Source organism: Pseudomonas arsenicoxydans (genome assembly GCF_900103875.1).
GTDB classification, from domain to species: domain Bacteria; phylum Pseudomonadota; class Gammaproteobacteria; order Pseudomonadales; family Pseudomonadaceae; genus Aquipseudomonas; species Aquipseudomonas arsenicoxydans.
Genome location: NZ_LT629705.1, coordinates 4,094,233 through 4,555,605, shown reverse-complemented (window position 1 = coordinate 4,555,605; position 461,373 = coordinate 4,094,233). Strand labels below are relative to the sequence as shown.

The window sequence follows — 461,373 nt, the reverse complement described above, 5'->3', positions numbered from 1 at the left end:
GATGTCGGGCTTTCCCTGCTCAAACAGCGTTCCGGATGGCTGTCACGGCTGATCGACGGCGAGCCTACGATTATCGTGGAGAACGGCAAACTTTTGCATGGGCGGCTGCGTCTTGCCCGCTTGGTGGAGGCCGATGTCATGGAGGCCGCGCGCTCTAGTCAGGGCATCGAGAAACTGGAAGAAATCAAATTCGCGATCATTGAGCGTAACGGTAAGATCTCGATTATTGCGCGAGAGAACTGATGCACCCTAACGCGTCACTCCTATCCCATTTGGCCCTCGTCATGATGGAAAATGACGAAACATTTCGGAATCCCTTATTTCAGCGCCGAACCTTTCGTCGATCGTAGTACAGAAACGTTGAACACCTTCATGCGAGCTATGTCTTCGCATCAGCTCCTTTCAAGACTATGCCTCCCTAATAGGTGTCATAATCTCCCAAGGATTTACAAGTTTCGCCTAGAATTCTAACTTCGCGTATTAATGACCCCGAGCTCAACGAGCACAATGCCAAGATGTTCGGATCGCCGAAGGTGCGTCTGGGCTTTTATCGTCGAGAGATTCAATACGAGACCACCATCCTCGCCGACCGCACGAGTGCCTACCTAAGGCCCCGTTGGTCTGACTGCTCTCCCATCAATGAAACGTTTTGCCATGGACAAATCTCAAACATGTACGAGCAGGATGCTCGCGTGAGTGACCTCATTAGCCCGCTGAAAAATGCGGGCTTTTTTTGGACACAAAAAGGCCCGGCGTTAAGCCAGGCCGATTCGATCAATTCAATTATGCCGCCAGACTTGAGCTCGAAAGCGATTTTTTGTATGCCGCTTTCATTTCTTCCATCTGCTGCCCGAGTTCATTCAGCTTAGCCTTACCGAGGAGTTTGTTCGCTTGAGGAAACATCTCTGTTTCTTCTTCCTCGATGTGATGTTCCAAGAATTCCTTGACCACTTTCACACGGCCAGAAAATTCTGGAGTGCCAGGATCGGTCGCTTTCAAGTCTGGGAGCACCAGTGAGTCTACTGTTCGGTGTTCTTCCTTCGCTTCGAAGTACATCACTTCTTGTTCTTTACCCCCGGCTTCTTTGAACGCAGGGTAGAGGATTTCTTCCTCCAACTTGGTATGAATGGTGATCTCCATCTCCAGCTTGGCCAGTAGTTCGGTGCGCTTCTTGATGCCGCGCTCCGTTGACTCGCTGAGCTGACCGAGGATGGCCTTAACACGCTCATGGTCTGCTTTCAAAAGGTCAATGGCGTTCATGTCGGATTCCTTCAGTAATCACGGTTAGACGCGCGTCGATCAATGTGCCAACGCTACGCGGGAACCAAGAATTTGCATAGGATGTGCCAATAGCCCTCACCTGCGAAAATTTAGCCAATTCAATGGGTTGAGATATTTCACGACCTGTTTTGCTCGGGTATTTTGCATGGTTGATATTTTTTCAGGTTGCAGATTACGGGATGTGCCGTTGTAGCTGATTCAAGATAAAGAACCTCCTTAGAAACCCTCGAGGCTGTTGCGCGATATGCGGCATTGGCTTTCTCTTGGCGTTATGAATCATTGCGAATGGCGAGAGTCAACCGACCAATACTGCATTGGATGTCTGTGATGCTTACCTACGGGAACCTGTCTAGCTATCTATCCAGCCGTTGTTCTTCTGAAAAAGCGGTCGACTCGCTTACGTCTTTGCAAATGGTGGGTGAGTGGTATGGACTCGATTGACTCAGCTCTGGCAGCAGCGCGTGCCCAGTTCGCGATTGCCATAAGCTTTCATATCGTACTGGCGGCCTTCACCATTGGCTTGGCGAATTTTCTCATGGCGCTGGAGGCACTGTGGCTGTGGCGCAAGCAAAGGGTCTACCTGGATGTTTACCTTTACTGGCTAAAAATGTTTGCGCTCAACGTTGCGGTAGGCACAGCGTCGGGCCTGATCTTGGAGTACCAATTCGGATTGAATTGGTCACGCCTCTCGACTCAGGCAGGCGATATCCTCGGCCCGTTGATGTTCTACGAGATACTGGCGGCATTTTTCCTGGAAGCAGGTTTCCTCGGCATTATGTTGTTCGGGTTGAAGAAGGTGGGCCCTAGGCTGCATTTTTTCGCCACCTGCTCCGTTGCCCTCGGATCGTTAATCAGCGCCTTCTGGATCCTGTCGGCCAATTCCTGGATGCAAACACCTGCCGGCTATTCAATTGGAGCCGGTGGACGTTTTATTGCCGAAAACTGGTGGGCGATCATCTTCAATCCTTCTTTCCCTTACCGGCTTGTGCATATGTCATTGGCCGCGATTATAGGCAGCGCCTCGCTGGTGGCCGGTATTAGCGCTTGGCAGTTGTTGCATGTGCCACAGAACCCGCGAGCCCGGCTTGCCTACTCCATTGCGTTGTGGGTGGTTGCGTTGCTGACGCCTGTGCAACTACTGGTGGGCGATCTGCATGGTGAGCACAGCCTTAAAGTTCAGCCGCAAAAGGTTGCCGCCATCGAAGGCTCCTGGACACGACCGGCGAAAGGAGAGGGGGAGCCATTACGTTTATTCGCCATTCCAGATATGGCTGAGCGACGCAACCATTGGGAAGTGGCGATTCCACGAGTCGCGTCGTTGTACCTGCGACATGACCTGAGCGGCACTATTGCAGCGCTTGATGAATTCCCACCTGGGGACATACCACCTGTGCCACCCGTGTTCTTCGCTTTCCGTGTCATGGTCGGATTGGGGCTGTTGATGCTGGGGCAGGGGCTAATCAGTCTGGTATTACGCTGGCGACATCGCTTGTACTCGGCACGCTGGATGTTCCGAGGGTGTGTGCTGATGGCGCCTGCTGGATTTCTGGCGATGCTGAGTGGGTGGGTTGTTACAGAGGTTGGCCGTCAGCCCTTTACTATTTATGGGTTGATGCGCACTGCTGACAGCCTGTCTTCGGTGTCTCGTCAGCAGGTCGTAGGAGCAACGTGGACAATCCTGTCATTTTATCTGGTGATCTTCGGCGTGGGTCTCTGGGTGCTGTTGCGACTTTTGCGGGAGCCACCTCACGAAGATGAGTCCGGGCCACAACCCACTTTGGCTGATGAAACGGGTAAATCCCGAGGGTAAACATCCATGATGGACTATGACTGGGTCACGCTATTGTCCGCAGCCGCACTGGGGTTTTCGGTCTTGAGCTACGTGCTGTTGGACGGCACTGATCTTGGTGTGGGGGTGCTGCTTGGTCTTACTCGATGCAGTCAGCACCGACGTGCCATGGCTGTGACTATCCTTCCGATTTGGGACGCTAACGAAACGTGGCTCGTGCTCGGTGGCGGCGGTCTGCTGGCGTTGTTTCCGCTGGCTTATGCCGTCCTGCTGCCGGCGCTTTATTTGCCGTTTATCGCGATGTTCCTGGCATTGATTCTTCGCGCAGTAGCACTGGAGTTTCGCGACTACTCGAAAAGCTCTCGTATGAAGCGCATGGTTGATGGCTTGCTGTTGATCGGTTCACTGCTAGCCGGGGCAACTCAGGGGATTGTGTTGGGAACGCTTATACAAGGCGTGCCGAATCAAGACGGGCAGTACAGCGGGGACGGCTGGGAGTGGTCGGACTTGTTTCCACTGTATTGTGGCGCGGTGCTCGTAGTGGGTTACACGTGGTTGGGCGCGTGCTGGCTGTATTGGCGCGCTGAAGACGATCTACACCGTCGGTCAGGTCGACAGGCACGGGCGTTGGCCATCGTGACCATGATGTTGTTGGCCGTTTTGGTGATCTGGACAGCGACGCTGGATGCTCGATATGCGCAACGGCTTTCCAATCGACTTATCTGGTTGCCGGCGGCAATACTGCTCACTGCATTGCTAATCAGTTTCGCCTTGGGCTTTCGAAGCCGCCGGCACTATCTGCCGCTATTTGCCGCGCTGGGGATTTTCATCTTGGCGTTCGCCTTGATGGTCGCAGTGCTCTTTCCATTGATTGTCCCGCCTAACCTAACCCTGCAAAAGGCTGCTTCAAGTCCCACCAGTCAGATATTCATGCTGGTTGGGTTTGCCGTGCTGATCCCAGTGACGCTCCTCTACAACACCTACGGCTTCAAAGTGTTCAGCGGAAAGGTTCGCGCCATCCGTGATTGACTGCAGTATCTTAATCCTGTCCAGTCCAATACCGATGTACGGCGCCTTGCACCGGATCCTGGTCGGGAAACGACAGTGTGTCGATGCTAGCCAGTTGAGCCTTGGTGGGGGCCTCGCGGCAGATATCTGCACGCTGCCCCGGCGGATAAGCACCGACGACCAGAAAATCTTCACTTGAATCCAAATTGCAATGGCCGGTGCCTGCAGGCAGTAGCAACACATCGCCTGCTGTGACCTCAAGTACGTGACCATCCGGGCCGCCCAGCACCAGCTGAGCCCGACCGCTGGCGATGCCAAGCACTTCATGACCTTCGGTATGGTAGTGGTGGTAGTTATAAACTCCGTATCGCCATTGTGGTGGCCAGCCATTGGCGATGAAGGTCTGCTCGAACAGCGCAGCCGGGTCATCGCCCTGAACTGCAATCGCGGTGGGGTAAATGAGTACCGGCAGGTGCGGGTTATTGGGAACCCACTGGTTGCGTTCAAACCTCAGGGTTTGGACAGTAACTGTCTCAGCTCGCGGTTTGTTCATTCTAGGATCTCCGAACCCTGATGTGGCGGTGGAATTTCATATATCGATCTGAAACTCCAAATCAGCATTTTCCAGTCTACGGACGTGGGCCACCGTGCCGTTCAAGCGTTCTCCTGAAGAAAGAATTATGGTCAGGGAGTGAGCCTTGTGTAGATCATCAGGTACTGGCGATAGTACCTGCACCTGAAAGGCATCCGGCGTGATGGACGTGATGAGTACGTCGCAATCAATAGTTTTAGCGATTGGGCCGAAAAGGGTGTCGTTTAAGTAATTCAAACGTGCGCGGTCGGTCATGGGTATGTCCTTTAACGCCAGGGATTTAAGCCTCAATTTTCTATCCACATCTATGTGCTAGACGGTAGCCATAACAGAAGAGTTCAACGTCAAAGGCTGACGGCACCTGGCGAGCGCAGGCCGTGTCTCAAGGAACATAAAGCCCCCTCAATAATCAACTTTGGATCTGCAGTCGAGCTAAAACTGACCTTCTGGTCAGGTTTTTTGATGGCACCCAATAGGAGAAACAAACCATGCGCATCTTCAAGATTGAATATCTGTGCGACGGCGAGCCCCGCCCTCATCAATTTGAACTCAAGCAGGTTCAGTTGCCCGCTCATGAGTCCGCGATGCACCTGTTACAGCTGCATTTCGGGGACGGTGAGAGTAGCTTAATCATGCCCACTGCTGACGCGACGCCGAGGGAGATTTTAAAGCAGACTGAGCTGGTAAGGCTGACACACATAACCGTCGTCGACCAACCAAGCTGAGGCCAGATGAGGCGACCACAATGGCGCCGGGCATGTGGGGCCGTTCGGCCTGCCATGAAGATTTACGCTAACCATCGATTAAAAACTTTGAACCATAGTCGCACGATCTAATTCCAATAAAGTGGATGCGCGAAGCATAGGCTTTCTGAGTTGCTTTCCTCCAGACGCGTGGCCCGGAGCGGACGCGGGCTTTGAGATTGGACGGCGACGAAGCGTGCCCACTGGGTCTTTTGACTCGCCCGAAAATCTACAGCGACTCCATCCAAGAGGAATGACATCATGATCGAAGATTGGAAAGTCCGGGAAAAAGCTTACGAATTGTGGGAAAAAGACGGTCGCCCGCAATGCGCTGACGAGTTTTATTGGCGTCTCGCTCAAGATCAGCTCAAGGTTAAGCAACCGGAGATCGACACCGCTGAGCCAGAACCTAACGAATGGGAAAGCAGCTCAAGTCAATCACCTCTCGCGAAGAAGGAAGCTGAAAATAAAGCACGATCAGATGATAGTGAATGGCCAGCCAAGGGCGAAGCCAGTCGCTACTAACTAGAGGTAGTGAATTTAAAGTCCGATGGGCGGTCAGGTAGTAACGATATAGCGCTCATGATCCGTATGCTTATCTCAAAGATCATGACGCTTCTGGCCACAGAGCGGTGAAGCGACACCGATCAACTGCTTCAGCATTTGTGGATGCTTGGCCACCATCGACGGGGTTGCTGCGTCAGCTGATTGCAAGGATTGTGATCACTATCGCGCGGGTAACGCAGAGTTTTAGCAATATTTGCGCCATAGTTCAGCGCGCGAGAGTTCTTAGGGTTTTTTGCGTTGAGCTGACGCTAAAGAGCTGATCTTCAGGCAGGCGCTCGGACGGAATCCGGTTGAGCGATTAAAATTGCTTACTTACAAAGTGACGCTACGAACGCTAGGCGGATTATTAGCCCTTCCGAATTCCATTCACGAGTAAGTTCGCCGTGAAGCTGCCCGCGTACTGTCGATTTAGTAAGAAAAGTACCGAAGCCAGCACTGTCAGGTTCGCGCTCAATTTTTGGGCCGTTTCTCTCGCACCAAACGAGGGTGAACACCCCCGCATCCTCGCTGCAGGAAATATCTACAAACCCCTCAGGTAAGGAGAGGGCTCCATATTTCGCTGCGTTGGTTGCTAACTCATGCAGGAGAAGAGCGAAGCTCGTCACTGTACTACCAGTAATCGTTAAGTCAGAACCTGTTACGAGCGCGCGAGACTGGCTGTTGTAGCCGGCGGTGGAATAAGGCGCGAAGATGGTCTGGATAAGTGTATGCAAGGTCGTAGCCTGCTCGCTACTGAAACCATTCGGAATAGTGAGTGAGTGGGCTTGTGCTAACGCGGTAAGCCTGTCAGTAACGGCGATTGCGAGTTCACCAGATGTTTTGACCGAACGGGCACTCAATGCGATAACGCTGTTAGCAAGCGTGAACAGATTTTTCACCCTGTGATCCAGTTCTTTGATCAGCAAACTTTTCTGTGCCTCAGCCTGTCGACGGTCGGTAATATCTCGAGCAATTTTAGCTGCTCCGATAATCCTTCCTTCCCGATTTCTGACAGGCGAGACAGATAGAGATATCTCAACCAGGCTGCCGTCTTTGCGCCGCCGGATAGTTTCATAATGCTCGATGCGCTCACCTAAACGAATGCGCTTTAAAATTCCGGGCTCTTCATCTTTTCTATCCAAGGGGATAAGCATCTCGATGGGTTTGCCGATGGCTTCCTCTCGGGTATAGCCGAAGAGCCGTTGTGCTCCGCTATTCCAGTTGGTAATAATTCCGTTTAGATCTTTGGCGACGATTGCATCATCAGATGACTCGACAATAGCATCGTGTCTCCGCGCGGCTTCGTCTGCGAGTGTCCGGTCGGTTAGATCGATCAGCATATTGACCGCGCCACAAAGAGCTCCGGTCGCATCAAAGATCGGTGAGGGGCACGCTAGGAACCGAACACGCGATCCATCTGGACGCTCCGCGATGGCCTCCAATCCTCTGACCGGTCGCTTTTGCGCTAACGCCATGGACATAGGACATTCATCGTGGGGCAGATGGGTTCCGTCGGGCCAGTAAAGCTTCCAAGACCCGCAAAATTGACTTTTACCAAGCGTCGGATGCACACCCCAAAGCAACACGGCCGCTTCGTTGTAAAAAGTTATCAATCCATTGGCATCAGTCATATATATGGCCTCGGGTAGCGCCTCAAGAACGTTACGCAGCCCCAGGTCGAGGGGGGACGGCGAGGACTGATGTCGCTCTTGGGAAGGGATATCGACCTTACTGATGGCAGAGTCATCTTCCTGGCCAGATCTGATGCTCATATGAAACTCCGCTGTTATCGGCACGCCGAGATTCACGTAGACCGACGGTGACAAATGCCAAATCTTACAAATGGCGAGATTTAGCAAGAAATCCATTACACACAGCCAGCGTCCTAGCGTCGCTTAGGTATTAGGCCGTAGTACGAGGACATGAGATTGATGGCCACCGTCTTCGTTCCTTTGCAAGGCATGAAATCCCTCATTCGAAATGCATGAACAGCGTTTGATGATGGAAAATTGGAAGGTTATCTTCCCTTTCCTCCAGCCGGGCAGAGGTGTTATTCGCGTTGGGTCGCTGCTTGCCTTACCTTTGCGTCCATGGGCATTCTTCCCAACTGGCTCGCGCTCACAGGGGTTTCCAAAAAATTTTCTAACTCCATGAAAAAATATTTCGTCTGTTAGCGCTTCAGAAACGCTGCATCACAAGCGGCTCGCTTCTCCTAGGCGACCGTCGGTCGAATTGAATCGCGATTGTTCGTTGTATTACTGGCGCTAGCTTCAGGTATCTCGCGGAAGAACCTGTAAAAATTCAGTGCGCTTCAAATCGAATACTCCATACATTCAATACTTCTGGTAATCATTGCTCAAGGCCTCGTATGCCGCCAGCAGGCGAGAGGATCAAGCACGGTTTCCTGGGTCGGCACCCTAAGATTGGAACGGCGGGTCGCTACAGAAAAATCAATAGCTTCCCAAAGTCGAAAGCGCACATTCGACAATGCGCGCTATCGCAGGTCTGCCAGCCGTAACTCTTCATCTTCATCTTCATCTTCAGCTCGAGCTTTGACTACCATCGATTTATTTTTTCAGTCGCGGCAGTAGAGTCAGCTCGCGACGGCGCATTTTCGCTGCCTAGCGTTGAATCAGCGGTGGAACTATCAACATCCTGTTCGCGGGCTAATTTTTCTTCATTGAACCAGTGCTTTCGGTCTAGTCCTTCAGGTTCCGTTCTTTTTCCCAAAGCCGATGCGCAGCTGCTCAGATTTTTTGTTCATCCATCGTCGAATTCGGCCCATTTTTCACTGAGTAATTTCGGGGCGAGACGAGAGAACCAGCGTCGGCCCCCGCTTTGACTATCAGCATTAATTGTAGTCGTCATAACAAGTTTAACCATCGCTGTTGATCGCATACTCTGCACGCGCCCACATAGACGGCCTTGCCGCTGATTTGGCCCGCTCCTTGTGACGCGGGCGTGACGACCCCGAAAATCTGAGCGCTCATGACGTTGCTACTTCAGTCCATTTCAACGTCGCCGACTCTCGCCAGGTGACATCGCTCAGTCCGTACTTTTCGGCTTGAGGTTTGGATACTACCTTCAATGGCGGTCTTCCAGGTTTGGGGATGGGTGCCACGCCGGCGTCACAGCTCGCCCAGTGCCAAGCATCCACACTGCGCATGGTCTTTGCGCGGATGATGAAAGACTTTGGCTCTCCATGGAGCTTGTACTCAATAATGTAAAGTCCGGTATTCATAAGGCTTCCTCCTTTTTTCTCATAGACAAAGGAGTGGCTTATTCAGAAAAAAAATCAAAGCATTTTACGCAACTGCTACCTGTAGATTTTTGCACAAGTGAACGCTTGGAATGGCGGGCAACTACCCGTTTGGTTGAGTCGAATAAGGGTATGCAAATTTTGGAATGAAGCCGTCCGCACCATGCCAACGATCTAAGACCTCGATGGGTAAATTCTCAGGTTCATTGCATACCTCACTATCGCTTACCTGCGATAAAACGGTCTAAGGATTCTCGGAACAAGTCCGCAGGTGTGCTGAAATACCCCTGACTACCTTATCCGCGCCGCCCACGAGCCAGAAGTACCAAATGGTGTGACGCGGGCTTGGCAGCGGACGTGTTTGTCTGAGTCACGCGCGGGAGCACCGTCAGGCAGCTGAACGGGATAAATTTGACGTTCGCCGGGCTCCGCTTCGGGAGATACAGAATGACTATTGACGTTGGCACACGTTACTTTGTGATGTCCCGCTAAAATGCACATCCAATTTTTGAAACGCTGCGACGCGTTAGGCATCAGCGCCAACCATCGGCCCGATAAAACGTGATCAACGATCGTCGCAACTGTCCGTCATAATTTGGATACAGGCACGCGCCAGAGGGCGCCGTAGGCTGTCATTTGTCGAGCCAGAGAACGACTCCGCTGAATGCACTGGGTATGCTGACCGTTTTAAATCGCTACCGTTCTACCGGTCGTGTAGTCTCTCCAGCACTTCGTCGCGTCCAACGCAGCATTTCCTCGTTGAGATCCTTCCACTTACTTAACGGGGAGCTAACCATGCGCCTAGCTGATTTTATCCTTCAAAATATCGAGCCTATCCTTCAGCAATGGGAAGACTTTGCCAAGACACTAACTCCTGCTGCTGATGGAATGGATTCCGTTGCATTGCGAGACCATGCAGAGCAAATGCTTCGCACCATTGCTGCCGACCTTCGAACGAAACAGAGTCATGAAGCGCGGATCCTTAAATCCCATGGAGCTGCCCCAGCATCAGACGACGTTACTTCTGCGGAAACGCACGCCGACCTTCGACAATCATCTGGATTCACGATTGGACAAATGATTGCGGAGTACAGAGCCTTACGTACCAGCGTGTTGATGCTCTGGATGCCACCTGAGCACGTGTCTAAGACCGACGAGATTGCAGACGTTGTCCGATTCAATGAAGCTATCGATCAAGCGCTCGCTGAGTCTGTAGTGACTTATACCAATGCGGTGGATGCTTCACGCAACGTGTTTCTAGGTGTGCTCGGTCATGATTTGAGGAGCCCTCTCGGTGCAATTTCGTTAAGTGCTGAAGTTTTATTGCGTTCTGGGGATCTTCCGCCCAAGCCCACCAAGAACGTCTCGCGTATTTACACAAGTGTGAAACGCGCCATCAAGATTGTGGGCGACCTTCTAGATTTCACACGCTCTCAACTGGGTTCGGGTATTCCAGTAAGAGTTGATCTAGAAGATTTAGCCTTAGCGTGTGAAGGAATGGTCGAAGAGGCTCGGGCCTATCATCCGGATCGACAGATCGATTTTAAATCTCCAGCGAGCCTTGCCTGGCGATTCGATAAATCGAGAATGGAGCAGGTGATCGGAAATTTGATAGGGAATGCGATTGAGCATGGACAACTTGGCACTCCGGTCACCGTTGCTCTGAAGGTCGTCCAAGGACATGCATTGCTGTCTGTCCATAACGTTGGTAACCCAATCGAAGATGGTGCCAAAGCCAGCCTATTTAACCCGATGGTTCGACATCTGCAAAACGGAATTTCAGAGTACGGCGCCGGGGCGGGTCTTGGCTTGGGTCTTTACATCGCTTCAGCAATTGTCAGCGCCCACCACGGAGATATTGATGTCGACTCCAATGCTGAGCGCGGTACCACGTTCACCGTGCGCATCCCTTCGAATATCAGCTGATCTTCTCGGATGACGAGCAGGCGGATCGGTTACGCTTGGCTAGCCATCGCTGTCTCGAGTGTACCTGCAAAAAAATGCATGCCTTCCTGATTGCTCTGTTGAGCTCAACGAGTATGAACTCCGAGACAGTAGGAATAGCTGTTGACCAATCAGGATAGCTCCGGTGTCATGAGTACCAAGCGGCATGTTGATAATTCCTCATTTTTACTGATCGCATCCAAAGCACCGCGAACATTACCGGCGACGTCCAGCAGGTGAGAAATACGGAATCCCGATCCTGATGGCTGGCGGCCGCCAGTGAATCCCGAAGCTCGCAAGACATTGGTAAAAGCGCTGTTCGGTAAAAAGACGTTCGACTACCTCTACGACTTTGGTGACAGCTGGGATCACCGAATCAAAGTCGAGAAAAGGCTACCCGCGATCACAGCCCCTCAACTGCCGTATTGCATTGAAGGCGCCAATGCTTGCCCACCGGAAGACATTGGTGGGGCCCCGGGCTATGAGGATTTTCTAGAGGCCCTGGCAGACCCCAAGCATCCAGACACGACGACATGGTGGGCTGGTACGGCGAGATATTTGAGCCGGCAGCATTTAATTGCGAGCGTGAGAATCAGTGGTTGAACAGGGTCAAGGTCTGAATTCCAATGACGGCTGTAGTTCATCGGAAATGCTCGCGATGGCTTGCGAAGGTGGCCTTTAGCCGCTAAAGATGTCGTGGACTGGAGAGGGCATAGAAATGATTTCGAGATTCGTGGTTGTGCCTGCAATTCCAACAGAAACTGGTTCCATCCCTAGCGGCGCACGCTTTTATTGCGAGACCGCGTCGATTGGTTTCGATATTTATGACAATGAGGGGAAGCTCCGGCTGAGGAAGAATTACCAAGTCAGAGTAGAAGCCGGCGATGAGTGCCGGCGGCTTAACCTTGAACTGCTTCAAGAGGTTCTAATGGCGAGAGAATCCTAGCCAGCCCGATGGCTGCGTTGAATAGAATCACATTCGAATGCCGCTGACACAGATTGAAATTCAGTATTTGATATCCCGAGCTCGCTCTCGACCTTGTTGCTTTGTCTGCCGCTTATCCTGCCGGCATTGGGATTTTTCTTCTGATCGGCTGCACGACAATCTTGCTTGGTCTGGCGCGCATCCTGGCGCGTTTCCTGTCGAACATCCCGTGCCACACGACGCTGCTGACCTTGTTCAGTAGCCCAGGCTGTTCCAGCCGAGGCCATCAGGCACATCATTGCTATCAATGCTGAACGCCGAAGAATTGGCATGACTGATCTCCTTTGCCCAGGTACTGGGATGATTAAGCACAGCATACTCTTCTTCCACTTGGGCGCTCGCGAGCGCTATGTCAGCAAGAAGGTTTCGCCCACCTCGTGAACCTCTACAAAATATCGATCCGCGTACAGCAATTCAGGCCGGTTATCCGATTTAGGGGCCGCTGATTGAGCAACCCGTTGCGTCACTCCGCCTGTGCGCTATGGTGAGGTTCGAACATATAGGACTAAAGTCGTAGGAGGACGAGGCATGAGAATTCGCGGTGATGTGTTCTGGCAATGGGCTGATCCGTCGCTTCACCATCGCACTCATGACGAAACGTTGGACGACGGCACGTTTATCGATGTCCAAGTAAGGCTGTCGTCCACAGGCATCACGCAGATGTTCATCGGAGTGTACGCAGCGAGCGGCATGGCTATACATGAGGAAGTGCCTGATTCTAGACCAGGTGAATCCATGACTCGTGCTTTGGCGTGGGGAGTAGGGTGCGCAAGGCGGCTTGCGATCGATCTTCAACCTGCTGTAAGGCATGCGGCATAGACCAGCCGGGGAAGTCGTCGCCACGTAATAGTGTCGGGCGCCACAGGTGTGAGATTCGGCAGGCGACTTCTCGCACTGCGCAGGAGGCAACATGGCCTATCGCTCCTTCGGGCTTTAGCCCGGCTTGAACTCGAATTTCTCATGCTTTGGGCTGAGTTATCAGCCCGCATTTCCTCAATGGGTCTGACGACAATTATCAGATGGTTACGTGCAGGCCCTCGCGGACGACGGGAGGCGCGTGGCCCATTGGGGCTAAACACACCACCTCGACTGGCTTATCGTTTACCTCCAGCAAGGCGCCGGAAGGCGGCACGCTCGGCATAACTGATGATCGCGTTCATCTGCTGGGCCTCGTCATCTGTCACCGTATTACCAACCTGCAACGCCCATACGAAGCCTTGAGCGGTCGATACATGGTGCAGGATCAGCAGCGTATTCGTAGCCCGACCTATGCCTGACAATGCTTCTTGCCACGCACATTGCAGGGGAAGGGTGGCCAACTGCACAGGCGGCGGATGAATTCGTTCAAGCGGGTCGCCAGAACATGGCATAGGGGTAATCTCCTTTCGAACCACTCACCGGCATTGCGTCCAAACAAGGTTCGCATTGGTGCAATCAGACGGAAGAGCATCATTGCACCATCTTAAAACAAGAGCCCTCGGTGTTTGAGTACTGAGGGCTCGTTATCGCTAATAGCATCAGGTGGTTTTGACAATTTGCGGTGGAGTCCAGCTGCCATCAAGAATGGATGGGGTCTTTTCCTGTGGCCAGTACATGCGCAGCATCGGCAGGAAATCACCTTTAGGGGTCGGCAGCCAGTTGGCTTCCTTGTCCTTGCCTGGGGAGTCGTGCTGGAAATACAGGGTCACGGAGCCGTCGTCGTTGTACTTCAGGTTGTCCCGAGGGCTGACGGTAAACTTGTTCAATGCATTCGGTACGAACCACCAGCCTTGATCGATCATGTACATGGTGATTGACCAGAAGCCATTCACCGGCGGAGTTTGCCCTTTGGCAAAGGTCAGGGTGTAGTTGTTGGCACCGTTAAGTGTTTGACCTTGGCTGTCGACTTCGGTGTAGGGATACACCGCATCCTTTTCCTGGTTAGCCGGCCAGCCAAAGCCCGCGACCATTGCACGCTTCAGGTAGTGGGTACCGTATTGACCAAGGCCGGTAGTAAAGTTCCAGCCGTTTACTTCCTTGCCCAGTGACGCCTTGCTCGCACCTATTTCAGTCAGCACCGATTGCGGCAAATCTTTAAGCTGCGATTGCAATGCAGGTTCCAGTTTGCTCAGCTCAAACGGCTTGCAAGGCACAATGCCGATGCTAGCCATGCGCGCTAATATCGGCGCATCTTCGGCCGCAGGTGGCGCGTCCTCACACATCAGACTGGCGAGCTTGTTGAAGTACGTCGAGGTGTCCATGCCGAGAATCACATCCTGCGGCTTGGCGGTCATGCTGAAGCCCGGATCTGCATCTACTGCAGGAGCCTTCGGTGTGTAAGGTTTGCCCCACGCCGATAGTGGCGTGACCTTCAGTTGGTCTTGCAGAGCGTTAACGGCTTTGTAGTCCTGCTCGGTGCCGTCGGCATAGGTGCGGCCAAGGATCAGCATTTTGTTGGTGGCGGCTTTGACCTGGGTCAGGCCCTCGGGCACCGTACCCTTCCAACCTGGGCCCGTCAGCAGATAGTTGGCCGCTTGGTCGCCCGTGGTGCGCGCACCTGGCGAATGGAAGTCGGTCATCCATAGGTTGTACATCGGCATGAGGTAATAGCGCTTGCCCATATCAGGATGGCTGAAAACCTGCGGCTCCTTGCTTAGATCAATCCACGCAATGGAGTACAGCGTGTCGGCGTTGGGGGCCGAGACACCACGATAATCGCCCGGCGGGTAGCGCTTGACGTTGAGAAACTGCCCCATCGGTGCATGCAAACCTTCGATCTTGTCGACATTGGTCATCTGCACTCGGGTGACTTCAGTCGTCAGGAGCGAGTAGCCGTAGATGTAGGCGTCTTTGGCAATTTGCAGATTTTCTGCCGTGGTGCTGGCGGTCGACACATTGGCCAAGCCTAAGCCGAGGGCTGCGGTCATGGCGGCGTAGCTTAGTTTCATGCTGAATATCTCCTTGAGAAAAACACCAATACTTTATAAGCGGCGACCGCACATCTGCCGAATATCGCGGGGTAATAGTAGATGATGCGCAGATACCTGCAGTTGATATCGTTAGTACCTACAGGCTATACGGCCAGAGAGGGTAGAGCCGGCGACCTGGCATGCCGGACAGGAACGACCATGAGGTTGATGAGGTGCGCTACGTCAGCTGCCGTTGGCGAAAATGTGACCAACATTTTGGTAAGGTTGTGGATCAAGATATCTTGGTCGACACGATTCAAAGCGTTGCGCTGCTCTTGATTGATGGAAGTAGATAATCAACTTGGTGGCCGAGGCTGACCGTCCGCTTGCGGGGCGCTTTCCCAGCCAAGTTCGCGGTAGGTGGCTTTGTCTTGCTCGGGAAAGTCCGACTGGTATTTCCCCCAAGCCATGTACGAATAATATTGAGTCATCGCTTCGAAATAACTATCAGCTTCGACCTGCCAGATAAGCTGGGCGTCTGCATGAAGCAGAGATCGCGCCTCCTCTCCATGAATGCCCGCAACACAGAACATTCGACGCCCGTCCGGCTCCAGCCAAAGTTCATGTTTCATGGTTATCTCTCTTATGTGACGCTGCCAATGGAACGACTCCGCACCAAAAGCAGCGAGCCGTCGAGTCCTGTTGACTCCGTTCTTGATTTGTCCTGCTGCCGGTATCTGTGAGTACAGCAGATTATTTTTGGCTTCTTGGTCACCGGCAATCGGATATTGCCTGGGTTTACCGTACGTGCAGCACCCGGCAGCGGCGTAATTCCGGCAGTGCCGCCGTCGATCCCCCCTCAGTCTTTCGTCAGCCGCATGCAAGGTCTGCGGAGCCATCTCGAATAAACGAATCCCCATTGGTCGTCAGCGTTGAACACCACGACATCTCATTGCCTCTACCTACAAATAACGGAAGGGGCAAGGCATGTTCGATCAACTCAAACGTGAAGCGCTTTCTGAGTGGAGAGAATTCATGGCTCATCCGCCAATCCGTATGACGGCCGAGTAGCACTATGACAACTTATTGTGGATGGCCGATGCCATGGAGCTTGACGGGATCATTACTGAAGTCGAATGGCGACAACTGATCCGAGATGCGGGAGGAGTGTTAGGTCGAGCATGAGAAGGGCTGGAAGGGGAGACGTAGGAGCAGCAGTTGTTTGCGGGCAAAGAAAAGCCCGCTTGGGGGCGCGGGCTAAAGAGATTAATAGGAGCTGGGTTGAACAGTAAGCTGTGAGTTGTGAAAAAGTTGTGAGGGACTACCACGTCGGGTTACGGCAACCGTGTTGAGGTTCCAGCGTTGCCTGCCGGCAAGCCCAACATGTGCTCAATCAATGAGTTCAAGCCAGAGGTATTCTCCCAAGGGGAAACCGACATCAGTCGCCCCCCAGCCATACTCCCGTTGGAATCTGAGACGCTGCCAAAACTCATCGCCTATCCACCGCTGGCCGAACCGCTTGCGCGTGGAGTGGTCATCATCCAATACCGGACAGAGCACGTCAGGATCATGCCTGTTTTTGGAAAAACTGCTGGTGACGTATCACCACGTCTTGGCCACCTGCAAGTAACCGTCGATGACTGGAAAAGTACGTGGGCGCACAGCAGTGAAGATCCGATCATTCTGGTCGGACTGACCCCCAGCACGCATAAGATTCTGCTTGAAGTAGCCGATCCGACTCACAAAATCCTCACCAGTACGACAATGAATTTCGAGGTTCCCGAGAAGAAACCTGCGGACGGCCCAGCTATGGACGACGGTCACGCGGTGAAGCACTGACTGTGGAGTGCCCTAGCCAACCGCGCATGATGCCGGACATAAATCGGCTGATTCTGTTAGTTCTGCTGAAGTCATCGCAATCGGAAAGCTAGGGGCGTCTTATTCTTCATAGGCTGATAGCGGTGCATTGATGTCAATTTCAATCCCACCGGCCAGCGAGTTGACGCGCCCTACAAGCCTCACACCACTGCTCGCAAACGCTCTGGGTTGGCTGCGATATCACGTTCCAAGAAATCCAGAAAAAGCGGTAGCTCCGGGTCATTATCCGGTGCTTCTGTGCATGCCGGCTCAACATCGCCGTCTGGACGGAAGGTGGAACTGGATGAGGTGAGATGATGGTCATTCATAGCTGGACATTACCCTTGACCTGACCCGAAGGCAATCGAGGGGCTGCGCTTTTATTTGGCGTTATTGGTGAGCTGGTCAGAGCGAGCTCAGCAGGCGTTCAAGCTGCTCATGCTCCCAGCTACTCAGGAGGCTAACTGGGTCGGTGCCATGACGCTGCCAGTCTTCGAAGGTGCCAACTCTCCCGTCTGGAGCCACGCAATCGTCACAGTAATCGAGGCTGTCGCAGTCATTGAAAAGCGTGAGTAGCCATCCATCGACGTCAATGCGTCCAGAACCTGGTAGACCTCGCGAGCGGTGAGAGGAGAGGTTTTGTTCAAATCATTCTGGGTTCCAGACATCACTTATCGATTGCCTAGCTGTGCTGAGTCAGTATAGATCGCTTGGCGGAAGAGGGGTGCGATGAAGCGTTGGTCGGAGTAGGGCGAGTGACCTACGCAACGGCTGAGCAAAGGGAATGGATGGGGTGGGTGATGTCGGTCGCGCCCATTGTCACGGGGCCTGAGCGGCTAATATATGCACTCTGTTGAGCCGGGTCGAGCCACTGATACCCCCCCGCTTCGGGTTAGGGAGATGCGCCGGGAGATGAGGAACCAGAGCTTTACGACGTTGGTTGATCAGCTGTAGACGGTGTACTACTGTAAACAGGGGGCGAACACGGCCCCAATGACGGGCACGCTAGCAGCAAATGAGGAGTAGCTCGTTGAGGATATTCCTAGATTGCGAATTTACTCATCTCACTCTGCACTCAAAGCTGATATCTCTAGCGCTGGTGCCGGAGTCAGGCGAAGAGTTTTACGTTGAGTTAACGGATACCTATCCGGTCGAGGACTGCAGTGATTTCGTTATCCAAAATGTTTTACCGCAGCTTGATCCTCTGCGATATGGTCAGTCGCTCGTCGAAGCTCGGGCCTCGCTTCGAAGCTTTCTAGGCTCCTTCGACGAAAAACTTGAGGTGTGTACAGATGCGCCGCATTTGGATTGGTTTTTTTCTGTGATCTCGTTTCTGCAGATCATCAACCCTGGCCAGTCCAGGTTGTGAGTCAGCCTACCAACTTTAAAAGCCTCTTTAATCAGGTGAGTGGGGACGCTCTTGATCAGGTAGAGCTGTCTGATCTGCCGCACCATGCATTGCTAGATGCGCGAATGCTTGCAGAGCTTTTCAAGGCCTTGGGCTCTCTGTTTGTTTTGTCACCATAGAGGCGCCGCGCGACGCAGGCCGACCAGCTTTGGACGGTATGCTGCGGGTGATTCGAGGATCAATAACAGCGAGGAAATGGCAAAATTGGATTATTCCGAATTATGGCTCAGCCATAATTATTATTGAGCCATAATTTTTCGCTTCAAAAAGCCGCTGTAATCGGAGCAACACGACGTCATCTAAATAGGTGAGATTCCTGCTGGTGCTGCGACGTCGAAAGCAGGTAAGGTTTGATCATGAATGATCCTCGCATCCCCAACATCACTGCTGATAACCGCGTTCAGAGCAATACCGCTGAACCGATGGAAGCTCATCACTCCGTATCCCGAACTCTTGAACTATTGGCTGCCGACATGAATGCGTATCCGGAGCGCATGCTGCCTGTGGATACGCATCTGTTCGATCGCATCACTTCGTTAGTCGGTCATGTGGATGTTGACCTCAATTCGCCGCTCTCGGCGGAAGACGAATGAATTAAGCGGCGAACCTAGGCTCGCATGCTTTTAAAGAGTGAACTGCAGCGACGTTCCATTTCGTTGGAATCGCTGACCATTAATCCAATTGAAGGTTTTGGTGTATCGTTAGACGACTAACTACGAAGAGACTCAAAATGTCTAAACTTGCTGAATTCCGCCAGCTCGAAAAACACCTAGCCGAGCAGCTCCAAGCGCTCGAAACCCTCAAAGGCGATGCTGGCCTGAAGCAGGAGATCGAGTTTGAAACAAAGCTCCGTGCCTTGCTGGCTAAGTACGGCTACAGCTTGAAAGACATCATCAATTTGCTCGACCCACAAGCCGGTCGCCGTGCTCCTGCTGCCGAGTCGAAATCTGGCAGCCGTAAGCCACGCCAGGTGAAGATTTACAAAAATCCAAACACTGGTGAAGTCGTGGAAACCAAAGGCGGCAACCATCGGACGCTGAAGGAGTGGAAAGCGAAATACGGCTCGGACAAAGTCGAGTCTTGGCTGACCAAGTGAGTTCGGTTTGAGTACAAAAGGGCCCTGTGAGGGCCCTTTTTATAGTTGGCATGGGGTACAGACCTTATCTCTCAGTCGAGTTGTCACACGGGGCCAAAGTGAGAAGCAAAGGGATTGGGTCGCATGACGTATTCCCGGATTACGCTTTGCTACTTCGTTGTCTTGATCCAGCACCGAGCCATCCGATCTGAGGGTACGGGTGGATTGCCGCACGATACCGGTCGATAAACGCCGCGTTAGACGTGAAACTGCTCGGCTAGTGCGTGCTGTTTGTCCGCTAAGGTATTCAAGTGCTCGCTCAGCGTCTCAGAGGTGCTCGCCTTCTCATTGAGCTCTTGAGTCACTAGGCGGATATTGCTGATATTGCAATTGATGTCTTCCGCTACTGCACTTTGCTCTTCAGCCGCCGTAGCGATCTGGTGAGTCATGTCCTGAATTTTTGAAACAGCTTGCGTGATGTCATTTAAGGAAACGACGGTCTCATCCATCTGTTTCGAGCTGGTTGTAGCTTTTTGCTGGCTGTCCTGAATTGCCGTTGTCACCGTCATTGCGCCAGCTTGCACTTGCTCTATGACTACACGGATCTGCTCCACGGAGTCCTGGGTTCTCATGCGCGTGCAGCCTCAATCGCTGCGTTAAGTGCGAGCAGATTGGTTTGCTGCGCGATACCACGAATCACATCCAGTACGTCACCGATCTGCTCGCTGCTGACTGTAAGTTGTCTGGCATCGTTTACCGATGACGTTAGGCAGTCGGTCAGATCTACAAGCCCCTTGTTCGTGCGTTCTAACATCGTGTGGCCTGTCTGAGCGGATCGCTCTGCGTCTTGGGCCGCTTGCGCGACCATCGCCATTGTTTGCGACTTCATGCGCCGTAGTTGTCCTTAATCATCTCAGACGTGAGGGAAGGGTGTGCTCATTCAATCTCGGTGTAGGTTATCGCGCCCCTAACTCAAACAGGGTAATCAGGCCTCTAATCGCTAATAGGACAGGTCGATCCTTCGAGCAAGGCCCGGCTCACGACTTGGTGATGGTCAAATGGGCGGTCGGATATGACGAGGCTTGCTGATTCAGCGTCAATGCTCAATTCGATTCGTGAGTATTGAACATCAAATGGCAGGCGTTGAAGGTTGCCCTTCATTCGATGCTGTTGGTGACAACCTCAATCCCGGGTAGTCATCGAGTTCAAGGCTGCGCTCAGCCCCGCAAAGCCAAGGTCAGGAGCCGGTGAACTCAACTTTCCGGGCATGGTTATTTAGAGCCTGTCTGTACAATCCGGCCGGTCGGTTTTAACACATCGAGTCTGAGAGTATTGCCTGCTGCTTAACAAGGTGCTGCTGGAGTCGCTCGGCGTAATCGTCCACCCTGCGTTTCGTTAAAATATTCGCAAATGGCCATGCTCTCGAGCAGTATCGTGTCCGCTCTATCCGGCAGCTCCACCCTTAAGTAACGGCACCTTTCCCATCGGCGAAAGCGCCAGAAACCAATCTGGCTTGGCGGCGAGGTCGACGTCGACCCTCTCAAAGGGCACATTCTTTTCCAGCAGCACGATGGCCGCTCGCTGAACGAACGGGCACAACGGATGGCTGATGAGCGTAAGTTGAGCGTGCGGCATGATGGTCTCTCGATAGGGCTGTGACGGGATGGAATAAATGCGGCTTTGGCTACAGCAACTGCCCGCCCGAGATGTCAAAAGTCGTCCCGTTAGCCCAGGCCATGTCATCGGACAGGATCGCGGCAACCGCACCGCCTATATCGTCCGGTAGACCGACACGGCCCAGCGCGATGCCCTGCGCTACGTAGGCGTTCACATCCTTGTTGTCGCGCACTGCACCACCGCCAAAATCGGTTGCGATGGCACCTGGGGCAATCGCATTCACGCGAATTTGGCGCGACCCCAGTTCCACGGCCATGTAACGGGTGAGCACTTCAACTGCGGCCTTCACCGCTGCATAAACGCTATACCCCGGCAAAGTAAAGCGTACGAAGCCGGAGGAAACGTTCAGGATGCGACCGCCGTCTTCCACGAGCGGTAACAGCTTCTGAGTCAGGAAAATCGGCCCGCGAAGGTGCGTGGCGACCAGCAAGGCAAACTGGTCTTCGGTCGCGTCAATAAAGTTAGCGAAGAGGCCATTGCCGGCATTGTTGACGAGGAAGTCGAAGCGCTCGCGGCCGAACTCGGTCTTCAGCGTATCAGTCAGTGCGCTTGAAAAAGCCTGATAGCTAGTAGTGTCGGTGATGTCGAGCGGCAACATCGCGGCCTTGCCACCCTGCGCCTCGATCTCCTGCTTCAGCGTCTCGGCTTCTGCAGCGCCGCTGCGATAAGTGCCGATGATGTGGACACCGCGCTTGGCGAGGTGAAGCGCCATGTTGCGGCCAAGGCCACGGCTGGCGCCAGTAATGAGTGCGATCTGGTTGGTCATGGGCTGTCTCTGCTAGGTTAGGCGCGCCTTTCGGCGCTTTCTTGACCTGCTCAAGATAGGCAATGACTGGTTTGTAACCCACGCCCAATAAGCTCAATTTATTGCCTGATTGTATCAATCACATTGCGTGGTGGCGGGGTGTAGGCATAATCGGCTCATGAACAACGATCTTGCACCGCATCTTGATATAGCCCTGCGCCATGCGCCACCGGGTTTGACTACCACACGGATCCCGCGTGTAGACCTCTGCGTTGGACAAGGCTCTACAGACAAGGCGCCGTGCCTGTATCGCTCGATGATCTGCTTCATCCTACAAGGCTCGAAGCGCGTTGCGATTAACGACAATCTTCTGAGTTACGACAGTGAACAATATCTCATCAGCGCCCTGGATCTGCCTCTGATCGGACAGATTCTTGATGCTGAAGGGGGACAGCCCCACGTTGCGGTATCGCTCGTGCTGGATCCGGCCATACTGGCGGAATTGGCGGCGTCCATGCCGCCGGTTCGCGAGAGCGAACAAAAGGGCATTGGCATCATGATAAACCCGATGACCGCTTCGCTCCGCGACACGTTACTCCGCTTATTGTCGTTGCTCGACACGCCTGCCGATATTCCGGTACTCGGCCCCATGGTCGAACGGGAATTGCTCTATCGTCTTCTGCAGGGCCCTCAGGGGCGGCTGCTGCGTCAGATTGCTCAACCCGATGGCGCGCTGGGCAGTATCCGGCGAGCTGTTGCCTGGATCAGGGACAATTACAACACCCGACTTCGCATCGAGGCGTTGTGCGGTGTAAGCGGCATGAGCCGGGCAAGCCTGCATCGCCATTTTCTGTCGATGACAGGACTCAGTCCTATCCAGTACCAGAAACAGCTCAGATTGCAGGAAGCTCGCCAGCTTTTGCTTGCTGGCGAGCATCGCGCGTCTGACGTGGCGTTCGTTGTCGGTTATGAAAGCGCATCACAGTTTAGCCGGGAATACTTACGGCAATTCGGCGCAGCGCCTGCCCGCGACGTGCGCGAGATACGGCAGGCGATCGGCACTCCAATAAGGGGGTAGACGGCGGACTTACTTATCGATTGCCGGTGTTAGCGATATCGTCGAGCTCATCCCCACGGCGCATTATCAGCACCGACACCTCGTAGCCGAGAACTCTGTTAAGGTCAGCAGTGAATACTTCAACCGTAAAAACGACCCAACCTCGGTCATCTTGTCGATAATGGGCGGTTGAGCTGAGCACCTTTGCGCAGATGCTAAGGGCATCACCAGGCACTACGGGTGACAGCATTCGGAATTTATCAATCTGCCCACCTGCTACAATGCAAGTGTTGAGGTATAGGGCTTCACACATGAGGCGCTGCGCCACAGCGAATGTTTGGACTCCACTTGCGCAGTGAACGCCGAGTGGGCTTTCTCGAGCTCGCTTTGGATCAATGTGAATATCTAGGGGATCATATGCCAAGGCAAACGCAATAATTTCCTCTTCAGTTATTCCTTTAGGCCGTGAAGCCGTCCAGGTGTCCCCTAGCTTGAAGTCTTCCCAAAACAAAACTTTCTCTGTCATACGTGTTTCCAGAATCGTAATCAGGACAATTGCGATGCCGACCTCGTAGCCCGGACGCTCATAAATTTCGAGCTGAGCTATCCATCTTGTGAGAATTGTCCGGTCAACAGAGTTTCTTTACAACGGAGACATTGTCTTGGCATGAGTGGCAGGAGCGTGTCGTGCACAGATGCTCACGGATGCTCTCGGCGAGTGACCACGTTCATCAGCTTAAGAGCGTGGTAACTGCGCCTTTCAAATGTCTCAAGCTAGAAGCTCGACAGCTACTGCAGTTGCTTCACCACCACCGATGCATGCAGAAGCGATACCGCGCTTCATTCCTCGCCTCTTAAGAGCATTAATCAGGGTGACCACAACCCTTGCCCCAGAGGCGCCAATAGGGTGGCCCAGCGCGCACGCACCGCCATGGACGTTCAACTGCTCATGGCTTATGCCAAGGTCATGCATTGCAGCCATTGGTACGACAGCAAATGCTTCATTGATCTCGAAAAGATCCACGTCATTCAGCGACCAGTTACTCCGTTCCAGCAAGCGCTTGATTGCGCCAATAGGTGCTGTGGAGAAAAGATGGGGTGCTTGCGCAAAAGAAGCGTGCCCTACAACACGAGCTATCGGCTTTAGCCCCCGACGTTCTGCTTCGGACAAACGCATCATGACTAACGCAGCTGACCCATCGGAGATCGAGCTAGCATTCGCAGCTGTAACAGTTCCCCCCTCGCGGAACGCTGGTTTCAATGTTGGTATTTTTTCCACCATTGCTTTACCTGGCTGCTCATCGTGGTCGACAGTGAGTATCTCCCTCCCGGCACGCGCCTTAACGTGGACGATTTCATCATGAAATGCACCAGAGGCAATTGCGTTCTGCGCGCGCATTAACGAGCTAATGGCAAACTCATCCTGAGCCTCACGGGTGAACCCATAAGCCTGCGCGCACTCTTCAGCGAAAGTGCCCATGAGCCGACCTCGGTCATAGGCGTCCTCAAGCCCATCAACGAACATGTGGTCGATCATTTTAGAATGCCCCATCCGTAGTCCAGTACGGGCCCTGTCTATAAGATACGGCGCATTTGACATGCTTTCCATGCCACCAGCCACGACGATATTCACGCTTCCAGTCGTTAGTGAATCGTGTGCGTTCATCACCGCCTTCATGCCCGACCCGCACATTTTGTTTACGGTGGAACATACGACGCCGGTGGGAAGGTCAGCCTTCAATGCGGCCTGGCGAGCTGGAGCTTGACCCTGTCCGGCCTGCAGCACACAACCCATCACCACCTCTTCAACGTCTTCTGAAGTGAGGTTCGCACGTTCTACCGCTGCGCGAATGGCAACCCCACCAAGCTCCGCAGCGGTGACTTCTTTGAATTGCCCGAGGAAACCTCCTAAAGGTGTGCGTGCCATACCGACGATTACGACCGGATTGTTAGAGCTCATGTTGACTCCTTATGCTTTGACTTTGATGGGCGTTGCGCTATCCGCATCAGCGATGCGGGGCTCATTTGGCAGCCATTCGCAAAGCTCCATCTAGGCGAATCACCTCACCATTGAGCATCGGGTTCTCAATGATATGTCTAGCAAGTGCCGCATATTCAGCGGGCCGGCCGAGGCGGGGAGGAAATGGAACATGCGCGGCAAGAGCCTCCTGCACCTCTTGAGGCATTCCTGCCATCATCGGAGTTTCAAAAATACCAGGGGCAATACACATCACGCGGATACCGGAGCGTGCAAGATCTCGGGCTGCTGGTAACGTCATGGCTGCTACGCCGCCCTTGGAGGCTGCATACGCAACTTGTCCGGTCTGACCGTCATATGCGGCTACCGATGCAGTGTTAATGATTACTCCGCGTTCGCCTTCCCGGTTAGCCTCGCCTCCCGCCATGGCCTCGGCGGCAAGGCGCAGCATGTTGAAGCTGCCGATTAAGTTGATTTCAACAGTACGCCTAAAACTCTCCAAGCCATGGACGCCCGACCTGCCCAACACACGTTCTGCCGGTGCAATTCCAGCACAACTGATGAGTCCCTGCAGTCCACCAAAGACACCGACCGCAGTGGCTATTGCATTGCGAGCCTCTGTTTCGTTGGTGATATCCGCATGGGCAAATGCGGCGTTCTTGCCCAGCTCATCGGCGCGTGCAGCACCAGCCGTTTCGTTGACTGTTGGCGCTGATGCGATTTTGACCCAGACGGCTGATTTTGACTGCCCCATATGCAACCTCTGGAATCACCCGCAAGACCATCGCTTGCTGAGTATTCTGGCGGGGCATTGAATTCCGGCAGCCCGGGTCAGAATCGCACCAGCGCCAACAGTCTTACCTCGCTCGTGTGGTGGCCAAGACATTTATTGAAGCTAATAGAGCTTCAGATGCCTTGGCGGCGATTGATAAGGTACCCCAAGACCGTGTTGATCACTGGGTACTCTATCAAAAGACCCGGGCTGAACTGGCCTTGGGCACCCCAAAGCTTGCAATTGAATCTGCGAAGCTGGCATTGGCTCTGGTTGAGCAGGATAAAAAGGCACAAGGCAGAAGGAATATTTATCATGTTCAGCAAAGCCAATGCTGGGAGGCCTTGGGTGAAATAGAAAAGGCCGTAGCCAGTATGGCAGCGGCATGCGAACTCACCGCTGACCCCAAATACCGCGAACAGTTGGAATCTCAACTCCAAAAGCTGACCGCGAAATTGCCATAGCATCATCGCCCTGCTTGCGGCTCACACTGCGCATGTTATGGAGCAAACCCACCGTGCTCACCATCGACCTAGACCACCAACACCTACAACAAACCCTGCAAAACATCGAATGGGCCATCGGCGACCTAACACCCTTAATGCAAGGCATCGCCGCCGAACTCGCCAGCCAGACCGAACAAAACTTCGAACACGAAGGCCGCCCCGAATGGCCCGAACTGTCCGACACCACCACCTACAACCGCGCCAAACACGGGCATTGGCCCGGGCAGATTCTGCAAGTCAGTGCTGCCGGCCTGGCAGGCATCCATCACCACCCAAAGCACACATAGCTCTGCACTGGTCGGCAGCAATAAACCGTATGCGGCCATGATGCAGTTCGGTGGGGACCAAGCGGACTTTCCGCATTTGTGGAGTGACATACCCGCACGACCGTACCTACCAATGGATGCCAAAGGAGAACTACAGCCCGACGTACAAGCAGCGATCTTGGAATTAGCCTTGGTTCACTTTCAAAAAGTGATGAATCGCAAAAAGCGTTGACCTTGGCCAGAACTGACCCCGGGATCCGCGCCGTGGCGGAAGTTAGTATTGTTGCTAATCTACAGGCTATAAATGAACCCAGCACTCAGGGTGATGGCTATGGAGCTCGAGAAAAAAATACCCAAGCAGCACTGGCCATTAATATCAGTAATAATCGCCTCGATGATTGGGGTAATAGTATTATTCTCAGTAAATGAAGTGGCGCAGCTGGGTTCCCCAGCACCCGAGCGGCCAACTGCAAATCCGCAGACGAACCCTCCATCCGCATCGGATAAAGGGGAGCACTCGGGCTCTCTAGAACCCCCGCAGCCAAATACAGAACCGCACCCAGGGCCTTCATCTGCATCAGTGGCTACGGATATTCCCTATATCGTTTTCAATAGCAAGGCGGCAATTTCTGACACACTTACCGATAAGTGGGGTAATGACGACCGAAAAAATACAAATGCCTTTACCTTAAATGATACGTCAACTTTCAATACTTATGTTTTTCGGCCAAAACTAGACTTTTCCACCATGGATGTTGTTGCCAATACTACATCAAGCACCAATGACAACACACTGACAACCTGGCAAGACACACGTATGACAGATACTTCGGGCTATCGTGGAATCCGAGTAAACTTTGCGACAGATCGCCAATACATGGTCAACGACAACAAAATTATTTTCACGTCAGATCCTGGAAATGTCAGCTACGGCTACTGCTACGTAAGTATTCCACCTCGTCACCAGGCAGGAGTTATCGAGTCGCCGTCAATACTGAGGCTCGAGTTTGATGAAGACCCACAAAAGCACGTTATGATTCTGAAAACAGAGTTGTTATCCCATGAAGCCTTCACTAAAGACATTAATTGGCTCGCAGAAGTATCCAAATCCGGGAGTGCCTTTGTTTTTATACATGGTTTTAATGTTGGGTTCGATGATGCCGCAAAGCGAACAGCGCAAATGGCTTACGACCTTAACTTTGATGGTGTGCCTATTTTTTATAGCTGGCCTTCCCAAGATTCAGCCACACCTTTCGCCTACGCGGCAGATGAAAGGAATATTGAGCTTTCAGAAGATAAAATCAAAGATTTCCTGGTAGACATCCTTTCAGATACTAAATTTTCAAATGTTTTTGTCGTAGGTCATAGTATGGGCACGCGAGGGCTGTCAAAAGCGATTGGCGCAATAGCAGAAGAAAAGCCAGCGCTAATTGGAAAATTGAAGGCAATCATTCTCGCCGCGCCGGATATTGACGCCGACCTATTCAAACAAAAAATCGCCCCAAGGCTTTTGAATACGGGTAAGAGCGTAACGCTGTACGCTTCGTCTAATGATAAAGCGCTATCCCTATCGCAAACTGCCCATAGATATCCACGCGCAGGGGATAGCGGTGCAGGGCTTGTGATACTAAAAGGCATGGACACTATCGATGCATCCAACGTGGACACCAGCTTTCTGGGCCATACGTACTATGGGGATGTGCGTTCAATCATCGATGATATGCACTATATCATCCAAGAATCGCTCCCGGCTGACAAAAGGGCTGGATTGAGCCCTACAGGATTCGAGCCTAACAAGTATTGGCGATTTAAACCATAAATCATCACTAGGCAATTGCGTGTAAAATTGGTGTGCATAACCAGAAAATCTACATTTTCTGGTTATGTCTGGTGCAAGACATCGCTTTAAAATTTGCTCTATTTATCGCTTGACTGACTTTCTGAAGGTGCTGACCTTGCTTTGGAATCGAATAGACCTTTTACCTTGTCCAAGGAAGCGTGTACCGTATTCATCGATTCGACAATATAATTAAAGTCGTTGTTCATGTTATCCTTATGCCCAGGCCATGACACATCCTGCTTTAGCGCCTCAAGAACACGATTTAGTTTTTCGGATATCTCATATCCCTCAGGTGCCATTTCTTTCACTGCATAATAAGAAAGCATATATCGATCATAAACGGACTTCACTCGCAAGCAGGCCAGCGAGGCATCAACATAATGTCTATATTGCTTCAGGAACCATGCCGCCAGAAATTCGCATACTAAAAACACGACTGAGCTAGCAAACATACCAATGTACATTACGCTAACTTCAGGTTCACCATACTTTGCCCACATTTGCCAGCCGATGATGGCCATGATATAAAAAAGTATGCCGCCAAACAAAAATAACAATCCTCTATCAAGAAGATTTGATCCTTTCTCTTCAGTGAGTGAAATATGCTTATCCAGACTTTCAATTACACTAAAAACATACACCTCATAGGCAGTGCCTAACACTCGCTCACGCTCAAAAGTTTTGTATGTCTCAGGCGATTCCTGCTGCGTCCCCTTGGCAATTTCAATTATTCTCTCTCTCGGCGCTCTTATATCTATGCCGCCTGGATACTCCACGCTATCTGCAATTACTTGCGCCATCGAACGCATTGCCTTCCCCACAAAGGAGTTTGACTCTGCCCTGGCCTTTCTATCAATTGAAACAAATGAAGAGCTTGATATTTTTTCGATAAGTGTTGCAATCAAGCAGAAAAGCACGAAGCCAATCGTCAAAATCCCTAGCGTGCCTGATATATTGTTTTTAAAAATAAAAATGAAGTCTGGCGAAGAGAACGAAAGAATACCGTAAAGGCCAAATAGAAATACAGCATATCCGCCAAGCAGCATAGAGAACTTATGAAACCCATTTGGATTTACTAAATAGCTCGATTTATTTTGCTTGCTTAGGGGTTTATCCTCGTCAACATATTCTTTATTGCTTGTGGCGCCTTCAATGCTTTCCTTAACACCCATATCTTCCTCGAAAAACTCTTGAGTTCGTCAATTAAAAAATTAATTTTTCTTTGCTATTGATGCTGATCTTTTTGGGGGCAGATGAATGTGCGAAAGATCAAGGGTTCACCCGCTCACAATCACCGTGCTGATGGCTCAATGCTATCCGTCTTTCGCGAGCGTGTCTCCGGGAAAAATGCCCCTTGGCGAAATAGTCGTTTGATGCAGCGATACATGGGTTGAATGCCAGGCACTATGAGCCGTGAAAGGCTGGTCAAGTGCAATGCAATTGACTGTTTTTAAAGGTTTTTTAATTTAATATGGAACTACTTTACCATGGTGTTTCTGGTCTCATCGTCCGTTGTTACGGCGTTATCAGAACGGATCAGGGCCACCTTCAACGCCGGTAAAAGTGATTTCAGGTGGTTCGCCTTCTCGCTGCCATCCGAACTGGTAAAGCAGCCATTGGTAAGTACCTTCCTGACGATCAGCTATGAGCAAAAGCGTCCATCCAACCCGTAGGAGTAGGTTCGCGTTTTCTTCACTGCGGGTACTGGTCAATTTAGTCGTCTTGTCGATACTCATCTGGCGCCCTCATGCTGAGACCATCGATGAAAGATAGCCTTGAACCCGCCTGACCACATCCCGAGCGGTTCGGGTTACGCTGATCGATGTGGCGGAAGCGAGGCCCTTCCACTCGCCATATCCCACCGGAACCAGAGTGTAGTAAGCCAACGCTCCGGTATTAAGCTACTGCCAATCTGTCGTCCAGACCTACAATGCTCAGGCTGTTCGGAGGGTCAAGGGCCGTTGAGAACCCGGTATACCCCAGATCACTGCAAGCGCGGCGTCTCACGACAGTCCAAGTCTGGCTGGCCTCCGCCGATGTTGACTGGCTGTGCCCCACACTGCTCAACTTCTTACACCTCTCAGAGCACGACAATTTCGTCTGCCTTCAGCCAGCCGGCTTCAATGACGCTCGCTTTGGCAATCTCTGGCTGGGCGCTGTAAATCACGATCGCCAAGCTTTCCTCAGCACGACTGCAGGTCACATATAGAAGCCTGCGCGTGCGTGACAAGGAATCATCCTTGCCCGCGCGCTGATTCTTCACGTCGGTTGGCGAAGCAGGCGTAACGCCGAGCAGCTTCTCATAGCTAAACAGAAAACCGCCTGCCTCTTCATCGTTCAGGATGACCATCACACGCGGAAACTCTAGGCCTTTCACCCCCTGGTGGGTGCCGAACGGTGAAAGCCCATTTGCGTAGCCAGCGAACGCCTCCATCTCCGAGTAAGAGCATCCTAGGACGATCCGATAAGCATGAATCTCAAGCGCTTCTCGATCCGATATTTCCGGGGCATCGTCAGCCGTAGCGCCCAAAGCCATCGCTTCGACGAAGCGGGCAGGCAGCTCAAGCAGGCCAGTCCTTTGAAGAACTTGAGCCACTTCCCCAATCAATGGATCATTGTCCGTAAGCATCTCACAGAGCAACTGGGTCGCTTTTCCAACAGACTCCAGCACCTCCAGTTGGTTGGTGCCAGCCGACTCCAAGTATTTGGGATCAAGTAAGGGAGAGCGCAGCCGCACCGCTTCCATGACCGTGAAATCATCCGCTCGAGCCGCTTCTACTATTGGGGCTACCCCCTCGAAGAAAAGCTTGAGTATGGGTAGCGTTCCGTCCAGTAGGCCCGTGTTTAGGTGTTCAACGGCATACAACGGCGTGAATACACCTTCAAACCCCATACGCCGCCCAGCCATCTTGTGTTCCAGGATGAGCGTCTTGCGGCCTTGCATACCGGTTGCCCACTGAACATCGCCGGTGACGTCAGCCATTTGCTTGGCTATCTGCTCCTCCAGGCTGAAATCCTGACCCGGTACCTGCCGTGTGCAGAACATTCGTACTGTGCCTCTGGCAGCCCCCGGCTTAGGTATTTGGTGATGACCGTCAACGCTCGCACGGATCACATTGATTAAATCGACAACTCGAGTTGGGCAGCGACGGTTCATGCGTTTTTCTGGCTTGGCCCAATCCGCAGGAATGGCATCATCCAACCCAACTTTCCCGTCGTTGTAGATGCGTTGCATCGTGTCGCCGAGAAGCCCTAGGCAGAACCTTTCAGGGATTGCAGCTTGAGCCTGCAGAAAGGTATCCATGAGCGGGCCGTACGTATCCTGACTTTCATCGATCAAGAGCACCGGGTGCCGGTCAGCCATCACATCAAGCAAGGGCGGCTTCGGGATGAACGCCGCGGCCATCTGGATGACCTCGCTATGGTTCAAAGATTGCCTGCTTCGGTTGTCTCCCGTCGGGCTATAGGTGAAGTCGGTGATTTCATCCAGGCTCGTGAGGCGACGGGCCTTGCTGTCCCGGCTCGCCCGATTAGCACGAGACGTCTTATTCTCTCCTTGCGCCCTACGGAGTTTGTCATCCAGTTCGTCAATGTCGGCGGCGAGCTTAACGCGCAACCACTCACGAATGTCATCGTTGAAGCCCTTGATCATCCTCCAGGAGAAAGCGTGGATCGTTGAGACTTCAACCAGAGGATCGTGCTCGAGTCGGCGTTCGATTTCCTCGCAGGCCGCATTGGTATAGGTAATGATCGCGATCTGCCGGCCTTCAAATGTGAGACGCTGTCGCTCGCGCCCTTTGAGCGATTTCACTGCTTCTACGAGCGAGTGGGTCTTGCCAGAGCCGGCCCCGGCGTAAAGGAAGAAGCTACGTGGCTGCTCTAAGTTCAGGCATGCTTTGATAACCTCATCAGCAGTCGGCTTCACTTCATCAACAACCTCGGTAATAGCGCTCATTGTCCAGTCACCTCGATGCTAGCCGTTGGAATTATCAGAAGCTCCTTACTCTTTTTCTTGAGCTTGGTCTCTAACCAGGTGAGCCCTTCGCGGATGTACTCCGGAACCGCCAACTTCGCAAAGTCGGGATCTCCCAGTGTCTGTAAAACGAACTCCGCCTTGTCGCCATCCCTAAGAGCGTCGAAAAACGCCTGACCTAGATCGTCCGCCGTTTCCGACTCACGCAGCGCTTTGGAAACTGCCTTGGTCAAACCCCGGCCTTGCTTAGTCGCAAAATGCTTCACGTTGCTCAGTACCAGGCTGTCCTCGAAGGTATTGGGCAGGGCCTCTACTTCACCTTCAATCCTAGGAAGGCGGATGGTGATGGGCGTCTGGTACGCCACTTTGATAGCAAACAAATCATCGATCTGATCAGCTTTTTGTTCACTATCCAGATCCAGCAAAGTGTCCACGTCATGACCAAGTTTTCGGGCAGCCATCCAGTGCCGGAGGGTAGGGTTATTGGTTGACTGCTCTGCCTGGCGCCTAACCGGTACCGCTGATTTCTTGTGGCCAGCGTCCAAATCAGTGATCACCAGGGTCACGATGCCCAACGCGTCTACCAGAGGCCGGAGTCGGTGTGCGTGGCTGCCCCCGATATCCAAGATTGTGATGTAGCACCGATCCAGGAAGGGGAAGTGGTTTCGCAGGAAGTGCGGCAGCATCATTCGCTCTGCAGCACCTTCTACCAAAATGACCGCGTCGGCAAAGAAGAGATCGGCATGTTGCGCCCGGAGGTAACGGGTCACAAACTCCTTCGTGTGCTTGTGAGGGTTTTTCTGCCCGAAAACAGTGCTTAGGTTGGAGACGGTGGACACTGGAATAGGTACGTCGGCCATTCCCGCGGGCAGCCTACGGAAATACCGAAGATTCGCATACTCCGTCTCATGCGCGACGTGGCTCGAATGAGAGCTAACGATCAGTTGAGTTTTGAGCTTCGGATATTTCTTAAGCAGCGGGTCATTACATAGGACGTGATAAGCATGCTTGATGAAGGCCTGCTGCACCTGGACGTGCAGGTGAGCTTCAGGCTCCTCGATCAGCACCAAGTGGATTGGCTCGACACCAGCGTCAGACTGCTCCTCCGCGTTCTTGTACTTCCTAAGCCATTCATCTCGAAACGCCATCAGCTGGAAAATCATCGAAATCAGGTTTTGGTAACCCAAACCGTTGGACGTCTCGGGCAAGCGCATGGGAGGAGCGCCGGGCGCGCCTGCGGCTGAGTCCAGCTCGAATAGAACTGCTGCTTCGTGGTTCATCCCGTCCGTAGGAGACAGCCGGGTTTCTACCCTGATAGCAGGGTCAGAATTGTTGGGGTATCCAAGGCCTGCGACTTCTTCGAGAGCAGGGGCGAAGCTGGAAGTCAGTCGGGAGTCGAATGCAGATTGGGCTGCCTGGATGGCTGTCAGTGCCTCCAAGTCCGAGATGTCTGGACTGTCACCCGGATCCAGATGCCGGTTGTAGTAAGCGCGCAATTGCTCCGTCAACTTTTTCCCCGAAACACCTCTGCCTTCGGTTACGGATTCTTCCGCGCTGTCTCCAAAGCCCCGTTGGGCGTTGATTTCGTGAACACGTATGAGATCTGTCAGGGGGTTGCTTTCCAGCGGAATAGCGGTCGCGGACAGCCCTTGAAGTTTGGCGTGACGAGTTTTGGGATCTGGTGCGCTGAGTTGCGCAGGGTCGAGACGGTACCAGCGAATCGCGAACATCGTTCCCAGACGCCGGTTGAGGTAATCGTGCAAACTTTGCGGCCACAATGGCAGGGGGGGCGGAGTCTTTCCCGTCTCGGTCCGTTTTTCAATTTCCTCTTGCAGCAGCTTCACGCGCTTCCGCTCTTTCCGGTAATCAGTAAAGAGCTTGGCCATGTCCTTCGGCTCGAGTCGGAAGCGCATGCCAACGTGGCCGCCTTTCCAGGCAAAATTGGGAATCAGATCTCTGATGTGGTGCAGTTCGCCTTGCGAGGCTTCCATCCAGAGATCCAGGGTGGGTAACCAGTGCGCCCACTCGTTCGCCGCGGGGGCTTGGAGACTTTCATCAGCAGCTTCCCAATCGACACCAATGGCATCAATAGTCCTGAGATGTGAGAGCGTCAGATCTTGGAGCCGGAACGCGGTCGCTTTAGAAAGCAGGAACTTGCGTAGCGCCAACATCGCGGAGGACTTACCGCTATTGTTCGCTCCGACCAGAAGGGTAGTGGTGTTTGCCAGGTCGATTCGAACTGACAGGAGCTTACGGAAGTTCGCGATCTCTAGGTGCTGGATTTGCATAGCCTCTTCCTTGTGACCGCACTATGGCGGTTCGCCAACCCGATAGATGTGTGGAGACGACTCTAGCCCAATTACAACAGGACTCCTTTAGAAATGTCATTTTGCCACTGCAGAGGGGGCCGATTCACGGCTCGCTCAGCGTTGTCTGGGATAAGGTCGCCTAGCTCACATGTTGAATAACTCTGAGCATGGTTTTGAATGCGGCTCAACGCACATCACCCGCCATTTAAAGTTTCAAAACGTCATGATCACCAATTCCAAATTAGCTCGAGAACATGAAGATGAAGCTCGCTTGTGAGGCTCTGCATCCCAGCGATGCCAAGTCGTACAGAGCATGCAAATCGCCGTGGATTAAAGCTGTTGAATCTCACGCGTTGAGACCGCAAGACTAACGGCAAGGTGATTTAGGCCAGAGTTCCAAACGCTAGCGCGCCGGCACGAAGCGATGTGATAGAAGGGGCTCGGAGGCGTTTGAGCGACGGTTCCAGCGCTTGGGAGGTGAGGTCTGATAGGAGCCTGAACACCGACGCTAGGGTGTGGAAGGCTAGAAAAACTAACCCCCTGGTGCGCAGTACAGATCCTGGGATCTGCCCGAGGCGTGGGGGCTATTCTTGCCATGGATGATAACACGACGTTGTCGATAGCTGCAGTCAGTTCTGAGAGCGGGTCCCCTCCGCCGAAAAAAGAAAGCACTAAGAAAGATGTTTTGGTTAAAATAGCGACTTACGCTAATAAATCAGCCGCAAATACTAGATTTGTAGCTTTATGCGCAATTATGCGAAAAACCATAATTTGATTCGTAACAAGCTTGGACGGAAAAACCGTGTGCCCGGGGCTATTCATACTGTGCGGGTGCACCAGATTCTCAACACTCAAGGCCTCGGGTTGACTCTGCCGGTCTGGTCTAAGAAACGTACTGGTCATTTCCTGTGGCCAAAGGTTGACCACTATCCGTAATTATGACCTCGTTGGATGCTCCGAAAATCTTCTGGGTTTTCAAGGAGAGGGTGTGACGTGAATGAACAAGTAGTAAGCCGGAGCTCCGAATTCTCGCACCATAATTTACATCTCGCCCACACCCTTGACTGAGTGAGTCGACGAGGCTGAGCGAGATTTCAAAAAGGAAGCTGCTTACTCATTGGAGTTCGTGAAGCTCTCGCGTAACGCGTTTCAAGAGATCAGTCAGGTCACCACCGTCAACAAGATAACTACGGGCGAATAACGTGACTGGATGAATCCCCAAGACGCTAGCTAACTCATCAATTTTTTCAATAGAGGGGCTTTTTCGGCCATTTTCAACCTCGCTGACATAGGCCTGACTAGGGGCGAGAGCTTCCTGAGCCAAACCTTTTTCCAAGCGCGCCTGGCGCAGCGCTATCCCAAATGCTTCCTTCAGTTCCATTTGCCTGACTCGCAAAAGGAATGATGAAGCCCGTCACGTCGAAAATTAACTATACTCGATAGCGATATTTTCGGAGGGCAGCTGATGTTTCGAACCTATGAGTGGGCGGAAGTGCCGTTAGTCCCTTTGCTGGGTGAGACCTTTCGCACATGGATGTGTGTCGAGTACGACATGAGTCTCGGCTGGTTTAACGTGCTGGTTGAGGAGCGAAAAGGGAAACGACGTGTCCCTTTCATTCTCATGGTCGTCGGTGAACGTGCCCTATGCTCGTTACTCACGCAGCAATCGAAAACGTTTGTGGTCCGGAGTGTTCAATTCGTCAGTTCAGAAAAAATAAATCAGTCTGGTCGCCAGCGGATGGAGCCGCTACTTAAAATTGAATTGCTATCCCAGCACGGTCTCGAAGGACTGCTGTACGAGGTCGAAAAAGGCACGACTTATTTCGTTGGTGATACCACTTTGCAACCGTTCACCGGGACTTCTCGGCAAGTTATTTTTGACACTTCTATGTGCATGGGTAGTCACTAAGTCACCTCACTTTTCGTGTCGCGCGTGCATTTTGAGTAATATGCGTTGCTAACCTCACTGACGCTTGTTTTCGCGGGAAGTGGGAGAATAAAGCTGATTTCCGGCGACGAACAGTCGCACCAGATTCCAAGGGACAGCTACGAGTAGACGGATATCCGGCCAGAAAAGTAAAAAGCATGGTCGCACTCTTAAGGGGTTTGGCGCCTAACGCCTGCGTAAGGAAGCCAGCATTTCTTCCACATCAATCCCTTTCACCAAGCAGTTGTCCGCGATTACTGATAGCGCCTCGAAGAGTCGATCTCGTTGCCGGACTAAGTCAGCATTCTCTGCCTGCAGGTGAGCTATGCGCTCTTCAAGACTTCTACGGCGCCGGGCTCCATCTGGATCTCTGCCACTCTCATTGAGTTGTGCGATACGAGCAGACTCGATTCGTCTCCCTCGGTCCCCCACTAAGGTAGCTCGGCTAGTCAGGCCCAACCGACGCTGCACTTCGGGGCGTGAAATAGGCGCGAGCTCCAGCCCTAAGCTAATCATTTGAGCGAGGAGGGCGTCGATCGCCTCGTCCAAGGTGCCGCCCCTCAAGGTCTGTCGTTGCGCCATGGTCGCCTCTAATCATCCGAAACCGAACTGTGCCGCTTACCTGTGTCCGCAATCGTCATTGGATGCCCATCGGGAAACACGCGCTGCCCACCTACATACGTATCGCGCGCGAGCACGGACTTTAGATTGTTTAGCTTGTCCTCCTGGTCCGCCAGCCAAACATCGCTACCTGCTTCTTCGGCGCCGGCATTGCGCATAATGCTAATTGCCTTCGTCATATTCTCGGCTTGTTTCTCTAGGTTGGCCCGCTCCGCTGGAGTGCCCATCAGATGGAGATGCGAGCAGCCATTCCAGCACTGAAGATGTTTAGGGCAGGGCGCTTGGGAGAAATCGTGAATGCAGCCGCCAAAGGGTGTTACGTGTAGTGCGGTGGCGTGTACGGTGAGGAATGCTTCTGCAGTGGTTGTGCCTTTATCTGATAGTAAAGCATGGTAACTGTCGGTCAAAGCGCCCTGAATGCGCTTATCTCTTATGCCTGTATGTAGAAAATCGATGCGCTGGTGATAGCTATTGAACGCCAGGAACTCCTGATGGGCGGCGGTGCTTTCTTCAATGCTTGTGTGTTGGTAACGGGTATTTTGGTCGAGGCGTTTTCGCCCCAACGCCAGCGCTTGCTGAACATCGCTCATGCCGGTCAAATGATAAATTGTATTGCGCCAATGCCGTGGTTGGTGGCTAGTCAGCTTAATCGGAGCTCCATCGGACTCAGTTAATGAACGACGCGAAAAAATGGACGCATATTTGTCATTACTGCCCAGCGCATTATTGATATCTCGCAGGGTCACCCGACGCGGGATCGCTCGAAATACATTCGCCTCCCGCCCGCCGAGTCGGAATTGGCCATCAAAAGCGATGGCTAGTGTTTCGCTGGTTTTCAGGACAACCCGAATCGAGCCACCGACATTTTCAACCAGCGCTGCATGGTCCCGAAGTTTAGGAACAAGAAAGCGCTCGATATCACCGGCCAAGTATCTGTTCAGGTCCGCCCTACGGCCGGTCTCCCTGCAGGGGGCAACTCCGTGCCGGGAAAGGTACTGACGTAGATTTCTGTAGGTGTCTCGATTTTCGCTAAATCCGATCCAACACAACACTTCATCTTGCGTCATTGAGGTCTGCGGGGAGTAGGCCCAAAGACGACCCGGGTGTTCCTCTTGCCACCTGGCAAGTTCTCGCTGTTCTCGGGTCAGCGTCTTCAATCGTTCAACCGAGCGCCTGGCTAAAGGAACGTCGCTTTCTGCTAACCAATGAACACGAGACTGAAATTGCTTTTCTGCAAAGTACTTGATCCCACATTCGACTAGAGGTTTGCCATTGGCATCTGTAACCACCTCTCCTGTCGGATTCTTGATCGGCCTTTCGACCCAACAGTCATAGGGAATTACTGCTACCTCATTTCCCCTTTGCCCGGTCGCGATCAGTAAATCGATCACACGAAGCAAGATTTCTTCCCCGTCACTAAGCGGGTTGTTTGAACAAACAGCGTAGGCTTCCATCGCCTCGCGGGAAGGCAACCTGTCATCAGACTTTCGCTGTTTTACAACACGATCAGGATCATGCAATGAAATGTAATCGTGACGGCGTTTTTCTGGTTTTGCAGCATGCTTAAAGTGGATGGCGATCTCGGTTAATTGCAGTTTATCAATCGTCTCTGCGATCACCTGAAGATGAGAGATCGCGTCGTAAAGGTTCTTGTAGCCACTGTCGCGAAGAAATTCCACGACGCGTTCAAAATCGCCTCGCGTCAACTGTGTGGGGTCGGACACGCGTCGTTCAAATAAGGGATTGTAAAGCCGCCGGATGGCAATATTGTAGGCCGCAGCCATGGAAAACTTCAGGTTCCGGGTGCGTTGCAGATACACAATCAAGGCCTTGCTAAAATCTTGGAAAGTGCAGGGGAGTGGCCCCTTGGGCGGGGCGGGATAGCCTGTCTTCTCTAGGGCTTGCCGGTGTGTCTCGAAAGTAAGTGCATTCTGTTTATCCCGTTGTGGCAACCAACGTCCGACTCCCCACAACGGTGCCGCCCACGGTGTTGAATTCGGTAACGAGTGAAAAATCGCTTTTTCCTGTGTAATAAAGCCCTCAAGGCTCTGTCTTGCCCTAGACAGCGTCATCTGCGGCGCCCTCCGTGTGCTGCCGGCAGCGTTCGATCGTAGCGCTTACCGCCAAGATGGTCGTTTGATGCTGGGCGAGAGGCCGGTTGTGAATGAGGTCACCGGCTTGTTCTGCCATATCAATGAACCGCTGGGCTTCTCGTTGCAACGCCTCCTTCACCTGCTCATGGCGCCCGTCAGCAAATGGATGAAACTTCTTGCAGGTGTAGCAGGCATATACGGGATTGTAGGGACAGTGCGTATGAACTGGCAGGGCACAGGCACCGATGTCTCCGATGAACTGCGTATCGATGACGCCGCGGATGGCTCTTTCTGCAACTGTATTTCGACGCTGGACGATTTCCCCGGTTAATAAACTGCGCATAATGCGTTGATAGGCCGGGCTCTTACCCAGCGCTTTCTCTTTGATCCGGGCAATGTTGGGGGTTGCCGTTACGTAAGCACGCGCCGCAACCGTGCTGTTGTGTCCGAGCAGTTCGGCAATCAAGTCTGCCGGAGTTCCCTGGTCTGCCAAACCTTGCCCGAGGTGATGACGCAGCAACATGGTTACCTGGTTCGGCTTGTCTATCCCGGCTTCACACAGCTCGTGTTTTAGGCCCGCACCGATTTCGATGACAGATAGGCGATCTCCTGTAAGACTGACAAACAATGGAGTGCAGCCACTGCCAAAGCGGCGTTGAATCTCAGAAATATGTAGCGCGATTTTATTACCCAGTCGCGTGGTAATTTTTCGAGGTCGTCGTTCAGGTCGACGTTGGCCGACCTTTTTGGCCATGGGTAGCCATAGGGTGTAGTAGTTCTCACGATCATGGGTTTCAACTACTTCGAAGTCTGCGACGTCCAACGAGTGGAATTGAATCGAGCGCGGCCCCAACTCGAAACCTAGGTGGAGCATTATATTGAACTGGAGTTCACTCCAGTCATCCATCGGAATATGGCGATCAATACGCCGAAGCAATTGAATTTCCTCGTCAAGTTCTAGCCCTGACTGAGAGAGAAAAATTCGCGCGTACGGATCAACCGGGCTCGATCTTATATCTTTAATTTTTAGATAGTTATTTCGATCGAAGCCTTTAATTCCTCTATCAACCGCCCAGCGGTATAACGTCCGGAACCCTACAAGAATACTCCTTGATTTCTTCAACTCTTCAAGAGTTGTGTTTAATTGATCAGAGCTCCAGGGGAGACCAGCGGCGAGATCGCTACTAGATAAAAAGCGAAGGGTATCTGCAAACATTACTGCGGTTCGAGGCGCATACTTTTCGAGTGCATAGGCCATAAAGCCTTTGCCAATTTCTCGGAGTGCAGGGCTTAGGTTTAGCGTGCCCCAATCAATCTTCAGGGGGAGTCCACCGTCATACCATGTCCAAACGCTCAATCGAGTATCGACGTACCTTGGCTGATCATCGGTGCGGGTTCGTATAGCGACCCGGTTCGGACCCTCAAACTTAAAGGTCGGCAACGACGGGGAGGGGGACGCGTGTTCTTGCTCATCTGATTCGTCCACAGCAAATCTCCTTACGTGTCGAGCCGCCCCCAGGCTGCCGAAGTTCGTCGGGCGTTGTGGCGGTTGGCCGACGCGGCTAGAAAACGACTGGCATAACGGCGGGGCATAGCTGAGGTTTCAGACCAGCCACAGACTCGTCGGAGTTCGTCCATGGCCCGCTCTAGGTCAAACCCTCGTTCCTCGACCAGGTGGGCCAAGAAGCGGTCGGCAAAGGTGTGGCGAAAGTCATGCGCGGAAAGTGTAGGCAACAACCCCGGATGAGCCAGTTCAATGGTCAGAAACAGCCGATCAAGGACGTTTGACAATGCTCGGATCGACAGCGGACGACCTCGATCCGAGATAAATAAATAGCGGTACGGCAATTTCATAGGTTTGCCGTTACGCTGGGGGCGGCGTTCGCTCTGTATATAACGCTCATAGACCTCATACAGCTGAGTGGAGAGACCTACGGTCCGTGCGTGTGTTTTCAATGCAGGCTCTTCGGCGCGCGGGTCGGCTGGGTCATGTTCGCGGTCATTGACGCTGAGATAAGCATGCTCAGAGCCTTGATTGATATCCGTGGTGTAGAGCTTGAGAAGCTCTCCGCGACGGATACCGGTCTCCAGTAGCAATTCGATCATTAGCCAATTGCGCAGCTGCAGCCTTTCTGGGAACGGATTCTCCTGAGCGCCGGGGCGAATCAGTGTGTGAATGATCTGTTGTTGCGTATCCGTGAGGCTGCGGTAACGAGTGCGGTCGGGACGAGCATTGATGATATGGCTCTCAAAGCGTCGTTCAATGACGTCGGCGACATCTGCAAATACGATCTCGATGTTAGCCAAGATGGTTGAGTTCTGACGAGCGCGCGGGATGTATCGGGTGGCACACCAGGACAGGTACTGCTTCAGCAGCTGCAAGTATTGGTCACGGGTGCGCGGATCGATCTGAGGAAAAGGTGTTGTTGCAGCCGTGCCAATTCGGGCGATCAGATTATCGGCTTGACGGCCACTTTGGAGCCAGATGGCGTAACCATCCAGCAAAGCCAGAATCGCCTCAAAGCGACAAGCCAAGATGGCCTCATCGATATCCAGATCTCGGCTTTCGGCATAGCTGTAGAAAGCCTGAATCGCACGCAGATGTGCCGCCGCCGTGTTGTAAGCAAGGTGCCTGAGTTTCCGTTGGACGTAGATGAACGGAATGAGTACGGGCAACGGCGCTGCATCACCAACTTGTACCAGCAACGGTATCCGCTGACCTGAAGAGAACCGGCACTGAATCAGCTTCATCGGCAGCCACCTCAGTTAAGAATTAGCCATGAACACGGAGTACATGGCCCGTTAACAGAGTGGACGTCAGAAGCAGGTTTGTCGAATCAGTGGCTTAGACAGCTCATGAACATCTATGACATAGCCTGTCGTTTAACATAATATACATTACACGTAACATGATGTTTCCAATTGAATCCAGTTGCGCGCAGATCTTCCTGTCAAAGCGTTCGGGAATAAATCCGCTAAACGATGGTTTCACCCCCAACCTTAAAAAGTGCCTCCGTGCTCGCTAACCTGTGCGGTTCGCCAGCGCTGACGGCCCATCACCCGTTCATTGTGGTCCGGTATGAAAACCTCACTGTCCAAATGTGGCACGGTTCCTTGCAGGCTCCAAATATCGTGCTTAGTTGACGTGGCCGTGCACCAACCCCGAGTTCGTCATTTCATTGGATTGATAGAGATGCTTTGGCGAGCGACTGTTCTTTGTGGTTTCACTAACTTCGCAGGTCTGCCTCCGCGCATGGTGCTGTGCGAAATCTGCAGATTTCAACGTGGTGTGGGTACAGAGATTTCACGGACAGTCATTTCGCGGCGGCGACAAATATGCCCGTAGCTACGAATTCATTATGAGTTTCCGCAATGAATGGGTTAATGCGAAAAGACAAGCCGCTGCTCAGGAACTGATTTTCAGAATGCTCAGACCTTGACGCCTTTGAAATCAAGTAGCTGTTAGCTGCGAGCTCCATGCCCGTGATGACGTCTTTTTTAGCGACACCGTTGATTGCAAATCTGTACTTCAAGTCTGTCCAGGATTCAAATTAGGTGCTCGAAAAGTACAGCTCAACTAAACACCCATTTAGTAGAGTTATTGCTCTAACATTTTTTGAAGTAGACCAACGTCAGACCTGTCATCGCTTTGTAAGCCCGCCTCTATCTCCCAGCAAGATATTCCTCCTCCCTCCCCCTTGGCCGGCCTCACGGCCGTTCCGAACTCAAATCAAAGCTGACGTGATAGCGCAGGTTTTTCATATCTTTCGCTTGCTAAAAAAGCGTCAAAATAACGTTTATCTATGAAAACACTTCCCAACCGCTGATCAGTAATATCGGTTTATTGACGCTTCTCCGATGCGCGGTCAAAACTTTTGCGCGTCTCTGGGTCATAACACAGTGGTCGTCGATGGAATATTGGCATCTGCTGCGATTTAAGCCTGATACGGAGATAAGCTCATGATTTTTAACGTACAAAATTTTGGCGCCAAAGGAGATGGCCTCACAGACGACACGGCGGCGATACAAAGCGCGATTGATGCGGCCGCCGCCGCAGGCGGTGGACAGGTGTATATGCCGACCGGCACGTACATCGTTTCGGGAGGCGTGGAACCCTCTGACGGTTGCCTGATGCTCAAGAGCAACGTCTACCTGTACGGCGACGGCATGGGTGCCACCAACGTCAAGGTGGCTGATGGCTCCGACACCAAGATCACCGGGGTTATCCGCTCCGCCTATGGCGAGGAAACCCACGACTTCGGCATCAGCAACCTCACCATCGATGGCAACCGCGATAGCACCACGGGCAAGATCGACGGTTGGTTCAATGGCTTTATTCCCGGCAAAGAAGGCTACGATTCCAACGTCACTCTCGACAGTGTCGAGACCAAGGATTGCTCCGGGTACGGTTTCGATCCCCACGAGCAGACCGTCAACATGGTCATCAAGAACAGCGTGTCCCACGGCAATGGCCTGGACGGCTTCGTCGCTGACTTCCTGAGCGACAGCACCTTTGAAAACAACGTCGCCTACGACAACGACCGGCATGGTTTCAACGTCGTCACCAGCACCCACGACTTCACCCTGACCAATAACGTTGCCTACAACAACGGCGGCAATGGCATCGTGGTGCAGCGCGGCAGCGAGAACATCCCCTCCCCCAGCAACATCACCATTACCGGTGGCGAGGTGTACGGCAACGGCGCCGAAGGGGTGCTGGTCAAACTCTCCAGCGATGTGACCGTCAGCGGCCTCGACATCCATGACAATGCAAGCGCCGGGGTCCGCATCTACGGCAGCAATCACGTCGAGATCATCGACAACACGCTCAACAACAATTCCCTGGGCAACCCCGTACCGGAGATCATCCTCCAGTCCTACGATGACACCCTGGGCGTGTCCGGCAAGTACTTCAACGGCAGCGACAACACCATCCAGGGCAACATCATCAGCGGCAGCAACCTGTCGACCTACGGTGTTGCAGAGCGCAATGAAGACGGCACGGATCGCAACGCCATCATCGGCAACACCATCAGTCACACCAGCAAGAGTGCCACGCTGGTCTATGGTGACGGCAGCTACGTCAGCGACACGGTGCCGATGACCACCGTGCAAGGTACGGCAGGCAATGACACCCTGTTGGGCAGCGCCGACAGCGAGATTTTCTTCGGTGGTGCCGGCAACGACTCGATCAATGGCGGGGCCGGTAGCGATATTCTGGTGGGCGGTGCAGGCATCGACAAACTCACCGGTGGTACCGGCGCCGATACGTTCCGTTTTGCCGCTCAGTCCGACAGCTACCGCAACGCAACCGCAAGCTTCGATGACACCGTGACCGACTTCGACGTCACCCAGGACAAGATCGACCTCGCCGGTCTCGGTTTCACCGGCCTGGGCAACGGTCGTGGCGGCACCCTGCAGGTCAGCTACAGCGCCAGCAACGACCGCACCTACATCAAGGACTACGATGCCGACGCCAGCGGCAATCGCTTCGAGTTGATTCTCTCGGGTAACCTCGCCAGCACCCTGACGGCCAGCAATTTCATCTTCAATCGGGTGATCACCGGCACCAGCGCCAGCGACTCATTGCAGGGCAGCGATTCGGCTGACACGTTGCTTGGCCTAGCGGGTAACGACAGCCTCAGTGGCGGCGCCGGCGATGACAAGCTCGACGGCGGTGCCGGCATGGACAGCCTTTCCGGTGGCGCCGGAGCGGACACCTTTGTGTTCTCCAGTCGCCTGGACAGTTACCGCAACTACAATACGGGCGGTGCCAACCTTAGCGACGTGATCACCGATTTCGATATCAGCGCCGACAAAATCGACCTCTCGGCCATCGGTTTTACCGGCCTGGGGGATGGCAAGAACAACACCGTGTACCTGGCGCTCAACAGTGCTGGCACCAAAACTTACATCAAATCGCTGAACGCCGACGCCGAGGGCAATCGCTTCGAAGTGACGCTGGACGGCAACTACCTCGACAAACTGACCAGCGCTAACTTCGTCTTCGCCACCGCGTCTGCGACCAACCAGGCGCCCGTGCTGGCCACGCCGCTGCTGGATCAGAAGGCGACCGAAAGCACGCCGTTCAGCTATGTCGTACCGGCCACCAGCTTCACCGATCCGGATAACGACAGCCTCAGCTATACCGCCAAACTGGCCGATGGCAGCGTCCTGCCCGGCTGGCTGACATTCGATGCCGCCACTCGTACGTTCAGCGGCACACCCAGCGACACCGCGTCGGGCACTTACTCCATTCAGGTCTCCGCGAGCGACGGTAGCAACGCCACCGTCAGCGACAGCTTTACCCTTGCCGTGCAGGACGTGCCCGCCGCACCCACGGTGATCAATGGCACGCCGAACAACGACACGCTAACCGGCACCGCTGCCAACGAACAGCTGTTCGGTGGCGCCGGTAACGACACGCTGAATGGCGGCGCGGGCAACGACATTCTGGTCGGTGGCGCCGGGGCGGATAAACTCACCGGCGGCGCAGGTGCCGATGTGTTCCGCTACACCTCTACACTCGACAGCTACCGCACCAGCTCCGCCAGCGTCAGTGACCAGATCCTCGATTTCGACGTGACAGCGGACAAGATCGATGTCTCGACGCTCGGCTACACGGGCCTGGGCAACGGCCTGAACGGTACGTTGCAAGTCACCTACAGCGCTTCGACCAACCGCACCTACCTCAAGGACCTCACCGTCGACGCCAACGGCAACCGTTTCGAATTGTCGCTGGCGGGTAACCTGGTGAGCAGCCTGACGGCGAGTCATTTTGTCTTCGACACCCACCAAAACATGCCGAGCAATGTCGCGCCGGTGGTGGCCATTCCGCTCCTCGATCAGAACGCCACCGAAAACACCGCGTTCAATTACACGGTGACCCATGACAGCTTCACCGATGCCGATCAGGATGTGTTGGTCTACACCGCGACGCTCGCCGACGGCAGCGCCCTGCCGACCTGGCTGAGTTTCAACGCCACCAGCCTGACGTTCGCCGGCACGCCGATCAGCACTGCTTCGGGCAATTACAACGTCCTGGTCAAGGCCACCGATCCTTCAGGTGCCTCGGTCAGCGACAGCTTCGCCCTGGTGGTCGCCTATGCGCCGGCCAACACCATCGCCGGCACCAATAACGCCGATACCCTTAACGGCACGGCCGGTGCTGACCTGATCCTCGGCCTCGATGGCAACGACACGATCAAGGCCGGCGCCGGCGCAGACATCATCGACGGCGGTGCCGGACGCGACTCGCTGTACGGCGGCGACGGGGCCGATACCTTCCGCTACAGCAACTCGCTCGACAGCTACCGCGACTACGACGCCGGCGGCATCACGGCCACCGACACGATTTATGACTTCACCGCTGGCGTGGACAAGATCGATGTGTCGGGCCTGGGCTTTCTCGGCCTCGGCGATGGCAGCAATCACACGCTGTACATGACCCTCAACGCAGCCGGCGACAAGACCTACGTCAAGTCAGCCGATGCGGATGCCGATGGCAACCGTTTTGAAATCGCCCTCAATGGCAACTACCTCAACACCCTGACCGCCAGCGACTTCGTGTTCGGCGAGCGTGCCCAACAAGACATCCTCTACCTGCCCACCCTCGGCCAATCCAATGCGCGTCTGCTGCGCATGACGGAGGACGATAATCAGTCAGGCACATCGATGCTGGTCAATGACCTCGATCGCTACACCACCTATGACGTACGCAGCCAGTTCACCGATGCCGATGGCAATGGCATCGACATCGCGGTGGGTGGCAGCACGGTCAACGGCCTGTCGACCATGGGCGCCGATGAGCTCAATTTGTGCTGGTGGTTGACCGACACCAACCAACCCGGGCCTGCGCTGTTGCGTGCCGTCGCGTTGCTGGGGGACCAGCTCACCGAACTGAAATCGATCGATAACGTCACCATGGGCATCATCTGGGGCCAGGGCGAGGAAGCCGCCCAGGAGATCGGCCGCGCCACGGACAAAACAGCAGCAGCGGCAGCCTACAAGGCCGCGACCCTGAACGTGTTTGATTACCTGCATGCCCAGTTCGGCAATTTCAGCGTGTACATGATGGAAACCGGTCACTACCAGGAAGATGCGGCGAGTGCTCGGGGTTATTCGGCAGAAAAGATTGCCTCGATCGTCGAAGGGGTTGGCTATGTCCGCGCCGTCCAGGAGGAGATCGCCGCCGAGCGCGCCGACGTCAAGCTGGCGGTGGACTACACCGACCTGCCCTTGCGCTATGAAGTCGATCCGCTGGTGTATCCCGATGACGTCTGGCACTTGCACGAGGAATCGGCGGAAATCGTTGGCCAGCGCCTGGCCGACTACATCGCCGGTGACCTTGGTTTTCAAGGCAACGCCAACGACAACAATAGCGTGCAGGACATTTTTGACAACGCTCAAAACCAGGGCGGGATGATCTCCGGCACCGACCAGGCCGATACCCTGGTGGGCAGCTCGGGCAATGACACATTGGATGGCGACCTGGGCGCCGACTCCATGACTGGTGGCGATGGCAACGACATCTATGTCGTCGACAACGCGGCCGACAGCGTGGTGGAAACCAACGCCTCGCCTTCGCAGATCGATACGGTGCAAGCCTCGGTCAGCTGGACCCTGGGTGCCAATCTGGAAAATCTGGTACTCAGTGGCGTGTCGGACATCAACGGCACCGGCAACGAGCTGCGCAACTTCATCACCGGCAATGCCGCCGCCAACGTGCTTGATGGTGCCGCAGGAGCCGACAGCATGAGCGGCGGCGATGGCAACGACACTTACTATGTCGACAACGCCAGCGACACCGTGATCGAGACCAACAGCAATGCAGTGCCGGGAGGGATCGACAGCGTACACAGCAGTTTGGCGGCCTATACCCTCGGTACCAACGTCGAGAATCTGTACATCGATAGCCCAGGCGCCGCCAATGGCACGGGCAACGCGTTGGACAACACGCTGTTTGCGGGGGCAGGCAACAATGTGCTGGACGGGCGCGAGGGTAATGACATTGTGTCTTTTGAACGCGCCCTGTCCGGCGTCACCGTCAGCCTGTCGACGTCAGCGCAACAAGACACCGGGGGCTCCGGGCTCGACACTTTGAAATTCTTCGAAAACCTGACGGGAAGTGCCTACGCCGACAGTCTGTTGGGCAACAGCGCCGCAAACGTTCTGAACGGTGGTGCGGGCAACGATACGTTGGTGGGTGGTTCGGGCGATGACCGATTGATCGGCGGTGCAGGCACCGACACCCTCACCGGAGGCAGTGGCGCGGACACCTACGCGTTTGCGGCGCTGTCGGACATGGGCGTTGGTGCGTCGCGGGATGTGATCAACGGCTTCAAGAGCATCGAGGGCGATCATCTGGATTTCACCGGTCTGGATGCGAACCCGCTGACTGCTGCTGTTGATGCCTTCACCTTCATCGGCAGCAACGCCTTCGACCCTGCCAACGCCACCGGCCAACTGCGCTTTGCCGACGGCATTCTGTACGGCAGCGTCAACGCCGACGCCACCCCCGAGTTCGAACTGCAACTGGTGGGCGTCAAGGAGCTGCACGCCAGCGATTTCTCCGCCTGAGTCAATCCACAACCTGAGGGAGCGGGCTTGCCCGCCCCCTCAGGATTAGGTTCAAAGACCGGCGCCTATCTCTCCCCCGCTTCATCCCTCAGAACAGATTTTGCACTTGTTCCAGGACCGCACGGTTCATCTGGCCGGTGTGGGTGTGCAGGCTGACATAGCTTTGCAGCATGTCGAGCTTGGTGTTGAGCAGGTCTCGGCGTGCCTGGAACACCCGCTGCTGAGCATCAAGAATATCCACCGTGGACCGCACTCCCCCCTGGAAACCTTTTTCCGTGGAGGTCAGCGCTCGCTGATTGGACTCCACCGCCCGCAGCATCGCCTTGCTCTTGGCGAACCCGGCCACGACGCCCAGATAGTCGGTCTCGATGTCCTCGGCCAACTGTTGGCGCTGTACGTCGTAGTCGGACTGGGCACCGGCCACCTGCGCTTCGGCCTTCGCCACCGAGGCGCGTACCGCACCGCCGCGATACAACGGAATATCCAGCTGAACCCCGACGTAATACGAATCCTGCCGCGGGTCTTGCTCCTGATACTGACGGGTTTCCTGGCGGCTGAGCTGGGTGGTCAGCGACAACGTCGGATAATGCCCGGCGCGCTGGCTGTCGGCCTGCGCTTCGGCGACTTTCACCGCCGCCAGCCGGGCTGCCAGCTCGGGGTTGGCATCATGGGCAATCGCTGTCCAGTACGGCAAATCCCGTTCCGGCGGAATCGGGTTGCCAGTGGGCAGTTCTTCGCGCATCGACTGGATGTCTTCGATGGCCACACTGGCGCGACCGGACAACGCCCGCAACGCAGCCACGCGGCGAGCTTGGGCTTCAGCCTCCTGGGCGTCGACGAGATCGAGCCGCGCCTGGGCTTCATCAATATCGGTGATCGCGCCCTGCCCGCCCTGGTATAGCTTTTTGCTCTGCGTCACCAACCCATTAATGGCGGTCTTTTGCTGGGCGATCAACTTGATCTCGTTCTCGGCCCGGGCGACATCGAAGTAGCCTTTGGCAACCCTGTCGTACAGGGTCTGGCCGGCAACGTCGAATAGTTGGGAGCCCAACTGTCCCCGCGCCTTGCCCTCCTGATACGCGGCCCATCGCCCCTTGTCGTAGAGCGGTTGTTGCGCCGCCAGGGTGACATTGTTCGCCTGGTAATCGTTACTGTTGACGTAGCTGGTGTCGCTGCCGCCATCGGTACGACCGCCGTATCCATAGCGCGACGTCAGCGACACTTGCGGATAGAGGCCGCCGCGGCCAATCGCCTCTTCATGCGTCGACGCATCATAGGCATGGGCGGCCGATTGCACGGTCGGGTCGTTGACGCGTGAGGCATCGTACGCGGCGGTCAGGCTTAGCGCCTCCTGGCTCGCCCAGACAGAATTGGAACTCATCGCCCCCCAACCGGTAAACAGACTCAGCAACAGGCGGGCGCTATAGCGGAACCGTACGGTCATGCTCATTCCTCTTTGAAGGCTGCGAGCAAGCGTTCGCGTAAGGGTTTCATCAGGTAGTTCATCAAGGTGCGTTCCCCCGTGACCACCGTCACATCAGCCAGCATGCCGGGGCGCACCAACAGGCCAGCGGCCTGTAGCGAGGCCACGGTGTCGGCGGGAATTTCGACCTTGGCGGAAAAGTACGGCTGGTGTGTCTGCTCATTGATCAACTGATCTGCCGACACCGTGGTAACCGTGCCGATGACGGTCGGGGTATCCACCCGTTGCAGCGCCGTGAAATGCACATGCACCGGCAGCCCCGGGCGCAACTTGTTGGCCATCAACGGCTCGAAACGCGCGGTAATCGCCATCGGCGCATCCAGCGGCACCACCTGCATCAGGGTCTGGCCGGCCTGTGCAACGCCGCCGACCGTGTGAATGCTGACGTCCATGACCTGCCCGGATGCCGGCGCGCGGATCGCTCCGTTGTCGACTTCAAACTGAAAAGCATGGATCTGGTCGGCAAAACCTGACGCTTCGGCAGAGACTTCACTGAGCTGAACTTCGGCATCGCGACGAAATTCCTGTTGCGCCTGCAAGGCCTTGAGTCGGCTTTCATTGATCGACTGGCGAGTCCTGCCAACATCGCCGACCCCGGAGGCAATCTGTCCGGCCAATTGAGCGGCGTTGCGCTCGGCCTCGAAGAGTTTGTTGCGCGGAACGTAGCCCTCACGCGCCAAATCACGCAGGCCTTCCAGTTCCTGCTGCTGGAAACGCATCTGCGTGTCGTAGTTGCGTTTGACGCCTTCATAGCCGAGCAATTGCTGCTGCAATGCCGCGGCTTCGTGTTCGATGATCTGCAAGCGGCTGCCCAGTTCTGCGCGACGAGTCACAAACAACTGGCTCTGCAACGCCATGGCGGCCTTGACCCGCGGCTCCTCGGCGTGTTCCAGCAGTTCGGCGGGCCATTGGATCTCGGCTGAGCCCAGGCGCTCGGCAATCAACCGGGCCTCGACGCTGCGATCGTTGAGCAGCTTGCCCCGGGTCACGTCCAGTTGTGACTGCGCCTGCACCGTGTTGAGCTGCACCAGCAACTGCCCTTGGGTGACGCGGTCGCCATCACTGACCAGCAGTTTTTCCACCACGCCACCGACCAATGACTGCACCGCTTTGCGTTCGCCCGCCACCACCACGGTGCCGCTGCCCACGACGCCTTGGTCCAGCGGTGCCAGACACGCCCAAAGCAGGAAGCCGCCGAGCGCCAGGACCAGGAATCCCACGCCATAACGTGCCGCACTCACCGCGTCGGTATTGGCGCCGGGCGATGTTGCGTTGCCGCGTACGCTCGGCCTCTGCTCGCTGTACGTTGGTTTCCCGGGGGTCAGATCATGCATCTTCGCCAGTCTCCTTGACCGCTGCCGGTTTTGGCCCCGGGATCAATGCCTTGAGCACCCGATCCCGTGGACCGAATGCGTGTTGAGTGCCGTCCTTGAGCACCAGAATGTGATCGACCACCGCCAGCACATTAGGCCGGTGGGTAATCAGCACCACGGTGCTACCAGCAGACTTGAGCGCGCGGATGGCCTGAACCAGTGCCACTTCTCCGGCTTCATCGAGATTGGAGTTGGGCTCATCGAGCACGATCAGCGACGGCAGCCCATAGAGTGCGCGAGCCAGGCCAAGGCGCTGTTTCTGTCCGCCGGACAATCCAAGCCCACCGGGGCCCAGCGGCGTGTCGTAACCCTTGGGGAACCTCAGGATCATTTCGTGAATGCCCGCGTGACGTCCGGCGGCGATAATCTTGTCGGCGTCCTGTTCACCGAAGCGGGCGATATTGTCGGCCACACTGCCGTCGAACAGTTCGATGTCCTGCGGCAGGTAGCCGAGGTACGGGCCCAAGGCGTCGTGAGACCATTGACTGATCTCGGCGTCGTCGAGGCGCACCGATCCGCCCATGGCCGGCCAGACCCCGACCAGCGCCCGGGCCAGTGTGGATTTGCCGCTGGCGCTGGGGCCGACGACGGCGAGCACGTCACCTTTGACCAGACTGAAATTGATTCCGCGCAGGATCGGTTGCGAGGCGCCGGGCGGGCCAACATGCACCTGCTCCAGACGCACCGCGCCGGTGGGCGGCGGCAACGGCATGCGCAGACGGTCGCGTGGGTGCTGGGCAAGGAGTTGGCTCAGGCGCTGGTAACTCTGGCGGCCAGAGTTGAATTGCTTCCACGAGCCAATGGCGATTTCCACGGGCGCCAGGGCGCGCCCCAGAAGCAGCGACATCGCGATCATCATGCCTGCCGACAACTGGCCTTCGAGCACCAGCAACGCTCCCAGGCCCAGGGCCAGCGATTGCCCGGAGATGCGCACGAAACGGGTCGCCGATGTGATACGCGCGCTACGGTCGCTGGCATGGGCCTGAGCGGCAACGATGCGTTGTTGCAGCAGGCTCCACCGTTGGCGCAATGGTCCGAGCATGCCCAGAGCCTGGATGACTTCGGCATTCTGGAACGTGCTGTTGACGTAAATCGACGACTGCACGCTCAGTCGATTGGCTTCACCCAGACGCGTTCGGGTCGCTAGCTCGCCCCATAGGGCCAGCCCGATCAGCACCAGGGCCAGAACCAGCGTCAGTACGCCGAACCAGGGATGAAAGATGAACGCCACCAGCAGAAAGATCGGCAACCACGGTGCATCGAGCAACGCAATCAGGCCCTGGCCGGTGATCAGCTGCCGTAGCGTCGCCAGATCGATCAGCACCTGCGCCGGGTTGGCGTTGTGCTCGCGCAGGCTGCGGGCGAAAGCGGCGTCGAAAATCCGCTCGCCCAAGGCATCGTCCAGCCCTGCGCTCATGCGAATCATCACCTCGCCGCGTACCCACTCGATCAACGCGCTGAACATGAACAGTCCCAGGGCGATCAAAGTGAGCATGAACAAAGTGGTTTCGTTGCGGCTGGTGAGGACTCGGTCGTACACCTGCATCATGTAGAGCGACGGCACCAGCACCAGCAGGTTGATCACGCCGCTGAACAGCGCCAACGACCAGAACACCCGGCGATAGCTGAGTAAAGCGGCATCAATGTCATGACGCGGATCAAGAAGCAAACCCATGGAAAATCGCTCATAAAAGGATTAGTCGGTCCAGGACGCAATCCATCGCGAGCGCTTTGCCAAAAGAGAAAACACTAAATGCAGTCAGACGTGCGTCTATCAGAGACGATCCTCGTCGCTACAGGCGCCAATAACTGACAACGCATCTACGGGTTAGTGCCGATTCTACGGGCTGTGTATCCAGGCGGGGTGACGGGCGGGAATGTTGCACAGTGCCAAGGTCGCTTGGCGCTCGACCCTGGCAATGCACTTTTTGCACAAACTCAATCGCAAGGCATCAACTCATCCAGTTGCCACCGTCGACATTGTAAGTCTGAGCCACAACGTACTCGCTCTCCGATGACGCGAGAAAAATAGCCATCCCCGTCAGGTCATCGGCGGTGCCCATCCGTCCAAAAGGCACTTCTTGGCCCACGAGTCGTTTCTTTTCACCCAGGGGGCGATTCTCATAGTTGGCAAACATTGCGTCGACGCCATCCCAGTGCTCGCCGTCGACAACCCCTGGCGCAATGGCATTCACGTTGATCCCATGCTTTATCAGGCCCAGGCCTGCCGATTGTGTGAGGCTGATAACGGCTGCCTTGGTCGCGCAATACACACCGACCAGCGCCTCCCCTCTTCGCCCCGCCTGGCTGGCCATATTGATGATCTTGCCGCCATGTCCCTGACTGATCATCTGACGCGCCGCTGCCTGAAGGGTGAAAAGCGTTCCGGCCACGTTGATCGAAAACAAGCGCTCAAAGCTGTCGCGGGTAATATCGACAATGGGCGCGAGGTCGAACAGTGCAGCGTTGTTGATCAAGATATCGAGCTTGCCCGTGTGCGCAACGACGGTGGCGATAGCCGCCTCGATGGACGCCTGGTTCGTGACGTCCATCTCGACAGCATAGGCATTAGGCCCCAAGGCGCTTGCCGTGGATTGCGCGCGTTCCAGGTTGATGTCCGCGATAGCGACTGTCGCCCCTTCTCGAATGTAAGCCTGAGCAAACGTACACCCGATGCCTCGGGCTGATCCGGTGATGAGCGCGCTTTTGCCTTCTAGTCTTTTCATTGATTGATCATCCAGTTTCTAAATATCAGGAACGCCAAAACAAGGCCGGTAGTTGGAATAAAAGTCAGGCTGCGAGCCGCATCAGGGGCGCTATGGCCTTCCCCTCTTCGTCGAACAAATGACAGTGCAGAACGTCCAGCGCCACCCATCGCTGTTCTCCGTAGGCGACGTCACAGTCACCATTGACCCTTACCGTCAGCGCTTCACCCGATTTGGCAACAACGTGGCAGAAGGTATCGCTACCCAAGCGTTCAGTGACATCGGTGGTGATGGGCAATTGTCCTTGGTCATCCAGACGCAGGTGTTCCGGGCGTATGCCAACAGTCACTTCGCTGCCGACTGCCAAAGCGCTGCCGTCGCGCGGTATGAGCAAACGTCGCCCGGAGGCCAACTCGACCTCGACACCTTGATGACTGCTGGACGTCACTGTGGCCTTGAGAAAACCCATTTTCGGCGTGCCCAAGAATCCAGCCACGAACAGATTGGCGGGTTGGTGATAGAGCTCCAGTGGTGAGCCAATCTGCTCGATGCGACCGCCGTTCAGCACCACCACTTTGGTGGCGAGCGTCATCGCCTCGACCTGATCGTGGGTCACGTAGATCATCGTTGCTTGCAGTTCCTTGTGCAGGCGCGACAGTTCCAGGCGCATCTGCACGCACAGGGCGGCGTCGAGGTTGGACAGGGGCTCGTCGAACAAAAAGATCTTCGGGTTACGCACGATGGCGCGACCGATGGCTACGCGCTGACGCTGGCCGCCGGACAGTTGCTTGGGCTTGCGCTCCAGCAGACGTTCCAGCTCCAGAATCCGTGCGGCTTCGGTCACCTTGCGCTCGACGTCCTGTTTATTGTCGCCAGCCAGGTCGAGGGCGAAGGACATGTTCTTGCGCACGGTCATGTGCGGGTACAAGGCGTAGGTCTGGAACACCATGGCCAGGTCACGCTTGGCCGGGCTGACTTCGGTGATGTCGCGACCATCGAGTTCGATGGTGCCGCTGCTCACCTCCTCCAGCCCCGCGATCAGCCGTAGCAAGGTGGATTTACCGCAACCCGAGGGGCCGACAAAAACGACGAACTCTTTATCGCGGACTTCCAGGTCGATGCCCTTGATGATGGACAGACCTTCGAAGCCTTTTTTCAGATTCTTGATTTTCAGGTTGGCCATGATGATGGGCCTCCGCTTGTTGTTATTCGGTTTAACCTGTGGGAGCGAGCCTGCTCGCGATGAGGCCGTGTCAGTCGACATCATTGTTGAAGGACATTCCGCCATCGTCGGAACTCCGCCCGGAGCAAGCTCGCTCCCACAGGGATTTGCGTTAGGTCAGGTTCTAGGGACGGTTCATTTCACGGCGCCGAACGACAGGCCGCGGACCAATTGTTTCTGGCTGATCCAGCCGAAAATCAGGATCGGCGCGCAGGCCAGCGTCGACACCGCCGACAACTTGGCCCAGAACAGGCCTTCAGGGCTTGAGTACGAGGCGATCAATGCGGTGAGCGGCGCGGCTTTCGAGGAGGTCAGGTTCAGCGACCAGAACGCCTCGTTCCAGCACAGGATCAGCGACAGCAAAACCGTAGACGCCAGACCACCCTTGGCTATCGGCAGCAGCACCCGGACCATTTCCTGCCACAGCGTGGCGCCGTCCAGGCGCGCGGCTTCGAGGATGTCTTTGGGGATGTCCTTGAAGTAGGTGTAAATCATCCAGACCACGATCGGCAGGTTGATCAGCGTGTAGATCACGATCAGCGCGATGCGCGTGTCCAGCAGGCCGAAGCTCTTGGCCAGCAAGTAGATCGGCATCAGCACGCCCACCGGCGGCAGCATCTTGGTGGATAGCATCCACAGCAGCGTGCCTTTGGTGCGCTGGGTTTCGTAGAACGCCATCGAGTACGCCGCCGGCACCGCGATCAGCAGGCACAGGGCCGTAGCGCTGAACGAAATCACCACCGAGTTCCAGGCAAAGCTGAAGTAGTCGCTGCGCTCGTTGATGTGCAGGTAGTTCTCCAGCGTCGGCGTGAAGATGAATTGTGGCGGCGTGGCGAAGGCGTCGATTTCGGTTTTGAAACTGGTCAGCACCATCCAGAAAATCGGGAAGAAAATCAGGATCGCGATGGCCCAGGCCAGCGTGCCGAGCAGCAGGCTTTGCAGGCGACGGGATTGTTGAAGAGTCATGGCGCAGGCCTCAGGCTTTGTCTGTCAGGTTTTTGCCGATCATGCGCACCAGCACGATGGCCGCGATGTTGGCAATCACCACCGCGATCAAGCCGCCGGCGGACGCCATGCCGACGTCGAACTGCACCAGCGCCTGGTTGTAGATCAGGTACGCCAGGTTGGTCGAGGCGTAGCCGGGGCCGCCGTTGGTGGTGGTGAAGATTTCGGCGAACACCGAGAGCAGGAAGATGGTTTCGATCATCACCACCACCGCAATCGGCCGCGCCAGGTGCGGCAGGGTCAGGTGCCAGAAGATCGCGATGGGACCGGCGCCATCGAGGCGCGCGGCTTCCTTCTGTTCCTGATCGAGGGACTGCATGGCGGTCATCAGGATCAGGATCGCGAACGGCAGCCACTGCCAGGACACGATGATGATGATCGACAGCAACGGGTAATGCGCCAGCCAGTCCACCGGCTGGGCGCCGAACAGCTTCCAGACGTAGGCCAGAATCCCCGAGACCGGGTGGAAAATCAGGTTCTTCCAGATCAGCGCGCCGACCGTGGGCATGATGAAAAACGGCGAGATCAGCATGACCCGCACGATGCCGCGACCGAGAAACTCGCTGGCCTCCAGCAAGGCACTGATCAACACGCCGAACACCACGCTGATCAGCAGCACGCTGCCGACCAGCAACAGGGTGTTGGTGGCGCCGGGCAGGAAACCCGAGTCGGTCAGAAAATAGGTGAAGTTCTCAAGCCCCACGAATTCGTTTTCACCGGGATTGAGCAGGTTGTAGCGGATCATCGAAAAGTACACGGTCATGCCCAGCGGCACGATCATCCACAGCAGCAACAACGCCACCGAGGGGCTGACCAGAAACCAGCCGGGATTGGCCAGCCGGCTTTTACGCACCGGTTGGGGAACTTCCATATGAGCTTTGGCAGTTGAAGTATTCATGGCGTTAAAACCGATTAAGAGCAGGCAAATGAAGATCCACTGTGGGAGCGCTGATTACTTGGGATAACCGGCGCGCTTCATCTCGCGTTCGGTGGAGGTCTGCGCGGCAGCGAGTGCTTGCTCAACCGACATCTGCCCTGTGAGCGCCGCCGAAAACAACTTCCCAACGGAAGTGCCAATCGCCTGGAACTCGGGAATGGTGACGTACTGGATTCCAACGTAAGGAACCGGTTTCACGGACGGGTGCGCCGGATCGGCGTGCTGCATCATCTGCAAGGTCACTTGCGCGAAAGGCGCGGCCTTCAAATAGGCCTCGTTGTAGGTGGACCGCCGAGTGCCGGGCGGCACATTGGTGATGCCATCTTTTTCAGCAACCAACTGAATGTAGGCTTTCGACGTCGCCCAGGTGATAAAGGCTTTTGCGCTGTCTTTGTGTTTAGAGGTTGCCGGTATAGCCAGCGACCATGCATACAACCATGACGAACCTTTGTCGGTGACCTCCATCGGGGCAGGAGCAAAGCCCACGCTGTCGACGACCTTGCTCTGTTCCTTGTCGGTGGTGAACGAACCCGCGACGCTGGCATCCACCCAGATCGCACACTTGCCACTGTTAAACAGGGCCAGGGTTTCGTTGAAACCATTGCTCGATACGCCTGGCGGCCCATACTTCTTGAGGGTATCAACGTAGAAATGTGCGGCGGCCGTCCACTCTGGGCTGGTCAGCTCGGGCTGCCATTTTTCATCGAACCAACGGGCGCCGAAAGCGTTTGCCATGGTGCTGAGTAGAGCGATGTTCTCACCCCAGCCGGCCTTGCCGCGCAGGCACATGCCGTACTGGCCTTTATCGGGCTGGTGCAGCTTGGAGGCAAACTCACCGAGCTGCGTCCAGGTCGGATGCTCCGGTATGCTCAAGCCTGCGTCCTTGAATAGATCAGTGCGGTAATACGTGATGGTGCTTTCGCCATAGAACGGCAATGCGTAGAGCGAATTGTTGACCGACAGCCCCTGACGGACTGACGGAAAGATGTCCTCCAGGTCGTACTCCGGTGGCAATGCGGTGATCGGTTCAAGCCAGTTTTTGGCGCCCCACAAAGGCGTTTCATAAGTGCCAATGGTCAGCACATCGAACTGGCCGCCTTGTGTGGCGATGTCGGTGGTCAGGCGCTGACGCAGGACGTTTTCTTCCAGCACCACCCAATTGAGCTTCACATCGGGATGCTGCTGTTCAAAAAACTTGGAGAGGCGCTGCATGCGGATCATGTCGCCATTGTTCACCGTGGCGATGGTGATTGTTTCGGCGGCTTGAGTGACGAAGGCGAAGGACAGGCCAGCGGAAAGGAAAAGCGCTTGCGGGATTTTCATCGTAGTGCTCTCCGCTCCGCGCCTTTAACGACGGGAGCTATTATTTTTGTTGTTAACCACCGCTGGGCAAATACAGCTTTGCAGCAATGGGGGACGAGCTGATTACAGCATCTTGAAATAGCCCGGACAAACGCGCAGAGGACGGCCAACTGATACTTTTTTAACCCGACCAGAGAAACCGGCCGAGGATCAAAAAAGTATCAGTGGTGCGCAACCCTGAGCTAGCAAGCGCCTGCACGCAGGGCGTATGTTGTGTGCATACAAACAAGAAATGACCCTTTGGGTTTTGCCATGACTGATAGCCGAACAGCACTTTTCGAACAGCGACACGCCGAACTGGAAGTCATCCTTCCTGAGCCCGAGCATTGCTTTCGCTGGTATGAGCACGACTACCCCTACCCCCTCGCTCGCTGGAACCACCATCCGGAATTCGAAATTCACCTGATCCGCCAAGGCAGCGGCAAGCTCGTTGCGGGCGACTACTTCGGCGCATTCGGCGCGGGTCATGTAGCGCTTATCGGCCCCGACCTGCCCCATGACTGGATAGGCGATCTGAGGCCCGGCGAGTTCTTGAAGGGACGCGACGTTGTGCTGCAATTTGACGGTGCAGCCATTCTGGCGCTGCGCAGCACCCTGCCCGAGTTAGGCGAGCTTCAGCACCTGTTTGAACGTGCGCGCCGTGGCTTGGAGTTCACTGGAGCAACCGCATTGCAGGCGGCGCGATTGATGGAAGACATCGGTCCTGCGCGAGGGCTTGAGCGCCTGATTCTTTTTCTGCAGTTGATCAACACACTCATTAAAGCGCCGGTCCAGGAGGCCCATACACTGGCCAGCGCTTGCTACGCGCCGACCCTGGACGACCGAAGTTCCGAACGCGTCCACAAGGCCTTTGATTACCTGTTGAACGAGCTCACCGGCGACGTTCGCCTGTCGGTGATTGCACAGCGCCTGGAAATGAGCGAGCCGGGGTTTTCGCGTTTCTTCAAACGGGTAACCGGCCATGGCTTCATCGACCTGATGCGCAAACTCAGGGTTCAACGCGCATGCCGACTGTTGTTGCAAACAGAGATGTCCGTGTCGGACATCTGTTTTGAAGTCGGCTATGAAAACCTGTCCAACTTCAACAGGCACTTTCGCATCGAGATGGAACAGACACCGAGTGAGTATCGTCGCGGAACGGCGATGAACCTGTTCAACCGCAACGGTCTCCACGCCTCCCTGCCGCACTCTAAAGCCCATTCAATAGTCGATGCCTGACCGATTGGGTCAGGCAGCCGCATCCCACAACAAGAAGGAAATGACAATGGTGTTGCCTCGCGCAGTCGTATTTGGCGAAGCCCTGACCGACCTGGTACAGGGTCATCCTGGACAATGGAACGGTTATCCGGGCGGTGCGCCATGGAATGTCGCCCGCGCACTGAGTCGTTTGGGCGTCAGCACGGCATTCGCAGGGTCGGTGAGCACTGACTCACTGGGCGATGAGATTGTCCGCAGCTCGGCAGAGGCAGGTCTGGACATGAGGTTCATTCAACGGGTAGAGCGCGACCCACTGGTTGCCATCGTCCCCTCAAGTCGTCCGCCCAGGTATTTCTTTGCTGGAGACGCCGACCTGTTTTTCGATCCGCAACAGCTGCCGGACGATTGGACCTTGAACGCTGAAATCTGTCATTTCAGTTGCATTAGCCTGGCCCGCCAGCCATTGGCAGACACCTTGGTAAATGTGGCCCAACGAGCGAAACGGGCGGGCAAACGGATCAGTTTCGACCCGAACTGGCGTAACTTGATGGGCCGCCAGTACCGGGAACACACGTACCCGACGGTGACCGCGCTTGCCGACATGATCAAGCTCTCCGACGAAGACCTTCGGCATATCTATCCAGGGCTGACCGAAACCCAGGCAATCAACGAGATTCGTGCAATCAACCCGCACGCACACATCCTGTTGACGCGCGGTGAACACGGCATGGCGTTGCACGCCAGCGACAGCTATTACGAACAGGCCGCGTACGTTGTAGAAGTCGCCGATACAGTCGGTGCCGGCGATGCTTCCATGGCCGGTTGGCTCGCCGCCGACTTGCTCGGGATCAGCGATCTGCAAGAGCGCCTGCGTTTTTCTGCCGCCTGTGCGTCTGTATCGTGTCGTTATTCCGGCGCTCATGCGCCCGCAATGGCCGAAGTGGAAACGTTGCTCGGTTCCGTTCGCAGAACCTGACAAATGGAGCTAAGTTGCCCAACCCGATGGGCTGGGCATGCCAGTTAAAAAGGGACCGTCAACTTCATCCAGTAGGCATTACCTTCCGCGCGGTTACGAACCTGGGCCTCCTGCTCCCACTTGGCGGTTAAAAACCAGCCTTTATCGCTCGTGTATTTCACCGACGGACCAATTGCGATCGCCCTGCCCTTATTGTCTTTGACCGTTTCACCGTTTTGCCGGTCGTCCGTGGTCTGGTAATCCAGGTAGCCCCCCACGCCGACCACCCAGCCGTTACCCAACCCCCAACCGACTGCGTAATCGGCGTGCAGCTCGGAACCGGAAAGGTAGTCGGTGGCGTTATTGCGCTGGTTGAAGTCATACATGATTTTGGCATCGACATTGAGCCCGTTCGGGTCGACGTAGGACACGGCCGCCACCGGCTCAACGACCCAGTAATTGCGCCCGATGTTCGCCAGGTCGCCGCGATTGTATTCGCCCGATGGCGCGATGAAATCCAGGGCGAAAATACTGTGTAACTTATCGCTGTAATGGTAGCCGAGCGCCGGCCCGAAGATGATGTCGCCCAATCCCTGTTTACTCTGCGATTGACCGTTGAGTTCAACCTTGAGGTCCACCAGCGGCACGATGGCGTGGAAGGCCAGGCTTCCTCCCAGCACCTGCTGCTCGGTGACCCAGATCAATCGGGGGGCCACCGAGTTGGCCCTTACCCTGAAGTCCACCGGCACTTTCTCGCCATGATTGCCGCGCAGTGAGTCGGCTTCGTAATGCCCGACGTAGAACTGCGAATACAGGCCCGGTGGCGGCATGGCGCCGGACATGTAGTTTTCTGCCCCCATCGGGTACGAAGATCCACCGCCTTCGGTGGCTTGGACGCCAGCACTGGCAGCTGCCAGCAGGCTCAATCCAGCTCGGCACAGATGACTCGCACGCTTTGTTCGCAATACAGCTTTCATAGGTTGATGACCTTTTGTTGTTTTTTTTAGGCAGCCGACGCCGTGCCGACCGTCGGGAGGTCAGCCAGGGTCGGCAGGGTGTTGCGGGTGAACTCAGATGCGCTTGAATAGCGCTGAACGGGTGGTTTCGCTGTCACCATCGGCGGCGCTGTAGAAACGCTCCATGAAGATGTCGCGCTCAAACAGTCGGCCTTGCATCAGGCACGTGATCGCCGAATCGATCATTATCGGCGGACCACACAAGTAGGCTTTGCGATTGCTGAAGCGCCCCTCGAAATGCTGCTTTGCGGCGTCATGCACGTAGCCTTTGAAGCCGGTCCACTCGGCATCCTCCACCGCTTGGCTGAGCGCGGGCACATAAATGAAGTTGGCGTGGTCGCGTGCCAACGCCTCGAACAGCTCATGGTTATAGAGTTCGGCCCGGTTGCGTGCGCCCTGGAACAGCACGATCTGGCGGGTATCGCCCGTCTCCAGCAGGTCGAGAATCATCGATTGCGGGCTCGACAAGCCCGAGCCGCCAGCGATGAACATCAAATCTCCGCTTTGCGAGGTGCGCACGAAGAATTGCCCATACGGACCGGACAGCTCCACGGCGTCACCGACCTTCAAGTCATCGTGAATCTTGCCGGTGGCCAGTCCGCCCTCGACCCGGCGCACGTGCAATTCGACTTCATCGGCGCGGCTCGGCGGGTTGGCCAGCGAAAATGCCCGCGTGCCTTCAACCCCGGGCAATTGCAGATTGATGTACTGCCCGGACTGGAACGCCATCGGCCGATCAAGCTTGAGGTGCACGCCCTTGATGGTGGGCGACAAGTCCACCAACGCACTGACCACGGCGCGGTAATCCTCGACCGGATGCCCGAGAAAATCCGGGTCGGCGTCGATATCCGCCTCGATCACCATGTCGCTTTGCGGAATCGCACAGCACGCCAGAACCTTGCCTTCGTCACGTTCGATGTCCATCAGCGCAAAAGACGAGGCCGCGCCCAGATCCGCCTCACCTTCAAGGACCTGGACTTTGCAGGTGGCGCAGGTGCCATGGCCACAGGCGAAGGGCAGCCAGACACCCTGGCGCAATGCCGCCTGGAGGATGGTCTGGCCCTCCTCCACTTCAATTTGTTCGCCCGTAGGTTCGATGGTTACTTGGTAGCTCATCGCCGTGTCCTCAGTTGAAGCTGCCGGCAATGCCGTTCAAGCCAGGAGTATTGAGATGCAGCAAGCTTTTGTGGTCGATGCCGTTGGCGATCAGGCTCGCGCTATTGTCTGGAGCAAACGGCTGATCGTTCAGGCGCCACAACGCCTGGCTGAAATCAACCTTCGATGCGTCCGGGTGCTGGGAAATCGAGGGCTTGACCACCTGCTCGATGAAGTCGGCGAACGGCATTGAAGGTGGCAGCGGAAAGGTAAACGGCGCACAAAACATCAGGTGTTTTTCCCAGCACAGGTACACCAGTTGCAGGCCATGGAAGTTTTCCTGGCGATCCAGGGGTTGGGCCTCATAGGCACCGATGGAAGTCACGGGCATGATGTTGTCCTTCTTGTAATGTGGGGGTTGAAGCGGACCGACAGGGGCCCGCTTGCGCACAAGGCGTCAGCCGGTCTTGAGCAGGTCCGGGTCAACGGGCGTTGAAGGCGCGCTGTTGCGATCGTTCGGGTGCCAGTCCTGCCAGCGTCGATGCTCGGTGGAGCCCAGGTATTCGAAGTTGTCCTGACCGGGGTTGATGTTGTAGTAGTCGCGTACCACCGACTCCACGTCCCCGCCACCGCAGTTGCCTTGCAGAATCTGGTGCACCGGCAACCAGGCCTGGATGTACTTGGTTGGCTCGTACTCGAAAATGTCGCAGCAACCCTGCGAGCAGAAGTGATAGCGCTCGCCTTCGTGCTCGGTACTGCGATGGCTGAGCGTGGTCTGGTCATCCGGCTCGCCGAACGACAGCGGGATCTGGCAGATCTGGCACAGCATCGGCAGGGTCGGGTTGTAGAACCGCTCGCCCTTCTCTTGCAGCGCACGCCAATGCTCGAAGCGCGGGCGGTAGATCTTGTCGAAGGTGTCCGGGTACTTTTCCGAAAGCCAGTCCAGCTCCTCGTCGGTTGGCATCCAGGTGTGGAAGTTGGTCGCCTGGCTGTACTGGTAGAAGATCGACCAGGCCTGATGACTGACATGATCCTTGGCGATATTGGCTTCTTCGACATGCTTGGGTGGACGAATGCCGTAGCGCTCCAGGTCTTTGAACAGCGCCCCGCCCGCCTCTTCGAAATACACGCCCCAGGCTTCGGACCAGGACATCACTTTGTTGGGCAGCATGTAGTCCATCATCATCCCGACCAGCGTCAGCAAGCGGTAACCGCGCCAGAACCACTTGTCGATCCAGCGCTGAATGATCGGCACGTTGTCTTCGTGCTGCTCCAGAAGGAACTTGATCACCTCCAGCCCCAGGGTCATGTGTCGGGCCTCGTCGGACTGCGCGGAGAAGCCGAAGGTCACCGTGGCCATGTCACCGTTGAACGCAGCGCCGGACATGAACGGCACGAACAGCAAGTTGGTCAGCACGTACTCGAACGAAAACGAGATCGCCGTGAGGAACTCGAATGGGCCGGCCGTACGCGCATCTTCGAAGAACGACTTGGGCACCGAGAGAAACCACACCCGGTCGTGCATGTGGGCAAAATCATGCAGGCCGTTGAAGTGCTTGTTGTAGTGACTCATCGCATGAATCTGAGTCTGCACATGGCGCAGTTCGTCGATCGCCTGCATCTGGCAGGCGATGCGCGCACCGGCGCCGCTGAATTGCCGACCGACCCGGGCGAAGCCTTGATAGGCCTGGTATTCCAGCGGCGTGACGCCCGAAAGAAACAGCTTCAATGCGTTGACGTAGCGGGCGTCCGACAGCGTGGTATGCCCGTTGTTTTGCGAGAACGCATCGAAGATCGCGTAGAGCTTTTTCTCTTTCTCGGCCTGGTATTTCCAGTAGGTGTCCATGGTCAGGCGGAACGGATCTTCCCACTTGTCCCAATCGGTGATCTTGATCCCTTCAAAACGTTCGTGCGGGTAGATGTCCTCGTGGGTCTGGTAGCTCGGCTCCCAGTCCAGGTCACGGGTCATGCAGCGGTATTTTTCTTTGGCATTAAGGCGTTTTTTCACGGCCATGATGGCGCTCCCGAATTCTTGTAGTGGATCAAACCCTGGCTTGAAACCGGCGATCAGCTGTTCCAGTAGAGGGAGAAGCTGTCGTCCTCTTCCACGACGTTGCCACCGAGGGTGATGACGTACATCAGCATTTCCTGGATGTCCCAAGTGCTGCCGGTCAGTTGCTCGACGGTTTCGCGATGAATGTCGAGTCGACCCTTGGCCTCGATGCGGATCATCGACGGCTGGTGCTGGATTTCGGCATGCGGGTTGTCCTGGACGATCGCGTCGACGATGGAGCGCGCGTAATCGGTGTCTTGCAGGTTCATGTAAACGAGGGAAGTCATGCGTTGGCTCCTGTCAGGCCGATTTTCTTCAGGCGTGCGCTGAATTCGGTGCAGACGGCATCCAGCGCGGAGGCATCGAGACTCATTGCCGCCAAGGGCTGCAGCGCCTCCACGGAACGGGCACTCCACTGATCGACCCAACCTTGCACTAGGGCCTTGTTGGCGGGGCTTTCGTTAATCACGGTCTTGAGCAAGGCATCGACCCAGCGCTGGCTTTCGGCGAACCACAGACGCATGAACTCGGTCAGCATGCCGACCTGACCGGCACCGTTGGCCGACAGTTGCTCATCGAGTTTGTGGAATAGCAGCGGGTACACCAGGCCGTCGCTGACCAGGTTCTGCGCGACGGTCAATTCAAACCAGTCGCGGACCACCAGGGTGTCTTCGACGTAGCGGCGCAGGCCTTGCCAAGCTGGGTCGTTCAACCACTGTTGCTTGGCCTGGGCCAGCAGCAAGACATCGCCGTCATCGAGCATCAGACCGATCCGCGACAGGTACTGGGCGATGCCCAGGCGGTCCATGGCATGGAACATGTGCATTTGCGTGACGCTGGTGCCAAAGCCGTCGGCGGCAATGTTGCTGTTGTTCATGTTGGCGCCCATTTCGGCGTGGCGCAGCGGCAACAACAGCTTGCTGATCAACTCTAGGTTCCGGGCGTTAAGGCCGGCGAGCATGTCGCGCTTTTCGCAAAATGCGTAATCATGCTCGGCGTTTTCTTGCATCTTGGCCCGAGCCTGGACATAAGCGCCGTAGTAGTACTGGCGCGGGTCGCTGACGGCGTACCAATCAGCCATGACCACCGCCGTGCGCGTTGCGTCGTTGAGCAGTTTGTCCGGCTGCCAGAGCGGCCGGTAATGGAAATTGGTCGCGGACTCCAGGTCGAAACTGGCTTCCTGATAACGGCTGGCAACCTTGTCGCCAAACCGGCGACGGGTGTGGCTGAAGGTATTGCGGATCGTCTCGACGGTCGTCGTCTTGATCTCGACACTCATGGCATGGACTCCTGTAATTATTGTTGGGGGTCTTGGACGGGGTCGGCGCCACGGGTTTCGCCGTAACGCCACTTCTGCGCGTCGGCGTCGAGGGCCTGGGACATCTGCGCGTCCATGTGCTGGACGTGGTGGGCTTCACAGAACTGCTTGAAGGCTTGATGCGGCATTACCAGCTCGACATACAACTCGGGATAACCGATGGCGAAATCGAATTCGACAAAGGCATTGTCTGGCTCACTGCGGACACGCACGTACCGCGGCATTTGATCGAAGGTGCTGCCAGATGGATTCATGCTCGGGTACTCCCCTGTTGTTATGCAGGAGGACAGAGCAACAGGAGTGCCAGCGTCGGACAGACAAGCGAATAAATATTTAAAAACCAATAAAAACAATTGGTTAAAAAAGGCGTCAGCGCCAGGAAGTAGTTGGTATTGCGTTTTTTGCAGAGGGATCGCTTTCGACGATTTGATCATTTGATCAATCCCGGGCGAGCGATTCGAGCAAATGACCAATCAGCTACGCACCGTCCGATCGTCCCCCCAATTTGTCATCCGGGTTTTGCCCGGAATCCAAGGCAGACTCGCTGAATATCCAATTGACTTTCAGGTGAAATTCGGGACGTTCTATATAGGAGCTTTCAACGCAAGCAAGCCCTGCGAGCGTTCTGACACAGTGCCTCGATTACGCCCCAGCCTAGGCGCAAGGCCCTCGTCATCCCCACCAACAAAAAAACATAGGGGTGTGTTTGCATGACCATGAAATACCGGGCCTCTGAGCATTCCGCGCAGCTCAAGGACCTGACCGACCGAGTTCATTTCCTCGGCAGCGAAGGAAAGATCTGGCTTGATGAGCAACGCATGTTGCTGATGCAGGTGTCGTCGATGGCATCGCTTCGTCGGGAACTGATCGAGATGATCGGCGAAGAACGTGCCAAGGGCTTTTTCCTTCGACTGGGCTACCAGTCCGGCTTGAAAGACGCAGAGCTGGCGCGAAAGCTACGACCCAACGCCAGTGACATCGATATGTTTCTGATCGGCCCTCAACTGCACTCACTCAAGGGCATGGTCAATGTCCGTCCATTGAAGATGGACATCGATATCGAGGCTGGAAAATTTTACGCCGACATCGAGTGGATCGACTCTTTTGAAGTTGAAAACCACCAGAGTGAACAGCTGCATTCAGATCAACCGATTTGCTGGATGCTCCTGGGTTACGCGATCAGCTATTCATCGTTTTTCATTGGCCGGCAGATTATTTACAAGGAAGTGAGCTGCCGGGGATGTGGTGACAAAATCTGTCGGATCATCGGCAAACCTGCTGAGGAATGGGAAGATGCCGATGCGTTCATGCGCTACTTCCAGAGTGATTCGATCCTCGACGAATTGCACACCTTGCAGCTACAAGTCGAGAACATGAACCAGCGTCTGCAGCTGGATGCGGGCCAGTTTTACGGCATCGGTCGCTCGGCGGTTTACCGCAAGACCTGCGAGCTGATCGACAAGGTTGCCCCCGGCAAAGCCTCGGTGTTGCTGCTGGGTGAAACCGGTGTCGGCAAGGAAGTCATCGCTCGCAGTCTGCACCTGCGAAGCGAGCGCGCTGGCGGCCCGTTCATTGCCCTGAACTGCGCAGCCATCTCTCCAGACCTGATTGAAGCAGAGCTGTTTGGCGTCGAAAAAGGTGCCTATACCGGGGCTCAGCAATCGCGCATGGGGCGCTTTGAACGGGCACACGGCGGCACATTGTTTCTCGATGAGATCATCGAACTGACCCCTCGGGCCCAGGCCAGTCTGCTGCGTGTATTACAGGAGGGTGAGCTTGAACGCGTCGGTGATAACCAGACACGCACGGTCGATGTGCGCGTCATCGGTGCGACTCACGAGGACCTCGGTCAGGCGGTGAAAGAAGGCCGTTTTCGTGCCGACCTTTACTACCGATTAAACGTCTACCCTGTGCGGGTTCCCGCGCTGCGCGATCGTCGCGAAGACATCCCGCTGTTGATCGAGCACTTCCTTGAAAAGCTCCATCTGAGTTATCAGAAAAAAACCCTCGGCCTTTCCGATCGTGCCCTCGAGGCCTGCTTGCGCTACGACTGGCCAGGCAATATCCGCGAGCTGGAGAATCTGATCGAGCGTGGCGTGATCATTACCGATAACAACCAGAGTATTTCTGTCGAGGCCCTGTTCCCGCACCAGTCCGACGAGGCTTATAGCATTGGCCTGTCGAGCGAAGGTGAATTGATCAGCCAGAAGCTGGAGCCCTCGGATGAGTGGGTGAACCGGTTGCTTGATCTGGGGGTGAGCCTGGAAAACATGGAAGAGCAACTGCTGCAAGGTGCCATGGAACGTGCCGGGCAAAATGTCTCGGAAGCCGCGCGACTGCTGGGCATGACTCGGCCGGCGCTTGCCTACAGGCTCAAGAAGAAGCCGGATCAACCGCTTTCTACTTGAATTGAACAGCCCCTGAGAGGTGGTGATTTGTAAATGAGAAATCTGGACTTGAATTTGCTGCGCGTGTTTGACGCGATCATTCGGGAGAGGAATGTGCTCCGTGCGAGCGAGGTGATCAGTCTCAGCCCGTCAGCGGTCAGTCATGCGCTTGGACGACTGCGGGTGTTGCTCAATGACGAACTGTTCGTGCGCACAGCTGCCGGGATGGAGCCCACCGTCCGGGCGCTGGAGATGGCGCCACTGGTGCGGGATGCGCTCGTAACGATCGAGCGTGCAGTCGGGCCCAGGGAGTTCGATCCAGGCCGTACGGACCGCCAATTCTGTATCGCTGCGACCGACCATATGACGGCAGTGATACTGCCAAATTTTCTCCGGGCAATATCAGCGCTAGCTCCCCATGCAAGCGTCACTGTATTGCCCGCCAGCAGGATTGACCTGACTGCGCAAATCGACGTTGGCCGCGTGGACATTGCGCTGGGTTCTTTCTCCAGCCTCCCCCATCGGCTGCGCGAACAAGTGCTGTTCGTGGAACGGGACATGGTAGTGGTCGCCACGGATCATCCGCTTGCCGGCAGCGAGATTGGTCTGGAGGATCTATCGGGTCTACCGCTGCTGGTCGTCTCTACTGGCGGCTCGGAGGATGGCCTGCTCTCAGAGCGAGGGTTGACGCGACGCGCTGAAATGTTCGACCGCAAGGTGTTGACGGCTGCGTTCAATTCCATCGGAAAACACCCTGATTTCAAAATGGTCCAGCCTCATTTCCTGGCGGTGCCGAGCCTGCTGGCGGGCACAAAAAACGCCGCAATCGTGCCCGCCACGCTAGCGAAATTCTTCAGCCAATCTGGCTCAGCCTACCCTTGCGAGTTGCCCTGGAAATCACCCGCGCGCGCTGTGCAAATGGCCTGGCATGAGCGTCATACGCACGATCCAGGGCACGAATGGTTGCGCAGCATGCTGATGAACGCGGCACAGTTTGTGACGGATACCCAAGGGTAATTCATCGCTCAAAAGAGCAGTGCAGTGCATGACGTGCATTTTTATTTTATGAAAATTGCACTTCATCCCCGGTCAATCCGCGGCGTAGGGTATCGAGGTCTGATACACCCGCTGATTGGACGGTGAAACATGCCTGCTACCCCACACAAATCGACCCAGGAATTGACTGAAGTCGAGCACATCATGATGAGTCGATTTGCCAATCGATTCTATTTGGATCGCGCTGTCGATCTCGAAGTCATTACTGGCATCCTGCAGGCCGCGCGTCATGCCGGCATTGGGGCGAACATTCAACCCTGGCGTGTCTATGTGACGACCGGCGCGGCCAAAACCGCGCTGACAGACGCCATCACTGCCGCACACAAAACCGCACCCGGTGAATACTCATCCGAGTACAGCTACCTGCCCGACCCGTTGCCGGAGCCGTTCGCTTCACGCCGGCGCGAGTTTGGTGCGGTGTTCTATGGCTCACTGGGCATTGCTCACGATGATCTTGCTGCCCGATCGGAACAGACCGAGAGAAACTGCCGTTTCTTCGACGCACCGGTCGGTCTGGTTTTCACCATCGACCGACGCCTTGAGAAAGGCAGCTGGCTGGACCTGGGCATGTTTATCCAGAACATCATGCTCGCGGCAAAAGCGCGAGGGCTCGACACCTGTACCCAGGAATTCCTGTCCCGTTATCACAGGGTGTTTCGTGAACACCTGCCTCTAAAGTGCGAAGAACTGGTGGTCTGCAGCATGGCCATGGGGTTTGGTGATCCAGACTGGGCCAGACGGCGTCCGCACATGCCAAAGGCGTCCATCGAAGAGTTCGCCTCGCTTCATGGCTTCTGAACATTTGCAGAGGTAGAAAACCATGGCACTGAACGATAATTTCGACGTAAAAATCCCCGACAGCTCATTGGCACGCCAGGTGACTCAGCTCATTCGCGACACCGAAAGCGAATTGCTGTTTTCCCACTCCACTCGCGTCTACTTTTGGGGAGCGCTGATCGGTAAACACAAAGGCTTGATATTTGACCCTGAACTGCTCTACGTCGCCTCGATGTTCCACGATATCGGTCTGACTTCGCAGTACCACAACAGCCAACTTCGCTTCGAGGTAGACGGCGCAAATGCCGCGCGTGACTTTCTACGTAGCCAAGGCCTTGGCGGTACGGATATTGAAAAGGTCTGGAACGCAATCGCGTTGCATACAACGCCGGGCATTCCAGAACACATGCATTCAGAAATTGCCCTGCTGCAGGCCGGCGCGGGAATGGACGTGGCGGGACGTGGCTTTGAACAGTTCACCGAAGAACAACGTGACGCCGTGACTGCCGCTTATCCGCGCGAACCGCAATTCGCCCACAAGATGATCGACGCTTTTTATCACGGCATGAAACATCGGCCAGCCAGCACATTCGGCACCTTCAACGACGATTTCCTTGCCTTCAAGGATCCGGGTTTTAAGCGAACAGATCTGTGCAGCCTGATTTTATGTTCGCATTGGGAGCATTGTTAAAACGCTAAATACCTGCACGCCCACTTGGAAAACGAGCTAGCCAAATGACCCCCGTTAAAAAACGCATGCACTCGGGCAAAAGTGCCGCCACGCTTTCTGCCGATTTTTTCTGAGCGCAGCTCTCGCCGCAGCTTCACTGGCTGGCGCTGACATGACGCTCGCCGCAAACGACAAACCCGTCCCAAATGACTATTTCCACACCGGTGCCGGAAATCATTATTTGCAGCGTGCCGACAACGCGATCATCACGCAAAACCTTCGGGACAACATCAGTGTGCTTGAAGGGTCCGGCGGAAATATCGTGGTGTTGTCCGGCAAGGAAGGCAAGTTTCTGGTCGACGCGGGAATCAGTAAATCCAGGGACAAAATCAAAGCGGCGCTCATGGACATCAGTCCGGCTCCGGTGAAGTATGTGGTCAACACCCACTGGCATTGGGACCACACAGACGGTAATGCCTGGATGCACGCGGCAGGTGCGACCATCGTGGCGCAAGCCAATACGCTAAAGCATCTGTCCCACACCACCCATGTCGATGATTGGAACTGGACGTTCCAACCTGTCCCGGCAGGGGCACGACCGACTGTTCTGGTTAAGAATGAAAAGACCTTTACCTTCGCGGGCAGCAAAATCATCGTTGAGCACTTCGGTCCCGGGCACACTGACGGAGACCTGGCGATTTACTTTGAAAAGGCCGATGTACTGGCGATGGGCGATACATTCTGGGATGCAGGTTATCCGTTTATCGACAACCAGGACGGCGGCAGTATCGATACGGCGATCGACTGGGCCAACCAGGCCATCGAGCGCACCACCGATCACACGATCGTGATTCCCGGACATGGTCCGGTGGGCACACGAGCCCAACTGATAGCGTTTCGCGATATGTTGGTGGGTGTGCGCGACAACGTGAGGTTGCTTAAACAGCAAGGCAAATCCCTGGACGAGATTGTTGCTGCGAAACCTTCCGCTGCGTTTGACCAGCAATGGGGCAACTTCGTGATCAAGCCGGATCACTTTGTCAAACTGGTGTATGCCGGTCTGTAGTCGTCTTTAAACAGCGTTGTTGGCTGAAAAGCTGTCGGTGCATGCACTGGCAGCTTTTTTTTTGAGTGTCCGAATGTCAAAAAAACGAGCACAAACAAGCAGGCATAAAAAAGGCGAGTCCCCAAAATATACTCGGCAGGGACTCGCCAAAACTACCAAAGGGAGCGAACGGTAGTAGGTAGTTGCTCAGATAACGTCAGTCAGAAATCAATGCGCAACGGGCGATCAACATGAATGGGAACGGGATATTCACTTCAACTATGCATTCCAGGCGCCTGCACTTAAAGGCTTGAGCTTGTCATTGCGTAACGCAACGCTACGCAGCACTGTGCCCAATCAACGCGATATCGATGAGAATCGGGTCTACATTACTTACACTCGCGACTTGTTCTAAACACACGATAAGCGCCAAGCAATACACCCGTTACATCTAGCCTTGCTCCTGGAAGTCATAGGAAATCCTGCCGGCAGGCAGAAAGAAAAAGGCAATCAAGGCACCGTTCTTTACTTCAGGATAATGGTGGCTTCCGGGCGCAGGGGCGGTCCATCCGGCGCCCTGCCAGCCCTGTGGGCCGGCCAGTACAGCGCCTTTGTCCAGTGGAATCACCATGTTCAATTCACCATACGGGTGGCAATGATAATCACCGCGAAAGGTACGCTGCGCGTTATTCAACTCGTGCCCTTTGCTGTCCATGTAGACGGCGGTGATGCTGAAGTAGAACGTTTCAGCACAGGGTTCGCACAGACGGCCGCGACGATAATGCGGCCCATTGATTTCAGTATTAGCCAGCCATCCCTGCGCAACGCCTTCGATGACTAGGCCGGCAACTCTTTGGTAGGTCTCACTGTCCGGTCCGTAGTTGTCGTTCAGCCAGCGCTCTGCGTGGACGCCGGCAGTTTTATCTTTGACCGTGGAAAGAAACTCAACACACAGATTGATCAACTCATCACGCTTTTCCATTGGCAGGCACTCACGGGTTTAAAATATTTCTGACACATTCCCATACCTGCACGCTGCCAAAAAGCGAACTTCTTGCAATGCCTTAATGCATGGCATTCATTACGATGCCTGACCGGCCGAACAACTTCAGCGCCAAGGCAAATGGCGACATCTGTGGCGGGTGGCTGGGAAGTGGGCAAACATTAGTATTTTCGATGTCGACAGTATCGACGAGCTTCACGACATCCTCAGCGCCCTACCCTTGTTTCCGTTCATGGCATTGGAGGTTACGCCGCTGTCCAGGCACCCCGCCTCCATCGTCTGACGGATGCCACTCGGCGCAGGTTTTCCCGGTGTATCAACAATGCAGCGGGCTGAGCCCATGGCTTTTACCTTGCTGCACGGCAACCCACCCGCCTGTCAGCGCCAGCGGATGGGTTGTCAGCAACGCTTACCCTGCCGCCAGACGTCGTTGCGGCAAGCTGCCTTCGACCGCACTTTCGATGATGTGCTGCACCAGATACTCGGCGTCTCGCGCTACGCCTGAGAAACGTCCCGAACCCCAGGTGTATAACCATGGCAGCCCAAGGAAGTACAAACCAGGTTGCGCCGTTATTCCGCGCTGGTGACCTGGGTGACCGCGGCCATTGAAAACCGGGGCCTCGACCCAGGTAAAGTCCGGGCTGAAGCCGATGCACCAGATGATGCTGGTGATCCCTTCCTCCTCAAGATCCAGTTCACTGCGCTCCTGCTCCGGCACCCAAACCGGGTGGTAAGGCGTTCCAGCCGGGGCATCAATCGAGTGCTGTTCGATGTACTTGTCGATCGACGTATTGATCCGGTTGTACACCGCATCGGCGTTATCGAGGTTTTCGCCCAGGTTGTTGGCAAACTGCAAGCGAGTGCCCTGTAACCCGTCCAGGCGACCGAACAATTCCATGCCTTCGCGAGCGAAATGGCGCAGGTCAATGTCGCGTCCGCCGTCGCGCCCGGTGACGTAATGGTTGGTGTTATCGCGTACGCCTTCACGCAGCGGATGGGTGTCGACGCCAATCTCGTAGTAGCCCATCTCCGCCAGCCAATCGACCACGTCTTTGCCCCGGTAAAAACGCGCACAACGCGGCGCATCACCCACCGCCAGATAGACCTTGCGACCGGCCAGGTGCAAGTCTTCGGCAATTTGCGCGCCCGACTGCCCGGAACCGACCACTAATACATTACCCGCGGGCAAGGCCTGGGGATTGCGGTATTGCTCCGAGTGAATCTGATGAATGTCTGCAGGCAAGCGTTCGGCAAGGCGCGGGATGATTGGCGTGTGATAACCGCCCGAGGCGACAATCACTTGATCAGCAGTGAACTCGCCTTGTGAGGTGTGCACCTCGAAACCACCGAAGCTGCGGGGAACCACGCGTTGCACCGTGACCCCTTCACGGGCCGGCGCGTTGACCGATATGACGAAGCCGGCCAGGTATTGATTGATCTCGTCCTTCTTCATGAACCCGTGGGGATCTTTGCCCTTGAAGTCATCGACGTAGGTGTAGCCTGGCAATGCGCATTGCCAGTTGGGCGTCACCAGGCTGAAGGCGTCCCAGCGCTGGTTGCGCCAGGTGTGGGTCAGGCTGTGTTTTTCCAGGACCAGATGATCGATGCCCTGTTGTTGCAAGTAGTAGCTGGCAGATAACCCGGCCTGACCGCCGCCGACGACGATCACGCTGTGGTGTGGGGGTTTGATTGAGGTGAGGTGGCTGGTCATGGTGAACTCCGGTACTCGGTGTCGAAAAAGGTTAAGGGGAAAACCGATGAATCAGAATGAACCCCAGCCGGTGCCGAACACCTGACCGGCGCCTTCGGTGCGCATGCTGAGGATGTCCACTTGCCCGGTGGCATCGCCTGGCTCGACCAGATAGCTGGCCTGGCCCTTGAGGGAACTCAAGGTGTCCATCGCCGAGCTGCAATAGAACCCTTTGACCTGCTTGACCCGCTCTGAAGCATTGTTCAATGCGTGTTCGATGCGTTGCAGAAAGTCCGCCAGCGGGTAACTGGCGCCCTCCTCCAGGTATTGATAAATCACCGTCGAAGGTGAATAACCGGAAGCTTCGCGGCCATTAGGCCAGCGGATTTTGAAGTTGACGGCGGGCATGTCAGTGCTCCTGATGCTTGAGGTTTAAAGGGGTCAGATCGAGAGAGTGATAGTTGAAGCCGGTAAATGGCTGCTCGCGCAGGTTCCAGAATTCGCCGAGCTGTTGGCCGGACTGGACATTCAGCAGTCCACTGTCGTTGATCCGGCCGATGCGTTCACAGCGCACACCTTCGAAGGCAAACGCCGTCTGAACTTGCGTCCAGTTACGCTCATCCAGCGTCATCAAAAAGCCGTAGCTGGGGAACACCTGCAACCAACGCGCGAGATCGGCATTCGGCGGGCACGGCAGCGACGCCAGGTCGATGGTCGCGCCGCATCCGGTGGTTTCCAGCAGCATCAATAGACTGCCGAGCACCCCGGCGTTGCTGATGTCTTTGGCAGCATGCAGCAGTGCCGCGTCAGCCAGGCGCGGCAGCACTTCAAGCTTGCTGCGCAGGCGCTCGGCCGGCACGCCTTCGAAGGCTTTCCAATAGGTGCTGTCGGCGTGCCAATCGCCTTCCAGGTCCACCGCCATGGCAATGATCTGGCCGGGGGCGACATGCAGGGTCGACAACAATGTTCGCGCTATGCCCGTAATCGCTACGGCCAGCGCAGTCGGATTAGCCGCCGCAAGGCTGGTGTGCCCACCGGCCAGCAACAAGCCATAGGCCTCGCAGGCAGCACGAATGCCCGCCAGCAATTGCTGCGCGCCAGCGGTGTCGTGATGCCAATACGCGTTGACCACGGCGGTGGCGCGACCGCCCATGGCGGTGATGTCGCTGACATTGGCCATGACCGCCGACCATCCGGCAAACCACGGCGCCGCCTCGACGAAATTCGGCAACATGCCTTCGATGGCCAACAACTGAAAATGGTCGCCACAGGCAATCGCTGCCGTGTCATCGCCGGGCAAGGCGTAAAGCTGCTCACGGGTCAGGGCCTGTTCAGCACTGCCGATCACGGCCGCCGGTTGCTGGATCGCCTGTTTCGAACGCATTGCCGGCGTGTTGCGCAAGGTGTCGAGCAGCACCGCCAGATCAGGAGCTTTATTCATGACGAGCCACCTTCAGCGCACGCAATGAAACCTGGCGCGGCATCAACGGGTAGCTCGGCAAATCAGCCTGCATCAGGCAATGCGGCTGACCGAGCAACTCCAGTTGGTCGAGGGTTTGCCAATGCAGGCCATGAAAATAGGTTTCGTTCTGCGCCTGCACCGTGGCGCGAAACACCTCGCAGCCCAGCTCTTTGGCCCGCGACACCGCCTCGTTGACCAGTGCTTTGCCAATCATGCTGTGCCGCCGATAGGCCGGGGCCACACACAACCGCCCACCAAACCACAGGCCCGGCTCCGGCTGATAAATGCGCACCGCGCCCACCACCTGGTCGCTGATCCCGCAATTGCTGGCCAGGGCGACGATGGCGATTGCCTGGAAATCATGGCTGTCCTTGTCCTGCGCGAGCAGTTGTTGCTCATCGGAGAACACCGAACGCCGCAGGGCGAAATAAGCGTGTTTCTCCCAGGGTTCGCTGGCGGGCTTGACCAGCAACTCCCCCGCGCGAAACGGTTCGAAGGTGCTGTCGACCAAGGCAAAGGCGAGATTGGGCATGGGCGTTCTCCGGTTTATTCGTAGCTTTTCAGGGCCGAGCACGCGCCGCATTTGGCGCAGCCGGCGTTGATCTGATCGGAGTGCAAACCGTGACGACGCAGGCTTGCGCCAATCTGCGGATACAGTCGGGCCATCATCGCGCTGTCCGGTTTAGGGTGATGAGCCAAGGGTGTGCCATCGATAGGCACGAACGGCACCACAAACGGGTACACGCCCATCGCGCACAAACGTTCGCTCATCTCGCTGATGGCGGCTTCGCTGTCACCCAGGCCGGCGAGGATGTAGGTGCTGACCTGGCCGCGACCGAACACTTTGACCGCCGCGTTGAAGGCGTCGAAATATCGGCTCAGCGGCACTTCGGCCTTGCCGGGCATGATCCGTTGGCGAACTTCATCCGTGACCGCTTCCAGGTGCATACCCAGCGACACCACACCGCTGTCGGCCAGGCGCTGGAACCAGTGATCATCGTCAGGCGGTTCGCACTGGGCCTGAATCGGCAGATCGACCGCGGCAGTCACCGCAGCGGCTGACTCACACAAAATCGCCGCGCCACGGTCCGGGGTTTGCGGGGTGCCGGTGGTCATCACCATGTGCTTGACGCCATCAAGTTCCACCGCCGCTTTAGCCACTTCCGCCAGTTGTTGCGGACGTTTGCGGGCGATGGTTTTACCCGCCGCCAGCGACTGGCCGATCGCGCAGAACTGGCAGGAACTGCCGCGATCATTGAAGCGAATGCAGTGCTGCAACACGGTGGTCGCGAGCACATCACTGCTGTGCAGGGTGGCGATTTTCCAATAGGGAATGCCGTCGGCGGTGCTCAATCCGTAGAACTTCGGCACACCGGGCATTTGCACCTGACCGACCTGCAGGCCTTCACGAAAGATCAGCGCCTGGCTGCCGTCGGCGCTGGGTTGGGCTTGATAGGGGGAATCCTGCGAGGCCTGATTGAGGATCGGCACCATCATTGTCCGGCTACCGAAACTTAGAGCCTTGTGGTCCGACGGTCCCGCGCCACCTTGCCGGGACAAGCCGTTCTGCGCCGCAGGCCAGCGCACGCCATGGCATTGCAGTTCAGCGAGCAATTCATTGGTTTGCATGATCGAACTCCTCGGTGGCAATCGCCGCCAGGTGCAGGCTGCGCTCATGCACATGCGCCGTGGGTGTGCGGTCGATCAACAGGCTGAGCAGTTCCGGGCGGCTGTAATGACCGACCGAATCCATCATCCGCTTGCGCTTGTCGATCAAGGCCAGATCGAGGTCGGCAATCACTACCCCTTCCCCCGAGCGCAGCGGTTCGCCGAGCAACTTGCCCTCGGGCGACACGATCGCGGTGAAGCAGCCGCCCGAAATCGGGCCGAGGCCACAACCGGTGTCCTGCATGATCTGGCCCTGCTGGTCAGCATCCAGCCACGCAGTGGCGTTGACCACGAAACAGCCGGACTCCAGGGCGTGATGACGGATGGTGACTTCAATCTGCTCGGCAAAGATGTCTCCCACCAGAGAACCGGGAAACATCGCGGCATGAATCTGCTCGCCGTCCGCCATCAAGGCGTAACGGGCCAGCGGGTTGTAGTGTTCCCAGCACGCCAGCGAGCCGATGCGTCCGATTGCGCTGTCGATAGCTCGCAGGCCGGAACCATCGCCCTGCCCCCAGACCATGCGCTCGTGGTAGGTCGGCGTGATTTTGCGCCGATGCTGAATCAGGCTGCCGTCGGCATCGAACAACAACTGGGCGTTGTAGATCGTGCCGCCATCGCGCTCATTGACGCCAATGGAGACGACCATTTCCGCTTGCTTGCAGGCTTCGCCAATCGCCAGGGTCGCGGCCGACGGAACCGTCACGGATTGATCCAGCAGCTTGAGGTGTTGTGCGCCCATGGCAAAGGCAGGCTGCACAAATGAAAAATAGGGGTAGTAAGGCACCACCGTTTCCGGGAACACGGCGAACTGCACGCCTTGTCGACCGAGGGCGATGATCTGTTGGCAGACCTTGTCCACGGTGCCTTCGCGGCTGTAAAGCACCGGGCTGATCTGTACGGCGGCTGCGCGAATGATGGCCATGAGGGGTCCTGAGGTCAGTAGAGTTTTGTGAGATTTCACAGCGGTCCTGCGGGAGCTGGCTTGCAAGCTCGCTCCCACAGGACGGCGTTGTGCGGTCAGGCAGTCCAGGTATCGATAATCATCGCGCCCTCTCGGCGCATCAGCAGGCGCAGGTCCATCACGTCCAGCGGGTTGATCGGGCGAATGCCTTCGATCAGCGCTTTCTCGGTCTGGCCATACAGGGCTTGCAAGGCGAAGCGGCAGGCGTAGACCTCACCGCCCTCCTCCATGAACTGGATGAGCTGCTTGTTGACTGCCAGATGGCCGGGGAAGGCTTCGGCGCCCAGGGTCGGGAAACCCCGTTGCACGCCCAATTGCACGCCAGGTCCATAGAGCAGGATCTTGGTTTCGAAGCCCTTGCGCAGCAGACGCTTGGCCTGAAGCATATTGACCAGGCCGATAGAGCCCTCGAAAGCGATGGTGTGGAAGGTGATCAGGACTTTCTCGCCGGGCTCGGCTTTGATGTCCTCGAAGACTTTCTCTTCGTAATTGACCAGGAAGTCGCCGTCTTTGTAATGGGGGATATCCACGGTTGGCATATCGTCGCTCTCCAGTTTTTTCGTGCGTTAACGGCGGCCTGAGTTGGCTGCCGGGTTGCAGGAGATAGAGCGAACGCCGTGCCAGGCATTGAAATTAATTTTCTCAAAAAGCTATGTCGTTGATTCGACTACAAATACTTTTCTGATCCGGTTTTTTCTGATGCATCTGAGGCTATCGGTGAATCACGCATTCCCGTAGAAGTACGAATATTCGTAGCGGCTAATCACGAGATTTCGTAATCATGAACGAAGCAGACTCCCTCAGCGGCTGGGCCGACCTGGCGTACTCGTCACGGCACATGGTGTTCGAGCATTGCGCCGAGGCCATCGTGCTGCTCAATCCGTTTTCCGATCGACTGGGCGACTTGAACATCGCGGCCTGCAAGTTGCTCGGCTACCCGCGCCAGGAGTTGCTGGAGCTGCCGGTAAGCAAGTTGTTCGGCCATCAACTCGCGGACCTGATCGTGTTTACCCAAGCGGTGATGGACAAAGGTCGCGGCTGGACCGAAGAGCTGAGCTGCAACTGCAAGACCGGCGAGCGTATCGAGCTGGCCATTTCCGCCACGACCTTGCCGATCAAGGGTGAACAGCACCTTATTCTGGTGCTGCGCGAGCTGAGCCATGAGAAATACCAGCGCGACCAGGCTCATACCGAACGCACCATGCGCGGCGGGCTGATCGAATGGCGCAACATTCTCAACCTGTTCCAGGAGACCGAGCGCGACAATCAACTGCTGCTCAGTTCGGTAGGCGATGGCATCTACAGCATCAACAGCGAAGGTCTGGCCACCTTCGTCAACCCGGCCGGGGCGCGCATGCTGGGTTGGGAACCGCAGGACATGATCGGCAAGAACATCCACCGCATCCACCACCACACCCACGCCAACGGCAACCATTACCCGGTGGAAGACTGCCCGATCTACAAGGCGGTGCGTGACGGCGTGGTCCATGAGGGGCGCCAGGAAGTATTCTGGCGGCGCGATGGCAGTTCGTTTCCGGTGGAGTTCACCAGCACGCCGGTGATATCGGACGGCCGGATCGTGGGTGCCGTCGTAGTGTTCCGCGACATCACCGAGCGACGCAGCACCGAAACCCAGCTGCAAAATGCGCTCGATGAACTAAAGGTGCTCAAAGAACGGCTGGAGGAGCAGAACGCCTACTTGCAGGAAGAGATTCATATCGAACACAACTATCGCGAGATCGTCGGTCAGAGCGAACCGATCCTGAAAATTATCAAGCAGATCGACGTGGTCGCCCCCACCGATGCCAGTGTGCTGATCAATGGTGAATCTGGCACCGGCAAGGAGCTGATCGCCCGCGCGATCCATCAGGCCAGCCGCCGCAACGCCAGTCCGCTGATCCGGGTCAACTGCGCGGCGATTCCGACCGAACTGTTTGAAAGCGAGTTCTTCGGGCATATCCGCGGCGCCTTTACCGGCGCAGTCCGCGACCGGGTCGGCCGCTTCGAACTGGCCGATGGCGGCACGCTGTTTCTCGACGAAATCGGCGAAATCCCGCTAGAGCTGCAAAGCAAACTGCTGCGGGTGTTGCAGGAGGGCCAGTTCGAGCGGGTCGGAGAAGAACGCACCCGCAAAGTTGATGTGCGGATCATCGCCGCGACCAACCGCGACCTGCGCCAGGAAGTCGCGGCGAAACATTTTCGTGAAGACCTGTATTTCCGCCTCAACGTTTTCCCGATCCAGTCGCCGGCACTGCGTGAACGTCCGATGGATATTGCACCGCTGGCGGCGCACTTTCTCAAACAGACCGGCAAACGCCTGAACATGCCCGGGCGGCGCCTGCGCAACACCGATATCGAACGGCTGCAACGTTACTCCTGGCCGGGGAATATCCGTGAACTGCAAAACGTCATCGAACGCGCCTTGATCACCTCCAACGGCGCCGACTTGAACCTCGACCTGCCCGATGAACCTGGTCTCAACGTCATCCAACAGCCCTCTCCCTCGTCCGTGATCATGACGGACGCGCAGATTCGCGAGCTCGAGCGCAACAACATGCAGGCTGCGCTCAAAGCCACCGACGGCAAACTGTTTGGCAAAGGGGGGGCCGCCGAACTGCTGGGCCTCAAACCCACGACATTGGCTTCGAGGTTCAAACGGCTGGAAATCAGGCCGGAGGACTGATCGAAACGGTCCTCGCAGCCCGTTACTCAAGTCGCCTGGCCTTGAAGATCGTATCCGGGATCAGGCCAGAAATTGAAAGCGCTACCAACGCTATTTATCGTCATCGTGACCAAAGAACTTGGGATCGAGCACCAGTGCGCGCAGTGGCTTCAGGCGTTTTTCGGCGAGATCCGCTTGTCGAGTGCATTCAGTGGCGTCATTAGCCGCGCCAACAACCGCCGCCTGTTCCGCCATTTGCCGCAGCAGCAGGATCCTTTCCTCCACCGCCCTCAATGTGCCCCACAGTCCTGTGTCGATGGCTTCGTTGACCTCGCAAATCAAGGACTTCATCGAAAAGGCATGACCCGTGTGGCAGCGAAATCTGACGATGGTGCCTTCTTCGATTTGCACCAGTACGCCGTGGCAATCAGGACAGGTGAATTGGGAGACCTTACCTAATTCCATGACACCTGCTTCAAGACCGTTGCCTTTCAAGGAGATAACGCTCTCGATCACATGACGGGTTTTTACCTCGTGTGTCGGCTGATCAGCTATAGGCGTGCCGACCGCTTTGGCGAGCGCTGTGGCGAGCACTGACGTCGGGCCGACAAGATCGATGTCGACATGCGCAATTGCACTGTCGGGCATTGAGCTCAGCATGGCTTCGCCAGGGTCCTGAACATAGGTCAAGCCACCGCGATCCTTGATCGCCCACATCCCTGCGGTGCCGTCATCCAATGCGCCGGACAGGATGACGCCAATGACCCGAGCGCCGTAATTGACCGCGGCTGAGCGGAACAGCACATCAACAGCGGGCCGAGCACGACACTCCTTCGGCCCACGCGTCAGGCGTATCCCGTCCTCCGTGATCATCAGATGTCGATCCGCAATGGCGACATAGACCATACCCGCTTCAATCCGCTGTCCCTCCTGGGCCGCCACGACCCGCATGCTCGTCACCCTCGCGAGAATGCTATGCAGGACGCTCGGCTCGTGAGCGGGGATATGCAGTACGACAAGAAAGGCCGCAGGCAGGTCGGCGGGTAGATTTTCAAACAAGGCGATCAGCGCCTGAACGCCACCTGCCGACGTACCGATCACGACAATGTTTCGCACACCTGCATCAAGTTCATCAGTCACAAGGCGCCTCCTGTTGAAATTGAGTCCGTCGAGGCAGTCACCTCAAGGACGAGACTGGCGTACCTGCCAGTCAGTCATGATTCACCCGAACCTTCCCGCTAAAGACGCTGAAGCCGTAAGTGTTGTAGATGAGCGTTACCGGGATCAGAACCGCGAAGCCGACCAGCATGAACATTTGGCTGTTGGGACCGGAGGCCGCAGCCTGCAGCGTCAGCTGCGGCGGTACGATCATTGGAAAGAGCACCCCGATCATCAAGGCAAACGCCAGTACGAATACGCCCAATGCGCCGATCAGTGGCAGAGACTGACGACGGCTTCGAAAGCCAAGAGCAAAGCCGATCAGCAACGTCATCAACAGGATGACCGCCGGCATCCACACACGCCATTGTGCAAGCCGTTGTGCATAGCGAGTGTCCAGTGTCGCGGTCCAGGCAACCAACACGATCAACAGCGCCACGGTCACCAGGCCCAGTATCTTGGCCTGCAGAGCGGATCGCCGCTGCAGTTCGCCGACCGTGCGCCAATAAAGCCAGCAAGCCCCTAACCAGGTGTAACCCACCACGAGCACTGCGCCACAAAACAGTGGAAACACGTTGAGCCATTCAACGCCATTTCCGTTGTACTGCCCGGCGTTATTCGGCACACCTTGGACCAGCGTCCCCAACACGATTCCCTGTGTTGCGCCGGCAAGCAGCGAACCGCACAACAATAAGCCATCCACTGCGCGCTTGATGGCGTCGGTAGGCGCGTAATCACGAAATTCCAATGCAACCGCTCGAAGAATCAACGCCAGGAACATCAAGATAAAAGGCAGATAAAGGGCCGGCAACAGGATGGCGTAGGCCAATGGAAACAGCGCCAGGAGGCCGCCACCGCCGAGCACGAGCCACGTTTCATTGGCATCCCAGATCGGCAGGATCGTCACGGCCATGGCCCGGCGATCCTCGCCGCAACGGGTCAGCCCCATCAGCACCCCGACGCCCAGATCAGTGCCATCGAGCAGCACATAATTCATCACCGAGAACGCCAGCGCCGCAGCAGAAAGCAGGACAATCCAATCAGTGTCCAACATGGATTCAACTCCTCAGGACTGTCCCGTCTCGTCCGCCAGCGTCGGTTGCGGCCCGGCCTCATCCTTGTGCGGTGGCTCGTGCAATATTCGCAATAGCACCCAAAGGCCAATGCCGAAGATCAGCAGGTAAAACACCAGGATCGTCCAGGTTGAGCCGATCACCTGCTCGCGCGACACCGATGACAGACTGTCGGCTGTGCGCAGCAAGCCATAGACAGTAAAAGGCTGGCGGCCGACTTCGGTCACCACCCAGCCACACAACATCGCGAGGAATCCCGCGGGGGCCATGAACACACAGCCTCGCAGCATCCAGCGCGCGGTGTACAACCGCTGTCGCCATCGCAGCACCAGGCTGGTCAGCCCTTGCACCACCATCAACAGCCCTAAACCGACCATGAAGCGAAACGCGAAAAACACGCTCGGCACGGGTGGAATGTTTTCGGGAGGGAATTCATCGAGCGCGGCGATGGTGCCGCTCAGGTCATGCCGCAAGTACAAAGAGGCCACGCGTGGAATCGCCACTTCCCAATGGTTGCGTCGTTCGGCCATGTCGGGAATGGCAAACAGACGCAACGGTTCCCCTGCGCCTTGCGGCGGACGTGTCCATGAGCCTTCGATGGCCGCGATCTTCTGTGGCTGGAACTTGAGGCTGTGCTGACCGTGTAAATCACCCACGACGATTTGCACCGGCGCCAGCACCACGATCAGCCACAGCGCCATTGAGAATTGAAGGCGTGTTCGCGGGTTCTGCGGCGAGCGCAGGAGTTGCCACGCGCTGACCCCGGCCACCAGGGTTGCCGTGCCTAGAAATGCCGCCAGCGTCATGTGGGCCAGACGATACGGAAACGACGGATTGAATATGATCGCCCACCAATTCTCGGCGATAAAACGACCATCAGCGCCAATGGCGTAACCGGCGGGTGTCTGCATCCAGGAATTGGCGGAAAGAATCCAGAACGCGCTGATCAACGAGCCGAGGGCAACCGCGCAGGTGGCGAAAAAATGCAGACGAGGACCGACCTTCTTCAGGCCGAATAGCATGATGCCCAGGAAGCCTGCCTCCAGAAAAAAGGCAGCCTGTACTTCGTAGAACATCAAAGGGCCAAGGATATCGCCAGCCTGGGTCGACAGTCGCGACCAGTTGAGCCCGAACTGGTACTCCAGAATCAGGCCCGACGCCGTCCCGACCGCCACGTTGAGGGCGAACACCTTGAGCCAGTAAAGGTAGACATCCAGATAGATTTGTCGGCCGCGCCACAGCCACAACCCTTCCAGCACCATCAGAAAATTGGCCAGCCCTATCGTGAGCGCGGCCAGGACGATATGAAAACTGATGGTGATCGCAAACTGGCTACGCGCTGCCATCAATGCCGAATCGATAGCACTCATGTGCTAAGGCTCTTGGCATTGCGCGCTGGATGGGTTTTTGACCGTCTGAGCGGGAATAGACATAGGACTGTTCCGCGAACGTGATGGACGGTTGACTCTCTTGGCAATAAAACATTCCAACTGAATCGATCCGTCTCAGGGTGCCCATCACGTAGACATCGCGGGCGTCTTTCAAGGTGTCGTCGCCGTTGCCAGAGCATGACCGGCCACGCAGACCGGTCGGTGTGACATCGACACTACCCCTCGGCGACCGTTAATCGTAAAACGGCTCGACCGACGCTCGACTGCCGACAAAAAAGCTGTCGGCCACCAGGCGCAGCGGTTGCAGGTCCAGGTCGCTGGCTTTATCGCCTATCAGCTGTTGAAAATGTCGATACACCGCGGCGTACTCGCCCTCCTCCGATACGGCTTGAGGCACGCCGTCGATGCTCAACAATGCGCCACCGTTGTCCAGGCGCAAGGTGCCTTCGGTGCAGCGAATCTCGATACTCCAGAGTTCCTCATGGCCGTGGTCGAAATCGAACTCCGCACGGACATCGAGGTGGCGTGCGTCAGACATCTTGATGGACGCGGCAATCGGCGACTGGCAATTACTCGGGACGCGCAGTTCGGCAGACTCGACAAACAGCGGCAGTGCCAGCAGATGGGTTGCTATCGACAAGGCATTGATGCCGGGATCGAAGACACCGAGGCCGCCGGGTTGCCAGATCCATGCCTGGCCTGGGTGCCACTTGCGCACGTCTTCCTTCCAGTCGATCTGTACGCTTTGCAGGGTGCGGGTCGCCAGCCAGTCACGGGCGGCTTCGATGCCGGGCGCATAACGTGAATGCCAGGCGAACAATCCGCTGACGCCCTGCTCCTGCGCCTGACTCACCAGCGCCATCGCTTCGCCCAGCGTGGCGCACGGCGGTTTTTCTACCAGCACGTGCTTGCCGGCAGCCAATGCTTGTTGCACCAGAGCAAATCGACCTTGCGGTGGAGTGCAAAAGGCAATCGCATCGACTGGCGGGCCATTTTCAAGCAGCTCGGACAAGGAGCGGAAATTCTCGACCCCGGCGCAGGGTTGTCCTTGGGTTGCGACAGACACCAACTGGAACGCGGGGTTGGCGTTGATGGCGGGAACGTGTTGGTCCTGGGCAATCTTGCCGTAGCCCACCAGACCGAGACGGATCGGTTGCATCAATGACTCCTGATTTTTCTTATAGGGGACGCGGATTGGGAAGATTACGTTTGTACAGCGGCGAAGTCATTGCTGACGTGCCGGGTTGCCTGCCGATACTGGCGCGGCGTGAAGCCAGTGGATGCCTTGAACTGACGGGTGAACGCGCTGTGATCGGTGTAGCCGCACTGCAAGGCCACGTCGGTAATGGGTAGATCGGTGTGCAACAGACGATGCGCGTGTTCCAGACGAACCTTTTGGATCATCTGCCGTGGTGTCAGGTGGAACACTCGCTTGCAGTATCTTTCCAGTTGCGCCACTGAAATGCCGGCGATGCGCGTGAGTTCGCCCAAGGTGACACGGCGATTGAAGTGCGCGCGGATGTATTGATCGACCGCGGCCAGTCGCTGGTACGCCGGGTGGGTATCGCTGGCGGATTGCAGGTCGACCGAAATTCCTGCCAAGCCAATGATTTCGCCGATGCGGTTATATAACGGTTGTTTATGCGTCAGGCACCAACCGGGCTCCCGACTGCCGTACAAGTGCAACTCCAACTGGTCTTCAAGGACCAAGCCTTGCTCGAGTACCCGACGATCCTGTTCGGTATAACCAGGCCCCAATTGTGCCGGAAACACCTCGGCGCTGGTTTTCCCCAGCAACGGTTGCAACTGCTTCAATCCACAGCGCTGGACCAGCGTGCGGTTGGCCATGACATAGCGCGCCTGACGGTCCTTGATAAAGATCGCGGCATTGGGGATCACATCCAGCATCGGTAACAGAAACGCCACGCCCGCCAGCAATTCATCGAGGGTGTCGGGACGATTCAGATCGCTTCCCTGGCACAGGATCGCTAAGGCGTTGTGCGTCATGAATCCTGTTCTCCCTCTCTCTGGATAGACAAAAGCCTTCGCTGCCCAGATTGACCCAAGGCGGGAGCCGTGTCGAGGTGCCAGCGAAGTGACCGCATCGAGCACGCGCATTGTGCCGATTTCGTCATCCGTGCCCACGCAAAACATCAATCGCAAACGCCCTGACACGCTCACGCTGTGGCCATTGCATGCACACCTGCCGATTTAACAACTCACAAAAAGGCGACGCTATGTCAGGCGAAGGCACGTCCATGAAACGCATCCACGTCATTGATTCCCACACCGGCGGCGAACCGACTCGCCTGGTGATGAAAGGCTTTGCGCAACTGCCCGGCCAGACCATGGCCGAGAAGCGTGATGCCCTGCGCGACCAGCATGATCAATGGCGTCGAGCCTGCCTGCTGGAACCCCGTGGCAACGATGTGCTGGTCGGCGCCTTGTATTGTGAACCGGTCTCGCCGGATGCCACGTGTGGCGTGATCTTCTTCAACAACGCCGGCTACCTCGGCATGTGCGGTCACGGCACCATTGGCCTGGTGAACTCATTGCACTACCTGGGCCACATTGCGCCCGGTGTGCACAAGATCGATACGCCGGTCGGTCCGGTCGACGCCACGCTGCATGAAGACGGCACGGTGACCTTGCGCAACGTGCCCGCCTACCGCCACCGCCAGCAGGTCCCGGTCGATGTTCCCGGATACGGCCGCGTGTTCGGCGACATCGCCTGGGGTGGCAACTGGTTCTACCTGGTGTCCGACCACGGCCAGGTGCTGCATATGGACAATGTCGAAGCCCTCACCGAATACACCTGGGCGATGCTCAAGGCGCTGGAGGCCCAAGGTATCCATGGTGAAGGCGGCGCGCTGATCGACCATGTCGAACTGTTCGCCGACGACGAGCACGCGGACAGCCGCAACTTCGTCATGTGCCCCGGCAAAGCCTACGACCGCTCGGCCTGCGGCACCGGCACCAGCGCCAAACTGGCGTGCCTGGCCGCCGATGGAAAACTCGCCGCCGGCGAGCGCTGGGTCCAGGCCAGCATCACCGGCAGCCAATTCGTCGGCAGTTACGAATGGGAAGGCGAGCGCATCCGCCCGTTCATTACCGGCCAAGCGTTCATGACTGCCGACAGCACACTGCTGATCGACGAACAGGATCCCTTCGCGTGGGGCATTTGAGCGACCACGCGGCACTTCACCTTCCCGTCATTTGAATAAACGCGTCAAGGAGCTGAACAAATGAGCGATAGCATTTTCACTGGCTGCATTCCTGCGCTGATGACCCCCTGCACCGCCGCACGTAAACCGGATTTTGATGCGTTGGTGGCCAAGGGGCGCGAGCTGGTTGATATCGGCATGAGTGCGGTGGTGTATTGCGGGTCCATGGGGGATTGGCCGCTGCTGACCGAAGCAGAGCGCCAGGAAGGCGTGGCACGTCTGGTCGCCGCAGGCGTTCCGACAATTGTCGGCACCGGCGCCGTCAACAGTCGCGAAGCGATTTCCCACGCGGCCCATGCCGCCAGCGTCGGCGCCCATGGCCTGATGGTGATCCCCCGCGTTCTCTCCCGTGGCGCCTCGCCCGCCGCGCAAAAAGCACATTTTTCGGCCATTTTGCAGGCGGCACCGCAGTTGCCGTCAGTGATCTACAACAGCCCTTACTATGGGTTTTCCACCCGCGCAGACCTGTTCTTCGAGTTGCGCCGCGAACACTCGAACCTGATCGGCTTCAAGGAGTTTGGTGGTGCTGCCGACCTGCGTTACGCCGCCGAGAACATCACCTCCGCGGACGATAACGTCACCCTGATGGTCGGTGTCGACACCCAAGTGGTCCATGGTTTCGTTAATTGCAACGCCACCGGAGCGATCACTGGCATCGGCAATGCGCTACCGCGTGAAGTGCTGCAACTGGTGGCACTGAGCAAGCAAGCGGCCAAGGGCGATGCCAAGGCCCGCCGCCTGGCTACCGAACTGGAATCGGCGCTGGCCGTGCTGTCGTCCTTCGACGAGGGCTGCGACCTGGTGCTCTATTACAAGCACCTGATGGTGCTCAATGGCGACAAGGAATACACCCTGCATTTCAACGAAACCGATGTGTTGAGCGATGCCCAACGGCATTACGCCGAGAACCAGTACGCGTTGTTCCGCCAGTGGTACAAGCACTGGTCGGCAGAACACAACGTCGCCTGAATTCACCCTGACCGTGCCCACCCTCATCGCCAGGAAGACGCCATGACTGTGACAGGCCAAATATTGAGCGGTGAGCACGCCAACACTGCTCGCCACGAAGCCTTTCGGGCGAGCGGCCCCGCCATCGACACCCCGGACATTGCCGTGGTCGGCGCCGGCATCATCGGCGTCGCCTGCGCCCTTCGGCTGGCGCGCCAAGGTCTGCGAGTGGTGGTCATCGACCAGCAAGACCCTGGCCGGGGCGCCTCGTTTGGCAATGCCGGGCACCTGGCGACCGAACAGGTGTTCCCCATCGCCGACCTGTCCATCCTCAAACGCCTGCCCGGCATGCTCATGGACCCGATGGGCCCGCTGCGCCTGGACTGGAGATACCTGCCGCGTGCCCTGCCCTGGTTCACCCGCCTGCTGCTAAACCTGCGTGCGGCGCCTTTCCAACGGACCGTGTCCGGCCTGCGCGCCCTCAACGAAAGCAGCCTTGGCGCCTGGCACCGATTGCTCAAGGACATTGCCCGCCCCGATCTGCTGCGCCAGGATGGTTCCTTGCTGGTGTTCGAACGCCCTGAATCGCGTCAGGCCATCGAAGCGCTGCAGGCGCGGATGCAGCATCAAGAGGTGCCGGTCGACTACTGGACCGCCACGACGGTGCGCGACACGGCGCCGCAACTCAGCGAACGCATGCAGGGCGGCCTGTTTTTTCCGCAAACGGGTCATTTTCTCGACCCCTACCGGGTTGTCTGCGAACTGGTAGAGGCCGCGAAAACCAGCGGCGTGCATTTCCTCAAGCAACAGGTCCTGAGCGCCCATCTCCAGGCGGACGGCGTGTCGCTGATCACCGATCAAGGCCCTCTGACGGCACGCAGGGTACTGATCGCCTGCGGCGCCCACTCGGCAAAACTGACGGCAGTGTTGACCGGCAAGCAGGTGCCGCTGGACACCGAGCGCGGGTATCACCTGATGTTGCCCTATGAGCAGGAGCGGTTGCCTTTCGCCGTCACCTCGCTGGAGCGCAAATTCATCATGACCCCGATGGCTGATGGACTGAGACTGGCAGGCACCGTCGAGTTCGCCGGCCTCGAACGGCCGGCGGCCATGGAGCGCGCCTGGCAATTGCACCGGTTGAGTGCAGGCCTGTTCACGCGGGACTTGAATGCGCAGGCGGCCTCGCCCTGGATGGGATTTCGCCCCTCCTTGCCTGACTCCCTGCCGATCATCGACCGGGTGTGCGACGGCAAGGTGCTGCTGGCTTTCGGTCACCAGCACCTTGGGCTGACGCAGGCGGCGGTGACCGCCGAACTGATCGCGCAAATCGCCTTGCCTGCGACGGTTCCCCCTTCCCATGGGTTGCCGGCCATTGAACCCTACAGGCTGGATCGATTCTGAAAAAACACCCGCTGGCGCGCGGGGGTGGCAAGTTTCGAGCACTGACTTACACTGCGATACACCTTATGCAAACGAATGACTAATCAACGGAAGAGGTCCTACGGCAATCCGCGCATCACGCAATGTTTCGGGTGAAGCCAACATGAAAACGGTCGCGACCCTTTTCACCTGCCTGCTCGCTGCCAGCTTGTGCGCGGCGACGAGCACCTGTGCCAACGCGGCGTCCTTCAAAACCAGTTTCGATTGCGCCACGGCAAAGGCAACCGTCGAAAAGCTGATCTGTCGCGACCCGCTACTGGCGCAGATGGACGTTGAACTGATGCGTCTTTATCACCTGGCGCTCACGGATGAGCGTTCGGTACCACCGCCAGACAACGTCATCATCGACCAGCAGTTCTGGGTCGATATACGCAATCGGTGTGCCTCCGACCCTGTGCCCAAAACGTGCGTCATCCGCAGTTATGCCGAGCGCGCGTACCAGTTGCGCCAGGGTTCGGCCATTGTGCGGACCAAGGACCCGGACAGACTGACCGAAGGCCCCGTGGCATTTCGATGTACCGGGATGAACGTGTTGATCGCCGCCACCTACTTCATCACCCAGCCCGGTGCCGTGTACCTGAAATGGGCAAACGCCTCGATCACCCTGAACCAGGTGCAGAGTGATGTGGGCACCCGTTACATCGGCAAGGATGCGCTGGGGAGCTACAGCTTCTGGCAAACCGACAATACCGCTGTTTTCCAGAAGCCTGGCTCAGTGGCGATGAGTTGTACGGCCGAACCGGCCGGCTGATTGCACACCCTTAGAACTTCTCGGGCACGTGCCTCAATGGATGATCCGGCTCGCGATACTTACCGGGTTTTTGCCGTTGGGGCAGCGTCACTTTTTCTCGCGGCACCTGCTTGTAAGGGATGCGGCTGAGCAAGTCGGTAATGATGTTCAGACGAGCTCGGCGCTTGTCGTTGGAGTTGGCCACCAGCCAGGGGGCGTGTTCGGTGTCGCTGGCTTTGAACATGTCGTCCCGGGCACGCGAATAGTCGTACCAACGGCTGTATGACTTCAGGTCCATGGGCGTCAGCTTCCAGATTTTGCGTCCGTCCTTGATGCGCTCTTCGAGCCGACGGGTCTGCTCCTCGGGACTGACTTCCAGCCAATACTTGAGCAGGATCACCCCCGAATCGACGATCGCGCGCTCCACCAGGGGGATTGCCTTGAGGAAACCTTCAACCTGCTCCTTGGTGCAAAATCCCATCACTCGCTCGACGCCGGCGCGGTTGTACCAACTGCGGTCGAAAATCACTACTTCGCCGGCCGCGGGCAGATGCGGCAGGTAACGTTGCACATACATCTGGCTTTTTTCGCGGTCGGTCGGTGCAGGCAACGCCACCACCCGAAAGATGCGCGGGCTGACCCGTTCGGTCAGCGCCTTGATCGTCCCGCCCTTGCCGGCGCCATCGCGGCCCTCGAAGACAATACAAACCTTGATGCCTTTGTGCTGCACCCATTCCTGCAGCTTCACGACTTCGACGTGCAGTCGGCGCAGTTCACTCAGGTACTCCTTGTTAGTCATCTTCGGGCGTTCGTCGGCATTACTTTTTTTGCTGCTCTTCTTTTCCTTTGCCATGTCCAAGACCTCACGCGAGTAAGTCACTGACCTGAACGCATGAGTCTAGTCCAGATCAGCCAATATCCAGCGCCTGCTGGCTCAGCTCGAGTTCACGGATCAAGCGCTTGTTGATTTTCCCGACACTGGTTTTGGGAATATCGGCCACGACCCTGATCTGCTTGGGAATCGCCCACTTGTTGATATGCCCACGCTCAACGTACTGATGCAGATGCGCCACCAGCATGTCCGCAGTAATGCACTCTCCCGCCGCACACACCACCAGCGCCATTGGCCGTTCACCCCATTGCGAGTCTGGAATGCCGACGACCGCCACCGAGGTCACGGCGGGATGCTCGCTGAGAAGGTTTTCCAGTTCCAGTGAGCTGACCCACTCCCCGCCGGTTTTGATGACGTCCTTGATCCGGTCCTTGATCTCGATCACGCCCAAGGCATCGATAGAGGCAATGTCGCCGGTATGCATCCAGCCCTGTTCCCATAGTTGCGCACCCTGGTCCGGATCCTTTAGGTAGCCTTGTGTCAGCCAGGGGGCCCGCACCACGATTTCTCCCAATGCCTCGCCATCCTGAGGCGCCTCATTGCCGTTGGCATCGATGATTTTCAGGTCGACCATCGGCACCGCCACGCCGGTCTTGATGCGAGCCGCTACTTGCGCTTGCGCTGGCTGTTCAAGCTCCACGTCACGCAGGTGGGTCACGCACAGTAACGGACAGGTTTCCGACATCCCGTAACCGCTATGGACACGTATGCCCCGCGCTGTGGCCTGGGACGCCAGCCCTTGGGTCAAGGCGCTGCCGCCCAAGAGCATTTTCCAGCCGTTGAAGTCGGTCCGGGTCGCTTCGTCGCACCCGAGGATCATTTGCAGGATCGTGGGCACGCAATGGGAAAAACTGACCTTTTCTTCGCGGAACAGCCTGACCAGTAGATTGGGCTCGTAGCGCCCCGGATAAACCTGCTTGATGCCCATCAGCGTTGCGACATAAGGCACGCCCCAGGCATGCACATGAAACATCAGCGTGATGGGCATGTAGACATCGTCGGAACGCAACAGCGGCGCGCCTTGGTACACCCCTAACGTGCCGACTGCATTGAGCGTATGCAGCACCAATTGGCGGTGACTGAAGTAAACGCCCTTGGGATTTCCGGTGGTGCCAGTGGTGTAGAAGAGCGTCGCCACCGAGTGTTCATCGAAGTCCGGGAATTCGAAGTGCGGCTCAGCCTGCGCCAACAGATCCTCGTATTCCCCCAGCACCGGTAGCGTGGTCGCTGGCGCATCGGCGTCGCTGAGCTGAAGGTAGCCTTTGACCGTCGTCAGCTGATCATGAATCCGCTCCATCAATGGCAGGAAATCATCATGAACCAGCACCAGGTCATCCTCGGCATGGTTCATGGTGTAGAGAATCTGCTCGTCCGAAAGGCGGATATTGACCGTATGCAATACCGCGCCCAGCATCGGCACGGCAAAAAAACACTCCAGGTACCGATGGCTGTCCCAATCGAGCAGCGCCACCGTATCCCCGGCCTTGACGCCCGCCTGGGTCAGCGCATTGGCCAATTGCTGGATGCGCTGATTCAGCGTTCGGTAGCTGTAGCGCAGCTTGTCCGCGTAGACGATCTCCTGATCGGGCGAATAGCGCGCCCCCGAGAGCAGCAGGCTCTTGATCAGCAACGGATAGGCGTAGGCGCCTGGCGCGGGAGCGATTATTTTTGTCGTTACCACTGTGAGGTCTTCCTGAGCTGTTGAGTGGCGGTCACGTCAGAATTGCGTTGCATCGAGCAGGTAAAGCGAATCGCTGCCCGCCTTGACCGACGCCGCCAATGACTGGACGCGTGGCAACAGGCGTGCGAAATAGAAACGCGCGGTGCCCATTTTGCTGGCGTAAAAATCGTCCTGCGCCTCCTTGCCAATCGCGGCCTTGGCCATTCGCGCCCACATGTAGGCATAAGCGGTGTAGCCAAAGGCATGCAGGTACTCGACTGACGCCGCGCCGATTTCGTTGGGGTCGGATTTGCAGCGGTCCAGCACCCAGGCGGTCAATTCGTCGAGATTATCCAGGGCCGCATTGAGCGGCTGGGTGAAAGGCGCGAGGTCCGCACAGGCGTTTGCGGTGAAGTGGCGAATCTCGTCGGCAAACAGCTTGTAGAGCGCCCCGCCACTGCCGACGATCTTGCGTCCGACGAGGTCCAGCGCTTGAATGCCGTTGGTGCCTTCGTAGATCTGGGTGATCCGCACATCGCGCACCAGTTGTTCCTGGCCCCACTCGCGGATGTAACCGTGGCCGCCGAAGATCTGTTGGCCGTGAATCGTGGTTTCCAGCCCCAGGTCGGTCAGGAACGCCTTGGCCACCGGCGTCAGCAACGCCACCAGCGCCTCGGCGCGTTTGCGCTTGTCCGGGTTGTCACTGAACTTGGCGGTGTCGAGTTGCATCGCCACGTACGTGGAGAACGCACGGCCGCCTTCATTGCAGGCTTTCATGGTCAGCAGCATGCGCCGCACGTCCGGGTGGACGATGATCGGATCGGCCACCTTGTCACTGGCTTGCGGGCCGCTCGGCGAACGACTTTGCAAACGGTCACGGGCGTAGGCCAGCGCATTTTGATAAGAACGCTCAGCGGTGGCCAACCCCTGAATACCAACGCCCAGACGCTCGTAGTTCATCATGGTGAACATCGCCGCCAGGCCCTTGTTCGGCGCATCGACGATCCAGCCCGTGGCGCCGTCGAAATTCATCACGCAGGTGGCCGAGGCCTTGATCCCCATCTTGTGTTCAATGGAGCCACAGGACAGTGCGTTTTTCTGGCCGAGGCTGCCATCGGCGTTGACCATGACTTTGGGCACCAGGAACAACGAAATGCCCTTGGGACCTGCGGGCGCGTCGGGCAGCCTGGCCAGGACCAGGTGGATGATGTTCTCAGTCAGGTCATGCTCACCGCCGGTGATGAAAATCTTGGTACCGCTGACCTTGTAGCAACCGTCGGCCTGAGGTTCGGCCTTGGTGCGGATCAGTCCAAGATCGGTGCCCGCATGCGGCTCGGTCAGGCACATCGACCCGGTCCAGAGGCCGGCGTACAGGTTGGGCAAGTACGTGGCTTTCAGTTCGTCGCTGGCGTGGGTGTTGATCGCCAGGCAGGCGCCGGCGGTCAACATCGGGTACAGGCCGAACGACAGGTTGGCGCCATTGACCATCTCCTCGACTTGAGCGCCGATCACCTTGGGCATGCCCATGCCGCCATAGACTGGATCACCGCCCACGCCAACCCAGCCGCCTTCGGCAAAGGCCCGATAAGCAGCGCCGAAACCCGTTGGGGTCCTCACCTCCCCATCGCTCCAGGAACAGCCCTGTTCGTCGCCGCTGCGATTGAGCGGTGCGATCAGCTCGGCGCTGATCTTGCCCGCTTCCTCAAGGACCGCATTGGCGGTGTCTTCATCCACCACGTCGGCCAGGCCCGGCATGGCGGGCCACAATCGGGAAACGTTGAACACTTCGTTGAGTACGAAACGCATGTCACGCAAGGGTGCTTTGTAATCAGACATGATTGAAATCCTCAGGCAAATGCCAGGGCATTGAACCTGCCCTGGTCAATGGAAGTGGCCCCTGGTTCAGGGAGTGCTAATCAGTTCCGCCGTACGTTCGGTGGACAGCGTTGGCGTGGGAAGAATGTTGCGCAGCAGGAAATGCGACAGCGCCGGGATCAGGATCAGCGCACCGAGCATGTTCCAGATGAACATGAAGGTCAGCAGGATGCCCATGTCCGCCTGGAACTTGATCGGCGACCAGGCCCAGCACACCACGCCCGCCGCCAGGGTGATGCCGACCAGCCCCACCACCCGGCCGGTGAAGGACACCGCGTTGCGGTAAGCCTGGGCTAATGGCAGGCCCTGGCGCTGGTAGTGCAGCTGCACACTGAGCAAATACAAGGCGTAATCGACGCCGATCCCGACGCCCAGTGCGATCACCGGCAACGTCGCCACCTTCACGCCAATGCCCATGATCACCATCAACGCCTCGCACAGGATCGAGGTCAGCACCAGCGGCAGTAACGCCACCAACGTGGCACGCCAACTGCGGAAGGTGATCAGGCAGAACAGCGTCACCGCTGCATAAACGTAAAGCAGCATTGTGTGGTTGGCTTCACGCACCACGATGTTGGTCGCCGCTTCAATCCCGGCCGTCCCGGCAGCCAGCAGGAACTGGCGATCGGCAGTGCTGTTCTCCCGGGCGAACTTGTCCGCGATGGCTACCACGGCGTCCAGCGTCTGGGCTTTGTGGTCCTTGAGAAAGGCAATGACCGGCATCACCGAACAGTCGGTATTGAACAGTTCCGGCGCGTTGACCGAGGCTTGTTGTGCCGCGTAGTTCAGCACGTTCTGATTGCGCTGGATGCTGTTGAGCTTAGGGTTGCCTTCGAACGAACCGGCGGTGATCTGGCGCACGGCATTGACCAGCGATGAAGTCGCTTGCACGCCCGGATACTGCTGCAGTTCCCAGGCCAGGCGGTCGGCGAGGATCAGTGTCTGGTAGTTGAGGCAGCCTTCGGGCGGCGTCTTGATCATCACCGCGAACAGGTCGCTCGACAGCGCATAGTGGCTGGTGATGTAGGCGTTATCACGGTTGTAACGCGAGTCCGCGCGCAGCTCCGGGGCGCCACTGTCGAGGTCGCCGATTTGCAGGTGCTGGCTGACCATGAAGCCTGCGATGCCTAACGCCACGGCGCCGAGCACGATGCCCGTGGCCCACTTGCGCGTGGTGAAACGGTCGAGGAAATCCCAGAGCTTGCCGAACCCTCGGCTTTGCGCCGCGCGGGTATCGATCTTCAGCGCCCGTTCGGCCGCCTTCGCCCCGACGCCGATGTACGACAGCGCCACCGGCATCAGCAACAGCGAGGTGAAGATCAACACGGCGACGCCGATGCTGGCGGTGATCGCCAGGTCCTGGATTACCGGAATGTCGATCAGCATCAACACCGCGAAGCCCACCGCATCCGCCAGCAATGCAGTGACACCTGCAATAAACAGACGCCGGAAGGTGTACCGCGCCGCCACCAGTTTATGGGTGCCACGGGCGATGTCCTGCATGATGCCGTTCATTTTCTGTGCCGCGTGGGACACACCGATCGCGAAAATCAGGAACGGCACCAGCACCGAATACGGATCGATGGCATACCCCAGCCAGGCAACAATGCCCAGCTGCCAGACCACTGCGGTCAGCGAACAGACAATCACCAGCAGCGTGCTGCGCAGGCAACGGGTGTAGAGGTAAATGATGACGAACGAGGTGACCACCGCCAGGCCGAAAAACATCATCACCTGGATCAGGCCATCGATCAGGTCGCCGATCAGCTTGGCGAAACCGATCACACGGACCTTGTACTTGCCCTTGCCCTCCTCCCCGGCCTTGCGTGCCTGGCTGTCACCGGCAAATTCGATCTTGTCACGCAGTTGCGTTTCGAGTTTCTGCGCGAAGGCGTAGTAATCGATGCCTTGGCCGGTGGCCGAAGCCTTGTCCAGCAACGGCACAATCAACATGCTCGATTTGAAATCGCTGGCCACCAGGCTGCCGACGATGCCGGCGCGATTGATATTCTGGCGCAACTGATCAATGTCTTCGGCCGAGCCGCGGTAGGCATCGGGCATCACCGGGCCACCCTGGAAGCCCTCCTCGGTCACTTCGTTCCAGCGCACCGCCGGGCTCCACAACGACTTCATCCAGGCCCGGTCAACGCCTTCGGAGAGAAACAAGTCGTCGTTGACCTGTTTGAGAACGGTCAGGTAGTCGGGGTCGAAAATATCGCCCTGGGTGTTTTCCACCACCACCCGCACCGAACTGCCCAGGCCACGCAACGATTTACGGTTCTCCAGAAAATTCTGGATGTAGGGCTGGCTCTGCGGAATCATCTTCTCGAAGCTGGGGCGCAGCTCCAGGCGGGTGGCCGCCATATAGCCCAACAGCAGCGTGACCAGCGTCATGCACAGCATGAACAGCGGACGGTAATTGAAGACCCAGCGCTCCAGCCGGTTGCCCGAGCGCCGATCGAAGTCACGCATGTGGCGGATCACCGGCATGGTGTCTTGCTTGAGGTTGCCCATGTCAGGGTACTCGCTCTAATGAATCCAGTTCTTATTTGACGTCCAGTGCGCGGGCACCACGGCTGCCGACCAACACCAGCGTGCCGTCGGGGGTGCTGATGGCGCCGGCTGACGGAGCCGGATTTTGCTGAGGTATTGACGTCAGTCGCGAATCGCCTGCATCGACCAGCATTTGTCCTGCCTGGCTAAACAGCAGGTAGCGACCCTTGGCGTCCACCGTGGCGGCGGTGATGCTGACTTGCAGGCCGGTGTTGAGCGCGGCCCAACTCGCGCCACCGTCAACGCTGCGAAACACATGGCCGCGCAGGCCGTAGACCAACACTTCGCCAGGCTTGCCAATCACGCCGAAAAAACTGCCCTGATAAGGCGAATCGAGCGCCACGAAACGCTGCGCGGATTCATTCCACTTGAGCAGCAGGCCTTGTTCGCCAACGATGTAGAGCGCATCGCCGGTGGACGCGATGGCATTGAGGTGCAGGCTTTGCGGGTTATCGCTGCGGTCCTGGAACGGTGTCCAGTGCTGGCCGCCATCGTCGGTGCGCAGAATCAGGTTGAATGCACCGACCACGTAACCGGTCTTTTCATTGGCGAACCACACGTCGAGCAGTGGCTTATCAGCGCCCTCCTCGGTCAGCCGCTGGCCCTCCTCGACGCGGGTGGCCCATTGTTCATTGGCCGGTTCGGCACTGGCCAACGCACCGTAGTGGTTGACCAGCAAGGCGCCGATCTGGCGGCCGTCCAGTTGTTTGCTCCATGTCTGGCCGCCGTCGCTGGTGTGCAGCACCACGCCGTCATTGCCGACCGCCCAACCTTGCGCCGCCGTGGGAAAACTCACGGCATTCAGGTCGGCACTGACCGGCACGGCAGCCTGCTGCCAGGCTTTGCCGCCATCATCGGAATAGAGAATGTGGCCACGCTGTCCAACGGCAACCAGTCGTGTCCCGGCGCGGGCCACGCCCAGCAACGGACTGCGCACTGCCAGCGCGCTGGTCTTGGCCGGCAAGTCCAGCACGTCGATGTAGCTAGCTGCCTGGGTGAAGCCGTGCAACAGGGCAAGGGCCATGCCCAGCGCCAACTGCCGGTACTTTTTGTACGAACACATACGGCGTCCTCATGAAAAAGCTGCGCCGGGAGCACATCGTGTGCAACCCGGCGTTGAAACACAGCGCTTTAGCGAATGCCGGCCCCCGCCAGTGACTCCGGCGACCATTGCGCCTTGGACAGGGAGTCGATGTAACGGATGCCGCCGTAAGGGCCCACCACACCGTTGATGTTGTAGGAGCCGCCGACCAGGTCGTAGATCATGAACGGCGTGGAGTCCGGCACCTGCTTGTCATAGCTCTGGCTGAGGAACGCGAAGGAACCACGGTAGAGCTGACCACGGGCGTCGTATTGGTCAGAGGCCAGTGCCGCCCAACTGTCTTCGTCGAGGTAGAAGCGACGCTTCTGGTAGACGTGACGCGCACCCGGTTTGAGGTTGCCTTCCACCACCCACACGCGATGTTTCTCCCAGCGCACGAAGTCCGGCGACAGGTGATTGGGGGTGGTCAGGCTTTTCGGATCCTGGGCATAGGTCAGCTTGTAGGTGTTGTACGGCACGATCATTTCTTGCTTGCCGACCAACTTCCAGTCGTAGCGATCCAGTGCGCCGTTGAACACGAACACATCATCGTAAGTGCCCGCACCGGCGGTTCCCGGATTCGGCGTGTCGTAGGCCAGGTTCGGCGCCAGTTTGACGCGACGCTGGCCCGGCAGGTATTGCCAGGCACGGCGTGGCTGCGCCAGCGGGTTGGCGGCGTCCTTGAGCATGATCGACTCGCCAGCGCGACGTGCGGGGCCGGTGTAATACAGCTTCATCTGGTAGTACACGTCGGCGCTGCTAATGGGCTGCGCCATGTTTTCGTAGATCGGGTAGGTGATGAACGCCTGCCCCGTGGTGGCCAGGCTTGGCACACCGGCCGAGTCGACGTTCCAGGAATCGTACTTGGAGTTGATGTTGACGCCCTGGTAACGCAGCAGGAAGTTCCACATCGCCTCGCTGCCCGATTGCGGAATCGGAAACGGCACGCCGGGCAAGACGTTGTCGATGGCCAATCCGCCTTCAAGGGATTTGGCGCCATTGGCGTTCTTCAGGCTGTTGTCCAGCACCGCTTGCGGCAACGCCACGGTGCGATGGGTCGGATAGACATCGACGCGGTAGCTGGGGAAACGCTTGGCCAGCTCTACCGTGGTGGCGCTGAGCAGGCTCTTGTACTGGTCGACGTTTTTGCCATTGATGACCAGCAGCGGTTTTTCACTGGCAAAAGGGTCCGGGCGCATGCTGTCGCCCGCTTTGAAACTGGCCGGGGCCGTGGTCAGTCCGCCGGCGTAGGCGGGAATGGAACCGTCGGCGTTGGCAGCCTTTTCAGCGCCGATCAGGGTCAGGCTGCTACCGAGCTTGGCCGCATCCTGCGCCGACACGGCGGCTTGAACATGAGCGGCAGCGGCCAGGGCCAATGAAGCGGCCAGCAGAGTTTGCACGAATTTCATGGGGTCAATCTCCTGCTTAGTGTCTAAGCATTGGGTGAATCAGAAGGTGGTTTTCAGCGTCAGGTAGAGGGCGCCACGGTCTTCGGTGGTCGCACCGCCACCCGAGAAGGCTGAATAGCCACCGGCGTAGCACGCATAGTTTTCGTTACCGCTGAAGGCGTTCGGCGTGGAGCCGTCGCCACTGCTGGCGTTGGCTGCACCCGTGCTGTTGCCACTGACATTGCACTTGTCAGCCTTGCCGAAGGCGTCGACGTACTTGAGGTCGACGAAGTACTTGTTGTAGATCGCCGCACCGACGCCAAACGCATAGTTGCCGGTGTCTTTCGCGCCACCGCCCGAGACCGGTGAAACGCCGTCGAGGCCGACGTTGACGGACATCGGCATGCTCATGTCAACGCCGGGGAACACCTGGTACCAGGTCGGCGTGAAGTTGACCGCGATGCCCCAGTTGTCACGGGTCGGCGCATCGATGCCGTGGTAAGTGCTCTTGCCCTTGTAGAGCGCGGCGTTCTTGTCATCGAGCTTGAGCAGGTTGCTGTAATACAGCTCACCGAGCAGGACAGCCGAGTCGAACACCGGCGTCTTGGGCAAGGTCATCAGGCCGTTGAGCGTCCAGTGCAAGGTGTCGCCGGTGGCGCTCATGCTGTCGCCATCGTGCGGGGTGTCGTAGATGACACCGGTGGCCGCCGTGCGAGGCGGCAGCAAGCCGAGGCCCTGACCGAGTCCCAGTGGGCTGTTGGTGCTGACGATCGCCGGGATACTGGCCAATGGCATGTTGTGGCGGATGTTCAGGTCGCTGCCGACGCTGATGCCGCCGATGTCCTTGGACAGGCTCAAGCCGAAGATGTCGATGTTGTCTGAATACGCCAATTGATAAGTGGCGGTGCTCAACGAGTTCAGGGTGTTGACCACCGCCGGCACCTGGCCCGCTGGCCGCGTGCCATTGGGATTGGCCGAGCTCAACCCACGGGCGTCGAGCCAGGCTTGCGGCAAGATGTCCGAGGTCTTGCGGTAGTAGACGCCGAGCGTGCCGTCCAGCCAGGCGGGCGACCACTTGGCCATGACGCCCCAATCGCCCGAATTGCGCGGGGTCAGGTCATCGCCACGGCGCACGTTGGTCAGTGCGTTGCACGGCGCCAGGCCACACCCCAACGGGCTGCCTGGGGTGATCGAGTTGGTGTTGCCGAGCAGGAACGACTGCGCGCCGAAGCCCACCAGGTCGGAACCGCCATAATAAGTACCCGCCTCAGGCAGGCGTGCGGCGTCCCAATCAAGGAAATACTGGGCACCGACGGTCAACTCGGGGTTGATGGTGAAGGTCATCGACACCTGGTTGCGCGGGACGAACAACTCCTTGGCTTCGGTGCCGGGGGACGCTGCCAGCTTGGCCAGGTCCAGGCCGGACTGGCCGTAGCTGATCGAGTGCACCGGGTTGAGGATGGTCTCACCCCAGAACACGTTGTGTTGCCCGGCCTTGACGCTGAACAGCGACTCCTCCCCTACTTCGGTGCTGTAGAACACGAAGGCATCGAGGATTTCCCCCGAAGGACCGCTGTAGTACCGCTGGGCGTAGTGACTTAGATGCGGGCTGCCATTGCCGACATTGTCACCAGTCACCGCGGCGAGGCGCGGGTCATTGGCGACCAGCCCGGAGGTGTCGCCATTACCGTTGACGAACGGGTTGGAATTGGAGCCGGTGTTCTCATAGGCCTTGTCGTACCAGCTGGCGGCACTGACGCGAGCGCCCATGTGGTCCTTGTAGACCACGTCCATTTCGGTCAGCAGGTCGACACGGTTGGTGATGTTGGTGCCGGCCTTGCGAAAGTTGTAGTCACCGTCATTGTTGTTCGGCGTCCCGAGCATGCGTTTGTCGGCGTTTTCGGTGCGCACCCCGTAGTTGTACTTGACGGTGTTATCAAACCGCACGGCCCAGTCGGGGTTGCCGGTATCCAGCTCGACGGCGTGGGCGACCGGCATCGATGCCGCCAGGATCGCCAGCGTCAGCAGACTGCGACGTGAAGGAAGTGTGTGGCCGTGACTCTTATTGTTATGCATTACGGTGTCTCCGCCATGTTGTACTTGTTTTTAAGCGCAGCTTTCCTTGCACAGGCCCAGGTCAGAGGGCTTGCGTTGTGTTCACGCGTTAGAGCAATTGCCGGACGTGTGCCGACCGGCCAGGTGCCTGACTAGCGATCCAGTTCCAGAATGAGTGCCTCGGCTTGCGGCCAATGGCCAAAACCCGAGGCAGGATTGAGGTGGCCGACCTCACCGAGATTGACCACTTCGCTGCCCCAGTTGCGGGCCATGCAGGTAACGGCTTCGAGGCTGGCCAGGTGATCATTGCTGCTGGCCACGACGATGCTGCGAAAAGGCAGCGCGCCGGCAGGCAGTGGATCCCAGCCATGGGTTCGAAGGGTTTCAGGGGATGGATAACCCGACGGCCAGGTGGCATCGAGATCAGGTGGCGCGGCCAGTAGCGCGCCTTTGATTGGAGCGCTGTGCTGAGCCGTGCCATGTAGAGCAGCCCAGTGCGCGACCATCAACACACCGGCGCTGTGGGCGACGAGAATCACCGGCCCGTCGATCTGTGCAAGTTCATGCTGGATCGCCCGGACCCGGGCCGCGCAATCGAGCTTGTCGGTTTCCAGTGGCGGGACGCTGCGCACATTGCTCAGCCGGGCCTCCAGCAGCGTTTGCCAATGCTCGGCAACATGGTCGCGCAGACCGGGTACGATCAGAACGGTTGCGGCAGTTTGCAGTTTGTCCACTTCAACACCTTCGCCTTCACGATGACTCGACTGGCTGTTTTGCCAGAATCTTTTTGTAGGTCCGACATTAAAGAGCCCGTCACCCCCGCGCTTTTCATTTGACGACAGCGACTTTTCTTTTGATGACAGCGAAACGAGCCCGGATTGACGGTCGTGTGGAAGGCAAAAAGGCGGCTTCAAAAACTTTTCATTTCATGGTGTGCTGGCTATAGTCGCCCCGCTGATTTCCATCGGGACCACGCCAGGAAAGACCTTTGCATGCCAAAGCTTGTACGCGCCGCCGTCTTGACCAACTACCTGGAAGTGGCCCACTACCAGGGGCTCAATCCGCACGATTTGCTGGCGAACGTCGGCCTGAGCAAGGCCCGGCTGCAAGCCCCCGAGCAACGTATCCCGATCGATTCAGCCGTGCGTCTGCTGGAGGATTCGGCCGCTGCCAGTGGCTGTCAGACCTTCGGCCTGAGCATGGCCGAGTCGCGTCAGCTTTCGGATTTTGGGGTCGTCAGCCTGCTGCTCAGCCATCAGCGCACGCTGCGTGATGCGTTGCAGGTGCTGGTGCATTACCGGCACCTGATGAACGACTCGCTGGCAATCTTCGTTGAGGAAGCCGGCAAGATGGTGATCATTCGCGAGGAAGTGGTGACCGAGTCGCCAATGCCCTGTCGCCAGGCAAACGAACTGGCGATTGGCGTGATGTTCCGGCTTTGCGCCGCCCTGCTCGGCGCGCACTGGCATCCCTACAGCGTCAACTTCACGCACCAGCCTCCGGACAACCTGCAACTGCATCGTCGTCTGTTCGGCTGCAACCTGGAGTTTGGCAGCGAGTTCAATGGCATTGTCTGTCCCGATGCCAGCCTCGACATGACCAATCCGCATGCCGACCCGGCCATGGCGCGTTACGCCCAGCGCTATCTCGATTCGCTGCAGAACCACGAAGGGCCGTCGATCCTGTTCGAGGTGCGCAAGGCCATTTACCTGCTGCTGCCCATGGGCCGCGCCACCATCGAACAGATCGCCCAGACCCAGGGCATGAACGTGCGCACCCTGCAACGCCGCCTGAAAGACGATGGCTGCGCCTTCAACGACCTGATCAACGAAGTGCGCCGTGACTTGGTGCTGCGTTACCTGGAGAACCCGAATTACTCGCTGGGCCGCATCGCCGACATGCTGGGCTATTCCATGGCGAGTTCGTTCACCCGCTGGTTCATCTCCCAGTTCGGCATGCCACCGGCCACCTGGCGCAGCACACACAAAACCGACCCCACAAAACGCTGAACACCTGCTCCGACAGTTGATCGTTCCCACGTCGAGGCGTCGAACCGTCCGCGTGGGAATGCCTCAAGGGACGCTCCGCGTTCCAATGGGACGCAAAGCGTCCCGGGCTGCATTCCCACGCAGAGCGTGGGAACGATCTACACGTAAAAAAAAAACGGCGACTGCTGGTACAGTCGCCGCAAAAAAACCGGTGCTTTTGACCCCGGTCGAGTGCCGCAGTACGTCGGAGTGAACGCAATGCGGCGGCTGTGTTACATCCCCCAGCGCAGCAACAGCAGCACCAGGACAACCAGGAACACGGTCTCCCCCACCATCAACAGAATGGGTTTGATGCCCACTGACGCAAGCTCCTTGAGCCGGGTTTTCATGCCCAGGGCACTGATGGAAACCACCAGGCACCAGCGCGACAGTTCATTGACCGAACCTTGCACCACCGGAGCGATCCAACCCGTGCTGTTGATGCAGGCCAGCATCAGAAAACCGACAGCGAACCACGGCAACAGCGGCGGCCGTTTGCCTGTGGGGTCGGCGCCTTGCAGGCGGGTGATCATGGCGGCGCTGACAATCACCGGTAGCAACATGGCCACGCGCATCAACTTGACCACCGTCGCCGTATCGCCCGTTTCGGTGGACATGCTGTAACCGGCGCCCACGACCTGAGCGACATCGTGGATGGTGGCCCCGAGGAACACACCTGCCATTTGAGGCGACAACGACAGCCAGTTGGCAATCATCGGATAGACGATCATTGCCAGGGTCGATAGCGCCGACACCCCAATCACCGTGAACAGCGTGGCCCGCTCTTTCTGCGGATGATTGGGCAACGCAGCGGCCAGCGCCAACGCTGCTGAAGCACCGCAAATCGCGGTGGCGCCGCCAGTGAGCATGCCGAACAGACGCTGAAACCCCAGCGCCTTGGCCGCGATCACCGAGACGCCAATGGTCACGACCACCAGAATCACCACCAGCGCCACTGGTTTCCACCCCAGCGCCACCATCTGCTCCAGGGTAATGCGCATGCCCAACAGCGCCACGCCGATGCGCAATACGCTGCGGGCAGTGAATTCAATGCCGGCCTTGCACGCGCCGTCCGCCGCCAGAAAGTTGAGCGCCATGCCCAGCAGCAAGGCGAACAGCATCACCGGCGCACCGTAATGCTCGGACAAAAAGGAAGCGGCCGCCGCGACGATCAGGCTGACAATGAAACCTGGTGCCAACTCGCGTGTTCGGCTGTGGATACGGGTGAGAGCAATGGCGCTCATGGCGCGGACTCCTGGGGAACGATGACGATAAAGGCCTGGCCGTCGACCACCTCGACCGGGTAGTTGGCGACCTTGAGTTTGTTGGAATTGAGCAAGTAGCCGCTGGCCAGATCGAAGCGCAATCCATGGGCGCAGCACTGAATCTGTCGTCCGTCGAGGCGCCCGCCACAGAGCGAAGCGCCCTGGTGCGGGCAGCTGTCGTCGATGGCGAACAACTGCCCGTCGACGTTGAACAACGCCAGGCTTTTGTCTTCAAACTCGAACAGCGCACGGGCGCCGACCTGCGGGTGTTTGCCGGCAGGGACGGGAATACGCCTGATCATGCCGGTTGCCACTCGCGATGACTTTCCTTGAGCGCTTCGTTCATGGCCCCGAGCAGCGTCTGAGCGGGTTGTGCACCGACCACGGTCAGGCGACCGTCGAACTGAAAGCCCGGCACGCCACTGGTTGCGCCGGGGGATCCGTCAAAGGGTGTGGCGTCGCCCTTCAGGCAATCGAGCACCCTGTCCGTATCGACGCCGCAGGAACGAGCAATCGCGAGCAACGTCTCACGGCAACCAAGGTTTTCGCCTTTGCGAAAATAAGCGGCGAACAGCCGTTCGAGCAACATTTCACGCTGGATAGCATTGCCCAGCGCGCTGGCACGCTCGAACAAACGATGGGCGTCAGCGGTGTTGGGCATCGTCGCGATGCGGCCGAGGTCGATGGCCAGTCCAACCTCACGGGCGGCCTGCTGTACCTGCGCCTGGCGCATGGTCACAGCGGCGGCATTACCCAGACGCTTGCGATAGAAATCAGCGAAGGGTTCACCCTCTACCGGCAACTGCGGCAGTAACTGCACCCCATGCCACACGGTGGTGATCTGCACATCCGGATGGCGACTGCGAAACTGTACCTGCGCATGCTCCAGTTGGCGTTTGCCGATCAGGCACCAGGGGCAAATGAAATCGAAAAACACGTCAATACGTAAACAACCCTTCACACCTTCACCTCTAACGCTGCTTCGCTGACGGAGCCGTGCGCTTCCTGGCCCTTAATTCGGGCAATATCGTTGTGGTAATGACTCTTGGCATAGAAGAACACCGCAGCGGCCGCGATGCTGACCAGAGGCACTAACTGAAACGCGGCATGCAGGCCGATCGCGTCGGATACCCGGCCGGTGATGAACGGCCCCGGCGCCAGGCCCAACATGTTGTTGGCCAGGGTCAGTGTGGCGAAAGCCGTGCCGTGCACCGAGTAATGGGTCAGGTTGGCAACCATGGCCCCGGCGGGACCGGTAGTGCCTGCCGCAATCAACATGCCCAGACAGATCAGCGACAATTGCACGGGGCCCGGCGGCAGCGCGAAAGCCGCCGACAACAGCAGGCAGCTGCCCAGGCAATAAGCGATGGCCAGGGCCACCTTGCGCTCCGGCGAATGGCGACACAGCCGGTCACTGAGGATGCCGCACAGGATCATCCCCACGCCGCTGCACAACACAATGATTGCCGCCATGCCACCGGCTTTGTCGGTGCCCATGTCGTAGTAGCGATTCAGGTAACTGGGCATCCACACAATCACCGTGCCGCCGACGAACAACTGCAAGCCGCTGCCGACATAGGTGGCGATCACCGAGCGGCTGGAAAACAGCGTGCGCAACGGATGCTTGATCTTGGCGCAAGCTTTGCTCGTCGCGTTAGCTGCACGTTGTGGAGCGATGCGCGCTTCTTTGACGATGATCGGGTAAAGCACCGCCAGCAGCAGACCGAACAGCGACATGCCGGCAAACGACCAACGCCAGCCCAACTTGGCGGCGATGGCGCCGCCCAGCGCCATGCCCAGGACTGATCCGAACATGCCACCCGCCATAAACGCACTGCTCAACGTTGCGCGCATGTGTTTGGGAAAGACCGAAATCACCACCGCGATGCCAACGCTGCCATACGCAGCCTCGCCGACGCCCACCATGAAACGGGCAATGAACATCTGCGGATAGTCCTGCGCCAACGCGCAGCCCAGTGTGGCCAGACTCCACAGCAACGCCATCAACGCCAGGCTTTTGACCCGACCGAAGCGATCAGCCATCAACGACAGGGGAAATGTCAGCAGGCCAACCATCAACGCAACAATGCCGCTGAGCAAGCCGAGCTGGCCGTCGCTCAGGGCCCACTCGCCCTTGAGCATCGGGAACACCGCGTTCAGCACCTGGCGCGACATGTAATCGGAAATCAACAGGCCGAACGTCAGGGCGAAGACGATCCAGGCGTATGGCCGCGCAACGCTGACAGCAACGTCGTCATCGTCTGCGGCGATTGGGTGAAAGGCCATGAAGCCTCCTCGAAACGTTATTTTTGTTGTTATCGAGCGTTGTGCAATGCAATGAGCGGGAGGCCATCGCCCCCCGCCTTCGCTGCCGGTCAACCGCGTTGCGGAACACCTTTTTGCCCAGCCTTGCGGTTGGGGGCCATGCCATTGGCCAACAGGGTTGCTTCGATGCTCGGGTACTGCACGCCGATGCGATAAATCTCACGGGCTTCTTTGCCGGTGGCGATCTCGCGTCCCAGTTCATGGGCGACGCGCACGGTTTGCTCGATCTGCTGCACCGAGCTGAACCGCTTGCCCTTGTGATCAATAATAGTGTCTTCAATGCCCACACGCGGGTGCAGCCCCATGGCCAGGGCCATGGTGTTGAACGGCAGCACGTTCTTGAGCAGCGATTCAGCAGTCAGCGTGCAGCCATCCGGTGCGCGATGAATGAAGTTGAAGAAGTTGAACGGGTTGGGACCATCGAAACCACCGCCGATGCCGATCCAGGTCAGGTTCAGCGGCCCCATGTAGACGCCTTTGCGCACCAGGCGCTCAAGGGTCTCCATGGCGTGCATGCCGGTCAGCTGGAAGTGCGGCTGAATGCCGTTATCCATCAGGCGCTTGAGGTGCTCGGCAACCCAGGCCGGGCCGGCCGGCACGGTCATCTCGCTGTAGGCAGCCTGATAGGCCGGGTTCGCCAGGGATGTGCCTTCCAGGTATTCCGGGTAGAGCAATTCCATGATGTTCATCTGGGTGGTGTTGATCGCCACCGTGACCTGATCCGGCTTGGGCGTCAGTTCCGCGAGCATGTGGCGGGTATCGTCGGACAGCCATTTGGCCGCTTCGCCATCGCTTTCCGGGGCGAAGGAAATCGAGCCACCGACCTGAATGATCATGTCCGGCACGGCTTCACGCACACCGGCGATCAGCTCGTTGAACTTGGACAGGCGCTTGGAGCCTTTGCCATCCAATTCACGCACGTGCAGGTGCAATACGGTGGCACCGGCCTCGTAGCAATCGACCGCCTTCTGCACCTGCTCATCCATGGTCAGCGGGATGTCTTCGGGGAAGTCTTCGGGCATCCATTCCGGGCCGTACGGGGCCACGGTGATGACCACCTTTTCCATGTTTTCCGGGTGCAGGGAATCGTCGAAGAATTGCATGGGTTACTCCTGTTTTTATGATTGTCCGCCCAGCCGGGATCGTGCCCGGTGGGCGCAGTGATGAGTGCGAATGCAGAGACGGTCTATCAGTAAGTCTTGTCGCCGATGATCCCGGCGCGTTCCATCTTGCGGTGGCACGGCGGGTAATCCATGACGGCGTAATGTTGCGTGCTGCGGTTGTCCCAGATGGCGATGCTGTTGGGCTTCCAGCGCCAGCGCACTTGATACTCGGGGATGTACGCCTGGCTGATCAGGTAGCGCAGCAACTCGCTGGCGCCTGGGTTGGCGTCCTGGCCGAAACGCACCCTTTCAGGCGTGTGGTAGTTGCTGAAATGGGTGGTGAAGGCGTTGACGAACAGCACCTTCTCGCCGGTTTCCGGGTGAGTGCGCACCACCGGGTGTTCGGCATCCGGGTACAGGGCCTTGAGCGCCAGGCGTTTTTCCATCGGCATGGCTGCGCCGAAGCTGGCCTCGATGCTGTGCCGGGCACGCAGGTCGGCAATTTTTGTCTTTACCTCGTCAGGTAACTGCGCGTAGGCCTCGACCATGTTCGCCCACATGGTGTCGCCCCCCACCGGCGGGCATTCCACGCAGCGCAGCACACAGCCCATGGGCGGCGCGTCGCGCCAGGTGGCATCGGTGTGCCAGGCGTTTTCGTAGCGGTCCATCGGTTGGTCGGGCTTTTTGTAGATCTGCACCAACCCCGGGTGATCCGGGTCACTGCCGGCCACCGGATGATCCTCCAGCTCGCCGAAACGACGGGCGAACGCTACGTGCTCGGCACGGTTGATGTCCTGATCACGCAAGAACACCACACGATGCGTCAGCAACTGGGCGCGGATCTCGGCAAAAAGACCATCGTCATGGATGGCGTCCGCGAGGTTTACGCCGATCAGTTCCGCGCCAATGTTGCAGGTCAGTTGTTCGACTTTCATGGCAGCAGGCTCCCTTAAATGACGAAAATCGACGAGCCGGTGGTCTTGCGTGATTCCAGATCACGGTGCGCCTGTACGGCATCCTGCAGGGCGTAATGCTGGTTGATCTCGATCTTGATCCGTCCGTTGCCAACGTGGTCGAACAGCTCGCCTGCCAGGGCGGCTTTTTCCACAGGGTCGGAGATGTAGTCGGCCAACGCCGGACGCGTCAGAAACAGCGAGCCTTTCATCGCCAACAAGACCGGGTCAAAAGCCGGGATCGGGCCGGAAGCGGTGCCGACGCAGACCATCAAGCCCCGGCGTTTGAGCGAGTCGAGCGATCCCATGAAGGTGTTTTTGCCAACGCTGTCGAACACCACGTTGACGCCGACACCGTCAGTCAGCTCGCGAACGCGCCCGGCAACGTCCTCGTGGGTATAGTTGATGACGTGGTCACAGCCATGCGCCTTAGCTATTTCAGCTTTGGCTTCGGTGGATACCGTGCCAATGACTGTCAGCCCCAGCAGCTTGGCCCACTGCGAAACGATCAGGCCGACGCCCCCGGCAGCGGCGTGCAGCAGAATTGTGTCGCCGGCCTTGAAAGCGTGAATGCGCCGCATCAGGTAGGCCGAGGTCAGCCCGCGCATGGTCATGGCGGCGGCGGTCTCAAAACTGATGGTTTCGGGCAATTTGATCAATGCCGAGGCCGGGATCAGGCGCTCGGTGCTGTAGGCGCCCAGGGTGTTGAGGAATCCGGTATAGGTGACGCGATCGCCGACCTCGACCTGGGTCACGCCCTCGCCCACCGCTTGGACCACGCCCGAGGCTTCGACGCCCATGCCGTTTGCCAGCGGGATCGGGTAGGTGCCATTGCGGAAGTAGGTGTCGGCGTAGTTGAGTCCGACAGCCACTTGCCGGAGTCGAACCTGACCCGGGCCTGGGTCGCCGACCTCGACGTCTTCATAACGGAGGACTTCGGGACCACCTGTTTCGTAGAAGCGTACGGCTTTGGCCATGCCTTTTATTCTCCAATCTGCATTTTTTTGGCGTAATGCGCCGATTTGCGTTGATTGGACTGTAGGCTGCGGGGTTATGAATCGCTTCTCATCAGACGACAATGACTTTTCATTTCATGACAGAGGGTGGTTGCTTTCAGGCTAGTGCTATTGGGGGTTGGGGTTGGTTTTGGGTACATATCCGTTGCTGCGGTAACGGCGGCTTAGGGTTCCGCCCTGACGGCGGGTCACTTTGGAAAAGCCCCAAAGTAACCAAAGGGCTCTTGCCCCTGACGTTCGGTGCCTCGCCTAGGCTCGGCATGCCCTCGTTCCGGTCCTGCTCCGTGGGCCCGCCGCCATCGGCCATCCATGGCCGGGGGCGGCTACCGCGGCATCCTTGCCGCGGTGCCCACTGCGCAGAACCTCCACTCGGCCTCTCGAGGGGGCGTGCACCGCCAAAGCCAAAGCGAGGCGGCCTGCCAGCCGACCTGGCTCTTCAACGCTTACGCGTAGTGATCGTTCTCCAGAGTGTGGGCGCGGTTACGCGAGGCGGCCTTCCGGCCAACCTGGCTTTGGCAGATGTACTCAATACCTGTGGGAGCGAGCTTGCTCGCGATGGCGGCATTACAGGCAACATCACCGCCGACTGACAGGGCCTCATCGCGGGCAAGCTCGCTCCCACCTAAAGCAGACCAGCGTACCGCTTGTGCTTCTCACCACTCATCAGGCCGAGCGTTAGCTCGCCTTCCGCTTTTGATCTTGATCTTGATCTTGATCTGCCCCGTCGGGAGGCCGAACGCAGGTTCTGCGTAGTGGGCAACCCGGCATGGATGCCGGGTTAGCCGCCCCCGGCCATGGATGGCCGATGGCGGCGGGCCCACGGAGCAGGACCGGAGTGAGGGAATGCCGAGCCTAGGCGAGGCACCGTACGTCAGGGGCGCAAGCGCTTGGTTACTTGGCGCTCTTCCAAGTGACCCGCCGTCAGGGCGGAACCAATAGCCGCCGTTACCGCAGAAACGGATATGCCCCCAACCCAAAACATTCTTAAGTGAACAGCATTACCTCAGGCAACCCCAACTTCCACCACGCCGCCATTCAACCGCACCGGCCAGACACGCAGGCGCTGCTGCGGATATTCCAGGCAGCTGCCGTCCTCCAGACGGAAATGCTGCTTGTAGATCGGCGACGCGACGACCATCTCGCCCTTGATATTGCCCACCAGCCCGCGACCGATAACGTTCGCCCCGGACTGCGGATCATGGTTGTCGATAGCGTAAAGAGTCCGCCCCTCAGCGCCCGGCAGGTAGAACAGCGCCACCTGAGCCCCGTCGAGCCAGACCACCACACCGGAGTTACTGACCAGATCCCGGTGCTCGCACACCGTTTGCCAGACCTCGGGACTTTCCAGGGACGCGACGCGTTGTGCAGTGGACTGGCTCATCAGACGGTTTCCTCAATGACAGGGATAAGGTTGAGTTCGGCCGCCATGATCGGGCGGCGTTGACCGCGTTCCTGGACAAAGTGGATGTCCGGGTCCGGGCGTTTATCGTTGACGAAGGTGCGGAAGCGCTTGAGTTTTTCCGGGTCCTTGAGGGCGTTGGCCCATTCGCATTCATAGCGATTGACCACCAGCTGCATCTGCGACTCGAGCTCTTCGCCCAGCCCGAGGCTGTCGTTGATGATCACGTCCTTAAGGTAATCGAGGCCACCTTCCAGGCTTTCGCGCCACACCGAAGTGCGCTGCAATTTGTCGGCGGTACGGATGTAGAACATCAGGAAACGGTCGATGTAACGGATCAGGGTTTCATCGTCCAGGTCGGTGGCGAACAGTTCGGCGTGGCGCGGGCGCATGCCGCCGTTGCCGGCGATGTACAGGTTCCAGCCTTTCTCGGTGGCGATGACGCCAACGTCTTTGCTCTGGGCTTCGGCGCACTCGCGGGTGCAACCGGAGACAGCGAACTTGAGCTTGTGCGGCGAGCGCAAACCCTTGTAGCGATCCTCGATGGCCAACGCCATCTTGACGCTGTCCTGTACGCCATAACGGCACCAGGTGCTGCCCACGCAGGACTTCACGGTGCGGGTCGATTTGCCGTAGGCATGCCCGGTTTCGAAACCGGCTTCAATCAGCTCGGCCCAGATGTCCGGCAACTCGTGCAACTGCGCGCCGAACAAGTCGATGCGCTGGCCGCCGGTGATCTTGGTGTAGAGGTCGTATTTCTTCGCAACCACGCCAATGGCGATCAACTTGTCGGCGGTAATTTCGCCGCCGGGGATGCGCGGCACCACCGAATAGGTGCCGTTTTTCTGCATGTTGGCCATGAAGGTGTCGTTGGTGTCCTGCAGCGGCACCAGGGAGGCGTCCATGATCGGCTGGTTCCAGCACGAGGCCAGAATCGAGCCCACCGCCGGTTTGCACACGTCGCAACCGGTGTGGCCACGGCCATGTTTGGCCAACAGTTCTTCGAAGGTGATCACCCCTTCCACCCGCACCAGCGCATAGAGCTCCTGACGGGTGTAGGCGAAGTGTTCGCACAGGTTCTTGTCGACGCTGACGCCACGGGCAATCAACTCATGCTCGAACACTTGCTTGAGCAGCCCGGCGCAACCGCCACAACCGGTGCAAGCCTTGGTTTGCGCCTTGAGCAGGCCGAGGTCGGTGCAACCGCCGTCGATGGCCGAACAGATGGAACCCTTGGTGACGTTGTGGCAGGAACACACCGTGGCCGACTCGGGCAACGCGCCCGGGCCCAGGGTCGGCGCGCCGGTGGATGACGGCAGAATCAGGCTGGCCGGTTCGGCCGGCAGCGCGATGGCGTTCTGCATGTATTGCAGCAGCGTGTCGTAATAGCTGTTGTCACCGACCAGCACCGCGCCGAGCACGTGTTTGCCGCTGGCGTCCACCACCAGCCGACGGTAGCTGGCGCTGGTTTCGTCGATGAACTGATAACTGCGCGAGCCCGGTGTGTTGCCGTGAGCGTCGCCGATGGAGCCGACATCGACGCCCAGCAGCTTGAGCTTGGTCGACATGTCCGCGCCCACGAACGGCTCGGTGGATTCATTGCACAACTGTGCGGCCACCGCGCGGGCCATCTGGTAACCGGGCGCGACCAGGCCAAAGACTGTGCCATTCCACGCCGCGCACTCGCCGATGGCGTAGATGTGCGGGTCGCTGCTCAGGCAATGGTCGTCTATCACAATGCCTCCGCGCGGGCCGACTTCCAGCGCACATTGGCGGGCCAGCGCGTCCTGGGCGCGGATGCCGGCGGAGAACACGATCAGGTCGGTTTCGAGGAATTCGTCATTGGCGAAATTCATCCGGTAGCGGTAGTCCTCACCCGCGCTGATCGATTGGGTGCCACGGGACAAATGCACACCGACGCCAAGCCGCTCGATCTGCGCCTTGAGCGCACGACCACCCTGCTCGTCCAGTTGCACCGGCATCAGGCGCGGGGCGAATTCCACCACATGGGCTTCCAGGCCCAGGCTTTTCAGGGCGTTGGCGGCTTCCAGACCGAGCAAGCCACCGCCGACCACCACGCCGCGTCTGGCGTTGGTCGCAGCGGCACGGATGGCATCGAGGTCTTCGAGGGTGCGATACACCAGGCGCGAATCACCCTCGGCGCCTTCAATCGGCGGCACGAACGGATAAGAGCCGGTAGCCAGGATCAATGTGTCGTAGGCAACGCAACCTTGCGCGGTGATCACCTGACGACGGACTCGGTCGATTTCCAGCACTGGCACGCCCAAGTGCAGGGTCACGCCTGGGGTCTGGTACAGCGCGGCATCACTGAGGGCCAGCGACTCTGCATCACGTCCGGTGAAATACTCGGAAAGGTGCACACGGTCATAGGCGCGCATCGGCTCCTCGCTGAAGACGTGCAGTCGATAGTGATCAAGGGCACCGCGCTCGATCAGCTGTTCGACACAATGATGTCCGACCATGCCATTGCCGATCACGATCAGCGTTTGCTGTTTGTTCAACGCGGCCACATTGGTATTCATAAGAAGCACCCGGCTAAAGCCCATCACGATTCAAAAAGCAAAAAAAAACGCCTGAAACCTTACGGTTCCAGGCGTCTTTGCCTGTTCTTTTGCGGTGTTGAAACCAGACGTCTATGCCTGATTCACCGATGTTGCTCACGAATCGATCGTCGTTGACCGAGGGAGCTGCCCACGACTGCATTCACGGTGGGCCTTGATCGATGTAATGCAGCGTTTGTGCCAAACCCGGATTGTCCGGGTTTGGCACCGTCCAGCGGCTTGAACCGGCGCTCACACCCTGCGGTGCGACGCGCTTTGTGCCTTGGCGTAGTGCACGCCGCCAGGGCCGGGCTTTATAAAAGTGCATTTCCCCCGCCTGGTTTACAGATACCAGCGATACTCCCGGGCAGTAATTTCCTGCATGAACGCCAGATGATCCTGGCGCTTGTTCTCGCAATAGACATCGACGAACTCCACGCCCAATCCTTCACGCAGTTGCGGTTGATGCTGCATGGCGCGCACCGCTTCGAGCATTTCCAGCGGGAAGTCGACCCCACTGCTGCGGTTTTCGTTGAGCGGCGCGATGGGCTCGCTGCCCGACTCCAGGCCATGTTCGAGTCCCACCAGAATCGCCGCCAGCACCAGGTACGGGTTGGCATCGGCACCGGCCAGGCGGTGTTCGATGCGCAGGTTTTTCGCATCCGATTCAGGAATGCGCAGACACGCATCGCGGTCCTCAAAGCCCCAACTCGCCCGCGTGGCGATGTTCGTCGTGCCGCCCAGGCGGCGATAGGCGTTCTGGTTCGGCGCGAAAATCGGCATGCAATGCGGCAGCAGTTCCAGGCAACCGGCCACGGCATGGCGCAGTGATCGCTGCTGGTTTGCCGCCAGGATGTTGTTGCCGGCCGCGTCGTACAGACTGACGTGTACGTGCATGCCGCTGCCCGGGTGCTGCAAGTAAGGCTTGGCCATGAAGCTGGCGCGGTAGCCGTGTTTCAGCGCCACGCCTCGAGTGCTACGACAGAACAATGCTGCCCAGTCTGCCGCACGCAAACCGTCGTCGAGGTGACCGAAATTGATCTCGTACTGGCCCGCGCCGAGTTCGGCGGTGATCACTGTGGTGTCGATGCCTTGAGCCTGCGACGCCGCGACCATGTCATCGAGGACCGGCGAAAAGCGTGACAGGCGCTCGATGTGCATGTTGGGTTGATCATCGGCATCGTCCGAGAGGTCATCCCGGGGAAATTGCGGCAACCCATCGCGCAGCTTTTTATCGAACAGATAGAACTCCAGTTCGAACGCCACCACCGGGTGAATGCCTTTTGCCGCGAGCCTGTCCAGCACCTGCGCCAGTACCTGGCGTGGTTCGAACACGATAGGCTTTTCGGTGCCATCGGTGGTGATCAGCATCTGCCCTAGCGGCTGCGCTTCCCAGGTCACCGGCTTGAGCGTGCCCGGCACCAGCCGGCGCAGCGCATCCGGGTCGCCGTCATTGAAGCAATAATCGCCGATCTTGAACAATCCGCCTTGCACGCCCAGCAGTACGCTGTTTTGCGGCAGTTTCAGGGCGCTGCCCGCCGCGACCTTTTCGAGCATTTCCACGGGGTAGCGCTTGCCGTAAAAGTGCCCCGGAATGTCCAGGGCAATCAGGTCGACGTAACGTACGTCAGGGTAGCGTTGGCGAAAGGCACGCACCTCGGCCAGCAGATCAGCGTCCATCATGGTTGGTCCTATTGTGGTTATCAGGTATAGACCCAGAGCACTCGCGTGAGATGCCCGGTCAGGTTGCCGTAACGGCAACGGGTGTGACTGTCGAACTGAAAGCTGTCGCCGGCGAGCAAGGTGACCGGGTCGTCGTCATCGCCCAGCCACAGGGTCAACTCGCCCTCGAGCACGTAACCGCCCTGCTCCGAGCTGTCACTCAAGTGCCGGTCGCCACTGCTGGCGCCGGCTTCGAGATGACTTTCGAGCATGGAAAACGAGGCCCGTATCTTCGGCGACACCAGAATGTCGGTAATGCCATTGGCGTAGTACAACGTGCGGCGCTCATCCGGGCGGGTGACCCACGGCAGTTCCTTGGGTTTGGGCAGGCTGTAGAAATAAGTCGTCGGCACGCCCAGGGTTTCGCTGATCGCGGTCAGGTCGGCAACGGTGGGCCGAGACAAGCCGCGCTCGACCTGCGAGAGAAAGCCGACGGAGCGGCCGATTTTGTCGGCCAGGTCCTTCAGGGTGTATTTCTTGTGCTTGCGCAGATCGTGGATAAGGATCGCCAGCGCAGCGATTTCTTCTTGCTTGTTCATGCCTGCCATTCCGCCAAGTGATTCATCAGATGCTGTCGCGCAGTCGATACCACGCCTTGCCGATGGCTTCCAGCGGTGCCGCCAGGTATTTGCCGCCGGGGAAGCTGCCGTTGCTCAAGCCTTGATACAACGCCAGTTCATCCGGCTGACCGAGAATGGCGTCTGACACCGCGCGGGCAGCGGCCAACGTCGGCAGCACGCCATGCCCGGAGTAGCCCTGAAGCCAGTAGCGATCACCGTGGCGGCCGATGTCCGGTGTGCGTTTGAGCGTCAGGTCGATGTGCCCGCCCCAGGCAAACTCAAGCTTTACGCCTTTGAGCTGCGGGAACACTCGCTCCAGAAACGGCCGCGTGGCGCCGGCAATGTCTTTGGGCAGTCCGCCCAGATACGTACAGCCGCCGCCGAACAGCAGGCGGTTGTCCGGGGTGCGGCGGAAATAGTCGAGGACGAATTGGTTATCGGTGACACAGACGTTGCTCGGCAGCAGCGCGGTCGCCTGCTCGGCGGTCAGCGGCGCCGTGGCGACTTGATAAGTCCCCACCGGCAACACGCAACTGGCCAGTTTCGGATCGAGCCGATCAAGGTAGGCATTGCAGGCCAGCACCAGCACGTCCGCGCGGATCGATCCGCGCTCGGTGTTGACCCGGAACCGACCGCCCTCCTCCTGGTAACTCAATGCCTTGCTTTGTTCATGGATGCGCCCGCCGGCCTGTTCGATGGCGGCGGCCAGGCCGAGTGCCAGTTTCAGCGGGTTCAGATGCCCGCCCTCAGGGTCATAAAGCCCGGCCTGATAACGCTCGCTGGCGACCCATTGCGGTAACTGCTCACGGCTGATGAACCGCAAGTCATGGTGGCCCCATTTGTGGCTGGCTTCGCGCTGCCACTCGGTCAGCAGACCGACGCGACGGGGCATGACCGAAGTCCACAAATGCCCGGCGCGGTAGTCGCAGTCGAAACCATGGCGAGCCGGTAATTCACGCAGCTCGCGCGCTGCCCAGCGCATGCCGTCCCACAACCGTCGCGCTCGTTCGTAGCCCAGCGCGGCTTCCAGCGGCGGCATGTCGCACGACCAGCCGAGAATCGCCTGACCACCATTGCGTCCCGAGGCTGCCCACGCCACGCGGCTGGCTTCCAGCAACGTCACGCGCTTACCGGCCAAGGCCAGGCGCAGCGCGGTATGCAGGCCGCTGAATCCGGCGCCGATGATCACGATCTCGGTGTCTTGTTCGCCGCTCAGTGCAGGTCGGGTGGTCAGGCGTTCAGCGCAACTGTGGGCGTAATAGCTGGCGACATGCTGCGTGGACTGCTGAAACATACAAGCCTCATGAAATTATCTTTTTATAATTTCATGAAAAACTACAGCATAAATTTCATTCAGACAACTCACCTGTTCGGCGATTTATGCCACGGATAACCTTTTGCACTGAGTTCGAAGGCGTAATCGAACAGGCGCTTCATGTACGCGCCATCAAATTTCTGATTGCGCGGATGAAGAAAATCGGCGCCGATGTACGCCAGATTGAAGTCCGCCCCGTCCTGCTGGGCGATGCGGTAAATGCGATCGAGGTCGCTGATGCCCTGGGTCTGGATCAAGGTGCTGATGGCGCGACCGCCGATGCTCAAGGTACGGCGCTTGGTGCCGGCCCATTGCGGTTCCAGCTTGCCGTTGCGAATGACATAGAAATGCCGGTCGCGGCGGATACGCGCGCCGCTCACGCTGTTCAGCGCCATCACCGTGCCCGGCGGGTAAAGGAACACCTGCGTGAGCACGCCGCCGTCCACATGCATCTCCTGAAACTGTTTACCGTCCACTTCAACATCGATCATGACCGGTGAGACGGCACCGGGAATGCTCATCGAGGCGACCATGATGTTGCGAAACAGGTCGAGCGCTCCCGGTGCTCCACTGGACGCAATAGCGCCCATGTTCCAGGTGACTGGCCGCCCGGCATCGAGGTCGGTGGTCCCGATCATCAGTAGCCGACCTTTGGCGTACTGCTCAGCGACGGCCGCCAGCACCTCGGCGGTGATGTATTTGGCAATGAGTCGCGCCAGGGGTTTGCTGTCCGCGATGCCATCGCTGGCCAGGCGGGTCAGCACACTTCGCGCATGGAAAACGTCTTTGGGGCCGATCGCGCTGCAGATCCCCAGAATGATCTCGTCGTACTCAGGCCCCAGGTAAGCGAACGGGGCAACCAGAGCACCCGCGCTGATACCAGTGACGACCTTGAACATGGGTCGGGAACCATGCAGGGTCCATCCGGCAATGATGCCTGCCGCGAAGGTGCCGGCGTCACCGCCCCCTGAAATGGCCAGGTAATAGCCCCGTGGCAAGGTGTCGTTCGGCAGCTCTTCGCCGGCGTGTGCCGCGGACTCGCGATCGTTGGCCAGGGTCGCATCCACGATGAACGCCGACAGGTCCCGGTCCAGCCAGTAACGCGCATTCGGGATGCCCGGTATGACGGCGTGTTCCGTCAGCGCTTGTGGCACAGCCTCACGGCGTTGCAGGCAGCCTTCACGCAACATGTTCATCGTCGAGGCGCTGGGCCTGGGCAGAAATGGTTTCAAAACGCCTCCTCCGGTCCCCGCCATCGACAGAGCACGCGCTCGACTGACTCAGCAAGATGGCCTCAGCGATCAAGCGCACGGTCTATGCCATGGCCACCCGCTCAAACAGACGGCGGCCGTCCACCTTCCTGCGCTGGATCACGTACCCACTGCCAGAATAATTGATAGCCGACCGCAAGGACCACCGGCCCGATGAACAGCCCGATGACGCCGCTGGTGACCATGCCGCCCAGCGCACCGATCAGCACCACCGGCATCGGAACGTCGACTCCGCGCCCCAGCAACAAGGGTTTGAGTACGTTATCCACCAAGCCGGCAACGAACACATAGATGGAGAACACGATGACGGCGGTGGTGGCCCCTTCGTTGGCAAACACATAGACAATCACCGGAATGGTGACCAGCGTTGCCGGTAGCTGCATGATGCCCAGGAGCAGGACCGCGATAGCCAGCAATCCGGCGCCGGGAACCCCTTTGACGACAAAACCCAAGCCGACCAACAGCATCTGGATGAAGGCGATGCCGACCACCCCCAACGCCACCGCACGGATCGTGGCGGTGCACAGGTCGGCGATAGACGGCCCCCTGTCCGGGCCGCTGATGCGCGAGGCAATCTGCACCGCGCTGCGCCTGCCGGTTTCGCCGTAAGCCATGAAAATACCGGCGATGATCAAGGCGACAATGAAGGTGAGAAAACCCATCCCGACGCCGGCCAGCTTACCCAGCAGGCCCAGGCTTACCTGTTTTATCTGCGGGAGGTAGGTTGCCGTCAGCTCGGGGAGATTGGTCGAGGCCTGTAGCCAGAGCGCCGAAACCCGCTTGCCCACCAGAGGCCAACTGGCGACTGATTCGCTGGGCGGTGGAATTTGGAAGCCGCCGCTTTTGACCAGTGCCACGGCTTGTGTGACCGAGTCGGCAATCGAGATGCCCAGCAGATAGACCGGCACCATCAGGATGACGATGGACATCAGGATGATCAGCGTCGCGATTCGTCCCTCTTTCTGCCCCAACGGCCCCTTGAGTCGTTCTTGCAGGGGGTAAAGGGTGATCGCCAGGATCACCGACCACAGCAACAGGTCGCGGAATGGGCTGAATATGTTGAAGCAAAAGAGCACCAGGACGGTAATCAGCCCGGCACGAATCAGGACATCGAGCAACGTATGTGAAAGGGCTTTTTCGGAAATCGGCGCGGGCAACATAGTGCCTCCTTGCAGATTCACTGCACAGGAATGGGGGTCGATTAGCCCAGCATAGACGCACAATTACCGACGTGAGAGATCACCGCAACTTCAGTGGATCGACCATCCCCGCCGCAATGGCCATGCCCACCAGGTCCGGCAAGGTGTTGGCCTGCATGCGTTTCATCACGCGCGAGCGATACAGATCGACGGTTTTGGCGCTGACGCCCAATTGCTCGGCGATTTCACGGGTGGTGTAACCCTGCACCAGCGGCAGCAATACATCGCGCTCGCGTGGGGTGAGTGTCAGTAGACGTGCCTGCAAGGCTTCGTGGCCATGGTTATCCGTGCGGCTGGCCGCACACTTGCTGAGCGCCTGTTGCACGCTGTCGAGCAACAATTGCTCGTTGTAGGGTTTCTCGATGAAGTCATGGGCGCCGGCCTTGAACGCGCGAACCACGATGGGTACATCGGCGTGCCCACTGACGAAAATGATCGGCAGGTTCATCTCACGGACGCGCATTTCTTCCTGCACGTTCAAACCGCCCATGCCGGGCATCCGCACATCGAGCAGCACACAGGCATAGAGCGTTGCATCACAGGCATTGAGAAACTCGACGCCGCTGGTAAACGGCAGGGCCTTGAGTCCGACCGACTCGAGTAACCAGACCGTTGAATCGAGCATGCCCTGGTCATCATCGACCACATACACCACGTGCTCCGTCACACCTGCCATTACGTCATTCCTGTTGTTGTTTTGTTGGGCCGGCCAGCGGCAATCGGCAGCACATCAGCAGCCCGACCGGTTGACGCCGGGCCTGCAACTCGCCACCAAAGCCTTCAATGATGCTGCGGCTCATGGACAGGCCAAGGCCCAGGCCATCGGCTTTGCTGGTATAGAACGGGGTGAATATCTGCTCCAGTTCGGGTTCGCTGACGCCCGGCCCCTGGTCTTGCACATCGATTTGCACGGTGGCGCCACTGCCCTGCTCGGCCGTCATGACGATCAACGAGGGCTGCCCCGGATGTTGTTCGCGATTGGCGTCGATGGCGTTGCGCAACAGATTGAGCAGCACCTGCTCCAGCAGCACCCGGTCGGCATAAACGGGCGGCAGATTATCCGGCAGGCGGTCCTCGATTGTCACTTGGCAATTGCTCGCTTCCCAAGCGCACAAACGCACGGCCTCGCGGGCGACATCGGTAAAATTCAGCGCCTGCATGCGACGCTGGCCCTTGCGCAGAAACGCCCGTAAACGCCTGATCACTTCTGACGCATGCGTGGCGTGATGGGTTATGCGTTCCAGCCCTTGTGCCACTCGGGTGGCGGCCTGGGGATTGGAGTCCAGCGTCTGTAAATAGCGCTGGCTCGCGTTGGCATAATTGACCACGGCTGCCAATGGCTGATTGATTTCGTGGGCAATGCCTGAGGCCAGTTCACCCAGGGTGACCAGCCGTGCGGTGTGCGCCAGTTCGTCCTGATGGCGACGCTGTTGCGCTTCACGCAATTCGCGTTCGGTCATGTCCCGCGCCACCAATGAGTAGTAGCGCTCACCACCGGCTGAACGGTGCGCCAGCAGCACCAGCGACACCGGCACGCACGTGCCGCCGCCGAGAGGTTGCAACCGCGCGTCGGTGCTCCACACGCCATCGCGTTCGGCGCTGCTCCAACCGTCACGTTGCAGGCGTGCCAGGTCGGCGCTCGCGAATAGTTGCGCCAGCGTCGGCATCGCTTGTGGCTCATGGATCCCCAGAATGCGCTGCGCCGCCGGGTTGAGGTACGTCACTTGCCCGTCCGGGTCGATGAACAACACCGGATCGGTATTGGCTTCGACGACTTCGGCCAGGCGCCGCTTATTCTCTTCGGCCTGCACCCGGGCCGTGATGTCCCGCGACACGCTGACCACTTCGACTACCGCGCCGGTGTAGGTTTCACGAATCGCCCGGCTGGCGGTTTCGAACCACAGGTAATGCCCGGCACGATGGCGGATGCGGTAGGTCATCGTGTGATAACCGTCCTGTTCCAGAGCGTCCCGCGCACGTTGCACCAGGTTTGCCAGGTCCTGACCATGGAACAATCCCTGGGCCATTTGCCCACGCAGCTCTTCAGGCCAGTAGCCAAGCAATGTCCAGGACGCCGGCGAGGCGTCCAGAAAACGCCCGTCAGGCGTATGCCGGGAAATCAGGTCAGTGGTGTTCTCGATAATCAGCCGATACAGCCGGCGGGCCGTGGCTGCTTCACGTTCGGCCAACACTTGCACGGTGGCATCGCGGCAACGGGCGAGCACACGGTTGTCCTGAGGATCGGGGATAAACGTCCAGATCAGAATCTGCTCCTGGAACTGCGCTTCAACCCCTTCGATGGCCCGTTGCTGATCAAGACAGGCGCGTACCAACACCCGGTGATTGCCCGGCAAAAAGCCCAGCACATCGGTCAGCGGTTTTTCCGCGAGCAAGGCCAGTAGCGCGGCGTTGAATTCTAGCGGTCGACCCTGTGCATCGAGCAACAGACTCGGTTGCGGATCGTGACCCAACAGCGGTGAGCCGCGCAGCATGCCATTGACGGTGCTTAGCAAGGTTGTCAGCAAATCCTGCACCCAACCCAGCCAATCAAGACTGACGCCTTCACACACTTCCACCAACAACAACCCGGCCTGCCCCGGCGTCAATGCCAGGTCAAACACCTGACCGTGGTTGATGGCAGCGCGGCGCAATCGACCGGACAACCAGCAATCGAGTTGCCGCACCTGCGCCAGGTCCAGGCGCCCCGCTTCCACCAGTCGATCAAACAACAACTGATCGCTGGCCAGCGATGGATCACCCAACCCCGGCGGGAAGTGCTGCGCGGCGCCCTCATGGCTGTAAATCCCGGCCTGTGGTTGCCAGCTCAGATAAACCGCCCGGCGCACCTCGGGGCACTCCTGCAATGCACGACACAACGCATCTGCCCGGGCGGCCAGAGACACACCCTCACGTTGCAGGCGCAACCAGCTGTGCAATCGAACGGGCGTCAGGGTCATCACAGGTCCGCTTTGTCGGGGGAGCCAAGAATATACCGGCTCTGTCGGTAAGGTCGCATTCATTTGGATGCGCAGGAATCAAATATAGTACATCTACTATACTGCGTAGGTTGTACTTCCATATACACGGGAGATTGTTATATAAAGCAAACCGGACATAAAGGATGACCGCAGCGGCTACGCTGAACAGGTCATTCATAGAGCTAACAATCAGCCACCGAGTACCCGTCATGTCGATTTATGAACAAGGGCTAGCCCCTTCGGCTGTCAATCACATCGCTTTGTCGCCTTTGAGCTTCATCGAACGTACCGCCAGCGTTTACCCTCACTACCCTGCTGTCATCCACGGTTCGATTCGTCGCACCTGGGCGCAGACCTATACCCGGTGTCGGCGCCTGGCCTCGGCACTGGCCGGTCGCGGGATCGGCAAGAACGACACGGTGGCCGTGATGCTGCCCAACATTCCCGAGATGCTTGAAGTGCATTTCGGCGTACCGATGATCGGCGCCGTGCTCAACCCGCTCAACGTGCGCCTGGATGCCGAAGCCATTGCATTCATGCTCCAGCACGGCGAAGCCAAGGTGCTGATTACCGACCGCGAATTCCATGATGTGATTCGCGCCGCCGTCGGCATGCTCGACCATCCGCCGCTGGTGATCGACGTCAATGACCCGGAATACGGCGAAGGTCAGGCCGTGAGCGACCTGGACTATGAAGCGCTGCTGGCCGAAGGCGACCCGGCATTCGCCTGGCAGTGGCCGGAAAACGAATGGCAAGCCATCTCGTTGAACTACACCTCAGGCACCACCGGTAATCCCAAAGGCGTGGTTTACCACCATCGCGGCGCGTACCTGAACTCGTTGGGCAACCAGATGACCTGGGCGATGGGCAACCATCCGGTGTACCTCTGGACGTTGCCGATGTTCCACTGCAACGGCTGGTGCTACCCGTGGGTTATCACGGCCATGGCCGGTGTGCATGTGTTCTTGCGCCGGGTTGACCCGCAGAAAATCCTCACCCTGATCCGCGAGCATCAGGTGACGCACTTGTGTGCGGCGCCGATTGTGCTCAATGCCCTGGTCAACATGCCGGAATCGGCAAAAGCGGCCATCGACCATCCGGTCAACGCGATGGTCGCGGGTGCAGCCCCGCCGGCCAAAGTGATCGGCGCCGTGGAAGAAATGGGCATCAAGGTCACCCACGTCTATGGCCTGACCGAAACCTATGGCCCCGTGACCCTGTGCGCCTGGCATGCCGAGTGGGATGAGCTGCCACTCGATGATCGGGCACAGATCAAGTCCCGCCAAGGGGTGCGCTACCCGACGCTTGAAGGCGTGATGGTCGGCGACTCGAAGACACTGGAACCAACCCCACGCGACGGTCAGACCATCGGCGAAATCTTCATGCGCGGCAACACCGTGATGAAGGGCTACCTGAAGAATCCAACCGCCACCGCCGAAGCCTTTGAGGGTGGCTGGTTCCATACCGGCGACCTGGCGGTGTGTCATCCCGACGGTTATGTCGAGATCAGGGACCGGCTCAAGGACATCATCATTTCCGGTGGCGAGAACATTTCCACCATCGAACTCGAAGGCGTGCTCTATCGCCATCCGGGGGTGATGGAAGCCGCCGTGGTTGCCCGTCCCGATGAAAAATGGGGCGAAACGCCTTGTGCATTCGTCACCTTGAAGGCCGACCACCAGGACGTGCGCGAAGCCGACATCATCAGTTTCTGCCGCGAGCACCTGGCCGGGTTCAAAGTGCCGCGCACGGTGATCTTCACCCTGTTGCCGAAAACATCCACCGGCAAGATCCAGAAGTACGTGCTGCGCGACAGGGCCAAAGCGCTCTAACCCCAACCGACGTTTTACCCGCCCGGCGGCAGGTGTTGCACCTGCCGCCGAGGGTTCGTGCAGCCCGGATTCGGCCCTGCGCTGCCCTTTAATGCCCAACGCATCGATAACAAAAACAATAAGGAGCCACCCATGATCGACATCCATTCAACCGATACCCAACGCTGTGAACGTATTCGGGCCAACCCCAAGTTCCTGCAACTGGTGAACACCCGTTCGCGCCTGGCCTGGTCGTTGAGCGCCGCCGTGCTGGGCACTTACTACCTGTTCATGGGCGTGGTGGCGTTTGCCCCGCAATGGCTGCATGCACCGCTTGCCGAGCATCGGATGTTGACCCTGGGCATGCCGATTGGCGCGGCGATCATCATTTTTTCCTGGCTACTGACCGGTTGGTACGTCTACCGCGCCAACACGCGCTTCGACGCGCTGGGTGCTGCCATTCTCGAGGAGAGCAAGTGATGACGCTGCTGCGAAAACTGATCCTGGCCGCTGCCGGTCTGTTGCCGGCCTCCATAGTCCTCGCCGCGCCAACACTGGGCTCCGTGGAAAAACAACCGCTCAACCTGCACGCAATCGGCATGTTCTTTGTGTTCGTACTGGGCACGCTGGCCATCACCTGGTGGGCTGCGCGACAAACCAAATCCACCTCGGACTTCTATACCGCCGGCGGTGGCATTACCGGGTTTCAGAATGGCCTGGCAATTGCTGGCGACTACATGTCCGCCGCCACGTTGCTGGGGTTGTCCAGCTTGGTGTTCGCCAAGGGCTACGATGGGTTCATCTACACCATCGGCTTCTTTGTCGGCTGGCCGATCATCACCTTCCTGATGGCTGAGCGTCTGCGTAACCTGGGGCGCTACACCTTCGCCGACATCGTGTCCTACCGGCTGGACCAGAACAAAGTGCGGATCTTCGCCGCGTTCGGTTCGTTGACGGTGGTGTGCTGCTACCTGATCGTGCAGATGGTCGGCGCCGGTCAGTTGATCAAGTTGCTGTTCGGTCTCGACTACCCGGTGGCGGTGGTGATCGTCGGCGCGTTGATGCTGGTTTACGTGATCTTTGGCGGCATGATCGCTACCACTTGGGTGCAGATCATCAAGGCAGTGCTACTGCTGGCCGGCGGCACGACGCTGGCGTTCATGGCCATGTCTCAGTTTGGTTTCAGCTACGAAACCCTGGCCAGCAAAGCGGTCGAGGCTCACGCCAGCGGCTGGAACATCATGGGCCCAGGCTCAATGCTCGCCGACCCGATCAACACAGCATCTATGTCACTGGGCCTGGTATTCGGGATTGCCGGTCTGCCGCACATCCTGATGCGTTTCTTCACCGTGCCTAACGCTAAAGAAGCACGTAAATCGGTGTTCTACGCCACAGGCTTCATCGGCTTCTTCTTCCTGGTGGTGTGCACACTGGGCTTTGCCGCGATGGTGATCATCGGCACCGACCCGCAGTACTACGTCAATGGCGAAGTCGGCGGCACGTTGATTGGCGGTGGCAACATGGTCGCCATGCACCTGGCCAAAGCGGTTGGTGGCAACCTGTTCTTCGGCTTCCTGTCGGCCGTGGCGTTCGCCACAATTCTTGCGGTGGTGTCCGGATTGGCCCTGGCCGGCGCCTCGGCGATTTCCCACGACCTTTACGCCACCGTGTTCAAGCAAGGTAAAGCCACCCAGAAACAGGAAATGCGCGTAACGCGCATGGCCACGGTGGGCCTTGGCATTATCGCGATTCTGCTGGGCATTCTGTTCGAGAAGATGAACGTCGCGTTCCTGGTGGGCCTGACCTTCGGCATCGCCGCCTCGACCAACTTCCCGGTACTGATCATGGCCATGTACTGGAAAGGCCTGACCACCAAAGGCGCGATCATCGGCGGTTTCGCCGGTCTGATCTGTGCGCTGGTGCTGGTGATCCTGTCACCAGCCGTCTGGGTCACCGTGCTGGGTCATGCTCACGCGATCTTCCCGTACGACCACCCTGCCCTGTTCTCCATGCCGCTGGCGTTCCTGGTGATCGTCGTGGTGTCAAAACTCGACCGCAGCGTGCGGGCCGACAAGGAGCGTGATGCCTACGCCGACCAGTTCGTTCGCGCCCAGACCGGCCTTGGCGCCGCCAGTGCGTCCGCTCATTGATTGAACTGGCACGGTCCGCTGTTGCGGCGCCGTGCCTACCGCACAAACCGTCCTTTTGAGGTTCACGATATGCCCCAATTCAACGCCCCGCTGCGCGACATGCGCTTTGTGCTGCATGAAGTGTTCGATGCTCCGGCCTTGTGGGCGCGCCTGCCGGCCCTGGCCGACAGCGTCGACGCCGCCACCGCTGATGCCATTCTTGAGGAGGCGGCGAAAGTCACCTCACAGTTGATTGCACCGTTGAACCGCAGCGGCGACGAAGAAGGCGCACAGTGGCTGGATGGCCAGGTCAGTACGCCGTTCGGTTTCAAACAGGCTTATGCCACCTACATCGAAGGCGGTTGGGTCGGCCTGTCCGGCAACGCCGATTTCGGCGGCATGGGCATGCCGAAGATGCTCGCCGTGCAGTTTGAAGAAATGCTCTACGGCGCCAATTCCAGCTTCGCCCTGTATTCGGCATTGAGTTCCGGCGCCTGTCTGGCACTGGATGCCCACGCCAGCGACACCCTGAAAAACCTCTACCTGCCGCCAATGTATGAAGGCCGCTGGGCCGGCTCGATGTGCCTGACCGAAGCCCACGCCGGCACTGACCTGGGAATCATCCGCACCCGCGCCGAACCTCAGGCCGATGGCAGTTACACCCTCACCGGCAGCAAGATTTTCATCACTGGCGGCGATCAGGACCTGACCGAGAACATCGTGCATCTGGTGCTGGCCAAACTGCCGGATGCACCGGCCGGGCCCAAAGGCATCTCGCTGTTTGTCGTGCCTAAAGTGCTGGTCAATGCCGACGGTTCCCTGGGCAATGCCAACGCAGTGAGTTGCGGCTCGATTGAACACAAGATGGGCATCAAGGCTTCGGCCACCTGCGTGATGAACTTCGACGGTGCCATCGGTTGGCTGGTCGGTGAGGCCAACAAAGGCCTGGCGGCGATGTTCACCATGATGAACTACGAACGCCTGTCCATCGGCATCCAGGGCATCGGGTGCGCCGAAGCGTCCTATCAAAGCGCTGTCGCTTACGCCCGCGAACGTATTCAGAGCCGTGCACCGACTGGCGTCGTCGCCCCGGACAAAGTCGCCGACCCGATCATCGTTCACCCCGACGTGCGACGCATGCTGCTCGGCATGAAAGCCATGACCGAAGGTGGCCGCGCCTTTGCCAGTTACGTCGGGCAACAGCTCGATCTGGCGAAGTTTTCCGATGACGCCGTGGAGCGCGACAGTGCGCAAAGCCTGGTCGCACTGCTGACCCCGGTGGCCAAAGCGTTCTTCACCGACACCGGCCTGGAAAGCTGCATCAACGGCCAGCAAGTGTTTGGCGGCCATGGCTACATCCGTGAATGGGGCCAGGAACAATTGGTCCGTGACGTGCGCATCGCGCAGATCTACGAAGGCACCAATGGCATTCAGGCGCTGGACCTGCTCGGTCGCAAGGTGCTGGCCGACAACGGTGTCGCCTTGCGCCAGTTCACCGGAGAGATCCGCCACTTTGCCCATCAGCCCAATGCTCCGTACGCCGCGCAATTGTTCGATGCCGTGCAGCGCCTGGAAAATCTCAGTGACTGGCTGCAGGACCAGGCCGCGACCAACCGCAACGAAATCGGTGCGGCCTCGGTCGAGTATCTGCACCTGTTCGGGTACGTCGCTTACGCCTGGCTCTGGGCGCGCATGGCCCGGGTTGCCCAGGCAAAACTTGGCGAAGACGAAGCGTTCTATGGCGCGAAGATCGCCACCGCCGACTTCTACATCCACCGCCTGCTGCCGCGCATCTTGAGCCTGGAGCAATCCATTCGCGCGGGCAGCGCCTCGCTGTACGGCCTGAGCGCCGACCAGTTCTAACGATTGAACCGCACGCGGGCGCCACGCTCCTCTCTTTTTTTGGCGTTCGCGTTTTTTATTGATCAGCCCTTGCCCACCCGGCGAGGGTCGCGGGACCCGCTTTTCCAAAATAAAAACAAAGGGGCTTCACCATGGACCGTCACACCCGCAATCTCGCTACCCGACTACTGCTGGCCGGTGGCGTCATAAGCCTCTCGGCCCCTGCCACGGCTGACTTTGTCAAAGACAGCAAGGCCAGCGTGGAGCTGCGCAACTTTTACTTCAACCGGGATTATCGCCAGGCCAACGCCCCTCAATCGAAACAAGAGGAATGGGCCCAGGGTTTCCTGTTGCGCTATGAATCGGGCTTCACCGAGGGTTTGATCGGTGTCGGTTTCGATGCCATCGGACTGGTTGGCGTCAAGCTCGACTCCAGCCCCGATCGCGCCGGCTCCGGCCTGCTCAAACGCCATCGCGACACGAGCAAAGGTGCGCAGGACGAGTACGGCGAATTGGGCCTGACCGCCAAACTGCGTGCCTCAAAAAGTACGCTGAAACTCGGTACGCTCCTGCCCAAGCTGCCGACCGTACTGGCCAACGATTCACGGCTGTTGCCACAAACTTTCAAGGGCGGTCAGTTGACGTCGCTGGAACTTGAAGGCCTGACGGTGGATGCCGGACGACTGACGCAGGTCAATCAGCGCGACTCCTCGGACTACGAGAACATGGGCATCACTCGAACCGGCGCCAAGGGCATCACGACGCGTCATGTCGATAGCGACGGCTTCGATTTCGCCAGCCTGAACTACAAATGGACCAGCAACCTCGCCACCGGCTACAGCTACGGTCACCTCGACAACTTCTACAGCCAGCACCTGGTGAACCTGACTTACGTATTGCCGGTGACCACGGGCCAGTCGTTGAAAACCGACCTGCGTTATGCCCGGTCCACGGACGATGGCGGCAGCAATGTCGATAACAATGCCATCGGTGCGATGTTCACCTACAGCCTCGGCGGGCATGCGTTCGGGCTGGGTTATCAAAGCATGAGCGGCGACACCGGCTACGCCTACATCAACGGCACCGATGCGTTCCTGGTGAACTTCGTGCAGATCGGCGACTTCGCCAGCAAGGACGAAAAGTCCTGGCAGGCGCGGTATGACTACAACTTCGCGGCCATCGGCGTGCCTGGCCTGAGCTTCATGACGCGCTACCTCAGCGGTGACAATATCGATCTGGGTGGCAACCGCCCGGAAGGCAAGGAATGGGAGCGCGATACCGACATTGGTTATGTGGTGCAGAGCGGCCCGCTGAAAAATGTCGGGGTGAAGTGGCGCAACGCGACAGTGCGCTCGACCAACTTCGGCAGTGATCTGGATGAGAATCGCTTGATCGTTAGCTATACGTTGCCGATCTGGTAAGTAGATTAGGTGTCTGTGAGGGGGGCTCGCTAACGGCGGGCTCCCCTTTTTTTGCTCGCGAATCTTCTGTGTGCTGGAGGGCCTCATCGCGGGCAGGCCCGCGCCCACAGTTGACCGAGTTGTTCAGATAGACACGCTTTAGTTTGAGAGCGAGCCTGCTCGCGAAGGCGGCCTCAAGGGCGGCAGTGACGATAGTAGGTTAAGATGCCTGCAAACCAGGCTCGCCACGAGACACCCCGCATGCCAGATACGCCCCGTCTGATCAAGAAATACCCCAATCGCCGACTCTATGACACCCACACCAGCAGTCATTTGACACTGGCGGACATTCGTCAGTTGGTCGTCGATAAAGTGGCGTTTCAGGTGGTCGATGCCAAGAGCGGCGAGGACCTGACGCGCAGCATCCTGCTACAAGTGATCCTGGAAGCCGAAAGCGGTGGCGAGCCGATCTTCACCAGCGAGATGCTGATGGGGATTATCCAGTTCTACGGCCCCTATCAAGGCGTGCTCGGCAGCTACCTGGATAAAAGCATCCAGACCGTCATCGACATTCAGTCCCAGACCGGCGCGCAATCGTCCGAAGCCTGGAGCGCCTTCATGCATAAACAGGCCCCGGTCATGCAGGACTTGATGCGTCAGTATGTCGACCAGTCCAAGGCGTTGTACCTCAATACCCAGAACCTGTTCGGCATGTTTGGCGCTAAACCCGGCACCGATAACGGGCCGAAAAAAAATGGCGATGGGGAATAATCCCATCGCCATCGGTGCCGCTGGCCTGATTTGACTTACTTGCTAGCCTTGGCGCCCGCTTCTGGAGCGGCCTTGGACGCTGCGGCAGTCGCCGCGTCAAAATTGCTCTGAGCCACATCGGACGCCTGTTTCACGGCTTTCTGTGCGCTTTCAAATGCTGTACCGGCATTCGCCAGACCCGACTTGAACGCTGCCACAACAGGCTCGGAGCCGGCCGGTGCATTCTTGCTGATCGCTTCAACGAACTCATTCACTTGCTGGGTGCCCGCCTCGACCTGACTCGACGTCAGTTTGGCGATGTCCGACTGCGTGCCCACGATCAGCGCTTGAACCTGACGATTGAACTCGGCCAGACGTTCGGCCTGGGCGTTCGGCTGGGTGAAAGACGCCTGCAACTCGGCAAAACCTTGTGGGTCACGTACGGCCAACAGCTTGCGAACGCCTTCAAAGTGCTCTTCGGTGGAGTCGCGCAATGCCTTGAACTGCAACTGGCTCAGCTGTTCAACGCTGGCGAAGACTTTGCCGCTGATTTGCTGCAAGAGGTCGAGGTTGGCTTTCTGAGCGGTTTGCAGTTTTTCCGAATTGAAAAAAGACATGCTGTATCTCCTGGTACTGAAAGGCCCTGATGGACCTGAGGACGCGACAGCGATCCAGCCAGTTATCGCGCTAGCCTTGATATTGCAGTGCACAAAACTATTTGGCAACGGCTATTTTGTGCAGCGCACAAAAAAGTTCACTGCTCCTTTCGATATTCCCTATACACTCGTGCCAATTGGATGGCTGGCTTGGCTTCTACTAGTCAGGACAACATTCCCACACATCGCGCCAGGAGTTCACGATGGGTCAGGAAGAAAATATTGCGCTGCAAGATGAAGGGTTGTCGCCTGCGTCCGGTTTGTTCGAGCACCTGAACCATCTTCAGCGCCTCAACACCCGCAACGTTCTCGACGCCCTGCAAGCGCGTCAGGCAAACACCTACGCCCCTTCAAGCCTTGGGCAACTCAGGCAACCGACGCCGACTGACTGGCAGGAATACTTCACCGACCTAGGTCAACGCAGCGTGTTGTTCTGGGACACCTTGCGCCAGCGCGGCGACAACACCCTGGCGCACGAACGCGCCGGGTATCCGCTGCTGCTCAAGTTCAATCATGAAACCCTGGTGGCCGGTGAAGACCTGCCGCGCCCGGTCAACTACTCGCTGCTGCAGATCCTCGCGGCCCCCGGGCAACAACTCGACAGCAAAAAACAACCGGTGATCATCATTGACCCGCGCGGTGGCCACGGCTCGGGTATTGGCGGTTTCAAGCAGGACTCGGTCATTGGCGAAAGCCTCAGGGCGGGTCACCCGACCTATTTCATCTCGTTCAGCCATTCACCGTGCCCGGGCCAGACCCTCGACGACATCGTTGAAGCCCAGGCGCGATTTATCGAAGTGGTCAGCGCCCGACATCTCGACAGCGCCAAACCCGTGGTGATCGGCAATTGTCAGGCAGGTTGGGCATTGATGGGGCTGGCAGCCACTCGGCCGGAACTGCCGGGGCTGATCATCGTCAATGGCGCGCCACTGTCGTATTGGGCCGGCGTCAACGGACGCAATCCGATGCGTTACACCGGCGGTTTGCTGGGCGGCGGCTGGATGGCCCGCCTGGGCAGCGACCTGGGCAATGACCGTTTCGACGGCACCTGGCTGGTGAGCAATTTCGAAAGCCTCGACCCGGCCAATACTTATTGGGGCAAGTACTATCACTTGTTCAGCGAAGTCGACAGCGAGGCGGCACGGTTTCTGGATTTCGAGCGCTGGTGGGGCAGCCCGACCTTGCTCAACGGCGAAGAGATCGAAATGATTGTCGACGACCTGTTCATCGGCAATCAGCTGTCCGGCGGCCTGGGACGCAAGAGCAGCGGGCTTGATCTCAAACGCATCGAAGTGCCGGTGGTGGTGTTCTGCTCTTATGGCGACAACATCACCTCCCCGCAACAGGCACTGGACTGGATCGCCGACGTGTATCCCAGCGATCTCGCCCTGCAAGAGGCCGGACGCACCATCGTTTACTTGCGCCACGCGAGCATCGGTCACCTGGGCATCTTTGTGTCCGGCGATGTCGCCCGGCGTGAGCACCGTCAGTTGCTGGGTGCGGTCGACGCGATCAACGAACTGCCGGGCGGGCTGTATGAAATGCTCATCGATGACCTGCCAGAGGGCGCAGACACGGCCTACGCGGTACGTTTCGAACGTCGGCGTATCGCCGACATCCACGGCGAGGTCCCGACACCCCGTGATGATGATCGCGAATTCGCCCTGGTCGAGCGCGCATCGGTCATCAACAACAGCCTTTACGATGGCTTTGTAAGGCCATGGCTGCGTCAGTTGATCAACGAACCGGCTGCCGAGCTGATGCGCAAGACCCATCCGTTCCATCAGCAGCAAGTCATGTGGAACAGCCTGAACCCGGCACTGTGGTGGCTGGCAGGCAGCGCTGCGCAAGTGAGCAAGGATCGCCAACCCGCGAGTCCGGACAATCCGTTATTGGCCTGGCAGGCGTTGTTTTCCAACCAGGTTCAGGACGCCTTGAACGGCTACCGCGACTTGCGTGATGCCGCTCAGGAAATGTGTTTTTACGGTGTATATGGCGTACTCGACAGCCTCGCTGGCACTCCTCCTGGGCGCAATCTCCAGGCGCATGCCGAGCAGCACGATAAGGTCCTGATCGAACGTCTGCAGGACGCCCTGCCCCTGGGTGGTTTGATGGAAGCCCTGATCCGCATTCTGTTTCTGCTGGAGCGCGACAGCGACGAACCCGGCAAGCAAGGCGTCGACAAGCTGATCCAGCAATTGCAGGTGCTGCTCCAGGACCATAGCGCCAAGCCGCTGGACCTGCGCGACACCCTGAATCTGCAAAAACTGCTGGTTGCTACCCTCCCGCAAGCCAGTCTGCTCAGCCTGCCTTTGTTGCTGACCGAGGTCGAAGAGCGCCAGCAAGTGCTGGCGGCCGTCGCCAATTTGCTGCCAGACCTGCTGACCAGCGGCGCGAGCCATCCCGTGTGGTGCGAGCTGCACTCGCTGCTCGACGTGTCGATGCCAGGTTTCAACCTGACCCAACCTCCCGGCGCAACCGACATCCAGGAGCAAGTGCCCGTTGCGGCACCCGAGCCAATCAAGCAAACAGCGCCGGTCGTCACGCCTGAGTCGGCACCGTCCAAGCCCATCAAACAAAAAGCCGCTGTGGTCGCCCCCGCGCCAATCGTCAGAAATACGGGTCCCGTTCGCAAACCTGCCATGGGCAAAAAAACCGCGAAAAAACCGCCGGTGAAGTAACGCTGAACGACTGACGGGCACCGCGTCACACTGGCGCGGTTTCCTCCAGTTCAAACGATTCATCGGACCGATACTGGCCAGGCGTCATGCCAAACCAGCGGCTACAGGCCTTGTTGAAACTGCTGTGGTCATGGAAACCAAGGAGGTACGCCACATGCTTCATGTTGAAGTGAGAATGGCGCAGATAGAAATCGGCCAACTGCCGGCGCACGGCGTTTTGCACGTCCTTGAACTGGGTTCCTTCCTTTTCCAGCGCGCGTTGCAGCGTGCGCTTGCTGATGTTCAATGCCGCCGCAATCGACTCCATGTCGCACTGCCCGTTGCCCTGGCTCAAACGCTCGGTGATCAGCGCGCGAATCCTGCCGACAATGCAAAACCCGAACAGCAGGTCCAGTTGTGCCTCGGCAAAACTGTCATGCAACACGGCCAAGGCTTCGTTGGCCATGCTCAACGGCCGCATCAGCTCCTGCCCGTCAAACAAAATGCTGTCGTAAGCGGCGCCAAAATGCAGATCGTCGCCAAACAGCCGTCGATGCTCGCGGGTATCTGCGGGCTCGGGATAAGTGAACTCGACGCTCAAGGGGTGGGGTAAGGTGCCGCCCGCCAGCTTGCGGCAAAAACCCAGCAATGAAGCCAGTCCGGCATCGGTGTACTGACGGGGTTTGACTGAGCCGACTTGTTGATGATCAAGCCCGGACAGGCGGTAATTCTGCTGCTCCGATGTAAAGAAAAGGCTGAATCCGGTGCCAATCAAAGGGCTGAAACGAACCAGCCGTTCAAGGGCGTTTTTCAGGTTCAGGCTGGACATCATGGTGTAGCCGACGATTTGAAAGCTGCCGGGATGGAAACTGCCATAGGCCTTCAGGCCGATGTCCGGATCGCCCGAGGCTTGTGCAGCCAGATCCCATAATCGATAGATCGCCCTTCGCTCGCAAAACGCTCCTGGTTTGTTCGCCAACTCAATATCCAGTCCAGCCTCCTGACACAGACTGGCGACATCCAGTCCTTGAGCCGAGAGCGTATTTACCAGCACGCTGGCATAGCCTGAACTCATTCTATACATGGCGTCCTCAATGACCTGTGGAACCGAACATCCTGTTCGGAGCCATGACTGATCTGCGGTGAATCAAAGTCTGACGGGTTTTTCAGTTGCCAATGTTGATCCCAGTATAGGTGCTCCTCACTTTTAGCCACCATTCGTCACCCTGATGCAGGCAACTGGCGCTTGGCGCCGTTGGACACAAGAGCGTCACCTCCCAACACTTCCGCATCCCCCGCCGATAACGAACAATCCTCCCATCTTGCAGCGCAATAATTAAAAGGGAAGAAGTCTATGAAGTCGCTTGGTCGTATTGCGTTAGTCACCGGCGGTATGGGTGGGATTGGCACGGCGATAAGCCAGCGCCTCTACAAGGAAGGGTTCAAGGTCATCGTCGGTTGCAGCTCGGATTCGGCGCGCAAGAATGACTGGATTGCCGGCCAGCTGGCGGCGGGTTATCAATTCGAATGCATTTACGGCGACATCACCGATTGGGAGTCAACGCGCAAGGCGTTCGAAATGGCCCGGGAACAATTCGGCCCCGTCGACGTGCTGGTCAACAACGCCGGCATCACCCGTGACGCCTCGTTTCGCAAGCTCCAGCCCGAAGACTGGAATGCGGTCATCGGCACCAATCTGACGGGCTTGTTCAACACCACCAAACAGGTGATTGAAAGCATGTTGGCCAAGGGCTGGGGACGGGTGATCAATATCTCCTCGATCAACGGTCAGCGCGGCCAGTTCGGGCAAACCAACTACAGCGCGGCGAAGGCCGGCATCCACGGCTTCACCATGGCCCTGGCGCGGGAAGTGTCCGGCAAGGGCGTGACCGTCAATACCGTCTCTCCCGGCTACATCCAGACCAGTATGACCGCGGCCATCCGCCAGGACATTCTCGACACCATGATCGCCGCGACTCCGGTCGGGCGTCTGGGCCAACCCGAAGAAATCGCCTCGATCGTGGCCTGGCTGGCCTCCGATGAGTCGGGCTACAGCACCGGCGCCGACTTCTCGGTCAACGGCGGCATGAACATGCAGTAGGCCTGTCAGGGCAAGGACGCCCTGCGCCCGCTCGACTACATCCTAACGAGGTTTCGCATGAACGAAGTCGTAATCGTTGCCGCAACACGTACCGCCATCGGCAGTTTCCAAGGTGCCCTGTCGGCGATTCCCGCCACCGACCTGGGCGCAGCGGTGATCCGCAGCCTGCTCGAACAGGCCGGAGTCGACGCCGCCCAGATCGATGAAGTGATCCTCGGCCAGGTCCTCAGTGCAGGCTCGGGGCAAAATCCGGCACGCCAGAGCGCAATCAAGGCCGGCCTGCCCTTTACCACCCCTGCCCTGACACTGAACAAGGTCTGCGGCTCGGGCCTCAAGGCGGTGCAACTGGCCGTCCAGGCGATCCGTTGCGGCGACGCCGAACTGGTGATTGCAGGCGGTCAGGAAAACATGAGCCTGGCGCCGTATGTGCTTCCAAAGGCGCGCACCGGCTTGCGTCTGGGTCATGCGCAACTGCAAGACAGCGTGATTCAAGACGGGTTGTGGGACGCCTTCAACGACTACCACATGGGCATTACCGCAGAGAACCTGGCCACGCAATACAGCCTCAGCCGCGAAGATCAGGACGCCTTCGCCGCCGCCTCGCAACAGAAAGCCGCAGCAGCCATCGAAGCAGGTTATTTCAAGCGGGAAATCACCCCGATTCTGATTCCCCAGCGCAAGGGCGATCCGCTGGCGTTCGACACCGATGAACAGCCGCGCCCGGGCAGCACGCTGCAAGCGTTGAGCAATCTCAAACCCGCTTTCCAGAAAGACGGCAGCGTCACCGCCGGCAATTCATCGACCCTCAACGACGGTGCCGCGGTGTTGCTGTTGGCCAGTGCCGCCAAGGCGCTGGTGCTGGGTTTACCGGTGCTGGCGCGCATCAAGGCTTACGCCGGTGCGGGCGTGGACCCGTCGATCATGGGCATCGGTCCGGTACCGGCCACTCGTCTGGCATTGACCAAAGCCGGCTGGAGCCTGGACGACCTTGATCTGATTGAAGCCAATGAAGCGTTCGCCGCGCAGTCACTGGCGGTCGGCAAGGAGCTGGGCTGGGATACCCAAAAGGTCAACGTCAACGGTGGAGCAATTGCACTGGGCCATCCGATCGGCGCATCGGGCGCGCGGATTCTGGTGTCGCTGGTGCACGAGCTGATTCGTCGTGACGGTAAAAAGGGCCTGGCCACGTTGTGCATTGGCGGCGGCCAAGGCGTCAGCCTGCTCATCGAACGATAAAAATAAAAAAGGCTTGGTTGACTACTGACGCGGTGCCGAATGGCGGCACCGCGGTTTTTTTCTGCCCGGATTTCCGATGTGGGCAAGGAGTTCCATGGACAATAACGCGCACACCTTCAACACCTTCTGGTCAGGACAGGTCCCGTTCATCGCCTCCTTTGCAGTGCAACAATTACGTCTGTGGGTCAGTACCAATCCGTGGTTTACCGGCCAGGACTATAACGAGTGGTTCGAGTTGCCCCGTGCAACCCTGGACAGCCTTCAAGCCGATTATCAAATGGAGTGGGGCGATCTGGGCCAGCGCCTGTTGACCGGCCAGCCATTCAGCTTTGAAGATCGACGTTTCGCCAGCGGTAACTGGAACACTCCGCTGTTCGGTTCCTTGGCGGCGTTCTACCTGCTCAACGCCGGTTTCCTGCTCAAGCTGCTCGACAAGCTGCCCATCAAGGACAAAAAACCACGCCAGCGCCTGCTCTATCTGGTGGAACAAGCCATTGCCGCCGGTGCGCCCAGCAACTTCCTCGCCAGTAACCCCGACGCCTTGCAACGCGTCGTCGATACTCAGGGGGCCAGCCTGCTCACCGGCCTGCTGCACTTGGCCAGCGACCTGCAAGAAGGCAAGATGCGCCAGTGCGACAGCGGTGCCTTCAAGGTTGGCGTCGACCTGGCCAACACGCCCGGCGAAGTGGTATTCGAGAACGAACTGTTCCAGTTGATCCAGTACTACCCGCAAAGCGAAACCCAGTACCGGCGCCCGGTATTCATCGTCCCGCCGTCGATCAACAAGTTTTACATCCTCGACCTGCGCCCGGACAACTCGATGGTTCGCCACTTGTTGCAGCAAGGGCACCCAGTGTTCCTGATGTCGTGGCGCAACTTTGACGCGGCGCACGCCGGCACCACCTGGGATGACTTGATCGAGACCGGCATTATCAAAGGCCTGCAAGTCACCCGCGAGATCAGTGGCGAACAACGCCCCAATTGCGTGGGGTTCTGTATCGGCGGTACGTTGCTGAGCACGGCGCTGGCGGTATTGGCGGCGCGCGGCGACAAAGACATCGCCAGTGTGAGCCTGTTGACCACCTTCCTCGATTACCTGGACACAGGCCCCATCGACATCTTCGTCGACGAACAACTGGTGGCCTACCGCGAGCGCACTATCGGCGGACTGGATGGCCCCGTCGGTCTGTTCAAGGGCGAGGACATGGGCAACACCTTCTCGCTGCTGCGCCCTAACGACTTGTGGTGGAACTACAACGTCGACAAATACCTCAAGGGCCAGAAACCCAATGCCCTCGACCTGCTGTTCTGGAACAACGACAGCACTAATTTGCCAGGCCCGATGTATTGCTGGTATCTGCGCCACACCTACCTGCAGAACGACCTGAAATCCGGCGACCTGGACTGCTGCGGGGTCAAACTGGACCTGCGCGCCATCGAAGCGCCAGCCTACATCCTCGCTACCCATGACGATCACATCGTGCCGTGGCGAAGCGCTTACGCCAGCACCCGACTGCTGAGCGGGCCCACGCGTTTTGTACTCGGCGCCTCGGGGCATATCGCCGGGGTAATCAACCCGCCAGCCAGGGAAAAACGTCATTACTGGACCAACAAGCGGGTCACCAAAAACCCGGAAACCTGGTTCATGAATGCCCAGCAACACCCTGGCAGTTGGTGGAATGACTGGTTCGCCTGGCTGGCTGAACAGGCCGGCGAGCGCCAGACTTCAGCATTGCACACCGGCAATGCGCAATACCCGGCGCTGGAATCGGCCCCCGGGCGTTACGTAATGCAGTGACTGAAAGCCCCGCGCGGTCATCTGTATCGCACGGGGCCAACACGTGTCTGTTTCATCCAGCCTGCTGTCATTCAATCAATACAAACGTCGATATCGGCTACAAAAGCGTCTCTCAAATAATCAGTGAACGCCCGCACCCGCGCTGACTGCCTGCGGTCCGCTGGAGAAACCGCGTGAATAGGCATCGATGACGGTGCATACCCTTCAAGCAACGCCACCACTCGCCCTGCCTGCAAATCCTCACGAAACAACCATGAGGGTGACAGCGATAGACCCAGGCCACTCAAGACCATTTGCCGGATCGACTCACTGTTGTTGCTGCGCACATTGCCCTTGACCTGTACCTCGCTCCATTTGCCGTGGTGCTCGAAACTCCAATGGTCGGAATGCTTGAGCTGATTGAACACAAGGCAATTGTGATTGCACAGTTCATCCGGTGTCGCCGGCACGCCGAATTGCTCGAGATAACCGGGGGCTGCAAATACTCGACGTTTGGTCAGGCCTATCTGTCTGGCGATAAGGCCACTGTCTTTCAACTCGCCAATGCGCACCGCGACATCGATCCCCTCACTGACGAGGTCGACGTTCTCGTCGCTCAGCTGCAAGTCGATGGACACCTCGGGGTATCGCTGCAGAAAACCGTGCAGCCGAGGCGCAATCTGTATGCGTCCGAAGCTGCCTGAAGAGGCGATACGCAGCGGGCCCGCCACGCGCTCTTGTCCGGTCTGAAAACTGTGCTCGGCGTTGTCCACCGCCGCCAGAATCTGCCGACAATGTTCGTAGTAGCGTTGCCCCTCATCCGTCAGGCTCAGGTTGCGCGTACTGCGGGCGAACAGACGGCCGCCGAGCCTGTTCTCCAGGGCGCCAATCTGCTTGCTGATGGTCGGCTGACTGAGGCCGGTTTCACGGGCCACAGCTGAAAAACTTCCTCGCTCCACCACCCGCATAAAAATGGCCATCGCTTCCAACGTGTCCATAGCTATCCACTTAGCGATTAATTGGAATGAATACTATAGGCATTTGCCCTCTTATCGGAATTCAGCGGCTGCAGGAGACTGTTGCCATCGCCTGGCGCGAACCGAATCATTTCAAGAGGAATCACCCATGAACCAGAACACCATGAGCGCAGCCGTCGCTTTGCAGGCTGGAGCCGCTTTAGAGATTCAGCAACTGCCCTTGCCTGAGGTTGCCGCCGGACCCGTGCTGGTCAAGGTCATCGCCAGTGGCGTGAACCCTTTGGATACCAAGATCAGTAACGGTCAGGGACTGCATGCCCGCCAACCGTTGCCGGCTGTTTTGGGGATGGACCTGGCCGGTGTCGTCGAAGCAGTCGGGACCGGCGTCACTCAGTTCGCCGTCGGTGACGAAGTCTTCGGCATGGCCGGGGGTATCGGCGGCCACCAGGGTTCGCTGGCGCAGTACATCGCTGTCGATGCCGACCTGTTGGCACGCAAGCCGCAAAACCTGAGCATGCGCGAAGCCGCCGCGCTGCCGCTGATCTTCATCACGGCGTGGGAGGGATTGGTCGACCGGGCCAATGTCCGGGCCGGGCAGCGTGTTCTGGTACACGGCGGTGCGGGAGGTGTCGGGCATATGGCGGTTCAGATCGCCAAGGCGCGTGGGGCACACGTCTTTGCCACCGGGAGTGCCGATAGCCGTGAGGTCATCGAAAGCCTGGGGGCCACCGCCATTGATTACCGAGCCCGCAAGCCTGCGGAATATCTTGAGCAATACACCGACGGCGAAGGTTTTGACATCGTGTATGACACCGTCGGCGGCGCGACACTGGATGCCTCATTCGCAGTGGCAAAAGTGTACACGGGCCACGTCGTCAGTTGCCTCGGCTGGGGTGAACACTCACTTGCGCCGTTATCGTTCCGCGGTGCCACCTATTCCGGAGTGTTCACCCTGCTGCCTTTGATTACCGGCAAAGGTCGCAAGCACCATGCCGAAATTCTCGCTCAAGCCAGCGCCATGGCTGAAGCAGGACAACTGCGGGTGCTGCTGGACGAACGACGCTTTACCCTCGGCACCGTCAATGAGGCTCATGCACTGGTTGCTGCAGGCAAGGCGGCAGGCAAAGTAATCGTGGATATCGAATGATTGCCGTCAACGGTCGAAGTGCGTCATGACGTTCATGGCGGGCCCGGAATCAAGCCAGCAGTTCGGTGATCCAGCGGGCCTGCCGCGCAACATCCTGCACCTTCTCTTCGGGCACGGCCTGCCCCGCACGGGCGAATTCGCCCAGGGTCTTTTGCTTCTGATGCAGCCGGCGCTGCCACTTGACCAGGAACGCCGGGCTGCGGGCCTGCATCTGCAACGGCCCGAAGTACAGTTCCTGTTCGCTGTACACCACCGGCCCGTCAAGCTCGGCGACGATGATTTCATAGTCGAAACGGTTTTCCCGCAGCACTTCCTCACAAAGGATGCGGTAACCATTGTCCATCAGCCAATGGCGCAGGGGTTGCTCGCCGCCGTTGGGCTGCAGGATCAGACGCTCGTGGCCACTCAGGTGCGCCTTGCCGCGCTCGAGAATGTCGCGGATCGTCTCGCCACCCATGCCGCAGAGGCTGATCGCAGTGATTGCGTCTTCGGGCTTGATCGCCGCGAGGCCATCGGCCAGGCGCACGGTAATCCGCAGGTCCTGACCGCTCTCGCTGACGGTACGTTCGGCCGAGAGGTACGGCGTCAATGCCACCTCGCCCGCCACCGCTGCGGCGATGGCCCCACGGCGCATCAATGCAACCGGCAAATAGGCGTGATCCGAGCCGATATCGGCCAGGCGCGCACCGGTTGGCACATGCGCAGCCACCCGCTCCAGGCGCATGGATAATGTGTGTTCGTTCAACTGCAGGTCCTTTTCACCACGAAAGTCCGCCACCTTTGGCAGGAGTGCGGGCGGCCATGATGCTTGGTGCGGGCGCAAGGGTAAAGCGCCCGCGCCCTCTCATACGGGTTGTTTGCGCCAAGTGCCAGGGGATGTGCCGAACTGGCGTTTGAAGGCACGACTGAACGCGGCTTCGGATTCGTAGCCCACTGAAAAGCCAATCTGCGCCACGTTACCTCGACCTTCGCGCAACTGTTGAGCCGCCACATGCATTCGCCACAGCGTCAGGTATTGCATCGGTGGCTGACCGACCAATGCGGTGAATCGCTCTGCGAACACAGAGCGCGACATGCCCACTTCCTGCGCCAGGGCTTCTGCGGTCCAGCCGTCGGTTGGACGAGCATGGAGCAGCGCCAGTGCGCGCCCGATATGCGGATCTCGCAAACCCGACAGCCACCCGCGTCGCTCAGCCGGGAGGCTGGCGACATACTGGCTGACGGCTTCGACGAAGAGCAACTCTGATAGCTTGGTGATGACCGTTGTCGAGCCCACCCGCCCCGCTGCGATCTCACTCACCGCGAAACGAAATGAGCTTTCGATCCAGGCGCCCAACGCCGTCGAGCGAACGTCCAGTTTCAATAAGGATGGCAACGATGAAAGTAACGGGCTGAAGGGGGTTTCAGAACCGAGGAATCCGCACAACAAATGCGTTGCGTCGCCGCCCCCGCCGCACTTGATTCGTGAAATGCCACCCACTTCCGGCGGTTGGATAATGTCGCTCGCCGACAGGGGCGCAATGCCCAGGTCACTGCCAAAGCAATGAATGTCATTGCGAGGAAGCAGAATGAGTTCGCCTGCCCGCACATCGATGGGCGCCTCCCCATCGATGCGTAATTGCATGTGCCCCGAGGCGACAAAATGCGACGCAATGATGTGCCTGGGTGCCGCCACGAACGGCTTGCAATCGTCGGCGGAGATTCTTCCGTTGAGGCACCAGGGCGCAGTGAACTCCGCCTCGAGAAAAACCCCTCCCGACAGCCGAATCACACGCAAGACATCAGAAAGCGCATCCAACACTTGCCCGCCCTCTCTTCCGGAGCCTGGAGCATGCAATCAGGCGCCCCGGGCATTCTTCGCCAGAACGGCGAGGCCTAGATTAGCACCAACGCGGACCCGATGATCAGGCTAGCCCTGAGAGTCTTCACAGACGGTCATCGGCTCCGATGTTGGCTGAAACGGCCCTTTGCTACTTGATCCGGGAAGCAGGAGATCGATATGAACAGCGTCGCAACCGTACCCCGCTCAAATTCGGGCAACGCCGCCCGTTATGCTCAACTCGTCAGATCATCGAAGAAGGCGGAATGGCAGATCGATCGCGATTTGCTGCAAGACCGTCGCTTCGACTTCTCGCGAAAATTCTTGCCCGATGGACTTTCGCAAGTCGACCGCCTGACCTTTCTCGCCCCAGACGAGGCCCGCCTGCTCAGTCAGATTCAGGGCCGAACCTATGCATATCTCTTTGGCCTGGTGGAGCGTTTTATCAGTGCCAAAATGCTCGATCAAGGTCGGGCCCATGTCTTTGAGGATCAACTGGCACTTGAAGCACTGGTGCGCTTTTCCAACGACGAGATCAAGCACCAGGAGCTGTTCCGGCGCATCGAGACAATGCTGGGTGCGCATTTGCCCGCCGGATACCGCCAAGTGGCCGATCCAAACGAGGTGGCGCGCTCGGTCCTTGCGGCCAGCACTTGGTCAGTGCTGGCGCTGACCTGTCATATCGAACTGTTTGTTCAGGCGCATTACGCACAAAGCATCGCCCCGCGCGAAGAGTTGTGCCCACTGTTCAAGGACGTCTTCAAATTTCACTGGAAGGATGAAAGTCGCCACGTCGTGCTCGATGAGCTGGAGTGGAAGGCCGAACACGCGAAACTCTCGCCCGCCGAGCGTGACCAGGCAGTGGACGATCTGATTGCGCTGGTGGCCGCCGTCGACACCATCCTGCAAGCGCAAGCGGCCGTCGATGCCGACTACTTCGTGCGAAATGTCTCGCCCTCATTCAGCGTTGCCGAGACAGCGCAAATCAAGGCCTGCATCCTCAGCGCCTATCGCTGGCAATACATTGTCTCGGGGGTCCGGCATCCACACTTTGGCCGGCTGCTGACGGCGATGACAACACCGGCCCAGATGTCCAGGATTCAGGTCGCACTGGCGCCCATCATGGGCGAATGATCGACAGGGCGCGACCGACCCGTCGGGCGCGCCCTGTAGAAAGACGTGCTGAAAATGATTGATCGAGGATGGCCGCCATGACGACGCCGATGTGGATGCTGCTTGGATTTGCGACCTGGACGTTACTGCTGTTGATGGCAACCGTCGGGGTGTATCGCTGGGTCAGGATCCTGTTCTCGAACGTTCCGATTGCCTCTTTCCGAAGCGATCAGCTCGAAGGCGAGGACTGGTATCGGCGTGGCACAAGAGCCCACGCGAACTGCGTGGAAAACCTGCCTGTCTTTGGCGCCATCGTGTGGGTGATTTCAGCCCTTGGTGTCGACGGTCCTGTGGTGGACGCCCTGTGCATACTCGTCCTGACCGCTCGCGTGTGCCAGTCTCTGGTTCACGTATCCCACGTGCAAACCGATACGTTCGTGGCCGTTCGATTTTCTTTTTTTTGTGTGCAGCTGGCGTGTTTTCTGGTGCTCATTGCGATAGCCGCCTGGCACGGCGTCATCGCTAAATAGAGGAATGAATTCAGGCTTGGTCGCTGGCTATAGCGGCCTCAACTGCAGTGCCTGAATCAAGCCCCCAGGCCAGTAACGCTTCAAGGCACATCGGCTTGGCAAAATAATAACCCTGGGCCTGCCCGGCGCCCATTTCGCGCAGCAACGCCAGCGTCTCGGCGTCCTCGACGCCTTCGGCCACGACGCTCAGGTCCAGCGATTCGGCCATCCGTACAATCGCCCGCACGATCGCGCGGCTGCGAGCACTGGTGGTCAGTTCAAGAATGAACGACTTGTCGATCTTCAAGCCGCTGAAACGGTATTGATGCACATAGCTCAGGGAGGAAAACCCTGCGCCGAAGTCATCGAGCACCACCGACATGCCGTTGTCGGCCAATTGCTGCATGGTCAGTCGGGCAATTGCCGGCTCGGCCACCAGCGCGCCTTCGGTCAACTCGAGGCAAATACGCGACGGCGCGACCCCGTACCGGGCCAACAGCGCAAGCACATCGTTGGCGAAATCCGGGCGCGTCATGCTGTAGCTGGAGCAATTGACGTGCACCGCAGGCCAATTGGCGTGCTCGGGCTGGGCGAGAATCACCGCAATGCTGGTGAGCATGTACAGGTCCAGCCGGCCGATCAGGCGCAACCCCTCGACATCCGGTAAAAACTCGCCTGGGCCCATCACCCGCCCGCCTGGCTGATGCCAGCGAATCAACGCTTCAAGAGCCAACAGCTCGCCGGTTTCTACACTGACAATCGGCTGGAAATACGGCAGCAGTTCGTCGGTGCGTTTGAGCGCATTGCGCAAGGCCCCTTCACGCTCGACCTGATCAGAGACTTCGCGGCGCACTTCCTGGTTGAACACCGCGTAACTGTCGCGACCGGCACTCTTGACCCGATACATCGCGGCATCGGCGTCGCGCAGCAAATCCGCCGGTTCCTGATGGAACTGATGGTCGGCGCTGACAATGCCGATACTGCACGACGAAAACACTTCATGGCCATTGATGAAAAACGGCAGGTCGAACGCTAACAGAATCCGTTCGGCGATTTCGATCAAGACATCCAGTGGCGCCTCGGGCGCGAGTACCGAAAACTCATCGCCGCCCAGGCGCGCCAGCATGTCGGTGTCGCGCAGGCAACCGCGCAGTCGGTGGGCTGCCTGCATCAACAGCAGGTCGCCAAAATGGTGGCCGAGGCTGTCGTTGACCAGCTTGAATCGGTCCAGGTCGATGAACATCACCGCCAGGTGCCCGCCTTCACTGCCGAACTGCGACCAAGCCAAATTGAGGCGCTGTTGCAGGTAGGTTCGATTCGGCAGCCCCGTCAGTGCATCGTGGGAGTTTTCGTGTTGCAACTTGGCATTGGCGTGATCGAGTTCGCGGGTGCGGTTCTGCACCCGAGCTTCAAGCTTGAGGTTGGCGGCATGGATCGCTTCGGCAGCCGTGCGGCGCGACAACGCGGTGTCGATGTGCCGCGACACGAACGTCAGCAGCTCCTGATCCCGCAGGGTATAGCGCACTTGCGAGGTATAGCTTTGCACCGCCAGTACGCCACGCACCACATCGCCATCGAACAAGGGAATGCCCAGCCAGGAATAGGAGCGGACGTATTCATCGGCCTGCTCGATTTCGCCGGTCGCCGACAAGCGTTCAGCTTCATCGACGTCAATCAGGCACGCTCGACGCTGGCGGATAACGTACTCGGTCAAGCCCCGGCGACCACGCCGAGCCTGCGGGCAGGTCGTCTGCCGCTCATCGACATAATAGGGAAAAGTCACTTCGGTGGTCGCGTCGTCGAACAGCGCAATGTAGAAGTTTTGCGCGAACAGCAGATCACCGACGATGCCATGCAAGGTTTGAAACAGCTCAGCCATGTCGCCCGGCTGGCTCGACAGTTCAGCAATCTGGAACAGCGCGCTCTGCAGATGCTCGGCGCGCTCGCGTTCTGCCACTTCCTGCCTCAACGCATCGTTGAGCGCCGAAAGCTCCAGGGTGCGGCGCAGCACCGTCTCTTCCAGGTCCTCGCGGTGCAGAATCCTGTCCAGCGCCATGGCTACGTGGCGGGCCACCACCAGAAACAGCGCGCGGTCTTCGGCGCTGTAGGCACGGGAAACGTCGTAGACCTGCATCGCCAACATGCCAAACACATCATCCGAGGCATTTTTCAACGGAGCGCCCATCCAGAATTCCGGACGATCACCCACACAGTAGAAGCGGCCTTCGGCCTCAGCCGCACGAATGCCGGCGGCATCGATCAGTAACGGCTGGCCAGACGTCAACACCTGGCCGGTCAACGACAAGTGCGAAGCGTCAAGGTATTCGTATTGCTCGGACTCCAGGGCATCAACGTCGATGATGTCGACGTAATAGGGATAATCAATTTTGCCGGTGTGCGGATTGTACAGCGCGAGATAGAAGTTCTCGGCGTCGATCAGGCTGGCCAGCAGCCGATGAACCCCCACCAGAAACACGGAGCGATCACGGGTCGAACTGGCCAGGTAAGTAATTTCATACAGCACCCGCTGAGTAATCTGTGCCCGGGCAAGGGTATTGGTCTGGACCTCGATGCCCAGGCGTTGGGCAAACTCGGCGAGTGCCGGTTCGCCGGCCTCGGTGACGGGTGCCAGTAGCCAGCCCAGCACGCTTTCACCTTTGCCGGTCGGCCAGCGATGCAAGCGTCGGGTCAGGCAAAATTCTTCGAAGTCTTCATTGGCCACGCTTGACGGCCACGGCAACGCAGGGTCGCCCTGCCCGACCAAATGCATTTGGTCGCCGGCACGGTAAACCACCCACGCAGTGGTGTGGGCCCAGTGGCGCGCCGAGTCGAGCAATTGTTCGATCGTGTCCTCAATACCCGCGTAGGCCATTGCGACTGTATCCAAGTTCCCTGTCAGTTGAGGTGCGACAACATCGCAGTCGTTTGATTGTCGTGGGGAGTCGGTCAATGGACGAACACTCATCAGCACTCCCTGAGCCAGAAACTGGCGAAATTCACCTGCTGATTACTAGCCATGTGCCCGTGTGCTTCCCGTTTAAAGCTTATGGACGTTTTTATCAATAGCTTTATTCGCTTTAATTCCAACCACGGCACGAACAGCCTGTCATTCAGCCTGTTTAGCCCAGTGAAGTGTTCAGACGCCATGGCGGTTTTAGCTGGATCCTCGTCAATGTACATCGCCTCAGGCACCCACGTCGCCCGACTCAATGCGCAGCGTATTTAATCCGATTACGAATAGAGCTTAGTGCCTAACGTGATTAGCCTCGCTGGAAAGTTTTGAGGCAACGGCAATACTCCCATTCGCACCGCACATTATTCGATTGAAACGTGGGCCAATAAGTCATGAACTTAAAAGTCTCCGATGTAAAACCGGCGAGATTCTCGTTGATCACGCGTTGCCTTCGTGAGCCATTACTGCACTTTCTGATCGCCGGTTTTGCACTCTTTGTGTTGTACGGTGGTTTGCACCGTTCGACCGTTAATCAAGATCCGCAACGAATAGAAATCACCCCGGACGCTATTCAGCGCATCAAGATTTCCTGGCTCGCGCGATGGCAGCGGCCGCCCTCCGACCAGCAACTTCAAGGGCTGCTTGATGAATATGTGAAGGAAGAAATTCTCTATCGCGAGGCACTGAAACTTGGCCTGGATAAAGACGACACGATTATTCGCCGTCGGCTGGCGCAAAAAATGGACTTTCTGGCAGAGGATGTCGCCGCACTTCGCGAACCGGCCCCCGGTGTACTGCAAGTCTGGTACAGCGCCCATCAGCAAAACTATGCTCCGCCGCCACTGGTGACTTTTCATCACCTGTTCTTCGCGTCGGACAAACGCGGTACTGAGGCCCAGGCACAAGCTCAAGCTGCGCTGGCCACCCTGACCGACAAAAACAGCGGCGAAGGTGATGTCTTCGTGTTTAAACACGCTTATGCCGAGCAATCGCAAGATCAAGTAGCGAAGGACTTCGGCTCAAAGTTCGCCACTTCAGTGTTTCAACAAACCCCGGGACGGTGGGTCGGTCCGATTGAGTCGGGGTTTGGCTGGCACCTTGTGTGGGTTGATGCGCTGGTCAAACCAACGGCTCCGCCCTTTGAAACCATCGCCCAGCAGGTCAAGTCCGATTGGCTTTCCGAACAGCGTACTGAGTCGAAACGTGCGAATTTCGCAGCGCTGAAGGCCCGCTATCAAGTGATGGTGATGATGCCAGCTATTGCGGCCACTGAAACGGAGCAGCCGTGATGCGCCGTTCGATCTGGCTTGTGTTGTGCGTTTTGCTCATGGGGCAAGCGGCCCTGGCCCATGAATCCCGCCCGGCCTACATGGAAATCAACGAAGTCGCCGCCGGGCGCTACGACGTACTGTGGCGCACGCCAGTGCTTTCAGGGATGCGATTGCCTATCGCGCTGAAATTCGCCGAAGGCGTACAAACGGTCGTTGAACCGGTGGAAAGCGAGCTCAATGACTCGCTGATCGAGCGCCGGGTGATCGATGCCGGCCCCGCAGGATTGGTGGGCAAGCGCATTGAGTTTGTCGGCCTGCAAGCCAGCATCACCGATGTGTTGGTCCGCGTCTCGCGCCTGGACGGCACGCTCTCCACCACCCTCGTGCAACCCGCGCAACCCTGGATTGAAATCGCCGCCACACCGGGCGCGTTCTCGGTGGCCGGTGCATTTCTGGTCCATGGCATCGAGCACATAGTCGGTGGCTTCGATCACCTGATGTTTGTCTTCGGCCTCCTGTTGTTGGTGGGTAACGGCTGGATGCTGGTGAAGACCATCACCGCGTTCACCCTCGCCCACTCCATCACCCTGGCGCTCGCCACGCTGGGCGCCGTGCATCTGCCCGGCCCTCCGGTAGAGGCGACGATTGCGCTGAGCATCCTGTTGCTGGCGGTGGAAATCACCCGCAAGAATCGTGGCGAGGCAAGCTTTACCGCCCAATGGCCGTGGGTCGTGGCCTTTAGTTTTGGCTTGTTGCATGGCTTTGGTTTTGCCGGTGCGCTGGCAGAGATTGGCCTGCCACAACGGGACCTGCCCCTGGCGCTGTTTACTTTCAATGTCGGCGTCGAAATCGGCCAGTTGATGTTCGTCGCCTTGGTTTTTAGCCTGCGGGCGCTGCTGCTGCGTTGTCGACTGCCACGGCCTGCGCACTTGTATGCCCGACCGGTGGCGTCCTATGGGCTGGGAACGCTGGCCGCCTTCTGGTTTTTCGAACGAATCTCAAGTTTTTGGTCCTGAACTGCACCGTCCTGTCACTGCCGTGTTTCGGAGACGTGGAATATGAAAACCAACACTCGCCTCAGCACATCGTTCTTGTTCAGCTACGCCGCCTTGACCCTGGCTGTCAGCACGCTGGTCATCGCGGATGGCAATCCGGACCGCGAGGTCTACTTTGGCCAGACGCACTCGCACACGTCGTGGTCAATCGACGCCTACCTGGTTGGCAACCACGTGGTCGATCCCGAGCAGGCTTACAAGTTCTCGCTGGGCATGCCGGTCATGCACCCGATGGGCTTTGAAGTGCAGCTCAAGGGCCGTCCGCTGGATTTTCACGGCGTCACCGATCACTCGGAGTACGTGGGCGTTATCGCGCTGGCCAACGATCCGAAATCGGATTTCAGCAAAACACCCATCGCGCAAAAGCTGATCGTCAAAACGCCGGAGGACTTCAATCGGGTCTTCAAATGGATCGCGGGCAGCCTGAACCACCCGATCAAGGAACTGATTGATCCGAAGGTCGCCGGCAACATCTGGCAGCAAAACATCGCCATCGCTGACAAGTATTACAAGCCCGGCAAGTTCACCACGTTCGTGGCGTATGAATGGACCTCGGCGCCCAACAGTCAGAACATGCACCGCAATGTGTTCTTCCGCGATTCGAAAAAGGCGCCCGAACTGCCCTTTACCGCTCTCGACTCCGGCAAACCCGAGGACTTGTGGGCCTGGATGGACGATCAGCGCAAAAAGGGCAATGACGTACTGGCGATCTCGCACAACGCCAACCTCAGTAACGGCATGATGTTTCCGGTCGACGTCGATGACCGGGGTCGCCCTATCGATGCCGCGTGGGCCGAGACGCGGATGCGTAACGAGTCCCTCACGGAAATCCACCAGGTCAAGGGCACCTCGGAAACCCACCCCGAGTTGTCACCCACCGATGAATTCGCCAACTACGAAATCATGAGTTTCCTGCTTGGCATGGACAACAGCACCTCCAAACCTAACGGCAGCTACATCCGCCAAGCCTGGCAAAACGGCATGGCCTTGCAAGAAGCGCGTGGCTTTAACCCTTATAAAATGGGCGTTGTCGGTGCCAGCGACTCGCACAACGGGGTAATTCCTTACACGCAGAGCGACAACTTCGGCTCCCACGGCTTTACTGACAGCACACCTCAAGCGCGGATTTCCGGCAAACAGAACTCGGGCATGGTAGCCGTGCAAACCAGCACCTCCGGTCTGGCCGGCGTCTGGGCGGAACAAAACACCCGTGAATCCATCTTCGATGCGATGAAGCGCAAAGAAGTCTATGGCACCAGCGGCGTGCGGATTCCCGTGCGGTTGTTTGGTGGATGGGGTTTCGACAGCAACTTGTGGAGTGAAAAAGACTGGGTGCACGCCGCCTACGCCAAGGGCGTGCCCATGGGGGGCGACTTGCCGGCAAAACCGGGCAAAGAGGCGCCGAGCTTCGTGGTGTGGGCAGTCAAGGATGCCGATGATGGCAACCTCGACCGGATCCAGATCATCAAGGGCTGGACCAAAAACGGTCAGACCTTCGAGAAGATCTACGACGTCGCCTGGTCCGGTGATCGCACGCCCGATCCCGCCACTGGAAAAATCCCACCGGTGGGTTCTACCGTCGATATTTCCAAGGCCACGTACACCAATACCATTGGCGCCACCGAGCTGAAAAAAGTCTGGGTCGACCCGGACTTCGACCCGGCCCAGCACGCGTTCTACTACGCCCGCGTGTTACAGATCCCGACACCCCGCTGGAGCACCTACGACGCCGCCAAGCTGCAGGTGCCGCCACCGGCCAACGTCTCGGCCGTCGTCCAGGAACGCGCCTGGACTTCACCGATCTGGTACTCACCGAACGCCGAAGACAGCCAGTTGACGGTGCGGGGAAAAACCGTTGACCAGCTGAAAACCGAAGGCGCCAAGGCGTTGACCAACGAGCAGCTGCAAACCCTGGTGGTGGGTAAAACCGTCAAGGTTCGCAACACGGTCACCGGCCAGACCTTTGAAATCATCTACGGCACCGATGGCCAGCGCTCGGTCTCCAGCGTCGACGGCAAACCGCCTGCACAAGGCGAGTACCTGAACATGTTGCACGGCGGACAATTCGGCGTGCCGGCCAAATATGAAATCAAGGACGGGCAACTGGTGACCACCCTTGACGGTTCGCCCTTCGAGGCCACGGTGTTTGAGCAAAACGGCAAATACGTCGCGGCCCGAAGCAGTGAGTTCGGCTATGTGAATTATGAGGTCGAAGACGTGAAGTAGCGCAGGGCGCCTTTCATTTGGGAAAGAGTAGCGTGTAGGCCACGCGAAAGCCCCATCCTTGGGCGCCGTCTTTCGGACTGTCCGCCCAATAGCGTGGCCCGACCTGCAGGCTCATGGGTTGGTGGCCGACCTTGAACAGCTGCGTCACGAACAGATTGATCGGCACATTCCACTCCTTGGTCTCCCAGTCGTAAGTGGATTCGGTATTGATGCCAAAACTGGTGTAAGTCGCCGTGGTGTACACCAGGAAGGGTTGCAGAAAGGTTTGATTCACTTTTTCCTTGTCGTCGGCCGGGCTGTTGTCCAGCGACCAGATGTGGTTGGCGAGAATACCGATGGTCCAGCCGTGCGCCTGCTTTAGCGCCACGGCCGTCGGCCCCAGCCCCCACTGTTCGCTGCTGAGCAAGGTGTTGCTGCCGGTCGGCAACAGCAGTGCCGGCCCTACGCCCCAGATCCAGCCGCCCTCGGTCGGCTTTTTCGGTGAGAAGAAAAAGCTCTGCGACGTGTCGCCTACCCCGCTTTTGTCAGCCACACCACCCGGCACCAGACCGTGCTGATCGATGATCGGCAGGATCGTGCGCGAGATCAGGTTCCAGTCCTCATTCAGGCTGAACGGTAAAACCGGCTGGATATTGGTCACACTCTGGATGCCGTCACCGGAGGGGCCCATTTTCTGGTTCCAGTTGTACTGGATGGGCAAGCTATAGAGCGCCGCGACCGGGTTCAGTGCCTGCTTGGCCAGCTCGGCCTGACTGTCCGTGTCCGCAACACTGCAGACGGGGACTGCAAGCGTCATCATTGAGAGCGCAGGCAGCATGATGCATCTGTTCATATCGAACGCCCTCCAGCGTGCGGGCCTTGGGCCCGGTAGAGCCAAGTGCATCGCAGTGATCCGGGTGGACGCACTCGTCAGTACCGCCAGGTCATGTTGGCCGACAGCGCTTGAATCCAGGCGTTGTCGAACTCGCCAGACACACGATTGCCCGACAGGGATTTGGTCTGGTCGACGGGCATGTCACCCATCCAGACCGTGACCCAGCTGAAGTTCAGGTCGGTCTCCTTGTTCAGCGAATACGTGAGGCCGGCGGCGAACCGCCAGGCGGCGCCCATGGGTACGGTCACCGTGCGATTGCCGTCGGAAACCGCCGAGGTGTCGTAGGCAATACCGAAGTCCCAGAGCAAATCAGGGTTCATCTGATACTGCGCGCCCAAGGCCAATTGGTAGGTGTCTTTGTAATGCGCATTGATGGTGGTCGCCTGCGACCCGCCAGCATTGGTGTCGACGTCGATGCCGATGTCGCCGAACTTGGACCAGTCCTGCCAATTCACCGAGGCCAGGAACGCCCATTGCGGATCCAGTTGCTGGTACAGGCTGAGGGTGGCGGTTTGCGGGACTTTCAGATCGAGCTTGAGATTGGTGCCGTCCAGTCGACTCACCAGCGGACCGCTGTTCTTGATATCCAGGCCATCCTCGAAGTTCAGGTCCACCTGGCTGGTGTAAGCCAAGCCGATACGCGTGCCTGCTTGCGGGGCATAGATCACGCCGACATTGGCGCCAAAGCCCCAATCGGTGTCCCTGTATTTGTACTGGCCGTCCGCGCGGTTCGTCAGGCCAAGGGGCGACTGATCGATGGCCGCCTCGGATTTGAGCATGCCGTACATGGCTTTAACGCCAAGCCCCACCGACCACTGATCGTTGAAGCGATACGCCACGCTGGGCACCAGTGACAAACCGGCGATGCTCGCGTTCTGCACGAAGTAGCGCCCGGACCAGTCGTTGTCGTAGTTTTCCGCCAGGCCAAAATCGCCATAGGAGCCGAAGCCGACTGACCACTGGTCATCGAGCTTATGGCTGATAAAAAAACTGCCTCCCGGTATGGGGTCGAGCATATTGCCGCTGCCGGTGCCTGGGGTATTGGTTTGTTCATCCCGATCGAACGACAGATGGCCAAAGAGGATCTGTGCACCGGCAGTGATCTGCGTTCCATTCAAATAGCTCAAGCCAGCGGGATTACTGGCGATGGTCGAAGGGCCTTGTGCCCTGGCGGCGGCCCCGGCATTGGCCAGCCCGATGTTGTCTGTGCCGAATTCATACAACATCAGGCCACCGGCTGTGCTGCGCTCGCTGGCTAAAAGAGAGAGCGCTCCAAGAACGGAAATACACAATGCACTTTTATTCGACGGCATGATGTCCCTCTCAATTAATGTTTATCACTATTGAACGGATAACAGCACAGGGCGAAATGAAGTATTGCTGATGATTGGGTATTGTCCATTTGCGGACGCTTAATTGTTCGGCGTGAAAAAGGTCTAACGAATAAAAACCGGTTTCGTCAGCCTAATGCTGTTCGCTTGAGAAAGTTTGGGGTTGGGTACATATCCGTTTCTGCGGTAATGGCTTGTATTGGTTCCGCCTTTACGGCGGGTCACTTGGAAGAGCGCCAAGTAACCAAGCGCCAGCGCCCCTGACGTACGGTGCCTCGCCTAGGCTCGGCATGCCCTCACTCCGGTCCTGCTCCGTGGGCCCGCCGCCATCGGCCATCCATGGCCGGGGGCGGCTAACCCGGCATCCATGCCGGGTTGCCCACTACGCAGAACCTGCGTTCGGCCTCCCGACGGGGCAGATCAAGATCAAAATCAAGATCAAAAGCTAAAGGCGAGCTAACGCTCGACCTGATGAGTGGTGAGGAGCAAAAGCTGCGCGCCGGCCTGCTCTGCTTTATGTGGGAGTGAGCCTGCTCGCGATGCTGGTGCTGGTGCTGGTGCTGTTGATCGTTCCCACGCTCCGCGTGGGAATGCCGCCGGGGACGCTCTGCGTTCCGCTGTCGACACCAGACTTGAGTCTTGCGCAAGGGTGACGCGGAGCGTCACGGGATGCATTCCCACGCGGAGCATGGGAACGATCAGGACGCGTCAGCGTTGAAGAATCAGGCCGGCCCGTAGGCCGCCTCGCTTTGCTTTTGCAGTGCACGCCGCCTCGAGAGGCCGAGTGGAGGTTCTGCGCAGTGGGCAACCCGGCATGGATGCCGGGTTAGCCGCCCCCGGCCATGGATGGCCGATGGCGGCGGGCCCACGGAGCAGGACCGGAGCGAGGGCATGCCGAGCCTTAGCGAGGCACCGAACGTCAGGGGCAAAAGCGCTTGGTTACTTGGCGCTTCTCCAAGTGACCCGCTGTAAAAGCGGAACCAATAGCCGCCGTTACCGCAGCAACGGATATGTCCCCAATCCCAACCCCAACCCCAACCCCATAACCATCTTAAGTAAACAGCATCAGCCAAATCATCCGGCCTTTCTGTGCACTCAGTCGCAGTATCAGAGCAACTTCAACAATGGCCTTCGAATGGACTCAACAACAGCGAGTCTGCCCATTGCCACCACCGTATCGAGCTTCCTGACGCTCCCGAAAGAACACCTCATAGCTCATCACCGGCTTGTCCGGATGTTTGGTTTGCATATGCTCGACGTAGGTATCGTAGTCCGGCATGCCAACCATCAACCGCGCAGCCTGACCAAGGTATTTACCAAGACGGCTCAGGTCATTGAACATTATCGCCCTCCTCCATCACACCTGCGAAATTGCCTGATACGGCGCTTCTTTATCCGTACGCTCTTTGCTGCCCCAAGCCGCGATACCGACCTTGAGTGCAAAGAACAGGATGCTGAAGACCACGAACAGGAACAGCGCCGTCAACGTGGCGTTGGTATAGGCGTTGTAAATCACATGCTGCATCTGATCGATGCTTTTGGCCGGGGCAAGGATCTGACCATTGGCCAGCGCATCACTGTATTTTTTCGCCAGTGACAGAAAGCCGATCGCCGGGTTGGCATCAAACAGCTTGATGAAGCCCGCAGTGACGGTACAGATCAGCAGCCACACAGCAGGCAGCATGGTCACCCACACATAGCGTTGGCGTTTCATTTTGATCAGCACAACGGTAGCCAACATCAGCGCGATACCGGCCAGCATCTGGTTCGAGATACCGAACAGTGGCCACAAGGTATTGATACCGCCCAATGGATCAATCACGCCCTGATAGAGCAAATAGCCCCACATCGCCACGCAACCAGCGGTGGCGATCAGGTTCGCGGGCCAGGAGTCGGTGCGTTTCAGCGACGGCACGAAGGAGCCGAGCAAGTCCTGCAGCATGAAGCGTCCGGCTCGGGTGCCGGCGTCCACGGCGGTCAGGATGAACAGCGCCTCGAACAGGATCGCGAAGTGGTACCAGAACGCCATAGTGTTTTCACCTGGCAGGACGTGGTGCAGGATCTGCGCGATACCGACCGCCAGGGTCGGCGCACCACCAGCACGGGCCAGGATGGTGGTTTCACCGATGTCTTTGGCCACCGCCTGCAACGCATCAGGGGTAATGGCAAAGCCCCAGCTGCTGACGGTTTGCGCCACCGAAACCACATCCGCGCCGACCAGTGCCGCCGGGCTGTTCATGGCGAAATACACACCTGGCTCGATCACCGAAGCGGCGACCATGGCCATGATGGCGACGAAGGATTCCATCAGCATGCCGCCGTAACCGATGTAACGGGCATGGCCTTCACTGGCGAGCAACTTCGGCGTGGTGCCGGAAGCGATCAGCGCGTGGAAACCCGAGACCGCGCCACAGGCAATGGTGATGAACAGGAACGGAAACAGACCGCCCTTCCACACCGGACCGGTGCCGTCGATGAACTGGGTCAGTGCCGGCATCTTAAGGTCGGGCATGGTGATCAGGATGCCGATCGCCAGCGCCACGATGGTGCCGATTTTAAGGAAGGTCGACAGGTAGTCGCGCGGGGCCAGAATCAGCCACACCGGCAAAACGGCAGCCACGAAACCGTAGCCAATCAGCATCCAGGTGATCTGGATGCCGGTGAAGGTGAAGGCTTTGGCCCAGACCGGATCAGCAGCGATTTGCCCGCCCAGCCAGATCGAACCCAGCAGCAACAGCACGCCGACCACGGAGATTTCGCCGATGCGACCCGGGCGGATATAGCGCATGTAAATGCCCATGAACATCGCAATCGGGATGGTCGCCATCACCGTGAACATGCCCCATGGACTGTCGGCCAAAGCCTTGACCACGATCAGTGCCAGCACCGCGAGGATGATGATCATGATCAGGAAGCAGCCAAACAGCGCGATGGTCCCGGGGATGCGGCCCATTTCTTCACGGACCATATCGCCCAGGGAGCGGCCGTTGCGGCGGGTGGACATGAACAGGACCATGAAGTCCTGAACGGCACCGGCCAGGACGACACCGGCAATCAGCCACAGCGTACCGGGCAAGTAACCCATCTGGGCGGCCAATACCGGGCCCACCAGCGGCCCCGCGCCAGCAATGGCGGCGAAGTGGTGACCGAAAAGCACGTGTTTATTGGTCGGCACGTAGTCCAGGCCATCGTTATTGATGACGGCGGGCGTGGCACGATTGGGGTCCAGTTGCATCACCTTGGTGGCGATGAACAGGCTGTAGTAGCGGTATGCGACGAGGTAAATAGCGACTGCTGCGACTACGATCCAGAGGGCGTTGATCGCTTCGCCGCGGCGCAGGGCCACGACACTCAGCGCAAACGCTCCCAGGACAGCCACGGCAAACCAGGCAAGGTGTTTAGCCAGACGGGGCATAGCGTGTCTCCTGCCGACAGCCAGTGACTGCGGCGGTAATTTTTATAATTGTGTCCGCGGTGCGGAGCTGGCCCAATATCTGCGCATGTCGTCTACAAATAAATCCGCGTTACTACGTACGCGCTGTCTACGTAGTTCTACGTAGACAGCCCGCTCCCACAGGGTTTTGTATTCCAATTGGCCTAACACTAAAGCCGCAGGTCATTCCGTCCTGCCGCGCTACAGGACGCGCGTATCTTTGGCATATGATGCCGGCCTTCGCCTACCCTCCGCCCGGTCAGGAGCCAAGATGCAGCTCAAACACAAAATCGTCGCGCTCGGGATTCTGCCGCTGGTCCTGGCGATCGCGGTGATCTGCGCGCTGGTGATTTCCCTGAACCGTCAACTTGGCGATCAACAGGCGCAACTGATCGAAGACAGCATTTTGGCGAGCAAGCGTGCCGAACTTAAAAACTACGTGGAAATGGCGCAAAGCCTGATCGCGCCGCTGTACGACGACGGCCACGGTGACGAACACGCCCAGCAACAAGTGCTGGAAGAACTGCGCAAACTGAGCTTCGGCATCAATGGTTACTTCTTCGTCTACGACCGCGAAGGGCGCAGCCTGATGCACGCGCGCCAGTCAGACCTGGTGGGCAAATACCTGTGGGACATGAAGGATCCGCACGGTTTGCCGGTGATCCAGGCGTTGCTCAACACTGCGCAGTCAGGCGAAGGCTTTCAGCGCTATGCCTGGAACAAACCCTCCTCCGGCCAGGTGACCGACAAGCTGGCCTACGTAGTGATGCTGGATCGCTGGGGCTGGATGCTCGGCACCGGCATCTACCTTGAGGACGTTGACCGCGCCACCCAGCAGGCGCGTGACGAAGTGGCCAAGGGCATCCGCAAAACCATGCTGGCGATTGCGGTTGTTGCCCTCGTCGCGGTGCTGTTTGTCTTCGCCAGCGGCATGACGCTGAACGTCAGTGAACATCGGTTGGCGGACAAAAAGCTTCAGCGCCTGACCCAGCGGATCGTCAGCCTGCAGGAGGAAGAGCGATCACGGGTGTCCCGCGAACTGCACGACGGCATCAGTCAGTTACTCGTCTCCATCAAGTTTCAGTTCGAACTGGCCAGCCTTCTGCTGGAGAATGGCCCGGCACAAGACAAAGGGTTGAGCACACTCAAAGAGGCCACGCAGCGCCTCGGGGATGCCATTGGCGAGGTTCGCAGCCTCTCTCACGATTTGCGTTCCTCGTTGCTCGATACCCTGGGCCTGCCGGCCGCCATCGGCCAACTTGCCACCGAGTTCGAGCAACGCAGCGGTCTGAAAGTGACCTACGACGATAACGAATTCGATTGTGATCTGGTCGATGGCGCGGCGGTCTCGCTGTTTCGGATCGTGCAAGAGGGCCTGACCAATATCGAACGCCACGCCCAGGCTAAACACGTTTCCATTACCCTGCACGGGTCACCGGAATCCGTACGGCTGACGGTGGTCGATGACGGCGTCGGCTTCAACGTGGCTCAGGTCGAGCGTCGCCACGCGGGCATTGGTTTGCGTAATATCCGTGAGCGCGTCGAACATTTTGGCGGGCGTTTCGACCTGGTATCGATACCTGGAAGAAGTGAGCTGGACGTGATTCTGCCAATGAACGTGCCCGGCTCAAAACGCTGACTCACCCCACTACAACAAGAGTGAATGACCGCAATGAACCTGCCCTGCCCGATCCGCGTCGCCCTGGTCGACGATCACGCCCTGGTCCGCGACGGGATCAAAGCCCTGCTCGCGGTCATGGCGCCGCTGGAGGTGGTGGGCGAAGCTGAAAGTGGCGCTGATGCCATCGAGATGGTCGGGCGTTGTCAACCGGACCTGTTGCTGGTCGACATCAGCCTGCGCGACATGAACGGGCTTGAGCTGACGCGCCTGTTACGCAGTCAGTACCCGTCGCTCAAAGTGCTGGTGCTGAGCATGTACGACAATTATGAATACGTGAGTGAATCCGTTCGTGCCGGCGCCAGTGGCTATGTGCTGAAGAACTCACCGTCGCGGGAAATCATTGCCGCGATCGAAGCCATTGCCAGCGGCGGCACGTTCTACAGCGCCGAAATCGCCCAGCGGCTGATTGCCGATAAAAGCACCGACAACGAGCTGACGCCGCGCGAAAGCCAGGTGCTGTACAAAATGGCCCAGGGCCTGAACAACAAGGAAATGGCCCGTGAACTGGACATCAGCGTGCGCACGGTGGAAACCCACCGCCTGAGCATCCGGCGCAAACTCAACATCGACAAACCCGCGGCGCTGGTCAAATACGCCATCGATCACGGGATCATTTCGCCGTAGAGCGCCCTGCAGATAAACAAACTTCAACATGATCTTGGAGGCTGCTTTTTTTCGTCATGCCGTTCAGTGATCGCCGAAGGTTCCCGGACGCTTGAAAGCTTGGCCGCCGATTGCCCGATTGGGCGGCTATGCTCCAGTGATCGTCCTTGGCTGGAACCTACGGAATGCCTCCACGTCAATCCCTGCTGATGAGGCCGGGCCACCTCATATTGCTGGGCTTACTGGGGCTAAGCGGCTGCGTTCGGCTGGGACCGGACTTCCAGCCCCCCGCAGAGGCGTGGATCAAACACTGGGACACCCCTGCCCTTGCCCACGCCAGCCAGCGCGCGCTGACGCCGGACTTGCGGCAATGGTGGAGCATCTTCAACGACCCGGTCCTGGACCGTCTGATCGCTGAGTCCGATGCCCATAACTCAGACCTGAAAATCGCCGGCCTGCGGGTGATTGAAGCGCGCGCCCAACTGGGCATTGCTCAAAGCACCTTGTACCCGCAGTTGCAACAAGTCAGCGCCGACAGTTTGTACGTCAACCGCCGACAATCGGGCGGCAACAATCCGCAGGACAGCCATTTCTGGCAAAACAGTGCCGGGTTCGACATTGGCTGGGAGCTGGATTTCTGGGGGCGCTTCAGCCGAGCGATCGAGTCATCGGATGCCAGCTACTTTGCCGCCCAAGCCAACTACGAAGACGTGCTCGTGTTGCTGCGCGCCCAGGTTGCGGACAGCTATTTTTCGTTGCGCACCTCCGAGGCGCGGCTGCGCGTCGCTCGGGAAAACGCGAAACAGCAACTGCGCAACGTCGACATCACCGAAAAACTGTTCAAAAGTGGCCAGAGTGCCGAGCTTGACCTGCAACAGGCCAAGACCCAATACCTGGGCACCCTCAGCACTTTGCCTACGCTCGAAGACCAGATCCAGCGAACCCGCAACGCCTTGTCCGTACTGATCGGGCAACCGCCAGGTGCCTTGCCGCAACTGTCGGAGAATCCAGGCTTGATCCCGCTGGTCGACCGCGCTGTCCTGCAGGATGTACCGGCCAATCTGCTGCTGCGTCGGCCCGACGTGAGAGCCGCCGAGCTGAACGTCGCCGCACAGTCGGCGCTGATCGGGGTGGCCGAAAGCGATTTCTATCCATCACTAACCTTGCTGGGCAGCATTGTCTGGTCGGCCGATACGCTCAAGGGCACGTCCAGGAGCCTGGACCTGATCGGCGGACCCAGTCTGACCTGGAACGTGTTCGATTACGGAAAGATCAGCAACAACGTGCGTGTTCAGGATGCGCGGTTGCAGCAGCTGATCGAGGCCTATCGCGACAAAGTACGTCAGGCCGCGCGCGAGGCCGACGATGCCGCCTATGGGGTGATCAAGTCGCTGGAGCGCGAGCAAATCCTCGCGCAAGCCGCAGTGACAGCCCAGCGTTCACTGGTGCTCGCCAGCATCCAATACCGCGAAGGTTATTCAGATTTCCAGCGGGTCCTGGACGCCCAACGCGCGCTGCTCGATCAGCAGGACAACTACCTGGTCGCTCGCAGTAATGCCGTGAGCAATCTGATTGCTCTCTACAGATCCCTGGGCGGCGGTTGGTACAGCGCCCAGCCAATCATTGACCCGGCCACCCGCCAGCAGATGGAACAACGCACCGACTGGGGCGACCTGTTGAACGAAGCCGCCTCCCCTCTGCCCGACAAGGTAAAACAACCATGAGCGAAGCCGCGCAGACCGTTCCCGAAACGCCCGCGCCCGACCCGGCGAAAAAAGGCATTAAATGGGTGTTGCTGCTGATTGTCTTGAGCCTGACTTGGTATTTGTTGGCCGACCGCTTCACGCCCTACACGCAACAGGCGCGGGTGGGAGCCTTCGTCATTCCGGTCGCCTCTGAAGTCGCCGGGCGGGTGATCCGCGTCAATGTGCGCAACAATCAGGACGTCAAGGCCGGTGACGTGCTCTTCGAGGTCGATCCGCAGACGTACCAGATTGCCGTCGACCGGGCTCGCGCAGACCTGGAGTCGACACGTCGACAGGTCGGCGCCAGCACCGCCGGCATAGCCTCGGCCCAAGCCAACTTGAGGGCTGCCCAGGCCAACGAACTCAAGGCCAGGCAAGACAATCAGCGTCTTGAAGGTTTGTATCGCGAAGACCCTGGCACCATCTCCGTACGCGTGCTTGAAGTGTCTCGCGCCAACCGTGAACAGGCCGTCAGCCAGGTCGCCGCCGCCCGTGCCGAAGTCCAGCGTGCGCGCGAGCAGGAAGGTGGCAGCGAGGAAACCAACGCTCTGTTGCGCAGCGCTGCCACGGCGCTGTCGAAAGCCGAACTGGATTTGTCCAACACGCAGATCCGTGCGCGCTCGGCGGGGCTGATCACCGACCTGCGTACCGACGCCGGGCAATTCGCCGCGGCCGGTAGCCCGGTCATGACCTTGATTGCCATCCACGATGTCTGGATCAGCGCGGACATGACCGAAAACAACCTGGGCCTGATCAAGCCCGAGACGCCGGTCGCCATTGTGCTGGACGCGCTACCGGGTGAAATTTTTGAAGGCCAGGTGCGCAGTATCGGCTATGGCATCAGCGTCGGGCAGCCAACCGCGCCAGGGACGTTGCCCAGCGTGCAAAACAGCCGCGACTGGTTGCGGCCGGCACAGCGCTTTCCGGTGATCATCCAGTTCTCCCCAGAGGCACTCGCCACGCTGCGCGACAACCGAGCCATCCGTGCCGGCGGGCAGGCGGAAGTCATGGCCTTCCCCTCCGAGGGCAATCCGTTGAATCCGCTTGGTCGATTGTTTGTGGGGTTCATGAGCTGGCTGAGCTATGCCTACTAAGCGCACACCGCGCGAACAACGCGCGCTGCGCCTGGCCACGGGCACGGCGCTGTGCCTGGCCGCTAGTTTCGGCCTGGCCTTGCCGATTCCCTTTTTAGCGCCGGTGTTGTGCCTGATCCTGCTGGCCTCGGTCAATCGCCCGCTGCCGTTCAAGGCGGCCGTGGTGCTCGCCTTGGTCGCGATGTTGACCACCAGTGTCGGCCTGCTATTGATTCCGGTACTGCGTTACTACCCCGTCACAGGGGTGCTGGTGATCGGTGTGTGTTTGTTCCTGGTCTTCCGTTTTGGCCTGCGCGGCGGCAATCAACTGATCGTGACCTTTCTGGTGATCGGCCTGACCATGATCTCCTCGGCAGGCGTTGCCGAATTCGACCTGGCGGCATTGGTTATCGGGGCCCTGGTCAAGGGCCTGCTGCTCGCGGTGTTGGTCGTGGCGATCAGTCATGGATTATTCCCGGACCCGCCCAATGCCCCTTCGCCGCCGCCCGCCGCAGCCCTGCCCGATGAAGAGGTCAGTCGGGTTGCGCTACGTGCCACGCTGATCGTGCTACCGGCGTTCCTCATGGCGCTGATCGACCCGGCAGGTTACTTGCCCATCATCCTCAAGGCCGTCAGCCTGGGCCAGCAAAGCTCCACGATAAACGCCCGCAACGCCGGCCGTGAACTCGTCGGTTCGACCCTGTCCGCGGGCCTGCTGGCGATCCTGTTCTGGAGTGCCCTGAGTCTGTTTGTGCACCTGTGGATGTTCTTTCTGTGGATGCTGCTGTTCGGCCTGGTGCTGGCGCGCAAACTGTATGCCCTGAGCCCGACGCGGTTTACCCCCGGGTTCTGGCTCAACACCCTGATCACGCTGATTATCCTGTTGGGCCAGTCGGTGCAGGACAGCATCGCCGGCAAGGACGTGTACACGGCGTTCGCCGTGCGCATGGGGTTGTTCCTGCTCGTGACACTGTATGCCTGCCTGATGGTTCATCTGCTCGAGGCGCGGCGGCAAAAAACTCAAGGATTGACCTGATAACCCCGTGCTTGCAGGCAATTGACATAGGCCGTCTTCGTTTCGTCCTGGTCGCCTTCATAAAATTCGTTGTGCTGACGCCCGTGTGTTTCAGACGCATCAGTGCCCGAGGGCGGCGGCGTTGGGCTCTCACTGAGTGCCACGTCATGGCAATCGTCGATATCGAGCTTGGTTTGTTGCGAGTCCTGTTCCTTCATCGGCACGACGGTTTCCGCCCAGGCCTGGGAACATGTAACGGCCAATACAGCGCACAGACTGACGAACCACACCTTATTCATATAGACCTCCAACGCAGTCCGTTACCCTGCAAGTACACCGGGTGGTTTGGCAGCTCAAGACAGATGACCGGCTTGATTGAGCAAAAAGGAGTGTAGATCACACACCGTTCGTTCCCCTTGCGCAATAGCCCCGAAGGCGCCTGCCCATGATTCTTTTCGATCGTTTTGGCGTGATGGCCTAACCTCATAGGTCAAGCGACCAATAACAGAGCCGGGCACTCCTATGCGCAAGGCATTGAAGTCAATGATTTTCGTCGTGCTCACGCTGCTTGGACCGAACGCCACTGTGCTGTCGGCTGCCGAACTGCTGCCGCCATCGGCTGTTTCAGGCCCTTCGTCCGTTGCAGTCTCCCAAAGTGATCTGCAAGCGCTGCAAGCCCGTCTCGACCGGATCAAGCAGCAGATTTCGCAGGCCAATAACCTCACGCAGATGGTCGGCCTGCAGGACTCCGTGCAGTTGTTCATAAAGGATGTGGACACCTTGCAGTCTTCCCTGCTGCCCGAACAGAAGCAACTGCAAGCCCAGCTTGATGTGCTGGGTCCAGTGTCACAGGGCGAAATCACGCCGGAAAAATCGGACATTGCGACACAAAGGGCCTATCTGTCCGAGCAAAAGATCAAAGTCGATTTCAATTTGAAAACCCTGGCGGCGCTGAGAGCCAACGCTGCCGACCTGATCATTCAAATTGCCGGCATTCGACGCAGCATTCTGGAAACCGAAGTCACGCTTCGCAGCGGCAGCATCCTGTCGCCGGGGTTCTGGGCACCGTTGTTCAATCCACTGCCGGAGGACCGCCAGCGCCTTGCTGAATTCATCCAGCAGGCCGGCAGTGCGCTCCAGGCCGCCTGGCAGCCCGGCAATCGACTGTCTGGCGTGACCCTTGTGTTGCTGGCGGCAGCCATTTGGTCCTGGGGTCGACGAATTGCCGAACGCGGGCTGACCTGGATATGCATTCATCGAATGCCCGAAGGTCGTTTGCGCCGAAGCTCGCTTGCCCTGGCCTCCGTCGTGGCGACGGTATTGACCACCGCCTGCGCGATGCAACTGCTGTTTTATGCGCTTACGCGAGACATGCCGTTGTCGCCCATGATTCAGAACTTCGCCGATGAATTCGAAAAAGTCATCTATGTCTGCATCCTGATCACCGGTTTGAGCCGGGCGCTGCTGTCGACCCGGCATCCGTCCTGGCGCCTGCCCGCCATCGCCGACCCGGTTGCGCTGGCGATCCAGCCTTACCCCAGATTGTTGTCCGTCACACTGCTGATTCTGGTGGGCCTGGCGCAAATCACCAATGTCACCGGCATGAGCGCACCGGCCATCCTCTTTGGTCGGGGAGTGGTTTCGCTCCTGGTCACAGTGATTATCGGTGCCTTGTTCCGCCGTGCCAGCCAAGTCCGAAGAGCCGTAGTGGACAGCGGTGAGGCGCCCGAATCGAGCACCACCCTGGCCGGACTGATTTACTCGTTCGCCGCCGTCGTGATCGTGGTGGCGCTGCTTGCGCTGTTGATCGGCTATGTCTCCCTGGCACGGTTCATCACTTATCAACTGGTCTGGGGTTTCATCATCCTGTGCGGGTTCTACTTGCTGACGCAGGTGTTCAGAGACACCTGCGAGTACCTGTTTTCACCCAAGAGCCCCAGCGGCAAAGCGTTCAAGCAATTGCTCGGAATCGGCGATGTACGCCTTGAGCAAGTCTCGGTCATTTTGTCCGGCGCGGGGCGTGCCACGTTAATTCTATTGGCGGTCATTTCACTGTTTGTGGGCGGGGTCGGGACCACACTGGGGCAACTGTTCACCCAAACGTTCGCCATCCTCGGCGGCGACGGTTTGCGCAAACTGAATATCATCCCCGACCACCTGTTGAAAGCCGTGCTGGCCCTGTTGATCGGTATCTACCTGATTCGCTCACTGTGCCGATGGCTGGATAACGAGTTCCTGCCCAAGACCGACATGGACCCCGGCATGTGTGCCTCACTGAGCACACTGTTTGCCAACATCGGCTACGCCTTGGTGATTCTGTTGACCCTGTCATCGCTGGGCATCAAATGGACCAACCTGGCGTGGATCGTTAGCGCACTGTCCGTGGGCATCGGTTTCGGCTTGCAGGAAATCGTCAAGAATTTCGTTTCCGGCCTGATTCTCCTGACCGAGCGGCCGGTCAAGGTGGGCGACCTGATCAGCATCAGCGGCGTCGAAGGCGACATCCGGCGCATCAACGTCAGGGCTACCGAAATACAACTCAGTGACCGCTCGATCGTCATCGTCCCCAACTCGCAACTGATCTCGCAGAACCTGCGCAACGTCACCCTCGGCGGCAGTGCCCAAGGGGTCGCGACACTCGAACTGGTGTTCCCGCTGGACATTGATCCTGAACAAGTGAAAGACCTGCTGTACGACACCTATCAGGAACACGAAACCATCCTTGAGAAACCGGCGCCGTTTGTGCGTTTCAGCAAACTGTCTCCCGACGGCATCACGTTGACGGTCACCGGTTACGTCAGCAGCCCGAGAATCGTCGGCACGACCAAAAGCGATCTGTTGTTTGAAATCCTCAAGCGCTTGGGGGCGGCGGGTATTGAGCTGGCGAAACCGGCGCCCGTGACCTGACTGGACGCCAACCAGAGCCGACCTTAAACCAGGGTTCTTTTTGGCACTGCGCGTTTCAGCGTTTCGCTCGGCAGTTCCTTGAACAGCGCCCGGTAACTGCTGGAAAACCGTCCCAAATGCCAGAACGACCAGTTCATCGCCACTTCGGCGACGGTGGTCTCATTCGGTGTTCGGGCCAGCAGTTCGCGGTGTGCGCTGTTGAGCCGACGCAGGCGCAGCCAATGGGTCGGGGTCATGGCGGTGAAGGCTTTGAACGCATGCTGCAATTGACGCAGGGAAACCCCGGCAACCTGGGACAGCTCCAGCAGATTGAGGGTTTCTTCCGGTGAATCAGCCGCCCACTCACCGATGCGTTTCATGATCGTGCGCTCTTCGGTGCGCCGCTGCAGTCCACCGCGGTCCAGGCACACACAGGCGTTATCGAGGATGTAGAGGCAATCCTCCAGCAACTGCTGGGTCAGCGCTTCCTTGCTCGGTGGATCGAGCGTCTCTGCCAGCCGGGTCAAGGTGCCGCTCAACCAGCGGCTGAACAAGGCGTTCTGCCCGCAGTTGAGCGGCGACATGAACAAGCCTTCCAGCCGCGCGACGTTCAAGCCGTGGCGCTGGACGAACTCGGGGCCGAACACCACGGCGACTTCCTGGTAGTTCTCCGGGGTGATCCAGATGTTGCGGCTTTCGCCATTCAACACGTACAGCGCGTTGTCGCTGCGATCAAAACAAAACGCCAGAGAACCCTGCGGCGCACTGAAATTCTGCTCGACCCGGGTGTTCATCTGTTCTTCGTAAATCTCCACGCCTTGCAGGTCCAGGTAGCGCACACGCCCGGCGAAATGCCCCGGTGACATCTGCTGATAATGCTGCACCCAACCCGGTGTGGCGCGGATTTGCGCGGCGACATCATCGGTGTTGAACGCTTGAACCTGTAACGGACTGGACGCTGACATGGGATGACCTTACGCACTCGTTTGGTGCGTTTTGGTGCTGCTTAAAGTGGATAGATGGAACGACAAGGCTCGCCCAAGATAGTCGTCAACGCGTCACAGGGGAAGTGTGTGGTGGATGAAACCACCCTCCCCGACGTTAATAAAACCAATAACGAGGTCTTTATGAATGTCCCCTTCGATCAGCTGTTCACGTGGCTGAAAGATCACAAGATTACCGAAGTCGAGTGTGTGGTCAGTGACTTGACCGGCATTGCACGCGGCAAAATCGCACCCACCAACAAGTTCCTGCATGAGCGAGGCATGCGCCTGCCGGAAAGTGTGTTGTTGCAAACGGTAACCGGGGACTTTGTCGACGACGACATTTACTACGACCTGCTGGACCCGGCCGACATCGACATGGTCTGCAAGCCGGACGCCGACGCGGTGTACGTGATTCCGTGGGCCATCGAACCAACGGCGATCGTGATCCACGACACCTTCGACAAGTTCGGCAACCCGATCGAACTGTCGCCACGCAACGTGTTGAAGAAAGTGTTGCAGCTGTACACCGACAAAGGCTGGCGGCCGATTGTCGCGCCGGAAATGGAGTTCTACCTGACCCAGCGCTGCGAAGACCCGGACTTGCCGCTCAAGGCGCCGATGGGCCGTTCGGGGCGAGCTGAAAGTGGTCGCCAGTCGTTTTCCATTGATGCCGCCAACGAATTCGACCCGCTGTTCGAAGACGTCTACGACTGGTGCGAACTGCAAGGCCTGGATCTTGACACGCTGATCCACGAAGACGGCCCGGCGCAGATGGAAATCAACTTCCGTCATGGCAACGCGCTGGACCTGGCCGACCAGATCACCGTGTTCAAGCGGACCATGCGTGAGGCGGCGCTCAAACACAACGTCGCGGCGACGTTCATGGCCAAACCGATTGGCGATGAGCCCGGCAGCGCCATGCATATTCACCAGAGCGTGGTCGACATCGCCACGGGCCAGCCGATCTTCGTCGATGCCGACGGCAACATGAGCGAACTGTTCCTGCACCACATCGGCGGCCTGCAAAAATACATCCCCAAAGTGCTGCCGATGTTTGCGCCGAACGTGAACTCGTTCCGCCGCTTCCTGCCGGACACTTCGGCGCCGGTGAACGTCGAATGGGGCGAAGAGAACCGCACCGTCGGCCTGCGTGTGCCGACTTCAAGCCCCGAAGCCATGCGTGTCGAGAACCGATTGCCGGGCGCGGACGCCAACCCTTATCTGGCGATTGCCGCCAGCCTGTTGTGCGGCTACATCGGCATGGTCGAAGGCGTCGAACCGAGCGCGGCGGTGCAGGGTCGAGCCTACGAACGGCGCAACCTGCGCTTGCCGATCACCATCGAAGACGCGCTGACGCAGATGGAAGAAAGCGAAACCATCGAGCGTTACCTGGGCAGCAAATTCGTCAGGGGTTACGTCGCGGTCAAGCGTGCCGAGCATGAGAACTTCAAGCGCGTGATCAGCTCCTGGGAGCGTGAGTTCCTGCTGTTCAGCGTCTAACCCCACCATGATCGTTCCAACGCTCTGCGTGGGAATGCAGCCCGGGACGCTCTGCGTCCCAGTGGAACGCGGAGCGTCCCTTGAGGCATTCCCACGCGGAGCGTGGGAACGATCAAACGCCTGAAAAATTCAAAAACTCAAAGAGGTGTCGAATGCGTCTATTGAAATCCATGGTTCCGGTCGCGCTGACCTTGTTGTTCAGCGCGGTTGCGCAGGCCCAGCCTACCGTCAGTGTCTACAACTGGACCGATTACATCGGCGACACCACCCTCGTCGACTTCCAGGCCGACACCGGCATCAAGGTGATCTACGACGTATTCGACTCCAACGAAACCCTGGAGGGCAAACTGCTCGCCGGCCGTACCGGGTATGACGTGGTGGTGCCGTCCAACCACTTCCTCGCTCGCCAGGTGAAGGCCGGCGCGTTCCTTAAACTGGATCGCGCACAGCTGCCCAACTTCAAGAACCTGGACCCGAAACTGCTGGCACTGCTGGAGAAAAACGATCCGGGCAACGAGCATTCCGTGCCGTACCTGTGGGGCACCAACGGCATCGGCTACAACGTCGACAAGATCAAGCAAGTGCTGGGCGTCGATCACATCGACTCCTGGGCCGTGCTGTTCGAACCTGAGAACATCAAGAAGCTCAGCCAGTGCGGTGTGTCGATGATGGACTCGGCCGATGAAGTGTTCCCGGCGATCCTCAATTACATGGGCATGGATCCGCGTAGCGAGAACCCCGAAGACTACAAGAAAGCCGAAGCCAAGCTGTTGAGCATCCGGCCTTACATCACCTATTTCCATTCGTCCAAGTACGTGTCGGACCTGGCCAACGGCGACATCTGCGTAGCCTTCGGCTATTCGGGTGATGTGTTCCAGGCGGCCAACCGCGCCAAGGAAGCCAAGAACGGCGTCAACATCGCCTATGCCATTCCAAAGGAAGGCAGTAATTTGTGGTTTGACCTGCTGGCGATTCCGGCCGATGCCAGCAATCCGAAACAAGCCCATGCCTTTATCAACTACCTGCTGGACCCGCCGGTGATTGCCAAGGTCAGTGCCTCGGTCGGCTACGCCAACCCCAACCCGGCCGCCAAGGCCTTCATGGACGCTGACTTGGTGAACAATCCAGAGGTGTATCCGTCGCAGGCCGTCCTCGACAAACTCTACATTTCGACCACCCCGCCCCAGGCGATCATGCGTTTGATGACCCGTTCCTGGAGCAAAGTGAAGTCCAACAAATGAACAACGAACACGCACATTCCTATTACGCCGCGACAGCCCGTCACCTGACGCCTTTCCCCGCGTTGACCGAGGATCTGTTCGCCGATGTCTGCGTGATCGGCGGCGGTTTTACCGGGGTCAACACGGCCATCGAACTGGCCCAACGCGGGCTCTCGGTGATTGTGCTGGAAGGCCGGCGCATCGGCTGGGGCGCCAGTGGGCGCAACGGCGGACAATTGATCCGCGGCATCGGGCATGACGTCAGTGGTTTCAGCCGTTATGTCGGCGAAGAAGGCGTGCGTTATATGGAGCGCGCGGGCATCGAGTCGGTGGAATTGGTGGGCAAGCGCATCCGTGAACACGGCATCGATTGCGACTTGCGCTGGGGCTTTTGCGAACTGGCCAACACCCCAACGCAGTTCGCCGCCTTCAAAGCGGAACAGGCCGGTTTGGTCGAGTCGGGTTACGCCCACGAAACGCGGTTGGTCGGGCCGGAACAGATCCGTCAGCAGGTGGTGAATTCCGGTGTATATGCCGGCGGGCTGGTCGACATGGGTTCCGGCCATTTGCATCCACTCAACCTGGTGCTTGGCGAAGCACGGCTGGCGCAATCGCTGGGCGTACAGATCTTCGAGCAGAGCCCGGTGCTGGAGGTGATTCATGGCAGCACCGTGCAGATTCGTTGCGCCGCTGGCACGGTGCGCGCCGGCAGCCTGGTGCTGGCCTGCAACGCGCACCTTGAAGACCTCGAACCGACACTTAGCGGCAAGGTGCTCCCAGCGGGCAGCTACATCATTGCCACTGAGCCGTTGACACCTGAGGTGGCAGCGCAGTTGATCCCGCAGAACCTGGCGTTGTGCGACCAGAAAGTCGGGCTCGATTACTACCGGCTCTCGGCGGATCGACGCTTGCTGTTCGGCGGTGCCTGCCATTATTCCGGGCGCGACCCAGCGGACATCACCGCCTACATGCGCCCGCAGATGCTCAAGGTTTTTCCGCAACTGGCCGATGTGCGCATTGATTACCAATGGGGCGGCAAGATCGGCATCTCGGCCAATCGCTTCCCGCAGGTCGGGCGCTTGAACCTGCACCCGAATGTGTTCTACGCCCAGGGATATTCCGGGCATGGGCTGAACGTGACCCATTGGTGCGCGAAGCTGTTGGGCGAAGCCATCCATGCCGGACACAGCCAGGGCTTCGACGTATTCAGCGCCATACCGCACATGACCTTTCCCGGTGGGCCGATGCTGCGTTCGCCACTGCTGGCGCTTGGCATGTTCTGGTATCGCCTGCGCGAATTGCTCGGCTGAAGATCATGATCGTTCCCACGCTCTGCGTGGGAATGCAGCCAGGGACGCTCCGCGTTCCAAAAAGCGGACGCAGAGCGTCCGGTGAGGCATTCCCACGCAGAGCGTGGGAACGATCAACAACAACGCGTTTGTGCCTTTCGATTTGCTCTATCGCTAGGCACTTCTATATTGAGGGGGTGCTCTGACTTTCCTGTGTCCTGGCGAATGCGGCCTATGGCTACGACAAACCATCTGATCATCTGCGAGCACTGCGACTGCGTGTATGAAAAAGTCACGCTCGCCAAACATCAAAAAACCCTGTGCATACGCTGTGGCGGTGTGCTCCAGCGTTATAACGGCTTGACGGTGGAGCAACGCCTGGCGTTGACCTTCACCGCGCTGATGCTGTGGATTTTCGCCAATTTCTACCCGGTCATGAGCATCAGCCTCAAGGGCCTGAAAAACAGCGCAACCCTCTGGGATTCGGTACTGGCCCTGAGCCTCGGCCCCATCACCTTCATCGCCATGGTGGCGGCGATTGCGATGATCATCGCCCCGATTTTTCAGCTGGTGCTGCTGATCTGGGTGCTCAGCTACGCCCTCGCCTCCCGGCGCTCGCCGGGTTTCAGGTTTTGCATGCGCTGGCTGGAAGCCCTCAGGCCCTGGAGCATGCTGGAGGTTTGCCTCTTGGGCGCGATGGTTGCGGTCATCAAGCTGGCCGGGTTGCTCGATGTGCTTCCCGGTATCGGCCTGTTTGCCCTTGCCATACTCAGTCTGATGATGATCCGCATTGCCGGTCGCGATGTCCGTGAATTGTGGGACGTCTTATGAAAACGCCCCCGGTCGCCAGCGAACTCAACCTGTGCCTGTGCCACAGCTGCGGCATGGCCTGTGACATGACCCATGAGCCCCACGAATGCGAACGTTGCGGCGCGCCACTGCACCGACGCAAAACCAACTCGCTGGCCCGGACCTGGGCCTACATGTTCACGGCCCTGGCGTTCTACGTGCCGGCCAATCTGTTACCGGTAATGAACACCAAGATGGTCGGCAATGGCGCCGACAGCACGATCATGAGTGGTGTGTTGGAGTTCTGGGAAGCCGGTGCCTGGGACATCGCCCTGATCATCTTCATTGCGAGCATTGCGGTGCCCGGCATCAAGTTCGTCGCCCTGACGCTGCTACTCGTCACGGTGCAACGCGACAGCGACTGGGCGCGCAAAGAGCGCTCAAAAATGTATCGCTTTGTCGAGGTCATCGGTTATTGGTCAATGCTCGACGTGATTGTGGTGGCCCTGGTGGCTTCACTGGTGAAGTTTGAAGCCCTGGCCGATATCGAACCGCGCCCGGGCATTCTGTTTTTTGGCCTGGTGGTGGTGTTCACCATGCTGTCGGCGATGAGTTTCGACCCTCGACTGATTTGGGATAACGAGCGGTCGGCCACCCCCCAGAACGAGGAGGACATGGATGAAGTCGCAAGCCACTGACGGGCCGCAAGCCCCCGGGCAAGCCCCTGTAAAAACTCGTCGTTTCAGCGTTTCACTGGTCTGGATCGTGCCCATCGTTGCGGTACTGGTGGGGATTTCCCTGGTGGTCCACAGCATTATGCAGGAAGGCCCGACCATCACCGTCACCTTCAAGACCGGTGACGGGCTGACCGCCAACAAGACCGAAGTCAAATACCGCAATGTCGTGATCGGCCATGTCTCGGACGTAGAACTGAGCAACGATCAGAAGTCTGTCAACGCCACAATCAAGCTGGCCAAACAGGCGGAGAGTTTCACCCGCGCAGACTCGAAGTTCTGGGTGGTGCGTCCACGCATCGGAGCCGGCGGGGTGTCGGGTATCGATACCCTGCTTTCCGGTGACTACATCGGCGCCGACATTGGCCAGGCCAACGCTCGCTCCAAGCAATTCAAGGGCATTGAAAACCCACCCGCCATTACGTATGGCGAGCCGGGCAAACGCTTTACCTTGCATACTCAGGACCTCGGGTCGCTGGATATCGGCTCGCCGGTGTACTACCGCAAAATCCCGGTGGGCCAGGTGGTGGCCTACGCCCTGGACCCCGATGGCAAAGGCGTGAACATCGACCTGTTCATCCACTCGCCCAACGACGCCTATGTCACTGAAAACACCCGATTCTGGAACGCCAGCGGCGTAGATGTCAGCGTCGGTGCCAATGGTTTTGCGGTAAGGACCGAGTCGTTGTCCTCGATTTTGGTGGGGGGCATCGCGTTTCGCGCACCCGATTACAACCCCGACGACAAACCCGCGCCTGAAGAATACGCCTACGAATTGTTTGAGGACCAGCAGAGTGCCCTCGCACCTCCCAGTGGCAAGGGGCAGTTCCTGTCCCTGCGTTTCGACCAGGCTCTGCGTGGATTGAAGGTCGATGCACCCGTGGAATTCCTCGGGATGGAAATCGGCAAAGTGGTTTCAGTCAATCTGGATTTCGACGAGAAGAAAAAGAGCTTCCCGGTCAACGTCGGCATCGTGATCTACCCGCAACGCCTGGGTAAGGCGCACACAAAATTGCTCAAAGCCTACAATCATGACCCCAGCGATGAAGCAGGTGGAGTGCGCCTGATCGGCACCTTTATCGAGAATGGCCTGCGTGCTCAGGCGCGCAGCGGCAACCTGTTGACCGGCCAGTTGTACATCGCGCTGGATTTCTATCCGAAAGCTGAAAAAGTCGTATTCGATCCAAGCGCCCGGCCTGTCAGCATTCCGACCGTTCCCGGCAGCCTTGAAGAACTGCAGGGCAAACTGGAGGCTATGATCGACAAGCTTAACAAACTGCCGATAGAACGCATCGCCGGCAATCTGGACAGCAACCTCGTCGAATTGCGTAGAGGCCTGGCGCAATTCAATGCCAAGACTTTGCCCGGGGTACAAACAACCCTGGCCGATGTCAGCAAGACCCTGCAATCAGCCAGTTCGACCTTGGCCGAGGATTCGCCGCAACGAGAACAGTTGACCCAAACCCTGGACGAACTGGGACGCATGTCGCGCTCTTTGCGCGAGCTCTCGGATTACCTGGGGCGGCACCCGGAATCGCTGATTCGCGGGCGCCCCAACAACGCCGCGCCGATGGACCTGCAAGCGCCGCCGCGCAACTGACCCCAGGAGCAATACCCATGGCTTTGAAGCTGAAAATCACCTTGGTCTGCGCGCTGTTGCTGCTGGCCGCGTGCCGCAGTGAGCCGATTCATTTTCACACCCTGATTCCGGCGCAGCCGGGAGGAACAGCCAGGGGCAACGCTGCGGATGTCGTGATCGAGAGCATTACTGTGCCGCCGCAAGTCGATCGCCCGCAGATCGTCATCCGTCAGGGCAGCAGTGGGCTGGCCATTCTTGAAACCGAGTGGTGGGGTGCGAGCCTGGCGGATGAATTGAGCAGCGCGCTGGTGGACCAACTGATCAACAGCAATCTGCAGCACAAAGTGTCATTGCGCGTGGATGTTCAACGCTTTGATTCGATACCTGGCCAATATGCCCTGATCGACGTCAAATGGCGTCTGCGCAATCCCGGTGATGCCGACAACACACTGGTGACGTGCCGCAGTACCTTTCAGACCCCTTCAGGCCCGAGCATCGATGATTTGGTGGTCGCCCATCAGAACAACGTGAAACACCTGACCGCGCTCATCAGCCAATCGGCCAAAGCCCCCTCGCGGGGTTGCCCTGCTTCCCCCTGAACCGAGCGCTGCAAGTGAGGCACCCTCAAACTCGACGGTGCGCAAGTTTGTGCGCGTCCGATTTACGTAAAAACGTAGGAGATAACAATTTGCAACAACTTATTAATGCCGCTCCGGCAAGGTCTCTGCAATTTTTTCACATTCGTTTCACTCCTCCGCTACCTGGGCGGATTTAGTTTTAGGCGCATCGTTCCCACCCTTAGATAACGAACAACTCATGACTTCTCGGTTAATAAAACTGGCGTCACTCAGCGCAGCCCTCGTAGTGGTTGCATTGGTTTCAGGCTTCGCCTTGTGGTCAAGATCGCCAGCTAATCTGGGCCCTGCCAACTCCGAAGACGCAACTCAATTGTTGCGGCACTGGCAAGCCGGCGAAGTGGTTGTACTGGTTCGTCATACCGAGCGTTGCGACCGCTCCAGCAACCCGTGCTTTGGCCCGGCGGACGGCATTACCCAAGTGGGTAACGACGCCGCCATCGCCGTGGGCCAAGGTTTCAATCGGCTGGGCATGGCGCAGGCTGATGTGTTGAGCAGCCCGGTCACTCGCACGGCGCAAACTTCACACGCGATGTTCGGCAAAGATGCGATGGCTCAGGACTGGCTGGCCACTTGTGGCAAAACCCTGCGTAACGATGTCGTGGCCCACAAACGTGCTCACCAGAATCTGGTGCTGGTCACCCATAGTGGCTGCATCAGCGATTTTGAAGCACAAACCGGCTACCCTCATGCGGCAACAAGCGAATATGGCAGTTCTTTGTTCGTCCACATTGACGTGAACGGACAACTTAAAATACTTGGGATCGTGAAGGCCAATGACTGGAATGCTCTGCTGCAAGACAGCAGCGTCCAGTAGAGAACTGTAACGACTACAGCAGCCTCGCGATTTTAGTTATTTTCGATATTCAGATTACGCTCTCGCGTAAAACGCCAAGGACGAAAAATGACGTCTCGTAATGCCCTGCCCAACACCATTTCCCGTGCGTCCACTCCGGTCGACCGCTGGCTACTGCCCGGCTTGGTGTTGGCATTCGTAGTGTTCTACCTGTTACCGATGGTGACCCACGGCCTGTGGATCCCCGACGAAACCCGCTACGCCCAGATCAGCCAGGAAATGCTCCTCAGCGGCAACTGGATTTCTCCGCATTTCATGGGCATTCGTTACTTCGAAAAACCCATTGCCGGTTACTGGATGATCGCCATCGGACAGGCCGTGTTTGGCGACAACCTGTTCGGCGTGCGCATTGCCTCAGCACTGAGTACCGGGCTGAGTATCTGGCTGACGTATCGGATTGCCCAGCGATTCTGGAACGATCCGCGCAAAAGTTTCGCCTGCGCAATGCTCTACATGAGTTTCGGCCTGATTGCGGGACAAGCCGGGTACGCCAACCTCGATCCGCAATTCACGCTCTGGGTCAACTTGAGCCTTGTCGCCTTGTGGTTTGCCCTCGATAGCCAGTCTTCTCGCGGCAAAATGGGGGCCTGGGCCTTGTTGGGCGTTGCCTGTGGCATGGGCTTCATGACCAAGGGCTTTCTTGCCTGGCTGTTGCCGGTATTGATCGCCCTGCCCTACATGATCTGGCAGCGCCGACTGGGTGAACTGTTGCGTTACGGTCCACTGGCGATCGTCGTGGCGGCGCTGGTAAGTCTGCCGTGGGTGCTCGCCATTCACCATCAGGAACCCGATTTCTGGCGGTTTTTCTTCTGGAACGAACACATCCGCCGCTTCTCCGCCGACGATGCACAGCACGCTCGACCATGGTGGTTTTACCTTCCGCTGCTGCTTGCATCGAGCCTGCCGTGGGCGGTGCTGTTGCCCAATACACTCATCAGTGCCTGGAAACACAAGCGCCAACCGGTCATGGGCTTCCTGCTGCTCTGGATGCTCCTGCCCCTGGCCTTCTTCAGTTTGAGCAGCGGCAAGCTACCGACTTACATCATGCCGTGCCTCTTGCCTCTGGCCTTGATGATGGGACACGCAATCATCGACATGCTGAGCCAGGAGCGCGGCAAGCCGATTCGCATCAACGGCGTGGTCAATGTCGTTATCGCCACCGCTGCCCTGATCGCGCTGCTGTATCTGCAGACCACCAAAGAGATCTACGCAAACACCGAGATGTTCAGTCTGTCCCTGATGTTCTTCGCCTTGATCGGCTGGATCATTGCCAACGCCTTGCAAGTTCTGCGTCCCCTGTTGTTCTGGGCCATGCCGGCCCTTGGAATCTGGTTGCTGGTGGCATTGTTACCGGCGGCGATGCCGTCCCAGATCGTCAATAGCAAGATGCCTGACCAGTTTATTGCCGAGCACCTGGAAGCGTTAAGCCAGACATCCTCCTTGCTCAGTAATGACCTGGGCGCGGCATCGGCCTTGTCCTGGCGGCTGAAGCGGCCGCAGGTCGACCTGTTCAACACCATCGGCGAGCTGAAATACGGTCTCGAGGACCCCGCCATGGCATCGCGCAAGGTGACGATGGACAATGTGGGGCAATGGATGACCGAAGCGCGCAAGAAAGGTGCTGTCGGTGTGGTGATGCGGGTCAACAGCGTCCAGGAAGTGCAGGAGGTTGAACTGTTGCCAATCGATGGCAAACGCTATCAACGCGGCAACCTGGAGATTCTGATCTTCCCGCAAAGCCAACCTTGACGAGCTAACGCCCCATCAGCGCTGCACCTACAGGAAACCCGGCATGAAGTTTTGGAGAAGTGACAGGGGCGCATTAGCGCTCCTGTTGGGCGCGTGCGCGCTGATGTTGCTACTGGGGCTGGGCAGTCGGGAGTTGTGGGGGGCGGAAACCCGGTGGGCGAACATCGCGTTGCAGATGCTGCAGAGCGGTGACTATTACGATCCGTATCTCAAGGGCGGTCCGTATTACGACAAACCACTGCCCTCCTACTGGCTGATCACGGCGACCGCGTGGCTGATCGGTGGCTTGAACCACTGGTCATTGCGCCTGTCCTCGGTCATTGCCGCGTGGCTCAGCGTCTGGTTCGTGTACTTGATCGGCGAGCAACTCTTTCGCAAAGGTACCGGCCTGATTGCCGGCTGGATGCTGGCGACCACCTTCTATTTCATCTTCTGGGCACGCGTCGCCACGGCTGACATCCTCACCGTGTGCGGTGTACTGGCGGCAGTCTGGTGGTATTGGCGCGGGCCGGATGACACACGGTTTGGTCGCTACCTGGGCTTTTTCCTGCTGCTGTCCCTGACCTCACTGTTCAAAGGCTTGATCGGGTTCATTCTGCCGGGCCTGGTGTTGCTGCCGCATGTCGTGCAGGACGGTCGCTGGAAGCGCCACCTCAATCTGCGGATGTGCGCTGCCCTGGTCATCGCCGGGGCGTTCTACATGACACCGTTCGTGTTGTCGCATATCTATGGCGCACCGACTTATGGCGAAAGCGGCCTGGGCCTGGTGTTGCGCGAAAACGTCGTGCGGTTTTTCCAGCCGTTCGACAACATCGGACCGATTTACACCTACCTCATTTACCTCCCTGTCTACACCTTGCCATGGGCGCCTTGCTGGCTGCTGGGGTTGTGGTTGGCGCTGCGCAACTGGCGCAGCGTGGAACCCAACACCCGCCGGCTGGTGTGGGGCCTGGGTCTGTTGATGCTGTTTTTCACCGCCAGTGGCAGTCGACGCAGTTATTACGTACTGCCCTTGGTGCCCTTCGCCCAGTTGCTGGGTGCCTGGTGGATCACTCGGCGAATGGCTGAGCGCAATGAGACCGGCAGGGTCAGTCGCGGGTTGAAAATAGGCTTCGGCGTGGCCACTGCGTTATTGGTGTTGGTGCTCGGCGTCCTCTATCCGTGGACCAACGGTGGCGGTGGCGTGATTGCATTCGCAGAAACGGTCAAGCTTGAGGCCAGCAAACGTGCGCCTTTGGATAAATGGAAGATGGTGATGGTCGAGGTGGACAACAAAGTGCCGATGTACCTGCAAACCGGCGGAGCGCCCTTCTATTACGTGCAGGAAAACCAGGACTTTCCCCGCAACGGTAATACCGAGGCGCTGATGGCCTGGCTGGACCGCACCAGCGGCCAACACTTTGATCCGCAGCGCACCATTGTCATCGCGCAGTTCCGCAATGGCGATGCGTTACCGTTGAACTACCTGAGTGCAGATCATCAGATCATCACCACTACACCCACCAATGGCGAACGTATGTTTCATGGACGTGAGGACCAGAGCGTTGCCTATATCCCTGGCATTCAGTAGCTAATCCACCGGACAATGGTCAGCAGCGCTGCTAATCTGAATGGAAATGACATGTATTAACGGTTTTTTTAACGTTTTTTTCTCATTTCGCCCTCTACATTCGCAGCCATCCAAAAAATTGCAAATGATTCGCATTGATACACACGCGAGTCGTTTGCAGGACGACCAATACCAGGAGCTGCTACCGAATGACCGCCCGTGTCCCCGCGTTTCTGAAAAAAGCATTATTGGCCACCGCGCTGATCAGCGCCGCCCACGTGTATGCCGCCGATACCGACGGCATCGTGGTCTATAACGCTCAGCACGAGAGCCTGACCAAAGCCTGGATTGACGGCTTTACCAAGGAAACCGGGATCAAGGTCACCGTGCGTAATGGTGACGACACTGAAATGGGTAATCAGATCGTGCAGGAAGGCGCCGCGTCCCCCGCCGATGTGTTCCTGACCGAAAACTCCCCGGCGATGGTGCTGGTCGACAACGCGGGGCTTTTTGCACCGGTTGCACCGGCCACCCTCGAGCAGGTCGGAGAAGCTTATCGTCCGGCCCACGGCAAATGGGTCGGTATCGCCGCGCGCTCCACGGTGTTTGTCTATAACCCGAGCAAACTGCCCGAAGCGGAGTTGCCAAAATCGCTGATGGACCTTGCCGGCCCGAACTGGAAAGGCCGTTGGGGGGCATCGCCTGCCGGTGCCGACTTCCAGGCCATCGTCGCGGCAGTGCTGGAACTCAAGGGTGAAGCGGCTACGCTTGAGTGGCTCAAAGCCATGAAAACCAATTTCACCGCCTACCGCGGCAACAGTGCCGTGCTCAAGGCGGTCAATGCCGGGCAAGTCGACAGCGGCGTGATCTATCACTACTACAGCTTCGGCGATCAGGCCAAAACGGGCGAAAACAGCAAGAACACCGCCCTGCACTACTTCAAACACAAGGATCCTGGCGCCTTCGTCAGTGTTTCGGGTGGCGGCGTCCTGGCATCCAGCAAGCACAAGGAACAGGCTCAGGCGTTCCTGAAATGGGTGACGGGCAAAGACGGCCAGAACATCCTGAAAACCGGCAACTCGTTTGAATACGCCGTGGGTAAAAACGCTCAATCCAATCCAAAACTGGTGCCATTGCAACAGCTCGATGCGCCAGCGGTCGATGCTTCAAAACTCGACAGCAAAAAAGCCGTGGAGCTGATGACTCAAGCGGGGCTGCTCTAATTGATACCTGAAACACTGCCCGCGAATGTACCTGCGGCGATTCCCGAAAACCTGCGGCGACGCTCCCGCGGTCTCTTCGCGGGTCGCGGTGGCGTGTGGGTCATCGGTTTATCGGTGCTGGTTTCGCTGCTGGCACTGATGCCGATTGCCTTTGTCATCGGAGTATCGATCGAGACCGGTTGGGCAGCGCTCGTGCCGCTGGTGTTTCGACCGCGAGTCGGCGAATTGCTGATCAACACCGTGTTGCTGGTGGTGATCACGATTCCCCTGTGCATTGCGCTTGGCCTGGCCCTGGCCTGGCTGACGGAACGCACCAACCTGCCGGGGCGACGTGCATGGTCGTTGCTGGCAACCGCGCCATTGGCGGTGCCGGCCTTCGTGCACAGTTATGCATGGGTCAGCCTGGTGCCGCCAATACACGGGCTGTTTGCCGGGGTGCTGGTCTCGGTGATCGCTTATTTCCCGTTTCTTTACTTGCCTGTTGCCGCCACGTTGCGGCGGCTCGACCCGGCCATCGAAGACGTGGCCGAGTCGATGGGGCTCAAGCCTTGGGCGATCTTTATCCGCGTGGTACTGCCGCAACTGCGTCTGGCCATCTGCGGCGGCGCCTTGCTGGTGGGCCTGCACCTGCTTGCCGAATACGGCCTGTACGCGATGATCCGCTTTGACACCTTCACCACGGCGATCTTCGATCAGTTCAAATCGACCTTCAACGGTCCCGCCGCGCACATGCTGGCCAGCGTGCTCGCCCTGTGCTGCCTGGCAATGCTGACCGCCGAATCGGCTGCTCGCGGCTCGGCGCGTTACGCCCGGGTCGGTTCCGGCAGCGCACGTGAGCAACGGGTTGTGCGCCTGGGCGCCGGATCGACTGCACTCGCGCTGACCCTGCAAATCAGCACCTGCGTGCTGGCGCTCGGTGTTCCATTGATTACGTTGGGCAAATGGTTGATAGCCGGTGGCACACAAGTCTGGAACCTGGCCGAGCTGATGCCCGCGCTTGAACAAACGCTGCTTCTGGGGGCGGCAGGCGCTGTGCTCACCACTTGCACAGCCATCCCGATTGCGTGGCTGTCGATTCGTTCTCCGGGCCGTCTGCAACGCCTGCTGGAAAGCTGCAACTACATCACCAGCTCATTGCCCGGCATCGTCGTAGCGCTGGCCCTGGTGACCGTGACCATTCATTTCGCCCGACCGATCTACCAGACCACCATCACCGTCCTGCTGGCGTACCTGCTGATGTTTTTGCCGCGCGCCCTGGTCAGTTTGCGCGCAGGTATCGCGCAGGCACCGGTAGAGCTGGAAAACATAGCGCGCAGCCTCGGCCGCTCCCCCGCGCAGGCCTTGTGGCTGGTCACCCTGCGCCTGGCTGCTCCCGGTGCAGCCGCTGGCGCCGCGCTGGTGTTTCTGGCGATCACCAACGAGCTGACCGCGACCCTGTTGCTCGCACCTAATGGCACGCGCACCCTGGCCACCGGCTTCTGGGCGCTGACCAGTGAAATCGACTATGCCGCCGCAGCGCCCTACGCCCTGCTGATGATCCTGCTGTCGCTCCCGTTGACCGGACTCCTCTATCACCAATCCAAACGAACGGCTGGCCGATGAACGCTCTTGAACTCCACTCGATCTCCAAGTTCTACGGCTCCCAGCGAGCCTTGGAAAACGTCAGTCTGACGGTGCCGACCGGCAGCCGAACGGTGATTGTCGGCCCCTCCGGCTCGGGCAAAACCACGCTGCTGCGGATGATTGCCGGCTTCGAGTTCCCGGACACCGGCAGCCTCTCGCTCAACGGTCAGACATTGGTCGATGAGACCCACGAAGTCCCGGCGCATCAGCGTTTGATTGGTTACGTCCCCCAGGATGGCGCCTTGTTTCCGCACATGACCGTGGCCGCCAACATCGGTTTCGGGCTGTCCACCAAAGGCGAGGCAAAGCAGCAACGCATCGCCGAATTGATGGACAGCGTGGCCCTGGACGCGAACATGGCCAATCGTTGGCCTCATGAACTGTCCGGCGGCCAACAACAGCGAGTGGCGCTGGCTCGGGCCCTGGCGCAGCAGCCGCGCCTGATGTTGCTCGACGAGCCGTTTTCGGCGCTCGATACCGGCCTTCGCGGCGCCATGCGCAAAATGGTTGCGAGGCTGCTGAGCGATGCTGGCGTGACTACCATTCTGGTCACCCATGACCAGAGCGAAGCGTTGTCGTTCGCCGATCAGTTAGCAGTCATGCGCGATGGTCGATTGGTTCAGTCAGGCCATCCGCTGGACCTCTACCGTTATCCGGACGATGAACAGACGGCGCTGTTCCTCGGCGATGCCGTGGTCATGCCCGCCAGAATCGAGGCTGGGTGGGCTCATTGCGATCTGGGGCGCATACCGGTCAACAACCACAGGAACAACAACTCAGCGCAAATCATGTTACGCCCTGAGCAACTGCAACTGATCAGCATCCAGCCCAGCCCTGCCGAAGCTGCCGGGTGCCGCGCCGTGGTGACCGACAGGGATTTCAGCGGCAATACCTGCACCTTGACTGTGGAGCTGGAGTCAGCAACCGCTGGCGAACAGCCTGGCCGGACCCTGATGGTGCGAAGCTCCGGCATGTATGCACCGCCCGCCGGGAGCTCGGTTCAGGTCTCGACGATTGGCCACGCCCACGTCTTGGGTGAGTCCTGATTTCACCCCGTCAAAGATCGAATCGATCCACCGCCCGCCGCCGCTCGTTGTCATCACGCACATCGTAGTTGGCGGTGGTCTGGATGTTGCTGTGGTGCGCGAGTTTCTGCGCGATCGACAGGTCGAACTCCTCGATCACCCGGGTAATGAACGAACGCCGGAAATCATGCGGCATGATTTTCACGCCGACCTGCGCTCCGCGTTGCCGGGCGATGTAATAGATCGCATGTTTGGTGATGCGCTCGCGGGTGATGTGACTGCCACGGCGGATTCGGTTGAACAGGAAGGGATCGTCCACTTCGCCTTCCTTGAGCAGCGAACGGCGCAGCTCCAGCCAGTCCTGCAGCTTGGCAAAGGCCCACGCCGGCGCGTATTTGATCAGTTGCTTGTTACCCTTGCCCGTTACCCGCAAGCTGCGCTCGGCGAAATCCACCTGTGACAGGTCGAGGTTTACCGACTCGGACTTGCGCATCCCCGAGCCATACAGAATCCCGATGATCGCCGCGTCTCTCAACCCTTGTGGACGCGGATCCGCCGCGCAAACCGCCATCAGCTCTTGAATCAGCGAGCGCCTGAGGTTGCGGCCCTGGGACAACCGCGTGCCGGCAATTCCCTTGACCGAACGCATTTTCAGCAAGTGATCCTGGCTGATCAGACTCATGCGCCACGCTTCGTTCATCACCCCGCGTACTGCGTTGACGTAGAGCGAGGAAGTGTTCGGCGCATAACCGTCCGCGCGCAATGCCGCCACCAGCGCAATGACATTGTCGGGTTGAAGCTGATGCCAGGGAATCTCCTCGACATTCATGTCTTCGAACCCCAGACGATCGGCCGCATCCTGCAAAACGTAGCGCATGGTCAACTGACTGGACGGCGCCAGTCGGGCCAGGTAGACGGTCATCGGGTTGGTTTTTGAAGCGACGGGATCGGTAATAGGTAAGTCAGTCAAACGTAACGGCCTTGATTGGAATCACTTGAACAAAACAACTAAGGGTTGCAACAATATTTCATCTAACGCGAGACACTTGCGCAGGAATGTTCTTCGAAGAAGCGTGACGAGCAGCACAAGCCTGAACAGTGCCTGTATGACTTCCAGATAAACGATTGATCGACCGGCTTTTCATGTTCCTTTCACAAAATCTGGCATAACCTTGATTGATCTGAAAAAAGTCTGCTCCTTGCCCAAACTGACGGCACAAATGACAAAAGTCAATTGATGCTGAGCATCGCAATGCTGATTCAAGTAATTGATGCAGCGTTGATTTTTGGTCTAAGCTTTCCTTGGATCCAACAACTCAACGTTGGACGTCCGTAATTTTTTTCAACCCTGAGGTGTCCATGAGTCAGGCTTTTCTCCCCTTCTCCCGCCCCAGTATCGGCGATGAAGAAATTGCCGCCGTCGAGCAAGTATTGCGCTCTGGCTGGATCACGACCGGGCCGAAAAACCAGGAACTGGAAGAGCAATTTGCCCAATACGTGGGCTGCCGTCATGCCGTGGCACTTTCCTCGGCCACTGGCGCAATGCATATCACGTTGCTGGCGCTGGGAATCGGTCCAGGGGATGAAGTCATTACGCCGTCCCAGACCTGGGTGTCCACCGCCAACATGATTTGTCTGCTGGGCGCCACACCCGTATTCGTCGACGTTGACCGCGACACGCTGATGAGCGACGTGTCCAGCATCGAAGCGGCCATCACCCCGCGCACCAAGGCAATCATTCCGGTGCACTACGCCGGCGCCGCATTCGACCTTGATCCGCTCTATGCGCTCGCCGACAAGCACGGCATCCCCGTCATCGAAGACGCCGCCCATGCGGCCGGCACCTTTTACAAAGGTCGCCACGTCGGCGCCCAAGGAACGGCGATCTTCTCGTTCCACGCAATCAAGAACATGACCTGCGCCGAGGGCGCGATGTTCGTCAGTGACGACGAAGCCCTCGCCAATCGAGTGCGCATGCTCAAGTTTCACGGCCTCGGTGTTGATGCCTACGACCGCCTCACCCACGGCAGAAAACCTCAAGCCCAAGTGATTGAGCCGGGTTTCAAATACAACCTGGCCGACATGAACGCCGCCATCGCCCTGGTGCAACTCAAGCGACTGGACGAGATCAACGCCAAGCGCACCGAACTGGCCCAAACCTACCTGCAGCGTCTGGAAGGCTCGAAGGCACAACCGTTGCTCATGCCGACCTATCCGCAACAACACGCCTGGCACCTGTTCATCCTGCGCATCGATGCCGAGCGCTGTGGTCTGGATCGCGAAGCCTTCATGAAGGCCTTGCAGGAACAGAACATCGGCACCGGGATTCATTTCATCGCAACGCACTTGCACACATACTACCGTCAGCGTTTTCCTGACATTTATCTTCCCAACACCGAATGGAACTCCGCACGCCTGTGCTCGATTCCGTTATTCCCCGACATGACCACCGATGATGTCAATCGCGTTGTCGATGCCATTGAAAACACACTGGACACACGCCTGTGAAACCGTATCCGATCCGTTGCGTGTCGATCGTCATCCCGGTCTACAACGAACAAGACAGCCTGCCGGAGTTGCTCCGACGCACCGAAGCGGCATGCGAGCAACTGAACCATGACTATGAAATCGTCCTGGTAGATGACGGCAGCCGCGACGACTCCGCGCAAATCCTTGAAGAAGCTGCCCAGCGCGAGTCCAGCAAGGTGGTCGCGGTGATTCTCAACCGCAACTACGGCCAGCACGCCGCAATCATGGCCGGTTTCGAACAATGCAAAGGCGACGTGGTCATCACGCTCGACGCTGACCTGCAAAACCCTCCGGAAGAAATTCCCCGTCTGGTCGCCCAGGCCGAACTCGGTTACGACGTCGTCGCCACGGTCCGCAACAATCGCCAGGATTCGGCACTGCGCCGCTGGCCCTCGAAGCTGATCAACCTCGCCGTGCAGCGCTCCACGGGCGTTGCCATGAGTGACTATGGCTGCATGCTGCGGGCCTATCGGCGGACCATCGTCGACGCCATGCTCGCCTGTCGTGAGCGCAGCACGTTCATCCCGATCCTGGCCAACAGCTTCGCCCGGCACACCACGGAAATCCTGGTGATGCACGCCGAGCGCGAGCACGGCGAGTCCAAGTACAGCCCGATGCGCCTGGTCAACCTGATGTTTGACCTGATCACATGCATGACCACTACGCCGTTGCGCCTGCTGAGCATTGTCGGCTTCGCCATGGCGGCACTCGGCGTGCTGTTTGCCACCGCGCTGATTGTCCTGCGCCTGGCGTTCGGCGCCAGCTGGGCCGGCCACGGCACGTTCGTGCTGTTCGCCGTATTGTTCGTGTTCACTGGCGGGCAATTTATCGGCATGGGGCTGTTGGGTGAATACTTGGGCCGCATGTACAGCGACGTCCGCGCCCGCCCACGTTTCTTCATCGAAAAAGTCCTGCGCAGCCAACCCGCCGCGCCAGTTTCCGTTGTCACTGTTGACGGCCTCACTTCCACTTCTTCAGATCAGGTTCTCTTATGAGCGCAAAAGCTGTTGTCTTCGCCTATCACGATATTGGCTGTGCCGGCATCGAATCCTTGCTCGACTCGGGTTTCGACATCGCCGCGGTGTTTACCCATGCCGATGATCCTAAGGAAAACGCCTTTTACGGCTCTGTTGCGCAACTGTGCGCGCGCAAAGGCATCCCGGTGCATGCTCCGGAAGACGCCAACCATCCACTGTGGATCGAGCGCATCAGCAAACTCAATCCTGAATACCTGTTTTCCTTTTACTACCGCAACCTGTTGAGTGAACCGCTGTTGGCCACGGCCAGCAAAGGCGCGTTCAACCTGCACGGTTCGTTGCTGCCGCGCTATCGCGGTCGCGCGCCAGCCAACTGGGTGCTGGTCAACGGTGAAACCGAAACCGGTGTGACCCTGCACCGCATGGTCAAACGCGCCGACGCTGGCGCAATCCTGGCCCAGAAAAAAGTTGCCATCGAGCGCAGCGACACCGCGCTGAGCCTGCACGGCAAACTGCGCCAGGCCGCCACCGACCTGCTGCACGACACCCTGCCGCAGTTGCTTGCCGGCAAAGCCGTCGAAACGCCGCAGGACGAATCCAAAGCCACCGTGTTCGGTCGCCGCACCCCGGCCGACGGCAAGCTTGAGTGGAAGCGCCCGGCTGAAGAACTGTTCAACCTGGTCCGCGCCGTCACCCAGCCTTACCCGGGCGCATTCTGCGACGTGGGCGAGCACAAACTGATTGTCTGGAGCGCAGAAGTCGCCAAGGGCAATGAAGGCCAGAAACCGGGCCGCGTCATCAGCGTCGATCCGCTGCGCATCGCGTGTGGCGAAGATTCGCTGGTGATCACCTCCGGCCAGCGCAACGAAGCCGGCTTGTACCTGAGTGGCCCGCAACTGGCCAACGAACTGGGTCTGGTCGACGGCTCCATGCTGCGCGGCGCCGAGTCCGGCCGTGGCCCGCGTCGCACCCGGGTGCTGATCCTCGGTGTGAACGGCTTCATCGGCAACCACTTGTCCGAGCGTCTGCTGCGTGACGACCGCTACGAAGTGTACGGCCTGGACATCGGTTCGGACGCCATCGAGCGTCTGCGTAAACATCCGCGCTTCCACTTCGTCGAAGGCGACATCAGCATCCACTCCGAGTGGATCGAGTACCACATCAAGAAGTGCGACGTGGTCCTGCCGCTGGTGGCCATTGCCACCCCGATCGAATACACCCGCAACCCGTTGCGCGTATTCGAACTCGACTTCGAAGAAAACCTGAAGCTGGTTCGTTACTGCGTCAAGTACAACAAGCGCGTGATCTTCCCGTCGACTTCGGAAGTCTATGGCATGTGCCAGGATCAGAACTTCGACGAAGACACCTCCAACCTCATCGTTGGTCCGATCAACAAGCAGCGCTGGATCTACTCGATCTCCAAGCAACTGCTCGACCGGGTGATCTGGGCCTATGGCCAGAAAGGCCTGAACTTCACCCTGTTCCGTCCGTTCAACTGGATGGGCCCACGCCTGGACCGTCTGGACTCGGCGCGTATCGGCAGCTCGCGAGCCATCACTCAACTGATCCTGAACCTGGTGGAAGGCACGCCGATTCGCCTGTTCGACGGTGGTGAACAAAAACGCTGCTTTACTGACATCGCCGACGGAGTTGAAGCACTGGCGCGGATCATCGACAACGATAACGATGCCTGCAACGGCCAGATCATCAACATCGGTAACCCGGACAACGAAGCCAGCATCCGTCAGTTGGGCGAAGAGCTGCTGCGCCAGTTCGAAGCTCACCCGTTGCGCGACAACTTCCCACCGTTCGCCGGTTTCCGCGACGTGGAAAGCAAAGCGTTCTACGGCACCGGTTATCAGGACGTGTCTCACCGCAAACCGAGCATTGCCAACGCCAAGCGCCTGCTGAACTGGGCACCGACCGTGGAAATGAGCGAGACCATCGGCAATACGCTGGACTTCTTCCTGCGTGAGGCCATGCTTGAAATCGCGGAGTCGTCCAAAGAAGAATCACGCTGATGCAGGCAGGCCTTCGAATCGATGTCGACACTTACCGAGGCACCCGTGAGGGGGTGCCTCGTCTGCTTGAAATCCTCGATGAAGCGCAGGTCAAGGCGACGTTTTTCTTCAGTGTCGGACCGGACAACATGGGGCGCCATTTATGGCGCCTCATCCGCCCGCAATTTCTCTGGAAAATGTTGCGTTCCAACGCCGCCGGCCTGTATGGCTGGGACATCTTGCTGGCCGGTACGGCCTGGCCTGGCAAATCGATTGGCCGTGATCTCGGCCACTTGATGCGCCAGACCCTGGCGGCCGGGCATGAGGTTGGCCTGCACGCCTGGGATCACCATGGCTGGCAAGCCAATGCCGGACGCTGGAGCGATGCGCAGTTGATCGAACAGATCCGCCAGGGCGTAGACACCCTCAGCGACATTATCGGGCAAAAAGTCGAGTGTTCGGCTTCTGCCGGCTGGCGCGCGGATGAACGGGTGATCGAGGCCAAAGAGGCGTTCGGCTTTCGCTATAACAGCGACTGTCGTGGCCAAAGCCTGTTTCGGCCGATTCTGGCCAAGGGTGGTTTGGCTGCCCCGCAGATCCCGGTGGACCTGCCGACGTTCGATGAGGTGGTGGGCCCAGTGGTGGCTGCCAAGGATTTCAACGCGTTCATTCTCGATCGATTCAAACCAGAGAACCTCAACGTCTACACTATTCATGCCGAAGTAGAAGGGATTCTGATGGCTAACGATTTCCGTCAATTGCTGGTCGATGCACACCAGCGTGACATTCGTTTTACACCCTTGGGCAATCTGTTGCCCGAGGCCCTTGCCACCTTGCCAACGGGCCGTGTCGTGCGCGGCAATCTCGAAGGCCGAGAAGGCTGGCTCGGAGTGCAACACGCATGAGCAATCGCTTGGCATTACCGCTGTTGTTGGGGATTTTCCTGCTGGCCTACTTGTTGCCATTGGGCAGCCACGGTTTGTGGATCCCCGATGAAACCCGCTACGCCCAGATCAGCCAGGACATGCTCCTGAGTGGCAACTGGGTGTCGCCGCATTTCATGAGCCTGCGCTATTTCGAAAAACCGGTCGCGGGTTACTGGATGATTGCCGCCAGCCAGGCATTGTTTGGCCAGAACCTGTTCGGTGTGCGCTTCGCCTCGGCCCTGAGCATGGGCCTTAGCGTATTGCTGTGCTTCCTGGTCGCCCGTCGCCTGTGGAACGAGCCGCGCAAGAGCTTTGCCTGTGCGCTGCTGTACATGAGTCTGACGGTGATTGCCGGTCAGGCCGGTTACGCCAACCTCGATCCGCAATTCACCTTTTGGGTCAACCTCAGTCTGGTTGCGTTGTGGTTTGCGCTGGACAGCACTGACCGCAACCGGCGTTTGCTCGGCTGGGCGGTGCTGGGGCTTGCCTGCGGCATGGGTTTCATGACCAAGGGGTTTCTCGCCTGGTTGCTGCCGGTGCTCGTCGCCCTGCCCTGGATGATCTGGCAAAAACGTTGGCGCGAGCTGCTGATCTACGGTCCTTTGGGGATTGTCGTGGCCATCGCGGTCAGCTTGCCGTGGGTCCTGGCGGTGCATGCGCAGGAACCTGATTACTGGCGTTTCTTCTTCTGGCATGAACACATTCGCCGCTTTGCCGGTGACGATGCCCAGCATGACGCGCCCTGGTGGTTTTATTTGCCGTTGCTGGTCGGTTTCAGTTTGCCGTGGGTGGCGTTGCTGCCTCCTGCGCTGAAACAGGCGTGGCAAACCCGCAAGCAGGCCCACATCGGTTTCCTGTTGCTCTGGTTGTTGATGCCGCTGCTGTTTTTCAGCCTGAGCAAAGGCAAGTTGCCGAGTTATATCCTGCCGTGCCTGCTGCCATTGGCGTTGCTGCTGGGTCATGCGTTGGCCGACCGGCTCAAGCTGGAACAGGGTCGGGTGATTGGACTCAACGGTTTGCTCAACCTGATCCTGGGCGTGACCCTCCTGCTCGCGTTGGTCTACCTGCAACTGAAAAAGCCGCTGTACGACCATGAATTGCACAATCTGGTGTTGGTCTTCATCGGCCTGATCGGCTGGATCATGGCAAACCTGCTGCAGGCCTTCCGCCCTCTGCAATGCTGGGCTGCACCGGCGTTTGGCAGCCTGCTGCTGATCGGACTGTTGCCCGCCGGGCTGCCCAAGTCAGTAGTGGCCAACAAGACGCCTGACCAGTTCATCCTGCATCACGTCGACGAACTGGCGCAGACCGGTAAATTGTTGAGCAACGACCTGGGCGCCGCTTCGGCCCTGGCGTGGCGCCTGAAACGCCCTGACGTGGCGTTGTACAACACGATAGGCGAGCTGAAATACGGACTTGCCTATCCTGACAGCTTGAAGCAGCGAGTGGACCCCGACAGCGTACAAGAGTGGATGCGCGAAGCGCGTCGCAACGGATCTGTCGGCGTGGTGATGCGGGTCAAAGGTGACGATGAACTGCAGGAAATCGAACGCTTGCCCAAAGATGGCAAACGTTATGAACAAGGCAACCTGGTGATTCTGATCTTCCCTCAAGGTGCGTCATGAGCCTGCTACTGCTCCTGATCGCGTGCCTGTTGACCTGTCTGGGACAGATCGCCCAGAAGTACGCCGTCGAGAGCTGGCGCGCCAAGCCATCTGGCTGGGGTGAGAAACTGTGCTCGCCCTGGCTTTGGCTGGCACTCGCCTCGTTGGGGTCGGGCCTGCTCGTCTGGTTGCTGGTATTGCAGCGCCTTGAAGTCGGCATTGCCTATCCAATGTTGAGCCTCAATTTCGTGCTGATTACCCTGGTTGCACGTTTTTTCTTTCATGAAACCATCGACCGTCGCCACTGGCTGGGTGTAGCTCTGGTGATCGGTGGTGTCGTTCTGCTGGGGCAACACGCATGAGCCTGCGCCGTGGAATCACCTTCGCCATGGGCAGCGTGCTGCTCGGCAGCGCGGCTCAGTTGGGCATGCGCTGGAGCATGACGCACCTGCCGTCACCGGATGCCTGGCTCAGCGCCCCCCTAGATAAGCTGGCCCTCGCCGTGGTGTTTGCCGCGATTCTGGCCTACGCGCTGTCGATGCTCTGCTGGCTCGCCGCCCTGCGTGATCTGCCGCTGGGCCGGGCCTATTCACTGCTGAGCATCAGCTATGCGCTGGTCTACCTGCTGGCCGCCAGCCTGCCGTTTTTCAACGAAACATTCAGTCTTTCCAAGACCTTGGGAGTGGCCCTGGTAATGCTCGGGGTCATCACCATCAACACACGTCCAGTTAGCGCGCCCGAACTCAGGAGTGCATCATGAAAATCAGTGTATTTGGTAGCGGTTATGTGGGTCTGGTGCAGGCAGCCGTGCTGGCTGAGGTTGGCCACGACGTGGTCTGCATGGACATCGACGCAAAGAAAGTCGAACTGCTGAAACAAGGCCATGTGAGCATTTTCGAACCAGGGCTTGCTACCCTCGTGCGCGAAGGCCTGGAAGCCAAGCGCTTGCATTTCACCAGCGACGAAAAACTCGCCGTGCAGCATGGTCAGGTACTGTTTATCGCGGTCGGCACTCCGTCCCAAGAGGACGGATCGGCGGACTTGAGCTATGTGTTTTCGGTAGGCGAAGCAGTGGCGCGCCATCGTGAGCAACCGGCGATTCTGGTGGAAAAATCCACCGTACCGGTGGGCACTGGCGATGCGTTGCGAGCACATATCGACGAGTGTCTGGTCAAAATCGACCGGAAGCTTCAGTTCGATATCGTCTCCAACCCCGAGTTTTTGAAAGAAGGCTCGGCAGTTGCCGATTGCCGTCGGCCAGACCGGATCATCGTTGGCTGTGAGCGTGATGAAGTGCGCGACGTGATGCGCGACCTCTACTCGCCGTTCAACCGCAACCACGAACGCATCATGTTCATGGACCTGCGCAGCGCCGAGCTGACCAAGTACGCCGCCAACTGCATGCTGGCGACCAAGATCAGCTTCATCAACCAGATCGCCGAACTGGCCGAGCACCTCGGTGCCGACATCGAATCGGTGCGCCTGGGCATCGGCGCCGACTCGCGCATCGGTTACCACTTCATCTACCCCGGCTGCGGTTATGGCGGCTCGTGCTTCCCCAAAGACATGCGCGCGTTGATCCATAGCGCCAAAGAGGCGCACTGCTCCAGCGATCTGCTGCAAGCGGTAGAGGCCATCAACCAACGGCAAAAGAACAAGCTGTTCGATCGCATCAACGCGTTTTACAAGGGCGACCTGGCCGGCAAAACCTTCGCCGTGTGGGGCCTGGCGTTCAAGCCGAACACCGACGACATGCGTGATGCGCCGAGCCGGGTTCTCCTGGAATCGTTGTGGGCCGCCGGCGCCAACGTGCGGGCATACGACCCGGAAGCCATGCAGGAAACCCAGCATCTGTACCCGAACGAGTCGAAACTGATGCTGATGGGCACTCCGGAATCGGTACTGTCCGGTGCTGACGCGCTGGTCATTTGTACCGAGTGGCAGCAGTTCAAGGCTCCGGATTTCGATCTGATCCAGGAGCGGTTGAATGCACCGGTGATCTTTGACGGGCGCAATCTCTACGATGCCGAACGCCTGGCACGCAGTGGTTTCCTGTACTTCCCGATGGGCCGTGGCGAGTCGCGCAAACTGCCGATTCCTCTTCAGCAATGGCCGTCCAATCAGGGTAACGCTTGATCGCTATATCGCCTCCTGTTCGTCGGCAGTCGCTGGTTCTAGGGCTGCTGGCGCTGCTGCTGTTCATTGCAGGGGTGTATCAGCAGACAGTCATAGGCTTCGATTCGCGGTTCGTTTTGTTTGCCCAAGAGATGCTGCGTCATGGGCCATCGGTTTTTCCGACGTCCTATGGCCAGCCCTACGCTGACTATTCGGCGGTCTCGACGCTCTTCATCTGGCTGCTGTCGTTGCCCTTTGGGCAGATCAACAGCCTCACAGCCTGGTTGCCGAGCGCGATAGCGGCGGCGGTGATCGTCGCGCTGATGTATCGCTTGCTGGCGCCCTACTCCCCACGTTGGGCGCTGCTGAGCATCGCATTGATGCTGTTGACGAGCACCTTCGTCTCCGAAACCCGCGCGGTGTCTCAGGACCTGATCCTCGCAGCCGTGGCGTTTGCTGTGTTTTATCTGGGATACGCCGCCGATCACTTCGGCGCGCGACGTCGCTGGTTGCTGATCTTCGTCCTGTTGCTGTTGGGCTTCGGCGTTCGCGGACCGATCGGCCTGGTGGTGCCGACCGGCATGTTGTGTAGCTATTTCCTGCTCAATCGGCAATGGCAACGCCTGTTCGGATTTGGTCTGTCAGCGGCGCTTCTGCTGACGGTGTGCGTCGGTGCCGTGTTGTGGCTGGCGGAAACCGTCGGTGGCCCGGACTTCATGCATGACGTGGTACGCATGCAGTTCCTGGGACGCATGGACGGTAGCGAAGGCGTCAGTGGTTCGCTGTATTATTTCACCAGCTCGCTCGGCAACTATGCTCTCGCCTATCCATTGGCTCTCCTGGCATTGGCTGCGGTCTGGCTGACGAATCCGCGTCAGGCCGGCCCCGAGCTGCGCTTGTTGCAATACTGCACGGCAGCGGCGTTGATCGTGATGGTCGGGCTGTCGATCCCCCAGGCGAAAAAAGCCCGCTACCTGCTGCCGATGTTGCCTATGGCGGCGATCATTGCGGCGTATCCCTTTCAGGTGGTACAGGGTCGAATGTTTGCCGGGTTGCGCGGGTTTATGGAAGGCGTGTGGTTGCTGACTCCGGTGCTTTTGGGCGTGCTGTTGCTGGTTGCCCATCGACGTTTTCCCGAGGAACTGCCTTCGATTACCGGCATATTGATCTTTCTCGCCGCGCTGCAAGCGATTGCCGTGGCGACATTTTTCAGGCCCCGGTGGCGGGCACAATTATTGGCATTGTGTTCGGTGCTGGCGCTCTGGTCGGTTTACATCGTGGTATTCGAACCGGTTGAACGCAGGCTTTATGACACCCAATCCTTTAGCCGTGACGCGTTCGCGCTCGTACAGAAAGATCCAGCGCCACTGGTGATGCACGGCATGGGCAAGGATGCGAAGGCGATCAAGTTCATGGTCAATATCGAACAGGACCTGCAACCGGTGTTTACCGAATCGGCACAGGAACTTGAGAGTATTCAGGGGCCCGCGTGGTTGATGATGGACCGCCTCTATTACAACGCCTTGAAAGGCACTCCCTTGGGCAACTTGGAACCGGCATTAAGTGGGCGTTTCGATAAAAACGACTTCGTATTGCTGCACTTGCTCAAACCATAAACCCGTCAAAACAAGCGCCGGCAGTCGTTGCCTGCTCATCAGTGCTTATCATCAAACCGGCACCTTCAGATCAACCCCCAATGCCTGCGCAAACGCTTTAACCAGCGGACTGCGCACGGTGTTGTGGCGCAGGATCAGATTGAACGGCGTGACGAGGCTTATCAAGTCCGGACGCACCGCCCGAAGCTGCCCTTGAGCCACCATTGAGGCGGCGTAATGCTGCGGCAGAAAACCAACGAATCGCCCGGTCTTGATCAACAGCGCCACGGCTTCCACCTGAGTGGCTGACGCCGAAAAACTGTCGTAGTGAGCAAAATTCAGCTTGTCCCGATGAATCGCGTAGCGGTGGTTGACGCACTCGTGATCCTTGAGCACGTGGCTGCCTATTTCTGCGTCCGGCACCGAAAACAATGGGTGACCAACCGCGCAGTAAACCTCCGAACGTTCTTCATACAGCGCGTAGTAATCAAACTCTTCGCGTTTCTGATAAACCGGCACGATACCGGCCACTAACCGACCCTCTACAACGCATCGCTCCACTTCATCCAGTTGTGAAGCCTGAAGTTGAAACCTTACTTTCGGTGACTTTTCATTGATACTTCTAAGCGCTGCAACTAACGGGGAATTAGGGTCGGAAATCGTATTGTCGATAACCCCCACTCCCAGGTCACCAATAAGTTCATTCTGCGCGGAACTAAGCCGATCACGAAAGTTGTCGACCGAAGCAAATAAATCGATGGACGCCTGGTACACAAGGCGCCCTTCTTCGGTCAGGTGAAAGCCTTCCCGCCCTCGGGTACACAAGCGCATGCCAATGCGAATTTCAAGGTCGGATATCTGTTTGCTGATGGCTGCCAGCCCCACATTCAGCTCGTTCTGAGCCGCACTAAAGCCCCCGGCTTCGACCACAGCCTTGAAGACTTTGAGCAATTTAAAATCCAGCCCGCTGAGGGCCAACGGCGCCCGGTGTACCGTTTTCGGTGGCGGGTTTCCGGAATTGGAAAGTGGGGTTTCCATAATGCTTATTTACCTCTGGCGCGCTATTCAACAACCTGTGTCCAACAACAAAAACATAGCTGGCCAATAATAATGAACACAGAAAACCAGGCTTGGCAACCGCTAATAATTTCCGAACTTCAGTGCCAACTCACTGATTTCGAACCATTAAAAGCTGACACTTCGATCAGCTCTCGCCTTTTCGCAACTGCCCCTTTTTAAACCTGCTTTGGCCCCATCACGCCCGATTGATTTGTGGCGAGATTTGAGGCCTGGCACACCGATTTCAGTTCGCTTACCGACGAGGAAAACAACAATGTCTCAAACCACCGACCGTCTCTGGGGTGCTCGCTTCAAAAGCGGCCCGTCCGAAGCCCTGGCGGCCCTGTCCCGTTGCCCCGAGCGCTACTTTCGCCTCACCCCTTACGACCTGGCCGGCTCCAAGGCGCATGCCCGTGAACTGCAACGCGCCGGGCTGTTGAGCGAACAGGAAACCCTGACCATGCTCGAAGCCCTGCAACGCATCGGCGATGACTTCCGCGCCGGCAGCATCGCGCCGACCCTGGACGACGAAGACGTCCACACGTTCATCGAACGCCTGCTGACTGAACGCCTCGGCCCACTGGGCGGCAAACTGCGCGCCGGCCGCTCGCGCAACGATCAGACCGCCAACGACCTGCGCCTGTTCCTGCGCGATCACGTACGCACCCTGGCCGTTGAAGTGCTGGCCTTGCAGCAAGCCCTGGTGGAGCAGGCCGAGCAACACATCGAAAGCATTTGCCCCGGGTTCACTCACTTGCAGCAAGCGCAGCCCATCGTCTTCGCTCACCACTTGCTGGCTCACGCCCAATCGATGCTGCGTGACGTGCAACGCCTGGTTGACTGGGACGTACGCACATCCTTGTCGCCACTGGGTGCCGCAGCCATGGCCGGGTCTGCCATCGCACGCTTGCCGCAGCAGTCGGCCAAGGAAATGGGTTACAGCGGCGTCTGCGAAAACTCCATCGACGCCGTGGCCAGCCGCGATCACGTCGCCGAGTTCCTGTTTATCGCCAGCATGCTGGGGATCAACATTTCCCGCCTTGCCGAAGAGTTTTGCCTGTGGTCGTCGCGCCAGTTCCGCTGGGTCGCGCTGGACGATGCGTATGCCACTGGCAGTTCGATCATGCCGCAGAAGAAAAACCCGGACATCGCCGAACTGGCCCGGGGCAAGGCCGGTCGCCTGATCGGCAACCTGACCGGTTTGCTGTCGACACTCAAATCCCTGCCGCTGTCGTACAACCGCGACTTGAGCGAAGACAAGAACGGCGTGCTCGACAGCGTCGACACCCTGCTGCTGGTACTGCCGGCAATGGCCGGGATGGTCGCGACCATGAAGGTCAACGTCGAAGAACTGCGGCGCCAGGCGCCAATGGGTTTCACCCTCGCCACCGAAGTCGCCGACTGGCTGGCCATGCGCGGCGTGCCGTTCAAGGAAGCTCACGAAATCACCGGTGCGCTGGTTCAGGCCTGTGAGAAACACGACCTCGAATTGTGGGAAGCGTCCCCGGCGCTGCTGGCCGAGATCGATCCACGCCTCACCGCCGAAGTGCGCGACAGCCTGACCCTGGAAGCCGCCATTGCCGCCCGCAGTGGTTGGGGCGGCACGGCACCGCAACAGGTTCGCGAGCAGATCGGCCGCTTGAAAACCGCGCTCGCCGCCCAGCAAGCGTGGACCGAGAACTATCAGGGGTTCCGCCTCTGAGAGACAACACAAAACCTGTGGGAGCGGGCTTGCCCGCGATTGCGGTGGGTCAGCCAACATGAATGTTGAATGTAATAACGCCATCGCGGGCAAGCCCGCTCCCACAGGGATCAAGTTGGACCTGTGATACCAGTGTACGGAGAAACAACATGAGCCAGACTCAGGCAGAACGACTCCAGTCGGAGCGCAAACTGGCGGAAAACCAGTTCGACATTACCCAGTACGATCACGTGCCACGGCGTTACTACGGGCGGATCTTTTTCGCCACGGTGATCGTCATCGCGATCATCGGCCTGGTGCGGGCCTTCGCCGAAGGCAAGATCGAATGGTCGTACATCGGCCAGTTCCTCACCTCCCAGGCCATCATGTGGGGTTTGCTCAACACCATCGTCATGGCGGTGCTGGCGATGGCCCTGGGCATTGTCTTCGGGGTCATCACCGCGATCATGCGCATGTCGGCCAACCCGATCCTGCGCTATGTGGCCGTGACCTACACCTGGCTGTTCCGCGGTACGCCGCTGATCCTGCAACTGCTGTTGTGGTTCAACCTGGCGCTGATCTTTCCCACCATCGGCATTCCCGGCCTGTTCGAGTTGGACACCGTGAGCCTGATGACGCCGTTCGTGGCCGCCCTCCTCGGCTTGAGCATCAACCAGGGTGCCTACACCGCCGAAGTGGTGCGCGCCGGCCTGCTCTCGGTCGACACCGGCCAGTACGAAGCGGCCAAGTCGATCGGCATGCCGCGCCTGCAAGCGCTGCGTCGGATCATCCTGCCGCAAGCCATGCGGATCATCATTCCACCGGTCGGTAACGAGTTCATCGGCATGGTGAAAATGACCTCCCTGGCGAGCGTCATCCAGTACTCGGAATTGCTCTACAACGCACAAAACATCTACTACGCCAACGCCCGCGTCATGGAGTTGCTGATCGTCGCCGGTATCTGGTACCTGGCCACCGTCACCGTACTGTCCTTTGGTCAAAGTCGTCTGGAGCGTCGTTTCGCTCGCGGCGCCGGCAAGCGTTCTTGAGGAGCCCAACATGAGAAGCATCGTCAAGGCCGTGAGCCTGAACAAGTATTACGACCAGTACCACGCGCTCAAGGACATCAATATCGAAGTCGAGCAAGGCGAAGTGCTGTGCATCATCGGCCCGTCCGGTTCCGGCAAAAGCACCTTGCTGCGTTGCGTAAACCAACTGGAAAAGATCGACAAGGGCGGCCTTTGGGTCGACGGCGAACTGGTCGGTTACCGCATCGCCGGCAACAAGCTGCATGAACTCAATGAATCGCAAATTGCCCGTCAGCGCCTGGCCACCGGGATGGTGTTCCAGCGCTTCAACCTGTTCCCGCACATGACGGTGCTGCAAAACATCATCGAAGGGCCGTGCCAGGTGCTCAAGCGTTCGCCCAAAGAGGCGACCGAAGAAGCTGTGGAACTGCTCGCTCGCGTCGGCCTGGCCGACAAGCGCAACAGCTACCCGATCGAGCTCTCGGGTGGTCAGCAACAACGTGTCGCCATTGCTCGCGCATTGGCCATGAGACCCAAGCTGATGCTGTTCGATGAACCCACTTCGGCACTCGACCCGGAACTGGTCGGTGAGGTGCTGTCGGTCATGCGCGATCTGGCGCAAACCGGCATGACCATGATCGTCGTCACCCATGAACTGGGCTTCGCCCGTGAGGTTTCCAACCGCATGGTGTTCATGGACGGCGGGCAGATCGTGGAGGCTGGAAGCCCCGAAGAAATACTAATAAGTCCGCAAAACCCACGCACCCAAAGCTTCATTTCTGCCGTTCGAACCTAAGTGCCCTTTGGCGCTCACAACACTCATAAGAGAACGACCATGAAGAACTTCGTTATCCCCGCAGTACTCGCAGGCCTGATGGCTTCCAGCTTCACCTTTGCCGCCGAATTGCCGGCCAGCATCAAGGCCAAGGGCGAGATCGTCGTCGCGATCATGCCGAACTACCCGCCAATGGATTTCAAGGACCCGGCCACCAACACCCTCACCGGCCTCGACTATGACCTGGGCAATGCCCTGGCCGAGCGTCTGGGCGTGAAGATCAAATGGCAGGAAACCGGCTTCGAGCAAATGATCAATGCGCTGACCACCGACCGCGTGGACATGGTGCTGTCGGGCATGACCGACACCGCCGAACGTCAGGCCAGCGTGACCTTCGTCGACTACTTCACCAGCGGTCCGCAGTTCTACACCCTGCAAAAGAACAAGGACTTCAACGAGATTACCGACCTGTGCGGCAAGAAAGTCGGCACCAGCCGCCGCACCACCTTCCCGGCGGAAATCGCCGAGTGGAGCAAGGCCAACTGCGAAGCCGCCGGCAAGCCTGCGATCAACGTGATCGGTACCGAGGGTTCGGCCGATGCCCGCGCGCAACTGCGTCAGAGCCGTATCGATGCCGCGATGCAGGGCAGCGAAACCCTGCCGTACCTCAAGACCCAGGAAAAGGACATGTACAAAACCGTTGGCCTGCCGATTTCTCAGCAGTTCACCGGGTTGGGCGTGAGCAAGAAAAAGCCTGAGTTGAGTGAAGCCGTGAAGGTTGCGCTGCAAAGCATGATCGACGACGGCACGTACCAGACCATCCTGAAGAAATGGGACCTGGAACTGGGCGCGATCAAAACCGTGACCGTCAACGCTGGGAAATAAGTTGTCGAGTTAAATGCAATACCTGTGGGAGCGGGCTTGCCCGCGAAGGGTCCATCACATTCAACATTGATGTCGCCTGAGAGTCCGCCATCGCGGGCAAGCCCGCTCCCACAAGGTTTGTGATTGTTTATAGATCGTCGGAGCACTAACGATGTCCTCCTCGCTACCCCCCACCTGGCCCGACCAGCACAAAGCCTGTCTCGCCCTGGCCTTCGACCTCGACGGCCCGACGGGCGATGCCATGCTCAACGGCTCGATCTGGCGCAAGCCCGAGTATTTCGGTTTCGGCGGTTACGGCCCCTATCGGGCGTTGCCGCGGCTTCTTGATCTGCTCGACGAGTTCCGGATTCCGACGACGTTTTTCGTCCCGGCCTGGGTCGTGGAGAACTGGCCAAAACAATGCCAGGCGATTGTCGAGCGCGGGCATGAAGTGGCATATCACGGCTACAAACACGAATCCTTTTACGCCCTGACGCTTGAACAGCAAAAGGACGTGATGAAGCTGTCCCGCGAGGTGTTCTGGAAGCACCTGAACATCCGCGCCGAAGGCTTTCGCACACCATCCGGCGATTGGCGGGCAGAAACCCCGGCCATGCTGGTGGAAGCCGGCGTGACCTATTCGAGCAGCATGCGCGGCGACGACCGACCGTATCTGGTCAACGTCCCGGGCTTCGATACACCGCTGGTGGAAATCCCCGGCCGCTGGGAAATGGACGACTACGCCTCCCTCGCCTACACCCGCGCACCGGACTTCCCTTCCGGCCTGGACCGCACCGCCAGCTACGCGCTGACCCTGGACAACTGGTGCCGCGAGTACGACGGAGCGATGAATGAAGGGCTGTGCCTGACCACCCTGTTCCACCCCAAGATCACCGGCAAGCCGGGGCGCATCCTGCTGCTGGAAAAACTCTTCGAACACATGCGCCAGCGCGATGACGTGTGGTTCGCCACCTGCCGCGATGTCGCCCAGTGGTGGCTGAAGGAGCATCACCATGACTGATTCCGCTGTCTGGCCCAAAGGCTACCGCTGCGCCGTGGTCCTGACCGTCGATTACAACGACATCCACGGCATTCTGACCCAGGCGCCGGAAGTCGCCGGGCGCGACAAGACGCTGTCGGTCTGGCGCTACGGCACCCAACGCGGGGTCGAGCGTTTGCTCGATCTGTTTGCAGAACTCGGGGTGCGCAGCAGCTGGTGCATTCCCGGCATTGTCGCCGAGGAAAATCCACAGCACCTTCAATCCATTCAGGCCGGCGGGCATGAGATCGCCTGCGCAGGCTATCGCCACCAGAACTACGACACGCTCACTCTCGCCGAGCAAGGCGACGAGATCGCCAAGGGTTGCGACGCCTTGCAAGCGCTGACCGGCGTGCGTCCCACCGGGTTTCGCATCCCGGCCGGCAACGGCGCCCCGGGCTTCATCGAAGCCTTGAGGGATCAAGGCATTCGCTGGTCGTCCTCATGGCGTGGCGATGATTTGCCCTTCGCGCATCCCACGGCTGCGGAAGTGATCGAGTTGCCGCTGCACTATGAACTGGAAGACGAACCCTATTTCGCCTTCAACCTCAGCCCGGCCGTGCCGCCGGCGCAATCGCGAATCGCCTCTTACAGCCACGCCTTGGGCAACCTGCAAATGGACTTTGCCGGGTTTCACCGGTTCGGCCTGTGCTACGTGCTGCGCCTGCACCCGGAAATCATTGCCACGCCAGGGCGGATTGGCGTGTTGCGCGAATTGCTGCAAGGCATCCAGCAACACGACGACGCCTGGATCGCCACGGCCGGCGAGGTCGCGCAATGGTGGGCCGATTCGGCGGCGCCTGTCGCCGAGGATCACCCGGCATCCGTGTATGAACGCCATTATCGGGATTACCTGCTATGACCGAGCGCATGCAGCGACTGGCGCAGTTTTGCGTCGATACGCAGTTCGAAGACCTGCCACCGGCGCTGGTGGCGCAAGCCAAACGGCACATCCTCGACACCTTCGGCGCGACCCTGGCCGGGGCCGAGAGCGCGGTGGCGCTGCAAGCTCGCCAGGTATTTGCCGGTGAAACCGGTAACACCCTGGTCTGGGGCACGGACCTGAGAATGGGTGCCGCCCAGGCGGCGATACTCAACGGCGTCGCTGCCCATGCGCTGGAACTGGACGACACCGGTGGCTGCGACCATTCCGGCGCGGTGGTGCTGCCGGCCGTGATGGCTGCGGTGTCGATGGCTGAGCGGCCGGTGAGTGGCCGCGAGCTGATCACGGCCGTCGTCATCGGCTACGACATCGGCCGTCGCGTGCTCGAAGCGTGCGGCAGCTATTCGGCCCACAACGGCGCCGGCTGGCATTCGACCGCAACCTGTGGCGTGTTTGGCGCAGCCGCCGCGTGTGCGCGAATTCTTGGTCTGGATGCCGCACAAACCCTGTCGGCCCTGGGCATTGCCGGCAGCTTCAGCGGCGGTCTGTGGGCCTTCATTCATGACGGTTCGCAAAGCAAGAAACTTCACACCGGCCGTGCCGCGGAAGGTGGATTACTGGCGGCGCGATTTGCCCGCGAAGGCATCACCGGGCCGTCAAAGTTGTTTGATGATGTCTGGGGCGGTTTTCTCAAGACTTTGGCCGGTGACGCGGCCGTGCCCGAAGCGCTGGACGCCGACCTGGGCGTGGTGTGGAAACTTGCCCGCTGCTCGATCAAGCCTTATGCGGCGTGTCGCGGAACACACTCGGCCATCGACGCATTGGGCCTGTTGCTGGATCAATTGCAGGTGCAGGCCAGCCAGGTGGAAGACGTTCATGTGTCGCTGTGCGGATTTCTCCAGGACATGTGTGGCGGGCAGAATGTCAGCACACTGGCGGCGGCGCAGATGAGCCTGCCCTATGCCCTCGCCGCCCGGCTGGTGCATGGCCATTGCCGGCTGCAAGCCTATGACGATCAGCAACGTGGCGATCCGCGCATCGCGCAGTGGATGTCGCGCATTCACCTTGAAGTGGACCCGCTACTGTCAGAGGATGGCGAGCCCGTTGTCAGCCTGCGGACCGTGGACGGTCGGCAGGCGAGCCTGTGTGTCGACCCGCCATTGGGTGCGCCGGGGAATCCATTGAGTGATGCTGCACTGGAGGAGAAGTTTTTTAGTTTGGCCGGGCGGGTCATGCCGCGGGAGCGGGCTGAGGAACTGCTGAGTCAGTTGTGGCAGCTGGATGAGATTGAATCGGTTGGATCTCTGGATCGGTGGCTCACTTGAATATTGCGTTTCCTGGTCCGGACTCATCGCGGGCAAGCCCGCTCCCACATTTGGAATGCATTCTCCTGTGGGAGCGGGCTTGCCCGCGATTAGCAGCGACTCGGTATGACGTCGAACACCCTGGAATCTGAATAAGGACATTTGCCCCACCGTGGTCACTTACTCGCTTGTTATCCGCCGCCTGATGATCGTTTCGCTGACCATCGTCGTCAGCCGCGCTATCACCAGCCCGCTGCTGACGTTGTTCCTGAGCAACAAACTGGGCCTCAACCAACAGGACGTTGGTTTGCTGCTGGGCATCGCGGTGTTCATCGCCACCCTGCTCGCGCTCTACGGCGGCTACATCATCGACCGGCTCGAAAAGCGCCGGCTGCTGATTCTTGCGATGCTCTCCAGCGCCATCGGCTTTGTCCTGCTGACCTTCGCCGAAAACCTCTACCTGACCACAGCCACCCTGGTGATCACTGAAACCGCCTCGGCGCTGTTCCTCATCGGCTCCAAGGCGATCCTTAGCGAAAACCTGCCCATGGGCCAGCGCGCCAAGGCTTTTTCGCTGCGCTACACCCTGACCAACATCGGCTACGCCACCGGCCCGATGCTCGGCGTGGTGATTGCCGGGGTGTACCCGATTGCGCCGTTCCTGATAGCCGGCGGCATCGCGTTTTTCAGCATCTTCCTGATGATCGGGATTCCCAAGGACGCGGCCCCGACACCCGCCATCGGCCAACCGCAAAGTTTTCTCAAAACCCTGGTCACCCTGAAGAACGATCGCACGCTGATCATGTTCACCTGCGGTTGCCTGCTCAGCACCGTGGTGCACGGGCGTTTCACCCTGTACCTGTCGCAATACCTGCTGGTGACCCACGATTCCAAGCGTGCCCTGCAAACCATGGCCGCCCTGCTCGCCTGCAACGCCATCAGCGTGATCCTGCTGCAATACCAGATCGGCCGTTTCCTCAACCGCGAGCAGCTGCGCTACTGGATCGCCGGCGGCACCAGCCTGTTCATTGTCGGCCTGATCGGTTTCAGCCTCGCCGACAGCCTGGTGTCGTGGTGCATCGCCATGTTCATCTTCACCCTCGGCGAAATGATCATTTACCCCGCCGAATTCCTCTTCGTCGACACCCTGGCCCCCGAAGAGCTGCGCGGCAGTTATTACGGCGCGCAGAACCTGGCCGCACTGGGCGGCGCCTTGAGCCCGGTGATCTGCGGTTTTCTGCTGATGCACACGCCTGCGCCGACCATGTTCTATGCCCTGAGCGCACTGACGGCGATGGGCGGATTCCTGTGTTTCATGAGCGGACGTCGCGTCGCGATGCAGCAAAAATAATGCACTGAAGCTGCATTAATATGAATTTGTCAGCATCGGCAATCAGCGGCACACTGTGCCCCGTTCCTCCCCCAATAGTTGGAACACCTTCAAGGGCTTTCTGGGTATCCCAGCTAAGCCTTTTTTTTTCCTGAGTTTTTCATTGGATCGTTAGCCCCATGTTTGCTCGCTGGTTACCTGCCGCCGTCAACACCCGCCCTTCCGAATGGAGCCGCGCCGCTATCGGCATGTCCCTGGGCACGCTGTTCAGCGTCTGGCTTTGCAGCCAAGTGTTCGGCATGGAAGTGGCGCAGCACCTGGTCGGTCCGCTGGGCGCCTCGGCAGTGTTGCTGTTCGCAGTGTCCTCCGGAGCCCTCGCCCAACCCTGGTCGATTGTTGGCGGTTACTTGAGCGCCGGGGTGATTTCGTTACTGGTCGCTCACGTCCTCGGGCGAACCTTGGGCAGCGCTTGTCTGGCGGCCGGCATGGCGCTGATTCTGATGTGCTGGCTGCGTTGCCTGCACCCGCCCGCCGGGGCACTGGCGCTGCTGTTGGTGCTGGCAGACCCGGCGACCATTGCGATGGACTGGAAAGCCCTCGGCCCGGTCATGCTCAGCGCAATGACCATGCTGCTCAGCGCCTTGGCCTACAACAACCTGACGCGCATTCGCTACCCCAAACGTGCCAGCGAACCGGTAGCGGTGGTGCCTGCCGATCATCCTCCGACCGACAGCCAGGCGATCACCGCCCAGGACCTGAAACTGGCGCTGGCGGACATGGAAGCGTTCTTCGACGTCACACCCGAAGACCTCGAACAACTGATTCATATCAGTGAGTTGCATGCCAAACGTCGCAGTATTGGTGAAGTGTTGTCGCGCCGCGTGTAGCGCCAAAACGCCAGATGAGCGCAAAGACCCGCAGCATATCGCCCTTGAAAAATTGAAAGGGTCAGGATGGATACCCTGACCCGAGTCACGCTAGACGCTGTACTTCCACACGCGAGGGGGACTTGCCCCCCGTTGCGTTGCGAAGCGGCCCCAAAAATGGGACCGCCGCACAGCTCAACGAGTTACCTGCTCACCACGCTAGCCGCACCTACTGGGGCAGATCAATTTTATCCAGCACACGATTAGCGGTGATCTCCGCCATCATGATGCTGTTCGAAATACCCAAAAGCGCGTAACGCGATTCACCCTCCAGATGATCCACCAACTGATGGACCATCACATCGACCGAAGCCAGCGTCTCGACCAGATAAACCGCCAGGGTTTCAGCCGTGGCATCAGGGTCTACGGAAAACAGGGTGCTGGGTGTGCGCGGAATGGCTTTGATGTCGGCGTTCGATGGAAAATGGAAGTCGAGGGCTCGCTCGGCGGCTTCGTTGAATTTTTTGGAGTCGGTGGATTCGTAGGGGGAAACGTCGTCGGTTTCGGGTGGGTTGGGTGTTGGTTTGAACATAGGTGAAACTCCTCGTGCTACCAAAAAAGGAGCCCTCACCCTCGCTACCAAACGAAAGGTGGTGGCCATACGCAGGTTGGTAGACCGGGCACAAGGAAACCGGCGCGTCCAAAGACGCCCTGTGCATGACCACCATAAAAGCTGAGACGAAAAGACGCCTCATTTTATGGTGCGTTGCACCCTTGTGAAATAACCGGGCTACCAAACCCCATCGCTGTTCTTCAGCGACGGGGAAACGATAAAATCCAGGCCCAAGGCGCACAAGCCGGCGGATTCTGGCGCAGCCGTAGGCAACGACGCAAGGATGTGTAGCCTGAGAGAGTTTCTGGAGATGTCTATTAAACAGACATGTTTAATTATCGTAGGGATTGCGCGATCAAGACCGGACAGAAAATAGATACGTCCCTTTTTCAGGCCCCACATCAGAGCCATGCAAATATGCAGGAAGCACCTGCACATTTCTCGGTTGTACAGGGCAAATTTGCACTGTTACGATCCGGCATCGCTCGCGCGCGAGCTTGTCTATAAAGAACAATAAAAGCAGGGAGTTAGTGATGACTGCTCAGGTTTCTTCTCCAGGGACTTCGTCCATGGATGCCACGCAGAACGAAGTGCTGGCCGAGGTTCGCAACCACATTGGTCACCTGACCCTCAACCGCCCCGCCGGCCTCAACGCCCTCACCCTGGACATGGTCCGTCACCTGCACCGTCAGCTCGATGCCTGGGCTCAGGATCCGCAGGTGCATGCGGTGGTTTTGCGCGGTGCCGGCGAGAAAGCCTTCTGTGCCGGCGGCGACATCCGCTCGCTGTATGACAGCTTCAAAAGCGGCGACACCCTGCACGAAGATTTCTTCGTCGAGGAATACGCCCTCGACCTCGCCATTCATCACTACTGCAAACCGGTACTGGCCCTGATGGATGGTTTTGTCCTCGGCGGCGGCATGGGTCTGGTGCAAGGCGCCGATTTGCGGGTGGTCACCGAGAAAAGCCGTCTGGCGATGCCTGAAGTCGGCATCGGTTATTTCCCGGATGTCGGCGGCAGTTACTTCCTGCCGCGCATCCCCGGTGAACTCGGAATCTACCTGGGCGTCAGCGGCGTGCAGATCCGCGCGGCGGATGCGCTCTATTGCGGGCTGGCCGACTGGTTCCTGGAAAGCGAAAAACTGGCCAAGCTCGATGAGCAACTCGATCAGCTCCAATGGCACGGGACACCGCTCAAGGACCTGCAAGGCCTGCTGGCCAGTCTCGCGGTGCAACAACTGCCCGATGCGCCATTGAGCGCGCTACGCCCGGCCATCGACCATTTCTTCGCCCTGCCCGATGTGCCGAGTATTGTTGAGCAACTGCGTGAAGTCACGGTCGCCGACAGCCATGAGTGGGCCACGACCACCGTCGACCTGCTGCAAAGCCGTTCGCCGCTGGCGATGGCGGTGACGTTGGAAATGCTGCGTCGTGGTCGGCACTTGAGTATCGAAGACTGCTTCGCCCTTGAGCTGCACCTGGACCGTCAGTGGTTCGAGCGCGGCGACCTGATCGAGGGCGTGCGCGCCTTGCTGATCGACAAAGACAAGACCCCGCGCTGGAACCCGCCGACCTTGCAGGCGCTGGACGCCGGGCACGTTGCGAGTTTCTTCACAGGCTTTGACCGGACTGGGAGCTGAGCCATGCACGATATCGAATTGAGCGAAGAACAAGTCATGATCCGCGACATGGCCCGGGACTTTGCCCGCGGCGAAATCGCGCCCCACGCACAAGCCTGGGAAAAGGCCGGCTGGATCGATGACGGTCTGGTGGCGAAGATGGGTGAACTGGGCCTGTTGGGCATGGTGGTGCCGGAAGAATGGGGCGGCACCTATGTCGACTACGTTGCCTACGCCCTGGCCGTGGAAGAAATCTCTGCAGGTGACGGCGCCACGGGCGCGCTGATGAGCATCCACAACTCCGTGGGCTGTGGGCCGGTGCTGAATTACGGCACTGAAGAACAGAAACAGACTTGGCTGCCGGCCCTGGCCAGCGGTCAGGCCATCGGCTGCTTCTGCCTGACCGAGCCGCAAGCCGGCTCCGAAGCCCACAACCTGCGCACCCGCGCCGAACTGCGCGATGGCCAGTGGGTGATCAACGGCGCTAAGCAATTCGTCAGCAACGGTAAACGAGCGAAACTGGCGATTGTCTTTGCAGTGACCGATCCGGACCTGGGCAAGCGCGGCATCTCGGCGTTCCTGGTGCCGACCGATACCGCCGGTTTCATCGTTGATCGCACCGAACACAAGATGGGCATTCGCGCCTCCGACACCTGCGCGGTGACGCTGAGCAACTGCACGATTCCCGAGGCGAATCTGCTGGGTGAGCGTGGCAAAGGCTTGGCCATCGCCCTGTCCAACCTCGAAGGCGGCCGCATCGGCATCGCGGCGCAGGCATTGGGCATTGCCCGTGCGGCGTTCGAGGCGGCGCTGGCCTATTCCCGTGATCGCGTGCAGTTCGACAAACCGATCATCGAGCACCAGAGCATCGCCAATATGCTGGCCGACATGCACACCCGGCTCAACGCGGCGCGGTTGTTGATTCTGCACGCGGCACGGTTGCGCAGCGCTGGCAAGCCATGTCTGTCGGAAGCGTCACAGGCCAAGCTGTTTGCATCGGAGATGGCCGAGAAGGTCTGTTCTTCGGCGATGCAGATTCATGGCGGGTATGGGTATCTGGAGGATTACCCGGTGGAGCGTTACTACCGGGATGCGCGGATCACGCAGATTTATGAGGGGTCGAGCGAGATACAGCGGATGGTGATTGCCCGCGAACTCAAGAATTATTTGGTGTAAGCCCTAAAAGCATCGCGGGCAAGCCCGCTCCCACAGGTTATAGGTGTTCTTTCAAATAACACCTAACTTGTGGGAGCGGGCTTGCCCGCGATAGCGTCAGTGCAAACGCTACATCACTTACCCTGGAACTCAGCTTCACGCTTGGCAATAAACGCCGCCATCCCTTCCTTCTGATCCTGCGTGGCAAACGCCGCATGGAACACCCGGCGCTCGAAGCGCACGCCTTCGGACAGGCTCACTTCAAAGGCGCGGTTGACGCTTTCCTTGACCATCATCGCAATCGGCAATGACTTCTTGGCAATCAACGCCGCAACTTTCAGCGCTTCTTCCAGCAATTCATCCGCTGGAACGATCCGCGCGACAATCCCGCAACGCTCTGCTTCCACCGCGTCGATCAAGCGCCCGCTCAAGCACATTTCCATTGCCTTGGCCTTACCCACGGCGCGGGTCAGGCGCTGAGTGCCGCCCATGCCAGGGAGCACGCCGAGGTTGATTTCCGGTTGGCCGAATTTCGCATTGTCACCGGCCAGGATGAAGTCGCACATCAGCGCCAACTCACAACCGCCGCCCAAGGCAAAACCGTTGACCGCCGCGATGATCGGCTTGCGACGGTTGGCCACGCGATCGCTGTCGCTGAACAGGTCGTCGAGGTAGATCTGCGGGTAGGTCAGCTCGGCCATTTCCTTGATGTCGGCACCGGCGGCGAAGGCTTTTTTCGAGCCGGTCAGCACGATGCAACCGATGTTCGAATCGGCTTCCAGGCCATCGAGGGCGTGGTTCAGCTCGCTGACGATCTGCGCGTTCAACGCGTTCAGCGCTTGCGGACGGTTGAGGGTAATCAGGCCGACACGGCCGTGGATTTCCAACAAAATCGTTTCGTAACTCATCACTAACTCCTAGGCTCGATCTCCGTAGGAGCTGTCGAGTGAAACGAGGCTGCGATCTTTTGACGTTGATTTTTTAAGAACAAGATCAAAGATCGCAGCCTCGCTTCACTCGACAGCTCCTACAGGTTTCTTTAAAGATTGCGCGAAATGACCATGCGTTGAATATCGCTGGTGCCTTCATAAATCTGGCAAACCCGAACGTCGCGGTAGATGCGCTCCAGCGGGAAGTCGTTCAGGTAACCGTAACCGCCGAGGGTTTGCAACGCCGAAGAACAGACCTTCTCGGCCATTTCCGAGGCGAACAGCTTGGCCATGGACGCTTCGACCAGCGCCGGCTTGCCGCTGTCCCTCAATGCCGCCGCGTAATGCACCATCTGTCGTGCGACGGCAATCTGGGTGGCCATGTCGGCCAGGCGGAACGCTACGGCTTGATGTTCGATGATCGGCTTGCCAAAGCTCTCGCGCTCGCGCGCATAGTCACGGGCCGCTTCAAACGCGGCACGGGCCATGCCCACCGATTGCGAAGCGATGCCGACACGGCCACCTTCCAGGTTAGCCAGGGCGATCCGGTAACCTTCGCCCTCCTCACCCAGTCGATTGGCGACCGGCACCTTCACGTCTTCGAACAGAATCTGGCAGGTATCGGAGGCGTGCTGGCCGAGTTTGTCTTCAACCCGGGCGACTTTGTAGCCCGGCGAATCGGTCGGCACGATCAACGCCGTGATGCCTCGCTTGCCAGCGCTCGGGTCGGTCACCGCGAATACAATCACTACCCCGGCGTTCTGCCCGGAGGTGATGAACTGCTTGCAACCGTTGAGCACGTAGTGATCGCCTTCCAGGCGCGCGCGGGTTTTCAGGCCGCTGGCGTCGGAACCGGCCTGGGGTTCGGTCAGGGCAAACGCCCCGAGCATCGCGCCGCTGGCCAGTGGTTTGAGGAAGCGTTCTTTCTGCTCATCGTTGCCGTACTTGAGGATCGGCACGCAACCGACCGAGTTGTGCACGCTCATGATGGTCGAGCACGCGCCATCGCCGGCAGCGATTTCTTCCAGGGCCATGGCGTAGGCCAGGTAACCGGTGTCGCAACCGCCCCACTCTTCCGGCACCAGCATGCCGAAAAAGCCCAGTTCGGCCATCTCGCCGATGGCTTCCTTGGGGAAGCGGTGTTCGCGGTCCCACTCGGCGGCGAACGGTTTCAGCCGTTCCTGGGCGAATTGCCGGGCCGCGTCGCTGATCTGAAGTTGTTCGTCATTGGGAATCATCGCAAATCCTTAAAATACAATTGCCATCTGTAGGAGCTGACGAGTGAAACGAGGCTGCGATCTTTTGATCTTCATCGTTTTAAGATCGCCACAAATCAAGATCAAAAGATCGCAGCCTCGTTTCACTCGACAGCTCCTACATAGCTCCTACACAGCTCCTACAGGGGGCGTGCGGGTCTTAGTAGAGGCATTCCACGGCCATGGCCGTGGCTTCACCGCCGCCGATGCAAATCGCTGCGACGCCGCGTTTCAGGCCTTTCTGGCGCAGGGCCGAGAGCAAGGTCACGAGGATCCGCGCGCCGGACGCGCCAATCGGGTGGCCCAAGGCGCACGCGCCGCCGTGAACGTTGACCTTCTCGTGGGGGATTTCCAGTTTGGTCATGGTCACCAGACTGACGACGGCGAACGCTTCGTTGACTTCCACCAGATCGACTTCATCCAGCGACCAACCGGTTTTCTTCATCAGCTTCTTGATCGCACCGACCGGTGCCACCGGGAACAGGCCCGGGGTGTCGGCGAACGCAGCGTGGCCGTGAATCACCGCCAGCGGTTTCAGGCCTTGTTTCTCTGCGTCGGAACGGCGCATCAGCACCAGCGCGGCCGCACCGTCGGAGATCGAACTTGAGTTGGCCGCCGTCACCGTGCCGCCCTCGCGGAACGCCGGTTTCAGCGAAGCGATCTTGTCCAGTTTGGCCTTCGGTGGCTGTTCGTCGTTGCTGATCAGCACCTGTTCTTTGCCGACCGTCACCGTCAGCGGCACGATTTCGTCCTTGAAGCTGCCGTCCTTGATCGCCTGCTGCGCGCGGGTGGTCGAGGCAATGGCAAACGCGTCCTGAGCCTCACGGGTAAACCCGTTGGTTTCAGCGCAATCCTCGGCGAAAGTGCCCATCAGGCGGCCCTTGTCGTAGGCGTCTTCCAGACCGTCGAGGAACATGTGATCGAGCACGCGGCCATGGCCCATGCGGTAACCGCTGCGGGCGCGATCCAGCAGATAGGGCGCGTTGGACATGCTTTCCATGCCGCCCGCGACGACCACGTCGGCGCTGCCGGCCACCAGCATGTCGTGGGCCAGAATCGCCGCTTCCATGCCCGAACCGCACATCTTGTTCAGGGTGGTGCAGCGGGTCGATTTATCCAGCCCGGCACCCAACGCCGCCTGACGCGCCGGGGCCTGACCGAGGCCAGCGGACAGCACGCAGCCAAACAGCACTTCTTCGACGGATTCCGGGGCGATACCGGCGCGTTCAACGGCGGCACGAATCGCGGCAGCACCCAGTTGCGGCGCGGTCAGGCTTTTCAGCTCGCCCTGAAAACCACCCATCGGGGTGCGGACGGCGCTGACGATAACGATTGGATCGTTGGCAATAGTCATGACAAATCCTCCTTATTTGGCGGCCATGCGCAAGGCACCGTCGAGACGGATCACCTCGCCATTGAGCATGCTGTTTTCAATGATATGCCTGACCAGCGCGGCATACTCGGCTGGTTTGCCCAGACGCGGCGGAAATGGCACGCCGGCAGCCAGCGATGCGCGGACTTCCGGGGTCATGCCGGCCATCATCGGGGTTTCGAAAATCCCCGGGGCGATGGTCATAACACGGATGCCGAAGCGCGCCAGTTCACGGGCGGCGGGCAAGGTCAGGCTGACGATTGCACCTTTGGACGCAGCGTAGGCGGCCTGGCCGATCTGGCCGTCATAGGCAGCGGCCGAGGCGGTGTTGATGATCACACCGCGCTCGCCGTCGGCATCCGGTTCGGTTTCGGCGATGGCCGCCGACGCCAGACGCAACATGTTGAAGCTGCCGATCAGATTGACGTTGATCACCTGGCTGAAACTGGCCAGCGCATGCGGGCCGTTCTTGCCGAGGATCTTCTCGCCGCGCACGATGCCGGCGCAGTTGACCAGGCCATTGAGGCCACCGAAGGCTTTGACTGTCGCCTGCACCGCGGCCTCAGCGGCGGCTTCGTCGCTGATGTCGGCGACCACGCTTTGGGCGCCGAGGCGCTCGGCCTGGGCCGCTACGGCTTCGGCGTTCATGTCCACCAGCATCACCTTGGCACCGGCCGCGACCAGCATTTCAGCCGTGGCCGCACCGAGGCCCGATGCACCGCCGGTAACGAGAAAAACCTTGTTTTCGATCTGCATCATTGTTTCCTTCGATTCAAGCAGAAGCTTTGTGAGCCGCGGCCTCTTGAGCCTTGGCGATTTCCTGGTTGCGCAAGATAAAGCGCTGCAATTTGCCGCTTGGGGTTTTCGGCAATTCGCTGACAAATTCGATTTCACGCGGGTATGAATGTGCGGCCAGACGTTTGCGCACGTGCTGGCGCAGTTCTTCTGCCAGCTCCGGCGTCGGGCGGTATTGCTCGCTGATCACCACGAAGGCTTTCACCAGCTCGGTGCGCTCCGGGTCGGGTTTGCCGACAACAGCAGCCTCGATCACTGCCGGGTGTTCGATCAACGCACTTTCCACGTCGAACGGGCCGACCCGGTAGCCAGAGGTAGTGATCACGTCGTCGCTACGGCCGACAAAACTGATGCTGCCGTCCGGGTTCCACTCGACGGTATCGCCGCTCAGGTAATAGTTGCCAACGAAGGCCTTGGTCGGCGCCCCTTCGTAACCATTGAACCAGCACATCGGCGATTGGCTGCGGTCGATGGCCAGGATGCCGGGCTGGCCGACGCCCAGTTCCTTGTATTCATCGTCGAGCACCACGATGCGGTGTCCCGGCGAGGCGAAACCGGCGGCGCCCATGTGGATCGGGTGTTCCAGGCCATGGTGATTGCACAGGACCATGCCCAGTTCGGTCTGGCCGTAATGGTCGTGAATGACCACGCCGAGGTTGTCGGCAAACCAGCGGATCACTTCCGGGTTCAGCGGCTCGCCGGCGCTGCTGACGATGCGCAGCTTGCCTTTGATCGACTTGGCAAATTCGTCGCCGCCAGCAATCAGCAATCGATAGGCGGTCGGTGAGCCGGTGAGGTTGGTGATCGCGTATTTGTTGATGACCCGGCAAGTGCTTTCAAGGGTGAACGGGCCATCGTAAAAGGTGATCGGATGCCCCATCGCCATCGGCCCGGTGACGCCGAAATAAATGCCATAGGCCCAGCCCGGATCGGCCACGTTCCAGAACGCGTCTTCAGGGCGCAAATCCACGGCATCGCGGGTGTAGCTCTGGAAGGCGACGATGGCCTTGAGCGGCACCGACAGGGCTTTCGACGGGCCGGTGGTGCCCGAGGTGAACATCAGCAGGAACGGGTCTTCGCCGGTCAACAGCACCGGCTCACACGTGGAAGAATAATTGGCCAGTTCGGCCCAGAAGCTGTAATCGCCACGGACGATGCCTTGGCCTTTCGGTCCGCCGACGGTGACGATGGTCGGGCAGTCGGCGACATCGGCGAGTTTCGGCCGATTGACCGCGTCGGTCACCACCACCTTGGCGCCGGAGTTGCTCAAGCGGTGTTCGATGGCTTTCGGGCCGAACGCGGTGAACAGTGGCTGATAAACCGCGCCGATGCGCCAGGTGGCGAACACGGTGATCAACAATTCGATATTGCGTGGCAGGAGGCCGGCGACCTTGTCGCCTTTCTTCACGCCTTGGGCCAGGAGGAAATTGGCGAGACGCGCAGCTTTGTCCTGCAAGTCGCTGAAGGTATACGTCGCACTGGAGCCGTCACGGCCCTCCCAGAACAGCGCAATGCGCCCCGGCAATGCATGCCGGTCGCAACACTCGACGCAGGCATTGAGAGCCTGCAGATTACCGGCCAGAGAAGTGTCGACGGTGTGCTGATAATTGAACTGTGAAGTAGCAGACAAGTAATCGCGCATTGCCAGAATCCCGCTGTATTTTTATTGGGTTGGGGGAACCGTAAGTAACAGGGAAATACTCGCTCTGCGCGGGGAAGTGGACAATGGTCAAAGCTATCAAGTTGTCTGACTGGTTTGGCCAAGGTAGCCATGATCGTTCCCACGCTCTGCGTGGGAATGCAGCCAGGGACGCTCTGCGTCCCTTCCAGAGCCGAACGCGGAGCGTCCGTTGAGGCATTCCCACGCAGAGCGTGGGAACGATCAATGTCTAGCTCGCTTCGTTGAGAATCAAGCTCCGATAATGCCCCGGATTAGACCCCGACCACTTGCGAAACGCCTTGTAGAACGAGCTGGCATCGGCGAACCCCAAGCGTGTGGCGATTTCGGCGAAGCTGATGTGAGGCTCGGCCAGCCAGACGATGGCCAATTCCTTGCGCACGCTGTCCTTGAGCCCTTGATACGTCTGCCCTTCTTCCGCCAGTCGCCGGCGCAGAGTGGAAGCCGACATGCACAGTTGTTGCGCCAGCGGTTCGGTTTCCGGCCACTGTTCGGCGGGCAGTTGCCGCAAATCGTGCTTGATCCGGCTGGCGAGGCTTTGCGGATCGCGGTACTTGACCAGGATATTGGCTGGCGCATGGGCCAGGAAACGCTTGAGTTCATCTGCGCTGCGCTTGATCGGCAGGTCCAGGCAGTCGGCCGAGAAAATCATCCGCGTGCGCGGTCGGTCAAAGCGCAGGTTCTCGGAGAACATCACCTGATAGTCATCGCAGAAATCCGGCATCGGACAGCGCAGTTCGATGGCCAGAATCGGTATCCGTCGTCCCGCCAGCCAACAGGCGACGCCGTGCACGATCATCCAGTAGGTGAAATAGGTGAAGGCGCGACGCGGGTCCTGGTCGTCTTCGAGCAGGACGATCTCGGCCAGGCTTTGCTGACGCACCAGTTGCGCGGGCATGTTCTCCAGCATCAACGATAGGAAATCCAGGCCCGAGGTCAGTCCGGCGGCCAGACTCGGCTGGACCATCGAACAACGGCACAGAAACGCCAGGCTGCCGGACTTGAGCTTGCGCGGGTCCATGCCAAAAAACTCGTCGTCGCCACGCCGGGCCAGCAGACGCCACAACCGCGCATACGCCGTGGCCGGGACGCGGGCGTCGTTGGAGTGCAGCAGCGCCGGCTCGATGCCGACCTTGCTCAACACCTCATCGGTGGCGGCGCCAGGGACACAGCTTTGCAGCAGTGCTTCGCGCACCAGTTGAATGGAGATGGTGTCTTTTTCCGACATTGAGCGAGGTGCGCCTTGTTCTTGTTGAGTGCCGGCATCTTAGCGCAGCCGTCAGCCCAATGCAGATCCCACAGGATCCAATGTGATCTTTAAGGTTGTTCAGGCTAGGTTCAGGTAAATGCCAATCAGTGCTATTTGGGAATGAGTGTCATTATGTTACAAATTAGCACCCTATCTAGTTTCGTGACGGTGCTGAATGCTTGTCCCTTTTCTGATCATGCTGCGCGAAGGCATTGAAGCCGCGTTGATCGTTGGCATCATCGCCAGCTATCTGCAACAGACCGGCCGTGGCCAGTGGATGCCCGCCGTGTGGATTGGCGTGTTCCTCGCCGTTGCGCTGGCGCTGTTGGTGGGCGGCGGGCTGGAGCTGGTCAGTGCCGAATTTCCGCAGAAACAGCAGGAGCTGTTTGAAGGCGTGGTCGGGCTGGTCGCCGTCGGCATCCTCAGCTCGATGGTGTTCTGGATGCGCAAAGTGGCGCGTTCGATCAAGCATTCGCTGCACGTATCCCTTGATCAGGCACTGACCGGCTCCAGGCACCAGGTCACTGCGCTGATCGCCATGGTGTTTTTCGCCGTGGCCCGGGAAGGCCTGGAAACGGTGTTCTTCCTGCTGGCGGTGTTTCAGCAAAGCGAAGGCCCGGCGGCACCGATCGGCGCCCTGCTCGGCCTGATCCTGGCGATCATCGTCGGCTTCCTGATCTACACCGGCAGCATGCGCCTGAACCTCGGCGCGTTCTTCCGCTGGACCGGGCTGTTCATCCTCGTCGTGGCGGCCGGGATTCTCGCCAACTCGGTGCAAGCGCTGCACGAAGCCGGGGTCTGGAATCACCTGCAAACGGTGCTGTTCGACTTCAGTGCGACGCTGCCAATGGACGGCCCACTGGGCTCGGTGCTGGCGGGGATGTTCGGTTATCAGGACGCGCCGACCGTCAGCACCCTCGGGGCTTACCTGATGTATCTGCTGGTGGCGCTGGTGATGTTTTTTCTCCCCGCGCCAACGCCCGCCAAACACCCGTCTTCCGCTTCCAGCCAGTAAGGGCACCCATGCCAAATCAAGCCTCTCCCCAGGCCTCCCCTCCCCGCGCCCTGCGCTGGGCGGTAGCCGGTTCGGTGATCGTGATGATCGCCGCCGGTGGCCTGTTCTACTACGCCTCGCAACGGGCCGCGGCCAAGCGTCAGACCCACCATGACGAAGTCGTCGTAACCATCCACCCGCACAGTTGCGAGCCGAATGCACTGACGGTGCCGGCCGGTCGTGCCAGTTTCCGCATCGTCAACCGCTCGGACCGTGCGGTGGAGTGGGAAATCCTCGACGGCGTGCTGGTGCTCGAAGAACGGGAAAACATAGCTCCTGGCTTGAGCCAGGTGATCAACGCCAACTTGTTGCCCGGCGATTACGCGATCACCTGCGGCCTGCTGAGCAATCCGCGCGGCACTTTGCACGTGACCCCGACGGCCGCGTCAGAAGCTGCCGCCCAAGCCAAACCGTCGATGGTCGCGTTTATCGGGCCGTTGTCCGAGTTTCGTGTGTACCTGAGCAGCCAAAGCACGACGCTGATCAAAGCCGTCGGTGCGCTTGAGCAAGCCATCGTCGCCGGCGACCTGGGCCAGGCACAAGCGCTGTACGCACCGGCCCGCGCCGCCTATCAACGGATCGCGCCGGCCGCCCAGCGTCTGGCCGAACTGGACAACGCGATCAACGCCCGCGCCGATTACTTCGAAAAACGCGAGCAGGATCCCGCCTTCGCGGGCTTCCACCGCATCGAATACGCGCTGTTTCAGCAACGCACGCTCGTCGATCTGGCGCCGGTGGCCCAGCAGTTGACCCGCGATGTCACCACGCTCAAGCAGCAATTGCTCGCCCAGTCGCTGCCACCGGAGCAACTGGTGAGCATCGTCGTGCGCAATCTCAACAGCCTCGCCGAGGTGCGCGCCAGCAGCGGTGAAGAAGAACGCTACAGCCACACCGACCTGAATGGTTTTGCGGCCAACCTCGATGCGACGCGCAAAGTCGTCGACCTGTTGCGCCCGCTGCTGAGCAAGTCCGCTGCCGAGTTGCTGCCGAAAATCGACAGCGCGATCACCGCCCTCGACGCCGACCTCAACGGCTTCAAGCTCAAGGAAGGTTACGCAAGCTACGACACGGTCAGCGCCGAGCAGCGCAAACAGATCGCCGACAAGGCCAGGACACTGGCCAACGAACTCGATGACATCGATCCCGCCCTTGGCCTTTCCGGCCTGTCCGCAGAAGACTCAAACCGATGAACGACTCAGAACACTTCAATCTCCAGCGCCGTCGCGTCCTGATGGGCATGGGCGCAGCCGGTGTCGCCTTGGCCGGCACTGCACTCAGTTGCCCGGCGATGGCCGCAAGCCCCGCGCAAGTTACCGAAGCGCCGAGCAGCGAAAAGACCGAAGACCGCCACACCTTCCACGGCCAGCACCAGACCGGCATCGTCACCCCACGTCCGGCGTCCGGCATGCTGGTGTCGTTTGATGTGCTGGCCAGCGACCGCCAGGATCTGGAGCGGCTGTTCCGCACCCTTAACGAGCGCATCGCGTTCTTGATGAAGGGTGGCCCGGTGATTCAGGTCGACCCGAAGCTGCCGCCCGTGGATTCGGGGATTCTGGGCCCGGTGGTAACACCCGATAACCTGACCATCACCGTTTCGGTCGGAGAGTCGCTGTTCGACGAGCGCTTCGGTCTGGCCGAGGTCAAGCCCAAGCGGCTGATCCGCATGGTCGGTTTCCCCAACGATGCGCTGGAAGCCGATTGCTGCCACGGCGACCTGAGTTTGCAGTTTTGCGCCAACACCACCGACACCAACATCCACGCCCTGCGCGACATCGTGAAAAACCTGCCGGACCTGCTGCTGGTGCGCTGGAAACAGGAAGGCAGCGTACCGCCACAAGCCCCGGTGAAACCTGGTGTTCAGGCGCAGAGCGCCCGCAATTTCCTGGGTTTTCGCGACGGCTCGGCCAACCCCAGTTCCAACGACGCCAAAGCCATGGACCGCATCGTCTGGGTTCAACCCGGCAGCGACGAACCGGCCTGGGCGGCGAACGGCAGCTATCAGGCCGTGCGGATCATCCGCAACTTCGTCGAGCGCTGGGACCGCACGCCGTTGCAGGAACAGGAAAGCATTCTCGGTCGAGTCAAAAGTACCGGAGCGCCCATGGGCTGCACCCATGAAACCGAGGTCCCGGACTATGCCAAGGACCCGCAAGGCAAGCTGACCAAGCTCGACGCGCACATCCGCCTGGCCAACCCGCGCACCGCCGCGAGCCAGGCCAACCTGATCCTGCGCCGGCCGTTCAACTACTCCAACGGAGTGAACAAGAACGGTCAGCTCGACATGGGTTTGCTGTTCATCTGCTACCAGGCCGATCTGCAAAAAGGCTTCATCACCGTGCAAACCCGACTCAACGGCGAGCCGCTCGAGGAATACCTCAAGCCCGTCGGCGGCGGGTACTTCTTCACCCTGCCAGGTGTGACCGGCGACCAGGACTTCATCGGTCGCTCGCTGCTTGATGCCGCCGCTGCAAAAACAACCGCATAAATACCCCCCACACGGAACCGTCCCATGAAAAAGTCGCCACTCGCGTTATTGCTGACCCTAGGCTTGCTCAACACCCCGCTTTCGGCTTTCGCAGCGACGGCGCCGATGGATCTGGTGGGGCCGGTTTCGGACTACAAGATCTACGTCACCGAGCAACTGGACGAACTGGCCAGCCACACCCGACAGTTCACCGAGGCGGTGAAAAAAGGCGACCTGGCCACCGCGCAAAAGCTCTACGCCCCGACCCGGGTTTTCTACGAATCGATCGAGCCGATTGCCGAGCTGTTCAGTGACCTCGACGCCTCCATCGACTCCCGTGTCGACGACCACGAAAAAGGTGTGAAGGCTGAAGACTTCACCGGTTTCCACCGCATTGAATATTCGTTGTTTTCCGAGAAGAGCACCCAGGGCCTGGGCGAGCTCGCCGATGGCCTGGACAAAGACGTGAAAGACCTGCAAACCCGCGTGGCCGGCCTGACCTTCCCGCCAGAGAAAGTCGTCGGCGGTGCGGCGGCGTTGCTGGAAGAAGTGGCCGCCACCAAGATCTCCGGCGAAGAAGATCGCTACAGCCACACCGACCTGTATGACTTCCAGGGCAACATCGATGGCGCGAAGAAAATCGTCGACCTGTTCCGTCCGCAGATCGAGAAACAGGACTCAGCGTTTATCGCCAAAGTCGACAAGAACTTCGCCAGCGTGAACAGGGTTCTGGCCAAGTACAAAACCACGGACGGTGGTTTTGAGACCTACGACAAAGTGAAAGACAACGACCGCAAGGCGTTGGTCGGCCCGGTGAATACGCTGGCTGAGGATTTGTCGACGATGCGTGGGAAGTTGGGTTTGAACTGAGCTTTTCTAGCGTCTATGCGGGCCCCTTCGCGGGCAAGCCCGCGATGGCATTCTGAAAGGCAATACAACTCCCCCCAGTGTTTACAACATCCGGTACAGCAACCGCTCAATCCGCACACGACTTACACGCTTCAAAAACTTGGCCACCGCCGGCGGGTATTCCAGCAATGTTTCCAGATCCTGATAGCGCTCGATGCGCGTGGTGTTCTGGAAAATCTCCCCCAGTTCCTTGCTGCGCGGCTCCAGCAGTTCACCTTTCGGATCATCGATCAGCAGCGCGTTTTCCAGGTCGAGGCGGAAGGCGCGCGGGTTGAGGTTGTTGCCGGTCAATAAGGTGTAACGCTTGTCGATCCACATGCCTTTGAGGTGGTAGGTGTTGTCGCCGTCCTTCCACAAATGCAGGTTGAGCTTGCCGCTGTCGATACTTTCCTGATGCCGTTTGGCAAAGCGTCGCAGGCTGATCTCGTAAAGATACGGCAGCGCCGCGATCACCTTGAACGGCTCGCTCGGCGGGATGTAGAAGTCGTTGGCGGTCTTGTCGCCGACGATGATGTCGATCTTCACGCCGCGCCCCAGGGCCCGGTTGATCTCCCGGGTCACCGCCAGCGGCAGATTGAAGTAAGGCGTGCAGATGGTCAGCTGATGCTGGGCGCTGGCGATCAACTCGCAAATCACCCGGCTCAACGGATTGTTCTTGCCCACGCCAAGCAACGGGCTCACCGACAACCCGGCTTTCTCCGTGGTGCCTGCCGTGGTGTCGTACGTGGCGTGCTTGAGGCGGCTGCGCAAATCGCCGATGTCGTTGCGCAGGCTGCGGGTGGTCGGCAGGTTCGGCAGATCGAGACGATGCACCGCTTTGGAAGCGATCAAACCGTGCTGGATCAGGTGCTGCATCGAGTCGGCCAGCGCGTGATTCTGCAGCAGGTGATAACGGTCGTAACGGTACTTGTCGAATTTGTGCAGGTAAACGTTGTTCAGGCTCGCGCCGCTGTAGATCACGCAGTCGTCGATCACAAAACCCTTCAAATGCAACACGCCGAACAGCTCGCGGGTCTGCACCGGCACGCCGTACACCGGCACCTCGCTTTCGTGGGTACGGGTCGCTTCCTGATACCAGGCTGAATTGCCTGGCTGCTTGCCAGCACCGATCAAGCCGCGCTGGGCCCGCAGCCAGTCCACCACCACGACCACGTCCAGTTGCGGACGAGCCAGTTTGGCGGCGTGCAAGGCATCAAGGATTTCCTGACCGGCTTCGTCCTGTTGCAAGTACAGCGCGACGATATAGATGCGCTGAGTGGCACTGGCGATTTTTTCCAGCAGGCAACGTCGAAACTCGGCGGCGCCGGAAAGGATGGTGACGGCTTCGGCGGTCAGCGGAAAACTGCGCAGTTTAGGCAGCAGAGAGCGTTTGAAAAGCGACGGCATAGGGCTCGCAAAGGGTCAATTCCGAATAGCCAGAGAGCTTACACCATGGATTCGCCGGGGTCTTGTTACTGTCTGTAATGACGCAATCGCGAGCAGGCTCAATCCCACATTTGCAATGCATTCCCCTGTGGGAGCGAGCCTGCTCGCGATTGCGATTTAATCGGCGAAGAAAATTGCCGCTTGACCAAGGAGAACGATCGTTCTACTGTTTGCCACATGAACGAAATCACTAGCAACGACACACGCGACATCATTCTGGATGTCACCGAAAAGTTGATCTACAAAAGTGGCATCGCCGCCACGGGCATGGATCTTCTGGTGAAAACCGCCGGCGTCTCCAGAAAAAGCATCTACCGCTACTTCGCCAACAAGGAGGAGCTGACCGTCGCCGCCCTGCAACGCCGCGATATACGCTGGATGAACTGGTACAGGACCGCGGTCGATCAGGCGCAAACCCCGGCCGAGCGCCTGCTCAACCTGTTTACCGTGCTCAAAGGCTGGTTCGACTCGGAAGGCTTTCGCGGCTGCGCATTCATTAATACCAGTGGCGAAACCGGTGATCCGCAAGACCCGGTTCGCCTGGTCGCCAAAGACCACAAACAAAAGCTGCTCGACTACGTGCGCGAGCTCTGCACCGAATATGGCGCAGCCGACCCGGAGACGCTGGCCAGACAGCTGCTGATCCTGATCGAAGGTGCCATTACCGTAGCGCTTGTGATGGGTGATCACAGTGCCGCCGATAATGCGCAATGCATGGCGCGAAAGTTATTGGACCTGTAACACTTGGATAAGCCCGACAAGTTGCTTGAACTTTAATTTGATAGGGAGACTTTAAATGTCTAACGCTGAAGTTCGTCCGCCATTGCCACCGTTTACCCGTGAATCCGCGATCGAAAAAGTTCGCCTGGCCGAAGACGGCTGGAATTCCCGCGACCCGGAACGCGTATCGCTGGCCTACACCCTGGACACCAAATGGCGTAACCGCGCCGAGTTTGCCTACAACCGGGAAGAAGCCAAAGGTTTCCTGACCCGCAAATGGGCCAAGGAACTGGATTACCGCCTGATCAAGGAACTCTGGGCCTTCACCGGCAACCGCATCGCCGTACGTTACGCCTATGAATGGCACGACGACTCGGGCAACTGGTTCCGTTCCTACGGCAACGAAAACTGGGAGTTCGATGAAAACGGGTTGATGGCCAACCGGTTTGCCTGCATCAACGACCTGCCGATCAAGGAAAGCGAGCGCAAGTACCACTGGCCGCTGGGCCGCCGTCCTGACGACCATCCGGGTCTGTCCGACCTGGGCCTGTAAACACAAAACCCTGTAGGAGCTGTCGAGTGAAGCGAGGCTGCGATCTTTTGACTTTGATTTTTTAAGATCAAAAGATCGCAGCCTCGTTTCACTCGACAGCTCCTACAGGTGTTTTGTGGGGTTTAGGCTACGGCGGCGGTTGGCTTGCTCAGTGCTTTGGCTTCCAGCTCACGCACCAACGGCAACACCCGCTTGCCGAAGTATTCCACTTCCTCCTGAAAGTGCAGGAACCCGGCCAGCACCAGGTCCACGCCCACCGCCTTCAACGCGACGATGCGCTCGGCAATCTGTTGCGGCGTGCCGATCAGGTTGGTCTTGAAGCCATCGTTGTATTGCACCAGATCCTCGAAGGTCGACTTGGCCCAGTTGCCCTCACCCTCTGGCGACGCCCTGCCCGCTTGCTTCGCCGCATCGCCAAACGCATTGACCGCTTCCGGATCGGCCTGATCGATGATCTGCGCCAGCACCGCTCGCGCTTCTTCTTCGGTGTCGCGGGCGATGACAAACGCGTTGACGCCAACTTTCACCGAATGGTTGTTGGCCGCCGCCTTGAGGCGAATATCGTCGACCTGGGCCTTGATCCCTTCCGGGGTGTTGCCGTTGGTGAAGTACCAGTCCGATACACGCGCAGCCATGTCCCGCGCCGCGCGCGAGCTGCCGCCCTGGAAGATTTCCGGCTGGCCCAGAGGCTTGGGCTTGAGGCTGTAATTGTCGAAGCGATAGAAGTCACCACGGAACGTGAAGTTGTCCTGGCTCCAGACACCTTTGAGCGAGCGGATGAACTCTTCGGAGCGACGATAACGCTCATCGTGTTCCAGCCAGTGTTCGCCAATCGCTTGAAACTCACCCTTGAACCAGCCACTGACGATGTTCACCGCGATCCGGCCATTGGTCAGTTGATCGATGGTCGCCAGTTGTTTGGCTGCCAACGCCGGTTGCCAAGGGCCTGGCAGGATTGCCGCGATCACTTTCAGCTTGGTGGTCGCGGCCAGCAACGCATGGCTGAAGGCAACGGATTCGTGCTGGAACTCGGCGCCATAACCGGCCGTGAAGCGAATCTGCGTCAGGGCGTATTCGAAGCCGGCCTCTTCAGCCAGTTGCGCCAGTTTGCGGTTGTAGTCGATGCCCCAGTGGGTGCGTTGTTCGATCTTGCTGACCACCAGCCCGCCGCTGACGTTCGGCACCCAGTAGGCAAATTTGACGGCTTGCTGACTCATAGGTTTGTCCTCGGGACTTTGGGGAAGTCCTTGGGTCAGAGCAGCAACCGTGCCAGCGTTGATTCGCGAATGGAGACACGACCGCCTTGAGCCCAGCGAAATCCCTGTGGGAGCGGGCTTGCCCGCGAATGCGGTGTATCAGCTAATGGAGATGTTGAATGTCAGACCGCTTTCGCGGGCAAGCCCGCTCCCACAGGGATCCGCGTGTGTGTCCGGGCAATTTGCTGATGGACTGTTGGTGCGGCAACAGTTGCGATGGCTACAAACCCTTGAACGCCCGCAATGACGGGCCTCTCAAACTCGGCATGGACCCTGCAATCCCCCCTTGGCACTCACTGCCGTTCCAAGGAGCCGACCCATGACCGAACACCAGATCATCAATCCTCTGTCCATTGGCACTGACTATGAGGCGCTGGCCTCGAGATTCCGGCCGATCTTTCAGCGCATCGCCGCTGGCGCCATTGAACGCGAACAATCGCGCAGCCTGCCGCACGAGCCGATCAAATGGCTGAAGGAAGCCGGTTTCGGCGCCGTACGGGTGCCGGTTGAATATGGCGGTGGCGGCGCGTCCCTGCCGCAGTTGTTCGAGTTACTGATCGAACTGGCCGAAGCCGATTCCAACGTGCCCCAGGCCCTGCGCGGGCATTTCGCCTTTGCCGAGGACCGCTTGAACGCACCGCCGGGACCGGGCCGGGACCTTTGGTTCAAACGCTTTGTCGACGGTGACCTCGTTGGTAACGCCTGGACTGAGATCGGCAGCGTGGCGATCGGCGACGTCATTACCAAAGTCTCGCCCCACGGCGATCAATGGCGGCTCAACGGCGAGAAGTTCTACAGCACCGGCAGCCTGTTTTCCGACTGGATCGACGTCTATGCCCAGCGCAGCGACACCGGTGGCGACGTGATTGCCGCCGTCCGCACTCGTCAGCCGGGCATCACCCAGAGCGATGACTGGGACGGGTTTGGCCAGCGCACCACCGGCAGCGGAACGTCACGGTTTATCGACGCTGAAGTGGACGCCGAGAACCTCATCGATTTCTCCACCCGGTTCAAATACCAGACCGCGTTTTATCAGTTGGTGCTACTCGCCACCCAGGCCGGTATCGGCCGCGCGGCATTGCGCGACGTGGCTCATCAGGTGCGCGAGCGCAAACGCATCTACAGCCATGGCAATGCGGCGCACGTCAGCCAGGACGCGCAGGTGCTGCAGGTGGTCGGTGAAATCGCCTCCCTGGTGTATGCCGCCGAAGCAACGGCCTTGAAGGCCGCACAACCGGCGCAACGGGCGTACCTGGCGCGGTTCTCGGGTGATGAAGAGCTGGAACAGGCGGCGAATGTCGCGGCGGAAATCGAATCGGCCAAGGCACAGGTGGTGGTCTCGGAGCTGATCCTGCGGGCCACCACGCAGCTGTTCAATGCACTGGGGGCGTCAGATGTGCGGGCGGGTAAATCGCTGGACCGGCATTGGCGCAATGCGCGGACGGTCTCGTCGCACAATCCGCTGATCTACAAGGCGCGGATTGTCGGGGATTGGGCGATCAACGGGACAGAGCCGCCCTTTGTGTGGCAGATCGGGAATGGGCCTGCCAGCAAGTGATGTAGCGTCTGGAAGTCAGTCATCGTCGGGCTTGCCCCGGGCGGCGTTCCGACGATGAGGCCAGACCAGTCGCCGCAGAAGTTGGATCTAGGTAAGATGTCGGCCCTTCCCCGCAGCCCCTTGCTGCACCCCGCCGAATAAGCCGATTCCATGCCTTTCGAACTCAGCGTTGACCTCACCACCCTGGCCATCCTGGCTATCGTCGCTTTCATTGCCGGTTTCATCGATGCCATCGCCGGCGGTGGCGGTCTGCTGACCACCCCGGCCCTGCTGACCGCCGGCCTGCCGCCGCACCTGGTATTGGGCACCAATAAACTGAGTTCGACGTTTGGCTCGGCCACCGCCAGTTTCACCTTCTACCGGCGCAAGTTGTTCCACCCCAGACAATGGATGCACGCCATCGTCGGCACACTGGTCGGTGCCCTGACCGGTGCCGTGGTCGCGCATTATCTGCCGGCGGAATGGCTGAACAAGATGCTGCCGGTGATCGTCTTCGCCTGCGGCCTTTACCTGTTGTTTGGGGGCACGCCGAAAGCGCCGCTGGACAGCGACGCACCGATCAAGAAGAAGTGGCAATCGACCCAAGGCTTCAGCCTCGGCTTCTACGATGGCGTGGCAGGCCCCGGCACCGGTGCATTCTGGACCGTCAGCAGCCTGCTGCTTTACCCGATTGATCTGGTGAAGGCCAGTGGCGTGGCGCGCAGCATGAACTTCGTCAGCAACATCGCGGCGCTGTCGGTGTTTGTGTTTTCCGGGCAAGTGGACTGGATCATCGGCCTGAGCATGGGCCTGTCGGTGATGGTCGGTGCATTCTTCGGTGCTCGCACCGCCATCAGTGGCGGTGCGAAGTTCATCCGTCCGGTGTTCATCACCGTGGTGCTGGGCTTGACCGTGCGGTTAGCCTGGCAACACTGGTTCAGCGTGGCCTAAACGCCGCGCCACGTAGACGTCGATGAGGTAGCGGGCAATCGAGCGTGACGCCGGCAACGGCGGCAAGTCGTGTACGTTGAACCACTGGGCATCTTCGATCTCGTCTTCCTGACAGACAATCTCGCCACCGGCGTACTCGGCATGAAAACCGAGCATCATCGAATGCGGGAACGGCCAGCACTGGCTGCCCATGTACTGGATGTTCTTGACCTCGATCTGCACCTCTTCGCGCACCTCGCGAATCAGACAGTCTTCGGCCGATTCACCCGGCTCGGCAAACCCGGCCAAGGTGCTGTAGACCCCGGCCACAAAGCGTGGCGAACGGGCCAGCAGCACTTCATCGCCCCGGGTCACCAGCACAATCATGCTCGGCGAAATCCGTGGGTAATAGCGCAGGTCACACGACTCGCAGTACATCGCCCGTTCACGGGGAACCTGGGTCGCCACTTGGCCACAGTTGCCACAAAAGCGGTGCTCGCGATACCAGGTGCCAATCTGCGCGGCATAACCGAGCACTTTGTACACCGTGTGATCACCGTCGAGCATGAACGCGCGCAGGCCCTTCCAGTTGCAACCCGGCACTTCGCTGTGACTGCTCAATTCCAGCAGATAAACCGGCTCGCCATCCAGATGACCGATGCCATGCTCGGCCAGGATCGACAGGTCCTGGCGCTTGAGCCATTCGCGCGGGAACAGCGCGCCATTGTCATCGAACATAAAACCTTCGGGGCTGCGGGCCACGGCCCAGCCGCCGGGTTGATCGGTGTCCAGTACTGCAGTGGTCCAGCGTGAAGTCATTTTTAATCAATCCAGAAATTCGGGTTTCTGTTTGCTCATATGGGCGGCCATGGCCACGCGCAAATCGGTGGATTGCAGCATGGCGGCGTTCCACGTGGCGACGTATTCGAGGCCGTCATCGATGCGATGGTCGCGCATGTAGCTGATCATTTCCTTGGTGCCGGTGATCGCAATCGGCGACTTGGCGGCGATCTCTCGGGCAATGCCCATGACGCCGTCCAGCAAACTGGCATTGTCGCTGTAGACGCGATTGACCAGGCCCATCGTGCGCGCTTCATCGGCACCAAAGGAGCGACCAGTGTAAGCCAGTTCACGCAGCATGCCGTCACCGATGATCCGCGGCAAGCGCTGTAAGGTGCCGACGTCGGCGGCCATGCCGATGTCGATTTCCTTGATCGAGAATTGTGCGTCTTCGGCAGCGTAACGCATGTCGCACGCCGCAATCAGGTCGATGGCGCCCCCTAGGCAATAGCCTTGAATCGCCGCCAGGACCGGCTTGCGGCAATGATCAACGGCATTGAACGACGCTTGCAGAGCGAGAATTTTGCGCCGCAGCAGGCGCGCGTTGCGGCCGACGTCCTTGCCCAGTTCATTGGCCACGCCAGCGAGCATCATCAAGTCGATGCCCGAGGAAAAATGCTTGCCGGCACCGCTCAAGACCACCACACGAACCTCGTCGGTGTCATCGATCCACTGGAAAATCTCAATGATCTCGCTCCAGAACGCGGCATTCATCGAGTTGATCTTTTCCGGGCGGTTGATCTGCACATGAGCGATTTTATCGGCCAGTTCGACGGTGAACGCGGTGTACTGAGACATGGCAGTGATCCTTTTACCGGGCAAAAAATGAGGTCCGGACTATAACAAGGCATTGCCTGGGGGAGTAAGGCAGTGGTTCGGCCAAAAGCGGGACTGGTCAGGGTTCTGTAGTGTCTGGACTGGCCTCTTCGCGGGCAAGCCCGCTCCCACAGGGATCTCTACAACACTGGAGATCCTTGTGGGAGCGGGCTTGCCCGCGATTGACGCACCGCCAATCTACCTGCCCTTCACCGCCACAAACGCCACGGTTTCATAAGGCACCGTCACCACGTCCTTGCCACGCAATAGCGCTTCCCCGGCAACCAATGCGCGCAACTGCTCGTCAACCTTCGCCCGCTGCTCCTGAGGCAGCGCCGCGATATAACTGATGGAACGCACCCGGTTGAAAATCACGTCCTCTGGCGTCCCAGTATGCGAATGATTGAAATGCTGCGCCTGCAATGGCCCGAACGCTTTGTGAGGAAAGGCTTGGCGCCAGGCACCGGTGTGAAAACGCGGCGTATCGCCTTCCAGCGCGTTGACGATCGCATCCAGTTTCGGCATCCAGCTCACCCGGGTATCGCGCTGGTTCCACACAAGCCCCAGTTTACCGCCCGGTTTCAGCACCCGGGCGATTTCAGTCAGCGCCTCGGTGCTGGCAAACCAGTGAAAGGCCTGGGCGCAGACCACCACGTCCACCGAGGCATCGGGCAGCGGCAGATCCGTCGCAGTGCCGCTGACCGCCAACACATCCGGGAAGGCCAGCGACAGCTTTTCCAGCATCTGCGCCACCGGTTCCACGGCAATCACCTGCGCGCCGGTCGCCACCAGCCGCCCCGTGAACTTGCCGGTACCGGCGCCGAGGTCGATCACGGTTTTGTGCGCATCCAATTCAAGGGTGCCCGTCAGCCAGTCAGCCACTTGCGGCGGATAATCCGGACGGCCGCGAACATAGGTGTCGGCGGCGGTCTTATAGCCCGCCGCCGCGGCATGATGGACCTGGTCTTTCATGGCAGTTCTCCCAATGGACAACGAATGCTGTCGAGCATAGCGCCTGGATTTGAGCTTTCCTTGTAATGATCGACACACAGAAATGAATAATTGTTCACTCAGAGGTGTTCTCCTCATGACGCCCATGAGAATTGCCGCGGGATGCTGGCGGGCCCGCGGCTCAACTGAAACGAAACTACCTCCGGAGCACCTTCCATGACTCTGCGTTTTGCTGTTTTCACCACCCCGCTGCTGCTCACCGCCGTCTTGTCCGGTTCGTTGGCCTGGGCGCATGGCGATGTAGAAGAACCGGCCAAGCCCAATTGCCCCAAAGGCCAGGTCTGGGACAGCAAGCAACAGAAATGCCTGAGGCAAACCAGCAGTCTGGTGCCGGATGCCGACCGCACCGACTATGCTTTCCGCCTGGCCAAGGACGGGCGCTATGAGGAAGCCCTGGCCCTGCTCGATACCCTCAAGGAGCCCAACACTGCAAAAGCCCTTAACTACCGCGGCTACGCCACGCGTAAACTGGGGCGTACCGACGAAGGCATCGGTTACTACCTGCAATCGGTCAAACTCGACCCACAGTATGCGCAAGTGCGCGAATACCTCGGCGAGGCTTATGTGATCAAAGGTCGACTGGACCTGGCTCAGGAGCAGTTGCAGCGGATCAAATCGATCTGCGGCAGCACCTGCGAGGAGTACCAGGACCTGGCCGAAGCCATCAACGATTCATCGAAAACCTGACATCGAGACAAACGGAGGTCGCCATCGCCAGCGATCAGGCAATACGGGCAGAGCTGGGCCAGCATTTGACGCGTTTATGGCGTTACGGCCTGCTGCTGTCCCGGCAACGGCATGTCGCCGAAGACCTGGTGCAAGCCACCTGTGTTCGGGCACTTGAGCGGGCGGGGCAATTTGTCCCGGGCACGCGCATGGACCGCTGGCTGCTGAGCATTTTGCATTCGATCTGGCTCAACGAAGTGCGCTCCCGGCGGGTGCGCCAGGGCCAGGGTCTGGTGGATGCCGAAAGCCAGCTGTCGTTTGACGGTGAGTCGGCAGCGCAGACCCATGTGCTCGCTGCCCAGGTGATCCGCCGCGTCGATGCCCTGCCCGAGGCGCAACGCGAAACGGTGTACCTGGCGTACGTCGAAGGCTTGTCCTATCGCGAAGTCGCCGAAGTGCTGCAATTGCCCATCGGCACGGTCATGAGCCGACTCGCTGCCGCCCGCGTGAAACTGGCCGAATACCCGCCATTGCACGCGGTCCCGAATCCTTCAACTGGAGAACGTCGATGAACGATCGCGCGACACCTTCGGATGAGCAGTTGGTGGCCTACCTGGACAACCAACTCGACGTCGAACAGCGCACGCGTATCGACGCCGCCATCGCCGAAGACTCCGTGCTCAATCTGCGCCTGCAATGGCTGGCACGCAGCAGCCTGCCGTTTCGCCAAGCCTATGACGAACTGGCCCAACAGGCGCCTGTCGATCGCCTGCAGTCCATGCTCGACACCCTGCCATCGCCTGAACGCCCAGCCGTCAGCCGCCGCTGGTTCCTCGCGGCGGCCGCCGGGCTGGTGGTCAGCGGCGTGTTGGCCGATCGCTTGTTCCTCGGCTGGCAACTAAGCCAGCAAAAGAGCAACTGGCGCGGGCTGGTGGCCGACTATATGGCGCTCTACGTGCCGCAAACCCTGGACCACTTGCCCAGCGACGAAGCCACCGAGCGCGCGCAATTGCGCACCATCGATGCCCGGCTGGGCCTGAACCTGTCGCCTGCACAACTGGCCCTGCCCCGGTCCGAATTCAAGCGCGCGCAAATCCTCGAATACGAAGGCGTGCCCATCGCGCAGATTACCTACCTCGACCCGGCACATGGCCCGATTGCGTTGTGCGCAACTCGATCCAACAGCGGCAGTCGGCACTTCGCCCATGAACGCCGCCATGGCATGAATGTGGTGTATTGGGCCGACATGGAACACGCCTGGATGTTGATCGGGCACAACCCGGAGACGGAACTGGAGGACATGGCGAAGGTGTTGAGGAGTCGGCTTGGCGCTTGACCCAGGCAGTTACCGAACCCATGCGGTTCGGCAACTGCTACCAAGCGCGCATCAGGCCTGAGCGGGCAACCACAACCGAAACCGCGCGCCGCCCAATGGCGACGGTTCCACGGTCAGCGTACCGCCCTGCGCTTCCAGTGCCCGGCGACTGATCGCCAGTCCCAGGCCAAACCCGCCCGTTGCCCGATCCCGGCTGCGGTCCAGCCGATAGAACGGCTCGAAGACCCGTTCACGCTCCTCATCCGGAATGCCGATGCCATCGTCGTCCACCCAAATCTCACAACCTTTGGGACAGACCTTAACGCCAATCTGAATGCGCTTTTCGCAGTAGCGCATGGCATTGCGCAGCAGGTTTTGAATGGCGCGCGCGGTCAATCGCGGGTCCAGCGCGAAGCGTTCAAGTTGGCCATGCAGCAACACATCGATGACGATCTCGGGTGACTCCAGTTCTTCATCGACGCTGCCCAGAATGCTGTCGATGAATTCATCCAGCGACACTTCGACCCGCTCGGGCAGTCGCGCCGGGTTTTGCAGGCGGCTGTAGGACAGTAACTCCAGCACCAACTCGTCCAGCTCACGAATGTGCCCGACCAGCCCTTGCAGGCGTTCGAGGCTGGCGGCCGGCAAGTCGTCGGACAGCGCCAGGGCCAGGCCGAAGTCCAGGCGCGTCAACGGTGTGCGCAGTTCGTGGGACACGGCGTTGAGCAGGTCGCGTTGCTGGTTGAGCAGGTTTTCGATATCGCCGGCCATGGTGTCGAAGACGTTGGCCAGGCTGCCGATGTTCGAGTGCGGGGAAATCTGTGTGCGCTCGCCAAGGTGGCCTTTGCCGAAACGTTCGGCGGTGCCCTTGAGGCGTTCCAGATCGCGCCAGTGCGGTCGCAGCCACAGTAACAGGCAGGCGAGCATGGTCGCGCCGATCAGCACGTTGATGCTCCAGTACAACAGGCTGACGTCCATCGGGTCCGGCGGCACGATCATTTGCACGACGGTCTGCTTGTTCAACGGCGCCACCGCCAAGGTGCGCCAGCCCCAGTCGCCAATGCGCACGATATTCTCGCCACGCTGTAAACGCTCGCGCTCATCGAGGGTGAAATCGGCGTCGTCGGGGCGGCTCAGGACGATGTGCAGCGGCGCAAAGTCCTTGTCCATCTCGGTGGCCAGCGTCGGCCATTGCGCTTCGGGCACGGCGTGGAACTGCTTGACGATGAGGGTTTGCAGGCCGCGCGAATAATCGAGGTTGTAGGTGACAAAGCGCTCATGGAAGACCTTGATCACCAGGTCTGGCACCAGGTAGATCGCCGCGCTGTACGAGACGATCATCACCAGATAGAGGCGAAAGAGGATTCTGAACATCGTCTCAGCATTCCCACTCGGAACGGCTGAACAGGTAGCCCTTGCCCCAGACGGTCTTGATCTTGCGCGCCTCGCCTGCATGGTCGTCGAACTTGCGTCGCAACTTGGAAATCGCCACGTCCACCGAACGGTCGGTGCCGTTGAATTCAATACCGCGCAGGCGTTGCAGGATCTGGTCGCGACTCAGCACTTCGCCGGCATGCCGGGCCAGCACCACCAGCAGGTTGTATTCACCGCTGGACAGTTCGACGAGCTGGTCGCGCCAGGTCACGGTGCGCTCGGACAGGTCGATGCACAGGTTGCCCATGAGGATGCGATCGTTGGCGGTCTGCGGTTCGCTGAGGCTGCTGCGGCGCAACAGGGTGCGCACACGGGCGAGCAAGACCCGGGGTTCGCACGGTTTGGTGACGTAGTCATCGGCGCCCATTTCCAGGCCCAGCACTTGATCGTGACTGTCGTCGCGGGCGGTCAGCATCAAAATCGGCAGCGTGGCCGAGTCCGCCCGCAACAAGCGGCAGACCTGCAGGCCATCGAGCCCCGGCAGCATCAGGTCAAGAATCACCAGGTCCGGCGGATTGACCCGCGCCCGTTCGCGCACGTGGTCGCCACGGGTGATCACACTGACGCAATAGCCGTTGCGTTCCAGGTAGCTGGCAATCAGCTCGGAGAGCGCGGTGTCGTCTTCGACCAGGAGGATGTTGGGCATGGGGTGTTTCCAGAAAGTGCAGTGGCAACGGGTACGGCCTGATCGCGGGCAAGCCCGCTCCCACAGGGATGTGATGTGAACACAGATTTGGTGAACTCCACCGGCCACTGTGGGAGCGGGCTTGCCCGCGATAGCGATTTAACCGTCGCAAAAAGTGTCAAGCCGCCAAGGATATACGCCCACACCCGCCCCTGAGTAAAACCCTTACACAATTTCACACAGCACCAACAAAGCTTCACCGCTACCCTCGTCGCCTCGCCGTAGGATGCGGGCAGTCATTATTGGGGTATCTACATGTCGAACAACCTGCTTGCCAGGCTCAGTCTCATGATTCTGGCGTTGACGCTGAGTGCGTGTGACAAGTCCTCGAACGCCGAAGAGCAGGCGCCGCTGGCCACGGTGCGAGTCGAAACGGTCGAAGCCCGGCCCCTGTCGATCACCAGCGAATTGAGCGGGCGGATTGCCGCGCCACGGATTGCCGAAGTCCGCGCCCGGGTCGCCGGCGTCGTGTTGCAGCGCGCCTTTCGCGAAGGCAGCGACGTGAAACAAGGCGACGTGCTGTTCCGCATCGACCCGGCGCCGTTCAAGGCCGATCTGGACAGCGCCGAAGCGTCCTTGCGCAAGGCCGAGGCCAATGCCTTCCAGGCCAGGCTGCAGGAACAGCGCTACGCCCAGTTGATCGAAGGCAACGCCATCAGCGGCCAGGATTACGACAACGCCCGGGCCAGCGTCCGGCAAACCGCCGCTGACGTCGCCGCCAACAAGGCCGCCGTGGTCCGCGCCAGACTCAACCTCGGTTACGCCACCGTCACGGCACCGATATCCGGGCGCATCGGCCGTGCGCTGGTGACCGAAGGTGCGCTGGTCGGGCAAAACGAAACCACGCCGTTGGCGCTGATTCAGCAGTTGAATCCGATCCATGCCGACCTGACCCAATCGACCCGGGAACTCAATGACCTGCGCCGCGCCTTCCGTTCCGGCCAGTTGAAGGAAGTGGGCCAGGGCCAGGCCAAAGCCACGTTGATCCAGGACGACGGCAGCCTCTACCCGCTGCCGGGCAAGTTGCTGTTCACCGACATCACCGTCGACCCGGGCACCGGCCAGATCATCCTGCGCAGCGAATTTCCCAACCCGGACCTCGACTTGCTGCCCGGCAGCTTCGTGCGTGTGCGCCTGGAACAAGCGGTGAACCAGCAAGGCATCAGCGTGCCGCAACGGGCCATCCAGCGTGACAGCGCCGGGATTGCCCATGTGTTGGTGATCGACGCCGAGCAGCGTGTCGGCCAGCAACCTGTGGAGCTGGGCGCCGTGCAGAACGATCGCTGGATCGTCACCGGCGGCCTCAAGTCCGGCGACCGCATCGTCACCGAAGGCCTGCAACATGCCAAGCCCGGTGAGAAAGTCCAGATCGACAACACCCCTCTTCCACTTGCCCAGGTTTCTGGTCAGTAAGCAGGACGCTTTTTATGCCGCAGTTTTTTATCGATCGCCCGGTGTTTGCCTGGGTGGTTGCCCTGTTCATCCTGCTGGCCGGCGCCTTGGCCATCCCACAGCTGCCGGTCGCGCAATACCCCAACGTCGCGCCGCCGCAAGTCGAAATCTATGCCGTGTACCCCGGCGCTTCGGCGCAGACCATCGATGAAAGCGTGGTCAGCCTGATCGAGGAAGAGCTCAACGGCGCCGATCACCTGTTGTATTTCGAATCCCAGAGCAGCCTCGGCAGCGCCACCATCAAGGCCACTTTCCAGCCCGGCACTAACCCGGAAATGGCCCAGGTCGATGTGCAAAACCGCCTGAAAGTGGTGGAGTCGCGCCTGCCGCAAGCGGTGAACCAGCAAGGCTTGCAGGTGGAGAAAGTCTCCGCCGGCTTTCTGCTGTTGATCACCCTGACCTCCAGTGACGGCAAGCTCGACGACGTGGCGCTCAGCGATTACCTGGCACGCAACGTGATGAACGAGATCAAGCGTCTGGACGGTGTCGGCAAGGCCCAGCTGTACGGTGCCGAACGTGCGATGCGGATCTGGATCGACCCGCAGAAGCTGATCGGTTTCAACCTGACCCCGGCCGACGTCAACGCCGCCATCGTGGCGCAGAACGCCCAGGTTTCGGCCGGCAGCATTGGCGATTTGCCGACCCGCACGACACAGGAAATCACCGCGACCATTCTGGTCAAAGGCCAGTTGTCGACACCGGAAGAATTCGCCGACATCGTCCTCAAGGCCAACCCCGACGGTTCCACCGTGCGCATCAAGGACGTGGCGCGGGTCGAGATCGGCAGCCAGGAATATCAATTCGGCACGCGCTTGAACGGCAAACCTTCGACCGCCGTCAGCGTGCAGCTGTCACCCGGCGCCAATGCCCTGAGCACCGCCACATTGGTGCGGGCGAAGATGGACGACCTGGCGCGCTACTTCCCGGCGGGCGTCGAATACAAGATTCCGTACGACACCTCGCCCTTCGTCAAAGTCTCGATCACCAAAGTGATCTACACCCTCGGCGAAGCCATGCTGCTGGTGTTTGCGGTGATGTTCCTGTTCCTGCAGAACATCCGCTACACGCTGATCCCGACACTAGTGGTGCCCGTTGCGTTGATGGGCACCTTCGCGACCATGCTCGCGCTGGGCTTCTCGATCAACGTGCTGACCATGTTCGGCATGGTGCTGGCCATCGGCATTCTGGTGGACGATGCCATCGTGGTGGTGGAGAACGTCGAGCGCATCATGGCCACCGAAGGCTTGTCGCCCAAGGAGGCGACACGCAAGGCGATGAAACAGATCACCGGCGCGATCATCGGCATCACCCTGGTGCTGGTGGCGGTATTTATTCCGATGGCGTTCATGCAGGGTTCGGTGGGGGTGATTTACCAGCAGTTCTCGCTGTCGATGGCCACCTCGATTCTGTTCTCGGCGTTCCTCGCGCTGACCTTGACCCCTGCGTTGTGCGCCACGCTGCTCAAGCCGATTGCCAAAGGCGAGCATCATGAAAAGAGCGGCTTCTTTGGTTGGTTCAACCGCGGCTTCGAGCGCTTGACCGAGCGTTATGAAGGCTGGGTCGCCTACGCGCTGAAACGCACGGGCCGTTACCTGCTGATCTACGGCGTGCTACTGATCGGTCTGGGGCTGTGTTTCAGCCGTCTGCCCTCCTCGTTCCTGCCGGTTGAGGATCAGGGCTACACCATCACCGACATTCAATTACCACCGGGCGCGAGTAAAAACCGCACGGTGCAGGTGGTGGAGCAAATCGAAGCGCACAACGCCACGGAACCCGGTGTTGGCGACAGCACGGTGATTCTCGGTTTCAGTTTTTCCGGCAGCGGGCAGAACGCTGCTCTGGCGTTCACCACGCTCAAGGATTGGTCGGATCGAGGCAGCGACGACTCGGCAAGCTCGATTGCCGACCGCGCCAACATCGTACTGAGCCAGATCAAGGACGCCGTGGCGTTCTCGGTGCTGCCACCGCCGGTTGACGGTCTCGGCACTTCCAGCGGTTTCGAGTTCCGCTTGCAGGACCGCGGCGGCCTCGGCCACGCCACATTGATGCAGGCGCGCACCGCATTACTCGCCGCCGCCGAGAAAAGCCCGATCCTGATGAACGTGCGCGAAAGTGCCTTGGCCGAAGCGCCACAAGTGCAATTGGAGGTTGACCGCAAACAAGCCAACGCGCTGGGCGTGTCCTTTGCCGACGTTGGCAACGTGCTATCCACGGCGGTCGGTTCGGCCTACATCAACGATTTCCCCAACCAGGGACGGATGCAACGGGTGGTGGTGCAGGCTGAAGGCGATCAGCGCAGTCAGGTCGCCGATGTATTGAAGATCCACGTGCGTAACGATGCCGGAAAAATGGTGCCGCTGTCGGCCTTCGTTCAGGCGAAATGGATTCAAGGCCCGGCGCAGTTGACCCGCTACAACGGCTACCCGGCGATTGCCATTTCCGGCGAACCGGCAGCCGGCCACAGCACCGGTGAAGCCATGGCGGAAATCGAACGTCTGGTGGCGCAAGGCCCGGCCGGGTTGGGTCCAGGCTGTGTGAAAACGCCTGCGATTGTCTAATCTTCTGATCGTTTAGATCGTGGCGGGGACGATCATGAAGCGATTCATTGAAGGTGAGGCTCGGACGCAAGTCACCTTGCTGCCGGAGTGTCTGGACGATTACGTAGCCGAAGAAAATCCAGTGCGCGTGGTCGACGTTTTCGTCGATGAACTCGACTTGGGGGCACTTGGGTTTGAAGGTGTTGATCCTGCTGCAACGGGTCGTCCGGCCTACCACCCAGCGGTGTTGCTGAAGATCTATATCTACGGCTACCTCAATCGGATTCAGTCCAGCCGCCGGCTTGAGCGTGAGGCCGAGCGCAACGTCGAGTTGATGTGGCTAACGGGGCGTTTGGCTCCGGACTTCAAAACCATTGCCGACTTTCGCAAAGACAACGGTAAAGCCATTCGCAGCGTATGCCGCCAGTTCGTAGTGCTTTGCCGTAACCTCAATCTCTTCTCTCAATCGATCATCGCCATCGACGGCAGCAAGTTCAAAGCCGTCAATAATCGCGACCGCAACTTCACTCAGGGCAAGGTGAAGGCACGCATGCAGCAGATTGAACAGAGCATTGATCGCTATCTGGCGGCGATGGATTCGGCGGATCGGGCAACGCCCGAAGTGGCCGAGGCCAAAGCAGAGCGGTTGAAAGAAAAGATAGAAACACTGAAAAAGCAGATGCAGAAACTCAAGGAAATCGAGGCGCAGCTCCACGAAAGTCCAGACCAGCAGATTTCCCTCACAGATCCTGATGCACGTTCAATGGCCACGAGCGGCCGAGGCACCGGAACGGTCGGCTACAACGTACAAACAGCGGTCGACGACAAACACCATCTGATCGTTGCCCATGAGGTGACCAACGTTGGTAATGATCGTGGGCAACTGAGCAATATGGCGAGCCAGGCGCGTGAAGAAATTGGAGCTGAATCGCTAACGGTGGTGGCTGATCGAGGCTATTACAAAGGTCTGGAAATCCTTGCTTGCGAGCAAGCCGGCATCACTACCTTCGTACCGAAACCCCTCACATCTGGCAGCAAAGCGGAAGGCAGATTCGGCAAGCAGGATTTCATCTATCTTGCGGCGTCGGACGAGTATCGATGCCCTGCGGGGCAGTTACTAACCAGGAGACATTCGTCGACGGAAGACGGCATGTTATTGCATTGTTATTACTTCTCAGGCTGCCAGTCCTGCGCAATGCAAAAGCAATGTACGACGGGTAAGGAGCGTCGGGTGAAGCGCTGGGAACATGAGGCTGTAGTCGATGCGATGCAGGTTCGGCTAGAACATGATCCAGCGATGATGAGGGTTCGTCGACAGACCGTTGAACATCCTTTTGGAACGCTCAAGTACTGGATGGGAAGTACCCACTTCCTGACCAAAACCCTGCCGAGGGTGAGCACTGAGATGAGCCTTCATGTGCTCGCCTACAACCTCAAACGAATGATGAGCATCTTCGGCATCTTGGGATTGCTTGAAGCGATCAGGGCGTGATCATCCCGCTGGATCGTCGGTAAGTGGCTGTTGGGACCGCTGACGCGGCCCCAACAGCCATATGAGCGCCGATGTTGGTCGCACGGACCAATCTTTACTTCCTACTACCGACTTCGCAGGCAATCCAAGAAAATCTCAGCGTTGAACGTATCAAGTGTGTTTTCACACAGCCTGGGTCAGGAGTGGACCGGCTTGTCATTGCAGGAACGCTTGTCCGGCAGTCAGGCGCCGATTCTGCTCGGGTTGTCGCTGCTGATCGTGTTCTTGTGTCTGGCGGCGCTGTACGAGAGCTGGTCGATTCCGACCTCCGTGTTGCTGGTGGTGCCGCTCGGCGTGCTCGGCGCCGTACTGGCCGTGACCTTTCGCGGCATGCCCAACGACGTGTTCTTCAAAGTCGGGTTGATCACCATCATCGGTCTGTCGGCGAAAAACGCGATCCTGATCATCGAGTTCGCCAAGAGCCTTTATGACGAAGGCCACGACCTGATCGACGCGACCTTGCAAGCCGCCCGCTTGCGTTTGCGGCCGATTGTGATGACTTCACTGGCGTTCATCCTCGGCGTGGTGCCGTTGGCGATTGCCACCGGAGCCAGCTCGGCGAGCCAGCAAGCGATCGGCACCGGGGTGATTGGCGGGATGATCACGGCGACACTGGCGGTGGTGTTTGTGCCGGTGTTTTTTGTGGTGGTGATGAAGCTGGTCCGCAAGCGCCATAAAGACCTCTAACCCACACGGGTCGTGTTGTTTTCTCAGGTGTGGTCAGAACGGAGCTCGCTAGGCTAAGGTGTTTGCATACCTTGGCCCATCGAGCAATCATGCCCCTCCTCGCCCGCACCCACCCTCGCCTGTCCGCCGCCGCTATCCTTGGCGTCGCGGCAGGCATTCTGGTTCCTGCCGATTCGATCATCAGCAAAATCCTCATTGGCTGGAATGCCGCGGTCTGGACCTACCTGATGCTGATGTTCTGGCTCGCCACGCGCGCCAAAGCCCCGGACGTGAAGCGCATTGCCGAGGTCGAAGATGAAAACGCCGGACTGGTGCTGTTCGTGGTGTGCGTTGCCGCCATTGCCAGCCTCGCGACCATCACCTTCGAACTCGCCGGCAGCAAAGACCTGGAAACCAGTCGCAAGCTCCTGCATTACGGTTTCACCGCGCTGACGGTCATTGGCTCGTGGCTACTGATCGGGGTGATTTTCAGCGTGCACTACGCCCGCCTGTTCTACACCTGGGACGGCAAGGACCTGGCGCTACGTTTCGCTGAAGGGCTGGAAACCCCCAACTACTGGGACTTCCTGTATTTCTCCTTCACTATCAGCGTGGCAGTGCAGACTTCGGATGTGGGCGTGGCGACACGGCGCATGCGCAAAATCGTGCTGGCGCAATCGCTGATCGGTTTTTTGTTCAACACGGCGATCCTCGGCTTCTCGATCAACATCGCGGCAGGACTGTTCAACTGATGCGTGCACAAACGTTCTAGGCATCGACCTCTGCATCGGCGTTAAATAGGCCGGTAATCCGTCTAACAGGTGCAGCATGTCCCCTGACAACTGGATCGAACTGGCCCAGGACGCCGATACCGGCATCGAGACCCTGCGCGCGCATTTCCGGGGCCACGCCTACGACCCGCATTGGCATGACAGCTACCTGGTCGGCGTGACCGAACAAGGCGTCCAGCAATTCAATTGCCGTCGGGCGAAACATCAGAGCACACCGGGCAAGGTGTTTTTACTCGAACCCGGCGATATCCATGATGGTGATGCGCCGACCGAAGACGGCTTCACTTACCGCATGCTGTACCTCGACCCGCTTTGGTTGCAGCGTGAACTGAGTGCGGTCTTCGAAAACGCGCCCGATAACAGTCAATTGTGTTTCGCTCACACGCTGGCGAGCGACCCGCGACTGGCCCACGCCACCAGCCTGGCGTTTCAAACCCTGCACGGTGGTGAGCTGAAGATCGTCCGCCAAACTGCCCTCGACAGTTTGCTCGAACGCCTGACCAGTCACCTGCACTGGCGCACTCGGTACGGCGAAGACCCGCGTCTGGCGCTGGTGGCGCAAAAGGCTCGGGATTATCTGCACGCCAACGCCCGATTCGACATCGGTCTTGACCAGATTGCCGTCGCAGCGGGTGTCGACAGATTCCGTCTGACCCGGGCTTTCAAGGCCGCCTATGGCTTGGCGCCACACGCGTATCTGGTGCAATTACGGTTGTCGAAAGCGCGGCGAATGCTGTCCAGCGGCGCGCAACCGGCGACGGTCGCCATGGAATTGGGGTTTGCCGACCAGAGTCATCTTGGCCGCTGGTTCGTCCGGGCGTACGGGCTGACGCCGGCGATGTACCGCAAACGCTGCTCAAATCTTCCAGACGTTTGAGTCAGGCTTTGTGAGGATTGGCTCCTGAGTTCATCTATGGAGTCCGCTGCCATGTTGTCCACGTTCCCGACCTTGCTACCTTTTATGTTGTTTGCTTTCGTCGCCTCCATCACGCCGGGGCCGACTAACATTCTGGTGCTGAGCAACAGTGCCCGGTACGGCTTCAAGGCTGCGCTACCAATCATTTTCGGTGCCTGCGCGAGCGCGGCATTGATTGTGTTGTTAGTAGGCAGTGGTGTTGGTCAGTCGGTTACCGGACTACCAGGGGTGCAATCGCTGATGAAATGGAGCGGGATCGCCTGGCTCAGTTATTTGTCTTGGCAAATTTTCATAACGCCGGTCACGACCTTTGATGTTGTTGAAAGCCACCAGCAACGATTTGGATTGTGGGCAGCCGCTAGCTTACAACTGGTCAATCCCAAGACCTGGATGATGGCGTTGACAGTGCTGAGTGTGTTTTCCGGTGGCCATGGAAACCAAACGAAGCAGACAGTCGTCCTGTCTTTGGTATTTTTTTTGGTTTCACTGCCCTGCCTTGGTGTATGGGCGATATTAGGTGCGGGATTTAGCAAGCGACAGCGTTCATCGCGGGCACTATTACGATTTAACCAGTGCATGGCAACTCTGTTATTCGGGTCGGTGTGGGCTTGTGTGTGGATATAGGCTGTTTATACAGTTAATTATAGGCAGATAGCCTTTGGGATTTAAAACAGCTCACAAAAATCCACCTCTGTAAAGCTGTCAAGTCTGACAGTTTACAGCGAGCCCTCCAGTGAGTTCTGATACGACTATCCATTCGTTAGGCTATTACTGGCTTATGGATACTTTCCCAGGTCAACTCCGGAGAAATACTCATGACCGCATATGAACGCAGTGCCGTGATAAAACAAACGAACCACTTCTCTGTAAAAATTTTGAGCGAGGGTTCAGTCGAGGTTTTCGAAGCGAAATACTTCACGCTTGAGCCCACCGACTATCCAGGCATCGAAGGCAAAACCTGGACATTCACTGCGGTCCAGCAAAAGAAAGTCGGTGAAGATCTTGTAGAAAACAAAACAATTACTATCATTGTTCCCCACGATGCGAAAACAGGCACTTATCCGATCAGCGACACCGACAGAAAAATCTATATCGACTATGTCTCCACTTCGGATGATGAGCCCTATATCCATGTAGCGGAAAAAGGTATGGCAATCCTTTCTTTCACACGTAAAGGCGATGAAATGTGCACAATCAGCGGCCAACTCGATGTGACCGTTGATAGTCACCTGGTTCCTCCGTTCAAGATTTCAGGAGCGTTCTATTATTCCAATTGATTACTGCCCTGCATCGTGCCCGGGGGAGTTTTTTTTCGCCCCGGGCGCCTATAAGGCGTTCTCAAAAAAATCGCAAAAAAAAGGAAGCCGACGCTTCCTTTTTTCATAATCCAGCTTTAAAAGTTATAACTCAAACCGGCACTTGCGCTCCAATCCTGATCAATGGTTTTGCCCTGACTGGTTCCCACTTCAGCGTATACCTGCCAGCTTTTCCGAGTCGGTGCCCAGTTGATACCACCACTCAGTTTTACACTCGTCGTTGCCAGGTTGTTATTGAAATCATTGTCGTTGACACTCACCACATTGTTTTTCACAAACTCATGAGCTACCGCGGCCTTGATTCGCGGCTGCAGTTTGCTGCCATTGCCCAGAACGATCTCGCGTCCCACCGTGGCACCCACCTCGCCCAGCAAAGAACGAGTATTGTCGTTGCTTACCCGCAGGCCGTTATCAAGGGTGTAATCCTTGCCTTGAACCACGGCGGCATTAAGTTGAGTATAGGGAGCAACGAAGAAGGCACCATTGAGTGCGATGTGTTTACCAACCTCAACCGACCCGCTCAACCCGAGGTTTTTGTAGTCGCTCTTGGTTAGCGTCCCGTCGCTCATTCTCACTTCAGCGTGATTGTCAAACTGGTTGAGCTTGGCCACGGTATCTACGTAGTAGCCGGAATCCGCGTCATACCAAGTCAAATAACCACCCAGGTAGACGCTATCAATGGTGGCCGTGCTACCCAGTTTCAAGTCCAGGTCTGTCTTGCTGTATCCACCAAAACCACCCACCAGCCATTGTCCATCCCCCATCAATAACTGTTTATCGCCCCCTACCGACACACCGTTCTGATTTTGGGAGTAACCCTCACCGTACGCATTGGCCACGCGGTACTGATTGCCATAGGTGCGTATCCAAACCCCCACCTGGGATTGGTCTGTAGAACGGGTGCGAGCACTCGGTTCAGCACCGTTTAAACGTCTGTCACCGAGGCGAGTGTTGAGCGTAGTCATTTCGGCATACAAAACGGTTGGTGCAGTACCGGCGATTGCCAAAGCTGCATTGGTCCCCGTACTGACAGTTTCCTTATCGGGCACCAGGTACAGACCTTCGCCATCCTTCAATAACTTATAGGTAAAGGCTCCCGCATCGATCGCGCGACCGGACAGGGAAAAATCCGCGTTACCGGCCGCGATATTACCCACCTTGACCGGGTTTCTTGAGGTCGGTTCATTGCCAGTGGGTGTGACCAGAAGCTGATGCTTGCCTGAAGCCGTGCCGGTGACATTCAGGAAATCGCTGGTACCGGACGCGAGATTAGCGTCCAAACCGAAAGTACCTTCACCCGACAAATTGACCACATTCAGTCGGGAATAGGTGGGAGCACCATGAAATTTTACGGTCCCGCCATTCAGGGCCAAGGCGTTGACCTCGTTGTCTCCAGTCACCTTCCACTGAGCCTTATTATTGATGGTGACCCGGGAAGAGTTGACGATTTGACCTTCAAGTGACGAGCCATTATCGAGCAGTACCGACGAAGGGTTCGTCGAGTCATTCACCACATCCCCCTTCAGGACGCTCTGGTTGTTCAAGGAAACACTCGCCACATTATGCAGATTGCCTGTTAACAAACTGTTGTTCTGCAATACCACGTTCGAAATGGCCCCGGTAGCAACTTTTATATTGCCAGTCAAAGACGCGACGTTATCGACCGTCAGGTTTACAGTTCCCCCGTTGTTGACTTCCAACAGATTACCATTGCCACCCACCAGGTTGGCGCTATTGATTAGATGCACCTCAGTCACCACAGGACGCCCGGCGGAGTCAACGGAAATTGCCGCACCGTTCACCCCTTCGACACAAACACCATCAAGGACAAGACTGTTTGCGCGACTTAAAAAGTTATCACCGCTCAATAACACACCATTTTGACCACCGACGAGACTACCGCCTCGCGCAAAGACATCTCCCCCTGCCAGACGCAAACCATTTCCGGACAAACTTGACCCAACCAACTGTGAGTCACGCATATTCAGTACAGTTTGCGCACTAACAACCGCGCCGGTCTCTCCGCCGGTTACTGTAGTTCCAATCAAACTGACGGTGGTAGCCAAGGGAGCATTGACGACGCGAGCAACCTGCAGTCCTGTCACGTTACTAATAATTGTGCTGTCTGTAATCGTCGCATTGGAATTGGTAATCCTGACCCCGGGCTGATTGGCCCGAGCGACGACGTTGGCATTGTTCAGTGTAACGGTCGATCCATTGTTGGCCGCAATATCTTGCGTAGTGCCGGTATTGACAACGAATTGAGAGCCATTTGAAGAAACATTCAGCGTCGACGCGTTGTTTACCGTTACTGTGGCGCCGCTGCCGATCACGAAATTCTCCACAGGGTCGCCCGAACTAATGGTTTCATCGACATTTATGGTGCGCGCCTGAGAGTAGGACGTAAAAAAAACAGACAGTGCAAAAATGGACACTGTCCTAACGCAAGGAATAGAGACACCCACAGGCAAAATACTGTAAGACATAAGGTAACTACTCGAAGAGAACTGACATTGATGATCTAGACCACTTTCGTTTGGCAGCAGTCCAGCCTGAAAACGTCCGCAAGACTACAGATCACCTTCCGCCTTGGTATGTAGGAATAATCCTGCTTTCCGTAACGATTAATCCACTATTCCTACAACCTAAGCACGTCAACGAACAACCAATAGCAAAACAGGAAGGCACTTTCATGCCTTCCTGATTCAGCTGTCCCTAACGCTATGGCCTTACCTCGTCGCAGTACTCACTATTTCCGTTCACGATCGATACGAGATATACCGCAGGATTTGAGGTAGTTCGGGTACCGTCCGTCCACACTGCCGTGTACCTCAGAGCACCGTACGTTGCAGCAGGTGGAGGTTGTGGAAATGGGTTAGGGCGAGTCTGGATAGGTTTGATTTTAGTGAGGTATTCGGCGACCTCTCCCTTGAATCCGGCCGTGGCTTCATTGCCGGTCACCGCCACAGTAATATCCTGATCCGTACCTGCAATAGGGTTCAATCCTGCTGCATCAGTGGTTCCGGTCCAATGCATGGTAATACTTTGCAAACCTGCCAGCGCCGGATTAGCAGGAACGGTAAAGTCAAGTTTTGGAAGAGGAGGCATAACGCCTCGGATGAATCCCAGTGATGCGCAATTGATCGTTGTACCGATATATAACCTGGAAACCACTGGCACGGGCACCACTTTCACAACTGTCGTCACCGTGACAGTTTCATCGAGGCAGCGTTGTGAATTGACCCCCCCGATGTATGAAAAGCTCCAGTAAGTCAGCTTGGCTCCTGCCCCGCCGTCAACAACTCTCTGGGCGGGAAGCTTCCCCGTGAACTGAGTGAGACCTGCCGGCGAAAACTCTTGTACAGGCCTTCCGTTGTAGAACCAGGTACAAACCACGTCGCTGCCCAGCGCTCCGGGCCCCGTGGGTAACGCGATAACAACATCCGGGTCTTTTATAAGATCTGGAGGGGTCAACGTATTGAGGATGCCGTCGACACCGCGTAATTGAACCTTCGCAAGCGCTTTGTTGATCAGAGCGGGTTCATCGATGTTCTCTTCACTGGGGTATGAAAAATCCAGGTCTGGTGTGGCCGGTGGGGAATCCTTGGTTCGAGTACCACTAACCCAAGTCCAACGAACAGGCGCACTCACCTCTCGAACATCAGGGTCGCCCCCGGTCAAGGTCGTGTAGATCAGTTTTAGGTCTGCCCACTTGACGGTGAACGTCAGTTCATTAGCGGCTCCAAACTCTTGGCTAGGGGGCGTTAGTTCAAGCGTCTCAAAGCCTTCGAAGAATACTGTGGCTCGGTCCGTGTCCAGAGTATTCAAGGGGCGACGAACTTTGATGGGAACGTCACCGGGCAAATAGAACCGCACATCGGCCAAGTCAATTACATTATCGACCGGGCCACTGGCCGCATCGATGATGGGGGGGGCCGGGATAGGCAGAGGCACAAAGTTCACCGGGCGACTGTTTGCAAGCATATCCAGGCTGCGATTACCGGCAGCATCTTCATAAGCCATGATCAGCCAGACCGTGCCGTTGCTCAGCTTGGCGATTTCAGCAACCGGGATAGCGATTTTCCCATCTGCGGGAACAGGGTCAACGGTCAATACGGGTGTCAGTTGCCTTGTGGGCCGCAGCGTCGAGGTGAGGTAAATAAAAGCCTTGTCTGTCGGCTTGTAATCCCAATTGGCATTCGTTACCGGTAATGTGAATTCCATACCCGTGGTAGCGATGGTGCCCAGATAAGCGGTATCAATCTGGGCAGTGGTGGGCAGCGGAAAATCAATCCGAGTGGGTTGCAGTGGCCGTGGAGTATCTTTGTTGTGGAAAGGTGCGTAGCTGTCAATAAAAACTGTCGAAATCTCAGAAAATTGCGGGTTGCCGTCATATGAGCCAGAACTTTGGAATTTCCATTGAGTCGGCGATACGCTGCCCGCTGCAGCAAGATCAACAAATTTTCCTGCAGGGATTGTGACCTCCCACTGGTTAGGTCGAGTCGCAGCCGGTGGCGCAGGTTCGCTATGGAACTCCTCCCATGCCCACAGTTCAGGACGAGCCGGATCGTCTACGCCCTCTTTAAATGCGTAGGCTTCAACCATGACGACGTCTTTGTCATTCGGATTGTTCCAACCATGAATGGTCATCCTGATGGGCAAATCCGGTAAACGTGCTGCCGTGGTTGTGCCGTTTTGAGCCGCCAGGCTTTTTAGCACCCCGACCGGGCACAACGCACCTTCGGCAACCCCAACGATATTCGGTGCCGGCGAGTCAGCCATTGGGCCAATAAGCAGTCGATTTTGCCTTAATTGATTTCTAGACTCATCGGCACTCTGTTGCACAGCATTCAATTTCATATCAATAGTCATTGTTGTCTCTCCATTAATTTTTGAACAGTCCCACTCAGAACAACCGCCACTACTCAGCGCACTTCCCAACGGCCCGCAACTTGTCACTTCACCTGGAATCGTTCGATCTATTTTTACCAAGCCGACACTTGACCGGCCGATAAGCACACCCGCCCGATAGATAGAATAAATGGCCAATGCAGACGCATTTTTTTCCATAGGTTTTACATAGCGCTCGTAGTCAGTTATCGAAAATACATAACCCACTTGAACGTCTTTAGCCGTTAATACTCTGCTGAATTCATTAGAAGCCAGAACTTGACCCGTACCGTTTAATGAGGCAAATCCCTGCCAGCCTAGCCGAAGCTCATCATTTTCCTGCCATAGAACTGCCGTAGGGACAGGGACCGCCACAAGAAGTGCCTCCCACAACTTAGGAGACGAACTGCAGTTTAAATATCCCCACAACGTAGCGCTGGGAAAGGTGGGCTCACTCAGTATCGCCGGCGGCGCACGACGAATTATTAGAGTACGCGGCTTCGAGTACGCAGGGTTGCCATCAATTAATGTTTGATAGGTAAGTAATACGACGCCATCATTTAAGAAAAATTTCGGATCGATTACAACTCTAAATTCAGGCTGAGTATTTGGCCCAATATATGATCCGTAAAAAACCTCATCATCGTTTAAATAAACGTACAGCTCGTCCGTTTTCCCCGCGGGTGCAGGATTGGGCCACAATAAGATTACAACCGTCAGACCGTTTTTGTATGCAATGGGAAGAATAACCCCATCCGCATCAACTTCTATCGCCTCTGGCGAATCATAATCAAATACCCCAGCGAAATTACTTGAAGGTGTGAAATTACCCGGTTTTCCATCGCTGCTTATTCTCGTTTCTGACATATGGAAAGCCTCACGAGATGCCATTAATTTTTGCACTGCTGAACGCCACCTGATTTCAATTAGGCACCGAATCGATAATCTCGCCTACTGTCATATCTGACAGGTTTTACTACCGCTCATCGGAATCAGTAGCCAATCGGTGTGTTTTTTACGCAGGCAGAGCTTGACGGCATGAGCCTTTTTGAGGCCTCCTGAAACCGGTTTCATATCAAGTTGAAGCCACTACCCCAATAACAAGGTCCACCTCCGTGAACGACTTTTCCGCCGCCCAGCGCAGCCGCGTCACCATGCTCGACGTCGCCGAACATGCCGGCGTCTCCAAAGCCAGCGTCTCGCGCTTCATCGGCGATGACCGCGCCCTGCTCTCCGACGCCACGGCCTTGCGCATCGAACAGGCGATTGCCGAACTCGGCTATCGCCCCAACCAGATGGCCCGTGGCCTGAAACGCGGTCGAACCCGCCTGATCGGCATGCTGGTGGCCGATATACGTAACCCTTATTCGATAGCCGTGATGCACGGGGTGGAAACCGCCTGCCGTCAGCACGGCTACAGCCTGGTGGTGTGCAACACCGATCGCGATGACGAGCAGGAACGTCAACACCTGGCACTGCTGCGCTCGTACAACATCGAAGGCTTGATCGTGAACACCCTCGGCCATCACCGCGATGAGTTGCGCGAGTTGCACCGGGAGATGCCGATGGTGTTGGTGGATCGCAAGGTCGAGCAGTTGGAGAGCGATCTGGTCGGGCTGGACAATCCGGCCGCCGTTGAAATGGCCCTCGCCCACCTTGAAGAGCGCGGTTATCGCGATGTGCTGATGGTGACGGAGCCGTTTGACGGCACCAGCTCGCGAATCGAGCGCGTCGGCAGTTTCAAGGCGCAGATCGAGCAACGTACGGCGATGACCGGCTCGGTGGTGGAAACCGGCAGCGATCTGACCTCGCACCTGAAAACCTTCCTGAAAACACCCGGCTCAGGCCCGAAAGCGCTGTTCTGCGCCAACGGCATTTCGGCGTTGGCGACTACTCATGCGTTGCGGGAATTGCAGTGCAATCTGTTTGAAGAGGTCGGGTTGATCGCCCTGGATGACCTGGATTGGTATCCGTTGGTGGGCAGCGGGATTACCGCCCTTGCGCAGCCGACGGTGGAGATTGGCGCGAGTGCGTTTGAGTGTTTGCTCAAGCGCTTGCGCGGAGATGACGGACCGATGCGGACGCTGGATTTTTCGGCGCGGTTGATTGTACGGGGGTCGACCCTTGGCAACCGTCGGTGAATGTCATGGCCCCATCGCGGGCAAGCCCGCTCCCACAGGGATCTGGGGTGTTCACAGCACCTGTGGGAGCGGGCTTGCCCGCGATGAGGCCTTCAGGAACACCCAACATTTAGAGAAATCCTTTTTTTGAACAAAAATGAAACCGGTTTCAGAGGTGCAGAACAATGAATAAACCACCCGTTTCCATCAGCCTTTCCAGCTATGGCGCCGACCTTGTCCGCCAACGTGGCCAAGGCAGTTTTATCGAAGTATTGGCCGCAGCCGGTGCCACGCGCATCGAATGGCGCGAAGAGTTGCTGACCCATGAAGACCCACGGCAACTGGCCGAGGACACACAATCCCAGGGCCTGGAAAGCATCTACTCCTCGCCGATGGAACTGTGGCTGGCCGGTCAGTCGAAACCCAACCCTGACCTGCGCGCGACCCTTGAACGTGCGCAAGCGTTCGGCGCCAAATGGTTGAAAGTGTCGCTGGGTTATTTCACCGACAACAATGACCTGCAGGCCCTGAACCGCGTGCTGGCGCAAAGCCCGGTGCAACTGCTGGTGGAAAACGACCAGACCTTGCACGGCGGTCGTATCGAACCGTTCCAGCGTTTTTTCGGCGAAGTGGAGCAACACAACCTGCCGATCAAAATGACCTTCGATATTGGTAACTGGCACTGGCAGGACCAATCCGCCGCCAGCGCCGCCCGATTGCTTGGTCGGCATGTCGGTTATGTGCACTGCAAGGCCGTGACGCGCCGTGCCGACGGCAAACTGGTCGCCATCCCGCCCACCGTCAGCGATGTGCATTTATGGGAACAACTGCTGCGGCACATGGCCCAAGGTGTCATGCGGGCGGCGGAATATCCGCTGCAAGGCGATGATCTGATCCAGCTCACCACCGAACACGTCGCCACCCTGGCCCACCTCGGCCAATCCCGTTTGGAGAGCGCTCATGCCTGAGTTCGATATCCTGTCATTCGGTGAAACCATGGCGATGTTCGTCGCCGAGCAGAACGGTGATCTCGCCGATGTAAGTCAGTTCCACAAGCGTATTGCCGGGGCCGACAGCAACGTTGCGATTGGCCTGTCACGGCTGGGTTTCAACGTGGCGTGGTTGAGCCGGGTTGGCGCCGATTCCCTGGGCCGGTTTGTCATCGACACCCTGAAAAAGGAAGGCCTGGATTGCAGTAACGTCGCCATCGACCCTGCGCACCCGACCGGTTTTCAGCTCAAATCCCGCGCCGACGATGGCAGCGATCCCGTGGTCGAGTATTTCCGTCGTGGTTCGGCGGCCAGTCACTTGTCGGTGCAATCAATCTCCGAGCAGTTGCTCACCGCTCGCCACTTGCACGCCACCGGCATTCCGGCGGCGCTGTCCGTGTCGACCCGGGAGATGTCATTCGAACTGATGACGCGCATGCGCCAGGCCGGGCGCAGTGTTTCCTTCGACCCAAACCTGCGCCCGAGCCTGTGGGCCAGCGAACAACTGATGATCACTGAAATCAACCGCCTCGCCGCCCTCGCCCACTGGGTATTGCCGGGGTTGAGTGAAGGACGTCTGCTGACCGGGTTCGACGACCCGGCCGACATTGCGGCGTTCTACCTCAATCTGGGCGTTGAAGCGGTGGCGATCAAGCTCGGGCCGCATGGCGCGTACTACCGCACGCATATGGACGAGGGATTTGTCGCTGGCGTGCCGGTTGAAACGGTGGTCGACACCGTCGGCGCTGGCGATGGCTTTGCGGTCGGGATGATCAGCGCCTTGCTGGAAGATCACAGCTTTGCCGATGCCGTGCGGCGCGCCAACTGGATTGGCAGTCGCGCGGTTCAGAGTCGGGGGGACATGGAGGGGTTGCCGACCCGAGCCGAAATGTCCGTCGAATTTGAGGACGCCATCGCGAGCAGGTCGAATCGTCGCACCGTCACTCCCACATTGGATCTAGGTGAAACACAAATCCCCTGTGGGAGCGGGCTTGCCCGCGATGAGGCCCGCACAGTCACTGAAGATATTTAAACCGTTACCTGCTGCGACAAAAACAACAAGCTCAGGAGCACCACTATGAAAACCGCAACACTCGCCGCCCGCCGCTGGTGGTACATCATGCCCATCGTTTTCATCACCTACAGCCTGGCGTATCTGGACCGCGCCAACTACGGATTCGCCGCCGCCTCCGGCATGGCCGCCGACCTGATGATCACACCAGGCCTGTCGTCGATGCTCGGCGCCCTGTTCTTCCTCGGCTACTTTTTCTTCCAGGTGCCGGGCGCAATCTATGCCCAGAAGCACAGCGTGAAGAAGCTGATTTTCGTCAGCCTGATCCTCTGGGGTGGCCTGGCCACGCTGACCGGGATCGTCTCCAACGCCTACTGGCTGGTGGTGATTCGCTTCATGCTCGGCGTGGTCGAAGCCGCCGTGATGCCGGCGATGCTGGTGTACCTGTGCCACTGGTTCACCCGTGCCGAACGCTCGCGCGCCAACACCTTTCTGATCCTCGGCAACCCGGTGACCATGCTCTGGATGTCGGTGGTCTCGGGTTATCTGGTCCAGCATTTCAGCTGGCGCTGGATGTTCATCATCGAAGGTTTGCCGGCGGTGCTGTGGGCGTTTATCTGGTGGCGCCTGGCCGATGACCGTCCGGCCCAGGCCAAATGGTTGAGCGAACAAGAGAAGCAGGATCTGCAAAGCGCCCTCGCCGCCGAGCAGGTCGGCATCAAAGCCGTGAAGAACTACGCCGAAGCTTTCCGCTCACCGAAAGTCATCATCCTGGCCTTGCAGTTTTTCTGCTGGAGCATTGGTGTCTACGGTTTCGTGTTGTGGCTGCCGTCTATCCTCAAGGCCGGCGCGCAGATGGACATGATCGAAGCCGGCTGGCTCTCGGCGTTACCGTATCTGGCGGCCGTGATCGGCATGCTGCTGGTGTCCTGGGGCTCGGACAAACTGCAGAAACGCAAACGTTTCGTCTGGCCGCCGCTGCTGATTGCCTCGATCGCGTTCTACGGTTCCTACGCCTTGGGCGCCGAACATTTCTGGTGGTCCTACACGCTATTGGTCATCGCCGGCGCCTGCATGTACGCGCCTTACGGACCGTTCTTCGCCATCGTTCCCGAAATCCTTCCAGCCAACGTCGCCGGTGGCGCGATGGCGCTGATCAACAGCATGGGCGCGCTTGGTTCGTTTGGCGGTTCATATCTGGTTGGCTACCTGAACAGCTCCACGGGGTCTCCAGGTGCTTCTTATCTGTTGATGAGCGGCGCGTTGATGCTCTCGGTGGTGTTGACGATTTTCCTCAAGCCCGGTGCCAGTGACCGGGTCGTGGCTGCGCAACGGCCCGTGACTGCTCACCCTTGAATTGAAGTTGAGACGATAACGATGAAAAAGCAGGTTGTGCTGTACAAGAAACTTTCTCCGCTGCTGATGGCGCGCCTGCATGAGCACGCCGACGTAACGCTGATCGACAACCTCAACCCGGAGGGCATCGCGCAGCTGCGCGACGCCCTGCCTCGGGCCCAGGCTTTGCTCGGTGCCAGTCTGAAACTGGATGCGCAGTTGCTGGACCTGGCGCCGCATCTGGAGGCCATCGCCAGCGTCTCCGTCGGTGTCGACAATTACGACATCGACTACCTGACCGAGCGCCGGATCCTGCTCAGCAACACCCCCGACGTGCTGACCGAAACCACCGCCGACACCGGCTTCGCGCTGATCCTGGCCACGGCCCGGCGCGTGGTCGAACTGGCGAACATGGTTCGCGCCGGCCAATGGCAGCGCAACATCGGCCCGGTGCATTTCGGCACGGACGTGCATGGCAAAACGTTGGGCATCATCGGCATGGGACGCATCGGTGAGGCGTTGGCCCAGCGCGGGCATTTCGGCTTTGGCATGCCGGTGATCTATCACAGCCACTCACCGAAACCAGCCGTTGAGCAGCGATTCAATGCTCAATACCGCAACCTGACGGAGTTGTTGCAGCAGGCCGATTTCATTTGCCTGACCTTGCCGTTGACCGCTGAAACCGAAGGATTGATCGGTGCCGAGGAGTTCGCCCTGATGCGGCCCGAAAGCATTTTCATCAATATTTCCCGAGGGAAGGTGGTGGACGAAACGGCGCTGATTGAAGCGCTGCGCACCGGGCAGATTCGTGCCGCGGGGCTGGATGTGTTTGAGCGCGAACCGCTGGAAAAAGATTCGCCGTTGTTGACGTTGAACAACGTGGTGGCGACGCCGCACATGGGTTCTGCGACCCACGAAACGCGCGAGGCGATGGCCAAGTGCGCGGTGGATAATCTGCTGATGGCATTGGCGGGTGAACGGCCGAAGAACCTGGTGAATGCCGGGGCTTGGTCCGAAGCGTAAGAATTTCTGTGTCTGTCAGTAAGCCTTCGCGGGCAAGCCCGCTCCCACAGGGGAATTGTGTTTCACCTAGATTCAATGTGGGAGCGGGCTTGCCCGCGATGAGGCCGGCATGGCCAACGCAAAATCGTCAGGCGCGCCGCGCCTCCAGCAGCTGCGCCGCGCACGATGCAATCCGCTGACACGCATCCGCCAGCTTCAACTGATCCACCACCAACCCAATGCGAATATGCCCCGCCGCACTCGGTCCGAATGCCTCGCCGGCCAACACCGACACGCCGTATCCCTCCAGCAGTCGCTCGGCAAATCGCTGGGCGCACAGCCCGGTCGGGCGCACGTCGACCATCACAAACATTCCGCCGTCAGGTTTGATCGCACGAAGCCCGGCACTGCCGTTCAACATCGAACACACTAGATCGCGACGCTGGCGATACTCCTCGCGCATCTGCGCCACTTCCGGCAGGTCTTCATCCAATGCCAGTTGCGCCGCGTTCTGAATAAAATCCGGAATCCCGAACAGCATGCACAACGACAAATTCACCAGATGCTCGGCCAAGGTTTTCGGGCCGATTGACCAACCTACCCGCCAGCCGCTCATGGCATGGGATTTGGACAGGCTATTGATGGTCGCGGTGCGCTCGGCCATGCCCGGCAAACTCGCAGGGCTGGTGTGCTCGCCCTCGAACAACAGATCGCTATAGACCTCGTCGCTGATCAGCCACAGATCATGGCGCACGCACAACGCGGCCAGCACTCGCCACGTGTCGAGCGGCAAGCTGGCGCCTGATGGATTGTTCGGACTGTTGAGCAGGATGACCCGGGTTTTCGGCGTGATCAGTGCCGCGACATCCGCCGGGTCGACCCGAAAGCCGTTCTGCGGACGCACCGCCACCGGCACCACCTTGGCCCCGCAGGCGCCGAATACACCTTCATAGGTCACGTACATCGGCTCGGCGACGATCACTTCATCGCCCGGATCGAGCAGGCATTGCGCAACCGAATACACGGCGCACTGGGCTCCCGGAAACACGATCACATGATCCGCGTCCACCGCCTGGCCACTGCGCTGACGATGGCGCTGGGCGATACTGCTGCGCAATCCACGACTGCCCCGCACCTCCGGGTAATGGGTGTCGCCGGCGTGCAAGCTGTCGATGGCCGCCTGGACGATGGGCGGCGGCGTGTCGAAATCCGGATCGCCGATCGACAGCAGCAATACATCGATTCCTTGTTCGCGCATTTCCAGCGCTCGGTCATGAATCTGCCAGGCTGCCGCTCCGTCGCCGGCGATTCGTTGGGTCAAGGCTGAATAGCGCATGTCATTCTCCTGTCGCGCGCGGACTCCAGCCTCAACCCTACCTCAAATCACAAAACGCGCCACCATCGCATTCAAATTCACCGCAAGCCGCGACAGTTCATGGGTGGCGGCGCTGGTCTGGTTGGCGCCGGCGGCGGACTGGGTGGCGAGGTCGCGGATGTTCACCAGGTTGCGGTCGACTTCGCGGGACACCTGGGCCTGTTCTTCCGAGGCGCTGGCGATCACCAGGTTGCGTTCGTTGATCAAGTGGATCGATTGAGTGATCTGCTCCAGTGCGACACCGGCGGCGCGGGCCATTTCCAGGGTGCTTTGGGTGCGCTGATTGCTTTGCGCCATCGACGAGACCGCTTCACCTGTACCGTTCTGAATCCCGGCGACCATTTTTTCGATTTCCTGGGTCGACTGTGCGGTGCGATGGGCCAGGGCCCGGACTTCGTCCGCCACCACGGCAAAACCGCGCCCAGCTTCACCGGCACGGGCGGCTTCGATGGCGGCATTGAGTGCCAGCAGGTTGGTCTGTTCAGCGATCGCGCGGATCACGTCCAGCACTTTGCCGATGTCACGGCCCTGAGTGGCCAGGCCTTCGATCATCAGCGAGGTGTTTTGCACGTCGTGGGTCATGGTCTGGATGGCGTTGACGGTTTCCACCACGCGATCACGACCTTCGCGTGCAGCCTGGGTCGACTGGTTCGAAGCTTCGGACGTCGACACCGCATTGCGCGCCACTTCTTCCACGGCGGCGGTCATTTCGTTGACCGCCGTCGCCGCTTGTTCGATTTCGTTGTTCTGTTGCTGGATGCCCCGGGACGCTTCCTGGGTCACGGTGCTGAGTTCTTCGGCGGCGGCGCCCAGCTGGGTCGCGGAACCGGCGATCTGTTCGATGGTTTTGCGCAGGTTGGCCTGCATCTCGGACAAGGCGCCAAGCAAACGTGCCGATTCGTCTTTGCCATCGATTTCGATAGCGGTGGTCAGGTTGCCACCGGCGATGGTCTGGGCCACCTGCAGCGCGCGGTTCAGCGGCGTGACGATACTGCGGGTCAGCAGCCAGGCGAGCAACACGGTGAGTAACGCGGCAATCACCGCCACTACGACGATGCCGGTAATCGCGCTGCTGTAATGTTCACCCGCTTCGACGGAAGCTGCTTTGGCGTCGCTGTTGTTCAGGGCTATCAGTTTGTTCAGCTGCTCGCCCATCTGATCGGTGCCGTCCTTGATCCGTGTATTGATCAGGGCGCGCATCTCATCGAGCTTGTCCTGTCGCGACAGCTCCAGCATCTGACTCTGGGCTTGCATGTAATTGTCCAGCGTTGCCGTGAAGGTCTTGTACAGCGCGGCTTCTTCGGGGCTGGCGGGCAAGGCGGCATAACTGGATTGCGCGGTACGCACCTTGTCGATCAGTGCACTGATACGGGTTTGCGCTTCCTGCAACGCGCTCGCGTCACGGTTGACCAACACCCGGAAGGAAAGGATGCGCAGGCGCAGAACGTTCTCGGTCAGGTTACCCAGATAGCCGACACTGGGCAGCTGCGTGCTTTCCATGTCGACGGACGCCTGGCGAATGATCGACATGCGGCTCACGGAGAACACACCCAGCCCGATGACGAGCAAGGCAATGAAGGCAAAACCCAGGAAAGCTCGAGGCGCGATATTCAGATTACGCAGTGACATAGCAAGATACTCGGTGATTGAGGCTTCGAGCATCCATGCCGTGATCACTGAAGGGCGCGCGGCGGAACGCGCTTTCAGTTTGGCGGCGCCGTTGTAGTTGGTTTGTGCGCGCCTATTGGTTGTATCGGCCGGGGGATGAGGTTTTTTACAGGGGCTGGAGAAAATATTTCAATACATTTCACGTGTTTCATCGATGAAACACTTAATAGTCAAATTGCAAAACCTGTGGGAGCGGGCTTGCCTGACGGGTAATCGTCAGGCCTGGCGCGTCGCCATTCGCCAGACCCGCGCGATATCGCTGGCACGATCGCGCAACAAGCGTGGTGCCTCGGCGCACGCTTGCTCCAGCGTCATCGGCCCACTGGCCAAGGCAAACGCGGCATCGATGCCATGTTCATACAGGTCCTGGTAACCCTCGCCCAAGGTTCCGGCGATGACAATCACCGGCACGCCCTGCTCCCGGGCAATACGCGCCACGCCGAACGGGGTTTTGCCGCGTAGCGTCTGGGCATCGAAACGCCCTTCGCCGGTGATCACCAGGTCGGCCCCGTTCACGGCTTCAGCCAGCCCGACCAGTTCGGCGACGACTTCCACGCCGGCCTTGAATTGCGCATTCAGAAACGCTTTGGCTGCGAAGCCCAAACCACCGGCCGCGCCGCTGCCGGGTTCGTCCTTGACGTCTTTGCCCAACGCCTGGGCGCACAACCGGGCGAAGTGTCCAAGGGCTGTATCCAGTTGCTGCACCTGTTCGGGCGATGCTCCTTTCTGCGGACCAAAAATCGCTGAAGCGCCGTGGGGTCCGCACAGGGGATTGTTGACGTCGGCCGCAATGTCGAATCGCACCGCGGTCAATCGCGGGTCGATTGCACTCAGGTCGATGTGGGCCAGCTCCGCGAGCGCCAAACCACCCGGCGCCAGCATTTGCCCTTGAGCGTCCAGCAGCTTCACGCCCAATGCCTGCATCGCCCCGGCACCGCCGTCGTTGGTGGCGCTGCCGCCAATCGCCAGGATCACCCGTTGTGCCCCGGCGTCCAGTGCGGCGCGAATCAGTTCACCGGTGCCGAACGTGCTGCTGGTGCAGGCATCACGTTTGCCCGGCGCGACCAATTGCAGGCCGCTGGCCTCAGCCATTTCGATGATCGCGGTGTGGCTCTGGGGCAACCATCCCCACGCGGCATCGACTGGTGCACCGAGCGGGCCACGCACCGTGGTGCGGCGCAATTGACCTTCGCACGCCGCCAGAATCGACTCCACCGTGCCTTCGCCGCCATCGGCCATCGGGCACTTGATCAGTTGCGCATCGGGCCAGACCTCAGCCAGGCCGAGCGCAATGGCGTCGGCCACACCCTGGGCACTGAGGCTGTCCTTGAACGAATCGGGGGCGATGACGATTTTCATGCGAATTCTCCAGTTCCAATGCGCTCCATGCTGCCAGCAGCCCCGGACAATAACGCCAGTCCGCTGCACAAGCCGACATGACGATTATTGTTCATTTCCACAAAACAAAAATACCCACATCCCCGTGTAGGAGCTGTCGAGTGAAACGAGGCTGCGATCTTTTGATCTTGTTTTTAAAAATCAAAATCAAAAGATCGCAGCCTCGTTTCACTCGACAGCTCCTACATCGCCCCTGGGGGATTTGCGTCGGTTTGTGGCAAGAGCTGCACGCCCAGGTAAAGCGCGAGCATGCCGTCCAGCTTCAGCGGATCAACCCCGCTCAGCTCGGCGATCCGCTCCATCCGATAACGCAGACTGTTGCGATGAATCCCCAGCGCATCGGCGCACGCCTGGCTCTGCCCATCGTGCTCACACCAACTGCGCAAGGTCGCCAGCAACTGACCGTTACCGTCCTTGGCGATGACCTGGCGCAACGGTTTGAGCAGTTCATCCAGCGCATCGTCATTGCGGTGACGCCAGAGCATCACCGGCAGGCGATAACGGTTGAGCGTGAGCAAGCGCGAATGCGGCAACACATCGCGACCATAGGCCAGCAAGTCGCCGACGCGCCGATAGCAACGGCGTAACCCTGACAGTCCATCCGCCTGCCCGCCCACCGCAATGCGCAAAATGTTCCAACCCAGGCCATCGAGTTTTTCCAGCAGCCGATCGTTCTCGATCGTTTGGGTGGCCGGTCGGCACCACAGCAACGAGGACTTGGCCGAACTCACGCACCAACTGTCCGGGTAGCGCGAAGTCAGCCAGGCGCTGAGCGCCTCGACGGTCTGCCCCGGTCCGTGTTCCATGCCCAGCTCGAACAGATAAGGCACCCGCGTCAATTGCGGCTTGAGCCCCAATTGCTGTGCCTCGTCCAGCAAGCGCGGCGAATCCCCCGCCTCGCTCAACAGCAGCGCCAGCAAATCATCACAACGCTGACGCCGCCATTGCTGCTCGGCCTGCTGATTGCGCTGGCCGACCAACATCTCGGCGGTCATGCGCACAAGCTCGGCATACGTGCGCAATTGCTCCGGTTCGCCGGTGATGCCCAGCACGCCGATCAAGCGTTGATCGAGCAACAGCGGCAGGTTGATCCCCGGTTGCACGCCTTTGAGATGAATCGCCGTTTGCGCGTCGATTTCCACTACTCGCCCATTGGCCAGCACCAGTTGCGCGCCTTCATGGCGAGTGTTGATGCGCTCCGGTTCACCGCTCCCCAGAATCAACCCCTGACTGTCCATGACGTTGACGTTGTACGGCAGAATGGCCATCGCCCGGTCGACGATGTCCTGGGCCAGGTCGTGATCGAGTTCGAACATAATGGGGATCCTTGAAAACGCTGGTAGGACGGTTGTTCAGCCGCACAGGGCTGGCTGACAAACCCTGTGCTCAGGCACAAAGACAACAACCATCAGGGTGGCCGAGACTCTCTGGGCGATCAACTTACCCGTTGCATCACAAAAAATCATAATAATGAGAGAGCCCGCCATGTCACAGAGCGCCGCCGCAACCCAGGCCATCGTTGACGAAAAAAACGCCGTCTACAAACGCATTACCCTGCGTTTGATCCCCTTCATCTTCATCTGCTACCTGTTCAACTACCTCGACCGGGTCAACGTTGGATTCGCCAAACTGCAGATGCTCGACGCGCTGAAATTCAGCGAAACCGTGTACGGCCTTGGCGCCGGGATCTTCTTCATTGGCTACGTGTTGTGCGGCGTGCCGAGCAACCTGGCGCTGACCAAATTCGGCCCACGGCGCTGGATCGCGCTGATGATGATCGTCTGGGGCACGCTGTCGACCTGCCTGCTGTTCGTCACCACACCGACCGAGTTCTACACCCTGCGCCTGTTCACCGGCGCGGCTGAAGCCGGGTTCTTCCCGGGCGTGGTGCTTTATCTCTCGCAGTGGTTCCCGACGTTCCGCCGTGGCCGCATCATGGCGCTGTTCATGTCGGCGATACCGGTGTCCGGCCTGCTCGGCAGTCCGTTCTCTGGCTGGATCCTCAACCACTTTGGCGCAGGCCAGGCCGGTTTGGCGGGCTGGCAGTGGATGTTCCTGTTGCAAGGCATCCCGACCGTGATCCTCGGCGCCCTCGCCTACTTCATGCTCAGCGACAGCTACGCCAACGCCAAATGGCTCACGCCGTTCGAGCGTTCGGTGCTGGAGGCCGACCACGCCGAAGACCTGGCCAACAAACCGAAAACCACCACCGACTCGCTGCTGGCCGTGTTCAAGAACCCGGCGATCTGGGCCTTTGGCTTGATCTACTTCTGCATCCAGAGCGGTGTCTACGCGATCAACTTCTGGCTGCCGTCGATCATCAAGAACCTGGGTTTCAGCGACAATCTGGTGATTGGCTGGTTGAGTGCGATTCCCTACCTGCTGGCGGCGGTGTTCATGTTGTTGGTCGGTCGCTCGGCGGACCTGCGCAAAGAGCGCCGCTGGCATTTGGTGGTGCCGATGTTGATGGGCGCGGTGGGTCTGTTGATCGCCGTGAACTTTGCGACCACGCCGGCCATCGCGATTCTCGGCCTCACCATCGCCACCATGGGCGCCCTCACCGGCCTGCCGATGTTCTGGCCGGTACCGACGGCGCTGCTGAGCGCGGGTGCTGCGGCCGGTGGTTTGGCGTTGATCAACTCCATGGGGCAGATGGCGGGTTTCCTCAGCCCGTACCTCGTGGGTTGGGTCAAGGACAGCACCGGGTCGACTGATGCGGCGTTGTATCTGCTGGCGGGGGTTATCGTTTGCGGCAGCTTGCTGGCGCTGCGCATGACGCGCACGTTGCGGGTGTAATTTCAGCGAGAAAAAAAACGGCCCTCTCGGGCCGTTTTTTATTGATCGTCAAGCGTTCTGCGGATCGACGTTATCCAGCGCCCGGTTCACCGCCAGCTCGCCCAGCATGATGATCTGCTGCAGCGCCAACATCTTGTGGCGCTGCGGCCCTTGTAGCTCCCCGGCAAAATCACTCGCCATCACACTCGCCGAAGCCATGGACTCGCAGGCGTGCGCCAGCAGGCTTTCCGAATCGATATCGGGCGCGATGAGGAACATCGTGCTGGGTTTTCTTGGGGGCGAGGCCTTGGCGGGATTGAGGTAATGGTCGAGGGCGCGGTCGGCGGCTTCGTTGAATTTTTTGGAGTCGGTGGATTCGTAGGGGGAAACGTCGTCGGGGGCTGGTGGGTTGGGTGTTGGTTTGAACATGGATGAAACTCCTAATTGAGATTAAGGAGCCCTCACCCTCGCTACCAAACGAATGGGTGGTGGCCATACGCGGGTTGGTAGACCGGCAATTAGGAACCGGCGCCCCCGAAGGAGCCCTGCGCATGACCACCATAAAAACAGAGACCCGAAGAGGTCTACAAACGGTGGCGTTATGCGCCTAATTGCCGGGCTACCAAACCCGATCGCTGTTCTTCAGCGACGGCGGAAACGATAAGACCCAGGCCCAAGGCGCACAAGCCGGCGGATTCTGGCGCAGGCGTAGGCAACGGCGCAAGGATGTGTAGCCTGCGAGAGTGTCTGAAGGTGTCAGTTAAACATTGCTGTTTATTACTCGCCTTTGCTTGCTAATCAGTAAAAATCCCCGGTAAAAAAGACCGATCTTTAAAGGATTTTTACCAATGAGCTCGATCCTCGACCTGGAGATCTTCGTGCGCACCGCCGACTCCGGGAGCATTTCCGCTGCCGCCCGCGACCTGGCACTCACGCCGGCCGCTGCCAGCATCGCCCTCAAACGCCTGGAAACGCGCCTCGGCATCCGTCTGTTCGCACGCTCCACGCGCAGCATGCGTCTGACCGAGGAAGGTCAGTGTTATCTGGACAGTGTGCGGGTGGCGCTGGCCGCGCTGGCGGAAGGTGAACAGGCGCTCAGGCATCAGACCCAGGGTTTGAGCGGCACCTTGCAACTGGCCGCGCCGTCGGATTTCGGGCGCAATGTGTTGCTGCCGTGGCTGGATGACTTCAAACGCCAGCACCCCAACATTCAGCTTCAGTTGCTGCTCAACGATCGCCATTCGGACCTGTTTCGCGAAACCGTCGACGTTGCATTGCGCTTCGGCGTACCCGGCGATTCGACGCTGGTGGCGCTGCCGATTCTGCCCGAGCATCGTCGCGTGGCCTGCGCCAGTCCCGAGTATCTAAGCCGTTGCGGAACGCCGCCAACACCCGCCGATCTCGGCGAGCACAGCGCCCTGCTCTACCTGCGCAATGGCCGGCCCTATAACAGTTGGTGTTTCAGCCGTGGCGATGAAGTGATCGAGGTTCAGGTGCGGGGCGATTACCTCACCGATGACGGTGAAGTCGCCCGTCGTTGGGCGCTGGCCGGACATGGCATCGTCTACAAGGCCTGGCTCGACGTCGCCGCGGATGTTCAGGCCGGGCGGTTGCTGACGTTGTTCGATGACTGGCAAGGGGAACGCGTGCCGTTCAATCTGTTGTGCCCGCACCGGGTTCAAGTGTCGGAACGGGTCAAGGTGCTGCAAGCGTTTTTGCAGGAGCGCTGTCAGGCCCTTTGTCGATAATTCAGATTGCCCCGCCCGACCATTCTGGTATTTGATTGAGGCTTTCTCCCACCGGTAAAAGGATTTCGTCATGAGTTATCGCACGCTGGGTCATTCGGGTTTACAGGTGTCGACCCTGACCTTGGGCACCATGATGTTTGGCGAACAGACCAGCACCGAAGATTCCCTGCGGATCATCGACAAGGCCTGGGACCAGGGCGTCAATTTCATCGACACGGCGGACGTTTACACCAACGGCCGTTCCGAAGAGATCGTTGGCGAAGCGATCGCCGGCAACCGCCATGAATGGGTGCTGGCGACCAAGGTCGGTTTTGGCCCGGTGGACGGCGTGCCGAACCGCAGCGGTTTGAGCCGCAAGCATATTTTCAACGGCCTCGACGCCAGCCTGACGCGTCTGGGCACTGATTATCTCGACATCTATTACCTGCATCGCGAAGACCACAACACGCCGCTGGAAGTGACGGTGTCGGCGATTGGCGACTTGATTCGTCAGGGCAAGATTCGTTATTGGGGCTTGTCGAACTACCGTGGCTGGCGCATCGCCGAGGTGATTCGTGTGGCCGATCAACTGGGCGTCGACCGGCCGGTGATCAGCCAGCCGCTGTACAACATCGTCAACCGTCAGGTAGAAACCGAGCAGATCACCGCCGCGCAAAATTATGGCCTTGGCGTGGTGCCTTACAGCCCGCTGGCGCGCGGCGTGCTCAGCGGCAAATATGCGCCGGACGTGAAGCCCGATGCCAACAGCCGTGCCGGCCGCGCCGACAAGCGCATTCTGGAAACCGAATGGCGGGTCGAGTCGTTGCGCATTGCCCAGCAGATTCAGCGCTACACGCAAGAGCGTGGCGTGGGCATTGTCGAGTTCGCCATCGCCTGGGTGTTGAACAACAGCGCCGTCACCTCGGCCATCGTGGGGCCGCGAACTGAAGAACAGTGGGATGCCTACACGAAAGCCCAGGCGGTGAAGATCACGGCTGAGGACGAGGCGTTCATTGATTCGCTGGTGGTGCCAGGGCATTCCTCGACGCCGGGGTTTAACGATGTGAGCCATTTTGTGTCGGGCCGCAAACCGCGTACGACGTGAGATTTATCGCGGGCAAGCCCGCTCCCACAGGGGGTTTTGTGTGGGACACAGGTTTTGTGTTCGACGCCAAGCTAATGTGGGAGTGAGCCTGCTCGCGATAGCGGTCTGACATTAATTACGATGTTGGAAATATCGATCACCCGGCCAATATTCAGCACAAAAACCACGTATCCTCTGCGCCCGTTTCACGTTCAACCTCGCGAGGGCAGTTTGTCTAAAGGTATCGCTTTATCGGTGTCAGCCTCTGTGCTGTTTGCCGTCATGTATTACTACACATCGTTGCTCTCCCCCCTGAGCGGCGTGGAAATTTACGGCTGGCGCATGCTGCTGACCGTGCCCTGCATGACCGTGTTCATGGTGGTGTCCGGCGAATGGAAGCGCGTGATCGAACTTTTTCGGCGCATTGCCGGCATGCCAAAACTGATGGCAGGCCTGATCGTCTCCTCGGCCCTGCTCGGTGTTCAGCTCTGGCTGTTCATGTGGGCGCCGCTCAATGGCTACAGCCTGGATGTGTCGCTGGGCTATTTCCTGTTGCCGCTGACCATGGTGCTGACCGGGCGGATCGCCTATGGCGAGCGCCTCTCCTATTTGCAAAAAATCGCCGTGGTGTTGGCCTGCCTCGGGGTGATCAACGAGGTGTATCAGGTTGGTGGGTTTTCCTGGGCCACCTTGCTGGTGTGCATCGGTTATCCCCTGTATTTCATCGTGCGCAAGCGCCTGGCCGCGGACAACCTCGGCGGTCTTTGGCTGGACATGGCGTTGATGTTGCCGGTGGCGTTCTGGTTTGTGCAGAGTGGCGAGCAGGGTTTCGGCGTGTTTAATCAACACCCGTGGCTGTCGCTGCTGATCCCGATACTCGGGGTGATCAGCGCATCGGCGCTGGTGGTCTACATCATCGCCAGCCGCTTGCTGCCGTTCAGCCTCTTCGGGCTGTTGAGCTATGTCGAGCCGGTATTGCTGCTAGGCGTCGCGCTGTTGCTTGGGGAAAGCATCAAGCCAGGAGAATGGTTGACCTACATTCCGATCTGGTTGGCCGTTGTGGTGTTGATGTTTGAAGGGTTCAAACACCTGGTCCGGCAACGTCGCCGCCCCATGTAAACCTGAAATGAAAAAGCCCGGTCAGCATCGCTGCTGACCGGGCTTTTTTACATCTGAAGCGGCTTACTCGGTAGCGAGTACGCCACGACGTACCTGATCACGCTCGATCGATTCGAACAACGCCTTGAAGTTGCCTTCGCCGAAACCATCGTCGCCTTTACGCTGGATGAATTCGAAGAACACCGGGCCCATCAGGGTCTCCGAGAAAATCTGCAGCAGCAGGCGCTTGTCACCCGACTCGGACGAACCGTCCAGCAGGATCCCACGCGATTGCAGTTGATCAACCGGCTCACCATGGTTCGGCAAACGGCCTTCGAGCATCTCGTAATACGTTTCCGGCGGCGCGGTCATGAAGCGCATGCCGATGCTTTTCAGATGATCCCAGGTCTTGATCAAGTCATCGCTGAGGAAAGCAACGTGCTGGATGCCCTCACCGTTGAACTGCATCAGGAACTCTTCGATCTGTCCCGCGCCCTTGGACGACTCTTCGTTCAGCGGGATGCGAATCATGCCGTCCGGCGCGGTCATCGCCTTGGACGTCAGGCCGGTGTATTCGCCTTTGATGTCGAAGTAACGGATTTCGCGGAAGTTGAACAGTTTCTCGTAGAAGTTGGCCCAGTAAGCCATGCGACCGCGATACACGTTGTGCGTCAGGTGGTCGATGATTTTCAGGCCCGCGCCGACCGGGTTGCGGTCCACGCCCTCGATGAAGACGAAGTCGATGTCATAGATCGAGCTGCCTTCACCGAAACGGTCGATCAAGTACAGCGGCGCGCCGCCGATGCCTTTGATCGCTGGCAGGTTCAGCTCCATCGGGCCGGTTTCGATGTGAATCGGCTGGGCGCCGAGTTCCAGCGCGCGCTTGTAGGCCAGCTGCGAATCCTTGACCCGGAACGCCATGCCGCATACGGACGGGCCGTGCTCGGCCGCGAAATAGGAAGCGACGCTGTGGGGTTCGTTGTTGAGGATAAGGTTGATCTGGCCCTGGCGATACAGGTGCACATTTTTGGAGCGGTGGGTCGCGACCCTGGTGAAGCCCATGATCTCGAAGATCGGCTCCAGGGTGTTCGGGGTCGGCGATGCGAATTCGATGAATTCAAAGCCCATCAGGCCCATTGGGTTTTCGTATAAATCTGCCATTTTGGCGCCTCATCATTTTTTAGAATTAACGGAACGTTAGTTGCTAAGAATGCTGAAGCCGGCGGGTGGCGCGCAGGAGATGCCGCGCACACTGCGCGCGAGGAAGTCACCGTAGATCAATTGAAACCCAAAACTCTTCATTGTCGACCCAAGGCTCTTGCGGGCGAGGCTTCTGCTGCCAGAAGACGATTTATTATTGTATGCGTAACCCGATTCTACACAGCGTAACCAGGTTTGTCCGCCTTCTGTATCAAATCCCCTTTTTCCCTACTCGCGCAAGGGGTTTGTTGCACAGGAAAATCCCCGCCAGGATCAGCCCTCCTCCCAGGCACATTGTTAGCGTCAATTGCTCGTCCAATAGCAGCGCACCGAGGATAACCGCGGTCAGCGGGTTCAAGGCGATGAACACCCCCGAACGCGTCGCGCCGATTTGACGGATGCCGTCGTAATAGCCGATGTAAGCCAGAGCCGAACCCAAGACGCCCAAGTACATCAGGCTCAGCCATTGCTGCGGGCCGAGGTTCAGGAGCACGTCGACACTCAGCTCACCGCGCACGGCACTGGTCACCCACAGCATCGCCGTGCCCAGCAGAATCGAATATGTCACGGTCTGCACCGGCCCCAGCGACTGGTTCAGGTCTTTGGAGCACAGCGAATAAACGCCCCAGCCAAGCACGCAGCCGAAAATCAGCAGATCACCGATCCAGGCATCGGCGTTGCCGGCCAATAGCTGCGGGTTTCGGCTGACGATCACCAGGCTCGCCCCGGTAACACAGATCGCAATGCCGGCGACTTTGGCTCGGCTCAAGTGTTCCTTGAACACCAGCCACGACGCGAGTCCGATCACTGCGGGGTTCAGCGCGACGATCAATGACGCTCTTGAGGCGTTGATGTAATGCAGCCCATAAAAGAAGCACAGGTTGTAGAAGAAGATCCCGAAGAACCCCAGCAACCCCAGTTGCAGCCACTGCTTGAGGTTCGGTTTTGCCAAAGGCACGCGGGCCAGCAGTAAAAACAACAGCAGGGCAACGCTTGCCAGCAGGAATCTCAGGCTGGCTGCGAATAGCGGGGTCAGGCTGTCGGCGAGAAACCGTCCGGCGACAAAAGTCCCGCCCCAGATCATGGTGACGGCGGCGAGCTTCAGATAAACCGGAACGTCCGAAGACGTCGTTTGGGCGCAGGTATTCATTGGGCGTGGAACCATGGTCGGGCAGATGACGTATCATTCGTCTAATGCACGATCATCGTAAAATGAGTAAAGACTCATGACCCTGACCCAACTCGAGATTTTCTCGCTCGTCGCTGAACTGCGCGGCTTCACGGCGGCGGCCAATCGGTTGGGGATTTCCCAATCGGCGGTGTCCCATGCCTTGAAGTCGCTGGAGCAGGAACTGGGCGTCGAGTTATTCAGACGTCACCAGTCCCAGGTCGAATTGAGCGACATCGGCCAACAGCTTCTATTGCGCGCCCGGGCGATGCTCGGCCTGGCCAACACCTTGCGCCAGGAGGCCGCCGATGCCCGCGGCATGAAAAGCGGCACCTTGCGCATCGGTTCATTTGGCCCGACCTCATCGATCAAGCTGCTACCGACGATCCTGCAGCACTATCGCACCGCTCACCCAGGCATCGAAGTGCACATTGACGAAGGTCCTGACCGCCAGGTGATTCAATGGCTGGAAGAGCGGCGAATCGATGTCGGTTTCGTGGTGTTGCCCGAAGACCGTTTCGACACCTTCATGTTGATCGAGGATCAGTTGGTCGCGTTGCTGCCCAATGATCACCCGCTGGCCGGCCGCGACAGCCTGAGCTTGGGCGACTTGTGTCACGATCCGTTCGTGTTGACCGAAGCCGGCTCTTCGGAGCTGGTGTCACGCTTGTTCAGTGCGGCCAGACTCACTCCGAATATCCGTTATCGCTGCTCGCAGTTGCTCAGCACACTGGACACGGTGAGCCGTGGCGATGCCTTGACCGTGGTCGCCGAAGGTTCATTGCCCAACGACAGCGACGACCGTTACGTGAAAAAGCCGCTGTCGCCCGCCGTCACTCGCCAGGTCGGGTTGGCAGTGCTCGACCAGCGCCAGGCGTCGCCCGCGACATTGGCGTTTATCAAACTGGCTTCAAGCCTGAACTACCGTTGAGCGGCATAACCGCCGACGGCCATCTATCATGGCCGTTAACAGAACTCTTTTGGGAGGCGTGTCGTCGTCCTGCCAGCATTTGAGAGCCACATTTTCACCGTCTAAGGCTTCGCAAATGCCCCTGAACGTCAAGACCCGCCGCAAACGCAGCAAACGTATCGCTGTCACCCTGCTGAGCGCGCTGCTCCCGATGGTTTTGGGCGCCGTCATTCTTTCAATGCAGGCGGAGCATGCACTCAAGCAAAGCTCCGGTATGACGGCCGAAGAAGCCATTCGCCAATTCGATCTGATGCTCGACAACACGGCCCAGGCCGCGCAGGTATTGCTGCCGCTGGCTGGCCAACCGTGCGATGACGTCAAGCTGGCCTTGCGCGAACAGGTCACGCGTCGTCCGTTCGTGCGCGCGACCAACCTGGTGTGGGACAACACTATCTATTGCAGTTCGTTGTTCGGTGACTATCAGGAAAAGGTTAATCCGGGCGATTACACCCAAGGCAAGTTGTGGCTCATGAACGGCAACCCGGTGACGCCCGATACCGCGTTATTGGTCTATCGGCTCAACGACGGTAACCGGGGCGCACTGACAACCCTGGACGGTTATCACTTGAGCAATGTCTTGCGTTTGATTGGTCGCAACACACAGCTCTTGCTGCAAGTCGGTCCCGACTGGTTATCCGCAGACGGCAAAGTTCACGAAACAGCCGTGCCCGCCTTGCCAGTGGCCGAAAGCAAACTGACGTCTTCGCGTTACGCATTCACCGTCGGCGCCGGCTTCCCCGCTGGAGAAACCTGGCGTTACATGCGCAGCGAGTATCCGCCGCTGTTCAGTTTGCTGATCTTCTTCGGCGCGGTGTCCGGTTCGATCGGGCACTTTCTGCAAAAGCGTTCGTCATCTCCCAGCCTCGAAATGCAACGCGCCCTGGAAGCGCAGGAGTTCGTTCCCTATTTTCAGCCGGTGGTGCATGGCGATACGAAAAAATGGTCCGGCGCCGAAGTCTTGATGCGCTGGCATCATCCCAAGGAAGGCCTGGTGCGCCCGGACCTGTTCATCCCGTTCGCCGAGCATTCCGGGCTGATCGTACCGATGACCCGCTCGTTAATGCGACAGACCGCGGCGTTGTTGGCGCCGGCCGTTGACTCGTTCGGCGCACCGTTCCACATCGGCATCAATATCACCGCCAGTCATTGCAAGGACCTGGAACTGGTGGACGACTGCCGGGAATTTCTCGCTGCTTTTACGCCAGGCGCGGTCAGCCTGGTGCTGGAGTTGACCGAGCGTGAACTGATCGAGCCGATGCCCATCACGCTCCAGTTGTTCGAGCAGCTCCACGCCCTGGGCGTGTTGATTGCGATCGACGACTTTGGCACCGGTCACTCAAGCCTCGGGTATTTGCGCCAGTTCAATGTCGATTTCTTGAAAATCGATCAAAGTTTTGTCGCGATGATTGGTGCCGATGCGCTGTCACGGCACATTTTGGACAGCATTATCGAGCTCTCGGCCAAGCTTGACCTGGGCATCGTCGCCGAGGGCGTGGAAACCGAGGAGCAAAGTAATTATCTGACGGCTCATGGGGTTAACTTCTTACAAGGTTATCTGTTCGACCGGCCGATGCCCGCTGCGCAATTCATTAATGCATTAAGCCACCGTTAAGTAGCGTGATTACGCGATGAGGCGACGACTCGACGCACCAAATTGAATCAAAAGATTAGTGTTGTTACATGAAGAAAAAGACAGGATTTACTCTTGGCCATTTAACTACTACAATTTTTCATGCCTGCTCAACATTGGCAGGTGAGCCACTTATCACCGAGTCGCTTCAAGGCTCTTGGCTTATAGCTTTGTTTGCGGTTGGTATCAGCCAAACACACTATTGGAGTAAAGATATTGTCCAGACTCGCTGAATTCCGCGCCGCCGAAAAGGCCCTTCAAGAACAGCTCAAGCAGCTGGAATCGCTGAAGAATGATGCCGGGCTCAAGAAAGAAATCGAATTCGAAGAAAAGCTCCAGGGGCTGATGAAAACCTATGGCAAAAGCCTGCGGGACATCATCGCCATTCTCGATCCGAACCCGGCAAAATCCGGTCTGCAACAGGCAACAGCGCCTAAAACCCGCCGCGCTCGCGTGGTCAAGGTTTATCAGAATCCGCACACCGGCGAACTGATTGAAACCAAGGGTGGTAACCACCGTGGCCTGAAAGCCTGGAAGGAACAATACGGTGCCGCTACCGTTGATTCCTGGCTACGCGGCTAAACACTCGCGTCGACAAAAAGCCCTGCCAAGTGCAGGGCTTTTTTATGCAACGACGAGAACGGCTTAATTCGCTACTTAAGCATCAACTTTTTGCTTAATCCCTTTGGGTATCTAAAAATTTCGGATCACTCCAAAATCTGCGGTCACGCAACACCTGTAACTAAAGTTTCAAGCTGTTACGAGTCGCCTCTATTTCATCCTGACTTGCCTTATAAGCTTCCGCCTGCCCCGCATAGGAAAGAACATAGGCTTTATCGGCATCCAGTGCGGCAACCAAAGTTTGCGACAGCACATGTCGACCGTTCTGGGTAATCGTGCAGGTAGTCTCCAGCGCCGCCAGCCGGCTCAACGTCGCCGGGTGAATCTTGTTGCAGACACTTTGATAGCCGCCTTGAAAAAAGTCCTTCTGCACTGATTTGCGCATTTCCAGCAATACGCCTTGCAGATTGACCTGATGACCGGGCTCGACCTGGGTCATGGTCAACTCCATCACCAACACCGGCGTGCCGCCCTGGTCATTTTTTACCGCGCGTTGGCGTGACACCGTAGTGTTGGCCTCGTCATGCGCGACGGCCTCAACCTCCCAGCCACTTGGCCAGCTCACTTCAGGCGTCTCTGCCTGAGCGCTAGCGACCACTGACAGCAGGCAAAACAGGACGCAGGTCGATTGACAGAATCGGATCATCGCAATGAACACTCACAAAATGAACCGTAAAGTCTGAGCCTCGTCCACCCGTCAGGCAATAGCAGACTGTTTGGGTTTGGTGATGTCACAGCCCTTGCGTATCATTGTCGCCATTCGTTAGCCCCACTTATTTTCCGGAGGGCCCATGAGCCTGCACGAATTGAACACACTCCCAGGCGTGACTGCCCAACCTGACACCGCCACTCAGCAGTTCGTCTTCAACCACACCATGCTGCGCGTCAAAGACATCACCAAGTCCCTGGATTTCTACACCCGCGTACTGGGTTTCTCGCTGGTAGAAAAACGCGATTTCCCGGAAGCCGAATTCAGTCTGTACTTCCTGGCACTGGTCGATAAAAACCAGATTCCGGCCGACGCGGCTGCACGCACTGAATGGATGAAATCGATCCCCGGCATTCTCGAACTGACCCACAACCACGGCACCGAGAATGACGCGGATTTCGCCTATCACAACGGCAACACCGACCCGCGCGGTTTCGGCCACATTTGCATCTCCGTGCCGGACATTCGTGCAGCTTGCGAGCGCTTCGAAGCACTGGGTTGCGATTTCCAGAAACGCCTGAATGACGGACGCATGAAGAGCCTGGCCTTTATCAAAGACCCGGATGCGTACTGGGTCGAGATCATTCAGCCAGCGCCGCTGTAAATCAGGATCAAAAGATCGCAGCCTCGTTTCACTCGACAGCTCCTACAGTGTTTTGCGCACACTTGTAGGAGCTGTCGAGTGAAACAAGGCTGCGATCTTTTGACGTAAAAACCCTACACATCAAAATGTAGGATCAGCATCGGGTTTTATGCCGGAGCCGAGGTGCGGATCAGATGATCGAATGCGCTCAGGGAGGCTTTAGCACCCTCGCCCACCGCAATCACGATCTGCTTGTACGGCACGGTAGTGACGTCACCGGCAGCGAACACACCGGGCATCGACGTTTCACCGCGAGCGTCGACAATGATCTCGCCGCGAGGTGACAACTCGATGGTGCCTTTGAGCCAATCGGTGTTGGGCAGCAAACCGATCTGCACGAAGATCCCTTCCAATTCGACATTGCGCAACTCGTCCGACTGACGATCCTTGTAGCGCAGACCGTTGACCTTCTGACCATCGCCCAACACTTCAGTGGTTTGCGCACTGGTGATGACCGTGACGTTCGACAGGCTGTGCAACTTGCGCTGCAAGACTGCGTCGGCACGCAACTGAACGTCGAACTCCAGCAGGGTCACATGCGACACGATGCCTGCCAGGTCGATGGCCGCTTCGACGCCGGAGTTGCCGCCGCCAATCACCGCCACACGCTTGCCTTTGAAAAGCGGACCGTCACAGTGCGGGCAGTACGCCACGCCTTTGTTGCGGTATTGCTGCTCGCCCGGGACGTTCATTTCCCGCCAGCGCGCACCGGTCGCCAGAATCACGGTCTTGGCTTTCAGGGTCGCGCCACTGGCGAAATGGACTTCGTGCAGCTCGCCGTTCTTGCCCGGCAGCAACTTGTCGGCGCGTTGCAGGTTCATGATGTCAACGTCGTATTGCTTGACGTGTTCTTCCAATGCCACGGCCAGTTTCGGCCCCTCGGTTTCCTGCACGGAGATGAAGTTCTCGATGGCCATGGTGTCGAGCACCTGCCCACCAAAACGCTCCGCCGCCACACCAGTGCGAATACCTTTACGGGCTGCGTAGATCGCCGCCGATGCACCCGCCGGACCACCGCCGACGACCAGTACATCAAAGGCTTGCTTGGCGCTGATCTTCTCGGCCTGGCGCTCGATGCCGCTGGTGTCGATCTTGGCGAGGATTTCTTCCAGGCCCATGCGGCCCTGACCGAAGTTCACGCCGTTGAGGTAAATGCTAGGCACAGCCATGATCTGACGATCATCGACTTCGGCCTGGAATAGCGCGCCATCGATGGCGACGTGACGGATATTCGGGTTCAGCACTGCCATCAAGTTCAACGCCTGGACCACGTCCGGGCAGTTCTGGCAGGACAGCGAGAAGTAAGTCTCGAAGCTGAAGTCGCCTTTGAGCGAGCGGATCTGTTCGATCACTTCAACGCTGGCTTTCGAGGGGTGGCCGCCGACTTGCAACAAGGCCAGCACCAGCGAGGTGAATTCGTGGCCCATAGGGATGCCGGCGAAACGCAGGCTGATATCGGCACCGGGGCGATTGATCGAGAACGATGGTTTACGTGCATCGTCACCGTTGTCGAGCAAGGTAATTTGAGTCGAAAGGCTGGCAACGTCTTTCAACAGTTCAAGCATTTCCTGGGATTTCGCACCGTCGTCGAGGGAGGCAACGATCTCGATCGGCTGGGTGACCCGTTCCAGGTACGATTTCAACTGGGCTTTTAGATTGGCGTCCAACATACGGGCGATTTCCTTTCTTTTTCGGAGACATAAAAAACGCCCGAGCGAATCTCGCCCGGGCGTTTTATAGGGCGGTGCAGCTTACTGAGTAGGTGCGGAGTCCCGCCCTGAGTTGCGTGTCACAGACTTAGATCTTGCCGACCAGGTCCAGGGACGGAGCCAGAGTGGCCTCGCCTTCTTTCCACTTGGCAGGGCAAACCTGGCCTGGGTGAGCAGCGACGTACTGGGCAGCCTTGATTTTGCGCAGCAGCTCGGAAGCGTCACGGCCAACGCCGCCATCGTTGAGTTCAACGATTTTGATCTGGCCTTCAGGGTTGATCACGAAGGTGCCACGGTCAGCCAGACCAGCGTCTTCGATCAGCACGTCGAAGTTGCGGGAGATGGCATGAGTCGGGTCGCCGATCATGGTGTACTGGATTTTGCCAATGGCTGGCGAGGTGTTGTGCCAGGCAGCGTGGGCAAAGTGGGTGTCAGTGGAAACGCTGTAGATCTCGACGCCCAGTTTCTGGAACGCGTCGTAGTTGTCAGCCAGGTCTTCCAGTTCGGTCGGGCAAACAAAGGTGAAGTCGGCTGGGTAGAAGAACACGACAGACCACTTGCCTTTCAGGTCAGCGTCCGACACTTGTACGAAGTCGCCATTTTTGTAGGCGGTAGCGTTGAAAGGTTTAACTTGGCTGTTGATGATAGGCATCGATGACTCTCCGTCGGGTTTGAAAAGTTGGTTGAAAAGTTGATGTGGTGAATCCTACCCACTCGATCATCGCCTGGCTCATTGGCAAAGCTCATGCTGCTGATTGGTTTTCGCTATTAGCGGACAGTATTAATAGAAGAAAACGGAATCTAGAGCGTCAACGGCTTTTCAGTGAGCCTGGCCATCCCGAGAAACGGGCTCGCTTCAACATAGCGCATGGCCGACTTCATATCCTTCCAACCCACGTAACTCATCAACGATTTCAGATCCCAACCGCTTTGGTGCGCCCAACTGGCAAAGCCGCGACGCAGGGAATGGCTGGTGTAGTGCTCAGCGGGAATGCCGGCGCGCTCCAGCGCCTGACGCAGTAACGGTATGACGCTGTTGGCGTGCAGGCCCTCCTCGCTCAAATGCCCCCAACGGTCGATGCCGCGAAACACCGGTCCGCGCACCAACGCCGCTTCGGTAATCCATTGGATGTAGGCGTTCACCGGGCAGAGACGCTGCAGGGCCGGCGTCTGGTAAGTCTTGCCGAGGTTTTCGCGATCGCCTTTGCTGCGTGGCAGGTAGAGGGTGATGCCGGAACCGGCACTGGCCTGCACGTGTTCGATGTGTACGCGGCATAACTCATCGCTGCGAAAGCCGCGCCAGAAGCCCAGCAGAATCAGTGCAGCGTCACGTTTGGCGCGAAGCAATCCCGGCTGATCGTTTTGCGCCCTGGCGGTTTGCGCTTCCTGCTCCAGCCAGGCAACCACTTGCTCCAGATGCTGAAGCTGCAATGGCTCGGCCTGTTTCTCCTGTGCCGGATGCAACGCGCGGATGCCCTTGAAGACTTTGCGCACCACCGGGGATTTGGTGGGATCAGGAAAACCCTGGCTGCTATGCCACTGCGCCAGCGCCGACAGACGCAGCTTCAAGGTGTTGATCGACAGCACGCCCGCATGGGCCACGAGGTAGCGCGCCACGCTGTCGCTGGTGGCCGGCAGAAAACCTCCCCAACTGACTTCGAAGTGCTCAATGGCCGCCCGGTAGCTGCGACGGGTGTTGTCGCGGGTGGCGGCTTGCAGGTAGCGATCCAGTTCAGACATGGGCTCAACTCTCGAAAACGTACCGCGTTAGCGGGGTCAAACGGGCCGAATGGCGTATCACACGGGGTAATACCAGTATATCCCGTATGAATAAGTTACATTTTTAATCTTTTTCAATTGAATGGTACACTGCGTACTTTAGTGTTACGTACCACAGTACGAAATCGTAGGAGAAGACATGGCTCGTGGCGGCGTTAATAAAGCAGTGGTACAAGCGGCACGCTTGGCGATCCTCGCTCGCGGTGAAAACCCCAGCATCGACGCAGTACGGATCGAGATGGGAAACACCGGCTCAAAAACCACCATCCACCGTTATTTGAAGGAGCTGGACGACGGCAGCGAACGCGCCGAAACGCCTTCAGAGCCCATCGACGATGAGCTGGCAGGACTCGTTGCACGCTTGGCGCAACGCCTCAAGGAAAAGGCGCAAGAGCCCATCGACCAGGCACGCGCCCAGTTTGATCAGCAGCGCAAAGAGCTGGATAACAAGTTGACTGAAGCGCAACGGGCCAACACTGAATTGCATCAGCAATACGAGATTCAAAGCCTGGCGCTGACCCAGGAATCCGAGGCACTGCAAGAAACCCGCGCCCTGCTGCAGACCGAGCAAACCCGCAATGCCGGCTTGAACCAAGCATTGGCGGACTTCGACTTGCGCCTCAAAGACAAGGATGAGCAGATCCGCTCACTGGAAGAAAAGCACCTGCACGCCCGCGAGGCGCTTGAGCATTACCGCAACGCCGTCAAGGAACAGCGCGAGCAAGAGCACAGCCGCCACGAAGGCCAGGTGCAGCAGATTCAGATGGAGTTACGCCAGGCCCAGCAAAGCGCAATGGTGCGCCAGGACGAAATCACCCAACTGCATCGCGACAACGAGCGCCTGCTCACCGAGAACCGTGGCACGCTGCGGGAGCTGGGGTTGCTGCAGGATCAACTCAAGCAAACCAACAGCCGGCAGGATCAACTGCTGGAACAGGTCAATCGCATCGACAGCGAACGCACCCTCCTCCAGGAACGCTTGCGCGCCGCCCTGCTGGAAAGTCAGTCGCTCAAGCAGAACGTCGACGAGCAGTCGCAGATAAACAAGGGATTGGAAATCGAATTGCTCAAGACCCGGGCGAGTCTCGATGAAAGCCTGCGCCTGGCAGCTGTCGTTGCAACAGCGCCAGACGCTTCAGAGCCACAAAAGAAAGATTAAGCCATAACCGGTGTCCGCATGGTGACGAACTCTTCGGCGGCCGTCGGGTGCACACCAATGGTTTCGTCAAAGTGGCGCTTGGTCGCGCCCGCCTTCAAGGCAATCGCCAGGCCCTGGACGATTTCGCCGGCGTCCGGTCCGACCATGTGGCAGCCCAGGACCTTATCGGTCTTGGCATCCACCACAAGCTTCATCAGCGTGCGTTCCTGGCAGTCGGTCAGGGTCAGCTTCATTGGACGGAAACGGCTTTCGAAGATCTGTACTTCGTGGCCGGCTTCCCGCGCCTCTTCCTCGGTCAGGCCAACCGTGCCGATGTTTGGCAGGCTGAACACGGCCGTCGGGATCATCTTGTAATCCACCGGGCGATACTGCTCCGGCTTGAACAAACGACGCGCCACGGCCATGCCTTCAGCCAGGGCAACCGGCGTCAGCTGGACACGACCGATCACATCGCCAAGGGCCAGGATCGACGGTTCCGCGGTCTGATACTGCTCGTCGACTTCGATGAAGCCTTTCTTGTCGAGTTTGACGCCCGTGTTCTCCAACCCCAGGTTATCCAGCATCGGACGTCGGCCGGTAGCGTAGAACACGCAGTCCGCCTCCAGCTGGCGACCATCCTTGAGCGTCACCTTCAGGCTACCGTCGGATTGCTTGTCTATGCGCTCGATATCGGAATTGAATTGCAGGTTCATGCCCCGCTTGGTCAGCTCTTCCTGCAAATGCTTGCGCACCGCACCGTCGAAGCCACGCAGGAACAGCTCACCGCGATACAACAACGTGGTCTCGGCGCCCAGCCCGTGGAAGATCCCGGCAAATTCCACCGCGATATACCCTCCCCCCACCACCACGACACGCTTGGGCAGCTCTTCGAGGAAGAACGCCTGATTGGAACTGATCGCGTGTTCGTGCCCGGGAATCTCCGGAATCTGCGGCCAGCCACCGGTAGCGATGAGGATGTTTTTGGCGGTGTAGCGCTCGCCATTGATCTCGACCGTGTTGGGGTCGACGATTTGGGCATGGCCTTCGTGTAACGTGACACCGCTATTGACCAGCAGGTTGCGGTAAATGCCGTTCAGGCGATTGATCTCGCGATCCTTGTTGGCGATCAGCGTTGCCCAGTCGAATTTCGCTTCTCCCGGCGTCCAGCCAAAGCCTGAGGACTGCTCGAAGTCTTCGGCAAAGTGCGCGCCATAGACCAGCAATTTCTTCGGCACGCAGCCGACGTTCACACAGGTGCCACCCAGGTAGCGACTCTCAGCCACAGCCACCTTCGCGCCAAAACCAGCGGCAAAACGCGCTGCTCGTACACCGCCGGAACCGGCGCCAATCACATAAAGGTCAAAATCGTAGGCCATTTTCAATCTCCTCGGCAGGCAACCAGCATACCCGCAGACGTCCATTGGGCAAGCGCTGCAAGCGTTATGGGGGCGGAAAATGAAAAAGCCACCCGAAGGTGGCTTTTCAATACAAGCAGGTCAGGCGCTAATTAGTAAGCCTTGCCAGTCTTGTAGAAGTTCTCGAAGCAGAAGTTGGTCGCGTCGATGTAGCCTTCAGCGCCACCGCAGTCGAACCGCTTGCCTTTGAACTTGTAGGCCATGACGCAGCCGTTTTGGGCTTGCTTCATCAGGGCGTCGGTGATCTGGATTTCACCACCCTTGCCTGGCTCGGTTTGTTCGATCAGGTCGAAGATGTCCGGCGTCAGGATGTAACGACCGATGATCGCCAGGTTCGAAGGTGCATCTTCTGGCTTTGGTTTTTCAACCATGCTGTGAACGCGATAGATGTCGTCACGGATCATCTCACCGGAAATCACACCGTATTTGTGAGTTTCTTGCGGGTCGACTTCCTGGATCGCAACGATCGAGCAGCGGAACTGCTTGTACAGCTTGACCATCTGGGTCAGAACGCCGTCACCATCCAGGTTGACGCACAAGTCATCCGCCAGTACCACGGCGAAGGGTTCATCACCGATCAGTGGACGACCGGTCAGGATCGCGTGACCCAGGCCTTTCATTTCTGTCTGGCGAGTGTAGGAGAACGAGCAGTTGTCGAGCAGCTTGCGGATACCGACCAGGTATTTCTCTTTGTCGGTGCCCTTGATCTGGTTTTCCAGCTCGTAGCTGATGTCGAAGTGGTCTTCCAGAGCGCGTTTGCCACGACCGGTGACGATGGAGATTTCAGTCAACCCAGCGTCCAGTGCTTCTTCGACGCCGTACTGGATCAGTGGCTTGTTTACCACCGGCAGCATTTCTTTGGGCATGGCTTTAGTCGCTGGCAGGAAGCGAGTACCGTAACCGGCTGCTGGGAACAAGCATTTCTTGATCATATAAGTCCTTGAAAGGGCTGTGTGTACGAGTTTCGGCGCAGTCTAATCAGGCGGCGTGCACCTTACAATGCCCCGCACTGGCTAACCGATGCCAACATAGAGAAATATTCTCGCGGATAGTTCCGCAGATCTTATGGCCGCCCCTAATAGATAGCAGAGATCAGCAGACCTGCACGGGCGATTCAATCGGACCACCATACGCCCATCGGCCCCGTATGAGTGCATTTGGCGCTATCATTGCGTAACTGAACCAGCCAACGAGGCAGATAGATGTCGGATGCAAAAAGCGTCAACGGGTACTTGATCAGCAAGTCGAAAGACGGCCAGTGGTGGCTGCAAAGCGCTACGGGTGAAAAAATCGGTCCCTTACCGACCGAAGCAATGGCAACTGAAGTGGCATCCGTAATGGAACTGGAACACCCGACCACCAAACGTCACGGCAAAGACAAGCCTTGATCTGAACCCGATTTTTTGACGAAGCCCTGCTCACGCAGGGCTTTTTTTGTGATTGCCTGCAAAGAAGTGGCCATTCGCTATAACCTTTTGACATCAGCGATGTCACAGCCATAGCCCCATCATCCTGACGACGACACCAACATGAAAAGATTTTTGCCACTGATTGCGATATTGGCCCTGAGCGGCTGCGCCACTTCCGAAACCACTTACCTGAACAATGGCGAGCAAGGACTGACCATCGAATGCTCTGGAGAAGCCAACTCCTGGGCCACTTGCTATGAAAAAGCCGATGCCTCGTGCGCTGGCACCGGCTACCGGATCGTCGGGACCGACGGCACGCCTTCGACCAAGGAAAGCGACAAGACACTGGGCGTCGATGTCGGCAACTTCAAAAACCGCAGTGTCGTGGTGGTCTGCAAGTAAGGCCTGCGGCTCTACATGTGAATTTCGGCGAATTTGAGCCCGAGGCCGCGTACGGTCTCGATCAAATCGTCGAGGCGCGCGAAGGATTCAACTTCGTCGTTCTCATCCACCAGGAAATAACTGCGCCCGGCGCTTTTCTTGAAAAACACAATCCACTCACCCGGGTTCGCCGGGTTTTGAATCACGTGGGTTGCAGAGATCAGACCCTCTGCATGGCGCTCCCGCACCTGCTCTCGCTTCATGCTCGACTCCAAAAATGACAATGCCGTCAAAGTGCGACCTTGACGGCATTGGTGCTGACGCTCGCCATTCTATCAGCCGGAAATACAGGCATTGGCGGCTTTCTGTACATCCTTCGGACGTATCGGCACATTTGACATCCGTTCATGCAGCTTGATACTGCTGCCGCTCGAGCGTTCTTCGATATCGAAGACGGCGGCCGGGGCTGCAGAAAACTTCGCCGGCACGATCACCCGCATGCCGTCTTTGTGGGACTCCAGTTGCAGGGCGCCACGACTGTCCGCCAGCTTTTCGACCAGACACTGCGCGTACTCATGGGGCTTTTTGCCTGAGATTACATTCATCGTGGGCAGCGTCTCACTAATTTCCGCGACATTCGCGCAACCACTCACTACTAACGCCAACGGCAGGACCAATACACCCCACTTCATACTAAACCTCCGATAAAGACCCTCCGACAGCACAAATGCTGATTTTCTCCGAGGCTCATTGCATTTATCGCTCATGGAATTCCGAATAACTGTTTTTAATTGTCAAAGCGGACCACGGCGACCGGATAATAACCTGTTCGGGCTGATAAACTGCGCCAATCGCCCATGCTATCGTTTTGATTTTGTAGAAAAAGCCCTTCTGGAGGCGCCTCATGAAATTTATCCACCAGCGCGAGCACCTCAACGAAGACGACATCGTCGTCATCCAGTGCTCGCAAATGTGCAACATCCGCTTGATGAACGACGCCAACTTCCGCAGTTTCAAGAATGGCGGCCGTCATACGTACCACGGCGGTGCGTTCGACACCTTCCCGGCCCGGATTACTGCGCCGAGCACCGGTTTCTGGAACATCACCATCGACACGGTCAACCGTCGTCCGATCAGCGTGACCCGTAAACCGACCCTGACGCACTCGATCAAGATCATCCGTCGTTCCAGCTCGAAACTGAGCTGAAAAACGCTCCTACACGCACACAGGCAGGAATCACCGTGGCCCAAACGACCAAGTACGTTATCAAATATAAACTCAACGGCGAACGCCGCTTCGAATTTGCCCAGCTCGTAAACGGCACTGAAGAAGAAGCCAAAGCCGCGCTGGACGCTATCCATGGTTCGAGCGAAGACGTCATCAGCGATATCAGCGTCAGCAAGGCACTGTAACGCGACTCGGCCCCCGGAGCGACAACAAGGACGTCATGCTCCGCGCCTGCTGGAGTTTGACCGCAAGCGCCAGAGTGTTCACCCGCTTATCGCACCCTAGACTGGCCACCTCGACCTTGGGTTAAGGAGTCAACGATGAGCGAACTCTCTCTGGATACGCTGGACTGGGCGCCTCTGGAGCAACAACTCGATCAGGATGGCTGCGCCGTACTCGAGTCGCTTTTAAGCGTGACGGCTTGCGACGAAATCAGCGCGCTCTATCCGCAACAGACCCCCTTTCGCTCCCAAGTGATGATGGCTCGTCACGGTTTTGGACGCGGCGAGTACAAATACTTCAGATACCCGCTGCCGGATGCGGTCGCCTGCTTACGCAGCGCGCTTTACCCTCATCTCGTACCGATCGCCAATCGCTGGTACGAATGCATGGATCTGCCAACCCGCTTTCCCGCAACGCACGAAGCGTTTCTGGCGCGTTGCCATGCCGCCGGTCAGGAGCGCCCGACACCGTTGTTGCTGCAATACGGGCCGCAGGACTACAACTGCTTGCATCAGGATCTGTACGGCGAACACGTGTTTCCGTTGCAAGTGGCGATTCTTCTGTCAGAACCGGATGAAGATTTCACCGGCGGCGAGTTTGTGTTGACCGAGCAGCGCCCGAGGATGCAATCGCGCCCGCAGGTCATCGGCCTGAAGAAAGGCGATGGCGTGATCTTTGCGGTCAGTCAGCGCCCGGTCAAAGGCGTTCGCGGCTATTACCGAGTGACGATGCGCCACGGCGTGAGTCGCCTGCACAGTGGAAAACGGCATACCCTTGGAATCATCTTTCACGATGCGTTATGAGCCCATGAGCCCGACCACCCTCGATATGTTTGCCGATGCCGAGCCCGAGCAACAGCCTCGACGCGAGCAGATCGGTGAACAGTCCTACGTCCTGCGAGGCTTTGCCCTGCCCTGGCTGGAACAATTGCTGCCCGAACTGGAAGCGGTTCTGGTGGCAGCACCGTTTCGGCAAATGGTCACGCCGGGTGGTTTTACCATGTCGGTCGCCTTGAGCAGTTGCGGCACCTGGGGTTGGACTACCGACCGCAGCGGTTACCGCTACACGCGTCACGACCCGCAGACCGGACAACCCTGGCCCAAGATGCCCTTGGTGTTTTTCGAACTGGCACAAGCGGCGGCACGAGAAGCGGGATTTGCGGACTTCGTACCCGATTCCTGCCTGATCAACCGCTATATCCCTGGGGCCAAGATGTCATTGCATCAGGACAAAGACGAAGGTTCCTACGCAGCGCCCATAGTGTCTGTGTCACTGGGATTACCTGCCACGTTTCTGTTCGGCGGCTTTGAACGTGGGGACAAAAGCCAGCGCATAGGGCTGCTGCATGGCGATATCGTGGTCTGGGGTGGCGTCGACCGCTTGCGCTATCACGGCGTCTTGCCGATCAAAGAGGGTTATCACCCGCGACTGGGCGAGCAACGGATCAACTTCACTTTTCGAACCGCCGGTTGAAACCTTCGAATTCGACCGCAAGACTCGGAGTGCCGCGATCCTGCTGGCTGGATAGTCTGAATGAAACGGGACAACGGACATAACGCCATGACAACGCATTCGAAAACAATTGCCACCAAGGACGATCCTCGCTGGGCGGCTGTCGTCGCACGCGATCCGGGCGCGGACGGGCAATTTGTGTATGCCGTGAAAACCACCGGTATCTATTGCCGCCCCAGCAGTCTGGCGCGCCTGCCGAATCCGCAGAATGTCGAGTTTTTTGACACCGCCGAACAAGCCCGGGCGGCCGGTTATCGTCCGAGCAAACGGGCCGCAAAGGATCAAAGCGACGTTGCTGCACAACACGCGGTGATCGTGGCCGCCGCGTGCCGTCATATCGAATCCGCCGAACATCTTCCGGCCTTGAATGAATTGGCGCAGGCTGCCGGCCTGAGCAGTTTCCACTTTCATCGCGTGTTCAAAGGCGTGACCGGGTTGACGCCCAAGGGGTACGCCACAGCCCATCGCTCACGCAAGGTTCGTGATCGTCTGGCGCATGGCGGCTCGGTCACCGATGCCCTTTATGAGGCAGGCTTCAATTCTAATAGCCGCTTCTATGAGTCGGCCGATCAGGTGTTGGGCATGAAACCCGGCGATTACCGCGCCGCCGGCAAGAATACCGACATTCGCTTCGCGGTCGGCCAGTGCTCCCTGGGGGCGATTCTGGTGGCGCAAAGTGAGCGCGGCGTCTGCGCGATTTTGCTGGGGGACGATCCGCACCAATTGGTCTGCGACCTGCAAGACAAGTTTCGACGTGCCAACCTGATTGGCGCCGATCACGCGTTTGAGCAATTGATCGCCAAGGTTGTCGGTTTTATCGAAGCACCGGCCATGGGCCTGGACTTGCCACTGGACGTACGCGGAACGGCATTCCAGGAACGGGTCTGGCAGGCGCTGCGGGAGATTCCTGCCGGCAGCACCGCCAGCTACGCCGATATCGCTCAACGGATCGGTGCGCCGAAAGCCGTGCGCGCCGTAGCCCAGGCTTGTGGCGCCAACAGCATCGCGGTGGCTATTCCCTGCCACCGCGTGGTGCGTAGCGACGGCAACCTGTCGGGCTATCGCTGGGGTGTCGAGCGCAAGCGCCAGTTGCTGGAACGTGAAACCGTGTAATCAGCGGTTCACATCAACCACGACTCGACCGCGCAATTGCCCGGCCAGCAAGCGCGGTGCGGCTTCAATGGCTTCGCTCAAGCCGATCTCATGGCTGATCAGCGGCAGCAAGGCAAAATCCAGGTCTTTCGCCAGGCGATTCCAGGCCTCTACACGTTTGGCTTTGGGTTGGGTAACGCTGTTGATCCCGGCCAGGGTCACGCCACGCAAAATGAAAGGCGCGACTGACGCTGGAAAGTCCATGCCTTGTGCCAGACCGCACGCGGCCACCGTGCCATTGGCCTTGGTGCTGGCACAGGCGTTGGCCAACGTGTGGCTGCCGACCGAGTCGATCACCGCCGCCCAACGCTCTTTGGCCAATGGTTTACCGGGCTCGGAAAGCGTGGCGCGATCGATGACTTCGCTGGCCCCCAGCTGCTTGAGGTAATCGTGTTCGGAGGTGCGGCCAGTAGATGCCACGACCCGATAGCCGAGTTTGCTCAGCAGCGCGATGGCGAAGCTGCCGACACCACCATTGGCGCCGGTGACCAGGACCTCGCCCTGCTCGGGCGTCACGCCGTTATGTTCCAGCGCCAGGATGCACAGCATCGCCGTGTACCCGGCAGTACCGATCGCCATGGCCTGAGCCGCGGTGAATTCCTTGGGTAGCGGAATCAGCCAGTCGCCCTTCAGACGAGCCTTTTGCGCCAGTCCGCCCCAGTGCCCTTCGCCCACGCCCCAGCCATTGAGCAAGACCTGGTCGCCGACCTTGTAGTCCGGATGCTGACTGGCCTCGACGCTGCCGGCCAGATCGATCCCGGGCACCATCGGGAATTTCCTGACCACCGGACTGCTGCCAGTAATTGCCAGGCCATCCTTGAAGTTCAGCGTGCTGTACGCCACGCGCACCGTCACATCGCCCTCGGGCAGTTGATCGTCATTGATCTCTTGCAGTGTGGCCCGGTAACCGCTGTCGTCTTTGTCGATCAAAATACCTTTGAACATCATGACCTCTCAATGGAATTAATCAGGTTGTGGGCCTATTGAAATACCACAAAGAAACATTTCGCCGTACAAGACTTTCATCTTAGCCGCACGCTTGCCTACACATGAAACAGGCGTTTTTTGGGGTGCGTGGCGGGCGGCATCATCGAGGTATCCGGCTTCTTGTGCGGACAATTAAAAGTCGACTGGCACCACTGACTGCTGGTAAAAAACCGGTTCGACCTGTCGGAGAATCATTCAAATGAGCCAATGGCCAGACACCCGCATTATTGACCTGCTCGGCATCGAGCTGCCGATCATCCAGGCGCCCATGGCTGGCGCCACCGGATCGTCCATGGTCATTGCGGCGAGCAATGCGGGCGGCCTGGGTTCTATGCCCGCTGCCATGCTGAGCATCGATCAATTGCGCGAGGAGCTGAAGACGATCCGTCAACACAGCCAGCGTCCGTTCAACATCAACTACTTTTGCCATCAAATGCCGGCCGCCGACGAGCAACGCGCGCGCGACTGGAAGAATCTGCTGGAACCGTACTATCGGGAGCTGGGCGTCGATTTCGAAGCACCGACACCGGTCTCCAATCGTGCACCGTTCGATAACGCGGCCTGCGAAGTGCTCGAAGAGTTTCGCCCCGAAGTCGTGAGCTTCCACTTCGGCCTGCCCGAAAAATCCCTGCTGGATCGGGTCAAAGCCACCGGAGCGAAAATCCTCTCATCGGCGACAACGGTCGAAGAAGCCATCTGGCTGGAACAACATGGCTGCGACGCGATCATCGCCATGGGTTACGAGGCTGGAGGCCATCGCGGGATGTTTCTCAGCGATGACCTGAGCAGCCAGGTCGGAACATTTGCCTTGGTGCCGCAAATCGTCGATGCGGTGAAAGTGCCGGTGATTGCAGCGGGCGGGATCAGTGATGCGCGAGGCGTCGCGGCAGCGTTTGCGCTGGGCGCTTCGGCGGTGCAAGTGGGTACGGCTTATCTGTTCACACCGGAAGCCAAGGTCAGCCCGTCCCACCACAAAGCGCTGCGCACAGCCAAGGAAAGCGAGACCGCAGTGACCAACCTTTTCACTGGCCGCCCGGCACGCGGGATTCTCAATCGGGTCATGCGCGAACTCGGCCCCATGAGCGATAAAGCCCCCGCCTTTCCTCTGGCCGGTGGTGCGTTGATGCCGTTGCGCGCCAAAGGTGAAGCGGATTTCAGCAACCTCTGGGCTGGGCAGGCGTTTACGTTGTGCACTGAAACGACGACCGCCGAGCTGACCAAGCGCTTGGCGGAAGAAGGTTTGGCCAAGTTGATGCGTCGGTAACGTACCGCCCCTGTAGCAGCTGGTGAAGGCTGCTACAGGTCATGTGTGATTTCAGAGACCGGCATCCCATACATTCCGTTTGCAGGCATTTCGCTATATATTCCGATATATAGCGTTTTAACGCGCTCAATGCATTCGCCTACAACGGAGCCGTTTCATGACCATTCGTGCCTCACGTTTTGCCCCAACCTGTCTCGCAGGCCTTGTCGCCGTATTCGCTTTCGGCTCCGCTCAGGCGGACGAAGTCCAGGTGGCCGTTGCCGCCAACTTCACCGCGCCGATCCAGGCCATCGCTGCTGATTTCGAGAAAGACACCGGGCACAAACTGGTCACCTCTTTTGGCGCAACGGGCCAGTTCTACACCCAGATCAAGAATGGCGCGCCGTTCGAAGTGCTCCTCTCGGCGGACGACACCACCCCGCAAAAACTCGAAGCCGAAGGCGATACCGTCAAGGGTTCACGCTTCACCTACGCCGTCGGCACGTTGGCGCTGTGGTCGGCAAAAGACGGATATGTCGATGCCAAGGGCAAGGTGCTCAGCGAAAATCAGTACCAGCATTTGTCCATTGCCAACCCAAAGGCCGCTCCCTATGGACTGGCTGCTACACAGGTGCTGGCCAGGCTGGGCCTGACCGACAAGGTCAAAGGCAAGATCGTTGAAGGCCAGAACATCACCCAGGCCTACCAGTTCGTTTCCACCGGCAACGCTGAACTGGGTTTTGTGGCCTTGTCGCAGATCTATAAAGACGGCAAAGTCACCAGCGGTTCAGCCTGGATCGTTCCGGCCGACATGCACGACCCGATCAAACAAGACGCCGTGATCCTCAACAAGGGCAAGGACAACCCGGCTGCCAAAGCGTTGGTTGACTACCTTAAGGGTCCGAAAGCCGCCGCTGTCATCAAGTCCTACGGTTACCAACTCTAAATGACCCTGACGAGTGCCGATTTTTCCGCCATCTGGTTGACCCTGAAACTGGCGTCCCTGACCACGGTGATCCTGTTGATCATCGGCACTCCGATTGCGTTATGGCTGTCGCGCACCGACTCCTGGCTACGTGGCCCGGTCGGGGCAGTTGTCGCCCTGCCCCTGGTGCTGCCGCCCACGGTGATTGGTTTTTATCTGTTGCTGGCGCTGGGCCCCAATGGCTTTGTCGGTCATTTCACCCAATCGCTGGGGCTCGGCACGCTGACCTTCAGTTTCGCCGGGCTGGTCATCGGTTCAGTGCTTTACTCGATGCCATTCGTGGTTCAGCCGCTGCAAAACGCGTTTTCCGCCATTGGCACTCGCCCACTGGAAGTGGCCGCCACCTTGCGCGCCAATCCTTGGGACACCTTCTTCAGCGTGATTCTGCCACTGGCCCGCCCGGGATTTATCACGGCGGCCATTCTCGGTTTCGCCCACACCGTCGGCGAGTTCGGTGTGGTGCTGATGATCGGTGGCAACATCCCCGACAAGACCCGCGTGGTCTCAGTGCAAATCTACGACCACGTCGAAGCGATGGAATACGCCCAGGCCCATTGGCTGGCGGGGGCGATGCTGGTGTTCTCATTTGCCGTGTTGCTGGCGCTCTACTCCAGCCGTAAAACCAAAACGGGCTGGAGCTGATCGATGATTCATGCACGCCTTAAACTGACTTACTCGGGGTTCGCCCTGGACGTCGATCTGCATATGCCGGGCCGCGGAGTGACCGCGCTTTACGGTCATTCCGGCTCGGGCAAGACGACGTGTTTGCGCTGCATCGCCGGTCTGGAACGGGCCGAAAGCGGCTTCATTCAGGTCAACGATGAAGTCTGGCAGGACAGCGACAGAAAGATTTTCGTCCCGCCACATAAACGCGCACTGGGTTACGTTTTCCAGGAAGCCAGCCTGTTTCCCCACCTGTCTGTGCTGGCCAATCTGGAATTCGGTCTCAAACGTATCCCGAAGTCGCAGCGCCGGGTCGACATGGCGCATGCCACTGAACTGCTGGGTATTGCTCATCTGCTGGACCGTCATCCGCAACATCTGTCCGGCGGTGAACGGCAACGTATCGGCATCGCTCGCGCGCTGCTGACCAGCCCGAAACTGTTGCTGATGGACGAACCGCTGGCGGCGCTGGATAGCCAGCGCAAAAACGAGATCCTGCCGTACCTGCAGCGCTTGCACGATGAACTGGACATCCCGGTGCTGTACGTCAGTCACTCGCAGGATGAAGTTGCGCGGCTGGCCGATCACCTCGTCTTGCTCAACGATGGCAAGGCGCTGGCCAGCGGTCCCATCGGTGAAACCCTGGCGCGTCTCGATTTGCCTCTGGCATTGGGCGACGATGCTGGCGTGGTGGTTGAAGGTCATGTCAGCGCCTATGACCCGCATTATCAATTGCTCACGCTGCAACTGCCCGGTACTGATCTGAGCATTCGGGTGGCACACGCGCCCATGAGCCAAGGTCAGGCATTGCGCTGCAAGGTCCAGGCACGCGATGTCAGCCTGAGCCTGCAAAGCGTCGAGCAAAGCAGCATCCTCAATCGCTTGCCCGTTACGGTTATCAGTGAAATCGGCGCCGACAACGCCGCCCACGTGCTGATCCGCCTGAATGCAGCCGGCACGCCACTGCTCGCACGCATCACGCGTTACTCCCGGGATCAACTCGGCGTGCACCCCGGCCAACAGCTTTGGGCGCAAATCAAAGCGGTGGCCGTCCTGGCTTAAATCCGCTGGCACCACGGCGAACGGGCGCGGTCAATGGCTTTACAGGCCCCTGATTCGTCGCCGAGGATTGCCCACCATGCCCGATACCGCGCTGCCCGATGTGCTGCCACCGGACCTGCACTATGTCGATGACACGCAGCCCGGAATCACCCGCAAGCTGTTGCGGGGGAAATTCTGTTATTTCGATCCTGCGGGCCAGCGCATCAAGGACCCCGACGAAATCAAACGCCTCAACGCCCTCGCCGTGCCGCCAGCGTACACAAACGTGTGGATCTGCGCCGACCCGCGCGGCCATCTGCAAGCCACCGGCCGTGATGCGCGCGGCCGCAAACAATACCGCTATCACCCGCGCTGGCGCGAAGTGCGCGACGCCGACAAATATTCGCGCCTGCGGGATTTCGGCCAGGCATTGCCCAAGCTGCGCAAACGTCTGGAAGCACTGCTCGACGCTCCCGGGTTCAGTCGGGACAAAGTCATGGCGACTGTGATTACCTTGCTCGATGCGACGTTGATTCGGGTCGGCAATACCCAATACGCCCGGGAAAATCGATCCTATGGCCTGACCACCCTGCGCAGCCGTCATGTCGAGGTGAATGGCAGTGCGATTCTGTTTCAGTTCCGTGGCAAGAGTGGCGTCGAACATCAGATCACCGTGAAAGACCGACGCCTGGCGCGAATCATCAAGCGCTGCCTGGAGATCCCCGGACAAGACCTGTTTCAGTACCTGGACGAACAAGGCCAGCGGCATACCGTCAGCTCATCCGACGTCAATGCCTACCTGCAAACCCTCACTGGCGCCGACTTCTCGGCCAAGGATTACCGCACCTGGGCGGGTAGCGCGCTGGCATTGTCAGTGTTGCGAGAGTTGCAGTGGGAGCCCGAATCGGATGCAAAACGCCATGTGGTGGCAATGGTAAAAGACGTCGCCAAACAGTTGGGCAACACCCCGGCGGTCTGCCGTAAATGCTACATCCACCCGGCAGTGCTCGAAGGTTTCATGCTCGGCGCATTGGCCGAACTGCCTAGGCCGAGGACGCGTAAAGGGCTGCGGGCAGAGGAAGTCGGGCTGGCCATGTTTCTGGACAAAATGATCGCCGCGACACAACCGACGAACTGAGCCGTCCATTTTTTGCGAGTTCACAAAGAACTTCTATAGTTGATGTGGACACAAATCAGCTGCGGTGACGCCATGGAAGACATTTTCGTTGTGAAGCGTTGCAACAAGATCATCATTCATGGCCGCCGAGCCGGAGAAACCAGTCACCTGCCACCCGACGCCGCCGTCTGGTATCGCATCGCCGATACCCGCACCCATGGCTTCATTGGTGACGGTTTCGATCTTGAAGAAGATGCCCGACGTGAATGCCGACAGCTCAATGCCAGGTCTCAAGTGAAGGTCCGACAAGGCTGAAGCCCGGGTCTATACTTAAACAGCTGATGGACCAGCGACCCCATCGGCAGAAAGCTCGCACTCGCGGGCTTTTTGCTGCCGCTTACCAGGTTTCTTGAACGGAGGTGTTTGCCATGTCCGAAAAAGAGTCCATCACCACCCTGCTCACCCTGCTTGACTCTCGTCAGGCCAGACTTGCTGCCGCGTGCAAGGAAATTGCCGACTGGGTGGATCATCAAGGGGGGCACCCGACAGCCCTCAGAATCCGTGATCGCCTGAACGATATCGAAAAAGACGAGCCGCTGATTCAAAACACCTTGTCTTCGCTAAAACCTGTCGAGCCACCGCTGCCAAGGTTCAGATGATTTGATCCGGATTCTTCCTTCGAGAAAGGGCATGATTCAGCACGCACGAACGGCGACTTAATCGTCACTGCGTGCGTGCCTGCTTGATTATCTCCTGCGATACCCCCAACCCGGCCTGGCGCCGGGCTTTTTTATTTACGACTTTTCTTTCACGTTATGTTCACACCGCGCCCCCTACAGTCAGCTCACTCCTTTGATGAATCCCCCTTGGCCTGCCCGCATGCAGGCCATTTTTTTGTCTGTTGTCCGGCCTGGCGAACGCCTGCAACCACGGGATGTCTAACGACTACACGTCACGAAGGAGGCGTCTGATGGTCACTCACTTCAAAGTCAGCGGGCACTTGGCCTGCGGTCACAAAGGTAGCAACCTCACCTCAACCAACGTGCTAACCCGCGTCAAATGCAGAAGCTGTCGAAACACCGACGCATTCAAAGACGCGCGCAAGGACGAACGCAACGCTGCACGCCGCGCCGCTCGCAAAGCCAAAGCTACTCATACCGCCAATGACTGGCGCGCCGCCTGGACGGAACGGCTTACTGCCATGACCGGGCTGCAAAGATTACCTCGTGGTTTTACTGGCCAGCCATTCGTTTAGAAGTGCCATTCAATAACTGGCCGCTAAAATTACGGAGCAAAAACGACAAAGGCCTGCATGAGTTTCCTCATGCAGGCCTTTGATATATATGGTGCCCGAAGCCGGAATCGAACCGGCACGCCCTTACGAGCGGGGGATTTTAAGTCCCATGCGTCTACCAGTTTCGCCATTCGGGCGGTAGCGCGGTGTAGCCGTCTGGAGACTGACAAATAACCATCTGGCAGTTCTGACGCTTGTGCAACAGAGGACGAAATATATACATCCCGTCCCGGTGAAGCAAGTTCGCGGATCCCGTTTTCAAGACAAAATCTTGCAGGACTGCTTAAATAAAAAAGCTCCGTAAATCATAGATCTACGGAGCTTATTTATAGTGGAGGCCGAGGTCGGAATCGAACCGGCGTAGGTGGATTTTCAATCCATCCACAAAACAAACTATTTCAATAGGTTAGCAGCTTTACCGTTCCGCAAGCTACTGATTTTTAACGGCCTGCACCCCACGGCTTTCAAGGTACTGGTTTTGGATTGCGGAGCGGATTTTCCGTCTCTTGCACTGGCATTCATAGATGTCGCGTGCTCGGTCCCGGGCCAACGCACGCACTAATAGCAACGCCAGCAGTTGTAAACAGGATCATCGCTGAGACCAGTAGGTGTTATTCGCTCCGATGATGGATTGGGCCAACCTTACAGGCCTTGTATTACGCGGCTCACAGACATTACAAAATCAACGCGTACCACTTTCGTACCACCCGGTTTCGCAAAACCCCAACTGGACGACGCAATGAAGACCTGCGCTACCTCATGCAGCGACAGTGTCTGTCGATGCAATCCAGCCACCATTTACAGCCTCCAAGCGGCTCACGCCAACTGTGCCCGGGTAACCATTCCATCGCGCGATATCCTTTCCTATCTCGAATCGGGCTACGACAAAGAGCGGGCCAATATCTATCTCGTAGCAAAAGCTGAATCGCCGCCGATTCATCTCTCCTCGTCATCGATAAACCTGAGTCGCACGTTCAGCCGTCCATCATCACGCACCCACGCTCAAAATCGACGAACGCAACCCGTAAATTAAGGCTGACTCTGCGCCTGTCTACAGACTAAAATGCCGCCCATTTGCGATTGGTCGCGTTGCTGGCACACGGCTGTGCAAAACCTTAACGTCAACACTGTATTTGAACGAGTATTTTGTGCAGATAATTATTCCAATGTCAGGGTTCGGCGAGCGCTTCCGTCGAGCGGGCTACTCAGTCCCCAAACCACTTATTGAAATCGGCGGAAAGCCAATCATTGCCCATGTCATTGACATGTTTCCTGGTGAAGTCGATTTTATTTTTATTTGCAATCAAGACCATCTGGACAACCCTGATTACCGCATGGCGTCCATTCTGCAACACCACTGTCCTACCGGTCAGATTGTCGGTATTCCTGCTCATAAACTCGGCCCGATCCATGCTGTACGACAGGTAGAGCATCTGATTGCCGCTGACACCCCGGTGATTGTCAACTATTGCGACTTCACCTGTTACTGGGATTGGCAGCATTTCAAACAATTCGTCAAGGCGACGGCATGCGCGGGTGCAATACCAGCCTATAAAGGCTTCCATCCGCACACCCTTGGCAGCACGAACTATGCCTATATGCGCGAAACGCAGGGTTGGGTGCAGGACATTCAAGAAAAACAGCCCTACACCAATAATCGCATGGAAGAGTTCGCCTCCAGTGGGACTTACTATTTCGACTCGGGCAAGACCATGAGCGAAGCGTTTCGCGACACCATGGACCAGCAACTCAACATCGGTGGCGAGTACTACGTCAGTCTGGCCTACAAACCACTCCTGGCAGACAAACGCCCTGTCGCGGTTTATCCCCTTCAACACTTCATGCAATGGGGTACTCCGGACGACGTTCGAGAATACAACGGCTGGTCGACGGTGTTCGAGATGATGAACCGCCAACCGGAGCGAGCAACGGCCGCAACAACTGGCGCCCTTATTATCCCGATGGCAGGTATGGGCCAGCGCTTCGCCAACGAAGGCTACAGCCTGACCAAACCACTGATCCCTGTTTCCGGGAAGTCGATGGTGACCCAGGCTACAGAGGACTTGCCCAAGGCCGCGCACCACGCCTTTGTCCTGCGTAAGGACATGCCCGGTCACGCCGAAATCGCCAAAGAGCTGGAGCGTGCATTCCTCGGTACCGTGATTGAAACAATCCCGCAGGTTACTGAGGGCCAGGCTTGCACAGCGCTACTGGGGCTGGAAGCACTGGAACGCGTCATTACCGATGTTCAAGGCCCGATTACCTTCGGGGCCTGCGACAATGGCGCGCTCTATGATGAGAAGGCATTTCAGGACTTGGTCGATAATCCAGATGTAGACGTCATTGTGTGGGGCGTAAGGGGGAATGCAAATGCCATCCGTCATCCGCAAATGTTTGGCTGGATCGATGCAGAAAATGGTCGAATTCGTCAGGTCTCGGTTAAAACACCACTCGATTCCCCGGCAACAGACCCCATTGTTTTGGGAACCTTCACGTTCCGTCGCGCCGAAGACTTCCGTCAGGTAGTCTCGCGGTTGATTCAACGTGACGGTCGTATCAATGGCGAATTTTACATTGACTCGGCTATTAATGACGCAATCGAATCGGGGTTGCGCTGCGAACTGTTCGAAGTCGACAGTTTCTTGTCGTGGGGTACTCCAAACGACCTGCGCACGTTCGAATATTGGCAGTCTTGCTTCCACAAATGGGCAGGTCACCCTTATCGACTGAAAAACGATGGTCGAATCCCACCCGAGGCCATTGCTGAGCTAGAAAATCGTTATCAGGCAACAGTGCCCGAGTTACCAGGAACTACAGCATGATCAAGCGTGAGCTTGCAGTCTTTCTGGTCGTAGGCTCGCTGACTGTCCTGATCGACTTCCTGACCTACCGGAGTCTGGTTTGGACAGGTTGGATGAATATCGACCTGGCCAAAGCGATCGGTTTTCTGACCGGCACCCTTTTTGCTTACTTTGCAAACAGGGTGTGGACATTCGGCCACCAAGAACACGCACCTGGCAGCGTATGGCGCTTTGTCCTGCTGTATGCGATTACCCTGAGCGCCAATGTCCTAGTCAACGCAGGGTGCCTGGCGCTGCTTAGTCCATTATCGATTGCGGTCCAGGTTGCTTTTCTGATTGCCACGGGCGTATCGGCTGTCCTCAACTTCCAGGGAATGAAGTTGTTTGTGTTCAAGGCCAGCGTACTTATGGAGAAGTCATGAAGTTTTCGCTCATCATCCCCTGCTACAACGAATCGGCGAATCTGCCGTTGCTACTGGAACGCTGCAAAGGCCTGTTCCAACGACCCGGCGTCGAGGTTATTCTGGTCGACAACGGTTCCACCGACGCCAGCCCGCAGGTTCTGGAGCGACTTCTGCCCGCCTATCCCGGATGCAGAAGCGTGCGAGTGGAGGTCAATCAGGGCTACGGCTTCGGCATTCTTACCGGCCTGCGTGCCGCTCGAGGCGAGATTCTTGGCTGGACTCATGCCGACCTTCAAACCGACCCCATGGACGCATTGCGCGGTCTGGAGTTTTTCGATCAACACGGTCCGAATATCTTTGTAAAAGGGCGGCGCTTTGGACGTCCGTTGGCGGACGTCGTGTTCACGTTCGGCATGAGCGTTTTCGAAACAGCGCTGCTGGGCAAGCCCATGTGGGACATCAACGCGCAGCCAACGATGTTCTCCAAGGTATTCTTCCAACGCTGGCAAGCAGCCCCGTCCGATTTTGCGCTCGACCTGTATGCCTACTATCAGGCCCATGTACAGTCCCTGAAGGCGTATCGATTTGACGTGCGTTTTGGTGAACGCGCCCATGGTGTTTCGCACTGGAACGTCAATTGGGCCGCCAAACGAAAGTTCATCCGCAGAACTGTCGATTTCAGTTTGCAACTTAAGAAGAGTCTAAGGACATGAAGCTCATTTCGCATCGGCGTAACACCCGCCAGGAACTCAATGCCACAGAAGGGAAATATGGCATTGAAGTCGACATCCGTAGCTACGGCAACGACTTGATTATTCACCATGACGCCTGTATGCAAGGTGAGTCGTTTGATAAATGGATTGCCGACTATCGGCACGGCACCCTGATTCTAAACGTCAAGGAAGAAGGCTTGGAAGCACGCCTGATCGCGCTGATGAAAGAAAAGGGCATCGAAGACTACTTCTTCCTCGACCAATCCTTTCCTTTCCTCATCAAGTGGTCCAAGGCCGGAGAACGCCGATGCGCCGTCCGCGTGTCCGAATTCGAATCGATTGAAACGGCCATGACGCTGGCAGGCAAGGTCGAGTGGGTATGGGTCGACTGCTTCACCCAGTTCCCACTTAGCCACGTAGACGCCAAGCGACTACAGGACGCTGGTTTCAAACTGTGCCTGGTTTCCCCTGAACTTCAGGGCCGCGATGCGGAAACCGAAATCCCCTTGCTGGCGAAACTCTTGGCTGATCGAAATATTGTTGCCGAAGCAGTTTGCACCAAACGACCTGACCTTTGGGAAACGTTGGCTTCGCACGCATGAACATAAAGCTTTTATGCCGGCCGGCCTTTCTGCTCGGACTGGCGATTCGTCTTGTCCTCGTATTTTGGGTTGTCCCGGCGCCGGTCACCGATTGGTATCTGCCCTTTCTGGATAACAGCACCCGCACGTTGACACTCGACCCATGGGGCACATGGATGAACCAGGGTGGCGTCATTACCGCGTTCCCTTATGGTTACGTGATGTGGGGGGCGTTCCTGCCGTTGATCTTGCTCTGCAAGGTACTCTCGCTACCGTTGATACTCGGTTATGGCCTGACTTTGATAGGCGCAGATTTCCTGCTGCTGGCCGTGCTCAGGAAAATAGTTCCCAACCGTGACCGCTTGTTAGTTGCGGTGTATTGGCTGTCGCCAATCGTGGTCGTCGGCACCTACGTACTCGGGTTCAACGACTTGATCCCAGTGCTACTACTGGCCTGCTCGCTGTACTTTCTCAAGCGTGCACGCTTGATACTGACGGGCGTGATAGTTGTCACAGCCATCTCGGCCAAGCTGAGCATGGTACTGGCAGTGCCTTTCTTCCTGATCTATCTGCAGCACAACCGACCGTTGCGCCAGCATCTGCCACGCCTATTGATTGGCCTCGCAGTAGGCACTGTGGTGACACTCTTGCCATTTCTGTTGTCCAGCTCGGGCGTCAGCATGCTGATCAACAGCCCGGAGATTGGAAAAGTTTACCGACTGGCTTTCAGTGTTGGTGATACCACTCTCGTGTATGTAGTACCACTCGCCTACTTGCTGATGATTTATGCAGCCTGGCGGATAAAACGGCCAAATTTCGAGCTTTTCCACTCGATGCTTGGCATGGTTTTTTTGCTTGTGATCCTGATGACGCCGGCCTCACCGGGATGGTTTATCTGGGCCATTCCGCCCCTGGTAGCCTATCAGGCAGCCAGCAACCGAGTGGCCATCGCCATTACCGGAATCTTTTCGCTGTTCTATGTGGCGAGCGCTCTACTGATCACCCCGGATGCCAAGCTCATTGTGGAGCAGGCAACCTGGTTGCCACAGGCGACCAGCCAATGGCTATTCGGCGGAAAACTGTCTTCACTGGTTCAAACCGCCATGGTGGCAGCAGGCGTTATCCTGGCCATTCGAATATGGCGCGAATCGGTCAGCCGCAATGATTACTTTCGACTCAGCCGCAAGCCTTTCGTTATTGGAATCGCCGGCGATTCGGGGGCAGGCAAGGACACGTTTTCGGATGCCATTAAAGGCTTGTTTGGCGACCACTCGGTCGCCTCGCTTTCCGGTGATGACTACCACCTGTGGGACCGCCAGAAACCCATGTGGCAGGTGATGACCCACCTTAACCCGATGTCAAACGACCTGGAAGGCTTCGCCAACGATCTGGTGGCATTGGTCGACTCGAAGAATATTCAATCGCGGCACTATGATCACCAATCGGGCCGCATGAGCCGCCCGTTCATGATCAAAAGCAATGACTTCGTGATTGCCAGTGGCTTGCATGCGCTTTATATGCCGATCCTTCGTGAGTGCTACAACCTCAGTGTTTACCTGGACATCGACGAAGGCTTGCGACGGCACTTTAAGCTTCAGCGCGACGTACATCAGCGTGGCCACACCGAAGAGAAGGTGCTCGCCTCCTTTGAGCGCAGAGAGCCGGATTCGGCACGGTTTATTCGCCCACAAGCCGCTCATGCAGACCTGGTACTGTCCTTGCAGCCCATTCATCCGCGCATTCTGGAAGGCGCCGTCAAGAACCACCCGCTGCACTTCAAGATCGTCGCGCGATCGCGCAACGGCCTGAATGAACTCTCGCTCACCCGAGTACTGGTCGGGGTGTGCGGCTTGCACGTCGACATGTCCACTTGCAACGACACAACGGAAGTTGAGTTGACGATTGAGGGCGAAACATCGGCCCATGACATCGAAATGGCGGCGCGGATGATTTGCCCGCGCGTCTTCGAATTCCTGGACCTCAAGCCACAATGGCAAAACGGCGTCATGGGGTTAATGCAACTGATTACCCTCTCCCATATCAACCAAGCACTGACAAAACGGTTCATATAGTGAAGATTTTTGCACCCGAGCGGTTCAATCGCCTCCCCGACGCCATTCTGTTCGACACCGATAACACGCTGTACCCCTACGATCCGGCGCACGCCGCTGCACAGCAGGCGGTCAGAGATAAAGTGGTCAATACCTTCTCGATCAAGCCGGAAGTATTTGACGAAGCGTTCAAGGAAGCACGGCAGCAGGTTAAGACTCGCCTGAAACACACCGCGTCTTCCCACAGCCGTCTTCTGTACCTGCAGCGCATGCTCGAAATCATGGGCCTGGGTTCGCAGGTTCTGCTGGCACTGGACTTTGAACAGACCTACTGGCGCACCTTTCTCAGCAATGCCGTGCTGTTCGACGAGGTCAAGGACCTGTTGGACGACCTACGTCTGCTGGGTATCCCGACCGCGATCGTGACCGACCTGACGGCTCAGATCCAGTTCCGCAAGGTGGTCTATTTCGGGCTCGATCATTACTTCGATTACATTGTAACCAGCGAAGAAGCCGGTTTCGACAAACCCCATGAGGCCCCCTTTCAAATCGCACTTGAGAAAATGCGGCCAGTGGGGGACTGCATCTGGATGATAGGCGACAATCCAGTGAATGACATTCGCGGTGCACGGCAAAAAATCAATGCAGTAACTCTGCAGAAAATCCATTCAGGCTCAGCGCTCGGCGAAGGAGAAAACACACCAGATGCATCGTTCAAGAGCTTCAACGCGCTGAGAAAGCTCATTGCTAATCTGGGAGATAAACGATGAAATTCGACAAAAGCGACCTCCGAGCGGAGGTCAGCGCCTACTGCGCATTCATCGGATCTGACCCCCTGTTGGTGCAGGGCGCCGGTGGCAACATATCCTGGAAGGATAGCGACACCCTTTGGGTCAAGGCATCCGGCACTTGGCTCGCAGATGCTGCCGAGAAGGATATCTTTGTACCCGTCGACCTGGCCCTCCTGCGAAAAGCAATCAAAGTCGGTAATTTTGAGGTGGAGCCCCTCATCCGCGGTGACTCTACCCTCCGTCCATCAATCGAGACTTTGCTTCACGCCCTTATGCCCCACCGGATCGTTGTCCATGTCCACGCCGTCGAGGTACTGGCGCATTTGGTCAGATCAGGCTTTCGCGAGACCCTCAGCCATGCATCTGCTCCGGGAATTACCTGGACCTGCGTAGGATACCTCAAGCCAGGTGCTGCCTTGGCGACTGGCGTGGCAGAAGCACTGGCTGAGACTCCTGGTTCGAACGTAGTTTTTTTGCAGAACCACGGGGTCGTGATCGGAGCAGGCAGCATTGCCGAAGCCAATGCCATCCTCCTCACACTGACAGGCATTTTCCGCACCGCACCGCGTGCGCCGGTTGCAGCCAAATTGCCCACGGCCCCCATCAGCAGCGACGGAACCCTTTCCTGGGGCCCAATCGGTGATCCACTAATTCACCAACTAGCTATCGATCCAATACTCTTCGAGCGCCTACACGACGACTGGGCCCTGTACCCCGATCACGTGGTCTTTATGGGCGCTCGTGCGGTGACGGTGAACGACGAGGCCGAACTACCTTCATCCCTCGCGAGGGCCACCCTGATGCCGGATGTCCTATTCATTCGCGGTAAGGGTGTGTTTACCCTCCCTACCTTCAATACCGGCAAGCAAGCACAAATCCGATGCTACTACGACGTCCTCGCCCGCCAGGATGCTGACGCACTGCTCTCCTCCCTTTCCGAGGACGACATTTGCGGACTCCTAAACTGGGACGCGGAACGCTACCGCATACAGGTGACGAAATAACTCCCCACACTATCAAGGCTCACTGACGATCCCCTCATGACGACCGAACGCTCATTTCGTGCTTACACGATCGCCTGCTATGCCATCGCCGGCGCCATTATCGCCGTCCTCTTTCTCGAAAACTTCACCTTCTCGAGCAGCTTCTCCATACTCGGCTTCCGGGCAATCGATGACGTTGCGTTCCAATCGACCCTGCGCCAGGTTCACTTGGGTCTGCAGTCCGGCAACCTGGAGCAACTGTTCTCGATCAACAACTACGCGTACGGCTGGATATTCTGGGCGCCACTGGCCTTGATCACCTACCCCCTGTTCATGATCAGCCACGCCTTCTCCGTAGACTGGCCCTTGATCGTCGCTCCTCGCCAGATTTCCTTGCTGTTCGCGGTCCTGAGCATGATCGTCATGCGCAAGACGCTAAAGCATCTGAAGGTTGCCGAGTGGGGCTGCGCTAGCGCGGTACTGATGTTTATCCTCTTCCCTTCTCTCGGCTATTTTTCGCTGCGCTTTGGCACGGTCAATGCGGTAACGTTCTTCTCGCTGCTTACCGTTTATCTAGCCCTGAATTACGAGCGGGCAACAGTCGGCGGGGCAGTTCGCGTAGCCCTGAGCCTTGCAGTCGCCGGTGCGATCAAGCTGAGCGGACTGCTGATCGCCCCACTGGCCCTCTTCCTGGTGCTGCGACGAATAAAGGGAAGGCAGATTGTCCCGGTACTGATCATCCCGGCAATCGTGTTCCTGCTGGTCTTGGGCATTTTGACCAATCCACTGTTCTTGCTTATTCCTTTCAAGCCGCAGATCTGGACCGATTACCTTTCCATTCTGCTGCACTTCCTCGAAGTGACCCGCGTCCCGTCCGGCCCGGATAATCCCATCGAGCGCTTTTACCTGGGGGCTTTCAGCAGGCTGACTAATGCGGTTGTAATGGCCGTGCTCGCCGCAGGTTGGCTGGTCGTGATCATCCGCAACAGGAACTGCCGTGCCGACTTTGTCGCTATACTGGTCGCTGTCACGCTGGCAACCACATACCTAATACTCTCGGTGAAAAGCGTTACCGGCATCGGCACTTACTTCACCAGCGTCTCGTTCCTGATCCTGCTCGGCATCACCGGATATGCGAGCTCACCAAAGGCTGTTTACTTATTTGGCACGCTAATCATCCTGATGATGGCTGATGTTGCCGGTCGTGCTGAGGAAGAATTTGAAAACGGCAGCAGTGTCCAGCAGGCGTTCGATAGAGGCCCTTCCCTTAACAACCACTTTAGCTACTTCATCAAAGAAGCCCTCTCGCGCAATGAGATGAGCCTCGCATCCTCCACGGTAAGTTGCATCGAGGAACACAGTAATGGTCGCAAGCCCGGACATATCTTCATTGATTTCACGGCACCATCGGCAATCAACGCACTCAGTTACCCTGAAACGTGTGTCTCCGTTGCATGGAACAACCTGTCCCCAGCAGGTAAGTATTGCGACAAACCGATAGACTTCCTGGTCTTGGATACCCGAGATGCTGTCGGCTTCCTCCCTATCGAGGAGTTCGAAAAACGGGTGAAGAAAACCGACGAGAAAACCGCCGAGGGCTACAAGCTGGATCGCCAGAGCCGTATGCTCCTCTCCAGCGAAGGCACCTTCGACAACCTGCGCTTTACGGTCGCCTGCGACCTAGGCCGTCTAAAGGTATACAAGTCAGAAGCTCTGTTGAGCAATAACAAACCCGTCATTTCGCCCTGACCCCCCTTCCAAGGGTCTCGTTTGCAATCACTCAAAACATCAGTCAGAGAGACGAAACGGTGTGGGAAGAAGTGTTAACGCTGTTTGAAAAAAGCACTGGCCGGTGTTACGCCAAACTTGTCTTGGAGCAAGCCATCCCGGTCGTTTTTTTTCATTTCGGTGTCGAGACTTCTTTGGCGTAGGCCTGACAGGCCGTCAATGCGATAAGTCCTTGGTCGCCGGCATCGGTGATGCCGATAATTCGTTGAGCATGCGCTGCGTCAAGTTGGGCTCTTGCGGGGCCATGAACCATGCTGCCGGTGGCGGTGGTGGCTGGCACTGCGCAGCCGCTGGCGGCATCGGTGGTGTCGAGTAAGACTGACAGCCGCAAATCAGCAGTGGCAAGGCGATCGCGCAGGCGAGCCTGATTGGTTTGAGCATCACTCAGTTCCTTTGGCCGAGGCCAGGACTATCTGATTGAGGGTGTCGGTCTGCAGGCGGGCTTGCTGCTCAAGTTACTGACCGTAGCGCCAGTCCTGAATCTGCCAGGCCAACGCGGCAGAGCCACCGGCCACTAACACCAGTCCCGCTCCCACGACGTACAGCCGATAGGGGACTGGGATCAGGTCGATGAAACGCATAGCACGACCCTCGCTCGTTCCCACAGTTGCAACCGATCTGGCAGGCCATTGAGACCGCCGTTGATCTTGCGGGTAATGGCTTCGAACTCATCCCGATCGGCCAGGGCATTTAGCTCACGCCCCCACCAGAACCATGCGGCCGACTCGGCGGCCCATTGCGGCAACTCGAGCAGTTCCGGGGTGCGCAATAAACGTTCATCACTGAACAACGCCAGGCTGCAACACAGGTAGTTACAGCGACCGGTGATCTGAATCAGGCCCCGACCACGGTAACGCTGGCCATCACCGACCGCTTCCGGCGTGTTGCCCAGATTCACGGCCAGGGTGCCGGTGTCGTACTTGCTCAGGTACCGATCGCCGCCCAGTTCGCGGACGTATTGCAGTTGTCCGGACTCGTGACCGACCTGGGCCAGGAACGCAGCCTGACGTTTTAATGTATTGATTTGCCGGCGGACCATAGCGGCATTGAGGGCAGAAACAAAAACGCCCGCTTGGCGGCGGGCGTTGGGCATGATGCGTTGTAGCTGTTGCTCAGTAATGGACATACAAACTTCAGACATAAATAAACCGCACGCGGCGGGTTAATGGGGACGCAAAAGCATTAGTCGAGATTGACGACCTTGACCGGCCTCACCTCCTTCTTTTTCTTGCCCTTGACTTTGGCTTTACCCTTGTTGCCGCCGTTGCACTCGACCCTGGTCGACCAGCCGGCTTGGGTGTAAACCTGCTCGACCGAATCCGCCAGATACTCGCCATCGAGCCCGACCTTGAAGGCCTGGGCATTGATCGGCCGCTCGGCAAACAGATCCGTGCGGCAGGGCATTTCAAAACGCACGTCGGCACCGGAGCGGTTGAAGGCCGCCAAGCGCGCCTTGGCCGCCGATTCGGCGGCAGACTTGTTCGGGTGAATGTGCCGATCGGTATGCACCGAGGGAAGGCCGGCCGGCGCGTCGTCGTTGTCCAGGGACACCACCGCGAGCTTGCCGCCCTTCTTGTGTTAGTGTTTGGTGGCCACTTTCCCGTGTGTGTTGCGATCGCCCAGGCGGAACTGCCAGCGGCTGACGTCCTGACGGGTGATGGTGATCGCGCCAAAGGCCTTGCCGCTTGCGCTCTGCCCTCCTTGGCGCGGCATAACCAACAGCTTGCCGTCCGCGACCTTGGCCGTGCAGTCATATTGCTTGGCCAAGCGCGTGATGAAATTAAAATCGGACTCGCTGAGCTGGTCCGCTCGGGCCACTTTCGTCGTCACCGGGCAACCCGGCTGCCAGCCGTTACGCGAGGCGATGTCGGCGACGATCTTTGACAAGCGCACGTTCTTCCAGCTCCCGCTGCGAATGGTCTTGCCGCTGCCGCGCATGTCGCTGGCCTTGCCCTTGATCTCGATCGTGTCCGGCGGACCCGATACCGTGTTTCGTCGACCACGTAGCGACCCAGACGAGCCACACCCGTCTCGACATAGCCTAAGTAGATCTCGATCCCCGCACCGCGCGGGGGCAACGTCACCAGACCGTCACAGTCATCAATGCGTAACTCGAACTCGTCGGAGTCCATCCCGGGCTTGTCGGTGGTGCTGAGCCGGATCAGCCGATCATTGATCAGGCCGGTGATGTCGGTACCATCGGCGACGACGCGAAACATGGGAGTCATGGGAGTGCGTCCAAAAGAAAACCCGCACAAGGCGGGTTTGGGGGAAATGGCGTTACGCATAACGCGATCGCGCGCCGGCGGCGACTCCAGACGGGGTCAGTCCCAGAGGGTGACCGCTTCCGTGACCGGGGTCGGCAGATCCGGCAACAGGATGATCAAGCCGGCGCGGAAAGGCTGCTCTTCCCCGGCCAGCCCCTGATTGGCATCGAGCACCGCCTCGACACTGCCGTTGAACCGGGTCGAAATTCCGCTCGGTGGCGACCTCGATGAAGCCAAAGTCGAATGGGCACGTCTGGATCGCAAAGCCACACTCAAGCCTACTCACCTGATGGGCAGGTTTTTCGACGACTACGAAAGAAAAGTGATCCCTGGGCTGAATCCCGGCACTCAAAAGGACTACTTGAAAGGCCTCAAACAACTACGCAATGCGTTCTAGTCAGCCCCTGTAGACGCGGTCACCCCGCAAGTGATCGCCCAGTATTGCGACGCCAGAACAGCAAAGGTGCGCGCCAACCGCGAAATCGCCCTCCTCTCGACCATATTCACCTTTGCCCGCGAATGGGGGCTCACTGAAAAGGCAATCCCTTGCGCCCGCTTACGTAGGAACAAAGAAACACCCCGCGACTTCTACGCAGGCAAAATCGTGTGGGATGCGGTTTACACAGAGGCACCGCCCGAGCTGAAAGACGCAATGGACCTAGCCTACCTGACCGGCCAGCGCCCCGCCGATGTGCTCAAAGCATCAACTGCCGACTTGAATAACGGGTTCCTGATGGTGGGCCAGGGCAAGACCGAGAAACGCTTGCGCATCCGTCTACACGACGGTACAGACGCATCAGGGCTTAGCACCTTCCTCGATGCCCTACTCGAGCGCAAAGTCATGGCAGGCATCAGAAGCTCAAGCCTGATCACCAACCAGGCGGGCCTGCGAATGAGTTACGCAATGCTGAGAAATCGTTGGGAAGAAGCCCAAGAAAAAGCAGCCGCGAAGGCCGCGGCTGAAGGTGATGCAACGCTTGCCGCCGCGATCCGCCAGTTCCAATTCCGCGACATTCGACCAAAAGCTGCCAGCGAAATTGACGACATTAGTCATGCTAGCCGCCTGCTTGGCCACTCAACGCAGGAGATGACAAAAAAGGTTTATCGCCGTGTTGGTGAAATTGTGCGACCCACAAAATAACTAAGGGGCGCGATTGGTTGCTACCAGAAGTTTATCCCTGCGAGGACAAATCGACCCAAAGCTGCCGTTGGCCAAAGGCAGAAAACGGCTAGGAGCGGACAGTCCCCGAAAAAGATCTTCCTGCATTTTGCTAATATCGGGCGCTCTTACCTTTGGCACGACGCCAACATTAGGTTCCTCCATGTTCGATAGAAGCGACTTTGATCAACTCTCCAGTGAGCAACTGACTTTTTGGACAGCGCACAATCATTGCCCCGGTATCTACTACACCGTTTATCCACAAAGCGCCTTTCGAACCCGCTCTTCTGAGGAGCGCATCAGGGTAACCAGAGTCCGAACGCGGCAAGGCGAGAACGGATTAAATTTCTGGCTTTTCGCGGAATGGATCGATTGGCGATCTGGAGGAGAAAGTTATTTCGCGGGATACGTTTCCGACGCTAAGTTTGAGGAGATCTCGGAAGCTGTTTTCAATCAGATGGTTGCGGATCAGACGATCGATTTGATCGCTCCGCTCAAACAACCGCTGCATGAGTCGACCGGTTTCGTTGGAGCGCTATTGATGTACTCAATGAAGACGGAGTTCATCGTTTCGCTGTTCGCTGAGTATGAAGATGAGTACATCCATTTCTATTGGGACACGACCGCATGAACAGCAGCAATGGGTCCAGGCTGTGTGAAAACGCCTGCGATTGTCTAATCTTCTGATCGTTTAGATCGTGGCGGGGACGATCATGAAGCGATTCATTGAAGGTGAGGCTCGGACGCAAGTCACCTTGCTGCCGGAGTGTCTGGACGATTACGTAGCCGAAGAAAATCCAGTGCGCGTGGTCGACGTTTTCGTCGATGAACTCGACTTGGGGGCACTTGGGTTTGAAGGTGTTGATCCTGCTGCAACGGGTCGTCCGGCCTACCACCCAGCGGTGTTGCTGAAGATCTATATCTACGGCTACCTCAATCGGATTCAGTCCAGCCGCCGGCTTGAGCGTGAGGCCGAGCGCAACGTCGAGTTGATGTGGCTAACGGGGCGTTTGGCTCCGGACTTCAAAACCATTGCCGACTTTCGCAAAGACAACGGTAAAGCCATTCGCAGCGTATGCCGCCAGTTCGTAGTGCTTTGCCGTAACCTCAATCTCTTCTCTCAATCGATCATCGCCATCGACGGCAGCAAGTTCAAAGCCGTCAATAATCGCGACCGCAACTTCACTCAGGGCAAGGTGAAGGCACGCATGCAGCAGATTGAACAGAGCATTGATCGCTATCTGGCGGCGATGGATTCGGCGGATCGGGCAACGCCCGAAGTGGCCGAGGCCAAAGCAGAGCGGTTGAAAGAAAAGATAGAAACACTGAAAAAGCAGATGCAGAAACTCAAGGAAATCGAGGCGCAGCTCCACGAAAGTCCAGACCAGCAGATTTCCCTCACAGATCCTGATGCACGTTCAATGGCCACGAGCGGCCGAGGCACCGGAACGGTCGGCTACAACGTACAAACAGCGGTCGACGACAAACACCATCTGATCGTTGCCCATGAGGTGACCAACGTTGGTAATGATCGTGGGCAACTGAGCAATATGGCGAGCCAGGCGCGTGAAGAAATTGGAGCTGAATCGCTAACGGTGGTGGCTGATCGAGGCTATTACAAAGGTCTGGAAATCCTTGCTTGCGAGCAAGCCGGCATCACTACCTTCGTACCGAAACCCCTCACATCTGGCAGCAAAGCGGAAGGCAGATTCGGCAAGCAGGATTTCATCTATCTTGCGGCGTCGGACGAGTATCGATGCCCTGCGGGGCAGTTACTAACCAGGAGACATTCGTCGACGGAAGACGGCATGTTATTGCATTGTTATTACTTCTCAGGCTGCCAGTCCTGCGCAATGCAAAAGCAATGTACGACGGGTAAGGAGCGTCGGGTGAAGCGCTGGGAACATGAGGCTGTAGTCGATGCGATGCAGGTTCGGCTAGAACATGATCCAGCGATGATGAGGGTTCGTCGACAGACCGTTGAACATCCTTTTGGAACGCTCAAGTACTGGATGGGAAGTACCCACTTCCTGACCAAAACCCTGCCGAGGGTGAGCACTGAGATGAGCCTTCATGTGCTCGCCTACAACCTCAAACGAATGATGAGCATCTTCGGCATCTTGGGATTGCTTGAAGCGATCAGGGCGTGATCATCCCGCTGGATCGTCGGTAAGTGGCTGTTGGGACCGCTGACGCGGCCCCAACAGCCATATGAGCGCCGATGTTGGTCGCACGGACCAATCTTTACTTCCTACTACCGACTTCGCAGGCAATCCAAGAAAATCTCAGCGTTGAACGTATCAAGTGTGTTTTCACACAGCCTGGGTCGTTTTCAGCCGGTCACGACAGGCAGAAATCGACCGATTCTGTTGAAAAAGTCGGATTTTCAGATTACCTGAACTCAGGCACGGACTACCATTGGAGAACCTACTCACCACATTGAGTGGTTTCTCGGCCCTTCGTTGACCTTTGCTGCGTTGTTATTGGGTTAGTTTGAGGTTTTTGGCTTAGTGCAGGCGCACCTATCCCGGGACCGGTGGCCCTTGAGAGGTAAATTTGGCCAGCCGTCGCAGGTTCTGCACCGCAGCGGCCAGCGTGAACTCATCGGTCGCACCACTTATGCCACGTAGCCGCAGGCGATCCAGTTTCAGGATTCGCTTGAGGTGGGCAAACAACATTTCGACCTTTTTACGTTCGTGGCGAGAGCGCTGATACGCCGGCGTTGCTGCAATGCGCCGCGCCACATCACGAGCGGCTTCATGGACGCTGCGAGCGATCTTGCGGAACGTTGTGTTCGGGCAGCACTGGGCTTTCATCGGACACGTTACGCAATCGGTCTGCCTGGATCGGAAGATGATGGTGCTGGCTTTGGTAACGTGCGAACGCTCATTCTTGAAGGCTCGCCATTCACTGCGCAATGCCTTGCCGGCCGGGCAGCAGTATTCTTCAGCCTCTTCATTCCAGTGGAAATCGTTGCTCGAAAAACTGTCGTTCTTGCGCTCGGTTTTGTCCCACACCGGCACGTGCGGTTCGATGTCTTTTTCCTCCACCATCCAGGCTAGCATCGGGGCGGTGCCGTAAGCGGTATCGCCGATGAGGCGATCCGGCTTGATGTCGAATTGCGCTTCAACGCGATCGATCATCGTCTTGGTGCTCTCGACCTCGGCCGTGCGATGAGCCGGTGTGGGTTCCACATCCATGATGATGCCGTGCTCGGTATCGATCAGATAATTTGTGGAGTAAGCGTAGAACGCTGGGCCGCCTGGAGCAGCAGTCCAGCGAGCCTGAGGATCAGTCAGTGATAAACGCTTCGGCAGCGTTTCGACCAAAGCCTCTTCATCAAGTGCCTCAAGGTACTCGCGCACGGCGCGCGTGCTCAGGGACGGATCGCTCCAGTTGACCTGTTCATCCCCCGGTACGCCGCGCTGCCGGCTCGCATCCGCTTTAATGATGCTGGCGTCCACAGCAAATCCTTCGCCTTTGACCAGGCCGGCGTCCATGCAACGACGCAGCACCTCGTTGAACAACCAGCGAAACAAATCGCTTTCCCGAAAACGGCCGTGTCGATTTTTGGAAAAGGTCGAGTGGTTGGGGATTTCATCTTCAAGGCTCAACCGGCAGAACCAGCGATACGCAAGGTTCAAATGGGCTTCTTCGCACAACCGCCGCTCTGAGCGAATGCCGTAGCAATAGCCCACGATCAGCATGCGAATCATCAGTTCTGGATCAATCGACGGACGCCCAATCGGGCTATAAAAATCGGCAAGGTAGTGGCGCAGGTCACTCAGATCGAGACATTGATCAATGCTGCGCAGAAGGTGATTGGCTGGGATGTGATCTTCAAGGTTGAACGAGTAAAACAGTCGCTCCTGCCCACTCGATAACTGTCCCATCATGCTGCGTACTCTCTCGCTGGCCGATAGACTGATTTTGCCGTAGACGACACAGGAGCGCCATTCTTAGCAAAGTCGACCCAAAGCAGACCATGGCTAGTGGTTATCAGATTGAGAGGGTTCCGCAGTTTTATCCGACTCTTGACTGGTCATTTCCAGCCCAGTTTTCTGTAGGAAGTCTTGTCTTGTTCAGGAAAGTCCGTCAGGTACTCACCCCACTGCATGTGCGAATAATATTTAGTCATCGCTTCGAAATGACTTTCAGCCTCGACCTCCCAAACAAGCTTCGCTTCCGAATGCATAAGCGCACGCGCACCATCACCTTGAGCACCGGCTAGACAAAAGGTCTGACAGCCATCAGGTTCCAGCCAAAGTTCATGATTCATATTCGAGGTTCTGTTTTTTAAGGTCGTTATGGTGCCCGAAACTCTGATGGAACGGCCGTTATGGATCGGCTCTGTAGAAGAGACTGAATCCGAACGCCGACTTTTTCAACAGAATCGGCCGATTACGGCCTGACATTACTCTGATCCCAGGTCCCCCCAACGTTCGCAGTTGCGGAACACCGCCCAAAAATTGCGGAACACGCCACTTTCCCGAGGGCAATAAAAAACCCCGTAGATCATTGATCTACGGGGCTATTTATAGTGGAGGCCGAGGTCGGAATCGAACCGGCGTAGGTGGATTTGCAATCCACTGCATAACCATTTTGCTACTCGGCCACTTACATTTGCTGTCATGTTGCTCAACAACAAATGCGTACAAACTTGGAGCGGGAAACGAGACTCGAACTCGCGACCCCGACCTTGGCAAGGTCGTGCTCTACCAACTGAGCTATTCCCGCGTCTTGGTGTGGCGCATTCTATAGAATCCAGAAGCCCCGTCAACCCTTTGATTCAAAAAAGTTTTATTTCTTTTCCACGTCGGTCTTCAGATGTGGCCAGGCCGCCCGCAGGTATTGGACCATGGACCATAAAGTCAGGCCCGCAGACACCAACAGCAAGGCGTAACCGACCAAGACCCAAAAGGAGAAGTCGGACGGATTGGCCAGCAGGATCACCAGCGCGAGCATTTGCGCGGCGGTTTTCCATTTGCCCAGGTTCGACACGGCGACGTGAGCGCGAGCGCCGAGTTCGGCCATCCACTCTCGCAGTGCCGAGACGACAATTTCGCGACCGATGATGACGGCGGCAGGCAGCGTAAGCCACAGGTTGCCGTGCTCTTGCACCAGCAACACCAGCGCAACGGCCACCATCAGCTTGTCAGCCACCGGATCCAGGAACGCCCCGAACGGTGTGCTTTGCTCCAGGCGACGAGCCAGATAACCGTCCAGCCAGTCTGTGGCGGCGGCGAATGCGAAGACCGAGGCGGAGGCCAGGTAGCTCCATTGATAAGGCAGGTAGAACAGTAAAATGAAGATCGGGATGAGCAAGACGCGTAGAACGGTAATCAGATTAGGGATATTCATCGGCACAACTGGCTACGAGGTGAGGTGGCATTCTACTCGCTGTGCAGATTTGCATAAATCAACTCTGCGAGCTTTTTACTGATTCCGGGTGCTTTGGCGATCTCTTCGATGCTGGCACGAGACAGCTCCTGCAATCCACCAAAATGTTTCAACAAATCGCGGCGACGCGTCGGTCCGACGCCTGCAACGCCCTCAAGCGTCGACGTACGCCGGGTTTTGCCTCGACGCGCGCGGTGCCCGGTAATGGCGAAACGGTGAGCTTCGTCGCGTATCTGCTGAATCAAATGCAGCGCGGGGGAATCGCCGCGCAAGGTAAATTCGTGGGCTGCGTCGTTGAGGTACAGGGTTTCGAAACCGGCCTTGCGAGTCGCGCCCTTGGCCACGCCCAGCAGAATCAGGTCAGGCACCGCCAGCTCATTGAGTACGTCGCGTGCCATGGACAGCTGGCCCTTGCCGCCATCCACCAACAGAATGTCCGGCAGCTTGCCCTCCCCGTCCTTGAGTTTGCTGAAGCGTCGGGTCAGGGCCTGGTGCATGGCTGCATAGTCGTCGCCCGGAGTGACACCTTCGATGTTGTAACGACGATAGTCGGACTTGATCGGGCCTTCCGGGCCAAACACCACGCAAGACGCCACGGTCGCTTCGCCGCTGGAGTGGCTGATGTCATAGCACTCGAGACGCTGCGGCGGCTCGTCCAGGTTCAACACTTCGGCCAAGGCATCGAAACGCGCGGCGACGTGCTGACGATTGGCCAGACGAGCGCCTAGCGCCTGCTCGGCATTGGTGACCGCCAATTGCTGCCAGCGCGCCCGCGTGCCACGCACTCGATGGCTGATGGTCAGCTCGCGACCGCGCAACTCTTCGATGGCCGTTATCAGCGTCGGAAAATCTTCGTGAACCACGTTGACGATCAGTTCGCTCGGCAAGTCGCGTTCCGGACTGGTGATGAAATACTGGCCGAGAAACGCGGCCATGACCTCGGAAACGTCTTCGTCGATACCGACCTGCGGGAAAAAGTTCTTGCTGCCCAGCACTCGACCGCCACGAACGCTGATCAAGTGCACGCACGCGCCGCCCGGATTGACGAACGCTGCAATCACATCGATATCGCCTGTGCCGCCCTCCATGCTCTGTTGATCCTGAACCCGGCGCAGCAGGGAGATCTGATCCCGAAGTTCGGCGGCGCGCTCGAATTCGAGATTGATCGCCGCCTCTTCCATGCCCGCGGACAGCTCGTCCGTCAGCGCATTGCTGCGGCCTTCAAGGAACATCACCGAGTGACGAACGTCTTCGGCGTACACCTCTGGCTCAACCAGGCCGACACACGGGGCCTTGCAGCGTTTGATCTGGTATTGCAGACAAGGACGCGTCCGGTTCTTGTAATAGCTGTCTTCGCATTGGCGAACGAAAAAAGTCTTTTGCAACAGACTCAGGCTTTCGCGGATCGCGCCAGCGCTGGGGTACGGACCGAAATACTTGCCCTTGGCCTTTTTCGCCCCGCGATGGATGCTCAAGCGCGGAAACTGGCCATCCGAGAGGAAGACGTAGGGGTACGATTTGTCGTCGCGCAGCAGGATGTTGTACGGCGGACGCCACTCCTTGATCAGCGTCTGCTCAAGCAGCAACGCTTCGGTTTCGTTGGCCGTAATGGTCGTTTCGACCTGGGCGATACGGGCGACCAGCGCTGCCGTCTTGGGCGCAAGACCAGATTTTCGAAAGTAGCTCGACAGGCGATTCTTAAGGTTCTTGGCCTTGCCGACATACAGCAGGCGCGCATCGCTGTCGAACATGCGATAGACGCCGGGACGCCCACTGACCGTCGACAGAAAGGCGCTGGGATCGAAGACTTCAGTCATTTTCAGAGGCTGGCATCGACCATTCCGTGACGAACTGCCAACAGCGTCAGCTCGACATCACTGCTGATCGAAAGCTTTTCAAAGATGCGGTAACGATAAGTATTGACGGTTTTTGGCGACAGGCAGAGCTTGTCGGAAATGATCTGTACTTTCTGGCAGCCGACAATCATCAATGCGATCTGGATCTCACGCTCCGACAAAGCATCGAAGGGCGAATCGTTAGTCGGCTGAAAGGATTTGATCGCCAATTGCTGGGCTATCTGCGGGCTGATATAGCGTTGGCCGGCGAACACCAGGCGGATCGCCTGGACCATTTCCGGCAAACCTGCACCTTTGGTTAGATAACCCGCGGCACCTGCCTGCAACAGGCGCGTAGGAAACGGATCTTCCTCGCACACGGTGACCGCTACGACTTTGATGTCCGGGTGGCTGCGCAACAATTTGCGCGTGGCTTCAAGACCGCCGATCCCCGGCATCTTGACGTCCATCAGCACCACATCGGGTTTCAACTCACGCGCTTTAAGCAGGGATTCTTCCCCGGACTCAGCCTGGCCGACTACTTGCAGGCCATCGATGTCAGCCAGCATTCGTGTAATGCCTGTACGAACGAGATCATGGTCATCGACTACTAGCACCCTAATCAAGCAGACACCTCGCGATATGGTCTTATTGGGTTGCCGGACACCTTAGCAAAAAGCAACTGGCAGACCTAGCGGCAAGCGTCATATAAAAAGTTTCAATACATCTTGAAAGGCTTGTCGCAAGCGCGTTTCAGCGACGGAGCGCATCGACATCGCGCTGCATTCTCAGGAAACACTCGTCCTGACCGACCACCCTCAGCCCTTTTCGTTCGTAGAGCGCTTTCACCGGATTCGTTTCAAAAACTGTCAGGCGTAATGCCGGACGCCGCTCCTTGCTTGCCATGGCGAATACCTGATCGATCGCCCAGGAACCGCTTCCCTGCCCCTGAAATGCTTCGAGCACGTGCAATTCGCGGATATACAGGGCTTTTGCATCACGACTCAGGCTCACATAGCCCAGCACGACACCGTCACGGACAATCAACCAGTTCTCGCGCCCTGCCCAAGCCACATCGAATGCCTCGTCCAGCCAGAGCAAATCATTCTGGATGTAATAGCGCAGCATGTTGCGACAGGTCAGGTCACGCGCGAATGCCAGATCCCCGGAGGTTGCCGGACGTAACTCAAACCCCGTCACGCCTGCGCAACCTGGACGACTTGCCCTTCCCATCCCGTAGCGTCGCGGCGAGCGATGACCAGAAGGTTCCCGGTGCCCGGCGCTGCGGCAATCAGCGAACCGTCCTGCGCCCAGATGGCACTGCGCCCTGCCGACTCCCATCCCCCGGTCGCACCAGCGTGGTTTGCCATGAGCACGGCCATCGAATGGGCGCTCGCATAGCCTTGCAGGATGGCGGTGTCCGGCGCGTAGCCATTTTCGGTGATCAGCACGCCCGCGGCATATAAGTGAGCGCCTTGTTCCGCCGCCGCTGCGGCATGGCTGGCGTGAGAAAAATCGGCGCACACCGCCAACGCGACGGTGTCAGCACCGACCGTCAATGTCGAACCGCCCGTTCCCGGTGCGAACGCCACCTCCTCGCCCGGATGCAGATGCTGCTTGCTGTAGACCGCAAGCGAACCGTCGGCGCCGAGGACCAACGCACCGATCAATACCGGTGAATCGTCCGTCAGGCGAATCGGCATTCCGACCACGCTTGTCACACCGACTTCCCTCGCGAAATCGCGCAGCGGTTGCAGCACCTCGGCATCGGGTGCAATCGCCAGTTGCGCTGCCAGTCCGCGCTCGTATCCGGTCAGCGACAATTCAGGAAAGACCAGCAACTGGACGCCCCGCTCCGCTGCCACCTGCATGAAGCGCTGATGCCAGACTATATTGGCGGCGAGATCACCGGCGATGGAGATTGACTGAGCGGCAGCAATGGTCAGTGTCGTCATGGTTCGTCCTGGTAACGCTGCAAATTGGGCTGAAGGCAAAGTGTGTCATAAACCCTGACGCACTCAAGCGATAGAAAATGCCGTCTGCAATCGATAGCATTTTCTGATTGAAACCGCGCACCGGCCTCTAGTAAGCTCAGCGCATCCATCGGAGACAAACCATGTTCAACGCCCTCTCACCGCTTCGTACCGCCAGCGCCCCGCGCTCGGTTGCGGCTGCCCGGGTGAACGACGTTTGTGCTCCGGTCAGCTTTTATTTTGGGTATTGGTTTAGCCACTGGCGCGCCTGATACCCACACGGCGCCCACTTTAAACGGGTCGCCACCAGAGAATTCTCAACCCCCGGTCGGCCTCCCGACCGGGGGTTTTGTTTTTCAGCCCCATTACTTTCAGCAACACACCAGACACCTTGAGGATTCAGAACATGAACTACGCCACTTATTACCGTCACGACAGTTTTACCGCCTGGCGATTTACCAGCCTCCGCTCGGGACAGCCTGCCGCCTCCGATCGGTCACCCACAGGTGGCAAGCACACACACGCAGCCAATCCGGCTAATTGTCGAACACCCCAGTAGGGCCGAGCGCGCGGGACAGAACCCGCCGCCCGCCCAGGAAGCCTGAATATGAACTCGTCCGTCTCCGCACTGCCGCTGTCCACCTTGAGCCCTGCCAATGAAGCGCTGACCCTGCGCCTGCCCAGCTCATTGCAACTCAAACAGCAACTGCCCCTCACCCACGCATTGACCCAGCAAGTCGCCGCACATCGCCAGGCTGTTCGCGCGATTCTCAACGGTGAAGACGCCCGTTTGCTGATCATCGTCGGTCCCTGCTCGATTCACGATCCGCATTCCGCGCTCGAATACGCGGCCAATCTAGCCCGCCTCGCCGCCGACGTCAGCGATCAAATGCTGCTGGTAATGCGCGCCTATGTCGAAAAGCCTCGCACCACGGTCGGCTGGAAAGGCCTGGCCTACGACCCGCATCTGGATGGCAGTGACGACATGGCCGGTGGCCTGACCTTGTCCCGCGAACTGATGCGCGAAATGCTTCAACTCGGCTTGCCGGTTGCTACCGAGCTGCTGCAACCGATGGCGGCTGGCTACTTCGACGATCTGTTGAGCTGGGTCGCTATCGGCGCCCGCACGACCGAATCGCAGATCCACCGGGAAATGGCCAGCGGCCTCGGCATGCCGGTCGGCTTCAAGAATGGCACCGATGGCGGCGTCACGGTTGCCAGCGACGCCATGCGCTCGGCCGCGCACCCGCATCGCCATTTCGGTGTCGACAGCCAGGGGCACCCTGCGATTGTTCAAACCCCAGGCAATCCCGACACCCACCTGGTGTTGCGCGGTGGTCATCGCGGGCCGAACTACGATCGCGACAACGTTGCGCAAATACGCAGTGACTTGACTCGACTCAAGATCCCGGCGCGGATCATGGTTGACTGCAGCCATGCCAACAGTGGCAAAGACCCGGCTCGTCAGCCTGCCGTGTTCAACGACGTGCTTGAGCAACGCCTGCAAGGCGACCAGTCGCTGGTAGGCATGATGATCGAGAGTCACCTGTTCGAAGGCTGCCAGCCCTTGAGCCCGACGCTGCGTTACGGGGTTTCGGTCACCGATGGCTGCCTCGGCTGGGGCACGACTGAACAATTACTGCGCCAAGCCGCCGACCGGCTCCGGGCTCGGGACAGCGTCCAACTCCCGGCATAGCCCTTCCCCTGCAACCAGCCCTCGACAGAGGGCTGGCATCTGAAAAGCGAATCCTCTGACCGGCAAATGACCTACGGGAAGTAGGCCGTTGCTGCTATGCGCCTCGCTTGGTACATAAAGATGTCCAGATATTCCGAACAGGACCTCAGGGTATTTCGAGTTTTCCTACACTTTCTATAACTTTTTCATCAGCTTACAGCGGACTCTTCATACACCGCGGAGCTGCCAGTGTGCTTTAGAGTGAGCCCATATCCACCCATCTGAGCCACCCCTCTCAACCACCGAGAAAAAGGAATGAACATGCTACGGAATGCAACCACTCAGTACCCGATCCTGCTGATCCACGGACTTTTCGGCTTCGATCGCATCGGCAATGTCGAACTCTTTCACGGCGTCAAGCAGGCCCTTAGAAGTGCTGGTGCAAGAGTCTTTATCCCTCACCTCTCGGCTACCCATAGCAATGAAGCCCGTGGTGACCAACTATTGGCACAAATCGAACGGGTGCTGGAAGGCACCGGTGCCAGCCAGGTCAACCTGATCGGCCACAGCCAGGGTGCACTCGCTGCCCGTTACGCGGCAGCGGTCGCACCCGAGGTTATCGCTTCTGTAACCTCCGTCAGCGGACCGAACCACGGCTCGGAACTGGCCGACTTCCTGCGCAAGGCGTTAACGCCCGGCCGCCTGCCGGAGCATGTCGCTGCCACGGTTGCCACATTGTTCGCCGATTTCCTCTCACTGCTCAGCGGCAATCATCAAATGCCGCAAAACGCCATCGCCGCTCTCAACTCACTGACTACCGAAGGCGTGGGGGTTTTCAACGACAAATACCCACAAGGGCTGCCAAAGACGTGGGGCGGCAAGGGGCGCGACCAGGTTAATGGGGTTCGCTACTACTCTTGGAGCGGCACGCTGCAGGGCAACATTCTCGACGAAGGACTTAACGCACTCGATCCGCTGCACGGGTTTCTGCGCGCCTTTTCCGGTTACTTCACCACTGAAGCCGAGCAGAATGACGGCATGGTCGGTCGCTACAGCTCCCACCTGGGGAAGGTGATCCGTTCCGACTACCCGCTGGATCATCTGGACAGCCTTAACCAGACGGCCGGACTGCTCCGCAAAGGCATCGACCCTGTGGCCCTGTATGTTCAGCACGCCGAACGCTTGAGAAATGCCGGTCTGTAATCGAGCGCCGGACGGCCGAGCGGAACTTTGGGGGAGAATTAGCCCACTGAATCCGGTAGGCTCACCACTTTACTGAATATTGAAAGGAGTATTTCCCCATGGCCAAAGCCACTGCCCGTCACATCCTGGTTGCCTCGGAAGCCAAGTGCAACGAACTCAAAGCCCAGATCGAGGGCGGCGCTGACTTCGCCGAAGTTGCCAAAGCCAACTCCACGTGCCCGTCCAGCCGTCAAGGCGGCGACCTGGGTTCGTTCGGTCCAGGCCAGATGGTCAAGGAATTCGACGCCGTAGTGTTCAGCGCACCGATCAACGTGGTGCAAGGCCCGGTCAAGACCCAGTTCGGTTACCACCTGCTGGAAGTGACCAGCCGTCAGGACTGACGCCTGCGAAGTTTTGCGCACAACGGCCCGCCTTTTGGTGGGCCGTTGTGTTTGTGTGACGTGATACGGCTGGCGAGGCACGCGCCGGTAGCGTACAAATTGTGGTTAACGACCACCCGGCTCTAAGGCTGACAATGCGACTGGCTTTCCCCACATTATTGTTCACTGCCCTGGCCCTGTTATTGGCTGCCACGGGGGTGAATGCCGCACCGCAACATGCGTTGACCGTGTACGGCGAACCGGCGAAGTATCCCGCCGGCTTCAGTCATTTTGCCTACACCAATCCTCAAGCCCCCAAGGGCGGCACGATGCGTCGTTCCGCCATCGAAATCGGCCATTTCGACCATATCCTGCCGTACATCGACAAGGGCATTGGTGTCACGCAAATCGACGGCTTGATCTACTCACCGCTGGCCCAGCGTTCGCTGGACGAGCCCTACACCATGTACGGCCTGGTGGCGCAAAAGATGGAGCGCCCGGATGACGGCTCGTACCTGCGCTTCTACCTGAACCCGAAGGCGCGTTTCGCCGACGGCACACCGATCACGGCTGAAGACGTGCGCTATACCTTCGACCTGCTGATGACCCAGGGCAGCCTGCGCTATCGCACACAATTCGCCGACGTCAAAGGCGTCGAAGTGGAATCCCCCCTGACGGTTCGGTTCGACTTCAAAAGCAACGAAAACCGTACCCTGCCCCTCGACATCGCGACTTTGCCGGTGTTTCCCGAACACTGGTGGAAGACCCGCGATTTCGCCAATGGCGGCGGGTACGAAGCGCCACTGGGCAGCGGCCCCTACAAGGTAAGCAAGGTCGACTCCGGTCGCAGCATCACCTTCGAACGCAACGCCGACTGGTGGGGCAAGGACTTGCCGGTCAGCCGCGGCCTCTACAACTTCGATCATTTCAGCATCGAGTACTTCGGCGATACCGACGTCGCGCGCCAGGTGCTGCGTGGTGGCGCCTACGATTACAACCGCGAGTTCTCCGCCACCGGTTATTCCATTGGCTACGACAGCCCGGCCCTGAGCGACGGTCGCCTGCAGAAAGCGCATCTGGCCACACAAGCGCCGCAACCGGCCCAAGGCTTCGTGTTCAACCTGCAAAACCCGATGTTCCAGGACCGCCGCGTGCGTCAGGCCCTGGCCATGCTGTGGGATTTCGAGTGGAGCAATCGGCAGATGATGCGCGACATGTACATCCGCCAGCAGAGCTTCTTTTCCAACACCGACCTCGCCGCCCGCAAGCTGCCGGACGCCGGCGAGCTGGCGATTCTTGAACCGTTGCGTGGACAAATCCCGGACGAAGTCTTCACTCAGGTGTTCGAAGCACCGAAGACTGATGGCAGTGGCTTGATTCGCGACAAACAACTGCAAGCCCTGGACCTGCTCGAACAGGCTGGCTGGAAACCCGATGGCGATCAGTTGGTCAATGCTGAAGGCACGCCGTTGAGCTTCACCTTTCTGGTCAGCCAGAACGGCATGGACCGACTCCTGCTGCCTTACAAGCGCACGCTGAAGCAGATCGGCATCGACATGAACATCCGTCGCATCGACTCCTCCCAGTACGTGAACCGGCTGATGAGCCGTGACTACGACATGATCGTCACCGGTTATCCGGTCACCACTTCACCCGGGAGCGAACTGTTCAACTACTTCGGATCGATCTCAGCCACCGACCCCGGCGCCAATAACTACATGGTGCTGAAGAATCCGGCGGTGGATACGCTTATCACCGGGCTGGTCCGCGCCACCACCCAACCCGAGATGCTGCGCTACGCCCACGCCCTGGACCGGGTACTGCAATGGAATTACTACTGGATTCCCAACTACTACCCGCCGGGCACCTCCACCGTGTGGTGGAACCGATTCGGTATGCCCAACGAGCAGGCCAGCAATGACGAGGCCATCGAGACCTGGTGGGAGACCAGCACCACGCCGCTGACCAACCAGCAGATGACCGCCGAGAAAATCAGCCGTGGCAAACCCGGAGGGCCGCATTGATGTGGGCTTATATACTGCGGCGCCTGCTGCTGATCATTCCGACATTGGTGATCATTCTTCTGGTCAACTTCATCATCGTCCAGGCCGCGCCGGGCGGTCCGGTGGAACAGGCCATCGCGCACCTGCAAGGCATCGGTGGCGCAGCGGTCGGCGGCGGTTCCGGCGAAACCATGTCCGGCACCTCCCGCGCCAGTCGCGGCCTCGACCCGCAACTGATCAAGGACATCGAAAAACAATACGGCTTTGACAAGCCGGCCCCAGAACGCCTGTGGCTGATGCTCACCAGTTACGCGCGCCTGGACTTCGGCAAAAGCTTCTTCCGTGGCGCGACAATCACCGATCTGATCCTGGAAAAGATGCCGGTGACCATTTCCCTCGGGCTCTGGGCCACGCTGATCACCTATCTGGTGTCGATTCCTTTGGGCATCCGCAAGGCTGTGCATCACGGCAGTCATTTCGACATCTGGAGCAGCACCGCGATCATCATCGGTTACGCGATGCCGGCGTTCCTGTTCGCGATGTTCCTGATCGTGGTTTTTGCCGGGGGCACCTCGTTGAACTGGTTTCCGGTGCGCGGACTGGTGTCGGACAACTTCGATTCGCTATCGACCGTGGGCAAGATCGCCGACTACTTCTGGCACCTGGTGTTGCCAGTGACCTCGCTGGTGATTGGCGGTTTCGCAACACTGACGATCCTCACCAAGAACTCGTTCCTCAATGAAATCACACGCCAATACGTGATTACCGCCCGCGCCAAAGGCATGAGCGAACGGCGTGTGCTTTACGGCCACGTGTTCCGCAATGCGATGTTGCTGGTGGTGTCGGGGATTCCCCAGGCATTCATCAGCGTGTTCTTCGCCGGCTCGTTGTTGATCGAGGTGATTTTCTCCCTCGACGGCCTCGGACGCATGAGCTACGAAGCTGCAGTGTCGCGGGACTATCCGGTGGTGTTCGGCTCGTTGTTCATCTTCACGTTGTTCGGTCTTTTGATAAAACTCATCGGCGATCTTTGCTACACCCTGGTCGACCCGCGTATCGACTTCGCCGCGAGGAACGCCTGATGTTCAAGCTCTCGCCGTTAGGCCGTCGCCGTTTTGAACGCTTCAAGAAGAACCGCCGGGGCTGGTGGTCGCTGTGGTTGTTTGTCGGCCTGTTCCTGTTGACCCTGGGCGGCGAACTGATCGCCAACGACAAACCGCTGGTGGTCAGTTACCAGGGCCAATGGTATTTCCCGGTGTTCAAGCGTCATACCGAACAGGAGTTCGGCGGGCAACTGCCGTTCCAGGCTGACTATCGCAGTGACTACGTGCAGAAGCTGATTAAAAAGGATGGCGGCTGGATGCTGTTTCCGCCGATTCCGTTCAGTGACGACACGCCGAACTACGACCTCGACAAACCCGCGCCGAGCCCGCCTACCAGCGTCAACTGGTTGGGCACCGACGACCAGGCCCGGGACGTCATGGCCAGGGTGATTTTCGGTGCGCGGGTGTCGATCCTGTTTGCGTTGATGCTGACCTTTGTCAGCGCACTGATCGGCATCGCCGCAGGTGCGTTGCAGGGCTATTACGGCGGCTGGGTCGATTTGATCGGTCAGCGTTTGCTGGAGGTCTGGTCCGGGCTGCCGGTGCTGTACTTGCTGATCATTCTGTCGGGGTTCGTCGAGCCTAATTTCTGGTGGCTGCTGGGGATCATGGCGCTGTTCTCCTGGCTGGCGCTGGTCGACGTGGTGCGCGCCGAGTTCCTGCGCGGGCGCAACCTGGAATACGTCAAGGCCGCCCGTGCACTGGGCCTCACCGACCGTAAAGTCATCGTGCGGCACATTCTGCCCAATGCGATGAACGCGACCCTGAGCTATCTGCCGTTCATTCTCACCGGCGCGATTTCCACCCTCACGGCCCTGGATTTCCTCGGTTTCGGCATGCCGGCCGGCAGTGCGTCGCTGGGCGAGCTGATTGGCCAGGGCAAGCAGAACCTGCAAGCGCCGTGGCTGGGGTTGACGGCGTTTTTTACCCTGGCGCTGATTCTTTCCTTGCTGGTGTTCATTGGCGAAGCGCTGCGTGATGCGTTTGATCCACGATCTTGAGACGGACATTTTATGAGTAACAACCTGATCGAAATCCGTGACCTCAGCGTGGCCTTTAGCGGCCAGACGGTGGTGCGCAACCTGAGCCTGGACATTCGCCCTGGTGAATGCCTGGCGCTGGTGGGCGAGTCGGGCTCCGGCAAGTCGGTGACGGCGCATTCGATCCTGCAGTTGCTGCCCGAGACCGGCACCGAAACCACCGGCAGCATTCGCTATCGCGGCAGGGAACTGCTTGGAGCCTCGGCCAAGGTGTTGCGTGAGTTACGCGGCAACCGCATCGCGATGATCTTTCAAGAGCCGATGACCTCGCTCAATCCGTTGCACAGCATCGAAAAGCAGATCGGCGAAACCCTGCTGCTGCACAAAGGCCTGGTCGGCAAGCCCGCCCAGGCGCGGATTCTTGAGCTGCTGCACCTGGTGGGCATCCAAAAACCCAAAGAGCGCCTCAAGGCCTACCCTCATCAATTGTCCGGCGGTCAGCGTCAACGCGTGATGATCGCCATGGCGCTGGCCTGCGAGCCAGAACTGCTGATCGCCGACGAGCCCACCACCGCGCTGGACGTGACGGTACAGCGCAAGATTCTGATCCTGCTCAAGTCCCTGCAACAGCGGCTCGGCATGTCATTGCTGCTGATCAGCCACGACCTCAATCTGGTGCGCAGCATCGCCCAGCGGGTGTGCGTGATGAAGGCTGGCGAGATCGTCGAGCAGGCCCCCTGCGAGACGCTGTTTACCGAACCCAAACATCCTTATAGCTGCGTACTGCTCAATGCCGAGCCGGAAGGCGAAGCCCTGCCCCGTGACGAGCGCGAAAACGTGCTGGAAGTGGACAATCTGCGCGTGCAATTCGCCCTCGGTGGCGGGTTGTTCCAGCGCAAGACGTACCTCAAGGCGGTGGACGGCATCAGCCTCAACATTCAGCGTGGCAAAACCCTGGGCATCGTCGGTGAGTCTGGCTCGGGCAAATCGACGCTGGGTCAGGCGATCCTGCGCCTGCTCGACTCTGAAGGCGGCATTCGCTTTCAGGGCGAGGCGCTGGACGGCCTGACGCAAAAGCAGCTGCGGCCTTGGCGCAAGAAGATGCAGGTGGTGTTCCAGGATCCGTATGGCAGCCTCAGCCCGCGAATGTCCGTGGCGCAGATCATCAGCGAAGGGCTGGAGGTCCACAGTCAGTTGACGCCTGAGGAGTGCAAAGCCGAGGTGATTCGCGCACTGGAGGAAGTGGGCCTGGACCCGCAAAGCCGCCATCGTTACCCGCATGAGTTTTCCGGCGGCCAACGCCAACGCATCGCCATCGCCCGGGCCCTGGTGCTGAAACCGGCGCTGATATTGCTCGACGAGCCGACTTCGGCGCTGGATCGCACGGTACAAAAGCAAGTGGTCGCCCTGCTCCGCCAGCTTCAGGAACGGCACGGCCTGACCTATCTGTTCATCAGTCATGACCTGGCGGTGGTGCGCGCCCTGGCCCACGACATGATCGTGATCAAGGATGGCAAAGTGGTGGAAAGCGGTGCCAGCCATGAGGTATTCGATTCGCCACAGCACCCGTACACCAAAGAGCTGTTGGCGGCGGCGCATCTGCAGCAACCATAATCGCGTCCTTGCCGATGAACCGCATCGCAGCCTTCGTGGGCAAGCCCGCTCCCACACTTGACCGCGTCCGTCTGGACACCTCGGTCCAATGTGGGAGCGGGCTTGCCCGCGAAGGGGTCAGCACAAGCAACACACCATCAGGATCTGCGCCATGAACACCACCGAAAGCCTCAAGGATTATCAACGCGTTCGCTTGCTGGCGATCCGTTCGTTGTTCGAGATCATCGAGCAGTCCAGCGAGGGCACGGTGATTGTCGATCGTGACGCCAACATCGTCTGGATGAACGAGCGTTATGCCCGGCGATTTGGCCTGGAGTCGGCCGAGGTAGCGATTGGCAAAGCCTGCGAAAGCGTGATCCCCGGCAGTTTGCTGCGCGAGGTGGTGCGCACCGGGCGACCGATCTTGCTGGACATGCAGGACACGCCCAAGGAACCGCTGGTGGTGATGCGCCTGCCGATCCATGACGATGCCGGCGCCGTGATCGGCGCCATTGGTTTTGCCCTGTTCGATGAATTGCACAGCCTCTCGCCCATGCTCAAGCGCTACCTGAGCATGCAGGAAGAACTGGCTTCGACCCGCTCGCTGCTGCGCGCGCGGCAGACCAAGTACAACTTCGCCCATTTCATCGGCACCAGCGCCGCCAGCCTGGAAGTCAAACGCCGCGCCAGACGCAGTGCCAGCGCCGAGTCACCGGTGTTGTTGCTCGGCGAAACCGGCACCGGCAAGGAGCTGCTGGCCCAGGCGATCCACGGTGCTTCGCCCCGGGCGCACAAGGCCTTTGTCAGCGTCAACAGTGCGGCGATTCCCGAGTCATTGCTGGAAGCCGAGTTTTTCGGCACCGCCCCGGGCGCGTTTACCGGCGCGGATCGCAAGGGCCGGGCCGGCAAATTGCAGATCGCTCAGGGCGGCACCCTGTTCCTCGATGAAATCGGTGACATGCCACTGCCGCTGCAAAGCAAACTGCTGCGCGTATTGCAGGAAAAAGAGTTCGAGCCGGTAGGTTCCAATGAAGTGATCCAGAGTGATGTGCGAGTGATCGCGGCCACTTCCACCGATCTGGAAGCAGCGATCAAACGCGGCGAGTTTCGTGCCGATCTGTATTACCGACTCAACGTGCTGCCGATCAACGTACCGCCGTTGCGAGATCGTCTCGACGATTTGCCCGCCCTCAGCGAAGCGATCCTTGAGGAATTGCGCAGCCAGCATGAGTTGAACCCCGAGGCGCTGGAACTGCTGGGCCAACACGCCTGGCCGGGGAACATCCGCGAACTGCGCAATGTGCTGGAACGCGCGGCGTTGCTCAGCGATAACCTGATGTTGAATGCCGGGGACATCCGCGCGGCGATTGGCACCTTTACGCCAGTGGAGCGAGCGACGCCGTTGGCCATGGAGCCAGTGGCGCACGAGACCTTCAGTGAAGCCCGGGAGCGGTTTGACCGGCAGTTGATTGAATCTGCCCTCGCGCAATGTGGGGGGAAGGTGATCGAAGCGGCGGCGCGGCTTGGGCTGGGACGGTCTACTTTGTATAAGAAGATGGTGGCATTGGGGATTGCGGAGTCTCTATAACGAGACGCAAATCTCCATTTGAAGACAGTATCTTTGGAGCGCTTCGCGCTCATCGCGGGCAAGCCCGCTCCCACAGGGAATCGCATTTTTCTCTCGACATGCGAACCCTGGTGGGAGCGGGCTTGCCCGCGATGAGGCCCAAACAGGCGAAAAAAGTCTCAATACAGAGACGAGTCACCCAAAAAACCATCAAAAAATCTAAACATATTCATATATTTCAATAACTTAAGATCGTGGCACGAATATCGCTAAAGCCCTCTCCTACAAAAGATCCACCCTACAAAAATAACAATCCAGGAGACACACCATGAGTGTGATCATTGCCTTGGCAGCACTAGCGCTGCTGATGCTGGCTGCTTACCGTGGCTACAGCGTTATCCTCTTCGCCCCGATTGCCGCCCTCGGCGCCGTCCTGCTCACTGACCCTTCCGCCGTCGCCCCCGCCTTCACCGGGGTGTTCATGGAGAAAATGGTCGGCTTCATCAAATTGTATTTTCCGGTATTCCTGCTCGGCGCCGTGTTCGGCAAGCTGATCGAGTTGTCGGGCTTCTCGCGCTCCATCGTCGCGGCCGCCATTCGCTTGCTCGGCACTCGCCAGGCCATGCTGGTGATTGTGCTGGTCTGCGCCCTGCTCACTTATGGCGGTGTGTCGTTGTTCGTCGTGGTATTTGCGGTCTATCCGTTTGCCGCTGAAATGTTCCGCCAGAGCAATATTCCCAAGCGCCTGATCCCGGCGACCATCGCCCTCGGCGCGTTCTCGTTCACCATGGACGCCCTGCCCGGCACCCCGCAGATCCAGAACATCATCCCCAGCACCTTCTTCAACACCACCGCCTGGGCGGCGCCGTGGCTGGGTGTGATCGGTGCGATTTTCGTATTCTGCGTCGGCATGCTGTTTCTTCAGCGCCAGCGCAACAAGGCTCATGCCGCGGGTGAAGGCTATGGCACCGAACTGCGCAACGAACCGGAAACCGCGGCCGACATCAAGCTGCCAAATCCGTGGATCGCGCTGTCGCCGCTGCTGGCCGTGGGCATCATGAACCTGCTGTTCACCCAGTGGATTCCGCAGTGGTACGGCAAGACCCACAGCCTCGCGCTGCCGGGCATGGCCACGCCGGTGACCACCGACATCGCCAAACTCACGGCGATCTGGGCGGTTCAGGCGGCCTTGCTGGTCGGCATCGTCATGGTGCTGGTGTTCGGTTTCCAGGCGATTCGCGGCAAGTTGGCCGAGGGCAGTCGCGCCGCGGTCAGCGGGTCGTTGCTGGCAGCGATGAACACCGCGTCGGAATACGGTTTTGGCGCGGTCATCGCTTCCTTGCCAGGCTTCCTGGTGCTGGCTGACTGGCTCAAAAGCATCCCTAACCCGCTGGTCAACGAAGCCGTGACCGTGACCTTGCTGGCCGGTATCACCGGTTCTGCGTCGGGCGGCATGAGCATCGCGCTGGCGGCCATGGCCAATGACTTCATCGCCGCGGCCCATGCCGCCAACATCCCGCAGGAGGTGTTGCACCGGGTGGCCGCGATGGCCAGCGGCGGCATGGACACCTTGCCGCACAACGGCGCGGTGATCACCTTGCTGGCGGTCACCGGCCTGACCCACCGCGAGGCCTACAAAGACATTTTCTGTATTACGCTGATCAAGACCCTGGCGGTTTTTGTGGTGATCGGCACTTTCTACGCCACTGGCATTGTGTGAGGTATTCATGACGACTCTTTCGGGCAAGACCGCGCTGGTTACCGGTTCCACCAGCGGCATCGGCTTGGGGATCGCCCTCAGCCTGGCCAAGGCTGGCGCCAACGTGGTCCTCAACGGTTTCGGCGATGCCTCTGCGGTGATCGCCGAGGTCCAGCAATACGGCGGCAAGGTTGGCCATCACCCGGCCGATGTCAGCGACCCGGCGCAGATTGCCGACATGGTTGCCTATGCCGAGCGCGAGTTCGGCGGCATCGACATCCTGGTCAACAATGCCGGGATCCAGCACGTGGCCTCGGTGGAAGATTTTCCCGTGGAGCGTTGGGACTCGATCATCGCGATCAACCTGTCCTCGGTGTTTCACAGCACCCGCCTGTGCCTGCCGCAAATGCGAGCCAAGAACTGGGGCCGGATCATCAACATCGCCTCGGTGCATGGCCAGGTCGGCTCGGTCGGCAAGGCAGCGTACGTGGCCGCCAAGCATGGCGTGATTGGCTTGACCAAGGTGGTCGGGCTGGAAACGGCCACCACGCACGTCACCTGCAACGCCATTTGCCCTGGCTGGGTGTTGACGCCACTGGTGCAGAAGCAGATTGATGATCGGATCGCCACGGGGATCGATCCGCAACAGGCGCAACATGATTTGCTGGCCGAGAAACAGCCGTCGCTGGAGTTCGTCACCCCGCCGCAACTGGGTGAGCTGGTGCTGTTCCTGTGCAGCGAAGCGGGTAGCCAGGTGCGGGGCGCAGCGTGGAATATTGATGGTGGGTGGTTGGCGCAGTAAGCAACCGCTGGACCGCGTTATCGTTCATCGCGGGCAAGCCCGCTCCCACAGGTCTTGCGTCGAACCACACATTCGGCGACAACCAAAAAACCTGTGGGAGCGTGGCTTGCCCGCGATCGAGTGCGAAGCACTCGTCAACAAGAAGAGGCAAATCATGTCCGACATCCTCTGGCAACCCGACGCCCAGCGCATCAGCAAGACCCGCATGGAAGCCTTTCGGCGCTTCGTCATTGCGCGCCACCACATTCACCTCGACGATTACGCTGCCCTGCACCAATGGTCCATCGACCAGCGCGAAGCGTTCTGGCAGGCGATCGTCGACTTTTTCGATATCCGCTTCCACGATCAACCGGACGCAGTGCTGGTCGAGGGCGCGCAGATGCCCAGCGCCCAATGGTTCCCCGGTGCGACCCTGAACTTTGCCGAGCATCTGCTGCGCCGTCGCGACGATGCCGTGGCGGTGATTGCGATTGGCGAGAACGGCCAGCGTGAACACCTGACCTGGGCCGAACTGGCCGAGCATGTCGCCGGTTTTCAACACAGTTTGATCGCCGCCGGCGTCGGCCTCGGCGACCGTGTCGCCGCGTGCATGCCCAATACCTGGCAAACCCTGGTGGCGATGCTTGCCACCTCCAGCCTGGGGGCGATCTGGTCCTGCTCGTCACCGGACTTCGGCACCCAGGGCGTGATCGACCGTTTCGGCCAGATCGAGCCAAAGGTGCTGATCACCTGCGCCGGTTATCGCTACGCAGGGAAAGACATCGACCAGCGTGCCAAGGTCAATGAAATCCTCGAACGCCTGCCATCCTTGCAGCAGTTGATCGTGGTGCCTTATGCCTGCCCGCAAGCACGCATCGAACACTTCCACACTCGGGCCAATGTGACGCTATGGGATGATTTCTACGACGTCGGCGGCGAACCGGACTTCGTGCCCGTGCCCTTCGCGCACCCGCTGTACATCCTCTATTCCAGTGGCACCACCGGCGTGCCCAAATGCATCATCCACAGCACCGGCGGCGTGTTGCTGCAGCACGTCAAGGAACATGGCCTGCATTGCGACCTCGGCCCCGGTGACCGTTTGTTCTACTACACCACTTGCGGCTGGATGATGTGGAACTGGCTGGTCTCGGCGCTGGCCGTGGGCAGTGCCGTGGTGCTGTACGACGGGTCACCGTTTTATCCGAACCCGGAGCGATTGATCGACCTGATCGACGATGAACGCATCAGCGTTTTCGGCACCAGCCCGAAATACCTGGCGACCCTGGAAAGCAACGGCGTCAAGCCGCGCGAAAGCCATGACCTGAGCAGCCTGAAAACCCTGCTCTGCACCGGCTCCGCGCTGTCACCGCAGAGCTACGATTACGTCTACCGCGATTTCAAGACTGACCTGTGCCTGGCGTCGATGTCCGGCGGCACTGACATCGTTTCGTGCTTTGTGAACAGCAACCCGTTTGAGCCTGTGCGTCGCGGCGAAATTCAGGGCAAGAGCCTGGGCATGTCGGTCGAAGTCTGGAACGACGACGGTCGACCGGTCATAGGTGAGAAAGGTGAGCTGGTCTGCACCCGGCACTTCCCGGCCATGCCCATCGGCTTCTGGAATGACCCGCAGCAGGAAAAACTGCACGCTTCCTATTTCAGTCAGTTCCCCGGTGTGTGGGCTCAGGGCGACTATGCCGAGCAACTGCCCCACGGCGCGATGATGATCCACGGGCGTTCGGACGCCGTGCTCAACCCCGGCGGCGTGCGCATCGGCACGGCAGAAATCTACCGCCAGGTGGAGAAGGTCCCGCAGGTGTTGGACAGCGTGGCCATCGGTCAGCAATGGCAGGACGACGTGCGGGTGGTGCTGTTCGTGCGATTGCGCGACGATGCCGAACTCGATGAAGCGCTGCAACAAAAGATCCGCGACGTCATCCGCGCCAACACCACGCCCCGGCATATACCGACGAAGATTGTCGCGGTGACGGACATCCCACGAACCATCAGCGGCAAGGTGGTCGAGTTGGCGGTGCGCAATGTGGTGCATGGGCAAAAGGTAAAAAATACCGATGCGCTGGCCAATCCCGAAGCGCTCGAACAATTCCGCAACCGCCCGGAACTCCAGGAGTGAACCACCTCCTCTGAAGAAACAATGTAGGAGCTGTCGAGTGAAACGAGGCTGCGATCTTTTGACTTTGATTTTTTAAAACAAGATCAAAAGATCGCAGCCTCGTTTCACTCGACAGCTCCTACTGGGGGCGTGTCAGTCCATGAGGCCCCATTCGCCGGAGGATGGCGCCGCATCGGCATGCAACTTCAGCCGCAGGCGCAGGTTGTTCACCGAATCCGCATGCTTGAGCGCTTCTTCCTCGCTGATTGCCCCTTCGACCACCAACCCATACAGCGCTGCGTCAAATGTCTGCATCCCCAGTTCCACCGACTTCTCCATGATCCCCTTGAGATCGGCAAACTCGTTGCTGCGAATCAGGTCGGCAATCGTCGGTGTGCCCAACATCACTTCCACCGCAGCCCGGCGTTGCCCGTCGCGGGTGCGAACCAGCCGTTGGGAGACGAATGCCTTGAGGTTATTACCAAGGTCATGCAGCAGTTGCGCACGGCGTTCTTCGGGAAAAAAATTGATAATGCGATCCAGCGCCTGATGGGCGTTGTGCGCATGCAAGGTGGAAATCACCAGATGGCCGGTATCGGCGAACGCCAGTGCGTGCTCCATGGTTTCCCGGTCACGGATTTCGCCGATCAGCACCACATCCGGGGCCTGGCGCAGGGTATTTTTCAACGCAGCATGAAAGCTGCGGGTATCGACCCCGACTTCACGCTGGTTGATGATCGAACGCTTGTGACGATGGATGTATTCGATCGGGTCTTCGATGGTGACGATATGGCCACTGCTGTGACGGTTGCGGTAATCGATCAGGGCCGCCAGCGACGTGGATTTGCCCGAGGCGGTAGCCCCGACGAACAGCATCAGTCCTTGCTTGAGCATGATGGTTTCGAGTAACACCGCTGGCAGCTTGAGGTCTTCGAAGCGTGGAATGTCGAGTTTGATGTTGCGCGCCACAATTGATACATCGTTGCGCTGCTTGAAGATGTTGACCCGAAAGCGGCCGATGCCCGGCAGAGAAATGGCCAGGTTCATTTCCAGTTCACGATCGAACTCCAGACGCTGTTCGGCGTCCATGATGGACTCGGCAATGGCCGCGACCTCCCCCGGTTTGAAAGGCTGATCGGCCAGCGGCTTGAGCACACCGTCGAACCTCGCGCTAGGTGGCGCACCGGTGGACAGGTAAAGATCGGATCCGTCCTGATGGGCCAGTATCCGTAACAACACATCGATTTCCATGGCAAAAAACACCCGCGAAGCATTCAATGAAAAAAGTAATGACCTGAAGCGGGTCATCCAGCGTCTACCGCCCTGCAAGGATAGTAGACGCCGCCACACCGACTTAAGTGCAGGACAATTTGATGAACGCATCACCGACGGGCAGCGATGCCCAGGCCTTGATTGCCAGAACGGACTGGACAAGCACCCCGCTGGGCGCTGCCAGTACCTGGCCACAGAGCCTGCGCACTGCCGTGGACATCGTGATTCATTCGCCGATGCCGATGTTGTTGCTGTGGGGCCCGCAGCTTACGCAGATCTATAACGACGGCTTCGCACTGCTCGCTGGCAGCAAGCATCCGCACGCTTTCGGACAACCGACGCACCAGATCTGGCCAGAACTCAAAGACTTTACCGACCCTATTTACAGCGCCGTCCTACAAGGCCAGGTGCGAACCTACAGCGAACAACGCTTTACCCTGCAACGCGACGGGCAGGATTCGGACTTCTGGCTCGACCTGACCTACAGTCCGATCCGCGATGAAAGCGCCGAGGTTGCCGGGATTCTGGTCACGGCCATCGAAACCAACGAACGCCGACGCATCGCCCTGGAGCTCGAACAACGCTCGGCCGCCAGCCTCAAGGCCCAGCAAGAAACCGAACAGCGCCTGCAACTGGCGCTGGCCGCGACCGATGCCGTGGGCACTTGGGATTGGGACATTGGCGAGGACCGCTTCATCGCCGACGCGCATTTCGCCCAGTTGCACGGCGTCGATCCAGCGCTGGCCGGTCAATTGCCGATCACTGAATACCTTCAGGGTGTGCACCCGGAGGACCGGGGGATGATTGCCCGCAGCATCAAACATTGCATCACCCATGGCACCGAGTACGCCGAGGAATATCGCTTGTTGCAGCCCGATGGGCAGCAGCGTTGGGTGTTTGCCCGAGGTCGTTGCTACAAGGACCACCATGGCCGGCCGATCCGTTTCCTCGGCGCCGCGCTGGATCTGACCGAGCGTAAACACACCGAACAGGCCTTGCGTCAGAGCCAGACCGAGCTTCAACTGATCATAAACGCCATGCCGATCCTGATCAGCTACGTGGACAGCGAAGAACGCTTTCGCCTGAACAACGCCGCCTACCTCGACTGGTACGGGCTGACGCCCCAGGAGCTGTATGGCAAAACCATCCGTGAAGTGCTGGGCGAAGAAGCCTACGCCTTGCGCGCCGACTACGTCGCCCAGGCACTGTCCGGCAAGCCTTGCTGTTTCAGCATCAGTACGCCGCACCGCGACGGAAGTCAGCGCCATGCGTTGATGAACTACCTGCCGCGCCATGGTCCGGACGGCGCCGTGAACGGCTTCTACATTTTTGTGATCGATGAAACCGAGCGCAAACAAACCGAAGAAGCCCTGCGCAACCTCAACGAAACCCTTGAGGAACGGGTCGGCGCGCGTACCCGGCAACTGGCCGAGGCCAACCAGAAACTGCAAAACGAAATGGTCGAACGCGAGCGCGCGGAAGAAGCGTTGCGCCACGCACAGAAAATGGAGGCGGTCGGCCAACTCACAGGCGGCATCGCCCACGACTTCAATAACATGCTCACCGGGATCATCGGTAGCCTCGACCTGATGCAGCGCTACATCGCAGACGGGCGCGCCGCCGAAATTGGGCGCTTCACCGAAGCCGCGGTGTCTTCGGCCAATCGCGCGGCCGCATTGACCCATCGTCTGCTGGCGTTTTCCCGGCGCCAGTCGCTGGATCGCAAACCGCTGAACGCCAACGAACTGGTGCATTCGCTGGAAGATCTGCTCAGTCGCACCAAAGGCGATCACATTGAGCTCAAACTGCAATTGGCCGACGAGGTGTGGCCGATCAGCACCGACGTCAGCCAACTGGAAAACGCCTTGCTCAACCTGGTGATCAACGCCCGGGACGCCATGCCCGACGGCGGTGAATTGCTGATTGAAACCGCCAACATGTACCTCGACGGCACTGACATCACTACCCTGGAACCGGTCAAGGCCGGGGATTACGTGATGATTGCCGTCAGCGATAACGGCACCGGCATGACGCCTTCGGTGCTGGCCAAGGCCTTCGACCCGTTCTTCACCACCAAACCCATCGGCCAGGGCACGGGCCTGGGGTTGTCGATGATCTACGGTTTCGCCCAGCAATCAGGCGGTCATGTCAGCCTGTTCAGCGTGCCGGGCCAAGGCACCAGCGTGCGGTTGTACTTGCCACGGCTACACGTCCTGGAACCGCAAAACGTTCTGATGCCATCGACTGGCGAGGCGCCGCCGGCGATTGCCGGTGAAACCGTGGTGTTGGTGGAAGATGACCCGGCGGTGCGCATGCTGGTGCTCAATCTACTCAACGAGCTGGGTTATCACGCCCACGAAGCCGAAGATGCGAAGGCCGCCCTGCCCTTGCTTGAATCCGACCTGCGGGTCGATCTGCTGGTGACCGACGTCGGCCTGCCGGGAATGAACGGTCGACAACTGGCGGAAATCGCTCGCCAGCATCGCCCGGCACTCAAAGTGTTGTTCATGACCGGTTATGCGCAGAAGGCGGCGGAACGCCAGGGCTTCCTGGAAGAAGGCATGGACATGGTCGCCAAGCCCTTTTCCATCGATCTGTTGGCCAACAAGATTCGCACGATGATCGGCCAACCGAAGTGAGTTGAGGCATAATCGCGCGCCCCACGCTGGCACCAACATAGCCATCACCGTTGCAAGGTACTGCCAATGAAAGCTCAAGCCCGCCATATTCTGGTGAAAACCTCGGAAGAAGCCGAGCAGCTCAAACAACGCATCGCCAAGGGCGAAGCCTTCGATGTGCTGGCCAAGAAGTACTCCACCTGCCCATCCGGCAAACGCGGCGGCGACCTGGGCGAAGTACGCCCCGGGCAAATGGTCGGGGTGATCGATGCAGTGATCTTCAAAAAACCACTGCGGGTGGTGCATGGGCCGATCAAGAGCAAATTCGGGTATCACCTGGTGCAGGTGTTTTACCGGGATTGATGGGGGTTGGCTTTAGGGCCTCATCGCGGGCAAGCCCGCTCCCACATTAGATCTGCGGTGCACACAAATCCCCTGTGGGAGCGGGCTTGCCCGCGATCCGATTGCGCAGCAATCGGCCAGTCTCCATTTATCGGGGGATCAATGCCCCCGGCACCTGAATCACCCGGCTCGCCAAGCGATGCCCGGCCTCGGCCGCTTCCACCGGGCTGCCGCCCTTGAGCCGACTGGCCAGATACGCCGCACTGAACGAATCCCCCGCCGCCGTGGTGTCGACCACTCGCTCGACCTTCTGCGCAGGCACCTCGAACGACTCGCCATCACACCGAATCAAACAGGCCTCTGCGCCGCGCTTGAGCACCACTTCCGGCGTGCCGATCTGCTCGTAGGCGGCAAACACCGCCGCGCAATCGGAAAAGTGAAACAGCGCTTGCTCGTCATCAACGGTCAACAATGCCAGGTCGATATAAGGCAGGACGCTGCGATACGCCGCTCGTGCCTCTTCAACCGAGGCCCACAAACGTGGTCGGTAGTTGTTGTCGAACACAATCCGCGCATCGCGCTGTCGGGCTTCGATCAGGGTTTCCAGCAACTTCTCCCGGCCTTGCGCGCCGAGCACCGCCAGGGTGATGCCGCTGAAATAAAGCACGTCGTAATCCGGCAGTGCCGCCAGGATCGGTGCGGCGGCCGGCGTGGTGAAGCAATCGCGCACGGCCGCTTCATTGCGCCAATACAGGAAACGTCGTTCGCCGGCGGCATCGGTTTGAATGCAGTACAAACCAGGCAATCGCCCGGGCAGGCGCTGGACCATGCCCAGCCCGACGTTTTCGCTCGCCCAGCTCTGGCACATGGCATCGCTGAAACTGTCATCGCCCAGGGCGGTGATGTAATCGACGACACCGCTTGAGCCCAGTTCCCGGGACAAGTAGACCGCAGTGTTCAAGGTATCGCCGCCGAAGCTTTGTTGCAGGCTGCCGTCGGCGCGCTGTTGCAGTTCGATCATGCACTCGCCGATCAGGGCGATGCGCGGCGTGTGGGGGCCGAGGGTGCTGATGCTGGTCATTGTGATGGTGTCTCTAGTGGATCTTTGTTGTCTGGTCGGACCTCATCGCGGGCAAGCCCGCTCCCACAAATTTTTTGCGTGGCTGCAATTTATGGCAGCTCACAAATCCCTGTGGGAGCGGGCTTGCCCGCGATGGGGCCACCTCGGTTTCATTCTTAGAAACAGGTTTCCATGGTTTCGATGACATTCAATTGCTCATCCACCAGACACCCGGTGCGCCATTTGTCGAACGTCAGGCACGGGTGGGAAGTGCCAAACGAAATGATGTCCCCCACGCGCAACTCAATCCCCGGCGCCACGGTCATGAACGCGTGCTGGTCCATCACCGCCGTTACCTTGCACGCGCTGACATCGTCGCCGCTCGCCGGCACGACACCGGCCTTGTAACGCAGCAGCGGCACCGGCAACCCAGCGTCGTAGGCGACGTCACGTTTACCCAGGGCAATCACCGCAAAGCCCGGCTCAGGCAATGACTGCACATGGGCCCAGACTTCCAGCGCCGGGCGCAGCCCCTCGTGCAGATCACTGCGACGATCGAGCACGCAGCATTGAGCTTCTTTGTAGATGCCATGGTCGTGCGCGACATAGCTGCCGGGGCGCAACACGCTGAGGAAGCGTCCGCTGGCGTTCTGCGCTTCGAACTCTTCGGCAATCAAGTCATACCAGGCCGACCCGGATGCCGTGATGATCGGCTTGGGAATCGCAAAAGCGCCGCTGTCCTGCAACTGCACCGCCAGGCGCACCAACGACCCGGCGAAGGCACGGATGCCCGAGACCGCATGATCACCGTGGATCACACCTTCATAGCCTTCGATACCGGTCAGTGCCAACGCTGGCTGAGCGCCGATGGCCTTGGCCAGCGCGATCACTTCGTCTTCGGTGCGGCAACCGCAACGTCCGCCGACCACGCCGTACTCGATCATCACGTTCAAGCGCACACCGCGGGACGCGAAATACGCGCCGAGGTCAGCGACGTTGTCCGGGTGATCGACCATGCAGTGGAATTCGAATGTCGGGTCGGCCAGCAGGTCGGCGATCAGCGCCATGTTCGGCGTACCGACCAGTTGGTTGGCCATCAGCACCCGGCGCACGCCGTGGGCATACGCGGCACGGGTTTGCGTGGCGCTGGCCAGGGTGATGCCCCAGGCGCCGGCGTCCAGTTGGCGGCGGAACAATGCCGGCGTCATGCTGGTCTTGCCGTGAGGCGCCAGTTCGGCGCCGCTGTTGCTGACAAACGCCTGCATCCAGCGAATGTTGTGCTCCAGCGCCTCGCGGTGCAGCACCAATGCAGGCAGGCTGACATCGCGTACTAGGCTGGCGCCGGTCTGGGCAAAGCCCTTTTCCACAGCGGCAGTATTTTGGGCAGTAGACATGGTCGAACTCCTCACATTCGCGGCCGCAGGCAGCCGCGGTTATTCGTTGATGCGCCGGGCGAGGCTATTGGCGCTGTCGATCAGCACCCGGCGATAGTCGTTGTAATTGTTTTTCGCATCGGCGCGCGGGGCGACGATGCACAGGGTCGCAATGGCCACGCCGCTCGGGTCTTTGACCGGGGCGGCGAAACAATGGGTAAAGGTGTCGGCAACGCTATCGAAGGAGAAAAAGCCATCGATATGCGCCTGACGGATTTCACCGAGAAATTGCTCCAGCGGCAGGCGTTCGCCATTGGGCAGGATGAAGTCGTCGTGATCGATCAGGTCGATGATTTCCTGATCGCTCAAGTGCGCCAGCAACAGGCGCCCGGAAGCGGTCCAGGGTATCGGCGCATTCTCGCCGATATCGGAGGAAATGCGGAAATGCCGCTCGCCCTCCTTCATCAGCGCCACGGTGTATTTACGCCCGTTGAGCAGGCACATCTGGGCGGTCTCATGGGTCTGGCTGACAATCTCCTGCAAGGCATGATCGGCCTCGCGGGTCAGGTCGAAATGACGCAGGTGCGCCTGCCCTAGGAAGTACAGCTGACGGCCGAGGTAAACATGACCGTCCTTGCCCACAGGCTCCAGAATCCGTCGTTCCAGCAGCGAGGCGACCAGTTCGTAGACCGTGGATTTCGGGCTGCCAATGCCGCTGGCGATTTCATTGGGGCGCAGCGGTTTGCCGACTTCCTTGAGGAAATCGAGGATATCGAACGCCCGGTCCAGACCGCGTGCCCGGCGCTTGATGGTGTCTTCGGTCATTTCTGTGGTTCCCATACAAATTCGCCGGGGAGTTTACCGCTATTGATCGTTCCCACGCTTTGCGTCCGCTTCTGGGACGCAGAGCGTCCCTGGCTGCATTCCCACACGGAGCGTGGGAACGATCAGTGCTCAGCCTCAGGCCTTTTTCTTGTAAGCGATGCAGTCGATCTCGACCTTGCAATCAACCATCATGATCGCCTGCACGCAGGCCCGCGCCGGGGCGTGTTCGGGTTTGAAGTATTCGGAAAAGACCTTGTTGAAACTGGTGAAATCCCTCGGGTCCTCCAGCCATACGCCAGCACGCACCACATCTTCCAGGCCATAACCGGCCTCTTCGAGAATCGCGATCAGGTTCTTCATGGTCTGGTGGGTCTGCTCGACGATGCCACCGGTAATGATCTCGCCATCCAATGCCGGCACCTGCCCGGAAACGTGCAGCCAGCCATCGGCTTCAACGGCGCGGGCGAAAGGGCGAGGCTGACCGCCAGCGGCGGTGCTGCCGGTGCCGTAACGAGTAATGCTCATGAGTGTTTCTCCTGATTGAATCGTGAAAATGCTTTTGAAAAAAAATCAGAACCGCGTGTTCTTGAGAAACTCTGCCAGACGCGGTGATTGCGGGCGTTCGAACAGTTCCTTGGGAGGCCCCTGCTCTTCGATCCGCCCCTGATTCATGAAAACGATCTTGTCCGAGACCTCAAACGCAAAGCGCATTTCGTGGGTCACCAGCAGCATGGTCATGCCATCCTCGGCCAGTCCCTTGATCACGTTCAGCACCTCGCCAACCAGTTCCGGGTCGAGGGCCGAGGTGACTTCGTCGAACAGCATCAGGCTGGGATTCATCGCAATCGCCCGGGCAATCGCCACGCGCTGTTGCTGACCGCCGGACAACTGGCCCGGGTAGTGATCGCGCCGTTCCAACAGGCCGACGCGTTCCAGCCATTTTTCTGCCAGGGCAACGGCCTCGTCCTTGTGCAGTTTCTTGACCTTGAGCAAACCCAGGGTGACGTTCTGCAATGCCGTGAGGTGCGGGAACAGGTTGAATTGCTGAAATGCCATGCCGGTCATCGCGCGATGCCGGGCAATGACCTTTTCCGGGTGCCGCACGCGTTTGCCGTTGACCTCGTCATAGCCGATGGATTCGCCATCGAGCATGATCTGCCCGCCTTGAAACTCTTCGAGCATGTTCACGCAGCGCAGCAGCGTGGTCTTGCCCGAGCCGCTGGAACCGATCAGCGTGACCACGTTGCCGCGCTGCATGGTCAAGTCGACGCCCTTGAGCACTTCGAGCTTGCCGTATTGTTTGTGCAGGCCGCGAATGTCCAGCAGGGCCTGACCGTTTTGAGGATCTTTTGCGTTAGAGAGCGAAGGTTGAGTCATGGCAAGGCCACCCGCTTTTCAATGTGCCGGCCGAGTAATTCGATGGCGTAGTTGATGACGAAAAACAGAAATCCGGCGAACAGGTAAAACTCCAGGGTCATGAACGTGCGGGCAATGATCTGCTGCGTGCTGAGCAGCAACTCGGCCACACCGATCACCGACAGCAAAGTCGAGGCCTTGACGATCTCGGTCGACGAGTTGACCCACGTCGGCAGGATCTGCCGCAGCGCCTGAGGCAACAGCACGTAACCGAGCGACTGATAAAACGTCAGGCCGATGGCCTTGCTCGCTTCCATCTGGCCGCTGGGCAATGCCTGCAACGCGCCGCGCACGATCTCGGCGACGTGAGAGCCGCAAAACAATGTCAGCCCCAGGGCACCGGCCTGAAACGCACTGATCTGCCAGCCCAGCGCCGGCGCCATATAGAAGCAGGCCAGCACCAGCACAAACACCGGCGTGCCACGAATGATGTCGACGTAAAAGCGGAATGGCGCGCGCATCCAGACATTGCCGTAGGTCAGCACCAGACCGGTGACAATGCCGACCAGCGTGCCCAGCAATATCGCCAGCGCCGAGACCTGCACACTGGTCAAAAAGCCTTGCCACAGCACTTCGCGGGCAACCCATAATTCATGCAGCCAACTGGGTGATTCGTACATGGGGGCCTCCTATCGGCGGATCGCCAGACGCTGCTCGAGGTAACGCAGCATCATGGCAATGAGGTAACAGGCCGCAACATAGAGCGCTGTGGTCACCAGCCAGGTTTCAATCACCCGGTAGCTTTCGACATTGATCTTGCGCGCGTAATAGGTCAGCTCCGGCACGGCAATCGCCGCCGCCAGCGAGGTGTCCTTGAACAGCGAAATGAAGTTGTTCGACAAGGCTGGCAGCACGTTGCGCAGCATCACCGGGACGGTGACGTACGCCTTGACCTGCCACTCGCCGAGCCCGATGGCGAGTCCGGCTTCACGCTGGCCCTTGGGAATACTCAACAAGCCACCCCGGAACACTTCGGTCAGGTACGCCCCGGCATACAGCGACAGGGTGATGATGAACGACGGGATCTTGTCCAGGCGTATGCCCAGGCTCGGCAAGGCAAAGTAGATCAACAGAATCAACACCAGAATCGGCGTATTACGGATCACCGTCACATACACCGACGCCAGCACCCGCAATGCGCGGTGCTTTGAAAGCAAAGCAAACGCCATCATCAGGCCGATCACGCAGCCGATGGCGATCGACACCAGTGCCAGTTCAAGGCCTAAGCCGAGCCCCGCCAGCAAAGTGTCGAAATCGCGCCATACGGCGGCAAAGTTCAACTGATAGTTCATGGTCAGCAGTACCTTGAGCGGGGCGACTCAGCATCGCCCTGCTCTCACGGGATCATTTGAATTCGACAGGGAAACCGATGGCTGGGGTAGGCAGTTCAACGCCGAACCACTGTTTGAAGGACGCCGCGTAGGTCGGGAACTCAACGCCGGTCATGGCTTCATGCAGGGTGGTGTTAACGAAATTCAGCCAATCCTGATCGCCGCGTTTAACCGCGCAGGCGTAGGTTTGCGGGCTCCAGGCGTAGGCCGGGCTGCGATAGCGACCAGGGTTCTGCACCATCAGGTATTTCACCGACGACTGATCGGTAGCCGCTGCGTCCGCACGGCCGGAGTTCACGGCCTGGTACATCAAATCGACGCTGTCGTACTGATCGACCTTCGCCTTGGGCAGCGCCTGATGCACCAGTTCCTCGGCGTACACGTTCTGCAACACCGCCACGGTCACGCTGTCGTTGGCGGCCTTGAGGTCTTCGATTTCCTTGTACTTGCTGTTGGCCGGCAACAACAGGCCGACGCCTTCGCGGTAATACGGCAGCGTGAACGCCACTTGCTGGGCGCGGCTGGCGGTGACGGTGATGAACTGGCAACTGATGTCGACTTTGTCGGTCAGCAGGTTGGGGATCCGCGCATCGGAAGACTGCACCACGAACTCAACCTTGGTCGGATCGTTGAACAACCCCTTGGCGATCATGCGCCCGATGTCGATATCGAACCCCTGCAACTTGCCATCCGCTCCCTGGAAATGCCACGGCGCATTGGTACTGCCCGTGCCCACAATCAATTTGCCGCGGGCCAGCACGCTATCGAGCTTGCTGTCCGCCGCCTGGGCCATACCCATGGCAGCGGCAGAAGCCGCGAGAACAAAAACACACGCTTTTAACAAGGAAAGTCGGCGATGCATGGCAAGCACTCCAGGGTGATGTGTATTCCGTTATACCGGACGTAGGTGTGTAACAACGGAATAGACAGCAGAAAGTGTGCCACAGGTTGTGGGGGGAATGTAGGGGGGATTGAAAAGTGTTTTGAATCAAAAGGATGGCTTCAACCAACCAATTGACGTTACCAAACGCAACCTTCAAAAATCGCTACCGTTGGCCACAATGCACGGGTACTTGCACCACAGTCGGGGCATAGCGATTCAAAATGAAGCAGACCGCTACCTGTAATTTCTGACAGTAGACCCACCCCTGCGCACTCCTTTACCGTCTACGAACCCTCGACGTCGTTGTGAAAAGGAGATTTTCAATGAGCTCGATTCCCGCCCAAACCACCCTGGCGCCGGTCTATCGCAAGGCCCTGAGAACCTGGCGTCCGGTGATCCTTTATTTTGGCAGTCAACACTGTCCCGCCTGCGAAATGGCCGGGCCAATTTTTCGCATGATCGCCGAGGCTTATCGGCATTTCGCGCACATCTATATGCTGGACATCGGCGAGTGCCCCCGGCATCCGTGCGTCACTGGCTCACCGACCGTGCTGTTTTATATAGAAGGGAAGCTGCTGAAGAAACTCAAGGGGATCGGCACCGAGGACACCTTGGCGCAAGATTTCGCCTTGCACATTGGCAAGGTGAAACCGCCAGCGGTGAAGCGCAAACCGCGGCATGACCTGGTGTGGTTGCGCCAGACGTTGCGCCGGTTGTGCACTGTGCCTCGTGCCACGTCGCAATTGAGCCGCGGGACTTGGCGGTAGTCCGTGGCATTTGTTGTGATTGGACAGATCGCTATCGATAGCAGGCTCGCTCCCACCGTGGATCGGGTCGTGTCGTTGGTGAAGCTTTTGCTCTCAAGGCTTCCTGGACTGCTCGATGTACCTGGCCACCGCCGCCGATTTCTCGAACCGCCGATAAATCAGCGACAACCACGACGTCGCCGTGCAGCCTTTGATGGTCCGGTACACCACGCCGGGCAATCCGACATGCCCGACCACCGACTCCGGCACCACCGCCACGCCCTGTCCCAATGACACCAGGGCGATCACCGCCACCAGCCCGCCCGGCTGTGCCCCCAGTTTCGGCGCAAATCCGCCCTCGGCGGCGACTTGCAAGGTGCCGCTGATTTGTTCCGGCAGGATGAACGTCTCGCTCTGCAAATGCTCGGGAGCGATCTCCGGCAGTCGACACAGCCAGGACTCGGTCGACAGCGCCAACACAAAGCCTTCTGCATCCAGGCGAGTGGCATCCAGGCCATCAGGCAGGGTCATGGGTGAGCGGACATAACCAATATCGAATCGCCCCTCCGCCACCATTGCCGGTAACGACACCATGGGGCTTTCCCGAACATTCAGGCTCACGTCGGGATACTCGCGACTGAAGGCCTGCACCTGTTTTTGCAGCAAACCGGAGTACACCGCCGACGCCACGTAACCCAGTTCGATATGGCCGATATCGCCGCGTCCGGCCCGTTGGGCATTGTGCTGGGCGTATTCGAATTGCCGCACCGTCGCCTCGGCTTCGATCACCAGGGCGGCGCCGGCTTCGGTCAGGCTGACTTCACGGGTCTGGCGTACGAACAGCCGCGTGCCGAGTTCGCTCTCCATGTCCTGGATCTGTCGAGTCAAGGTGGGCGGCGCGATGCCCAGTTGTTCGGCGGCGCGGGTGAAGTTGCCATGCCGGGCAACGGCCAGAAAGTAGCGGAAATGCCGTATGTCCATGGTTGCATTAGCTCAAAGGTAATGAAGTCCCGATGCCAGGCTAATAAAGCCGGCAATCGACCGCGATAAGCTCGTAGGTAATCACAGTAGAGAGCCAACGCCATGCACGTCAAACCCCTCGCCGCTGTTGCAGTCAACAGCCTTGCCCAACAGGCAATCGCATCATGAACCGGGTCAGTCCGCGCCTGACGCTACTGACGGCCTCCGGTGTCTGTTCCCTGATCGTCCTCGACACCAACATCGTCGCCGTCACCCTGCCGACCATCGCGCGTGACCTGGGCGCCAACTTTGCCGACATTGAATGGGTGGTGAGCGCCTACATGCTGGCCTTCGCCGCGCTATTGCTACCGGCGGGCAGCCTCGCCGATCGTTTTGGCCGACAGAAAACCCTGCTTTGTGGCCTGGGCATTTTCATCCTCGCCTCCATCGGTTGCGGCGCGGCGCCCACGGCGTTGTTCCTCGACATCGCGCGGGCGATCAAGGGCGTCGGCGCGGCATTGTTGCTGACCTCGGCGCTCGCCTCCATTGGCCACACCTTTCACGATGAAGTGGAACGGGCCAAGGCCTGGGCGTTCTGGGGCGCGTGCATGGGCGTGGCGATGACCGCCGCGCCGACCATCGGCGGCCTGATTACCGAATACGTGGGTTGGCGCTGGATTTTCTACCTCAACCTGCCGGTGGGCGTGTTTTTAATGGTCATGGTCTGGCGCGCGGTGCCGGAGTCTCGTGACCCGCAGTCAGCGCGCCTCGACCCTTGGGGGAGCCTGGCGTTCAGCGCGAGCTTGCTGTGCCTGATCTGGGGCTTGATCGAGGCCAACCGGATCGGCTGGAGCAACCCGACCACCTACGCCCGGCTTTTGGGCGGCGCGGTGCTGATGGGGGTGTTTGTGCTGATTGAACGGATGCAGCGGAGGCCAATGGTCGACCTGCAATTGTTCAGGCATCCGCGCTTCATCGGCGCCCTGCTCGGCATGTTCGCCTACGCCGGTTGCGCCCAGGTGATGATGACGTTGCTGCCGTTCTACCTGCAAAACGGATTGGGTTTCTCGGCCATCGCGTCGGGGCTGGGAATGTTGCCGTTTGCCGCGACGATGCTGTTGTGCCCGCGAATCGGCGCTCGGCTCGCCCATCACTATGAGCCCGCGACATTGATGGCGGCCGGTTTGACCCTGGTAGGAAGCGGCAATCTGCTAAGCGCCTGGGCCGTCAGCAGCGGCGGCTACGCGCCCTTCGCACTGGCGATTGCCGTGACAGGCGCCGGCGCCGGCCTTTTAAACGGCGACACGCAAAAAAACATCATGGCTTGCGTGCCCCGCGAACGCACAGGGATGGCGTCGGGCATGAGCACCACCATGCGTTTCAGCGCGATCGTGCTGGCCATTGGCGTGTTCGGCGCGTTGCTGTCCAGCCATACCGAGCTGTTGCTGCGCACGAGCCTGTCGACGCAGGGCGCGCAATGGCTCAGTCAAACACAAGGCATTGCCTCGCGGGTGGTCGCCGGGGACATGAGCGCCGCCATGAACATGCTGCCGCAAGCGGCACGCCCACTGGTCGAGCCGTTGGCGCGCCAGGCGTTCGTCGGCGGTTTCAGCTTGCTGCTTCTGGTCGCCGGTTTGCTGGCATTACTGGGGGCATTGGTGGTGGGCACGTTGATGCGCAACCCGATTCCTGCACAGAAAAATACTGCCCTGAGCCTGGAATAAACCAAAACGGGGCTCGTCGTACTGCCACTGAAATCGTTCAGTAGCCACCACGAGAGCCCCATCATGAAAAGCCTTCTGCCCGCCCTGTTCCTGATGACCCTGAGTGGCGTTGCGGCCGCTGCTTCCGTCGACAAAGCCAGCGCGCCGAACGTCGAGGACTACACCTATTCGACCCCTCTGAAGATCGCCAAAGTCGTCAAGATGACCAACGGCGATTATTGCGGCATCGGCACCCGGGAGATGACCTACATCGACACCAGCAACGTCACCCACACCTTGCGTTACCAAGCCTATGGCGACAGCTGCATCGATCAGAACTAATGCTTGAGCGACGCCAACACCCGCTCGGCATTCGCATCGCAGGCCATCCCTTCGGGTCGCGCCTTGATGTTTTCGATCAACCCCAGCAACTGCGCCTTGCTTTGGGCCAGGTGCAGTTGCATCGCTTCAATCTGTTCGACTTTGCGTCCCAGGCTTGCCACCAGTTCATCGTGATCGAACGCGCCCGTCACCCTGTCCGGCAACAGCAGCTTCAGCTCATCGAGGCTGAACCCGGCCTGCTGCGCGCACTGAATGATCTTCAGGGTTTGCAACACTTGCGGTGGGTAACGCCGATAACCATTGGGCAAGCGCTCTACTTGTGGAATCAAGCCCTGAACCTCGTAGAACCGAATGCGCGATGCGTTCAACCCGCTCAACCGCGCCAATTCACCAATCTTCATCACGGCCTCATTTGACTGCTTGACATTAAAGTTAACTTTAAGCTTAGCCTCTTCGCTTTACTGATGAGGAGTCAAGCATGTCGCCCTTCCAATCGTTGAATCTGCCCAACGGCCAGACCCTCGGCAATCGCATCGCCAAAGCCGCGATGGAAGAGAACCTCGCCGATGCCCGTCAAGCACCGTCCAAGGCGCTGTTTCAGCTGTATCAGGCCTGGGCCGAGGGCGAAGCGGGACTGCTGCTGACCGGCAACGTGATGATTGACCGCCGCGCCATGACCGGCCCCGGCGGTGTGGTGCTGGAGGACGAGCGCGATTTGGCACGGTTCCGTGAGTGGGCAACCATCGGCCGCTCCGGTGGCGCGCAGTTCTGGATGCAGCTCAATCACCCCGGGCGCCAGACCATGGCCAACCTGGGGCAACAAGCGTTGGCACCGTCGGCGGTGGCGCTCGACCTGGGTTCGTTTTCCAAGATGTTCGCCGAGCCCAGACCGATGTCTGAAAGCGACATTGCCGAGGTCATCCAACGCTTCGCCATCAGCGCGGCCCTGGCAGAAAAGGCCGGGTTCACCGGGGTGCAAATCCATGCGGCGCACGGTTACCTGATCAGCCAGTTCCTCTCCCCCCTGACCAACCGCCGCACTGACCGCTGGGGTGGCACCCTGGAAAATCGTGCACGCCTGTTGCTGGCGGTGGTCAGCGCCGTGCGCCTAGCCGTGTCGCCGCAGTTTTGCGTGGCGGTCAAACTCAATTCCGCGGACTTCCAACGTGGCGGTTTCGATGCCGACGACGCCCGCCAAGTGATCCAGTGGCTCAACGATCAGCCCATCGATTTGCTGGAGCTTTCAGGCGGCAGCTACGAAGCTCCGGCCATGCAGGGCGAAGCCCGTGACGGCAGGACGTTGGCGCGAGAGGCCTACTTTCTGGAGATGGCCGGCGAACTGGCCACCGTGGCGCGGATGCCGGTCATGGTCACCGGCGGCATCCGGCGCCTGGCCATCGTCGAACAGGTGCTCGACAGCGGCATCGCCATGGCCGGGATCGGCACCGCGCTGGCCCTCGAACCGCAGTTGGTCAAACACTGGCGCAAAGGTCAAAACAGCCATCCGCAATTGCCGCCGATCCGCTGGAAACGCAAACCGCTGGCCGCGCTGGCGAGCTTGGCCGTGGTGAAGTTCCAGCTGCAACGCCTGAGCCGCGGACGCAAGCCTCGACCTGACGTTTCGGCAGTCTGGGCACTGATCCTTGATCGCTTGTACATCGCCTGGCGTACGCGCCAGTACCGACAGGCGATGGGCAAGTAAAAGCAAATCAGGGTGAGTCATGGTCGCCGTTGGGTTGTCCTCTTCTTATTCCGAGGACAATTCATCTGATCACTGGAGCACCCCATGGCGAAAATCACCATTGCCCAGCAACTGGCAACCACCCTTGGACAGGCCGGCGTCAAACGCATCTGGGGCCTGACAGGCGACAGCCTCAACGGCCTGACTGAAGCCCTGCGGACCATGGACAGCATCGAGTGGATGCACGTGCGCCACGAAGAAGTCGCGGCGTTTGCCGCCGGTGCCGACGCGGCAGTCACCGGGGAACTGGCGGTGTGTGCCGGCAGTTGCGGGCCGGGCAATTTGCATTTAATCAATGGGCTGTTCGATTGCCACAAGAACCATGTGCCGGTGTTGGCGATCGCGGCGCAGATTCCTTCATCGGAAGTCGGCCTGAATTACTTTCAGGAAACTCACCCGCAGGAATTGTTCAAGGAGTGCAGTCACTTCGTTGAACTGGTGAGCAGCCCCGCGCAGATGCCCCACGTGCTGCACCGGGCGATGCGTAGCGCGATTCTCAATCGCGGCGTCGCGGTGGTGGTGATTCCCGGTGACGTCGCCCTGCAAGAAGTCGAAGACAATCTCAAACCCTGGCCAGCGCTGTCCAAACCGCGCACCTTGCCTGCGCCTCAGGACCTCGATCGGCTGGTCGAATTGTTGAGCCAAAGCAAAGCCGTGACGCTGATGTGCGGCGCCGGTTGCGCAGGCGCTCACGATCAAGTGGTGGCGTTGGCTGACGCGCTCGGCGCACCGGTGGTGCACGCATTGCGCGGCAAGGAGCACGTCGAGTGGGACAACCCGTTCGACGTCGGCATGACCGGATTGATCGGTTTCAGCTCCGGCTATCACGCGATGCTCAACTGCGACACGCTGGTGATGCTCGGCACTGACTTTCCCTATCGTCAGTTCTACCCGACAGACGCGACCATCATTCAGATCGATCACGACCCGCAAGTCCTGGGGCGCCGCACCGCGCTGGATTTGGGTATCGCTGCGGATGTCGGCGAAACCCTTGCCGCGCTGCTCCCTCGCCTGCCTTATCGGGGCGACCGGAGTTTTCTCGAATCCTCGCTCAAGCATTACGAAAAGGCTCGCCAGGGTCTTGATGACCTGGCACAACCCTCATCGCCGGGTCGGCCGATTCATCCGCAATACCTCACGCGTTTGCTCAGCGAACTGGCCGATGACGATGCGATCTTTACCGCTGACGTCGGTACGCCAACTGTCTGGGCCGCGCGTTATCTGAAAATGAATGGCAAGCGCCGACTGCTGGGCTCGTTCAATCACGGCTCGATGGCCAACGCCATGCCCCAGGCGATTGGTGCGCAAGCGGCGTTCCCGGACCGGCAGGTTATTTCACTGTCCGGCGATGGTGGTTTCAGCATGTTGATGGGTGACTTCATTTCGTTGGCGCAGTTGAAGCTGCCGGTGAAAATCATCGTCTACGACAATGCCTCGCTGGGCTTCGTCGCCATGGAAATGAAATCCAGCGGGCTGCTCGACACCGGCACGGATCTTCATAATCCGGACTTCGCCGCGATGGCCAACGCCATGGGCATTCTGGGGATTCGTGTCGAAGAATCCGAGGCGCTAGAACCGGCATTGCGCCGGGCGCTGGCCCATGACGGCCCCGTGCTGGTCGACGTGGTGACGGCGACTCAGGAACTGGCGATGCCCCCGACCATCAAGCTGGAACAGGCCAAGGGCTTCAGTTTGTACATGCTCAAAGCGGTCATGAGCGGGCGTGGGGATGAGGTGATCGAGCTGGCGCGGACTAATTGGTTTCGCTGAATAATACGTCGCCCTCTTCGCGATTTCGCTCGCGATGAGGGCCTTGCAAACAAACAAGCCGATCTCAGACTGAGATCAGTTCATCGATGTGCCGATAATCCGCTTCCAGCTCCGCCGCCAGCTGTTTCGCCCGACCGAGCCGGATCGGCCCTCGCTCAATATCAATCAGCAGCCCCGGACACTCCAACACCGACAGCACGGGCCATTCTTTCACCCGTCCATCGGTCACCAGCACCAGCCTTTGCTGCTCTGCCGGGAAGCGCTTCTGCCGTGTCGCCAGCCAATTCCCCGCCTCCCCCAGCGCCGCCAGCAACGGCGTACCACCGCCCGCGCCCAAGCCATCCAGCCAGGCGCGCAGGCTCGTCGATGCTTTCAAGCCTTGCACCTGCCATGTCGGTACGTTGCCACTGGCGGTGAGCAACGCCAGACGTGCGCGCTGGCGGTAAGCGTCGTCGAACAGTTGCGCGAGCAGGCCCTTGGCATCGCTCAACGCTTGATGGCGCCGGGTCGAGGCCGAGGCGTCGACGATCACCAACCACAGTTCATGGGGGAACCGCGTGCGTTGATGGAACAGCAGATCTTTATGCTGACGCGGACGCCCCTTGAGCAAGGTGCCAGGCCAATCGATCGTGCCGCTGCGCGCGGCGTGACGCTTGCCCTGCTTACCATTGGCCAGCCGTCCTGCGCGGGGTCTGGCATTCGCCCCCGCGTCAGATCGAGGGCGAATGCCTAGGGCTTTTTTGGCCAGCTCGGCACTTCACGTCGCGCGCCGACCGGCAGCGCCTGGGCGGGCATTTCGCCCCATTGGCCCTGGCCTTCGCTGGGGCTGGGGTTGGACGCTTGTGCGGAGGGAGGCTGATTGTTTTGCGGTGCCGGAGGTGAATGCTCACGACGGCGATGCCGCAAGGCAAACTCGGCGACGGCGTCGATATCTTCTTCGGCGATGGTGTGTGCCCCGCGCCATGCGGCATGGGCCCGGGCAGCGCGCAACCAGACCAGATCGGCACGCAAACCATCGACGCCGGCGGCAAAGCAGCGCTCGGTAATCTGCGCCAGCGTCTCATCGTCCAGCGGGATGCTCATCAGCGTGTCACGCGCCGTCTGGCAACGTTCGCGCAGCGATTGCTGCTGGCTTTCCCACTGCGCACAGAACGCTTGCGGATCGCTGTCGAAATCCAGCCGTCGACGGATGATCTGGCCACGTTCTGCAGGTGCGGTGTGGCCGCCTAGGGCGACGTTCAAGCCGAAACGGTCGAGCAATTGTGGACGTAGTTCACCCTCTTCCGGGTTCATGGTGCCGATCAGGACGAATTTCGCCGAATGCCGATGGGAAATGCCATCGCGTTCGATCAGGTTGGTGCCGCTGGCGGCCACATCGAGCAACAGGTCCACGAGGTGATCGGGCAGCAAATTGACTTCATCGACGTACAACACGCCGCCGTCAGCCTTGGCCAATACGCCGGGGGAAAATTGCGCCCGTCCTTCGCTCAAGGCGGCGTCGAGGTCGAGGGTGCCGACCAGCCGTTCTTCGGTGGCGCCCAGGGGCAAGGTGACAAATTGGCCGCTGGCGAGCAGGTCCGCGAGGCCGCGAGCCAGGGTCGATTTGGCCATGCCGCGCGGCCCCTCGATCAGCACGCCGCCGATTTTCGGGTCGATGGCGGTCAGGCACAAGGCGAGCTTCAAGTCATCGGCGCCGACCACGGCACAGAGCGGGAAATGCGGGGTGTCGGTCATCATTAAATCTCGGTCACGGTCGCTGATCCATCATCAAAATGTCAGAGGCACTTGTACCCCTGTGGGAGCGGGCTTGCCCGCGATAGCGATATTTCATTCACATGGATGGCGACTGACACGGCCTCTTCGCGGGCAAGCCCGCTCCCACAGGTTCAAGCGCGTCAGCTGTCTTCTTCTATATCCAGCAACAAATTCTCCAGCGCCTCGCGGTACTCGCCCGGCGCCTTCCACATCCCCCGCTGCTGCGCCTCGAGCATGCGCTCGGTCATGTCGCGCAATGCAGCCGGATTATGTTCACGCACAAAGTCCCGAGTCGCCGGATCGAGCAAATAGGCATCCGCCAGCAACGCATATTGATGATCGTCGATCAGTTGCGTCGTCGCATCGAAGGCGAACAGGTTATCGACCGTCGCCGCCAGTTCAAAGGCCCCTTTGTAGCCGTGACGCTTCACGCCATCGATCCACTTGGGGTTGGCAGCACGGGAGCGAATCACCCGGTTCAACTCTTCTTTGAGCGTGCGAATCTTCGGCAAGTCCGGCTGGCTGTGATCGCCGTGATAACTGGCCGCTGTTTCGCCGCTGAGGCTTTCCACGGCGGCGAGCATGCCACCCTGGAACTGGTAATAGTCGTTGGAATCGAGCAAGTCGTGCTCGCGATTGTCCTGGTTCTGCAGCACGGCCTGAACCTGACTCAGGCGCTGGGCGAATTGTGTCCGGGCGGCGGTGCCTTCATCGGAGCCGCCGTAAGCGTAACCGCCCCAATTGAGGTAAACCTCGGCCAGATCCTCGCGGCTTTGCCACAACCGACCGTCGATGGCGCCCTGCACGCCTGCGCCATAAGCACCGGGCTTGGCGCCGAAGATGCGCCAACCGGCCTGCCGTTTGGCCGCCTCTTCATCCAGACCTGATTGCATCAACGCTTCACGCTCGGCACGCACTTTGGCGGCCAGCGGGTTGAGGTCGTCTGGCTCATCGAGGGCGGCGACCGCTTGCACCGCTGCGTCGAACAGACGAATCAGGTTGGCAAAGGCATCGCGAAAGAATCCCGAGACGCGCAAGGTCACGTCCACGCGCGGGCGATCAAGCAAGCTCAATGGCAGGATTTCGAAATCATCGACTCGCTGGCTGCCCGTAGCCCAGACCGGACGTACACCCATCAGCGCCATCGCCTGGGCAATGTCGTCACCGCCGGTGCGCATGGTCGCGGTGCCCCAGACTGACAGGCCGAGCTGGCGCAAGTGATCGCCGTGGTCTTGCAAATGTCGCTCGAGAATCAGGTTGGCGGACTGGAAACCGATACGCCACGCGGTGGTGGTCGGCAGGTTGCGCACGTCCACCGAATAGAAATTGCGTCCGGTCGGCAACACATCCAGTCGACCGCGACTCGGTGCGCCACTGGGACCGGCCGGGACGAAACGACCGCTCAGGGCATCCAGCAAGCCGCGCATTTCCGCCGGGCCGCAAGCGTCCAGGCGCGGGGCGACGACGTCGCGCAGGCTGTCGATGATGGCGCTGACGTCGCTTTCACAGGGACCCGATTTGGCTTGAGGTTGGTCCAATGTCTGCGAGATCAGTTGAGCGGCGAACAGCTCAAGGCGTTCACGGGTATCGCCGGCGGTACGCCAGGCTTCATCACTGAGGGTTTGCAGTTCCATCGGGCGCGGTCCGGTCCAGGGCTCGGCCAGCGCACAATCCAGCGGATCGAAGCCCAGCGCGAAGTCCTTGGCCAACGCCCGCAACAAACTTGATTGCGCGCCACGGCCATCGCCACGGGGAATGCGCAGCAACGCCAGCAATGTATCGATGCGCAACCGCCCGGTCGGCGATTCGCCAAAAATGTGCAGGCCATCGCGGATCTGCGACTCTTTCAAGTCACATAAGTATGTGTCCAGACGCGGCAGCCAGATCGCTGCATCGGCATCGCTGTCGAGCTTCTCGTCCAGTTGCAGTTCGCGATCGATGTGGGTGTCGCGCACCAGTTGCAGGATGTCGCGCTGCAATTCCCGGGCACGGCGCGGATCGAGCAGTTGCGCTTCGTAATACTCGTCGGCCAGCAGTTCGAGGTTGCGCAGCGGACCGTAGGTTTCAGCGCGGGTCAGCGGTGGCATCAAGTGATCGATGATCACCGCTTGTGTGCGGCGCTTGGCCTGGGCGCCCTCACCCGGGTCATTGACGATAAACGGATAGATATTCGGCAGTGGCCCGAGCAACGCGTCCGGCCAGCAGTTTTCCGACAGCCCGACGCCTTTGCCCGGCAGCCATTCGAGGTTGCCGTGCTTGCCGACGTGAATCACGCCATGCGCGCCGTAGGTATTGCGCAGCCAGAAATAGAACGCCAGGTAGCCGTGGGGTGGCACCAGGTCCGGGTCGTGGTACACCGCGCTCGGATCAACCTGATAACCGCGCGCCGGCTGGATGCCGACGAAGGTCAGGCCCAAACGCAGTCCGGCGATCATCATCCGCCCGCCACGGAACATCGGGTCGTTGTCGGGCGAACCCCAGCGCTCCAGCACCGCTTGCCGATTGGTCTCGGGCAAGGCGTCGAACATCCGGTTGTAATCGTCCAGCGCCAGGCTTTGATGACACGGACGTTGGTCGAGGGTATCGAGGTCGTTGCTGACGCCGCCGAGCAATTGCTGGATCAGCGCGGTGCCGCTGTCCGGCAAGTCGGCCGGCAGCGGATAACCTTCCTGATGCAGCGCGCGCAGGATGTTCAGCGCGGCGGCCGGGGTGTCGAGACCGACGCCATTGCCGATGCGCCCATCGCGGGTCGGGTAGTTGGCAAGGATCAGCGCGACGCGTTTTTCACTGTTTGGCAGCCGTGCCAGATCGATCCAGCGCCGCGCCAGTTCGGCGACAAAATCCATGCGTTCAGGCTGCGCGCGATAGCAGACCACGTCCGACTGACTGCGCTCACTGCGCCACGCCAGGTCCTTGAAGCTGATCGGCCGGCTGATGATCCGACCATCCAGCTCCGGCAGCGCGATGTGCATGGCCAGGTCACGCGGACCGAGGCCTTGTTCACTGGCACGCCAACCCGGCTCGTTGTCCTGAGCGCAGATCGCTTGAATCACCGGGATGTTGCGGCGAAACGGTCGCAGGTGCGGGGCTTCGGGGCTGGACTGGGCGAAGCCGGTGGTGTTGAGAATCACCCCTGCCTCGACGTGGTCCAGCAGGTCCTCGACCACCGTCAGGCAGCCGGGTTCTTTCAAACTGGCCACGGCAATGGGCAACGGGTTCAACCCCGCTGCCTGCAAACGCTGGCAGAACACATCGATAAAAGCGGTGTTCGCTGCCTGTAAATGCGAGCGGTAAAACAGCACCGCTGCCACTGGCTGATCGGCTCGCCACTCGGCTTGCCAATCTTCAAGGTCGGCGGGGCTTTTTTGTGGGTGGTAAATCGCTGTGCGCGGCAGGGTTTGCGGCTCGGCCCACACGTAATCGCGCGCCAGCCAGCGATTGGCCAGGCAGCGGAAAAAATCCATAGCGTTGTTCATGCCGCCCTGACGCAAAAACTGCCAGAGACGATCGCGGTCTTGCGCGGGAACGGTGCTCAGGTCGCTGAGTTCCGGGTCCGGGCGATCATCGCCGGGCACCAGAATCAGCTGCACACCCTGCTCCGCGAGCTGCACCAGCCGTTCGACGCCGTAGCGCCAATAGGCGATGCCACCGTGCAGTGAAATCAGAATCACCTTGGCGTGGCGCAGCACTTCGTCAACGTACAAATCGACCGACGCGTGATTCTGCACCTGCATCGGGTTGGCCAGGCGCACGCTGGGGTAATCGTCCGGCAGTTGCTGCGCTGCTTCGGCGAGCAGCGCGAGGCTGGAATCGCCGCTGCACAGGATCACCAGCTCGGCGGGGGTTTGTCCAAGGTCGGCGATGTTGTCATCCGACACGAAACCGCCGGGCTGGGTCCTGAGCAGGTGCATGGCTTACACGCTGAGCGCGGCGCGCAATTGCGCTTCAAGCAGGACGGCGTCGAGTTCCTGGCCGATCAGCACCAGACGCGTGGTGCGCGCTTCAGCGGCGCCCCACTGACGGTCGAAATGCTTGTCGAAACGCGTGCCCACGCCCTGGATCAGCAGGCGCATCGGTTTGTTCGGGATGGCAGCGAAACCTTTGACGCGCAGAATGCCGTGCTGGACCACCAGCTGGGTCAGCGCGTCCAGCAGCAGGCTTTCGTCGGCTTGCGGCAGTTCGATGGAGATCGAATCGAACGCATCGTGGTCGTGATCGTCTTCGCCTTCATGGTGGTGATCGTGATGACTGTGACGGCTGTCGATGTGTTCTTCGGAGCCGGCGCCAAGGCCGATCAGCACGTCCAGTGGCACGCGACCGCTGCTGGCTTCGATGACTTTGACGGCTGGCGGCAGTTCTTCGGCGACTTCCAGACGCACCCGGGCCAGGTCTTCAGGGCTGATCAGGTCGGCCTTGTTGAGGATCACCAGGTCGGCGCTGGCCAGTTGGTCGGCGAACAGCTCGTGCAATGGCGATTCGTGATCCAGGTTCGGGTCGAGTTTGCGTTGGGCATCGACCTGGTCCGGGAAGGCGGCGAAGGTGCCGGCAGCAACGGCCGGGCTGTCGACCACGGTAATCACCGCGTCAACGGTGCAGGCGCTGCGGATTTCCGGCCACTGGAAGGCTTGAACCAGAGGCTTTGGCAGTGCCAGACCCGAGGTTTCGATGAGGATGTGGTCGAGGTCGCCGCGACGCGCCACCAGTTCGCGCATCACCGGGAAGAACTCTTCCTGGACGGTGCAGCACAGGCAGCCGTTGGCCAACTCATAAACGCGGCCGTTGGCTTCTTCTTCAGTGCAGCCGATGGAACACTGCTTGAGGATTTCGCCGTCGATGCCCAGCTCGCCGAATTCGTTGACGATCACCGCAATGCGGCGGCCCTGAGCGTTGTCGAGCATGTGCCGCAGCAAGGTGGTTTTGCCCGAGCCGAGGAAGCCGGTAACGATGGTGACGGGAAGTTTGGCCAGTGTTTTCATCGGATGCCCTTTGGCAAGGTGGCGGGCATACGGGACGACAATCGCTGCGACGGATGCGCGCGCGGAAGAGTTCGCCACCGGATCACCCCGCCCGGTTGAAAGTGAGAATCTGTGTCGAGGCAGGTCTCCTGGCTGACGGTGTGCCAATGGCAGACTGGCATTCGCTGCGCCTTCCCGCGAACCCGTTGTGCAGGGTTTGCAGTGGCGTGGCAGCGAACATCACCGTTCACAGTTGCGGGGGCAGCCGCGGCATCGACCGCGTTCCCTTCTTAGCTTCGGCAAACGCCGAAGAACCTCGAATGCGCAAGGCTACGCATCGTGTGGGGGCGGGTCAATCGTGACCTGCCTGATGATCGTTCCCACGCTCTGCGTGGGAATGCAGCCCGGGACGCTCTGCGGCCCTTCGCAGCCGAACGCGGAGCGTCCGTTGAGGCATTCCCACGCAGAGCATGGGAACGATCAACCAAACGAGAACCCATGCCAATTGACTCCCCCGCCCCGCCCATGCTCTCCTACACGCCTTGTTACGGGTGCCCTTCACAGGGTGAAACGGGAAACCGGTGAATCATGTGCTTTACTCAAAGCCATGTCAGTCCGGTGCTGCCCCCGCAACGGTAAGCGAGCGAAGCGTCAGATCCACTGTGCCAGCAGTTCGGCATGGGAAGGTGATGCTTGCAGGTTCAGGCGCAAGCCTTGACCCCTCGTGAGCCCGGAGACCGGCCCGCAACACAAAGTGACCATTACGATCACTGAATAACAAACCCGCGGTGGGCGGGCGCTGTTTGAACCTCTGCGTGCCCGTTCGCAGGGGTCTTCGATGCGCTCTATTCACCCACTGACAAGACCAGAGGGATGCGCCATGTCGATTATCAGCAGCACCGGCAGCCACGCCGACAAGAGCACCGCCAGCACCACCACGACCCTGACTCAACGCCTGACCGCCGCCGTGTGTGCGTCGATCCTGGGTGCGAGCCTGGTTTATTTCGCCGGTTTCTCGCACATTGAAGCGGTGCACAACGCCGCGCACGATACCCGACACAGCTCCGCGTTCCCGTGCCATTGAGGCCAGCCGAGATGATCAAGCGTATTGCGCAAACCGCGGGTTTTACCGGGCTACTGGCCGCGTTGCTGCTGACCCTGCTGCAAAGCTTCTGGGTGGCTCCGCTGATTCTGCAGGCCGAGACGTACGAAAAATCCGAACCGGCTGCGGTTGAAGTTCACGAACATGCCGCCGGTGTCGCCGCGCACACCCACGATGCCGAAGCCTGGGAGCCACAAGATGGCTGGCAGCGCGTGCTGTCGACCACCGGCGGGAATCTGGTGGTGGCCGTTGGTTTCGCCCTGATGCTGGCCGGTCTCTATACCTTGCGTGCACCGACCAAAACCGCTCAAGGCCTGCTTTGGGGCCTGGCCGGTTACGCGACGTTCGTGCTGGCGCCGACCCTCGGCCTGCCGCCTGAACTGCCAGGCACCGCCGCTGCCGATCTGGCGCAACGGCAAATCTGGTGGATCGGCACGGCCGCCTCTACCGCTGTTGGCATTGCGTTGATCGTGTTCAGCCGCCACTGGCTGATGAAGATCCTCGGCGTGGCCATTCTGGTGGTTCCACACGTGATCGGCGCGCCGCAACCGGAAGTGCATTCGATGCTCGCTCCGCAAGCCCTGGAAACCCAATTCAAAATCGCTTCGCAGCTGACCAACCTGGGATTCTGGCTGGCCTTGGGCCTGATCAGCGCCTGGTTGTTCCGTCGCAAAAGCGATGGCCAATACCACGCATGACGGATACCAGCACAGCGCCGACTCTAGTGGTCGGCCTGGGCTGCCAGCGCGGCTGCCCCGTCAGCACGCTGCGCGCGTTGCTCGATCAGGCATTACAGGCGCATAACATCGCACTTCACCAGATCAAGGCCTTGGCCAGCATCGACTTGAAGCGCGGAGAACCTGGCCTGCTCGAACTCGCCGAACAACTTGCGTTGCCACTGATGTATTTCAGCAGTAAAGAACTGGACGTTTATAAAGCGCAACTCAGCCATCATTCGGACATCGCGTTCGAACGCACCGGCTGTTACGGCGTAGCGGAAAGTGCCGCACTGGCCCTGGCCGAACAACTGGCCCAGTCCCCTGCAAAGTTGCTGATTTCGCGACAAAAATACGCCCAGGCAACCCTGGCATTAGCCTGCACTGCGTAAAATCCCCGATAATCCCCGCCCCCGATCATGAGCAATCTTCATCTGAAGCCTTGCCCAGCCCCTTTTTTGACAGGAACCGACGATGACCGTCTATTTCATTGGCGCAGGTCCCGGCGACCCGGAACTGATCACCGTCAAAGGCCAACGACTGATTCGCAGTTGCCCGGTGATCATCTATGCCGGCTCTCTGGTGCCCGCCGCCGTCCTCGAAGGCCATTGCGCCGAACAAGTGGTCAACAGCGCCGAACTTCACCTGGAACAGATTATCGAACTGATCAAGACCGCCCATGCCAACGGCCAGGACGTGGCGCGGGTGCATTCGGGTGATCCAAGTCTGTATGGCGCGATTGGCGAGCAGATCCGTTACCTGCGTGAACTCGGCATTGCGTTTGAAATCATTCCTGGCGTCACGGCGACGGCTGCCTGCGCGGCGCTGCTGGGGGCCGAGCTGACGTTACCGGACATCTCGCAAAGCGTGATCCTGACCCGCTACGCCGACAAAACCGCGATGCCGGCCGGTGAGGAACTGGGCAGTCTGGCGCAGCACGGGGCCACGATGGCGATTCATCTGGGGGTCAATCACCTGGAGAAAATCCTCGTCGAATTGCTGCCGCATTACGGCGCAGACTGCCCGATTGCGGTGATTCACCGGGCGACCTGGCCGGATCAGGATTGGGTCGTGGGGACGCTGGCGGATATTGCAGAGAAGGTCCACGCCAAGGGATTTCGCCGCACGGCGTTGATTCTGGTGGGTCGGGTGTTGGGCAGTGATCACTTCAGTGAGTCATCGCTGTACCGCGCCGGGCATGCGCATTTGTATCGGCCCTGAAGTGATCGTTCCCACGCTCTACGTGGGAATGCAGCCCGGGACGCTCCGCGTCCCAACAGCGGACGCAGAGCGTCCATTGAGGCATTCCCACGCAGAGCGTGGGAACGATCAACGAACACATCGATCACCCATAAAAAAACGGCGCTCACGGGGCGCCGTTTTTTTTATGTCCGCAGCGAACACCTTACTCAGTAGTAGGCGTTTTCTTTCTGCGTGTGGTCGGTCACGTCGCGCACACCCTTGAGCTCGGGAATGCGCTCGAGCAAGGTGCGCTCGATGCCTTCGCGAAGGGTGACGTCGGCCTGGCCGCAGCCTTGGCAACCGCCGCCGAACTTCAGAACGGCGATGCCGTCTTCGACCACATCGATCAGGCTGACCTGACCGCCGTGGCTCGCGAGCCCCGGGTTGATCTCGGTTTGCAGGTAGTAGTTGATGCGCTCGTTGACCGGACTGTCAGCGTTGACCATCGGGACTTTGGCGTTTGGCGCCTTGATGGTCAGCTGGCCGCCCATGCGGTCGGTGGCGTAGTCGACTACCGCGTCGTCCAGGAAGGCTTCGCTGAACGAATCGATGTAGGCGGTGAAGCTTTTGAGCCCCAGCGCCGTGTCTTCAGGTTTTTCTTCGCCCGGCTTGCAGTAGGCAATGCAGGTTTCGGCGTACTGGGTGCCAGGCTGGGTGATAAAGACGCGGATGCCAATGCCCGGGGTGTTCTGCTTGGAGAGCAGATCAGCCAGATAATCGTGGGCGGCGTCGGTAATGGTAATAGCGGTCATGGAAACTCCTCGCAGGCTTGGGCGCAGTTTACGCCAATCATCGCGCCGTACAAAGTCCTAGTATTTTTGTCGGGAAAGAGCCGGCCCCCCTTCAACCGCCGGTTCGCCGTCAATCCGCTCTTTAAGCCACCGATAGCTGCGTTTTTCCACCCATTCGTAACTTGCCCAAGACGCCAGACCGATAGTCGCCGCGCAAACGACGAACATCACGTAGGGATTTACACCATAACGCTGTGCGACAAATCCACCGGCAGACAGCACCAGCACGTGCATCAGGTACACCGAGTAGGAACAATTACCCAGCAGTTCAAACACCCGGTTGTTCTCGACATAACGCTCCAGCGAGATGCACGCCATCACCAATACCGCACTTGGCACGCCCCAGGCCAGGAAACGCGGCGCTGGCGCCCAGTGATAAATGGCCAGCAGCGCGCCACCAACCCCCAGCAACGGCAGCCACAAACCCGGCTTGATCCAGCCACGACGGTAAATCATGCCAATGGCGATCCCGAGCAAGAACTCATAAACGATGTCCGATCGGTAGAACTCGCTGACCCAGCCATAACCGGTCCAGGCCTGGCACACCGCAAACAGCAGTGCCGCGACAACCAATAGCCGCAACTGCAAGCGGAACAGCAACGCCCAGCCGAACAGCAGGTAGAAGAGCATTTCGTAGTTGAGGGTCCAGCCGACGTTGAGGGTCGGATAAATCCCGTAGCCGCCGGGATTCTGCGTAGGAATGAACAACAACGACAGCAGGAAATGCGACCAGTCGACGCTTTGATCCGGCAATACCGGGCGGGCAAACACCACCACCAGCGCCATCAACGCGGTGTACAGCCAATACGCCGGGACGATCCGAAACAGTCGATACAACAGAAATCGCGTCGGTGGCAGAGACTTGCCTTCGGTCGAGAGGAAGATCACCAGCCCACTGATGACAAAGAATACGTCGACACCCGCCGCGCCCTTATCGATGAACATCTGCCCCACCGGGCCACGGGCCTGGAAGTCGAAGAAAATCTGCATGAAATGGTGGCAGACCACCGCCCAGGCAGCGATGGCGCGCAGGGCTTGTACTGAAATCAACATGGATGGCCCTCTGATCGCAATCGGCAACCCACCGCAGATCCCACAAGGGGTGGGTGGTGCCTATGAAATCCGACACCAGCCCATCCTCAAAGGTCGATCAAAGATTCTCGTAGCGGTTCATGTCGAGCACGCCCTCTTCCACCGGGTCGGTCTCGTGGATGTAGAGACTCAGGTCATGGAAGTAAAACCAGAACTGCGGATGACTGCGGCGAATGCCCCAACGCTCGACGATTTTCTCGAAGCTGCTCGCGTCCCTGGCATTTTCCATCGCGTCCACGAACGCCGGCACCTGCTCCGCCGGGATATTGAACATGAAGTTCGGGTAGCTGCTGAGCACGCCCGGGAAAATGGTCAGGGTGTCGAGGCCTGGCTGATAGCGCAGTGATTCGCCGAGCAGGAACGCCACATTGCTGTGGGCGCGGTTGCGCAACAGGCTGTACATCTCACGTTTGCCGCTCGCGGTTTCAATGCGCAGCATCGTCGCTTCCGGCAGCTGGTCGATGACCTTCAGACCCGCCGCCGGGCGCGAAACCAGGCGACTCAAGGCTTGTTCGGCATTTTGCAGCGCCGGGTCGATGTTCGGCCGTGAGCAGTAAGCGCCGTCGCACCGGTTGATCGGATCAGGCTTGGCGTTGAGTTCGCCGTAACGAGCCAGCAGTTGCATCGCAAAGTCGCGTTTCGGGTCTTTCTCGTCGAGTTTGAGTGCCGTCGGCTTGTCGTTGTCGATGGCCTCGTAATCGAGCCACATCTTGAGTCTGCCGCTGTTCTGGTACCAATCGTCCAGGTACGCGGTTCGCGAGTCGGCCGGCATCAGGCGCAGGAAATTCTGCTCGGCACCGTTGCGGATGAGGTCGAAATACAGCCGCGTTTGCGCTTGATGGGACACATTGCCGAACACATCGAAGTTGACCGCCAGTTGATAGTAGGTGCGTTCCAGCAGTGGAAAGTCGAACAGCCAGATGGTTTGCGGCACATCGCCGATCAGGCCCTTGTTCACCGACGCACTGTCGAAGTGCCGAAAGATACTCAGCAGCGCATTGTCGTTGCCGGCCCACAAGGTCGACCAGCTCGGTGCCGGCGCATCGGCGTAATTATCCCGGCGCAGTGCCTCGTACTCGTTGCGTTTGTCGCGGTAGTCGTGCCACAGGCTCAGGACACTGCCGACGTCGTCGTTCTGGCCCGGCATGGCCAGCAATGGCGTGGCCTGGCCTCGGTAGTTCGGGTCGGTGATGTACAGATCGTGCTCCGGCGCCTGGAACAGCGCCCAGAAGTTGTCGCGAATCACATCCGTGGCGATTTGCCCGCGGCAGACCGGGCCGCGAATGAAGGTGCGCACAAAGTATTCGGCGTTATCGAGCATGAACTGATAACGCGCCTGCGCCGGAATCGCTTCAAAGGTGGTGAACGGATTGGCTCGACGCTCCGGGCCATAACCCGGCAAGGCATTGACCTGCCAAGTGCCGTTGTAAAACAGGCTTTTGATCCGCGCCATCTTCGCCGCGCTCAGCGGATAGGTGATGTGGGTCTTGAGCACGATCACGCCCTGCACCGGCCATAGGCGGTAATACACTTGGGTGCCGGGGTCGTCGTTCGGGCGACGGGTGTTGATCAGGTCGATCGGCTGGCCGGTCGGAGTGCGCGAACGCACCCACTGGAAGAAGTGCCCAGGCTCACCGTCCTTGAAGTACAGATGCGCGAGAAACCAATGCTCGAACAACCAGCGCCCCACCAGACTTTCCCGGGCGCCTGGCGAATTGAGCAGGTTTTCCCACTGCACCACCTGCAAGGCCTCGTTCGCACTCGGCACCAGGCCCTGTTCATCGATTGGCGCACCGGAGGCCAGCCAGCGTTGCAACGTCTGGTACTGCTGATCGGTCAGGCCGGTGACCGCCAGCGGCATGCCTTCTTTAGGATGTGTACCGGCATAGCCGTCGAATTCGGCCGGCATGGCGCAGCTGTTTTCCCGGTTAAGGCCCAGGACGATCTCTTCAGGCAACCTGGCGTTGGGTTGCAGCGGGGTTTTATGGCCCAACTCAAGCATCCGCGCCATCAACGCCGCCTGACTGCCTTGGGCGTCGAGCACCGAATAAAAGCCCTTTTGCTGCCAGGCGCGTTTGCCAAACGCATCGTAAAACAGGCGGGTCGGCGCGGCAGCCTGACTGCGCTCGCCATCATAGACAGTGACCTTGGTCGCGCCACGGGCCGCCCCTTCGCCGCTGCCCAGATTGAGCTGACAGGCGGAGTCGTAGCAGGCATGGCAGGCCACGCACTTTTCGGTGAAGATCGGTTGGATGTCGCGGGTATAGGAAAGAGCCGTAGAAATCGCCGGACCTTGCGCAGTCGCGTCCCAGCTTAATAGCAGCAAAATAATGCTGGTGATGACGCGATACGACATGTCCCTGGTCCTGATCGTGAAAAACGCCGGAATTCTACCGGTCCGGCACCCGCACCAACATGAACGATATTCATGCAAAACCGGGACATGCTCCAAAACCGCACAGGTTTGCTATTATCGCGTCCCTTCGTCATGGTCTTTCCGAGTAGTCCAAATGTCCGATCGCAGTGTTCGCCTTCAAGCTCTCAAGCACGCCCTCAAAGAGCGCATCCTGATTCTCGATGGCGGCATGGGCACGATGATCCAGAGCTATAAGCTTGAGGAGCAGGATTACCGCGGCAAACGCTTCGCCGACTGGCCGAGCGACGTCAAGGGCAACAACGACCTGTTGGTACTGACCCGCCCGGACGTGATTGGCGGCATCGAAAAAGCCTACCTGGATGCCGGCGCCGACATTCTGGAAACCAACACCTTCAACGCTACGCAGATTTCCTTGGCCGACTACGGCATGCAGGGCCTGGCGTACGAGTTAAACGTAGAAGGCGCGCGCCTGGCCCGCAAGGTGGCCGACGCCAAGACCCTGGAAACCCCGGACAAGCCGCGTTTCGTCGCCGGCGTGCTCGGTCCTACCAGTCGCACCTGCTCGCTGTCCCCGGACGTGAACAACCCCGGCTACCGCAACGTGACCTTCGATGAACTGGTGGAAAACTACACCGAGTCCACCAAGGGCCTGATCGAAGGCGGCGCCGACCTGATCCTGATCGAAACCATTTTCGACACCTTGAACGCCAAAGCCGCGATCTTCGCCGTGCAAGGGGTGTTCGAAGAACTGGGCGTCGAACTGCCGATCATGATTTCCGGCACCATCACCGATGCCTCCGGCCGTACGTTGTCGGGCCAGACCACCGAAGCCTTCTGGAACTCCGTGGCCCACGCCAAGCCGATTTCGGTCGGTCTGAACTGCGCCCTCGGCGCCAGCGAGTTGCGCCCGTACCTGGAAGAGCTGTCGAACAAGGCCGGCACCCACGTATCGGCCCACCCGAACGCCGGCCTGCCGAACGAATTTGGCGAGTACGACGAACTGCCATCGCAAACCGCCAAGGTCATCGAAGAATTCGCGCAAAGCGGCTTCCTGAACATCGTCGGCGGCTGCTGCGGCACCACCCCGGGCCACATCGAAGCCATTGCCAAAGCCGTGGCCGGTTACGCGCCGCGTCAAATCCCGGAGATTCCGAAGGCTTGCCGCCTGTCCGGCCTGGAACCGTTCACCATCGATCGCAGCTCGTTGTTCGTCAACGTCGGCGAGCGCACCAACATCACCGGTTCCGCCAAGTTTGCGCGCCTGATCCGTGAAGACAACTACACCGAAGCCCTGGAAGTCGCCCTGCAGCAGGTCGAAGCCGGCGCCCAGGTGATCGACATCAACATGGACGAAGGGATGCTCGATTCGAAGAAGGCCATGGTGACCTTCCTCAATCTGATTGCCGGTGAACCGGACATCTCCCGTGTGCCGATCATGATCGACTCCTCCAAGTGGGAAGTGATCGAAGCCGGCCTCAAGTGCATCCAGGGCAAGGGCATCGTCAACTCGATCAGCATGAAAGAAGGCGTCGAGCAGTTCATCCATCACGCCAAACTGTGCAAGCGCTATGGCGCCGCCGTGGTGGTGATGGCGTTCGACGAAGCCGGCCAGGCCGACACCGAAGCGCGCAAGAAAGAAATCTGCAAACGCTCCTACGACATTCTGGTCAACGAAGTCGGCTTCCCGCCGGAAGACATCATCTTCGACCCGAACATCTTCGCCGTCGCTACCGGCATTGAAGAACACAACAACTACGCCGTGGACTTCATCAATGCCTGCGCCTACATCCGCGACGAGCTGCCCTACGCGCTGACCTCGGGTGGCGTGTCCAACGTGTCGTTCTCGTTCCGTGGCAACAACCCGGTGCGTGAGGCGATTCACTCGGTGTTCCTGCTGTATGCAATCCGCAACGGCCTGACCATGGGCATCGTCAACGCCGGTCAGTTGGAGATCTACGACCAGATCCCGGCCGAACTGCGTGACGCCGTCGAAGACGTGGTGCTCAACCGCACCCCGAACGGCACCGACGCCCTCCTCGCGATTGCCGACAAGTACAAAGGCGACGGCAGCGTCAAGGAAGCCGAGACCGAAGAATGGCGCGGCTGGCCGGTCAACAAGCGTCTGGAACATGCGCTGGTCAAGGGCATCACTACGCACATCGTTGAAGACACCGAAGAATCCCGCCAGTCCTTCGCGCGCCCGATCGAAGTGATCGAAGGCCCGCTGATGTCTGGCATGAACATCGTCGGCGACCTGTTCGGCGCCGGCAAAATGTTCCTGCCGCAAGTGGTGAAATCCGCCCGCGTGATGAAACAGGCGGTTGCCCACTTGATCCCGTTCATCGAACTGGAAAAAGGCGACAAACCGGAAGCCAAGGGCAAGATCCTGATGGCGACGGTCAAAGGCGACGTGCACGACATCGGCAAGAACATCGTCGGCGTGGTGCTGGGTTGCAACGGCTACGACATCGTCGACCTTGGCGTGATGGTCCCGGCGGAGAAAATCCTGCAAGTGGCCAAGGAGCAGAAGTGCGACATCATCGGCCTGTCCGGCCTGATCACGCCTTCGCTGGATGAAATGGTCCACGTGGCCCGCGAGATGCAGCGCCAGGACTTCCACCTGCCGCTGATGATCGGTGGCGCGACCACCTCCAAGGCTCACACGGCGGTGAAGATTGAACCCAAGTACAGCAACGATGCAGTGATCTACGTGACGGACGCCTCCCGCGCCGTGGGCGTGGCGACGCAGTTGCTGTCCAAGGAGTTGAAGCCGGCGTTCGTCGAGAAGACCCGCCTTGAGTACATCGACGTTCGCGAGCGTACCGCCAACCGCAGCGCCCGCACCGAACGCCTGAGCTACCCGGCCGCCATCGCCAAGAAGCCGCAGTTCGACTGGAGCACCTACGCGCCGGTCAAGCCGACCTTCACCGGTTCGAAGGTGCTGGACAATATCGACCTCAAGGTTCTGGCCGAATACATCGACTGGACGCCGTTCTTTATTTCCTGGGACCTGGCCGGCAAATTCCCGCGCATCCTTCAGGACGAAGTGGTCGGTGAAGCCGCCACTGCGTTGTACGCCGATGCCCAGGAAATGCTCGCCAAACTGATCGACGAAAAACTCATCAGCGCCCGCGCGGTGTTCGGCTTCTGGCCGGCCAACCAGGTGCGCGACGACGACATCGAAGTCTACGGCGACGATGGCAAGCCGATTGCCAAACTGCACCACTTGCGCCAGCAGATCATCAAGACCGACGGCAAGCCGAATTTCTCCCTGGCCGACTTCGTCGCGCCCAAGGACAGCGAAGTCACCGACTATGTGGGCGGCTTCATCACCACCGCGGGGATCGGCGCCGAAGAAGTGGCCAAGGCTTACCAGGACGCTGGCGACGATTACAACTCGATCATGGTCAAGGCCCTGGCCGACCGTTTGGCCGAGGCCTGCGCCGAGTGGCTGCACCAGCAAGTGCGTAAAGAGTACTGGGGCTACGCCAAGGACGAGACGCTCGACAACGAGGCGCTGATCAAAGAGCAATACACCGGCATCCGTCCGGCGCCGGGCTACCCGGCCTGCCCTGATCACACCGAGAAGAGCACCCTGTTCACCTTGCTCGACCCTGAAGCCAGCGAAATGAAGGCCGGGCGCAGCGGCGTGTTCCTCACCGAGCACTACGCGATGTTCCCGGCAGCAGCGGTCAGCGGCTGGTACTTCGCGCACCCGCAGGCGCAGTACTTTGCCGTGGGCAAGATCGACAAGGATCAAGTGCAGAGCTACACGTCGCGCAAAGGCCAGGAATTGAGCGTGACCGAGCGCTGGCTGGCACCGAACCTGGGTTACGACAACTAAGCCGCTCGAATTGGCCACGACGCTGTGGCCAACAGAGATCCAATGTGGGAGCGAGCCTGCTCGCGATGAGGCCATGACAGTCGACATCACTGTGACTGTTCAGGCCGCCATCGCGAGCAGGCTCGCTCCCACATTTGCGTTGTGCCTGTCGTGGATTGGCTATGCTTATAGCTCACACAGGCATGACGAGGGATTTATGGACGACCCGGTCGACAACAAGCCACCAACGTTCTGGCAGATGCTGCACAGCGTCATGGCCGCGGCGTTCGGGGTGCAGAGCGGAAAGAATCGGGCCCGGGACTTTACCCATGGCAAGCCCAGTCATTTCGTGATTCTGGGGATTTTGTTCACGGCGGTGTTTGCACTGGCGCTGTACGGCATCGTGCAGCTGGTGTTGCACCTGGCCGGGGTTTAGCGCATCAGGGTTTGCAGGCTGAACGGGTATCGATAAGACGTCGGCCTGCCTTTGGCGGACAATCGGCGGAAATCTACGCCGTAGGCTGGCGATGCTCCCATGTCCAGCATTCGCTGGGCCTGTGCCTTGTCGATAATCTGCAGCAACGGGATTCGCCGGTCTCGGCCGCCGTAATGACTGAGATCCACGCCCTTCTCTATATCGTGCAACTCGACCAGCGCCCAGCCACCCAAGGTGAAGTGCCCGCCCAACAAAACGCTCAAGCGCCCGTCTACCTTCGCATGCAGCGCGGCCGGCGAGGTGTTGATCGCGCTGAACAATGCATCCTTGCCGGGCACGCCGCCGGTTTCCGAATACGCCTGCATGGCGCCGAAAGCCATTTCGTCATTGGCTGACCATACCAGCGACACCTTCGGATAACGCCGCAACAGCAACTTCGCCTGCTCATAGGCCCGATCCCGGTTCCATCCGCCGTACACCAGCTGACGCAAGCGCACTTCAGGGTGTTCGGCCAAGGCGCGCATCATGCCTTGCTCACGCAGTTGCGACGACGGGGTGATTTTCAGGCCGGAGAACGCCAACAACTCAATGACTTGGCCGGGTGCTGCGGGGCCATGCTGGCGAATAAGCTCCTTGAGCATCAGGTAACCGCCCTCCTCGTCGTTCGGCACCAGGCTGCCCAGAAGATCAGCGCGCTCGCCCAGCAGGCTGATTTGATTGGCCGTCAACGACGCGTTGACCATAAACAGCTTCACGCCACTGCCTTCGGCCAGACGCAGGATTTGCGGGGCGACGTACTGTTCATTGACGAAAACCAGATAGTCCGGGCGCTCGGGGCCTTGCAGCACCAGACGAGCTTGCGCCACCGTGAGTTCCGGCATGCGTTGGGCGTAGAGAATCCGCAGGTCAATGCCCAGGTCCGTGGCAGCCGCCTGCATGAATTGCGCATAGCTGACCCAGAAAGCTTCATCAGTCTTTCCGGGATTGAGGAACAACACCGATTCCCCGCGCGCGACAGGGCCGTAAATCGCGCCCAGCATCAGCAGGAAGGTGTAGAAAAACTTCAACATTAGATCGCCCGAACCCCGGAAAATGCGCCGCGCATTATAGCCAGCGAAATCCCGGAAAACGGCGTTTATTGCGCCGATTGTCCGACAATCGTCGATACAGGGCCCGGGCGGGGCCGATTATTGATGACTGACCCAGAATACTGCGGTGCCCACGACCAGAATGATCAAAAACAGAATCGCCCAAGCATCAACCGTGCTATCGGGTTTTGTCGCTTTCGTAGGGTTGCTCATTGCATCGCCTCTTGTCGGTTTTATCGGTGATTGCATAAAGACTCGATCACAGTAAAGACGACGATTGCCCGCACGACAAATGCGGGTTTACCAACAACAGTTCTCGTTAGTCGTTTTGGTTCTTTACATATACTCAAACATCACTTTTGCGCATAACTGCAAACTGGTATCTTGCCCCGGCTCCGTAGGGAGTGCGCGGCCGTGCGCGCAGAATTGCCGAGGCACTATCGGATACTTCAGCAAGCGAAAAACGCAACTGGATCCGACCGGCCCAAGCCTGAGAACAGGACTTATATGTACGTATACGACGAGTACGATCAGCGGATCATCGAGGACCGCGTCAAGCAGTTCCGTGATCAGACCCGACGCTATCTGGCAGGCGAGCTGAGCGAAGAAGAATTCCGCCCTCTGCGCCTGCAAAACGGGCTTTATATCCAACGCTTCGCGCCGATGTTGCGAGTGGCGGTGCCTTACGGCCAACTGACTTCGCGCCAGACGCGAATGATGGCCAAGATCGCCCGCGACTACGACAAGGGCTATGCCCACATCAGTACCCGGCAGAACGTGCAGTTCAACTGGCCGGCGCTGGAAGACATTCCGGACATCCTCGCCGAGCTGGCTACCGTGCAGATGCACGCGATCCAGACCAGCGGCAACTGCCTGCGCAACGTCACCACCGACCAGTTCGCCGGTGTCGCTGCCGATGAGCTGATCGATCCGCGCCCATGGTGCGAGATCGTTCGTCAGTGGACGACGTTCCACCCGGAATTCGCCTACCTGCCGCGCAAGTTCAAGATCGCCATCAACGGTTCGACCTCCGACCGTGCCGCCATCGAAGTCCATGACATCGGCCTTGAGCCGGTGCACAACGCCGCTGGCGAGCTGGGCTTCCGGGTGCTGGTCGGTGGTGGCCTGGGCCGTACGCCGGTGGTGGGCGCGTTCATCAATGAATTCCTGCCGTGGCAAGACCTGTTGAGCTACCTCGACGCCATCCTGCGTGTCTACAACCGCTATGGCCGTCGCGACAACAAGTACAAGGCGCGGATCAAGATTCTGGTCAAGGCCCTGACGCCTGAAGTCTTCGCACAAAAAGTCGATGCGGAAATGGAACACCTTCGCGGTGGCCAGACCACGTTGACCGAATCCGAAGTGCATCGCGTCGCCAAACACTTCGTCGATCCGGACTATAAGGCGCTGGACAACCAGACCGCCGAACTGGCCGAGCTCGACAAGCAACACCCGGGCTTCGCGCGCTGGCGCACCCGCAATACCCTGGCCCACAAAAAGCCGGGTTATGTGGCGGTCACCCTGTCCCTGAAGCCGACCGGCGTTGCACCGGGCGACATCACCGACAAGCAGCTCGACGCGGTAGCCGATCTGGCCGACCGTTACAGCTTCGGTCAACTGCGCACCTCCCACGAACAGAACATCATTCTGGCCGACGTCGAGCAGTCCCAACTGTTCGCGATGTGGGGCGAGTTGCGCGAGCAAGGTTTCGCCACGCCGAACATCGGCTTGCTGACCGACATCATCTGCTGCCCTGGTGGTGATTTCTGCTCGCTGGCCAACGCCAAATCGATCCCGATTGCCGAATCGATCCAGCGTCGCTTCGAAGACCTGGACTACCTGTTCGACATCGGCGAGCTGGACCTGAACATCTCCGGTTGCATGAACGCTTGCGGTCACCACCACGTGGGCCACATCGGCATCCTCGGGGTGGACAAGAAAGGCGAAGAGTTCTACCAGGTCTCCCTGGGTGGCAGCGCAAGTCGCGACGCCAGCCTGGGCAAGATCCTCGGCCCGTCTTTCGCCCAGGAAGCCATGCCTGACGTGATCGAGAAACTGATCGACGTGTACATCGAACAACGTACCGAAGACGAGCGTTTCATCGACACCTATCAGCGTATTGGCATCGACCTCTTCAAGGAGCGCGTCTATGCAGCGAATAATTAAGAACAACGAGGTCGTCGACGAAACCTGGCACCTGTTGCCCAAGGACTTCAACATCGACGAGATCAGCAACTGCGACGATCTGATCGTCCCGTTGAGCCTGTGGCGCGAACACGGCCGTATGCTCAAGGCCCGCGATGGCGGCCTGGGTGTGTGGCTGGATGCCGACGAAGAAGCGGAAGAAATCGGTGAAGACGTGGCGAATTTCCAGGTCATCGCCCTGAACTTCCCGGCCTTCACCGATGGCCGCAACTACTCCAACGCCCGCCTGCTGCGCGACCGTTATGGTTTCAAAGGCGAACTGCGGGCAATTGGCGATGTGCTGCGCGACCAGCTGTTCTACATGCACCGTTGCGGCTTCGACGCGTTCGCCATTCGCGCCGATAAAGACCCGTATGAAGCCCTGGAAGGTCTCAAGGACTTCTCGGTGACCTATCAGGCCGCCACTGACGAACCGCTGCCGCTGTTCCGTCGCCGCTGATCGTCAAACCTTGAACCCCATTCGGGGTTCAAGGCTCTCCCCCCCCCCTTACTATGAGCCGATCGAAAACGGTCGCCCCATGGCCTCCCAATTCCGATAAAACACAGCCTGTGCCTCAAGCTCTGTAAACAGCGTGAAAGGGTTGTCATCATCAACCTGCGCCGCTTCCACGTCCTGCACCAGTCGAGCCCACAAAACCTCTGAGGCGTCGGCATCGCCGAGAAGCCGCCACACCCTCGCCTGCAAGCTCAGGTAGTCGACCCGAAAGTCGGCCGTCACGGCCATGCCACCCATGACCCGCAAGAACCGAATCCCCAATGGCCTGGCTGCCAGCCGCTGCCAGATCAATCGTCGCGCCTCCCGCAGCGTCTCATCGCCTTCACGCAACCACTCGATGCCGTTGCCATCGTCAGCATGAGCCTCGCTCAACCACAGGTTGATGCCCGTTCGCCGACGATGCTCCACGATGCGCAACAACGTGTCCTCATCCGTCAACGGATTGCCCTGCAGCCTGACACGGTCCCTGGCGATGGCCTGGTTGAGCACCGTCTGTGGGACGCGGGTTATACGGTTATTACGCAAGTCCAGGGACGTCAGATAGGGCTGTTCCATGATCCCGACCGGGCATGTGGTGATCCGCGTATCGCTCAAATTGAGCTGGCGCAAGTCGTTCATCCCCAGCAGCAGCGGCGGGCCCTCCAGCGGGTTGTTGCTCAGGTCCAGCGTGTGCAGGCGAGTCAATTCCGTGAGCTGCGAAGCGCTGCGTTGACTGAACGTCAGGCGGGTCGACCGCAAGTTCAGCGTCGTCAGTTGACGCAGCTGGCTGATCGCAGAAGGCAGTGCGCGTCCAGCCTCGCCGTCGGCGCTAAAGTGACTCAGATCGACACTTTCCAGGTTCAGGGTTTCCAGGTTGGGAAAGCTCTCAAGAAAGCTGTTCAGGCTGTCCTCTTCGGTCACGTGGAATCCGCGCATCGATAATTCCAGAACCGTGTTGAGCCGCACATTCAATACGGGTAACCGGTGGTAATCCTCGAAGTCGAGATCAAGCCTGACGCCGCGCACGTGTTCGCCGGTCAGAAGCAGATGCTGCTGTGGCCCGCGCTGTTGCCAGATGGCGACCAGTTCCTCGGCCAGTTCCTGACGGGTGACTCGCTCATAGTGCATGTGTGTCAGCATCAGCTGGACGTTATGGGCTTGGAGCTGCACAGGGTTCAGCCCTGCCGCCTCGGGATCGCCGGCGGCCAACTGGGGAACACCCATGTCATGGATGTCATCCGCCACCTGATCAATCCAGCCGAAGAGGTCAGTGTTGAGTTGCTGCAATTGTTGCTTGAGCCCATCGATGTGCGCCTGTGCCGCTGCGCCTTCGCGCCGTAGCAATGCATCGGCCTGGGCATCGGTGAAGTCCGGATGGATGTCTTTGAGCTGCAACCTCATCATCTGATGCGTCAGTGCTTCGGCCTGCGGCGTCCCCGGAAAACCACCGCCTCTGAGTCCGGACGCCTCGAAAGGCAATCCGGAATCCGTTCTCTGAAGGCCGTGCATGAACTCGGTGCGGGGTAACGCCTGACGGCCGATGTTCAGCCGCAACTGACCTGCCGGATCGACTGAATCGAGGTGCAGCGCCAAACGCTCGTCGTCCGAAAGCAGACTCACAAGCGCTGTATAGAAATCCGTTTGCCGGTCCTGATACCGGTAACCATGTTCCTCCTTGATCAGGCGCCGGACTTCGCTCGCATCGAGTGGACCGCTGCGGTCCAGGACCCGACCGACAATGGTCTGATCCAGCACGTCGATGCGAAGGTGCCTGGGCCAGCCTGGTTGCCGGGCGAGCGAGTGCAAGGCCAGTGCGTCCGACTCGGGGTTAGCCACCGAGCGCAGGTAAAGGCCTTCATAGGCTCGATTGAGCCTTACATGTTGCTGGTATTGCCGCGCCTTGCTGTCCAGGCGCGCAAGCACCTGGCTAGCCTCGGTAGCGTCGGGCAACGCCTGGAGGTCAACTCCAGAGCGCTCGAGCATTTGCTCGATGGCGCTTTTGGGAAAACCAGGATATTCGCGCTGGAACAGTTGAACCCATTCATGCTCCGAGTGCTGAAGCGCCTGATAACGCCGGTTGAAGAGCGCAAGGTCCCCGGCCGGACCGAGGTCCTGATCGATCTTGAAGCGACTGATCGTGTCCGCCAATAACGGCGTCGGCGCTCGGCCCGTCTGCATCAACCGCAGCATGTCGTCGTCCACTGCGCTGACGGTGCCGATCTGCGCCAGCACTTCATCGCTGAAGGAAGCCACCGGGGGGCCGACTCCGCGCAGGAGCCCAATCTGGCCAAGCGCAGGATCGGGCATTGGCGCAACGGTCGGTGCCGTCCGCACCTCCGTCGCTTGCGGATCAACCTCGGGTTCCGGGCCGGGCTCCGCCAGGTGCTCGGCTTGCGCGGTTTCACCCTTGAGCACCGACGCGCCACCGATCATCGGCAACGCGTTCAGCAAGCCAAACACTGTGCGCGTCAGTCCTTCAGTGCGTTGGTTGGGCGTTTTACCGTTGACCGCCTGATTCAGGCCATAACCGGCGTCAATCAGCCCGGCCAAGGCCAGCAGTCCCTCGCCTCCGGGGAAGAACACGGCGAGCGGTCCAAAACGGTTGATCCATTGCACCACCGGTTCGACGACGGCACTCAACTGGTCCCGGTTGACCTGCGCATCGTCGCGAATGGTCTGGACGCCTGCCACTGCAGCTTGCTTCATCGTCAGCACCAGCCGGGCAAAGGGATCGGTGGCGAGCGCCGGATCGTCAAAGCCGATGTACTCGGCAGGGTCCCAGTAGCCGTCATCGTTGAAGAAACCGGCGCTGGCAGTCAGCCGGTGCCTGGCAGGATAAAGCGCCATGCCGTCCAACGCGGTCAGGACGCCGGCGTGGAACGTACCGTCCTCACGATCGTCTTCAGCGAAATGCGCCGCCAACGCCTCTTTTGTCGCGGTGGACCGGCCCTGCGCGACCATCCATTGCTGCAATTGCGTGGCATCGGCGAATTCGTGCAACGGGGATGAATTACCCGGGATGTACAGCAGCACGCGAGGACTGGAGGTATCACGCCAGGCCCAGATATCCGTCGCGGTGTAGCGGTACAGTTTCAGCAAGCCGAACCTGATCGTTGAAGGAATGCGAGCGGGTGTTTTCAGTTGCTCGATGGTCAGGGTTTGCCACGTCTGATCGGTTGGAAGGCCTGCCGCCTGCATCGTCAGTTCCAGACCCTTTTGAGTCAGGCGCTGCTCTTGCAACTGCAACCATGCCGCCACGACAAACGCTGCTTTGACCGACGTTCTCAAGGCGTAAGGCGTGGGTGCAAGAAGCACCTCATCGGACGGCCACGCCTGGTCGAGATACGCTTGGTACAAGCCCTTCAAATTCAATTCCCAGGCCCATTTCTTGAAATCTGCGGGTCTCAGGGCGAGCTGTGTCAGCGGTCCATACGTTTGCGGTGAGGTTTGGCGATAAATGCCTTCATATGTGTGGTGGTTACCGCTGCCGTGATCGGCGAATTCGTCGACGTTATCGACTATCCGTACCGTTGGCCCGACATCCGGCGGTGTGTACAGACCGAATGCGGTTTCAGCGAAGCGCCCGTCGCCAACTGTCTGGTAGTTGGACAGCAGCGCTTGCAGCAACGAACGAGCGCTCGCCACCCGCCCCTGCTCGACACCGTCCTGTGCAGGATGGCCTTTGAAGTTGTAGTCGAGCGTGACCAGAATCGTGGTCTGTGGGTCGATATCCTGCCCCCATTTTTCCTTGATCAAATGCTCGCCAAACTGGCCGGGGGTTTGCGGCAGCGCGATGTCCACTAGCGTTTTCAGTTTCTCGTGCATTTTGGGCATCGGCGATGGAACCGGCCCGACTACATCATCGTGAGAATATTCGTTCATCGGGATACTCCCGAGCTCGAACTGGTACTCGGAACTTCAGGTGCGCGATGGCGCGCCAATGCCGGGGCAGTCAGTTGCCTGAGTAGATCCCGACGCTCATTCTTGAAGTTGTCGATGAGAGCATTCATTCGCGCGCTGGCGACTTCGCGGGTAAGTTCGAACTGCCCCTCGAGTTGGGCAAACGCCTGCGCTGACCGATCCGAGATAGCGAAGAACTGGTCTTGATGGGCCGACTCCAGATACTCCACCCAAAACCTTTGATCGATGATCCACTCCAGCAATGCACTGCTGCGCTCAGTCGTCAGGACCGCCTGACAACCCCGCTCCAGCATCGCGGGCGTGACCTCGACATTCCAGGGCGATGTCATGGTCCGTGGCTGGGACGGCAAGCCAAGGCGCTCTGACAGCCCGACGCGATAAGCCAGACTGATTTCCAATGCATGCTCGTAGCTTTTCTGTTGGGATCCGCTACGGGTGTTGATGTCAGCCAGCGCAAAGCGCTCGACCTCCTGCAGGCGGAACAAGCCCCTGAGCAGCCCGATGAGTTGCTGCTCCAGGGACGCAGCTCCGGTGGCGGCGGCGGTATTGGCCCGGTAGCACAACACCAGCACTTCCATCTCACTGAATGAGGCCGAATAGCCATCGGCGCTGACCCGCCCGAGACGAGCCAGCCGAAACAATGCACGTCGCAAGCGGTCATCTTCGCCCGCGGCCTCCAGAACGTTCCAGATTCGCTGACTGAAGTCGGAATACAGTCGTTTGTAATCGGCGATGTCGGACAAACGCGCGATCACATTGAAAAAACCCCTCGAATCCGGATAGGCCTGCAAAGACGCCCACAACCCCCGCCGGGTCTGAGCCTTGGCGACGTCGAGCCCGGTCAGCCACGGTGCGACCTGAGTCGCGTCAGTAACAGAATGCGTGTTCAGCCGACGATACTCTGAGGCGATGATTCCAAGACTGACGCCGGTCCTTTGCTGATACGAAGAGATCCCCTTGAGGGTGTCGGGCGATAACGGGTTGCCATGAAGATTGGTTCCCTTGTTAGGCAATGGATTGCCCTTGAGGACCTCATCTGGAAGTGTATCGATTCGATTGTCACGCAAATCAAGCTCACGCAACCTCGGCAGATCCAAGGCGCCCGCAGGCCATTGATTTATCCCCGCGCCCTGCAGGTTCAGCCTTTCCAAGTGCTGCATCCGGCTGACATCGGGTGCCCGAGTCAGGCTCGGATTGAAAGCCAGGTTCATCGATTGCAGACTGGTCATCCCGGCCAGCTGAGCCTGCGAGGCCGGGGTCAGCTGAATCAGGTTGTTGCTCAGGTCCAGATCAACCAATCGGGACATGGTGGTCAATGCCTGCGGCAACCTTGTCAGATGGTTGCCTCGCAGAGACAGGGTTCGAAGATTATCGAAATTTTTCAGAAAGTGGTTCAACCCTGCGCTAGCTCCCACGCGGTCCATCACCAGCCGGCCTATATGGCTGAAATCTCCAATAATGACCGGTAACTCTCCCAAAGGCTGGGCGGAAAACGTGAGTGTGCCAAGAAGGTGCTCGCCTGATTGGATGACCTCGGGTTCCTTGCGCCAGCTGCGAATGATCGCCTGAGCCGCGCTAGACTTGCTGAGTTTCGGCACCTCCAGCCTTGGGCCATCGGGAGCCTGATGCCAAGTCTGACGGTTCACCCAGCGACTCAAGTTTTCCCTGATTGCCAGGAACTCCTGCCTCATTGCCTCCAGCTTCTTCAGCGCCAAAATCACGTTCGTCCCCATAACGTTAAGCAGGGCGTGGATTTGCCTGGGAGAATGCAATGGATATAGCTCCAGCGCACGACGCACCAGCACGTCATGGCTGGCGATGATCGCGAGGCTGTTGGAGTGCCCCGTCGAAGGCATCGCCAATGGCCTGTCTGCCAACCTCATGGGCGAGGTGTAGCCCGGCCGCGATGGCTGGTCATCCATGAGTTGCGCTACAGCCTGTCGTCGCTGCAGGGCACGCTCCGTGATTTTCGCTCGCAACGCAGCCCCGGCATCGTCTGCATGTACGCCCAGCAAGGTCTTGCGCCTGGCCGAGAGACCATGCCAAAGAGCCTGGAAATAATGATCGCGGGTTCGCTGGGAGAAGGTGGTCGAGGGTGTTGTGGTGTCGACAAACACGCTGTATCGATCAGCGTGAACGTTGACTTGTACTTTCTCCGCAGCGTTCGCCACTCCGATGCTGGTCGATGTGTTGTGGTGACCTGACGACTCCCCTATCTGAACCCGGACATTGCCGGTCCAACCTGGCAGTTGCTCAAGGGTGTCGAGTACCAAACGGTCCGTATAGGAACCTCCCGCGGCACTCAGATATAACCCTTCGTATGCCCGGCTGACACGTACCTGCTGCAAAAAGCGACTGGCCTCCTCCGCGAGCCTCAGGGGGACTTTGTCATCATCGAGTTCGTCCCATTCCCCGGATTCGGCATGCCTGACCAACTCGTCGGCGACAGCCGCAGGCAACCCCTCAAACCTTTTCATCAATACGGCTACACGGGCATTGTTCGGGGCTTCGGTGCGTTGATAGATCCGCGTAAACAGCCCAGGCCTGTTGCGTTCGGCTTGTTCGGCAATGATCGTTGTCAGGGCCTTGCCTTGAGCGGCCACATCCGTGGTTTTCGTGTTCAACAGGTGCTCACACTGACCGCTGCTCAAGGCTGACAATAACGAGGTATGCAACCGCCCTTTATCCAGCGCGTCCTGATTGAGGCTGAGGGTTTCCCCGGCCTGCGCGTTGGCTGCGCCATGGAAACTGACGCGTCCACCTGCTGCATTGACAACCTTGATGGCGGCGTTGCCAGGCCACCTTTCAGAGGTTGTCAGCAGATGCAATTGCAGGTCAGGGTCCGCCAAGGAGGCTGACGAGGGTTCCTTCATTTGCTCGATAAAACGCGTGACCGCCGCATCTGCCCGAAACCGATGCACCGTATCGACCAGCAATGCCGGTGGATGGCTTCGGGAAATGTGAGCCTGGCGCAGCACAGCGTCCTCGATCCCGCAGACGGCAATAATCTGCGCAGCGGTGTTATCAGGCACGTCATCACGGGAATAACCGAACCGACGAAACAGTTTCAGCCGATCCCATTCCTGTAGCAGCTCCGAGTCGTGGCGCCAGGCCCCCACATCGTTGGTTTCAAGCACGGGGTTGTAGGTCTCCCCGGCACCCTGCGGCGCCAGTACCTCCCACAAATCCGTTCCGGTTTTGGGGCGCACTGCATAAACTGCGGTGTCGATTGGAAGATAAGCTTGCCCGTCAGCCCAGTGCAGCCCTCTGGTATCAGGTGCTGACCCTCGCGGCAACTTCCGGCTCTGTTGATAAGGCGACAGATCAGGCTTCCACAAGCGGCTACGCGAGTCAGCGCACGTGACCTTTCTCAACCCCTCGATGAACAGGGACGCCCGGATGGTTCTGTACGCACTTGCGGCGGCGGCCGTACCTGCCGCAAATGCCGCCATCAAAATCAGGTTCTCGACGGTATCGAACAGGTAATCCGTGGCCTCCTCCATCTCGCCCCTCGACCAGCTGGCAATACCTTCATACACCTGCGACAGCAGTTGCACAGCAGTCACCGTCAACAGGACCTCGCCTACAACAGGCAAAAAAGATGCGCCAAACAGCACCAGGTTGATGCCGATGGACGCATAGGTCTGCAGCCTCTCAAGACGGGACTTTTCGTCTTCATCATCCGTTGGAACAATCAGAATTCGGGCATCCGCCATGACCTGGTCCGAATACTGGCGAAAGGTCTGTTGGAAAATATCGCCCGTAATGTCGTCACCGGATAACGACACATACACCGTATGGCGAGGAAGCGGCGAGGTGTTTGGCGAGAGTAATTTTTCATCAAGGTTTTTCAGGAAAGCCGAACGTTCGGCGAGCTTGATGTAGCGCATGAACCATCGACGATACCCGTCGTGTCGCAATCGCCGACTCAACTCGACTTCGAAATCGGTGAACGATGCGAATTCTTTCAGCGGATGCAGCGGGTCACCCGGCAGATACACGACGCACCGGTTATCGTCATCGTCATGCTTTTTGACGGGGCCGATGAACATCGCGCCATTGAGCGTCACACCAAACAGCTTCAAAGCCTGATATCCCAGCGTGTTATTACCCAGCGTGACAGGTTGCCGGCTCGTCACCGCCTTCAACGCTTGATGCACTTGCGCACTGATATGTTTTTGCATGAACGCCGCATGCCTGCTGACTTCAAAACTGTTCCGGGCATGTGCAATGTATTTGTCGCGTAGTTCGTGACGCTCGGATACAGGTTCAAACAGGTTCTTAAGATGAGTCTGGTATTGCTTTCCTAAATCCAGTGTCCGGCACAATCCGGCAAACTCATGGGGCTTTATCGACAGTTTTTTGGCGGCGTGCCCGGTGATTTTTTCAGGAATGTATAGCAACGAAGTGTCGTTGTAGTTTCCCGGCAACGTTTCGCTGAGTTCAAAATTTTCACAGGCAGCGGACAGTAAATCACGGTCAATCGGCAGCACCAGTTTTCGACGAAGGCCCAGCAGGCTTGAGGTCGACCGTACGTGCTGAAAGACCACACCCGCCACTTCCAGCGGCGCGCCCAGCTTGTCGGACATGGCTTTGGCCAGTAACGGAGTACAGAAATCTTCAGGGGATTGAAGGGTTTTGAGGAGGCTAGACACCTCGCTGCGTGAGCGATGGCTGGCATTGAGGCTTTCATACAGCTCAGCTCGCAATGGGGCTGATGCAGCCAGAAGCCAGGCAGGGGTATTGCTTTTAACCAGATCAAAAAAAATGCTCTGTTGCTCTGGCCTCAAGGCTGGAATGGGTTGATGGGTGGGCTGAAGAGACATGGCTGATCACTCGTAACTGACAAGAGCCTCCAGCCTATCGAGCCGCTTTTTTTTCAGGTGTTACCTATATACCGCCACAAAAAAAAGCCCTTCCATTGCCAGGCAATGAAAGGGCTCGCTTTTAAAGGAGACTTACCAGAAGCGTTGCTGGGTCAACCGGCTCCACCAGCTCAGCAATACGCGATCAACCGAGCTACTGGCCGCCATGCCGATACGCTCTTGCAGGCTTTTGCGTTCGGCGTAATGCAAGTGGTAAAGCTCGGACTTCTTCGCCCGTTCAGCGAGGTATTCGTCGCTGGTCTTCAGTTCGTCGACCAGCTGTTTGTCCAGCGCCGCGATGCCTAGCCAGATTTCGCCAGTGGCGACCTCGTCGATGTCCAGTTGCGGGCGATAACGCGAGACGAAGTTCTTGAACAATTGATGGGTGATGTCCAGGTCTTCCTGAAACTTCTCGCGGCCTTTCTCGGTGTTTTCGCCAAACACAGTCAGGGTGCGTTTGTACTCACCGGCAGTCAGGACTTCAAAATCGATGTCGTGCTTTTTCAGCAGGCGGTTGATGTTCGGCAACTGGGCCACCACCCCGATCGAACCGAGGATCGCGAACGGCGCGCTGATGATCTTCTCACCGATGCAGGCCATCATGTAGCCGCCACTGGCCGCAACTTTGTCGATACAAACGGTCAGCGGCACGCCGGCATCGCGAATGCGCGCCAGTTGCGAGGACGCCAGGCCGTAGCTGTGAACCATGCCGCCTCCGCTTTCCAGGCGCAACACGACTTCATCCTTGGGCGTGGCCAGCGTCAGCAACGCGGTGATCTCGTGACGCAGGCTTTCAGTGGCCGATGCCTTGATGTCGCCATCAAAATCCAGCACGAACACCCGGGGTTTGGCCTCGGGCTTCTTCTTTTGCTTTTTCTCGGACTTGGTCTGGGACTTGCGCAGGGCCTTGAGCTGGTCCTTGTCGAGCAAGGTTTGCTCCAGGCGTTCGCGCAGGCCTTTGTAGAAATCATTCAGTTTGCTGACTTGCAACTGGCCGGCCGCCTTGCGCCGACCTTTGCTGCGCAGCGCCGCGATACTGGCCAGGACCACCAGAATGGCGATCACCAGTGTCACGGTCTTGGCCAGAAAACTGGCGTACTCGGACAAAAACTCCACAGTGACTCCTTCAATACGAAGCGCGGCTTGAAACACGCGCGGGATGCCTCCAGCATACCCATGCGCTGCGCCGACGACCAGTCGGGAAACCTCTGGCAACAGGCCTGTAACGGGCATTTCAAACAAGCGTATGTTTTTTCATTGACAGCTCACCGCCATCCTCATAACCTCGCCAAACCTTCAACGTACCGGGATGACGCGGACGTGGGCAGTATCTATTTGATTCGACATGGCCAGGCCTCCTTTGGTGCAGACGACTATGACGTCCTGTCGCCGACCGGTATCCGTCAGGCAGAAGTCCTGGGCCAGCACCTCGCTGAACTCGGTGTCTGCTTTGATCGCTGCCTGTCGGGCGACCTGCGCCGTCAGCAGCACACGGCCAACAGCGCGCTGGAGCAGTTCGCTGCCGTGGGCCTGCCGGTGCCGACCCTGGAAATCGATAGCGCGTTCAACGAATTCGACGCCGACGCGGTCATCCGCGCGTTGCTGCCGGCCATGCTGCAGGACGAGCCGCATGCACTGGACATTCTGCGCAACGCCGCGCAAAACCGTGGCGAATTCCAACGCATCTTTGCCCTGATCATCGAACGCTGGCTCGCCGGCACTTATGACACTCCGGGCCTTGAAAGCTGGTTGGGCTTTGTCGAACGCGTACAGGCCGGTCTTCACCGCCTCCTCGAAAACGCCGACCCCACCCAGAAAATCGCCGTGTTCACCTCCGGCGGCACCATCACTGCCCTGCTCCATCTGATTACCCAAATGCCTGCAAGGCAGGCGTTTGAGCTGAACTGGCAAATCGTCAACACCTCGCTCAACCTCCTGAAGTTTCGGGGACGTGAGGTGGCTCTGGCTTCCTTCAACAGTCATGCGCACTTGCAACTGCTGAAGGCCCCGGAACTCATTACGTTTCGTTGAGTCCGGACTATTGTGACCCTGGCTGTAATCACCGGCTGTAATTACTCTGCTCTTATTACCCAAGAAAGGATCAAACCATGACCTCCGTAGCTGATGCCGTACAAGCAATGAAAGCCAAGTTCAACCCAGCCGCTGCTGCCGGTCTGGACCTGGTATTCGGTTTCCGCATCGACGACACCAAGAACTTCTCGCTGATCGTCAAAGACAGCACCTGCGAGCTGAAAGAAGGCGAAAACCCTGACGCCCAGGTCACTCTGGTCATGGACGGCGAAACCCTGCAAGGCATCGTTGACGGTTCGACCGATGGCATGCAGGCGTTCATGGGCGGCAAACTGCGCGCTGAAGGCGACATGATGCTGGCCATGAAATTGTCCGAGCTGTTCCCTAGCTAAGACGGCAGCTTCCGGCTTCCGGAAGCACCTTTGGCTGCAAACGAATCCCGCCCCCGAGGCGGGATTCGTCGTTTTTGCCCTCTAGAAACGGCCGCCCGTGGATTTGCGGTCTATATTCCTTCTGGCCGCTTGCGCCAGGCATCGGCCGTTTGCCCCCGATCAATTGACGGAGCGCGCCGCCATGAGCCCACCTGACGTCCACAACGGCTTCGATCGCCGACGTGTATTGCAAGGCCTTTCGGCAGGTGCCGTTGGTGCCTGGATCAGCCCGCTAATCGCAGGGAGTAAAACCATGCCCGACACCCCCGCCGACCTCATTCTGTACAACGGACGCCTGCACACCGTCGACCGCAAGAAACCCCAGGCCAGTGCCGTCGCCATCAAGGACGGCCGCTTCGTGGTGGTCGGCAGCGACGCTCAAGCCATGGCGCTGCAAGGCCCCGCCACCAAAATCATCGACCTGCACGGCCGCACGGTGATTCCCGGCCTCAACGACTCGCACCTGCATCTGATCCGTGGCGGCTTGAACTACAACCTCGAACTGCGCTGGGAAGGCGTGCCGTCACTGGTCGATGCCCTGCGCATGCTCAAGGACCAGGCGGATCGCACGCCAACGCCGCAATGGGTGCGCGTGGTCGGTGGCTGGAGTGAATTCCAGTTCGCCGAAAAACGCCTGCCAACGCTTGATGAACTGAACAAGGCTGCGCCCGACACACCGGTATTCGTGCTGCACCTCTATGACCGCGCCCTGCTCAATCGCGCGGCGCTGAAAGTGGTCGGCTACACCCGCGACACGCCAAACCCGCCGGGCGGGGAAATCCAGCGTGATGCCAACGGCGACCCCACGGGTATGCTGATCGCCCGCCCGAACGCGATGATTCTCTACTCGACGCTGGCCAAGGGACCGAAGCTGCCGCTTGAGTATCAGGTCAATTCCACTCGCCAATTCATGCGTGAACTCAATCGTCTGGGCCTGACCAGCGCCATCGACGCCGGCGGTGGTTACCAGAACTACCCGGACGACTATCAGGTCATCCAGCAACTGGCCAAAGACCAACAGCTGACCGTGCGCATCGCCTATAACCTGTTCACCCAGAAACCCAAGGAAGAGCTGACCGATTTCAAGAATTGGACCAGTACCTCCCAATACGGCCAGGGTGACGACTTCCTGCGGCACAACGGCGCCGGGGAAATGCTGGTGTTTTCGGCGGCCGACTTCGAAGACTTCCTCGAACCGCGCCCGGACCTGCCGCAAACCATGGAGCAGGAACTGGAGCCGGTGGTGCGCCATCTGGTGGAACAGCGCTGGCCATTCCGCCTGCACGCGACGTACAACGAGTCCATCAGTCGCATGCTCGACGTGTTCGAGAAGGTCAATCGCGACATTCCGTTCGATGGTTTGCCGTGGTTTTTCGATCATGCCGAAACCATCACCCCGCAGAATATCGAACGGGTGAAAGCCCTGGGTGGCGGCATCGCGATCCAGGACCGCATGGCGTTCCAGGGTGAGTACTTTGTCGACCGCTATGGCGCCAAAGCCGCCGAACACACGCCACCGATCGCGCGCATGCTGGCTGAAGGCATTCCGGTGGGAGCCGGCACCGACGCCACGCGCGTGTCCAGCTATAACCCTTGGACTTCGCTGTACTGGCTGGTCAGCGGTCGTACCGTCGGGGGTCTGGAGCTGTATCCGCAAGGCTTGAGCCGCGATACGGCGCTGGAGCTCTATACCCACGGCAGTGCCTGGTTTTCTTCCGAACAGGGCAAGAAAGGCCAGATCAAGGTTGGGCAACTGGCTGATTTGATTGCGCTGTCGGCGGACTACTTTCACATCGAGGATGAAGCGATCAAATGGATCGACTCGGTGTTGACCATCGTTGACGGCAAGATTGTCTATGGCAGTCAAGAGTTCGAAAAACTCGGGCCGCCGCCGATTCCTGTGGTGCCTGAGTGGTCGCCCGTGGCCAAGGTGCCGGGGCACTGGAAACCCATGGCGCCGTTGACAGCGCAGGCTCATCACTGTGCGGGCGCTTGTGCGGTGCATGCGCACAGTCATGAACGGGCTCGGTTGTCTTCGGCACCGGTCAGTGACTTTCAAGGGTTCTGGGGGGCGTTCGGTTGTTCGTGTTTTGCGTTTTGAATAGAGACCTCGCTAATACCCTAGTGCTGTTCGCTTAAGGAAGTTTTGGGGTTGGGGTTGGATTTGGGTACATATCCGTTTCTGCGGTTACGGCGGATATTGGTTCCGCTTTTACAGCGGGTCACTTGGAAGAGCGCCAAGTAACCAAGCGCTTTTGCCCCTGACGTTCGGTGCCTAGCTAAGGCTCGGCACCGTACGTCAGGGGCGCTGGCGCTTGGTTACTTGGCGCTCTTCCAAGTAACCCGCCGTCAGGGCGGAACCAATAGTCGCCGTGACCGCAGAAACGGATATGCCCCCAACCCTATGAATGGCATTACGCCAACCCCCACAGGGAACTAGGCAACAGCCATATGAACGAGATTGGCAGGATCCGTTTACAATCCCCACACTTCCCGCACCGGCCACCCCATGGACATCGATCTCGCGCGCACCTTTCTGGAAATCGTCCGCCACGGCAGCCTCGCCGCCGCGGCAGAAAAACTCCACGTCACCCAGACCGCAATCACCGCCCGCGTGCAGAAACTCGAAAGCCAGCTCGGCAGCACACTGTTTGTGCGCAACCGCGCCGGCGCGCGCCTGACGCCCAACGGCGAAGCCTTTGTGGTATACGCCAACCAACTGGTCCAGACCTGGGAAGCCGCGCGGCGGGATCTGCCATTGCCAGAAGGCTACCGCGACGTGTTGCACATCGGCGGTGAAGTCAGCCTGTGCAACCCACTGATGCTCAGTTGGGCCGGCGAACTGCGCGAGAAGATCCCCAGCCACGCCCTGCGCATGGAAATCCGCGATGGCGAAACCCTGTTGCGGCAACTGGAACTGGGAGTGTTGGACGCAGCGCTGGTCTATCAGCCAGAGTACTGGCCGCGCCTGCAAGTCGAGCAGATCCTCGAAGAAAAACTCATCCTCGTTCGCCTCACCGGGCGTCCCGATCCTTACGTGTACATTGACTGGGGCCCGGACTTCCGCCGCCAGCACGATGCAGCCCTGCCGGAAAAAGCCAAGGCTGCCTTGAGCTTCAACCTCGGCCCACTCGCTCTGCAGTACATTCTGGAAAACGGCGGCAGCGGCTACTTTCGCACGCGCGTGGTCCAGAGTTACCTGGAAAGCGGCGTGCTGGAGCCCGTGCCCAAGGCGCCCGAATTCAGCTACCCGACCTACCTGGTCTATTCCCGTGATCGCGACTCGGCGACCCTGCAACGAGCCTTCGATTTGTTGCGTGAAGTCATCAAGACCGACGACGACTGGTCCCAGCGCTGGAATCCGCTGACCTGACATACCGGATCATGGCGCTTGTGTCCTTGAGGTTGTTCCAGCCTCGACGGGCAGATCAGCTAATCTGCGGTTATAACAATAACCACAGGTGAGCGCAGTGAGGCAGACCACCCAGGCATTCCGTGACCGCTATCGAGCCGCCATTCATCCGCGCTACAACCCTTGGCTGCACGGCGCTTTCGTGTTGCTGTTCGGCTTACTGGCCATCGGCGGATTCTGGAGCACCGTGCATCAAGTCCAGCCGCTGGAATGGCTGGCGGTGCCGCTGACGCTGCTGTTCTTCAACTTCGGCGTGTACGTGGTGCATCGGCATCTGGGGCATCACAAAAAGAGCTTCGCGCGGATGTTCTACGCCCGCCATGCAGGCGACCACCACAGTTTTTTTGCCCCCGGCCACATGACCTACGACAGCGCCCGGGACTGGCGGGTGATTCTGTTTCCAGCCTGGCTGATCGTGCTGCACACCGTCGTCATCACCCTGCCCCTCTGGTGGCTGATGGGGCGCTTCGATAGCAACGTCGCCGGATTGTCGGCTGGCTGCCTGGTGCTCGGATACCTGACCTATGAGGTGTTTCATGCCTGCGAGCACCTGCCACCGAGCAACCCGGTCACACGGCTGCCGTGGATTCGCCAGATGCGTCGCCTGCATGAATTGCATCACCGTCGCGAGCTGATGCAGGAACGCAATTTCAATATCGTGTTTCCGCTGATGGATTACCTGTTCGGCACCCTGTATTGGGAGCCGGAGCACGACACTCAGCCCCTGACGAGAACGGCCATGACCCGCATGCAGCACCAGATCGCTATCGCCGGCAATCCAATGGATGTGCTCGCCTACGCCAGCACCGTGACCCGTTGGCCGGAGTGGCATCCGTCCTCCCTCAAGGTCGAGGGGCAAAGTGGCCCCTTGCATGCCGGCGCGCGGTTCGAAGAAGACATCCGCGCCGGCGGGCGTGACGGCCACTTGAGTTGGGAGGTCAACGAATACCTGCCCGGACGGCGCTGGAGCGCCTGGGCGCGGGGCGATCACGGGCTGTCGCTGGTGGTGACTTACGAGTGCGAGGCTGAGGGCGATCACACCCGGTTTATCCGCACTCTGGACTATCAGTTCGCCGGACTGGCGATGCGTATCGCCAATCGACTGCTGCTCAAGCGGCGCATCGAGCGCGAATCCTCGGCATCGATGCTGGCGCTGCGGGACATGGCGCAAAAACACTTGAACCCGGCAGGAGCCACCGCGTGAGAAGAGCCTTCAGGTTTAGCAATCTACTGTTGTTATTGATCATTGCCCTTGGCGTCTTTTTACTGTTGTTCCCGACCAAAGTCCGGCCTGTAGCCTGGACTCCGGCACCGGCGCCCTCTCTCACCGTCGGCGTGTATGCCGACAATCAACGCCTCAAAGGCGCGGAGCGTGTCGGCCCTGCGGGCATTGAAGGACCCGAGGCGCTGTTGCTGGAAGAAAACGTGCTGATCACCGGACTGCACAACGGACGAGTGATTCGTACCAGCCTCGACGGCAAGGACACTCAGATTCTGGCCGTTACCGGCGGCCGGCCTTTGGGCATGGCGCGGCACCCCAGTGGGTTATTGGTGATTGCCGACGGCGTCAAAGGCTTGCTGTCGCTGGATGCTCATGGCCGATTGTCGGCGTTGACCACAGAGGCTGGCGGCGTACCCTTCGGCTTTACCGACGACGTGGTCATCGATAAATCGGGGCATTACGCCTATTTCAGCGACGCTTCCAGTCGTTGGGGCCTGGGCAAGGATGGCGAGGCGATCATCGAGCATGGCGGTGACGGTCGGTTGTTGCGCTATGACTTTCAGTCCGGAAAAACCACGGTCCTCCTCGATAAGCTGGAGTTTGCCAACGGCGTGACCCTGGGGCCGGATGACAGCTTTGTGCTGGTCAACGAAACCGGTGCCTACCGCATCAGCCGTTATTGGCTGAGCGGACCGAAAGCCGGCACCCATGACCTGTTCATCGACAATTTGCCGGGGCTGCCGGACAACCTCGCGTTCAACGGTCGCGACCGGTTCTGGGTGGCGCTCTATGCACCGCGTAGTGCGTTGCTCGACGCCACGGCGCAACACCCCTTTGTACGCAAGATGATCGTGCGGGCGTTGATGCTGCTGCCCAAGCCGGTGGAGAAACGCGCGTTTGCGCTGGGGCTGGACGTCGATGGCAAGGTCATCGCCAATTTGCAGGATGCGAACAATGGCAATTACTCGCCGATTACCACGGTGCGCGAGTACGGGGACTGGCTGTATCTGGGGTCTCTGAAGGCCAACAACATGGCGCGATTGCCGTTAAGCACTGCCCTGCAGAAGTAACCTCAATCAAACTGTGGGAGTGAGCTCCCACAGGGGATGTGAGCTGAATTACCGCGGATCGCTCTCTTTATCTCGCACGGCGTTTTCCGTTTCTTCCAGCACCCGCTCAGGGTCCATCGCGGTGGTGTCGTCCTCATTCAGGGGGCGCACGCCTTCATTGGCAGGCAGCTCGTCGATGCCGGGTTCGTCTTCGGGGTTGACCGCCGTGCGGCCGGGGCTCAGAGGCTCGGGACGGGTGGGAATCGGGTCGTATCCACCCTGCTCTTCACTGGGGAATTTTGGATCGGGCATAAGGCACCTCGCAGGGAGTCGAAAAGGTCGGACTCTGATCTTTCGAGGTGCCGGTATTTACTCCCGTTCCAATTTTTCGGTCACCGGTCGTCGGTGGCTTGCCGTCGCGGGTCAGGAAGAAGACTGGAGTTGTTTGACGATCTTGTCCTTGACCTGCACGCGCGCCTCCTTGAGCTTTTTCAATACGTCATCGCTGGGCGCATCTGATTTTGCGGTTTCAGCCTTGACTACCTCGGCGTCCGCTTGCGAATACTTGTCGATCAGTGAATTCAGTACTGGATCCTTGGAGCGTTTTTGCTGGATATCTTCCTTTGAAAGTTTCAGGTCCTGATAAAGGTCGTGTGGTACCGGCATGGAACACCTCCGTTATTGATCGGCAGCAAACGCGATTTATTGCGTTTACCAACTATCAGAATGGCCTCGGTTACCGTGTTCTGTCGACCGTCTATCAGACCAGCGGTGTCCGTTCGTCGTCCTGTCGCAAACGCGATAAAACCTTTGTCCGAGCGCCGACCTCCATTGAATAACGATCAGCGGATCGTCTTCAAAACTGTGTGGAGAATAACCAATGGACGGATTTACCCTGCGCCACCTTGCCTTGGCCGTAGCCTTGAGTTCCAGCATGGGTGTTGCGTTTGCCGCGACCTCCAATGACTTCGTCGATGACGCCGCGGCCGGCGGGATCGCAGAAGTCGAAACCAGCAAACTGGCCCTGGAAAAAAGCTCATCGGCGGACGTCAAGGCATTCGCCAACATGATGATCACCGATCACACCAAGGCCAATGAAGAATTGGCGGCGTTGGCGAAAAAGAACGACATCAAGGTGCCGGACGACACCACGCTGGTGAAGCAAGCCAAGGAAAAAATTCTCGATATGCGCGATGAATCGTTCGACGCCGCCTACGCCAACAATCAGGTGAAAGCGCACGAAGAAACCATCGCGCGATTCAAAAAAGAAGCCGATACCGTGACAGACGATAAGGTCAAGGGCGCCACAGAACTCAAAGGGTTCGCGCAAAAGATGTTGCCGGCGCTGGAAAAACATTTGGAGATGGCGAAAAAACTCCAGGCTGCTCACCCCAGCAAATAAAACGTCCATAAAAAAGGCCGCATCGATTGATGCGGCCTTTTTTACGGCTGGACGAACTAGCCGCCATCGGTATCGATGTCGGCGTCGGTCTCATCACTGGGCTTTGGCCGGTCGGGATGGGGTTTGAAACCCGGGCTGAATTCGTTGTCGTTGTCATCGTGGAGGTTTTTCTGATCGACCGCCGCATCAGCGCTTTGCGCAGAACCGGTGGATGATTGTTGACGTTGAGCACCTGCTCCCTCGTCGCCCGGCATTTGCGGATCAATCGCCGGGTCATTGCGATCGATCGGTGCACCCGATTGATCCTGTCGTTGTGTCGTTTCGTCTTTCATACGTACCTCGCTCATATAGGCAAGCCCGCACCTCGAAACACCGAGGCCTTGAAAGTTCGAAGTCATACAGCGTCAGGGGTTCCATCCAATAAAACAGCGCCTGACTAGAGAGTCGTCATTAAATCGCCGTGGACGTGGGTACCTACTAGAGTTAGCGGCAACTGTTGCGGGGATAAAATAATCCACGCGCACGGCTAACTATTGCGTACGGCAATTGTCATTGATTCACGCCGGTGTTTTTTTGGGGAATCGGCACAGAATTTTTTCAGGAGCTCAGACACATGGCAGCACTGCATATCGGCACTCTCGATGCGATGAAAAGCAACCAGACACAACTGGTTGGCGATTGGATGACCAGCCAGGAAGCCACTGGCGCTACCCGCAACTTGAAAGAACACGACCTTAAACAGCAGACGTCGGAATTTCTGCAACTGCTGATCGCCGGCCTGGAAAACGGCAATGGCCCGAACGTCAACGCGCCGGGCTGGGATGACATTCGTCAATTCCTCGAAAAGCTCTCCCACAGCCGCGCCCTGACAGGTCAGGACTCGCACCAGACCGCCAGCTTCATTTTCTCGCTCAAAGGCCCGATGTTCGGTCTGTTGCAACGCCACTACGAAGCCAATCCAGCCATGCTCGCCGAGCAGCTCTGGGAAGTTTCCGAATTGGTCGACGCGTTGGGCATGCACACCATCCGCACCTTCCAGAAATCGCGCGAAGCGGTGATCAAGCGCCAGCAGGAAGAATTGCTGGAACTCTCGACCCCGGTGGTCAAGCTCTGGGACGGCGTGCTGGCGCTGCCGATGATCGGCACCCTCGATTCGCAACGTACCCAAGTGGTCATGGAATCCTTGCTGCAGCGGATCGTCGATACCGGTTCGGAAATCGCCATTATCGACATCACTGGCGTGCCGACCGTCGACACCCTGGTGGCTCAGCATTTGCTCAAAACCGTGACCGCCATTCGCCTGATGGGTGCCGATTGCATCATCAGCGGCGTGCGACCACAAATCGCCCAGACCATCGTGCACCTTGGCCTGGACCTGCAAGGCGTAGTCACCAAAGCCAACCTGGCCGATGCATTGAAACTGGCCCTGACCCGTCTGGGAATTACCGTCAGCAAGTCGGTATAAGCCGATGGAACGCATTCCAATTCTGCAAATGGGCGACTTTTTGCTGGTGACCATTCAGGTCGACATGCATGACCAGCTCGCCCTGACCCTTCAGGACGATCTGTCCGAACGCATCAGTAGAACCTCGGCGCGCGGTGTGTTGATCGACATCTCCGCGTTGGACATGGTCGATTCGTTTATCGGCCGGATGATCGGGACGATTTCCGGCCTGTCGGCAATCATGGACGCACAAACCGTTCTGGTGGGTATGCAGCCTGCCGTGGCGATCACGCTGGTAGAGCTGGGGCTGACCCTGCCCGGCGTGAAGACTGCGCTGAACGTCGAACGTGGGATGAAGCTGCTTCAGGAACGGGTACGTGAGCAATGAACGTACGTAGCAGCGGTACGCAAGCGATTCATATCGAGCAGGATGTGGTCCTGGCTCGACAGACCGCGCGCAAGCTCGCTACGGAGTGCGGCATGCGCCTGATCGACTTGACCAAGATGGTCACCGCCGTCAGCGAGCTGGCGCGTAATACGATGGTGTATGGCGGCGGTGGCGACATGGACTGGCAGATCCTCGACGAAAACGCCAGAGTCGGTTTGCGCCTGACCTTTCGCGATGAGGGCCCGGGCATCCCGGACATCAAGTTGGCAATGACCGATGGCTGGACCTCCGGCAGCGGTCTGGGCCTGGGCTTGACCGGAGCAAAACGCCTGGTGGACGAGTTCGAACTGGACACCGCGCCCGGCAAAGGCACTCGCATAACGATAACCCGATGGACATGAACATCACGGGTTCGCTGACCCAAGTGTTGTTGATCGAGGACGTCAGTCAGATTGGTCATGCCCGGCGCACGGCGCAAAGGCTCGCCGAAGACACTGGATTCGACGCCACTGACGCTGGACGCGTGGCACTGGTGATCACTGAACTGGCGAGCAATGTGCTCAAGCACGCCACCCGTGGCGAATTGCACCTGCGGACCCTGCCCGGTAAAAAAGCCAACGGCATCGAGATCATCGCAGTCGACCGTGCGCAGGGTTTTGACTTGCAGGCTTGCCTGACCGACGGGTTTTCCACCGGAGGCACTCAAGGCATTGGCCTGGGCGCGGTGTCACGTCAGACAGAAGTGTTCGATGTCTACGCCGATTCCCGAGGCGCGGTGATTCTGGCCCGTTTTTATTCCCGTCGTCACAAAGACTCAGACCTGCGCCTGGGTGTCAGCCAGCATTCGTTACACAATGACCCGGCGTGCGGCGATGTCTGGCACCTGTCGATTGATGGCCCCCACCTCAGCGCCTTGGTGATCGACGGACTGGGCCATGGCGAAGACGCCGAGCGCGCCGCCCGCGCCGGTGAACAAGCCTTCGCCCTGGCGCCGTTCGCGTCGCCGGTGTGGCTGCTCGAAGACATTCATCAGGCCATGCTCGGCACCCGTGGCGGTGCGCTGGCGATTGCCCAGTTCAACGGTCACCTCGACACCCTTACCTTCACCGGTATCGGTAATATTGGTGCCTGCCTGATCGCACCGGACAAGTCCCGTGGCATGGCGTCCCATCCGGGCATCGTCGGCGGGCAATACCGCAAAGCCCAACCCTTTGAATATGCTCACGTGAACGGACAACTATTGATCATGTACAGCGACGGCCTGCAGTCCCGTTGGACCCTGCAAGACTACCCCGGTCTGGTGCACCGCCATCCGGCGGTCATCGCCGCTGTTCTGCACCGCGATTTCTGTCGCGGCCGGGATGACGCAACGGTCCTGGTCGTCGATCTGGAGGCCGGCCATGACTGAATTGCCCGCGCTTACGAGCGACGAACAAGCGGCACTCATCGAACGCTTGCAGAATGAGACCGCGTCGCTGCGCGAAGAGCTCGAAGAAACCAATCAGGGCGTGCTCGCGCTGTACGCCGAACTCGATAACCAGGCCGAAGAACTGCGTCAGGCATCAGATCTCAAAAGCCGCTTCCTCTCGTACATGAGTCATGAGTTTCGCACGCCGCTGGGCTCGATCCTGAGCATCGCCAGCCTGTTGATCGATGAGCTCGACGGCCCGCTGAGCCCCGAGCAACACAAGCAGGTCACGTTCGTCAGCACCGCCGCGCGGGAGCTGAGCGATATGGTCGACGACCTGCTCGACCTGGCAAAAATCGAGGCTGGGCGCATCACCATCTCACCCGCCTGGTTCGACATGCTCGATTTGTTCGCCGCCCTGCGCGGCATGTTTCGCCCAATCGTCGACGCTACGGCGGTGGACCTGATCTTCGAAGAACCGGTTGGTCTGCCGCGTCTTTTCACCGATGACAAGAAGCTGGCGCAGATCCTGCGCAACTTCATTTCCAACTCGCTGAAGTTCACCGCGCGCGGCGAAGTGCGGGTTTCGGCATCGCTGGAAGGCGAAAACCAGGTGCGCTTTGCCGTCAGCGATACAGGAATAGGTATCGCTCCCGAGCTACATGGGGCATTGTTCGAGGACTTTTCCCAGGTAGACTCACCGCTGCAAAAACGCTTGCGTGGTACCGGCCTGGGCCTGTCTTTATGTAAACGCTTCGCTGCATTGCTGGGCGGCGAGGTCGGGGTCGAGAGTACGCCGGGGGTCGGTTCGACCTTCTTCGTGATCATCCCGCTGGCCATCGCCATGGAGCCTGCCGATGAAACGTGACATTCGCCTGTTGATTGTCGATGACAACGCCGCCACGCGCTACGCCCTGCGCCGACGCCTGGAACCGCATGGCTACAGCGTGCTGGAGGCCGGAACCGGCGGCGATGGCCTGGCAATGATCGACAGTGAGCAGATCGATGCGCTGATTCTGGACGTCAATCTGCCCGACATGAGCGGGTTCGACATTGTCCGTAAACTGCGCTCTGAACCTGCCACGGCCTTGTTGCCGGTGATTCACGTGTCGGCCGCCTCGATCCAGACCGGTGACATCATCACCGGCCTGGACGCCGGGGCCGATGCCTACCTGATCCATCCCGTGGACCCGGATGTGTTGCTGGCGACCTTGCGCACCCTGCTGCGGGTGCGTGAAACCGAACACGCCCTGCGCGAAAGCGAGGCGCGATTTCGCGAGATTTTCGTCAACGTCTCGGCGCCCATTGCCGTGCTGGACGCCCAATTCAACGTCCACGAATGCAACCATGCGTTCGCCCGGCTGATCCAGGACAACCGCGATCCGCAGACCTTGCGCGAGTGCTTCGCCGACCAACAGGAGGCGATCCTCGACGAACTGCGTGTGCGCCTGACGGCGGGCGAGCGCTGGAAAGGCACCCTGAACATGCGGGTGGAGGGCGAACTGCGGGAAACCGAGTGGCAGATTTCGCCGTATCGCACCCCTGAGTTGAGCCTGGTGTTCGTCGAGGACGTCACCGAACATCGCCACCGCGAACGTTCGCACCTGGCCCAGCTCGACGACGCCACCTCGCAGCTCGAACATGAGATTGCCGTGCGCGTGCGCACCGAGGCCCAGCTGCTGCAAGTGCAGAAGATGGACGCCCTGGGCAAGCTGACCGGCGGCATCGCCCATGACTTCAACAACCTGCTGACGGGCATCATCACCAGTCTGGAATTGATCCAGAAACGCGTGGCCAACAACCGTACCGACAAGGTCCAGTTATACGCCGAAGCGGCGTTGAACTCGGCCATGAGCGCCGCCTCGTTGACCCATCGCTTGCTGGCCTTTGCCCGCCAGCAGCCACTCGATACACGACCGGTGGACATCAACGAACACATCCGCTCCCTCGAAGAGTTGCTGGTGCGCACCATCGGCGAACACATTGCGCTGAAGCTCGAACTGACCTCCAAAGCCGCGATTGCGTTGGTCGACCCGATCCAGCTGGAAAGTGCCATGCTCAACCTGGTGATCAACGCCCGCGATGCCTTGCCGCAGGGCGGCAATATCTGGGTCAGCACCTATGCCGCGCATTCCCACGGTGACATGAAGCTGGCGGATGGCGCCTACGTTGCGTTGTCGGTGCGTGATGACGGCACCGGTATCGAACACAGCGTGATCGATAAGGTGTTCGATCCGTTTTTCACCACCAAGCCGCTGGGTCAGGGCACCGGGCTGGGGTTGTCGAGTATTTACGGGTTCGCCCGTCAATCAGGTGGCGATGCGCACATTCGCAGCGTGGCCCGCCGGGGCACGGAAGTGACCATCATGCTGCCCGCCAGCACGGATTCGACCACCGCTGAACCGGCGTCGATAACCGTTGATAATCAGGGTTCGGGCGAGCATGTACTGATTGTCGAGGACATGCCGTCGGTGCGCATGTTTGTTGCCGAAGTGCTGGCGGACGCCGGTTATCGTTGCACCCAGGTCGGCGACATCGACAGTGCACTGGAGCGCCTGCAAAACGACCCCTCGATCGATCTGATGCTGACCGACGTGGGGCTACCGCGCATGAATGGCCGGGAACTGGCGGATGTCGCCCGTGGCTGGCGCGAGAGTTTGCCGATCCTGTTCATGACCGGTTATGCGGAAAACGCCATCAACCGCCAGGTATTCCTCGGCGATGGCATGGAGATGTTGATCAAACCGTTTCAGATCAATGAACTGCTGGACAAGGTTCGGCTCACCCTCGGCTACAGCTGATATTCGCCTGAATTACGGATCATTCCCACGCGGAGCGTGGGAACGATCATAGACTCCCAAGCACCCGGGCCAAAAACGGGGCCGTGCGGCTCTTCTTGCTCTTCGCCACTTTCTGCGGCGTGCCGGCCACGACAATCTTGCCGCCCTGATCCCCAGCCCCCGGCCCGATATCGATCACCCAGTCACTCTGCGCTACCACGCGCATTTCATGCTCCACCACAATCACCGTATGCCCCGCCACCACCAGCGTATTCAATTGCTCAAGCAACCGATCCACATCCCGGGGATGCAAACCGGTCGTAGGCTCATCGAGCACATACAACGTCGCTCCCCGCTGATTGCGTTGCAGCTCGGTAGCCAGTTTGATGCGCTGGGCCTCACCGCCCGAGAGCTCGGTCGCCGGTTGCCCGAGACGCAAATACCCCAAGCCAATATCACGCAAGACCTCCAGAGAGCGGCGGATACCCGCCTGCTCGGCGAACACCTCGACCGCCTCGTCCACCGTCAGCTGCAACACCTGGGCGATGTTCAAGCCTTGCCAAGTGACTGCCAGCGTCTGAGGGTTGTAGCGTGCGCCGTGGCACGTCGGGCATGGCGCATAGACGCTGGGCATGAACAGCAACTCGACGCTGACAAACCCTTCGCCTTCGCAGGTCGGGCAACGGCCCTTGGCAACGTTGAAGGAGAACTGCCCGGCGTCGTAGCCCTCGGCTTGCGCCTCAGGGGTGGCGGCGTACAGTTTGCGCACGTTGTCGAACAGCCCGGTGTACGTCGCCAGGTTCGAGCGTGGCGTGCGGCCGATGGGTTTCTGATCGACCTGCACCAGGCGTTTGATCGACTCCAGCCCCGCCGTGACCTGACCGCCGCTGACTTGCGGCGCATCGTCCTCAAGGCTCAATGCTTCAGGCTCGCTGTCGCTGGTGGCACGCCCCAGGTGCGCGCCTACCAGTTCCAGCAGCGCCTGGCTGACCAGGCTCGATTTACCCGAACCCGAAACGCCGGTTACGGCGGTAAAACAACCCAGCGGAAACTCGACGCTGAGGTCGTCCAGGTTATTGCGTGTGATGCCTTCGAGCCTTAGCCAGTCCGTCGCCTTGCGGCTCGTTCTGGTTTCGCTGACCTGCTCGGCAAACAAGTAGGCGCGGGTCTGGGAATCCTTGACCTGGGCCAATCCCTGCGGCGGTCCGCTGTACAGAATCCGGCCGCCGTGCTCACCGGCCGCCGGGCCGACATCGATCAGCCAGTCCGAACGGCGCATGGTTTCCAGGTCGTGCTCAACCACAAATAGCGTGTTGCCTGCTGCCTTCAAGCGTTGCAGCGCTTCGAACAACGCTTCGCCATCCGCCGGGTGCAGACCGGCCGACGGTTCATCCAAAACGTAGATCACGCCAAATAGCTGCGAACCCAATTGAGTCGCCAGGCGCAAGCGCTGCAACTCACCGGAGGACAACGTCGGCGTGCTGCGATCCAGGGCCAGGTAACCAAGCCCAAGGTCGGTCAAGGTGCTGACCCGCTCGAGCAGGTCCTGTGCGATCCGTTGCGCGGCCAGGCGCTTTTCCACCGACAGGTTCGGCGTATGCCGCACGTCCGGGGCGCTGGCATGGCCGCTGGCGCCGTGGGCGACGCGCTGTTCACGGGCCTCGCGGGTCTGGACATGGGTCAATACCTCGCCCGCTTCATCGGCCTGTTCGAGGTAGCTTTGCGCCGCTACCGGCTTGAGCACATCGGCGACTTGCAGCAACGGCATCTGCGATAACTCACCGATGTCGTAGCCGGCAAACGTCACCGACAATGCCTCGCGCTTGAGCCGCTTGCCGTCGCACAACGGGCAAGGGCTGCCGAGCATGAATTGCGAAACACGCTTCTTCATCAGCGCACTTTGCGAATGACTGAAGGTGTGCAGGATGTAGCGTCGGGCGCCGGTGAACGTGCCCTGGTAGCTGGGCTCCATTTTGCGCTTGAGCGCGACTCTGGTTTCGTCAGGCGTCAGCCCGGCATACACCGGCACGGTGGGTGTTTCTTCGGTGAAGAGGATCCAGTCACGCTGTTTTTTCGGCAGGTCGCGCCACGGTTTGTCGACGTCGTAGCCCATGGTCACGAGGATGTCTCGCAGGTTTTGCCCCTGCCACGCGGTGGGCCAGGAGGCGACCGCGCGTTGGCGGATGGTCAGGCTCGGGTCCGGGACCATCAGCGCTTCGGTGACGTCATACACTCGGCCCAGGCCGTGACATTCGGCGCACGCCCCTTGAGGGGTGTTGGGCGAGAAGTCCTCGGCATACAGCATCGGCTGTCCCGGCGGGTAACTGCCGGCGCGGGAATAGAGCATGCGGATCAGGCTCGACAGCGTCGTCACGCTGCCCACCGAAGACCGCGTGCTTGGCGTACCGCGCTGCTGTTGCAGGGCCACGGCCGGTGGCAGGCCTTCGATGGAGTCAACGTCCGGCACGCCAACCTGATCGATCAGACGCCGCGCATACGGCGCCACGGATTCGAAGTAGCGGCGTTGCGCTTCGGCGTAGAGCGTCGAAAAGGCCAGCGACGACTTGCCCGAACCCGAGACGCCGGTGAACACCACCAGCGCATCCCGGGGGATGTCGACGTCGACGTTCTTGAGGTTGTGTTCACGGGCACCGCGCACCCTGACCATGCCGGAAGGAGGAGTTGAAGTGCGCTTGGAAGTCATCGAGTGGCCTTAAAAAATAACTGGAAAAAACACAAAACCCCTGTGGAAGCGAGCCTGACGATTGATCGTTCCCACGCTCTGCGTGGGAATGCCTCTTGTGACGCTCTGCGTCACGCTTCTGGAACGCGGAGCGTCCCGGGCTGCATTCCCACGCAGAACGTGGGAACGATCATTCAACGATGAAAGCGAGCTCAGCCGCTGAGAACTGTGCGGATCATTTGGGTCAGGGCTTGCGGCCCATAAGGTTTGGTCAGCAAAAAAGTATCGGGGCTGAGCTGGTGGTTGCGCGAAATGATGTCGCGCGTGTGGCCGGAAGTGAACAGCACCGTCACTGGAGGATTCTGCACCTTGGCCCACGCCGCCAGGTCCGAGCTTTTGATCAGACCGGGCATGACCACGTCGGTGAAGATCAGGTCGACCGTTATGCCCTCCAACAACATCTGCATCGCCTGGTCGCCATTGGCCGCGGTCAGGACCTGATAGCCCTCCTCACGCAGCAGTTCCACCGCCGTACTGCGCACCGCATCGTTGTCCTCGACCACCAGAATGGTTTCGTGACCGCCCCGACCGGCGGAATCTCGCAGCGTTGATTCCTCGGGCAAGGCTCGCAAGCTGCGTGGAAAGAAAAGCTGTACCCGAGTGCCCTGCCCCACCACGCTGGAGATATCGATATGCCCGCCGCTCTGCTTGACGAAACCGAACACCATGCTCAACCCAAGCCCTGTGCCCTGACCGTCGGCCTTGGTGGTGAAAAACGGTTCGAACGCCTGCTCGAGCACTTCGGGCGTCATACCGGCGCCAGTATCGGCCACCGCAACACGGACAAAATCGCCGGGGATAAGGCCCTTGCCGGCACAGAATTTACGGTCGAGCGTTACATTCTCGGCGCTCAGCTCGATGGTGCCTTCGCCCTGCATGGCGTCACGGGCGTTGATCGCCAGGTTGAGAATGGCGTTTTCCAACTGGTTACGGTCGACGTTGATGTTCCAGGAATCCTCAGGCACGTCTACTTCGATCTGAATGGTTTCCCCTAGCGCCCGCTGCAACAGCTCTCCTACCCCTTCGAAGATCTGCTGTGGATTGCACACCGCCGGCGACAACGGTTGACGACGGGCAAACGCAAGCAATTGCGAAGACAGCTTGGCGCCGCGCTCGACTGCGGCAATCGATGCAGTGACCCGGCGCTGCACATTGGCATTGTCCGGCTCATGCCGAGCCAGCAAATGCAGGTTGCCGGCGATCACCTGCAGCAGATTGTTGAAGTCATGGGCCACGCCGCCGGTGAGGCCACCGATGGCTTCGAGTTTCTGCGACTGGCGCAGTTGTTCTTCCGCCGCAAGCCGTGCTTCGACTTCGTCGGCTACGCGCTGCTCCAGGTTGCGGGTGAACTTGAGCAGCGACTCTTCGGCCATCTTGCGTTCGTGAATATCGATCAACACACCGGGAAAACGGAAGGGCTCGCCCTGTTCGTTGAATTCGCAGCACCCGCTCGCCTGCACCCACAGATAACTGCCGTCGGGACGCAGCACCCGGTACTCGGCGTTAAAGGGCACACCGGTGGAGACGGACTTGTCGACCTGCTCCTTGACCCAGCTGCGGTCGTCGGGATGAACTCTTGATCCGGCAAGATCCGCCGGCAAGTCGGTCAGGTTCTGCTCCGCCGGAAAGGAAAAGGTGCGGGCGAAGCGTTCATCGCCGGACAGCGTATTGGCTTTGACATCCCAGACGAAGGAGCCCAGCAAGGCCCCGGCATTGAGTGCCAGGCGCACGCGTTCGTTGTCGGCGCGATAGGCATCTTCCGCTTCCTGGCGTCGGCGTTCGGAAATCACCCGCTCAGTTGTTTCCACCACCATCGCCATGACGCCAGCCGGTTTTCCATCATCATCGGCGACCGGGCTGTAAAAGAGGTCCAGCCAGACCTCTTCGGGGATGCCATCACGCAGGAGTACGAGGTCTTTGTTACGGTAGGACAACGTGCCGCCGGCCAGGCAGGTATCGACCACGTGGCGGTTGAAATCGGCCACCTCCGGCCAGCCTAATTCCACAGGGGAGCCCAACAGATACGGATGGCGGCCACCGGCGAAGACCGAATAGGCGTCGTTATAAATCATGTAGCCCGCACGGCCCCAGAGCATCACCATGGGCAACGGCGAGGCGAGCAATAACTGCACCGCGCTGCACAGACTCCTGGGCCAGGCCTCGATGTTTCCAAGTTCGGTCCGGTTCCAGTCGAACGCACGAATGCGTGCGGCCATTTCACCGTCCCAGCCGGCACATCCGTGGCTATCAGATAGAAACTGCATCGACTGATCAATATCCCTGAAAGTGACTGACTTGCGGGATCGAAACCTCATGAGGACGGTGTGAGCCCGTTTGTTTCGAGCTTAACCGATGCCAATGGTTTCATTAGAGGTATAGCTGAATTGTATCTGCGCGGACCTCACACTTCGATCAGGTGCTTGAGCGGGTGATAGCCGGTTTTGAGCGTGGCGGCGACGTCGAGAATCGCCTTCTCGATACCGTTCAAGTGCATGCAGGTCAGCTCGATAGCGGCATTCTGATTGCCGGCCTCGATGTATTCGATCAGCCGCAAGTGTTCGTCGTCGCGGCAAGCCTCGTGGCTGTCATCATCCAGCGCGGCGGCGTACAGCGAGGCGCGGGATATCAGCTTCTGGAACCAGTCCAGCAACACCGGGTTGTTCAGGCTTTGCGCAAGTTTGATGTGGAACTCGCCGAGCAGATGAATCAGCCGCTCATGGTCGCCACTGCGGTGCGCCTCGTCCTCAAGCAACAGGTGATCACGCAAGTCCTGGGTCACTGCGGTGTCCCGTCGGCGGCACAGTTCACTGACGATGCCGATCTCGATCAGGCGCCGGGTTTCGAACAGCGAGCGGATCTCTTCGTCACTCGGTAACGACACCGAAGCACCTTTATTGGGCTCGGTGGTGACCAGCCCATCCGCTTCCAATTGCTTGAGCGCGGCACGAACCGACGTGCGGCTGACATTGAAAAGTTCGGCCAGGGACGCCTCGCCCAGCTTCATGCCGGGCCGCAACGAACGTTTGCTGATCGCCTCGTAAACCCCTTGGTAGACGCGGTCGACCGTGGTCTCGAGTTTCTTCTCGGTCATTGGAAACACTCCTTTAGCGCTAAACAACCGGCCCCAGGCGATGAACAGCCTTTGAAAAAGGGGGTTGCACGGGCAGATTAATCCGGTTATTTGTAGATTGCATCCAGATATTGCATACAATAATTAGAGGATTGCACCATTATGGGTCAACCAATAGCAATCGAAGTGCGTAACGTCTCCAAGCGGTATTCCGACGATCCGGGGCAAGCTCCCGCGCTCGACAACGTGTCGGTCGACATTGCCGACAACGAGTTCTTCACCCTGCTCGGCCCCTCTGGCTGCGGCAAAACCACCTTGCTGCGCACCATCGCCGGCTTCGAGCATGTCAGCGAAGGACAGATTCGTCTCGCGGGCGAGCCTGTCAACGATCTGCCACCGTTCAAGCGTCGGGTCAACACAGTCTTCCAGAGCTACGCGCTGTTTCCGCACATGAGTGTTGCGCAGAATATCGCCTTCGGCCTCGAGATGCAGGGTCTTGATCGCGAGCAAATTGCCCAGCGTGTCAATGAGATGCTGGCGCTGGTGCAAATGCAACACCTGGCCAGGCGCAAACCGGCGGAATTGTCCGGTGGCCAACAGCAACGCGTAGCGCTGGCTCGGGCCTTGGCGCCCAAACCCAAAGTGCTGTTGCTGGATGAACCGCTGTCGGCACTGGACCTCAAGCTGCGCAAGGAAATGCAGGTCGAACTCAAGCGCGTGCAGAAGGAAGCGGGGATCACCTTCATTTTCGTGACCCATGATCAGGAAGAAGCCCTGACGCTGTCCGATCGCATTGCCGTGATGTCCGCCGGCAAGATCCTGCAGATCGGCACGCCGAACGATATCTACGAACGTCCGCAACATCGCTTCGTTGCCCAGTTCATCGGCGACATCAACTTCCTTCCTGGCCACCTCAAGCGCGGCCAGCACAACGAAAAGCTCTTCGTGCCCAGCGGCATGCCGGTGGAAATCCCCTGCCCGGCCCAAGGCTTCGACGGTGCTGCGGTGCAATTGGCCTTCCGCCCGGAGCGTTCGCAACTGGTTGACCTTGAGCAACCGCACCACCTGCGCGGAGTGATCGAAGCGGTGCTGTACGTCGGCACCGCGACCCTTTACCAATGCCGGTTGAACAACGACATCAAGGTCATGCTGCGCGAGAACAACGAAGGCCTGAATCGCGGCCGCGGGGTCGGTGATCGCGTTGCGGTCCACCTGCCGCCCCACGCCTGCCTGTTGATGGAGGCCTGAGATGAGCGTCAGCAGCACTTCTCCTGCCCTTAACCGTGCGTTGCTACTGAGCCCGGTGGTCCTGACGTTACTGGCCCTGATCGCGATTCCGCTGGGGATCATGGGCTATATCAGCCTGCTGCCGCGCAATGTGTACGGCGGTGTCGACTGGCAAGCCAACTGGCAATTGCAAAGCTACGTGCAGCTGTTTTTCCAGGAAGGTTTCGACGGCGAGCTGGAACTGAACTGGGTCTACGCCCAGGCGCTATTGCGCTCGGTGTTCCAGGCCGGTGGCACGACGTTGTTGTGCTTCCTGTTCGGCTTTCCCGTGGCCTTGTGGATGTCGAGCCTGACGCCACGCCGGCGCAACCTGATGGTCTTGCTGATCACCATCCCGTTCTGGACCAACCTGCTGATCCGCAACTACGCGTGGCTGATCATCCTGCGCGAACAAGGCTGGGTCGCCCAGACTCTTAATGCGCTGTTCCCCCAGGCCGGCGGTATCACCCTGCTCTACAACGACTTCGCCGTCAGCGTCGGGCTGGTCTACAGCTTCCTGCCGTTCATGATTCTGCCGATCTACTCGACCCTGGAAAAACTCGACTGGCGCCTGGTGGAAGCCGCCTACGACCTGGGCGCCAATCGCTGGTACGCGCTGAAGCGGATCATCCTGCCGCTGTCGATGCCCGGGGTGATTGCCGGCGCGCTGCTGGTGTTTGTGCCCAGCCTCGGTGCCTTCATCACCCCGGCGATCCTCGGCGGCGGCAAGACGCTGATGATCGGCAACCTGATCCAGCAACAGTTCGGGACCGCGCGCAACTGGCCCCTGGGCAGTTCGCTGTCGTTCCTGTTGCTGGGAATCCTGCTGCTGTCGCTGGTGCTTTACGCGCTCTATAGCCGCAACGCCGCCAAAACTCTACGTCGGGGAGCCACCGCATGATCGCCCTGCACCTGAAAAAACTGCCCCTGACCCGGGAAGTCAGCCTGTTGATCCTGGCCTACCTGTACGTGCCGATCTTTGTCCTGATCGCCTACAGCTTCAACGCCAACCGCTCGGCGACGGTGTGGACCGAGTTCTCCTTCGCCTGGTACGGACGGATTCTGGCCAACCCGTCGATCCAGACGGCGGCGCTGAACTCGATCATCGTCGCCAGCATCGCCACGGTGTGCGCCACGGCCATTGCGCTGCTCGCGGCGCTGGCGACTTACCGGCCGTTCTACGGACAGAAAATGGTCGAAGGCGGGATCAACCTGCCGCTGATCCTGCCGGAGATCGTCACCGCCGTGGCTACCCTGCTGCTGTTCATGGCGCTGGGAATCAAGCTCGGTTTGCTGACGGTGATCGTCGCGCATGTCGGCTTCTGCATTCCCTTCGCGTACCTGCCGATTCGTGCGCGGCTTAACGACCTCGACAAGAGCCTGCTGGAGGCGGCGAACGATTTGTATGCCAACCCCTGGCAGGTTTTCCGCCGGGTGACGCTGCCGCTGCTGTGGCCAGCGGTGTTGTCCGGTTCGGTGCTGGCGTTCGTGGTCAGCCTCGACGATTTCATCATGACTTTCTTCGTCGCCGGTCCCGGTTCGACGACGTTGCCGGTGTACATCTTCTCCGCAATCAAGGCCGGCGTGACGCCAGAAATCAATGCGATCTCGACCCTGATGCTGGTGATTTCCATCGTGCTGGTGGTGCTGGCCTTCTGGCTGGGACAGCGCGGCAAACAACAATGAGTCTGGAGCGTCCTCGAATGAAAACAAAAAAAATGCGTTTCGCCGTCGCCGGCCTGGCCCTCAGTTGCTTCAGCGTTTTTTCCGCGCAGGCGGCCGAGCCCAAGGAACTGTTCTTCTACAACTGGACCGACTACTACCCGGTCGACCTGCTGGCCAAGTTCGAAAAGGAGACCGGAATCAAGGTCACCATGGACGGCTATGACAGCAACGAAACCCTGCTGGCCAAGTTGCAGGCCGGCGGCGCAGCGTATGACGTGATCGTGCCGTCGCAGTCGATCATGCGCACCTTGATCAATCAGAACTTGCTGATGGAGATCGATGCACCGACCCTGCCGAACTTCCAATACGTGAAACCGGCCTTTCGCGACCCGGTGTTCGACCCCGGCCGCAAGTTTTCGGCGCCCTATTTGTGGGGCACCACCGGGTTTTCCTATGACAGTGCGCGAGTGCCCGGCGGCAAGCTGGATGACTCGTGGAAAGAGTTCTTCGAACCGCGCAAGGAACTGCAAGGCCAGCTCGCCGCCCTCGACACTTCAAGCAGCGTGATCAACGCCGCCAGCCATTACCTGGGCGTCGACGAATGCAGCGAAAACCCGCAGGACGCCAAGCGCATCCTCGAACTGCTGCAAAAACAGAAACCCTTCCTGAAAATGTACAGCTCGGACAACACCGTCGACCGCATGGCCTCCGGTGAAGTAATCATGATGCAGAACTGGAACGGCTCGACCGCCCGCGCCACGTTGCAGAAGAGCACCATCAAATACGTGTACCCGCTCGAAGGCGTGGCGATGTTCCAGGACAACTTCGCCGTCCCGAAAAGCGCGCCGCACCCCGGCAACGCGAAAATCTTCATCGACTGGATGATGAAGCCGGAAAACGCCGCCGCCGTGTCCAACGCCATCGCCTACGCCAACGGCATCCAGAGCGACAAGCTGCTCGACGCCAAATGGAAAGTCATGGACGCCATCAACATGCCCGACGAATTCGCCTCGCGCCTGCGCCCGGAGAAAGAGTGCAGCAACAAGGCGCGCGAGCTGCAGGATCTGGTCTGGTCGAAGCTCAAGGGCTGATGATCTGGTTTTGAGACCGAGGTGCGGCCATCGCAGGCAAGCCAGCTCCCACAGGTTTTGTGTCGATCACAAAATTTGGCACCACCCCAAATGCTGTGGGAGCCGGGCTTGCCCGCGATGAGGCCGGCCCAGACACCCTGAAACTCAATGAGGTTTGCAATGACCCAACCCCGCTGGCTGCGCAACGTGCGGCCCTACGGCGCACCCGCCGAAGACCTGCTGATCGAAAACGGTCTGTTCAAACAACGCCGCCCGGCTTCGACTGCGGCCCTGACCGCCACCGACATCGATGGCCAGAATCAATTGCTCACCCCGGCCCTGGTGGAAAGCCACGTCCACCTCGACAAAACCCTCTGGGGCCAACCCTGGCGCCCGAACAGCGCCGGGCCGACGCTCAAGGATTACATCGCCAACGAGCGCCGCGTCCTGCGGGAAGTCGACGCCCCCATCGCCCAACGCGCCGGTGCGCTGCTGGAAAACTGCATCGCCCGTGGTTCGCTGACGATGCGCTGCCACGTCGACATCGATCCTGAGTTCGGTCTGCGCCACGTCGAAGCCATGCAACAACTGCGCGAAACCTATCGCGACCTGATCGACCTGCAACTGGTGGTGTTTCCGCAAACCGGTCTGATCAGCCGCCCCGGCACCGCCGAACTGATGCGTGAAGCCATGACCCTGGGCGTGGAAAACGTCGGTGGACTCGACCCGTGTGGCATCGACAACGATCCGATTGCGCAGCTCGATTTCGTCTTCAAGCTGGCCAGCGAATTCAAGCGAGGCGTCGACATTCACCTGCATGACAAAGGTGAGCTGGGCCTGTGGCAAATCGCGCTGATCGCCGACTACACCGAGCGTTTCGGGTGTCAGGGTCGGGTGATGATCAGTCACGCGTATTGCCTGGGGATGTTGCCGTGGAGTCAGGTCAAACCGGTGGCCGAACGCTTGGCGGCGCTGCGGATTTCGCTGATGAGCTCGGCACCGGCCGATTGTACGGTGCCGCCTTTCCTGGCGTTGCGCGAGACCGGCGTGAATGTCTGCCTGGGCTCTGACGGCATTCGTGATGCCTGGTCGCCGATGGGCAATGGCGACATGCTCGAACGGGCGATGTTGCTGGCGTTCCGTTTCGACTTGAACAAGGACGATGAACTGGCCGCTGCATTCAAGGCGGCGACGGTGAATGGTGCGCGAGCGCTGGGTTGTGAAGGTTATGGTTTGGAGATCGGGCGGGCGGCGGACTTCCTGCTGATGCCTGTGCAGACCCTGGGCGAAGCGGTAGTTTCACGCCCGGTTCGACAGGTCTATCGCAGCGGTGAGTTGATTGCCTCTGGCGGTCGTTTGCTGGACAGCCGTCTGTGAAGCGCATTGGCCTTAAAAGCAGCTGCGTGGTCGGTTTCGACGGCGTGCAACATGTGCTGTGGCGCGACGGCGAAGTGGTGTTTGAAGGGTCGCGCATCGTGTTTGTCGGGCGTGATTATGCAGGGCCGGTGGATCAGTGGATCGACTACGGCAACGCGTTGATCGGCCCGGGTTTCATCGATCTGGATGCACTGGGGGATCTCGATTCCACGGTGCTGACGCTCGACAACGGCGATGAGCGCGACATGGGCCGAATGTGGTCCGAGGACTCTCTGGCGGCCGGTCCACTGGAGAGTTACACCCAGGACGAAGAGGTTTTCAAATACCGCTACGCCTTCACGCAACTGATCCGCAACGGCATCACCACGGCCATGCCGATCACCTCGATGTATTACCGCGAGTGGGCCGAGACTTATACCGAATTTGCAGCAGTGGCGGGTGTGGCCGCCGAGTTGGGGCTGCGGACGTATCTTGGGCCCTGCTACATGAGCGGCATGAGTTATTGGCGGGCCGATGGCACCTTGGCGCATCACTGGGATGAAGCGCGGGGATTGGCCGGGCTTGAGGCTGCTTGCGATTTTTTCAAGGATTTCGACGGTGCGCACGGCGACTTGATTCGCGGCGCGCTGTTGCCCGACCGGATTCAAACCTGCACCCCGGCGCTGCTGCAACGCACCGCCGCGCTGAGCCGCGAACTGAACGCGCCGATGCGTTTGCATTGCTGCCAGGGGCTGGGCGAAGTGGCGATGGTCGAGCAACTGCGCGGCGCTTCACCACTGGGCTGGCTGCAGCAACTGGACCTGCTGACGCCGCGCAGTCTGCTGCCCCATGGCATCTACACCGCCGGCGATGAAGACTTGCAGCGGGTGGTGGATGGCGGCGCCAGCCTGGTGCATTGCCCGGTGGTGTTTGCTCGCGATGGCGAGGCGCTGAATTCGTTTGGCCGTTATCGGGCCAAAGGCATCAACTTTGCCCTCGGCACCGACACCTGGCCGGCGGATCTGCTGGAAAACATGCGTCAGGGTTTGAACATCGCTCGGCTGATGGAGGGCGGTGCCTCATTGACCAGCACCCTGGACCTGTACAACGCCGCCACCCTCGGCGGCGCCAAGGCTTTGGGCCGCGACGATCTCGGTCGTCTGGCAACCGGGGCCAAGGCCGATATCACTGTGTTCAATCTTCGCGGCCTGCACCTGGGGCCGCTGTTCGATCCGCTGAAAAACCTGGTGCTGGCCGGGCGCGGCGACGACTGCATCGCCAGCTACATCAACGGCCGCTGCGTGATGCAGGACGGCCAGGTCCAGGGCGTCGACTACCCTGCCCTGCAACGCCAGGCCCAACGACAATTCGAAAAACTGATGCGCAGCCACAGCGACCGGGCCTTTGGCCAACCGGACTGGAAAACCCTGTTCAAACCCTCCATCCCGTTCGCCGACGACTACAGCGCACACGCGCCACTGAGCGCAATCGTTCCCCTTCTTTAGAGATGTCTGCCTATGCAAAGCTTCGACTTCAGCACCCTGAGTGCCCGAGACAAATACAAGATCCTGATCGGCAGCGTGGTGCCACGCCCCATCGCGCTGGTCACCACGATTGATGGCGAAGGCCGGATCAATGCCGCGCCGTTCAGCTTTTTCAATGCACTGTCCGCCGACCCGCCGATCCTCGCGCTGGGCGTGGAAAACTACGGCGATCAAAGCCCCAAGGACACCACGCGCAACATCCAGCTCAACCAGGAATTCACCGTCAACATCGTCAGCGACGCGCTGGTCGAGGCGATGAATGTCTGCGCCGTGCCCTTCGCGCCCGGCTTCGATGAATTGACGGCGGCCGGACTGACGGCGATCCCCGGCACCACGGTCAAATGCCCGCGTATCGGTGAAGCGCCAGTGGCGCTGGAATGCCGACGCATGATGGCGCTGTCCATCGGCCAGTCGCGGGAAATCATCTTCGGGGAAGTGTTGATGGCCCATGTGCGCGACGAATTGATCGATCCGAAAACCCTGTACATCGATCAACTCGGGCTGGATGCGATCGGGCGCATGGGTGGCCATGGTTACGCGCGAACCCGCGATTATTTTGATCTGCCGACGCGCTCATTGCAGGCCTGGACGGAGGCGCCAGGCGGCGGGGAGCGCTTTTGGCCGACCATCAAATAGACCCCCTCAGTCTCAGCTAAGTCTGGCGACGTATCTTCTCCCCTACGCAAGTTCAGCGCAGATCAGGAGAGGCGACCCGCCCATGACTTTCGATAAAGCCGGATGGCTCAACAAAGTGCCCGAGGTGACGCTGTCATTCTGGGTGATCAAGATTCTTTCGACGACGGTAGGTGAAACCGGCGCGGACTTTCTGGCCGTGGATGCCGGTTTTGGCGCGGGCTGGACGAGCATCGGCATGGCCGTCCTGCTCGCGCTCGCGTTGTGTTTTCAACTGCGTACCAAGGCCTATACACCCTGGATCTACTGGCTGACCGTGGTGCTGGTCAGCATCGTCGGGACGCAGATCACCGACATCATGACCGACATGCTCGACATCAGCCTGTACACCAGCACGGCAGTCTTTGCCGTTCTGCTGGCGGTCAACTTTCTCGTCTGGTATCGGGTGGAGCACAACCTGTCGATCCGCGAAATCGTCACCCCGCGACGGGAGCTTTTCTACTGGGCCACGGTGCTTTGTACCTTTGCCCTCGGCACCGCAGCGGGTGACCTGGCCACCGAAGCCCTGGGCCTGGGCTTCACCCTTGGCGTGGTGATTTTCGGTGCACTTATCGCCGCGACGCTGGTGGCTTGGCGCTTGGGCGGCAATGTGGTGCTGACGTTTTGGCTGGCCTACATCCTGACCCGTCCATTCGGCGCTTCTCTCGGCGATTTGCTGACCCAGGCCAAGACCTATGGGGGCCTCGGCATGGGAGCGACCTGGACGAGCGCCATCTTCCTGTGCGTCATTTTTCTTTTGGTCGCGGTTGCGCAATTCAACGTGGTCAACCGTAAAACCGTCACTCAGTAACCTTTCAAAACCCTTTAAGGATTTGTCATGCGTCCACTTCAAAATGCCCTTCGCCACGTCGCCATCGTTTCATCGATCGTGTTACTCAGCGTCACCGCTGGTTGCTCCAAACCTGCCGACAAGCCCGGTGCAGCCACACCGACCACGTCGGTAAGTGCCGCTGCCCAGACCGGTTCAAAACTGGGTGATTTGTCTGAGTTCCGAGCCATCGCTGCGGATGTCGCCGCGCTTGTCGATAAAAACGACCTGCCCGGCGCGAAAACCCGCATCAAGGATCTGGAAACGTCTTGGGACTCCGCCGAAGCCGGCATCAAACCCCGTGCCGCCAGTGACTGGCATGTGCTGGACAAAGCCATTGACCGGGCACTCGACGCCCTGCGCGCCAGCACGCCAAAGCAGAGCGATTGCAAGGCAACGATGGATGAGCTGTTGAAAGCCTTCGACTCGATGAAAGGCACACAGTGACCAACAGCGCACAGGGTTAATCCGGTGGCGGACAAACACCGGCTCAGGTGCTTCAATACAGGCGCGACGGTCATGACCGTCGCGCTTTTTTTCGGAGCCGTACATGCGAATCCTGCTGGTCGAAGATGACTCAATGATTGGTGATGCCATTCAGGGCGCGCTGAACGATGCGAGCTATGCCACCGATTGGGTCAGAAACGGACTCATCGCCCTGGCAGCCCTGGAGACCCATGTCTATGACCTGGTGTTGTTGGATCTCGGATTGCCCGGCAAGGACGGGCTCGATGTGCTCGATGGCATACGCGCCCGCAACAATCCGGTGCCGCTGCTGATCATTACCGCGAGGGACAGCCTCGATGATCGCCTGCGCGGGCTCGACGGCGGTGCCGACGATTACTTGCTCAAACCTTTCGCCATGGCGGAGCTGCTAGCCCGTATCCGCGCGGTGTTACGCCGTAAAGGCGGCAGCGCCCAGTCACGACTCGATAATGGCGTGGTGTCGCTGGATCTTCTCACCAAACAAGCCAGCACCGCCGACATTGCCGACGTTCAGCTTTCCAACCGTGAGTTCGCCCTGCTACAGGCCCTGTTGATCCGGCCGGGCACCATTCTCTCGCGCAGCGAACTTGAAGAGCGGATTTACGGCTGGGGCAATGAGGTGGAAAGCAACGCCGTGGAGTTTCTGATTCATGCTCTGCGGCGAAAACTGGGAAACCACATCATCAAGAATGTCAGGGGTATGGGATGGATGGTTTCAAAGAACGCTTGAATGACTCGGTGCAGGTACGTTTGTCTGTAACGCTGTCGCTGGCCATCCTGATCGTGGCGGCACTGGCTGGTTTTTTCGCTTTTTTTTCTGCGATCAACGAGACCCACGAAATGCAGGACGAGACCCTGCGCCAAGTGGCCATTCTTTTTGATCGGCAAAGGATGACCTTGCACTACCCGGTGGTGGAGCAGGTCGCTGGCGACGACGAAGAGTCGCGGGTGATCGTGCAATACCTGGCCGACAGCACCAAAGCGAACGGCAGTGGTGACGCCACAACGCCGCTGCCCTTCCCGACCGGTCTGGCCGATGGCTTTTCGACGTTGAGCGTTGCCGGCGAAAATTTCCGCGTGCTGGTGAGAACAACGGCCAGCGGCGAACGCATCGTTGTCGCTCAAGAAGCAGACGTGCGCGAAAAAGAGGCGCGAAAGAGCGCCTGGCGGAGTCTGTTGCCGTTTCTCATTCTGTTTCCCGTGCTGTTGCTGGTGGTGAGCGATCTGGTGCGCAAACTGTTCCGGCCCATAGCGACCCTTTCGGAGGAAATCGATCAGCGCGACGAACAGGCGCTCCACCCTATCGACGAGAACCACCTGCCAACCGAGATCCGGCCTTTCGTCGTGGCCATCAATCGATTGTTGACGCGTGTCGCGCAATCCATGGAAACCCAGCGGCGCTTCATTGCCGACGCAGCCCACGAACTGCGTTCGCCGATGACCGCCCTGTCGCTACAAGCCGAGCGACTGTCGGCCATAGAAATGTCGGCAGCGGCCCATCAACGCTTGTTGCCATTGACCCAGGGCATTGAACGCAGCAGAAAACTGATCGATCAATTACTGGCCCTGGCGACCGCACAATCGAGCGCCGAGCGATCGCAGGGATCCGTTTCAGTGCATGACATCTATCGGCGGGTACTGGAAGACTTGCTGCCGCTGGCAGAACGCCGAAATATCGATATCGGTGTCGAAAGCTTCGACGACGTACAGGTCGTGGGCAACGAGATGGACCTTCTGATTCTGGTCAGGAATCTGGTGGACAACGCGATCCGTTATACCCCTGAGGGTGGGCGAGTTGACCTGGCGGTCGAATTGGCGGGTGAATCCGTGATCCTTGAAATCAAGGACTCAGGCCCGGGGATCAGCGCAGAAGAGCAATTGCTGGTGTTCGATCCGTTTTACCGCAGTCTGGGAACCGATGAAGCAGGCTCCGGGCTGGGTTTGGCGATCGTCAAAGCCATCGCTGACCGCATGGGAGCACATCTGCGATTGAGTTTTTCGGATGAAAATAACAAAAGCGGATTGTGTGTTTCGGTCTGGTTGAGAAGAGCCAGCTGATTCGCTGAAGGTGGATTGGTCCGCCCCTTGCCGAGCGTGGACGGGCCAACGCCAGCAAGCTCCCTTGTCACGGGAGCTTGCTTGAACCGACGGGTATCAGTCAGTGCCGTATTTCGGCGAACGCGGCCCGTACAGCAACCCTGCCGGTTGACCTGCCGACAACAGCCGCGCACTGGTCACACCGGCAATCGGGTAACCGGCATCGGTGGAGCTGTTGATCACCTGCTTGACCGCCGCAGTAATCAGCGCGCCGATCAAACCACCGCCGCTGTTGTTGTTGCCCTCTTCGCTCGACGCCCGAGCGGAGCCGGTCCACAGGGTGGTGCCGGTCTTGAGATCAACCAGTTTCGCGGTGGCGGTTACCACGGTTTCGCTGCTGATGATCAAGTAGCGCGTACCGTAATCCGTCACAGTGATGTAGAGCGCTGCATCGGCACCGAAGATTTCCTGCAGTTTGTTGGCCGGTGCCTGATGGATATCGGCCGGCGTGGTCAGACCGTTCTGGCGAAATGTCTCATCGACCAACGTGATCGGCAGCACGTAGTAACCGGCTTCAGCCAACGGGAAGGTGACTTGCGACAGCATGCTGTAGGACGCCTTGACGTCCGGTGAGTTGTTCAGCGGTGGCAGTACCAGAATGGTTTTCGGACGGGCCTGCTTGTAAGCCGCATAGTCCACGGTCTTGGGGCTGACACAACCGCCAAGCAGTGCCAGAGCCAGCAGCCCGGCCATCAGTTTCACTGAGCGCGCGATCATTGGGTGTCTCCGGTCTTGGCGTTTTTAAGCAGAAAATCCATGTACGGCGTCGACTCGGGGAACAATGTCTTCTCGGTTCTGAATTGCTGCACCATCTGATCGTCCTTGCCCATGCTCAGGTACAACAGGCCCAGGTGAGCGTGGTAGCCAGGAGGCGGCGTCTTGCCGGTGGAGCGGATCTTCTGCAGATCGCGCTCCAGCGCTTCGGCCTGCGCTTCCTTGGGTTGCTCACCCTTGAAGTACTCATAGACCTCAGGCTGGTAGCTTTCCCACTGGTAAAGGGTTTTCGGGCTGCTGCAACCGGCCAACAGGCCGCTGGCCAGTAATGTCGACGCCATTAGCGCCCATTTCGCATACATCTTGAACATGTGCGTACCGCTCCTTGTCATCAAACCTTGATCAGTTGCCCGGTTTCCATGCACCGGCGTTCATGCCATCCACCAGGCGATTGATCGCCTCGCGCATGGCCAGGTCGAGCACCTTGCCGTTGAGGGTCGAATCGTAGGCAGCAGTACCGCCAAAGCCGATGATTTCGCGGTTGGACAAGGCGTATTCACCCGCGCCCTGGGTGGAATACACCACTTCGGACGTGCTGATGTTAACGATGTTCAGGTTGACCTTGGCGTAGGCCACCTGAGTCTTGCCGCGACCGAGAATGCCGAACAACTGGTGATCGCCGGTCTCTTTGCGGCCGAACTCGGTGACGTCGCCGGTCACCACAAAATCAGCGCCCTTGAGTCGCTGGGACTGGCCCTTGATCGCGGCTTCCTGCTGGATCTCGCCCATGTTGTCGCGGTCCAGCACGCTGAAGCGATTGGTCTGCTGCAAGTGGGTGATCAGGATGGTCTTGGCCTGACCGCCGAGGCGATCCACGCCGTCGGAGAAGATCCCGCGCATGTAGCTCGAGCGGTTATCGAACTTGCCGACAGCCATCGGCACACGAACACCGGCATACGCCACGCTGGCGCTTTCGACTTTGGCAATCGGCAAGGCTTGCGAGCTTTCGGTCGCGCAGCCGGCCATGCTGCCCAAGAGGGCAATCGCTGCCGCCGATACCAACACTCGAGAGATCATTCTCACTGCACATTCCTTTAGAAAAAAACGGTTTATCCCGGCGCGACAATAGCCAGCCACTGCGGGTTGCAGCGGCGAAAAAGCGAAGGGGAAATCAAATCGATGATCGACGTGCGGGACGTCGGCGGCCGGCATTATGCCAAAGTGCCATCATTGAGGACAGTGTTTAATTTTTTCTGGCGCCAGTAGATTGGCAACCACCTGCACTCGTAGGAGCTGTCGAGTGAAACGAGGCTTCGATCTTTTGACTTTGATGTTTAAAAGCAAGATCAAAAGATCGCAGCCTCGTTTCACTCGACAGCTCCTACACAGCTCCTACACAGCTCCCACATTTAGTGGAAGTCGCGGCTGCGCACGCTGATGCCATCGAGCAGAGGACTCAGGTCGCTCAAGCGCCCGGCGATGAGGTGGCGCACTTCGCCTTCCTTTTCCCAGCGGCCATCGACCTTGAGCAGTTGCGAGCCGACCAGCACCTTGCGCTGCCGTTCTGCCAGGTCACGCCAGACAATGACGTTGACGTTGCCGAACTCATCTTCAAGGGTGACGAACGTCACGCCGCTGGCGGTGCCCGGCCGTTGTCGCCCGGTGACCAGCCCGGCGACGCTCACCGGGCGCCCGTGCTCGACCTCCATCAGTTCTTTCGAACTGCGGCAACGCCTGGCTTTCAATTCACCGCGCAGCAAGGCCAGCGGATGCGGGCCGAGGGTGGTGCCGACACTGTTGTAATCGGCCAGCAGGTCCTCGCCCACAGTGGGTTTGGGCAGCGACACCGCGTCCTCTTCCTGACTCGGCAGGCCGGCGAACAAGCCCAGTTGCTTGTGCACCCCCGCCACTTCCCAGCGCGCCCGATGGCGGTCACCGGCCAGGCCGCGCAGCGCACCGGCATCGGCCAGTTGCTCCTGGGCACGGGCATCGAGTTGCGCCCGTTCGCCCAAGTCGGCGATGTCGACAAATATCCCCTTCGCCCTCGCCGCTTCGATGCGCCGGGCATCGTCCTCGCGAAAGCCCTTGATCATCCGCAGCCCCATGCGAATCGCCGGCTGCGCGCCGCTGATCGGTTCCAGACTGCAATCCCAGTCACTGGCGCGCACGTCCACCGGGCGGATCTGCAAATGATGCCGGCGCGCGTCCTGCAGGATCTGGTCCGGGCTGTAGAACCCCATCGGCCAGCTGTTGATCAGCGCACAGGCGAAGGCCGCCGGTTCGTGGCATTTCAGCCAGCAACTGGCGTAGGTCAGCAAGGCGAAACTGGCGGCGTGGGACTCAGGAAAACCGTAGCTGCCAAAGCCTTTGATCTGTTCGAAGATCTGTGCGGCGAACTCCGGGGTGTAGCCATTTTTCTTCATGCCGGCGGCCAGGCGGTCCTTGTGCGGCTCCAATCCACCGTGACGCTTCCAGGCCGCCATGGAACGGCGTAACTGATCGGCCTCGCCGGGGCTGTAGTCGGCGGCGACAATCGCAATCTGCATCACTTGTTCCTGGAACAGCGGCACGCCCAAGGTACGTTTGAGCACGACTTCCAGGGCCGGAGACGGGTAAACCTCGGGTTCTTGCTTGTTTCGCCGGCGCAGGTACGGATGCACCATTCCGCCCTGAATCGGCCCCGGACGGACGATGGCCACCTCGATCACCAGATCGTAAAACGTGCGCGGCTTGAGTCTGGGCAGCATCGACATCTGCGCCCGGGATTCGATCTGGAACACGCCGATGGTGTCGGCACGGCCGATCATGTCGTAGGTATCCGGGTCTTCGGACGGAATCGTTGCCAGGCTCAGGTCGAGATGGCGATGACGGCGCAGCAGATCAAAGCAACGACGAATCGCGCTGAGCATGCCCAGTGCCAGAATATCCACCTTGAGCAGTCCCACCGCATCCAGATCGTCCTTGTCCCACTGAATGATGGTGCGTTCGGCCATGGCGGCGTTTTCCACCGGCACCAGGCTGTCCAGCGGCTGCTCGGAAATCACGAAGCCGCCGGGGTGCTGGGACAGGTGCCGGGGAAAACCGATCAGTTGCCCCGTCAGGCTCAGCACCCGACGCAGCACCGGGCTCTCGGGGTCGAAACCGCCCTCGACCAGGCGCTCCACCGGCGGCGTTGCATCACTCCAGTGACCGCAGCAATCGGCCAGCGCATTGATCTGGTCCGGCGGCAAACCCAAGGCCTTGGCCACGTCACGCACCGCGCCGGCCGCGTGATACGTGCTGACCACCGCCGTCAGCGCCGCGCGGGTTCGGCCATAGCGCTGGAACACGTACTGCAAGACTTCCTCGCGGCGTTCATGTTCGAAATCGACGTCGATGTCCGGCGGCTCGTTGCGCTCTTTGGAGAGAAAACGTTCGAACAGCAGCGTGGTGCGATCCGGATCGATTTCCGTGATGCCCAAGGCAAAACACACCGCCGAGTTGGCCGCTGAACCACGGCCCTGACACAGGATGTGTTGCTCACGGGCAAATCGCACAATGTCATGCACGGTCAGGAAGTAGCTTTCATAGCCCAGCTCGGCGATCAGTTGCAGTTCCTTGTCGATCTGCACCAGCACCTTGGCTTGCGGGCCTTTTGGCCAGCGCCACGCAATCCCCTCGTCAGTCAGATGGCGCAGCCAGGACGTGGCCGTCTGGCCTTGCGGCACCAGTTCGCGGGGATATTGATAACGCAACTGGCCGAGGTCGAACGTGCAGCGCCGGGCGATGGTCAAGGTTTCAGCGAGCAGCGTGGGCGGATAAATCGATTGCAGCGCCTCAAGGCTGCGCACATGCCGCTCGCCATTGGGATGAAGACGCAACCCGGCCTCGGCCACCGGCAGGTGATGGCGGATCGCGGTCATGGTGTCCTGCAAGGCGCGTCGGCCACGGGTGTGCATGTGCACATCGCCGCTGGCTACTGCTGGAATCCGCAGTTCCCTGGCCAGGGTCAGCAAAGCGTCCAGTCGCCCGCGGTCGTCCTGGCCGTGATGCAACTGCACCGCCAGCCACAAGCGCTCGGCGAAAGCCTGTTTCAACCAGTGGCCGCTTGCAAAATCATCGACAGCGTCCGGCACCCACAACGCCAGCAGTCCTGCCATGGGTTCGTTGAAGTCTTCGCGCAGGACCTGATACTGGCCTTTTTGCGTGCGCCGCCGCGCTCGGGTAATCAGCCGACACAGGGTCTGGTAACCCTCGAGGTTCTCCACCAGCAGCACCAGTTTCGGACCGTCCTCGATGCGTATTTCGCTGCCGATGATCAGTGGCAGCTCCACCGACTTTGCGGCTTGCCAGGCACGGACGATGCCGGCCAGGGTGCATTCATCGGTGATCGCCAGCGCGTGATAGCCGTGCTGTTTTGCCCGTTGAAACAGTTCCAGGGCACTGGAAGCACCGCGCTGGAAACTGAAGTTCGACAGGCAGTGCAACTCGGCATAGCCGATGCTCATGCGAACCAGCCTTGCAGCCACAGCGGACCGCCCTCACCCACCGCACGATAGGCCCAGCCCTGCTGGCCGGAACGGGTTTCGACCAGGTAGTAGTCGCGACGCACATCATCGCCGTCCCACCAGCCGGATTCGATGCGCTCCGGCCCCATGAGAATGCGCGCCGACCCTTCGTGGATCGCCAGTGGCTGCGTCAGCAACCAGCCCGGACGCTGCACACCCGCCAACCCCGCACAGAGCTGATTGTCGACCCGCGCCTGCCACGCGCACTCGGGCCGGTGGTCGGCCTGGAAGCGCAAGCCATGCACCGCTTCATCCCCGAGCCGCGCGCGCAAGCGTTCACGCAGTTGCTCCCAGGGCAAGGACTGCTGCGGGCGGTCGTCGAACAGTTCCTGACGCTGCGGGACAAAGCTTGGCAGGTCCTCGGCGCGCAGCCGAAAACCGCGTACCGGGGCTTCGACTTGAACCTGCTCCAGTCGTCCCCGGGCCAGTTCGAAGAGCATCGCCGGGTCACGCTCGGCGCTGAGCAGGCCGACCTTGATCACTGTGTCCGGCAGGCCTGCGTGTTCAAGATGCAGGTCGAACCGTTGCACGCCGCTGTCCCGGCCACAGAGGAAGGCCGACAGATCGCCCGCCAACCGGCGTAATGGAAACAGCAGCGCCTGATGCGATTGCACGTCGAAATTGAGTTCGATGCGCACATCAAAACGGTCCGGCGGCAGGTAGAACGCCAGCGCCAGCCGACGCTCACCGAACAAGGCGTCCAGGTGCTTGAGCACCTGAGCCTCGAAACGCCGCGCCAGGCTATGACGCGGCAACGCCTGCACCTGGCCCAGGGTGCGCAGCCCCATGCGTGACAACGCCGTGGCCACCGCTGGCTCCAGAGCAATCCGGTCGACCGGCAACTGCCCGAGATGGTGTTGCAAGGCCTCGTTGTCCGGCACCACCAGACCGTCATAAGCGTTGGCCAATACCCGCGCCGCCACCGGGTTGGGCGCGGCGACGATCCGATGACGAAAGCCCAGCTCGCCGAGTTCGGTCCGCAATCGTGCCTCGAACTGCGGCCAGGACCCGAACAGTCCCAAGCTGGATTCGATTTCAAACACCACGGCACGCGGGTAATGGACGCTGACCTGCGAGCTGAAACGATAGGCCCACGCCGCCAGAAACTGTTGCCAGTGCTCGATCTCGGCGACGTCGTATTCAGCCGTGGCAAAGGCTTTGCTCAAGGCTTGCGCGGCGGTCATCGACTGCCCCGCACGCAAACCCAGCGCCCGCGCCGAAGCGTTCACCGCTTGCAGCACCCGACGCTGGGCCGGGCCGGTCAGCAGCGCCAGTGGCTCATCGGGATCGGGACGCTGACGCAGCACCGCGTCCAGCGCCAATTGCGGAAAAAGAATGCACACCCAGCGCATGGCAACCTCAATGCCCCACGGGGAAGGCAATCGGTGCCGAACGCGCCAATCCGCCCCGGCACTTGAGCACGCGCAACTGCGCGGGCCTGGCATCGATGGCGATGCGCAGCGCAGCTGGTGACGGGTTGATCGCTTCATGGATCGAGCGATAGGCGAACGCCAGGGTCGAACCGGTTTCCGCCGCCACCTGCAAACGGCGCAACGCCCGGTCATCGGCCTTGTGCGGCCAGCACAGCACCGCGCCGCAACTGCCCGAACGCAGGCATTGTTCCGCCGCCCACAGGGCATCGCGTTCGCTGGCCTGGATGATCGACAACTGGCGCAGATCGACCCCGGCGTTCTGCCAGGCCTGCGGATAGGGTACGTAAGGCGGCGCCACCAGCACGATGCGTTCACCCGCCGCCGACAGGCGCGCCAGCGCTGGCCACACCAGTTGCAGCTCGCCAACGCCCTGCCCGGCCAGGAGGATTTCAGTCAGCGCCGCTTCCGGCCATCCGCCGGTGGGCAACGCCGCGTCCAGCGCGGCATGCCCGGTGGGTTGCGGGCTGACCGCTGGTGGCGCAGGCCGGCCCTTCCAGACCTGGCCGCCATTGAACAGCGTATCCAACGCAACGACGGCGCCCATCACCCTTGCCTCACCAGACCGCAGAACACTCCTTCGATGGCCAGGTCCTGATTAGCCTCGACGATGATCGGCTGGTAGGCCGGGTTGCGTGGCAGTAACCGGACCACGTCGCCGTTGCGCTCGAAACGCTTGATGGTGACTTCGCCGTCGAGCCGCGCCACGACGATCTGGCCGTTGAGCGCCTCGGGATTGCGGTGCACACCCACCAGGTCGCCGTCGAGAATGCCGTCCTCGATCATCGAGTCGCCTTGCACCCGCAGCATGTAATCGGGCACCCGCGAGAAGATCGACGGGTCCAGCAGCAAGCGGCTGTGCACCTCGGCATCGGCGCCGATGGGTGCACCCGCCGCCACCCGACCGAGAACCGGGACGTCCAGCAGCTCGGGCCGCGCGGGCTGCCCGAGCAAACGGATGCCCCGGGCCTGATGCGCATTGACCTCGATGAAACCGGCCTCGGTCAGCGCCAGCACATGCTTGCGCGCCACGCTGCGAGAGGCAAAACCGAACGCCTCGCTGATTTCAGCGAGGCTGGGGGACTGACCGTGCTCCGCGATTCGATCACGGATAAAAGTCAGGATGGCGGTACGGCGGGGAGTTAAAGTCGTCATGGAGTACATTTGTACTCTTTCGGCTTTTTCCTGACAAGGACTTGCAGACGACGTGCAGGTGTAGAAGCTGTGTAGGAGCTGGTAGGAGCTGTGTAGGAGCTGTCGAGTGAAACGAGGCTGCGATCTTTTGACTTTGATGTTTAAAAGCAAGATCAAAAGATCGCAGCCTCGTTTCACTCGACAGCTCCTACGGAGGATCAGGTCAAGTCACAGGGATCAGGTTAGGTCAGCCAGGTAGGGCCATGGGTAGATGCCGCGCTCATGGCCGTCGCTGAAGATCAGTTGCAGGCCGTAGCCCTGTTGGTTGAGTTCAATCACGCGGATGCGCTCGTCGACTTTTACCGTCAGCCCTTGCAGCCGAAACGCCCGGCACTGCGAGCACGGGCACTGACGTCGCAACTCAACATGATCCAGCCACTGTTCTCGCCCATCCGGCCAGCTCAATCGCAGCTGCTGCTTGCTTTGGGAGTTGCCCACCGCTACCGGGTTCATTGCAGTTGACTCAACGCGATGCGCACGGCTTTGCGCACTTCCGGGTCGCCGTCGTCTTGCGCGGCCTGCAAGGGCGCGATGGCGCCTTTATCGTTCAATTCGCCAAGGGCCAACGCAGCTTCCTTGCGCAGGTTGCTGATGCGATGGCCGAGGGTGTCGATCAGCGCGTCGAGCGCCGGGATGTAGCGCAAACGACCGAGGCTGCGAGTGGCGCGCAGGCGGACTTGCCAGTAATCGTCGCTCAAGGCTTCGACCAGGGCGGGACCGGCGTCAGCATGGCCGACTTTGCCCAGGGTGGTGGCGGCTTCTTCGCGCACTTGCCAGGCCGGGTCCTGCAACGCCTGGCGCAACGCCGGCAGCACTTGAGCGTCGGACGCCAGGCCCAAGGCCCCGGTGGCGGCGCGGCGGACTTCGGTGTCCGGATCGTCGCCGGCCAGTTTGGCCAGGGCCGGCAAGGCATCAAGCTGCTTGAGCCAGCCGAGTACGCCCACGGCTTCGCGACGGACGCTGGCGTTTTCATCGTTCAGTGCCGCTGCAGCAGCGCCCGCGGCATCGGGGAAGCGCAGTTCGCGTAGCGCCCGGAACGCGGCGATGCGCACGTTGACCTCGGCATGCCCGGTCCACGGCAGAACCACCCTGCCCGCCGCCTCGCTCTTGAGCAGGCTCAGGCTTTGCGCGGCGGCCGCTTGCACGGCCAAGGAGGGATCGGTCAGGGCCTGGCACAGCGCCTCGACCACGGGCGTGTCTTCCCAGGCTTCAAGCAGGCGGGCGGCCTCGGCGCGGACGTCTTCGGTCGGGTCTTCAGCCAGGCGATTCACCAGCCACAGCAGACCGTCCGGTTCTTCAAGGTCGGCCAGTTCGATCAGGGCAATCCGGCGCACGCCGGGGTCGTCGTCGGTCAGGCGCGGTTGCAGGGCGAGAATGTCGTCGTTGTCGGTTACATCGAATAGAGAGGTCATAGGGCAAATCGCGGCAGTTTGTTTTCAGGAGGAAGTCCGAGAGGGTTCAGGCGTGGCAACTGCCGACCGTCTTCGTGACGCAGTAGTTCGAGGCAATGACGTTTCAAGCGGGAAAACTCATGGCGGGTCACCAATTCGGTGGTGCGTGGCCGAGGGAAGTCCAGGCGCAAGTCCTCGATGATTCGACCGGGCCGGGAACTCATGACCAACAGGCGGTCGGCGAGGAACAGCGCTTCGTCGATGTCGTGGGTGACGAACACCACGGTGGTGCGGATCCGTGTCCAGATGTCCAGCAGCAACTCCTGCATGTTCAGCCGGGTCAGCGCATCGAGGGCGCCGAAGGGCTCGTCCATCAGCAACAGGCGCGGACGGTTGACCAGCACCCGGGCGATTTCCACCCGTTGCTGCATGCCACCGGAGAGCTGATCCGGCCAGCGCTCGGCGAAGCCTTCGAGGCCCACCAGTGCGAGTATTTCGTCGGCGGCCTGGTGGCGTTCGACCTTGCCGATGCCACGCATTTTCAAGCCGAACGCCACGTTGTCGCGCACGGTTCGCCACGGGAACAGGGTGTGGTGCTGGAACACCATGCCCCGTTGCGGCGACGGGCCGCAGACATGCGCGCCATCGACTTTCAGGCTGCCGGCGCTCGGCTGCAAGTGCCCGGCCAGCGCGCCGAGCAAGGTCGATTTGCCGCAACCGGACGGCCCGAGAATGCACACGAATTGCCCCGGTTCGATCTGGCAGTCGAGGCCCTGCACGGCTTCGAAGGCGTGCTGCGCTTCGCCGAGGACGATGGACAGTTGGCGGATGTCGATCCGCCCTTCAGGGGTTTGCATCATGCTCATCAGGCTTTTCCTCGTGGTCGGTGCCACGGCGTGAACAATCCGCCGAGACGTTTGATCAGTAGGCTGCTGCCCATCCCGAGGACACCGATCAGCAACATGCCGACGACGATGTCGGCGTAGTTCTGGAGGGTGTAGGACTCCCAGGTGTAATAGCCGATGCCGTACTGGCCGGAGATCATTTCGGCGGTCACCAGGCAGAACCACGAGGTGCCCATGCCGATGGCTAGGCCCGTGATGATGCTCGGCGCGGCGCCCGGCACAATCACTTCCCACAGAATCGCCCGGCGCCCTGCCCCGAGGCTTTTCGCCGAGGCGATCAGGCGCGGGTCGACGCCTTCGACCCCGTGCACGGTGTTGAGCAGGATCGGGAACAGCGCGCCCGTGAAAGTGATGAAAACCATCGACAATTCCGAGGACGGAAACATCAGGATGGCCAGGGGAATCCAGGCGACGGCCGGAATCGGGCGCAGGACTTCCAGCGGTGGCAGCAATAAATCTTCGGCCCATTTCGAGCGACCGATGGCCAGGCCCAAAACGATGCCGATGATCATCGCCGCCAGGTAACCGGCGAAGACGCGGCCGAGGCTGCTGCTCAGGTGTTGGGCCAGCTTGCCGGAATCGCCCAGGCCCAAGGCTGCCTGGATAACCGCCAGCGGCGTTGGCACGTTGGCGAAGGTCACCAGGCCGAGGTTCCAGTGGTGGCTGGCGGCGAGTTGCCAGAATAAAAGGCAGAGCAGCAGCGAGGCGGCTCTTGGTATCCAGCGCAAATATGATCCGTACACAATTCTTCCTCTCAACCGAGATCACTGTGGGAGTGGGCTTGCCCGCGATTGCTGTGTGCCAGTCAACACTGATGACGCCTGAACTGGCCCCATCGCGGGCAAGCCCGCTCCCACAGGGATTTGCGCTTAGCGGGTGGCGACGGCCTGGGTGGTGGCGTCGGTGAAGTCGAAGACTTTGCCACCCTGGGCCGTGGCGAATTGCTGGGCCTGGCCTTTGAGCAGGAATGCACTCAAGCGGCCTTTCGCATCACTGGCAAACCACGCCTGGTCGGCCAGCAACTTGATCCCGCTGTCGCTCGCCTGGGCATACACCGCGCGAATGCTTTTGCCTTCCTGCTTCAAGCCGGCCAATGCGGTGAATGCCGATTCGGCCGAAGCGTATTGACGGACTTTCGGTTCACCGCGCACCCAGATTTCCGCCACATGACTGAAATCGGTGATGGCTTTGCCGCTCGTAGCATCCACCGCGTTGAGCGGCGTCTGCCCGTAGTTGGCCAATTGCGCGGTGTAGTCCAGGTTCGAGGCCTTGAACGCGGCGCGGATATACTGGTCGTCGATGAAGGTATTCAGGTCCAGGCCGCGATCCGCCTTCTTCAACAGCTTGAGCGTATCGATGGCGGTGCCGACGGCCTGGCGGTATTCCGGCTTCCAGCTCAGGTCGCGGGTTTGCACGCCCAGTGGACCGTGGAACAGGTAATTGACCTCGGCGTCGACCCCGGAGACTTTGGCAATCAGCTCGCTGTATTTCTCCGGCTCGGCCGCCAGCAGTTGATTGGCCTCGATGCTCGCTCGCAGGTAGGCGACGACGATTTCCGGGTACTTCTTCGCATAGGCCTGATCGACCAGGGCGCCATGGAAGGTCGGTGTGTTGGCCTGGGAACCGTCATAAATCTTGCGTGCGAAACCTCGGCTCGGGAACAGTTCGGCGAACGGCACGAAGTCGGCGTGGGCGTCGATCTTCCCGGCTTGCAACGCGGAACCGGCCACTTCCGGCGGTTGGGCGATGATGTTCACGTCTTTGAGCGGATCCCAGCCTTGCGCCGCCACGGCCCGCAACAACATGCCGTGGGCAGTGGACGCGAACGGCACGGAAATGGTCTTGCCTTTCAACTCAGCCAGCGACTGCACGCCCGAGGCGCTCGGCACCACGATGCCGTTACCGCTGCCCTTGATGCTGCCCGACAACACGCTGATAAACAGGCTGTGCTTGCCGGCGGTCTCGAAAGCCACACCGTTGAACGAACCGGGGAAATCGGCCATGGCGCCGAAGTCGAGTTTGCCAGCGACCATCTCATTGGTCAGGGGCGCGCCGCTGGTGAAGTTTTTCCACTCCACTTCATAGTTGGCGTCCTTGTAGGGGCCGTCGTGGGGCAGGTATTTGTCGAGCAGACCAAGCTCGCGAATCAACAAGCCGCCGGCGGCGCAATTGATCGTGGTGTCCTGGGTGCCGATGGCGATACGGATGGTTTCGGCCGAGGCCGACAAGGTGAATGAAGCCAGTACCAGACCGGCAAATGCTGCACGCAGCGATGTTGGCAAAGACATGGTGAATCCCCTCGAATCATTTATAGGATGTTCGTCTCCGCCACGATCAGGGCGTGGTGGGAAACGAGGGGTGTTTTGAAGCAAGCGTCCGGTGTTGCCGGATGGCGTTTTATGTTGTCTGGACGGACGTCATCGCGGGCAAGCCCGCTCCCACATTGGATTGCATTTCAACGAAGCAAATACGGGATTTCGACTTTCACGGCGCCTGTCGGGCAGTCCTTTTCGCAGGGCATGCAGTACCAGCATTCATCGAAGGCCATGTAGGCTTTCTGCGTGGCCGGGTTGATCGCCAGCAGGTCCATCGGGCAGACGTCGACACACACGGTGCAGCCTTTATGGGCGATGCAAAGGTCTTCATCGACCGTGACCGGTGCGTTGGAGCGGAAGAAGATTTCCTGGGGTTGATAGGCCATTTGGCGGTCTCTCTTTTAGTGATGCTCAGGCCGCGAAGGCACCGACCCGCAGCCGGTCATAGGCCAGCATTTCTTCGGCATCGAGCGGAATGATGTAAGGCTCGACGGCTTTCTTGAAGCTGGTCATCAAGCCGTTCTCACCCTTCTTCAGGTGGCAATGGCAGAACCAGTCGCTGTCGTTGCGTTGCGGGTGATCGACGCGATAGTGGTAAAGCCCCCAACGACTTTCGGCACGGAACAAGGACGCGCGGGCAGCCATTTCGGCGCAGTCGCGGATCATGCTGACTTCCATGGCACGCATCAGTTCGTGGGCGTTGTGGGCCTTGATCTGATCGAGATCGCGCTGGATATCGCTGAAGCGTTGCAGGCCGATCTGCATCTTTTTGGTTACTTTCGGCGGTTGCAGGTAATCGTTCACAAAACGCCGCAGCTTGTACTCGACCTGTGCGGGCGGCAGTCCGTGTTCTCGGTCCAGTGGTGCGTAGACCCGTTGTTTTTCCGTTTCGACCTGCTCGGCATCGACCGCTGAAAACTCGCGTCCAGCGACAAAATCCGCCGCATTGGTGCCGGCAAACCAGCCATACGTGAACGCGCCGAGCATGTAGTTATGCGGCACCGCCGCCATGTCTCCCGCCGAGTACAAGCCCTTGACCGAGGTTTCAGCCTTCTCGTTGACCCACACGCCGGACGCCGAATGCCCGCTGCAAAAGCCGATTTCCGAGATGTGCATCTCGACCATTTGCGTGCGGTAATCGGTGCCGCGATTGGCGTGGAACTGGCCACGGCTCGGGCGTTCGTTGCTGTGCAGAATCTCTTCGATGTTCTGGATGGTTTCCTCGGCCAGGTGATCGAGCTTGAGGAACACAGGGCCGTTGCCGCTCTCGAGTTCCTGGTGGAACTCCCACATCATCTGGCCGCTCCAGTAGTCGCATTCGATGAAGCGCTCGCCCTTGTTGTTCGCGGTGTAGCCGCCCAGCGGGCCGGTGACGTAGGCGCAGGCCGGGCCGTTGTAGTCCTTGATCAAAGGGTTGATCTGGAAGCATTCGAGGTTCGAAAGCTCGGCCCCGGCGTGATAGGCCATGGCATAGCCGTCGCCGGCATTGGTCGGGTTTTCGTAGGTGCCCATCAGGTAGCCGGAGGCTGGCAGCCCCAGGCGCCCGGCCGCGCCGCAGCACAGGATCACGGATTTGGCCTTGATCACATGGAAGTCGGCGGTGCGGCAATCGAAGCCCATCACGCCGTTGACGGCGCCCTCTTCATCCGTCAGCAATCGTGTGCAGACCAGGCGATTGGTGATGCTGACCCGCGCCCGCTTCAACTGGCGGTACAGGACTTTCTTGATGTCATGCCCTTCCGGCATCGGCAATACGTAGGCGCCCATGTGGTGGACCTTTTTCACCGCGTAGTCGCCGGTCTCATCCTTCTCGAACTTGACGCCCCAGCGGTCCAGTTGCTCGATGGTTTCGAAGCTGTGGGTCGCGTAGGCATAGACCGCCGCCTGATTGACGATGCCGTCGTTGGCAATGGTGATTTCCTTGGTGTACTGCTCCGGCGTCGAGTGGCCGGGAATGATCGCGTTGTTCAGGCCGTCCATGCCCATGCTGATCGCGCCGCTGCGTTTGACGTTGGCCTTGTCGATCAACAGCACGCGCAGATCGCGGTTGCGTTCCTTGGCCTTGATCGCCGCCATCGGGCCAGCGGTGCCGCCGCCGATCACGACGATGTCGTATTCCTGCTCCAGAGTGTTTCTGGTGATAGAGCTGTGGGTCATGCCTGATCCCCTTTTTGCCGGTCGATCCGCAAGCGGTACTGGAAGGCATCGCCGCGGTAGTAAAGGTGTTCGAAGTCCACGGGCTGGCCGCTGGCGTCGTGGGTCAGGCGCTCGATGCGCATGATCGGCGAGCCGGGTTCGACGTTCAGCGCCTGGGTCAGGTCGCTGTCAGCCAGCACCGCGTCGATGGCCAGATCGGCGTGGCCGAGGGCCAGGCCGCAGTCGTTCTCAAGGATCAGGAAGATGTCGCGGGTCACCAGATCGGCCTTCTCCAGCCGCTCACCGAGGGCTTTGGGCAGGTAGGTGATTTCCAGCGAAATCGGCTCGCGATTGATCAACCGCACCCGTTTGATCTGCGCCACGGTTTCACCTTCGGCGACGTGCAAACGCTCGGCGACCAGCTTGTCGGCGGCAATGAATTTGAAACTGCGCAGGCGGTTGATTACCTCGTAGCCGCGACCGGTCATGGACTCGGCCAGGCCTTGCAGGGTGCTGACGTTCTGGAAGGTCTTGGGCTTGGCGACGAAAGTGCCCTTGCCATGAATCTTGAAGATCAGCCCTTCCTTTTGCAGATCGCCCAAGGCCTGGCGCACGGTGATGCGACTGACTTTGAACAACGCGCCGAGCTCGCTTTCGGAGGGCATCTGGCTGTCTTGCGGGTATTCGCCGTCGAGGATACGGGCGCGCAGCACATCGCGCAGTTGGGTGTGCAGCGGAATACTGCTGTGGGAAAGCGGGCTGAGGGATAGAACGTTATCGGTCATGAAGATCACTTGTTATAACGAGTTATGACGTGATCTTAGAGAGCCGCTACGGGGATTGAGAAATACTGATTAAGCATAAGGTTAGAAGATCGAAAGATCGCAGCCTCGTTTCACTCGACAGCTCCTACAGATCAACGCAAAACCCTGTAGGAGCTGTCGAGTGAAACGAGGCTGCGATCTTTTGCCTATGTATCAGCCACGCCCAAGAATCTGATCCATCACCCAATCAGTTTTCAACGCCTGCCCGGCCACGGCCGGATGCTGCGCTTCACCACGGATATGCGCGTTCATGCCGAGCACGTGATGCCACTGGATATGCTCGTGATGGTCGATGTGCAGGCTGAGGTTCTCATCGGCTTCAAGCTGCAGCGGATGCTCATCGAACACCGAGAAGCTGATCCGTCCTCGGCTGCCGATCAACTCGACCCGGTCTTCGCGTCGATCCGCCACGAAGTTCCAGCAGCCCATGCCCGTCGCGCCCGACGCAAACCGCCAACTGGCGCTGACAGCGTCTTCGGCGGCATACAAACCTGCCTGCCGCGCAGTGAAACCGGCGACGTCGACGATGTCACCCAGCAGGTACTGAAACAGGTCAAAGCCATGACTGGCCAGGTCAGCGAAGTAACCGCCGCCGGCAATCTCCGGATCGGTGCGCCAGTTGTCCGTGCCGCTCAGATCGGCGGGCGACGGCGCTTTGGTGAGTGTCCAGGTCAGGTGCCGCACTTCACCGATCCGCCCCTCCTCCAGCCATCGCCGCACTTGTTGAAAGCGCGGCAACGAACGTCGGTAATAGGAAACAAACAGGTTAAGTCCGGCGTCAGCAAAGACCTTTTGCATCTCGCGACTCTGCCTGGCATTCAGTGACATGGGTTTCTCGACGCAGCAATGTTTGCCGGCCGCAGCCACCTGCAAGCTGTAGGCGTGGTGACTGTCGGGTGGCGTGGCGATGTACACCGCGTCCACCTCGGGATCATTGATCAGCGCTTCGGCATCGGTGTAGATCCGGGCGATGCCGTGGCGTGCGGCGTAATCGCTGACCGCCTCCAGACGCCGTCCCATCACTGCCACCAACGCCGAGCCAGGTGCCTTGTAGAAGGCCGGCCCGCTCTTGCGCTCGGCGACGCTGCCACAGCCGATCATGCCCCAGCGCACCACGTCCATAATCACTCCTTGATGGTTAGCCGACGCGCAAGGCGCGCAGGTCCAGATGGCCGTCCTTGAGCGGCGGGCACCAGTAGTAGCCGCCGGTGATTGGGCGACTGATACGGTACAAGCCGTCGGTGATGCCGTCTTCCAGGCCGCTCATGCGGCGTAACTGGGCTTCGAAGGCATCGAGGGAAAAGCCGAACGCCAGGAACATCAGGCCGGCGCGATCGCCTTCGATCCACGGCATCGAACGACGGACCACAAACGCTTCAGGGGCAAAGCTTTCCTGAGCGGTGCGTTTGACGTGGGCCGAAATCGGCGCGTCGTCGATTTCCTCGTTGTCGATCAGGCGGCGGCCCATGATGTTGTCTTTCTCATGGGGCGCCATGGCGTGAAAGCCCCTGAGGTCATGCTGCCACTGCTGGATCGCGGCAAAGCTGCCACCGACCAGGCCTTCTGCACCTTCGCCCAACAGCGCGGCAGCCACCGCGGCTTCATCGTGGGGGTTTTCAGTGCCGTCTTCGTAACCGGTCAAATCGTGGCCGGTCTGGTGGCGGAAGGTTTCGTTCATCTGCACCAGGCGCAAGGCCGGTGCCAGTGCGGCTTCGATGGCGTTGCTGCGATTGAGCAATTCACCGCGGTCGACGCCGTGCAACCAGCACCAGAGCGCGTGCTGGGTCGACGGGTTATCGACGCCGACACCGGCCAGCGCCGGGAACGCCCGCAGGCCTTCGACTTCAGCGTGCAGCGCCTTGACCAGGGACTCACCAAAACCGACCACCGCCGATTTCCCGTCCACCAGTTGCGCCAGGTTATCGAGCGCGGCCGGCAAGGCTTCGGCGGATTCGAGGGCGAAGAACATATGACGGGCTTGTGGCGGAACAGGGGTGGCGAGAATGCCCGGCTGGTAATAACTCATATGAACTCCTTAAAAAGAGCGCTGAGTTTAACCGGGGATGAGCATTTGTGTGCACCCCATACGGGATTTGCGGGTTGACGGCATCCCTCGACGGGGCCACCTTTTTCATTGTGCTCAAGCACAGGTCAACACGAAGGCACCGACGCGAGTGGGTTGAGGGTAGAAACCCTGAGCCACAAAACGATGAGATGAGTCATGACAAGCGGGGCCGAGGTCTGCTAAAACGATTCATCAGTCACCCAATCCAGACGGGGTAGCGACATGACCACAGCCAACATTCTCGACAACCTGTTCCCGAGCCACGCCGACATTCCGGAAAAATACCGCCTCGACGGCCAGACCGAGCAACGTGAATACCTGGTCGACGGCGAACTGAAAACCTGGTCCGGGCCCCTCGCCCAGGTCCGCAGCCCGGTGTACCTGACCGGTGCCAATGGCGATGAACAAGTGATCCTCGGCAGCACGCCGTTGCTCGACGCCGAGACCGCGCTGACCGCGCTCGATGCCGCCGTCCGCGCCTATGACCGGGGCCAGGGCTTGTGGCCGACCATGCGGGTGGCCGAACGCATCCAGCACGTCGAAACCTTCCTCAGCCGGATGCGCGAACAACGTGAAGCCGTGGTCAAGCTACTGATGTGGGAGATCGGCAAGAACCTCAAGGACTCGGAGAAAGAGTTCGACCGCACCTGTGATTACATCGTCGACACCATCAACGCCCTGAAAGAACTCGACCGCCGCTCCAGCCGTTTCGAGCTGGAGCAGGACACGCTTGGGCAGATCCGCCGCGTACCGATGGGTGTGGCGCTGTGCATGGGGCCTTACAACTATCCGCTGAATGAAACCTTCACCACGCTGATCCCGGCGTTGATCATGGGCAACACTGTGGTGTTCAAACCGGCCAAACTCGGCGTGCTGCTGATTCGGCCATTGCTGGAAGCCTTCCGCGACAGCTTCCCGGCAGGCGTGATCAACGTGATCTACGGCAGCGGTCGCGAGACCGTCAGCGCGCTGATGGCCAGCGGCAAGATCGACATCTTTGCGTTCATCGGCACCAACAAAGCCGCCAGCGACTTGAAAAAACTCCACCCAAAACCGCACCGCTTGCGCGCGGCATTGGGCCTGGATGCGAAGAACCCCGGCATCGTGTTGCCCGAGGTCGACCTCGACAACGCGGTCAGCGAAGCGGTGACCGGCTCGCTGTCGTTCAACGGCCAGCGCTGCACGGCGCTGAAAATCCTCTTTGTCCACGAAGATGTGGTCGAGTCGTTCATCGAGAAATTCAACGCCAAACTCGCCACCCTGAAGCCGGGAATGCCGTGGGACAGCGGCGTGGCCCTGACGCCATTGCCGGAAGCGAGCAAGGTCGATTACCTGCATTCGCTGGTGGCGGATGCCGTGAGCAAAGGCGCCACGGTGGTGAATCCGAACGGCGGTCAGGCCCGGGCGTCGTTCTTCTATCCTGCCGTGTTGTTTCCGGTGACGCCGCAGATGCGTGTCTATCAGGAAGAACAGTTCGGCCCGGTGGTGCCCATCGTGCCTTATCGTCATCTGGACACGGTGATCGACTACGTCCTGGAGTCGGACTTCGGCCAGCAACTGAGCATCTTCGGCACCAACCCGGTGGCCGTCGGGCGTTTGGTGGACACCTTTGCCAACCAGGTCGGGCGGATCAACCTAAACGCCCAGTGCCAGCGCGGCCCGGACACCTACCCGTTCAACGGCCGCAAGAACTCAGCCGAAGGCACGCTGTCGGTACATGATGCGCTGCGGGTGTTTTCGATCCGCACGCTGGTGGCGACCAAGTTCCAGGAAACCAACAAGGAACTCATCAGTGAAATCATCAGCGGACGCAGTTCAAGCTTCCTGACCACCGATTACATTTTCTGAGGACACCGAGCCTGAGCACATTCAGAGCCAACCGACTGCCACCACTGCTGCGCCGTGTACTGCGTCCGCTGCTGGACCCGTATCGGCGCTATCGCCACGCGAAACTGATCCACGCGGTGCGCGTATCGCTCGGATTGCTGGCGACGATCCTGCTGACCACCGGCATCCACCTGCCCCACGGTGAGTGGGCGTCGGTGACGATGCTGGTGGTGATCGGCGGCTTGCAGCACCACGGCAACATTGGCAAAAAAGCCGCCGAACGCGCCATCGGCACCCTGATCGGTGCGGGTGTCGGGCTTTTACTGGTGGCGCAACAAGCCTGGCTTGGCATGCCGTGGCTGACCTATTTTGCGATGTCGGTGGTGTGCGGGTTCTTCTCGTACCACGCCATTGGCAAGGGCGGTTACACGGCGCTGCTGTCGGCGATTACCGTGTTTATCGTCGCCGGGCACGGAGACAACCCTGTCACCGATGGCCTGTGGCGCGGGGTGGATATTCTGATCGGCATCGCCCTGGCCCTGGCGTTTTCCTTCGCCCTGCCGCTGTATGCGGTCTATTCCTGGCGCTACAACCTCGCGGATTCGCTGCGCGATTGCGCGACGATTTACGGGCGCATCATCAATGGCCAACCGGTCAGTGACGACGAACACCTCAAACTCATGAATCGCTTGAATACAGTAATGGTGCAATTGCGCTCGCTGATGCCGTCGGTGTCCAAGGAAGTGAAGATTTCCATGACCGAACTCGATGCGATCCAGCGTAACTTGCGGATGTGCGTCAGCACCCTGGAAATCCTCGGTAACACCCGACCGGATGCCAATGACCCCGACGCCATGGCGCACCTGCAATCGTCTTTGAAAGCCGAACACCGGCAGATTCGGGTGCAATTGATCGGCATGGCCCGAGCGCTGAAAACCGGCGCGTCGCAACGACTGAATCGCCCTATCGACTTGCCGGTTAATTCCAGTCTCGAAGCGCCGGTGTACAACCCGCTGGATGGTTATCGGTTACTGATCCGTCAGTTCGCCTTGAATATCGGCGAGATGCGCCAGCGCTTGGCGAAGACTGCGCCGCGCTGGAGCATCTGATGCGCGTTTTATGAGGTAACCGTGCGACGAACCTTCAGGCCCCAGCCTTGCTGCATGCCGGCAGCGGCCAGCAGAATCGCCGCGACACCGATCCATTGCAGCGGATCGAGGCGGTGGCCGAAGGCAAACCAGTCGACGAAAATCGCCGCAATCGGGTAGATGAACGACAGCGCTCCGGTCAGTGCTGTCGGCAACTTTTGAATCGCACCGTACAGCAGCACATACATCACGCCCGTGTGGAAAATGCCCAGCGTCACCAGGCTGCCCCAGGCTGCCCCAGGCACCGGGTGCCTGCGGCAACGCTGAAAAGTGCGCGAATGGCGCCAGCAACAGCACGCCGGTGCTGACCTGGATCAGCGCGATCAAATGCGGTGGCGTGCCGGTCAGGTGCTTGATGATCAGTGCTGCAATCGCATAAAGAAACGCCGCACCCAGTGCCAGCCCGATCCCCATCAGGTAATCGTTGCCGCTCGCACCCTGCTCGCCATGAGCGCTGACAATCGCCAGCATTCCCAGAAACGAAACGCCCAGCCAGAACAGTTTCTGCAGGGTGATCTTCTCGCCGAGGAACAGCGCAGCCAACCCGACCAGCATGAACGGCTGAACGTTATAAACCGCCGTGCCGATGGCAATCGATGCACGGGAATAAGAGGCGAACAACAGCAACCAGTTGCCGACAATCGCGACGCCGCTGAGCACCGCCAGCCAGAACGTGGTGCGGGTCAGAATGCCTGGACGCAGGAAACCGAATGCCGCGCAGATCAGCAACAGCGTGCCGGCGCCGAACACGCAACGCCAGAACACCACGTCCAGCACCGGTTGCCCGGACACCAGCACAAACCAGCCGATGGTCCCGGAAATCAGCATGGCGGCGGTCATTTCAAATGAACCGCGACGTATTGTTTTGTCCATCATCAGACTCCTCTGTTTGAGGCCAAAGTATGCCAATCCGGCGCAGGCCTTCTCCAGCGCAAAAAGCAGGCTAAACTCGGTTTCTGCCTTTTTTATCAAGGCATATTCCCTCAACCGCCTAACAGAGGTTTTGCCATGACCGACGACATCGACCAAGTGCTGATCAGCGCCTTGATGGAAGACTCACGCCGCTCGCTCAAGGCCTTGGCGAACATCAGCGGCCTGTCATCGCCCAGCGTTGCCGAGCGTCTGCGTCGTCTGGAGGAGCGTGGCGTGCTCAAGGGCTACACCGTCGAGATCGATCCAAAATGCTTTGGTTATCAACTCCAGGCCATCGTGCGCATCCGCCCGCTGCCGGGTCAGTTGCAGGAAGTGGAGCGGCAAATCCAGGCCATCCCCGAATTCACCGAATGCGACAAAGTCACCGGCGACGACTGCTTCATCGCGCGCCTGCATGTGCGTTCGATGGAGCAACTGGACACCCTGCTCGACCGCCTCAACACCCACGCTGAAACCAACACCGCCATTGTCAAAAAGACCCCGGTCAAACGCCGCTTGCCCCCAATGGCGTGAGTGATGTTTTGATGTGAAACGCGTAGATTGACGGTTTTCCGGCGAAGGATTGGCGGTATGAAAACTCAGGCGGTTTTACTCGCGGCATTGATGCTCGCGGGTTGCGGTACGGTACAAACAGTGATGCGCGGTGACGAAGTGGCGGCGAAGAGTCTCAAGGAGCGCAAAAGCTACTGCGGCGCCGTTCCGCGAATCTACAGCGGTGTGACTTACGATTTCTGCATACTGAATGCGCCCCTGGAAAAAGGACGGGATGCCGAAGTGCATGACAACGCTCCGGCCATTGTGCTGATCGACGTGGTTCTATCCGGTGCGCTCGATACGTTATTGCTGCCCTACACCCTCTACCGTCAGCAGGCCGATGGCAGCATCATGGTCGACTGACGCGCAATTCAGGCACTCGGCGAACAACTGCTGGATCGGCTGTGCGCGCTGGCTGTAGCGCTGTAACAGGACGATTTCGCGATAGAACGTCAAATCGCCCAGCGGGATGATCCTGACCTTCGCCCCATAGTCCAGCCACAACCCCGCTTCGGGCAGCAACGAAACGCCGAGTCCGCATTCGACCATTTTCACGATGGCTTCCAGCTCATCCAGCTCCAGCGCCACCTGCACATCAATCTGCTGTTCACGCAGAAACCGCGTGACCAGGCGCCCACCAAACGAATTGCGGTCGTAACGCACATGAGGATGACTCGCGAGAATCTGTAACGGGTCATCGCCTTCGAGGTCCGGCGGCACGATCAATACAAAGGCTTCCCGGCGGATAACCTGCGCTGACAGCTCTTTAGGCAAGTCGAACGGGGGCTTGATCAGAATCGCCAGGTCCACCTCCCCAGTGTCCACCTGACTCAACAAATTCAACGACACACCTGGCACGAGTTTGGGCTCAAGCAACGGCGCCTGCTGACGCAATCGCACCAATGCCTGCGGCAACAAGCCGGTCTGCGCCGTGGCCACCGCGCCAATCTTCAATTCGCCACGGTATTCACTGACATCCTCACTGACCGCCATCCGACTGAACGTTTCAAGGATCTCCCGCGCCATCGGTAACGCCCGTTGCCCCGCCGCATTGAGGATCGCCTGGCGCCCGGTGCGATCGAACAGACGAATGCCCAGCGCCTGTTCCAGATTGCGCATCTGCGCACTGACCGCCGACTGAGTCAGCCCGATATGCATTCCGGCCGCCGCAAACGTGCCGAAGCGCGTAACGGCAATGAAAGTTTTCAGTTCGCGCAGCATGGCGTTCTCGATTGATCGAAATAATTTGAGCTCGATGCAAAAACTATCGTCTTTCAATCAAAAAGCACAGCGCTAAACTCAGCCTCACTCCCGACACATCCGAGGCAAAACCAATGCAGCTCTCCCCTTTTCACCTAGCTATTCCGGTGTATGACCTGGCCGCCGCCCGGAATTTCTACGCCGAAGTATTTGGCCTGGAAGAAGGCCGCTCCAGTGACCATTGGGTCGACTTCAACTTTTTTGGCCATCAACTGGTGATCCACTTGGCGCCGAAAAACGCGTCTCAGGAAGCGGCACACACCAATGCAGTGGACGGTCATGACGTGCCCGTGCCGCATTTCGGCGTAGTGCTGGGAATGAAAGAGTGGGAAGCCCTGGCGCAGCGATTGAAAGATCGCGACACCCGATTCGTGATCGAACCGGGCATTCGCTTTCAGGGTTTGGTGGGCGAGCAAGCGACGATGTTTCTGTTCGACCCCTGCGGAAATGCGCTGGAATTCAAGGCATTCAAAGACATCAGCCAACTGTTTGCCAAGTGAACGCATCGGCCGCGGCCAGCAATTGATCCACCGTGTCATGCAGTAACGGGTCGACCTCGATCTGGCCGATGCTGAAGTGCAGGTCATAAGCGCGATGCACCGTGGCGTTGCGCTCTTCGAGTATTTCTTCGAGGCGCGCCCTGATCGCCGCTATTTCCACGGCACTCGAGCCTGTCAGCAAGGCAACGAATTTGTCGCTGCCCAGACGGCCGATCACATCGCTTTCGCGAAAGGCGATTCGCAGCACATCCGCGAAGGTTTTGAGCGCGTTGTCGCCCTCGGCGTGTCCGTAGAGGTAGTTGATGTGCTTGAAGTCATCGAGGTTGAACAGCAGCAGCGTGGCCGGCTTGCCCATCTGCTGGCAGGCGTTTAGCCCCTGTTCGGCCAGCGCGGTGAAGCCGTGACGGTTGGGCAGCAGCGTCAACTCGTCCATGCTCGCCATCTGCACGCCCATCAATTCTTGCTCGGCCATACGGGCCAGGTCGCGCAGCTGTTGGCGTTCCTGTTGTGGCGAACGCAATGTGTCTGCGCACGCGCCGTTTTTGACCGGTTTGCCTGGGATCAGCATGACTCACTCCAGTGACGGGTATGTACTTTAGAGTGGTGCATACCCGGTATGACTCCCTGTTACCGGACCGCCGGTCAACTGCCCTCCACCGGACATGGCCCTCCTGCGTCCGCCCAGAGCTTGAACTGGGTGACGAAAATGTCGTGTGGCACCGGCACCGGCGCCCTTCCTTCTCCGGGGTTCCAGCCCCATAGCACCAGTTTGTCGTCACTGACATGCTTGATCAGCGCGGCGAAATCCCGATCACCATTGCTGGCGCGATCCTTGATCATTGCGCACAAACGGTCGGCCGGCAGCCCGATCCAGGCCATTTTGTGCGCCGCAGGCGGCAAGCTCCAATGCGGCGCTCCCGGTGGGGCATGGGGCCCGTAACTGGCGGGCGGATTACTGTCGGCATGACACGTCGCACAGGGCAAACCCGCCGCGCCCTTGCCGTCCATCCCGCGAACGACATTCATCGCATGGGGGATGCCGGCGTCGAACTGCAACGGTGAGTCCCCCGGGATATGGCAGTTCTGGCAGCGCGGGCTCTGGAACAACTTCTGCACCGTTTCAAACGCCTTTATGGCTTCCTTGTCATCGGCAAACAGGTCCTCGGCGTAGCTGACCAGACCGACCAGCACCACCGCGCCCAGAATCAGATGTCGTCTCATTTCACACCCCCGACAGTTGCAACGGCAGTTCCCGCAGGCGTTGCCCGGTCAGGGCGAACACCGCGCTGGCCACCGCCGGCGCCGTGGGTGGGACGCCGGCCTCGCCGATCCCTCCGGACCTTTCGGTGCTCGGCACGATGTGCACTTCGACCACCGGCATTTCGTTCAGCCGCAGCACTTGATAATCATGGTAATTGGACTGCACGACCTGCCCGTTCTTCAGCGTCAGCTTGCTGTGCAAGGTGAACCCGAGCCCGAAGGTGATGCCGGATTCCATCTGTGCGGCGATGCTCATCGGGTTGACGGCAATCCCGCAATCCACTGCGCACACCACCCGATGCACTCGAATCGCCAGGTTGTCCTGGGACACTTCAGCCACCTGTGCCACGTAACTGCCGAAGGACTCATGCACCGCCACCCCCAACGCGTGGCCGTCCGGCAGAGGCGCCGTCCAGTTGGCTTTCTCGACAGCAAGGTTGAGCACGCCCAGGTGCCGCGGATGCGCCTTGAGCAAGGTGCGTCGATATTCCACCGGGTCCTTGCCGGCCGCCTCCGCCAATTCGTCGATCAACGATTCCATGACGAACGCCGTGTGGCTGTGCCCCACCGAACGCAGCCACAGCACGTTGATGCCGGTTTTCGGCGAGTGCAGTTCCACTTGATGATTGGCCAGGCCTTCAAGGTACGGACTGTCGGCGACGCCTTCGACCGAGGTCTTGTCGACGCCGTCCTTGACCATCGTTGCCTCGAGCATGGTGCCGGCCATGATCGACTGACCGACCATCACATGCTTCCAGGCCAGGGGCATGCCGTCGGCGTCCAGGCCGATTCGAGCCTGATGCAAGAACGCCGAGCGGTAATAGCCGCCGCGGATGTCGTCCTCCCGCGACCAGACGGTTTTCACCGGTTCGCCCGCTGCCTTGGCCACTTGCACGGCTTCAGCGACAAAATCCGAGGTCGGATTGGCCCGGCGGCCGAAACCGCCGCCGAGAAATTCGGTGTGGATTTCCACCTTTTCAGGCTTGAGCCCGGTGATCTTGCCCGCGATCATCTGATCCAGCGTCTGGAACTGCGTGCCGGTCCAGATCTCGCACTTGTCCTTGCTGATTTTCACAGTGCAATTGAGCGGTTCCATCGGTGCGTGGGCCAGGTACGGCACGCTGTACTCGACGTCGATGGTCTTGACCGCTTTGCCCAAAGCGGCGGCCGTATCACCGGCCTTGCTCGCCGAAATGCCGGGAGTGGCCGCGAGCTTGCGGAAAGTTTCCAGCAGTTGCTGGCTGTCGAGACCGGTGTTCGGCCCCAGGTCCCACTCGACCTTCAACGCATCGCGCCCAAGCTTCGCAGCCCAGTAATGATCGGCAATCACCGCCACGCCAGTAGGCACTTGCACCACTTTATGCACGCCTGGCACCGCCAGCGCTTCGGCACCCTCGAAAGATTTGACGCTGCCACCGAACACCGGCGAACGGGCCACCATGGCCGTCATCAAGCCGTCGAACTGCACGTCCATGCCGAACTTGGCGCGGCCGGTGATTTTCTCCGGGGTGTCCAGGCGCTTGGTGGGTTTGCCGATGACTTTCCAGTCCTTGGCATCCTTGAACTTGATTGACGCGGGATCCGGCACTGGCAGCTTGCCTGCGTCATCCGCGAGCTCGCCGTAGGTCGCACGCTTGTCGCCGGCAACCACCACGCCTGATTCGGTATGAATCTCGGAGGGCGCAACGTTGAAGCGCTTGGCCGCCGCCTGGATCAGCATCAAGCGCGCCGCCGCGCCGGCCTGCCGATAGCGGTCGAATTCCATCCAGGTCGAGGTCGAGCCGCCGGTGATCTGCATCCCGCCGAACCCCGCCATGCCATAGTCCGCCGCCGAAGCGGGTGAATGCTCGACGCGGATCTTCGACCAGTCGGCGTCCAGCTCTTCGGCGATCAACATGGTCAGGCCGGTCCAGATGCCCTGGCCCATTTCCGAATGGCCGAGCAGCACGGTGACGGTGTTGTCATTGCCAATGCGCAGGAAAGCATTCGGCGCAAAAACATTGCCTTCATTCTCCGCCCCCAGAGCAAAGCGATGAGCGCCGGGGATGACGAACGCCACCACCAGACCCGCGCCCAATGCGGCGCTGCCCTTGAGGAAACTGCGGCGTGACACAGGGTTGATGCTGTTCATGTTCAGACTCCCTTCAACGTGACATCAACCGATCTCGGCCGCGCGTTTGACCGCGGCACGGATCCTTGGGTAGGTGCCGCAGCGGCAGATGTTGCCGGAGAGCGCCTGGTCGATGTCGCTGTCGGTGGGTTTGGGGATCTTGGCCAGCAATGCGGCGGCGGACATGATTTGTCCGGACTGGCAGTAACCGCACTGCACCACGTCGAGTTCGGCCCAGGCTTGCTGCACCGGGTGCGAGCCGTCGGTGGAGAGGCCTTCGATGGTGAGAATTTTTTGGCCGTGGGCGACTGCCGTGACGGGGGTGATGCAGGAGCGCAGTGGTGCGCCGTCGATGTGTACGGTGCAGGCGCCGCACTGGGCCATGCCGCAACCGAATTTGGTCCCGGTGAGGTGCGCGACGTCGCGCAGGACCCAGAGCAATGGCATGTCTGCGGGGACATCGAGCTCTTGGTCCTTGCCGTTGATGTTCAGGGTCAGCATTGTGAATTTCCTCAGACTCACGGTGTTCTGGAGGGGCGTCGCTGTGGTGATGAAGATGGCTATGCGCGCTTGGGTTATCCATACAGCTAAGCGCAAAATGCCGGGCGAGAGGGGTTCATCGACCATCGGTCACGGTTGGGTCTTGATGGGATTGGGATTGGGATTGGGTGTATATCCGTTTTTTTGGTGATGGCGGATATTGGTTCCGCCCTGACGGCGGGTCACTTGGAAGAGCGCCAAGTAACCAAGCGCTTTTGCCCCTGACGTTCGGTGCCTCGCTAAGGCTCGGCATGCCCTCGTTCCGGTCCTGCTCCGTGGGCCCGCCGCCATCGGCCATCCATGGCCGGGGGCGGCTAACCCGGCATCCATGCCGGGTTGCCCACTGCGCAGAACCTCCACTCGGCCTCTCGAGGCGGCGTGCACTGCAAAAGCAAAGCGAGGCGGCCTACCGGCCGACCTGATTCTTCAACGCTTGCGCGTCCTGATCGTTCCCATGCTCTGCGTGGGAATGCATCCCGTGACGCTCCGCGTCACCCTTGCGCAAGACTCAAGTCTGGTGTCGATAGTTGGGACGCAGAGCGTCCCCGGCGGCATTCCCACGCGGAGCGTGGGAACGATCAACAGCAACAACATCGCGAGCAGGCTCACTCCCACAAAAAGCAGATCAGCGCACCGCTGTTGCTCCTCACCACTCATCAGGTCGAGCGTTAGCTCGCCTTCCGCTTTTGATCTTGATCGTGATCTGCCCCGTCGGGAGGCCGAACGCAGGTTCTGCGCAGTGGGCAACCCGGCATGGATGCCGGGTTAGCCGCCCCCGGCCATGGATGGCCGATGGCGGCGGGCCCACGGAGCAGGACCGGAGTGAGGGAATGCCGAGCCTAGGCGAGGCACCGTACGTCAGGGGCGCAAGCGCTTGGTTACTTGGCGCTTTTCCAAGTAACCCGCCGTCAGGGCGGAACCAATATCCGCCATCACCAGAAAAACGGATATGCCCCCAACCCAACCCAACCCAACCCAACGCCAAGCCTCAAAAAATCAACACCTGGGCTTGAGCAAAATACCGGTATACCGAGCAAGAAACAGCACAAAAGCACCACTCCAAAACAACGCCGAGAGCGCCAACCCAAACCCGGAAAAAGGCACCAGAAACACCCGACACACAGCCGCAATCAACAACAACGCAAACCCCAACACCACAAGACTCGAAGGTTGCAACAAGCGCCCCGTATGACCAAGGCTGACCCGGGCAATCATGGCCAGAATCAATCCACCGATACCACCAACAGCCAGTGCATGCGTAGCCAGACTTTGCTGCGGCATGACGCCCGCGTGCCACAGTGCCATCGCCAGCGCCGCAACCATCAACCAGGCATACGCCAGATACAGCGACCAGAGCAGCGGCACCCGCCAAATGCCCCGATCATGCCAGCGCCACAAACGCAGCAGGTGCAACACGCCCATCAACCCAAACAACAGCGCCAGCCAAGGCCTGGGGCCGTCATTCAACCCACCGGCGAAGGACACCGCAGCGAACAGGCTGCACAGCAACAAGACCCGAGTGGGCAATGCTTGAGCGGCACAGGCAGCAGCCCGGTTCAAGCCGCGCTGGATAAAGAACGGCAGGACCCGCCCGCCAATCACGGTCATCAGCGCCGCCACCAACCACAAGGCCGCCAGTACACCACGCCGTTGCAGACCCGCATCATCCACCGCGATGCCCCACAAGGTCATGCCTTGAGCGCCGGCCATCAACGCGATCACCAACAACACCGGATAATTGTCACGCTTGCCCGCCGCGACCAGATCCCGCCCGATCGCCCAGGCCAGCAACGGAAGAAAAGGCACTTGCACCAGCAACAACAGCCCATCGGGAATGGGCAGTAACCAGGCAAATCGCGCCAGCAGCCACACCAGTACCAGGCCGATCAGCGGCCAGCCATTGAGGCCAGGACGCCCCGTCCAGTTGGGCACGGCGGTCAGCAGGAACCCGGCGATGATCGCCGTGGCAAAACCAAACGGCATTTCATGCCGATGCCAGGCCAGCATGCCGCCAACGGGTTGCGCGCCGGGCAGTCGGCCATACAACCACAACGCCCAGATCGCCACCGCGATTGCAGCGAAACCGGCACCGGCCAGGAAAAAGGGACGAAAGCCGAGACTGAAGACCGGGGCAGCGGCAAGTCTGCGCATTACGCCACCACCCTTGCCAGACTTATTCCCAGACGATGCTGGGCCAGCAGACGCATCACATAACCGATTTTGAGCAGGGTCGGCCCGATGATGGTCATGGCATGCATCGACACCAGCGCGACAATCGGCAGATGGCCGTTGTACAGGTAGGCGCCATAGATGCCGGCCAGCAGCATGACCAGGCCGACGCCCAGCACTTTGCTCGACAGATGCAGTACGTTCAGGGGATTGCTGAAGAAATCGAACATTTTCCGTACTCCTGAAACAGGTCAGTTGTACCGAAGGTGTATCAAGTCCCATGCCACATTTTTAATCGTTTAAAATCAATCATCTAAATCTAAATGAGTCATATCGACAACAGTGCAAAAGAGTCTTAATGACACGATATGTTGTCATATCGACTCCATCCTAAACCATTCGACTTGGCTGCTTGTCGATCTACGGTCCAGCCAATCGACTACAGGCTGGCTACGCTGATAATCCGGCATGAGCAACCCGTAGAGGAGCATCTCCCATGCAACGCGTGCAAAAACTGACTCCCTGCCTCTGGTTTGACGATCAGGCTGAAGAGGCTGCGAAGTTTTACTGCTCGATCTTCGATCATTCCAAAATCACTGCCATTACCCACTATGGCAAAGCCGGTCAGGAGGTTCATGGCCGGCCTGAAGGCTCGGTGTTAACGGTCAGTTTCGAACTCGACGGACAGCCGATGACCGCACTCAACGGCGGCCCGGTATTCAAGTTCAATGAAGCGGTTTCATTTCAGGTCAACTGCCAGACCCAGGAAGAAGTGGACTATTTCTGGGGCACCCTTTCCGCTCATCCAGAGAGCGAGCAGTGCGGCTGGGTCAAGGACAAATTCGGTCTGTCCTGGCAGATCGTGCCGGTCGCCATGATGGACATGATGAAAGACCCCGACACGACCAAATCCCAGCGCGCCATGCAAGCCATGATGCAGATGAAAAAACTCGACATCGCCACCTTGCAGCGAGCCTTTAACGGCGAGAGCTAATACACTCGCGCTCTGGCCGCCGAGTACATGAACGATGAAGCACACCGTTGCCAAATACGCAGACACAGCCCCACGCTTCTGGCGCGATGATGCCCTGCCCTTCATCGAAGCCCGGTCCATCGCTGATGGCCGCGAGGTCTGTTACGCCCGGCATTCTCACGCGCACTTCTCCATCGGTGCGATCACCGCCGGGCACAGCACCTACCTTCATGAGCAATCGGCCTTTGAGGTCAGCGCCGGCACCGTGGTGCTGATGAATCCCGGCGATGTTCACGCCTGCAACCCGATCGACGACCAACCCTGGTCCTACCTGATGCTGTACGTCGAGACGCCCTGGCTGACCGATTTGCAGCATCAGCTCGGTTTCAGTCAGGACTCGGCGTATCGTCGGTTTTCCGTTACCCATACCCGCGATGGCAACCTGTTCGCGGGCCTGAAGGATCTGTACGCAATACTGGTTGATCCTCTGCAGGACGTGTTGAGCAAGCACAGCGCAGCGGTGGAGTTTTTCACCGAAGTCCAACAGCAACTCAACCCGATTGCCCAGCCGTTGCGCGAACCCAATTTCAAGCTGGAACGGGCAGCCGATTACATCCGCGACAACTGCACCCTGATGCTCAAGCTCGAGGATATTTGCGAGGCAGCGCAGCTGTCGCCGTCCTACCTGATCCGCGCCTTCAAGCAGCATTACGGCATGACGCCCCATGCCTTTCTGGTTAACCGACGAATCCAGTTCGCTCGCGAACAACTGCGCAACGGCAAGTTGATTGCCGATGTAGCGCTGGAAGCAGGGTTTGCTGATCAGGCGCACTTTCAGCGAGCATTCAAACAGCATTTGGCGGCAACGCCAGGACAGTATCGCGGCTGATTATTCAACAATTAAAACATCAGGCAGCTTTTATTATCCTGGCTAACAGTGCCACTAGCAGACACATCAGGACAACAGATACCCGTTGTGATTGAACAATGTAGTTCGCTAACCTTTCCAACGCCGCCTACTCTACGCCCAACCCAGGCGTACAACTTATTAATATATCAACGCGCAAAGGATTGCCCACCCATGAATGACAATCTCGCCATTTATAACGTCGCCAACTTCAGCACTACCTTTTCCGATCCGGAACTCAGCGAAAAAAATCAGACAACTCAAGCCCTGGGCATCTCAACCAACCAACCAGACTTCTTCAAACAAGGCGGCTTTGATAATTTCCACCTTCACATCACCGAGGACTCGCAGTTTTACAAAGCGCACAGACCTGGAAAACTTTTATTAACAGGCCTTGTTCAACACCCGGCATTTATTGATGCTCGCGCAACACTATCATTACCAAAAGAAACTACTTTTCACGCCGACACTAATGGCCGCATCCACGTATTAGAACAAGTCCACAAACAAATTTTTCACTCTGCTCTGGGTGTTCGCTTTCGCACTGTTTTCGAGCGACACGACATCACAAGTGAGATCGAACAAGTTGCAGAGCTTGAAAAAGAGCTGAATACCCTGAAAACACAAGCACAAACCACTGGGGGTATCAGCTCGACTTCGCTGATCAGCGTTGCGCAATGGTTGCGTTTTCATGAAATCGACGTACCGCAAACGGCCGACCAGGCAGCAAACCTGCTGGATTTTTTCAGCATTGAACCAGCCAAGGGACGCAGCAATTTCTGTGAAGTGTTTGCCAGCGCTGCACACTCCAGATATGAGCTGACGACCGAACACCGTTCGACTATTTGGAAAGTAACCGATCGATTGCTGGATGGTAATGAATTGCTTATCAACCACTTGATAAACGTCATTTCCTGGCAGGGTGCCCAGCCTTTGCCGAACGCGATCCAGCCGCAAACCTACGACGACTTGCAGTGGTTGTTAAGTCAACCGGAAACTCGCGCCATCGCTCGTCATTACACCGAGGCACTGGGATGGCATGACGCCGGGATGGACGCCGTATCGAACATCGTATTGGGCCGACAGGTGTTGTTGGCGGCGATCATGCTCGACCTCCGAATCAACCTTGATAATAAAACTTCTGAAATCAATATTGCCGGGTACACGTTGTACTCCACCGCCAATGTCGAAAAGAGTTGGCTGGAGGTCCGTGCGGAGTTGGAAAGTCACTTTGCAAATAAGGTGACCAGCAACGGCAAATATATCGACCCTGCGGCTGTGCCGATGATTGTATACGCCCTGCTGACAGAGTTGGCTCCAGCGTTTCTGGTACAAGACGCACCTGCTTCTCTGCAAGTGGGTTCGACAGCCTGGGTGGTTTTGAATCGTGCCGTAATGCTGGCGGAATTCAGTGCAGCAGGCTCATCTCAACTATTAACTTATGCGGAACTACTGAAGCGCGCGATGATAGCCCCCATCAGTCATCGACAGCAGTTGCTGCATAACGCCGCCACGGTTCAACCGGTTTTGTACTGGGCACTGATCAACGAATCCATACCTCGGGATTCGGGCAGTCACTTCAGTCAGGAAGCGATCAATACCGCAACCACACAATATAATGACTACCTGGATGAACTGAGTCATTGTGCAAACATGCTGTCGACACCGATTCCCAGCCGAAAAAAACTTGCACTTGAAACACTGAAATTTCACGTACCTGACTGCGATTTTCTAGAAACGAAAATCCTCAAAAAAAGTCGGGGTTTTTCCGGCCAAGACCCCCTGACCATATCGATCCTGGACGCTTACCTCTCCAATAACCTGGCGAACAGGCAATGGCATATGGTTGGCAAGGATATTTATACGCTGTTTCCACAACTGTTGACGCTGCCGTCGATAATCGAGATTTTCCACCAGGCAGTTGACGCTCATCTCAAACGCTTGGAAGAAGCGACAACCACCGTCATTCGCCATGCGCTCGCGTCTCTCCCACAACAAGACCGCGGCCAGTTGGGCGTTGGCGAGATTGGTGTATTTTCGCTTCGCCGATACGTGTCGCGAGACCCTTTCAACAGCCAGCCCATACAGCCCACGGACCGCGGCCGATTTGGTGTGATCATCACCGCGACACTGGGCAACGAGCTCCATTGCTACGAACTGAATACACTCACCGGCGAATGCAAAAAAAATCAGTCCCTGGCACAAGCTTTCAGAGTGTCCGGGCTCGTAGATGAAATCGACGATTTCATACCTGAAGCGCTGATTGCGAATGACCGTGGAGAGCTATCGCTTAACGCAGCGGTGGATCTGGACGCTTATTTCAACGGCAAGCCATCGAAGAATGTGGTTCATCAGTTCTTTAACGTAGACCTGTTGTCTTTGCTGCCCAGACGAACAGGGAGCACCGCTGATTACCGGTCTCCACTGCTGGCCTTTCGTTCCATGGCATTCAAGGATATCGCGCGTTTCATCGTGTCCGAGGCTCTGTATGTGACAAAAGACTCACTGATCGCAGCAGGTTTCGACAAAACAGAATTTGAGCTGCGTTTAGAAGAGGACGTCAGATGGGCGGACACCATTGCCAATATCATCATTCCATTCAAAAGCTGTATTGAAGACCTCGAATCCGGGGACAAGGACCGCCGGACCAGCGGAATCTGGGGATGTTTGCTGGATGGTGCCGCCGTGTTGCTGCCCTTTATCGGATTTGCGGGCACCGCTGCCAACCTGCTCTTCAAGGCGGGCAGCCTGGGTTCAAAAATTTCGTCCGTGACCCGGCTGAGTTTGAAGTTTTCGCTATCGCTGTTTAACCCCGTGGATGGCATTCCCACCCTGCTGGGTAAAGGCGCCGTGCGCATTGCCAAGCTGGGCGGCAGCGGATTCGAACTGGCGACCGGTCAACTGCGAAAGTTGACCGGAAGCGCGGACGCTTACGATTTTGTCCGGGCCTCGCAACTCAATGCAGCGGCCGAATCCCGCTTGGCTCTTCCCATGCTAGAGCATGGCAGATTCGTTTTTAAAGACCCTGATTTGCTCGATGCGGAGAACGTTCTGCAACGCTTGTTGAAGAGTAACGAGAGCATGCTGGCGAACGAATTCTCCAATATTGAAATCAAGCATTTGCTGGAGAACTCGCTGAGCGACATTGTGCTCAGATCCGAGGGGGCGAAAAATTTGAAAACCGTTCTGCCGGCGGACGCTGTCGACATCATCGCTAAACATGAGGTGCAAAAATATGATCTGTCACACCTGCACGTCTACAAAGACACCCCTTCGGCATTACCAGACATTCTAAGTAGCGTCTTGGATGTGGAGGTCAAAAACATCAACTTCATGAACGCACATCAGGACAACTTGCTTCAACTCGACCTCGGCAAGCCCCCCTACATCGGTGTGTCGACAGAAAGCACCTTCAACCCTGGCGGTCTGACTGATGATGTGGAACGTGCCGCAGCCTGGATCTTCAACGCCTCCGGCTCCAAAAATGACCTGGAAACGTTCAAATCGTTGCTTCGTGAATATGCCGACAACAGCGACTCGCTTAGTGATCCGTCCGTATTGAGACAGATACATAAAAAAGCCATTCCGACCCCCGAAAAAATTTACCGTTCTCCGACAGTAACGGCCAGATATCCCGCAAGCGTTTCCGGTGCTCATTTACTGGAAAAACACTTGGCAAAACTGGACGCGAGTTCCGAACACTTCAACAAGCAGTTATTCGGTGCCTTGCTGGGATATCACAGTTTTGCCGATGGTAATGGCAGGGCAGCCCGGACTGTTTATGCCATCTCGGAGCTGCGAAAGGGACGCTTCACTGCCCTGTCCGTTCCTACCGAAAATGCGCTTAGCGGCCTGGCCTGAGTGTTAAGGCAATAGCAGGTAGCCCGCACAAAGCGCCAGCAGGATTGCCATACTCCGGTTGAACAATCGCATCCCTGCAGGGTTATTGAGGTAACCCCGCAGGAATGTACCGGCATACACCCAACACCCCACCGACACGTAGCAAATCACCAGATACACCGCCGCAAACTGCCAGACCAGCCGCGCCTCGCCGTTCGCGACGAACGCGCCCATGCCCGCCACGCAGGCCAGCCAGGCTTTCGGGTTGAGCCACTGCATTACCGCGCCGTACAGCATTGACGGTGCCCGGTGCGACTCTTTCGCATCGATACGACCATCGTCCGCCGCCAGTTTCCAGGCCATGAACAACAGGAACGCCACGCCGGCCAGTTGCATCACCTGAGTCATTGCCGGCCAAAGGAGCAACACCTCATGCAGTCCCAGCCCCATCAACACCAGTAACAGAACAAACCCCAACGTGGCCCCGGCGACGTGCCGTTGACTGGCGCGAAAACCGAACTGCGCCCCCGAGCTCAGCGCGACAATGTTTACCGGTCCAGGCGTAATCGAAGCCACCAGCGCAAATGTGGCCATGGAAATAATCAGACTCATTGCACACCTTCTTCAATCAGGGAAATCAGCGCTCAACGTACTGACACCCCTGCCCTGCGTATTGAAGAAAACTGCCTAAGTTACGTAAATGCCCCCACCACCCGCTTCACTTTCACCAGCGCCGCCGCGAGCGAGTCCATGTCCACCGACCCCAGCGCCAACCGGATCGCGTGCGGCACATGAATAGAGGTCGCAAAGGGTTCGGCGGTTGAAACCGCCACCTGCTCACGCAGTAACGCCACGGCGATTTGATCGGCTCTCGCGTCTTCCGCCAGGGGCAGCCAGATATAGTAGGAAGAAGGATGACGAATGTAGTGCAGCCCCGTCAGCACTGTGTCAGCCAAGGCTTGCCGGGCCTGCGCATCTGCGCGCTTTTGCGCTTCCAGCGCGCTGACAGTCCCGTCATCGATCCAGGCGCAGGCAATCGCGGTCATCACCCCGGGCGTGTTCCAGGTGGTCGCCCGGATCGTGCGCTCCAGCGCGGCCACCCGGTGCACTGGGGCTGCGACGAATCCGACGCGTAAACCGGTGGCGACGCTCTTGGAGAAGCCCGAAACGTACACCGTTCTTTCGGGTGCCAGGTGCGCGATCGGCGGCAGTGAATCTTGGGCCAGAAAGGCGTAGGCAGCGTCCTCGATGATGTGCAGGTCATGCGTGCGCGCAATCGACACGAGGCGATCCCGTTGATCGGCGGGCATCACCCACCCCAGCGGATTGTGCAGCGTCGGCATGGTGTAGACGGCGCGCACCGAACGGCTGCGGCAGAGCTTTTCAAGCGCATCCAGGTCTGGCCCCTGATCAGTGAGCGGAATCGGTACGATTTCAAGGTGCAGCGTTTCGGCCAACACCTTGAACCCCGGATAGGTCAAGGCGTCAGCGGCGATCACCTCACCGGGTTGCAGCAGCGCCATGAGGGTCACGGCCAATCCATGCTGGGCGCCACTGACGATCAACACCTGTTCGGCCTGAACACTCAGCCCGCGCGTCAGCAGATGACGCGCAATCGATGCCCGCTCATGCAGGCGGCCCGCATGCGGCTGGTAGCGCAGATGGGACTCCAGATCACCGGATAACGCGAGCTGGCGCAAGGCATTGCGCAGCAGGTCGGCCTGCCCCGGCACGGAGGGGTAGTTGAAGTTGAGATCGATCATCCCGACCGCCACCGCCGGCTGGTGAATCCCTTGGCTCGGTGGCAGCGACGTCTCCCTGACGAACGTGCCGCGCCCCGTTTCACCGCTGACCAGCCCCATCGCCTCCAGTTCTGCGTAGACCCTGCTGGCAGTGACCAAGGCCAGCTTTTCCGTGGTGGCGAGCTGACGGTGTGTCGGCAAACGCGTACCCGGCGGCAAACGTCCAGCACGGATATCGGCGGCAAACGCGTCCACCAGCGACTTGTAACGGGAGCGAGGCATAAAGATGTATCCATGACAATTTTTTGATTGTATCGATACTCGGTCATACGATGCCCACAAGGCAACCCCCCCGATATGTGAGTCGACTCCCATGGAACGTGCATCGAATCTGCAACACCAGCCACTGGAAAAGAACGCGAGCGGGCTGATCAATGGACTCATCGGCGTCCTGATCTTCAGCGGCTCATTGCCCGCTACCCGGGTGGCCGTGCTGGAGTTCGATCCGGTCTTTCTGACTGTCGCGCGTGCCACCATCGCGGCTGTTCTGGCGCTGTGCCTTGTGTTGCTGTTGCAGGAAAAACGTCCTGCGCGACACCAGATCCTGCCCTTGATTATCGTGGCAATGGGCGTTGTTATCGGGTTTCCGCTGCTGACGGCACTGGCACTTCAATACGTGACGTCGGCGCATTCCATCGTCTTCGTCGGCATGTTGCCGCTCGCGACGGCCGCGTTTGGTGTGTTGCGCGGGGGTGAGCGTCCGCGGCCGGCGTTCTGGTGCTTCTCGGTCCTTGGCAGTTTGCTGGTGGTGGGGTTTGCCCTCGCTCAGGGGCTGACAGCCTCCCCCGCCGGCGACGTCCTGATGCTGTTGGCCATCCTTGCCTGTGGGCTCGGGTATGCCGAAGGGGCGAAGCTTTCCAAGACATTGGGCGGCTGGCAGGTGATTTCCTGGGCGCTGGTGTTGTCGTTGCCGGTGGTGGCACCGCTGACCTGGTGGCTGGCCCCCGCATCGTTTTCGGGCATCAGTAACCCGGCCTGGTTGAGCCTGGCGTACGTCTCGCTGTTCAGCATGCTGATCGGTTTTGTGTTTTGGTATCGCGGGCTTGCCCAAGGGGGGATTGCCGCCGTGGGACAGCTTCAGCTGCTGCAACCATTTTTTGGCTTGGCACTGGCGGCCACGTTGCTGCACGAGCAAGTCAGCCTTGGCATGCTCGGGGTCACCGTGGCGGTGATCCTGTGTGTGGTGGGTGCGAGAAGGTTCGCCAAATAACCTCAGCGAAATTGTACTGCGGCCTGCGCGCACCGCTGTACCGGGAAAGCCCTCGCTGTCCGTGATAAAACTACCGTTCTCTTGCTTCTGGAGACCTGTCATGGACCTCGCCACCCTCTCGCTGTTTCTGCCCGCCTGCTTCGCGCTGAACATGGCGCCGGGCCCGAATAATCTGCTGTCGGTCAGCAACTCGACCCGCTACGGCTACCGCATTGCCTGCGTGGCTGGCATCGGTCGGCTGCTGGCGTTTGCCGGGATGATCGCCCTCGCCTCCGCCGGGTTGGCGGTGGTGCTGCAAACGTCTGAACTGTTGTTCTACGGCATCAAGATTGTCGGTGCGGCGTATTTGTTTTACCTCGCCTGGCAATTGTGGCGAGCCGACCCCGGCGCCGAACACGTAGTGACGGGAACGCCTGTCGGCATCATGGCGCTGGCACGACAAGAGTTTCTGGTGGCGGCCGGCAACCCCAAGGCCATCTTCATCTTCACCGCGTTCCTGCCCCAGTTCGTCGACCCGACTCACACAGTGACGCCGCAATTTGCGCTGCTCGGCGCGTTGTTTCTGATGCTGGAATGGATCGCCATCAGCGCCTACGCCTACATGGGCCTGCACATGCGTCGCTGGTTTGCCGAGCCTCGGGGCAAACGAATATTCAACCGTTGCTGCGCGGGGTTGTTGTCGGCAGCGGCGTCGGTGCTGTTGATGGCGCGCCGCGCCTGAGCACAGGGGATTGACGGGATTCGACACGGGTTCACACTGCGAGGCATCCCGCATCGATAATTGCCGAGCCTCGAATGAACCTGAATGTTGTTTATGCCTTGGGCGCCGCTGCGCTGTTTGGAGCGAGCACGCCCTTGGCCAAGGTGTTGGGCCTGAACCTCTCGCCCATCTTGCTGGCCGGGCTGTTGTACCTGGGCAGCGGATTGGGCCTGACACTCCTCAGGCTGATCCGCGACCGGGGCTGGCAGCCCAGCGGCCTCAAAGCGTCCGAATGGCCCTGGCTGCTCGGTGCGATAGCGTTTGGTGGCGTGCTTGGGCCAGTCGCGCTGATGTTCGGCTTGACCCTGACTTCCGGCTCCACCGCCTCGTTGATGCTCAACCTCGAATCGGTGCTGACTGCCGTGCTGGCGTGGGTGGTGTTCAAGGAAAATGCCGACCGCCGGATCGTTGCCGGAATGCTCGCCATTGTTGCCGGCGGATTATTGCTGGCCTGGCCGCAGGCTTCGGCGCAATCGCAGAGCTGGCTCGGACCGCTGGCCGTGGCGCTGGCGTGCGTCTGCTGGGCCATCGATAACAACCTGACGCGCAAAGTGTCGGCCTCCGACGCCGTGTTCATCGCGGGCATCAAGGGGCTGACCGCCGGGCTGGTGAACTGCGCTCTTGCATTGGCGCTGGGCGCAAAACTGCCGCACATCTCGGTACTCGGGCCGACGCTGATCGTCGGCTTCCTCGGCTACGGGATCAGTCTGGTGCTGTTTATCCTGGCGCTGCGCGGGCTAGGCACCGCACGCACGGGGGCTTACTTCTCGACGGCGCCGTTCCTTGGGGCGGCGATTGCCATTGTGCTGTTCGGTGAGCCGGTCAGCATGACGTTCTGGGGGGCGTCACTGCTGATGGGGCTGGGCGTCTGGATACACCTCAAGGAACGTCATGCCCATGAACATCAGCATGTCGCACTCCTTCATAGTCACCGACACGTTCATGACGAACATCATCAACATGAGCATGCGTTCCAGTGGGACGGTGTCGAGCCGCACAGTCATGAACATCAGCACACGCCGATCCGCCACAGCCATCCACACTTTCCGGACATCCATCACCGGCACAAACATTAAAGGTGGAAAAAGTGGATTGGCATTTTCGGCGAGCATACGTATATTCGAATATCCATATATTTGAGCCGCCGCAATGAACTTACGCCCCACCAAGGTTCTTTTCATGTGCACCGCCAACAGCTGCCGCAGCGTGTTGAGCGAAGCACTGTTCAATCATTTGGCCCCCGTGGGTTTTACGGCAGTGAGTTCCGGCAGCTTTCCCAGTGGCCGGCTCAACCCTCAAGCCGTGCAAACCCTGCACACCCTCGGTATCTCGACCGACGGCCTCTATAGCAAAGACTCCTCGGTGTTCGCCGATTCACCGCCCGATATCGTCATCACTGTTTGCGACAAGGCCGCCGGGGAAACCTGCCCGGTCTACTTCGGGCCGGCGCTCAAAAGCCATTGGGGGCTGGCCGATCCATCGGAGGTGCATGGCACCGAGCAAGCGATCCAGGCCGCTTTTGACCACACCGTCGAAACAATCAAACGACGCTTTGCGGCCTTCTTCGCATTGGACCTGAACTCCCTTTCGCACGCAGAACTGAAGGTCGAACTGGACCGCATTGGAACCCTGTGATGAACGACGACCTGCCCAATCTGGATCTGGAACTGCTGACACTTTCAGATCAAAGCGCCCACAAACCGCGCATCCTGCTGCTGTACGGCTCGACTCGCGAACGCTCCTTCAGCCGCCTGCTGACCGAGGAAGCCGCGCGGATCCTGCGTTTGCTGGGGGCCGAAACGGTGATCTTCGACCCTAGCGGCCTTCCCCTGCCCGACGATGCGTCCAGCGACCACCCGAAGGTCCAGCAACTGCGCGAGCTGGTGCTCTGGTCCGAAGGACAGGTCTGGTGCTCACCGGAACGCCACGGTTCGATGTCGGCGGTGTTCAAGGCGCAAATCGACTGGATCCCGCTGACGATGGGTGCGGTCCGCCCCACCCAGGGTAAAACCCTCGCGGTGATGCAGGTCTGTGGCGGCTCCCAGTCATTCAACACTGTCAATCAACTGCGCGTGCTGGGCCGCTGGATGCGGATGCTGACCATCCCCAACCAGTCATCGGTGCCCAAGGCCTTCATGGAATTCGATGACGCGGGCCGGATGAAGCCTTCTGCGTACTACGACCGGGTGGTGGATGTGATGGAAGAACTGATGAAGTTCACATTACTGGTGCGGGGTCGTGAGGAGTTTCTGGTCGATCGTTATTCGGAGCGCAAAGAGAGCGCTGAAGAGCTGTCGAAACGGGTCAATCAACGCTCGATCTGAGGCGGCATAATTCTCTGTCGATTTTCCGGTGGAGGCGTCGGCCAACGCGTTTTATGCTCAGCCCATGAACCTACAGAACGCTTTGCTTCCGCCCCACGCCGAGATGGTCCGCGCCATGCTCGAACGGGACACCGCCTACGAGGGGGTGTTCTTCACTGCGGTCAAGACCACCGGAATCTTCTGCCGCCCCAGTTGCACGGCGCGCAAACCCAAGCCGGAGAACGTCGAGTTTTTCGCCCATGCCGATGAGTGCATGTCGGCAGGTTATCGCGCCTGTCTGCGCTGCAAGCCCCTCGATGCCGCCGCCATTGCGCCGGATTGGGTGCAGGCGTTGCTCAAGACCGTGGATGCCGATCCCGACCTGCGCTGGACCGACGCCCAACTCATGGCGCAAGGCATCGAGCCGCTGAAACTGCGCCGTTGGTTCAAACAGCATTTCGGCATGACCTTCCACGCCTGGCTGCGCACCCGACGCCTGGGCATGGCGCTGGGCGGCATCAAACAGGGGAATTCCATCGATAACGCGGCGTTCGACTCGGGCTATGAATCCCTCAGCGGTTTTCGCGATGCGTTTCAAAAATCCTTTCACATCACCCCGGGCCGTGCGGCCAACAGCGAGCCATTGCTGTTTACCCGACTGACCACGCCGCTGGGGCCGATGATCGCCATGGCTGAGCGTCGCGGCCTGGTGCTGCTGGAGTTTCTCGATCGACCGGCGCTGACCAGAGAAGTCGAAGAGCTGCAAACCCGTTATGGCTATGCCGTAGCGCCCGGCCACAACGCACATTTGCAGCAGATTGAAGCCGAGCTTGCGCAGTATTTCGCCGGCAAACTCACCGAATTCACCGTTGCCCTGCACTTGCCCGGCAGCGAATTCGCCCGTCAGGTGTGGGCTGAATTGGCGAAGATACCCTACGGCCGGACCAGCACCTACGGCGCCATTGCCGCAAAACTGGGCAAGCCCGGCGCCAGCCGCGCGGTGGGCCTGGCCAACGGGCATAACCGCCTTTCGATTGTGCTGCCCTGCCACCGGGTGATCGGTGCAGACGGCTCGCTGACGGGCTATGGTGGAGGACAACCGCGCAAGGCGTTTTTGCTCCGGCTGGAAAAAGCCGCCGTGCAGCTGACCGAACAACTTGCATTCTGATCCCCTGTTTTTCACCAAACGTCTTAAGGAAGGACACACGATGGACAGCCAATTTCATCAACTGCACCACGACGGCTTGTTGATCCTGACCAACGTCGCCGATGCCACCGGGGCGCGCATTGTCGAGCAACTGGGCTGCAAGGCGGTGGCCACCAGCAGCGCGGCGGTGGCGTGGGCGCATGGCTACCCGGACGGCAATGCCCTGCCCCTCGAACGCCTGATATCGACCGTCGAGTCCATCGCCCGGGTGATTTCGGTGCCGTTGACCGTGGACATCGAGGCAGGTTATTCCGACGACCTGGCGCGGGTTGCCGAGGTCATTGATGCGGTGATCGCGGCTGGCGCAGTCGGAATCAATATCGAGGACGGCGCTTCGCCGCCCGAGTTGCTGGTACGCAAGATCGAAATCGCCCGCCAGGTTGCCGAACGCCGCCAGGTGAAGCTGTTCATCAATGCCCGCACCGATGTTTACCTCAAAGGCCTGGTGCCTGCTGAAGACCGCGTCGCCGAAACCCTCAGACGCGCCGCGTTGTATCAGGCGGCGGGCGCTGACGGGTTGTTCGCCGCGGGCGTGACGGCCGAATACGAGATCGCTGCGTTGTGCCAAGGCACCTCGTTGCCGGTGAACGTGCTCGGGCTCCCGGGGCTGCCGTCGCTCGATGAACTCAAAGCGCTCGGCGTGCGCCGCCTGAGTGCCGGTTCGGGCATCGCCGAGTTTCTCTATGGGGCAATGGCCTCCTTGGCCAAGGGCTTTCTGGAGACCGGCAAACTCGACAGCAGTCACCTCAAGGCCTTCACTTATGGCGAAGTGAACGCCCTGCTAAAACCTGCGGGAAAAGCCTGATCGATATGCCCGATCCCTATCAGGACGCGACGCAATTCCTGGCGTCCATCGATGACGACTGGCGGCGCCATATCGCGTCCATCGGCCCGTGCCTGCATCAACCGCACCCGGCTCGCGATCCTTATGAATCGCTGGTGCGGGCGATTGCCTATCAACAACTGCACGCCAAGGCCGGTGATGCGATTGTCGGACGGCTGCTGGCGTTGTTTCCGTCGGTGGCGTTTCCGAGGCCGGAACAGATTATCGCCACCGACTTTGACCAGATGCGCAGCTGTGGTTTTTCCGCGGGCAAGATCGCGACCATTCAAGGAATAGCGCAGGCGACCCTCGACGGCGTGGTGCCGGATTACGCAACGGCACTGGCCATGGAGGATGAAGCGCTGATCGAGCGACTGATCACCTTGCGTGGAGTTGGCCGCTGGACCGTCGAGATGCTGCTGATCTACAGCCTGGAGCGGCCGGACATCTTGCCGGCCGATGACTTCGGGGTACGCGAGGGGTATCGGCGCTTGAAGGGGCTGGAGGTGCAGCCGACGCGCAAGCAGATGGTCGAGATTGGCTTGCCGTGGAGCCCGTATCGGACGGTGGCGTCCTGGTATTTGTGGCGGATGACTGGCAAGTAGACCCGGAACCAGCTCGCGCCCACAACAATTCCCCTGTGGGAGCGGGCTTGCCCGCGATGGCGACCGTACATACACCCCATCTCTCAGGGCCAATCACAACCCCGATTTCAATCGACTGAACGCCCGAATCAGCGCCCGGTTGAACGCCTTGTCATTGTCATTCTTGCTATACAACGAAGCCCTCACCTGCGCCGACGGGTAGGTCCCCGGATCATTGCGAATCACCGGGTCAATCAACCCGTCCGCCGCGGTAATCGCATTGGCGTAGTGGATGGTGTCGGTGATCGGTGCAATCACCTCCGGTGTCATCAGGTAGTCCATCAACGCCAGCCCGGCCTCAGGGTGCGGCGCATCCTTGGGAATGACCATGGCGTCGAACCAGATCAACGTGCCCTCCTTCGGTATCCGGTAACTGAGCTTGAATGGCTTGTGCGCAGCCTCGGCCTGTGTGGCGGCGATGCCCACGTTGCCGTTCCACGACATCGCCACGCAGGTGTTGCCGTTGGCCAGGTCGCTGATGTTCAGGTCGTTGTCGAAGTAACGGATGTACGGCCGGATCTTCGCCAGTTGCTGCTCGGCCAGTTTCAGGTCATCGAGGTTCTGGCGGTTGATGTCCAGGCCCATGTACTTCATGACCGCGGCAAATACCTCGTTGGGATCGTTGAGCAGGCTGACCCCACAATCGGCAAACTTGGACACCACGGCCGGGTCGAACAGCATCGCCCAACTGTCCCGTGGCGCATCGGGCAAACGCTGCTTGATCGCCTCTTCCTGATAACCCACTCCGGTGGTGCCCCAAGCATAAATCCCGGCGTACCGATTGCCTGGATCGAACACCGCCATGTGCTGGCGAAACTCTTCGCCGACACCGGCAAAGTGCGGCAGTTGTTGGTGGTTCAACGTCTGAATCGCCCCGCTCTGGATCGCCCGGGACAAGTGCTGCCCCGCCGTCAGCACCAGGTCATAGCCGCTGCGACCGGTCAGCAATTTGGTCTCGACGGTTTCCAGCGAATCAAAGTGATCGGCCACCACATGGATGCCGGTTTTTTTCTCGAAATCCTTCAGCGTATCCGGGGCCAGGTACTCGCCCCAGATGTACAGGTTCACCACCGGTTTGGTGGTGTCGGCGGCCTGCACACACAAGGGTGCAAGCACCAGCAATAAAGCTTGAGTCAGTTTGTGCAGGCCCATGTTCACACTCCTTTGCTGCGGGCAGGCGCCGCGTATTGCGGCATGGTGATGCAGGCGACATTGCCGCCACCGAGGAGGATCTCCCGGGAGTTTTCGATGCCGACGATCTTGTGCTGCGGGAACAGTTCGGCGAGGGTCGCCTGGGCCGCCTGATCGTTGCGATCACCAAACAACGGCACCACGATCGAGGTGTTGCCGGCGTAGTAGTTGATGTACGACGCGCAGATTTTGGTGCCCGCCTGACGGGTGTGGGTGCTGTCCTGCTGATCGAGGCCTTCGGCTTCTTCGGCGGTCCATTCCAGCACGTCCGGCTGCGGCAGCTTGTGCACAATCAACTCGCGGCCACGGCTGTCGCGGGTGCTGCGCAGGATGTCGTAGGCCTCCTGATAGATTTCCCACTGCGGGTCATCGCGATTGTCGGTCCATTGCAGCACGACTTCGCCGGGACGCACGAAACACGCAAGGTCGTCGACGTGGCCATCGGTTTCATCGAACTTGCAACCGCGCGGCAGCCAGATGATTTGTTCGGCACCGAGGTAATCGGTCAGGCGACGGGTGACTTCGTCCTTGCCCAAATGCTGGTTGCGATTGCGGTTGAGCAGGCATTGTTCGGTGGTCAGGACGCTGCCCTGGCCGTCGCTCTGGATGCCGCCCAGTTCGGCAATCAGCGGCGCGCGATAACGGTCGAAGCGTTCGATTTCAAGGATTTTACTGGCAATCTGGTCGTCCTTGTCCCACGGGTAATACAAGCCACCGTCGAGGCCACCGTAAGCGTTGAACTCAAAGTCGACGCCGCGCACTTCGCCACTGTCGTCGTTAACCACAAAGCACGGGCCGCTGTCGCGAAACCAGGTGTCGTTGCAGGTCATTTCCACCACACGCACCTGAGGCGGCAACTGACGGCGGGCGGTGGCGAACTGGGTGGCAGAAGCACACACCGTCACCGGTTCGCTTTGGGCAATGGCGCTGACAATCTGCACCCAGACTTTCTGCGCGGGCTTGGCGCCGTTGCGCCAGACGTCGGTGCGCTCCGGCCAGCCGAGCCAGCAGCCGGACTTGGTTTCGAATTCGCCGGGCAGGCGGAAACCGTCGAGTTTGGGAGTGGAATCGAGCAAACGTGCCATGGTCAAACCTCATCAGTGGGATTGGAATGACCACAGGCTAAGGGGGCGAGCGCCCTGCTCACCAACGATGATTATTTCGGAATAGTTGAATTCAACTCATCAATCGATCAACTGATCGTTGAACCATTCGAGCATCTGCGCCACGGCTGGGCGCTCCAGGCGCACCCGCTCGCACACCAGCGCATATTGGCCGAGCGCCGTCATGCTAGAGGTGAACGGCCGGACCAGGCGACCACTGAGCAAATCCTCTTGCGCCGTCAGGTTATCGCCCATCGCCACACCCTGCCCTTGAGCCGCCGCCTCAAGCGCCAGGCCGGCATGGGCGAAATACAGTTGGCGTTCGGGACGCTGATCGCCGGCATGACTGGTCAGCCACGCGGTCCAGGTCTTGCCGTCCTGATCGTCGTGCAGCAGGCAGTGGCGCACCAAATCCTTGGGCGTTTTCAGGGTGCCCTGGTTGAACAGGCCGGGGCTGCAAACCGGGAAGAACTGCAACGCAGGCAAGGGGCGGACGAAGTACGCGCTGCTGTCAACCGGACCTGTGCCGTAAGTAATCGCCAGGTCGATGTCTTCTCCCGGTGCCGTGGCGTCGATCGGTTGTTCGTAGAGGTGCAGCGTGATGTGCGGGTAGCGGGCATAGAAGTCTGTCAGGCGACTCATCAGCCACTTTTGCGTCAACTCGGCGGTGACCGCCAGGCGCAACACGGCCAGCGATGACGGATCGCGCAATTCATCGCAGGCATCGCCAATCAGTTCGAACGCTTGTTGCAGACTTTGCATCAGACGGCCAGCGGCCATTGTCGGACGGATTTGCCGACCCTCGCGGATGAACAACGAGACACCCAGGT

396 protein-coding genes, 3 tRNA genes, 9 pseudogenes and 2 riboswitches (2 of these 410 cut by a window edge) are annotated in these 461,373 nt (G+C 58.9%); of the genes and pseudogenes, 212 read left to right on the top strand and 196 right to left on the bottom strand.

The window, feature by feature from the left end; all coding sequences use genetic code 11:
* A protein-coding gene (locus tag BLQ41_RS21295; protein ID WP_090183935.1) for a DUF421 domain-containing protein crosses the window boundary here: on the top strand, positions 1 to 243 show its 3' portion. It extends 204 nt beyond the left edge of the window; only the last 243 of its 447 coding nucleotides appear in the window; the start codon falls outside the window, past its left edge; the stop codon is at positions 241 to 243.
* Between the two features lie 540 nt (positions 244 to 783).
* On the opposite strand, the gene BLQ41_RS21285 is transcribed toward BLQ41_RS21295, so the two are convergent.
* A complete protein-coding gene (locus tag BLQ41_RS21285) occupies positions 784 to 1,260 on the bottom strand; it encodes a hemerythrin domain-containing protein (protein ID WP_090183932.1) in 477 nt (158 codons plus the stop codon).
* Between the two features lie 448 nt (positions 1,261 to 1,708).
* Between BLQ41_RS21285 and BLQ41_RS21280 the strand changes: the two genes are divergently transcribed.
* Both BLQ41_RS21280 and cydB (BLQ41_RS21275) read left to right on the top strand, forming a co-directional pair.
* Positions 1,709 to 3,091 carry a cytochrome ubiquinol oxidase subunit I gene (locus BLQ41_RS21280; protein WP_090183929.1) on the top strand — a complete coding sequence of 461 codons (1,383 nt, stop codon included), beginning with the start codon at positions 1,709 to 1,711 and terminating at the stop codon, positions 3,089 to 3,091.
* 6 nt (positions 3,092 to 3,097) lie between these two features.
* Complete coding sequence (gene cydB, locus BLQ41_RS21275) at positions 3,098 to 4,099, top strand: cytochrome d ubiquinol oxidase subunit II (protein ID WP_090183926.1); 1,002 nt, start codon at positions 3,098 to 3,100, stop codon at positions 4,097 to 4,099.
* A gap of 10 nt (positions 4,100 to 4,109) precedes the next feature.
* On the opposite strand, the gene BLQ41_RS21270 is transcribed toward cydB (BLQ41_RS21275), so the two are convergent.
* From BLQ41_RS21270 to BLQ41_RS30535, 3 genes are all read right to left on the bottom strand, one after another.
* Positions 4,110 to 4,631: a cupin gene (locus BLQ41_RS21270; protein ID WP_090183924.1), complete on the bottom strand. Its 522-nt coding sequence runs from the start codon at positions 4,629 to 4,631 to the stop codon at positions 4,110 to 4,112.
* A gap of 36 nt (positions 4,632 to 4,667) precedes the next feature.
* The gene (locus BLQ41_RS21265) at positions 4,668 to 4,925 is read right to left on the bottom strand and encodes a hypothetical protein (protein ID WP_090183921.1); all 258 of its coding nucleotides are present in this window, start codon (positions 4,923 to 4,925) and stop codon (positions 4,668 to 4,670) included.
* Positions 4,926 to 5,014: 89 nt separating this feature from the next.
* Positions 5,015 to 5,245, bottom strand: coding sequence for a hypothetical protein (locus BLQ41_RS30535; protein ID WP_157695032.1), 231 nt, complete (start codon positions 5,243 to 5,245; stop codon positions 5,015 to 5,017).
* 429 nt (positions 5,246 to 5,674) lie between these two features.
* Between BLQ41_RS30535 and BLQ41_RS21255 the strand changes: the two genes are divergently transcribed.
* Positions 5,675 to 5,938, top strand: a complete 264-nt coding sequence (locus BLQ41_RS21255) for a DUF2934 domain-containing protein (protein ID WP_090183916.1) — start codon at positions 5,675 to 5,677, stop codon at positions 5,936 to 5,938.
* A gap of 350 nt (positions 5,939 to 6,288) precedes the next feature.
* Here BLQ41_RS21255 and BLQ41_RS21250 read toward each other — a convergent pair whose 3' ends face one another.
* On the bottom strand, positions 6,289 to 7,731 hold the full coding sequence (locus tag BLQ41_RS21250) for a sensor histidine kinase (RefSeq protein WP_090188721.1): 1,443 nt from the start codon (positions 7,729 to 7,731) through the stop codon (positions 6,289 to 6,291).
* A 1,214-nt stretch (positions 7,732 to 8,945) separates the two neighbouring features.
* The gene (locus BLQ41_RS21245) at positions 8,946 to 9,200 is read right to left on the bottom strand and encodes a DUF6555 family protein (RefSeq protein WP_090183913.1); all 255 of its coding nucleotides are present in this window, start codon (positions 9,198 to 9,200) and stop codon (positions 8,946 to 8,948) included.
* A gap of 813 nt (positions 9,201 to 10,013) precedes the next feature.
* Here BLQ41_RS21245 and BLQ41_RS21240 point away from each other — a divergent pair.
* Positions 10,014 to 11,144, top strand: coding sequence for a sensor histidine kinase (locus BLQ41_RS21240; RefSeq protein ID WP_090183911.1), 1,131 nt, complete (start codon positions 10,014 to 10,016; stop codon positions 11,142 to 11,144).
* 253 nt (positions 11,145 to 11,397) lie between these two features.
* Positions 11,398 to 11,782 (top strand): annotated as a pseudogene (locus BLQ41_RS21235) (plasmid pRiA4b ORF-3 family protein); the annotation flags it as partial.
* A 322-nt stretch (positions 11,783 to 12,104) separates the two neighbouring features.
* Here the strand turns inward: BLQ41_RS21235 and BLQ41_RS21225 are convergent.
* Positions 12,105 to 12,419 carry a hypothetical protein gene (locus BLQ41_RS21225; protein ID WP_231997048.1) on the bottom strand — a complete coding sequence of 105 codons (315 nt, stop codon included), beginning with the start codon at positions 12,417 to 12,419 and terminating at the stop codon, positions 12,105 to 12,107.
* Positions 12,420 to 12,675: 256 nt separating this feature from the next.
* Here BLQ41_RS21225 and BLQ41_RS30980 point away from each other — a divergent pair, with 256 nt between their 5' ends.
* On the top strand, positions 12,676 to 12,966 hold the full coding sequence (locus BLQ41_RS30980; RefSeq protein ID WP_090183906.1) for a hypothetical protein: 291 nt from the start codon (positions 12,676 to 12,678) through the stop codon (positions 12,964 to 12,966).
* Between the two features lie 275 nt (positions 12,967 to 13,241).
* On the opposite strand, the gene BLQ41_RS21215 is transcribed toward BLQ41_RS30980, so the two are convergent.
* The 3 genes from BLQ41_RS21215 to BLQ41_RS21205 all read right to left on the bottom strand — a co-directional run bounded on the left by BLQ41_RS21215 (position 13,242) and on the right by BLQ41_RS21205 (position 15,667).
* Positions 13,242 to 13,517, bottom strand: a complete 276-nt coding sequence (locus BLQ41_RS21215; RefSeq protein WP_090183903.1) for a hypothetical protein — start codon at positions 13,515 to 13,517, stop codon at positions 13,242 to 13,244.
* A gap of 147 nt (positions 13,518 to 13,664) precedes the next feature.
* Complete coding sequence (locus tag BLQ41_RS21210; RefSeq protein ID WP_090183900.1) at positions 13,665 to 15,074, bottom strand: DUF1254 domain-containing protein; 1,410 nt, start codon at positions 15,072 to 15,074, stop codon at positions 13,665 to 13,667.
* A gap of 317 nt (positions 15,075 to 15,391) precedes the next feature.
* On the bottom strand, positions 15,392 to 15,667 hold the full coding sequence (locus BLQ41_RS21205) for a hypothetical protein (RefSeq protein ID WP_090188718.1): 276 nt from the start codon (positions 15,665 to 15,667) through the stop codon (positions 15,392 to 15,394).
* Positions 15,668 to 16,418: 751 nt separating this feature from the next.
* Between BLQ41_RS21205 and BLQ41_RS21195 the strand changes: the two genes are divergently transcribed.
* Entirely contained in the window at positions 16,419 to 16,874 is a 456-nt protein-coding gene (locus BLQ41_RS21195) for a DUF6130 family protein (protein ID WP_408003515.1), read from the top strand.
* 423 nt (positions 16,875 to 17,297) lie between these two features.
* Here BLQ41_RS21195 and BLQ41_RS31555 read toward each other — a convergent pair whose 3' ends face one another.
* Positions 17,298 to 17,486 carry a DUF7693 family protein gene (locus tag BLQ41_RS31555; protein ID WP_456239013.1) on the bottom strand — a complete coding sequence of 63 codons (189 nt, stop codon included), beginning with the start codon at positions 17,484 to 17,486 and terminating at the stop codon, positions 17,298 to 17,300.
* 1,170 nt (positions 17,487 to 18,656) lie between these two features.
* Here BLQ41_RS31555 and BLQ41_RS21180 point away from each other — a divergent pair.
* Together BLQ41_RS21180 and BLQ41_RS21175 are read left to right on the top strand one after the other, a co-directional pair.
* A complete protein-coding gene (locus BLQ41_RS21180; protein ID WP_090183897.1) occupies positions 18,657 to 18,893 on the top strand; it encodes a type II toxin-antitoxin system PrlF family antitoxin in 237 nt (78 codons plus the stop codon).
* Positions 18,894 to 19,030: 137 nt separating this feature from the next.
* Positions 19,031 to 19,396, top strand: coding sequence for a histone-like nucleoid-structuring protein, MvaT/MvaU family (locus BLQ41_RS21175; RefSeq protein ID WP_090183894.1), 366 nt, complete (start codon positions 19,031 to 19,033; stop codon positions 19,394 to 19,396).
* 236 nt (positions 19,397 to 19,632) lie between these two features.
* Here BLQ41_RS21175 and BLQ41_RS31165 read toward each other — a convergent pair whose 3' ends face one another.
* The 4 genes and pseudogenes from BLQ41_RS31165 to BLQ41_RS21155 form a co-directional block, all read right to left on the bottom strand.
* Entirely contained in the window at positions 19,633 to 20,007 is a 375-nt protein-coding gene (locus BLQ41_RS31165) for a methyl-accepting chemotaxis protein (protein ID WP_090183891.1), read from the bottom strand.
* Positions 20,007 to 20,189: pseudogene (locus BLQ41_RS31160) on the bottom strand (methyl-accepting chemotaxis protein); the annotation flags it as partial. The gene BLQ41_RS31165 and the pseudogene BLQ41_RS31160, both read right to left, overlap by 1 nt.
* A 629-nt stretch (positions 20,190 to 20,818) precedes the next feature.
* Positions 20,819 to 21,010 carry a glutathione S-transferase N-terminal domain-containing protein gene (locus tag BLQ41_RS21160; protein ID WP_231997046.1) on the bottom strand — a complete coding sequence of 64 codons (192 nt, stop codon included), beginning with the start codon at positions 21,008 to 21,010 and terminating at the stop codon, positions 20,819 to 20,821.
* A gap of 49 nt (positions 21,011 to 21,059) precedes the next feature.
* Complete coding sequence (locus tag BLQ41_RS21155; protein WP_090183886.1) at positions 21,060 to 21,818, bottom strand: SDR family NAD(P)-dependent oxidoreductase; 759 nt, start codon at positions 21,816 to 21,818, stop codon at positions 21,060 to 21,062.
* Positions 21,819 to 21,975: 157 nt separating this feature from the next.
* Between BLQ41_RS21155 and BLQ41_RS21150 the strand changes: the two genes are divergently transcribed.
* A complete protein-coding gene (locus BLQ41_RS21150) occupies positions 21,976 to 22,875 on the top strand; it encodes an AraC family transcriptional regulator (RefSeq protein WP_090183884.1) in 900 nt (299 codons plus the stop codon).
* A 13-nt stretch (positions 22,876 to 22,888) separates the two neighbouring features.
* Here BLQ41_RS21150 and BLQ41_RS21145 read toward each other — a convergent pair whose 3' ends face one another.
* The 3 genes from BLQ41_RS21145 to BLQ41_RS21135 all read right to left on the bottom strand — a co-directional run bounded on the left by BLQ41_RS21145 (position 22,889) and on the right by BLQ41_RS21135 (position 25,586).
* Entirely contained in the window at positions 22,889 to 23,380 is a 492-nt protein-coding gene (locus BLQ41_RS21145; RefSeq protein WP_090183879.1) for a MaoC/PaaZ C-terminal domain-containing protein, read from the bottom strand.
* Between the two features lie 243 nt (positions 23,381 to 23,623).
* A complete protein-coding gene (locus BLQ41_RS21140; RefSeq protein WP_090183876.1) occupies positions 23,624 to 24,814 on the bottom strand; it encodes an acetyl-CoA C-acyltransferase in 1,191 nt (396 codons plus the stop codon).
* Positions 24,815 to 24,875: 61 nt separating this feature from the next.
* Positions 24,876 to 25,586: an SDR family NAD(P)-dependent oxidoreductase gene (locus BLQ41_RS21135; RefSeq protein WP_090183874.1), complete on the bottom strand. Its 711-nt coding sequence runs from the start codon at positions 25,584 to 25,586 to the stop codon at positions 24,876 to 24,878.
* Positions 25,587 to 25,705: 119 nt separating this feature from the next.
* Between BLQ41_RS21135 and BLQ41_RS21130 the strand changes: the two genes are divergently transcribed.
* From BLQ41_RS21130 to BLQ41_RS21120, 4 genes are all read left to right on the top strand, one after another.
* Positions 25,706 to 26,068 carry a hypothetical protein gene (locus BLQ41_RS21130; protein WP_197678896.1) on the top strand — a complete coding sequence of 121 codons (363 nt, stop codon included), beginning with the start codon at positions 25,706 to 25,708 and terminating at the stop codon, positions 26,066 to 26,068.
* Between the two features lie 53 nt (positions 26,069 to 26,121).
* A complete protein-coding gene (locus tag BLQ41_RS30965) occupies positions 26,122 to 26,397 on the top strand; it encodes a phage virion morphogenesis protein (protein ID WP_231997045.1) in 276 nt (91 codons plus the stop codon).
* On the top strand, positions 26,351 to 26,608 hold the full coding sequence (locus BLQ41_RS30960; RefSeq protein ID WP_231997044.1) for a phage virion morphogenesis protein: 258 nt from the start codon (positions 26,351 to 26,353) through the stop codon (positions 26,606 to 26,608). The genes BLQ41_RS30965 and BLQ41_RS30960 overlap by 47 nt, the downstream gene beginning before the upstream one ends.
* A gap of 72 nt (positions 26,609 to 26,680) precedes the next feature.
* Entirely contained in the window at positions 26,681 to 28,195 is a 1,515-nt protein-coding gene (locus BLQ41_RS21120) for an alpha/beta hydrolase (RefSeq protein ID WP_090183871.1), read from the top strand.
* A gap of 98 nt (positions 28,196 to 28,293) precedes the next feature.
* Here BLQ41_RS21120 and BLQ41_RS21115 read toward each other — a convergent pair whose 3' ends face one another.
* From BLQ41_RS21115 to BLQ41_RS21090, 5 genes are all read right to left on the bottom strand, one after another.
* A complete protein-coding gene (locus tag BLQ41_RS21115) occupies positions 28,294 to 29,388 on the bottom strand; it encodes a hypothetical protein (RefSeq protein WP_090183867.1) in 1,095 nt (364 codons plus the stop codon).
* A 354-nt stretch (positions 29,389 to 29,742) separates the two neighbouring features.
* A complete protein-coding gene (locus BLQ41_RS21110) occupies positions 29,743 to 29,952 on the bottom strand; it encodes a hypothetical protein (protein WP_090183864.1) in 210 nt (69 codons plus the stop codon).
* 344 nt (positions 29,953 to 30,296) lie between these two features.
* The gene (locus tag BLQ41_RS21100; RefSeq protein WP_090183861.1) at positions 30,297 to 32,171 is read right to left on the bottom strand and encodes a UvrD-helicase domain-containing protein; all 1,875 of its coding nucleotides are present in this window, start codon (positions 32,169 to 32,171) and stop codon (positions 30,297 to 30,299) included.
* A complete protein-coding gene (locus BLQ41_RS21095; RefSeq protein ID WP_090183859.1) occupies positions 32,168 to 34,477 on the bottom strand; it encodes an AAA family ATPase in 2,310 nt (769 codons plus the stop codon). The genes BLQ41_RS21100 and BLQ41_RS21095 overlap by 4 nt, the downstream gene beginning before the upstream one ends.
* A 1,135-nt stretch (positions 34,478 to 35,612) precedes the next feature.
* Positions 35,613 to 35,879 carry a helix-turn-helix domain-containing protein gene (locus BLQ41_RS21090; RefSeq protein ID WP_090183856.1) on the bottom strand — a complete coding sequence of 89 codons (267 nt, stop codon included), beginning with the start codon at positions 35,877 to 35,879 and terminating at the stop codon, positions 35,613 to 35,615.
* A gap of 84 nt (positions 35,880 to 35,963) precedes the next feature.
* On the opposite strand from BLQ41_RS21090, the gene BLQ41_RS21085 reads away from it, so the two are divergent.
* Positions 35,964 to 36,407 carry a hypothetical protein gene (locus BLQ41_RS21085; protein WP_090183853.1) on the top strand — a complete coding sequence of 148 codons (444 nt, stop codon included), beginning with the start codon at positions 35,964 to 35,966 and terminating at the stop codon, positions 36,405 to 36,407.
* Between the two features lie 608 nt (positions 36,408 to 37,015).
* Here the strand turns inward: BLQ41_RS21085 and BLQ41_RS21075 are convergent.
* The 3 genes from BLQ41_RS21075 to BLQ41_RS21065 are packed head-to-tail and all read right to left on the bottom strand — an operon-like array spanning position 37,016 to position 41,890.
* Positions 37,016 to 39,118 carry a hypothetical protein gene (locus BLQ41_RS21075; RefSeq protein ID WP_090183848.1) on the bottom strand — a complete coding sequence of 701 codons (2,103 nt, stop codon included), beginning with the start codon at positions 39,116 to 39,118 and terminating at the stop codon, positions 37,016 to 37,018.
* Entirely contained in the window at positions 39,105 to 40,625 is a 1,521-nt protein-coding gene (locus BLQ41_RS21070) for a site-specific integrase (protein ID WP_090183845.1), read from the bottom strand. The genes BLQ41_RS21075 and BLQ41_RS21070 overlap by 14 nt, the downstream gene beginning before the upstream one ends.
* 11 nt (positions 40,626 to 40,636) lie before the next feature.
* Positions 40,637 to 41,890: a tyrosine-type recombinase/integrase gene (locus tag BLQ41_RS21065; protein ID WP_090183843.1), complete on the bottom strand. Its 1,254-nt coding sequence runs from the start codon at positions 41,888 to 41,890 to the stop codon at positions 40,637 to 40,639.
* Between the two features lie 1,209 nt (positions 41,891 to 43,099).
* On the opposite strand from BLQ41_RS21065, the gene BLQ41_RS21055 reads away from it, so the two are divergent.
* Positions 43,100 to 48,718: a putative Ig domain-containing protein gene (locus BLQ41_RS21055; protein WP_090183838.1), complete on the top strand. Its 5,619-nt coding sequence runs from the start codon at positions 43,100 to 43,102 to the stop codon at positions 48,716 to 48,718.
* A gap of 88 nt (positions 48,719 to 48,806) precedes the next feature.
* Here the strand turns inward: BLQ41_RS21055 and BLQ41_RS21050 are convergent, their stop codons facing one another.
* The 8 genes from BLQ41_RS21050 to BLQ41_RS21015 form a co-directional block, all read right to left on the bottom strand.
* Entirely contained in the window at positions 48,807 to 50,162 is a 1,356-nt protein-coding gene (locus BLQ41_RS21050) for a TolC family outer membrane protein (protein WP_090183837.1), read from the bottom strand.
* A gap of 2 nt (positions 50,163 to 50,164) precedes the next feature.
* Positions 50,165 to 51,535 carry an HlyD family type I secretion periplasmic adaptor subunit gene (locus BLQ41_RS21045; protein WP_090183835.1) on the bottom strand — a complete coding sequence of 457 codons (1,371 nt, stop codon included), beginning with the start codon at positions 51,533 to 51,535 and terminating at the stop codon, positions 50,165 to 50,167.
* On the bottom strand, positions 51,528 to 53,249 hold the full coding sequence (locus BLQ41_RS21040) for a type I secretion system permease/ATPase (protein WP_090183834.1): 1,722 nt from the start codon (positions 53,247 to 53,249) through the stop codon (positions 51,528 to 51,530). The genes BLQ41_RS21045 and BLQ41_RS21040 overlap by 8 nt, the downstream gene beginning before the upstream one ends.
* Before the next feature lie 277 nt (positions 53,250 to 53,526).
* Positions 53,527 to 54,300 (bottom strand): L-iditol 2-dehydrogenase, encoded by a 774-nt coding sequence (locus BLQ41_RS21035; RefSeq protein WP_090183832.1) that lies wholly within the window; start codon positions 54,298 to 54,300, stop codon positions 53,527 to 53,529.
* 64 nt (positions 54,301 to 54,364) lie between these two features.
* A complete protein-coding gene (locus BLQ41_RS21030; protein ID WP_090183831.1) occupies positions 54,365 to 55,462 on the bottom strand; it encodes an ABC transporter ATP-binding protein in 1,098 nt (365 codons plus the stop codon).
* A 174-nt stretch (positions 55,463 to 55,636) separates the two neighbouring features.
* The gene (locus BLQ41_RS21025) at positions 55,637 to 56,467 is read right to left on the bottom strand and encodes a carbohydrate ABC transporter permease (protein ID WP_007936731.1); all 831 of its coding nucleotides are present in this window, start codon (positions 56,465 to 56,467) and stop codon (positions 55,637 to 55,639) included.
* A gap of 10 nt (positions 56,468 to 56,477) precedes the next feature.
* Positions 56,478 to 57,404 carry a carbohydrate ABC transporter permease gene (locus tag BLQ41_RS21020; protein ID WP_090183829.1) on the bottom strand — a complete coding sequence of 309 codons (927 nt, stop codon included), beginning with the start codon at positions 57,402 to 57,404 and terminating at the stop codon, positions 56,478 to 56,480.
* Between the two features lie 54 nt (positions 57,405 to 57,458).
* On the bottom strand, positions 57,459 to 58,766 hold the full coding sequence (locus tag BLQ41_RS21015; protein ID WP_090183827.1) for an ABC transporter substrate-binding protein: 1,308 nt from the start codon (positions 58,764 to 58,766) through the stop codon (positions 57,459 to 57,461).
* A gap of 291 nt (positions 58,767 to 59,057) precedes the next feature.
* On the opposite strand from BLQ41_RS21015, the gene BLQ41_RS21010 reads away from it, so the two are divergent.
* Together BLQ41_RS21010 and BLQ41_RS21005 are read left to right on the top strand one after the other, a co-directional pair.
* On the top strand, positions 59,058 to 60,023 hold the full coding sequence (locus BLQ41_RS21010) for a helix-turn-helix domain-containing protein (RefSeq protein ID WP_090188715.1): 966 nt from the start codon (positions 59,058 to 59,060) through the stop codon (positions 60,021 to 60,023).
* Between the two features lie 46 nt (positions 60,024 to 60,069).
* Entirely contained in the window at positions 60,070 to 60,978 is a 909-nt protein-coding gene (locus tag BLQ41_RS21005; protein WP_090183826.1) for a carbohydrate kinase family protein, read from the top strand.
* A 44-nt stretch (positions 60,979 to 61,022) separates the two neighbouring features.
* Here BLQ41_RS21005 and BLQ41_RS21000 read toward each other — a convergent pair whose 3' ends face one another.
* The 7 genes from BLQ41_RS21000 to BLQ41_RS20970 all read right to left on the bottom strand — a co-directional run bounded on the left by BLQ41_RS21000 (position 61,023) and on the right by BLQ41_RS20970 (position 66,693).
* The gene (locus tag BLQ41_RS21000) at positions 61,023 to 61,934 is read right to left on the bottom strand and encodes a SphA family protein (RefSeq protein WP_090183824.1); all 912 of its coding nucleotides are present in this window, start codon (positions 61,932 to 61,934) and stop codon (positions 61,023 to 61,025) included.
* A gap of 93 nt (positions 61,935 to 62,027) precedes the next feature.
* Positions 62,028 to 63,089 (bottom strand): NADH:ubiquinone reductase (Na(+)-transporting) subunit F, encoded by a 1,062-nt coding sequence (locus tag BLQ41_RS20995; RefSeq protein WP_090183823.1) that lies wholly within the window; start codon positions 63,087 to 63,089, stop codon positions 62,028 to 62,030.
* 10 nt (positions 63,090 to 63,099) lie between these two features.
* Complete coding sequence (locus tag BLQ41_RS20990) at positions 63,100 to 63,459, bottom strand: phenol hydroxylase subunit P4 (RefSeq protein ID WP_090183821.1); 360 nt, start codon at positions 63,457 to 63,459, stop codon at positions 63,100 to 63,102.
* Between the two features lie 66 nt (positions 63,460 to 63,525).
* Complete coding sequence (locus BLQ41_RS20985; RefSeq protein ID WP_090183820.1) at positions 63,526 to 65,082, bottom strand: aromatic/alkene/methane monooxygenase hydroxylase/oxygenase subunit alpha; 1,557 nt, start codon at positions 65,080 to 65,082, stop codon at positions 63,526 to 63,528.
* A gap of 53 nt (positions 65,083 to 65,135) precedes the next feature.
* Positions 65,136 to 65,408 (bottom strand): MmoB/DmpM family protein, encoded by a 273-nt coding sequence (locus BLQ41_RS20980; protein ID WP_090183819.1) that lies wholly within the window; start codon positions 65,406 to 65,408, stop codon positions 65,136 to 65,138.
* A complete protein-coding gene (locus BLQ41_RS20975) occupies positions 65,405 to 66,400 on the bottom strand; it encodes an aromatic/alkene monooxygenase hydroxylase subunit beta (RefSeq protein ID WP_090183817.1) in 996 nt (331 codons plus the stop codon). The genes BLQ41_RS20980 and BLQ41_RS20975 overlap by 4 nt, the downstream gene beginning before the upstream one ends.
* Before the next feature lie 17 nt (positions 66,401 to 66,417).
* Complete coding sequence (locus BLQ41_RS20970; RefSeq protein WP_090183816.1) at positions 66,418 to 66,693, bottom strand: phenol hydroxylase subunit; 276 nt, start codon at positions 66,691 to 66,693, stop codon at positions 66,418 to 66,420.
* 456 nt (positions 66,694 to 67,149) lie between these two features.
* Between BLQ41_RS20970 and BLQ41_RS20965 the strand changes: the two genes are divergently transcribed.
* From BLQ41_RS20965 to BLQ41_RS31400, 6 genes are all read left to right on the top strand, one after another.
* Entirely contained in the window at positions 67,150 to 68,847 is a 1,698-nt protein-coding gene (locus tag BLQ41_RS20965; RefSeq protein WP_090183814.1) for a sigma-54-dependent Fis family transcriptional regulator, read from the top strand.
* A 33-nt stretch (positions 68,848 to 68,880) separates the two neighbouring features.
* The gene (locus BLQ41_RS20960; protein WP_090183813.1) at positions 68,881 to 69,843 is read left to right on the top strand and encodes a LysR family transcriptional regulator; all 963 of its coding nucleotides are present in this window, start codon (positions 68,881 to 68,883) and stop codon (positions 69,841 to 69,843) included.
* Between the two features lie 129 nt (positions 69,844 to 69,972).
* Positions 69,973 to 70,680: a nitroreductase gene (locus BLQ41_RS20955; RefSeq protein ID WP_090183811.1), complete on the top strand. Its 708-nt coding sequence runs from the start codon at positions 69,973 to 69,975 to the stop codon at positions 70,678 to 70,680.
* 22 nt (positions 70,681 to 70,702) lie between these two features.
* Positions 70,703 to 71,350: an HD domain-containing protein gene (locus tag BLQ41_RS20950; protein ID WP_090183810.1), complete on the top strand. Its 648-nt coding sequence runs from the start codon at positions 70,703 to 70,705 to the stop codon at positions 71,348 to 71,350.
* Between the two features lie 151 nt (positions 71,351 to 71,501).
* Positions 71,502 to 72,395, top strand: a complete 894-nt coding sequence (locus BLQ41_RS20945) for an MBL fold metallo-hydrolase (RefSeq protein WP_090183808.1) — start codon at positions 71,502 to 71,504, stop codon at positions 72,393 to 72,395.
* Positions 72,396 to 72,585: 190 nt separating this feature from the next.
* On the top strand, positions 72,586 to 72,789 hold the full coding sequence (locus BLQ41_RS31400) for an OprD family outer membrane porin (protein ID WP_090183807.1): 204 nt from the start codon (positions 72,586 to 72,588) through the stop codon (positions 72,787 to 72,789).
* Between the two features lie 36 nt (positions 72,790 to 72,825).
* On the opposite strand, the gene BLQ41_RS20935 is transcribed toward BLQ41_RS31400, so the two are convergent.
* Positions 72,826 to 73,356, bottom strand: a complete 531-nt coding sequence (locus BLQ41_RS20935) for a 4-hydroxylaminobenzoate lyase (protein ID WP_090183805.1) — start codon at positions 73,354 to 73,356, stop codon at positions 72,826 to 72,828.
* A 115-nt stretch (positions 73,357 to 73,471) separates the two neighbouring features.
* On the opposite strand from BLQ41_RS20935, the pseudogene BLQ41_RS20930 reads away from it, so the two are divergent.
* Positions 73,472 to 73,660: pseudogene (locus BLQ41_RS20930) on the top strand (muconolactone Delta-isomerase family protein); the annotation flags it as partial.
* A 126-nt stretch (positions 73,661 to 73,786) separates the two neighbouring features.
* Here BLQ41_RS20930 and BLQ41_RS20925 read toward each other — a convergent pair.
* From BLQ41_RS20925 to BLQ41_RS20895, 7 genes are all read right to left on the bottom strand, one after another.
* Positions 73,787 to 75,088, bottom strand: a complete 1,302-nt coding sequence (locus BLQ41_RS20925; protein WP_090183802.1) for an MSMEG_0569 family flavin-dependent oxidoreductase — start codon at positions 75,086 to 75,088, stop codon at positions 73,787 to 73,789.
* Between the two features lie 51 nt (positions 75,089 to 75,139).
* On the bottom strand, positions 75,140 to 75,475 hold the full coding sequence (locus tag BLQ41_RS20920) for an MSMEG_0570 family nitrogen starvation response protein (protein ID WP_090183800.1): 336 nt from the start codon (positions 75,473 to 75,475) through the stop codon (positions 75,140 to 75,142).
* A gap of 1 nt (position 75,476) precedes the next feature.
* The gene (locus tag BLQ41_RS20915; protein WP_090183799.1) at positions 75,477 to 76,508 is read right to left on the bottom strand and encodes a sll0787 family AIR synthase-like protein; all 1,032 of its coding nucleotides are present in this window, start codon (positions 76,506 to 76,508) and stop codon (positions 75,477 to 75,479) included.
* Entirely contained in the window at positions 76,501 to 77,061 is a 561-nt protein-coding gene (locus BLQ41_RS20910; protein ID WP_090183797.1) for an MSMEG_0567/Sll0786 family nitrogen starvation N-acetyltransferase, read from the bottom strand. Before BLQ41_RS20910 ends, BLQ41_RS20915 begins: the two co-directional genes overlap by 8 nt.
* A gap of 14 nt (positions 77,062 to 77,075) precedes the next feature.
* On the bottom strand, positions 77,076 to 78,158 hold the full coding sequence (locus BLQ41_RS20905) for an MSMEG_0568 family radical SAM protein (RefSeq protein ID WP_090183796.1): 1,083 nt from the start codon (positions 78,156 to 78,158) through the stop codon (positions 77,076 to 77,078).
* A complete protein-coding gene (locus BLQ41_RS20900; RefSeq protein WP_090183794.1) occupies positions 78,145 to 79,122 on the bottom strand; it encodes a Nit6803 family nitrilase in 978 nt (325 codons plus the stop codon). The genes BLQ41_RS20905 and BLQ41_RS20900 overlap by 14 nt, the downstream gene beginning before the upstream one ends.
* Positions 79,123 to 79,217: 95 nt before the next feature.
* A complete protein-coding gene (locus tag BLQ41_RS20895) occupies positions 79,218 to 79,700 on the bottom strand; it encodes an MSMEG_0572/Sll0783 family nitrogen starvation response protein (protein ID WP_007969977.1) in 483 nt (160 codons plus the stop codon).
* A 242-nt stretch (positions 79,701 to 79,942) separates the two neighbouring features.
* Here BLQ41_RS20895 and BLQ41_RS20890 point away from each other — a divergent pair, with 242 nt between their 5' ends.
* The gene (locus tag BLQ41_RS20890) at positions 79,943 to 81,844 is read left to right on the top strand and encodes a sigma 54-interacting transcriptional regulator (protein WP_090183792.1); all 1,902 of its coding nucleotides are present in this window, start codon (positions 79,943 to 79,945) and stop codon (positions 81,842 to 81,844) included.
* A gap of 90 nt (positions 81,845 to 81,934) precedes the next feature.
* Here the strand turns inward: BLQ41_RS20890 and BLQ41_RS20885 are convergent, their stop codons facing one another.
* From BLQ41_RS20885 to BLQ41_RS20865, 5 genes are all read right to left on the bottom strand, one after another.
* Complete coding sequence (locus BLQ41_RS20885; RefSeq protein ID WP_231997043.1) at positions 81,935 to 82,963, bottom strand: chemotaxis protein CheB; 1,029 nt, start codon at positions 82,961 to 82,963, stop codon at positions 81,935 to 81,937.
* A 70-nt stretch (positions 82,964 to 83,033) separates the two neighbouring features.
* A complete protein-coding gene (cydB, locus tag BLQ41_RS20880) occupies positions 83,034 to 84,035 on the bottom strand; it encodes a cytochrome d ubiquinol oxidase subunit II (RefSeq protein ID WP_090183790.1) in 1,002 nt (333 codons plus the stop codon).
* Between the two features lie 12 nt (positions 84,036 to 84,047).
* Positions 84,048 to 85,424, bottom strand: a complete 1,377-nt coding sequence (locus BLQ41_RS20875) for a cytochrome ubiquinol oxidase subunit I (protein WP_090183788.1) — start codon at positions 85,422 to 85,424, stop codon at positions 84,048 to 84,050.
* Between the two features lie 253 nt (positions 85,425 to 85,677).
* The gene (locus tag BLQ41_RS20870; RefSeq protein ID WP_090183786.1) at positions 85,678 to 86,604 is read right to left on the bottom strand and encodes a Gfo/Idh/MocA family protein; all 927 of its coding nucleotides are present in this window, start codon (positions 86,602 to 86,604) and stop codon (positions 85,678 to 85,680) included.
* 44 nt (positions 86,605 to 86,648) lie between these two features.
* Positions 86,649 to 87,452 carry an AraC family transcriptional regulator gene (locus tag BLQ41_RS20865; RefSeq protein WP_090183784.1) on the bottom strand — a complete coding sequence of 268 codons (804 nt, stop codon included), beginning with the start codon at positions 87,450 to 87,452 and terminating at the stop codon, positions 86,649 to 86,651.
* A gap of 251 nt (positions 87,453 to 87,703) precedes the next feature.
* On the opposite strand from BLQ41_RS20865, the gene BLQ41_RS20860 reads away from it, so the two are divergent.
* The 4 genes from BLQ41_RS20860 to BLQ41_RS20845 all read left to right on the top strand — a co-directional run bounded on the left by BLQ41_RS20860 (position 87,704) and on the right by BLQ41_RS20845 (position 91,808).
* Positions 87,704 to 88,630 carry a 4-hydroxyproline epimerase gene (locus BLQ41_RS20860; protein ID WP_090188711.1) on the top strand — a complete coding sequence of 309 codons (927 nt, stop codon included), beginning with the start codon at positions 87,704 to 87,706 and terminating at the stop codon, positions 88,628 to 88,630.
* Between the two features lie 60 nt (positions 88,631 to 88,690).
* Entirely contained in the window at positions 88,691 to 89,638 is a 948-nt protein-coding gene (locus BLQ41_RS20855) for a dihydrodipicolinate synthase family protein (protein ID WP_090183783.1), read from the top strand.
* 42 nt (positions 89,639 to 89,680) lie between these two features.
* Complete coding sequence (locus BLQ41_RS20850) at positions 89,681 to 91,018, top strand: NAD(P)/FAD-dependent oxidoreductase (protein ID WP_090183781.1); 1,338 nt, start codon at positions 89,681 to 89,683, stop codon at positions 91,016 to 91,018.
* 142 nt (positions 91,019 to 91,160) lie between these two features.
* Positions 91,161 to 91,808 carry an MliC family protein gene (locus tag BLQ41_RS20845; RefSeq protein WP_090183779.1) on the top strand — a complete coding sequence of 216 codons (648 nt, stop codon included), beginning with the start codon at positions 91,161 to 91,163 and terminating at the stop codon, positions 91,806 to 91,808.
* A gap of 10 nt (positions 91,809 to 91,818) precedes the next feature.
* Here the strand turns inward: BLQ41_RS20845 and ppk2 are convergent, their stop codons facing one another.
* The 8 genes from ppk2 to BLQ41_RS20805 all read right to left on the bottom strand — a co-directional run bounded on the left by ppk2 (position 91,819) and on the right by BLQ41_RS20805 (position 104,025).
* Positions 91,819 to 92,640, bottom strand: coding sequence for a polyphosphate kinase 2 (gene ppk2, locus BLQ41_RS20840; protein WP_090183778.1), 822 nt, complete (start codon positions 92,638 to 92,640; stop codon positions 91,819 to 91,821).
* 55 nt (positions 92,641 to 92,695) lie between these two features.
* The gene (locus BLQ41_RS20835) at positions 92,696 to 94,360 is read right to left on the bottom strand and encodes a fatty acid--CoA ligase (RefSeq protein WP_090183776.1); all 1,665 of its coding nucleotides are present in this window, start codon (positions 94,358 to 94,360) and stop codon (positions 92,696 to 92,698) included.
* 36 nt (positions 94,361 to 94,396) lie between these two features.
* Complete coding sequence (locus BLQ41_RS20830; RefSeq protein ID WP_090183774.1) at positions 94,397 to 96,175, bottom strand: acyl-CoA dehydrogenase C-terminal domain-containing protein; 1,779 nt, start codon at positions 96,173 to 96,175, stop codon at positions 94,397 to 94,399.
* Positions 96,176 to 96,241: 66 nt separating this feature from the next.
* Complete coding sequence (locus tag BLQ41_RS20825) at positions 96,242 to 98,728, bottom strand: efflux RND transporter permease subunit (protein ID WP_090183773.1); 2,487 nt, start codon at positions 98,726 to 98,728, stop codon at positions 96,242 to 96,244.
* 31 nt (positions 98,729 to 98,759) lie between these two features.
* Positions 98,760 to 99,830, bottom strand: a complete 1,071-nt coding sequence (locus tag BLQ41_RS20820; RefSeq protein WP_090183770.1) for a WD40/YVTN/BNR-like repeat-containing protein — start codon at positions 99,828 to 99,830, stop codon at positions 98,760 to 98,762.
* A 68-nt stretch (positions 99,831 to 99,898) separates the two neighbouring features.
* Positions 99,899 to 101,257 (bottom strand): DUF1329 domain-containing protein, encoded by a 1,359-nt coding sequence (locus BLQ41_RS20815; protein ID WP_090183768.1) that lies wholly within the window; start codon positions 101,255 to 101,257, stop codon positions 99,899 to 99,901.
* Positions 101,258 to 101,296: 39 nt separating this feature from the next.
* The gene (locus BLQ41_RS20810) at positions 101,297 to 103,312 is read right to left on the bottom strand and encodes a DUF1302 domain-containing protein (RefSeq protein ID WP_090183766.1); all 2,016 of its coding nucleotides are present in this window, start codon (positions 103,310 to 103,312) and stop codon (positions 101,297 to 101,299) included.
* A gap of 131 nt (positions 103,313 to 103,443) precedes the next feature.
* A complete protein-coding gene (locus tag BLQ41_RS20805) occupies positions 103,444 to 104,025 on the bottom strand; it encodes an RBBP9/YdeN family alpha/beta hydrolase (protein WP_090183764.1) in 582 nt (193 codons plus the stop codon).
* A gap of 258 nt (positions 104,026 to 104,283) precedes the next feature.
* On the opposite strand from BLQ41_RS20805, the gene BLQ41_RS20800 reads away from it, so the two are divergent.
* The gene (locus tag BLQ41_RS20800) at positions 104,284 to 105,300 is read left to right on the top strand and encodes an AraC family transcriptional regulator (protein ID WP_090183763.1); all 1,017 of its coding nucleotides are present in this window, start codon (positions 104,284 to 104,286) and stop codon (positions 105,298 to 105,300) included.
* A gap of 251 nt (positions 105,301 to 105,551) precedes the next feature.
* On the opposite strand, the gene BLQ41_RS20795 is transcribed toward BLQ41_RS20800, so the two are convergent.
* From BLQ41_RS20795 to BLQ41_RS20715, 16 genes are all read right to left on the bottom strand, one after another.
* Positions 105,552 to 106,562, bottom strand: coding sequence for a YeiH family protein (locus tag BLQ41_RS20795; RefSeq protein WP_090183761.1), 1,011 nt, complete (start codon positions 106,560 to 106,562; stop codon positions 105,552 to 105,554).
* Positions 106,559 to 106,885: a Rieske (2Fe-2S) protein gene (locus tag BLQ41_RS20790; RefSeq protein WP_090183760.1), complete on the bottom strand. Its 327-nt coding sequence runs from the start codon at positions 106,883 to 106,885 to the stop codon at positions 106,559 to 106,561. The genes BLQ41_RS20795 and BLQ41_RS20790 overlap by 4 nt, the downstream gene beginning before the upstream one ends.
* Complete coding sequence (locus tag BLQ41_RS20785; RefSeq protein ID WP_090183758.1) at positions 106,882 to 107,544, bottom strand: DsbA family oxidoreductase; 663 nt, start codon at positions 107,542 to 107,544, stop codon at positions 106,882 to 106,884. The genes BLQ41_RS20790 and BLQ41_RS20785 overlap by 4 nt, the downstream gene beginning before the upstream one ends.
* Positions 107,541 to 108,869 carry an MFS transporter gene (locus BLQ41_RS20780; RefSeq protein ID WP_090183756.1) on the bottom strand — a complete coding sequence of 443 codons (1,329 nt, stop codon included), beginning with the start codon at positions 108,867 to 108,869 and terminating at the stop codon, positions 107,541 to 107,543. The genes BLQ41_RS20785 and BLQ41_RS20780 overlap by 4 nt, the downstream gene beginning before the upstream one ends.
* Before the next feature lie 89 nt (positions 108,870 to 108,958).
* Positions 108,959 to 110,011 (bottom strand): BKACE family enzyme, encoded by a 1,053-nt coding sequence (locus BLQ41_RS20775; protein ID WP_090183754.1) that lies wholly within the window; start codon positions 110,009 to 110,011, stop codon positions 108,959 to 108,961.
* 86 nt (positions 110,012 to 110,097) lie between these two features.
* Positions 110,098 to 110,946 (bottom strand): TauD/TfdA dioxygenase family protein, encoded by an 849-nt coding sequence (locus BLQ41_RS20770; RefSeq protein ID WP_090183752.1) that lies wholly within the window; start codon positions 110,944 to 110,946, stop codon positions 110,098 to 110,100.
* 14 nt (positions 110,947 to 110,960) lie between these two features.
* Positions 110,961 to 111,941, bottom strand: coding sequence for a quinone oxidoreductase family protein (locus tag BLQ41_RS20765; RefSeq protein ID WP_090183750.1), 981 nt, complete (start codon positions 111,939 to 111,941; stop codon positions 110,961 to 110,963).
* A gap of 1,042 nt (positions 111,942 to 112,983) precedes the next feature.
* Complete coding sequence (nirD, locus tag BLQ41_RS20755; RefSeq protein WP_090183746.1) at positions 112,984 to 113,361, bottom strand: nitrite reductase small subunit NirD; 378 nt, start codon at positions 113,359 to 113,361, stop codon at positions 112,984 to 112,986.
* The gene (gene nirB, locus BLQ41_RS20750; RefSeq protein ID WP_090183744.1) at positions 113,361 to 115,922 is read right to left on the bottom strand and encodes a nitrite reductase large subunit NirB; all 2,562 of its coding nucleotides are present in this window, start codon (positions 115,920 to 115,922) and stop codon (positions 113,361 to 113,363) included. Before nirB ends, nirD begins: the two co-directional genes overlap by 1 nt.
* Positions 115,923 to 116,282: 360 nt before the next feature.
* Positions 116,283 to 117,623 (bottom strand): glutamine synthetase family protein, encoded by a 1,341-nt coding sequence (locus BLQ41_RS20745; protein WP_408003467.1) that lies wholly within the window; start codon positions 117,621 to 117,623, stop codon positions 116,283 to 116,285.
* A gap of 20 nt (positions 117,624 to 117,643) precedes the next feature.
* Entirely contained in the window at positions 117,644 to 118,201 is a 558-nt protein-coding gene (locus tag BLQ41_RS20740; RefSeq protein ID WP_090183740.1) for a helix-turn-helix domain-containing protein, read from the bottom strand.
* Between the two features lie 25 nt (positions 118,202 to 118,226).
* The gene (locus BLQ41_RS20735) at positions 118,227 to 119,516 is read right to left on the bottom strand and encodes an NAD(P)/FAD-dependent oxidoreductase (protein ID WP_090183739.1); all 1,290 of its coding nucleotides are present in this window, start codon (positions 119,514 to 119,516) and stop codon (positions 118,227 to 118,229) included.
* 68 nt (positions 119,517 to 119,584) lie between these two features.
* Positions 119,585 to 120,769 carry a patatin-like phospholipase family protein gene (locus BLQ41_RS20730; RefSeq protein ID WP_167360499.1) on the bottom strand — a complete coding sequence of 395 codons (1,185 nt, stop codon included), beginning with the start codon at positions 120,767 to 120,769 and terminating at the stop codon, positions 119,585 to 119,587.
* 101 nt (positions 120,770 to 120,870) lie between these two features.
* Positions 120,871 to 121,968, bottom strand: a complete 1,098-nt coding sequence (locus tag BLQ41_RS20725) for an AI-2E family transporter (RefSeq protein WP_090183738.1) — start codon at positions 121,966 to 121,968, stop codon at positions 120,871 to 120,873.
* A gap of 79 nt (positions 121,969 to 122,047) precedes the next feature.
* A complete protein-coding gene (locus tag BLQ41_RS20720; RefSeq protein ID WP_090183736.1) occupies positions 122,048 to 122,683 on the bottom strand; it encodes a response regulator transcription factor in 636 nt (211 codons plus the stop codon).
* A gap of 4 nt (positions 122,684 to 122,687) precedes the next feature.
* Positions 122,688 to 124,964 carry a PAS domain-containing sensor histidine kinase gene (locus BLQ41_RS20715; protein WP_090183734.1) on the bottom strand — a complete coding sequence of 759 codons (2,277 nt, stop codon included), beginning with the start codon at positions 124,962 to 124,964 and terminating at the stop codon, positions 122,688 to 122,690.
* Between the two features lie 230 nt (positions 124,965 to 125,194).
* Here BLQ41_RS20715 and BLQ41_RS20710 point away from each other — a divergent pair, with 230 nt between their 5' ends.
* From BLQ41_RS20710 to phaR, 6 genes are all read left to right on the top strand, one after another.
* Positions 125,195 to 126,817 (top strand): acyl-CoA synthetase, encoded by a 1,623-nt coding sequence (locus BLQ41_RS20710; RefSeq protein ID WP_090183733.1) that lies wholly within the window; start codon positions 125,195 to 125,197, stop codon positions 126,815 to 126,817.
* Between the two features lie 132 nt (positions 126,818 to 126,949).
* Complete coding sequence (locus tag BLQ41_RS20705; protein ID WP_090183731.1) at positions 126,950 to 127,276, top strand: DUF485 domain-containing protein; 327 nt, start codon at positions 126,950 to 126,952, stop codon at positions 127,274 to 127,276.
* Positions 127,276 to 128,946, top strand: coding sequence for a cation acetate symporter (locus BLQ41_RS20700; protein ID WP_090183729.1), 1,671 nt, complete (start codon positions 127,276 to 127,278; stop codon positions 128,944 to 128,946). Before BLQ41_RS20705 ends, BLQ41_RS20700 begins: the two co-directional genes overlap by 1 nt.
* A 69-nt stretch (positions 128,947 to 129,015) precedes the next feature.
* Positions 129,016 to 130,788 (top strand): acyl-CoA dehydrogenase C-terminal domain-containing protein, encoded by a 1,773-nt coding sequence (locus BLQ41_RS20695; protein WP_090183727.1) that lies wholly within the window; start codon positions 129,016 to 129,018, stop codon positions 130,786 to 130,788.
* Positions 130,789 to 130,919: 131 nt separating this feature from the next.
* A complete protein-coding gene (locus BLQ41_RS20690; protein ID WP_090183725.1) occupies positions 130,920 to 132,188 on the top strand; it encodes an OprD family porin in 1,269 nt (422 codons plus the stop codon).
* Positions 132,189 to 132,392: 204 nt separating this feature from the next.
* Entirely contained in the window at positions 132,393 to 132,938 is a 546-nt protein-coding gene (gene phaR, locus BLQ41_RS20685; RefSeq protein WP_090183724.1) for a polyhydroxyalkanoate synthesis repressor PhaR, read from the top strand.
* A 35-nt stretch (positions 132,939 to 132,973) separates the two neighbouring features.
* Here the strand turns inward: phaR and phaP are convergent, their stop codons facing one another.
* Positions 132,974 to 133,534, bottom strand: a complete 561-nt coding sequence (gene phaP / locus BLQ41_RS20680) for a TIGR01841 family phasin (RefSeq protein WP_090183722.1) — start codon at positions 133,532 to 133,534, stop codon at positions 132,974 to 132,976.
* A 242-nt stretch (positions 133,535 to 133,776) separates the two neighbouring features.
* Here phaP and BLQ41_RS20675 point away from each other — a divergent pair, with 242 nt between their 5' ends.
* Positions 133,777 to 136,254: a DUF3141 domain-containing protein gene (locus tag BLQ41_RS20675; RefSeq protein WP_090183721.1), complete on the top strand. Its 2,478-nt coding sequence runs from the start codon at positions 133,777 to 133,779 to the stop codon at positions 136,252 to 136,254.
* 25 nt (positions 136,255 to 136,279) lie between these two features.
* Here BLQ41_RS20675 and BLQ41_RS20670 read toward each other — a convergent pair whose 3' ends face one another.
* Positions 136,280 to 137,317 carry an AraC family transcriptional regulator gene (locus BLQ41_RS20670; RefSeq protein ID WP_090183719.1) on the bottom strand — a complete coding sequence of 346 codons (1,038 nt, stop codon included), beginning with the start codon at positions 137,315 to 137,317 and terminating at the stop codon, positions 136,280 to 136,282.
* A 270-nt stretch (positions 137,318 to 137,587) separates the two neighbouring features.
* On the opposite strand from BLQ41_RS20670, the gene phbB reads away from it, so the two are divergent.
* The 3 genes from phbB to phaC all read left to right on the top strand — a co-directional run bounded on the left by phbB (position 137,588) and on the right by phaC (position 141,368).
* Complete coding sequence (gene phbB / locus BLQ41_RS20665) at positions 137,588 to 138,334, top strand: acetoacetyl-CoA reductase (protein WP_090183718.1); 747 nt, start codon at positions 137,588 to 137,590, stop codon at positions 138,332 to 138,334.
* A 57-nt stretch (positions 138,335 to 138,391) separates the two neighbouring features.
* Positions 138,392 to 139,570, top strand: coding sequence for an acetyl-CoA C-acetyltransferase (locus tag BLQ41_RS20660; protein WP_090183717.1), 1,179 nt, complete (start codon positions 138,392 to 138,394; stop codon positions 139,568 to 139,570).
* 94 nt (positions 139,571 to 139,664) lie between these two features.
* Positions 139,665 to 141,368, top strand: coding sequence for a class I poly(R)-hydroxyalkanoic acid synthase (gene phaC, locus BLQ41_RS20655; RefSeq protein WP_090183715.1), 1,704 nt, complete (start codon positions 139,665 to 139,667; stop codon positions 141,366 to 141,368).
* A gap of 71 nt (positions 141,369 to 141,439) precedes the next feature.
* Here the strand turns inward: phaC and BLQ41_RS20650 are convergent, their stop codons facing one another.
* Positions 141,440 to 142,345, bottom strand: coding sequence for a LysR family transcriptional regulator (locus BLQ41_RS20650; protein WP_090183714.1), 906 nt, complete (start codon positions 142,343 to 142,345; stop codon positions 141,440 to 141,442).
* Positions 142,346 to 142,472: 127 nt separating this feature from the next.
* Here BLQ41_RS20650 and BLQ41_RS20645 point away from each other — a divergent pair, with 127 nt between their 5' ends.
* Positions 142,473 to 143,471, top strand: coding sequence for a zinc-dependent alcohol dehydrogenase family protein (locus tag BLQ41_RS20645; RefSeq protein WP_090183712.1), 999 nt, complete (start codon positions 142,473 to 142,475; stop codon positions 143,469 to 143,471).
* A 49-nt stretch (positions 143,472 to 143,520) separates the two neighbouring features.
* On the opposite strand, the gene BLQ41_RS20640 is transcribed toward BLQ41_RS20645, so the two are convergent.
* Positions 143,521 to 144,216: a tRNA (adenine(22)-N(1))-methyltransferase gene (locus tag BLQ41_RS20640; RefSeq protein ID WP_331715165.1), complete on the bottom strand. Its 696-nt coding sequence runs from the start codon at positions 144,214 to 144,216 to the stop codon at positions 143,521 to 143,523.
* 99 nt (positions 144,217 to 144,315) lie between these two features.
* Complete coding sequence (locus tag BLQ41_RS20635) at positions 144,316 to 145,272, bottom strand: AraC family transcriptional regulator (RefSeq protein ID WP_090183711.1); 957 nt, start codon at positions 145,270 to 145,272, stop codon at positions 144,316 to 144,318.
* 198 nt (positions 145,273 to 145,470) lie between these two features.
* On the opposite strand from BLQ41_RS20635, the gene BLQ41_RS20630 reads away from it, so the two are divergent.
* Positions 145,471 to 146,424: a diiron oxygenase gene (locus BLQ41_RS20630; RefSeq protein ID WP_090183709.1), complete on the top strand. Its 954-nt coding sequence runs from the start codon at positions 145,471 to 145,473 to the stop codon at positions 146,422 to 146,424.
* A gap of 77 nt (positions 146,425 to 146,501) precedes the next feature.
* A complete protein-coding gene (locus tag BLQ41_RS20625; RefSeq protein ID WP_090188703.1) occupies positions 146,502 to 146,933 on the top strand; it encodes an MAPEG family protein in 432 nt (143 codons plus the stop codon).
* A 10-nt stretch (positions 146,934 to 146,943) separates the two neighbouring features.
* Here the strand turns inward: BLQ41_RS20625 and BLQ41_RS20620 are convergent, their stop codons facing one another.
* On the bottom strand, positions 146,944 to 149,877 hold the full coding sequence (locus tag BLQ41_RS20620) for a sensor domain-containing phosphodiesterase (protein ID WP_090183708.1): 2,934 nt from the start codon (positions 149,875 to 149,877) through the stop codon (positions 146,944 to 146,946).
* A gap of 380 nt (positions 149,878 to 150,257) precedes the next feature.
* Here BLQ41_RS20620 and BLQ41_RS20610 point away from each other — a divergent pair, with 380 nt between their 5' ends.
* From BLQ41_RS20610 to BLQ41_RS20600, 3 genes are read left to right on the top strand one after another with little or no spacing between them, the layout of a single operon-like run.
* On the top strand, positions 150,258 to 151,154 hold the full coding sequence (locus tag BLQ41_RS20610; protein WP_090183705.1) for a peptidyl-prolyl cis-trans isomerase: 897 nt from the start codon (positions 150,258 to 150,260) through the stop codon (positions 151,152 to 151,154).
* Positions 151,154 to 152,152 (top strand): HupE/UreJ family protein, encoded by a 999-nt coding sequence (locus tag BLQ41_RS20605; protein WP_090183703.1) that lies wholly within the window; start codon positions 151,154 to 151,156, stop codon positions 152,150 to 152,152. Before BLQ41_RS20610 ends, BLQ41_RS20605 begins: the two co-directional genes overlap by 1 nt.
* 42 nt (positions 152,153 to 152,194) lie before the next feature.
* Positions 152,195 to 154,417 carry a DUF3604 domain-containing protein gene (locus BLQ41_RS20600; RefSeq protein ID WP_090183701.1) on the top strand — a complete coding sequence of 741 codons (2,223 nt, stop codon included), beginning with the start codon at positions 152,195 to 152,197 and terminating at the stop codon, positions 154,415 to 154,417.
* Between the two features lie 13 nt (positions 154,418 to 154,430).
* Here BLQ41_RS20600 and BLQ41_RS20595 read toward each other — a convergent pair whose 3' ends face one another.
* From BLQ41_RS20595 to BLQ41_RS20580, 4 genes are all read right to left on the bottom strand, one after another.
* Positions 154,431 to 155,216, bottom strand: coding sequence for a transporter (locus BLQ41_RS20595; protein WP_231997124.1), 786 nt, complete (start codon positions 155,214 to 155,216; stop codon positions 154,431 to 154,433).
* 110 nt (positions 155,217 to 155,326) lie between these two features.
* A complete protein-coding gene (locus BLQ41_RS20590) occupies positions 155,327 to 156,604 on the bottom strand; it encodes an OmpP1/FadL family transporter (RefSeq protein ID WP_090183698.1) in 1,278 nt (425 codons plus the stop codon).
* Between the two features lie 1,159 nt (positions 156,605 to 157,763).
* Complete coding sequence (locus tag BLQ41_RS20585) at positions 157,764 to 157,964, bottom strand: YbdD/YjiX family protein (protein ID WP_038983272.1); 201 nt, start codon at positions 157,962 to 157,964, stop codon at positions 157,764 to 157,766.
* A 15-nt stretch (positions 157,965 to 157,979) separates the two neighbouring features.
* Entirely contained in the window at positions 157,980 to 160,037 is a 2,058-nt protein-coding gene (locus BLQ41_RS20580; protein ID WP_090183696.1) for a carbon starvation CstA family protein, read from the bottom strand.
* A 289-nt stretch (positions 160,038 to 160,326) separates the two neighbouring features.
* On the opposite strand from BLQ41_RS20580, the gene BLQ41_RS20575 reads away from it, so the two are divergent.
* From BLQ41_RS20575 to BLQ41_RS20555, 5 genes are all read left to right on the top strand, one after another.
* Positions 160,327 to 161,694 carry a cache domain-containing protein gene (locus BLQ41_RS20575; RefSeq protein WP_090183695.1) on the top strand — a complete coding sequence of 456 codons (1,368 nt, stop codon included), beginning with the start codon at positions 160,327 to 160,329 and terminating at the stop codon, positions 161,692 to 161,694.
* A 33-nt stretch (positions 161,695 to 161,727) separates the two neighbouring features.
* Positions 161,728 to 162,360 (top strand): response regulator, encoded by a 633-nt coding sequence (locus BLQ41_RS20570; RefSeq protein ID WP_090183693.1) that lies wholly within the window; start codon positions 161,728 to 161,730, stop codon positions 162,358 to 162,360.
* A gap of 164 nt (positions 162,361 to 162,524) precedes the next feature.
* The gene (locus BLQ41_RS20565) at positions 162,525 to 164,063 is read left to right on the top strand and encodes a TolC family protein (RefSeq protein WP_090183691.1); all 1,539 of its coding nucleotides are present in this window, start codon (positions 162,525 to 162,527) and stop codon (positions 164,061 to 164,063) included.
* Complete coding sequence (locus BLQ41_RS20560; protein WP_090183689.1) at positions 164,060 to 165,178, top strand: HlyD family secretion protein; 1,119 nt, start codon at positions 164,060 to 164,062, stop codon at positions 165,176 to 165,178. The genes BLQ41_RS20565 and BLQ41_RS20560 overlap by 4 nt, the downstream gene beginning before the upstream one ends.
* Positions 165,168 to 166,193 (top strand): DUF2955 domain-containing protein, encoded by a 1,026-nt coding sequence (locus BLQ41_RS20555; RefSeq protein ID WP_090183687.1) that lies wholly within the window; start codon positions 165,168 to 165,170, stop codon positions 166,191 to 166,193. The genes BLQ41_RS20560 and BLQ41_RS20555 overlap by 11 nt, the downstream gene beginning before the upstream one ends.
* Here BLQ41_RS20555 and BLQ41_RS20550 read toward each other — a convergent pair.
* Positions 166,178 to 166,471 (bottom strand): hypothetical protein, encoded by a 294-nt coding sequence (locus BLQ41_RS20550; protein ID WP_167360498.1) that lies wholly within the window; start codon positions 166,469 to 166,471, stop codon positions 166,178 to 166,180. The two genes, BLQ41_RS20555 and BLQ41_RS20550, sit on opposite strands and share 16 nt — an antisense overlap.
* Positions 166,472 to 166,694: 223 nt before the next feature.
* Between BLQ41_RS20550 and BLQ41_RS20545 the strand changes: the two genes are divergently transcribed.
* A complete protein-coding gene (locus BLQ41_RS20545; protein WP_090183686.1) occupies positions 166,695 to 169,079 on the top strand; it encodes a DUF3772 domain-containing protein in 2,385 nt (794 codons plus the stop codon).
* Positions 169,080 to 169,102: 23 nt separating this feature from the next.
* Here the strand turns inward: BLQ41_RS20545 and BLQ41_RS20540 are convergent, their stop codons facing one another.
* Complete coding sequence (locus BLQ41_RS20540; RefSeq protein WP_090183684.1) at positions 169,103 to 170,023, bottom strand: helix-turn-helix domain-containing protein; 921 nt, start codon at positions 170,021 to 170,023, stop codon at positions 169,103 to 169,105.
* Positions 170,024 to 170,185: 162 nt separating this feature from the next.
* Here BLQ41_RS20540 and BLQ41_RS20535 point away from each other — a divergent pair, with 162 nt between their 5' ends.
* The 13 genes from BLQ41_RS20535 (at position 170,186) to BLQ41_RS20475 (ending at position 185,836) form a co-directional block, all read left to right on the top strand.
* The gene (locus BLQ41_RS20535) at positions 170,186 to 171,544 is read left to right on the top strand and encodes a glutamine synthetase family protein (RefSeq protein WP_090183682.1); all 1,359 of its coding nucleotides are present in this window, start codon (positions 170,186 to 170,188) and stop codon (positions 171,542 to 171,544) included.
* Positions 171,545 to 171,696: 152 nt separating this feature from the next.
* Positions 171,697 to 172,785 (top strand): polyamine ABC transporter substrate-binding protein, encoded by a 1,089-nt coding sequence (locus BLQ41_RS20530; protein WP_090183680.1) that lies wholly within the window; start codon positions 171,697 to 171,699, stop codon positions 172,783 to 172,785.
* On the top strand, positions 172,782 to 174,074 hold the full coding sequence (locus tag BLQ41_RS20525; protein ID WP_090183679.1) for an NAD(P)/FAD-dependent oxidoreductase: 1,293 nt from the start codon (positions 172,782 to 172,784) through the stop codon (positions 174,072 to 174,074). Before BLQ41_RS20530 ends, BLQ41_RS20525 begins: the two co-directional genes overlap by 4 nt.
* Positions 174,075 to 174,287: 213 nt before the next feature.
* Positions 174,288 to 174,884: a paraquat-inducible protein A gene (locus tag BLQ41_RS20520; RefSeq protein WP_090183677.1), complete on the top strand. Its 597-nt coding sequence runs from the start codon at positions 174,288 to 174,290 to the stop codon at positions 174,882 to 174,884.
* On the top strand, positions 174,881 to 175,540 hold the full coding sequence (locus BLQ41_RS20515; RefSeq protein ID WP_090183675.1) for a paraquat-inducible protein A: 660 nt from the start codon (positions 174,881 to 174,883) through the stop codon (positions 175,538 to 175,540). The genes BLQ41_RS20520 and BLQ41_RS20515 overlap by 4 nt, the downstream gene beginning before the upstream one ends.
* The gene (locus BLQ41_RS20510) at positions 175,521 to 177,176 is read left to right on the top strand and encodes a PqiB family protein (protein WP_090183673.1); all 1,656 of its coding nucleotides are present in this window, start codon (positions 175,521 to 175,523) and stop codon (positions 177,174 to 177,176) included. Before BLQ41_RS20515 ends, BLQ41_RS20510 begins: the two co-directional genes overlap by 20 nt.
* A gap of 17 nt (positions 177,177 to 177,193) precedes the next feature.
* Complete coding sequence (locus BLQ41_RS20505; RefSeq protein ID WP_090183672.1) at positions 177,194 to 177,754, top strand: PqiC family protein; 561 nt, start codon at positions 177,194 to 177,196, stop codon at positions 177,752 to 177,754.
* Between the two features lie 217 nt (positions 177,755 to 177,971).
* Entirely contained in the window at positions 177,972 to 178,607 is a 636-nt protein-coding gene (pmrG, locus tag BLQ41_RS20500) for a lipopolysaccharide core heptose(II)-phosphate phosphatase PmrG (RefSeq protein WP_090183670.1), read from the top strand.
* Between the two features lie 87 nt (positions 178,608 to 178,694).
* The gene (arnT, locus tag BLQ41_RS20495) at positions 178,695 to 180,395 is read left to right on the top strand and encodes a lipid IV(A) 4-amino-4-deoxy-L-arabinosyltransferase (protein WP_090183669.1); all 1,701 of its coding nucleotides are present in this window, start codon (positions 178,695 to 178,697) and stop codon (positions 180,393 to 180,395) included.
* 43 nt (positions 180,396 to 180,438) lie between these two features.
* Entirely contained in the window at positions 180,439 to 181,965 is a 1,527-nt protein-coding gene (locus BLQ41_RS20490; RefSeq protein ID WP_090183667.1) for an ArnT family glycosyltransferase, read from the top strand.
* Positions 181,966 to 182,153: 188 nt separating this feature from the next.
* On the top strand, positions 182,154 to 183,167 hold the full coding sequence (locus tag BLQ41_RS20485) for an iron ABC transporter substrate-binding protein (RefSeq protein ID WP_090183665.1): 1,014 nt from the start codon (positions 182,154 to 182,156) through the stop codon (positions 183,165 to 183,167).
* Positions 183,168 to 183,170: 3 nt separating this feature from the next.
* Positions 183,171 to 184,769, top strand: a complete 1,599-nt coding sequence (locus BLQ41_RS20480; RefSeq protein ID WP_090188698.1) for an ABC transporter permease — start codon at positions 183,171 to 183,173, stop codon at positions 184,767 to 184,769.
* Complete coding sequence (locus BLQ41_RS20475) at positions 184,766 to 185,836, top strand: ABC transporter ATP-binding protein (RefSeq protein ID WP_090183663.1); 1,071 nt, start codon at positions 184,766 to 184,768, stop codon at positions 185,834 to 185,836. The genes BLQ41_RS20480 and BLQ41_RS20475 overlap by 4 nt, the downstream gene beginning before the upstream one ends.
* A 10-nt stretch (positions 185,837 to 185,846) precedes the next feature.
* Here the strand turns inward: BLQ41_RS20475 and BLQ41_RS20470 are convergent, their stop codons facing one another.
* A complete protein-coding gene (locus BLQ41_RS20470; protein WP_090183662.1) occupies positions 185,847 to 186,737 on the bottom strand; it encodes a site-specific integrase in 891 nt (296 codons plus the stop codon).
* Between the two features lie 437 nt (positions 186,738 to 187,174).
* On the opposite strand from BLQ41_RS20470, the gene arnB reads away from it, so the two are divergent.
* The 9 genes from arnB to BLQ41_RS20425 are packed head-to-tail and all read left to right on the top strand — an operon-like array spanning position 187,175 to position 197,582.
* Complete coding sequence (gene arnB / locus BLQ41_RS20465) at positions 187,175 to 188,323, top strand: UDP-4-amino-4-deoxy-L-arabinose aminotransferase (protein WP_090183660.1); 1,149 nt, start codon at positions 187,175 to 187,177, stop codon at positions 188,321 to 188,323.
* Complete coding sequence (gene arnC / locus BLQ41_RS20460) at positions 188,320 to 189,339, top strand: undecaprenyl-phosphate 4-deoxy-4-formamido-L-arabinose transferase (protein WP_090183658.1); 1,020 nt, start codon at positions 188,320 to 188,322, stop codon at positions 189,337 to 189,339. The genes arnB and arnC overlap by 4 nt, the downstream gene beginning before the upstream one ends.
* Complete coding sequence (gene arnA, locus BLQ41_RS20455; protein ID WP_090183656.1) at positions 189,336 to 191,342, top strand: bifunctional UDP-4-amino-4-deoxy-L-arabinose formyltransferase/UDP-glucuronic acid oxidase ArnA; 2,007 nt, start codon at positions 189,336 to 189,338, stop codon at positions 191,340 to 191,342. The genes arnC and arnA overlap by 4 nt, the downstream gene beginning before the upstream one ends.
* Positions 191,342 to 192,226, top strand: coding sequence for a 4-deoxy-4-formamido-L-arabinose-phosphoundecaprenol deformylase (gene arnD / locus BLQ41_RS20450; RefSeq protein WP_090183655.1), 885 nt, complete (start codon positions 191,342 to 191,344; stop codon positions 192,224 to 192,226). The genes arnA and arnD overlap by 1 nt, the downstream gene beginning before the upstream one ends.
* Positions 192,223 to 193,872, top strand: a complete 1,650-nt coding sequence (arnT, locus tag BLQ41_RS20445) for a lipid IV(A) 4-amino-4-deoxy-L-arabinosyltransferase (RefSeq protein ID WP_090183653.1) — start codon at positions 192,223 to 192,225, stop codon at positions 193,870 to 193,872. The genes arnD and arnT (BLQ41_RS20445) overlap by 4 nt, the downstream gene beginning before the upstream one ends.
* Positions 193,869 to 194,213: a 4-amino-4-deoxy-L-arabinose-phosphoundecaprenol flippase subunit ArnE gene (gene arnE / locus BLQ41_RS20440; protein WP_090183652.1), complete on the top strand. Its 345-nt coding sequence runs from the start codon at positions 193,869 to 193,871 to the stop codon at positions 194,211 to 194,213. The genes arnT (BLQ41_RS20445) and arnE overlap by 4 nt, the downstream gene beginning before the upstream one ends.
* Positions 194,210 to 194,611 (top strand): 4-amino-4-deoxy-L-arabinose-phosphoundecaprenol flippase subunit ArnF, encoded by a 402-nt coding sequence (arnF, locus tag BLQ41_RS20435; protein WP_090183651.1) that lies wholly within the window; start codon positions 194,210 to 194,212, stop codon positions 194,609 to 194,611. The genes arnE and arnF overlap by 4 nt, the downstream gene beginning before the upstream one ends.
* A complete protein-coding gene (locus BLQ41_RS20430) occupies positions 194,608 to 195,987 on the top strand; it encodes a UDP-glucose dehydrogenase family protein (RefSeq protein ID WP_090183649.1) in 1,380 nt (459 codons plus the stop codon). Before arnF ends, BLQ41_RS20430 begins: the two co-directional genes overlap by 4 nt.
* Positions 195,984 to 197,582 carry an ArnT family glycosyltransferase gene (locus BLQ41_RS20425; protein WP_090183648.1) on the top strand — a complete coding sequence of 533 codons (1,599 nt, stop codon included), beginning with the start codon at positions 195,984 to 195,986 and terminating at the stop codon, positions 197,580 to 197,582. The genes BLQ41_RS20430 and BLQ41_RS20425 overlap by 4 nt, the downstream gene beginning before the upstream one ends.
* A 51-nt stretch (positions 197,583 to 197,633) precedes the next feature.
* Here the strand turns inward: BLQ41_RS20425 and BLQ41_RS20420 are convergent, their stop codons facing one another.
* A complete protein-coding gene (locus BLQ41_RS20420) occupies positions 197,634 to 198,599 on the bottom strand; it encodes a LysR family transcriptional regulator (RefSeq protein ID WP_090183646.1) in 966 nt (321 codons plus the stop codon).
* 295 nt (positions 198,600 to 198,894) lie between these two features.
* Here BLQ41_RS20420 and argH point away from each other — a divergent pair, with 295 nt between their 5' ends.
* From argH to BLQ41_RS20375, 9 genes are all read left to right on the top strand, one after another.
* The gene (gene argH, locus BLQ41_RS20415; RefSeq protein ID WP_090183644.1) at positions 198,895 to 200,322 is read left to right on the top strand and encodes an argininosuccinate lyase; all 1,428 of its coding nucleotides are present in this window, start codon (positions 198,895 to 198,897) and stop codon (positions 200,320 to 200,322) included.
* A gap of 149 nt (positions 200,323 to 200,471) precedes the next feature.
* Entirely contained in the window at positions 200,472 to 201,350 is an 879-nt protein-coding gene (locus BLQ41_RS20410) for an amino acid ABC transporter permease (protein WP_090183642.1), read from the top strand.
* Positions 201,351 to 201,360: 10 nt separating this feature from the next.
* A complete protein-coding gene (locus BLQ41_RS20405; RefSeq protein ID WP_090183640.1) occupies positions 201,361 to 202,125 on the top strand; it encodes an amino acid ABC transporter ATP-binding protein in 765 nt (254 codons plus the stop codon).
* A 39-nt stretch (positions 202,126 to 202,164) separates the two neighbouring features.
* Complete coding sequence (locus tag BLQ41_RS20400; RefSeq protein WP_090183638.1) at positions 202,165 to 202,989, top strand: ABC transporter substrate-binding protein; 825 nt, start codon at positions 202,165 to 202,167, stop codon at positions 202,987 to 202,989.
* 151 nt (positions 202,990 to 203,140) lie between these two features.
* Complete coding sequence (locus tag BLQ41_RS20395; RefSeq protein WP_090183637.1) at positions 203,141 to 203,989, top strand: polysaccharide deacetylase family protein; 849 nt, start codon at positions 203,141 to 203,143, stop codon at positions 203,987 to 203,989.
* Positions 203,982 to 204,869: a polysaccharide deacetylase family protein gene (locus BLQ41_RS20390; RefSeq protein WP_090183635.1), complete on the top strand. Its 888-nt coding sequence runs from the start codon at positions 203,982 to 203,984 to the stop codon at positions 204,867 to 204,869. The genes BLQ41_RS20395 and BLQ41_RS20390 overlap by 8 nt, the downstream gene beginning before the upstream one ends.
* On the top strand, positions 204,866 to 206,215 hold the full coding sequence (locus BLQ41_RS20385) for an MmgE/PrpD family protein (protein ID WP_090183633.1): 1,350 nt from the start codon (positions 204,866 to 204,868) through the stop codon (positions 206,213 to 206,215). Before BLQ41_RS20390 ends, BLQ41_RS20385 begins: the two co-directional genes overlap by 4 nt.
* Before the next feature lie 151 nt (positions 206,216 to 206,366).
* Positions 206,367 to 207,545 carry an MFS transporter gene (locus tag BLQ41_RS20380; RefSeq protein ID WP_090183632.1) on the top strand — a complete coding sequence of 393 codons (1,179 nt, stop codon included), beginning with the start codon at positions 206,367 to 206,369 and terminating at the stop codon, positions 207,543 to 207,545.
* A gap of 158 nt (positions 207,546 to 207,703) precedes the next feature.
* On the top strand, positions 207,704 to 208,411 hold the full coding sequence (locus BLQ41_RS20375; RefSeq protein ID WP_090183630.1) for an HPP family protein: 708 nt from the start codon (positions 207,704 to 207,706) through the stop codon (positions 208,409 to 208,411).
* A 208-nt stretch (positions 208,412 to 208,619) separates the two neighbouring features.
* Here BLQ41_RS20375 and BLQ41_RS20370 read toward each other — a convergent pair whose 3' ends face one another.
* Complete coding sequence (locus BLQ41_RS20370) at positions 208,620 to 208,982, bottom strand: DUF6124 family protein (protein ID WP_090183628.1); 363 nt, start codon at positions 208,980 to 208,982, stop codon at positions 208,620 to 208,622.
* A gap of 554 nt (positions 208,983 to 209,536) precedes the next feature.
* Between BLQ41_RS20370 and BLQ41_RS20365 the strand changes: the two genes are divergently transcribed.
* Together BLQ41_RS20365 and BLQ41_RS20360 are read left to right on the top strand one after the other, a co-directional pair.
* Positions 209,537 to 210,643, top strand: a complete 1,107-nt coding sequence (locus BLQ41_RS20365; protein ID WP_090183627.1) for an enoyl-CoA hydratase/isomerase family protein — start codon at positions 209,537 to 209,539, stop codon at positions 210,641 to 210,643.
* A 3-nt stretch (positions 210,644 to 210,646) separates the two neighbouring features.
* Positions 210,647 to 211,798: an acyl-CoA dehydrogenase family protein gene (locus BLQ41_RS20360; protein WP_090183625.1), complete on the top strand. Its 1,152-nt coding sequence runs from the start codon at positions 210,647 to 210,649 to the stop codon at positions 211,796 to 211,798.
* Positions 211,799 to 211,911: 113 nt separating this feature from the next.
* Here BLQ41_RS20360 and BLQ41_RS20355 read toward each other — a convergent pair whose 3' ends face one another.
* The 6 genes from BLQ41_RS20355 to BLQ41_RS20330 form a co-directional block, all read right to left on the bottom strand.
* Complete coding sequence (locus BLQ41_RS20355) at positions 211,912 to 212,685, bottom strand: enoyl-CoA hydratase (protein ID WP_090183624.1); 774 nt, start codon at positions 212,683 to 212,685, stop codon at positions 211,912 to 211,914.
* 131 nt (positions 212,686 to 212,816) lie between these two features.
* The gene (locus tag BLQ41_RS20350) at positions 212,817 to 213,944 is read right to left on the bottom strand and encodes an acyl-CoA dehydrogenase (RefSeq protein WP_090183622.1); all 1,128 of its coding nucleotides are present in this window, start codon (positions 213,942 to 213,944) and stop codon (positions 212,817 to 212,819) included.
* A gap of 178 nt (positions 213,945 to 214,122) precedes the next feature.
* On the bottom strand, positions 214,123 to 215,316 hold the full coding sequence (locus tag BLQ41_RS20345) for an acetyl-CoA C-acyltransferase (RefSeq protein WP_090183620.1): 1,194 nt from the start codon (positions 215,314 to 215,316) through the stop codon (positions 214,123 to 214,125).
* Positions 215,317 to 215,328: 12 nt separating this feature from the next.
* Positions 215,329 to 216,090 (bottom strand): SDR family NAD(P)-dependent oxidoreductase, encoded by a 762-nt coding sequence (locus BLQ41_RS20340; RefSeq protein ID WP_090183618.1) that lies wholly within the window; start codon positions 216,088 to 216,090, stop codon positions 215,329 to 215,331.
* A gap of 16 nt (positions 216,091 to 216,106) precedes the next feature.
* Positions 216,107 to 217,771, bottom strand: coding sequence for an AMP-binding protein (locus BLQ41_RS20335; RefSeq protein ID WP_090183616.1), 1,665 nt, complete (start codon positions 217,769 to 217,771; stop codon positions 216,107 to 216,109).
* A 247-nt stretch (positions 217,772 to 218,018) separates the two neighbouring features.
* Entirely contained in the window at positions 218,019 to 219,035 is a 1,017-nt protein-coding gene (locus BLQ41_RS20330; protein ID WP_090183615.1) for an AraC family transcriptional regulator, read from the bottom strand.
* A gap of 196 nt (positions 219,036 to 219,231) precedes the next feature.
* Here BLQ41_RS20330 and efeU point away from each other — a divergent pair, with 196 nt between their 5' ends.
* From efeU to efeO (BLQ41_RS20310), 4 genes are read left to right on the top strand one after another with little or no spacing between them, the layout of a single operon-like run.
* Entirely contained in the window at positions 219,232 to 220,071 is an 840-nt protein-coding gene (efeU, locus tag BLQ41_RS20325) for an iron uptake transporter permease EfeU (RefSeq protein WP_090183613.1), read from the top strand.
* Positions 220,072 to 220,079: 8 nt separating this feature from the next.
* Complete coding sequence (gene efeO, locus BLQ41_RS20320; protein WP_090183611.1) at positions 220,080 to 221,300, top strand: iron uptake system protein EfeO; 1,221 nt, start codon at positions 220,080 to 220,082, stop codon at positions 221,298 to 221,300.
* Complete coding sequence (efeB, locus tag BLQ41_RS20315; protein ID WP_090183610.1) at positions 221,297 to 222,595, top strand: iron uptake transporter deferrochelatase/peroxidase subunit; 1,299 nt, start codon at positions 221,297 to 221,299, stop codon at positions 222,593 to 222,595. Before efeO (BLQ41_RS20320) ends, efeB begins: the two co-directional genes overlap by 4 nt.
* Before the next feature lie 24 nt (positions 222,596 to 222,619).
* Positions 222,620 to 223,444, top strand: coding sequence for an iron uptake system protein EfeO (gene efeO / locus BLQ41_RS20310; RefSeq protein ID WP_090183608.1), 825 nt, complete (start codon positions 222,620 to 222,622; stop codon positions 223,442 to 223,444).
* An 81-nt stretch (positions 223,445 to 223,525) separates the two neighbouring features.
* On the opposite strand, the gene pssA is transcribed toward efeO (BLQ41_RS20310), so the two are convergent.
* Positions 223,526 to 224,869, bottom strand: a complete 1,344-nt coding sequence (gene pssA, locus BLQ41_RS20305) for a CDP-diacylglycerol--serine O-phosphatidyltransferase (RefSeq protein WP_090183606.1) — start codon at positions 224,867 to 224,869, stop codon at positions 223,526 to 223,528.
* Positions 224,870 to 225,085: 216 nt separating this feature from the next.
* On the opposite strand from pssA, the gene BLQ41_RS20300 reads away from it, so the two are divergent.
* Both BLQ41_RS20300 and BLQ41_RS20295 read left to right on the top strand, forming a co-directional pair.
* The gene (locus BLQ41_RS20300; protein WP_090183605.1) at positions 225,086 to 225,649 is read left to right on the top strand and encodes a TetR/AcrR family transcriptional regulator; all 564 of its coding nucleotides are present in this window, start codon (positions 225,086 to 225,088) and stop codon (positions 225,647 to 225,649) included.
* 55 nt (positions 225,650 to 225,704) lie between these two features.
* Positions 225,705 to 226,181 carry a nuclear transport factor 2 family protein gene (locus BLQ41_RS20295; RefSeq protein WP_090183603.1) on the top strand — a complete coding sequence of 159 codons (477 nt, stop codon included), beginning with the start codon at positions 225,705 to 225,707 and terminating at the stop codon, positions 226,179 to 226,181.
* Positions 226,182 to 226,303: 122 nt separating this feature from the next.
* On the opposite strand, the gene sfnG is transcribed toward BLQ41_RS20295, so the two are convergent.
* Positions 226,304 to 227,398 (bottom strand): dimethylsulfone monooxygenase SfnG, encoded by a 1,095-nt coding sequence (sfnG, locus tag BLQ41_RS20290; RefSeq protein ID WP_090183602.1) that lies wholly within the window; start codon positions 227,396 to 227,398, stop codon positions 226,304 to 226,306.
* A 358-nt stretch (positions 227,399 to 227,756) separates the two neighbouring features.
* Here sfnG and BLQ41_RS20285 point away from each other — a divergent pair, with 358 nt between their 5' ends.
* Positions 227,757 to 228,995: an acyl-CoA dehydrogenase family protein gene (locus BLQ41_RS20285; RefSeq protein ID WP_090183600.1), complete on the top strand. Its 1,239-nt coding sequence runs from the start codon at positions 227,757 to 227,759 to the stop codon at positions 228,993 to 228,995.
* A gap of 150 nt (positions 228,996 to 229,145) precedes the next feature.
* The gene (locus tag BLQ41_RS20280) at positions 229,146 to 229,925 is read left to right on the top strand and encodes a TSUP family transporter (RefSeq protein WP_090183599.1); all 780 of its coding nucleotides are present in this window, start codon (positions 229,146 to 229,148) and stop codon (positions 229,923 to 229,925) included.
* Here the strand turns inward: BLQ41_RS20280 and nudC are convergent.
* From nudC to BLQ41_RS20265, 3 genes are all read right to left on the bottom strand, one after another.
* A complete protein-coding gene (nudC, locus tag BLQ41_RS20275) occupies positions 229,893 to 230,723 on the bottom strand; it encodes an NAD(+) diphosphatase (RefSeq protein ID WP_090183597.1) in 831 nt (276 codons plus the stop codon). The two genes, BLQ41_RS20280 and nudC, sit on opposite strands and share 33 nt — an antisense overlap.
* 6 nt (positions 230,724 to 230,729) lie before the next feature.
* Positions 230,730 to 231,542, bottom strand: a complete 813-nt coding sequence (locus BLQ41_RS20270; RefSeq protein ID WP_090183595.1) for a crotonase/enoyl-CoA hydratase family protein — start codon at positions 231,540 to 231,542, stop codon at positions 230,730 to 230,732.
* Positions 231,543 to 231,758: 216 nt separating this feature from the next.
* On the bottom strand, positions 231,759 to 232,532 hold the full coding sequence (locus BLQ41_RS20265; RefSeq protein WP_090183594.1) for a class I SAM-dependent methyltransferase: 774 nt from the start codon (positions 232,530 to 232,532) through the stop codon (positions 231,759 to 231,761).
* A gap of 195 nt (positions 232,533 to 232,727) precedes the next feature.
* Here BLQ41_RS20265 and BLQ41_RS20260 point away from each other — a divergent pair, with 195 nt between their 5' ends.
* The 3 genes from BLQ41_RS20260 (at position 232,728) to BLQ41_RS20250 (ending at position 234,573) form a co-directional block, all read left to right on the top strand.
* Positions 232,728 to 233,258 carry a tetratricopeptide repeat protein gene (locus BLQ41_RS20260; RefSeq protein WP_090183592.1) on the top strand — a complete coding sequence of 177 codons (531 nt, stop codon included), beginning with the start codon at positions 232,728 to 232,730 and terminating at the stop codon, positions 233,256 to 233,258.
* Between the two features lie 65 nt (positions 233,259 to 233,323).
* Complete coding sequence (locus tag BLQ41_RS20255; RefSeq protein WP_231997040.1) at positions 233,324 to 233,809, top strand: RNA polymerase sigma factor; 486 nt, start codon at positions 233,324 to 233,326, stop codon at positions 233,807 to 233,809.
* The gene (locus BLQ41_RS20250; protein WP_090183589.1) at positions 233,806 to 234,573 is read left to right on the top strand and encodes an anti-sigma factor family protein; all 768 of its coding nucleotides are present in this window, start codon (positions 233,806 to 233,808) and stop codon (positions 234,571 to 234,573) included. The genes BLQ41_RS20255 and BLQ41_RS20250 overlap by 4 nt, the downstream gene beginning before the upstream one ends.
* 51 nt (positions 234,574 to 234,624) lie before the next feature.
* On the opposite strand, the gene BLQ41_RS20245 is transcribed toward BLQ41_RS20250, so the two are convergent.
* Both BLQ41_RS20245 and BLQ41_RS20240 read right to left on the bottom strand, forming a co-directional pair.
* A complete protein-coding gene (locus tag BLQ41_RS20245) occupies positions 234,625 to 235,926 on the bottom strand; it encodes an ATP-binding protein (protein WP_090183587.1) in 1,302 nt (433 codons plus the stop codon).
* A 4-nt stretch (positions 235,927 to 235,930) separates the two neighbouring features.
* Complete coding sequence (locus BLQ41_RS20240) at positions 235,931 to 236,632, bottom strand: response regulator transcription factor (RefSeq protein ID WP_090183586.1); 702 nt, start codon at positions 236,630 to 236,632, stop codon at positions 235,931 to 235,933.
* Between the two features lie 294 nt (positions 236,633 to 236,926).
* Here BLQ41_RS20240 and BLQ41_RS20235 point away from each other — a divergent pair, with 294 nt between their 5' ends.
* The 8 genes and pseudogenes from BLQ41_RS20235 to BLQ41_RS20200 all read left to right on the top strand — a co-directional run bounded on the left by BLQ41_RS20235 (position 236,927) and on the right by BLQ41_RS20200 (position 245,841).
* Complete coding sequence (locus BLQ41_RS20235) at positions 236,927 to 238,084, top strand: efflux RND transporter periplasmic adaptor subunit (RefSeq protein ID WP_090183584.1); 1,158 nt, start codon at positions 236,927 to 236,929, stop codon at positions 238,082 to 238,084.
* Positions 238,085 to 238,098: 14 nt separating this feature from the next.
* Positions 238,099 to 240,648: pseudogene (locus BLQ41_RS20230) on the top strand (efflux RND transporter permease subunit); the annotation flags it as partial.
* A gap of 67 nt (positions 240,649 to 240,715) precedes the next feature.
* The gene (locus BLQ41_RS20225; protein ID WP_090182532.1) at positions 240,716 to 242,152 is read left to right on the top strand and encodes an IS1182 family transposase; all 1,437 of its coding nucleotides are present in this window, start codon (positions 240,716 to 240,718) and stop codon (positions 242,150 to 242,152) included.
* 171 nt (positions 242,153 to 242,323) lie between these two features.
* Positions 242,324 to 242,878 (top strand): annotated as a pseudogene (locus tag BLQ41_RS20220) (efflux RND transporter permease subunit); the annotation flags it as partial.
* Positions 242,879 to 242,967: 89 nt separating this feature from the next.
* The gene (locus tag BLQ41_RS20215; protein ID WP_090183582.1) at positions 242,968 to 243,609 is read left to right on the top strand and encodes a DUF1345 domain-containing protein; all 642 of its coding nucleotides are present in this window, start codon (positions 242,968 to 242,970) and stop codon (positions 243,607 to 243,609) included.
* Between the two features lie 76 nt (positions 243,610 to 243,685).
* Positions 243,686 to 244,525, top strand: coding sequence for an AraC family transcriptional regulator (locus BLQ41_RS20210; protein ID WP_090183580.1), 840 nt, complete (start codon positions 243,686 to 243,688; stop codon positions 244,523 to 244,525).
* Between the two features lie 51 nt (positions 244,526 to 244,576).
* Positions 244,577 to 245,188 (top strand): LysE family translocator, encoded by a 612-nt coding sequence (locus BLQ41_RS20205; RefSeq protein WP_090188696.1) that lies wholly within the window; start codon positions 244,577 to 244,579, stop codon positions 245,186 to 245,188.
* Between the two features lie 191 nt (positions 245,189 to 245,379).
* On the top strand, positions 245,380 to 245,841 hold the full coding sequence (locus BLQ41_RS20200) for a hypothetical protein (RefSeq protein WP_090183579.1): 462 nt from the start codon (positions 245,380 to 245,382) through the stop codon (positions 245,839 to 245,841).
* A 116-nt stretch (positions 245,842 to 245,957) separates the two neighbouring features.
* Here the strand turns inward: BLQ41_RS20200 and BLQ41_RS20195 are convergent, their stop codons facing one another.
* Both BLQ41_RS20195 and BLQ41_RS20190 read right to left on the bottom strand, forming a co-directional pair.
* Entirely contained in the window at positions 245,958 to 248,366 is a 2,409-nt protein-coding gene (locus BLQ41_RS20195) for an autotransporter outer membrane beta-barrel domain-containing protein (RefSeq protein ID WP_090183578.1), read from the bottom strand.
* 235 nt (positions 248,367 to 248,601) lie between these two features.
* A complete protein-coding gene (locus BLQ41_RS20190) occupies positions 248,602 to 251,673 on the bottom strand; it encodes a hypothetical protein (protein WP_157695031.1) in 3,072 nt (1,023 codons plus the stop codon).
* Positions 251,674 to 251,885: 212 nt separating this feature from the next.
* Here BLQ41_RS20190 and BLQ41_RS20185 point away from each other — a divergent pair, with 212 nt between their 5' ends.
* From BLQ41_RS20185 to BLQ41_RS20165, 5 genes are all read left to right on the top strand, one after another.
* Positions 251,886 to 252,911, top strand: coding sequence for a LacI family DNA-binding transcriptional regulator (locus tag BLQ41_RS20185; RefSeq protein ID WP_090183574.1), 1,026 nt, complete (start codon positions 251,886 to 251,888; stop codon positions 252,909 to 252,911).
* A gap of 164 nt (positions 252,912 to 253,075) precedes the next feature.
* Positions 253,076 to 253,858: a sugar phosphate isomerase/epimerase family protein gene (locus tag BLQ41_RS20180; RefSeq protein ID WP_090183572.1), complete on the top strand. Its 783-nt coding sequence runs from the start codon at positions 253,076 to 253,078 to the stop codon at positions 253,856 to 253,858.
* Positions 253,851 to 254,912: a sugar kinase gene (locus BLQ41_RS20175; RefSeq protein WP_090183571.1), complete on the top strand. Its 1,062-nt coding sequence runs from the start codon at positions 253,851 to 253,853 to the stop codon at positions 254,910 to 254,912. Before BLQ41_RS20180 ends, BLQ41_RS20175 begins: the two co-directional genes overlap by 8 nt.
* Before the next feature lie 45 nt (positions 254,913 to 254,957).
* The gene (locus tag BLQ41_RS20170) at positions 254,958 to 256,247 is read left to right on the top strand and encodes an MFS transporter (protein ID WP_090183569.1); all 1,290 of its coding nucleotides are present in this window, start codon (positions 254,958 to 254,960) and stop codon (positions 256,245 to 256,247) included.
* Between the two features lie 21 nt (positions 256,248 to 256,268).
* Positions 256,269 to 257,249, top strand: coding sequence for an NAD(P)-dependent oxidoreductase (locus BLQ41_RS20165; protein WP_090183568.1), 981 nt, complete (start codon positions 256,269 to 256,271; stop codon positions 257,247 to 257,249).
* Positions 257,250 to 257,376: 127 nt separating this feature from the next.
* Here the strand turns inward: BLQ41_RS20165 and BLQ41_RS20160 are convergent, their stop codons facing one another.
* The 4 genes from BLQ41_RS20160 to BLQ41_RS20145 all read right to left on the bottom strand — a co-directional run bounded on the left by BLQ41_RS20160 (position 257,377) and on the right by BLQ41_RS20145 (position 262,985).
* Positions 257,377 to 258,564, bottom strand: coding sequence for a pyridoxal phosphate-dependent aminotransferase (locus BLQ41_RS20160; RefSeq protein WP_090183567.1), 1,188 nt, complete (start codon positions 258,562 to 258,564; stop codon positions 257,377 to 257,379).
* 42 nt (positions 258,565 to 258,606) lie between these two features.
* Complete coding sequence (locus BLQ41_RS20155) at positions 258,607 to 260,232, bottom strand: methyl-accepting chemotaxis protein (RefSeq protein ID WP_090183566.1); 1,626 nt, start codon at positions 260,230 to 260,232, stop codon at positions 258,607 to 258,609.
* 255 nt (positions 260,233 to 260,487) lie between these two features.
* Positions 260,488 to 261,630 (bottom strand): glycerate kinase, encoded by a 1,143-nt coding sequence (locus BLQ41_RS20150; protein WP_090183564.1) that lies wholly within the window; start codon positions 261,628 to 261,630, stop codon positions 260,488 to 260,490.
* Positions 261,631 to 261,851: 221 nt separating this feature from the next.
* Positions 261,852 to 262,985, bottom strand: coding sequence for a sugar diacid recognition domain-containing protein (locus BLQ41_RS20145; protein WP_090183562.1), 1,134 nt, complete (start codon positions 262,983 to 262,985; stop codon positions 261,852 to 261,854).
* A 169-nt stretch (positions 262,986 to 263,154) separates the two neighbouring features.
* Between BLQ41_RS20145 and BLQ41_RS20140 the strand changes: the two genes are divergently transcribed.
* Complete coding sequence (locus BLQ41_RS20140; RefSeq protein WP_090183560.1) at positions 263,155 to 264,465, top strand: MFS transporter; 1,311 nt, start codon at positions 263,155 to 263,157, stop codon at positions 264,463 to 264,465.
* 48 nt (positions 264,466 to 264,513) lie between these two features.
* Here BLQ41_RS20140 and BLQ41_RS20135 read toward each other — a convergent pair whose 3' ends face one another.
* On the bottom strand, positions 264,514 to 264,873 hold the full coding sequence (locus BLQ41_RS20135) for a DUF6124 family protein (RefSeq protein WP_090183559.1): 360 nt from the start codon (positions 264,871 to 264,873) through the stop codon (positions 264,514 to 264,516).
* A gap of 419 nt (positions 264,874 to 265,292) precedes the next feature.
* Between BLQ41_RS20135 and BLQ41_RS20130 the strand changes: the two genes are divergently transcribed.
* The 3 genes from BLQ41_RS20130 (at position 265,293) to rarD (ending at position 268,374) form a co-directional block, all read left to right on the top strand.
* Positions 265,293 to 266,192 (top strand): LysR family transcriptional regulator, encoded by a 900-nt coding sequence (locus BLQ41_RS20130; RefSeq protein WP_090183557.1) that lies wholly within the window; start codon positions 265,293 to 265,295, stop codon positions 266,190 to 266,192.
* A 70-nt stretch (positions 266,193 to 266,262) separates the two neighbouring features.
* Entirely contained in the window at positions 266,263 to 267,276 is a 1,014-nt protein-coding gene (locus BLQ41_RS20125) for an aldo/keto reductase (RefSeq protein WP_090183555.1), read from the top strand.
* Positions 267,277 to 267,486: 210 nt separating this feature from the next.
* Positions 267,487 to 268,374 (top strand): EamA family transporter RarD, encoded by an 888-nt coding sequence (rarD, locus tag BLQ41_RS20120; protein ID WP_090188694.1) that lies wholly within the window; start codon positions 267,487 to 267,489, stop codon positions 268,372 to 268,374.
* Between the two features lie 63 nt (positions 268,375 to 268,437).
* Here rarD and hppD read toward each other — a convergent pair whose 3' ends face one another.
* Both hppD and BLQ41_RS20110 read right to left on the bottom strand, forming a co-directional pair.
* Complete coding sequence (gene hppD, locus BLQ41_RS20115) at positions 268,438 to 269,514, bottom strand: 4-hydroxyphenylpyruvate dioxygenase (protein WP_090183553.1); 1,077 nt, start codon at positions 269,512 to 269,514, stop codon at positions 268,438 to 268,440.
* Between the two features lie 250 nt (positions 269,515 to 269,764).
* Positions 269,765 to 270,703, bottom strand: coding sequence for a DMT family transporter (locus tag BLQ41_RS20110; protein WP_090183551.1), 939 nt, complete (start codon positions 270,701 to 270,703; stop codon positions 269,765 to 269,767).
* Positions 270,704 to 270,779: 76 nt separating this feature from the next.
* Here BLQ41_RS20110 and BLQ41_RS20105 point away from each other — a divergent pair, with 76 nt between their 5' ends.
* The 3 genes from BLQ41_RS20105 to BLQ41_RS20095 all read left to right on the top strand — a co-directional run bounded on the left by BLQ41_RS20105 (position 270,780) and on the right by BLQ41_RS20095 (position 273,903).
* On the top strand, positions 270,780 to 271,652 hold the full coding sequence (locus tag BLQ41_RS20105; protein ID WP_090183549.1) for a LysR family transcriptional regulator: 873 nt from the start codon (positions 270,780 to 270,782) through the stop codon (positions 271,650 to 271,652).
* 115 nt (positions 271,653 to 271,767) lie between these two features.
* A complete protein-coding gene (locus BLQ41_RS20100) occupies positions 271,768 to 273,303 on the top strand; it encodes an EAL domain-containing protein (RefSeq protein WP_090183547.1) in 1,536 nt (511 codons plus the stop codon).
* A 234-nt stretch (positions 273,304 to 273,537) separates the two neighbouring features.
* Complete coding sequence (locus BLQ41_RS20095) at positions 273,538 to 273,903, top strand: histone-like nucleoid-structuring protein, MvaT/MvaU family (protein ID WP_007900052.1); 366 nt, start codon at positions 273,538 to 273,540, stop codon at positions 273,901 to 273,903.
* 160 nt (positions 273,904 to 274,063) lie between these two features.
* Here BLQ41_RS20095 and BLQ41_RS20090 read toward each other — a convergent pair whose 3' ends face one another.
* Positions 274,064 to 274,588 (bottom strand): DUF4946 domain-containing protein, encoded by a 525-nt coding sequence (locus tag BLQ41_RS20090; protein ID WP_090183545.1) that lies wholly within the window; start codon positions 274,586 to 274,588, stop codon positions 274,064 to 274,066.
* A gap of 145 nt (positions 274,589 to 274,733) precedes the next feature.
* On the opposite strand from BLQ41_RS20090, the gene gloA reads away from it, so the two are divergent.
* Complete coding sequence (gloA, locus tag BLQ41_RS20085; RefSeq protein WP_090183543.1) at positions 274,734 to 275,255, top strand: lactoylglutathione lyase; 522 nt, start codon at positions 274,734 to 274,736, stop codon at positions 275,253 to 275,255.
* 146 nt (positions 275,256 to 275,401) lie between these two features.
* Here the strand turns inward: gloA and ahpF are convergent, their stop codons facing one another.
* The 3 genes from ahpF to BLQ41_RS20070 form a co-directional block, all read right to left on the bottom strand.
* A complete protein-coding gene (gene ahpF / locus BLQ41_RS20080) occupies positions 275,402 to 276,964 on the bottom strand; it encodes an alkyl hydroperoxide reductase subunit F (RefSeq protein ID WP_090183541.1) in 1,563 nt (520 codons plus the stop codon).
* Between the two features lie 127 nt (positions 276,965 to 277,091).
* On the bottom strand, positions 277,092 to 277,655 hold the full coding sequence (ahpC, locus tag BLQ41_RS20075; RefSeq protein ID WP_090183539.1) for an alkyl hydroperoxide reductase subunit C: 564 nt from the start codon (positions 277,653 to 277,655) through the stop codon (positions 277,092 to 277,094).
* A 149-nt stretch (positions 277,656 to 277,804) separates the two neighbouring features.
* On the bottom strand, positions 277,805 to 278,743 hold the full coding sequence (locus tag BLQ41_RS20070; RefSeq protein WP_090183537.1) for a site-specific integrase: 939 nt from the start codon (positions 278,741 to 278,743) through the stop codon (positions 277,805 to 277,807).
* A 178-nt stretch (positions 278,744 to 278,921) separates the two neighbouring features.
* On the opposite strand from BLQ41_RS20070, the gene BLQ41_RS20065 reads away from it, so the two are divergent.
* The gene (locus BLQ41_RS20065; RefSeq protein ID WP_090183535.1) at positions 278,922 to 279,941 is read left to right on the top strand and encodes a DNA-binding protein; all 1,020 of its coding nucleotides are present in this window, start codon (positions 278,922 to 278,924) and stop codon (positions 279,939 to 279,941) included.
* Here BLQ41_RS20065 and gorA read toward each other — a convergent pair.
* Both gorA and galU read right to left on the bottom strand, forming a co-directional pair.
* The gene (gorA, locus tag BLQ41_RS20060) at positions 279,938 to 281,296 is read right to left on the bottom strand and encodes a glutathione-disulfide reductase (RefSeq protein WP_090183534.1); all 1,359 of its coding nucleotides are present in this window, start codon (positions 281,294 to 281,296) and stop codon (positions 279,938 to 279,940) included. The two genes, BLQ41_RS20065 and gorA, sit on opposite strands and share 4 nt — an antisense overlap.
* A 131-nt stretch (positions 281,297 to 281,427) precedes the next feature.
* Entirely contained in the window at positions 281,428 to 282,267 is an 840-nt protein-coding gene (gene galU / locus BLQ41_RS20055; protein ID WP_090183531.1) for a UTP--glucose-1-phosphate uridylyltransferase GalU, read from the bottom strand.
* A 270-nt stretch (positions 282,268 to 282,537) separates the two neighbouring features.
* Here galU and BLQ41_RS20050 point away from each other — a divergent pair, with 270 nt between their 5' ends.
* Both BLQ41_RS20050 and BLQ41_RS20045 read left to right on the top strand, forming a co-directional pair.
* The gene (locus BLQ41_RS20050; protein ID WP_090183530.1) at positions 282,538 to 282,723 is read left to right on the top strand and encodes a hypothetical protein; all 186 of its coding nucleotides are present in this window, start codon (positions 282,538 to 282,540) and stop codon (positions 282,721 to 282,723) included.
* Between the two features lie 141 nt (positions 282,724 to 282,864).
* Entirely contained in the window at positions 282,865 to 283,146 is a 282-nt protein-coding gene (locus tag BLQ41_RS20045) for a hypothetical protein (RefSeq protein WP_090183528.1), read from the top strand.
* 11 nt (positions 283,147 to 283,157) lie between these two features.
* Here BLQ41_RS20045 and BLQ41_RS20040 read toward each other — a convergent pair whose 3' ends face one another.
* Both BLQ41_RS20040 and BLQ41_RS20035 read right to left on the bottom strand, forming a co-directional pair.
* Entirely contained in the window at positions 283,158 to 283,388 is a 231-nt protein-coding gene (locus BLQ41_RS20040) for a hypothetical protein (protein WP_090183526.1), read from the bottom strand.
* Between the two features lie 72 nt (positions 283,389 to 283,460).
* Positions 283,461 to 283,817 carry a hypothetical protein gene (locus BLQ41_RS20035; protein ID WP_090183524.1) on the bottom strand — a complete coding sequence of 119 codons (357 nt, stop codon included), beginning with the start codon at positions 283,815 to 283,817 and terminating at the stop codon, positions 283,461 to 283,463.
* A gap of 212 nt (positions 283,818 to 284,029) precedes the next feature.
* Here BLQ41_RS20035 and BLQ41_RS20030 point away from each other — a divergent pair, with 212 nt between their 5' ends.
* The 5 genes from BLQ41_RS20030 to ada all read left to right on the top strand — a co-directional run bounded on the left by BLQ41_RS20030 (position 284,030) and on the right by ada (position 287,200).
* Positions 284,030 to 284,332 carry a DUF1883 domain-containing protein gene (locus BLQ41_RS20030; protein ID WP_007900033.1) on the top strand — a complete coding sequence of 101 codons (303 nt, stop codon included), beginning with the start codon at positions 284,030 to 284,032 and terminating at the stop codon, positions 284,330 to 284,332.
* A 35-nt stretch (positions 284,333 to 284,367) separates the two neighbouring features.
* Positions 284,368 to 284,538: a hypothetical protein gene (locus BLQ41_RS30710; RefSeq protein ID WP_090183523.1), complete on the top strand. Its 171-nt coding sequence runs from the start codon at positions 284,368 to 284,370 to the stop codon at positions 284,536 to 284,538.
* A gap of 135 nt (positions 284,539 to 284,673) precedes the next feature.
* Positions 284,674 to 285,378: a 2OG-Fe(II) oxygenase gene (locus tag BLQ41_RS20020; protein ID WP_090183521.1), complete on the top strand. Its 705-nt coding sequence runs from the start codon at positions 284,674 to 284,676 to the stop codon at positions 285,376 to 285,378.
* On the top strand, positions 285,368 to 286,048 hold the full coding sequence (gene alkB / locus BLQ41_RS20015; RefSeq protein WP_090183519.1) for a DNA oxidative demethylase AlkB: 681 nt from the start codon (positions 285,368 to 285,370) through the stop codon (positions 286,046 to 286,048). The genes BLQ41_RS20020 and alkB overlap by 11 nt, the downstream gene beginning before the upstream one ends.
* Positions 286,049 to 286,135: 87 nt before the next feature.
* On the top strand, positions 286,136 to 287,200 hold the full coding sequence (gene ada / locus BLQ41_RS20010) for a bifunctional DNA-binding transcriptional regulator/O6-methylguanine-DNA methyltransferase Ada (RefSeq protein ID WP_090188691.1): 1,065 nt from the start codon (positions 286,136 to 286,138) through the stop codon (positions 287,198 to 287,200).
* On the opposite strand, the gene acuI is transcribed toward ada, so the two are convergent.
* Positions 287,201 to 288,184 (bottom strand): acrylyl-CoA reductase (NADPH), encoded by a 984-nt coding sequence (gene acuI / locus BLQ41_RS20005; protein ID WP_090188689.1) that lies wholly within the window; start codon positions 288,182 to 288,184, stop codon positions 287,201 to 287,203.
* A 241-nt stretch (positions 288,185 to 288,425) separates the two neighbouring features.
* Between acuI and BLQ41_RS20000 the strand changes: the two genes are divergently transcribed.
* From BLQ41_RS20000 to BLQ41_RS19965, 8 genes are all read left to right on the top strand, one after another.
* Positions 288,426 to 289,490: an NAD(P)H-dependent flavin oxidoreductase gene (locus BLQ41_RS20000; protein WP_090183518.1), complete on the top strand. Its 1,065-nt coding sequence runs from the start codon at positions 288,426 to 288,428 to the stop codon at positions 289,488 to 289,490.
* 157 nt (positions 289,491 to 289,647) lie between these two features.
* A complete protein-coding gene (gene modA, locus BLQ41_RS19995) occupies positions 289,648 to 290,415 on the top strand; it encodes a molybdate ABC transporter substrate-binding protein (protein ID WP_090183516.1) in 768 nt (255 codons plus the stop codon).
* Positions 290,416 to 291,096 (top strand): molybdate ABC transporter permease subunit, encoded by a 681-nt coding sequence (modB, locus tag BLQ41_RS19990; protein ID WP_090183515.1) that lies wholly within the window; start codon positions 290,416 to 290,418, stop codon positions 291,094 to 291,096.
* A gap of 3 nt (positions 291,097 to 291,099) precedes the next feature.
* A complete protein-coding gene (modC, locus tag BLQ41_RS19985; RefSeq protein ID WP_090183513.1) occupies positions 291,100 to 292,179 on the top strand; it encodes a molybdenum ABC transporter ATP-binding protein in 1,080 nt (359 codons plus the stop codon).
* 76 nt (positions 292,180 to 292,255) lie between these two features.
* Positions 292,256 to 293,296 (top strand): DNA topoisomerase IB, encoded by a 1,041-nt coding sequence (locus tag BLQ41_RS19980; protein ID WP_090183512.1) that lies wholly within the window; start codon positions 292,256 to 292,258, stop codon positions 293,294 to 293,296.
* 72 nt (positions 293,297 to 293,368) lie between these two features.
* Positions 293,369 to 293,590 (top strand): hypothetical protein, encoded by a 222-nt coding sequence (locus tag BLQ41_RS19975; protein ID WP_090188686.1) that lies wholly within the window; start codon positions 293,369 to 293,371, stop codon positions 293,588 to 293,590.
* 113 nt (positions 293,591 to 293,703) lie between these two features.
* The gene (locus tag BLQ41_RS19970) at positions 293,704 to 293,934 is read left to right on the top strand and encodes a hypothetical protein (protein WP_090183510.1); all 231 of its coding nucleotides are present in this window, start codon (positions 293,704 to 293,706) and stop codon (positions 293,932 to 293,934) included.
* Positions 293,935 to 294,245: 311 nt separating this feature from the next.
* Positions 294,246 to 294,530: a hypothetical protein gene (locus tag BLQ41_RS19965; protein ID WP_090183508.1), complete on the top strand. Its 285-nt coding sequence runs from the start codon at positions 294,246 to 294,248 to the stop codon at positions 294,528 to 294,530.
* Between the two features lie 89 nt (positions 294,531 to 294,619).
* On the opposite strand, the gene BLQ41_RS19960 is transcribed toward BLQ41_RS19965, so the two are convergent.
* Positions 294,620 to 294,706: transfer RNA gene (locus BLQ41_RS19960), tRNA-Leu, on the bottom strand.
* Positions 294,707 to 295,717: 1,011 nt separating this feature from the next.
* On the opposite strand from BLQ41_RS19960, the gene BLQ41_RS19955 reads away from it, so the two are divergent.
* The 8 genes from BLQ41_RS19955 to BLQ41_RS19920 are packed head-to-tail and all read left to right on the top strand — an operon-like array spanning position 295,718 to position 304,642.
* Positions 295,718 to 297,391: an NTP transferase domain-containing protein gene (locus tag BLQ41_RS19955; RefSeq protein ID WP_090183506.1), complete on the top strand. Its 1,674-nt coding sequence runs from the start codon at positions 295,718 to 295,720 to the stop codon at positions 297,389 to 297,391.
* Entirely contained in the window at positions 297,388 to 297,792 is a 405-nt protein-coding gene (locus tag BLQ41_RS19950) for a GtrA family protein (protein ID WP_090183505.1), read from the top strand. Before BLQ41_RS19955 ends, BLQ41_RS19950 begins: the two co-directional genes overlap by 4 nt.
* A complete protein-coding gene (locus BLQ41_RS19945; RefSeq protein WP_090183502.1) occupies positions 297,789 to 298,487 on the top strand; it encodes a glycosyltransferase family 2 protein in 699 nt (232 codons plus the stop codon). Before BLQ41_RS19950 ends, BLQ41_RS19945 begins: the two co-directional genes overlap by 4 nt.
* Complete coding sequence (locus BLQ41_RS19940) at positions 298,484 to 299,089, top strand: phosphatidylinositol-specific phospholipase C/glycerophosphodiester phosphodiesterase family protein (RefSeq protein ID WP_090183500.1); 606 nt, start codon at positions 298,484 to 298,486, stop codon at positions 299,087 to 299,089. Before BLQ41_RS19945 ends, BLQ41_RS19940 begins: the two co-directional genes overlap by 4 nt.
* Positions 299,086 to 301,140, top strand: a complete 2,055-nt coding sequence (locus BLQ41_RS19935) for a DUF2029 and NK domain-containing protein (RefSeq protein WP_090183499.1) — start codon at positions 299,086 to 299,088, stop codon at positions 301,138 to 301,140. Before BLQ41_RS19940 ends, BLQ41_RS19935 begins: the two co-directional genes overlap by 4 nt.
* On the top strand, positions 301,140 to 301,889 hold the full coding sequence (locus tag BLQ41_RS19930) for an HAD family hydrolase (RefSeq protein WP_197678895.1): 750 nt from the start codon (positions 301,140 to 301,142) through the stop codon (positions 301,887 to 301,889). The genes BLQ41_RS19935 and BLQ41_RS19930 overlap by 1 nt, the downstream gene beginning before the upstream one ends.
* Positions 301,886 to 302,914 (top strand): class II aldolase/adducin family protein, encoded by a 1,029-nt coding sequence (locus BLQ41_RS19925; RefSeq protein ID WP_090183497.1) that lies wholly within the window; start codon positions 301,886 to 301,888, stop codon positions 302,912 to 302,914. Before BLQ41_RS19930 ends, BLQ41_RS19925 begins: the two co-directional genes overlap by 4 nt.
* Positions 302,915 to 302,950: 36 nt before the next feature.
* Positions 302,951 to 304,642 carry a hypothetical protein gene (locus BLQ41_RS19920; RefSeq protein ID WP_090183495.1) on the top strand — a complete coding sequence of 564 codons (1,692 nt, stop codon included), beginning with the start codon at positions 302,951 to 302,953 and terminating at the stop codon, positions 304,640 to 304,642.
* Between the two features lie 151 nt (positions 304,643 to 304,793).
* On the opposite strand, the pseudogene BLQ41_RS19915 reads toward BLQ41_RS19920, so the two are convergent.
* From BLQ41_RS19915 to BLQ41_RS19900, 4 genes and pseudogenes are all read right to left on the bottom strand, one after another.
* Positions 304,794 to 305,262: pseudogene (locus tag BLQ41_RS19915) on the bottom strand (lysis protein).
* Positions 305,244 to 305,807 (bottom strand): glycoside hydrolase family 19 protein, encoded by a 564-nt coding sequence (locus BLQ41_RS19910; protein ID WP_090183494.1) that lies wholly within the window; start codon positions 305,805 to 305,807, stop codon positions 305,244 to 305,246. Before BLQ41_RS19910 ends, BLQ41_RS19915 begins: the two are co-directional and overlap by 19 nt.
* Positions 305,808 to 305,863: 56 nt before the next feature.
* A pseudogene (locus tag BLQ41_RS19905) lies at positions 305,864 to 306,909 on the bottom strand (phage late control D family protein).
* Between the two features lie 96 nt (positions 306,910 to 307,005).
* On the bottom strand, positions 307,006 to 307,185 hold the full coding sequence (locus tag BLQ41_RS19900; protein ID WP_231997123.1) for a tail protein X: 180 nt from the start codon (positions 307,183 to 307,185) through the stop codon (positions 307,006 to 307,008).
* Between the two features lie 52 nt (positions 307,186 to 307,237).
* Between BLQ41_RS19900 and BLQ41_RS19895 the strand changes: the two are divergent.
* The 3 genes and pseudogenes from BLQ41_RS19895 (at position 307,238) to BLQ41_RS19885 (ending at position 310,257) form a co-directional block, all read left to right on the top strand.
* Positions 307,238 to 308,089 (top strand): annotated as a pseudogene (locus BLQ41_RS19895) (tyrosine-type recombinase/integrase).
* Between the two features lie 181 nt (positions 308,090 to 308,270).
* Complete coding sequence (locus tag BLQ41_RS19890) at positions 308,271 to 308,738, top strand: hypothetical protein (RefSeq protein WP_090183492.1); 468 nt, start codon at positions 308,271 to 308,273, stop codon at positions 308,736 to 308,738.
* Positions 308,739 to 308,820: 82 nt separating this feature from the next.
* The gene (locus BLQ41_RS19885; RefSeq protein ID WP_090182532.1) at positions 308,821 to 310,257 is read left to right on the top strand and encodes an IS1182 family transposase; all 1,437 of its coding nucleotides are present in this window, start codon (positions 308,821 to 308,823) and stop codon (positions 310,255 to 310,257) included.
* 372 nt (positions 310,258 to 310,629) lie between these two features.
* Here the strand turns inward: BLQ41_RS19885 and BLQ41_RS19880 are convergent, their stop codons facing one another.
* The 9 genes from BLQ41_RS19880 to BLQ41_RS19840 all read right to left on the bottom strand — a co-directional run bounded on the left by BLQ41_RS19880 (position 310,630) and on the right by BLQ41_RS19840 (position 317,297).
* The gene (locus tag BLQ41_RS19880) at positions 310,630 to 312,003 is read right to left on the bottom strand and encodes a transposase (RefSeq protein ID WP_090182926.1); all 1,374 of its coding nucleotides are present in this window, start codon (positions 312,001 to 312,003) and stop codon (positions 310,630 to 310,632) included.
* Positions 312,004 to 312,149: 146 nt separating this feature from the next.
* Positions 312,150 to 312,386 (bottom strand): hypothetical protein, encoded by a 237-nt coding sequence (locus BLQ41_RS19875; protein WP_090182928.1) that lies wholly within the window; start codon positions 312,384 to 312,386, stop codon positions 312,150 to 312,152.
* A 262-nt stretch (positions 312,387 to 312,648) separates the two neighbouring features.
* A tRNA-Cys gene (locus BLQ41_RS19870) sits at positions 312,649 to 312,722 on the bottom strand.
* Positions 312,723 to 312,768: 46 nt separating this feature from the next.
* Positions 312,769 to 312,844: transfer RNA gene (locus BLQ41_RS19865), tRNA-Gly, on the bottom strand.
* A 63-nt stretch (positions 312,845 to 312,907) separates the two neighbouring features.
* Positions 312,908 to 313,468 carry a CDP-diacylglycerol--glycerol-3-phosphate 3-phosphatidyltransferase gene (gene pgsA / locus BLQ41_RS19860; protein WP_090183490.1) on the bottom strand — a complete coding sequence of 187 codons (561 nt, stop codon included), beginning with the start codon at positions 313,466 to 313,468 and terminating at the stop codon, positions 312,908 to 312,910.
* Positions 313,469 to 313,500: 32 nt separating this feature from the next.
* On the bottom strand, positions 313,501 to 315,324 hold the full coding sequence (gene uvrC, locus BLQ41_RS19855; protein WP_090183489.1) for an excinuclease ABC subunit UvrC: 1,824 nt from the start codon (positions 315,322 to 315,324) through the stop codon (positions 313,501 to 313,503).
* 2 nt (positions 315,325 to 315,326) lie between these two features.
* Complete coding sequence (gacA, locus tag BLQ41_RS19850) at positions 315,327 to 315,968, bottom strand: response regulator transcription factor GacA (RefSeq protein WP_008015884.1); 642 nt, start codon at positions 315,966 to 315,968, stop codon at positions 315,327 to 315,329.
* 127 nt (positions 315,969 to 316,095) lie between these two features.
* Positions 316,096 to 316,542: a GNAT family N-acetyltransferase gene (locus tag BLQ41_RS19845; RefSeq protein ID WP_231997039.1), complete on the bottom strand. Its 447-nt coding sequence runs from the start codon at positions 316,540 to 316,542 to the stop codon at positions 316,096 to 316,098.
* The gene (locus BLQ41_RS19840) at positions 316,539 to 317,297 is read right to left on the bottom strand and encodes a carbon-nitrogen hydrolase family protein (protein WP_090183486.1); all 759 of its coding nucleotides are present in this window, start codon (positions 317,295 to 317,297) and stop codon (positions 316,539 to 316,541) included. The genes BLQ41_RS19845 and BLQ41_RS19840 overlap by 4 nt, the downstream gene beginning before the upstream one ends.
* Before the next feature lie 625 nt (positions 317,298 to 317,922).
* Here BLQ41_RS19840 and BLQ41_RS19835 point away from each other — a divergent pair.
* From BLQ41_RS19835 to BLQ41_RS19785, 11 genes are all read left to right on the top strand, one after another.
* Positions 317,923 to 319,011, top strand: a complete 1,089-nt coding sequence (locus tag BLQ41_RS19835; RefSeq protein ID WP_090183485.1) for a 3-deoxy-7-phosphoheptulonate synthase — start codon at positions 317,923 to 317,925, stop codon at positions 319,009 to 319,011.
* A 300-nt stretch (positions 319,012 to 319,311) separates the two neighbouring features.
* Positions 319,312 to 320,193: an esterase/lipase family protein gene (locus BLQ41_RS19830; protein ID WP_090183483.1), complete on the top strand. Its 882-nt coding sequence runs from the start codon at positions 319,312 to 319,314 to the stop codon at positions 320,191 to 320,193.
* 98 nt (positions 320,194 to 320,291) lie between these two features.
* Positions 320,292 to 320,573 carry a peptidylprolyl isomerase gene (locus tag BLQ41_RS19825; protein WP_046048458.1) on the top strand — a complete coding sequence of 94 codons (282 nt, stop codon included), beginning with the start codon at positions 320,292 to 320,294 and terminating at the stop codon, positions 320,571 to 320,573.
* A gap of 134 nt (positions 320,574 to 320,707) precedes the next feature.
* Positions 320,708 to 322,576, top strand: a complete 1,869-nt coding sequence (locus BLQ41_RS19820) for an extracellular solute-binding protein (protein WP_090183481.1) — start codon at positions 320,708 to 320,710, stop codon at positions 322,574 to 322,576.
* Positions 322,576 to 323,637, top strand: a complete 1,062-nt coding sequence (locus BLQ41_RS19815) for a microcin C ABC transporter permease YejB (protein ID WP_090183480.1) — start codon at positions 322,576 to 322,578, stop codon at positions 323,635 to 323,637. The genes BLQ41_RS19820 and BLQ41_RS19815 overlap by 1 nt, the downstream gene beginning before the upstream one ends.
* Positions 323,637 to 324,659, top strand: a complete 1,023-nt coding sequence (locus tag BLQ41_RS19810; protein WP_090183478.1) for an ABC transporter permease — start codon at positions 323,637 to 323,639, stop codon at positions 324,657 to 324,659. The genes BLQ41_RS19815 and BLQ41_RS19810 overlap by 1 nt, the downstream gene beginning before the upstream one ends.
* A gap of 12 nt (positions 324,660 to 324,671) precedes the next feature.
* Positions 324,672 to 326,252 carry an ABC transporter ATP-binding protein gene (locus BLQ41_RS19805; protein WP_090183477.1) on the top strand — a complete coding sequence of 527 codons (1,581 nt, stop codon included), beginning with the start codon at positions 324,672 to 324,674 and terminating at the stop codon, positions 326,250 to 326,252.
* A 151-nt stretch (positions 326,253 to 326,403) separates the two neighbouring features.
* Positions 326,404 to 327,819 (top strand): sigma-54 interaction domain-containing protein, encoded by a 1,416-nt coding sequence (locus tag BLQ41_RS19800; protein ID WP_090183475.1) that lies wholly within the window; start codon positions 326,404 to 326,406, stop codon positions 327,817 to 327,819.
* 307 nt (positions 327,820 to 328,126) lie between these two features.
* Entirely contained in the window at positions 328,127 to 329,518 is a 1,392-nt protein-coding gene (locus BLQ41_RS19795) for a GntP family permease (protein ID WP_090183473.1), read from the top strand.
* A gap of 7 nt (positions 329,519 to 329,525) precedes the next feature.
* A complete protein-coding gene (gene hbdH, locus BLQ41_RS19790; RefSeq protein ID WP_090183471.1) occupies positions 329,526 to 330,299 on the top strand; it encodes a 3-hydroxybutyrate dehydrogenase in 774 nt (257 codons plus the stop codon).
* Positions 330,300 to 330,453: 154 nt separating this feature from the next.
* Complete coding sequence (locus tag BLQ41_RS19785) at positions 330,454 to 332,409, top strand: acetoacetate--CoA ligase (protein WP_090188680.1); 1,956 nt, start codon at positions 330,454 to 330,456, stop codon at positions 332,407 to 332,409.
* A gap of 132 nt (positions 332,410 to 332,541) precedes the next feature.
* Here BLQ41_RS19785 and BLQ41_RS19780 read toward each other — a convergent pair whose 3' ends face one another.
* Positions 332,542 to 333,639, bottom strand: coding sequence for a PilT/PilU family type 4a pilus ATPase (locus BLQ41_RS19780; RefSeq protein ID WP_090188677.1), 1,098 nt, complete (start codon positions 333,637 to 333,639; stop codon positions 332,542 to 332,544).
* A gap of 122 nt (positions 333,640 to 333,761) precedes the next feature.
* Between BLQ41_RS19780 and BLQ41_RS19775 the strand changes: the two genes are divergently transcribed.
* The gene (locus tag BLQ41_RS19775) at positions 333,762 to 336,299 is read left to right on the top strand and encodes a PAS domain-containing hybrid sensor histidine kinase/response regulator (protein WP_090183469.1); all 2,538 of its coding nucleotides are present in this window, start codon (positions 333,762 to 333,764) and stop codon (positions 336,297 to 336,299) included.
* 66 nt (positions 336,300 to 336,365) lie between these two features.
* Positions 336,366 to 336,641, top strand: coding sequence for a peptidylprolyl isomerase (locus tag BLQ41_RS19770; RefSeq protein ID WP_007898282.1), 276 nt, complete (start codon positions 336,366 to 336,368; stop codon positions 336,639 to 336,641).
* Between the two features lie 127 nt (positions 336,642 to 336,768).
* Here the strand turns inward: BLQ41_RS19770 and BLQ41_RS19765 are convergent, their stop codons facing one another.
* From BLQ41_RS19765 to BLQ41_RS19730, 8 genes are all read right to left on the bottom strand, one after another.
* Positions 336,769 to 337,701 carry a sugar kinase gene (locus tag BLQ41_RS19765; protein WP_090183467.1) on the bottom strand — a complete coding sequence of 311 codons (933 nt, stop codon included), beginning with the start codon at positions 337,699 to 337,701 and terminating at the stop codon, positions 336,769 to 336,771.
* A gap of 155 nt (positions 337,702 to 337,856) precedes the next feature.
* Positions 337,857 to 339,074 (bottom strand): amino acid deaminase, encoded by a 1,218-nt coding sequence (locus BLQ41_RS19760; protein WP_090183465.1) that lies wholly within the window; start codon positions 339,072 to 339,074, stop codon positions 337,857 to 337,859.
* 39 nt (positions 339,075 to 339,113) lie between these two features.
* Positions 339,114 to 339,878 carry an IclR family transcriptional regulator gene (locus tag BLQ41_RS19755; protein WP_090183462.1) on the bottom strand — a complete coding sequence of 255 codons (765 nt, stop codon included), beginning with the start codon at positions 339,876 to 339,878 and terminating at the stop codon, positions 339,114 to 339,116.
* Positions 339,879 to 340,013: 135 nt separating this feature from the next.
* Complete coding sequence (locus BLQ41_RS19750; RefSeq protein WP_090183461.1) at positions 340,014 to 340,403, bottom strand: RidA family protein; 390 nt, start codon at positions 340,401 to 340,403, stop codon at positions 340,014 to 340,016.
* Between the two features lie 45 nt (positions 340,404 to 340,448).
* Positions 340,449 to 341,255 carry an amino acid ABC transporter ATP-binding protein gene (locus BLQ41_RS19745; protein ID WP_090183459.1) on the bottom strand — a complete coding sequence of 269 codons (807 nt, stop codon included), beginning with the start codon at positions 341,253 to 341,255 and terminating at the stop codon, positions 340,449 to 340,451.
* Positions 341,252 to 341,914 carry an amino acid ABC transporter permease gene (locus tag BLQ41_RS19740; protein WP_090183457.1) on the bottom strand — a complete coding sequence of 221 codons (663 nt, stop codon included), beginning with the start codon at positions 341,912 to 341,914 and terminating at the stop codon, positions 341,252 to 341,254. Before BLQ41_RS19740 ends, BLQ41_RS19745 begins: the two co-directional genes overlap by 4 nt.
* A 9-nt stretch (positions 341,915 to 341,923) precedes the next feature.
* The gene (locus tag BLQ41_RS19735; protein ID WP_008015908.1) at positions 341,924 to 342,586 is read right to left on the bottom strand and encodes an amino acid ABC transporter permease; all 663 of its coding nucleotides are present in this window, start codon (positions 342,584 to 342,586) and stop codon (positions 341,924 to 341,926) included.
* A gap of 52 nt (positions 342,587 to 342,638) precedes the next feature.
* Positions 342,639 to 343,487, bottom strand: coding sequence for a transporter substrate-binding domain-containing protein (locus BLQ41_RS19730; RefSeq protein WP_090183455.1), 849 nt, complete (start codon positions 343,485 to 343,487; stop codon positions 342,639 to 342,641).
* A gap of 344 nt (positions 343,488 to 343,831) precedes the next feature.
* On the opposite strand from BLQ41_RS19730, the gene BLQ41_RS19725 reads away from it, so the two are divergent.
* Entirely contained in the window at positions 343,832 to 344,275 is a 444-nt protein-coding gene (locus tag BLQ41_RS19725; RefSeq protein ID WP_090183453.1) for a thioredoxin family protein, read from the top strand.
* A 93-nt stretch (positions 344,276 to 344,368) separates the two neighbouring features.
* Here BLQ41_RS19725 and BLQ41_RS19720 read toward each other — a convergent pair whose 3' ends face one another.
* Complete coding sequence (locus tag BLQ41_RS19720; protein ID WP_090183452.1) at positions 344,369 to 345,235, bottom strand: LysR family transcriptional regulator; 867 nt, start codon at positions 345,233 to 345,235, stop codon at positions 344,369 to 344,371.
* 164 nt (positions 345,236 to 345,399) lie between these two features.
* On the opposite strand from BLQ41_RS19720, the gene BLQ41_RS19715 reads away from it, so the two are divergent.
* Together BLQ41_RS19715 and BLQ41_RS19710 are read left to right on the top strand one after the other, a co-directional pair.
* Positions 345,400 to 346,938, top strand: a complete 1,539-nt coding sequence (locus tag BLQ41_RS19715) for an MFS transporter (protein ID WP_090183450.1) — start codon at positions 345,400 to 345,402, stop codon at positions 346,936 to 346,938.
* A 63-nt stretch (positions 346,939 to 347,001) separates the two neighbouring features.
* Entirely contained in the window at positions 347,002 to 347,259 is a 258-nt protein-coding gene (locus tag BLQ41_RS19710) for a DUF2790 domain-containing protein (protein ID WP_090183448.1), read from the top strand.
* Here BLQ41_RS19710 and BLQ41_RS19705 read toward each other — a convergent pair.
* Positions 347,256 to 347,660, bottom strand: coding sequence for a MerR family transcriptional regulator (locus BLQ41_RS19705; protein ID WP_090183447.1), 405 nt, complete (start codon positions 347,658 to 347,660; stop codon positions 347,256 to 347,258). The two genes, BLQ41_RS19710 and BLQ41_RS19705, sit on opposite strands and share 4 nt — an antisense overlap.
* A 77-nt stretch (positions 347,661 to 347,737) precedes the next feature.
* Here BLQ41_RS19705 and BLQ41_RS19700 point away from each other — a divergent pair, with 77 nt between their 5' ends.
* Both BLQ41_RS19700 and poxB read left to right on the top strand, forming a co-directional pair.
* Positions 347,738 to 348,961: an NADH:flavin oxidoreductase/NADH oxidase family protein gene (locus BLQ41_RS19700; RefSeq protein ID WP_090183445.1), complete on the top strand. Its 1,224-nt coding sequence runs from the start codon at positions 347,738 to 347,740 to the stop codon at positions 348,959 to 348,961.
* Between the two features lie 84 nt (positions 348,962 to 349,045).
* The gene (gene poxB / locus BLQ41_RS19695) at positions 349,046 to 350,770 is read left to right on the top strand and encodes a ubiquinone-dependent pyruvate dehydrogenase (RefSeq protein WP_090183444.1); all 1,725 of its coding nucleotides are present in this window, start codon (positions 349,046 to 349,048) and stop codon (positions 350,768 to 350,770) included.
* A gap of 64 nt (positions 350,771 to 350,834) precedes the next feature.
* Here poxB and BLQ41_RS19690 read toward each other — a convergent pair whose 3' ends face one another.
* The 4 genes from BLQ41_RS19690 to cobW form a co-directional block, all read right to left on the bottom strand.
* A complete protein-coding gene (locus BLQ41_RS19690) occupies positions 350,835 to 351,380 on the bottom strand; it encodes a vWA domain-containing protein (RefSeq protein ID WP_331715164.1) in 546 nt (181 codons plus the stop codon).
* Positions 351,381 to 351,499: 119 nt separating this feature from the next.
* Entirely contained in the window at positions 351,500 to 352,504 is a 1,005-nt protein-coding gene (locus BLQ41_RS19685; RefSeq protein WP_090188674.1) for an ATP-binding protein, read from the bottom strand.
* 161 nt (positions 352,505 to 352,665) lie between these two features.
* Positions 352,666 to 356,436, bottom strand: a complete 3,771-nt coding sequence (cobN, locus tag BLQ41_RS19680; RefSeq protein ID WP_090183441.1) for a cobaltochelatase subunit CobN — start codon at positions 356,434 to 356,436, stop codon at positions 352,666 to 352,668.
* 3 nt (positions 356,437 to 356,439) lie between these two features.
* Positions 356,440 to 357,501, bottom strand: coding sequence for a cobalamin biosynthesis protein CobW (gene cobW / locus BLQ41_RS19675; protein ID WP_090183439.1), 1,062 nt, complete (start codon positions 357,499 to 357,501; stop codon positions 356,440 to 356,442).
* A 101-nt stretch (positions 357,502 to 357,602) separates the two neighbouring features.
* A riboswitch (cobalamin riboswitch) is annotated at positions 357,603 to 357,814 on the bottom strand.
* A 198-nt stretch (positions 357,815 to 358,012) separates the two neighbouring features.
* Positions 358,013 to 358,240: riboswitch (cobalamin riboswitch) on the top strand.
* A 120-nt stretch (positions 358,241 to 358,360) separates the two neighbouring features.
* Here cobW and BLQ41_RS19670 point away from each other — a divergent pair.
* The 4 genes from BLQ41_RS19670 to cobM all read left to right on the top strand — a co-directional run bounded on the left by BLQ41_RS19670 (position 358,361) and on the right by cobM (position 360,519).
* On the top strand, positions 358,361 to 358,564 hold the full coding sequence (locus tag BLQ41_RS19670) for a CbtB domain-containing protein (RefSeq protein ID WP_090183438.1): 204 nt from the start codon (positions 358,361 to 358,363) through the stop codon (positions 358,562 to 358,564).
* A gap of 11 nt (positions 358,565 to 358,575) precedes the next feature.
* Entirely contained in the window at positions 358,576 to 359,280 is a 705-nt protein-coding gene (locus tag BLQ41_RS19665) for a CbtA family protein (protein ID WP_090183436.1), read from the top strand.
* Positions 359,277 to 359,690, top strand: a complete 414-nt coding sequence (locus BLQ41_RS19660; RefSeq protein ID WP_090183435.1) for a cobalamin biosynthesis protein — start codon at positions 359,277 to 359,279, stop codon at positions 359,688 to 359,690. Before BLQ41_RS19665 ends, BLQ41_RS19660 begins: the two co-directional genes overlap by 4 nt.
* Before the next feature lie 82 nt (positions 359,691 to 359,772).
* Positions 359,773 to 360,519 (top strand): precorrin-4 C(11)-methyltransferase, encoded by a 747-nt coding sequence (gene cobM / locus BLQ41_RS19655; RefSeq protein WP_090183433.1) that lies wholly within the window; start codon positions 359,773 to 359,775, stop codon positions 360,517 to 360,519.
* Between the two features lie 188 nt (positions 360,520 to 360,707).
* On the opposite strand, the gene nfuA is transcribed toward cobM, so the two are convergent.
* From nfuA to BLQ41_RS19640, 3 genes are all read right to left on the bottom strand, one after another.
* A complete protein-coding gene (gene nfuA, locus BLQ41_RS19650; protein WP_007898222.1) occupies positions 360,708 to 361,292 on the bottom strand; it encodes a Fe-S biogenesis protein NfuA in 585 nt (194 codons plus the stop codon).
* A 57-nt stretch (positions 361,293 to 361,349) separates the two neighbouring features.
* Positions 361,350 to 362,384 (bottom strand): acyltransferase family protein, encoded by a 1,035-nt coding sequence (locus BLQ41_RS19645; protein WP_090183432.1) that lies wholly within the window; start codon positions 362,382 to 362,384, stop codon positions 361,350 to 361,352.
* Positions 362,385 to 362,481: 97 nt separating this feature from the next.
* Complete coding sequence (locus tag BLQ41_RS19640; protein WP_090183430.1) at positions 362,482 to 364,779, bottom strand: fatty acid cis/trans isomerase; 2,298 nt, start codon at positions 364,777 to 364,779, stop codon at positions 362,482 to 362,484.
* Positions 364,780 to 364,933: 154 nt separating this feature from the next.
* Between BLQ41_RS19640 and metH the strand changes: the two genes are divergently transcribed.
* Positions 364,934 to 368,644 carry a methionine synthase gene (gene metH / locus BLQ41_RS19635; protein ID WP_090183429.1) on the top strand — a complete coding sequence of 1,237 codons (3,711 nt, stop codon included), beginning with the start codon at positions 364,934 to 364,936 and terminating at the stop codon, positions 368,642 to 368,644.
* 196 nt (positions 368,645 to 368,840) lie between these two features.
* Positions 368,841 to 369,059, top strand: coding sequence for a DUF2970 domain-containing protein (locus tag BLQ41_RS19630; RefSeq protein WP_090183427.1), 219 nt, complete (start codon positions 368,841 to 368,843; stop codon positions 369,057 to 369,059).
* Here the strand turns inward: BLQ41_RS19630 and BLQ41_RS19625 are convergent.
* Positions 369,056 to 370,129, bottom strand: coding sequence for an ABC transporter substrate-binding protein (locus tag BLQ41_RS19625; protein ID WP_090183426.1), 1,074 nt, complete (start codon positions 370,127 to 370,129; stop codon positions 369,056 to 369,058). The two genes, BLQ41_RS19630 and BLQ41_RS19625, sit on opposite strands and share 4 nt — an antisense overlap.
* A 525-nt stretch (positions 370,130 to 370,654) precedes the next feature.
* Here BLQ41_RS19625 and BLQ41_RS19620 point away from each other — a divergent pair.
* Both BLQ41_RS19620 and BLQ41_RS19615 read left to right on the top strand, forming a co-directional pair.
* Positions 370,655 to 372,313, top strand: a complete 1,659-nt coding sequence (locus BLQ41_RS19620; RefSeq protein ID WP_090183424.1) for a nitrite/sulfite reductase — start codon at positions 370,655 to 370,657, stop codon at positions 372,311 to 372,313.
* Positions 372,297 to 372,791, top strand: coding sequence for a DUF934 domain-containing protein (locus BLQ41_RS19615; protein WP_090183422.1), 495 nt, complete (start codon positions 372,297 to 372,299; stop codon positions 372,789 to 372,791). The genes BLQ41_RS19620 and BLQ41_RS19615 overlap by 17 nt, the downstream gene beginning before the upstream one ends.
* A gap of 51 nt (positions 372,792 to 372,842) precedes the next feature.
* On the opposite strand, the gene BLQ41_RS19610 is transcribed toward BLQ41_RS19615, so the two are convergent.
* The 3 genes from BLQ41_RS19610 to sohB form a co-directional block, all read right to left on the bottom strand.
* Positions 372,843 to 376,709 carry a dermonecrotic toxin domain-containing protein gene (locus BLQ41_RS19610; RefSeq protein WP_090183421.1) on the bottom strand — a complete coding sequence of 1,289 codons (3,867 nt, stop codon included), beginning with the start codon at positions 376,707 to 376,709 and terminating at the stop codon, positions 372,843 to 372,845.
* Entirely contained in the window at positions 376,706 to 381,574 is a 4,869-nt protein-coding gene (locus BLQ41_RS19605) for an NEL-type E3 ubiquitin ligase domain-containing protein (RefSeq protein WP_090183419.1), read from the bottom strand. Before BLQ41_RS19605 ends, BLQ41_RS19610 begins: the two co-directional genes overlap by 4 nt.
* A 132-nt stretch (positions 381,575 to 381,706) precedes the next feature.
* Positions 381,707 to 382,729: a protease SohB gene (gene sohB / locus BLQ41_RS19600; protein WP_090183417.1), complete on the bottom strand. Its 1,023-nt coding sequence runs from the start codon at positions 382,727 to 382,729 to the stop codon at positions 381,707 to 381,709.
* Positions 382,730 to 382,933: 204 nt separating this feature from the next.
* Here sohB and BLQ41_RS19595 point away from each other — a divergent pair, with 204 nt between their 5' ends.
* From BLQ41_RS19595 to BLQ41_RS19570, 6 genes are all read left to right on the top strand, one after another.
* A complete protein-coding gene (locus BLQ41_RS19595; RefSeq protein WP_090183415.1) occupies positions 382,934 to 383,644 on the top strand; it encodes a histidine phosphatase family protein in 711 nt (236 codons plus the stop codon).
* Between the two features lie 77 nt (positions 383,645 to 383,721).
* The gene (locus BLQ41_RS19590; RefSeq protein ID WP_090183413.1) at positions 383,722 to 384,036 is read left to right on the top strand and encodes an SCP2 sterol-binding domain-containing protein; all 315 of its coding nucleotides are present in this window, start codon (positions 383,722 to 383,724) and stop codon (positions 384,034 to 384,036) included.
* A gap of 292 nt (positions 384,037 to 384,328) precedes the next feature.
* Positions 384,329 to 386,176 (top strand): amidohydrolase, encoded by a 1,848-nt coding sequence (locus BLQ41_RS19585; RefSeq protein WP_090188672.1) that lies wholly within the window; start codon positions 384,329 to 384,331, stop codon positions 386,174 to 386,176.
* A gap of 408 nt (positions 386,177 to 386,584) precedes the next feature.
* On the top strand, positions 386,585 to 387,448 hold the full coding sequence (locus tag BLQ41_RS19580; protein WP_090183412.1) for a LysR family transcriptional regulator: 864 nt from the start codon (positions 386,585 to 386,587) through the stop codon (positions 387,446 to 387,448).
* 97 nt (positions 387,449 to 387,545) lie between these two features.
* The gene (locus tag BLQ41_RS19575) at positions 387,546 to 388,691 is read left to right on the top strand and encodes a sterol desaturase/SRPBCC family protein (protein WP_090183410.1); all 1,146 of its coding nucleotides are present in this window, start codon (positions 387,546 to 387,548) and stop codon (positions 388,689 to 388,691) included.
* Entirely contained in the window at positions 388,688 to 389,779 is a 1,092-nt protein-coding gene (locus tag BLQ41_RS19570) for an SMP-30/gluconolactonase/LRE family protein (protein ID WP_090183409.1), read from the top strand. The genes BLQ41_RS19575 and BLQ41_RS19570 overlap by 4 nt, the downstream gene beginning before the upstream one ends.
* Before the next feature lie 48 nt (positions 389,780 to 389,827).
* Here BLQ41_RS19570 and BLQ41_RS19565 read toward each other — a convergent pair whose 3' ends face one another.
* Both BLQ41_RS19565 and BLQ41_RS19560 read right to left on the bottom strand, forming a co-directional pair.
* Positions 389,828 to 390,070, bottom strand: a complete 243-nt coding sequence (locus tag BLQ41_RS19565; RefSeq protein ID WP_090183407.1) for a hypothetical protein — start codon at positions 390,068 to 390,070, stop codon at positions 389,828 to 389,830.
* A gap of 111 nt (positions 390,071 to 390,181) precedes the next feature.
* Positions 390,182 to 390,424: a DUF465 domain-containing protein gene (locus BLQ41_RS19560; protein ID WP_090183406.1), complete on the bottom strand. Its 243-nt coding sequence runs from the start codon at positions 390,422 to 390,424 to the stop codon at positions 390,182 to 390,184.
* Positions 390,425 to 390,638: 214 nt separating this feature from the next.
* On the opposite strand from BLQ41_RS19560, the gene BLQ41_RS19555 reads away from it, so the two are divergent.
* Positions 390,639 to 391,160 carry a DUF4142 domain-containing protein gene (locus tag BLQ41_RS19555; RefSeq protein WP_090183404.1) on the top strand — a complete coding sequence of 174 codons (522 nt, stop codon included), beginning with the start codon at positions 390,639 to 390,641 and terminating at the stop codon, positions 391,158 to 391,160.
* A gap of 56 nt (positions 391,161 to 391,216) precedes the next feature.
* Here BLQ41_RS19555 and BLQ41_RS19550 read toward each other — a convergent pair whose 3' ends face one another.
* Complete coding sequence (locus BLQ41_RS19550) at positions 391,217 to 391,492, bottom strand: hypothetical protein (RefSeq protein ID WP_090183403.1); 276 nt, start codon at positions 391,490 to 391,492, stop codon at positions 391,217 to 391,219.
* A 281-nt stretch (positions 391,493 to 391,773) separates the two neighbouring features.
* Between BLQ41_RS19550 and BLQ41_RS19545 the strand changes: the two genes are divergently transcribed.
* The 6 genes from BLQ41_RS19545 to BLQ41_RS19520 are packed head-to-tail and all read left to right on the top strand — an operon-like array spanning position 391,774 to position 397,201.
* Positions 391,774 to 392,625 (top strand): STAS domain-containing protein, encoded by an 852-nt coding sequence (locus BLQ41_RS19545; RefSeq protein WP_090183401.1) that lies wholly within the window; start codon positions 391,774 to 391,776, stop codon positions 392,623 to 392,625.
* 4 nt (positions 392,626 to 392,629) lie between these two features.
* Positions 392,630 to 392,992, top strand: coding sequence for an STAS domain-containing protein (locus BLQ41_RS19540; RefSeq protein WP_090183400.1), 363 nt, complete (start codon positions 392,630 to 392,632; stop codon positions 392,990 to 392,992).
* Entirely contained in the window at positions 392,989 to 393,393 is a 405-nt protein-coding gene (locus BLQ41_RS19535) for an anti-sigma regulatory factor (protein ID WP_090183398.1), read from the top strand. Before BLQ41_RS19540 ends, BLQ41_RS19535 begins: the two co-directional genes overlap by 4 nt.
* Positions 393,390 to 394,400 (top strand): ATP-binding protein, encoded by a 1,011-nt coding sequence (locus tag BLQ41_RS19530; protein WP_090188669.1) that lies wholly within the window; start codon positions 393,390 to 393,392, stop codon positions 394,398 to 394,400. The genes BLQ41_RS19535 and BLQ41_RS19530 overlap by 4 nt, the downstream gene beginning before the upstream one ends.
* Entirely contained in the window at positions 394,393 to 395,268 is an 876-nt protein-coding gene (locus tag BLQ41_RS19525; RefSeq protein WP_090183397.1) for a sensor histidine kinase, read from the top strand. The genes BLQ41_RS19530 and BLQ41_RS19525 overlap by 8 nt, the downstream gene beginning before the upstream one ends.
* The gene (locus tag BLQ41_RS19520) at positions 395,258 to 397,201 is read left to right on the top strand and encodes a response regulator (protein ID WP_090183395.1); all 1,944 of its coding nucleotides are present in this window, start codon (positions 395,258 to 395,260) and stop codon (positions 397,199 to 397,201) included. The genes BLQ41_RS19525 and BLQ41_RS19520 overlap by 11 nt, the downstream gene beginning before the upstream one ends.
* Before the next feature lie 46 nt (positions 397,202 to 397,247).
* Here the strand turns inward: BLQ41_RS19520 and BLQ41_RS19515 are convergent, their stop codons facing one another.
* From BLQ41_RS19515 to BLQ41_RS19505, 3 genes are all read right to left on the bottom strand, one after another.
* The gene (locus BLQ41_RS19515) at positions 397,248 to 399,884 is read right to left on the bottom strand and encodes an excinuclease ABC subunit UvrA (RefSeq protein ID WP_090183393.1); all 2,637 of its coding nucleotides are present in this window, start codon (positions 399,882 to 399,884) and stop codon (positions 397,248 to 397,250) included.
* A 191-nt stretch (positions 399,885 to 400,075) separates the two neighbouring features.
* Positions 400,076 to 402,187, bottom strand: a complete 2,112-nt coding sequence (locus BLQ41_RS19510) for a hybrid sensor histidine kinase/response regulator (protein ID WP_090183392.1) — start codon at positions 402,185 to 402,187, stop codon at positions 400,076 to 400,078.
* A gap of 137 nt (positions 402,188 to 402,324) precedes the next feature.
* Positions 402,325 to 403,014 (bottom strand): GntR family transcriptional regulator, encoded by a 690-nt coding sequence (locus BLQ41_RS19505; protein WP_090183390.1) that lies wholly within the window; start codon positions 403,012 to 403,014, stop codon positions 402,325 to 402,327.
* Between the two features lie 141 nt (positions 403,015 to 403,155).
* On the opposite strand from BLQ41_RS19505, the gene BLQ41_RS19500 reads away from it, so the two are divergent.
* From BLQ41_RS19500 to BLQ41_RS19450, 11 genes are all read left to right on the top strand, one after another.
* Entirely contained in the window at positions 403,156 to 404,241 is a 1,086-nt protein-coding gene (locus BLQ41_RS19500; RefSeq protein ID WP_090183389.1) for an ABC transporter ATP-binding protein, read from the top strand.
* Between the two features lies 1 nt (position 404,242).
* Positions 404,243 to 405,160 carry an ABC transporter permease gene (locus BLQ41_RS19495; protein WP_090183387.1) on the top strand — a complete coding sequence of 306 codons (918 nt, stop codon included), beginning with the start codon at positions 404,243 to 404,245 and terminating at the stop codon, positions 405,158 to 405,160.
* Positions 405,157 to 405,945: an ABC transporter permease gene (locus BLQ41_RS19490; RefSeq protein ID WP_090183386.1), complete on the top strand. Its 789-nt coding sequence runs from the start codon at positions 405,157 to 405,159 to the stop codon at positions 405,943 to 405,945. The genes BLQ41_RS19495 and BLQ41_RS19490 overlap by 4 nt, the downstream gene beginning before the upstream one ends.
* A 17-nt stretch (positions 405,946 to 405,962) precedes the next feature.
* Complete coding sequence (locus BLQ41_RS19485) at positions 405,963 to 407,015, top strand: extracellular solute-binding protein (RefSeq protein ID WP_090183384.1); 1,053 nt, start codon at positions 405,963 to 405,965, stop codon at positions 407,013 to 407,015.
* Between the two features lie 159 nt (positions 407,016 to 407,174).
* A complete protein-coding gene (locus BLQ41_RS19480) occupies positions 407,175 to 408,371 on the top strand; it encodes an amidohydrolase family protein (protein WP_090183382.1) in 1,197 nt (398 codons plus the stop codon).
* Positions 408,368 to 409,855, top strand: coding sequence for an amidohydrolase family protein (locus BLQ41_RS19475; protein WP_090183380.1), 1,488 nt, complete (start codon positions 408,368 to 408,370; stop codon positions 409,853 to 409,855). The genes BLQ41_RS19480 and BLQ41_RS19475 overlap by 4 nt, the downstream gene beginning before the upstream one ends.
* A 12-nt stretch (positions 409,856 to 409,867) precedes the next feature.
* On the top strand, positions 409,868 to 410,530 hold the full coding sequence (locus BLQ41_RS19470; RefSeq protein WP_090183379.1) for a flavin reductase family protein: 663 nt from the start codon (positions 409,868 to 409,870) through the stop codon (positions 410,528 to 410,530).
* Between the two features lie 82 nt (positions 410,531 to 410,612).
* The gene (locus BLQ41_RS19465; RefSeq protein ID WP_090183378.1) at positions 410,613 to 411,377 is read left to right on the top strand and encodes a COG4705 family protein; all 765 of its coding nucleotides are present in this window, start codon (positions 410,613 to 410,615) and stop codon (positions 411,375 to 411,377) included.
* A gap of 27 nt (positions 411,378 to 411,404) precedes the next feature.
* Positions 411,405 to 411,842 (top strand): hypothetical protein, encoded by a 438-nt coding sequence (locus BLQ41_RS19460; protein ID WP_090183376.1) that lies wholly within the window; start codon positions 411,405 to 411,407, stop codon positions 411,840 to 411,842.
* A gap of 103 nt (positions 411,843 to 411,945) precedes the next feature.
* Complete coding sequence (locus tag BLQ41_RS19455) at positions 411,946 to 412,611, top strand: response regulator (RefSeq protein ID WP_090183375.1); 666 nt, start codon at positions 411,946 to 411,948, stop codon at positions 412,609 to 412,611.
* A complete protein-coding gene (locus BLQ41_RS19450; protein WP_090183373.1) occupies positions 412,587 to 413,939 on the top strand; it encodes an ATP-binding protein in 1,353 nt (450 codons plus the stop codon). The genes BLQ41_RS19455 and BLQ41_RS19450 overlap by 25 nt, the downstream gene beginning before the upstream one ends.
* A 96-nt stretch (positions 413,940 to 414,035) precedes the next feature.
* Here the strand turns inward: BLQ41_RS19450 and BLQ41_RS19445 are convergent, their stop codons facing one another.
* The 17 genes from BLQ41_RS19445 to BLQ41_RS19365 all read right to left on the bottom strand — a co-directional run bounded on the left by BLQ41_RS19445 (position 414,036) and on the right by BLQ41_RS19365 (position 431,460).
* On the bottom strand, positions 414,036 to 414,695 hold the full coding sequence (locus BLQ41_RS19445) for a DUF799 domain-containing protein (RefSeq protein WP_090183372.1): 660 nt from the start codon (positions 414,693 to 414,695) through the stop codon (positions 414,036 to 414,038).
* Complete coding sequence (locus BLQ41_RS19440) at positions 414,692 to 415,063, bottom strand: DUF4810 domain-containing protein (protein ID WP_197678894.1); 372 nt, start codon at positions 415,061 to 415,063, stop codon at positions 414,692 to 414,694. The genes BLQ41_RS19445 and BLQ41_RS19440 overlap by 4 nt, the downstream gene beginning before the upstream one ends.
* A 31-nt stretch (positions 415,064 to 415,094) precedes the next feature.
* Positions 415,095 to 415,769, bottom strand: a complete 675-nt coding sequence (locus BLQ41_RS19435) for a CsgG/HfaB family protein (RefSeq protein WP_167360545.1) — start codon at positions 415,767 to 415,769, stop codon at positions 415,095 to 415,097.
* Between the two features lie 332 nt (positions 415,770 to 416,101).
* Positions 416,102 to 419,200, bottom strand: a complete 3,099-nt coding sequence (locus tag BLQ41_RS19430) for an error-prone DNA polymerase (protein ID WP_197678893.1) — start codon at positions 419,198 to 419,200, stop codon at positions 416,102 to 416,104.
* Positions 419,176 to 420,591, bottom strand: coding sequence for a Y-family DNA polymerase (locus tag BLQ41_RS19425; protein WP_090183367.1), 1,416 nt, complete (start codon positions 420,589 to 420,591; stop codon positions 419,176 to 419,178). The genes BLQ41_RS19430 and BLQ41_RS19425 overlap by 25 nt, the downstream gene beginning before the upstream one ends.
* A 7-nt stretch (positions 420,592 to 420,598) precedes the next feature.
* Positions 420,599 to 421,216 (bottom strand): translesion DNA synthesis-associated protein ImuA, encoded by a 618-nt coding sequence (imuA, locus tag BLQ41_RS19420; RefSeq protein WP_090183365.1) that lies wholly within the window; start codon positions 421,214 to 421,216, stop codon positions 420,599 to 420,601.
* Positions 421,216 to 421,833: a transcriptional repressor LexA gene (lexA, locus tag BLQ41_RS19415; RefSeq protein WP_090183363.1), complete on the bottom strand. Its 618-nt coding sequence runs from the start codon at positions 421,831 to 421,833 to the stop codon at positions 421,216 to 421,218. Before lexA ends, imuA begins: the two co-directional genes overlap by 1 nt.
* A gap of 207 nt (positions 421,834 to 422,040) precedes the next feature.
* On the bottom strand, positions 422,041 to 422,316 hold the full coding sequence (locus tag BLQ41_RS19410) for a DUF971 domain-containing protein (protein ID WP_090183362.1): 276 nt from the start codon (positions 422,314 to 422,316) through the stop codon (positions 422,041 to 422,043).
* Positions 422,313 to 423,275 carry a HEAT repeat domain-containing protein gene (locus tag BLQ41_RS19405; protein ID WP_090183360.1) on the bottom strand — a complete coding sequence of 321 codons (963 nt, stop codon included), beginning with the start codon at positions 423,273 to 423,275 and terminating at the stop codon, positions 422,313 to 422,315. Before BLQ41_RS19405 ends, BLQ41_RS19410 begins: the two co-directional genes overlap by 4 nt.
* The gene (locus BLQ41_RS19400; RefSeq protein ID WP_090183358.1) at positions 423,272 to 424,120 is read right to left on the bottom strand and encodes an ABC transporter ATP-binding protein; all 849 of its coding nucleotides are present in this window, start codon (positions 424,118 to 424,120) and stop codon (positions 423,272 to 423,274) included. Before BLQ41_RS19400 ends, BLQ41_RS19405 begins: the two co-directional genes overlap by 4 nt.
* Positions 424,120 to 424,902 carry an ABC transporter permease gene (locus BLQ41_RS19395; protein WP_090183357.1) on the bottom strand — a complete coding sequence of 261 codons (783 nt, stop codon included), beginning with the start codon at positions 424,900 to 424,902 and terminating at the stop codon, positions 424,120 to 424,122. The genes BLQ41_RS19400 and BLQ41_RS19395 overlap by 1 nt, the downstream gene beginning before the upstream one ends.
* A gap of 126 nt (positions 424,903 to 425,028) precedes the next feature.
* Positions 425,029 to 426,447, bottom strand: a complete 1,419-nt coding sequence (locus BLQ41_RS19390; protein WP_090183355.1) for an ABC transporter substrate-binding protein — start codon at positions 426,445 to 426,447, stop codon at positions 425,029 to 425,031.
* 167 nt (positions 426,448 to 426,614) lie between these two features.
* Positions 426,615 to 426,860, bottom strand: coding sequence for a 4Fe-4S dicluster domain-containing protein (locus BLQ41_RS19385; protein ID WP_007946457.1), 246 nt, complete (start codon positions 426,858 to 426,860; stop codon positions 426,615 to 426,617).
* A gap of 25 nt (positions 426,861 to 426,885) precedes the next feature.
* Positions 426,886 to 428,631 carry a fumarate reductase/succinate dehydrogenase flavoprotein subunit gene (locus BLQ41_RS19380; RefSeq protein ID WP_167360497.1) on the bottom strand — a complete coding sequence of 582 codons (1,746 nt, stop codon included), beginning with the start codon at positions 428,629 to 428,631 and terminating at the stop codon, positions 426,886 to 426,888.
* On the bottom strand, positions 428,628 to 429,395 hold the full coding sequence (locus tag BLQ41_RS19375; RefSeq protein WP_090183353.1) for a GntR family transcriptional regulator: 768 nt from the start codon (positions 429,393 to 429,395) through the stop codon (positions 428,628 to 428,630). Before BLQ41_RS19375 ends, BLQ41_RS19380 begins: the two co-directional genes overlap by 4 nt.
* Before the next feature lie 192 nt (positions 429,396 to 429,587).
* Positions 429,588 to 430,556, bottom strand: coding sequence for a Gfo/Idh/MocA family protein (locus BLQ41_RS19370; protein WP_090183351.1), 969 nt, complete (start codon positions 430,554 to 430,556; stop codon positions 429,588 to 429,590).
* Between the two features lie 16 nt (positions 430,557 to 430,572).
* Positions 430,573 to 431,460: a Dyp-type peroxidase gene (locus BLQ41_RS19365; RefSeq protein WP_090183350.1), complete on the bottom strand. Its 888-nt coding sequence runs from the start codon at positions 431,458 to 431,460 to the stop codon at positions 430,573 to 430,575.
* 261 nt (positions 431,461 to 431,721) lie between these two features.
* Here BLQ41_RS19365 and BLQ41_RS19360 point away from each other — a divergent pair, with 261 nt between their 5' ends.
* Entirely contained in the window at positions 431,722 to 433,347 is a 1,626-nt protein-coding gene (locus BLQ41_RS19360; RefSeq protein WP_090183348.1) for an NADP-dependent glyceraldehyde-3-phosphate dehydrogenase, read from the top strand.
* Positions 433,348 to 433,415: 68 nt separating this feature from the next.
* Positions 433,416 to 434,435: an FUSC family protein gene (locus BLQ41_RS19355; protein ID WP_197678957.1), complete on the top strand. Its 1,020-nt coding sequence runs from the start codon at positions 433,416 to 433,418 to the stop codon at positions 434,433 to 434,435.
* 8 nt (positions 434,436 to 434,443) lie between these two features.
* On the opposite strand, the pseudogene BLQ41_RS19350 reads toward BLQ41_RS19355, so the two are convergent.
* A pseudogene (locus BLQ41_RS19350) lies at positions 434,444 to 435,347 on the bottom strand (DMT family transporter).
* 135 nt (positions 435,348 to 435,482) lie between these two features.
* On the opposite strand from BLQ41_RS19350, the gene BLQ41_RS19345 reads away from it, so the two are divergent.
* Together BLQ41_RS19345 and BLQ41_RS19340 are read left to right on the top strand one after the other, a co-directional pair.
* Positions 435,483 to 435,920: an Lrp/AsnC family transcriptional regulator gene (locus BLQ41_RS19345; protein WP_090183345.1), complete on the top strand. Its 438-nt coding sequence runs from the start codon at positions 435,483 to 435,485 to the stop codon at positions 435,918 to 435,920.
* Positions 435,921 to 435,977: 57 nt separating this feature from the next.
* Positions 435,978 to 436,304, top strand: a complete 327-nt coding sequence (locus tag BLQ41_RS19340) for a YceK/YidQ family lipoprotein (protein ID WP_090183343.1) — start codon at positions 435,978 to 435,980, stop codon at positions 436,302 to 436,304.
* Here BLQ41_RS19340 and BLQ41_RS19335 read toward each other — a convergent pair.
* Positions 436,245 to 437,162, bottom strand: a complete 918-nt coding sequence (locus BLQ41_RS19335; protein ID WP_231997038.1) for a LysR substrate-binding domain-containing protein — start codon at positions 437,160 to 437,162, stop codon at positions 436,245 to 436,247. The genes BLQ41_RS19340 and BLQ41_RS19335 overlap by 60 nt on opposite strands.
* A 113-nt stretch (positions 437,163 to 437,275) precedes the next feature.
* Between BLQ41_RS19335 and BLQ41_RS19330 the strand changes: the two genes are divergently transcribed.
* Positions 437,276 to 437,701 (top strand): VOC family protein, encoded by a 426-nt coding sequence (locus BLQ41_RS19330; RefSeq protein WP_090183340.1) that lies wholly within the window; start codon positions 437,276 to 437,278, stop codon positions 437,699 to 437,701.
* Here BLQ41_RS19330 and BLQ41_RS19325 read toward each other — a convergent pair.
* The 6 genes from BLQ41_RS19325 to BLQ41_RS19285 all read right to left on the bottom strand — a co-directional run bounded on the left by BLQ41_RS19325 (position 437,679) and on the right by BLQ41_RS19285 (position 444,010).
* Positions 437,679 to 438,269 (bottom strand): GGDEF domain-containing protein, encoded by a 591-nt coding sequence (locus BLQ41_RS19325; RefSeq protein WP_090183339.1) that lies wholly within the window; start codon positions 438,267 to 438,269, stop codon positions 437,679 to 437,681. The genes BLQ41_RS19330 and BLQ41_RS19325 overlap by 23 nt on opposite strands.
* Before the next feature lie 74 nt (positions 438,270 to 438,343).
* Positions 438,344 to 438,922: a hypothetical protein gene (locus tag BLQ41_RS19320; RefSeq protein WP_090183337.1), complete on the bottom strand. Its 579-nt coding sequence runs from the start codon at positions 438,920 to 438,922 to the stop codon at positions 438,344 to 438,346.
* A 1-nt stretch (position 438,923) separates the two neighbouring features.
* Positions 438,924 to 441,092, bottom strand: coding sequence for a xanthine dehydrogenase family protein molybdopterin-binding subunit (locus BLQ41_RS19315; protein ID WP_090183335.1), 2,169 nt, complete (start codon positions 441,090 to 441,092; stop codon positions 438,924 to 438,926).
* Between the two features lie 24 nt (positions 441,093 to 441,116).
* Positions 441,117 to 441,572: a (2Fe-2S)-binding protein gene (locus BLQ41_RS19310; RefSeq protein ID WP_090183333.1), complete on the bottom strand. Its 456-nt coding sequence runs from the start codon at positions 441,570 to 441,572 to the stop codon at positions 441,117 to 441,119.
* A gap of 1,035 nt (positions 441,573 to 442,607) precedes the next feature.
* Positions 442,608 to 443,762, bottom strand: coding sequence for an NnrS family protein (locus tag BLQ41_RS19290; protein ID WP_090183326.1), 1,155 nt, complete (start codon positions 443,760 to 443,762; stop codon positions 442,608 to 442,610).
* On the bottom strand, positions 443,762 to 444,010 hold the full coding sequence (locus BLQ41_RS19285; protein WP_090183324.1) for a transmembrane sensor/regulator PpyR: 249 nt from the start codon (positions 444,008 to 444,010) through the stop codon (positions 443,762 to 443,764). The genes BLQ41_RS19290 and BLQ41_RS19285 overlap by 1 nt, the downstream gene beginning before the upstream one ends.
* A gap of 266 nt (positions 444,011 to 444,276) precedes the next feature.
* On the opposite strand from BLQ41_RS19285, the gene BLQ41_RS19280 reads away from it, so the two are divergent.
* The 3 genes from BLQ41_RS19280 (at position 444,277) to BLQ41_RS19270 (ending at position 449,521) form a co-directional block, all read left to right on the top strand.
* Positions 444,277 to 444,774: a VOC family protein gene (locus tag BLQ41_RS19280; RefSeq protein WP_090183322.1), complete on the top strand. Its 498-nt coding sequence runs from the start codon at positions 444,277 to 444,279 to the stop codon at positions 444,772 to 444,774.
* 34 nt (positions 444,775 to 444,808) lie between these two features.
* Positions 444,809 to 445,642 carry a helix-turn-helix transcriptional regulator gene (locus tag BLQ41_RS19275; protein ID WP_090183320.1) on the top strand — a complete coding sequence of 278 codons (834 nt, stop codon included), beginning with the start codon at positions 444,809 to 444,811 and terminating at the stop codon, positions 445,640 to 445,642.
* 192 nt (positions 445,643 to 445,834) lie between these two features.
* Positions 445,835 to 449,521 carry a hypothetical protein gene (locus BLQ41_RS19270; RefSeq protein WP_090183318.1) on the top strand — a complete coding sequence of 1,229 codons (3,687 nt, stop codon included), beginning with the start codon at positions 445,835 to 445,837 and terminating at the stop codon, positions 449,519 to 449,521.
* A 3-nt stretch (positions 449,522 to 449,524) separates the two neighbouring features.
* Here BLQ41_RS19270 and BLQ41_RS19265 read toward each other — a convergent pair whose 3' ends face one another.
* Positions 449,525 to 450,112 carry a LysE family translocator gene (locus BLQ41_RS19265; RefSeq protein ID WP_090183316.1) on the bottom strand — a complete coding sequence of 196 codons (588 nt, stop codon included), beginning with the start codon at positions 450,110 to 450,112 and terminating at the stop codon, positions 449,525 to 449,527.
* Between the two features lie 80 nt (positions 450,113 to 450,192).
* Positions 450,193 to 451,524 carry an aminotransferase-like domain-containing protein gene (locus BLQ41_RS19260; protein ID WP_090183315.1) on the bottom strand — a complete coding sequence of 444 codons (1,332 nt, stop codon included), beginning with the start codon at positions 451,522 to 451,524 and terminating at the stop codon, positions 450,193 to 450,195.
* A gap of 91 nt (positions 451,525 to 451,615) precedes the next feature.
* Here BLQ41_RS19260 and BLQ41_RS19255 point away from each other — a divergent pair, with 91 nt between their 5' ends.
* The 8 genes from BLQ41_RS19255 to BLQ41_RS19220 all read left to right on the top strand — a co-directional run bounded on the left by BLQ41_RS19255 (position 451,616) and on the right by BLQ41_RS19220 (position 458,210).
* On the top strand, positions 451,616 to 452,512 hold the full coding sequence (locus BLQ41_RS19255; RefSeq protein WP_090183313.1) for a DMT family transporter: 897 nt from the start codon (positions 451,616 to 451,618) through the stop codon (positions 452,510 to 452,512).
* A 100-nt stretch (positions 452,513 to 452,612) separates the two neighbouring features.
* A complete protein-coding gene (locus tag BLQ41_RS19250; protein WP_090183312.1) occupies positions 452,613 to 453,233 on the top strand; it encodes a LysE family translocator in 621 nt (206 codons plus the stop codon).
* Between the two features lie 74 nt (positions 453,234 to 453,307).
* Complete coding sequence (locus BLQ41_RS19245) at positions 453,308 to 454,348, top strand: DMT family transporter (RefSeq protein WP_090183310.1); 1,041 nt, start codon at positions 453,308 to 453,310, stop codon at positions 454,346 to 454,348.
* Between the two features lie 73 nt (positions 454,349 to 454,421).
* Positions 454,422 to 454,907 (top strand): arsenate reductase ArsC, encoded by a 486-nt coding sequence (locus BLQ41_RS19240; RefSeq protein ID WP_090183309.1) that lies wholly within the window; start codon positions 454,422 to 454,424, stop codon positions 454,905 to 454,907.
* Positions 454,907 to 455,596: an arsenical resistance protein ArsH gene (gene arsH / locus BLQ41_RS19235; RefSeq protein WP_090183307.1), complete on the top strand. Its 690-nt coding sequence runs from the start codon at positions 454,907 to 454,909 to the stop codon at positions 455,594 to 455,596. The genes BLQ41_RS19240 and arsH overlap by 1 nt, the downstream gene beginning before the upstream one ends.
* A gap of 64 nt (positions 455,597 to 455,660) precedes the next feature.
* On the top strand, positions 455,661 to 456,743 hold the full coding sequence (locus BLQ41_RS19230; protein ID WP_090183306.1) for a bifunctional transcriptional activator/DNA repair enzyme AdaA: 1,083 nt from the start codon (positions 455,661 to 455,663) through the stop codon (positions 456,741 to 456,743).
* A gap of 40 nt (positions 456,744 to 456,783) precedes the next feature.
* Positions 456,784 to 457,587 (top strand): isocitrate lyase/PEP mutase family protein, encoded by an 804-nt coding sequence (locus BLQ41_RS19225; protein WP_090183304.1) that lies wholly within the window; start codon positions 456,784 to 456,786, stop codon positions 457,585 to 457,587.
* A gap of 5 nt (positions 457,588 to 457,592) precedes the next feature.
* Positions 457,593 to 458,210 carry a DNA-3-methyladenine glycosylase family protein gene (locus BLQ41_RS19220; RefSeq protein WP_090183303.1) on the top strand — a complete coding sequence of 206 codons (618 nt, stop codon included), beginning with the start codon at positions 457,593 to 457,595 and terminating at the stop codon, positions 458,208 to 458,210.
* A gap of 93 nt (positions 458,211 to 458,303) precedes the next feature.
* Here BLQ41_RS19220 and BLQ41_RS19215 read toward each other — a convergent pair whose 3' ends face one another.
* The 3 genes from BLQ41_RS19215 to BLQ41_RS19205 form a co-directional block, all read right to left on the bottom strand.
* Positions 458,304 to 459,401, bottom strand: a complete 1,098-nt coding sequence (locus tag BLQ41_RS19215) for an extracellular solute-binding protein (protein ID WP_090183301.1) — start codon at positions 459,399 to 459,401, stop codon at positions 458,304 to 458,306.
* 2 nt (positions 459,402 to 459,403) lie between these two features.
* Entirely contained in the window at positions 459,404 to 460,525 is a 1,122-nt protein-coding gene (gene aguA / locus BLQ41_RS19210) for an agmatine deiminase (RefSeq protein ID WP_090183300.1), read from the bottom strand.
* Positions 460,526 to 460,624: 99 nt separating this feature from the next.
* On the bottom strand, positions 460,625 to 461,373 hold the 3' portion of the coding sequence (locus BLQ41_RS19205; protein ID WP_090188661.1) for a LysR substrate-binding domain-containing protein. The gene runs 136 nt beyond the window's last position; only the last 749 of its 885 coding nucleotides appear in the window; the start codon falls outside the window, past its right edge — the gene reads right to left on this strand; its stop codon occupies positions 460,625 to 460,627.

Coding starts and splice junctions, on each gene's coding strand:
- BLQ41_RS20790 (WP_090183760.1), bottom strand. CDS start 106,885: ATGATCAGGCGTATTCCCGTCCCTGCCGGCAAACACCCGCAGGTCGGC.
- lexA (WP_090183363.1), bottom strand. CDS start 421,833: ATGTACTCCATGACGACTTTAACTCCCCGCCGTACCGCCATCCTGACT.
- BLQ41_RS19365 (WP_090183350.1), bottom strand. CDS start 431,460: ATGAGTTATTACCAGCCGGGCATTCTCGCCACCCCTGTTCCGCCACAA.
- BLQ41_RS20960 (WP_090183813.1), top strand. CDS start 68,881: ATGAGAAATCTGGACTTGAATTTGCTGCGCGTGTTTGACGCGATCATT.
- BLQ41_RS20550 (WP_167360498.1), bottom strand. CDS start 166,471: ATGAATAAGGTGTGGTTCGTCAGTCTGTGCGCTGTATTGGCCGTTACA.
- BLQ41_RS20695 (WP_090183727.1), top strand. CDS start 129,016: ATGCCCCAATTCAACGCCCCGCTGCGCGACATGCGCTTTGTGCTGCAT.
- BLQ41_RS19540 (WP_090183400.1), top strand. CDS start 392,630: ATGGAACGCATTCCAATTCTGCAAATGGGCGACTTTTTGCTGGTGACC.
- arnE (WP_090183652.1), top strand. CDS start 193,869: ATGAGCCTGCTACTGCTCCTGATCGCGTGCCTGTTGACCTGTCTGGGA.
- BLQ41_RS20905 (WP_090183796.1), bottom strand. CDS start 78,158: ATGCAAACCAATGAATTGCTCGCTGAACTGCAATGCCATGGCGTGCGC.
- BLQ41_RS19215 (WP_090183301.1), bottom strand. CDS start 459,401: ATGGGCCTGCACAAACTGACTCAAGCTTTATTGCTGGTGCTTGCACCC.
- BLQ41_RS20070 (WP_090183537.1), bottom strand. CDS start 278,743: ATGTCTGAACTGGATCGCTACCTGCAAGCCGCCACCCGCGACAACACC.
- BLQ41_RS19285 (WP_090183324.1), bottom strand. CDS start 444,010: ATGTTCGATTTCTTCAGCAATCCCCTGAACGTACTGCATCTGTCGAGC.
- BLQ41_RS21155 (WP_090183886.1), bottom strand. CDS start 21,818: ATGACCAACCAGATCGCACTCATTACTGGCGCCAGCCGTGGCCTTGGC.
- modA (WP_090183516.1), top strand. CDS start 289,648: ATGACCATTCGTGCCTCACGTTTTGCCCCAACCTGTCTCGCAGGCCTT.
- BLQ41_RS21120 (WP_090183871.1), top strand. CDS start 26,681: ATGAACCCAGCACTCAGGGTGATGGCTATGGAGCTCGAGAAAAAAATA.
- BLQ41_RS19310 (WP_090183333.1), bottom strand. CDS start 441,572: ATGCTGACCCTGAACATCAACGGCAAGGACCAAGAGCTCGATGTCCCC.
- BLQ41_RS20830 (WP_090183774.1), bottom strand. CDS start 96,175: ATGTCTGATTACAAAGCACCCTTGCGTGACATGCGTTTCGTACTCAAC.
- BLQ41_RS19720 (WP_090183452.1), bottom strand. CDS start 345,235: ATGGACATACGGCATTTCCGCTACTTTCTGGCCGTTGCCCGGCATGGC.
- BLQ41_RS20860 (WP_090188711.1), top strand. CDS start 87,704: ATGAAACGCATCCACGTCATTGATTCCCACACCGGCGGCGAACCGACT.
- BLQ41_RS19530 (WP_090188669.1), top strand. CDS start 393,390: ATGAACATCACGGGTTCGCTGACCCAAGTGTTGTTGATCGAGGACGTC.
- BLQ41_RS20815 (WP_090183768.1), bottom strand. CDS start 101,257: ATGAAATTCGTGCAAACTCTGCTGGCCGCTTCATTGGCCCTGGCCGCT.
- metH (WP_090183429.1), top strand. CDS start 364,934: ATGTCCGATCGCAGTGTTCGCCTTCAAGCTCTCAAGCACGCCCTCAAA.
- argH (WP_090183644.1), top strand. CDS start 198,895: ATGTCTCAAACCACCGACCGTCTCTGGGGTGCTCGCTTCAAAAGCGGC.
- BLQ41_RS21045 (WP_090183835.1), bottom strand. CDS start 51,535: ATGCATGATCTGACCCCCGGGAAACCAACGTACAGCGAGCAGAGGCCG.
- BLQ41_RS31165 (WP_090183891.1), bottom strand. CDS start 20,007: ATGAGAACCCAGGACTCCGTGGAGCAGATCCGTGTAGTCATAGAGCAA.
- BLQ41_RS21010 (WP_090188715.1), top strand. CDS start 59,058: ATGACTGATAGCCGAACAGCACTTTTCGAACAGCGACACGCCGAACTG.
- BLQ41_RS20215 (WP_090183582.1), top strand. CDS start 242,968: ATGCCCCTCCTCGCCCGCACCCACCCTCGCCTGTCCGCCGCCGCTATC.
- BLQ41_RS20100 (WP_090183547.1), top strand. CDS start 271,768: ATGCCCCTGAACGTCAAGACCCGCCGCAAACGCAGCAAACGTATCGCT.
- BLQ41_RS19360 (WP_090183348.1), top strand. CDS start 431,722: ATGACCACAGCCAACATTCTCGACAACCTGTTCCCGAGCCACGCCGAC.
- BLQ41_RS20280 (WP_090183599.1), top strand. CDS start 229,146: ATGCCTTTCGAACTCAGCGTTGACCTCACCACCCTGGCCATCCTGGCT.
- BLQ41_RS20345 (WP_090183620.1), bottom strand. CDS start 215,316: ATGACTATTGCCAACGATCCAATCGTTATCGTCAGCGCCGTCCGCACC.
- BLQ41_RS21145 (WP_090183879.1), bottom strand. CDS start 23,380: ATGACAGAGAAAGTTTTGTTTTGGGAAGACTTCAAGCTAGGGGACACC.
- BLQ41_RS19380 (WP_167360497.1), bottom strand. CDS start 428,631: ATGACCCACAGCTCTATCACCAGAAACACTCTGGAGCAGGAATACGAC.
- BLQ41_RS20920 (WP_090183800.1), bottom strand. CDS start 75,475: ATGCCCGCCGTCAACTTCAAAATCCGCTGGCCTAATGGCCGCGAAGCT.
- imuA (WP_090183365.1), bottom strand. CDS start 421,216: ATGGGCGCCGTCGTTGCGTTGGATACGCTGTTCAATGGCGGCCAGGTC.
- arnB (WP_090183660.1), top strand. CDS start 187,175: ATGAGTCAGGCTTTTCTCCCCTTCTCCCGCCCCAGTATCGGCGATGAA.
- BLQ41_RS20050 (WP_090183530.1), top strand. CDS start 282,538: ATGTCGGATGCAAAAAGCGTCAACGGGTACTTGATCAGCAAGTCGAAA.
- efeU (WP_090183613.1), top strand. CDS start 219,232: ATGCTTGTCCCTTTTCTGATCATGCTGCGCGAAGGCATTGAAGCCGCG.
- BLQ41_RS19320 (WP_090183337.1), bottom strand. CDS start 438,922: ATGAGACGACATCTGATTCTGGGCGCGGTGGTGCTGGTCGGTCTGGTC.
- BLQ41_RS20915 (WP_090183799.1), bottom strand. CDS start 76,508: ATGAATAAAGCTCCTGATCTGGCGGTGCTGCTCGACACCTTGCGCAAC.
- BLQ41_RS20225 (WP_090182532.1), top strand. CDS start 240,716: ATGAAGCGATTCATTGAAGGTGAGGCTCGGACGCAAGTCACCTTGCTG.
- BLQ41_RS20795 (WP_090183761.1), bottom strand. CDS start 106,562: ATGAGCGCCATTGCTCTCACCCGTATCCACAGCCGAACACGCGAGTTG.
- BLQ41_RS19330 (WP_090183340.1), top strand. CDS start 437,276: ATGCAGCTCTCCCCTTTTCACCTAGCTATTCCGGTGTATGACCTGGCC.
- BLQ41_RS19535 (WP_090183398.1), top strand. CDS start 392,989: ATGAACGTACGTAGCAGCGGTACGCAAGCGATTCATATCGAGCAGGAT.
- BLQ41_RS20990 (WP_090183821.1), bottom strand. CDS start 63,459: ATGCCCGTGACTTCCATCGGTGCCTATGAGGCCCAACCCCTGGATCGC.
- BLQ41_RS20395 (WP_090183637.1), top strand. CDS start 203,141: ATGTCCTCCTCGCTACCCCCCACCTGGCCCGACCAGCACAAAGCCTGT.
- galU (WP_090183531.1), bottom strand. CDS start 282,267: ATGATCAAGAAATGCTTGTTCCCAGCAGCCGGTTACGGTACTCGCTTC.
- hppD (WP_090183553.1), bottom strand. CDS start 269,514: ATGGCAGATTTATACGAAAACCCAATGGGCCTGATGGGCTTTGAATTC.
- BLQ41_RS19645 (WP_090183432.1), bottom strand. CDS start 362,384: ATGTTGATTTCAGTACAAGCCCTGCGCGCCATCGCTGCCTGGGCGGTG.
- BLQ41_RS19500 (WP_090183389.1), top strand. CDS start 403,156: ATGGGTCAACCAATAGCAATCGAAGTGCGTAACGTCTCCAAGCGGTAT.
- BLQ41_RS20740 (WP_090183740.1), bottom strand. CDS start 118,201: ATGAACAAGCAAGAAGAAATCGCTGCGCTGGCGATCCTTATCCACGAT.
- BLQ41_RS20155 (WP_090183566.1), bottom strand. CDS start 260,232: ATGTCACTGCGTAATCTGAATATCGCGCCTCGAGCTTTCCTGGGTTTT.
- BLQ41_RS21285 (WP_090183932.1), bottom strand. CDS start 1,260: ATGAACGCCATTGACCTTTTGAAAGCAGACCATGAGCGTGTTAAGGCC.
- BLQ41_RS20675 (WP_090183721.1), top strand. CDS start 133,777: ATGGGTCAGGAAGAAAATATTGCGCTGCAAGATGAAGGGTTGTCGCCT.
- BLQ41_RS19890 (WP_090183492.1), top strand. CDS start 308,271: ATGTTCGATAGAAGCGACTTTGATCAACTCTCCAGTGAGCAACTGACT.
- BLQ41_RS20110 (WP_090183551.1), bottom strand. CDS start 270,703: ATGAATACCTGCGCCCAAACGACGTCTTCGGACGTTCCGGTTTATCTG.
- BLQ41_RS19580 (WP_090183412.1), top strand. CDS start 386,585: ATGGACATCGATCTCGCGCGCACCTTTCTGGAAATCGTCCGCCACGGC.
- BLQ41_RS20410 (WP_090183642.1), top strand. CDS start 200,472: ATGAGCCAGACTCAGGCAGAACGACTCCAGTCGGAGCGCAAACTGGCG.
- BLQ41_RS19625 (WP_090183426.1), bottom strand. CDS start 370,129: ATGTTGAAGTTTTTCTACACCTTCCTGCTGATGCTGGGCGCGATTTAC.
- BLQ41_RS19465 (WP_090183378.1), top strand. CDS start 410,613: ATGACTTTCGATAAAGCCGGATGGCTCAACAAAGTGCCCGAGGTGACG.
- BLQ41_RS20130 (WP_090183557.1), top strand. CDS start 265,293: ATGAGCTCGATCCTCGACCTGGAGATCTTCGTGCGCACCGCCGACTCC.
- BLQ41_RS20135 (WP_090183559.1), bottom strand. CDS start 264,873: ATGTTCAAACCAACACCCAACCCACCAGCCCCCGACGACGTTTCCCCC.
- BLQ41_RS20645 (WP_090183712.1), top strand. CDS start 142,473: ATGAACCAGAACACCATGAGCGCAGCCGTCGCTTTGCAGGCTGGAGCC.
- BLQ41_RS20705 (WP_090183731.1), top strand. CDS start 126,950: ATGATCGACATCCATTCAACCGATACCCAACGCTGTGAACGTATTCGG.
- BLQ41_RS21265 (WP_090183921.1), bottom strand. CDS start 4,925: ATGACCGACCGCGCACGTTTGAATTACTTAAACGACACCCTTTTCGGC.
- BLQ41_RS19660 (WP_090183435.1), top strand. CDS start 359,277: ATGACGGATACCAGCACAGCGCCGACTCTAGTGGTCGGCCTGGGCTGC.
- BLQ41_RS20195 (WP_090183578.1), bottom strand. CDS start 248,366: ATGTCTTACAGTATTTTGCCTGTGGGTGTCTCTATTCCTTGCGTTAGG.
- BLQ41_RS19520 (WP_090183395.1), top strand. CDS start 395,258: ATGAAACGTGACATTCGCCTGTTGATTGTCGATGACAACGCCGCCACG.
- BLQ41_RS20595 (WP_231997124.1), bottom strand. CDS start 155,216: ATGATGACGCTTGCAGTCCCCGTCTGCAGTGTTGCGGACACGGACAGT.
- BLQ41_RS19765 (WP_090183467.1), bottom strand. CDS start 337,701: ATGACCAGCATCAGCACCCTCGGCCCCCACACGCCGCGCATCGCCCTG.
- BLQ41_RS19220 (WP_090183303.1), top strand. CDS start 457,593: ATGCCCGATCCCTATCAGGACGCGACGCAATTCCTGGCGTCCATCGAT.
- BLQ41_RS19945 (WP_090183502.1), top strand. CDS start 297,789: ATGAAGTTTTCGCTCATCATCCCCTGCTACAACGAATCGGCGAATCTG.
- BLQ41_RS20370 (WP_090183628.1), bottom strand. CDS start 208,982: ATGTTCAAACCAACACCCAACCCACCCGAAACCGACGACGTTTCCCCC.
- BLQ41_RS20565 (WP_090183691.1), top strand. CDS start 162,525: ATGCCTCCACGTCAATCCCTGCTGATGAGGCCGGGCCACCTCATATTG.
- BLQ41_RS20945 (WP_090183808.1), top strand. CDS start 71,502: ATGACGCTCGCCGCAAACGACAAACCCGTCCCAAATGACTATTTCCAC.
- BLQ41_RS20825 (WP_090183773.1), bottom strand. CDS start 98,728: ATGGGCAACCTCAAGCAAGACACCATGCCGGTGATCCGCCACATGCGT.
- BLQ41_RS30535 (WP_157695032.1), bottom strand. CDS start 5,245: ATGAGCGGGCAACTGAACCTGCTTGAGTTCAAATTGATGAGGGCGGGG.
- BLQ41_RS20535 (WP_090183682.1), top strand. CDS start 170,186: ATGAATGTCCCCTTCGATCAGCTGTTCACGTGGCTGAAAGATCACAAG.
- BLQ41_RS21020 (WP_090183829.1), bottom strand. CDS start 57,404: ATGAATACTTCAACTGCCAAAGCTCATATGGAAGTTCCCCAACCGGTG.
- BLQ41_RS19450 (WP_090183373.1), top strand. CDS start 412,587: ATGGATGGTTTCAAAGAACGCTTGAATGACTCGGTGCAGGTACGTTTG.
- BLQ41_RS19785 (WP_090188680.1), top strand. CDS start 330,454: ATGTCCGACATCCTCTGGCAACCCGACGCCCAGCGCATCAGCAAGACC.
- BLQ41_RS19410 (WP_090183362.1), bottom strand. CDS start 422,316: ATGAACCCGGTAGCGGTGGGCAACTCCCAAAGCAAGCAGCAGCTGCGA.
- nfuA (WP_007898222.1), bottom strand. CDS start 361,292: ATGACCGCTATTACCATTACCGACGCCGCCCACGATTATCTGGCTGAT.
- BLQ41_RS20810 (WP_090183766.1), bottom strand. CDS start 103,312: ATGCATAACAATAAGAGTCACGGCCACACACTTCCTTCACGTCGCAGT.
- BLQ41_RS20710 (WP_090183733.1), top strand. CDS start 125,195: ATGTCGATTTATGAACAAGGGCTAGCCCCTTCGGCTGTCAATCACATC.
- BLQ41_RS19545 (WP_090183401.1), top strand. CDS start 391,774: ATGGCAGCACTGCATATCGGCACTCTCGATGCGATGAAAAGCAACCAG.
- BLQ41_RS19750 (WP_090183461.1), bottom strand. CDS start 340,403: ATGAGCATTACTCGTTACGGCACCGGCAGCACCGCCGCTGGCGGTCAG.
- BLQ41_RS20365 (WP_090183627.1), top strand. CDS start 209,537: ATGACTGCTCAGGTTTCTTCTCCAGGGACTTCGTCCATGGATGCCACG.
- BLQ41_RS20000 (WP_090183518.1), top strand. CDS start 288,426: ATGAGCCAATGGCCAGACACCCGCATTATTGACCTGCTCGGCATCGAG.
- BLQ41_RS19715 (WP_090183450.1), top strand. CDS start 345,400: ATGAACCGGGTCAGTCCGCGCCTGACGCTACTGACGGCCTCCGGTGTC.
- BLQ41_RS20820 (WP_090183770.1), bottom strand. CDS start 99,830: ATGTGTTCGTACAAAAAGTACCGGCAGTTGGCGCTGGGCATGGCCCTT.
- arnT (WP_090183653.1), top strand. CDS start 192,223: ATGAGCAATCGCTTGGCATTACCGCTGTTGTTGGGGATTTTCCTGCTG.
- BLQ41_RS21135 (WP_090183874.1), bottom strand. CDS start 25,586: ATGGGGCAGTCAAAATCAGCCGTCTGGGTCAAAATCGCATCAGCGCCA.
- BLQ41_RS20160 (WP_090183567.1), bottom strand. CDS start 258,564: ATGCGCTATTCAGCCTTGACCCAACGAATCGCCGGCGACGGAGCGGCA.
- BLQ41_RS20560 (WP_090183689.1), top strand. CDS start 164,060: ATGAGCGAAGCCGCGCAGACCGTTCCCGAAACGCCCGCGCCCGACCCG.
- BLQ41_RS19770 (WP_007898282.1), top strand. CDS start 336,366: ATGAAAGCTCAAGCCCGCCATATTCTGGTGAAAACCTCGGAAGAAGCC.
- BLQ41_RS20980 (WP_090183819.1), bottom strand. CDS start 65,408: ATGACTTCCCTCGTTTACATGAACCTGCAAGACACCGATTACGCGCGC.
- BLQ41_RS20570 (WP_090183693.1), top strand. CDS start 161,728: ATGAACCTGCCCTGCCCGATCCGCGTCGCCCTGGTCGACGATCACGCC.
- BLQ41_RS19290 (WP_090183326.1), bottom strand. CDS start 443,762: ATGCGCAGACTTGCCGCTGCCCCGGTCTTCAGTCTCGGCTTTCGTCCC.
- BLQ41_RS19425 (WP_090183367.1), bottom strand. CDS start 420,591: ATGCGCTGGGTGTGCATTCTTTTTCCGCAATTGGCGCTGGACGCGGTG.
- BLQ41_RS21150 (WP_090183884.1), top strand. CDS start 21,976: ATGAACAACGATCTTGCACCGCATCTTGATATAGCCCTGCGCCATGCG.
- BLQ41_RS20845 (WP_090183779.1), top strand. CDS start 91,161: ATGAAAACGGTCGCGACCCTTTTCACCTGCCTGCTCGCTGCCAGCTTG.
- cobN (WP_090183441.1), bottom strand. CDS start 356,436: ATGCACCTGCTCAGGACCCAGCCCGGCGGTTTCGTGTCGGATGACAAC.
- BLQ41_RS19615 (WP_090183422.1), top strand. CDS start 372,297: ATGCAGCGAATAATTAAGAACAACGAGGTCGTCGACGAAACCTGGCAC.
- BLQ41_RS19940 (WP_090183500.1), top strand. CDS start 298,484: ATGAAGCTCATTTCGCATCGGCGTAACACCCGCCAGGAACTCAATGCC.
- BLQ41_RS20355 (WP_090183624.1), bottom strand. CDS start 212,685: ATGAGTTACGAAACGATTTTGTTGGAAATCCACGGCCGTGTCGGCCTG.
- BLQ41_RS20470 (WP_090183662.1), bottom strand. CDS start 186,737: ATGACCGTCTACCTGGCCCGACTGGCGCCGTCCAGTCAGTTGACCATG.
- sfnG (WP_090183602.1), bottom strand. CDS start 227,398: ATGAGTCAGCAAGCCGTCAAATTTGCCTACTGGGTGCCGAACGTCAGC.
- BLQ41_RS21075 (WP_090183848.1), bottom strand. CDS start 39,118: ATGACGCTGTCTAGGGCAAGACAGAGCCTTGAGGGCTTTATTACACAG.
- BLQ41_RS19950 (WP_090183505.1), top strand. CDS start 297,388: ATGATCAAGCGTGAGCTTGCAGTCTTTCTGGTCGTAGGCTCGCTGACT.
- BLQ41_RS19740 (WP_090183457.1), bottom strand. CDS start 341,914: ATGTACGAATCACCCAGTTGGCTGCATGAATTATGGGTTGCCCGCGAA.
- arnT (WP_090183669.1), top strand. CDS start 178,695: ATGACGTCTCGTAATGCCCTGCCCAACACCATTTCCCGTGCGTCCACT.
- BLQ41_RS21250 (WP_090188721.1), bottom strand. CDS start 7,731: ATGAGCATCAGATCTGGCCAGGAAGATGACTCTGCCATCAGTAAGGTC.
- BLQ41_RS20175 (WP_090183571.1), top strand. CDS start 253,851: ATGCCTGAGTTCGATATCCTGTCATTCGGTGAAACCATGGCGATGTTC.
- BLQ41_RS21065 (WP_090183843.1), bottom strand. CDS start 41,890: ATGAAGCTGATTCAGTGCCGGTTCTCTTCAGGTCAGCGGATACCGTTG.
- BLQ41_RS20330 (WP_090183615.1), bottom strand. CDS start 219,035: ATGTCGGAAAAAGACACCATCTCCATTCAACTGGTGCGCGAAGCACTG.
- BLQ41_RS20400 (WP_090183638.1), top strand. CDS start 202,165: ATGAAGAACTTCGTTATCCCCGCAGTACTCGCAGGCCTGATGGCTTCC.
- BLQ41_RS20660 (WP_090183717.1), top strand. CDS start 138,392: ATGAACGAAGTCGTAATCGTTGCCGCAACACGTACCGCCATCGGCAGT.
- BLQ41_RS19805 (WP_090183477.1), top strand. CDS start 324,672: ATGAGTAACAACCTGATCGAAATCCGTGACCTCAGCGTGGCCTTTAGC.
- ahpF (WP_090183541.1), bottom strand. CDS start 276,964: ATGTTGGACGCCAATCTAAAAGCCCAGTTGAAATCGTACCTGGAACGG.
- BLQ41_RS19490 (WP_090183386.1), top strand. CDS start 405,157: ATGATCGCCCTGCACCTGAAAAAACTGCCCCTGACCCGGGAAGTCAGC.
- BLQ41_RS19255 (WP_090183313.1), top strand. CDS start 451,616: ATGGAACGTGCATCGAATCTGCAACACCAGCCACTGGAAAAGAACGCG.
- BLQ41_RS19280 (WP_090183322.1), top strand. CDS start 444,277: ATGCAACGCGTGCAAAAACTGACTCCCTGCCTCTGGTTTGACGATCAG.
- BLQ41_RS20995 (WP_090183823.1), bottom strand. CDS start 63,089: ATGAGCTACCAAGTAACCATCGAACCTACGGGCGAACAAATTGAAGTG.
- BLQ41_RS19225 (WP_090183304.1), top strand. CDS start 456,784: ATGGACAGCCAATTTCATCAACTGCACCACGACGGCTTGTTGATCCTG.
- BLQ41_RS20390 (WP_090183635.1), top strand. CDS start 203,982: ATGACTGATTCCGCTGTCTGGCCCAAAGGCTACCGCTGCGCCGTGGTC.
- BLQ41_RS19560 (WP_090183406.1), bottom strand. CDS start 390,424: ATGCCGGTACCACACGACCTTTATCAGGACCTGAAACTTTCAAAGGAA.
- nirD (WP_090183746.1), bottom strand. CDS start 113,361: ATGAGCCAGTCCACTGCACAACGCGTCGCGTCCCTGGAAAGTCCCGAG.
- efeB (WP_090183610.1), top strand. CDS start 221,297: ATGAACGACTCAGAACACTTCAATCTCCAGCGCCGTCGCGTCCTGATG.
- BLQ41_RS30980 (WP_090183906.1), top strand. CDS start 12,676: ATGAGAATTCGCGGTGATGTGTTCTGGCAATGGGCTGATCCGTCGCTT.
- BLQ41_RS20350 (WP_090183622.1), bottom strand. CDS start 213,944: ATGATTCCCAATGACGAACAACTTCAGATCAGCGACGCGGCCCGGCAA.
- BLQ41_RS19325 (WP_090183339.1), bottom strand. CDS start 438,269: ATGCTGATCCCAGGCAAACCGGTCAAAAACGGCGCGTGCGCAGACACA.
- BLQ41_RS20490 (WP_090183667.1), top strand. CDS start 180,439: ATGAAGTTTTGGAGAAGTGACAGGGGCGCATTAGCGCTCCTGTTGGGC.
- BLQ41_RS19775 (WP_090183469.1), top strand. CDS start 333,762: ATGAACGCATCACCGACGGGCAGCGATGCCCAGGCCTTGATTGCCAGA.
- BLQ41_RS19605 (WP_090183419.1), bottom strand. CDS start 381,574: ATGTCTCTTCAGCCCACCCATCAACCCATTCCAGCCTTGAGGCCAGAG.
- efeO (WP_090183611.1), top strand. CDS start 220,080: ATGCCAAATCAAGCCTCTCCCCAGGCCTCCCCTCCCCGCGCCCTGCGC.
- BLQ41_RS20650 (WP_090183714.1), bottom strand. CDS start 142,345: ATGGACACGTTGGAAGCGATGGCCATTTTTATGCGGGTGGTGGAGCGA.
- BLQ41_RS19935 (WP_090183499.1), top strand. CDS start 299,086: ATGAACATAAAGCTTTTATGCCGGCCGGCCTTTCTGCTCGGACTGGCG.
- BLQ41_RS20735 (WP_090183739.1), bottom strand. CDS start 119,516: ATGTTTCAGCAGTCCACGCAGCATGTCGCCAGCTATTACGCCCACAGT.
- uvrC (WP_090183489.1), bottom strand. CDS start 315,324: ATGACTGAAGTCTTCGATCCCAGCGCCTTTCTGTCGACGGTCAGTGGG.
- cydB (WP_090183790.1), bottom strand. CDS start 84,035: ATGTTGGACACTGATTGGATTGTCCTGCTTTCTGCTGCGGCGCTGGCG.
- phaP (WP_090183722.1), bottom strand. CDS start 133,534: ATGTCTTTTTTCAATTCGGAAAAACTGCAAACCGCTCAGAAAGCCAAC.
- BLQ41_RS20910 (WP_090183797.1), bottom strand. CDS start 77,061: ATGCCCAATCTCGCCTTTGCCTTGGTCGACAGCACCTTCGAACCGTTT.
- BLQ41_RS20510 (WP_090183673.1), top strand. CDS start 175,521: ATGAAGTCGCAAGCCACTGACGGGCCGCAAGCCCCCGGGCAAGCCCCT.
- BLQ41_RS20540 (WP_090183684.1), bottom strand. CDS start 170,023: ATGTCAGCGTCCAGTCCGTTACAGGTTCAAGCGTTCAACACCGATGAT.
- BLQ41_RS20545 (WP_090183686.1), top strand. CDS start 166,695: ATGCGCAAGGCATTGAAGTCAATGATTTTCGTCGTGCTCACGCTGCTT.
- pgsA (WP_090183490.1), bottom strand. CDS start 313,468: ATGAATATCCCTAATCTGATTACCGTTCTACGCGTCTTGCTCATCCCG.
- phbB (WP_090183718.1), top strand. CDS start 137,588: ATGAAGTCGCTTGGTCGTATTGCGTTAGTCACCGGCGGTATGGGTGGG.
- BLQ41_RS21225 (WP_231997048.1), bottom strand. CDS start 12,419: ATGCCAATTCTTCGGCGTTCAGCATTGATAGCAATGATGTGCCTGATG.
- BLQ41_RS20030 (WP_007900033.1), top strand. CDS start 284,030: ATGAAATTTATCCACCAGCGCGAGCACCTCAACGAAGACGACATCGTC.
- cydB (WP_090183926.1), top strand. CDS start 3,098: ATGATGGACTATGACTGGGTCACGCTATTGTCCGCAGCCGCACTGGGG.
- BLQ41_RS19795 (WP_090183473.1), top strand. CDS start 328,127: ATGAGTGTGATCATTGCCTTGGCAGCACTAGCGCTGCTGATGCTGGCT.
- BLQ41_RS21005 (WP_090183826.1), top strand. CDS start 60,070: ATGGTGTTGCCTCGCGCAGTCGTATTTGGCGAAGCCCTGACCGACCTG.
- BLQ41_RS19610 (WP_090183421.1), bottom strand. CDS start 376,709: ATGAACGAATATTCTCACGATGATGTAGTCGGGCCGGTTCCATCGCCG.
- BLQ41_RS20525 (WP_090183679.1), top strand. CDS start 172,782: ATGAACAACGAACACGCACATTCCTATTACGCCGCGACAGCCCGTCAC.
- BLQ41_RS19495 (WP_090183387.1), top strand. CDS start 404,243: ATGAGCGTCAGCAGCACTTCTCCTGCCCTTAACCGTGCGTTGCTACTG.
- BLQ41_RS20580 (WP_090183696.1), bottom strand. CDS start 160,037: ATGCCCCGTCTGGCTAAACACCTTGCCTGGTTTGCCGTGGCTGTCCTG.
- BLQ41_RS19700 (WP_090183445.1), top strand. CDS start 347,738: ATGTCGCCCTTCCAATCGTTGAATCTGCCCAACGGCCAGACCCTCGGC.
- BLQ41_RS20530 (WP_090183680.1), top strand. CDS start 171,697: ATGCGTCTATTGAAATCCATGGTTCCGGTCGCGCTGACCTTGTTGTTC.
- BLQ41_RS19620 (WP_090183424.1), top strand. CDS start 370,655: ATGTACGTATACGACGAGTACGATCAGCGGATCATCGAGGACCGCGTC.
- BLQ41_RS20590 (WP_090183698.1), bottom strand. CDS start 156,604: ATGCCGTCGAATAAAAGTGCATTGTGTATTTCCGTTCTTGGAGCGCTC.
- BLQ41_RS20555 (WP_090183687.1), top strand. CDS start 165,168: ATGCCTACTAAGCGCACACCGCGCGAACAACGCGCGCTGCGCCTGGCC.
- BLQ41_RS21110 (WP_090183864.1), bottom strand. CDS start 29,952: ATGAGTATCGACAAGACGACTAAATTGACCAGTACCCGCAGTGAAGAA.
- BLQ41_RS20405 (WP_090183640.1), top strand. CDS start 201,361: ATGAGAAGCATCGTCAAGGCCGTGAGCCTGAACAAGTATTACGACCAG.
- BLQ41_RS19230 (WP_090183306.1), top strand. CDS start 455,661: ATGAACCTACAGAACGCTTTGCTTCCGCCCCACGCCGAGATGGTCCGC.
- BLQ41_RS20125 (WP_090183555.1), top strand. CDS start 266,263: ATGAGTTATCGCACGCTGGGTCATTCGGGTTTACAGGTGTCGACCCTG.
- BLQ41_RS20285 (WP_090183600.1), top strand. CDS start 227,757: ATGACCGAACACCAGATCATCAATCCTCTGTCCATTGGCACTGACTAT.
- BLQ41_RS21240 (WP_090183911.1), top strand. CDS start 10,014: ATGCGCCTAGCTGATTTTATCCTTCAAAATATCGAGCCTATCCTTCAG.
- BLQ41_RS21160 (WP_231997046.1), bottom strand. CDS start 21,010: ATGCCGCACGCTCAACTTACGCTCATCAGCCATCCGTTGTGCCCGTTC.
- BLQ41_RS20385 (WP_090183633.1), top strand. CDS start 204,866: ATGACCGAGCGCATGCAGCGACTGGCGCAGTTTTGCGTCGATACGCAG.
- BLQ41_RS19345 (WP_090183345.1), top strand. CDS start 435,483: ATGACCGACGACATCGACCAAGTGCTGATCAGCGCCTTGATGGAAGAC.
- BLQ41_RS19760 (WP_090183465.1), bottom strand. CDS start 339,074: ATGTCTACTGCCCAAAATACTGCCGCTGTGGAAAAGGGCTTTGCCCAG.
- BLQ41_RS20855 (WP_090183783.1), top strand. CDS start 88,691: ATGAGCGATAGCATTTTCACTGGCTGCATTCCTGCGCTGATGACCCCC.
- BLQ41_RS20770 (WP_090183752.1), bottom strand. CDS start 110,946: ATGAAAGTCGAACAACTGACCTGCAACATTGGCGCGGAACTGATCGGC.
- BLQ41_RS20865 (WP_090183784.1), bottom strand. CDS start 87,452: ATGACGCACAACGCCTTAGCGATCCTGTGCCAGGGAAGCGATCTGAAT.
- BLQ41_RS19745 (WP_090183459.1), bottom strand. CDS start 341,255: ATGACTCAACCTTCGCTCTCTAACGCAAAAGATCCTCAAAACGGTCAG.
- BLQ41_RS19630 (WP_090183427.1), top strand. CDS start 368,841: ATGGACGACCCGGTCGACAACAAGCCACCAACGTTCTGGCAGATGCTG.
- BLQ41_RS20420 (WP_090183646.1), bottom strand. CDS start 198,599: ATGGAAACCCCACTTTCCAATTCCGGAAACCCGCCACCGAAAACGGTA.
- BLQ41_RS19710 (WP_090183448.1), top strand. CDS start 347,002: ATGAAAAGCCTTCTGCCCGCCCTGTTCCTGATGACCCTGAGTGGCGTT.
- BLQ41_RS19390 (WP_090183355.1), bottom strand. CDS start 426,447: ATGTCTTTGCCAACATCGCTGCGTGCAGCATTTGCCGGTCTGGTACTG.
- BLQ41_RS20925 (WP_090183802.1), bottom strand. CDS start 75,088: ATGACCAGCCACCTCACCTCAATCAAACCCCCACACCACAGCGTGATC.
- BLQ41_RS19525 (WP_090183397.1), top strand. CDS start 394,393: ATGACTGAATTGCCCGCGCTTACGAGCGACGAACAAGCGGCACTCATC.
- BLQ41_RS20250 (WP_090183589.1), top strand. CDS start 233,806: ATGAACGATCGCGCGACACCTTCGGATGAGCAGTTGGTGGCCTACCTG.
- BLQ41_RS20720 (WP_090183736.1), bottom strand. CDS start 122,683: ATGGCAGGTGTGACGGAGCACGTGGTGTATGTGGTCGATGATGACCAG.
- BLQ41_RS21215 (WP_090183903.1), bottom strand. CDS start 13,517: ATGCCATGTTCTGGCGACCCGCTTGAACGAATTCATCCGCCGCCTGTG.
- BLQ41_RS21015 (WP_090183827.1), bottom strand. CDS start 58,766: ATGAAAATCCCGCAAGCGCTTTTCCTTTCCGCTGGCCTGTCCTTCGCC.
- BLQ41_RS19265 (WP_090183316.1), bottom strand. CDS start 450,112: ATGAGTCTGATTATTTCCATGGCCACATTTGCGCTGGTGGCTTCGATT.
- BLQ41_RS21270 (WP_090183924.1), bottom strand. CDS start 4,631: ATGAACAAACCGCGAGCTGAGACAGTTACTGTCCAAACCCTGAGGTTT.
- ppk2 (WP_090183778.1), bottom strand. CDS start 92,640: ATGGCAAAGGAAAAGAAGAGCAGCAAAAAAAGTAATGCCGACGAACGC.
- BLQ41_RS20145 (WP_090183562.1), bottom strand. CDS start 262,985: ATGTTCGAACTCGATCACGACCTGGCCCAGGACATCGTCGACCGGGCG.
- BLQ41_RS19400 (WP_090183358.1), bottom strand. CDS start 424,120: ATGAGCATGATGCAAACCCCTGAAGGGCGGATCGACATCCGCCAACTG.
- BLQ41_RS20870 (WP_090183786.1), bottom strand. CDS start 86,604: ATGCAACCGATCCGTCTCGGTCTGGTGGGCTACGGCAAGATTGCCCAG.
- arnF (WP_090183651.1), top strand. CDS start 194,210: ATGAGCCTGCGCCGTGGAATCACCTTCGCCATGGGCAGCGTGCTGCTC.
- BLQ41_RS21035 (WP_090183832.1), bottom strand. CDS start 54,300: ATGAAAAGACTAGAAGGCAAAAGCGCGCTCATCACCGGATCAGCCCGA.
- BLQ41_RS19830 (WP_090183483.1), top strand. CDS start 319,312: ATGCTACGGAATGCAACCACTCAGTACCCGATCCTGCTGATCCACGGA.
- BLQ41_RS21095 (WP_090183859.1), bottom strand. CDS start 34,477: ATGCAAATCCAGCACCTAGAGATCGCGAACTTCCGTAAGCTCCTGTCA.
- BLQ41_RS20180 (WP_090183572.1), top strand. CDS start 253,076: ATGAATAAACCACCCGTTTCCATCAGCCTTTCCAGCTATGGCGCCGAC.
- BLQ41_RS20765 (WP_090183750.1), bottom strand. CDS start 111,941: ATGGCCAAAGCCGTACGCTTCTACGAAACAGGTGGTCCCGAAGTCCTC.
- BLQ41_RS19405 (WP_090183360.1), bottom strand. CDS start 423,275: ATGACCTCTCTATTCGATGTAACCGACAACGACGACATTCTCGCCCTG.
- BLQ41_RS19880 (WP_090182926.1), bottom strand. CDS start 312,003: ATGATGGGACAGTTATCGAGTGGGCAGGAGCGACTGTTTTACTCGTTC.
- BLQ41_RS20485 (WP_090183665.1), top strand. CDS start 182,154: ATGACCGCCCGTGTCCCCGCGTTTCTGAAAAAAGCATTATTGGCCACC.
- BLQ41_RS20240 (WP_090183586.1), bottom strand. CDS start 236,632: ATGCCCAACATCCTCCTGGTCGAAGACGACACCGCGCTCTCCGAGCTG.
- BLQ41_RS19440 (WP_197678894.1), bottom strand. CDS start 415,063: ATGTTCAAGATGTATGCGAAATGGGCGCTAATGGCGTCGACATTACTG.
- BLQ41_RS19780 (WP_090188677.1), bottom strand. CDS start 333,639: ATGGAAATCGATGTGTTGTTACGGATACTGGCCCATCAGGACGGATCC.
- BLQ41_RS20575 (WP_090183695.1), top strand. CDS start 160,327: ATGCAGCTCAAACACAAAATCGTCGCGCTCGGGATTCTGCCGCTGGTC.
- BLQ41_RS19565 (WP_090183407.1), bottom strand. CDS start 390,070: ATGCCCGATCCAAAATTCCCCAGTGAAGAGCAGGGTGGATACGACCCG.
- BLQ41_RS20955 (WP_090183811.1), top strand. CDS start 69,973: ATGCCTGCTACCCCACACAAATCGACCCAGGAATTGACTGAAGTCGAG.
- BLQ41_RS20090 (WP_090183545.1), bottom strand. CDS start 274,588: ATGATCCGATTCTGTCAATCGACCTGCGTCCTGTTTTGCCTGCTGTCA.
- BLQ41_RS19840 (WP_090183486.1), bottom strand. CDS start 317,297: ATGACGACACTGACCATTGCTGCCGCTCAGTCAATCTCCATCGCCGGT.
- cobM (WP_090183433.1), top strand. CDS start 359,773: ATGACCGTCTATTTCATTGGCGCAGGTCCCGGCGACCCGGAACTGATC.
- BLQ41_RS20150 (WP_090183564.1), bottom strand. CDS start 261,630: ATGAAAATCGTCATCGCCCCCGATTCGTTCAAGGACAGCCTCAGTGCC.
- BLQ41_RS21210 (WP_090183900.1), bottom strand. CDS start 15,074: ATGAAACTAAGCTACGCCGCCATGACCGCAGCCCTCGGCTTAGGCTTG.
- BLQ41_RS20200 (WP_090183579.1), top strand. CDS start 245,380: ATGACCGCATATGAACGCAGTGCCGTGATAAAACAAACGAACCACTTC.
- BLQ41_RS20020 (WP_090183521.1), top strand. CDS start 284,674: ATGAGCGAACTCTCTCTGGATACGCTGGACTGGGCGCCTCTGGAGCAA.
- BLQ41_RS19245 (WP_090183310.1), top strand. CDS start 453,308: ATGAACCTGAATGTTGTTTATGCCTTGGGCGCCGCTGCGCTGTTTGGA.
- BLQ41_RS21205 (WP_090188718.1), bottom strand. CDS start 15,667: ATGAAACATGAACTTTGGCTGGAGCCGGACGGGCGTCGAATGTTCTGT.
- BLQ41_RS19705 (WP_090183447.1), bottom strand. CDS start 347,660: ATGAAGATTGGTGAATTGGCGCGGTTGAGCGGGTTGAACGCATCGCGC.
- BLQ41_RS20970 (WP_090183816.1), bottom strand. CDS start 66,693: ATGAATCCATCTGGCAGCACCTTCGATCAAATGCCGCGGTACGTGCGT.
- BLQ41_RS21025 (WP_007936731.1), bottom strand. CDS start 56,467: ATGACTCTTCAACAATCCCGTCGCCTGCAAAGCCTGCTGCTCGGCACG.
- BLQ41_RS20165 (WP_090183568.1), top strand. CDS start 256,269: ATGAAAAAGCAGGTTGTGCTGTACAAGAAACTTTCTCCGCTGCTGATG.
- BLQ41_RS19505 (WP_090183390.1), bottom strand. CDS start 403,014: ATGACCGAGAAGAAACTCGAGACCACGGTCGACCGCGTCTACCAAGGG.
- BLQ41_RS21085 (WP_090183853.1), top strand. CDS start 35,964: ATGTTTCGAACCTATGAGTGGGCGGAAGTGCCGTTAGTCCCTTTGCTG.
- phaR (WP_090183724.1), top strand. CDS start 132,393: ATGCCTGCAAACCAGGCTCGCCACGAGACACCCCGCATGCCAGATACG.
- cobW (WP_090183439.1), bottom strand. CDS start 357,501: ATGAAAACACTGGCCAAACTTCCCGTCACCATCGTTACCGGCTTCCTC.
- BLQ41_RS20585 (WP_038983272.1), bottom strand. CDS start 157,964: ATGTTCAATGACCTGAGCCGTCTTGGTAAATACCTTGGTCAGGCTGCG.
- BLQ41_RS20850 (WP_090183781.1), top strand. CDS start 89,681: ATGACTGTGACAGGCCAAATATTGAGCGGTGAGCACGCCAACACTGCT.
- BLQ41_RS19445 (WP_090183372.1), bottom strand. CDS start 414,695: ATGATCGCGCGCTCAGTGAAACTGATGGCCGGGCTGCTGGCTCTGGCA.
- BLQ41_RS19925 (WP_090183497.1), top strand. CDS start 301,886: ATGAAATTCGACAAAAGCGACCTCCGAGCGGAGGTCAGCGCCTACTGC.
- BLQ41_RS20210 (WP_090183580.1), top strand. CDS start 243,686: ATGTCCCCTGACAACTGGATCGAACTGGCCCAGGACGCCGATACCGGC.
- BLQ41_RS19755 (WP_090183462.1), bottom strand. CDS start 339,878: ATGACCGAAGACACCATCAAGCGCCGGGCACGCGGTCTGGACCGGGCG.
- BLQ41_RS19275 (WP_090183320.1), top strand. CDS start 444,809: ATGAAGCACACCGTTGCCAAATACGCAGACACAGCCCCACGCTTCTGG.
- BLQ41_RS20260 (WP_090183592.1), top strand. CDS start 232,728: ATGACTCTGCGTTTTGCTGTTTTCACCACCCCGCTGCTGCTCACCGCC.
- BLQ41_RS20045 (WP_090183528.1), top strand. CDS start 282,865: ATGAAAAGATTTTTGCCACTGATTGCGATATTGGCCCTGAGCGGCTGC.
- BLQ41_RS21030 (WP_090183831.1), bottom strand. CDS start 55,462: ATGGCCAACCTGAAAATCAAGAATCTGAAAAAAGGCTTCGAAGGTCTG.
- BLQ41_RS19965 (WP_090183508.1), top strand. CDS start 294,246: ATGGTCACTCACTTCAAAGTCAGCGGGCACTTGGCCTGCGGTCACAAA.
- alkB (WP_090183519.1), top strand. CDS start 285,368: ATGCGTTATGAGCCCATGAGCCCGACCACCCTCGATATGTTTGCCGAT.
- gloA (WP_090183543.1), top strand. CDS start 274,734: ATGAGCCTGCACGAATTGAACACACTCCCAGGCGTGACTGCCCAACCT.
- BLQ41_RS19260 (WP_090183315.1), bottom strand. CDS start 451,524: ATGCCTCGCTCCCGTTACAAGTCGCTGGTGGACGCGTTTGCCGCCGAT.
- BLQ41_RS19730 (WP_090183455.1), bottom strand. CDS start 343,487: ATGCATCGCCGACTTTCCTTGTTAAAAGCGTGTGTTTTTGTTCTCGCG.
- BLQ41_RS20245 (WP_090183587.1), bottom strand. CDS start 235,926: ATGTTCAGAATCCTCTTTCGCCTCTATCTGGTGATGATCGTCTCGTAC.
- BLQ41_RS19920 (WP_090183495.1), top strand. CDS start 302,951: ATGACGACCGAACGCTCATTTCGTGCTTACACGATCGCCTGCTATGCC.
- BLQ41_RS19970 (WP_090183510.1), top strand. CDS start 293,704: ATGTCCGAAAAAGAGTCCATCACCACCCTGCTCACCCTGCTTGACTCT.
- BLQ41_RS19485 (WP_090183384.1), top strand. CDS start 405,963: ATGAAAACAAAAAAAATGCGTTTCGCCGTCGCCGGCCTGGCCCTCAGT.
- BLQ41_RS20600 (WP_090183701.1), top strand. CDS start 152,195: ATGAAAACCAACACTCGCCTCAGCACATCGTTCTTGTTCAGCTACGCC.
- BLQ41_RS19885 (WP_090182532.1), top strand. CDS start 308,821: ATGAAGCGATTCATTGAAGGTGAGGCTCGGACGCAAGTCACCTTGCTG.
- BLQ41_RS20475 (WP_090183663.1), top strand. CDS start 184,766: ATGAACGCTCTTGAACTCCACTCGATCTCCAAGTTCTACGGCTCCCAG.
- BLQ41_RS20875 (WP_090183788.1), bottom strand. CDS start 85,424: ATGAGTGCTATCGATTCGGCATTGATGGCAGCGCGTAGCCAGTTTGCG.
- BLQ41_RS20775 (WP_090183754.1), bottom strand. CDS start 110,011: ATGCAATTCTTCGACGATTCCCTGCACCCGGAAAACATGGAAAAGGTG.
- nudC (WP_090183597.1), bottom strand. CDS start 230,723: ATGACTTCACGCTGGACCACTGCAGTACTGGACACCGATCAACCCGGC.
- BLQ41_RS20335 (WP_090183616.1), bottom strand. CDS start 217,771: ATGCGCGATTACTTGTCTGCTACTTCACAGTTCAATTATCAGCACACC.
- BLQ41_RS21180 (WP_090183897.1), top strand. CDS start 18,657: ATGAATGATCCTCGCATCCCCAACATCACTGCTGATAACCGCGTTCAG.
- BLQ41_RS19735 (WP_008015908.1), bottom strand. CDS start 342,586: ATGAACTATCAGTTGAACTTTGCCGCCGTATGGCGCGATTTCGACACT.
- BLQ41_RS20360 (WP_090183625.1), top strand. CDS start 210,647: ATGCACGATATCGAATTGAGCGAAGAACAAGTCATGATCCGCGACATG.
- BLQ41_RS20505 (WP_090183672.1), top strand. CDS start 177,194: ATGGCTTTGAAGCTGAAAATCACCTTGGTCTGCGCGCTGTTGCTGCTG.
- poxB (WP_090183444.1), top strand. CDS start 349,046: ATGGCGAAAATCACCATTGCCCAGCAACTGGCAACCACCCTTGGACAG.
- ahpC (WP_090183539.1), bottom strand. CDS start 277,655: ATGCCTATCATCAACAGCCAAGTTAAACCTTTCAACGCTACCGCCTAC.
- BLQ41_RS20745 (WP_408003467.1), bottom strand. CDS start 117,623: ATGATGGACGCTGATCTGCTGGCCGAGGTGCGTGCCTTTCGCCAACGC.
- BLQ41_RS20670 (WP_090183719.1), bottom strand. CDS start 137,317: ATGTATAGAATGAGTTCAGGCTATGCCAGCGTGCTGGTAAATACGCTC.
- BLQ41_RS21055 (WP_090183838.1), top strand. CDS start 43,100: ATGATTTTTAACGTACAAAATTTTGGCGCCAAAGGAGATGGCCTCACA.
- BLQ41_RS20935 (WP_090183805.1), bottom strand. CDS start 73,356: ATGGAAAAGCGTGATGAGTTGATCAATCTGTGTGTTGAGTTTCTTTCC.
- BLQ41_RS21050 (WP_090183837.1), bottom strand. CDS start 50,162: ATGACCGTACGGTTCCGCTATAGCGCCCGCCTGTTGCTGAGTCTGTTT.
- BLQ41_RS20975 (WP_090183817.1), bottom strand. CDS start 66,400: ATGAGTGTCGAGATCAAGACGACGACCGTCGAGACGATCCGCAATACC.
- BLQ41_RS19240 (WP_090183309.1), top strand. CDS start 454,422: ATGAACTTACGCCCCACCAAGGTTCTTTTCATGTGCACCGCCAACAGC.
- BLQ41_RS21280 (WP_090183929.1), top strand. CDS start 1,709: ATGGACTCGATTGACTCAGCTCTGGCAGCAGCGCGTGCCCAGTTCGCG.
- BLQ41_RS21040 (WP_090183834.1), bottom strand. CDS start 53,249: ATGGGTTTGCTTCTTGATCCGCGTCATGACATTGATGCCGCTTTACTC.
- BLQ41_RS19590 (WP_090183413.1), top strand. CDS start 383,722: ATGACCTCCGTAGCTGATGCCGTACAAGCAATGAAAGCCAAGTTCAAC.
- BLQ41_RS21090 (WP_090183856.1), bottom strand. CDS start 35,879: ATGGAACTGAAGGAAGCATTTGGGATAGCGCTGCGCCAGGCGCGCTTG.
- BLQ41_RS21245 (WP_090183913.1), bottom strand. CDS start 9,200: ATGAATACCGGACTTTACATTATTGAGTACAAGCTCCATGGAGAGCCA.
- efeO (WP_090183608.1), top strand. CDS start 222,620: ATGAAAAAGTCGCCACTCGCGTTATTGCTGACCCTAGGCTTGCTCAAC.
- BLQ41_RS20265 (WP_090183594.1), bottom strand. CDS start 232,532: ATGAAAGACCAGGTCCATCATGCCGCGGCGGCGGGCTATAAGACCGCC.
- BLQ41_RS20690 (WP_090183725.1), top strand. CDS start 130,920: ATGGACCGTCACACCCGCAATCTCGCTACCCGACTACTGCTGGCCGGT.
- BLQ41_RS19640 (WP_090183430.1), bottom strand. CDS start 364,779: ATGTCGTATCGCGTCATCACCAGCATTATTTTGCTGCTATTAAGCTGG.
- BLQ41_RS20985 (WP_090183820.1), bottom strand. CDS start 65,082: ATGGCCGTGAAAAAACGCCTTAATGCCAAAGAAAAATACCGCTGCATG.
- BLQ41_RS20270 (WP_090183595.1), bottom strand. CDS start 231,542: ATGTCTCAGTACACCGCGTTCACCGTCGAACTGGCCGATAAAATCGCT.
- BLQ41_RS21115 (WP_090183867.1), bottom strand. CDS start 29,388: ATGGGTGTTAAGGAAAGCATTGAAGGCGCCACAAGCAATAAAGAATAT.
- arsH (WP_090183307.1), top strand. CDS start 454,907: ATGAACGACGACCTGCCCAATCTGGATCTGGAACTGCTGACACTTTCA.
- BLQ41_RS20035 (WP_090183524.1), bottom strand. CDS start 283,817: ATGAAGTGGGGTGTATTGGTCCTGCCGTTGGCGTTAGTAGTGAGTGGT.
- BLQ41_RS19385 (WP_007946457.1), bottom strand. CDS start 426,860: ATGGCCTATCAACCCCAGGAAATCTTCTTCCGCTCCAACGCACCGGTC.
- BLQ41_RS21100 (WP_090183861.1), bottom strand. CDS start 32,171: ATGAGCGCTATTACCGAGGTTGTTGATGAAGTGAAGCCGACTGCTGAT.
- BLQ41_RS19975 (WP_090188686.1), top strand. CDS start 293,369: ATGGAAGACATTTTCGTTGTGAAGCGTTGCAACAAGATCATCATTCAT.
- BLQ41_RS20105 (WP_090183549.1), top strand. CDS start 270,780: ATGACCCTGACCCAACTCGAGATTTTCTCGCTCGTCGCTGAACTGCGC.
- BLQ41_RS19435 (WP_167360545.1), bottom strand. CDS start 415,769: ATGATCTCTCGAGTGTTGGTATCGGCGGCAGCGATTGCCCTCTTGGGC.
- BLQ41_RS19515 (WP_090183393.1), bottom strand. CDS start 399,884: ATGACTTCCAAGCGCACTTCAACTCCTCCTTCCGGCATGGTCAGGGTG.
- BLQ41_RS21195 (WP_408003515.1), top strand. CDS start 16,419: ATGTGCTCAATCAATGAGTTCAAGCCAGAGGTATTCTCCCAAGGGGAA.
- BLQ41_RS19375 (WP_090183353.1), bottom strand. CDS start 429,395: ATGACCGATAACGTTCTATCCCTCAGCCCGCTTTCCCACAGCAGTATT.
- BLQ41_RS21255 (WP_090183916.1), top strand. CDS start 5,675: ATGATCGAAGATTGGAAAGTCCGGGAAAAAGCTTACGAATTGTGGGAA.
- BLQ41_RS20205 (WP_090188696.1), top strand. CDS start 244,577: ATGTTGTCCACGTTCCCGACCTTGCTACCTTTTATGTTGTTTGCTTTC.
- BLQ41_RS19670 (WP_090183438.1), top strand. CDS start 358,361: ATGTCGATTATCAGCAGCACCGGCAGCCACGCCGACAAGAGCACCGCC.
- BLQ41_RS21140 (WP_090183876.1), bottom strand. CDS start 24,814: ATGAGCTCTAACAATCCGGTCGTAATCGTCGGTATGGCACGCACACCT.
- BLQ41_RS19510 (WP_090183392.1), bottom strand. CDS start 402,187: ATGCAGTTTCTATCTGATAGCCACGGATGTGCCGGCTGGGACGGTGAA.
- BLQ41_RS20515 (WP_090183675.1), top strand. CDS start 174,881: ATGAAAACGCCCCCGGTCGCCAGCGAACTCAACCTGTGCCTGTGCCAC.
- BLQ41_RS19480 (WP_090183382.1), top strand. CDS start 407,175: ATGACCCAACCCCGCTGGCTGCGCAACGTGCGGCCCTACGGCGCACCC.
- BLQ41_RS20170 (WP_090183569.1), top strand. CDS start 254,958: ATGAAAACCGCAACACTCGCCGCCCGCCGCTGGTGGTACATCATGCCC.
- BLQ41_RS19820 (WP_090183481.1), top strand. CDS start 320,708: ATGCGACTGGCTTTCCCCACATTATTGTTCACTGCCCTGGCCCTGTTA.
- BLQ41_RS20620 (WP_090183708.1), bottom strand. CDS start 149,877: ATGAGTGTTCGTCCATTGACCGACTCCCCACGACAATCAAACGACTGC.
- BLQ41_RS19340 (WP_090183343.1), top strand. CDS start 435,978: ATGAAAACTCAGGCGGTTTTACTCGCGGCATTGATGCTCGCGGGTTGC.
- acuI (WP_090188689.1), bottom strand. CDS start 288,184: ATGTTCAAAGGTATTTTGATCGACAAAGACGACAGCGGTTACCGGGCC.
- BLQ41_RS20140 (WP_090183560.1), top strand. CDS start 263,155: ATGTCACAGAGCGCCGCCGCAACCCAGGCCATCGTTGACGAAAAAAAC.
- BLQ41_RS19910 (WP_090183494.1), bottom strand. CDS start 305,807: ATGTCCATTACTGAGCAACAGCTACAACGCATCATGCCCAACGCCCGC.
- BLQ41_RS20610 (WP_090183705.1), top strand. CDS start 150,258: ATGAACTTAAAAGTCTCCGATGTAAAACCGGCGAGATTCTCGTTGATC.
- BLQ41_RS20065 (WP_090183535.1), top strand. CDS start 278,922: ATGGCTCGTGGCGGCGTTAATAAAGCAGTGGTACAAGCGGCACGCTTG.
- BLQ41_RS20895 (WP_007969977.1), bottom strand. CDS start 79,700: ATGCCAACCGTGGATATCCCCCATTACAAAGACGGCGACTTCCTGGTC.
- BLQ41_RS20430 (WP_090183649.1), top strand. CDS start 194,608: ATGAAAATCAGTGTATTTGGTAGCGGTTATGTGGGTCTGGTGCAGGCA.
- BLQ41_RS20295 (WP_090183603.1), top strand. CDS start 225,705: ATGTCTAACGCTGAAGTTCGTCCGCCATTGCCACCGTTTACCCGTGAA.
- BLQ41_RS19315 (WP_090183335.1), bottom strand. CDS start 441,092: ATGAACAGCATCAACCCTGTGTCACGCCGCAGTTTCCTCAAGGGCAGC.
- hbdH (WP_090183471.1), top strand. CDS start 329,526: ATGACGACTCTTTCGGGCAAGACCGCGCTGGTTACCGGTTCCACCAGC.
- pssA (WP_090183606.1), bottom strand. CDS start 224,869: ATGCCGTCGCTTTTCAAACGCTCTCTGCTGCCTAAACTGCGCAGTTTT.
- BLQ41_RS19725 (WP_090183453.1), top strand. CDS start 343,832: ATGAGCTCGATTCCCGCCCAAACCACCCTGGCGCCGGTCTATCGCAAG.
- BLQ41_RS19270 (WP_090183318.1), top strand. CDS start 445,835: ATGAATGACAATCTCGCCATTTATAACGTCGCCAACTTCAGCACTACC.
- arnD (WP_090183655.1), top strand. CDS start 191,342: ATGCAGGCAGGCCTTCGAATCGATGTCGACACTTACCGAGGCACCCGT.
- BLQ41_RS19815 (WP_090183480.1), top strand. CDS start 322,576: ATGTGGGCTTATATACTGCGGCGCCTGCTGCTGATCATTCCGACATTG.
- BLQ41_RS20900 (WP_090183794.1), bottom strand. CDS start 79,122: ATGGCCATCATTCGCGCAGCCGCCGTACAGATCAGCCCGGTGCTTTAC.
- phaC (WP_090183715.1), top strand. CDS start 139,665: ATGGACAATAACGCGCACACCTTCAACACCTTCTGGTCAGGACAGGTC.
- BLQ41_RS19800 (WP_090183475.1), top strand. CDS start 326,404: ATGAACACCACCGAAAGCCTCAAGGATTATCAACGCGTTCGCTTGCTG.
- BLQ41_RS20890 (WP_090183792.1), top strand. CDS start 79,943: ATGAACGAAGCAGACTCCCTCAGCGGCTGGGCCGACCTGGCGTACTCG.
- BLQ41_RS20965 (WP_090183814.1), top strand. CDS start 67,150: ATGACCATGAAATACCGGGCCTCTGAGCATTCCGCGCAGCTCAAGGAC.
- BLQ41_RS19810 (WP_090183478.1), top strand. CDS start 323,637: ATGTTCAAGCTCTCGCCGTTAGGCCGTCGCCGTTTTGAACGCTTCAAG.
- modC (WP_090183513.1), top strand. CDS start 291,100: ATGATTCATGCACGCCTTAAACTGACTTACTCGGGGTTCGCCCTGGAC.
- gorA (WP_090183534.1), bottom strand. CDS start 281,296: ATGGCCTACGATTTTGACCTTTATGTGATTGGCGCCGGTTCCGGCGGT.
- BLQ41_RS20375 (WP_090183630.1), top strand. CDS start 207,704: ATGTTTGCTCGCTGGTTACCTGCCGCCGTCAACACCCGCCCTTCCGAA.
- BLQ41_RS20625 (WP_090188703.1), top strand. CDS start 146,502: ATGACGACGCCGATGTGGATGCTGCTTGGATTTGCGACCTGGACGTTA.
- BLQ41_RS19460 (WP_090183376.1), top strand. CDS start 411,405: ATGCGTCCACTTCAAAATGCCCTTCGCCACGTCGCCATCGTTTCATCG.
- BLQ41_RS19980 (WP_090183512.1), top strand. CDS start 292,256: ATGCCCGATACCGCGCTGCCCGATGTGCTGCCACCGGACCTGCACTAT.
- BLQ41_RS20300 (WP_090183605.1), top strand. CDS start 225,086: ATGAACGAAATCACTAGCAACGACACACGCGACATCATTCTGGATGTC.
- aguA (WP_090183300.1), bottom strand. CDS start 460,525: ATGGCACGTTTGCTCGATTCCACTCCCAAACTCGACGGTTTCCGCCTG.
- BLQ41_RS20630 (WP_090183709.1), top strand. CDS start 145,471: ATGAACAGCGTCGCAACCGTACCCCGCTCAAATTCGGGCAACGCCGCC.
- BLQ41_RS20700 (WP_090183729.1), top strand. CDS start 127,276: ATGACGCTGCTGCGAAAACTGATCCTGGCCGCTGCCGGTCTGTTGCCG.
- BLQ41_RS19335 (WP_231997038.1), bottom strand. CDS start 437,162: ATGCTGCGCGAACTGAAAACTTTCATTGCCGTTACGCGCTTCGGCACG.
- BLQ41_RS20950 (WP_090183810.1), top strand. CDS start 70,703: ATGGCACTGAACGATAATTTCGACGTAAAAATCCCCGACAGCTCATTG.
- ada (WP_090188691.1), top strand. CDS start 286,136: ATGACAACGCATTCGAAAACAATTGCCACCAAGGACGATCCTCGCTGG.
- BLQ41_RS20605 (WP_090183703.1), top strand. CDS start 151,154: ATGCGCCGTTCGATCTGGCTTGTGTTGTGCGTTTTGCTCATGGGGCAA.
- BLQ41_RS21175 (WP_090183894.1), top strand. CDS start 19,031: ATGTCTAAACTTGCTGAATTCCGCCAGCTCGAAAAACACCTAGCCGAG.
- BLQ41_RS19550 (WP_090183403.1), bottom strand. CDS start 391,492: ATGAAAGACGAAACGACACAACGACAGGATCAATCGGGTGCACCGATC.
- BLQ41_RS20800 (WP_090183763.1), top strand. CDS start 104,284: ATGCCAAAGCTTGTACGCGCCGCCGTCTTGACCAACTACCTGGAAGTG.
- BLQ41_RS19555 (WP_090183404.1), top strand. CDS start 390,639: ATGGACGGATTTACCCTGCGCCACCTTGCCTTGGCCGTAGCCTTGAGT.
- modB (WP_090183515.1), top strand. CDS start 290,416: ATGACCCTGACGAGTGCCGATTTTTCCGCCATCTGGTTGACCCTGAAA.
- BLQ41_RS20725 (WP_090183738.1), bottom strand. CDS start 121,968: ATGTTGCCCGCGCCGATTTCCGAAAAAGCCCTTTCACATACGTTGCTC.
- nirB (WP_090183744.1), bottom strand. CDS start 115,922: ATGAATACCAATGTGGCCGCGTTGAACAAACAGCAAACGCTGATCGTG.
- BLQ41_RS21000 (WP_090183824.1), bottom strand. CDS start 61,934: ATGAAAGCTGTATTGCGAACAAAGCGTGCGAGTCATCTGTGCCGAGCT.
- BLQ41_RS20340 (WP_090183618.1), bottom strand. CDS start 216,090: ATGCAGATCGAAAACAAGGTTTTTCTCGTTACCGGCGGTGCATCGGGC.
- pmrG (WP_090183670.1), top strand. CDS start 177,972: ATGACTTCTCGGTTAATAAAACTGGCGTCACTCAGCGCAGCCCTCGTA.
- BLQ41_RS19470 (WP_090183379.1), top strand. CDS start 409,868: ATGCAAAGCTTCGACTTCAGCACCCTGAGTGCCCGAGACAAATACAAG.
- BLQ41_RS19250 (WP_090183312.1), top strand. CDS start 452,613: ATGGACCTCGCCACCCTCTCGCTGTTTCTGCCCGCCTGCTTCGCGCTG.
- arnA (WP_090183656.1), top strand. CDS start 189,336: ATGAGCGCAAAAGCTGTTGTCTTCGCCTATCACGATATTGGCTGTGCC.
- BLQ41_RS20520 (WP_090183677.1), top strand. CDS start 174,288: ATGGCTACGACAAACCATCTGATCATCTGCGAGCACTGCGACTGCGTG.
- BLQ41_RS20040 (WP_090183526.1), bottom strand. CDS start 283,388: ATGAAGCGAGAGCAGGTGCGGGAGCGCCATGCAGAGGGTCTGATCTCT.
- BLQ41_RS19685 (WP_090188674.1), bottom strand. CDS start 352,504: ATGACCGACACCCCGCATTTCCCGCTCTGTGCCGTGGTCGGCGCCGAT.
- BLQ41_RS19370 (WP_090183351.1), bottom strand. CDS start 430,556: ATGGACGTGGTGCGCTGGGGCATGATCGGCTGTGGCAGCGTCGCCGAG.
- BLQ41_RS19455 (WP_090183375.1), top strand. CDS start 411,946: ATGCGAATCCTGCTGGTCGAAGATGACTCAATGATTGGTGATGCCATT.
- BLQ41_RS19835 (WP_090183485.1), top strand. CDS start 317,923: ATGAACTCGTCCGTCTCCGCACTGCCGCTGTCCACCTTGAGCCCTGCC.
- BLQ41_RS19825 (WP_046048458.1), top strand. CDS start 320,292: ATGGCCAAAGCCACTGCCCGTCACATCCTGGTTGCCTCGGAAGCCAAG.
- BLQ41_RS19665 (WP_090183436.1), top strand. CDS start 358,576: ATGATCAAGCGTATTGCGCAAACCGCGGGTTTTACCGGGCTACTGGCC.
- BLQ41_RS20780 (WP_090183756.1), bottom strand. CDS start 108,869: ATGGCCTTTCACCCAATCGCCGCAGACGATGACGACGTTGCTGTCAGC.
- BLQ41_RS19875 (WP_090182928.1), bottom strand. CDS start 312,386: ATGAATCATGAACTTTGGCTGGAACCTGATGGCTGTCAGACCTTTTGT.
- BLQ41_RS20715 (WP_090183734.1), bottom strand. CDS start 124,964: ATGACCCTGACGCCCGTTCGATTGCACAGCTGGTTGCGCCTGCAACGT.
- BLQ41_RS20235 (WP_090183584.1), top strand. CDS start 236,927: ATGTCGAACAACCTGCTTGCCAGGCTCAGTCTCATGATTCTGGCGTTG.
- BLQ41_RS19585 (WP_090188672.1), top strand. CDS start 384,329: ATGCCCGACACCCCCGCCGACCTCATTCTGTACAACGGACGCCTGCAC.